The organism is Bradyrhizobium sp. CSS354, from assembly GCF_029051725.1.
Lineage (GTDB): Bacteria > Pseudomonadota > Alphaproteobacteria > Rhizobiales > Xanthobacteraceae > Bradyrhizobium.
This window is the reverse complement of sequence record NZ_JAACFU010000008.1, coordinates 55,416-392,324: the sequence shown is the minus strand read 5'-3', so window position 1 is coordinate 392,324 and position 336,909 is coordinate 55,416. Positions and strand designations below refer to the sequence as shown.

Below are 336,909 nucleotides of genomic sequence, written 5' to 3'. Positions count from 1 at the left end.
TCGCCATCGCGCCGGTCTCGAAGCCGATACGCTCGGCATGAGGCGCATATTTGCTAAGCAGGTCAGTCAAGGCACCAGGATTAGACTTGGCTTTTCCTTCGAAGATTACTTGACCAGTCTCGTTGACAACGCACACAGCGGTTTCTCTCTGTGAGACGTCCAGCCCGACGTACTGCTTCATGGGAGCTCCTTCGAATCATTTGATTGCGAGGGCTCAACGATAACGGAGGTTGTCTGCCACGAGCGCCGACCGCAATTACGTCATCGTTTGCAAATTTGACCCCTCATCGGCGTCCAATTTTGGCTCTGACTCACTTTTGATGAAGTTCAAGCGCCGGCTCGCGTTGGTTTCACAAAGGAATCAACATGATGCAGCGAGCCCTACGTCCGTCGGCCCTGGTCCCTCGTGGGTTTAACATGGAGAGCGCCGTCTGTGACGGCGCCGCGACCGTGATCACCATCCGTCCCACGAGCGGGACGAGCCTCTGTCCTGGATGCGGAGCCAGTTCTGGGCGGATCCATAGCCGATATCAGCGACGCCTCACCGATCTGCCGCTGGCGGGGCGGCCGGTTCGCCTGGTGATCGTGGCGCGCCGCTTCCGCTGCGTTACTGTTATGTGCGGTCGACGTATTTTCACCGAGCGTTTCGATGACGGCGCTCTGGCGCCGTGGGCGCGGCGAACGGCCCGGCTCGATCTGGTCGTCCATCACCTTGGGCTTGCCTTGGGTGGCCGCCCGGCCGCGAGTTTTGCCCGTAGACTTATGCTGCCCGTGAGCAACGATACGTTACTTCGGGTGGTTCGAAGGCGGGGCTGTCCGCCTATTGCTGCGCCGAGCGTGATCGGTATCGACGACTGGGCCTGGCGGCGCAATCAGCGGTACGGAACAATCATCTGCGACCTCGAGCGGCGACGACCAATCACTCTCTTACCCGACAGAGAGCCAGCCACTGCGCAAGCCTGGCTCGCGGGGCAACCACAGATCGCTGTGGTCGCGCGCGACCGCGGTGGCGGCTACGCCCTTGCTGCGACCAAGGCACTCCCGCAGGCCACCCAGGTCGCCGACCGTTGGCACCTCATGGAGAACGCCAGCCACGCCTTCCTCGATGCGGTTCGCAAATCTATGCGCCAGGTCCGCGTCGCGGTCGGCTCCGCCACCATAAATCCCGACTTGCTGACCGCCGCCGAGCGCATCCAGTATGAGGGCTATCTTCGGCGTGAGGACACCAACGCGGCAATCCTCAAACAGGCTGAGACGGGCGTCTCCATAAAGGAGATCGTACGGCTCACTGGACATAGTCGGGGTCTCGTCCGCAGGGTACTGAGAGGTCAGCGATCCGATGTGTTCAGGGTGCGCGAGAGCTCGCTCGAGCACCACCTGCCATGGCTCGACGCTCAGTGGGCTGCTGGTCATTGTAACGGCGCCGACCTGTGGCGTTGCCTCAAGGCGCAGGGATTTAGGGGCTCGATGCGGGTCGTTACCGAATGGGCGACACGCCGTCGGCGTGCCGAAATGCCCGATCCTCGGAGCCTACAGCGCGTGCCGTCCGCGAGAACTATCGCCCGCCTGATGACCAACGGCCGCGATACGCTCTCAAAGTCAGAGACGGTCACCATTGCGGCGATCGAACAAGGCGTTCCTCTCCTGGTGGAAGCTCGAGAGGTCATCACCGCTTTCCATACGATGATCCACACGAAGGCTCACGTAGATCTTGACCCATGGCTGGAACGAGCATGCGCAAGCCTCGTCGCGTCTTTTGCCAACGGTGTCATCAAGGACAAGGCTGCCGTCAACACCGCGATCACGACGTCTTGGTCCAACGGACAGACCGAGGGCCAGATCACCAAGCTCAAGCTGGTCAAGCGCCAAATGTACGGACGCGCCAAGCTCGACTTGCTTCAGGCCCGCCTGATCGGCGTTATATGACCACGGCTGCACCAAAGTTGCGTCAGAGCCAATTTTGGACGCCGATCCCCCGGCTTAGGGGGTCAATATTGCAAGCTGAATGACAGCCAGCCTTCAGTTATCGCTGATGGCCCAGACCAATTCCCAAGTACAGCGCCTTCTGACGCAGCGAGCCCTCGGTTCGCTTGGTCGCCTTGGATATTTTGATGACAGGCGTACGCGCCTTTGAGTGCGCTTTAAGTTCCTTGATGTCGGCCTTAGTCCACTCGCGGCGAATAGTTTTCTTTGCTTTCTTGGCCAACGTGGCGCTCCTTCGATGTTGAGGGCGCGGTCTAACAACGTAGCGCGGAGTTCGCAAGCCGCGCACTTATCCTATCACCGCGCTACGTTAGATTGCCGCAATCTTCACATAGATCACATAGATGATGATGAAAATCGGCAGCGTTCCAAAGAACCATATAGCGGACCGGCTATGATCAAGCCGAGCGAACTCGCGGTTCGGATCCGTCTCTCGCGCGAACGGCGTAGGGTCTTTGCCATGATGTTGCACAGTCAGTCGCCGTCTTTATGAGGCGAAGAATCGAGCTGGCTCGGCGGGGGCGTCTGGGCTGTGGGTGCGAGGGGCTCTGTGTCAGGATCAACTGCGGTATGCTTGTTCCGAGTAATCACAAGACCAAAGACGCCCAGTATGGCCAGAATAGTCCCCGCGATCATGAGCCAATGCGGCAATTCGATCGAGGAGAGTAGGCGCATCAATTTCCCCTTTGGCGTTCAGCCCGCCGATATGATTACGGTTTCCTATCTTTCGGACGCTCGTCGCCTGGCTCAGCAGGCGGAGATGCTGGCGCGGGAATTTCTGCCGCGGGCGACGGAGCGATGCAATCGCCCGCCCAAATCTTGGTTCCTTTGACGGCGCCGATCAGTTTGCAGCCCATTGGCGGCTGCGGCTTGACGTTAACCGAAGGCTTTTTGGCTGCTTTCGGTGGAGCGGTTTGAGCAAAGGCGCCGGTCGTAATCAGCAGCGCGACGAGTCCGACTAGTCGCTTCATGGTCCATCCCCTCGACCGTTGAACGCGTGTAATTTCCCTTCGCCTGCGTGATGCCACGATCCGGCCTAGGACCCAGACCGTTTCAGTGCAGCCTGCACCGAAAGCTTCTGGTCACCGCAGAACTCGCCTCACGTTTCTCAGCCCAACCGAACCAGACCCGTTTGCATCAAGATGATGATCGTTACAGCCGCGTAGCTAAGGGCGCTCAAATACAACATCGCGATACGCTCTACTCAACTTTAACCCACCGGAAAGTATGATAGGCCGACCATGGTTAATGAACCGTGGCGGCAGTCGCGAGTTGGATTTTCGCTCGGCCCAGGGTGGATAGTGTTGCCGCCGCGGTCTAGCGGGAGGCGTCGAGCGTTGTTGCTGCGGTCAGTCACGCCAGGTGACGGGGGGAGGACCCCCGGCTATCCAATCCCTTGCGCGAAGACGTGTCCGCTCCTTCGGCTTGTTCGGCCTCGCTGCTTGGTTGTAGCCGACCGTACACGGCCTGACCACTGCGACCCAAACGCTCGCCCAGCGCGGTCGCAGTCGTACCCTGGTCGCGTAGCGCAAGCAGTTGCGCCTCTTCTTCAGGCGACCACGGGCGAACCTCTTGTCGATTGTTGGACATCGATTTCACGCCAGCAGAAGCGCTGCGGACCATCATCGTATAGCAAGCTGGTAAATGATGAGTTCCAGGTTTGGAGCGTGAACGTCGCGAGGTTGCGCTTGCACCCAGCTTGCTCGACCAGGGCCGAACTGGCCACGCGCCTACAGGGCGGTCCAGGGTGCCCGCGTAACGCTCTGTAAGTATTGGGCATGCAAAATAGCGCCTTTCTGCGCGTGATCCGTCCGACCAAGGAGATCGCCGTGACATCAGCTAATGATGACGAGCTGGCTGTTTTGACGCGAGAGATCGCTGCCAAGGTGACCTATGTTCAGAGCCAAACTATCCTGATCGAGGTCCTTAAGCGAGACGGACACGACGTATCCGACTATGAGAGAGAGCTGGCTAAAGAGCGGTCGCGCTTGGCAACGCGGATCGCGAGGCAGTTTAGATTGCTTGAAATAGTTTCCACCAATGAAGGACCCGAGACAGCCGCGTCAACTCAAGGATAAGTAATCATGTCGGATCGCCGGAAGATCGATCGTTCGGACGTCGACTTGGTCGCATACATTTTTGGAGATGGCGGCAGCCAACGTTGCCGCGTTTTCAACATCTCGGAGGACGGGGCTGGGATCGAGCTACCGGCGAAGCTGCACATGCGTGCCACATTCAAGATGATGTTGGAAAGAGACCGTATCATCCGAGATTGTCGTCTCGTTTGGTCCAGTGATACTCGCATCGGCGTGGTGTTCAAAGCCGATTGAGTCGGCTCTGGTAGGTTGTCGGTGCCAGCCAAGTGCCCCGCGGGACAAGGTCGGGGAGTGTTACCAGGCTGTCTAGCGCGAGACGTCGAGCGTTGTTGCTACGGGTCGACGACGACACACGCGGCGGGAGCTGCGAGGAGGGCGCCCGATGATCCGCTTCGCAGGACCCTGTCGTTTCTGACAGGTGCGGACCTCCCGACATGTGGGCATGATTGCGGCTTAAGAAGGAGGGCCGCGAATATGCGACGTTACTCCTTCCCGATTTTCCACAACGGCGAGACACAGGCGGACGATGTGGGCGAGATGTTTAGCTCTGCTGAGCTAGCCGTCCAGTACGGCGCCCGCGTCGCTCGGGATATCGGTAGTGATCCCGAATATGACCCCGATGCGGGCACCGTCGTAATCGTGATCGACGCCTCCGGTGCTGAGATCGCGCGGCATAGGGTTGGGGAGGCAGAACCGCGGATGGTGTGGCGTTAGGATTCGACGCCGCGCGAACGCATGCTGCGCCAGTAGTCGCGGATTTCTGCTTCAAACCAACCCTCAGCCTCGGAACGCGCATCACTCCGCGATCTGAATTCAAGGTAATGGTTGTAGTGCTTGCTTTCCAGCCATGTTTTGAAAGCGCCAAAGCTTGGGTAGTGGCCAGGCTTTGGGCGGTAATCGGCTCCGTGCATCCACTCCAACGCAAGATGCCTGATCTTTTGTTCTGCGTCGGCTTTTTTGTGCACACCAATCACCGCGGGATTTCGGTCATGTTGCGCCATACAGGTCGGCCCGTCGCCCCGGTGAAGCGCGCAGCAATCTCCTCCAGGTTATCATCGTCTTCGGTCAAAGATAAGACGCCATCAATTCCGTCCTCAATCATGCCGGTCACTGCCGTAGGAGCGTGGCCAATTAAGCCTTAGAACCCGATGGTTTGTTGTCGTCGCGGGCATCAATAAGAACGATATCTTTATTGCCCACCAGATCCAGCTTCTTCAAAATTGCATTCACTTTCCGTAGCTCGGCGACGCTGAAGTAAAGTATCACCTTGATTGCATTTTTGGCGTCGCTTGCAGCTTGGTAAATCGGGACTTGCTTCTCAAGGTTTCGCTCTAGCTGCGTATTCTTTGCCAACTTCATCTCGACCAGTGTTTTGTCGTGGGCACCTCGTGAGATTTTGAAGTCGACCGGTCCTCTGCCGTCGTTTGCTTCGGTACCAACATCGGAAGGCGTCCCGAACCAGACCAGGCGATAGAGGATCTGAAGGTCTTTTTCTCGCTGAACGGGTGCCCCGTGGTGATAAAATAGCCGGTGTCCACCCTTGTTCTCGATTACATCCTTTAGATACCCGACGCGCGCATGCGCCTCTTTATAGGCGCCGCCGCCGATTCCGTAAAAGTCAGTCTCGCGAAGCAGCGTGTGCTGCATATCCGCGACCTGCCGATGAACATATATTCAGTTGCGAGCACCTTCTCGGCGCTAAGGTCGGCTGCTTCGTCGCCGTGCTGTTCCTTCAGCTTGATGTAGTAGTCGATGAGCTGCGGGAATTCTAACAGCGTCCTTCTGGCGGCTTCCGACCGCTCTTTGGCGCTGGGACCGCGCTTCCTACGTCCAGGCTTGTGAAGGATCTTGGAAAAATAGTTCTCAACCTGCGCCCCTAGCTGTGAATCTGGAATGGCTGTTGGAATCATCTGAAAATCGCCGACTAGATCACCCTTGTTGATCCAATTTTCGTCTCTGGTCAGGATGTCCTTTGGAGTCAAGATGACGAAATCATCATTAACCCAAGGCCGAGCATACGTGGCCCGCTCCCACGTCTCCGTCTCGTACTTGAATTGAGTCTTTCCTACCGCCACCTGCCGGACGTCGCTTGGCTTCAGGTGCTGCGCGGCGAACTGCTCGGTATATCGACACAGATAATCCTTAATTAGGTTAGTCGTGAAATCGCTGATGTTGTCGCGTCCGACTCCATCGGAGATCAAGCACACCTTTTCCAAGTGGCTTCCCTCCGTGACCTTTTCCTCGCCGAAATCTGAGAATAAGTTGTGCAGGTTGCTGTGTAAGGCCCGAGCGAAATCCATTCCAAGCCCGGTACCGCCGTTGCCACTGATCGAGAGGCCGAGCCAATTCTGCTTCACCTCGCCGAAACAGTACCAGCTCGACAGCAGGGCATCGCTGACCGGTCCCTTCGCGGATCGATCGCGAAGGAAAACCAGGTAGTCAATTATCGCGTCATGAAGGGCGCGGTAGTCATCCTTCTCGCTGTTAAACAGCAGGAAGGGATCAATAAATAAGGGAAGGTCATTGACGATGGAAATGTTCAGGGCGCCATAACTATCCAGCGTCTCTGCATCAATCCCAAAATGCTCGTTAAAAAAGGTGGCGATGGAAACGTCCCCCGTTCAAAGGCTACCAATCGGTCCGGCAGGCACCGAGCGACACAACCGCGAAAGCCGTGGTGGCTTCGAATTCACACGGTTTCCCGCTGCGGTGGTACGGTCCTCAAGCGAACTCCACGCATCCCTTGCCGGCGGCCGCTATTCTCATGAGGTCCTCGGCGGTCATGAAGCCGAGCCCGGTAAAGGTTACGCGAGATCCCTTCGCCCCCGCGGCGGCGGCGATCCTCATCAGGTCCTGGACACTTCGCGGGGCCCCGTTGATCGAAAAGCCACCTCCCGCAGCAGCAATTCTCATCAAGTCTTCGGTCGAGCGGTAGTCGTGCGACATCGTTTCGTCTTTCCTTTGGTACACAAGTGTCTAGACGGAGGCGGGGACGACCACCATGCCCACAGCAGCGAGGCCAATACAGCAGTCCCACCAGCAACGATGGCGAATCTGCCCAACCGACTCTGCACAATCCGCGGCAGTGCCATCTGGGCGCGCGCTCCTATTGATGGGTGCCGTAGCGATTGCCGGTTTTGGAGTTCACGTAAGTGCCACCACGATGAGATGAGCCAGAGCCACTCCCAACGAAGCTGCCCCCGTGGCTGCTTGTATGATGTCCGCCGCCGTAGCTAACGCGACCTCCGTGTGACCCGCCGCGTGCACTCGCATCTTGGGTCAGAGCTAAAACCACCAGTAATCCCATAGTGGCTATGATCGCGTTCTTCATTGTCGCCCCGCAAATTTCTGAGATTCTAGTTCCGGGAAATCCTGAGTGCTACGGGCACTCGCGGAGCGCCAGCAGGTTGTCGTTATAATCGCCGTCGGCGTGCGTTCGAACGTATTTGCCGTTGGGGCCATCGACTACGCCGATGTCAGCCCGCCTGCCATCAACCATCGCGAAAAAAGTGTTTGATCCCGACTCGATGGATCGAATGACCTCCGATCTAGGCCATTTCCAGTTAGACCCGCCAAGGTGAGTGATGCCCTCATGGGGATTATCTCTAGGCTGCTTGTTGATACACGTGACCTGAGCATCGGCCATGTTAGTTGATCCTCCGTTCTAAACGATGTTTCCAGCGATGCGGTCAAACCCCTGGCGGCCCTTGCGCTACGTCGATGACATGTCGTTCCGTACCTACTGTGATGACGATGGTGTAGCTCTTCTGTGCGCCGGCCTGATCGGTTGGCGGCGCCACATGAAGTTGACCTCCGTACCATTCACCTGGCATTAGCGTGTTGTCTTTGATGACCGACTGCTCGAGCACGGCCATGTTGCGCTGCCCAGTTTCCACCGTTGCAGCAATCATGGTCTCGTTCTGCACTGCTGCGTTGTTTTGCGCGATTGCTGCAGCGGTCGGGCTGTAGAAGGTGCCAGTGCGCCCGCTCGGAGTGGTGTAGCTCCCATGTCCCGCGTGCGATGCGCTGTAGGCATTGGCGCCTGCTGCCAAGCCTGTGAGGAGGGCGGCTGCGACCTGCCGATTTCGCTCCTCTTGCACCAACATCTCGTAGGTCACGACTTTCATTTCGAAGTCAGAGCCCGCGGCGTGCTGGACAGCCTCTACTTGCGCGACGCGGAAGTCGACCGGCTGCTTGCTTAGATTGTTGATGCCGACGATGAACACAGGTCTCCCGTTCGCCTGGAGCTGGCGCGAAGCTGGTTTAACGAGAACGAGTGAGTTCTTTTGTCGAGACACCAGGGCTGGCTGCCCATCTCGCATAAGCGCCTGCTGCTGCGGATTTGACGCTCGAAAAGAAACGGTCTCGCCAGTAGATACGCAGCCGCCCAGCACGACGCAAAGCGCCGCGACGCCAAATCTACGCATGTGAAAAGCCCCCCGGCCAAAAAACAACGGGGCGCACTGAACCTCAACCAGTGCGCGAGATCAATAGGTTGCGCGCGTAAAATGCCGCAACTTGTGAAAAATAGCAATTTGTGAACGAAAAGGCGGAAGCGCCGCTAATGGAGCAGCTTTTGGCAATCGTTGACATGGATCAAGGAAGGCGCCGGCGAGCCATCCATCGTCTCCATCGCTGGGACTGTCCTTCTCCAGATAAGCCCAGTGTTCAACAAGGCCCGGCTGGGTCCTGATCCCCAGCCGGGCTTTATTTCGTCATGAACTCCCAGAGGCCGATTCGACAGGAGCACCGTGACACGGGAAATTACGGGCGGGCCTTTGATGCATCTCAACGGCCGCGCTCGGTTCTCCGCGACCCTCGGGTATGAAACCGCCTGACGAGCCTCACCCGGCTAAAGAAACACCTGGGCCCAAGCCCACGCGATCGGAGGAGGCTCGACGCGTCAAGGAGTACCTGAACGATCTGCGGGAGATCATCAGAAAACTGCGTCAGCACCTCAATGGAGGGGCTGCCGGCTGAGGCGGGGACGACAAGAGCGCCGGTTCACGCTAGCGGGCGGCCCTTAAGCTTCGGAGCAGTTGCACGAGCGGCCCCCCTTAGCGCTGCCGCGATAGTCTTCGACCTCGTACTCAAAGGAAGTCTTCCCTTCGGCCCCTTGTAGCCAGATGACTTAGACACTTTGGTCACAAGCCGGAGATCGCTGCCGCAGCTGGCGCATTCGTAGACCTTCAGCTCATAACCTTTGGTCGTGGGGAAAAGGGCCTTTAGTACTCGAGGCTGACTACAAGCTGTGCATCCGGCTTCGCTGTTCACGATGGTCCTCGGGAAAGCAATTTGTCGCAATAAATGCATTTAAAGCTGAGTCTCGGTTCACGCGCAACTTGAAGCATCATATTTGGTTGTATTCGCGCTGTGGCTCCTCCGCAGGCCGCGGAGAGAGACGGTCCCAGCTTGGAGGGTTGTGGGACAGATTAGGCCGGGGCCGCTCCGCCAGCACGAAGGAGGGAGCTAGCAAGACAGCAAGCAGGGCAGTGATGCTAGGTTCCTACGGCTGTGAGCAGCAGCGGCATTGAACTTTTCCCCAGTCTCCAAGGCGCGCGATCTAGTCGCGGGAGGCATGTGGTATCTTTCGCGGACGACCAAGTTTCGGACGAGGAGCCCTGGTCTTGGGCTGCATGGCCTCGATCACGAATCTCACCTGTAAGGCGGTGAAGAGGTTAAAAACCCGGCTTAGCTGCGGGTCAACTTTCCCGCCAAATGTCTTGTAGACATTCGTTCGCAACATCCCGAGTTTGTGCGCAAGCGCGGTCACGTTCTGCGCTTTCACGACGCTGCTGAGTCCTCGAATGGCATCCGCCGGATTCTCGCAAGCGAAAGCCTCACTCAGGCGAGCCGCGGCCCCGTCTGGACTAATACTGCCGGACACAGGCACAACGCAGGCCTTTACGTTTATCGCGCTAAACAGTCTGAGGACCCGGCTTACCTGCGGGTCGATTCGGCCTCCAAACGTCCTATAGAGCGCGTCGCGCCGCATGCCCGCGTCCCGCGCCAATATCTGGACGTTCTGGGCTTTCATGACCAAGCTAAGCGCGTTCTGCGCCTTCAGTAGGTCATTTTCTGCAAATTCTTCAGTTAGATAGACCGATATTGCCGCCGGATTGTCGCGGACCAAATCGGCTATATTTGCCTCATCGCCTGTCAGCATTGCGGGAGCGTTTGTCCGTTACTGTGGCCGCGGAGCTACAGCATTTTCGGCCCGTGAGTCTAGATTGCCGCCATCAGACATTGACCGCTTCCACTTGGGGACATGAAGATGAAAAAGACTTTGCTCGCGCTGGCCGCCATTGCGGCGATGACCGGTTCGGCCTCAGCCGCTGACCTTGGCGCCCGTCCCTACGTGAAGGCTCCGATGGCGGCTCCGGTTGCCAACTGGACCGGCTTTTACATCTTCGGTGGTGGCGGCGGCGGCCTCTCGAATGCTGACCAGAGCGTTGTAGATACGGCCACCGGCACGCCGTTGACGATCACGCAGCGCCAGGGTGGTTCGGGCTGGTTCGGCACCGTCGGCCTTGGTTACGACTGGCAGTTCAGCGGCACCTGGGTTGCCGGCGTGTTCGCCGACGGTCAGTTCGGCAGCATCCGCTCCACGATCCAGGATCCGATCTTCGGCATCACCGGCAACCAGAAGCTGGAAGACTCTTGGGCCGCTGGTGTTCGCCTCGGCTGGCTGGCCGCTCCGAACGTTCTCACCTACGTCAACGGCGGTTACTCGGGCGCCCACTTCGGCCAGACCAACTTCACTGACCTCGCTGGCGTCCCGGTCGGTGCCCACCTCAACAGCTACAACCGCAACGGCTGGTTCATCGGCGGCGGCGTCGAGAACAGCTTGAACTTCTTCGGCATCTCTTCGCCCGGCTGGTTCATGAAGACCGAGTATCGTTCGGCCTTCTACAACGCCAAGACGCAGGATGAATTGATCGACGGCAGCAACCTCCCGACCGGCAACAGCATCCGCGCCAACAGCTGGAACCAGACGGTCTCCACCTCGCTGGTCTACCGCTTCAACTGGACTGGTGCGGGCGTCAGGTACTGATCTGATCTCACGATCAAGCGTCAAGGCCCCGGCATCGCCGGGGCTTTTTCGTTATGGCTGCGCGTTTTGCGGCTTCTCCGCTGCCAAGGCCGGGCGAGCTACTTCCCGGTCATCGCCGCGGCGATCTTGCCTCCAATAGCCTCAACCGCGCGCCGTGCCGCCTCGTCTGCCAGATGGGCATACCGCTGCGTAGTACTCGGGTCGGCGTGGCCGAGCAGGGTGCCGATGACAGGCAAGCCCATCTGGTCGCCGACTCCCGTGGAGGCAAAGGTGTGCCGCAGATCGTGGATTCGAACGCCGCTCACGCCCGCGCGCTTACAAATCGCGGCCCACGGCCGCTTCAGATCTGAGCGGGGCTTTTCGTGCTTCGTGCCGGCCGACTCGCCAGCAATCATGTAGCTCCCAAGCTTCGTTAGCCCCTTGATTATGTCGACGGCAGCTGTCGGCAAGAACACCGTCTTTTTTCCGGTCTTCGAATCCGGCAGCCGTAGAACACCCCGCTCAAGATCAACCTCCGACCACCGCACGTTAAGTATTTCCCGCAGGCGAGCGCCGGTGAGCATAAGAAGCCGGATTGCCGCAGTAGCGTATGGACTCATGACGACAAGCTGCCCCTTTGGCGCGTGCTTCGTTGTGCCCGCATCCACCGGCAGGCCGATGGTCTCGGCCTCAATCATGGCGTTGCCGATAGCCAGCATCTCGACTGTAGTCAGGAAGCGCTCGCGACCCTCTTCCTCGTTTAGCTTGGTGCCTGAGGCCGGGTTCATGCCTTCCTGCACGTGACCATGACGCGAGCCCCAACCGTAGGCAGCCGACAGCAGCTTGATGGCGCGGTTCGCCGAAATGCGGGCCTCGCGCGTCATCAGGGCATGCGCGCGCTGTACATCAACCCGCGTCAGCGAGGTGGCCTTGATGGAGCCCAGGCGCGGCTTGACATGCTTCTTGAGCAGCATGCGGTAGAGGCCGGCGGTGGACGCTTTTTTGTGCTCCGCGACGTATTCCTCGATGTATTTCGAGACCAGCTCCTCAACCGTCAGACTTGCCCGCTCGTCGCTTCGATTTTGAGCTAGGTCTTTCCCCAGCGCGGCGTTTGCAATCGCCCTACGGGCCGCCTCGCGGGCCTCATTGGCCTTGAGGGTGCCGACCCGGCCGAGCTTCAGCCGCTTCTTTGAACCGCCGGCCACAGGGCGGAATTCGGCGAAGTAGGTACCGGTGCCGGTAGTCGTGCGGTACAGCCCGAAGCCCGCCAGTTCATTGTCGAAGTAAAAGGTCGTTTTGTTCGGAACTGCCGACTTCGTAAGCGCCGCCACGCTCTCGGTTGTAATCTTGATCGTCGCCATGCCCCACCAATTATAGCCACCCTGTAGCCAGCAGTCTGGCTATCGGCCCGAAAAAGGCAAGTGGTCATTGGTTGGATGGTGTTTGATTTACAGTGGTTTTTTGCACTTCGTCCAACAGCGTAAGTGGCTATAAAACAGGCCGCTTATAACTGGGAGACTAGGGGTCGGAGGTTCAAATCCTCTCGCTCCGACCATTTTTTCAAAAGCATCTGTCGGGTGGAACGAGGGGCGGCGCGGAGCCAGCTGCCGCCGGTGACGCATGGGCCGCGATCAGTCGCGGGCGGCTGCTTTGGTGGCCGGTCAATCAAAATGCCGAAAACAACCCCATGCACAGTAGCGAAGCTATTGGCGGTGTTATGTTTTTCCGAAGCGTTTTGACGTGTCGGGCAAAACAGGGGCACGATGTCATCTTGCGAGCATGTGGAATGGGGGCGACCTCTCCGCCCGGCCAGCAGTAGCGTCCAAGACCCGGACATCGTTCCACTTATCTCACCCCGTCACCATTCACGTCCTCGCGTTCACAAGGGTTCGGCGTGACCTTCTCAGTAGGCACGGTCGGGTCGTGGACTGGCGCGAACAGAGACTTCGGTAGTATTGACTTTCCCTGCACGTTACGGGTGCATGTCGGGCTTAGCCGACGCAGAGAGATCAATCCTTGGCAAAAATTCATTCGTTTCGCATCCGAAATTCTAAAGGTGCCACAGACGTCGAGATTAAACTCGACAAGCGCGTAAGCTCGCCGATTGTAACGCTCATAGGTTTGAATGAGAGCGGGAAGACGACGATCCTCGAGGCCCTGTCCTACTACGTGAGCGGCGATATCGGAACGAGTGGTTGTTATCAGACAGAGTGGTGACACTCGCCAAGGTCGATGCGAAGTTTGAGGGCGGGCGTTTAGAGACAATGCTGTCTGAAAATACGAAGAAGGCCATTGGAGTTGCTGTCGGGAATCCAAAGCCGTCGAAGAAGGAGATAGGTTGGTACTTGGCCGAGCTTTGCGCAAATCCTCAAGCGGTTAATCCGTTTGACGATGAAACGAGACGCAACCTGACAAAGATTCTGAAATTTGCCGCTGACAAATTCGCCGCCGGAGGCTAACGGCGGAGCCGGAAATTTGCCGTTTGATACCCTTTGGAGAAGCCACCTACCTCAAATACCCCACCACCATCCTTGTCGTCTCGTCCACCAGCGTCTTCACCGTCTTCTCCGACAGCATCTCGGCCTGGTTCAGCACCGTGTTGTGCGCGACCGCTTCGATCGCGCTGACGCAGATGAAGGTGGCCAAGCCAGGGTCGATCTTGCGCATCTCTTTGCGGCGGCTTTCGAGATAGGCGCGCACGAGGGTGTGGACTTCGCGGTTGAAGGCTTCGACATCCCTAAGCTGGCCGGTGCGGGGGATCTGCTCGGCGAGGACGCGGTGCAATTTCGGGTCGATGCGGTGGGCTTCGATCGCGACCGAGACGAGCTTGCGCACGGCTTTCTCGATCGGCAGGTCGGCGACCTCGGCGAGCGCCGCGCGCACGATGCCCATGATCTCCTCGTTGTGGCGGTCGATCACGGCGGCGACGAGCGCCTCCTTGCTGGGAAAATATTGATAGAGCGAGCCGACGCTGACGCCGGCGATGTCAGCGATGCGGTTGGTGCTGGCTTTCTCAAAGCCTTCCTTGACTAGAATGCGAGCAGTTGCCTCGACCAGTGCGTCGACGGTGGCGCGAGAGCGCTCCTGCGAGGCGTTTTTCCGGGGGCTTGTGGGTGGTTTGCGGGCCACGGCCTTGTGATCTGAATGCGAGTAGGAAAAGCGAGTGAATGCTCGCATTATAGCGGCAAATGGTGGCGGGTCGGCAAGCCTCTTTGTCGCCGTGTCGAAAGAGCCAGATGGGGATGTGGCCATGAGCGTTGCAAGACTTGTCTCGGCCTTGCAGTTCTGTCCGGGCGGCTGCGTTTTCGGTACGCCGGCCCGGCGCGATCCCGCACCAAGCCTGCAAAGCCGTGCCTTCAACCTGCTGCTGCGGCAGCTTCCGTATAAGGAGCAGCTGGCGTCCGCCGAGGCGGTGCGGGCGCATGTGCAGAAGCTCGCGTTGCAGCCGGCCTCGTTTGAGCCGACGGGGCTCGGTCGCGGTGTCGAGGCGACGCTGACCAAGATGGGAGGGTGGCCGGTCTATTACACGGCGCCGTCATCGGGTCATGAGGGCTGCAACTACGTCATGTTCCTGCATGGTGGCGGCTACATCAACGAGATCGTGGCGGCGCATTGGCGCTTCGTTGGCCAGATGACGCGTGGGGCGCGCGTGTGCTGCGTCGTGCCGATCTATCCGCTTGCACCGCGCGCAACCGCAAAGGACGTCGTGCCGGCGACGGCCGAGCTGTTGCGGATGTTGCTGGAGGATGCCGGGCCCGCAAAGGTCACGGTGGTCGGCAATTCGGCCGGTGCAGGCCTCGCGCTCGCCGCATGCCAGTGGCTGCGCGATCGCGGGCATCGGCAGCCGAACCGGATGGTGCTGATCTCGCCGGCGGCGGATGCGTCGGTCAGCCGTCCGGAGCAGGTCGCGATCGCGGCGCGCGATCCGATCCAGGACATTCCGGGAATCCTCGAGGCGGGCCGCCTCTATGCCGGCGAGTTCGATGTCGGCCATCCCTTCGTCAGTCCGCTCAATGGCGCCTTCCGCGCGCTGGCGCCGATGACGATCTTCTCGGGCACGCGCGATCTGCTCTACCCTGATAGCGTCGAGCTCGCGGAGCGGGCGCGGGCGGTGGGTGTGCCGGTCGAACTGCATCTGCTCCGCGACCAGCCGCACAATTACGCGCTGATGCCGACGCCGGAAGGGCGACACGCGCGTGCGATCATTTTGCGAGCGGTGGCTTAAGAGGAAGGTGTGATCGTTGTCACAAAGCGCGCCGCCGCAATGGGGTCTGGCGCTGTCGATGCCCGCGCGGAAAGACCATGCGGCCTCCGGGGCGTTTCCTCGTTGGTAGTCTTGGTCCGTCGTCCTGGTATCAGTAGTTTTGCGGGACCTTAGGCGTGGCCCTTGATCTCGTAGCGACCCGGAACGCATTTGTAGCGATCGAGCCGCCAGTTGGCGTGGTAGATCGGATGCTCGCCCATCCATTTCGCCAGGGGGGCCTGTGCGCCGATCGCACACTGCATCATCGACATCTCGGGCGTCATGTTGCTGTCGGTCACGATTTCCTCGATGCAACTGCCTGAGCTGGCTGCACTCAGCCGGCAGAGCACGGCAACGACGGTCACGAACATTCCAGTCACCTCATCGGTAGTTTCTGACCACGAAGAGGATGCAAGCGGAGTGCCAGAGCCTGTGACGCAAACAACACGCTGGCCTGGCCGGCTCGACCCAGCGTCCGGACCCCATTTGACGATTCGGATTCTAAAAAGATTGCCCATAACCGAAGCCGGACAAATACGGGGAACCGGCGGGGGTGAGTCGCAGGGATGATCGATTGTGGGGGCAGCGCCGCGCCGGTGGCGCTTCACAGGCCGCGCGCAGCCGGTAGGCTTGCAGGACCGTGGGCACCCGCCAAAAGAGCGGGAGCGCCACAAGGGATATGGAAACGCGAGGGCAGACCATGAAGGCACGACCGACCGGCGTGATCCCGCCGATGACGACGCCGTTCCGCAAGGATGGCGAGATCGACTACACACTTGTGGCGCCTCAGGTCGACTGGATGATCGGCGCCGGCGCGCATGGCGTCGCGGCCGGCGGCTCGACCGGCGAGGGGCACACGCTCGATCACGAGGAATATCGCGACCTGATGGAGGCGACGGTTGCGGCGGTGAAGGGACGCATTCCCGTGATCGCCGGCATCATCGTCGATTCCACGCGCGATGCGATCCGCCGCGGCAAGCTGGTGCGCGACATGAATGTCGCCGCCCTCCAGGTCACGCCGGTGCACTATCTGTTCAAGCCGGACGACGAGGCGATGGTGGCGCACTTCCGCGCCATGGCGGACGAGACCGGCATGCCGATCATCATCTACAACGTGGTGCCGTGGTCGTACCTTTCGCCGGCGCTGCTGACGCGGATCATGACCGAGGTGCCGCTGGTGGTCGGCGTCAAGCAGAGCGCGGGCGACCTGAAACTGTTCGCGGACCTCATGATGATGGCGCCGGACAAGCTGATCTACAGCGCGGTCGATGCCCTGATGTATCCGTCCTACACTTTGGGGGCCCATGGCTCGATCGCCGCGATCCTGACCGCGGCGCCGCATGCCTCCGTCGCCCTGTGGGATGCGGTGAAGGCGGGTGACCATCCGCGCGCGCTCGACCTGCACAAGAAGCTGCTGACGCTGTGGAACGCTGTCATCGCCGACAATCTGCCGGCCTGCACGCGTTATGCGCAGACGCTGCAGGGCCTGCCCAGGACTTATCCGCGCGCGCCGATGCCGGAGGCCTCAAGCGCGCAGCAGGCGACGATCCGCAAGGCACTGGACGGGCTCGGCGCGTTGAACGGGCGGCGTGTCGAGGCGGCCGAATAGTCCACGTCCCGAAATTACTGATGAGCACGGCAGCGCCGATCCGCTTTTACCTGCGGATGCGGCGCTGCTACATTTTGCGCGCGCTCCGATGCGCGCGGCGCTAGCTGGAAGAAACATACCGACAAGGGAGGGGCCGAAAGTCCCATGAAGGATTTTGCAGGAAAGATCGCCGTTATCACCGGCGGCGGCACGGGAATGGGACGCGAGCTCGCGAGGCAGCTCGTCGCCGAGGGCTGCAATGTCGCGATGTGCGACGTCTCGGAAGCCGCGATGGCCGAGACCAAGCGGCTGTGCGAGGTCGAGAAGTTGCCGCAGGGCCTGCGCGTCACGACCCACATCGCCGACGTCTCGATCGAGGATCATCTGAAGCGATTCCGCGACGAACTCGCCGAGCAGCAGAAGACCGATCGGATCCACCTTCTGTTCAACAACGCCGGCATCGGTGGCGGCGGCAGCCTGTTCACCAACACGCGCGAGCAGTGGGAGCGCACTTTCAACATCTGCTGGGGCGGCGTCTATCTCGGCGTCCGCACCTTCCTGCCGATGCTGGTCGCGGCGGACGAGGCCCACATCGTCAACACCGCGAGCGTCAACGGCTTCTGGGCTTCGATCGGCATGAACCAGTCCCACACCGCCTACAGCTCGGCCAAGTTCGCGGTGAAGGGATTTACCGAAGCGCTGATCAACGACCTCCGCCTGCACGCGCCGCACGTCAAATGCTCGGTGGTGATGCCCGGCCATATCGGCACCTCGATCGTCTCCAATTCGCGCAAGGTGCAGAGCGCCGACGGTTCGGAGCGGCTCAATGCCGAGGAGGTCGCGCTGACCCGCAAGCGCATGGTCGCGGCCGGCGTGCCGGACGCCGACAAGATGTCGGACGAAGACATCCAGGCGGTGTTCACTGAGCGCGCCCGCAGCTTCCTCGAGGATGCGCCGACCACGGCGGCGCAGGCCGCCAGGATCATCCTCGACGGGGTCAAGGCGGAGCAATGGCGCATTCTCGTGGGCGAGGACGCAAAACGCCTTGACGAGCGCGTTCGTGCTACGCCGGAGCAGGCCTACGAAAGATCCTTCTACGAAAGTTTTACGCAGGAGGTCGGCTGGCGGCTCGGCTGAGGCGGCCGCCGAGCGCGCGCCGATATAGGGATGATGCTCATCATGGCAAGAGGCGCGCAGGCAATTTCGAGTGCCACCTCTTGCCAGTTCGCTGCCGGCGTGTCCCGCCAGTGTCGACCACTCATGACCAATTGGAATGTTACGCATGCGATACGTCCCTGCGTTCAAGCGATGGTGATCTCGAACGGCTCTCATTCGGCGCACGGCAGCTTGGTGAGGGAACCAAAATAGTTTAGTCAATCATGTGTAAGGCGATGACCAGAGCGTAGCTCCCGATGATACCCGCATGCCTCTCCGACGACTGGATCCTTTGCCCGGAGCGAGAGGACATCTCCGCTGAATTCACGCGGCTCCTCACCGCCGCCCAGGAGGGCGGCGCCACGATCGCGGAATGCCTGATGATCGCGCGGCAGCTGAAGCGGGGCGAAGACCAATCCTGGCATCGCGAGTGGAAGAATCTGGCGCAGGCCAATCGACTTCGTGCCGAGGCCGCGTTCGTGGAAGGTCACAGGGCGACCGCGCAACGCAACTGGCTCCGCGCCATGAATTACTATAGTGCGGCCGCAATGCCACTCGATCAGGCGGACGAGCGCCGCTGGGTCGCGGTCCTCGCCATGCAGGATTGTGCCCGCCGCTTCCTCGCCGCGCGCGATCCGGCCGGGGAAGTCATGACGATACCCTGGCTCGACGGACATTCGTTGCAGGGCTATTTCCTGCCCGCGCCATCGGGACGCGTGCGAGCTCCGACCGTGATCTGCATCGGCGAGCCCGGCCACCGCAAGGAGGAGTTTCTGTTCAAGCTCGCGCCGCATGCGCGCGAGCGCGGCTTCTCGCTGCTGGCGCTGGACCTGTTCGGCGACCAGCGCGACGATTATCTCGACGCGCTGTTGCGGCGCCGGGATCTCGAGAGTGCGATTCCGTGCGTCATGGACTATTTGGAGACGTGCAGCGACGTCGATTTCGGGCGCGTCGCGATCGTCGCCGATGGCTGGGGCTCTTCTTTCGTGGCCCGCGCGGTGCTGCAGGAGCCGCGGCTTGCCGCCGCCGTCTGCGATGGCGGCCTGTGGGACCTGCACGAGCGGGCCTTCTTTGCCAGCCGATTCGCGATGAGCGACGTCAGCATCGTTCCGGTGCCGCATGCTCCGCTGATGGCCTCCAGCGCCGACTGTCCGGTGCTGATCACGCTCGGCGAGGACGGCTGGCTCAAGGCCGATCGGGCGCGTCAGATCGTCCAGACGTCCCGGCTCGGCAGCTCGGATGTGATGTTGAAGGTATTCACGGCGGCCGAAACCGGCGCGGCGCAGGCCCATGCGGACAATCCAAGCCTTGCCAATGAATACATTTTCGATTGGCTCGAATCCCGGCTCGGCGTTGCGGGCCGCATCTAAGGACGTCGCCTCAGAAGTCGAGAGTCAGGCGGACGCAGGCCTTTTCGAGGCGGGTCTTCAACATCGCGAGCTTGGTGGTGAAATCGGTGAGTTCTTTCTCGTCGAACTCCTGGAAGACGAATTCCTTGATCGTCTTGTACTGCTCGGTGAGGCTCGCCAGGTGTTTCTGGGTCTTCTCGGTCAGGGACAGCCGCACCACCCTTGCGTCGGTCGGCGAGGGGCGACGGCGCAACAGGCCCTTCTTCTCGAGCAGCTTGGACTGGGTCGTGACGAACGACGGGTCGACGTGGAGGAGCTTTGAGACGACGTTGACTGGAATGCCGTCGTCCTTGTCGAGGTCGGAGATCGCCATCAGGATCAGCCATTGGGGGCCGCTGATGCCGAGCGTTCTCGCCCAGAACTGACGCAGCTCCTCCAGATACATGTTGATCGACGATATCTCCCAGGTGAAGCGCCTGATGATATCCAGGTTGCCGATGGGGCGGAGGCGCGCCCCTTCTTTCCTCGTCGCTGACACAGCGTCACTCCCGTGATCTGGTTTGTATGCGGCCGGTGTGGTGCAAGCCATAGTCCACGCAAGCCTGCTCTGACGCAAGTGCAGAGCAGGCTAATTTTGTCACTCAAACTACAAAGATGATTTGCTCACGGATCGCTTCGCCGGAGTGTTGCGTATGGGGTACAGGTTTAGCGAAACCACAAAGCTGACTAAATAAGGTATTTTGATTAGTCAACGGCGCAGGCATATTGCTTCGTGACGGTGGGGGGGTCTCGATCGTCCCGTTGCAGCTGGTTCGCTCACGTCCCTCGCGTCGAAAGCGGGTGTGTCCGAAAGCGCAAAGCGGCCGAACGGATTTGCAAGACGGGGATCTGGGGGGCCTCACGGTCCGGTCTTCGTATAATGAGCAACTTGGAGGTTTTAATATGAAAGTGGTGAAGAGCCTTTTGCTCGGCACTGCGGCGGGTCTGATCGCCGTCGGTGGAGCTCAGGCGGCTGATCTTCCTGTCAAGGCCAAGGCGGTCGAGTATGTGAAGGTCTGCTCGCTCTACGGTGCGGGTTTCTACTACATCCCGGGCAGCGACACCTGCATCAAGCTGGGCGGTTATCTGCGTGCCGAAGTGGCGCTCAATGCCGGCGGCAACTACAGCGCCCAGTACAACAACGTCTTCGCGGCCAATAACCGCCTGACGAACTATTACTCGATGCGCGCTCGTGAAGATCTCAACATCGACACGCGCACCGCGACCGAGTACGGCGTTGTCCGCACCTATTTCGATGCGGTCTTCACCTGGACGACCGGCAACTATGTCGGCGCCGGTTCGGGAACGGGTGCCACCCAGTACAGCAGCACGCTCGGCCTCAACGCCGCAGGCACGGGTCTGATCGGGTCCAGCGGCGGCGCCGTCAACGGCACCGACGGGGGGATCTCGGGCGGCGCGCTCGGCGTCTACTACGCCTTCATCCAGTTCGCCGGCTTCACCATGGGTAAGGCGGTGTCGCAGTTCGACGCGCCCTGGATCAACTATCCCGGCAACAACTTCGACCAGCTCGTCGGCGGCAGCGGCACCACCAACGGTGTCGCCCAGTTCACCTACACCGCCGATCTGGGCCAAGGCATAACGGCGATCGTCTCGGCGCAGGACCAGACGCAGGTGTTCCAGACCGCGCTGTGGAATACGGCCGGCATGTCCACCACCGGCGTCCTCGGCGGTGCCTACGGCTCCAACGATCTCGGCGGCACCCGCGCCCCCGATCTCGTCGGTACGCTCCGCGTCGACCAGGCCTGGGGCCTGTTCCAGGCCTCGGTCGCGGCGCACGACAACCACGTCGGCTATTACGGCGCGAGCGAAGCCACGGGTCATCCTGAAGACAAGTGGGGCTGGGCCGTCCAGCTGGCTCTGTCGATCAAGAACATCCCGACCGGTGCAGGCGACGTGATCAACATCTCGGGCGTCTACACCGACGGCGCGAGCCGCTACAACTTCCAGGAGCTGGCAGCGACCAACTACTCGATGTTCGGCGGTTCGGGCGGCGCGTATCAGAGCATCGGCTTCGCCGGCGTGTCTGACGCGGTGTTCGCACCCGGCAGCGGCCTCGAGCTGACCAAGACCTACGGCTTCCGTGGTGCCTACACCCACAACTGGAGCCCGTACTGGAACTCGGCGCTCTATGGTGCGTGGGCTGCCGTCAACTACAGCGGCACGGCCAAGGGCATGATCTGCGGCAGCGCCGCGTTCGCGACCCTGACCGGTACCTGTAACCCGGACTTCAACATCGGCCAGATCGGTGTCATCACCCGCTGGACCCCGGTCAAGAACCTGACCTTCTCGGCTGACTTCACCTACAGCCACCTTGACCAGAAGTACTCGGGCGTGATCACGACGCCGGCGCTCACGAGCGTTGCCAAGCCCGCGGCGGCCTATGAGCTGAAGGACCAGGACACTTACAGCCTGCTGGTTCGCGCCCAGCGCAACTGGTAAGCCTTGGGTTTTCTTACCTGGGTCTTCGGACTCGAGTCTCCGGATATGACGCAGCCCCGGCGGGACACCGCCGGGGCTTTTTTACGAAGATCGCTTTCGGAAAATCAGATGGCCCGTGCCGGCAACGAAGACGAGCCATGCGATTCGACAGGCCCCAAATTTATTTACTTACCTGAGTTACTAAGCTATATAGCTCTCGGCCGATGACGAAAGTTGCGGCTCTGACTTGATGCTAAACCTCCAGGAACCTCCGGCAATGCCCTGCCGGAGGTTTTTCGTTTTGGGACATGGCTCGAGGACATGAGCTCTAAGACTTGGCTCTAAGACTTGGCTCTAAGACATGGCTCTAAGACATGGCTCTAAGACATGGCTCTAGCCGCGCATGACGCGCGCGCGGGAATTCGGCCGGTAGGCGAGGCGGCTGTGGCCGGCGCAATAGGACTGGCCGTCGGGCGCGGAGTTGCCGCAGAAGCAGAAATCGTCCGCGCCAGGTGTGGATATCGGCCAGCGGCAGCGGTTCTCGGCAAGCTCCAGCAGCGAGCAGCGATTGGCGTCGTCGATCGGACCGGCGACCATCGGCGCACCGGTCTCGCCGTAGATCGTGGCGAGCATTTCGTATTGCAGCCGCGGCACCGTTCGCGACGTGCGCGAAGGCGCGGAGCCCCGGTCCTGAACCTTGCGGTCGTCGATGGTCCGGCCGCGCGTCAGATTGAGGCGAGACAGCTTGCCGATCACGGCATTGCGGCTGACGCCGATGTCGGCGGCGATCTCGCGGCAGGAGAGGCCGGCCTCGAAGTGCTGCCTCAGCAGTTCGATGCGTTCGTCGGTCCAGGTTTGTGAAGAAGAAGTCGGTGAGAGAACAGGCATTGTCGCGGTCCCAGGTTGCAGATGTCGGCCATCCGCTTCTCGAGATCCGTCCGCCTCACGTTCGGCGCGCGCTCACGTCCTGCCATTGTCGCGAATCGACAAAAGCCCGTCCTTGATGGCGAGACGGATGCCTTCCTCGATCAAGGTACGTGCGACGCCGGGAACGCTGGTGCCGTGGGTGCCCTGTCTCACCAGCTTCTCCAGATAGGTGATGGTCGAGAGCGCCAAGGTTACGGGAATGCGGTCAGTCTCGGCTTTTTCGGTGGCCATGCCTAAACGCTAGCCTCTTACGCAGGTACATAAAAGTTACGATTAAGACTCTATTTAGCTTCGGAGGCAGAAGTCAATCGCAGGCTGCGGTGCTCGTTCAGCCCGTTGGAATCGCGAAGGAAATTAGGCATGACGAGGCGCGCCGCGCGAACAGGCCGGCGGCTGCGTGGCCTCGACAGGTCAGGAGTGGGCGGGTCGGCTCAGCCGTGCACGATCGCCTTGTCGATCATGCAATGGATGCCCTTGGAGCCGTTGACGGTCTGGGTCACCCGCAGATCGGCCGCCAGGCTGCATAGCGTATAGGCGTCCTCGCGCGACAAATTGCGCCTCTCGCCGAGCAGCACGATCATGTTGCGTAGCGCCCGCACCACGCATTGGTCGAGGTCGGGGTCCATCGCCATGGTCATGTAATGCGTCGCCGTCTCGCCGCGGGGATAATCGAGCCTGAGGTCCTTGCGCAGCGTCAGGCGAAAGCGGCCCTGGAGTGCGGTCTCGATCGCGGTGACGCAGACCTCGCCGTCGCCCTGCACGCCGTGGCCGTCGCCGCAGGAGAACAGCGCGCCCGGGACGAACACCGGCAGGTACAGCGTCGCGCCGGCGCCAAGCTCCTTGTTGTCAAGATTGCCGCCCATGGCGCGCGGGACCAGCGAGGAGATGCGGCCCCAGGCCGGCGGCGGCGAAACGCCCATCACGCCGAAGAACGGCTTGAGCGGCAGGTCCAGCCCCCAGGGCATCCGGGCGACCATCCGCGACCGGTCGAGCGGGATGTTCAGGATGCGCGTCTCGTGGAAATCGTCGGGCAGGGTGCCGGACAGCGGCTTGATCATGTTCCAGCCCCAATCCTGCCGGAGCTGGACGTCGAGGATCTCGACCGCGAGCACGTCGCCGGGCTCGGCGCCCTCGACCGCTATCGGGCCAGTGAGGATATGGCCGGGCAGCATGCGCTCGTTCTTGGCATGAACCTCGAACATCTCGGGCGGAATGTGAAATGTGTCGCGGTCGGGCAGCATGTCCGGGCCGCCGCTGATGGTGTCGACCGTGACCTCGTCGCCGCTCGCGACGGTGAGGACGGGCTTGAGCGCAGCTTCGAAGAAGCCCCAATGGCAGGTCTCGGGGCTGGAATGCAGGTGGTGATGGGTCATGTGGCGTCCGTCCGTTTCACAGGCCCGGGCTTGACCAGGCAATCGATCCTCTTCCAAGAAGCTTTCTGAAGATCGACGGGCGGGTCAAGCCCGCGCGCAACGGGTACGATCATTCCAGCGAGGCTCCCCTGCTTTTTCTCCTGTCAAAGACCCTCGGCACCGCGGTGCTGCCGATCAACTTGATGATCGAGCTCGGAATCGTCTCGGTGGTCCTGATGGCGACGCGCTTTGCCGCATTCGGCCGCAAGCTCGCCGCGGCCACGCTGATCCTGCTGGCGCTCGCCGCGTTCTCGCCGCTCGGCAACCTTTTGCTCTATCCGCTGGAGTCGCGTTTTGCGCCGTGGGATCCGTCGCGCGGTGCGCCCGACGGCATCATCGTGCTCGGCGGCTCCGTCGACACCGATCTGTCGGCGGCGCACCGCACGCCGGTCGTCGCGCACGCGGCCGGTCGCCTGTTTGCGCCGGCTGAGCTCGCGCGCCGCTATCCGAACACGCGTATTGTTTTCACCGGGGGCACCGCGAACCTGGTTTCGACGGACTCCCGGGAGGCGGACTACTCCGCGCCGATCCTGGAGAACCTGGGTATCGCGAAGCAGCGCCTGATCCTCGAGCGGGACTCTCGCAACACCTACGAGAACGCCATCTTCACCAAACAATTGGTGGCGCCCAAACCGGGCGAACGCTGGCTCCTGGTCACCTCTGCCTTTCACATGCCGCGTTCGATGGGGATCTTTCGCAAGGCGGGATTTGACGTCGAAGCCTATCCCGTGGACTGGCGAATGGGCGGGCGTGACGATCTTCTCTCTTTCACCAATGTCGCCACGGACGGGCTCCGCCGAACCGAGGTCGCCGTGCGCGAATGGATCGGGCTCGTCGCCTACCGCCTGATGGGCCGGACCGGCGAGTTGCTCCCGGGGCCGGCGAAGGACTAGAACCGTTCAAGAAACAATAACAGCGCCGGCGCGCGACTGCCGGCCGGGAGGACGCCATGCAACAGCAGAGTGCAGACCGCATCGATCTTGCCGGCCTCGTCGCCGATCTCAACGGCCTGTTGCGGCTGAAGACCACGGTGATCGGCATGAAGCTGTTCGCGCGTACCGCGGACATGGAGGCAATCCCGAAAATCCGGCGGCCGACCGCGGTCCACACCACCGACCAGATCGTCAGCATGGCGGCGCGTCTGGGCTGGACCGTGGGCATCACCGCCGACGATCTCGTCGGCGCGCAATGCCGCGCGGTGATCGGCCTTGCACCGCAGGACGAGAAATGGCTCGCCGGCGAAAACTATGTCGGGGTCTGGCACGGCACGGCGGAGGACGCACGCAAGCGCCAGGAGGCGCTGGACGTGGTTCCGTTCGGGCAATATCAGGCGCTCGCGGTCAGTCCGCTGGCGAGCGGCCGGCTCGATCCGCCGGACATTTGTCTCGTCTATGCGACGCCGGGGCAGATGATCATCCTGATCAACGGGCTGCAATATACCGGCTACAAGAAGTTCGAATGGGGCGTGGTCGGCGAGACCGCTTGCGCCGATTCCTGGGGCAGGGCGCTCAAGAGCGGTGAGCCCAGCCTGTCCTTGCCATGCTATGCCGAACGGCGCTATGGCGGCGTGCCGGACGAGGAGATGCTGATGGCCCTGAAGCCGGAACATCTCGCGAAGGCGGTTGTGGGCATGAAGGCGTTGGCGAAGAACGGCCTGCGTTATCCGATCCCGCCCTATGGTATTCAAAGCGATGTCCGTGCCGGCATGGGCGTGAGCTACGCGAAGAAATAAAGTAAAGGCCGACCATGAGCTCTGCGAAATTCGACATCGTCGTCTATGGCGCGACCGGTTTTACCGGCCAGCTCGTCGCCGAATACCTGACCCAGCATTACAAGAGCGACCATTCGCTCAAATGGGCGATGGCAGGCCGCAGCCTCGGCAAGCTGAAATCGGTCCGCGATGCGATCGGCGCGCCCGGGAATACGGCGCTGATTGTCGCGGATGCGTCGGATGCGGCTTCGCTGAAGGCGATGGCGGAGCAGACGATGTCGGTGATCACCACAGTGGGCCCGTATCAGCTCTATGGTGAGGAACTGCTCGCGGCCTGCGTGGTCACGGGCACGGACTATTTCGATCTCTGCGGCGAGCCGATCTGGATGCGCCAGATGATCGACAAGTACGAGGCGGCCGCAAAAGAGAGCGGCGCGCGGATCGTGTTTTCGTGCGGCTACGATTCCGTGCCGTTCGAGCTCGGTACGTTCTTCGTCCAGAAAGAGGCCAAACGTGTCTTCGGCGCGCCGGCCCCGCGCGTGAAGGGCCGCGTGCGCGACATGCGCGGCACGCTCTCGGGCGGCACCGCCGCGAGCGCGAAGGCGACCTTCGATGCCGTGGCGAAGGATCTCAGCCTTGTCGCCATTCTCAACGATCATTTTGCGCTGACGCCCGGCTTCAGCGGCCCGAAGCAGCCGAAAGGCAACAGGGCAGCTTTCGAGGAGGATCTGCAATCCTGGGGGGCGCCGTTCATGATGGCGCTGATCAACACGCGCAACGTTCACCGCTCCAACATGCTGATGGGATTCCCCTACGGCCAGGACTTCGTCTACGACGAGATGGTCCTGACCGGTCCCGGCGAGAAGGGCGAGGCCACCGCCAAGCTCGTGATGGCTGCCAATGCGGGCAAGACCGGCCCCGACGCACCGAAGCCGGGCGAGGGCCCGTCGAAGGAAGAGCGCGAAAACGGTCTCTTCGATCTGCTCTATATCGCGATCGCACCCGATGGCCGCATGGTACGCGCCGGCGTCACCGGTGACCGCGATCCCGGCTACGGCTCGACCTCGAAGATGATCTCCGAATGCGCCATCTGCATGCTGCGTGACACGACCGACGTCGCAGCCGGCTTCTGGACCCCGGGCGCGGCGATGCAGCACAAGCTGATCAAGCGGCTGGTCGAGAACGCGGGGCTGACGTTCGCGGTGGAGGCCCAGACGTAGCTTCCGTAGGGTGGGCAGAGCGAAGCGTGCCCACCACGTCTCTCGCGATTGCGGGGAGATGGTGGGCACCGCGCGTTGCGCCTTTGCCCACCCTACTGCACCGTGCCACTACACCGCCCGCGCGTCGTACGCGTACATGAAATCCATGCCCTTCGCGCCCAGCGGCAGCAGCCATTTCATCATCTGATTGCGGATCCACGCGCCGGTGGCGCTGAACTCGCGCTTGCTGTTGCCGTTGCGGCGGGCCATGGCGACGATCTTTTCCGTGCGCGGGCGCCGTTCGGCCTCGAAGGCCTGGAAGGTGGCGCCGAGCTCCTGGCCTTGCTGCATCAACCGGGCGAGGCGCATCGCATCCTCCAGCGCGAGCGAGGCGCCCTGGCCGGCATGGGGGCTGGTCGCATGGGCGGCATCGCCGATCAGCAGCGAGCGCTTGCGCGACCAGGTCGGCAGGGTGGCGACGTCGAGCGTGTCGGTGACCACGATGTTCTCGGCTGCCTCGATGATGCCAGGGATTGGATCGTGCCAGCTGCGGTGGAAGCCGCGCAGGTGCTGCTTCAGCGTTGCATGGTCGAGCGCGCGAAACATCGCCGCGTCCATGCCGTGCGCCGGCTGCGTGCTCCACCACATCACGCCGTCGTCCGGATCGGGGCTGCAATAGCCGTAGCCGAAGAAGCCGCTCTGTCCAAACGTGGTCTCGACGTGCCGGCCAATCGGCCTGCCATCGAGGACGGCATGCGACACGAAGCCGCCGAAGCCGATCAGTCCGGTGTCGAACGGCTGCGGCCCGTCCGGCACCACCTGGCGGCGCGTCACCGAGTGCACGCCGTCGGCGCCGATCAGGAAGTCGCCTTCGGCCGTGGTGCCGTCGGCGAAGTAGGCGATGATCGGCTGGTCGCCGCGATCTTCGATCTTGATCAGGCGCTTCTCGAAATAGAGTGAAACGCATGCGCACCAGGCCTTGTCGATCAGCATCTCGTTCAGCGTGGCGCGGCAGACATTGACCGCGGGCTGGCCGTAGCGCCGCGCCATGTCGCGGTTGATCGAGCCGAGCCGCTCTCCGCCTTGCGAATAGAAGTCGAACGATTCCGCGATCGAGCCGCGGCTGATCAGCTCATTCGAAAGGCCGATCTCGTCCATGATCTGCATGCCGTTCGGCGCGATCTGAAGGCCGCCGCCGATGCCTTTCGAATAGGGCCAGGCCTCGTAGATCGCGGACTCGATGCCGGCGCGGCGCAGCAGGACCGCCGCGACGGGGCCGGCGATGCCGGCGCCGATGATCAGGGCCTTGCGAGGACGATAGGACATGGCTTGCTCCCGACGTTTCCGTGGTGCTAGGAGAATTACGGTCGCTAAATCTCTTAGTGACTAAGATATATATCGACTAAGATACGGGGTCTACCTTGTCAAGGACGAAGGCGCGCGCTGCGCTGCTGCGGGAGCTCGAGGAGGCGATGCGCAGGTCGTCTGCGCAGGGCGTGCTCTACGGCCAGACCGTTGCGAACGTTGCCGGAATTGCCAATTCCGACCTCGAATGCATGGACATCCTCTATCTCGAGGGACGCGTCACCGCCGGCCGGCTCGCCGAGGTCACGGGCCTGACGACGGGCGCCATCACCGGCGTGGTCGACCGGCTCGAAAAGGCAGGCCTGGTGCGCCGCGAGCGGGATGAAAACGACCGGCGCAAGGTTTTCATTGCCGTCGTGCCGGAAGCAGCCATGAAGATCGGCCAGTTCTACGTGCCGATGCAACGGGCAATGGAGAAGGTGTTCAATACCTATTCCGACGAGGAACTACGCCTGCTGCTGCGTTTCGCGACCGAGGGCTACAAGGGTGTGCTCGCGGCAACCGCGGCGCTGAAGGGTCTGCTCGATACGCCGCCGGAAAAGCGTCCCACTCTCAAGCTGAAGAAGCTTCGTCGCGAGCCCTAGCCTTGTAGATCTGCGCAGCCGCGATCATGCCCCACATCGCGCCCAGCATCATCCAGAAATGCCGCCAGTGGTCGGTGTCGATCACGAAGCTTTCGCCGACGGTGCCGACGAAGGCGGAGAACACCGCGAGATAAGCGCGCTGCCAGGGCACCGGCACGAAGATGTGCCTGACACCCATGATGACGGTCGTGAAGACCAGCGCGGGATAGCAGATGCCGGACAGCCAGCCGCCCGACATGAAGGCGTTGAGATAGGAATTGTGGGTGTCCTCGGGGAAGAAGCGGTGGAATTGCAGAGGGCCGATGCCGAACGGCAGGTCGAGCGCCATCTCCGCACCAAGGATGTGCCGGCCGAAACGGCCGAAGCGGCCTTCGTCATAGCTCTGGTCGAAGCTGGCGCGCTGCTTGAACATCTCGGCGGTGGAATCGAAGGACATCAACACCGCGATCAGCGCGAGGCCCAGCACCGCGGCCAGGATCGCCATGACGATGATGCGCGAGCGCTGCGCGTTGGTGCGGCTGGTCAGCACCATCAGCGCCAGCATGAAGGCGGATGTCAGCACCAGCCCGCCCCAGGCGGCGCGGGAGAACGCGAGCAGGATCGCCAGTGACATGATGCCGAAGGCGATGACGTTGCGGAAGGCCTTGCCGGCCTTGTCGGAAACCACGCTCTGCAGCGAGAACAGTGCCGGCAGGATCATGAAGGCGCCGAGCACGTTCGGATCCTTGAAGGTGCCGCGCGCGCGCCCGTACAGTGTGAGGAGGTCGTCGCCGCCGGGAACCAGGTGGAAGTAGCCGGCGACTGCCAATAACGAGGCGACCATCGCGCCGACCACGAGCCCGCGGCGCAGCATGTCGAGCCGGGCCGCGGTGTCCTCCGACGTGACCATGGCGAAGAACACCACCGTCACCGCCATGTACCAGGAGGTCGCAATCCAGCTGACCACTTCGGACTGTTCGAACAGCGGGATCGCGCTGATCGTGTAGCCGATATTGAGCAGGATCAGCATCAGCACCAGCGGCATCAGGGCGAGCCGTAGACGCAGGCCGGTGGCGAAGAAGGTGACGGTGGCTAGCAACGTCACGATCTCGTAGGGGCTCGGCTCGATGAAGACGATCGCGCCGGAGGCGCCGACCAGCCATACCAGCGCGCGCTGGAGGGCCAGCACGCCGGGCGCAGCGCGAACCGCTGCATTCATCTCCCCGGCTGTTGCCGCATACGCCATCACACGCTCATACGTTTACGCAACTGGTACGCCCACAAATCCCGCTGTCATCGCCCGGCTTGACCGGGCGATCCAGTACTCCGCGGCGTCTAGTGCGGAATCGACTGGCGCCGCGGAGTACTGGATGCCCCGCTTTCGCAGGGCATGACGGAGGATCCACAACTCAATACGCGTTCTCGTTCTTGGTCAGCAGCGAGATCGGCGTCTTCAGCAGAATGACGAGATCGAACAGCACCGACCAGTTTTCGATGTAATAGAGGTCGAACTCGACGCGTTTCTGGATCTTTTCTTCATTGTCGATCTCGCCGCGCCAGCCGTTGATCTGGGCCCAGCCGGTGATGCCGGGCTTGACCCGGTGGCGGGCGAAATAGCCGTCGACGGCTTCGTCGAACAGGCGGCTCTGCAGCTTGCCCTGCACCGCATGCGGACGCGGGCCTACCAGAGAGAGGTCGCCGGAGAAGACCACGTTGAAGAGCTGCGGCAGCTCGTCGAGGCTGGTCTTGCGGATGAAGCGGCCGACGCGGGTGACGCGCGAGTCGTTCTTGGTCACGACCTTCGAGGCCGTCGGATCAGCCTGATGATGGTACATCGAGCGGAACTTGTAGACGTCGATGCGCTCGTTGTTGAAGCCGAAGCGCTTTTGGCGGAACAGCACGGGGCCGGGGCTGTCGAGCTTCACGGCCAGCGCCACCAATCCCATCATCGGCAAGGCCACGAGCAGCGCGAGGGCGCCGACGACGCGGTCGAACAGCCATTTCATCACCAGGTCCCAGTCGGTGATCGGCGCCTCGAACACGTCCAGCGTCGGCACCTCGCCGATATAGGAATAGGAGCGGGGGCGGAAGCGCAGCTTGTTGGTGTGTGCGGAGAGGCGGATATCCACCGGCAGCACCCAGAGCTTCTTCAGCATCTCCAGGATACGCGTCTCGGCGGAGATCGGCAGCGCGAACAGCACGAGATCGACGCGGGTGCGGCGGGCGAACTCGACGATGTCGTCGACCTTGCCGAGCTTGCGCGCGCCGGCACAGGTGTCGAGCGCGCGGCTGTCGTTGCGGTCGTCGAACACGCCGAGCACGTGGATGTCGGAATCCTCCTGCTCCTCCAGCGCCTCGACCAATTGCTCGCCGTTGCGGTCGGAGCCGACGATGATGGTGCGGCGGTCGAGCCGGCCCTCGCGCCCCCAGGCGCGCACCAGCGAGCGCAGCACCAGACGCTCGCAGAGGAGCGCGGCGAGCCCGAGGACGTAGAAGGCCGCAAGCCACAGCCGCGATATTTCGCTGCCGAACTTGGCGAAGAAGGAGATGCCGATGAACAGCAGGAAGACGAACGACCAGGACGAGATCATCCGCGTCATCTGCCGGAGCTGACCGCGGAACAGCTGCACCTGATAGATGTCGGCGGCCTGGAAGCAGACCACGGCGGAAACCGCGACGGCGATGATCTGCGCGGGATAGATCCAGCTGAAGGAGCCGGCGTGCGGCATGACATAGCCGAGATAGAGGACGATGCCGACGAGGCTCAGCAGCGCGAAATCGGCGAGGCGTACGAAGCCGGTGATCACGATCGGCGAATAGGCGCGAGCGACCTTCTGGTTGACGACGTCGAGCGCGGCGGGCGAGAGCCGCTGGCGGCGCTCCACAAAGGGCCGGTCAGCCGGCTTCGCCGCAGCGCTGGTCGCGGCATCGAGCATCGAGCGTGCGTTGAGCGGTTCCACGGGCGTCCACGTCCATTCCAAAAACCCGCGGGGCGCATCCTTGCGCCCCGGGCGAGCATCCCCTGGGTCTCGGATTATCGGACAAATCGGAAGATTCTCTAAAGCGGTCTTAAGGATGGTTAATGATTGGCAAATGCGTCGCGATAGCCCGCGAGCACTCCGTCGACCATCGCCTGCTGGGAGAATTGCGCGGAGATTCGCTCGCGAAGGGACGAGGCGCGCTGCGCTGTTCCCAGCGGATTGTCGAGCGCGGCCGCAATCGCCTCTGCCATGGCTTCCGCGTTGCTCGGCGCAAACAGCGCCGGGTTCTCCGCACCGAAAATCTCGGGAATGCCGCCGATCTTGGCCGCAATCATCGGAATGCCGGCGGCACCGGCCTCGATCACGACATAGGGCATGGAATCGCCACGCGAGGGAACGACCAGCAGCCGCCCCTTGGAGAAGCCGCAGCGCGCCTTGACGTGACCGATGAAGCGGATGGCACTGGAGAGGCCCAGCCTCTCGACCTGCGCTTTCAGGGCCGCGGTCTCCTCGCCGTCGCCGCCGAGCGTCAGTGTGACCTTCTTGCCTCCCTCGTGCAGGCGCGCCACCGCTTCGACCAGCAGATCGGCGCCCTTGATGTGCCTGAACTCACCGACGTAAGCGAGGTCGGTGGCGTCGTCGGCCATGACGACAGGTTCGAATTCCTCCGGCGTCACGCCGTTGAAGACGCAATGCACTACGCCCTTCGGCTTGCCGACGATGCGCTGATAGGTGTCGCGGGCAAACGCGCTCTCGAACAGGAACAGGTCGGTCGCGTCCATCAGCGTACGTTCGAGCCGCGCGTAAAACTCGCCCTTGAAGGTGTTGAGGGGATAATGCAACGAGCCGCCATGCGGGGTGTAGATGCGGATGGTATCGTCGGATCGCCGCCGCATGCGGATGAAAGCGCCGGCCTTGGCGCCGTGGCCATGCATGACGTCGGGCTTGAGCGTGGCGATCAGGCGCCGCAAGCGGAACCAGACCAGGACATCGTCAGGCGACGGTTCGCGGCGGATCGCCATCCGGTGCACACCGAGCTTCAGCCGCGGTGCGAGCTCGGCAAGGGCCTTGTCGGCACGCTCACCGCCGGTGAGACTGTCGGCGAGGATGCCGACGTGATGGCCACGATCGACCTGGCCGTTGGCGACGTCGAGGATGTGGCGGAAGATGCCGCCGACCGGAGCGCGCACGGCGTGCAGGATGCGAAGCGGCTGGTCGGGAGAGGGGGGCATGATCAAAACCAGCGCTCGACGGCGAATGCTCGAACAATCTCACGAAATATCGAGACGGATTAAGAGCCCTCGTGGTTAACAAACGGTGACGGACGTGCACGCGCGAGTTGCCGCACGCCGCGATTAACCCAGCGGCAACCTTAATGGAGTGTAATCGCCCCGGTTGAGGTAGGTTCGTGGCGTTGCGCCTGCGGGAGTGTTCGATGCGTTTAGCGTTCTGGCGTGCCGGCAAGGACAAGGCGGTGGTCGAGCGGGCTGTCGCGAAGGCCGCAGCCAAGCGGGCCGAGCTCGAGCCCCGGATTGAAGCGAAGCCTGCGCCCGTCGCTCCGAGGCCGGCGCCAGTTGAGTCCGGCGATATCGACCTGCACGCGCTCGGCGCGGCATTGGCGCGCAAGCGCGGCTGGATCATCGTGCCGACGGTGCTGGCGCTCGTCGCATCCGTCGCGATCGTCAATCTCATCACGCCGCGCTACAAGTCTGAATCCCGCATCCTGATCGACGGCCGCGAGAACGTGTTTCTGCGCCCCAACAGCGACCGCGCCGAGGAGCGGCAAGCGCTCGATGCCGAAGCCGTCACCAGCCAGGTGCAGCTCGTGCTGTCGCGCGATCTCGCGCGCGAGATCATCAAGAAGAACAAGCTTGCGGAGCGGCCCGAGTTCGACCCGGTGCTGCAAGGCATTTCGCCGCTGAAGTCGCTTGCGGCGCTGGTCGGCATCGGCCGCGATCCGTTCTCGATGACGCCGGAAGAGCGCGTGCTCGACGCCTATTACGAGCGCCTCCAGGCCTACGCCGTCGACAAGTCGCGCGTGATCGTGATCGAATTCCAGTCTGCCGATCCCGATCTCGCCGTGCGCGTCGCCAATTCGATCGCCGACGGCTATCTCGTGCTCCAGCAGGATGCGCGTCAGGATCAGGCCCGAAACGCCAGCCAGTGGTATGCCGGCAGGATCGACGAGTTGCGACGGAACGTCTCCGAGGCCGAAGCGAAGGCCGAGGACTTCCGCTCCAAGTCGAGCCTGTTCGTCGGCACCAACAACACGACGTTGTCGAACCAGCAGATGGGCGAGGTCAACACCCAGCTCAACAATGCACGCGCGCTCAAGGCCGATGCGGAGTCGAAAGCGCGCCTGATCCGCGAGATGATCCAGAGCGGCAAACCGATCGAGTCGTCGGAAATTTTGAACTCGGAATCGATGCGCACGCCTTCGCAGCAGCGCGTGGCGTTGCGGGCGCAGCTGGCCGAGCAATCGTCGACGTTGCTCGGCAACCATCCGCGCATCAAGGAATTGAAGGCGCAGCTCGCCGACCTCGACACCCAGATCCGCGACGAGGCCGCCAAGCTTGCCCGCACGCTCGAAAACGATGCGCGTGCCGCCAGCGGGCGCGTCCAGGAATTGTCGGTGAGCCTCGAGCAGCTCAAGAAGCAGGCGACGGCCACCAACGGCCAGGACGTGCAGCTCCGCGCCCTCGAGCGTGAGGCCAAGGCCCAGCGCGACCTGCTCGAAACCTATCTCGCGAAGTACCGTGAAGCCAACACCCGCGAGACCATCGACACCGCGCCGACCGATGGCCGCATCATCTCGCGCGCCATCGTCTCGAACACGCCGGCCTATCCGAAGAAGCTGCCGATCGTGCTGATCGCGACGATCGCGACACTGCTGCTCTCGTCCGGCGTCGTCGTCACCGGAGAGTTGCTGCGCCAGACTGCACCCCGTGCGGTCGCGGTGTTCGCGCCAGCGCTGACGCGGACGTCGGCTCGCCAGGAGCAAATCGTCCAACCGGTGGTCGTCGAGCCCTTCGCCGATCCGGTCGTCGATCCGGTCATGGCAGAACCTGCGCCGCTGCAGCCGGAGATGACGGCTGACGCCGATGTCTCCGAATTCGCGGAGATCGAGCATCTGGCCCACAGCCTGCGCGCCGCCGGAACCATGGCGAAGAAAGTCACGGTACTGGGCACTGCGAGCGGCGAAGCCATCACGCTGTCGACGCTGACATTGGCCCGGCACCTGGCGCGCGACGCGCGGGTGGTCGTGGTCGATCTCGCCGCGTCCTCGCCGGCCATGGCCGCCGTGTCCGTCGATGCCTCGGCCCCCGGTCTTGCCGAACTGATGCAGGGCGAGGCGTCGTTCGCGCAGATTATCACCCGGGACAAGCTCTCGCGGCTGCATCTGGTCATGGCCGGCCGTCCCGGCTTCGATCGCAGCCTGTTGCAGTCGCCCCGCGTGACGCTCGCGATCGACGCGCTGCTGCGCGCCTACGACCACGTGTTGCTCGATGCCGGCAGTGCCTCCGATCTTCCGGCCGAGCTCCTGACGGCGAATGCCCGCGCCGTCGTGGTGCCCGACGCCTCGATGACGCCGGATGCGCGCGCGCTGATGTGCGAGCAGCTCAGCGCCGTCGGCTTCAGCAAAGTGACGATGCTGAAAAGGTCCGTGCAGCCGTCGGATGCGAGGGACGCGCCGCGCGTCGTGGCGGCGTAGGCTAACGCGGATTACCCGAACGCTCGCCGCAGCCGCTGCGCCAGGTCGAACAACATCTGGTTCTGTTTCACCAGCCGCTTGCCGTGGCTCAGCGAGGACATCGCCATCGCCGCGAGTTTTCCGCGTGACGTTAGCGGAACAAAGCTATCGAAGATGTCCTGGTCGTCCTTGCAGAACATCCGCTTGTACTCGTCCGAGCCGATGCCGAGGTCGAGCGATCGGTAGCCGCGCTCGGCGCAGCGGTCGATGATGTAGCGCATCAGGATCAGCCCGGGGCTGTAGCGGGCGCGCTCGGACATCGTGTAGGTGTTGAACATCATCGAGAAGCGCTGGCCGTCGGCGACGCCGGCGAAAATCGCGATTACCTCGTCGTCGCATTCGAGCGCATGGATGTCGATGACGCGGCCGTCACCGCGTGGCGCAAGGCAGGCGCTGCGGACGAATTGCTCCACGCCGGGCTCGGCGAAGACGTTGGGAAGCTTCTGTTCGGCCATCCGCGCCGGCTTGACGCGGAAGAACCAGTCGAGCAGGCGGGTGATGTCCGCGTCGGTGGTCGCCAAATGATAGCGATAGCCGGCGAGCGCCTGCAGCTTCTTCTCCTTGCTCTTGAGGCGGCGACGGAAGGAGTTGCTGATCCGCGATGCCGGCGGGCCGCCCGGTTCCATCGTGAGCAGCGGGCAGCCGTTGATCGCGCTCTGGCGCGGCAAATGCGCGAACGGGTTCTGCTGGTCGTTCCACTGCAGCGGCTGCTGGGTCAGCGCGAGCACGTCGGCATGCTCGCCGAGCGGCGCAAACAGCGCGTCGAGATCACCGATGACGACCTGCGCTGCAAATTCGGCGTTCCACAGGCCCATGTTGAAGGTCGTATGCTTGCCGCCCATGAAGCAGGCCGTGCGCACGCCGTGGTTTTGGCGCAGCGAGAGTGGCAGCAGCAGGAGCGGCTGATGCTCGGCGTCGCGGGCAACGACGATGAAAGGGCGGGCGCGTTCGTGCTCGCCGACCAGGCGCTGCCAGGGACTGAGCAGATCAAATCGCTGATAGGGCGTAAAGAGGTGACCGGGCTGCTCGAAGGCGCGCCAGACGGCCTCGGCCGCGCCGAGATCGGTCACGATATCGACATGCGCGATGCGGCCCGCTTTCGACCGCGCTGGCAATTCTGCCGTCCGGCTTTGCATCGCCGCAGCCATGGTCATTCGCGAAACCTGTCGAGAAATCAAAAATATGCGTAATTCGGCCGGTGGCCGACCTTTGCAAAGAAATGTCAACAAAGGGTAATGACTATAGGGGGCGAACGGCCGCCGACGGGCGCGAGGTGGGATATTGGCATCCGACGACAGATGGCTGGAACGGCTGCGCCTTGAGCTGACCTGGTTCACAGGCCAGGCTGCGCTGCGCAGTCGCGGCGCCGGCGCCATCCTGCGCTTTGCGCATGTGCGGCCGCGGCGGCGCGGCGGGTTTCAGCCGTTGCGCGAGAACGAGATCACGCCGCATTTCCTCGATCGCGCCATTCGGGCGCTGAAGCGGTGGAAGTATGATTTTCTCGGCATGGACGAGGTCTGCCGGCGCGCGGTGACGCTGTCGGAACAAAGGCGCTTCGTGGCACTCACCTTCGACGGCGCCGGCAAGGATCTGATCGACTTTGTCTATCCGGTGCTGGCGCGCCATGCCGTGCCCTTCACGATCTATGTGCCCACGGCGTTTCCCGATGGCGTCGGTGAGGCGTGGTGGCTCGGACTCGAACAGGTGATCGCGCGCGAGAGCCGTGTCAGCCTGATGATGGGCGAGAAGGAACAGCGCTTCACGGTTACTGATAACGCCGGGAAGCAGGCGCTGTTTTCGTTCGTCGAGGCCTGGCTGCGCTCGCTGCCGCCGGCCGATGTGTCGGCTGCGATCGCAGACCTCTGCACGCGCTACCGGGTGGACCTTGCCGCGCTCTCGCGCGAGGCATCGATGAATTGGGAGGATCTGGCGAGGCTTGCGGCCGATCCGCTGGTGACGATCGGCAGTGCGACTGTGAACTATCCCGTGCTCGCCAACATGAAGGATGCGGCGGCGCTGCGCGAGATGACGATGGGCAAGGCGGTGGCGGAAGCGGCCTTCGATCGCGATATCCGCCATCTCGCCTTTCCGTTCGGCGATCGCGCCTCGTTCCGGCGCAGCCATGTCCTCATGGCGGAGGAGGCCGGCTTCGCCAGCGCGGTGACGACGATCCCGGGCGTGGTGGACGCGAAGGGACGCACCAATCTGCGCGCGTTGCCGCGCATTTCCTGGGATGGCCGGGTGCGCTCGCTGCGCGTCATGCGGGTGCTGGTGTCGGGGGTTGCTTTTGCGCCGGTGAAGCCGACCGGCACTGCCGCGAGCTAGCAGCGCTACGAACTGGAAGCGCTACGAACTCGATTTGGCCCGGTCGGGCCGCTGCATCCAGCTCACGATCGGCATCGCCGGCAGCACCCAGCCCATGCCGACCACCACGTAATAGATTGCCTGCCGCCAGCCGGACTCGGCGATCCACGGCATCTGCGCCAGCGCCATGCCGAGCAGGGCCCAGACGGTGGCGAGCACCAGGAGCAGGATGGTGCCGAGGAACTTGCGGGTGCGGATCGTCATGACGGAATATCGCGGCTTTCGCGTAACTTGCGCTGCGGGAGCGGGGGACTATAAGGGGCACGCAGTTTGGTTCAAGCCTTGCCGGTTCAAGCTCTGGTTTTTGCCTCGAATGACGACGATTTCCACCCCGTCCGAGCCGCATCGCGCCGTGCGCTGGTGGCTGATCGCAGTGGCTGCGCTGATCGCGCTGATGGTGCTGGTCGGCGGCGCGACGCGGCTGACGGAATCCGGGCTCTCGATCGTCGAATGGAAGCCGGTCACGGGCAGCGTTCCGCCACTCTCGGAAGCGCAGTGGACGGCGGCCTTCGAGGCCTACAAGACGATCCCGCAATATCGCGAGCTCAACGCGGGCATGAGCCTGTCCGAGTTCAAGGAGATCTTCTGGTGGGAATGGAGCCACCGGCTGCTCGGCCGTTTCATCGGCATCGCTTATCTTTTGCCGTTCCTGTTCTTCCTGTGGCGCGGCGGCCTGTCCGGTGAGTTGAAGCGGCGGTTGTGGCTGTTGTTCGGGCTCGGCGGGCTCCAGGGCGCGGTCGGCTGGTGGATGGTGGCCTCAGGACTGTCTGAACGCGTCGAGGTGTCGCAATATCGGCTGGCGACGCATCTTGTGCTCGCGCTCGTGATCTTCGCCGGCATCGTCTGGACGGTGCGGCGGCTCGCCGGGCGTCCGCAGATCGCAGCATCGTCGCGGTTGCGCTTCACGAGCGCCTTGCTCCTCGTCGTGACCTTTATCCAGATCTATTTCGGTGCGCTGGTTGCCGGCCTGCGTGCCGGCCGCGCCTACAACACCTGGCCGCAGATCGACGGCGCGTTCATTCCCTCAGGGGAGCGATTGTGGTTCGAGACGCCGTGGTGGCGCAACATGTTCGACAATGTGCTGACGGTGCAGTTCGAGCACCGCATGACGGCCTATGCGCTGTTCGCGCTGGCAGCGTTGCACGCGTTCGATGCGGTGCGTTCACGCGCGGGGTCCGCGGCAAGTGGGGCGCTTTTGCTGTTGGCCGGGGTGAGCCTGCAAGCATTGCTCGGCATCCTTACGCTGCTCAACCAGGTGCCGATTGATCTCGCGCTCGCGCATCAGGCGGTCGCGATCGTGGTGCTGATGCTTGCGGTGATGCAGACTGAGCGGCTCGCGACGCGTGGCACAACCGAAGCGCAGCCGCGCGCGGTTCCCGTCGGTCAGGCCGGTTGATCGGGTCTGCTCCTCAGCAATAGCCATAGATGCCGCACGAGTAGGGCAGGCGCCAGAAATAATCGACCTGCTTCCCGCCGTAATACGAGCCCTGGTAATCGTAGTCCCAAGGGCGGCCGTAATAGCCCGGCAGCGTATGGGAGCCCGGCAGCAGTGGCGTACCCGGCAGGTTGCGGATGTAACTGCCGATGCCGTAAGCCGGCGAGATCAGCGCATCCGGATCGGTCTCGACATAGACCTGCGGCGGCTCCTGTGGCGGAACGGCGGCCCGCCGCCTCGGCGTGGCCGGCAGATCGGCGGCAAACGCAGCTGAGACCGTCAGCATTGCCGCAAGGGCAGGCACTATCCAGCGCAGCATCGTTGGCTCCGAATCAAAGGGGCGATCCAGTGACGATGTATGCGGCAGATATGGTTAATGACTGTTAACTGACGGCGGCCAAAAAGCCGCCGTCAATCCGGGGCGGTGCGAAGCACCGAACCCGGAATCTAGAGCTTATGATGCGACGTCGAGATTCCGGGTTCGCGCTGTCGCGCGCCCCGGAATGACCGGAGAAGCTACGCGCTCAGCGCCTGTTCCAGATCGGCGATCAAATCTTCCTTGTCCTCGATGCCGATCGAGAGCCGCACCACGTCGGGGCCGGCGCCGGACTTGACCTTGGCGGCGTCGTCGAGCTGGCTGTGCGTGGTCGAGGCCGGATGGATGACCAGCGAGCGGGTGTCGCCGACATTGGCCAGATGCGAGAACAGCTGCAACTTCGACACCAGACTCACGCCGGCATCGTAGCCGCCCTTAAGGCTGAAGGTGAACACGGCGCCGGCACCCTTCGGCGCGTATTTGCGCGCGAGCTGGTTGTACTTGTCGCTTGCAAGGCCCGCATAGTTCACCGCGGCGACCGCCGGATGGCCGGCGAGGAATTCGGCGACCGCTTTCGCATTGTCGCAGTGCTTCTGCATGCGCAGCGGCAATGTCTCAATGCCGGTGAGGATCATGAAGGCGTTGAACGGCGACAGCGCGGGGCCGAGGTCGCGCAGGCCGAGCACGCGGCAGGCGATCGCGAAGGCGAAATTGCCAAACGTCTCCTGGAGCCGGATGCCGTGATATTCGGGCCGCGGCTCCGACAGCATCGGATATTTGCCGCCGGTCGACCAGTCGAAGGTGCCGGCATCGACGATGATGCCGCCGATCGAATTGCCGTGGCCGCCGAGAAACTTGGTCAGCGAGTGCACGACGATGTCCGCGCCGTGATCGATGGGGCGGATCAGATAGGGCGAGGCCAGCGTGTTGTCGACGATCAGCGGTACGCCCGCCTTGCGCGCCACCGTCGAGATCGCCTCGATGTCGGTGATGCTGCCGGCGGGATTGGCGATGGACTCGATGAAGATCGCTTTCGTGCGCGGCGTGACCGCGCGCTCGAAGCTCGCGATGTCGTCGGGATCGGCCCACACCACGTTCCAGCCGAAGCTCTTGAATGCGTGCGTGAACTGGTTGATCGAGCCGCCGTAGAGCTTTCGCGCCGCGATGAACTCGTCGCCGGGCTGGAGCAATTGCTGCAGCACCACGACCTGCGCGGCATGGCCCGAGGCCACCGCAAGCGCGGCCGTGCCGCCTTCGAGGGCCGCGACGCGCTCTTCCAGCACCGCATTGGTGGGATTGCCGATGCGGGTATAGATGTTGCCGAACGCCTGCAGGCCGAACAGGGAGGCGGCATGGTCGGCGTCGTTGAAGACGAACGACGTCGTTTGATAGATCGGAGTCGCGCGCGCACCGGTGGTGGGATCGGGCTGTGCACCGGCATGCACGGCGAGGGTCGAAAATCCCGGAAGGCGATCGCTCATTGAGGGCGTCCTGTTCTCGTGGTCTGAAATCGCGCGGCATGCTGATTGGCGCCGCGGTTGCCGTCAAGGCGCGGCTTCACATCAGAACGATCGTGCTACGCATTGTCGCGTTCGCGAAATGAAACCTTCGCAATTGCGTCAGCTTTGCTCGCTCTTGTTCTTGGCGGCGCGGTCCGATGCCGCGGTGTCGCCGCCGCCGACACTCATCCTATTGAGGGATAGTCGCATGCCCTGCGTCGGCACCGGGGCGCGTTTGGAGCTCAGCGTGCGCGAATTGACGCCCATCCAGGAGATTTCCGACGACAGACGGCCATATTCGATTTTGGGGCAGCGGTTCATCACCACCTTGATACCAACCGATTCCGCCTTCAGCGCCGCCGCATCGTCGCGCGCTCCCAACTGCATCCAGATCACCATCGGCAGCGGATCGAGCGTGAGGGCTTCCTCGACCACCGGCATGATGTGACTGGAGTTGCGGAAAATGTCGATCATGTCGACGGGACGGCCGATGTCGGACAGCGAGGCGACGAAGGGTTTTCCGAGCAGCTCCTTGCCGACATGGCCTGGATTGACCGGAATCATGTCGTAGCCGCGCTGGGCCAAATATTTGAACGCGAAATAGCTCGGCCGCACGTTGACGGGCGAGGCGCCGACCATCGCGATCGTTTTCACGTTGTTGAGGATGCCCCGGATGTAATTGTCGGGATAGGCGTCGTGGTTCATTGGCTCATCTTTTCGGGCTCATCTTCTTGCTGTCATTGCGAGGAGCGAAGCGACGAAGCAATCCAGTCTGTCTCCGAGGAGGGATTCTGGATTGCTTCGCTTCGCTCGCAATGACGAATTACTCGTCCCGCCATGTCGGCGTGCGCTTCTCGATGAAAGCGCCGATGCCTTCCTCGGCGTCGCGCGCCATCATGTTCTCGGTCATCACCTCTGCCGCATAGCGATAGGCGTCTGCAAGGCTCATCTCGGCCTGGCGGTAGAACGCCTCCTTGCCGAGCTTGACGGTATAGGCGGATTTCAGCGCAACCTTTTCGGCGAGCGCAATGGCGGCGTCGCGCTCGGTGCCGGCGGCGACGACACGATTGACGAGCCCGATCTCGCGGGCACGTGCGGCCGGAATCGGCTCGCCCGTCAGTAGCATCTCCATCGCCTGCTTGCGCGGCACGTTGCGCGATAGCGCCACCATCGGCGTCGAGCAGAACAGGCCGATGTCGACGCCGGGAGTGGCGAAGCTCGCTGTTTCGGAGGCGATCGCGAGATCGCAGCTTGCCACGAGCTGGCAGCCCGCGGCGGTCGCGATGCCCTGGACGGATGCGACCACGGGCTTGGGCAGGAGCACGATTGCCTGCATCATCGCGCTGCAGGCGGTCATCATCTCGGCGAAGAAGGCCCGGCCGCGATCCGGGTCGGTGCGGCGCGCGGTCAGCTCCTTCATGTCGTGGCCGGCGGAGAAGGCGGGACCGTTGGCCGCGATCACGACACCGCGGACGGCCTTGTCGTCGCGGATTTCGTTGAGCTCGGCATGCAGGCTTGCGATCATCGTCTCCGACAGGCTGTTGCGGGCAGCCGGGCGGTTGAGGGTCAGGACCGCGATGGGGCCTATGGTCTCGCGCAGCAGGATCGGCGGTTGCGGGGAGGGGGCGCGGGCGGCCTGGGCGGACATCAAAGCGTTTCCGGTTGGATTATTGCGATTGGATGACGCAGATAACTTAATGTAACAGGGGACGTGAAGCGAGGGTGAGGGGTAGCATGGCGTTAGCGAAAATGAGCGTGGCGGAGCTCGAGCAGTTCCTCCGCAACGAGTTTCCCCAGGCCTTCAGCGGCGACGACATCACGATCGAGAGCGCGGACGGTCAGGCCTGCCTTTTGCGTCAGCGCTATAGCGAAAAGATGCTGCGGCCGGGCGGAACCGTGTCCGGCCCGACCCTGATGGCGCTCGCCGATTTCGCGATGTACGTAGTGCTGTTGTCCGCGATCGGGCCGATCGGGCTCGCCGTGACCACCAATCTCAACATCAACTTCCTGCGCAAGGGGCAACCCGGGCAGGACGTGCTGGCGGAGGCGCGGCTGCTCAGGCTCGGCAAGCGCCTCGCAGTCGGCGAGGTGAAGCTGTTGTCCGGTACCTCGCCCGATCCGATTGCGCATGTCACCTCGACCTATTCCATTCCAAACGTTTGAGCTTTTTGCGGGTATCTGAATACCATAATTCTAAACCATTGATATTTAACATGTAAATTCCGCCTTTGGGCATTGACCGCGGCGCCGCTGTTCTCTAGAAAACCGCCCAGTCCGGTGCGGTGTTCGCGCCGATGCTCCCCGTCCACGGAAACTCTGACATGAAAACCTTTTCGGCAAAGCCGGCTGAGGTGACGAAGAAGTGGGTATTGATCGACGCCAAGGGTCTGGTCGTCGGCCGTCTCGCCACCATCGTCGCCATGCGCCTGCGCGGCAAGCACCTGACGACCTACACCCCGCACGTTGATTGCGGCGACAACATCATCATCATCAACGCGCAGTATGCGGTTCTCACCGGCCGCAAGCGCGAGCAGAAGACCTATTACAAGCACACCGGTTACGTCGGCCACGTCAAGGAGCGCACCGCGCGCCAGATCCTCGAGGGCAAGCATCCCGAGCGCGTGCTCGAGAAGGCCGTCGAGCGCATGATCCCGCGTGGTCCGCTCGGTCGCGTCCAGATGGGCAACCTCCGCGTCTATGGCGGCGCCGATCATCCGCACGAGGCCCAGACGCCCGAGAAGATCGACATCGCCAAGTTGAACCGCAAGAACACGAGGGCCGCATAACATGGCCGAATCCATCCAGTCGCTCGACCAGCTCTCGCAGCTCAAGACGGCGGCCGCGCCCGACGCGCCCAAGCACGAGAAGAAGGTCGACAAGTTCAACCGCGCCTACGCAACCGGCAAGCGCAAGGACGCGGTCGCCCGCGTCTGGATCAAGCCGGGCGCCGGCAAGGTCACGGTCAACTCGCGCGAGGTCGAGGTCTATTTCGCCCGTCCCGTGCTGCGCATGATGATCGAGCAGCCGTTCTCCGTGGCCGCGCGTTCCGGCCAGTATGACGTGATCTGCACCGTCGCCGGCGGCGGTCTGTCCGGCCAGGCCGGTGCCGTCCGTCACGGCATCTCCAAGGCGCTGACCTATTTCGAGCCGGAGCTGCGCACCGTGCTCAAGAAGGGTGGCTTTCTCACCCGCGACTCCCGCGTGGTCGAGCGCAAGAAGTACGGCAAGGCCAAGGCCCGCCGGTCCTTCCAGTTCTCGAAGCGTTAATCGCTTCGGTCGCATTCGCCGCGAAAGCGGCTTCAATGAGATGCAAAAGGGCGCTGATTTCAGCGCCCTTTTTGCTGTTCGTTTGTATGCAAATTGATGGCGTGTTTCCTGAAAACTTGGGCTCGCATGAAAACCTGAATGGAACCCGCCGGACATAGCGTCGCATTTGGAAGGGCGCGCAAATCGGCTGAGCCGATCGCGTAACTGCTATGTCTAGAAGGGGGCCGACATGATGTCGCTCGATAGCATCACGCTCTATTTGGTTGCCACCATGGTCGCCGCACTGCTCGGCGCCATGATGGTGTTTTTCGGAAGGCAGGAGAACAGCGCCGCGCTGAAATGGTGGGGCACCGCGTATCTCCTCGGCGCCGCATCGGTCGCGCTCTGGACGGCGGCCGGTGACAGACTGGGGCCGCATCTTTACCTTGCGCTGAACGCGGTCGGCTTCGTCGCCTGCGGCATGGTGTGGAATGCGGCGCGTGTCTTCCATGGTCGCAAGCCGAACTGGCCGGGTCTCCTGGTCGGCGCGCTCGCCTGGGCCGCTGCCGCCACGCTGCTCGATCCCACCGCGTCCATGCTGCGCATGATCATCGGCGCCGGCATCGTCTCGGTCTATGCGGCGCTGACCGCGAGCGAGCTCTGGGTCGAGCGGCGCAAGAGCCTGCAACGGCGCTGGCCGGCCGTTGTGGTGCCGGTGATGCACGGCTGCGTCTTGATGCTGCCGATCCTGCTCGGCAGTTTCCTGCGCCCGAACGATGCCGGCTTCTCCACCAGCATCTGGGTCACCGTGTTCGCGGTCGAGCTCGTGCTCTATGCCGTCGGCACCGTGTTCGTGATCTTCATGCTGGTATCCGAGCGCACGGTCACCGCGCACCGGACCGCCGCGTCCACCGATCCGCTGACCGGCATGCTCAACCGCCGCGGCTTCTCGGAAGCCTGCGGACGCGTGATCGAGCGCGAAGCCAAGGCCGGCCGCCCCGTGACCGTGATGATCTTCGACATCGATCATTTCAAGTCGATCAACGACCGCTTCGGCCATCCCGCCGGCGACGAGATGCTGAAACTGTTCTCGACCGTCGTCGTCAGCAATCTGCGCATCAGCGACATGTCGGGTCGCATCGGCGGCGAGGAGTTCGCAGCCCTCCTGCCGTGTTCGCTCGAGGAAGGCGTGCTGGTCGCCGAGCGCGTGCGCGAGGCCTTCGAGACCTCCGGCGTCGTCGTCGACGAGGGCCCGGTCGACACCACCGTCAGTATCGGCGTGGCGGGCGGTCCGGCCGGCACCGAGCTCGAAGTGCTGCTGGCCTCGGCCGACACCGCGCTCTACCAGGCCAAGCGCGGCGGCCGTAATCGCGTCGAGGCGGCGGAGGAGCTGCCACTGTCGCTGGAGAATTGGCGCCGCCAGAGCGCCGCGCGGATCGGCGTGCCCAACGCGCAATCCAAAGCGCGGCCGGCGACCGCCTAGGTAAGGGAGGCCTCGCGGTAATCCCCTGTTTACCATTCGATCCCTACCATTGCGGACATGGAATCGATCCATCGACAGAACCCGCAAGCCGCCCTGATATCGCTCGAAGCCGCGGCGGTCTCGGCACGCGGCGGCTTCGCCTGCCTGTTCTCGACCGCTGACGAATACGAGAGCGCGCTGATCACCGAGCGCCGCGCCCAGGGGCGTTACACACAAGGCCGCAATTACTGGCCGCTGGCGCTGTTCGCCGGTTGTGCGCTGACGGTGGCGGGCACCGTTCTGCTGCTCGCCTGAGTGATCTGCATTTTTGGACCGGGCAGGGCGCCGTTTCGGCGCCTTTTTCTTTGGCGCGGGCTGCGGTAGACACGCCCATCGGACAAAAATGGGTGGAAACAGATGATCACCGAGATCGCGCAAATCGACGTCAAGCCGGGCAGCGAGAAGGACTTTGAGGCCGCCGTCACCAAGGCAAAGGCCGCTTTCGGTCGCTCCAAGGGTTTTCACGGTTTCGAGCTGCACAAGTCGATCGAGAAGCCGCAGCGCTATCGTCTGATGGTGAAGTGGGAGACGCTCGAGAACCATACCGTCGATTTTCGCGGCTCCGAGAATTTCGCCGAATGGCGCGGCCTCGTCGGCCAGTATTTTGCGGCACCCCCTGAGGTCGAGCACACCGAGACCGTGCTCACCACCTGAGGCGGCTCAGGCCGCCTCAGCCAGAGGCGGCGCTTCATACGTCTTGAAGTGGTCGATCATGACCTTGGCGATGGCGACCAGTGGCAGCGCCAGCGCCAGGCCCCAGATTCCGAACACGACGCCGAGCAGGATTTGGAACGCGAACAGCGTGGCCGGCGGAATGTCCAGTGCCTGCCGCTGAAGGATCGGCGTCAGCACATAGCTCTCCATCGCGTGCACGCCCATGAAGAGGAGAAAGGCCGACAGCGCCGGTATCCATCCCGAGGCGAGGCTCGCCAGCACGACCACGACGCCGGCTATGATGGCGCCGACGGTCGGGATGAAGGCGAGCAGGCCCGCCTGAATCCCCAGGATGAACGAGCCTGGAATGCCGATGACGGCGAGACCGATCCAGGTCACCACGCCGACCGCAAGCATCACGACGATCTGCGCGATCAGCCAGCGCTCCAGCGTCTCGCCGATTCGGTCGATGATCTGGGCTACGCGAGTACGATGTCTCGCCGGCGCGAGAAATAACAGGCCGTCGTGATAGACGCTGGGCTGGGCGGCGAAGGCGAGCCCCAGGAACAGCACGATGAAGATGTTGCCGACCGCGCTGATGGTGCCGAGCAGCAGCTTGAAGGTCTGGCTCACGATCGCGCCGCCGCTCGAAGCCAGCGCACCCGCGCCCGGCAATCCGCCGTGCGAGCCCGAGTTCGGCGCGGGTGCCGGCGCCGCATCGCTGGCGGTGGGTGCGGCATTGCCGAGATCGAAGAAGCTGGTGTCGATGCCATGGTTTTCGAGGAAGGATCGGACGTTGGTGATCTGCGACTTGATCGTCTTGCTCAGCAGCGAGGCCTGCTCGGCAATGGTGGCGCCGCCGAGATAGGCAACACCTGCGAGCATCACCGCCAGCGCGGCACAGACGATGGCGAGCCGCACCGCGTGGGGCAAGTGCACGCGGCGGCCAAGCGCGTTGGTCAGCGCGTTCAGGCCAACGCCGAGCAGCATTCCGGTGAAGATCAGGAGCAGGGTAGCGGCAAAATACCAGGTGAAGACCAGCATTGCCGTGAACAGCACGATGCCAATGCCCCCGACCGAGATCGCCCAGGCCAGATCGCCGCGGGTCCGGCGCCGTTCATCTGCGGGAATGGTCACATCGGGTCCTTTTCAGCGCGGTGCGCACCGCACTCTTTCGACAAACGCGATCCGGATCAAGACCGCGTCAACGCGCTGGTTTGACGCTGCCGCGTGAACGGTGCAGAGCGATGAGGAAAGAACAGGTGAGGGCGCTTGAGTTTCATCAGCAAGTGGGCCGGTCTGCTCGGCCTTCTCGCCGTGCTCGTGATCGGCGACCAGATCCGGATCAACCGGCCCGGTCACAAATATCGGCTCGCGGTCGAGGTGTCGACGCCTGACGGGATCAAGACCGGCTCGGGCATTCTGTCCGTCGTGCCCGATCGCGGCTATACCCGGGGCGGCCGCACCACGATGCGCGGCGAGGCTGTGTTCGTCGACCTCGGCCGGGGAAAGAATGTGGTGGCATTGCTCGCGCATCAGCAGGGCGCGAAGCTCGATCTCGACGACATCAACTATGTCGCGCTCCGCGCATATGGCGCTGCGCGTGGCAACCGCGTCTCGTTCAACGAGCTCAACCGGCAGACCGGCGTCGTCGCGGTGCAGGGGGACCTAATGCCCGTGCTCGTGAGCTTTGGCGATCCCCTCGACCCTGCGACCGCGCGCCTTGTCGCCGGCGACCATGCGGAGGCGGTCCTGGGCGACGGCTATGCACTCCGTGGCCTTACCGCCGAAATGGTGCCCAACGGGCTCTGGCCGATTGATTTCGGTGGCGTGCTCGGGGAGTCCGTGACGCGCGGAATCGAGACGAAACTGCCCTGGCTGGCTGCGCCGGGCGACGCGGCGGCGACCGCGCTGAAGGCCGCCGGCCTGCTCCTCGGCGGTGCGCTCGAGGCCCGGGAGGCATTTGCGCGAAAATAGCATTGCCGTCCCGCGTACCCTTCTGTTGAATTTGTTCCCTCCCAGGGGCATGTTTGGAGAATCTTCTTACGGGAGAGGTCTGAACGGGAGATGAGAAAGCCGGTCGTCGGCGTGATCGGGAACGCCCATCGCGTTGAAAATCGATTTCAGGTCCAGATGGTCGGCGAGCGTAATCTGCGCGCCGTGGCCGAGGTTTCCGGCGGCCTGCCGGTGATGTTCGCGGGCTCGCCCGACATCACCGATATCGGCGCGCTGCTCGATACCGTCGATGGCATCGTGCTCACAGGCGCGCGGGCCAACGTGCACCCGACTCGCTTCAACGTCGACCCGTGTGAGCGGCACGAGCCCTACGACATCCACCGCGACGAGGTGGCGCTGGCGCTCTCGGTCGCGTGCGTTGCCCGCGGTATCCCGCTGTTCGGCATCTGCCGGGGCCTCCAGGAGATGAACGTCGCCTTCGGCGGCTCGCTGCATCCCGAGATCCGCGAAATCCCGGGCCGCATGAACCATCGCATGCCGAGGCTCGAGAACGGTGAGATCCATCCTGACCCGACAGTGGTGTTCGCCGATCGTCACGACGTCGATCTGACGCCGGGTGGCGCGTTCGCAGAATTGCTCGGCTGTGACAAGATCCGGGTGAATTCGCTGCACGGCCAAGGCATCCTCGATCCCGGCAAGCGCGTGCTGATCGAGGGTATTGCCGAGGACGGCACCATCGAGGCGATCCGCATCGCGGAAGCCAAGGCCTTTGCGCTCGGGGTGCAATGGCACGCCGAATACGACCCGCAGCACAATCCGATCAACCGAAAGCTGTTCGAGGCTTTTGGCGAAGCGATGGTTGCGCGGCAGAAGGCGGCGGCGTAGGCGGACGCGCTGGAAGAAGGCAGGCACGCCCGCGCCACACCGTCATTGCGCTGGTGAATGGGCGCTGGTGGCGACGGAGATCGGGTGAACTTTCCGGACAAGTGACGCCGCGGGGAACGGGAGAGCGGCGTTCCGGACTGCTACGCCGCCCGCTCCATCCGTCGCGCGCGATAGGCCTGCGGCGACATCAGGGTGAGCTTGCGGAACGCCTTGCGAAAGCTGCTCTCGTCCTCGTAGCCGGCCGATCTCGCGATGGTCTTGACCGGCTGCATCGTCGTCTCCAGCAACGTGCGGGCGTGCTCGACGCGCCGACGCATGATGAAGGCCTGCGGCGGCTCGCGGGTGAGTTCCTGAAACTTCCGGTTCAGCGTGCGCTCGCTGAGGCCGAGCGCATCGGCGAGCCGCTTCACCGTCATCGGACGTTTTCCGGAGCGTCGCACCAGCAGGTCGGCCTGGGTCAGCATCGGGTCCTGCGTCAGCAAATAGCCGACGGGCATGAAGATCGACTGGGTGCGCTGCGCGGTGTCGATGACGACGTAGTCCGCGCATAGTTTTGCGATCTCCTTGCCGTCGACCATCTCGATCAGCCTGAGCAGGAGATCGACCCACGACATCGGTCCGGCCGCGCAGACGATGCGGTCGGCGGTGGTGATGACGGCGTCCGGGGCGAGGTCGATGGCGGGATGACGCTGCCGCAGCTCGCTTTGCAGCCACCAGGTGATGGTGGCGCGGCGGTTGTCGAGCAGACCGGCGCCGGCCAGCAGGAACACGCCACTGCAGAACGCGCCGATCAGCCGTCCGTTCGCGTGCTGCTGCCGCAGCCAGGCGCCGGCCCGGGCATATTGCGGCTGCAGGCGTTCGGCCGTGACGTGATCGACAAGGTTGCCGGGGACGAGGATCGCGTCAAAGCGACCTCGTCTGCCAATGGCGCCGTCGACCGCGACCATCTGGCTGCCGCCGGACCGCACGGCCTTGCCGTCGAGCGAAAGCGTCTGCCAGGCGAAGCCGGGGTTGGCGCCGCTCTGCTGCATCACGTGGTTGGCGAGCGACAGGATGTCGGCGACGCCTGAGATCGCCGAATGCATGCAGCCTTCCAGCGCCAGTATTGCGAGCTTCATGGGACCTCCAGACAGGACGCGGCAATCCTACCCGATCGGCGCGCGGGCGCCATGGCGGAAATTGCCCGATCTCTGTCTTATCCGCCACTGCCGTCTCCGGCAGGCCCGGTTCAATCTCTCAACCATCGTCACACGACATATCGGAGAGAGACATGCCTTACGTCACCATTTCCACCGTCCGCGGCATCCTGGATGTCGCGCAGAAGAAGGCACTGCTCGAGCGCGTCACCGACCTCCTGGTCGAGGTTGAAGGGCAGGGCAACCCGGAATTCCGCCGCAACGTCTGGGTCAGGATCGAGGAGCAGGAGCCCTCACATTGGTCGCTCGGCGGCATGCAGCCGACGGCGGAGATCATCGCCGGCACGTTCGGCGCGATCGGGACGGATGGGGTGCGGATCGCGAAGACGTAGAACGTAGGAGGGGTAGAGCGCAGCGAAGCCCATCGCCATCGCGAGTTGCGAGATGATGGGTTTCGCAAGGGCTCCACCCACCTACGGTTTCCCCAATACGAAAGGCGCCCCCTTTTGGAAGCGCCTTTTGCTTGTCGCAGGAATTTCGGGCGGCTTAGCCCGAATAGTACATCTCGAACTCGACGGGATGCGGGGTCATTTCGAAGCGGGCGACTTCGGTCATCTTCAGCTCGATATAGGCGTCGATGAAGTCGTCGTCGAACACGCCGCCGTTCTTCAGGAAGCCGCGGTCCTTGTCGAGGTTTTCGAGCGCCTCGCGCAGGCTGCCGCACACGGTCGGGATCTGCTTCAGCTCTTCCTTCGGCAGATCGTAGAGGTCCTTGTCCATCGCCGGACCCGGATCGATCTTGTTCTTGATGCCGTCGAGGCCGGCCATCAGCATCGCGGCGAAGCCGAGATAGGGATTGGCGAGCGGATCTGGGAAGCGCACCTCGACGCGCTTGGCCTTCGGCGAAGCGGTGTAGGGGATGCGGCAGGAGGCCGAGCGGTTGCGCGCCGAATAGGCGAGCAGCACGGGGGCCTCATAGCCCGGGACCAGGCGCTTGTAGGAGTTGGTCGACGGGTTGGTGAAGGCGTTGATCGCCTTGGCGTGCTTGATGATGCCGCCGATGTAGTGGAGGCAGGTCTCCGACAGGTCGGCGTATTTGTTGCCGGCGAACACCGGCTTGCCGTCCTTCCAGATCGACTGGTGCACGTGCATGCCCGAGCCGTTGTCGCCGAAGACCGGCTTCGGCATGAAGGTGGCGGTCTTGCCGTAGATGTGCGCGACCTGGTGGATGCAGTATTTGTAGATCTGCATGTGGTCGGCCATCAGCGTCAGCGTGTCGAACTTCATGCCGAGTTCGTGCTGGGCGGAAGCGACTTCGTGATGGTGCTTCTCGACCTTCACGCCCATCTTGGCCATGGCGCCGAGCATCTCCGAGCGCATGTCCTGCACGGAGTCCTGCGGCGGCACCGGGAAGTAGCCGCCCTTGGTGCGGACACGATGGCCGAGATTGCCGCCTTCGTATTCGGTGTCGGAGTTGGTCGGCAGCTCCGAGGAGTCGAGGCGGAAGCCGGTGCTGTAGGGGTTAGCGGAGAAGCGCACGTCGTCGAACACGAAGAACTCGGCTTCGGGGCCGACGAACACGGTGTCGCCCACGCCCATCGACTTCACCATCGCCTCGGCCTTCTTGGCGATGCCGCGGGGGTCGCGATTGTAGGGCTCGCCGGTGGTCGGCTCGAGCACGTCGCAGGTGATGACCATGGTGGTCTCGGCGAAGAACGGATCGATCGTCGCGGTCACCGGATCGGGCATAAGGCACATGTCGGACTCGTTGATCGCCTTCCAGCCGGCGATCGAGGAGCCGTCGAACATCGTTCCCTCAGCGAAAATGTCTTCATCGATCATGCTGATGTCGAAGGTGACGTGCTGCCACTTGCCGCGCGGATCGGTGAAGCGCAGGTCGACGTATTTGACGTCGTTGTCCTTGATCGATTTCAGGACGTCTTTGGCGGTCTTCATGCATACCCCTTTTGGCTCTGCGGGTCGGTTTCCAAGCTTCAAGCGACCGTGTTCACGCTTCTTGAGGCGCGCGAGGCACAAACAAAATGAGGCCGCCGAAGCAGCCTATTTCTTGTCAGAATGTCGCAAAATGCGGGATAGCACCCGGCTCAGATAGCGTCCAGCCCGGATTCGCCGGTTCGGATGCGGATCGCCTCTTCGATGTTGGAGACGAAGATCTTGCCGTCGCCGATGCGCCCCGTTTGCGCGGCGCGGCGGATTGCGTCGATGGCGCGCTCGACCAGATCGTCGCCGATCACGATCTCGATCTTCACCTTGGGCAGGAAGTCGACGATGTATTCTGCGCCGCGGTACAGCTCGGCGTGACCCTTCTGCCGGCCGAAGCCCTTGGCTTCGGTGACGGTGATGCCCTGAAGGCCGACTTCCTGAAGCGCTTCCTTCACCTCGTCGAGCTTAAATGGCTTGATGATGGCTTCGATTTTCTTCACTGCGCGCCTCCCGGCCTTTCGAACAAATAGCAACGTCTTCGTCAGGATGCGCTTTTCATGACGCACGATCTTGTCTTCGCTATGCCGGGATCCCTGACCAGTCCGGCAACAACGGCCGGCCACACCCTGATAAATGCCAGTGAGCACGACGAACCGAAGCGACTTCCGCGAAAGCAGGGTCTATGCCAATTTGCAAATGCCCTGATTGTTGGAGCGTTATCAGCCTTTTAACGTGCAGCTCTGATAGGTGGCGCCGACCCGCACAAAATACCGCAGACTACGAAATAGGCAAACGGTTCAATATCTGTGCAGATCGCTGTTCCGTCGGATAGCCCGGTGCGGAACGTGCCTCTTGAAAAGGCTTTTGGACAGGGAAGTGGCATGGAAGTTCTGACCAACGCCGAAATGCAGCGCGCCGACCAGCTCAGCATTGCGGCAGGCACCCCCGGCTTCAAGCTGATGCTCAGCGCCGGCCAGGCGGTCGCCGAGGCCGCCCACGCACTGGTGGAGGAGGGGCCGATCCTGATCGTGGCCGGCCCGGGCAATAATGGCGGTGACGGTTTTGTTGCAGCCGCCGAGCTGGCCGCGCAAGGCCGCGAGGTCTCGGTGATCCTGATGTGCGAGCGCGACCAGCTCCAGGGCGACGCGGCCTCGGCGGCGCGGGGCTGGAAGCACCCGGTGCTTCCGTTCAACCCGCAGGCGATCGGGCGACCGGCGCTGATCATCGATGCGCTGTTCGGCGCGGGCCTCAGCCGTCCTGTCGACGGCGAGGCGCGTGAGATGATCGAGGCGATCAACGGCAACGGTGCGCCGGTGCTCGCGGTCGATCTGCCGAGCGGCATCAACGGCACCAGTGCGGCCGTGCTGGGCGTGGCGGTGAACGCCACCGAGACCGTCACCTTCTTCCGCAAGAAGCCGGCGCATCTGCTGCTGCCGGGGCGGATGCATTGCGGACACGTCCGTGTCGCCGATATCGGCATCGAGGCGCAGGTGCTGGACGAGATCGCGCCGCAGATTTTTGAGAACGATCCGGACTTCTGGGGCGCCGCCTTTCCGGTGCCGCGCATCGACGGCCACAAATACGCGCGGGGCCATGTGCTGGCGGTCTCGGGCGATGCGGCCGCGACCGGTGCAGCGCGTCTCGCCGCGCGCGGAGCGCTACGCGCCGGCGCGGGCCTGGTGACTCTGGCCACTCCGCGTGATGCTCTCGCGATCAATGCGGCTGCGCTCACCGCGGTGATGGTTCGCCCCGTCGATACCGCCATCGAGTTCGGCGAGCTGCTCGGTGACAAGCGCTACAACACCTGCATGATCGGCCCCGGCGCGGGTGTCGGCGAGCGCACCTGCGATCTCGTCCACACGGCGCTTAACGCGCAGCGGCGCCTGGTGCTCGACGCGGATGCGCTGACGAGCTTTGCCGCCAATCCCGAGCGCCTGTTCGAATCGATCAAGACGTCGCACGACAAGGTGGTGGTGCTGACACCGCACGAGGGCGAGTTCCCGCGCCTGTTCTCCGACCTCAGCAACAAATATCCGGGACGCTCGAAGATCGAGCGCGTGCGCGCCGCCGCCGAGCGCTCCGGCGCTGTCGTGCTGCTGAAGGGCCCGGACACCACGATCGCCGCGCCCGACGGCCGCGCCACCATCGCCGCCAACGCGCCGCCCTGGCTCGCTACCGCGGGCGCCGGCGACGTGCTCGCCGGCATTATCGCAGGGCTGCTGGCGCAAGGCGTGCCGGCATTCGAAGCCGCCAGCATCGCCGTGTGGATGCATGGCGAAGCGGGGAGCGAGGCGGGGCCGGGCCTGATCGCGGAGGATCTCACTGAGACGCTGCCCGCCGTGCACCGGCGGATCTACCATGCGCTGGGGGTGGAATACTGAGCTCTCACTCCACCGCGTACCAGCGCGCCAGCCGCGGGGACGCCCAATCGGCTACGACGGATTCCATCAGCCATCGGCCGGGACCTCTGGCCTCGAATGCGATGCGCTGGGTCTGGCCGGGTTCGATCGCGAGCGTGTCGAGCCAATACGGCTTCCAGCCGTCGTCGAGCTTGTCGAGCAGGCGGAAATGGTGGCCATGGAGATGGAAGACGGTGGCGACGGGTGCGGGGTTCTTGAGGGCCAGCACGACGGTGCGGCCGGCCTTGGCGCGAAAGGCGGGGGCGGACGACGTCGAGAAATTTGCGGGCCGTATCCACCCGGCGTCGGCTACCCCGAGCGCGACACCGAATCGCAGGGCGCCTTTTAGATCAAGCCGGTCGGGCAGGTCATTCGGAGGGAGCGGCTGTGGCGGCAACAAGGGCACGCGCCGCTCCACCTTGCCGGAGACCGTCAGCCGGCCGACCTGGCGCGCCTCCGTGCCATCATGCAGCAGAAATGGGGCCGACGTGGCCGCATCCACAAAGGCGTCGGCGCGTGCGCCGGGAGCCAGCACCAGGGCGCCGTTTCGCGCCTGGAACGGCTCAGCTGGCTGTCCGTCCAAGGCCATCACCTGGACCTCGTGACTTTCCAATTTGATCGCCAGAACAGAACGTTGGGAGCCGTTGATAAAGCGCAGCCGCAGCCGCTCATTGGCTGCGGCTGCGAGTTCGAATGAAGTCTGCCCGTTGACTGTGAAGAGCGGGGATGTGTCCTTCGGTTCGCGGCCCGGGGCGAGTGCGGTCCCGTCCGGCCGCAGCCGCCATTCCTCGATCAAGAGGACCACGTCCCGATCGACGGCGACCGGGTTGGTCTCTGCGGCGATGATCGGCAGGGGGCGCGCGGGCTGCTTCAGGCCGTCCTCGAAGAGCCGGAAGTCGGCCAGCAGGGTTCCCGCATTTGGTATTGAAATGATTGATGTTTCCGTCGCGTCCGGGGCGGTCGGGGCGCGACCCCGAAGCGGGTCGGCTGCGGCCGGGCCATTGAGGCCGTACCAGACTGGTGCAAGCGGGACAGGCAGACCGTTGCGGAAGACCACCTCGCAGCGGTCGCCACGTTTGAGACGGACATCCCCGAGGTGGCTTACGGCGGCCAGCTCCCAGATGGGTGTAGCCGGCTGCCCCGGCCTCAGAGCCAACGTCGCCGGCCTTGCCTGAAGGGCGAGCTGGGCGGTCATGGCCGGGACTGCGCCGCCCGCCATCAGCCCGGCCGCAGAGGCCCCGATGCCGAGTCCAAGTCCGGCCAATACCTCGCGCCTCGTCGGGCCGAAGATCCGCGTTTTCATCGCCGATCCCGACCACGCCGTGCTGGATAAGTCCAGCCGCCATGCCTAGGTGAAGCCTGCCTCTATCGGGCCATTTTTTTGCTGCGAACAGGCGGGCACATGCTATAAGCCCGCCGCCCGCGGCATCGCGGCCGGTCTTGATGCAAATTTACGCGGGCGTGGCGGAACTGGTAGACGCGCTGGATTTAGGTTCCAGTGACGAAAGTTGTGGGGGTTCGAGTCCCTCCGCCCGCACCAAGCGCTTTCAGCGTTTGCACGGATTACGCGATCTGCTCCCGCGCGGATGTTTGTCCGCCGGAAGCCGGTCCGATGAACCACCGGCGTTGAGGCGTTCGCCTCGCGCCGGATCGATTAATGGCAGCGTCCCGACGCATGCGCGCCGGGACCGAACGAGAAGAAGATTGGACACCATGCAGGTCACAGAAACCCTCTCGGAAGGTTTGAAGCGCGAGTTCAAGATCAGCGTTCCCGCGTCTGATCTCGACGCCAAGGCCGGTGCCAAGCTCGTCGACCTCAAGGACAAGGTCCGCATCAACGGCTTCCGTCCCGGCAAGGTGCCGGTCACGCACCTCAAGAAGGTCTATGGCCGCTCGGTGATGGCCGAGACCATCGACCAGACCATCCGCGACACCAACACGCAGCTGTTCTCCGAGCGCGGCTTCCGCCTGGCGACCGAACCGAAGATCACCATGCCGACCGAGCAGGCCGAGGTCGAGGAGCTGCTCAACGGCAAAACCGATCTGACCTACACGGTTGCGATCGAGGTGGTGCCGTCGATCGCGCTCGCCGACTTCAAGACCTTCGAGGTCGAGAAGCCCGTCGCCGAAGTCACCGACGCCGACGTCGACGAGGCGATCAAGCGCATCGCCGATTCGAACCGTGGCTATGCCGCGAAGGGCGAGGGCGCCAAGGCCGACTCGGGTGATCGCGTCACCGTCGCCTTCAAGGGCACCATCAACGGCGAAGCCTTCGAGGGCGGCGCCGGCGAGGGCATCCAGGTCGTGATCGGATCCAACACCTTCATCCCCGGCTTCGAAGAGCAGCTCACCGGCATCGCCACTGACGAGACCCGCACGCTGAAGGTGGCGTTCCCCAAGAACTACATGAACGACAAGCTCGCGGGCCAGCCGGCCGAGTTCGAGACCACCGCGACGCTGATCGAGGCGCCGCAGGATCTCGCGATCGACGACGAGTTCGCCAAGACGCTCGGCCTCGAATCGCTGGACAAGCTGAAGGAAGCGGCACGCGAGCGGCTGGTCGCCGAGTTCGCGACCGCGACGCGCCAGCGCGTCAAGCGTGCGCTGCTCGACCGCCTCGACGAGGCCCATCGCTTCGAGGCTCCGCCCTCGCTGGTGGACGAGGAGTTCAATCTGATGTGGAACTCGGTGAAGGCCGAGATGGACTCCGCCGGCAAGACCTTCGCCGACGAGGACACCACCGAAGACGCCGCCAAGGAAGAGTACCGCAAGATCGCCGATCGCCGCGTGCGGCTCGGCCTCGTGCTCTCCGAGATCGGCGAGAAGAACAAGATCTCCGTGACCGACGACGAGGTCGGCCGCGCCGTGATCGAGCGGGCGCGCTCGATGCCGGGCCGCGAGAAGGAGGTCTGGGACTATTACCGCAGCAACGCCCAAGCGTTGGCCCAGCTTCGTGCACCGATCTATGAGGACAAGGTGGTCGACTTCATCCTCGAGCTTGCCAAGGTGACCGAGAAGAAGGTCTCGCGCGACGATCTCTACAAGGACGACGAGGCGGAAAAGACCGCCGCCTGAGGGCTGCAGGAGAGCCTTTAGGATAGCCGTGCATTAAGGATGATCAGCGAAGAGGTCGAGCTAGCCAGGTGGCCGGCTGGGCCTCTTTGTACGAATCAGCTTCAACTGCCGCACGGATTAAGCCTTAATTCGCTCCGCACTTGTCAGGAACGAATTGGGCTATATCTGTCGCTACGCCTTCTGCTTCTGCCAAGTTCTTCTACTAAGTCTTCTGCCAAGTTCCTGCATCACGGGACGTCCATCGGCCTTCCGGCAGATCCAGCCCCGACTGGCAGCCGGGACTGGCGGTGTCCGCCTCTTCAAAACCCTAGGTGACTCATGCGCGATCCGGTTGAAACCTACATGAACCTCGTGCCCATGGTGGTCGAGCAGACCAACCGTGGCGAGCGCGCCTACGACATTTTCTCGCGCCTTCTGAAGGAGCGCATCATCTTCCTGACCGGGCCGGTCGAGGACGGCATGTCGACGCTGATCGTCGCGCAGCTGTTGTTCCTTGAGGCGGAAAATCCGAAGAAGGAAATCTCGATGTACATCAACTCGCCGGGCGGCGTGGTGACGTCGGGCCTCGCGATCTACGACACCATGCAGTTCATTCGCCCGCCGGTCTCGACGCTGTGCACGGGACAGGCCGCCTCGATGGGCTCGTTGCTGCTCTGTGCCGGCGAGAAGGACATGCGCTTCTCGCTGCCGAACGCGCGCATCATGGTGCATCAGCCCTCCGGCGGCTTCCAGGGCCAGGCCACCGACATCATGCTGCACGCCCAGGAAATCCTGAACCTGAAGAAGCGGCTCAACGAGATCTACGTGAAACACACCGGCCAGACCTACAAGGCGATCGAGGATGCGCTGGAACGCGACAAGTTCCTGACCGCGAGCGACGCCAAGGAGTTTGGCCTGGTCGACAGGGTTATCGACAAGCGCGCCGAGGAAACCGCGGCGCCGAAGACCCCGTAGCACTACTGTGACGGCGACCCCTTTGGGATCGCCGGCACCATCAGGGAGCGTTCACGTTAAGGACACGTGCGCGCGTCGCAAAACGCAGTTTTGCGCCCTGCGACAGGCAGAAAGTTCCGCTTTCGTGCTTGTTTTTCGTGGCAATCCAGCAACGCCGGGGTGATTTCGATCACTTCGCCCGTGCCAAGACCGGAAATCACGGTATTGTCACGGGTAGCCGGCGCCCCTCGATTAGCGAATTCTTGATAGTCGGGTGACAGCATGGTTCGCTACGACTGATCGGCTATGATCGCGGAGATATCGAGTGACCGTGATTCGCACGGCATGTAACGCGTAGGGTCTTTTTTGGTACGGAATTTGCTCTATTTGAAGGACTGTACCGGCTGTCGTGCCGGAATAGGGCGATCGAGCGGACGGGATCGAACCGCGGACGGAGACATGAATGAGTAAGGTCGGCACGAGCGACTCCAAGAACACGCTGTATTGCTCGTTCTGCGGCAAGAGCCAGCACGAAGTGCGCAAACTGATCGCGGGTCCCACGGTCTTCATCTGCGACGAGTGCGTTGAGCTCTGCATGGACATCATTCGCGAGGAGAACAAATCCTCGCTGGTGAAGTCGCGCGACGGGATTCCGACGCCGAAGGAAATCTGCAAGGTGCTGGACGATTACGTGATCGGCCAGAACCATGCGAAGAAGGTCCTCTCGGTCGCGGTGCATAATCACTACAAGCGCCTCAACCACCAGACCAAGCACAACGACGTCGAGCTTGCGAAGTCGAACATCCTGCTGATCGGTCCGACCGGTTCGGGCAAGACGCTGCTCGCGCAGACGCTCGCTCGCATCCTGGACGTGCCGTTCACGATGGCGGATGCGACGACGCTGACCGAAGCCGGCTATGTCGGCGAGGACGTCGAGAACATCATCCTGAAGCTGCTCCAGGCCGCCGACTACAATGTCGAGCGTGCCCAGCGCGGCATCGTCTATATCGACGAAATCGACAAGATCAGCCGCAAGTCCGACAATCCCTCGATCACGCGCGACGTGTCGGGAGAGGGCGTGCAGCAGGCACTGCTCAAGATCATGGAAGGCACGGTGGCTTCGGTCCCGCCGCAGGGCGGTCGCAAGCATCCGCAGCAGGAATTCCTGCAGGTGGACACCACCAATATCCTGTTCATCTGCGGTGGTGCGTTCTCGGGCCTCGAGAAGATCATTTCGGCACGCGGACGGTCGACCTCGATCGGTTTCGCCGCCCAGGTGCTCGCGCCGGAAGACCGCCGTACCGGCGAGATCTTCCGTCACGTGGAGCCGGAGGATCTCCTGAAGTACGGCCTCATCCCGGAATTCGTCGGCCGTCTGCCCGTCGTGGCGACGCTGGAGGATCTCGACGAGGCTTCGCTCAAGAAGATCCTGGTCGAGCCGAAGAACGCGCTGGTGAAGCAGTACCAGCGGCTGTTCGAGATGGAGAACATCGAGCTGACCTTCGCCGACGAGGCGCTTGGCGCGGTTGCCCGCAGGGCGATCGAGCGCAAGACCGGTGCGCGCGGACTGCGTTCGATCCTCGAGGCGATCCTGCTCGAGACCATGTTCGACCTGCCGGGCCTCGAAGGTGTGGAAGAAGTCGTGATTTCCCGCGAAGTCGTGGAAGGAACGGCGCGTCCGCTCTACATCTACGCTGATCGGTCCGATCGCGCCGTCGAGAACGCCAGCGCCTGATTTCGGCGCTGGAACGCTCCAATCGTCTCCTCAAGCAAGGGCTGCGGAAAGTCTCTCCGCCGCCGGTGTTGCGTCGCTTATTTGCGTGCGTAAGCGCCTGATGGCGCGCGTCTTCAATGACTTGACACCCCCCGGGTCGATAGCCACCTAATGTCGGCGGCGAGCAAAAATTCTCTTCAAGATTCGCCTCAGTTCCGATCCGGCGAGCCGGTCCAACCTCAAAAGGACCGACCGGTTTTGCCGATCACCTCGGCACCTTGTGGCGGTTGCGCATGAGCATGGCGGGCTGCGTGCAAGGGGGCAAAGCAAAAGGAAAAGGCCATGACCAATCCAAAACCCAGGCCAACCATCGTTCATGGCGAAACGCACGCTTATCCCGTGCTGCCGCTGCGCGACATCGTCGTCTTCCCGCACATGATCGTTCCGCTCTTCGTCGGCCGCGAGAAGTCGATCCGCGCGCTCGAAGAGGTGATGAAGAACGACGCGCTGATCATGCTCGCGACCCAGAAGAACGCGTCCGACGATGATCCGGCACCCGATTCCATTTACGAGACCGGTACGCTTGCCAGCGTGCTCCAGCTCTTGAAGCTTCCCGACGGCACCGTGAAGGTGCTGGTCGAAGGGCTCGAGCGGGCGCGCGTGCAGAAGTACACCGATCGCGCCGACTATTACGAAGCAACGGCGATTGCGCTCGCCGACACCGATGCGAAGTCGGTCGAGGCGGAGGCCATGGCGCGCTCCGTCGTGTCCGACTTCGAGAGCTACGTGAAGCTCAACAAGAAGATCTCGGCCGAGGTCGTCGGCGTCGTGCAGGCGATCACTGATTTCGCCAAGCTTGCCGACACCGTCGCCTCGCATCTCGCCGTCAAGATCGCGGATCGCCAGGGCATCCTGGAGACGCTGTCGGTCACGCAGCGCCTCGAGAAGGTGCTGGGCCTGATGGAGAGCGAGATCTCGGTGCTCCAGGTCGAGAAGCGCATCCGCTCGCGCGTCAAGCGCCAGATGGAGAAGACCCAGCGCGAGTACTATCTCAACGAGCAGATGAAGGCGATCCAGAAGGAGCTCGGCGACGACGACGGTCGCGACGAGCTCGCCGATCTCGAAGAGAAGATCTCCAAGACCAAGCTCTCCAAGGAAGCGCGCGAGAAGGCGCAGCATGAATTAAAGAAGCTGCGCCAGATGTCGCCGATGTCCGCGGAAGCGACCGTCGTGCGCAACTATCTGGATTGGCTGCTGTCGATCCCGTGGAATAAGAAGTCCAAGGTGAAGAAGGATCTGGAGGCCGCGCAGGCGGTTCTGGATGCCGATCACTATGGGCTGGAGAAGGTCAAGGACCGCATCGTCGAGTATCTCGCCGTGCAGTCGCGCGCCAATAAGCTGACGGGCCCGATCCTGTGCCTCGTCGGCCCTCCCGGTGTCGGCAAGACCTCGCTCGGCAAGTCAATCGCGAAGGCGACGGGGCGCGAATTCGTCCGCGTCTCGCTCGGTGGCGTGCGTGACGAGGCCGAGATCCGCGGTCACCGTCGCACCTATATCGGTTCGATGCCCGGCAAGATCATCCAGTCGATGCGGAAGGCGAAGTCGTCCAATCCGCTGTTCCTGCTGGACGAGATCGACAAGATGGGCGCCGATTTCCGCGGCGATCCGTCCTCGGCGCTGCTCGAGGTTCTTGACCCCGAGCAGAACGCGACCTTCAACGACCACTACCTCGAGGTCGACTACGATCTGTCTAACGTGATGTTCATCACGACCGCGAATACGCTCAATATTCCCGGCCCCCTGATGGACCGCATGGAGATCATCCGGATCGCGGGCTACACCGAGAACGAGAAGGTCGAGATCGCGCGCAAGCACCTGATCCCGAACGCGGTGTCCAAGCATGGCCTGGACTCCAAGGAGTTCTCGATCGACGACGACGCGCTGCTGCTTCTGATCCGCCGCTACACCCGCGAAGCGGGCGTGCGTAACCTGGAGCGTGAGCTCTCCACACTCGCCCGCAAGGCGGTGAAGGAGCTGATGATCTCCAAGAAGAAGTCGGTCAAGGTCACCGAGAAGACTCTGGAAGAGTTCCTCGGCGTCCCGAAGTACCGCTTCGGCGAGATCGAGAGCGAGCCGCAGGTCGGCATCGTCACCGGACTTGCCTGGACCGATGTCGGCGGCGAGTTGCTGACGATCGAAGGCGTCATGATGCCCGGCAAGGGCAAGATGACGGTCACGGGCAATCTGCGCGACGTGATGAAGGAGTCGATCTCGGCAGCGGCGTCCTACGTCCGCTCGCGCGCGATCGTCTACGGCATCGAGCCGCCGCTGTTCGACCGGCGCGACATCCACGTGCACGTGCCGGAAGGCGCGACGCCGAAGGACGGTCCGTCGGCGGGCGTGGCGATGGCCACCGCGATCATCTCGGTCATGACCGGCATCCCGGTCCGCCACGATGTCGCGATGACCGGCGAGATCACGCTGCGCGGCCGCGTGCTGCCGATCGGCGGCCTGAAGGAGAAGCTGCTGGCTGCCGCCCGCGGCGGCATCAAGACGGTGCTGATCCCCGAGGACAACGCCAAGGATCTCACGGAGATTTCCGATGCGATCAAGGGCGGCATGGAGATCATCCCGGTCTCCCGCCTCGACGACGTCGTCGCCAAGGCTCTGGTGAAGAAGCCGGTGCCGATCGTCTGGGAAGAGGACACCAAGGTTACGGTGAAGCCGGACGGCGACGAAGCCGCTGGCGGCCTGACCGCTCACTGAGATCGCAGCTCGAAAAAGATGATAAAACGGCGCCTTCGGGCGCCGTTTTTGTTTGGGGGCAGCGGATGACGACAATGCACATCGACGGGCAATGCCATTGCGGCCAGATCACCTTTGAAGCGGAGATCGATCCCGAGACGGTGTCGGTCTGCCACTGCCGGGACTGCCAGACCCTGACGGGCTCGCCGTTCAGGGTGACCGCGATCTGCACCAAGGTCGACGTCAAGCTGACCAGCGGAACCCCCAGGATCTACGGCAAGCGTGGCGACAACGGCCGGATGCGCTTTCAGCACTTCTGTGCCGAGTGCGGTTCCCCGCTATTCACGAGCGGCGAGGGCGACCAGGAGGACGATTGGGGCATCCGCTGGGGCAGCATCCGCCAGCGCGACACATTGCGGCCCGTCAGGCAGATCTGGTGCCAGTCGGCGGCGGTCTGGACCGACGCGGTGCCACTGCTGCCGGGACGGCCGGGGGATTGAGGCCCAGGAATTGGCGTTCCGCGCTTGCCCGTTCGGGCTCGGTGGGGATAAAGAAGCGGCGAGGGGCGGTTAGCTCAGCTGGTTAGAGCATCTCGTTTACACCGAGAGGGTCGGGAGTTCGAATCTCTCACCGCCCACCACCATGCGCTCGCGCAGCGAGCGCGGCGTTGCGGGCCACCCCAGCGGGCCGTCATGCGGAGGCCCGATGCAGCAGCCAAGCGGACACGAGCAGAACGCCGATCAGATCGCTTACTGGAATGGCCCCAGCGGGCAGCGCTGGGCCGATCGCCATGCGGCGCAGGAGAGCCTGCTTGGGCCCATTGCCGAGGTGCTGATCGAGCGCGCCAGGCCGAAGCCGGGCGAGCGCGTCCTCGACGTCGGCTGCGGCTCCGGTGCGACGACGTTCGCCTTCGCAAAAGCGGTGGCCCCGAATGGCTTCGCGCTCGGGCTCGACGTCTCCGAGCCGATGCTGTCGCAGGCGCGTGCGTTTGCGCCAAAGGGCCTGCCGCTCGATTTCGTGCTGGCGGATGCGACGGTGCATTCGTTCGAGCCGGCGAGTTTTGACCTGCTGGCCTCGCGCTTCGGCGTGATGTTCTTCGCCGATCCGATCGCGTCTTTCACTAATCTCCGCCGCGCACTGAAGCCGACGGGGCGGCTCGCCTTCGCCTGCTGGCGCGAGCCGAAGGAAAATCCCTGGATGATGGCGCCGTTGATGGCGGTCTACAAACATGTGCCCAAGATGCCACCGGTCGGGCCGGACGAGCCGGGCCCGTTCGCCTTTGCCTCCGAAGAGCGCGTGACACGCATCCTGAAAGGCGCGGGCTTCGTCGACGTCGCGATGGAGCCGCACAATCTCGCGATGGATGTCGCGAGCGGCGGCGGGCTCGATGCCGCCGTCGAGGGCTCGCTCCAGATCGGCCCCGCCAGCCGCGCGCTGCAAGGCCATCCGCCGGAGACGTATGCCGCGGCAAAAGCCTCGATCCGCGAGATGCTCGCGCCCTTCCTGAAGGGGCAGAGCGTGGCGCTTCAGGGCGCGATCTGGATCGTGACGGCGAAGGCGGCGTAGGCACGCCTCACTCCACCGTCATTGCGAGGAGCTCTTGCGACGAAGCAATCCAGGCCGTGTCCGCGGAGGCAGTCTGGATTGCTTCGCTGCGCTCGCAATGACGAGTGGTGGACTGGCGAATCCTACACCACATCGTCCGGCGCCAGCGCGCAGCCGTTGTCGGGATGGGTCTCGACCTGAAGGGTGGTGTGGCCGATGCGGTGGGAGCTCTTCAGCATCTGCGCGGTCTCCATCAGGAATGCATCGCCGGCGCCGGTGGGCATGACGAGGTGGCAGGTCAGCGCCGTCTCGGTGGTCGAGATCGGCCAGACGTGGAGATCGTGGATCGCAGTGACGCCGGGCCTCCCCAGCAGAAGGATCTTGATCGCGGCAATGTCGGTGCCCTTGGGGGCCGCCGCCATCGACATGTCGATGGAGCCGCGGAGCAGGCTGGTGGTGCTCCAGAGGATGGTGGCGCAGATGACGAGGCTGGTGACGGGATCAAGCCAGAGCCAACCGGTCCAGATGATCAGCGCCGCCGAGATGACGACGCCGAGCGAGACCGCGGCATCGGCCGCCATGTGCAGATAGGCGCCTTCGATGTTGATGTCGTCCTTGCGTCCGCGCGCGAACAACATGGCGGTAAAACCGTTGATGAGGATGCCGATGCCGGCGACCACCATCACGGTGATGCCGGCGACCGGCTCCGGTTCACGCAGGCGCAAGAACGCTTCCCAGCCGATCGCGCCAGTTGCGACCAGCAGGAACACCGCGTTCGCCAGCGCCGCCAGGATGGTGGAGGCGCGCAGGCCATAGGTGAAGCGTCCGCTCGGGGCGCGCCGCGCCGCGATCGATGCGCACCAGGCCACGACCAAGCCTAGCACGTCGGAAAGATTATGGCCGGCGTCGGCAAGCAGGGCGGTGGAGTTGCCGATATAGCCGTAGACGGCCTCGGCCACCACCAGCGCGGTGTTGAGCGAGATGCCGATCGCGAACGCCTTGCCGAAACTGGCGGGCGCATGAACATGGGCGTGGCCAGGACCATGATCGTGACCGTGATCATGGCTGTGATCGTGGTGATGATGACCGTGATGGTCGTGGCTGCCCACCTCTAGCGCTCCCCGGAAGCTGCCAAATCAGGCGTCATTGTAGGCGTTTCGGCAGCCCCGTCACGGCGGAACAGCACGTAGAGGGCCGGCAGCACCAGGAGCGTCAGGACGGTCGAGGAGATGATACCGCCGATCACCACGGTTGCAAGCGGCCGCTGCACCTCGGCGCCGGCCCCGGTGGCAAGGGCCATTGGTACGAAGCCGAGGGACGCCACCAGCGCCGTCATCAGCACCGGACGCAGGCGTGTCAGCGCGCCCTCGCGGACCGCGTCGGCGACGGGGTGCCCCTCGCTGCGCAGCCGCTCGATGAAGGCGATGATGACGAGCCCGTTGAGCACGGCCACGCCCGACAGCGCGATGAAGCCGACGCCGGCGCTGATCGACAGCGGGATGCCGCGCAGCAGCAGCGCCATGACGCCGCCGGTCAGCGCCAGCGGCACGCCGGAGAACACGAGCGCCGCATCCGCCGCCGATCCCATGCCCATGAACAGCAGCAGGAACACCAGCAGTAGCGCCACCGGCACGACCAGCGTCAGCCGCTTGGTGGCGGAGACCAATTGCTCGAACTGTCCGCCCCAGCCGATCCAATAGCCCGGTGGCAGCTTGACCTTCTCCGCGACGGCTGCCTCCGCCTCGGTGACGAAGGAGCCGAGATCGCGCGCGCGGACATTGGCGGTGACGACGATGCGCCGCTTGCCGTTTTCGCGGCTGATCTGGTTGGGGCCGGGCGTCGCATCGACGGTTGCGACCGACGACAGTGGCACATAGCGCATCTGGGCGAGGGGCGGGGCGGGCAATGCCGTCCGGATTGGCGCACTGGACGTGGCTTCCTCGCCGGGCGGCAGCGGTATCGGGATCGCCCGGATGGCCTCGAGATTGCCGCGCAGGTGTTCCGGCAGGCGCACGACGATGTCGAAGCGACGGTCGCCCTCGAACAGCTTGCCGGCCGACTTGCCGCCCACCGCGATTTCGACAATGCCCTGCACCTCGCTGATGCTGAGCCCGTACCGGGCGAGCGCCTGGCGGTCGAGACGGACGGTGAGGATCGGCAGGCCAGAGACCTGCTCGATCTTGACGTCGCTGGCGCCACGAATACGGCGGATCGCCGCCTCCACCTGTTTTGCCGCGCCTTGCAGGATATCGAGATCGTCGCCGAAGACCTTGACGCCAACGTCGCTGCGCACACCAGAGATCAGCTCGTTGACACGGAACTGGATCGGCTGGGAGATTTCATAGGCGCTGCCGGGGATGTCGTCGGCGGCACGGTCGATGGCCTCGATCACGTCCGACTTGGGCCTGCCCGGGTCGGGCCATTCGGCGCGCGGCTTCAGCATGATGTAGCCGTCGGTCTGTGCCGGCGACATCGGATCGGTTGCGATCTCCGCGGTGCCGATGCGGGTGAAGAACTCCTTCACCTCCGGAATCTGCTTGATGCGCTTCTCCAGCGCTTTTTGCAGCTCCAGCGACTGGGTCAGGCTGGTGCCGGGAATCCGGATCGAGGCCAGCGCGACGTCGCCTTCGTCCAGGCTCGGAATGAACTCACCGCCCATGCGCGCGGCCGCAACGCAGCTTGCGACCACGATGATGGCGGCCATGATTGCGACGCTGAGGCGATTGTCGATCGCCAGCCGGAGCAGGGGGAGATAGGCGCGCTTCGCCAGCCGCATGAACAGGTTTTCGTGTTCGGACACCTTGCCGGTGACGAAGATGGCGACTGCCGCCGGGACGAAGGTGATTGAGAACAGCACCGCGGCGCCCAGCGCCATCAGCACCGTCAGCGCCATGGGCGTGAACATCTTGCCTTCGACGCCGGTCAACGTCAGCACCGGCAGGTAGACCACCGCGATGATCAGCGTTCCGAACAGGCTCGGCTTGATGACCTCGCTCGAACCGCGCCGGATCGCGCGCAGCCGTTCGGAGATCGTGAGCAATCCGCCTTTCTCGCGCTGGGCCTCGGCCAGCATGCGCAAGCAGTTCTCGACGATGATCACGGCGCCGTCGACGATGATGCCGAAATCGATCGCGCCCAGGCTCATCAGGTTCGCACTGACCCTGGTCTCGACCATGCCGGTGACCGTCATGGCCATGGACAGCGGAATGACGCAGGCTACCACGAGCGCGGCGCGGATGTTGCCGAGGATCAGGAACAGCACCGCCACGACCAGCGCCGCGCCTTCCAGCAAATTGTTCTCGACCGTGCGGATGGTGGCTTCGACCAGATCAGTGCGGTCGTAGACGGTCCGCGTCACGACACCGTCGGGCAGCGATTTGGCGATCTCCTCGAGCCGGGCCGCGACACGGCGTGCCACGGTGCGGCTGTTCTCGCCGATCAACAGCATGGCGGTGCCGAGCACGGTTTCCTCGCCATCGCGCGTCGCGGCTCCCGTGCGCAGGTCGCGGCCTTCGGTGACGGTCGCGATATCCCTGATCCTGACCGGATTGCCGCCGCGCGAGCCGATGACGATGTCCCTGATTTCGCCGACATTGCCGACCTGGCCCGGCGAGCGAACCAGATATTGTTCGCCGTTGCGCTCGATATAGCCGGCGCCGACATTGGCGTTGTTGGCGGCGAGCGCCGTCATGACGTCGCGAAAGCCGAGCCGGTAGGCCATCAGCTTGCCGGGATCGGGGAGCACGTGGAATTGCCGCTCGAAGCCGCCGATGGTGTTGACCTCGATCACCCCCGGCACGTTGCGAAGCTGCGGCTTGATGATCCAGTCCTGCACGGTGCGCAAATCGGTCAGCGAATAGTCGTGGCCGCCTTGGGTCTTCGCGCCCGCCTTCGCCTCGACGGTGTACATGAAGATTTCGCCGAGCCCGGTCGAGACCGGTCCCATCGCGACCTCGACGCCGGTCGGAAGCTGGTCCTTCACCTGCTGGATCCGTTCGCCGACGAGCTGGCGGGCAAAATAGATGTCGGTGCCGTCCTTGAAGACGACCGTCACCTGGCTCAGCCCGTAGCGCGACAGCGAGCGGGTGTAGTCGAGTTTCGGCAGACCGCCCATGGCGGTCTCGACCGGGAAAGTGATGCGCTGCTCGGTTTCCAGCGGCGAATAACCGGGCGCGCGGGTGTTGATCTGGACCTGGACGTTGGTGATATCAGGCACGGCGTCGATCGGAAGGCGCTGGAAATTCCAGGCGCCGAAGGCGATAGCGCCGAGCGCAAGCAGCAGGACCAGCCAGCGCTGCTGCAGCGAGACCGCGATGAGGCGCTCAATCATGCTCGGCCTCGCCCTTGCCCATCTCCGCCTTCACGACGAAGCTGTTTTCCGCGACGTAATGCTCGCCGGCCGATAGGCCGGCCCTGATCTCGACGTGGCGGGGATCGGAATCGCCAAGCTCCACCGGGCGCGCTTCGATCTTGTCGCCGTCCTCGCGGACGAACACGATGGTCCTGTTCTCCAGCGTCTGGATCGCGCTTCGGCGCACGGCGACCGCGACGTTGCGCGCGGCGAGGATCAGCCGTGCCGTGACGAACAGGCCGGGACGCAAGCGTCCGTCCGGATTTGGCAGCACCGCGCGCGCCAGCGCGGTCTGGGTCTCGCTGCTGCCGATCGGGGCCATGTAGGAGATCGTGCCCTTGATCTCGCCACGGCCGTCGTCGGGATCGATCAGCACCTCGTCGTTGAGGCGAACGCGCCGCAGGTCCTGTCGGTAGATCGACAGATCGACCCAGATGGTGGTGAGGTCGGCGACGACGAAGGCCGGCTTCTGCTCGGAGGCATATTCGCCGAGCGAGATCTGCCGCTCGATGATGGTGCCGGCAAGCGGCGCCTTGAGCTCGTAGACGGTGAGGCTCTGGTTGCTTTCGATCGTGGCGAGCAGATCGTCCTTGCCGACCTTGTCGCCGATGCGCTTCTGGATCGATTTCGCGACGCCTGGAAAGCGCGGCGTCACCTGCACCACGGCTTCCTGGTTGGCGCGCAGGATGCCGTTGAAGGCGAGCGTGTCGGTCAGCGTGACGCTCGCGGCTTCCGCCAGCGTCACGCCCGCGGCGGCAAGCTTGACGTCGGAGATGCGGATCCGGTCGGCGCCGTGCTCGTCCTGCTCGACATGGTCGTTCGGCTTCTCCGGCTTCTTGTCTGCGGCGTGTTCGGCATGCTCGATCCTGGCCGGACCGAGCAGGGAATAGCCGTAAGCGCCAAGTGCGGCGGCAACGAATGCGACGAGAATGGTGGAGGACGTCTTCATCGTGCGCTCTCCCGCGCCAGCGTGAAGGGATTGCCGACGAGGCCTTCGATGGTCGCCACCCCCGCGTGGAAATTCTGCAGCGCCTCCTGCTCGCGCAGCCGCGCCTGGGTGACGCTGGCCTGGGCGTCGAGCACTTCGAGCAGGCTGAAGCGGCCCTGGCCGTAGCCTTGCGCGATGGCATCCGAGGCTTCGGTGGCCTTGGGAATGGCGCTCTCGCGCAGCACCGCGAGCTCGCGCAGCGAGCCTTGGAGCGAGTCGTAGGCGCGGCCGGCGACCACGATCAGCGTGTTGCGGTTGGCCTCGCGCTCGGCCTTGGTCTTGGCAAGGCTTTCCTGCGCCGAGAGGATATTGCCCTGGTTCTGGTCGAACACGGGGATCGGCACCGAGACGGTGAGGCGCGCCGCGTTGTCATTGGTCTCGTTGAAATGGCGCCAGCCGGCGGCGATCCGGACGTCGGGGTAGGGCCGCAGCCGTGCCAGCAGCAGCTCCGCGTTGCGCTGGGCATAGATCGCGGTCCAGCGCACCAGCTGCGGATTGGCATCGATCGCGGCGACGACCGACTGGAATGTCGGGGGGCGTCCCATGGTGTCGAGCCGTCCGGAGACCTCGCCGAATTTCGGAGCCGCGTCGCCCATCAAGACCGCAAGCTCGCGCCGGGCGCTGGCCAGCGTCGCCTTGAACCGCTCGCGGTCGGCCTTTACGAGGGCGGATGCCACTTCCGCACGGCCGGTCTCGGCCGGCGAGGAGGCGCCGGCCTCGACGCGGCGGCGTAAAAGGGGTGTCAGCCGGTCAATGGCGGTGATCTGCTCGTCGAGGATCTGGATGCGCCGCTGTGCGCCGAGCACGCTGAGGAACGCGATCGCGGTCTCCGACAGCACCTCCAGCCTGACGGCCTTGCGCTGGATCGCGGCGACCTCGATGCCGGCGACGCCCGCTGCAATCCGCGCGTCGCGTTTGCCGAACAGCTCGAAGGCCTGGCTGATCTGGAGCGTGGTCTCGGCCGATCGCGTGCCGCGATAGATGCCGGACCCGAACGAATTGTCCTGTTCGTAGGTCAGCTCCGGATTGAGAAGTGCACCTGCCTGGATGCGCTGGCCCGTGGCGATGCCGACATCGCGCTCCGCCGCGGTCAGCCGCGGGCTCGTGGCCAGCGCGCGCGAGAGCGCACTCCGCATCGTCAGAGTCTGGGCGTGAGACGGCGCAAGCGCCGATCCGGCAATCAGACACGCTGCCGCGCACGCCAGGCGCGCGGCCATTCCCCTGCAAAACATGAAACCGACCTGTAAAGGATGAACCCCATGGGCGCGCGTGGCGCCCGCCCAAATCCGTTCAGGCCATACGTTTGGGAGGCGGGGAGTCGGTATCGGGAACGATGCCCGTGAGCCGGGGGGCGCGTTGCGGGCGCGATGCGGAGACGAGCCCGATCGATGAGACCGGTGGCGCCGGCTGAGTCACCGTCACGGAGAAGCAGCCATGACAATGATGGCCGCCCATGGCCTTGTGATCGTTGTGGTCTGTGGAGCCGTCGAGGACCGCGCTGATCTCCGAGCCGCCACCCGGCGTGGTGACGTCGATGTTGTGGAGACCATGCAGCGCTCCCGCGAGCAGGTAGACAACCGCGATCAGCACAGACAGCAGCCCGCGCCAGTTGCGCGGCCGGCATGATCCTGAGGGCTGGCGGTTCGCGAGCACGACGTCACTCTGGTTGCGGTCTGCGCCCGGCCTAGCATGAGGGCCGGAACAGTGTCGACCCGCAACATTGTTACGTCCCTGGAACAATTGCCGCAGCGATGGCGAAGGCGGCAGCTCTTCTCACTGGCGCGTGATCAAACTCAGCTGAGCATCGGCTGCCGCTCCGCGTGCTGCGTCCGGCATGTCGCCGGTGTGGCCGGCTTCGACCGTGACGACGGCGCGACAGCCGGCTTCCATGGCGCGTTCGAGCCATTTGATGGCTTCATCGATCCACTGGTCGTGGTGCTCGGGATCGGCGATTGCCTTTTCCCGGAATGCATCTGCCTGATGAAGGCACGCGGTCCTGCGATCCACGCTGCTCTCCCGATCCGGAAGTTCCGCCCCGACCGCATCCTTGATGATCGGCGAGCCGGCGTCGTTAACATAGGACAGGAACCGCCGCCCAAAAAGAAAGCCCCAGCCGGGACTGACCGGCTGGGGCTTTCGTGCTCACAAACTTCATCCTTGGGACTTGGACAGATAATCCGCAACGCGCCGGTTCGTTCCCGCAGGTTCGGTCCAATTTGGAACGTTCCTTGTTCGTTGTGATTAGCGACGAGGAGAAACTGAGGAGGACAGACCATGGACGGATTGATTTATCTCATCGGCTTGATCGTGGTGGTCATGGCGATCTTGTCGTTCTTCGGCCTGCGCTGAGAGAGCGGCGATGACGATGGAAACTCTCATACGGGAAGACATCATGGAAGGCGGCGTCGTCGCTGCCGACGACCGGCGCACCATCCAGTGGAGCTCGGTCATCGCAGGCGCTTTGGCTGCCGGCGCAATGTCGTTCATCCTGGTCGGCTTTGGGGTCGCCGTCGGCCTGGGCGTCAGTTCAGCCTCGCCGACATGGCGCGATGCATCGGCGGCACTGGCTTTGCTGTCGGGGCTGTATCTGATCATCCAGGCGATCGTCAGCTTCGGCTTTGGCGGCTATATCGCCGGCCGGACGACGCGACCAGCCCCGGCGGTCACAACGATCGAAGACGACGGCGAACGGCGGGATGGGCTGCATGGGCTGATGTCCTGGGCGCTTGCCGTGCTGCTTGGTGCCGCGCTGCTCGCCATGCTCGGCGCGGCTGCGGTTGACCGTTCGCCGATGCGCAGTTCGGCCAGCAATACGTCCGCGGCCGAGCCTCTGTTGAGCTACGAGTTGGACAAGCTGTTTCGTGTAGCGCGGCGGCCCCCCAACACCGACCTCAGGGAACCTCGTGCCGAAGCCGGGCGCATCCTGATGACGTCATCGAGCCACAGCGGCGTCAGCACCGATGACCGGACCTACCTGGTGCAGCAGGTGGCCGCGCTGACGGGCCTCGCGGCACCCGACTCGGAACGACGGGTCGACGCGGCGATTGCGGATTCGAGGACGGCGATCAACCGGGCACGGCGTAACTCCATCATCGTCGCCTTCTCGGTTGCGGCAGCAGCCCTGATCGGGGCTGCGGTGGCCTGGGCTGCGGCGGTTGCCGGCGGCCGCCATCGCGACGGCGAGCCGCTGCCGAACTGGATGGCAAGCTCGAACCGCTTCCATCGCTCTCCGCGTGCGATGCCGGTGCCTTGACATGCAGGACGATGGCCGGGAGCGATCCCGGCCATGTTGCCTTGACGAGAACGGTAATACTTCTGTTGCCAGATCACTCAGGTGGGACATCGGATCACGACGTCACGCGGGCCTTGGGCCAGTTGCGGTAGCGCGCGCGAAAGTCGTGCAGAGAAGGTCGACCTCGCCGGCCGCGATCGGCGCGCGGTGAAGGCGGCACCGAAGCTCCGTGTTTGTCCGCGCCCGGCCATGGGACGGCCGCTTTATGCCAGATTCGGCGAGAAACATGCAGTCGCGGCAGGCGCCCACCGCCGGCTGACGATCCGCGGTATCGATGCGATTCAAGATTTTGCCAAGCGAGTCCCTTAGCCTGAGACATTCTTCGGGAATCAGCGAAGTGATTGCGTCCAACAAACCGTTGAGCGGATCGTGCAGGGCCAGAAGCCTCTCACCCTGAGAGGTCACGACAAGTGTCGTCGAGCGCCCGTCTCGTTTTGAAGGTCTTCGCGCCAGGTAAGACTTTGCTTCAAGGATCTTCACGATCTGCGAAGCGGTTGCCCTGGCCGTGCCAGTGAGGGCGGCAACCGCCGAGGGAGTTCGTGAAAACCTGTTGGCGCGCGACAGAAAACGCAGCACCATCCATTCCCGATCGTGCAATCCCTGTCGATCGTTTCCGAAATAGCAGATTTTCACCGCTTGAACCAGCAGCTCAACCGTTTCACGCTCCAGCGCCATGGTCTATCTGGCCCGGGGCTTCGGTTCTTCAGGATGTCGAAGTGGTCTTTGCACTGCGGTCTCGCCCGGGGTCAGTTTCGTTGATCCAAATCAACGAAGATTGTCGTCGTCGCGATCCTGTGGAAACAGCGCGCGGGGCGATCGACCTCTCGTACGGGAGGATGGGAGGTCCGTCTTGCGATCAAGTGCCGAGAAATTGGCTTTTTGAGCCAACGTGCCAAGGCACGCCCTGCCATGCGCTATGTCAAACCCGATCGTCTCGGTGCTGTACCCAACTCGACAGGCGGGATTGCGAGGCTTGCGTGCGAGCGGATCCGCAAAGCCGGAAAGGACCTGGCGCGATTTGTGTCGAGAGCCGGATTGACGCTCGAGGTGATCGAGGATCCAAGTCATCGTCTCGGGGTGGAGACCCAGATCAAGTTGCTCGAAGCCGCCGCACGGGAGTTGCGTGACGATCATCTGGGGTTTCATTTGGCGCGGGATTTCGATCTCCGCCAGATCGGGCTGCTGTACTACGTCATGGCGTCATCGGAGAGTCTTGCCGAAGCGCTTCGGCACGCCGAGCGTTACTGCTCGCTCAACAATGAGGGCGTCCGCATCCGGGTCGGTTTCGGCCGCGCCGTCGTTGTCACGCTCGAGTACGTCAACGTGGAGCGTGGTTCGGACCGCCATCAGATCGAGTTCTGGTTCGCAGCCTTGATCCGCGTCTGTCGGCACTTGACCAACCGCCAATTGACGCCGCGCCAAATCAGAACGAGACACCATCGCACGACGGTGCCTCTCGACGTTCGTGCTCTTCTAGGCTGTGCCATCGACTTCGAAGCCGCCGCCGATGAGATCGTGTTTGCCGCCTCGGACGCGTGCTTGCTCTCCGTCGGTGCTGACGCTTATCTCAATCGGCTGCTGCTCGACTACGCGAATGAGGCACTCGGCAAGGGAAAGCTTTCCCGATCAACCCTTCGATTCCGCGTGGAGCAGTTGATCGTCCAGCTGCTGCCCCACGGCACGGCGAACGTAGGGGAAGTGGCCGGTCGCCTCGGCATGAGCCGCCGCACGCTGGCGCGGGGGCTGGCGGCGGAGGAAGAAACATTCTCCGAGCTTCTCGACCGGATCCGAGCAGCTTTGGCCGAGCGATACCTGCGGGAGCGGGAACTACCGATCTCCCAGATTGCGTGGCTGCTCGGTTACCGGGAGGCCAGTTCTTTTACGAACGCCTTTGTCCGGTGGACCGGATCGACCCCAAGGCGGTTTCGGGCGGACCACGCAATATCGCAGTGGCAGCAAGCGTAAGGAAAGCGCCAGCCTAAGTCTAAGCGACTGAAGCTTGCCATGCTCAAGATGTCGGTCCTCGAGACTTTTCGCGAAACGCGCTCCGCCTGCGATGACGGCATCCCGTCAGCCCTTACGCCTTCTCCTCCCAGATCATGGCGAGGTGGACGATCGTCTGGACCGCCTTCTCCATGTCCTGCCGGCTGACCCATTCGAGCCGGGAGTGAAACGCATGCTCGCCGGCGAAGATGTTGGGGCAGGGCAGGCCCATGAAGGACAGGCGGGAGCCGTCGGTGCCGCCGCGGATCGCGGTGCGCATCGGGCGCAGTCCAGCGCGGCGGATCGCTTCGATGGCGTATTCGAGAATGTGCGGGTGTCGATCGATCACCTGCTTCATGTTGCGGTACTGCTCCCGCACCTCGAATGTGTAGGTCGAGCGGGGAAAATCCTTCATCACGTCCTGGACGATGTTCTCGAGCAGGATCTCCTTTTCCTTCAGCCCTTCCTCCGTGAAGTCGCGCACGATGAAGGAAAGCGTCGCCTGCTCCAGCGCACCCTCGATGCCGATCGGATGCAGAAAGCCCTGCTTGCCTGATGTCGTCTCGGGCGAGCAGCCTTCGCGGGGCAGGCGCTCGACGATGGCGGCGGCGATCTTGATGGCGTGCTCCATCTTGCCCTTGGCATAGCCGGGATGGGCGCTGACGCCATTGATGGTGATGGTGGCGCCGTCCGCCGAAAAGGTCTCGTCCTCGACGCAGCCCGCGCTCTCGCCGTCCATGGTGTAGCCGAAATCGGCGCCGAGCTTCTTGATGTCGACATTGTCGACGCCGCGGCCAATCTCCTCGTCGGGCGTGAACAGGATCTTGATGGTGCCGTGCTTCACTTGCGGATTGTTGATGAAGAAATGCGCGGCATCCATGATCTCGGCCACGCCGGCCTTGTTGTCGGCGCCGAGCAGCGTGGTGCCGTCGGTGGTGATGATGTCGTTGCCGATCTGGTTCTTCAGCGCCGGATGCTCGGCGAAGCGGATCACCTGGCTGGTGTCGCCTGGGAGGGCGATATCGCCGCCGCGATAGTTCTTCAGGATCTGCGGCTTGACGTCCTTGCCGGTGACGTCGGGCGAGGTGTCCATGTGCGAGCAGAAGCAGATCACCGGCACCTTCTTGGTGGTGTTCGCCGGGATCGTTGCATAGATGTAGCCGTAATCGTCCAGATGAGCGTCCGCAACGCCCATGGCCTTCAGTTCAGCCGCGAGCACGCGGCCGAGGTCCTTCTGTTTCTCCGTCGAGGGCGAGCTCGGAGATTCCGGATCGGACTGGGTATCGATGGTGACGTAGCGCAGGAAGCGCTCGGTCACGGTATGCGAAAAGGTGAGGGAGGACATTTCTGGTCAAACCGCCGGGTCAGGGGAGAGAGGCGGTATACCAGAAAAGCAGGGCGCGGTGAGGCCGGAGGACGCTGATCAGGCTTAACGAAACGTGAGTGGTCAGATCGCCTCTTTCAGTTCCTTGACCGGGCGGAAGGCGACCTTCTTGCTGGCCTTGATGTGGATGGGCTCGCCGGTGGCGGGATTGCGGCCGGTGCGGGCGGCGCGCTTGCGGACCTGGAGGATTCCAAGCCCGACGATGCGGACGCGGTCGCCTTTCTTCAGGTGCTTGGTGATGAGCTCGACCATGTCGGTCAGGACGGCCTCGGCGCGCTTCTTCGAGAGGTCCTGGCTTTCCGCGATATCGGCGGCGAGGTGCTTGAGCGTGATGGTGGCGGGAGCGGCAGCCTTTTTCCCCAAGTCCTTCTTGGCCGAATCCTTCTTAGCCATGTCCTTCTTAGCCATATCTGGGCTCCTCAATCACAAGGGGGCCCCGGAAAAGCCGGTAAAGCGTGGGGTCCCTCCAAGTCCTGGAAGGCCTAGACGATTCGGGCTTGGGCTGACTATGGCGCGAGTTCTCGACGGATGCCGGCAATCGCCGTCAGAGCCGCGAAAGGCGTGTAGAAGTTTATTCTAAGGCTATGAAGGAATTGCCAAAATGGCGCGAGAGACGGGGCTCGAACCCGCGACCTCCGGCGTGACAGGCCGGCGCTCTAACCAACTGAGCTACTCCCGCGTGGTTCGCTGAAAGCGCGCGGAACGAGGGGGACTTAAAGGCGGGGCTGGGTGAAGTCAAGGACGTTGCGCTTCGCCGGCAGGTCTCGGCTAAGCATTGCTCTGGAAAACGAAAAAAGGCCGCCAGGCGGCGGCCTCTGTCAGCCCGGAGCGGGGCGGTGTCAGCGGATCTCCGACGTCCCGGCGCTGGTCACGACGACGGGCTTGCCGGCCTTGATTACGTGGGCGGACTGGGCGGTCTGGCTGTAATCGGCATTGGTGCGAGCTGCGATCCCGAAGCCGGCCACCGTGATGCCGGCCACCAGCGCCACCACCACGATCTTCAGGTGGGTCGCACGATCAGCAGAATGAATGGAGTGGTTCATGTGAGCCTCCCGACGGGCTTTGCCGCCGTCTATGGCTCTTCTTGTAAGGACGGTCTGTTTCCGGATGGTTTCGCGGGTTCCGCAAAACGGTTTCATCCGGCCGTTTGTCTGGTTTCGCCTGCGGGCGGCGGGAGCGCCTTAAGCGATCTTACCTGGCGCGTAATCGCGGAGGTGATCCCGCCTGGTCATGATCGTTTTCATCGGCCGAGACCGATGGGCCGACAGATCCGCAAGGGTATCGGCAAGGGAGAAGCGCCATGAACCGTCGAACCGTCCTCGAAGCCACGTTGTTTGGGACCGCCTTCGCGGCAGCGTCTGGTGCGAGCGCGCCAGTGGCAGCAGCGGCCCAGCGGAATGAACGGCCGTCCTTTGTGACGGCCAGGGACGGCACAAAACTCTTCGTGCAGGATTGGGGCAGCGGCCGACCGGTGCTGCTGCTTTCGGCATGGACGTTCAACGCTAGCACGTGGGGCAGCCAGATTGCCGCCCTCAACGCAAATGGCTTCCGCTGTGTTGCGCCCGACAGGCGCGGGCATGGCCGGTCCGAGATGCCGTCCGCGGGTTATGACCTGAACACGCTGACTGACGACGTCGCCGCGTTGATCGAGGCGCGTGACCTGCGCGACGTGACACTGGTCGGCTTCTCGATGGGGACGGCCGAGGCGGTGAACTATCTCGGACGATACGGATCGGACCGGATCGCAAGGGTGGTGCTGGTTGCGCCGACGACGCCATTCCTGATCAAGACCGAAGACAATCCGGATGCGGTGCCGAAGGCAATGATCGAGGCAGACAACGCGGCCATCGCGCGCGACTTCCCCAAATGGATTGCGGCGAACGAAGCGCCGTTCTTCACTGCCGAGACACCCGAGATCACGCGGACCTGGATCCGCGAGATGATGCTGAGCGTGCCGTTGCCGGTGGCGCTGGCCTGCCGCAAGGCCATCGCGTTCGCCGATCTCCGAGCGGCAGCTGCCAAGATCGATCGCCCGACGCTGATCGTTCAGGGCGACAAGGATGCCAGCGCGCCGCTGCCGTTGACCGGTGCAAAGACGGCAAAACTAATCAAGGACAGCAAGCTGACCGTCTACGAAGGCGGCCCGCATCCGCTGCCGCTGACGCACAGCGAGCGCCTGATCGCGGACATGCTGGCGTTCATGGGCGCCTAGCTCGCTCGCCTGATGTCGGTGCGGATGGTTTGCGCTGCCCAGACGAACAGGAGCGCCCCCAGCGTGGTCGTGACCGCCGCCGAGAGCAGGGAATAGCGCACCGCGTCGGCGCCATAAGCGCCCTTCAGGGCGTCGTTGACCACGCCCACGGCGAGCGGGCCGACGCCCTGGCCGAAGCAGGTGGCGGTGAGCGCGATGAGGGCGGAGGCCAGCGCCCGCATGCTCGGCTTCGCCACGGTCTGCGCGATCGCGAAGATCGGTCCGAGATGGAAGCCGACCAGGAACGAGGTCAGCGCCAGCATGCCCACCATCATCGCAAAGTCCTGCGTCAGCATGCAAAGCGCGAACACCGGCCCGGCAAGGCCCGAAGTGATGGCGGGCGCCCACAGCTTCCAGCGGTCGTCGCGGCGGCTGACCTGCGCCACCACGAAGCCGCCGAGCAGGGTGCCGGCCATGCCGGCGAGGCCCTTGAAGGTGCCGGCATAGGTGCCGATCTCGGCGCTCGACAGATGGTGCACGCGCGCCAGGAACGGCGGTATCCAGGCCGCGGTCGCGTAGTTCGTGTAAGTGGTGAGACAGAAGCCGATCAGCACGATGATGAAGCTCTGCTGCGAGGCCAGGAAGCGCAGCGTCGGCCCGAGCGGCTCGGGCACGAAATTCTCCTGCATGGCGCCGCGCTTCGGCTCGGAGATCGTCAGCCACAGGACAATAGCGAGCAGGATGCCGGGCAGGCCCGCGACGTAGAACGCCATCCGCCAGCCATAGTGCTGGTTGACGTAGCCACCGACGAAATAGCCGAGGAAGACGCCGAGATAGGTGCCGACGGCGTAGATGCCGAGCGCGCGCGGACGCTCATTCTTGGCGAAGAGATCAGCGACGATCGATTGCGAGGCGGGAGACCCCGCGGATTCGCCAATGCCGACGCCGATCCTCGCCAGCGCCAGCGACGTGACGCTCGAAGCCGCGCCGCACAACGCCGTCATCGCGCTCCAGAACGCCAAGGCGACGGCGACGATGTTGCGTCGGTTGAGCCGATCGGCGACCCGCGCGATGGGAATGCCGAGCAGGGAATAGAACAGCGCGAAGCCGAAGCCCGCGAGCAGGCCCATCATGGTGTCGCTGAGCTGAAACTCCTTCTTGATCGGCTCGATCAGGACGTTGAAGATCGTGCGGTCGAGGAAGTTCAGCGCGTAGATGATGGTGAGCAGGCCCAGCACGTAATAGCGCCGCGCCGAGGGTTTTGCCGCGGCGGCCGTTTGCACCGACATCTGTGACGTTACATCGACCATCGCTTCCCCCAATTAGTCTTTGTTATCGTTGTCGGTCCAGCCTTGATTGGAGCTGGCAGGTCAGCCCTCGCGGATGTAATTCCCCGCTTCGAATTCGACGGGAGGCGCGCTTGCATCGAAGGAGATGCCGATCGGATCGCGGCCTGCTTCGATCGTTTCGAGCTGGTCACTCAGCATGCGCCGGATCATGAGGATTCCGCGGTCGCTCTGGCCGAAATGTTCCTCCGAATGGATGGTCTGCGGTCCCTGGCCGACCTGAGCCTCGTAATCGCCCGGAAATTGCTGGTGCTCTTGCTCGGTCATCTCCCACCAGAATCTGCCGTTGAATTTCGAGCGCATGCGGCCGATGTCGCCGGCGTTCTTGACGCGGCCGGCGACATAGATGCGGAACGAGGTGTCGTCGATCGGCAGCGTCCAGCCGATCGACTCGACGCGGGCGAATTGCGCCACGCGCGGGTTTGGAACGACCCGCAAGGTGGGGAGCGCCGCCTCGGTGACGCGGTAAAACACACGGCCGTCATCCTGCTTGCGGATCGAACGCACGGCGATCCCGCGCGGCGTCTTGTCGAACGTCACCTCCGGCATCGACGCCATCATGTTGGTGAATTGCGGACCCGAGAACGAGCCGTGCAGCACCGGCACGTGGTAGGGATCGACCACATTCTCGAAATGCTGAAGCCAGTTGCAGGGGATGATCGCGGGACCACCGCCGCCGATCGAGGAATCGTCGGCCTCGACGAACTCGCCGTCGTCCATGGTCTCCAGGCATTCATAGGCCGGCAGCACCGGGCGTTTCTCGGCCGCGCCCATATAGGCGAAGATCAGCCCGTAGCGTTCCTCGACCGGATACCAGGGCTGGCGCACCTTGTCCTTGAACCGGCCGCCGTCGGGCTCGCAGGGCTGCTCCAGGCAGTGACCCTCGGTGTCGAACTTCCAGCCGTGATAGCAGCAGCGGATGCCGTCCTCCTCGACCTTGCCATAATAGAGCGTGGTGCCGCGGTGGCAGCAGCGGGCGTGCAGCAGACCGGCGCGGCCGTGCCTGTCGCGGAACAGCACCAGGTCCTCGCCGAGCGCGCGGACCTTTTTCGGCGTGTCGGTGGCGTCACTGACAAGCCCGACCGGATGCCAGTAACGTCGCAGCAGTTCGCCCATCGGCGTGCCGCGCATGACCGAAGTGAGCTCGGTGCGCGTCTGCGCCGGCTTCATCGCATAGGCCGTTCCGAGATCGCGATCCCGCTGGGTGATGCTCATACCGGTCCTCCCGTAGTCGGCCGCTCCGGCCGGGCTTTTTTTGATGCCTTGTACCCAGTGAAGGGTAGATCGATGACAATGTCAACGATAATCCAAGTGCCTCTTAGTCGCATTTAACGAGGCCGGCGAACGGCGGCCGCCTGGGTTTGGCCCCGCCCTGCTTGGGCTTGGCATGCTTCGCCTTTCTTGGCAGAGGTGGATCATGAGCCAGACCGAGAGCAGGGGCGGGTCGTCGCCCGAGACGGACGAGGGCGATCCGCCTGCGCCGATCACCGTGATGCTGTCGTCGCGGCTGATGGTGCTGGCCAATTTGCTCAAGCGCGGCGCCATCCTGCGCTACAAGCGTCTCGCCGGATTGTCATCGGTCGAGTTCGGCCTGGTCGCCTCGCTCGGGCGGCGGCCGCCGATGAGCGTGGCGCGGCTTGCGGAAGCCGTCGGCCAGGACAAGGGGCAGATCAGCCGCGCGCTTGCGGAACTCGTATCGCGCAAGCTGATCGCGAAATCAGCGAACCCGAAAGACAGCCGCGAGGTTCTGGTCTCGCTAACCGCAACGGGCCTTGCGGCGCATGATGCGATCGTCGCCGGCGCGCAGGAGCGCAATCGGCGCTTGCGCGAACATCTGAGCGAAGCCGAGTTCGAGGCGCTGCTGCAGCAGGTCGATCAATTGACGGCGATCGCCGCCGAGATGCTCGAGAGCGAGAAGACTTCGCGCTGACGTTTCGGCAATCCCGGAACATGCTGGATCACTTCCAAGAACCTTTCCAAGAACCCTTCCAAGACTCTTTCTAAGACTCTTTCTAAGAGGCTTTCAATTAGGGAATTCGCGCGCGCTCCCCTAAGCGTCACCGCAAGCGCATGCCGTCACGGGACTGACGGTGTGTGCAAATCAAAACACGCAGTTTTGGGGTTGCGCGTTGAACAGTCTGGGAATGCTGCGGTCGGCCGTATTGGCGACCGCATCCGCTTGGGTCTTGGTGCCGCAGGCGTCGCTTGCACAATCTGCTGCGCAGAGTGGCGCGCAGAACATTCCGTCGGTGACCGTCACCGCGCCGGAAGCGCGCCGCCGGGCGGCGCCCTCCGTCCAGCGCCGCGCGCCGCGATCATCCCAGCAGACCGCCAACCGAAGCAGGCCGCAGCCGCAGCGTAATGTCGGTTTCATCGAGACCCCGCTCGGTCCGGTGCACGGCTACGTCGCCGGCCGCAGCTCGTCCGGCACCAAGACCAACACGCCGATCATGGAAACGCCGCAGGCGGTTTCGGTGATTGGCGCGGAGCAGATCCGCGACCAGAAGGCGAACAAGCTCGACGAGGTCCTGCGCTATACCGCCGGCGTCCGCGCCGGGACCTTCGGCGCGGACACGCGCAACGACTGGTGGCTGATCCGCGGCTTCAAATCCGACGATATCGGACTGTTCCTCGACGGCATGCAGCTGTTCTACACGTCCTATGCGAGCTGGAAGCTCCAGACGCCCAACATGGAGCGCGTCGAGGTGCTGCGCGGTCCATCGGCCGTGCTCTATGGCGGATCGAGCCCGAGCGGCATCGTCAACGTCATCAGCAAGATGCCGCCCGCGGAGCCCGTCCGTTTCATCGAGACCGGCGTCAACAGTTTCGGCAACGCCTATGTCGGCTTCGATGTCGGCGGTCCGGTCGCGACGAGCCCTGACAACGGCAAGCTGTTCTACCGTGTCGTCGGCCAGGTCCAGAACGGCCCCACGCAGGTCAATTTCACGCCGGATAACAACTACTTCATCGCGCCGTCGGTGACCTGGAAGCCGGACGCCGACACGACGTTCACGGTGCTGGCTTCAGCTTCCCGGCAGGAAACCCGTGGCATCAACTTCCTGCCCTATGAGGGCACGGTGACCAACGCTCCATTCGGCAAGATCCCGACCAGCTTTTTCGCCGGCGATCCCAGTGTCGACAAGTTCACGCGCGAGCAGGAGATGCTGGGCTATCAGTTCGAGCGCAATCTCACCGACGATTTGACGTTTCGGCAGAATGCGCGCTTTGCCCATGTCGACGTGACCTATCGCGGCTACATCGGCAACAATTGGGCTGACATCAACACGGCCAGTCTCGGTCGCTATAATTGGTACGCGAAGAACACCGCCAACCAGGCCAATCTCGACAACCAGCTGGAGTACCGCTTCAACACCGGCGCGGTGCGGCACACGATGCTGTTCGGGGTCGATTTGAAGGGCTACCAGATCGACGACTATCAGGCGTTCAACTTCGGCACGGTTCCTCCGGTCAACGTCTTCAATCCCGCCTATGGACTTGATATTCCCTTGACGGGCGCACCGTTCCGAAACTTCCAGATCACGCAGAAGCAGGCCGGCACCTATCTGCAGGACCAGATGAAGCTCGGCAACTTCACGCTGGTGCTGAGCGGCCGCAATGATTGGGTCGAGACGACGCAGGCTGCACGTGATACCGGCGCCACGCTTGCCAGCCGCGACGACAGCAGGTTTAGCGGACGCGCCGGGCTGATCTACAATTTCGACAGCGGCATCGCGCCCTATGTGTCCTACGCCACAAGCTACAATCCGATCATCGGCCTCAACGCGCAAAACCAGCTGTTCCTGCCGGAGACCGGCCAGCAGACGGAAATCGGCGTGAAGGTCGCGCCGCGGGGATTTGACGGCTACTTCACCGCCTCGGTGTTCGACCTGAAGCGCCAGAACGTGGCAACCACCGATCCTGTCGTCACGACGTTGCAGAACCAGACCGGCGAGGTGACCTCGCGCGGCATCGAGCTCGAAGCGGTGGCGAACGCCACGCGTGAGCTGAAGCTGATCGGCTCGTTCACGGCCTACCATTTGTTCAACAGCAGGGATCTGGACCCGTCGTTGGTCGGGAAGACCCCGACCAACACGCCTGAGCTCCTGGTGTCCGGCTGGGCGGACTACACCTTCAAGGACGGGCCGCTCGCAGGGTTCGGTTTCGGCGGCGGTGTCCGCTATATCGGTTCGTCGTGGGCGGATACCGCCAATACCCTCGAGGTTCCCGCAGTCGTGCTCGGCGATCTCGCGCTCCACTATGAGTGGCAGAACTGGCGCACCGCGCTGATCGTGGTCAATTTGACCGACAAGATCTACGTCGCCAGCTGTGCGGCGGCAGCCTCCTGCTTCTACGGCGACCGCCGGCGCGTGACCGCCAGCGTCTCCTACAAATGGTGAGGCAAATGACGAGAACAGGCGAGGGAAGGCCTTCGTGAGAGCCTGACCGGCTCGTCACCGGCTTCCACCACGAGATCGATGAGCTCGCGGGCGATGCCCCCCGGCCCGAAGCTCATGCGAGCGCGGCGCGCGACGACCCAGCCACGTCGCCGCCGCGCTCGCCACCGATTTCCGCTGCGGCGGAAGCGGGCGCCGCCCGCCGACGCATTCGCCAGACGAGCCCGGGTCCGATCGTGATGCATGGCTCCCGGATCGCTCGCCCGATAATGGGCGCGCCTGTCCTCGTTGTAATCTGGACTTTGCTGCGTCGCGACCTAGATAAAGTGAGCCTTCCCAACCACGGACGTCACGGCCCAGCGCGTGTGGACTGATCGGGGCGCCCTTGCTGGGGCGGTCGATCTGCTCCATACCAGCCGCGGGGTGATTCCGGGATTTCCACCGTTCTGAGGGCGACAAAGGGCCTAAAAAGAGCGTGTCTTGCGCCCATTGGTGCACTGCGCTAAGGCTCAGAACAATTCCAAACTGGACGAATCCGTGGCTGTCCCGAGGCTGCGGGAAAAAGGGCTCGTCAATGAGCGGCATTCTGCAGAACTATCTTCCACTCGTCGTCTTCATAGGGGTAGCGGGCCTCATTGGTCTGGTGCTGCTGATCGCGCCGTTCATCGTGGCGTTCCAGCAGCCGGACCCGGAAAAGCTGTCGGCGTATGAGTGCGGTTTCAACGCCTTCGACGATGCCCGCATGAAGTTCGACGTTCGCTTCTATCTGGTCGCCATCCTCTTCATCATCTTCGACCTCGAGGTGGCGTTCCTGTTTCCCTGGGCGGTGGCGTTCGGCAAGCTTGGCGCGACCGGCTTCTGGTCCATGGTGGTGTTCCTTGGCGTGCTGACGGTCGGGTTCGCCTATGAATGGAAGAAAGGCGCACTGGAATGGGATTGAACCCTGTGTCATCCGCCGGTCCGGTTCTCGCGCCGGCCCCCAAGGGCATCCTGGACCCGTCGACCGGCAAGCCGGTCGGGGCCAATGATCCGTTCTTCCTCGAGGTCAATTCGGAACTGTCCGACAAGGGCTTCTTCGTCGCCGCGACCGACGACCTCATCACCTGGGCGCGCACCGGCTCGCTGATGTGGATGACCTTCGGTCTCGCCTGCTGCGCGGTCGAGATGATGCAGGTGTCGATGCCGCGCTACGACGTCGAGCGCTTCGGCTTCGCGCCGCGCGCCTCGCCGCGTCAGTCGGACGTGATGATCGTCGCGGGGACCCTGACCAACAAGATGGCGCCCGCACTGCGCAAGGTCTACGACCAGATGCCCGAGCCGCGTTACGTCATCTCGATGGGCTCCTGCGCCAACGGCGGCGGCTATTATCACTATTCCTACTCGGTCGTGCGCGGCTGCGATCGTATCGTGCCGATCGACATCTACGTGCCGGGCTGCCCGCCCACGGCGGAAGCGCTGCTCTACGGGGTGCTGCTGCTGCAGAAGAAGATCCGCCGCACCGGCACCATCGAACGCTAAGGTTTTACGTCATGGACGACGCCAAGCTCGACGCCCTGGGGCAGACGATCGTTAGCGCGCTTCCGGGCGCCGCAACGGGTCATTCGGTGGCCTTCAACCAGCTCACGGTCGATGTCGAAGCCAGCAAGATCGTCGAGGTGGTCAAGTACCTCCGCGACGACCCGAACTGCCGCTTCGTCAACTTCACCGACATCACGGCGGCGGACTATCCCTCGCGCGAGAAGCGCTTCGACGTGATCTATCACTTCCTGTCACCGACCCTGAACGCCCGGATCCGGCTCAAGGCCCAGGCCGACGAGACCACGCAGGTGCCGTCGCTGATCGAAGTGTTCCCCGGCGCCGACTGGTTCGAGCGCGAGGCCTACGACCTCTACGGCGTGATCTTTGTCGGTCATCCCGACATGCGTCGCCTCCTGACCGATTACGGCTTCGAGGGTCATCCGCTGCGCAAGGATTTCCCGACCACCGGCTTCCTCGAGGTCCGCTACGACGACCAGGAGAAGCGGGTGGTGTACGAGCCGGTCAGGCTCAACCAGGAATTCCGCAAGTTCGACTTTTTGTCCCCGTGGGAGGGCGCCGACTATCCGGTCCTTCCCGGTGATGAAAAAGCGGGGCCGAAGGTCTGAACATGAACGAGCAACCCGAAGTCCTTCGCAACTTCACCATCAACTTCGGTCCGCAGCATCCGGCCGCGCACGGCGTGCTGCGCCTGGTGCTGGAGCTTGACGGCGAAGTCGTCGCCCGCGTCGACCCGCATATCGGTCTGCTCCATCGCGGCACCGAAAAGCTGATCGAGCAGAAGACCTATCTGCAGGCGATCCCTTATTTCGACCGCCTCGACTACGTCGCGCCGATGAATCAGGAGCACGCCTTCTGCATGGCTGCAGAAAAGCTGCTCGGCATCGAGGTGCCGCGCCGCGCGCAGCTGATCCGCGTGCTCTATTGCGAGATCGGCCGCATCCTGTCGCATTTGCTCAACGTCACCACGCAAGCGATGGACGTCGGCGCGCTGACCCCGCCGCTGTGGGGCTTCGAAGAGCGCGAAAAGCTGATGGTGTTCTACGAGCGCGCCTCCGGCAGCCGCATGCACGCAGCCTACTTCCGCGTCGGCGGCGTGCATCAGGACCTGCCGCAGAAGCTGGTCGACGACATCGACGCCTGGTGCGATCCGTTCCTGAAAGTGGTCGAAGATCTCGACCGGCTGCTCACCGCGAACCGCATCTTCAAGCAGCGCAACGTCGACATCGGCGTGGTGTCGCTGAAGGAGGCCTGGGAGTGGGGCTTCTCCGGCGTGATGGTGCGCGGTTCGGGAGCGGCCTGGGATCTGCGCAAGTCGCAGCCCTATGAATGCTACGCCGAGATGGATTTCGACATCCCGATCGGCAAGAACGGCGATTGCTACGACCGCTATCTGATCCGCATGGAAGAGATGCGCCAGTCCGTGCGCATCATGAAGCAGTGCATCCAGAAGCTTAACGCGCCAGACGGGAAGGGCCCCGTCGTCGTCGAGGACAACAAGGTCGCGCCGCCGCGCCGTGGCGAGATGAAGCGCTCGATGGAAGCGCTGATCCATCACTTCAAGCTCTACACCGAAGGCGTTCACGTGCCGGCCGGCGAGGTCTACGCCGCGGTCGAGGCGCCGAAGGGCGAGTTCGGCGTCTTTCTCATCTCGGACGGCACCAACAAGCCCTACAAGTGCAAAATCCGCGCGCCGGGCTTTGCGCATCTCCAGGCCATGGACCACATCTGCCGTGGTCATCTGCTCGCCGACGTCTCGGCGATCCTCGGATCGCTCGACATCGTGTTCGGAGAGGTCGATCGGTGATGGCGCAGGCGCCGATCCAGTTTGACCGCGCCTCGGGGGCCCTTGAAGGGGCCAACCTGTGGGAGCGGACGGCTGCCTTGGCGCTGGTGACGGGATCGAAGATCTCCTCGCACTTCTCGCATATGGGCTACATCGCCTGCGCCAATCTGCTGCGCAAGACGCTGCCCGAGCGCAACATCGCGATCAAGCTCAACCCCGACGCCGTGTTCGAATTTCCCTACGGCGACGGCTATTGGAGCAAGCTGCTCAACCGTTCCTACAATTACGAGGACGAGCTGGAGCTGCTGTTCGCCGACTCCATCGATGTCGACTACACGCTGCTCGATTGCGGCGCGAATTACGGCTATTGGTCGGTGCTGGTATCGAGCAAGCCGTTCGGTTCGCACAAGGCGGTCGCGATCGAGCCGTCGGGGCAGAACTATCCGAAGCTCGCCAACAACGCCCGGATCAACGGCAGCCGCTTCGAGACCATGAAATGCGCGATCGGCGCGGCCCGTGGCACCGCGCGTCTGTCTGGCACCAAGCACGAGGCCTTCAGCATCGCCGGCGATGCGTCGGCGGGCGGCGAGGACGTGCCGGTCATCGCGCTCGATAATCTCATCGACGACGGCAAGATCGCCGCGAGCGGCAAGTACCTGATCAAGCTCGACGTCGAGGGCGTCGAGATCGAGGCGATCAAGGGCGGCGCCCGGCTGCTCCAGGCCGACAGCGTCATCATGTGCGAGGAGCACGGCAGCGACCGCTCGCACGCGGTCTCGCGCTACATCCTCGAACACACCCCGCTGAAGCTGATCGTCTACGATCCCAGCACCCGGCGTATGGAAACGGTGACCGAGCTGTCGATCCTCGACCGCATCAAGGTCTCGACCCACGTCGGCTACAATGTTTTCGGCACCGCAAGCGCATTCTGGCAGGACAGGATCAATGCCCTGAATGCGAAAACCGCGCGCCGCATGCAGTGAGAGATTGAAGAGATGTCCGTTCGCCGATTAGCACCGAAGGAAGTCCAGCCCGCGAGCTTTGCGTTCACGGAGGAGAACCTCGCGTTCGCCAAGCAGCAGATCGCGAAATATCCGGCCGGGCGCCAGGCTTCGGCCGTCATCGCCATCCTCTGGCGCGTTCAGGAACAGCACGACGGTTGGGTCTCGGAGGCCGCGATCCGCGCTGTCGCCGACATGCTCGACATGCCCTATATCCGCGTGCTCGAGGTCGCGACCTTCTACACGATGTTCCAGCTGGCCCCGGTCGGCAAGAAGGCCCACGTCCAGGTCTGCGGCACCACGCCGTGCCGCCTGCGCGGCGCCGAGGATCTGATCCACGTCTGCGAGCACCGCATCCATCACGAGCCCTTCCATCTCTCCAAGGACGGCAATTTCAGCTGGGAAGAGGTGGAGTGCCTCGGTGCCTGCGTGAATGCGCCGATGGTGCTGATCGGCAAGGACACCTATGAGGATTTGACCAAGGAAAGCTTCGGCAAGGTGCTAGACGGCTTTGCGTCTGGCAATCCGCCCAAGCCCGGTCCGCAGAACGGCCGCCAGTTCTCGGCGCCGACCGGTGGGCCGACCACACTGAAGGAGATCACCTGATGCGTGATCTCTCGTCGCCGCCAGCTGAAGGGAGCAGTGTTGTGAAGAAGTGGGGCTTCGTCGCAATGCATTCCGCCGTGGCGGCCACGTTCATTTTCCTGCTTCAGCGCTTCGCCCTGAACGCGTCGCTGGAATCCAGTCTGCTCTGGGCGCTGACCTTCGCCGTCTGCGCCGCCGGGCTTGCCTACAAGCAAGCCAACCGTTGATCGGAAAGCACTGACATGCTCGAGGACAAGGACCGCATCTTCAAGAACCTCTATGGCCTCCACGATTGGGGGCTCGAGGGCGCGCGGCGCCGCGGCGCCTGGGATGGTACGAAGAACATCATCGACAAGGGCCGTGACTGGATCATCAACGAGATGAAGGCCTCGGGGCTGCGCGGCCGCGGTGGCGCCGGCTTCCCGACCGGTCTGAAATGGTCGTTCATGCCGAAGGAATCGACCGACGGCCGGCCGAGCTATCTGGTCGTCAACGCCGACGAGTCCGAGCCCGGCACCTGCAAGGATCGCGAGATCATGCGGCACGATCCGCATCTCCTGATCGAGGGCTGCCTGATCGCGAGCTGCGCGATGAACGCGCACGCCTGCTACATCTATGTCCGCGGCGAATTCATCCGCGAGCGCGAGCATCTCCAGGCGGCGATCGACCAGGCCTACGAGGCCAAGCTGGTCGGCAAGGACAACGTCAACGGCTGGCCGTTCGACATCTACGTCGCCCACGGCGCCGGCGCCTATATCTGCGGCGAGGAAACCGCGCTGCTCGAGAGCCTCGAAGGCAAGAAGGGCCAGCCGCGTCTGAAGCCGCCGTTCCCCGCCAACGTCGGCCTGTACGGCTGCCCGACCACCGTCAACAACGTCGAGTCGATCGCGGTCGCGCCGGACATTCTGCGCCGCGGCGCGGCGTGGTTCGCCGGCATCGGCCGTCCGAACAATGTCGGCACCAAGCTGTTCTGCATCTCCGGCCATGTCGAGCGGCCCTGCAACGTCGAAGAAGCCATGGGCATCCCGTTCCGTGAGCTGATCGAGAAGCATTGCGGCGGCATCCGCGGCGGCTGGGACAACCTCAAGGCCGTGATCCCCGGCGGCTCCTCCGTGCGCATGGTGCCGGCCGAGCAGATCATCGACACGCCGATGGATTTCGACAGCTTGAGCAAGCTGCGCTCGGGCCTCGGCACCGCGGCCGTGATCGTGATGGACAAATCGACCGATTTGATCCGCGCCATCGCCCGCATCTCCTATTTTTACAAGCACGAGAGCTGCGGCCAGTGCACGCCGTGCCGCGAGGGCACCGGCTGGATGTGGCGCGTCTTGACCCGCATGGCCGACGGCCGCGCCCACAAGCGCGAAATCGACATGCTGCTGGAAGTCACCAAGCAGGTCGAAGGCCACACCATCTGCGCGCTGGGCGACGCCGCGGCGTGGCCGATCCAGGGCCTGATCGCGCATTTCCGTCATGAGATCGAAGCGCGCATCGACCAATATTCGCACAAGGCCGACATCGACGATGCCGGCGTCCGCGATCCCGTGAACATGGTCGCGGCGGAGTAGAGACAATGACCAAGCTCATCATCGACGGTAAAGAGATCGATGTCCCCGCCGAATACACGCTGCTTCAGGCGTGCGAGGCGGCCGGGGCCGAGATTCCGCGCTTCTGCTATCACGAGCGGCTGTCGATCGCCGGCAATTGCCGGATGTGCCTCGTCGAGGTGAAGGGCGGCCCGAAGCCGGTCGCGAGCTGCGCCTGGGGCGTGCGCGATTGCCGTCCGGGTCCCAAGGGCGAGCCGCCGGAAATCTCCACCCGTTCGCCGATGGTGAAGAAGGCGCGCGAAGGCGTGATGGAATTCCTTCTCATCAACCATCCGCTGGATTGCCCGATCTGCGATCAGGGCGGCGAGTGCGACCTCCAGGACCAGGCGATGGGCTATGGTGTCGATACCAGCCGCTTCGCCGAGAACAAGCGCGCGGTCGAGGACAAATATCTCGGCGCGCTGGTCAAGACCTCGATGAACCGCTGCATCCAGTGCACCCGCTGCGTCCGCTTCTCGGCGGAAGTGGCCGGCGCTCCCGAAATGGGCGCGACCGGCCGCGGCGAGGACATGGAGATCACGACCTATCTCGAGCACGCGCTGACGTCGGAACTCCAGGGCAATCTCGTCGACATCTGCCCGGTCGGCGCGCTGACCTCGAAGCCTTACGCCTTCGCCGCGCGCCCGTGGGAGCTCGGCAAGACCCAGTCGATCGACGTGATGGACGGCGTGGGCTCTGCGATCCGCGTCGACACCCGCGGCCGCGAAGTGATGCGTATCCTGCCGCGCATCAACGAGGCCGTGAACGAGGAGTGGATCTCCGACAAGACCCGCCACGTCGTCGACGGCCTGCGCACCCAGCGCCTCGACCGGCCCTACATTCGCGAAGCCGGCAAGCTGCGCGCGGCGAGCTGGCCTGAGGCCTTTGCCGCGATCGCCTCCAAGGCGGCGCGCACCGACGGCAAGCGGATCGGCGCGATCGCAGGCGACCTCGCCGGCGTCGAGGAGATGTTCGCGCTGAAGGATCTGCTGGCCAAATACGGCTCCGCCAATCTGGCCGTGCAGGGCGGCGATGCCTTTGATCCCGCGCTCGGCCGCGGCTCCTACATCTTCAATCCGACGCTCGCCGGCGTCGAGCAGGCCGATGCGCTGCTCATCATCGGCGCCAATCCGCGGAAAGAGGCGGCCGTGTTCAACGCCCGCATCCGCAAGCGCTGGCGCGCCGGCGGTTTCAAGGTCGGCGTGGTCGGCGCCAAGCCCGACCTGACCTACGATTATGACCATCTCGGCGCAGGCACCGATACGCTCGGTGAGCTCGCGGCCGGCAAGCACTCCTTCATGGACGTGCTGAAGAACGCCAAGAATCCCATCATCCTGGTTGGTGCGGGCGCGGCCTCGCGCCACGACGGCGCTGCGATTCTCGCAGCCGCCGCCAAGCTCGCGCTTGATGTCGGCGCGGTGAAGGACGGCTGGAACGGGTTTGGCGTGCTGCATGAGAGCGCCTCGCGCGTCGGCGCGCTCGACATCGGCTTTGTCGCCGGTCAGGGCGGGCTGAACGCAGCGCAGATGACGACGTTCGGGACGCTCGATCTGCTGTTCCTGCTCGGCGCGGATGAGATCAAGCCATCGGACGGCACCTTCGTCGTCTATATCGGCACCCACGGCGACCGCGGCGCCCATCGCGCCGACGTGATCCTGCCGGCAGCCGCCTATACCGAGAAGTCTGCGATCTACGTCAACACCGAAGGCCGCGTGCAGATGACCGGACGGGCCGCATTCCCGCCGGGCGAGGCCCGCGAGGACTGGGCGATCGTCCGCGCGCTGTCGGAGGCGCTCGGCAAGAAGCTCGGCTATGACTCGCTGTCGGCCTTGCGCCAGGCGATCTTCAAGGCCGTGCCGCATCTGATCCGTCTGGACCAGATCGAGGCCGGCTCGGCCGACCAGATCAAGAAACTCGCGGGGAAGGGCGGAACGACGGAGAAGGCTCCGTTCAAGCCGCTCGTCGAGGACTTCTATTTGACCAACCCAATCGCGCGTGCGTCCGCCGTGATGGCAGAGTGTTCGCGGCTTGCCTCCGGGCAGATGCTGACCGCAGCGGAGTGAGCTGATGGAATTCTTCGAAAGCGCATTCTGGACCGGGTTCCTCTGGCCGCTGATCATCATGATCGCGGAGAGCGTCCTGGTGCTGGTCGTCCTGCTCGTGGCGATCGCTTATATCCTGCTCGCCGACCGCAAGATCTGGGCGGCGGTGCAGATCCGCCGCGGCCCGAACGTGGTCGGCCCTTGGGGCCTGCTGCAATCCTTCGCGGACTTGCTGAAGTTCGTGCTGAAGGAGCCGATCATCCCGTCCGGCGCCAACAAGGGCGTGTTCCTCCTGGCTCCCTTGGTCTCGTGCGTGCTCGCGCTCGCCGCCTGGGCGGTGATCCCGACCAATCTCGGCTGGGTGATCTCCGACATCAATGTCGGCGTTCTCTTCATCTTCGCGATCTCGTCGCTGTCGATCTACGGCATCATCATGGCCGGCTGGTCGTCGAACTCGAAATATCCGTTCCTGGCTGCGCTGCGCTCCGCGGCGCAGATGGTGTCTTACGAAGTCTCGATCGGCTTCGTCATCATCACGGTGCTGCTCTGCGCCGGCACGCTGAACCTCTCGGCCGTAGTCGAGGCGCAGCACGTCCGGGGTCTCGCCAGCCTGATCGGGTTGCCGCAGCTCACCATCCTGAACTGGTACGTCTGGCCGCTGTTCCCGATGTTCGTGATCTTCTACGTCTCGGCGCTGGCGGAAACCAACCGTCCGCCATTCGACCTGGTCGAAGCGGAATCCGAGCTCGTCGCCGGCTTCATGGTCGAGTACGGCTCGACGCCGTATCTTCTGTTCATGCTCGGCGAGTATGTCGCGATTGCCACGATGTGCGCGATGGCGACGATCCTGTTCCTGGGAGGCTGGCTGCCGCCGGTGGACCTGCCGCCCTTCAACTGGGTGCCGGGGATCATCTGGTTCTCGCTAAAGCTGTTCTTCATGTTCTTCCTGTTCGCGATGGCCAAGGCGATCGTGCCGCGCTACCGCTACGATCAACTGATGCGCCTCGGCTGGAAGGTCTTCCTGCCGCTGTCGCTGGCGATGGTGATCGTAGTGGCCGGCGTGCTGCACTTCGCCGACATCGCGCCGAAGTGAGGGCCGTCATGGGTATCAACATCAACGCCACTGCACGTTCGCTCCTGTTGTCGGAATTCGTCTCGGCGTTCTTCCTCGCCATGCGCTATTTCTTCCAGCCGAAGCCGACGCTGAACTATCCCTTCGAGAAGGGCCCGATCTCGCCGCGCTTCCGCGGCGAGCATGCGCTGCGCCGCTATCCGAACGGCGAAGAGCGCTGCATCGCCTGCAAGCTGTGCGAAGCGGTCTGCCCGGCGCAGGCCATTACCATCGAGGCCGGCCCGCGCCGCAACGACGGCACCCGCCGCACCGTGCGCTACGACATCGACATGGTGAAGTGCATCTATTGCGGCCTCTGCCAGGAAGCCTGTCCGGTCGATGCCATCGTCGAAGGTCCGAACTTCGAGTTCGCGACCGAGACCCGCGAGGAACTGTTCTATGACAAGGCCAAGCTGCTCGCCAATGGCGATCGCTGGGAACGCGAGATCGCGAAAGCGATCGAACTCGACGCGCCGTACCGGTGAGATGAGAGCATGATCCTTCCCGCGCTGTTCTTCTATCTGTTCGCCGGCGTCTGCGTCGCCTCGGCGGTGATGGTGATTGTCTCGCGCAATCCCGTGCACTCCGTGCTGTACCTGATCCTGGCCTTCGTCAACGCCTCCGGCCTGTTCGTGCTGATGGGCGCCGAGTTCTTGGCGATGATCCTGATCGTCGTCTATGTCGGCGCCGTCGCGGTCTTGTTTCTTTTCGTGATCATGATGCTCGACGTCGACTTCCTCGAGCTGCGCGAGGGCTTCATCGAGTACCTCCCGGTCGGCCTCGTGATCGGCGGCATCTTCCTGTTCGAGCTGTTGCTCACCGTCGGCTTCTGGGTCATCAACCCCGGCGTCGCCAAGACGATCACGGCGGCGATCCCGACCAACGTCTCCAATACCGAGGCGCTGGGCCTGGTGCTCTATACCAAGTACATCCACTACTTCCAGCTCTCGGGCATGGTGCTGCTGGTCGCCATGATCGGCGCCATCGTGCTGACGCTGCGGCACAAGGCGAGCGTCAAGCGGCAGGACATCAACGTTCAGAACGCGCGCACGCCCGAAATAGCGATGGCGATCCGCAAGGTGACGCCGGGGCAGGGGCTCCAGGACTCTGACGCGGCGGAGTGGGTGAAATGACGATCGGGCTCGGACACTATCTTGCGGTCGGCGCGATCCTGTTCACGCTCGGGATCCTCGGCATCTTCCTGAACCGCAAGAACATCATCGTCATCCTGATGTCGATCGAGCTGATCCTGCTCGCGGTCAACATCAACCTCGTGGCGTTCTCGACCTTCCTCGGCGACATCGTCGGGCAGGTCTTCGCGCTTCTGGTGCTCACCGTCGCGGCCGCTGAAGCCGCGATCGGTCTCGCCATCCTGGTGGTCTATTTCCGCAACCGCGGCTCGATCGCGGTTGAGGACGTCAATCTGATGAAGGGCTGATCGCATGATCCGGAAAAGTGGATACCGGTTTTCCGACCAGATCATGCGGAAAGATTAAATCATGGTCCAGGCAATCGTCTTTCTGCCTCTGCTGGGCGCAATTCTTGCCGGCTTGATCGCGCTGTTCGGCGCGCATGCCCGCAACCCCTCGGGCGACACGGTCGAGCATCACGATGATCACGGCCATGGCTCGCACGTCCATGCGTCCGACACCATCACCGAGGATGCGTCGGTCATCCACGAGACCCATCACGAGCCCGGCGACGGCCACGACGACCACCACGTCTCCGAGCCGCCCGCGGCGGGCTCGCGCGGCGCCGAGCTGATCACCACGGCGTTGCTGTTCGTCTCGGCGGCGCTGTCCTGGATGACGCTGGTCGATGTCGGCTTCATGCACCACGACATGCGCATTCCGCTGCTGCCGTGGATCCTCTCCGGCGATCTTCAGGTCTACTGGACGCTGCGGGTCGACACGCTCACCGCCGTGATGCTGGTGGTCGTGACCACCGTGTCCTCGCTCGTGCACCTCTATTCTATCGGCTATATGGACGAGGACCCGAACCGGCCGCGCTTCTTCGGCTATCTGTCGCTGTTCACCTTCGCCATGCTGATGCTGGTGACCGCGGACAACCTCGTGCAGCTGTTTTTCGGCTGGGAAGGGGTGGGTCTGGCGAGCTACCTCTTGATCGGTTTCTGGTACCAGAAGCCGTCGGCGAACGCCGCCGCCATCAAGGCCTTCGTGGTCAATCGCGTCGGCGATTTCGGCTTCGCGCTCGGCATATTCGCGATCTTCCTGCTGGCCGGCTCGACCGATTTCGAGACCATCTTCCACGCTGCGCCCGGCCTGACCGGCAAGACCATCGACTTCCTCGGCTGGCATGCCGACGCGCTGACTCTGACCTGCCTGTTACTGTTCATGGGCGCGATGGGCAAATCGGCGCAGTTCCTGCTGCACACCTGGCTGCCGGACGCGATGGAAGGCCCGACCCCGGTGTCGGCGCTGATCCACGCCGCGACCATGGTCACCGCCGGCGTCTTCATGGTGGCGCGCCTGTCACCGCTGTTCGAGCTCGCGCCGAATGCGCAAGCCGTCGTGATGTTCTTTGGCGCCACCACGGCGTTCTTCGCGGCGACCATCGGCCTCGTCCAGAACGACATCAAGCGCATCGTCGCCTACTCGACCTGTTCGCAGCTCGGCTACATGTTCGTGGCGATGGGGGCAGGGGCCTATTCGGTCGGCATGTTCCACCTGTTCACGCACGCCTTCTTCAAGGCGCTGTTGTTCCTGGGCTCCGGCTCGGTGATCTACGCGATGCATCACGAGCAGGACATCCGCAACATGGGCGGCCTGTGGCGCAAGATCCCCTACACCTATGCGGTGATGGTGGTCGGCACGCTCGCGCTCACCGGCTTCCCGCTGACCGCCGGCTATTTCTCCAAGGACGCGATCATCGAGTCCGCCTACGCCTCGCATAATCCGTTCGCGATGTACGGCTTCCTGATGACGGTCATCGCGGCCGGCCTGACCTCGTTCTACTCGTGGCGCCTGATCTTCAAGACCTTCCACGGCGAGCCGCATGACGATCATCACTACGAGGCTGCGCATGAAGCGCCGATCTGGATGCTGATCCCGATCGGTGTGCTCGCGGTCGGCTCCATCCTGGCCGGCTTCCCGTTCAAGGAGCTGTTCGCCGGTCACGGCATCGAGGAGTTCTTCCGCGAATCCGTGAAGATGAACCCGCACATCATCGAGGAGATGCACCACATCCCCGAGACCATCGCCTTCCTGCCGACGGTGATGATGGTGCTGGGCTTCCTGGTGTCGTACCTGTTCTACATCCGCCGGCCCTATCTGCCGGTCGAGCTCGCGAACACGCAGCCGATGCTGTACAAGTTCCTGCTCAACAAATGGTACTTCGACGAGCTCTACGACATCATCTTCGTCCGCCCGGCGAAGTGGATCGGCTACCAGCTCTGGAAGAAGGGCGACGGCTTCATCATCGACGGGCTCGGCCCCGACGGCGTCTCGGCCCGCGTGCTGGACGTCACCCGCAACGTCGTGAAGATCCAGACCGGCTATCTCTACCATTACGCGTTCGCCATGCTGATCGGTGCCGCCGGCCTGATCACCTGGTTCATGTTCGGCTTTGGAGGCCAGTAAATGACGACCTGGCCAATTCTATCCGTCACGACGTTCCTGCCGCTGGTCGGCGCGCTGATCGTCTATCTCAGCCGCGGCGATGACGAGGCATCCCGGCGCAATTCGCGCTGGATCGCGCTGTGGACCACGCTGATCACCTTCGCAGTGTCGGTGATCCTGGTCATGCGGTTCGATGCGTCGAACCCCGACTTCCAGTTCGTCGAGAAGGCGAACTGGCTCGCCACCGGCATCACCTACCACATGGGCGTGGACGGCATTTCGCTGCCGCTGGTGATCCTGACCACCGCCATCATGCCGTTCTGCATCATCGCGAGCTGGAAGGCGATCACCAACCGCGTTCGCGAATACATGATGGCGTTCCTGATCCTGGAAACGCTGATGATCGGCACCTTTTCGGCGCTCGATCTCGTGCTGTTCTACCTGTTCTTCGAAGGCGGCCTGATCCCGATGTTCCTGATCATCGGCGTCTGGGGCGGTCCGCGCCGGGTCTATGCGTCCTTCAAGTTCTTCCTCTACACGCTGCTCGGCTCGGTCCTGATGCTGCTCGCCATCATGGCGCTGTACTGGAACGGCGGCACCACCGACATCCCGACCCTGATGCACACCGCCGTGCCGCGCTCGCTGCAGACCTGGGCGTGGCTCGCCTTCTTCGCCTCGTTCGCGGTGAAGATGCCGATGTGGCCGGTGCACACCTGGCTCCCCGACGCCCACGTCGAGGCGCCGACCGCAGGCTCGGTGGTCTTGGCTGCGATCATGCTGAAGATGGGCGGCTACGGTTTCCTGCGGTTCTCGCTGCCGATGTTCCCGCTGGCCTCGCATGACTTCGCGCCATTGATGTTCACGCTCTCGGTCATTGCCATCATCTACACCTCGCTGGTGGCGCTGATGCAGGAGGACATGAAGAAGCTGATTGCGTACTCCTCGGTGGCGCATATGGGCTTCGTCACCATGGGCATCTTTGCTGGCACCATGCAGGGCGTCGCCGGCGGCGTGTTCCAGATGATCTCGCACGGCATCGTCTCCGGCGCGCTGTTCCTCTGCGTCGGCATCGTCTACGACCGCATGCACACCCGCGAGATCGCCGCCTATGGCGGCCTCGTCAACCGGATGCCGCTCTACGCGCTGACGTTCATGGTCTTCACCATGGCCAATGTCGGTCTGCCCGGCACCTCCGGCTTCGTCGGCGAGTTCATGACGCTGCTCGGCACCTTCAAGGTCTCGATCCCGACCGCGTTCTTCGCCACCTTCGGCGTGATCCTGTCGGCCTGCTATGCGCTGTGGCTCTACCGCAAGGTCGTGTTTGGGGCGCTGGTCAAGCCGTCACTGGCGAGCATGAAGGATCTCACCTTCCGGGAGGGCCTGACGCTGTTCCCGCTGATCGCGCTGACGATCCTGTTCGGCATCTACCCGAAGCCGGTGCTCGACATGTCGGCGGCCTCGGTCCAGCAACTCGTCAACAACTACAACACCGCTGTGACGGCCGTGAAGGCCGCCGCACTGCTCCAGTGAGCGGGCAGGTCAGGATATCGCCATGAGCTTTGAGACTGCAGGTTATCAACTGGCGCCGGTGCTGCCCGAGCTCGTGCTCGCGGTCGGGGCCATGGCACTGCTGATGCTGGGCGCCTATCGCGGGCAGGAGACCACCAAGACGGTCACGACGCTCGCGGTGCTGCTCCTCATCGTGGTCGGCGTGCTCGAATACATGCTGCCCGCGGGCAAGCACGTGACCTTCGGCGGCAGCTTCATCGTCGATGATTTTGCCCGATTCATGAAGATCCTGGCCCTGATCGGTTCGGCGGTGACGCTGGTGCTGTCGACCGAGTTCCTGTCGGATCCTTCGCGCCGCATCTTCGAATATGCGATCCTGGTGCTGCTCTCGACCCTCGGCATGATGGTGCTGATCTCGGCCGGCGATCTGATTTCGCTCTATCTAGGCCTCGAATTGATGTCGCTGGCGCTCTACGTCGTGGCGGCTTCCAACCGCGACAACGCCAAGTCGACCGAAGCCGGTCTGAAGTACTTCGTGCTCGGCGCGTTGTCCTCGGGCATGCTGCTCTACGGCTCCTCGCTGATCTACGGCTTCACCGGCACGGTCAGCTTCACCGGCATCGCGGCGGCCGCGACGATCTCGAATGTCGGCCTGGTGTTCGGTCTCGTGTTCCTGCTCGCCGGCCTCTGCTTCAAGGTCTCGGCCGTGCCGTTCCACATGTGGACGCCTGACGTCTACGAGGGCGCACCGACCCCGGTCACCGCCTTCTTCGCCTCGGCGCCGAAAGTGGCCGCGCTCGCAGTCTTCACCCGCGTCACGCTGACCGCATTCCCCGGCATCGTCTCGCAGTGGCAGCAGATCCTGGTGTTCGTGTCGATCGCCTCGATGGCGCTGGGTTCGTTCGCCGCGATCGGCCAGAGCAACATCAAGCGCCTGATGGCCTATTCCTCGATCGGCCATATGGGCTTTGCCCTGGTCGGTCTTGCCGCGGGCACGGTCGAGGGCGCGCAGGGCGTCTTGATGTACATCGTGATCTATGTCGCGATGACGCTGGGCTCCTTCGCCATCATCCTTGCGATGAAGCGCAACGGCCAGCCGGTCGAGCAGATCAGCGATTTCGCGGGTCTCTCGCGCACCAATCCGCTGCTCGCCTTCATGTTCGCGATGCTGCTGTTCTCGCTCGCCGGCATTCCGCCGCTCGCCGGCTTCTTCGCCAAATGGTACGTCTTCGTCGCCGCCATCAAGGCGAATTTGTTCACGCTCGCCGTCATCGGCGTGCTGACCAGCGTGGTCGGCGCCTACTACTATCTCAGCATCGTCAAGACAATGTATTTCGACGAGCCGGCCGGGCAGGTCGATCCGGTGCGCGTCGAAGTCAAGACGGTGCTGGCGGTCGCGGGTCTGTTCAACATCCTCTTCGCACTGTTCGCTGGCCCGGTGGTGAGCGTCGCCTCCGCCGCGGCAAAGTCGCTGTTCTAGGATGGCATTCGCGCTCGGTCCTCGTGCGGCGTCGGCGGGCTACAAGCTCGCAGCTTTCGAACGGACCGGCTCGACCAACACCGAGGCGATCGAGCACGCGAGGCGCGGCGAACGCGGCCCGATGTGGTTCGTGACATCGGAGCAGACCGCCGGCCGTGGCCGCCGCCAACGCGCCTGGATTGCGCCAAGGGGAAACCTTGCCGCCAGCGTCCTTGAAGTCCTTGATGTCGCTCCTTCCGTCGCCGCGACGATCGGCTTTGCGGCCGGGCTGGCCGAGGAGGCCGCGCTGGAGAAGGTCAGCCTGGAGGCGGCACTGCGCCTCGGCGAGGGCCGTCCCCGCTACGCCCTGAAATGGCCGAACGACGTGCTGGCCGGCGGCAAGAAGCTGGTCGGCATCGGCCTGGAGGCCGAAGCCATCGGCGACCGTCTTGCCATCGTCGTCGGCATCGGCACCAATGTCGTCGCCGCGCCCGAGGGCACGCCGACGCCGGCGGTGTCGCTGGCCGCGCTCGGCGTCCAGATCAGTGCGGAAGAGCTGTTCTCGGCGCTCTCGGATGCCTGGGTGGAATTCCGCGGTATCTGGGACAATGGCCGCGGCTTTGCCGCTATCCGCAAGCTGTGGCTGGAGCGCGCCGCCGGCCTCGGCGAGCGGGTCGCGATCCACACGGGAGTGACGACGCTGGAAGGCATTTTTGACACGATCGACGACACCGGCTGCCTGATCGTCCGCACCGCGGAGGGCCGGCGCGTGCCGGTGGCCGCGGGCGAGGTGTTCTTCGGCACGGCCGCCTCCGTGGGAGCTGCGTGATGGCGAAGCCTGAAGAACTGGTATTTGCACCGCTCGGCGGCGTCGGCGAGATCGGCATGAATTTGTCGATCTACGGTCTCGGCAACCGCCAGCAGCGCGCCTGGCTCGCGATCGATCTCGGCGTCTCCTTCGGCGACGAAGAGCATCTGCCGGGCATCGACTTGATCATGCCCGACGTCAGCTTCCTGGAGAAGGAACGCAAGAACCTGATGGGGCTGGTGCTGACCCACGCCCATGAGGACCATTTCGGTGCGATCATCGACCTGTGGCCGAAGCTGAAATGCCCGATCTACGCGACGCAGTTCAGCGCCGCGCTGTTCGAGGCCAAGTGCGCTGCCGAGCGCAATGCGCCGAAGATTCCGGTGACGGTGGTGCCGTCGGGCGGGCGCGTCGACATCGGGCCGTTCAATGTCGAGTTCATCCCGGTCGCGCATTCGATTCCGGAGTCGCATGCGCTGGCGATTCACACGGAAGTCGGCACGGTGCTGCACACCGGCGACTGGAAGATCGATCCGACCCCGATCATCGGCCGCCCGACCGACGAAAAGCGGCTGCGGGAGCTCGGCGATGCGGGCCTGCTCGCCCTGATCGGCGATTCCACCAACGCCGTGCGCGACGGCCGCTCACCCTCGGAAGCCGAGGTTGCCAGGTCCATCACCGAGCTCGTCAAGGCCGCCAAGGGCCGCGTCGCGGTCACGACCTTTGCCTCCAACGTCGCGCGCCTCAAGGCCGTCGCCATCGCCGCGAAGGCGGCCGACCGTGAGGTCGTCGTGGTCGGCCGCGCCATGGAACGCGTCGTGCAGGTCGCGCGCGAGACCGGCTATCTCGACGGGGTGCAGAGTTTCCGCTCCCCGGACGTCTACGGTCATCTGCCGCAGGACAAGGTGCTGGCGCTCTGCACCGGCAGCCAGGGCGAGCCGCGTGCCGCGCTGGCGCGAATCGCCAATGACGATCATCCCGAGATCACGCTCAACCGCGGCGACAGCGTGATCTTTTCCTCGCGCACCATTCCCGGCAACGAGAAGGCGGTCGGCGCCATCATCAATGGCCTGGTTTTGCAGGGCGTGGAGGTCATCACCGACCGCGACCAGCTGGTCCATGTCTCCGGCCATCCCCGCCGCGACGAATTGCGCGACATGATCGCCTGGACCAGGCCGCAGCTCCTGATCCCCGTCCATGGCGAGGCCCTGCACCTCAACGAGCACGCCAAGCTGGCGCGTGCCGCCGGCGTGCCGCGCGTGTTGGTTTGCCGCAACGGCGACCTCATCAAGCTCGGCCCCGGCGATCCCGGCATCATTGGGCAGGTGCCTGCGGGCCGCCTCTACAAGGACGGCACGATTCTGGAGGACTCCAAGTCCCGCGCGGTGGTCGAGCGGCGCCGCATGGCCTTCTCCGGCTGCGCCTTCGTCGCCATCGCCATGACGCAGCAGGGCGAACTCGTCGACGATCCCGAGGTCGATCTGATCGGCATCCCCGAGAAGAACAAAGCGGGCGAGCCCTTCGACGACATCGTCTTCGACGCCGTGGTCTCCACCATCGAAGGCCTCCCGAAGGCGCGCCGTCGCGACGCGGATGCGCTGGCGGAGTCGGTGCGACGCGCTGTCCGCTCCGTGATCAACGAACATTGGGGCAAAAAGCCCCCCTGTCTGGTACATGTGCTGACAGTCTAATTTGGGCATGATCTTTCCGGAAAACCGCTTCACACTTTTCCGGATCATGCCCTAGGGGAGAAGAACCATGCTGGGCCGGCTCAACCATGTCGCGATTGCGACCAAGGACGCCGTCAAGGCCGCCAAAATCTATGGCACCGCATTCGGCGCCGAGATCTCGGAGGCCGTCGCGCTGCCCGAGCATGGCGTCACCACCGTGTTCGCGACGCTGCCCAACACCAAGATCGAGTTCATCGAGCCGCTCGGCGAGGCCTCGCCGATCGCAAAGTTCCTCGATCGCAACGCCGACGGCGGCATCCACCACGTCTGCTACGAGGTCGTCGACATCATCGCCTCGCGCGATACGCTGGTGAAGGAGGGCGCAAGAGTGCTCGGCGACGGCGTGCCGAAGATCGGCGCCCACGGCAAGCCGGTGCTGTTCCTGCACCCGAAGGACTTTTCCGGCGCGCTGGTCGAAATCGAGCAGGCATAGGCCGAAGCCATGGCCATCCAGATCTCAACCGCAATCGCAATTTATTTCGTCATCTGGTGGGTCGCGCTGTTCCTGACGCTGCCGTTCGGCGTGCGCAGCCAGCACGAGGACGGCGTCGGAGTGCCGGGCAGCGACCCCGGCGCGCCGATCCTGACGCGGATGGGGGGCAAGCTGATCTGGACCACCATCATCTCGGCGATCATCTATGGGATCGCCATGGTCGCCTATCACGCCGGCTATTTGTCGATCGAGCGCCTGTCGAAATTGATGGGCATGCCGTTTTAAGAATTTTTGATTGGCTTTGTTGGGGGACCAATGACTTTTCAGAGGATCGTCGTCGCGCTTCTGGTGCTGATCGTCGCCGGCCTCGGTGCCATCGGCTATTTCGAGTGGAAGATGGCCGTGCAGGTGCGCACCCTGAAGGCGTTCGTCGAGGGCTACGTCTTCAACGAGGCCGTGATCGCCTGCGAGCAGGCCAAGAGCTCGACGCCGTTCAAATGGAACGGCGGCAAGAGCACCTCGGTGATCGGCCTGAACTCGGTCAAAACGGACAAATACACCGTCAGCGCCAGCTACACGCTGGTGGCGGACAGCGTCTATTGTGATTACGATCCGATCAAAAGAAAGGCCGAGATCGGCTCGAGCTTCCTGGAGCGGGAGTAACGATCCGGCCCATATATGGGATGAGATCGTCATGGCACAGGGGCAGGGGGACTACCGGATTCTGCATGAGGCGGCGTTGCGGGATTATCTCGCAAGCGTTGCAGACCTCAAGGCGCTTCTCGGGAGCGAGCCGGCCTCCTGGTCGATCACCGAAGTCGGCGACGGCAATCTCAATCTCGTCTTCATCGTAAAAGGCGGCCAGGGCGGCGTCGCCGTGAAGCAGGCGCTGCCCTATGTCCGCCTGGTCGGCGAGAGTTGGCCGCTGCCGCTGTCCCGGGCTCACTACGAATATCTCGCTTTGTCGCGGCAGGCCGAGCTTGCGCCCGGCCTCGTGCCGGCGCTGCTGCATCACAACGAGGCCTTGGCGCTGACGGTGATGGAGCTGCTCGAGCCCCACATCATCATGCGCAAGGGGATGGTTGCGGGCTCGCAATATCCGCGCTTTGTCGATGACATCACCACCTTCATGGCGCGGACCCTGTTCTTCACCTCCGACCTCGCGCTGTCGGCGGCCGAGAAGAAGCAAGGCATCGCGGCCTTCGCCGGCAATCATGCGCTATGCAAGATCACCGAGGATCTGATCTTCACCGATCCCTACCGCATCGCCGAGCAGAACCGCTGGACCACGCCGTATCTCGATGCGCTCGCCGCAGAGCTGCGCGACGACATGGATTTGCATGTCGCGATCTCCCGGCTGAAGCTGAAATTCATGGCGAGCCCCGAGGCACTGCTCCACGGCGACCTTCACACCGGCTCGATCATGGTGACGGACGGCGAGACGCGGGTGATCGACCCCGAATTCGCATTCTACGGCCCGATGGGTTTCGATGTCGGCGCCGTGCTGGCCAACCTCCTGATGGCCTATTTTGCCTCCGCCGGCCACGAGCGCTCGCCGGGCGAACGGCGTGCGTTCGAGCATTGGGTGCTGGAGACGGTCGAGCAGGTCTGGAACGCGTTCGCCCGCAAATTCCTTGAGCTCTGGCGCGCTGGCGCCGTAGGGGATGCCTATCCCGCCTCGCTCTTCGCCGGCGAGACAGGCGCGGCACGCCTGGAGGCCGAGCGGCAGGCCTACATGCAACGGCTGTTCGCGGACACGGTCGGCTTCGCCGCGGCAAAAACCATCCGCCGTATCTTCGGCCTCGCCCACAATATCGATTTCGAGCTGATCGAGGATCCGCGCAGGCGCGCGATCAGCGAAGCACGCGCCGTGCGGCTGGCAAGGATGATGATGCTGGAGGCGGGTGCGTTTCCGACCATTGCGGACGTCACCGCTGCAGCGCGAAAATTGCGCGAGTGGCAGCCGGAGTTCTAGCCGGCTTTCTCACAAATCGGCGGGGCCCGCGCGCGACGCTCGCATACGTCAACCCCTTCAAGGCGCTTGCGCTCGACCTGCCGTGGATGATCAACTCCCGGACCGGAGCACGGCTTGCGTTGTCGGAGGGACCATGATGTTCAGGATAGTGGCGATCGTCGCGGGTCTGGGGCTGGCACTGGCCGCTACGGCGGAGGCCCAGACCCCGCGCAAGGGCGGAACCATCCGCATGACCGCGCCTTATGGGTCGAGCTTCACCAGCCTGGACATTCATACGACGCAGCGCGCGCAGGACGAGATCTACGCCAAGGCGCTGCACCGGTCGCTCTACATCTGGAATTCCGCCGAAGGCAAACCGGTTCTGGAGCTTGCCAAGGAGGACGTCGTCTCGGGCGGAGGTCTCGTTCATACCTTCAAGCTGCGCGACGACGCCTATTTCCACAACGGTCGCAAGATGACGGCCGACGACGTCATCTGGACCTACAACCGCATCATGGACGGCACCAAGGCTTATCCCGGCGCGCGCTATGTCCGCGTGATCGAGGGCGCGGCGGCGGTCGAGAAGGGCCAGGCCAAGGAGATCTCCGGCCTGAAGAAAATCGACGACTCTACAATCGAAATGAAGCTGACCGAGAAAGTCGATCCGGGCTTCTACTTCTGGAACGCGATCACGTCGATCTATCCCGCCGACGAAGCCGCCAAGGAGAGCTTTCTCCAGAAGCCGATCGGTCTCGGACCCTTCAAATTCGTCGAGCACGTGCCGGGATCGCGCATCGTTCTGGAACGGTGGGACCGGTTCTACAAGCCCGGCAAGCCCTACGCCGACAAGATCGTCGTGTCGGTCATGGGCGAGGCCGCGGCACGCGATGTCGCCTTCCGCAACAAGGAGATCGACACCTCGGTGCTGGGACCTGCGCAATATGTCGCCTATCAGAACGACGCCGACCTCAAGGGCACCGTGGTCGAAGTCGCCGAGGTCTTCACCCGCTACATGGGGATGAATCCCGCGTTCAAGCCGTTCGCCGACAAGCGCGTCCGGCAGGCGATCAACTATGCGATCGACACCGACCTGATCATCAACAAGCTGGTCAAGGGCAAGGCCTATCGCGCCACCAGCTGGCTGCCGCTGACCTCTCCTCTCTACGACAAGACCATGAAGCCCTACGCCGTCGATCCCGCCAAGGCCAAGCAACTGCTCGCTGAGGCCGGCTATCCCTCAGGCTTCGAATTCGAATGGACCACCAGCCAGAACGAGAGCTGGGGTCTGCCGATCGTCTCGGCCGTGATCCCGATGCTGGACAGGGTGGGCATCAAGGCGAAGGTGAAGCAGGTCGAGACCGCGGTGCTGGCGGAGGTGGTTCGCAGCGGCGACTACCAGGCGTTCATCTATTCGCAGGCGACCGGACCCGATCCCCAGGCCGCCCTCAAATGCTTCCACTCGGCGACGCCGCAATCAGCCTGCAACTATATGAACTTCAAGAATCCCGAGTTCGACAAGCTGATCGACGAGGCCGGGCAGTCCGATGACGCTGCAAAGCGTACCCAGCTGCTGCAGAAGGCCAATGCTGTTCTCTACGAAGAGGCGCCGGTCTGGTTCTTCAACTACAACAAGGCGGTCATGGCGGTGCAGCCGTGGCTCAAGGGGGTCCAGCTGAATGCGACCGAGCTGACCCATCAGAACGTCGAAGACCTCTGGGTCGACGAGACCTCGCCCGCGAAGTGACACGCGCTCTCGCGCTCCCTCCGTCGCCATGAACGACGGAGGGAGAGAGGAAAAGTGCCGATGCTCTCCTTCCTGTTCCGCCGCCTGCTGCAGACCATTCCGACCGTGCTCGCCGTGGTGGCTCTGGTGTTCGTGCTGTTCAGCGTCGTGCCCGGCAGCATCGTCTCGTCCATGAGCGACGATGCCGATCCGCAGGTCGAGCTGCGCATGAAGAAGCAGCTGGGCCTCGACGATCCCGTCTATGTCCGCTTCGGCATCTACATTGCCAAGCTTGCGACCGGTGATTTCGGAACGTCGTTCCGGACGCGCGAGCCTGTAACGTTCATGATCGCCAAACGGATATGGCCGACGCTCCAGCTCATCTTCGCAGCCATGGCGTTTTCCGTCGTGATCGGCGTTCCCCTGGGTTTCATCGCCGCGCTGAAGCCGGGGGGCATCGTCGACACGCTGGCCATGGTCGTGGCGGTGTCGGGACTATCGATCGCCAAATTCTGGCTCGGACTGGTGTTGATGTACTTGTTTGCGTTGAAGCTCGGCTGGCTGCCGAGTTTCGGCTATGGCGACGGCGGGATGAAATATTTGATCCTTCCGGCCGTGACGCTCGGCGTCTCGCCGATGGCGCTGTTCGCCCGGACGACACGCGCCGCTGTCCTCGAGATCATGACCGCGGATTTCGTCCGCACCGCGCGCTCCAAGGGCATGAGCGAGACCCGAGTCGTGAAATGGCATGTGACGCGCAACGCGCTTGTCACTATCCTCACCACGGTCGGCTTGCAGTTCGGCGCGCTGATGGGGCAGGCGGTCGTGGTCGAGAAACTGTACTCCTGGCCGGGCATCGGCTCGCTGCTGGTCGACAGTGTCCTGCAGCGCGACATTCCGGCCGTCCAGGGCTCCATTCTCGTCGTGGTGCTGTCCTTTCTCGCGATCAATCTGCTGATCGACGTGCTCTACGGCGTGATCGATCCCAGGATCAGATACGCATGAAGCTCCGCGCCAATCTCATCATCGGTGGCGCGCTGTTCGCGCTTGCGATCGTGGTCGGCCTGCTCGCGCCCTGGCTGGCGCATACCGATCCTGTCCTGGACGCCAATCTGCTCAACGCGGAAGAGCCTCCGAGCTGGACCTGGTGGTTCGGCACCGACGACCAGGGCCGCGACATTTATTCCCGCGTCGTCTACGGCGCGCGCGTTTCGCTGACGGTCGGCATCGTCTCGCAGCTCATCAACAGCGTCATCGGCGTGGCGCTGGGCCTGAGCGCCGGCTATTGGGGCGGCTGGTGGGACGATGTCGTCAACAGCCTGACCAATCTCATGCTCGCGATTCCCTCGCTGATCTTCGCGCTGGCCATCATGGCGGTGCTTGGTCCCGGCCTGACCAGCCTGCTGATCGCACTCGGCTTGACCAACTGGTCCTTCACGTGCCGGATCGCGCGGGCCTCGGCGCTGTCGCTGAGGAGCCAGGGCTATGTGCAGGCCGCGACCGTGCTCGGCTACGGCGATCTGCGCATCATGATCACGCAGCTGCTGCCGAACATGCTGGGTCCGATCGTCGTCATCGGCACGCTCGGCATGGGCAGCGCGGTCTTGTCCGAAGCCGCATTGTCGTTCCTCGGCCTCGGCGTCCGCCCGCCGTTTCCGAGCTGGGGCAGCATGTTGTCGGATGCCCGCGACCAGATCACGACGGCGCCGTGGCTCTCGGTGTTTCCCGGCCTTGCCATCTTCCTGACGGTGCTCGGCCTCAATCTGCTCGGCGATGGCTTGCGCGACATTCTCGATCCCCAATCGCGGAGCCGGCGGACATGACGGGCGCGCCGCTGATCGAAGTCGAGGATTTGCGCATCGATCTCGACGATGGCTCGAGGCGCGTTGCGGCGGCCGAGGGCATTTCGTTCCGCATCGATCGCGGCGAGACCTTCGGCCTCGTCGGCGAATCCGGCTGCGGCAAGAGCATCACGGCGCTCGCCTTGATTGGCCTGTTGCGGCAGCCCTTGTCGATCGGCGGCGGCGTCATCCGGTTTGAAGGGCGGGAGATCCAGCACCTTTCAGCCGCCAGGCAACGCGATCTGCGCGGCAATCGCATCGCCATGATCTTCCAGGAGCCGATGACGGCGCTGAACCCGGTCTCGCCGGTGGGCCGGCAGATCGCAGAAATGTTCGTGCTGCACAAGGGCAAGAGCTGGCGGGAAGCCGACAGACTGGCGGTCGAGGCGCTGGCGAGCGTCCGCGTTCCCGCGCCGGAGCGGCGCGTGAAGGACTACCCGCACCAGCTGTCCGGCGGCATGCGCCAGCGCGTGATGATTGCCATCGCGCTCGCCTGCGGTCCGGATCTCCTGATCGCCGACGAGCCGACAACGGCACTCGACGTGACCGTGCAAGCCGAAATCATCGAGCTGATGCGGAATCTTTGCGCCGAGCGGGGGACCGCAATCCTGATGATAAGCCACGATCTGGGGCTGGTCGCCAATGTCTGTCGCCGGGTGGCCGTGATGTATGCCGGCCGTATCGTCGAGGAGCGCGGCTCGGCCGATATATTTCGGGCGCCCTCGCACCCCTATACGCGAGGCCTGGTCGCCTCGCTGCCGCGGCTCGGCAGTCGCGCAGCCCTTGGCCGCACCCGGCTGACGGAGATCGCGGGTGTGGTCCCGGCCATCACGAATTTCCCCGACGGCTGCCGGTTCAATCCGCGTTGCGCGCAGGCGACCGATATTTGCCGGACCACCGCGCCGGGAGCGGATTTGCTCGACCCCGGCGGTCTGGTCAGGTGTCACCACCATGCATGAGCCGCAAGACAGGTTGGGTGAGACACGGCCGGACGACGATGTCATTCTCAGCGTCAGGGATCTCGCGGTCCACTTTCCGCTCGGAGGTGGCCTGCTGGGGCGCGGCCGTCGGCTGCTCCGTGCCGTCGACGGCGTCGATCTCACCTTGAAGCGGGGCGAATGCCTCGGCCTCGTCGGCGAGTCCGGCTCCGGCAAGTCGACGGTCGCATTGTCGATCCTCGGTCTCCTGACGCCGACGCGCGGCCGCATCGTGCTGGACGGACAGGTCGTGACGAACCGGCCATCCGTCGATCGAAAGGCGCTGGCCCGCATCGTGCAAATTGTGTTTCAGGATCCCTACGCCTCGCTCAATCCGCGCCAGACCGTTCGTCGTACGCTGGAAGATCCCCTGCGTGTGCATGGCGTCACGGCCAAGAGCGAGATCGAGGACCGCGTCGCGAAGATGCTGCGGCATGTGGGCCTGCGGCCGGAGCAGGCCGACCGCTATCCGCATGAATTCTCCGGCGGCCAGCGCCAGCGCATCGGCATTGCGCGTGCGCTGATCCTCAATCCCAGGATCGTCATCTGCGACGAACCGGTCTCGGCGCTCGATGTCTCGATCCGTGCCCAGATCATCAATCTGCTGCTGGAATTGAAGGAAACGCTCGGTCTCTCCTACATCATGATCAGCCACGATCTCGGCGTCGTCGAGCACATGAGCGACAAGGTCGCCGTGATGTATCTCGGCCGCATCGTCGAGAACGGCCACTGGCGCGAGATCTTCGAGCGGCCCGCGCACCCCTACACGCAAGCCCTGATCGCCGCCATCCCCGATCCCTTGCGCCATGCACCGCTGGCGACGACAGGCGGCGACCTTCCCAATCCGCTCAATCCGCCGAACGGATGCGCGTTCAGTCCGCGGTGCCGTTACGCGGAAGCTGTGTGTCGGAGCGAGCCGGGGCCGGTGCTGGAGACGCGGGTGGACGGGCACGCGGTGAGGTGTTGGCGAAGCGAGGAGATTGCTGCGGCGAGCTTCGCTCCATCACCGTTACCCTGAGTGGCCGCTTCGAATCTCCGAATGAGGGAGCGTCTCTCGGGCATTGATCCGATTTGTTTGTCAAGCTAGCGCTTGGAGAGGCTTTAGGGGGAAGCCCACCATCCGTCGGGGAATGGCTCCAGCAAAGTCCGATCGACTTGGTTGTCGTTGTCAGGGGGGCCGATAGCTCCTGCATTCCAGCTCGGTGGCGTGCGGCGACGGAGGCGGACAGACAGGGCGCCTGGTTCACGACTTCGAAGGCGGCGCGAAGCAGGATGTGTCAAGCGTAATGGAGGCACACCGCGGGCGCTTCGCTCTGCTTCTTCGACTACATCTCGAAGATATTCCAATTTGGAGAGCTGAGAAGTGAGTGCGCTAAGACGTTGGGCATAAAGGATTGCGCGAGAGCTTCGCATGGATGTTCTCCCTGGCACAAAGAACTATCGGGAAAAAGTAGAAATCTACCATAGGTACACATCGGATTTCAATACGTCAGGCTCACTGCTTCAGGGTTGCGGCTTCGGCCAGCGCGTTTCGCGACGCGCTCAGGAAGATACGGCCAGGTGCGGAGGCAATTGAGACAGCAAAAGGGACCCCAGCTTCAGGACCGGTGAAGCTGGGGCTGTTGAGCTGCCTTGGCGAAGCAGACTGCCCGCTTGGGGAGAGGCGCGGGAGAAATCGGCAATCGGCAAGTCGTTCCTAGCCGAACAAAAATGAGCCCCAGCTCCGGGGGCAATGGGGAAGAGCTGGGGCCCGACTGGACTGCATTACCCACTTGGGGATGAGCGTCGGAAAATTGGTAACCGGCGAGCTGCTTCAACTGCCGTGCTGCCGAAAAATGTTTAGCGGCCTCTGTCGTCCTTGCCGTTGGGGGTGCCAATCGCCGCCGCCGTTACCCAGTCGTTGTTGCCATGGTGATGGACCACGCTCGCACCCGATTTAGCAATTGCATCGGACGTGAAGGAGGTGGAGAGCAGCAGCGTTATGGCTGGAGGTGTCACGGCAGCTAACTGCCACTGACACCACAACCGCGATGATGACATCGTGCTCCTGTTTCCCCGACCCATCAAACGGGGCCCCGGCAAGGCTATGGATTGCCGGTCAAGCCTGTCGTCTGACACCGACCAGACGAGGGCGGCGGTTTGCGTTCTCGGCCGGCAAGGCGCGCAGCCAGTCGCGGAAGCCTTCGACCTCCGGGCAATCCGCGGTGCCTTCGGGCGCAACGAGCCAATCGCCCAAACCCGATCCTTCATCGATCCGGTCGCAGCGATAGCCCGGATGGTGGCCCAGTCCGCGGGCGATCAGCAGGTCGACCTTGCCCTCGATCAGCTCGTGCAGGCCGGCCGGATGCAACAAGCCGATCTCCGCATGCGTGCTGCGAAACGCTGCCAGATCGAGGCGGCGGAGGTCGAAGCTGCCATGGACGCCCAATTGCAGCAGCACCGCACCTGCCGGTTTCAATTGCGAGGTCGCCTCCGCAATGTGGCGAAAGCCTTCGGATACGCCGGGCAAATAAGCCTGACCGGCGACGGTGAGGATGAGCTGCTTATGCAGCCGCTCGAACAGCTGCACGCCGAGGCGCGCCTCCAGCGCCTTGACCTGCTGCCCCACGGCGGCGGGGGTCACGTGCAGCTCGTGTGCGGCCAGCTTGAAGCTGAGATGCCGCGCGGCGGCTTCGAACGCGCGGAGCGCGTTGAGTGGTGGAAGGATGTAGGTCATCGCTCCTTTTGACACTGATGGGCCATGGCCTTGCAATAGATTTTCTTGCGCTGAGCCGCAGCAATGATGCTTTGCGTAGCGGTGATGGCGCCGGATACGGTCGATCCGCAATCCGGAGAAACCCTATGCCCCCAGCTCACATCGTCAGCCACAATCCCGCAACGGTCCACGCTCCCGCCGGCGGTTACTGCATGGGACTTGAACTGACGCAGCATCGCCGCCTGTTGTTCATCAGCGGCCAGGTGCCCGAGAGGTCCGACGGCGCCGTTCCTGACGGTTTTGAGGCGCAGTGCGAACAGGCCTGGCGCAATTTGATCGAGGTGCTCGCCGCCGCCGGCCTTGGCGTCGCGCATCTGGTCAAGGTCACCACGTTCCTGACCGACCGCAATCAGCTCGTCGCCAACCGCTCCATTCGTCGCGCGATGCTGGGCGAGCACCAGCCCGCGCTGACGGTCGTGATCGTCGAGACCGTCGACAGCAAATGGCTGCTGGAGATCGAGGCGGTCGCCGCGGAGTGAAACCAGCCGACTTTGCAATGAACCAATCATATCAGGTGTCCCATGGCTGAAATCATCCATCCGTTTTACGAAGCGCATCGCGGTGCAATGGAGGCCGCCATGCGCGAGCGGCTCGACCTGGCCGAAGCGATGTTGCGCGAGCGCGCGCAACTTTCCGGGATCGACGGGATCAGGCAGGAGTTGATGGACGAATTCGAAATCGTGCTCACCCAGATGCCCTATGTTGGCGGCGCGGCGAGCCGCATGAGCGATTTCTTCATGCGTCTCATGGGCTTCACGGCGATCAGCCGGGTGCTGCGGCGTCACGGCGTGCCGCTGCCTGTGATAGGCGAGATCGAGCGGGAAACCTACAAGGCGCAATTGCTCACCGTATCGGAAGCGGAACGTCTCGCCTCGGGTCGTCAGTTCATGTCGCCGGAGAACCAGGCCTTGCTACGGGAGCAGGCAGCAAGAAGCGCGACCGAGAGCCATCAGACCGAATTTCCGGAAGACTTCGTCTACGATTTCGTCGAGCCTGATACGGACGACAAGTTCGAGTTCGGGATCAACTACAAGGCTTGTGGCTTCTGCAAACTCGCGGCGCGCCATGGCGACAAGGACATTCTGCCGAACATCTGCGGGCTCGATTTCGTCGCCTACGCAGCGCGAGGCATCCGCCTGGAGAGGACTCAAACACTCGCGGGCGGTGCGAGCCATTGCAATTTCCGGTTCTCGCGGCTTGCTCTGGATGAGTAGGCGGAGAGGTAAGCCGCCTGATCGTGCTCTGCGATCGGATCGCCCACTGTTACCACATCGTCATTGCGAGCGCAGCGAAGCAATCCAGAATCGTTCCGCGGCGGCAGTCTGGATTGCTTCGCTGCGCTCGCAATGACGGAGGTTGGGGCGCTGTCCGGAGCCGACCCGCGTAGACCGCCACGATGACATCCTGCGCCTGTTTTGCCCGACGATTCAAACGCCGCCACGGTGACGTCTACATGAGTTCGGGTTTTTGTAACTCGTTGAATTCCCTCACGCTATCTACTGTGCATGGGGTTGTTTTCGCGCTTTTTGTTTTGAGGGGCGGCTATTCCACCGCCTTTTCCCTCAGCCGCTGCGCATAGACATTGATCACCAGCGCCGCCAGCAGGATCAGGCCGCGGATCAGGATCTTCAGGAAGCTGTCGATGTTGACGTGGTCGAGGCCGTTATTGAGAACGCCGAGAACGAACAACCCGACGATGGTGTTGCCGATGCCGCCGCGGCCGCCGAACAGGCTGGTGCCGCCGACGACGACGGCGGCGATGGAGTCGAGCAAATAGGTATCGAACTCGTTCTGCTGCGCGCTGCCGAAATGGGCGACGCCGAGCATGCCGCCGATACCGGAGCAGACCGCCGAGATCACCATGACCGCGCCGAGGATGAGCTTGACGTTGAGGCCGGAATATTCGGCCGCCTCGCGGTTGCCGCCGACCATGTAGACGTAGCGGCCGAAGCGCGTGTAGGTCAGCACCAGATGTCCGCCGAGCAGCATGATCGCGGCGACGATGACGATCCATGGGATGCCGCCGAGCGAGCCCGAGCCGAGCGTGGTGATCACGCCGGGCACCTTGTAGGCGATCTGGCCGCGCACCAGCAGTGCCGAGATGCCGGCTGCGATCTGCATCATCGCCAGGGTCATGATGAAGGAGGGGATGCCGATCACGGTCAGGCCGAGCGCATTGACGAGGCCGAGAAACGCGCAGAGCAAAATGGCCAGCAGGATCGCGGCGGCGCCGGGCAGGGGAATGTTGGGAATGTTAACGTAGGATTCCTGGAGCGTGAAGTAGGCGACCGCGATGCCCGTAACGTTGGCGATGCTGGCGATCGAGAGGTCGATCTCCGCGCAGAGGATCACGAAGGTGAGGCCGACGGCGATGATCCCTGTGACTGACACCTGCGTCAGGATATTGCCGAGATTGTCCAGCGTCGCGAAGGAGGGGCTGGCCAGCGCAAAGAAGCCGGACAGGAAGATCAGCGTCAGAAACGGAGCGATGTTGCGCATCTGCGAGCGCAGGAACGGCGCAAGCCCTCGCGTCCGCTGCCCCGCCGCCAAAGCCGTGTCACTGCTCGCCATGATGCTTCTCCGTCACGCCGCTTCCAGCAGGCGGTCCTTGCTGACCGGCTCGTTCGTGAACTCCCGCACCAATGCGCCGCGCTTGAGCACGAGGATGCGGTCGGCCAGCGACAGCACCGTTTCCGGCTCGGTCGACAGCACGATGATCGCGAGCCCTTTGGCGCGGAGATCGCGGACGATGTTGATGACGTCGTTCTTGGCGCCGACATCCATGCCGCGGGTGGGCTCGCACAGCACCAGCAGTTTTGGCGGATAGGTCAGCCATTTCGCCAGCGCGACTTTCTGCTGATTGCCGCCGGAGAGCATGCCGAGATCAAGGCCGACGACCGGCGGCCTGATCTGGAGCTGCTCGACCTGGCGCTTCGCGATGTCGCGCTCCTGCGCCGGCTTGAGCAGCAGCGCCGAGATGCGATCGAGAATGCTGATCGAGATGTTCTTGTAGACCGGCTCCTGGTGAAACAGCATGTCGCGCCGGCTCTCCGGAACCAGCGCCACGCCGGCGCGCCGCGCCGCAGCCGTGCTGGCGAAGCTTTTGGGCTTGCCCTCGACCGCGAGCGTGCCGCCGTCCGGCTTCAGCTTGCCGAACAAGATGCGCGACAATTCCTGCTGGCCGCAGCCCATGAAGCCGTAGATGCCAAGCACTTCGCCGGCGCGCGCCTCGAAGGAGATGTCCTTCAGGCTGCGGGCTAGCGACAGCTGGTCGACCTTCAGGACCACCGAGCTGTCGCTTGGCCGCGGCAGCATCAGATCGTCGCTGTAGCTGTGCTCGAGCGCTTCGCCGCCGCGGCCGATCATGGCCTCGATCAGCGCGCCCTTGCTAGTCGCAGCACTTGCCGTCTCCGCGACCTTCCGCCCGTTGCGGAACACGGTCACCGTGTCGGACACGCGCAAGATGTCCTCGATGAAATGCGAGATGAAGACGATCGCCGTGCCTTCCTCGCGCAGCCGCCGCAGCGTCGCGAACAGCCGCTCGACTTCGGGCGGCGAGAGGGCGGACGTCGGCTCGTCCAGGATGACGATGCGCGCGCCGGAGAACAGCACGCGCGCGATCTCGATCAGCTGCTGAAGTCCGATCGGGAGGTCGCCGAGCCTCGACATCGGATCGACGTCGATACCGAAGCGGGCGAGCTGCTCGCCGGCCTCGCGCGCCATCCGCCGCCATTGTACGAGACCGAGCCGGTTAGTCGGCTGGTTGCCCAGGAACACGTTCTCCGCGACCGTGAGGTCCGGCGCGACGGAGAGCTCCTGGTGCACCATGGCGATGCCGGCGCTGTGCGCGTCGCGGGCCGAGCGGAAATGCGTCTCCTGTCCGTCGATCAGGAAGCGGCCGGAGAATTCGGTGTGCACGCCGGCGATGATCTTCATCAGCGTGCTTTTTCCCGCGCCGTTCTCGCCGACGAGACCATGGATCTCGCCGGGGAGAAGCGCAAAGTCGACACCACGAAGCGCCTCGACGCCGCCGAAGCTCTTCGTGATGCCCTGAAGTTCAAGGATGGGCGAACGTTCCTCTCGCATGGAGGCTCAGATCAGGAAGTGATCCTGCATCCATTGCATCCCGGCGGCGTTGGCCTTGGTCACGACCGGACCGTCGGTAACGACGTTCTTGGGAATGCCCTGTCCGCTCTTTTCGCCGCCGACCACGGCGGAGACGCCCGCGATGACGGCGCCGCCATGAATGCGGCAGGACGGATTGCGGACGGTTGCGAACATGCGGCCCTCGCTGACCGCCTGGATCGCCGGCGGCATCGCATCCACGCCGCCGATCAGGATGTTGGTGCGGCCCCGCGCCTTCATGATGTTGGCGGCCGCGAGCGCCATGTCGTCATTGTGGAAGAACGCCGCGTCGATCTGCGGATACTTCGTCAGGTAGGTTTCCCAGAGACGTGCGGTCTTCGACACGTCCCAGTCGGCCGGCTGGGTGTCGAGCACCTCGATCCCGGGGAATTGCTTCACGACATTGTTGAAGCCCTTGGCGCGGCCCTGCGCGCCGGTGTGGCCGAGGGCTCCTTGCGTCATGATGATCTTGCCCTTGCCGCCCATGGCGTTGCACAGCGCCTGCGTCACGGAGGCGCCCATGAACTCGTTATCAGGGGCGAGGAAGGAGTGGACGTTGATCTGGTCTAGCGGCGCAATCAGCGTGTCCATGTCGATCACGGGCGTGCCGGCATCGATCATCTTCTGCACTGGCTGGGTGAGGGTGCCGATGCCGAATGCCTGGATCGCGACGAAGTCCCATTTCTGCGAAGCCATGTTGTCGATAGCCGCGCGCTGCTTCACGGCATCGAGCTGGCCGTCGAACCAGGTGACCTCGACATTGAACAGCTTGCCCCAGAATTCCGCGGCCTGCTTGCCCTGCGCGCACCAGGTTGCCTGCAGGCCTGCGTTGGAGAACGCCGCCTTCAGCGGCTTCTCGCTTCGTCCGACTTCGGCTGCGAGGGCGGGGTTTATGCCCATGCTGCCGAGGATGGCAGTCGCGGCGCCGGCGGTTGCTGCCGCCTGAAGAAGATCGCGCCTCGTCGTCGAGAAATCTTTCGTCCCGGACATCGCTCGCTCCCATACAAATTTATCTTCGGCGCGTCATTGATTGCGCGACCGATGTCCGAAAGTGTCTCACAAGAGTTGGTGCCACTCAATCTGCAATCAACGCGAGATTGCCGCAAGCCGCGTTGGTGCAGCGCAAAGCGTCAGGCCGGGACGCCCGCGAACGCGTCGATCTCGATGAGCACTCGGTCCCAGGCCTGCGCAATGTCCGGCGACCATTCATCGCGGAGGAGATCGCGCAGCGTATCCCTGATCACGGAGAAGAAGGCGATGAACAGCTCGCGCGGTGTGCCGTAGCCGTCGTGCGAGGCGACCTCGCACGCGATCAGCCGAAATTGCCCACGGCGATCACCGGCGAAGTCGAGAATCGCCTCGATCGTGAGTGCCAGCATCGATCCCATCACGAGTTCGCTGCCTTGGGTGCGGAACATCGCCCGCGTTTCGGGGTGCTGTTCGAACAGCCGCTGATAGACGTGTGGCGTGAGATCCGTGCAGCGCGAGGCTGCAAGTTCAAAGCTCTGTTCGATAGGATTGGAAGAAGTATTCATCCGCGCTTCAGCCCCGCAGACAAAAAAAGAGCGGGGCCCTAGCCCCGCTCGAAAATTGTGTCGACCCTATTATCCCCGATTCTAAGATTTGATCTTGATTGGCGGGGCGACGCTGCATTTTGCGCGCCAGGGGCTCCTCCCGAGACTTGGACCACCAGACTTCGACCTCGCGGCCAGCCTGAGCAAGCGGATGCTAGATCAACTTTTCTCACTTGTCATCATTTTCGGCAACGAATGTTCAAAATTCGAGCAATTGACGAAATGATCGGGCTTCCGGCCTTGTAACCATATGACAAATATAAGAAATCTGTGGATGGAGCAGGGGGCGGAACTGCCTCAAATGCCGAAGGTCCCCTCCCGCGGGCGGCCGGACCACAGTTTCCAAGGAATTTGCGCTGGACCAAGAAGGCGGCGGAACCGGGCTCGACTCGGCCATAACGCGGTGTTTAGTTAGTAGACGAACGAATGGTTCGGCGGATGCGCGCACGGCTGCAAAAATTCCTACCCCTGGTCCTGCTCGCCTTGGTGATGCAGGTGCTGGCGCCGATTGCCGCCTGTCTTGCGGCCGGCCAGGTCGTGGCCGATCCGCTTTCCGCCGCCGTCATCTGCCACAGCGCGAGCGAGCAGGGCGGCCTGAACGATCCGGCGGGTACGCCGGTCGCACATTCCGGTGCATGCGCCCTCTGTTGCTTGGCCCAAGTGGGCGCGTCGCTCGATTCGCCGTCGCATGCCGCGCTTTCCGTTCCCTTCCGCCACGCCGAGCGCGTGGTGTGGCACGCGGCGGAGGCATTCGCCGGCGCGGCCCATAAGGGCTCGAGTGCTCAGGCACGCGCACCGCCTCAACCTTCCTGACGACTCTCGTGATCGCCGCGGCCCGCCGCAGGCGATTGATGCTGTCGAATGGCCGGAGAGAAAGCCCGGCGTCAGGAATGCTCCCATGTTACGTTGTCATGCCCGCCGCGGCGTGAGCATCGTTGCCGTTCAGGCCGCGCTGCTTGCGTCGTCGAGCGGAACCTTTGCCCAAGGCAGCGGCGCAGTGCTGCCGCCAATCACGGTTGAGGCGCCTCAACAGAAGCGCGCGTCGGCGGTCCGAGCGCCAAGCAATTCTGCGCGATCGGCGCCCGTCACGCGAAGCCCGCGAACGACCCTATCGCCGCAGCAAACCGCGAGCGAACAGAGTGTAGGGGCTCCGGGCGCCCTGACGGTTCTGACTGCGCAACAAGCGCTGGCGGAGATTAACCAGACTCCGGGCGGCGTGGCGCTCGTATCGGCCGAGGCGTACAGGAACTCGACGCCATCCAACACGATAAAGGATGTTCTGGATTACGTGCCCGGCGTGTACGCCCAGCCCAAATGGGGCGACGACACTCGCCTTTCGATTCGCGGGTCTGGCCTGTCGCGCAATTTTCATCTGCGCGGCGTGCAGCTCTATATGGACGGCATTCCGATCAACACTGCGGATGGCTATGGCGATTTCCAGGAGATCGATCCGAGCGCCTACAAATATGTCGAAGTCTTCAAAGGCGGCAACGCGCTTCAGTTTGGCGCCAATTCGCTGGGAGGGGCGATCAACTTCGTGACTCCGACCGGCCGCGACTCGTTTCCGAATGGTGTGTCCTTCGACGTCGGAGGATTCGGCTACAAACGACTTCAGGCGAACGCAGGAGGCGTCAACGGGCCATGGGACGGTTTCGTTACCGCTTCCACGCAGGCCGCAGACGGATTTCGCGATCACAGCTTCGGCTCGAGCAACCGTTTGAGCGGCAATGTCGGGTATCAGTTCTCACCGGATGTCGAGACGCGGTTCTACCTCAATGCCAACGAAGTGCGGCAGCGAATCCCGGGTACCGTGACCAAGACATCCGCTTTGACCGATCCTGAAGCTGCTGCACCCGCGAATGTTGCGATGGATCAGCAGCGCAATATCGATACTGTCAGGCTCGCCAACAAAACCACCATTCGTTTCGATGACACCAAAGTCGAATTCGGGGCATTTGGCGTCGATCGCCATTTGATGCATCCGATCTTTCAATGGCTGGACTACCGTTACAAGGACTATGGAGGATTCGCGAAGATCACGGATGACCGCACCATTGGCGGCTTCCGCAACAGGCTGGTCGCAGGCGTCAATGTGCTGAACGGCAGCATCGACAACCAGCAGTTCGCCAACTTTGGGGGGCAGAAGGGCGCGCTGCTTTCTTCCTCGATCGATCGGTCGGAGAATACCTCCGCCTATGTCGAAGACAGCTTCTACGTCCTTCCAAATCTTGCAGTGATCGGCGGCACGCAATTCTTGTACGCGACCCGCAATCGGCAGGATCGTTTCCTCAGCGACGGGAATCAATCGGGGGCAACGCGCTTTAATATCTGGTCGCCGAAAGGCGGTCTGTTGTGGCAAATCGATCCGAGCTGGCAGGCCTTCGCCAATGTCTCGCGGAGCGCCGAGGTGCCGAGCTTTGGCGAAAGCGCGATTGGTCTCGGCATTCCGACGATCCCGTTCACCAGCATCCGCCCGCAGATTGCGACCACGTACGAAATCGGGACTCGCATGAAGCGATCTGATTACGTCTGGGAACTGACGGCCTACCGGGCCAACATTCGCGACGAATTGCAATGCCTCTATAGTGCTTTCGGCAATTGCAATGTGACCAACGCCGACCGCACCATCCATCAAGGCATCGAGGCCGGCGCGGGCGCAGCAATCTTTCGTGAGGTCTTCGTCAATGGTCCGGCGCCGGACAAGATCTGGCTAAATGTCGCTTATTCCTTCAACGACTTCCGCTTCGACAAAGATCCAACCTTCGGAAACAATCGACTGCCGGGAGCTCCAAGCCACTACCTGCGCGCGGAGCTTCTCTACAAACACCCTACCGGTTTCTATGTTGGACCCAACGTCGAATGGGTGCCACAGGCCTACTTCGTCGACAGCATGAATACACTGACGACAGAGCCTTACGCCCTGTTGGGATTGAAAGCCGGATTCGACAATGGCGGCCCGATGTCTGCCTACATCGAGGGGCGCAATCTCACCAGCAAGACCTACATAGCCAGCGCGAGTATCATCGATCGAGCGACGGCGACATCAGCATTGTTTGAGCCGGGCACGGGAAGAGCAGTGTACGCTGGAATGAGGTATCGATGGTGACGTGCAAATGGGCACTTGGGTCTATGTTCGGCTCCGCTGCAGGCCGGCGTTCCGAATGCCGCTGCTGACGGTGGCGGAAGGTCGTCGTGGAAGAATGCAGGGCCATTCTCGGCTCGATCAATCGTGAAAGAGGCAATCAATATGAAAAATATCGGACGAACTCTCCTTACAATTTCACTGTTGCTGACCGGCTGTGCCGTCGCACAGGCCGACGACGTCAAGGCGGGCGATCTCGTCATTTCGCAGGCGTGGAGCCGGGCGACGCCGGGCGGCGCCAAGGTCGCCGGCGGCTATCTCACCATCGAGAACAAGGGCACAGTGGCCGACAAGCTGGTCGGCGTTTACGCCGATATCGCGGGGAAGGCTGAGGTCCACGAGATGGCGACGGACAACGGCGTGATGAAGATGCGCCTGCTCGACAAGGGACTCGTGATCGATCCCGGCAAGACGGTGAAGTTCGCCCCCGGCGGCTATCACCTGATGCTCCAGGAGTTGAAGGGCCCCTTCAAGCAGGGGGACAAGGTGCCGGTGACGCTTCAATTCGAGAAGGCCGGCAAGGTCGCCGTCTCCCTCGACGTCCAAGGCGTCGGCGCCCAGGCGCCCGGCGATAGCGGACACATGATGAAGAAAATGCCTGATCATTCGGGAATGAAGATGTGATGAAACAGATCAAGCCTTCCATGACCATGCATCGAATCCTTGCGAGTCTGATCGTCGCGCTCGCAGCGTCCCCTGCGGCGGCGCATATCACGCTAGAGACCAAACAGGCGGCGGTCGGCTCCTACTACAAGGCCGTCTTCGCTGTGCCGCACGGCTGCAAGGGCTCGCCCACGGTGAAGATCCGGGTGCAGATTCCGGAAGGCGTGATCGCTGTGAAGCCGATGCCGAAGGCGGGCTGGACCGTCGATATCGTCGAGGGCAAATACGCAAATGAGTACGACTACCACGGCAACAAGCTTTCCACCGGCGTCAAGGAGGTGGCCTGGTCCGGCGGCAAGCTGCCAGACCACAATTACGATGAGTTCGTCATCAGCAGCTTCCTCACCACGAGCCTGAAGCCGAACACGACGCTGTATTTTCCCGTCGTCCAGGAATGCGAGACCGGCGTCAGCCGCTGGATCGAGATCCCCGCGGAGGGAGCGAAGCATTCGCACGAAGGCAGTTCTCCGGCGCCTGGCCTGAAACTCCTGCCAAAACCCTGATGCGCCTGCTCGCCGCGCTCGCGACGCTACTCCTCGTTGTCGGCTTCTCGACCGGCGCCTCGGCGCACGCGGCGCTCGTCGCGGTCGAGCCGGCGAGCGGCAGCATGCTCGCGAGCGCGCCGAAGGCGGTGGAGTTGCGCTTCAACGAGACAGTGACGCCGGGCGCCATCCAATTGATCGACGGCGCGGGCAGGGCGCGGGATGATTTGCGCGTCGACGCATCGGGCGAGACCATCTCGGTTGCGATGCCGGCGGACATGCCGCAGGGCACGGCGGTCGTCAGCTATCGCGTGATCTCGCAGGATGGCCATCCCGTTGCGGGATCGGTGATCTTCTCGATCGGCATGCCGACGGGGACGCAACCTCCCGCAAATGCCGATGGCGGATTGAACGTGCTGATCTGGCTGGCGCGGGTCGCTCTCTATCTTGGCCTGTTCGTCGGCGTCGGCGGCGTGTTCTTTGCGCGCTGGGTTGCGTGGTCGATGACCGGCATAACCGTTCCGTGCGTGGCGCTCGCCATCGGCGTCCCGAGCACGGTGGTCTCCCTTGGTGTGTTGGGGCTGGATCTCCTCGGGCTACCGCTATCGGCTCTCGCGACGATGGCTCCCTGGAAAGTCGCATCCGGGACCAGCGCGGGCCCAGCCTTGCTTGTAGCCGGCGCTGCAATGCTGCTCGCGCTGCTGGCGCTAGGCAACGCGTGGTGCGCGCGCGCTCTGGCGATCATTGCCTTCGTCGGCGTCGGCTTGTCGCTGGCCATGACCGGGCACGCCGCTACGGCACCGCCTGAACTGTTGACCCGGCCGGCAATCTTTCTCCATGGCCTCGGTGTCGCCTTTTGGATTGGGGCTCTCGCGCCGCTGGTCGCCCTGTTGTCGAGGCGGCCCGCCGCGGCATTGCCTGTCGTGAACCGCTTTGCTCGCCTCGCCGCGCCGGTCGTTGGCGTTCTCGCATTGACCGGCCTCGCGCTCGCCATCGTCCAGCTTGAAAAGCCGTCTGCATTGGTGGAGACCCGGTACGGACTGATCCTCTCGATCAAGCTTGCGCTGGTCCTCGTGTTGCTGGCGCTTGCCACGCTCAACCGCTTTCGCCTGACCCCGGCGCTGGCGGGGGATCACAAGGCCGCGCAGACCCTGAAGCGCTCGATCGTGCTCGAATGCGCCATCGCGCTCGGCATCTTCGCCGTCGTGGCCGGCTGGCGCTTCACGCCGCCGCCGCGAACGATCGTTCCGGAGACGCCGCTGGCGATCCACATCCATACCGACAGGGCGATGTTCCAGGTCCTGGTCTCGCCGGGTAAGGCGGGTATCGACGATTTCGTGCTGCAGCTCATGACCGGCGAGGGGGCGGTGCTCGAGGCCAAGGAGGTGACGCTGACGCTGAGCCTGCCCGAACGCGGCATTGAGCCGATGGAGCGGAACGCCTCGCGCGGGCCGGACCGCTATTGGCACGTGCGCAAGGTCGAGCTGCCCTTTGCGGGCCGCTGGCATGTGCGGATCGACGCTCTGGTGAGCGATTTCGAGAAGATCACGCTGGAGGACGAACTCGAGGTGGCAGCGCCCTGAATCGCGCTCTTCGGCACATCATGTCGAATCTGAAGTCGACGGAAAATGACAGGAATTCCGCTGTGTTAGCGGGTTTTCCTCATTCCCGGTCTTGTGTTTTGGCTCCCAATCCGGTTTCACTGCAAGCCGTCACTGATTCCTCGAGTATTGCCATGCGGTTGTCGCGGTTCTTTCTGCCCATTCTGAAGGAAAATCCGAAAGAGGCGGAGATCGTCTCGCATCGGCTGATGCTGCGTGCCGGCATGATCCGGCAGGAGGCCGCCGGCATCTATGCCTGGTTGCCACTCGGCTTCCGCGTCTTGAAGAAGATCGAGCAGATCGTGCGCGAGGAGCAGGACCGCGCCGGCGCGCTTGAACTGTTGATGCCGACGCTCCAGCTTGCCGATCTCTGGCGCGAGAGCGGCCGCTACGATGCCTATGGCCCCGAGATGCTGCGCATCGCCGACCGGCACAAGCGTGAGCTGTTGTACGGACCGACCAATGAGGAAATGATCACCGAGATCTTCCGCGCCTATGTGAAGTCCTACAAGAGCCTGCCGCTGAATCTCTATCATATTCAATGGAAATTCCGCGACGAGCAGCGTCCGCGCTTCGGCGTGATGCGCGGCCGCGAGTTCTTGATGAAGGACGCCTATTCGTTCGACCTCAACGAGGCCGCGGCGCGCGTCGCCTACAACAAGATGTTCGTGGCGTATTTGCGCACCTTCGCGCGGATGGGGCTGAAGGCGATCCCGATGCGCGCCGAGACCGGGCCGATCGGCGGTGATCTCAGCCACGAGTTCATCGTGCTCGCCGAGACCGGCGAATCCGGCGTTTTCATCAATCGCGACGTGCTGGACCTGCCGGTGCCGGGCGAGGACGTCGACTATGAGAGTGATTTGACGCCGATCATCAAGCAATGGACCTCGGTCTATGCGGCGACGGAAGATGTTCACGACGCCGCGCGCTTCGAGCAGGAAGTGCCCGCGGACAAGCGGGTGAATACCCGCGGTATCGAGGTCGGGCAGATCTTCTACTTCGGCACGAAGTATTCCGACGCGATGAAGGCGCTGGTGGCGGGCCCCGACGGTGTCGACGTGCCGATCCATGGCGGCTCCTACGGCGTCGGCGTCTCGCGCCTGCTCGGGGCCATCATCGAGGCCTGTCATGACGATGCCGGCATCAAATGGCCGGAGGCCGTTGCCCCGTTCCGCGTGTCGATTCTCAACCTCAAGCAGGGCGATGCCGCGGTCGATGCGGCCTGCGAGAAGCTCTATGCGGAGCTGTCCGCCAAGAGCGTCGACGTGCTCTACGACGACACCGACCAGCGGGCCGGAGCCAAATTCGCCGCCGCCGACCTGATCGGCATCCCATGGCAGATCATGATCGGGCCGAAAGGGCTTGCCGACGGCAAGATCGAGCTCAAGCGGCGAAGTGACGGCGCCCGCGAGACCATGTCGCCTGCGGACGCGGTCGCAAGACTTGTGGGCTGATAAGGCTGGTCGGCTGAATATTGTTCATCGCCCGAGATCGCGGCCGCCAATCCGGCCACATTTGACCCCGAATCATGGGACTATCGAGCGATGGATGAGACCATGACCGAAACCGTTCAAACCGCGCCTTTTGCGCCATTCGAGTGGATGCTGTCGGCGCGCTACTTACGGGCGCGCCGCAAGGAGGGATTCATCTCGGTCATCGCCGGGTTCTCCTTCCTCGGTATCATGCTGGGCGTGGCGACGCTGATTATCGTCATGGCCGTCATGAACGGCTTCCGCAAGGAGCTGCTCGACAAGATCCTCGGGCTCAACGGCCACATCCTGGTCCAGCCGCTGGAATCGCCGCTGACCGACTGGAAGGACGTCGCCGACCGCCTCAGCCAGGTCCAGGGTATCCGGCTCGCAGCGCCCGTGGTGGACGGCCAGGCGCTGGCGTCATCGCCGTGGAACGCCTCCGGCGTCCTGGTGCGCGGCATCCGCTCCGACGATCTCAACAATCTCACCTCGATCGCCAAGAACATCAAGCAGGGTTCGCTCGAGGGTTTTGACGACGGGCAGGGGGTCGCGATCGGCCGGCGCCTTGCCGACCAGTTGTCGCTGCACGCCGGCGACAGCATCACGCTGGTGGCGCCGAAGGGCGCGGTCACCCCGATGGGCACGACTCCGCGCATCAAACCGTACAAGATCGCCGCGGTGTTCGAGATCGGCATGTCGGAGTATGATCTCGGCTTCGTCTTCATGCCGCTGGCGGAGGCGCAGGCCTATTTCAACCGCAGCAACGACGTCACCTCGATCGAGGTCTTCACCACCAATCCGGATCAGATCGTCGCGTTTCGTCAGGCCGTGACGGAGGCGGCGGGCCGGCCGGTGTTCCTGGTAGACTGGCGCCAGCGCAACTCGACCTTTTTCAACGCGCTCCAGGTCGAGCGCAACGTGATGTTCCTGATCCTCACCATGATCGTGCTGGTCGCGGCGCTCAACATCGTCTCCGGCCTGATCATGCTGGTGAAGGACAAGGGCAGCGACATCGCGATCCTGCGCACGATGGGGGCCTCGCAAGGCTCGATCATGCGCATCTTCCTGATCACGGGCGCTTCGATCGGCGTGGTCGGTACGATGGTCGGATTCATCGTCGGGCTGGTGATCTGCCTCAACATCGAGTCGATCCGGCAATTCCTGTCCTGGCTGACCAGCACCGAGCTGTTTTCGCCAGAGCTGTATTTCCTGTCGAAGCTGCCCGCCGAGATCGACATCGGCGAGACCTCGGCCGTCGTGATCATGGCGCTGACGCTGTCGTTCCTGGCGACGCTGTATCCGTCCTGGCGCGCCGCGCGCCTCGATCCCGTCGAAGCGCTGCGGTACGAGTGAGGGGCTGATGGAGCAGCAGGGGGCGGAAGATGTACCGGTCATTTATCTCCACGAGATAAAGCGCCAGTACTTGCAGGGCGAGGTGCCGCTGACGATCCTCGACGGCGCCAAGCTCGCGCTGTGGGCGGGCCAGTCCGTCGCGCTGGTGGCGCCGTCAGGTTCGGGCAAGTCGACGCTGCTGCACATTGCTGGTCTGTTGGAAGCGCCCGATTCCGGCGAGGTCTACGTCAACGGCGCGCCGACCTCGCAGCTGCCCGACATCGAGCGCACCCAGCTTCGCCGCACCGACATCGGCTTCGTCTACCAGTCTCACCGGCTGCTGCCGGAGTTCTCGGCGCTGGAGAACGTCATGATGCCGCAGATGATCCGCGGCCTCAAAAAGTCCGAGAGCGTCAAGCGCGCCAAGGAGATCCTCGGCTATCTCGGCCTCGGCGAGCGTATCACGCACCGCCCGTCCGAGCTGTCCGGCGGCGAGCAGCAGCGCGTTGCGATCGCGCGCGCTGTGGCCAATGCTCCGCGGGTGCTGTTTGCGGACGAGCCGACCGGCAATCTCGATCCGCACACCGCGGACCACGTTTTCCAGGCCCTGATGCAACTCGTCAAGGCGACCAAGGTCTCCATGTTGATCGCGACCCACAACATGGAACTCGCCGGCCGCATGGACCGCCGCGTGTCGCTGTCGAACGGCCAGGTGGTCGAGCTCGAATAAAAAACGCGAAAACAACCCCATGCACAGTAGCCAAGTGCTTGGCCGGACTGACGAAAAAAATGGCGTTCCTCGGGGTGCTCAAGGCCGGATCACCGTCAATTTGAACGGTCCGCCATTGGCGGCGGCATGGTCCACCGCCTCGTTGGCGTGGTCGAGATCGAAGGCGGTGGCCTCGTACTCCTCCAACCTGAGCAGTCCCGCGCGCACCAGCGCGATCAGGCGGCTTGCCGCATCCGGCGGATACATCCAGACGCCGTGGATGCTGATGCAGTTGCGCATGATCCAGGGGTAGGGCAGCTCGAGGCCCGCGCCGCCCGCCATGCCGACACCACCCATCAGCACGACGCGGCCGTATGCGCGCACCGTCATGATCGCCGCGCGCACTACATTCGTGCTCACCGAGGGCGGCATGATGTCGAGCACGCAGTCGATCGGCACGGGCGCCGCGCGCTTCATGCTCTCGCGGTCGTCGTCCTCATTGCCGGAGAGCCTGACTGGCTTCACGCGATCGCCGAAGCGGCGGACGAGGTCGGCCAAGATCTTGTCGTTGCGGCCGGGCGCGACCACGCAGGCCGCGCCCATCGCGAGCGCGACCGAGACGGCCGCACTGCCGAAATTGCCGGTGGCGCCGCTCACTAGCACGGTCTCGCCGGGCTGAAGGTTGGCGGCAAGGAAGCCGCCATAGGGCACCAGCAGCGTCCCCAGCGCACACCATCGCGTGGCGTCCTCCGGCGTGATCGTGCCGAGCCGTTTGACATTCTCCGTCGGCACCCTCATCTGCTCGGCAAACGAGCCGTGGCGAAAATGCTGTTGCAGGCGCATGGCGCCGGCACCGGGGGCAGTGAGTCCTTGCAGGGCAATGTCGGGCGCTGCGGCGTCGTCGCGCGAGCGCACCGTCGGGTCGCAGAACACCCAGTCGCCAACGCTGAGCTTCGTCGCGTCCGGGCCGATGGCGCGCACCCGGCCGATGCCGCCAGGCCCCGGGATAATCGGCAGGTCGAGCGCATAGTTGCGCGCACCGCTGAAAACCTCGTTCATGTAGGACAGCACGCGCGTGGCGACGACGTCCACGATGACCTCGCCGGTCCCGAGCACCGGTTCGGGTGCATTCTCGATGACGAGCGGAGATCCCAGGGATTTGAGTACGGCGGCTTTCATGGTGGTCACCTCATGTTCGGGTGACACCCATATGCGCCGCCTTTCCAGGGCCAGGAAGGCCTGGTATTATCCTAGTATTCCACGGGCCCTCCATCGAGGCATGTCAATATGGCCGACCCACGCCGCGTCGAATTCGGCGACTTCCTCCGCTCCCGCCGCGAAAAGCTGTCGCCGAAGACGGTCGGGCTTCCCGCCGGCCGGCGGCGCCGCACGGCGGGCCTGCGCCGCGAGGAGGTCGCGCAGCTCGCCGGCATCGGCGTCGACTGGTACATCCGGCTCGAACAGGGCCGCACCGTCAGCCCTTCGGTCACGACTGTCGATGCGCTGGCGCGCGCGTTGCGCCTTAGCAAGACCGAGCATGCGCACCTTAAGGCGCTGGCACGCGACGGCGTGAGGGGCGCGTTTGCGCGCGAGGTGGTGCCGCCGCCCATACGGCGCCTGATCGAGAGCCTGCCGCATCCGGCCTACATCACCGGGCGGCGCTGGGACGTGCTGGCCTGGAACGCCGCCGCCGAGGAGGTCTTCGCATTTGGCCGGTTGCCCGAGGAGGATCGCAACACGCTGCTCTTGATGATGACCAACAAGCGCACGCGAAAATTCTACGGCGCGGGCTGGGCCGATGTGGCCAAGCGTATGGTCGCGATGTTTCGCACCACTCACGACGTCTGGGCCGGCGATCCCGCCTTTACGGAATTGCTGACGCGGCTGCGCCAGGGCAGTCCGGAATTCGTCAAATGGTGGGAAGCACACGAGATCCGCAGCACTGCCGCAGGCCTCAAGACCATGAACCATCCGACCAAGGGCGTGCTCCGGTTCGAGCACACGAGCTTTCAGGCCAATGACGATCCGGCGCTGAAGCTGGTGATCTATACGCCCGTGTAGATTGCGGAAGCATAGGGCCCGAGCTCGTCATGTATGACGGTCGATGATCTGAAGCAGCCGATCGCAGGAGGCCTCGATCCTCTTATGGGGCGATGTGGCGATGCCCAGCAACAGGCCGGATCGCGCCGAGGCCGCAGACGCATGCCATAGCGACAGGGGCGTGGGCGCCAATCCAAACGATGCCGCTTCCCTCGCGATCGCGACGCCGGAGGTTCCGTCCGGCAGTCTCAAGACCGCGGCCAATCCGGCGATCGCAACGTCCTTCGCGACGTCCTTGGCGCGTGCCTTCAAATATTTCAGCAGCGCATCGCCTTGCGCGGCATAGGCCCGCTTCGTGCGTCGAAGATGCCGTAGATAGTGGCCGTCGCGGATGAATTCGGCGGTTGCGATCTGTACGGAGGGCCCGGGGGCCGGAGCGAGGCATGCCGCAACCTCGGCAAAACGGGATGCCAGAGAGGCGGGTGCAACGACGAAGCCCAACCGCAACGCAGGAGTCAGGGTCTTGCTGAAAGACCCGATGTGAATGACGCGGCCGAAACGATCGAGAGAGGCGAGCGCAGGTGTGGCCCGGCCCTTCAGCTGAAGCTCGCTCAGATAGTCGTCCTCGATCACCCAGACCCGTTCCTGGGCTGCCCAGTCGAGCAGACGTGAACGTCTTGCCAGCGACAATGTGGAGCCAAGCGGTGCCTGCTGTCCGGGGGTCACGACGACCAATGCTGCATCGGGAGCGTGTTTCAGGCCGTAACCGACGTCGATGCCGTCCGCGTCGACCGGGATCGGCGTGATCAACAACCTTGCAAGCTCAAGGCCGTGCCTTGTGAAGGGGAAGCCCGGGTCCTCCATCCAGACCTTTTTCTGCTCGAGACAGAGAACCCGGAGTGCCAGTCCGAGCCCGCTGCTGAAGCCGGCCGTGATGATGATCTGCGACGGTGCACATTCGATACCCCTCGCCAGCGCGAGATACGCAGCGATGTCGCGCCTCAATTCCAGCTCGCCGCGGGGATCCCTGTAGATGGCCGGCGCGCTCGTCTCCGCGCGCACCGCCCGCGTGCGCATCCTCGAGAACAGCTTGGCAGGAAAGGTCTCGTGAGCGGGCACACCCATCTGGAAAATGGCCGGTCCCGCAGTGAGCTCCTGGTACATTTCCATGAACGAACCGGGGTGGGGAGCTGCTTCCTGCCGAGGAGTAAAGGCGGGTCGATCCGCAACATGCGTTCCGGTCGCGCGCGACGCGACGATCAGTTGCGCGGATGAGAGCTTTTCGTAAGCCGAACGCACGGTGCCGCGCGCGACACCCAGCTGAGCCGCCAAATCCTGCCAGGACGGCAGACGAGCTCCCGGCGCGAGCACGCCGCTCTCGATGGCAGCTCCGATACCTCTGCGGATTTGTTCCGCCAATGGCGTCTTCGCAGATCGATCGAGCTCCAGCCGCAGCGGTTTGACCATGCCTCCGTAGTACACGATGTTTGTCCATTCCTGGTGCTATTTTGTAGACCAGCGCGGGGACATTTATCGGACAAGGAAAGTACGCGGCGACAGCCGCCGAACAGAACCGATCATGGAGTATGAAAATGGCTAAGCGTCTCGATTACGACCGCATCGCACCCGCAGGGATGAAAGCGCTCGGCGGCGTCTACGGCTATGTCATGCAGAGCAATCTTCCTGCAACGCTTGTCACTCTGGTCTATCTGCGCATTTCGCAGATCAACAATTGCGCCTACTGCCTCGACATGCACACGCGCGATCTGCTGAAGAGCGGACAGAAGATCGAAAAGATCGCGCTGGTGCAGGCCTGGGCGGAAGGCGGTCATCTCTTCGACGAGCGGGAGCGTGCCGCCCTCGCATGGGCTGAAACGGTGACCCGTGTGGCTGAAACCGGCATCCCGGATCAAGCTTACGAGGCTGCCCGCGCCGTCTTCGAGGAGCGCCAGCTCGTCGATCTCACCATCGCGATCGGCCTGATGAACGCGTACAATCGCATGGCAATCAGCTTCCGAAATACGCCACAGGCCGCGAAGGAGGAGATGGCAGCCTGACCGCGGTGCCAGACGGGAAGAGGGTAAACACATGCCTTCGACTGCGAAGGCATGTCCTGAGATATCAGAGATGCAAGGCAGGAGCTTGAAATGACCTTTGCAATTTCCGGCGTGAAGATTCCCGACAGCAAGATCGCACGAGAGGCCGCCGGGCTGGTGCGCCAGTACGAAAGCGACATGTTGTTCAACCACTCGGTCCGCGTCTTTGTGTTCGGCGCGATCAAGGGACATCGGCAAAATCTAAAATTCGATCCCGAGCTGCTCTACATCGCGGCGCTGTTCCACGATCTCGGGCTCGTCGGCCATTGCCACACGCAGACCAAGCGGTTTGAAGTTGACGGCGCGGATGCCGCCCGCGAATTTCTGAGGGGGCACGGCATTGACGAGCCAAAAGCCGATTTGGTTTGGGAGGCGATCGCGTTACATACGACGCCTGGAATTCCACAATACATGCGGCCGGAAATCGCTCTCACGAATGCGGGCGTTTTGGTCGACGTCGTGGGGATTGGCTATGATGAGTACACGCCAGAGCAGCGCAACCAGGTGACCACCGCATTTCCGCGCGGTGATTTCAAGAATGACTTCCTTCAGATACAAACCTGCTCAGCCTTGAAGAAGCCGCAGACTACGTTTGGCACGATCAATTTCGATTACATCGAAGATCACGATCCCACATTTCGCAAGCCGAACGCGTGCACTCGCATCCGCAACACGCCCTGGCAGAGCTGAGCCCTTCGGCGCGGTGTTCGGGCTTTGCTACATTGGCTTATGGGGCTTATGGCGCCGGTGCGGCCGGAGGCGTTGCGCTGGCGTTCGGCCGCTGAATGGCCGGCCAGGGTTATTCGGAGTCGGCGTCACCGACGCGCATGACGCCGGGCGAGCATGAAACGACGGGGACCACGCGGGGTGAAAAGCAGACATTGATGCTACACGACGATCCGCGCTGCCACAACTTGCGGTCGCGCGTCCGCACGGGTCTGTCCGCGACGTCTGGATTGGCAATCAGGGGGCCCGATGGAGCTGGCCAGAACGGCAGTCTCCCAGGGGACGGTACTGACGGGAACCTAAATGCGATCATGCGGTTATCGCGCAGATAATTTGCGCGACCCGCCTGCATGTTCAGGCGGGCTACCTGGGGTCGAAGCGAACAGTAGCGGGACGATCAAACAGCTAGCTCATCGTGGAGTTAGGGAAGTGGCAGGGGAAGACCAATGACGACAGCGACCGGGGTCCGCTCGGCCGATCGCAATTCCGTCTTAGCCACGCTCGGCGACTACATCCGAGAGATCAACAATCCCGACGATCTCGCCTATGCTGCGGCGGAGCTGCTTGGCCGCAGCCTGAACGTCAGCAGGGCAGGCTACGGCACGGTCGATACCTCAGCCGAGACCATCACAATTGTCCGCGACTGGAACGCACCGGGCATCCTGAGCCTCGCAGGCGTGCTGCGCTTCCGCGACTATGGCAGCTACATCGAAGACCTCAAGCGCGGCGAGACCGTCATCTGTGCCGATGCGGAAAAAGACCCTCGCGTCGGCGATCGTGCCGAGGCTCTCGAGGCGATTTCTGCGCGCGCGCTCGTCAACATGCCGATCTCGGAGCCCGACGGGGTCGTGGCGCTGCTGTATCTGAACGATGCCAGGCCCCGCGAATGGAGCCCCGAAGAGCTGGAGCTTATCCGCGATGTTGCCGAGCGCACGCGCACGGCCGTCGAGCGCCGCCGTGCGGAGACGGCTGTGCGGGAGAACGAAGCCCGGCTGCTTTTCCTGGACGCGCTCAACAAGGAGACGGCCAAGACTCGCGATGCCGACGGCGTGATGGCGGTCACGACCAAAATGGTCGGCCAGCATCTCGGCGTCTCGAACTGCGCCTATGCCGACATGGATGCGGACCAGGACGGCTTCACCATACGCGGAGATTGGGCGGCGCCGGGCGCAATGCATATCATCGGTCACTACAGCCTGGCTGACTTCGGCAAGAAGGCGGTGCGAGAGCTCGGCGCCGGCAGGCCCCTCATCATCAATGACAATTTGAAGGAGCTTGCGCCTGAGGAGGCCGCCACTTTCCAGAACATCGGGATCGGTTCGACGATCTGCAAGCCCCTGGTGAAAGAAGGACGACTTACCGCCTTGATGGCCATTCATCATCGGGGCCCGCACCAGTGGACGCCGCGCGAACTCGCCTTGCTCACCGAGGTGACCGAGCGATCGTGGGCCCACATCGAGCGCGTCCGATCGGAACAGGCAGCGCGGGAAGCCGCCGAACGACTGACGCTTGCGAACAACGCGGCTGGTATCGGCACCTGGGACTACGACCCGGTCAACAACGTTCTTCGATGGGACAGCCGCTGCAAGGAGGTGTTCGGTTTACCGCCGGACGCCGAAGCCAGCTATGAAGGGACGTTCCTGAAGGGCCTTCATCCCGAGGACAGGCAGCGCGCCCACGAGGCGGTGTCCGCGGCGCTGACGCCGCACGCGCCAGCACACTACAATATGGAATACCGAACCATTGGCATCGAGGATGGGGTCGAACGCTGGATCGCCGCGACCGGTCAAGCCATCTTCGCCAACGGTCAGGCTGTTCGGTTCATCGGAACGGTACTTGATATCACCGCGCAAAAAAAAACCGAGCGTCATCTCAGAATACTGAATGATACCGGCGCTTCGGTCTCTCGCGAACGCGACCTCGACAAGATCGTCCAGATCGTGACGGATGCCGGCGTCGGACTCACCGGTGCTCAATTCGGCGCCTTTTTCTACAACGTTCTGGCGCCGGATGGCGGCAGCTACATGCTGTATTCGCTGTCGGGTGCGCCGCGATCCGCGTTTGAAAACTTTCCGATGCCCCGCAACACCGCCGTCTTTAGCCCGACCTTCGAGGGCTCTGGCGTGGTGAGGTCCGACGACATCCTGCAGGACCCCCGCTATGGCAAGAACGCGCCGCGGAAAGGCATGCCCGAGGGCCATCTTCCGGTCCGATCCTACCTGGCGGTCCCCGTGATCTCGCGAACCGGCGAAGTCCTCGGCGGACTTTTCTTCGGTCACGGCGAGACGGGTAAGTTCCAGGCAGAGCATGAGGCCGCCTTGCTTGGTATTGCGGGCCATGCCGCCACCGCTATCGACAACGCCCAGCTCTTGACTCGGCTCGAGGCGCTCAATGCCGGATTGGAACAACGTGTTGCCGACGAAATCGCCGAGCGCATGAAAGCAGAAGAGCAATTGCGGCAATCCCAGAAGATGGAGGCCGTTGGGCAATTGACCGGAGGTATTGCCCACGACTTCAACAATATGCTGGCCGTGATTCTCGGCAGCCTGAATCTTGCCAAGCGGCGGCTCGGCAGGGGAGAGGTCAGCATAGACCGCTTCATCGAGGGCGCCATCGACGGTGCAAATCGCGCCGCCACGTTGACGCAAAGGCTGCTCGCTTTCTCGCGCCAGCAGCCTCTCGCGCCTGAGGTCGTGGACATCAACAAGATGGTCGGCGGGATGAGCGAGCTGCTCGAGCGATCGCTTGGCGAGCTTATCCGCCTCGAGACGGTGCTGGCGGCTGGCCTCTGGCGGGTCAAGGCAGACCCGGCCCAGCTCGAGAGCGCGATGATCAATCTCGCGGTCAATGCGCGCGATGCCATGCAAAAGGGCGGCAGGCTGACGATAGAAACCAGCAACGCCTCGATCGATCGAATGTATGCTCGCGAGTACGCACTCGCACCCGGGCAGTACGTTCTCGTGGCCGTGACGGACAACGGCACGGGAATTCCGGCCGATGTGCTCGGCAAGGTGTTCGATCCGTTTTTTACGACCAAGGTCGTGGGCAAGGGCACCGGCCTCGGCCTCAGTCAGGTCTATGGTTTCGTGCGGCAGTCGGGCGGCCATGTCAAAATTGACTCGGAAGTCGATGTTGGCACGACCGTGAAGATCTACCTGCCACGCTTCGCCGGCGAGGAGGCGGGCTCAGATCCGTCGCAGGAAGAGATACCTGCCGGTGCAAGCCATCAGAACGAAACCATTCTCGTCGTGGAAGACGACGAGCGCGTCCGCAGCATGTCTTCCGAGAGCCTGCGCGAACTTGGCTACACCGTCATCGAGGCAGCCAGCGCCAAGGAGGCGATCGGGACGATCGAAAATGGCTTCGTCCCAGATCTGCTGTTCACGGATGTCGTCATGCCCGACATGACGGGCGCCGAGCTTGCGGCCGAGCTGTCGAAACGATACCCGGAGCTGAAGGTGCTGTTCACCACCGGCTACACGCGCAATGCAATCGTTCACAATGGCGTGCTCGATGCCGGCAAGCATCTGCTTCCCAAGCCCTTCGCCATCGACGACCTGGCTGCCAAAGTCCGCAGCTTGCTCGACGATATCTGAACGCGTTTTGGAAACGATCTCTTCCGTTTGCAAGCCGCCTTCACAAGGGCTATGTCCCGGCTTTCGGAAGAGCATGACATGACAATCTCGGATGACAACGACCTCGCGCGCCTGAAAGAGATCGGGCGCATCGTCGCCAATATCCTGGAGGCAATGGGGAAGGCGCTCGAGCCGGGCATGACCACCTCCGAGCTCGACCAGATCGGGCGAACATTGCTGGAGGCTGCCGGCGCACGTTCGGCTCCGGAGCTGGCCTACGACTTTCCCGGGGCGACCTGCATCAGCGTGAACGAGGAGATCGCTCATGGCATTCCCGGCGATCGGCGGATCGCGCGCGGGGATCTCGTGAACATCGACGTATCAGCCGAGAAGCACGGCTTCTTTGCGGATACGGGAGCGTCGTTCGCCGTTCCACCCGCAACCCGCGCGGTTGAACGTCTTTGCAGGGATGGCCGGCGCGCGATGTGGACGGGCCTGCAGCAGGTTGGAGCCGGCAAGCCGATCGCCGGAATCGGTCAGGCCATCGGGACCTTTGCGCGGAAGAACGGTTACAGCCTGGTCAGGAACCTTGCCAGTCACGGCGTCGGCCTGTCGCTCCACGAGGAGCCGACGGAGATCGCAACATGGCCCGACCGCTCCGAACGCCGCGTCATGAGCGAAGGCCTGGTGTTCACCGTGGAGCCGTTCCTGTCCCTGGGCGCCGAATGGGCACAGGATGGCGATGATCCATGGACGCTCTACAGCAGCCCCGAGGCGCCGACCGTTCAATACGAGCACACTGTGATCGCCACGCGAAGCGGACCGTTGATCGTGACGATGGCTGGTTAAGAAGGCGTCCTCAAGCCACCGGATCTCGGGCAGCATCCAAACGGCTTCGATCATCCGGCGCCAGTGGCGGTGCACGTCTCGCCGGAGGATTCTTCGGTGGGGCTGCGTTGCTTCCTGAGCTGATATCGACCGGGGCAGATTTGGAGTCACGATAGGCGACAATCCAGATCAGGAAACCCAGAACCGCCAGCGCGGCGCCGACGGGACCGGTGGAGGTCCAGCCCAGCCCCTCGCGAATGGCGAGGCCGCCGAGAAACGGACCGAGCGCATTGGCGGTATTGAACGCCGAATGGTTGAGTGCGGCGGCGAGCGCCTGCGCATCTCCCGCGACGTCCATCAGCCGCGTCTGGAGGATGGCTCCGAGCGAGACGCCGGCGCCGATGGCGAAGACGTCTGCCGCCAGCGCCCAGGGATTGCCGGCGGCAAGCGGAAACACCAGCAGCGCGACCGCTGAGAACAGCAGGATGGCTCCCGCCGTCGGCATCAGCGCGCGGTCGGCAAAGCGCGGCACAAACAGATTGCCGAGCGTCGCGCCGATGCCGAACACGGCCAGAAAAAGCGGTATGAGCGCGGGGCTGACCTTGGTCACCTCGATCAGCGTCGTCGCCAGATAAGTGTAGACGGCGAACATGCCGCCGAAGCCGATGGCGCCGATCGCCAGCGTGATCCAGACGCGGCCGCTTCGCAGCGCGCCGAGCTCTCGCAGCGGATCGGACCGGCCAGCCTTGTCGCGCGGCGCGAACAAGGCGCACAGCAGCACCGTGAGCAACGCCAGCACCGACACGAGGCCGAAGCTCGCGCGCCAGCCGATCGCCTGCCCAATCAGGTTGGCCAGGGGCACACCGACGATGGTGGCGCCGGTCAGGCCCAGCATCACCTGGCCGATCGCCTGCGAGCGACGATGTTGAGGGACCAGCGAGGCTGCGACCAGCGCGGCGATGCCGAAATAGGCGCCATGCGGCAATCCCGAGAGAAAACGCGCCGCGATCATCGAGCCAAAGCCCGGCGCCAGCGCGGTGAGGGCATTGCCGGCCGCGAACACGGCCATCAGAACCAAGAGCTGCGCGCGCCGCGCCAACCGTGCGCCGAGCACGGCGATCAGCGGCGCGCCCAGCACGACGCCGAGCGCGTAGGCGCTGATCGCGTGTCCCGCGGTAGGCTCGTCGACCCCGAGGTCGGCGGCGAAAAACGGCAACAGGCTCATCGATGCGAATTCGGTGGTTCCGATCGCAAAGCCGCCCATCGCGAGCGAGAACAGGACGATGGCGAGATGAGGGGGCGTGGATGCCGCGGTCGCGCGGGGCGAGGTCGCTTGCTGCGATGTCGCTTGCTTCGATATCGTCATATGTCCTGCAATGGTGGCGTTAACGGGAATCAGCCCAGCGAACGTCGCCACCCCTGCAAGATTTCTCTGTCGTAGTTAAACCCGGATCGGTCGGCGTCAACGCTGCAAGCTCAACGCAGGGCAGGCCGCATATCAGCGTCCCGAATTTGTGAGCCACGCCGCGAACACCGTGCTTCTTGGTTGCTCGTCCGCTGCAATCGGGCGAGCGCGGCGCATCTCAGCGCGGCACGTAGTAACCGGGTGAATAACCCGGCACCTGCGCGCGCGGCCTGTTCTGATACGCATAGGGATCGTCGCTCTGGCCTGCGAAATAGGGGTTCGCAATACAGGTGAGGGCGCGGCCCGACGAACTCGCCTGGCACTGCGCGTAAGTGTCGAACGTACAATTGCTGAGCCCCGGCCATTCATCGCCGGTGAGGCAGAAGGCATGGTGGGTCCCGAACGCGCGCGCGGGCACGCTTGCGCCGAGCGTGATCCCAAATGTGGCGAGGGCGAGCGAAAATATGGCGACAATGGGGAGAGCAATTCGTCTGCGCATTCAATTCTCCAATCACGCGAACGTGCGCGCGACGTTGTCACGCGCGCGTGCCGCAGATGTCGTGTAGTCCACAATGGAACTCATGAAAACACTTGTTTCAAAGGGTTTCCTGCGCGCGTTGGTAAATCTTCATTAATGAAGCGCGATCCTTTGGCGCGAACTGTGGCGTCGAGGTTACAGCAATTCCGTCGAGCGCTGGTATGACGACGCCACGGCCCGGGGGCCTAACGACGAAACTGGAACGGGAATCAAATGAACAAGAATCTGTTGCTTGCTGCTGTGAGCCTTGTCGCGCTCGGCGCGGCTGCACCGGCGGTGGCTGCTGACCTCGCTGCGCGGCCTTACACCAAGGCGCCGGCGATGGTTGCCGCGATCTACGACTGGAGCGGCTTCTACATCGGTATCAACGGCGGCGGCGGTTCCGCCCATTCGACCTGGGATCTCGTCGGCGGTGGCCGCGAGGGTTCGCACGATGCGACGGGCGGCACGGTCGGTGGCCAGATCGGCTATCGCATGCAGTCGGGCCAGTGGGTGTTCGGCATCGAAGGTCAGGGCAACTGGGCCGACTTCTCGGGCGACAACGTCAGCGCGCTGTTCGCGACCCGCAACCGCTCCAAGATCGACTCGTTCGGTCTGATCACCGGTCAGATCGGCTACGCTTGGAATAACGTCCTCGTTTACGCCAAGGGCGGTGCGGCTGTCGCCGGCACCAAGTATGAAGTCTCGACCTTGGGCGGCGCACTGCTGTCCTCGAACGATCAGACCCGTTGGGGTGGCACGATCGGTGCCGGCCTCGAGTACGGTTTCGCCCCGAACTGGTCGGTTGGCGTCGAGTACAACCACATCTTCCTGCAGGACAAGGACGTCACCTTCGCGCTGGTGCCCTCGACCGACCGCATCCGTCAGGACGTCGACATGGGTCTCGTCCGCCTGAACTACAAGTTCGGCGGCCCGAGCCTCGGTCGGTACTGAGTAGAAGCCTGATATCGATCGCTCGACTTCGAGCGGTCGGCGAAAGCCCCGGCCATCGGCCGGGGCTTTTTTGTTGTTCAAATTCAGCGGGTTAACCATTCTATTCGGAGATGGTCGAGATAGCTTGACTCCTGAGAACGAAATGAGAACAATGTTCTTCATACGTTCTCACCATGGAGCAAGCCATGTTCAGGATTTTCGTCGAAGAAGCCGCCGCGTTGGCGTCGATCGCGCTGTTTGTCGGGATGATCGCGATCTGGGCCCAGGTACTCCCGCAGCTCTAGGCGCGGGCCCAGGTTGGGGAAAAGCAGGACGACGCGGCCGATCGGCCGTTCCGGCGTGGACTCTGGCAGCGTGACGCCCCACCATTGTGAGGCGAGTCGGCCGGGCGAGTGCAGGATGCCTCCGGTGCCGGTGACCGCTCCATCTCATCTGCAAGAGGCCGTCACGCGACCATGCCGAGCGCCGGATTTGTCCACCTTCACGTTCACTCGGCCTACTCGCTGCTCAAGGGCTCGATCAAGATCGCCAAGCTCGCCGAGCTTGCGAAGAAAGATCATCAGCCGGCGCTGGCGCTGACCGACACCGACAACATGTTCGGTGCGCTGGAGTTCTCCGACAAGATGGCGGTCTCCGGTATCCAGCCGATCGTCGGCTGCGAGATCGCGATCGAGTTCGGCGACCAGGATCCCAATGCGCGCAATGCGCTTCTGCCTTCGCGCGTGGTGCTGCTGGCCGCGCAGGAGCGCGGCTACCGCAGCCTGATGCGGCTGAACTCGCGCGCGTTCCTGGAGACGCCCGACACTCATGCTCCCCACATCAAGTTCGACTGGCTCGAAGGCGAGACCGAAGGCCTGATCGCGCTGACGGGCGGTCCGGACGGGCCGATCTCGCTGGCGCTTGCCGGCGGTTATACCGAGCTCGCGGCGGCGCGCTGCGAGCGTCTGGCGAGCCTGTTCGGGGACCGCCTCTACATCGAATTGCAGCGCCACAACACCGAGAAGGAGCGGCGGGTCGAAAGCCACCTGATCGACATCGCCTACACCAAGGGCCTGCCGCTAGTTGCGACCAACGAGCCGTATTTCGCGGCGACCGACGATTACGAAGCCCATGACGCGCTGCTCTGCATCGCCGGCGGGCGGCTGATCGCGGAGACCGAGCGCGAGCAGCTCACGCCCGATCACCGTTTCAAGACCCGCGCCGAGATGGCGGTGCTGTTCGCCGACATTCCGGAGGCGCTGGCCTCGACGGTGGAGATCGCCGAGCGCTGCTCGTTCCGGCCGATGACGCGCAAGCCGATCCTGCCGTTCTTCACGGTCGGCGCTGCCGCAAGCTCCGATGCCGCCTCGGTCGAGGCGGCCGAATTGAAGCGGCAGGCGGAGGAGGGGCTCGCCAACCGCCTGCGCGTGCACGGCCTGTCGCAAGGCACGACGGAAGAAGATTACAGCGCGCGCCTTGCGTTCGAGCTCGACGTCATCATGCGCATGAAGTACGCGGGCTACTTCCTGATCGTCTCCGACTTCATCAAATGGGCGAAGGGGCAGGGCATTCCGGTCGGGCCGGGCCGCGGCTCCGGCGCAGGCTCGCTGGTTGCGTGGGCGCTCACTATCACCGACCTCGACCCGATCAAGTTCGGCCTGCTGTTCGAGCGCTTCCTCAATCCGGAACGCGTCTCGATGCCGGATTTCGACATCGACTTCTGCCAGGACCGCCGCGGCGAGGTGATCAAGTACGTCCAGGAGCGCTACGGTCGCGACCAGGTGGCGCAGATCATCACCTTCGGTACGCTGCAGGCGCGCGGCGTGCTCCGCGACGTCGGCCGCGTGCTGCAGATGCCCTACGGCCAGGTCGACAAGCTTACAAAACTCGTGCCGCAGAATCCGGCCGCGCCGGTGACGCTGGCGGCCGCGATCGAGAGCGAGCCGAAGCTCCAGGCGTTCCGCGACGAGGACCCGGTGGTGGCGCGCGCCTTCGACATCGCCCAGCGCCTCGAAGGCCTGACCCGCCACGCCTCGACGCACGCGGCCGGCATCGTGATCGGCGATCGCCCGCTGAGCGAACTCGTGCCGATGTATCGCGATCCCAAATCCGATATGCCGGTGACCCAGTTCAACATGAAATGGGTCGAGCCGGCGGGCCTGGTGAAGTTCGACTTCCTCGGCCTGAAGACGCTGACCGTGCTCGACGTCGCGTGCAAACTGCTCAAGCCGCGCGACATCCATGTCGATCTCGCGACACTGCCGATCGACGATGCCGAAAGCTACCAGATGCTGGCGCGCGGCGAGGTGGTCGGCGTGTTCCAGGTTGAAAGCCAGGGCATGCGGCGCGCGCTGGTCGACATGCGCCCCGACCGTTTCGAGGACATCATCGCGCTGGTCGCGCTCTATCGACCGGGTCCGATGGCGAACATCCCGACCTATTGCGCGCGCAAGCACGGCGACGAGGAGCCGGAATATCTCCACCCCGTGCTGGAGCCGATTCTCAAGGAGACCTTCGGCGTCATCATCTACCAGGAACAGGTGATGCAGATCGCGCAGGTGATGTCGGGCTATTCGCTCGGCGACGCCGACCTGCTGCGCCGCGCCATGGGCAAGAAGATCCGCGCCGAGATGGAGAAGCAGCGCGAGATCTTCGTCGCCGGTGCGGTGAAAAATGGCGTGCCGAAGGGGCAGGCCGACACGATCTTCGAGCTGCTGGCAAAATTCGCCGACTACGGCTTCAACAAAAGCCACGCGGCGGCCTATGCGCTGGTGTCCTACCACACCGCCTACATGAAGGCGCATTACCCGGTGGAGTTCATCGCGGCGTCGATGACGCTCGATCTTAACAATACCGACAAGCTGTCCGAATTCCGCGCCGAGGCGCAGCGCCTCGGCATCAAGGTCGAGCCGCCCAACGTCAACCGCTCCGGCGCGACTTTCGAGGTCGGCGACAAGACCATCTACTACGCGCTCGCGGCGCTGAAGGGCGTCGGCATCGCGGCCGTCGAGCAGATCATCGCGGAGCGGACCAAAAACGGCTTGTTCACCTCGCTCGCCGACTTCGCCGCGCGGGTGTCGCCGCGCGCGATCAACAAGCGCATCATCGAAAGCCTGGCCGCCGCGGGCGCCTTCGACACCCTGGAGCCGAACAGGGCGCGGGTCTTCGCCGGCGCAGATTCGATTCTCGCGGCATGCCAGCGGGCGAACGAAGCTGCGACCATCGGCCAGAACGACATGTTCGGCAGCTCGGCGGACGCGCCGACCATCATGCTGCCGCAGATCGAGCCCTGGTTGCCGGCCGAGCGGCTGCGCCGCGAATATGACGCGATCGGCTTCTTCCTGTCGGGACATCCGCTCGACGATTACGCCACCGTGCTGAAGCGGCTGCGCGTGCAGTCCTGGGCCGAGTTCTCGCGCGCGGTGAAGACCGGCGCCACCGCAGGCAAGGTCGCCGCCACCGTGGTGTCGCGCATGGAGCGGCGGACCAAGACCGGCAACAAGATGGGCATCATGGGGCTCTCTGATCCCACGGGTCACTTCGAGGCGGTGCTGTTCTCCGAAGGCCTCGCGCAATATCGCGACGTGCTGGAGCCGGGCGCCGCGGTGCTGCTCCAGCTCGGCGCCGAGCTCCAGGGCGAGGACGTCCGCGCGCGCGTGCTCCACGCCGAGCCGCTGGACGAGGCCGCGGCCAAGACGCAGAAGGGCCTGCGCATCTTCGTGCGCGACACCAAGCCGCTGGAATCGATCGCCAAGCGTCTCGCCGGCCCCGACATGGCCGCTTCGAACGGCGCCGTGCCGAAGGTCGGCAGTCCCGGCACCGCGCCGCGCTCCAACGGCGACGGCGAGGTCTCGCTGGTCATGATGCTTGACCTCGAGACCGAGGTCGAGATGAAGCTGCCCGGCCGCTTCAAGGTCTCGCCGCAGATCGCCGGCGCCATCAAGGCGGTCGCGGGCGTCGTGGACGTGCAGCAGCTCTGATCGAGGGGCCGGCGCTGAAGGTCGGGCGTGCTCCCGGCGGATGTTGTGGTTTCGTCACGTCATTGCGGCTATGATCGCGGCGATGCCATCGTCCACCTCGCCGGGAGGAAACGCGACATGTGCGACAAATGCTCTGAAGCTCTGCAGCGAGATACCGTGCCGTCGCGGCGGTCCGCAATGCTGTTTGGCGCCGCCGCGTTCGGCCTTGCCTTCGCCGGCAATGCTTTCGCCAAGGAGACGAAAACGCCGCCCAAGCCGCAGAACGTGCTGTCGCCCGACGCATCGTTGAAGCGCCTGACGGAAGGCAATGCGCGGTATGTCGACGGCGTGTCGCGGCGGCACGATTTCAAGCACGAGCGCGAGGCGTTGGCCGGCGGACAGAATCCGTTCGCGGCCGTGCTGAGCTGTGCCGATTCGCGCATCGCGCCGGAATATGCCTTCGACACCGGCCGTGGCGATCTGTTCGTCTGCCGCGTCGCAGGAAATTTCGCCGGCACGGAGACCATCGCCAGCATGGAATACGCGGTGGCCGTGCTCAACGCGCCGCTGATTCTGGTGCTGGGCCATGACAGTTGCGGCGCGGTCGATGCGACGCTGAAGGCGATCAAGGACAACAAGCCGCCACCGGGCCATATTCCCTCGCTGGTCGATGCGATCGCGCCCGCAGCGAAGGCTGCGATGCAGCAGGGTGGGGACCTCCTCGACAAGGCGATCCGGCAGAACGTCATCGACAATGTCGCGAAGCTTAAGTCGGCCGCGCCGATCCTCAATGCGGCCGTCGAGCAGGGCAAGCTGAAGGTCGTCGGCGGCATCTATCGGCTCACGACGGGAACGGTCGACCTGATCGCGCAGATCTGACGAGATGGACCGGCTCGCGCCGGTTCGTTGTCGCGAGGCTGACGCGGGCGCGCGGGCGCCATGCCGCCGCCTCAATCCAAGCCTTCGTTATTTGGAAGCCTTTCGTTCAAGTGCCATTCAGCTGGCGGCGCGTCTGATGCGCGGCGGCACCTCAACAACAAAAACGGGCAAGCAAGCCATGCGTGGGACGCTCAGAGCCTTCATTTGCCTTCTCCTGCCGATCGCGGTCCTAGCCGCCGGCGTACCGGATCCGGCGCGTGCGCAGCAGCAGGAAAAGCGTATCGCACTCGTGGTCGGCAACGGCGCCTATGCCAAGTCGCCGCTGGCGACGACGGCAAACGATGCCGGCCTGATCGCGCAGACGCTGCAGGCGGCGGGCTTCGACGTCGTCGGCGCCCGCGATCTCGACGGCGACACGCTGCGCAAGAGCTTTCGCGATTTCATCCAGAAGGCGCAGGCCTCCGGACCGGGCACCGTCGCGATGGTCTATCTCGCCGGCTATGGCGTGCAACTCGCCGGTGAGAACTACTTCATCCCGGTCGATTCCAACATCACCCGCGACACCGACATTCCGACCGAAGGCCTGCGCATCGGCGACTATCTCCGCCAGCTCGCCTCCGTTCCGCTCAAGGCCAATATCGTCGTGCTCGACGCAGCGCGGGCGCAGCCCTTCGTGGAGGGCGGCCAGCAGATCGCGGGCGGACTTGCGCTGGTCGAGCCCGACGCCAACATGCTGATTGCGTTCAACGCCGCGCCCGGCACGGTGGCGCCCGAGGAGCCCGGACCTTACGGCATCTATGCGCAATCGCTGGCGGAGATGATCCGCACCGGCGGCTTGCCGCTGCCTGAGGTGTTCGACCGCGTTCGCCTGCGCGTCAACGAGGCCAGCAAGGGCGCGCAGGTGCCCTGGAACGAGCAGAAGATATCGGCGCCATTCTCGTTCTTCGAGCGCGGGCCCGACGCGCCGCCGCCGGAGGCCGCACCCGACCAGGTCGCCGCGATCCGCAACAAGCCGATCCGCGATCTCGGCGTGCAGGATGCCTATGCCGCCGCGCTCACGCGCGACACGCTACCTGCCTACGAAGAGTTTCTCACCGCCTATCCGGGCGACCCGCTGTCGAAGCGGGTGATGGTGATCGTCGCGGCGCGCCGCGAGGCCATCACCTGGCGGCGGACCTATCGCACCGACACGCCGGAAGCCTATTGGTCGTATCTGCGTCGGTATCCGCGTGGTCCGCATGCGGCGGATGCGCGCCGGCGCCTGGCGATCCTCACCGCGCCGCCCGAGCCGCCGCCGAGCTTTGCGATGATCGACTACGACGTGCCGCCACCGCCGCCGGAGGAGGTGGTCTATGTCGACCGTCCCGTGCTGTATTTCAGCGATCCGGATTTTGGCTTCGCGCCGCCACCACCGCCGCCGGTCTACTATCTGCCGCCGCCGCCGCCGGATTTCGTTGTGCTGTCGCCGCCGATGCCGGTGATCGGCCTGTTCGTGCTGCCGCAGCCGATGTTCGTGCCGATCCCTGTGTTCGTCAGGCCGCCGGTCTATGTCGCACCGCCGCCGAACAATATCATCTATCAGAACATCCATAACAGGACGGTCATCAACACGGTGATCAACCAGCCGCCGGCACCGCCGGTGGGGGCGGGTGCCGGACCAGGCAATCTCACGCCGGCCATTGCCGGGCGCACCAATCCGGCTGGTCCAGCCATGCCGCAGGCGGCCGTGCAGCGCGCCACCCTGATCCAGCAGGGAAAGGCGCCGATGCCCCCGAGCGCGACGATGCAGCCGACGGCGAGGCCAGGAACGCCTCCGGCGCGGCCGGCCAATGTCGCGCCGACCGGTACGCCACCTCTCACTCCGCCTGCCAGTCCATCTGCCACTCCACTTGCCACCCCACCGGCCAAGCTGCCCCAAGCCAACACGCTGCCGGTTCCCGGCACCCATGGCGGCCCACCTGCACCGCCAGCGGGAGCCGGGCCATTGCCGGGCGGCAGACCCGGGCAGCCGACGGCCACCGCACCCGGCGCACCGCCGCCGACCCGTCCGGGAGCGCCTGCGGGGGTGCCGACGACTGCTACTCCCGGCGCTCCGCCGGCGGCTCATCCCGGTGCGCCGACCGCCGCCGCGCCGGCGACTGCGGCCACGCCGACAAACTCAGCCGCTGTGCCCGGCCAACTGCCGAAGCCGCCGGTGGCACAGGCCCCGCCCGGGACCGGGCCTGGGGACCATGGCAAGTCCGCGACCCGCGAGCCCGCTGGTTCGCCGGCGGCTGCCCGCACGCCTCCTGGCGCAATTGGACGACCGGTCACGCCGCCGCCCTCGGCGGCGCGGGAGCCGATCAGGCCGCAGCATCAGCCGAGCGCTGCTCCCGCCCAGGCTGCCCGGCCGTCGGCACCACCACCGCGGCCTCAGGCCGTGGCGCGGCCGACGCCTCCGCCTCCGCCGCGTATTGCGCCGCCGCCACCGGCGCGGGTGGCTCCGCCCGTAGCGGTCGCTCGGCCGGCGCCGCCGCCAATGGCGCGACCCGCGCCGCCGCCGCCGGTCGCCCGGCCGGCGCCACCTCCGCCGCCCCGGATGGCCGTCGCGCCACCGCCGCCGCCGCGGCCGGCAGCACCGCCGCCAGCACCTCCGCCGCGTCCCGCGGCTCCGCCGCCGGCGGCAAAGAAGTGCCCGCCGAACCAGCCCAGATGCTAGGCAGGGGCTAGGCCGCCGCGCGGTCTTTAGGGAAGGGGGCCTCTCGCGGGCGAAAGCCGCCCCCGAAAGGCCCTTATTTCCTTGCTTCTGGCCGAAATCGCGCTATACACCGCGCGATCTCACACGGAAGCATGGCTCACAAGGCCGTCCGGTGGCAGCCGGGGCGACAACGCTCTGTTCTGCTCACACGCTTCCGGAGGAACCAACCGGAGAATTAGAACGATGGCACTACCCGATTTCACTATGCGTCAGCTCCTCGAAGCCGGCGTGCACTTTGGTCACCAGTCTCACCGCTGGAATCCGAAAATGGCGCCGTTCATTTTCGGCGCTCGCAACAACATCCACATCGTCGACCTCGCGCAGACCGTGCCGTTGCTGCACAACGCCTTGCAGGCGGTCAGCGACACCGTCGCCAAGGGCGGCCGCATCCTGTTCGTCGGCACCAAGCGCCAGGCGCAGGACGGCGTTGCCGACGCGGCCAAGCGCTGCGCTCAGTACTTCGTCAATTCGCGCTGGCTCGGCGGCACGCTGACCAACTGGAAGACGATCTCGGGCTCGATCAAGCGCCTGCGCCATCTCGACGACGTGCTCGCCGGCGGCGATGCCTCCTCCTACACCAAGAAGGAGCGCCTGACGCTTCAGCGCGAGCGCGACAAGCTCGACCGCTCGCTCGGCGGCATCAAGGACATGGGCGGTCTGCCCGACCTGATCTTCGTGATCGACACCAACAAGGAAGACATCGCGATCCAGGAAGCCCAGCGGCTCAACATCCCGGTCGCCGCGATCGTCGACACCAATTCGGATCCGAAGGGCATCACCTATGTGGTGCCGGGAAATGACGACGCCGGCCGCGCGATCGCGCTCTATTGCGATCTGATCGCGCGCGCAGCGATTGACGGCATTTCGCGCGCCCAGGGTGATTCCGGCATCGACGTCGGCGCTTCGGTTCGGCCGGTCGCAGAAGAGCTGCCCGCCGCCACGAGCGGCTTCCAGGGCCTCGCCGGTCCGCGCGGCACCTCCGACGACCTCAAAAAGCTCCCGGGCGTATCGGGCGCGATCGAGAAGAAGTTCAACGACCTCGGCATCTTCCACTTCTGGCAGCTGGCCGAGCTCGATCACGACACCGCGCACAAGATCGGCGAAGAAGTCGGCTTGCCGAGCCGCGCGGACGCCTGGGTGGCCAAGGCCAAGGCGCTGACCGCGGAAGCGGAATAGTCAAAAAGAGCGATGGGTTGGCCGGACAAGCTCCGGCCACCATTTCAGTTGACGCGAATTCCTGAGATGGACCGCGGCGAGGCGATCTGGCCGCGCCGCGGTAAACCGGCAGGCAAAAAGGATTTTGAACGATGGCAACGATCACAGCTGCGATGGTCAAGGACCTGCGCGAGTCGACCGGCGCAGGCATGATGGACTGCAAGGCCGCGCTGACCGAAAATGACGGCAACCTGGAAGCGGCGCAGGATTGGCTGCGCAAGAAGGGCCTGTCGAAGGCTGCCAAAAAGTCGGGCCGCGTCGCCGCCGAGGGTCTGATCGGCGCGCTCACCAAGGGCAACAAGGGCGTCGTGGTCGAGGTCAATTCCGAGACCGACTTCGTCGCGCGCAACGGCCAGTTTCAGGGTCTCGTCAAGATGATCGCCCAGGTCGCATTCAACGTCGGCGCCGATGTCGAGAAGATCAAGGCCGCCAAGGTCGGCGACGTCACGATCGAAACCGCGATCAATGACGCGATTGCCACCATCGGCGAGAACATGACGCTGCGGCGCGCAGCTTCGCTCGAAGTCAGCCAGGGCGTGGTGTCGAGCTACGTCCACGGCGCGGTCGTCGAGGGCGCCGGCAAGATGGGCGTGATCGTGGCGCTGGAATCGCCGGGCAAGGCCGACGAGCTCGCAACGCTTGGCCGCCAGATTGCGATGCATGTCGCGGCCGCCAACCCGCTGGCGCTCGATCCGTCCGGTCTCGATCCGGCGGTCGTCAAGCGCGAGAAGGACGTGCTCGCCGACAAATATCGCCAGCAGGGCAAGCCCGAGAACGTGATCGAGAAGATCGTCGAGTCCGGCCTGAAGACCTATTACAAGGAAGTCTGCCTGCTCGAGCAGGCCTTCATCCACGACACCGGCAAGTCGGTGGCGCAGGCGGTGAAGGAAGCCGAAGGCAAGGTCGGCGGCGCGGTGAAGATCGCGGGCTTTGTGCGCTATGCTCTCGGTGAGGGAATCGAGAAGCAGGAAAGCGACTTCGCGGCCGAGGTCGCGGCGGCCAGCGGCAAGAAGTAAGCGCCGGAACGTTCCTTCCGGCGTGCCGCCGGAAGCGGCGCCCGGACAAGGAAAGTGCTCATGACTGATCCGGTCTATCGTCGCGTCGTGATCAAGCTGTCCGGCGAATATCTCGCGGGACCGCAGGGTTTTGGCATCGATCAACCGACCATCGACCGGGTCGCCGACGATCTGATCGCAGCCCGCCATCTCGGCACCGAAGTGGCCGTCGTGATCGGCGGCGGCAATCTCTTTCGCGGTGTCGAGGTCTCCTCGCGCGGCGTGTCGCGCCCGACCGGCGACACCATGGGCATGCTCGCTACGATGATGAACTGCCTCGCGCTCGAAGCCACGATCGAGCGCAAGGGCACGCCTGCGCGCACGCTGTCGGCCTTCGTCATGCCCGAGATTTCCGAGCTGTTCACCCGCACCGCGGCGCACAAATACCTCGCCGAGGGCCGGATCGTGCTGCTGGGCGGCGGAACCGGTAATCCGTTCTTCACCACCGACACGACCGCGGTGCTGCGTGCCGCCGAGATCGGCGCTCAGGCGGTGCTGAAGGCGACCAATGTCGACGGCGTCTATTCGGCCGACCCGAAGAAGGACCCGACGGCGACGCGATTCGACCGTTTGACGCATTCGCAGGCGATCGAGGGCGGCTACAAGGTGATGGATGCGACCGCCTTCGCGCTTGCCCGCGAGACGTCGCTGCCTATCATCGTGTTCTCGATTGCGGAGCCGGGTTCGATCGGCGCTGTACTGCGTGGCGGCGGCCACGGAACCATTGTCGCCGGCTGACGGCTTGTCGTTGCGCCCTTTAGGAAGGGTGCGGAGAGGTCGCCGGGATTTTGAAGGAGAAACGTGATGGCCACGGATAATTTCGATCTCAACGAAGTGAAGCGCCGCATGCAGGGGGCGATCCAGTCGCTCAAGCACGAACTTGGCGGGCTGCGCACCGGTCGCGCCTCGGCCTCGATGCTCGATCCGGTGCAGGTCGACGCCTATGGCAGCCACATGCCGCTGAACCAGCTCGCCACCGTCAGCGTGCCGGAGCCGCGCCTGATTTCGGTGCAGGTCTGGGACAAGTCGATGGTCAAGGCAGTGGAGAAGGCGATCGTCGATTCCAATCTCGGCCTGTCGCCGGCGACTGAAGGCCAGGTGCTGCGCCTGCGCATCCCCGAGCTCAACGAGGAGCGTCGCAAGGAGCTCGTCAAGGTCGCGCACAAATACGCGGAAGCCGCCAAGGTCGCCGCGCGCCATGTTCGCCGCGACGGTCTCGACGTTCTCAAGAAGCTCGAGAAGAATCACGAGATGTCCGAGGACGATCAGAAGCGCCATGCCGACGAGGTGCAGAAGGCGACCGACGGCACGATCTCCGAGATCGACCAGTTGCTGGCCGCCAAGGAAAAAGAAATCCTCACCGTCTAAAGCGCGCCGGATCGCGCTTTAGGTTATTGTTCGCGCATGATCTTTTCGGAAAACCGCTTCGCATTCTTCCGGATCATGCTTTAAGGCAGCCTCATGTCCAACGCCGCCGCGCCCGCAACGGAAGGACCCGATCGGTCCGATGCGCCTGCGCATGTCGCCATCATCATGGATGGCAACGGGCGTTGGGCGGCCGCGCGCGGCTTGCCACGGGCGGAAGGCCATCGCCGCGGCGTGGAGGCCCTGCGCCGCGTGGTTCGCGCGTCGCATGAGCTTGGCATCCGCTATCTCACCATCTTCTCCTTCAGTTCGGAAAACTGGTCACGCCCGGCGAGCGAGATCGGCGATCTCTTTGGCCTGTTGCGCCGCTTCATCCGCAATGATCTGGCGAGCCTGCATCGCGACGGCGTCAGGGTGCGCATCATCGGCGAGCGGGACGGACTTGAGGGCGACATCTGCGCACTTCTCAACGAGGCGGAGGAACTGACGCGCGATAACACGCGGCTCACGCTCGTCGTCGCCTTCAATTACGGCTCGCGGCAGGAGATCGCGAAGGCGGCGCAGAAGCTCGCGCGCGAAGTCGCCGAGGGCCGGCGCAATCCTGATACGATCGACGCCGAGACACTGGGCGCTCATCTCGACGCGCCCGACATTCCCGATCCCGATCTCATCATCCGCACCAGTGGCGAGCAGCGTCTGTCCAACTTCCTGATGTGGCAGGCCGCCTATAGCGAGCTTGTCTTCGTGCCGATTCACTGGCCCGATTTCGACAAGGCGGCGCTGGAAGGCGCAATCGCCGAATTCGCCAGGCGCGAGCGCCGTTTCGGCGGCCTGGTCGCGAAAACCGCCTCGTGAGCGAACCCGACTCCGCACCGGCCGGCTCTCAGCCTGCCCCGAGCAATCTCGTGATGCGAATTCTCGCAGCGTTGGTGCTGGCGCCGCTCGCCATTGCGCTCGCTTATGCCGGCGGCTGGCTCTGGGCGCTGCTCGTCACCCTGGTGTCGATCGGACTGTTCGCGGAATGGCTGATGGTGGTGGGCGCAGGCTCGACCGCGTTGACCGGGGCGGGGACGATCGTCATCGCCACGATGGGCTTGTGCGTTGCCTTTGGCGCGCTGAAGACCGCAATCATCACCGGCCTCATTGGTGGCGCGGTCGTGACGGTGATCGCGCGGAGCAAGTTCGTCTGGGCGGCCTCCGGATTCGCCTATGCATCGGCGGCGCTACTCGCCTCGATCCTGCTGCGGAAGGATCTCGTGAACGGCTTCGCCGCGCTGATGTTCGTGCTGCTCGTGGTATGGGCGACCGATATCGGCGGCTATTTCGCTGGCCGCGGCATTGGCGGACCGAAGCTGTGGCCGCGCGTCAGCCCGAAGAAGACCTGGGCAGGAGCGCTCGGCGGCTTTGCCGCGAGCCTTTTGGTCGCGGCCGGCTTTGCCGCTTGCGGGATCGGAAAGTTGGCTCCATTGCTGCTCGTCGCCGCGGTCCTCTCGGTCGTGTCGGCCTGCGGCGATCTGTTCGAATCCGCGGTCAAGCGGCGCTTCGATGTCAAGGATTCCAGTCACTTAATTCCCGGCCACGGCGGGCTATTGGACCGTCTGGACGGTTTTGTCGCTGCCATCCTGGTGGCATGGATTATCGGCTTCCTCCGCCATGGTGTGCATAGCGCCGGAAGCGGTCTTATGGTTTGGTGAACATATGAGCGCGGTTCCATTGCGTAACAACAAGGCTGCGGCGTCGACCGTCCGCAGCGTCACGGTTCTCGGCGCCACCGGCTCGATCGGCGACAGCACGATGGATCTGCTGCGCGCCACTCCGGAGCGCTACCGTGTCGAGGCATTGACGGCGAACAGCAATGTCGAGGCGCTGGCAAAGCTCGCGAAAGAGTTTTCCGCGCGCTACGTCGCGATCGCCGACACCTCCAAGTTTGCCGAGCTCAAGGCTGCGCTCGCGGGCACCGCCACTGAATGCGGCGCCGGCGAAAGCGCGGTGATCGAGGCTGGCGCGCGTCCGGCCGAGTGGGTGATGGCCGCCGTGAGTGGCGCGGCCGGGCTGAAGCCGGCACTGGCGGCGGTCGATCGCGGCGCGCATGTCGCGCTCGCCAACAAGGAATGTCTCGTCTGCGCCGGCGATTTCTTCATGCAGCGCGCGGCGAAAGCGGGCGCCTGCATCCTGCCTGCGGATTCCGAGCACAATGCGCTGTTTCAGGCGCTTGGCTCTGGCAATCGCGACGAGCTCGTCCGTGTCATCATCACGGCCTCCGGCGGCCCGTTCCGGACCTGGAAGCCTGCCGACATCGAGCAGGCGACACTCGCGCAAGCCTTGAAGCATCCGAACTGGAGCATGGGCCAGAAGATCACGATCGATTCCGCCTCGATGATGAACAAGGGGCTTGAGGTGATCGAGGCTTCCTATCTGTTCGCTCTGAGTCCGGACGAGATCGACGTCCTCGTACATCCGCAGTCGATCATCCACGGCATGGTCGAGTTCTCCGATCGCTCGGTCGTGGCCCAGCTCGGCTCACCCGACATGCGCACGCCGATCGCGCATTGCCTCGGCTGGCCCGACCGCATCAAGGGGCCGGCCGCCAAGCTCGATCTGGCCAAGATTGGCCAGTTGACCTTCGAGGCGCCGGATTTCGAGCGCTTCCCCGGGCTGCGCCTCGCCTTCGATTCGCTCCGGACCGGGAAGGGGGCGACCACGGTCTACAACGCCGCCAACGAGGTCGCGGTCGCCGCCTTCATCGCCGGCAAGATCCGGTTCGGGGCGATTGCCCGGCTGGTGGAGGCGACGCTGGACGACTGGATCCGCAGCGGGAACCAAGCCCCGCTGACGTCAGCGGACGATGCAATCGCCGTTGACCATGTTGCGCGAAATAGGGCTGCCGCCCTATTGCCTCAAATTGCCTTAAAGGCATCCTAGATGGTTCGGGGCCAGGGCCTTGCGGCGCTGGATGAGGGAATTCGATGATCGACTTTTTTGTCCATAGTTTCAATACGTTGAGCCATGGGCTCCTCGGCTACGCGGTTCCCTTCCTGTTCGTCCTGACCATCGTCGTGTTCTTCCATGAGCTCGGCCATTTTCTGGTCGCGCGCTGGGCGGGCGTTCGCGTATTAACTTTTTCGCTCGGTTTCGGACCTGAGCTGGTCGGCTTCAACGACCGCCATGGCACCCGCTGGAAGATCTCGGCGATCCCGCTTGGCGGCTACGTCAAGTTCTTCGGCGACGAGAGCGAGGCTTCGACGCCGTCGTCCGAGAAGCTTGCGGCCATGACGGCCGAGGAGCGCGCCGGCAGCTTTCATCACAAGAAGGTCGGCCCGCGCGCCGCGATTGTTGCCGCCGGACCGATCGCCAATTTCATCCTCGGCGCGCTGATCTTCGCCGGCATGGCACTGTATTACGGCAAGCCGAGCACGATCGCGCGCGTCGACGGTGTGGTCGCCGACGGCGCTGCGGCGGCGGCCGGCTTCAAGATTGGCGACGTCGTCGTCCAGATCGACGGCAAGCCGATCGAGAGCTTTGCCGACATGCAACGCATGGTTGCGATGAATGCCGGTTCGCCGCTTGCCTTCCAGGTCAAGAGGGACGGCACCATCGTGTCGCTGACCGCGACGCCGGCGCTGCTCGAGCGCAAGGATCCCTTCGGCAATAGCCACCGTCTCGGCGTGCTCGGCATCGAGCACAAGTCTCAGGCCGGCGAGGCCTCGACGTCGCCGGTCGGCGTCGGCGAAGCGCTCAAGATCGGGGTTGAACAGGTCTGGTTCATCATCACCAGCACCTTCAAGTTCCTGGGCTCGTTGTTCGTCGGGAACGGCAATCCGAACGAAGTCAGCGGCGTGCTTGGCATTGCCAAAATGTCGGGGCAGGCCGCCAGCGCCGGGTTCCAGTTCGTGATCAACCTCTGCGCGGTGCTGTCGGTGTCGATCGGCCTGTTGAATCTGTTCCCGATCCCGCTGCTCGATGGCGGTCACCTTATGTTCTATGCGGCGGAGGTGGCGCGGGGGCGACCCCTGTCCGAGCGAACTCAGGAGATGGGGTTCCGAATCGGGCTCGGCTTGGTGCTGATGTTGATGGTGTTTGCCACCTATAACGACATCCTCCGGATGGCCTCATCCTGATAGGGGCTTTTTTGTGGCGTTGCCGGGCGTTGCTCTTGGGCAACGTCTTGGAATGAAAATGAAATTACGGCGCGCTCGGCCGTTTGCGGCGTCGGTGAAATTGTCTACAAGCGGCTTGAACTTGGGGAATCTCCAGACCGGCTTTGGGGTTGGGTCTGGTACGGAATGATAAGGGCGCGTTGCGCAATGAAGTTTGGACTGCGACTCCGGGGGGGCTTGCTCGCAACCCTGATCATGTTCGGCGCGCCGGTGCTTGCCCCGGTTGGGGCTGCCTTTGTGTCTTCGTCTGCGCTTGCTCAGACCGTGCAGTCGATTTCCGTCGAGGGAAATCGCCGCGTTGAGGTGGAGACGATCCGCTCTTACTTCAAGCCGGGTCCCGGCGGTCGCTTGGATCAAGGCGCCATCGACGACGGCCTCAAGGCGTTGATCGAGACCGGCCTGTTCCAGGACGTCAGGATCAACCGCGGTGCCGGTGGCCAGATCGTCGTCTCCGTGGTGGAAAACCCGGTGATCGGCCGCATTGCGTTCGAGGGCAACAAGAAGATCAAGGACGAGCAGCTCACTGGTGAAGTCCAGTCCAAGGCGCGCGGCACCTTCTCGCGCGCCATGGTGCAGTCCGACACGCTGCGAATCGCCGAAATCTATCGCCGTTCCGGTCGCTACGACGTCCGCGTCACGCCTGAAATCATCGAGCAGCCGAACAACCGCGTCGATCTCGTCTTCACGGTCGAGGAGGGCGCCAAGACCGGCGTCAAGTCGATCGAGTTCGTCGGCAACAACGCGTTCTCGTCCTACCGCCTGCGCGACATCATCAAGACCCACGAGTCGAACTTGCTGAGCTTCCTCGCCAGCAGCGACATCTACGATCCCGATCGGGTCGAGGCCGACCGCGACCTGATCCGCCGCTTCTATCTCAAGAACGGTTTCGCCGACGTCCAGGTCGTAGCCGCGCTCACCGAATACGATCCGGAGAAGAAGGGCTTCAACGTTACCTTCAAGATCGAGGAAGGCTCGCAATACCGGGTCGGCTCGATCGACTTCCGCTCCAGCATTCCGAACTTCGATCCCACCTCGATGCGCAACTATTCGCGCGTCAATGTCGGCTCGCTCTATAACGTCGAATCGGTCGAGAAGTCGGTCGAGGAGATGCAGATCGAAGCCTCACGGCGCGGTTATGCCTTCGCCGTGGTCCGTCCCGGCGGCGACCGCAACTTCGAGGCGCACACCGTGTCGGTCGTGTTCAACATCGACGAGGGTCCGCGCACCTATATCGAACGCATCAACCTCCGCGGCAACACCCGCACGCGCGACTACGTGATTCGTCGCGAGTTCGACGTCTCCGAGGGCGATGCCTACAACCGCGCGCTGGTCGACCGTGCCGAGCGTCGCTTGAAGAACCTCGACTATTTCAAGACCGTGAAGATCACGACGGAGCCCGGCTCGTCGAGCGACCGCGTGATCCTGCTCGTGGACATGGAAGAGAAATCGACCGGCGACTTCTCGGTCTCGGGTGGTTACTCCACCACCGACGGCGCGCTGGCCGAAGTCTCGGTCTCCGAGCGCAATTTGCTCGGCCGCGGCCTGTTCGCCAAGGCGGCGGTGACCTATGGTCAGTACGCCCGCGGCTATTCGCTGTCGTTCGTCGAACCCTATTTGCTCGACTACCGTGTCGCGCTGGGTCTCGACCTCTATCAGCGTGAGCAGAGGTCCAACAGCTACATCTCCTACGGCACCAAGACGCTCGGCTTCTCGCCGCGCCTCGGTTTCTCCCTGCGTGAAGATCTGTCGCTGCAGGTCCGCTACTCGATCTATCGGCAGGAAATCACGCTGCCGTCCACCTTGGCGAACTGTAATAACAATGTGGGCTCGGCGGCTTTTAACCCCAGCCCGGCCTTTGCCAACCTCAACGGCCTCGACCTGAGCTCGACCAACGGCCTGGGCTGCTACAGCGACGGTGAAGCCTCGCTGCCGGTGCGCAAGGAGCTTGCCAACGGCAAGACCCTGACCTCGGCGCTCGGTTACACGCTGACCTACAACACGCTCGACAACAACAAGAACCCCACCGACGGTCTGCTCGTCGACTTCCGTCAGGACTTCGCCGGCGTCGGCGGCGACGTCTCTTACCTGAAGTCGGTTGTCGACGCTAAGTACTACACTCCGCTGGTGTCCGACATCGTCGGCCTGGTCCGGTTGCAGGGCGGCATGCTGAACAAGATGGGCAGCGATCTGCGCATGCTCGATCACTTCCAGATGGGCCCGAACCTCGTCCGCGGCTTTGCCCCGAACGGCATCGGACCGCGCGATTTGAACCCCTTCGGTACGCAGGACGCGCTTGGTGGCACCAAATATTGGGGTGCTTCGCTCGAACTGCAGATGCCGTTCTGGTTCCTGCCGAAGGAAGTGGGTCTGAAGGGCGCCGTCTACGCCGACGCTGGCGGGCTGTTCGACTATCAGGGCCCGACGACGTGGTCGGTGACCAACGAAGTGACCACGACCAAGAATTCGAGCTGCACGCCGTCGACCGTCAATCCAGCTTCGGCTGGAACCTGCACCGGCCTGGTCTATGACAACGGCAATGCCGTCCGGTCGTCGGTCGGTGTCGGCTTGATCTGGGCCTCGCCGTTCGGTCCGCTGCGCTTCGACTACGCCGTGCCGCTGACCAAGGGCAAGAACGACCGTACGCAGGAGTTCCGGTTCGGCGGCGGCACCTCGTTCTAATTCGAACAGCACGGCACGATCCGGACCACAGGAATCGGTTTCCAAAAGGGATCGTGCCAATCCAGGAGATGAGGCATGATGCGGCTTGGCCGCTTCATGCCGAAGCCGGACCGCGACGGGGTGGAATGGCGCAGCCGACCTTCTTCACACAGCCGCCGGCCTCAGCGCTGGCTGACATAGCCACGCTGACCAAGGCGGAGCTGGTCGATCCCGCCAGGGGCGGCCAAATCATCAGGGGTCTTGCTTCGCTCGACGAAGCCGGCCCGATGCACCTGGCGTTCTTCGACAATCTCAAATATGCCGATGAGCTCAAGACGACCAAGGCCGGTGCTTGCCTGGTGAGCCCACGCTTCGAGGCCCGGGTGCCCGCGCATGTGGCCGTGCTGCGGGCGCCACAGCCGTTCCGCGCCTTCGTCAGGATCGCGCGGGAGTGGCACGGCGACGCGCTCCGTCCGCAATCCTGGGCCGGCAACGAGGGCATCGCGCCGTCGGCCATTATCGATCCCACGGCCAGGCTCGAGGACGGCGTGATCGTCGATCCCCTGGCCGTGATCGGCCCTGACGTGGAGATCGGCAGCGGCACGGTGATCGGTGTGGGGGCCGTGATCGGCCCCGGCGTCAAGATCGGCCGGGACTGCAATGTCGGCGCACGCACCGCCATCCAGTGCGCGCTGATCGGCAACGACGTGCTGATCCACCCCGGCTGCTCGATCGGCCAGGACGGCTACGGCTTCATCTTCTTCGGCCCCGAGGGCCATCTGAAAGTGCCCCAGACCGGCCGCGTGCTGATTCAGAACAATGTGGAGGTCGGCGCCGGCACCACCATTGATCGAGGGTCCTTGCGCGACACCGTGATCGGTGAAGGCACCAAAATCGACAATCAAGTCCAGATCGGCCACAATGTGACCATTGGCCGGCACTGCCTGCTGGCAGCCCAGATCGGCCTTGCCGGCAGCCTGACCCTCGGCGACAACGTGGCGCTGGGAGCGAAGGTAGGCATCAACAATCACGTCAAGATCGGGGATGGAGCTCAGGTGACTGCCATGAGTGGCGTCAAGGACGACGTTCCTCCCAACGGACGCTGGGGTGGTTTTTTTGCCAAGCCGACCCGGCAGTGGTTCAAGGAAATTTTGGCGGTCGAGCGCTTGGCGCGCGACAGCAAGGCCGATCCGAAGCAGGAGGAACGGGAGTGACGGACGAAGCACCGGTCAGGTTCGAGCTTGTGGACATCAACATGATCCTGCAAACGCTCCCGCACCGTTTTCCGATGCTGCTGATCGATCGCGTGATCAACATCCGCACCGATTACAGCGGCATCGGCATCAAGAACGTCACCTTCAACGAACCGCCGTTCCAAGGCCACTTTCCCGATCGCCCGGTCTATCCCGGCGTCATGATGATCGAAGCGATGGCGCAGACTGCGGGTGTGATCGGCATCAAGTCGGTCGAGGGCACCGACAAGCCGCGCGCGGTCTACTTCCTGACCATCGACAAGTGCAAGTTCCGCAAGCCGGTGCTGCCCGGCGATACCATCGAATATCACATGCGCTCGATCGGCCGCCGCAAGGCCATGTGGTGGTTTCACGGCGACGCCAAGGTCAACGGCCAGGTGGTTGCGGAGGCCGACGTCGGCGCCATGCTGACCGACTGAGCGGGATCAACTTCTCTGGATACGCTCGCGTGCAGGACACGCGTACCGGACGCCGTTGACTTCGCGCTTGATGTTCTGGTTGAAGAACTGGCCCATGGACGGTGCGCCCAGCAGGCGCTCGACCGTGTCGATTGGCACGCCGCAATAGCGGTCATAAGCGCCGTCCACAGCCACGACGAGGGCCTGCTGCGCACGGTCGTAACAGACCCGCTGGAGCACCGTGCTGCGGCTGATGTCGCGGCATTCGAACGTCGCGAGGTCGATGGGGCGGTGTTCGCCGGTCTCAATCGTCTCGGACACGATCGGCGCGGTCACGAGCTGTGTGAGGAGAAGTGCCAGGGCCCTGACCACGATACCTGAAGCTCCGCATGAACTTGTTGATGAGCCGGGAAGGCTGCCTCATCCGGCACTTGAAACACGGAAAGATCATACGTCACTGGACAGATCGGGCATAGTCGCGCTAACCAGCGGAAAACCGAGCGACTTCAACACCTAATCAGACCTTCTTGATGAGTCAGATTGCTTGATGAGTAAGATTGATCCCACCGCACGGATCGCGGACGGCGCCGTGATCGGCGAGGGCACCGAGATCGGCCCCTTCTGCATCATCGGTGCGCATGTCGTGATCGGCAGTAACTGCAAGCTGATCGGACATGTGCATATCACCGCGCAGACCACGATCGGTGACGATTGCACCATCTATCCGTTCGCCTCGCTCGGCACGCCGCCGCAATCGCTCAGCTATCGTGGCGAATTGACGAAGCTCAAGATCGGTTCGGGCTGCACCATCCGCGAGTCCGTGACCATGAACGCCGGCACGGTCGCAGGCGGTGGTATCACAGAGGTCGGCGACCGCAATTATTTCATGAATTGCAGCCATGTCGGCCATGACTGCCATGTCGGCAACGACGTGATCTTCGCGACCTCGGCCACGCTCGGCGGTCACTGCGAGATCGGTGATTTCGTCTTTATCGGCGGCCTGTCCGCGGTGCACCAGTTCACCCGCATCGGCCCGCAAGTTATGGTCGGCGGCGTATGTGGCGTGCGCGACGACGTCATTCCGTTCGGCCTCGTCAACGGCCAGTACGCCGTGCTCGAAGGCCTCAACCTGATCGGCATGAAGCGGCGCAAGTTCACCAAGCAGCGGCTTGCGACCGTGCGCGCGTTCTATCAGAAGCTCTTCCATGGCCCCGCTACCTTTGCCGAACGCCTGGAGGCGGCGCGGCCGCTCGCCGGTGAAGATCCGGCCATCGGCGAAATCCTCGACTTCATCGGCAAGGGCAAGCGCCCGCTCTGTCTTCCCGCCGTCGCGAAGTGATGATGGGATGGCCGCGGGTATGACATCGGCGGCGGCTTCGGAGATTTCATCGCCGGTCGGCGTGGTCGCCGGCGGCGGCGCGATGCCGTTCGCGGTTGCCGAATCGCTCGCCGCTCGCGGCATCACGCCGGTGTTGTTTCCCCTTCGGGGGGCCTGCGATCCGGCGCGGGTGGAAAAATTCCGCCATCGCTGGATCTCGGTCGGCCAGCTCGGCCGTGCCATGCGGCTGTTTCGCGAGGAGGGCTGCCGCGACCTGATCTTCATCGGCACGCTGGTACGGCCTTCGCTCTCGGAGGTTCGGGTCGACTTCACGACGCTCCGGCTGCTCGGCAATGTCATTCGCGCCTTCCGCGGCGGCGATGATCATTTGTTGTCCGGCGTCGGGCGCATTCTCGAGCAGGGCGGGTTTCGCATGGTCGGCATCAAGGACGTCGCGCCCGACCTCTTGATGCCTGAGGGCTGCATCAGCCGCGCCTGGCCGAGCGACACCGGCAAGACCGACATCGAACGTGGACGCGCGGTGCTGACCGCGCTCGGTCCGTTCGACATCGGCCAGGCTGCGGTCGTGATCGACGGCCATGTTGTGGCGGTCGAGGACATCGAGGGCACCGATGCGCTGCTCGCGCGCGTGGCACGGCTGCGCGAAGAGGGCCGCATCCGCGCCGCCACCGGGCGGGGCGTGCTGGTGAAGGTACCAAAGAGCGGGCAGGACCTGCGCTTCGACCTGCCGACGATCGGCCCGCGCACCCTCGAGGGCGTCGCCGCCGCAGGGCTGGCCGGAATCGCCGTCGTCGCCGGCAACACCATCGCCGCCGAGCCGCAGGCGATGATCGCGCTCGCCGACGCCAAATATCTCTTCGTCATCGGCCTGCCGGCGTGATGCAAGGCCGCCATCCCAAGCGCAAGATCTTCCTGATCGCCACGGAGGAATCCGGCGACCGGCTCGGCAGCGCCTTGATGAAGGTGCTGCGCCAGCGCCTCGGCGACGGCGTGCAGTTCGTGGGCGTCGGCGGCCACACCATGGCGCGCCAGGGGCTGGAGACGCTGTTTCCGATCGAGCAGCTCTCGATCGTGGGCTTCGCCGCGGTGGTGCAGCAATTGCCGAAGATCCTGCGGCTGATCCGCGAGACCGCGGAGGCCGTAACCGAAGCCGCGCCGGACGCGCTCGTCATCATCGACAGCCCCGACTTCACCCACCGTGTCGCCCGCCGCGTGCGGGCGCGCAATCCGGCGATCCCGGTCGTCGACTACGTCTCGCCGCAGCTCTGGGCCTGGCGGCCGGGACGGGCGCGGACCATGCTCGGCTATGTCGACCATGTGCTCGGCCTGTTGCCGTTCGAGCCGGAGGAATATCGCAAGCTCGGCGGGCCGCCATGCAGCTATGTCGGCCATCCCCTGATCGAGCAATTGTCCTCGCTGCGGCCGAACGCGGAGGAGCAGAAGCGCCGCGACAGCGGGCCGCCGGTTTTGCTGGTGCTGCCCGGCAGCCGCCGCAGCGAGATCAGGCACCATCTCGACGTGTTCGGCGCGACGCTCGGCCGATTGCAGACGGAAGGCCGCGCGTTCGAACTGATGCTGCCGACCATGCCGCATCTCGAAGCCACCATCCGCGAAGGCATCGCGAACTGGCCGGTCAAGCCTCAAATCGTGGTCGGCGAGAACGAGAAGCGCGCCGCCTTCCGCATCGCGCGCGCGGCATTGGCAAAATCCGGCACAGTGACGCTGGAGCTCGCGCTATCGGGCATTCCGATGGTGACGGCCTATCGGGTCGGCGCGATCGAAGCCTTCATCCTGCGCCGCGCGATCCGCGTCTCCTCGGTGATCCTCGCCAATCTCGTGATCGGCAAGGATGTCATCCCGGAGTTCCTGCAGGAAGACTGCACGCCGGAGAACCTGGCGCCCGCGCTCTCGCAGCTTCTGACCGATTCACCGTTGCGCCGACAGCAGGTGGAAGCGTTCGCCCAGCTCGATACGATCATGTCGACCGGCAACAAGTCGCCGAGCGTACTCGCAGCCGACATCGTGCTGGCGACCATGCGCAAGGGCAGGCGGGCTAGCTAGGACGTGTACTCACAAGCGTCGGCTTGCCAGCGCAAAGCGGAAGCCTCCTAACCTTGGGCGTGATCGGCGGTTTGTGACCCATTGCCGACGTGATCCGCGTCCGACATATTGATCGCATGCCTAGGAATGAGAGCTACCTTGAAAGAATCGCTGATCTTGCACCTCAATTGAGAGAGGCGCTCGCTAAGCTAAATGCCGAATGGTCGCCGGAAGTTGTGCCCATAACCCTCGCGGGTACCGGATTGGCAGAGGCTCTTGTTGAGCATTTCAATCGACTGCCAAAAAGCACAATACAATCCGTTTTTGAACTCTGCGAAAAAGCGCTCGAAGACGGCTCTGCTCAAGAACGTGCCGCTTTGGCAACCGGCTTTCTTGAATCACTACAGCACGCAGATGGCACGAAAGCATTCGATTTTAGGTCGGTAGCAAACTTGCTGGGGCCGAAGTCCAGAGAGCATTGCTCAGCCATGGATAGGTTTTGGAAAGTCACGTCGCGCGGATTGTAGAGGACCGCTTCTGGCCCAACTCGGACCAAGGGTGAGGTACGCCAACGCGACTGCTATCGGATGCGGAGCGGACCTCTACGAAGCAGCTCGGGTTTGTGAGTACACGCTTTAGCCGAGACCAGCGTCGACCTGAAAACACTGCCGCGTGATGCGCTGGCTCTCATCGGAAGCGAGGAATAGCGCCATGTTGGCGATGTCGTCGGGCGTCACCGCGTCGGGAATGGCCTGACGCGTGCGCAGCTCGGCGATCGTCTGGTCGTCCGGATACCACAGCCGGCGCTGACGCTCCGTGATCACCATCCCCGGCGCTATCGCGTTGACGCGGATGCGGTCGGGCCCGAGCGACCGGGCCAGGGAGTTGGTGAAGCCGACGATCGCGGCCTTCGCCGCGGCGTAGACCGGCAGCCCCGGCGCGCCGCGCATCCAGGCAATCGACGACATGTTGATGATCGAGCCGCCGCCGCGCGCCTGCATCTGCGGCACCACCGCTTGCGCGGCAAAGAAGACGTGCTTGAGGTTGACGCCGATCATCCAGTCGAACTCGGCCGGGGTTACCTCGGCCAGTCCCTGGCGTTGATCATTGGCGGCGTTGTTGACGAGAACCGCGGCATCGCCAAGCGATCCGTGCACCTGCGCCATGGCGCCGCGCAAGGCGTCGATGTCGAGGAGATCGCACGGCACGAACAAGGGTGCGGTTCCAGCCGCGGCCTTCACCTCCGCGACCAGCGCCCGGCCGGCTGCTTCGTCCAGATCCAGGAACGCGACGCGAGCCCCTTGCGCCGCGAACGCCCGCACGAAGGCGGCACCGATGCCGCTGGCGCCACCGGTGATCAACACCACGCGATCCCTAAGACCGGCATAGCTCGTTCTTGTCATGCGATCAGTCGCTCCGTCTCGGGGTCGAACAGGCAGATGCGGCGCGTGTCGAGCGCGAACGGGGCGACGGCGCCCGGTGTGGGGCGGATGTCCGGCGTGATGCGCGCCAGCGCGGGCTCGCCGCCAAGCCGCAGCAGCACGATCGTTTCGGCCCCCGTCGGCTCGACCATCTCCACCGGCGCGTTGACGACGACGGGCGGATCGGCGGAAAATACGCGGCTGCCCTCGGCGATGCATTCCGGCCTGATCCCGACCACCACGTCACGGCCGACGAAGGGTGCCGCCGCGTCATATTGGCCAAGGCGGAGGCGGACCTCGTCCGGCCGCCCCGCGCCGATCACGACCACCGGCCCGCCGGCGTCTGCCTCGAGCCGTGCCGGCATGGTGTTCATCGGCGGCGAGCCCATGAAACGGGCCACGAACAGATTGGCGGGATAGCGATACACAGTATCAGGGTCGGCAAACTGCTGCACCACGCCCCGATGCATCACGGCGATGCGCGTCGCCATCGTCATCGCCTCGATCTGATCGTGAGTGACATAGACGATGGTGGCGCCGATGCGCTGGTGCAGCCGCTTGATCTCCATCCGCATCTCGACGCGCAGCTTGGCGTCGAGATTGGACAGCGGCTCGTCGAACAGGAAGAGCAGGGGATCGCGCACCAGCGCCCGGCCCATCGCCACACGCTGGCGCTGGCCACCGGAGAGCTGCGACGGCTTGCGGCCGAGCAGCGGCTCGATCTGGAGCAGCCTGGCCACATTCGCCAGCGCCTTCTCCTGCTCCGCCTTTGGTACGTGGCGGCATTCCATGCCGAAGGTGATGTTCTGGCGCACCGTCATCGACGGATAGAGCGCGTAGGACTGGAACACCATCGCGATGTCGCGGTCCTTTGGCGGAACGTCGTTGACGATACGTCCGCCGATTTCCACGGTGCCTGCGCTCGGGAGGTCGAGCCCGGCGATGATGTTGAGCAGCGTGGACTTGCCGCAGCCGGATGGGCCGACGAGCACGGTGAATTCACCGCTCTCGATGTCGAGATCGATGCCCTTGAGCACCTCCAGATTGGCGTAGCGCTTGGACAGGGAGCGAATGCTTAGGGCTGCCATGACAATCCGATCATTTCACGGCGCCGGCGGTGAGGCCGCGCACGAAATACTTGCCGCCGATCAGATAGATCAGCAGGGTTGGCAGCGCGGCGATCATCACCGCCGCGCTTTGCACGCCATGCTGCGGGATGTCGGCGACCGCGGCGGATAGCGCGATCAGCGCGGCGGTGACCGGCTGCTGCTGACCGGTCGTGAATGTCACGCCGTAGAGAAACTCGTTCCAGATATGCGTGAACTGCCAGATCACGGTGACGACCAGAATAGGCGGCGAGAGCGGCAGGATGATGCGCCAGAAAATACGAAAGAACCCTGCGCCATCGATGCGTGCAGCTCTTATCAAATCCTGCGGGATGGCAGTGTAGTAGTTTCGGCAGAACAAGGTGGTAAAGGACAGCCCCTGGATCGTGTGGATCACGACCAGACCAGTTAACGTGTTCATCAGGCCCGTATCGCGCAACACGATGGTCCAGGGCAGCAAGCGCATCTGCTGGGGAAGGAAGAGGCCAAGGGTCACAATGCCGTAGATCCAGCTATCGCCGCGAAAACGCCAGAGCGACACGGCGTAACCGGCGACAGCACCCAGCAGGGTCGAAAAAATCGTCGCGGGAATCGTGACGAGCGCGGAGTTCAGCATGTACGGCCGGATGCCGGCACAGGTCTCGGCAACGCAGAAGCCGCTCCAGGCCGCGGCGTAGTTGCTCCATGCCCATTGCTTCGGCCAGCCGATCATCGAGGCCTGCGCGATCTCCTCGTTGGTGCGCAGCGAGTTCAGCACGACAACAGCCAATGGCGCGAGCCATGCTGCAGCGATCAGCGAGACGACGAGATAGATCAGAATCCGGCTTGGCGCGATGGTTCGCTCACGCATGGATCGCCCGCCGCCGCTGGACGTAACGCCACGCTGCATAGGGCAGCAAAACCGCGAGAAGAATGAGCAACATGAGCACTGCCGCCGCCGCTCCCCGTCCGAGCAGGCTGCGCTGGAACATCAGGTCGTAGACGACAAGAGCCGGCAGCTGGGTGGCGATTCCGGGGCCGCCGTTGGTGAGCGCGCGGACGAGGTCGAAGGTCGAAATCGCGAACTGCAGCTGGATGACGATCACGGTGATGGTGATCGGCCAAAGGGTCGGCAGGATGACGCGCCGGTACATTCGGATCGGTCCGGCGCCGTCGATCTGCGCGGCCTTGATCAGGTCGGCGTCGACGGAGCGGAGGCCGGCGAGGAACAGCGCCATGGCGAAACCGGAGGATTGCCAGATCGCGGCGATGACGATGGTCCAAATGGCCATGTCGCGGTCGATCAGCCAGTCGAACCTGAAGGTGGTCCAGCCAAGGTCGCGGACCAGCTTCTGGATCCCGAGGCCCGGATTGAGCAACCAACTCCAGACCGTGCCGGTGACCACGAATGACACCGCCAGAGGATAAAGAAAGATGGACCGCAGCAGGTTCTCGCCGCGGATGCGCTGATCGAGCAGGATCGCAAGGATGAGGCCGGTCGCCAGACTCAGCAACACGAATGCGCTGCCAAACAGCAGCAGATTGTCCAAAGCAATCTGCCAGTTCCGTGATGCTGCAACCGCAGAATAGTTGCGCAAACCGACCCAGCCCGAGACCGGGACCAGAGTGGAGGGCGTGAACGATATCCAGATCGTCCACAGCGTAAACGCAATGAGATGCGTGGCGGACAACAGCAGCGGCACCCAGATCGTCAAATATTCGGGCAGCCGGCGTACCCAGTCAGAGGCAGCCGGCCGGCCCGGTGTTGTCGAGACGGCGATCGTCAACGTGAGCTCTCGACGGCCTCGGCGAGGCGTACGGCCGCTTGCTCCGGCTTGATCGTCTTGTTCTTCACGTACTCCGTGATCACATCGATCATCGCTGCAGTCATGCCGTTTTCCTGCGCCATGTTGTGCGCGAGACTGAGGACGGCCTGATTGCTGGCGATCGCGTCTTTCAGGGCTGCTGCGGTCCGCCGTTGACCGTCCGACCAGCCTTCGCCCGACAGATCGACATCGGTGCGCACGGGGATCGATCCCGTGATCTGCGAATACATGGTCTGGATCGCTGGATCCATGACGAGCTGGGCCATCAGCGTCTGGCCGGCTTGCAGGTCGGGCTCCTTGCGCTGCCAGAATATGAAGGCATCGGCATTCAACAGGAAGACCGGCTTGCCATTGTCGCTCGGGCCCGGGGCGATGATGAAGTCCTCGAACTTGAAACCGGCGTTGCGCAATACGCCCTGCGCCCACCCGCCCATGATCATCATGCCCATGTCGCCGTCGACGAAGCGCTTCAGGTTGGTCGAAAAGTGCTGGGCGCCGACGTTGGGGTCCATCCAGTCGGCAATCTTGCGCACCTGTACGAAGGCCGCCTTTATCTCGGGGCCCTCCAGGGCCTTCTTGTCGAGATTCATGAGGGCTGCGCGGTATGCAGTGGGACTGATGCCTGCCAAAGCGGCCTCGAATTTCTGGCCGTCGTCCGGGCGGGTGCCACCGTTGGCGATGGGATAGGGAACTCCGCCTGCTTTCATCTTCTCGGCAAGGTCGTTGAACTCAGCCCATGTGACGGGGATCTTGTCGGCCTTGGCCTTGTCCATTGCGCGTTTGGAGAGAAACAGCATGTTGGTGCTGTAGATCTGCAACGGCAGCGCAATCCACTTGCCCCCCGGCTTGTGCAATTTTGCAAGGTCCGGAGCGATAACCTTTTCGTAGCCGGCGGCAGCGACGACGGCATCGAGATCGACGGTTGGGGCAATCTTCGACCAAGCCGCGATCTCGGGACCTTTGAGCTGCGAGCAGGCCGGTGGATCGCCGGCCATGATCTGGGCACGCAGCTTGTTCATCATCTCGGTGGTGAAGCCGGGGACGGGCGAGTGCTGCCAAACCCCGCCTTTCTCTTCGAATTTCTTGCCGAGCGCTGTGATGGCAGCCCCATCGCTGCCTGCGGACCATTGCGAGATCGCAGTCAGACGCGGCTTGATCGCGCCTTGCGCGCGGGCAAATGCCGGCAGCGCGAGCGCGGCCGCAGATCCGGCGAGCAGTTGGCGCCTTGTTGTCGTGATCGGCATGGCAAGTTCCTCCCGGTGTGAACTCTTTCGCGCGAGAGCCGCGCGGCATCAGGTATCTCAGGCGGCCTCGATCGATGCGGCCGGCATGCCGCCGCGGCAAGCGAGGCAGAAAGCCGCGAATGCCAGCGCCGCCCGCGGATCGTTGCCATTCGACGGCGGCACGAAAGCGAGCGACACTTGCGCGTGCTTGCGGCCGCCCAACAGGCAGGCGTCGATCCCCGCCACGAGCGCGTTGCGATCGTCCTCGGCGAGAAGCGACGGCCAGCCGCTGATCGCGACGCCCTTGCATGGCTTCACGTTCAGCGTGTTGCCGATCGCAAGGCCAAGCCGGAACAGCCGCCGGCGCAATTCCTGCCGCACCCGCGACGAGAGCGGCATCGCGGTCACCCATTCGCTGCCGGGTTGAAGCAACTCCGCTTCCGCGACGCCCAGAAGCTCGGCCAAGGCCGGAAGCGACGTATAGGCTTCGACGCAACCATGATGGCCACAGCGGCAAATTGGTCCGTCGGCTCCGAACACCATGTGGCCGAGCTCGACCGGCTGGAGGGCATCGTCCTCGGTCGGATCATCCATCCAGGTGCCGGCGACGCCCTGGCCGACGAAGACGAAAAGATGTGCGCCGCTGAATGGATAGTTCTCCGTGCGGCAACGGTGAAAAATGGCGTGCGCGACGACCGAATTGGTGAACTCGACCGGCACGCCGGCAAAGTTCTCGCCGAACATCTCGCTGATCCGCCCGACGTCGCAGGGAATGATCGGATTGCCTGACGCGCCCAACCGGCCGAGGCCCGGAATGGAGACGCCGATCTGCGCGAGGGGAATGCGCCGGCGCCGCGTCCAGTCGCGCAGCAATGTCATCGCCTCGCGAAACGCCCGGCCGACGGTCGCGACGGTTGGCGTCCTCGGCAGCGGCACATGCCCGGTGTCGTGCAACTCACCCGACAGGCCGCCGATGCCGACGCTGAGCCGCTGGGTCGTCAGCTCGAACGCCGCGAGCGCCACCGCCCCATCGAGCGACACGAGGCCGGTCGGGCCGCCGACATAAGGGGCAGGGCGCCGCACTTCTTCGATCAGGCCTTCGGCTTTCAGATCGAACAGGATGCGCGACAGGCTCGCTTCCGACAGGCGCACGGCCTTCGCCAGCGGCGGGCGAAACGACCCGCCCGACTGAAGCAGATGAGTCAAAATGGCAGCACGCGTCTGCCGCCGACTTCTCGGCTGCTCCGGCATTTCCATCCCTGTCGTCATTCTTACTTAGAGTAAAAATTTGCGCGCGAAGCGTTTCGACGTCAAGCGTCGGCCGACGCATTGCGCCGACTTGTTGTTGTGCGCGGCAGCAAGATTGTGTCGGGACAAACAAAAACGGCGCCATCCGGAGATGGCGCCGCTTCGAAAGCCGTGATGGACTCGATCTTACTTCCGGTTGTTGATCGCGACGTAATCGCGGCGGGTGACGCCGGTGTAGAGCTGGCGCGGACGGCCGATCTTCTGCTGCGGATCCTCGATCATCTCGCTCCACTGGCTGATCCAGCCGACGGTGCGGGCGACCGCGAACAGCACGGTGAACATCGAGACCGGGAAGCCCATCGCCTTCAGCGTGATGCCCGAATAGAAGTCGACATTCGGGTAGAGCTTGCGGTCGATGAAGTACTGGTCGCTGAGCGCGATCTTCTCGAGCTCGAGCGCCACCTTCAGCATCGGATCGTCGCCATGGCCGGTCTCCTTGAGCACGGCGTGACACATCTTCTGCATGATCTTGGCGCGCGGATCATAGTTCTTGTAGACGCGATGACCGAAGCCCATCAGGCGGACTTCAGAGTTCTTGTCCTTCACCTTGGCGATGAACTCGGGGATCTTGTCGACCGAGCCGATCTCGGCGAGCATCGCGAGCGCGGCTTCGTTGGCGCCGCCATGCGCCGGGCCCCACAGGCAGGCGATGCCGGCGGCGATGCAGGCGAACGGGTTGGCGCCGGAGGAGCCGGCGATACGCACCGTCGAGGTCGAGGCGTTCTGCTCGTGATCGGCGTGCAGGATGAAGATCTTGTCCAGCGCGTCAGCCAGCACCGGGTTGATCTTGTAGTCCTCGCACGGCACGGCGAAGCACATGTGCAGGAAGTTCTCGGCGAACTTCAGCGAGTTCTTCGGATACACGAAGGGCTGGCCGACCGTGTACTTGTAGGCCATCGCGGCCAGCGTCGGGATCTTGGCGATCATGCGCATGGAGGCGATCATGCGCTGCTTCGGATCGTTGATGTCGGTTGAGTCGTGATAGAACGCGGCGAGCGCGCCGACAGCCGCCACCATGATCGCCATCGGATGGGCGTCGCGGCGGAAGCCCTGGAAGAAGCGGGCCATCTGCTCGTGCACCATCGTGTGATGGATCACGCGGTCGTCGAAATCCTTCTTCTGCGCGGCGGTCGGAAGCTCCCCGAACAGCAGCAGATAGCAGGTCTCGAGGAAGTCGCCGTTCTCGGCGAGCTGCTCGATCGGATAGCCGCGGTATTCCAGCACGCCCGCGTCACCGTCGATATAGGTGATCTTGGACTGGCAGCTCGCGGTCGAGGTGAAGCCCGGGTCGTAGGTGAACAGGCCGGACTGGCCGTAGAGCTTGCCGATATCGATGACGTCGGGCCCGACGCTGCCGCTGTGGATCGGAAGATCGAAATTCTTGTTTCCGACCGTCAGTGTGGCGGTCTTATTGCTTGGTTTTGCGTCCATCAGAGGTCCCCGATGTATGGTGAAACGGGCCGGACCCGGAGGCCCCGATGAGATATCGCAGGGCAGGCCGGATGTTCCAGAAGGTACGGCTGAGATGGGTATATTATTGCTGTGTGCGCTGCAAGATGGCGCCACGCATGGTCGACTTACGTCGTAGCCAGGTCCTTGGCCTAGTCCTTGGCCTGATCTTTAAGCCGGCCCAGGCTTTCCTGGCGTCCCAGGACGTCCAAAACCTCGAATATGCCGGGCGACGTCGTCCTTCCGGTCAGCGCCGCCCGCAGCGGCTGGGCGACCGCGCCGAGCTTGAGACTATTTTCCTCGGCAAAGGCGCGCAGCGCGGCTTCCGCATTGGCCGCGCTCCAAGTCTCCACTTTCTCCAGCGCGGAATGAAGCTGGCCGATCAGCTTGCGGTTCTCAGGCGTCAGCAGCGCTGCCGCCTTCGGATCAAGCTCCAACGGCCGATCGGCGAAGATGAAATAGGCGCCGTCGATCAGCTCGATCAGCGTCTTGGCGCGCTCCTTCAGGGCTGGCATGGCCTTCAGGAGCTGCGCGCGCGTGGTGTCGTTTAACTTGGCCTTAATCTCGTCGCGGCTGGGCACGACGTGGTCCAGCACGTCCTCGAACATCTTCACGAGTGATTGATCATCGGCATTGCGGATGTAGTGGCCGTTGAGGTTTTCCAGCTTGGCGAAGTCGAAGCGCGCTGCTGCGCGGCCGACGCTGGCGAGGTCGAACGCCGCGATCATCTCCTCGGTCGAGAAGATTTCCTGGTCGCCATGGCTCCAGCCGAGTCGGACGAGATAGTTGCGGAGCGCAGCCGGGAGGTATCCCATGGCGCGGTAGGCATCGACGCCGAGCGCGCCGTGCCTCTTGGAGAGCTTCGAACCGTCCGGGCCATGGATCAGGGGGATGTGGGACATGCTCGGCAGCGTCCAGCCCATCGCGTCGTAGATCTGCTTTTGGCGGGCCGCGTTGATCAGATGATCGTCGCCGCGGATGACATGCGTGACGCCCATGTCGTGGTCGTCGACCACCACTGCGAGCATGTAGGTCGGGTTGCCATCGCCGCGCAGCAGGACGAGATCGTCGAGGTTCTCGTTCTGCCAGACCACGCGGCCCTGGACCTGGTCTTCGATCACGGTCTCGCCGGTCTGCGGCGCGCGCAGCCGGATGGTGGGCTTCACGTCGCTTGGGGCCGTCGCCGGGTCGCGGTCGCGCCACAGGCCATCATAGAGGCGGGTGCGGCCTTCCGCACGCGCCTTCTCGCGCATCGCGGTGAGCTCCTCGGCAGTGGCGTAGCAGCGAAAGGCCTTGCCCTCGGCGAGCAGCTGCTCGGCGACTTCGCGGTGGCGGGCGGCGCGGCTGAACTGGTAGATGACGTCGCCATCCCAGCCGAGCTCCAGCCATTTCAAGCCGTCGAGGATGGCGCCGATCGCCGCTTCCGTGGAACGCTCCCGGTCGGTGTCCTCGATCCGGAGCAGCATCTTGCCGCCGTGCTTCTTCGCATAGAGCCAGTTGAACAGCGCCGTGCGCGCGCCCCCGATATGGAGGAAGCCGGTTGGCGAGGGAGCGAAGCGGGTGACGACGGGAGAGGTCATTCTTGGCAAGGCCTATGCATTGGAGGCGGTGGTATATAACAGGACCGCTGCATAACTAAAGCCCGGCAGCGGACGGCGTAAGGCCTTGCTTAAGCCCTTGGCTCAGCGTCCCGAATTTGGCAGAAGGGCCGCTGATTTCCCTACAGGATTTTCGTAATGACAGAACCGGTGGCGACTGAGGTTGGGCGCGATTTCATTCGTGACATCATCCAGGCCGACCTCGATCAGGCCAAATACAAGGAGATCGTGACCCGGTTCCCGCCGGAGCCGAACGGCTATCTCCATATCGGCCACGCCAAGTCGATTGCGCTCAATTTCGGCATCGCCCAGGAGTTTCCGGGCCGCTGCCATCTGCGCTTCGACGACACCAACCCGGTCAAGGAAGAGCAGGAATATATCGATTCCATCCAGGCCGACGTGCGCTGGCTCGGCTTCGACTGGGGCAAGAACCTGTTCTTCGCCTCGGACTATTTCGATCGCCTTTACGAATGGGCGGAGCAGCTGATCCGCGACGGGCTCGCCTATGTCGACGACCAGACCCAGGAGGAGATCCGCGCCTCGCGTGGCACGCTAACCGAGGCCGGCAGGAACTCGCCGTTCCGGGATCGCACCGTGGATGAAAACCTCGACCTGTTCCGTCGCATGAAGGCGGGCGAATTCCCGAACGGCGCGCGCGTGCTGCGGGCCAAGATCGACATGGGTGCGGGCAACATCAATCTGCGCGATCCCGTGCTGTACCGCATCCTGCATGCGCACCATCCGCGCACCGGGACCAAGTGGAGCATCTATCCGAGCTACGATTATGCGCACGGCCAGTCGGACGCCATCGAAGGCATCACACACTCGATCTGCACGCTGGAGTTCGAGGACCACCGACCGCTCTATGACTGGTTCATCGAAAAGCTGCCGGTGCCTTCGAAGCCGCACCAGTACGAATTCGCGCGGCTGAACCTGACCTACACGCTGCTGTCCAAGCGCGTGCTGACCCAGCTCGTCCGCGAGGGCCATGTCGCGGGCTGGGACGATCCACGCATGCCGACGATGGCTGGGATGCGCCGCCGCGGCGTGCCGCCGGCCGCCCTTCGCGAGTTCGTCAAGCGCATCGGCGTGGCGAAAGCCAACAGCGTCGTCGACGTCGGCATGCTCGAGTTCTGCATCCGCGAGGAGCTGAACCGCACGTCGCAGCGGCGCATGGCGGTGCTGAAGCCGCTCAAGGTCGTGATCGAGAACTATCCGGAGGGGCAGACCGAGGAGCTCGAGGCGATCAATCATCCGGACGATCCCAGCGCCGGCACCCGGAAGATCACGTTCGGCCGTGAGCTCTATATCGAGCAGGACGATTTCATGGAGAACCCGCCGAAAAAATTCTTCCGTCTGTCGCCGGGCAACGAAGTGCGGCTGCGTTACGCCTATTTCGTCAAGTGCACCGGCGTGATCAAGAATGATGCCGGCGAGGTGGTGGAGCTGCGTTGCACTTACGATCCCGCGACCAAGGGCGGTAACGCGCCCGACGGCCGCAAGGTCAAGGCCACCATGCACTGGCTGTCGGCGGCAACGTCCGTGCCTGCGGAAATCCGCATCTACAACCAGCTGTTTGCCAACCCGAGCCCGGACGCCTCGAACTTCGCCGCCGACCTCAATCCGCAGTCGCTGGAAATTCTCGCTGATGCCCGGATCGAAGCATCGGTCGCCGAGAGCAATTCGACCGAGCCGATGCAGTTCGAGCGCCAGGGCTATTTCGTGCGCGACAAGGACTCGACGCCCGGCAAGCCGGTATTTTCCAGGACCATCGGTCTGCGCGACACGTTCGCGAAGGAAGTTGCCAAAGGCTGAGGGACCGCAATGAGCGACGAAGCCGACGCCATCGTTTCCGCCATCATCGCGAAATGGCGCGCCGGCTTCGCCACGCTCGACGCCGCGGCCCTCTCATCTCTGTATTCGAAGAATGCCTTCTTCTTCGGCTCCAATCCAAAGCTCTACCGGGGCAGGGATGGCGTCGCAGACTATTTCAATGGCTTGCCGCGCTGGCGCAAGCCAGCTGCGGTGTTTTCCGAGGTGAAGGCGGCGCATGCAGGTGCTGACCTCATCAACATGGGCGCAACCATCTCGTTCGACCTCGCCGGCGAGCGCCCCGATCTCGTGGTCAAGATGAGCTGGGTCATCATTCGCGAGGACGGCGACTGGAAGATCGTCAATCACCATGCTTCGTCGCAGGCGCCGCTGATCTGACCAGCGGGCACACGACTTCGTCATTCTCGTGAGAGAACGAACCTGCACCTCGCGCGTTGGGGTGGGCCCAACAAGGAACCCACCATGCAAAACATCGCAGAGCATATGGAAGTCATCGGCGCCGACGGCGTTCACGTCGGCACCGTCGACAAGGTCGAAGGCAATCGTATCAAGCTGACCAAGAAGGACAGCGGCGAGGGCAGCCACAAGGGCCATCACCACTTCATCGATAAGGGCCTCGTCGCCGAAGTCGAGGGCAACAAGGTTCGGCTGTCGGCCAAGGCCGATGTCGCCGTGACGATGGAAGAGGAAAAGTAGCGGTCGCGCCCTTTCGTTCCTGATCCGTACCGCTATCCGTCCGCCTGCACGTTCCGGTAGCTTCTGACTTCGTTGCGTATCATCGAGTGCAGGGAATGGCGGAGCCGGGCCGGCCGGTACGGTCGCAGGGGATCGCGGGGACGTGGCCCGCGGGCCGCGCCGCGTCCGCGGGCGGCCTCGCGCCTGCAGGCTTCGACTTCTTCTGGACATCGCTGGTTGAGACCTTGCGCGCGTGGCTACGCGCCGAGGCTGGCGCCGGGCGGCTGTTGCCGTGGGTGCCCGTCGCGTTTGGCTGCGGCATCGCGCTTTATTTCTCTGCTGATCACGAGCCGGTGCTGTGGGTCGTTGCAACGACCGCCATTGCGCTCCTGCTTGGCGCGGCTCTGTTGCGGCGGAGCCGGCTGTTCGCCCCGGTCATCATGATCGCGGCGGTCGCGACCGGCTTTGCCGTCGCGACCTGGAAGACGGCGCGCATCGCCCACCCGGTGCTGGCTAAGACGCTCTATTCGGTGTCGTTGTCGGGCTTCGTCGAAGCCCGCGACATCCGCGAGCGCACCGATCGTTTCGTGCTGCGCGTCACCGCGATGGAGGCGCAGCGGAGCGACGTCAGGCTCGAGCGCGTGCGCCTGTCGGTCCGCAAGGGCACCGCGCCGGAGGTCGGCAGCTTCGTTCAGCTGAAGGCACGGCTGATGCCGCCGCTCGCGCCGGTACGGCCCGGCAGCTACGACTTTTCGCGAGACATGTTTTTCCAGGGCATTGGCGCCTCCGGCTTCGCGATGGGCGCCATCACGGTGGCGGCGCCGCCTGAGGCCGCCGGCTTGCGGCTGCGTTACGCGGCCTTCATGCAAGGCCTGCGCGATGCGATCGATGCCCGCATCCGGGCGACGCTCGACGGCGACAACCGGGCGATCGCGACCGCGCTGCTCACCGGGCGGCGCGATGCGATCACCTCGCCCGTCAACGACGCGATGTTCATCTCCGGCCTCGGCCACGTGCTTTCGATCTCCGGTTATCACATGGCCGTGGTTGCCGGTGTCGTGTTCTTCGCGGTGCGCGCGCTGCTCGCTCTGATCCCGGGACTGGCGGCCAGCTTCGCCATCAAGAAATGGTCGGCCGCCGCGGCGCTGGTCGCCGCTGCGTTCTACCTGCTGCTGTCTGGCGCGGAGGTCGCCACGCAAAGGTCGTTCTTCATGACGGCGGTGGTGCTGATCGCGGTGATGGTCGATCGCCGCGCCATCACCTTCCGCACGCGGTGGCTGCGCTGATCGTGCTGGCGGTCGCGCCGGAAGCGCTGGTGCATCCGAGCTTTCAGATGTCGTTTGCGGCAACGCTCGGGCTGGTGGCGCTGGTGCAGATCGGCATGCCGAATTTGTTTGCCTCGCCGGACCATTCGGCGACCGCGCGCATCGCGATGTGGGGTGGCCGCGAGATTGCGATGCTGTTCATGGCTTCGCTGATTGCGGGACTTGCGACCACACCCTACGCCGCTTTCCATTTCCACCGTGTCACGCCGTTCGGTGTGCTCGCCAATCTCGGCGCGATGCCGGTGGTCTCGGCGCTGGTGATGCCGGCGGGACTGTTGGGGCTGCTTGCGGCGCCGTTCGGGCTGGACAACGTGTTCTGGTGGCTGATGGGGATCGGCATCGAGTGGATGGTCGCGGTCTCGCGCTGGGTCGCGGCTTTGCCGGGCGCGGTCGGCCGCATGCCGGCGTTCGGGATCGCACCGCTGATCGCGGCGAGCCTGGGAATCATCGCGCTGGGCTTGTTGCGCACGCCGCTACGCTGGTCCGGCGCCCTGGTGCTGCTGGCAGCGATCCTCTGGGGACTGTCGTCCCGGCAGCCCGACATCCTGATTGCCGGGGATGGCGCGAGCGTCGCCGTGCGGGGCAGGGACGGACATCTGCACCTGATCAGGACGAGCAAGGACAGCTTTCTGCTCAAGGAATGGCTCGCTGCCGACGCGGATCCGCGCGATGCCGGCCGAGCCTCGCTGGCCGATGGCGTGTCCTGTGACGAATCCGGCTGCGTGACGCCACTGGCCGACGGGAGGCTGGTCGCGCTGGCACTGCGCGTCGACGCTCTCGCGGACGATTGCAGTCGGGCCGCGCTGGTGGTGACGACACGTCCGGCGCCGCCCGATTGCGCGGCGATGGTGGTCGATCGGCAGCGGCTCGCCAGCCAGAGCGCGCTGGCGCTGACGCAGCGTGGTGAGGGTTTTGTGGTTCAGGCGGTGAGGGCGAGAGGCACGAGCCGCCCCTGGTTACCGACCGGCGCCGGCGAGGGTGATTTCGACGGCAGCCTTGCGCCTAAGACGACCGCGCCCCGCACCAAGGACGCAACGCCGGCGGAGACCGACTTGCAGGCCGACGATTGATCGGATCGGTTACAAGTACCAGGCCAGCACGGCGTCGAGCCTGGAATTGCCGATGACCGGCAGGGCCACCATCTGGCTCAGTCCGGCTGTGCAGGCTTCGAAACCGACGACCGAGCGGTCATGCGCGAGCTCATTGTTGAGCGCGGGCATGCCGGTCGCCCAGGCCCCGCCGATGCTGCCTTCGCCTCTGGCAATGGATTTTTCCGCATAGAGCGCGGCAAGGTCGGTCTGCGCGCTGCAATCGCCGGCGCGGAACACCAGTGCCGAGTGGGTCTCGTTCGGGATCCAGATCTCGAAGCGTCGCGCAATCGGCGTGGCCTGCGCGGAGAGGAATGTCAGGACCCAGGTCTGGTCCGTGCCGGTCCGATAGGGCACGCCGACGCCGCAATTGATCCCGACCTTGGCTGCGTCCTCCCAGCGCAGAAAACTCCTGGCGTCGTGCAGGTCCTTGATGATCAGCGGCAGCCCCGCCTTCCAGGTGCGGCCAGGCAGGCCAAAGCCGCGAGGAAATTTAGTGTGGCGGGAGTTGAATTCGAACATGTCGGCGGTGCCATAATAGCCATCGACGAGCCCCATCTCGTGGGAGGCATCTGGGTCGTTGTGCCAAAGCTCGATCGCCCCGACATGCGCTTCGTCGTCGCCGCAGAATAGCACCATGACGGCTTGCAGGAATTCACCCGCAAACACCGGCACCGCGACGCCGCAGGTGAGGCCGGCCGCGAGCGCCTGATCGGTCCGTTTGAAATAGGAGTTGGCGAATTTGGTGAGGATCACGGGGTGGCCCGCGGCCCAGGCCTTGCCCGGAAGTCCCTCGTCATACCCGAAGTGCAGCTCTTCGCTGACGGCCTTGAACGCGGACAGCCCTTCGTCGTAGAGGCCGCCACCAAACTCCAGCCGCATGCGCGTCCGATCGGGCACCCAGAGTTCAACGACGCGAAGGAAGGTTTTCATCGAGCGTGTCCGCCGTCTCAAGCCCTGACAGCATCGGTCATTTGGCTGCGAAGCGGACGTTCAAACTTCAGGCAGGGCGGCTCAAACTTCGTGCGGCGGAGAGGTGCAACGGCTTGGTCCATCCGATTGGATTTCGCGGACGCAAGCCACACCATCTCGCCGGCCGCGGCCGGCGATGGCAATTCAATCCTGACCCCCGACCTCGTAGCCGGAGGCGGCTGTGTCAGCCGATCGGCAGGTGCGTGACGGTCGGCGGCCGGTCGGCGATGATCTGCGCCTTGTGCTCGCGCTCGGCCACCGACTGAGTTACCGGCAGCTGCAGCACGGTCGCGCGCTGGCCTTCGACGAGCTGCGTCACCAGCACATATTTGCCGTCGGGGAATTCGATCGCGTCATGATGGCGGTCGGGAATGTGCGGATCGATCTTGCCGAACTTGCCCACGCGGGAATTAATGGTGCGAGTCCAGATCCAGCGATTGTCGTAACGGACGTCGTCGGCGAAGGCGAGCTCCGTCCCCGGCAGCAGGCAGACGGCAACAGACGGATCGGCTGCGGAGGCGAAGCCGCGCGTCGAGGTGCCGCGGAAGCTTGTCGTGACGATCGTCTCGCCGACTTCGGCGGGGCGCGACGCGACGGCATGCAGGCTGTAGTCACACATCGGGTGCTCCTCATGCTGGGATAGCTACCCGCGTCTCTTATCGAGGCGCAGGCCTCTATCAGAGTGGAAGCACGACGCTCTGCTTGGTTATGGGCAAATCTGCGGCTGGCTTCTGCAAGCCGCGATCACATTATCTTTCCCGAATTCAATAGGAACAAAGACCGTTGCGATGCATTCGGGAGGCGCATGCGCGAACATTGCCGGCTTGTCTGCAATGGTAGAACTTGATCGCTGGCCGGTGTTTCCTCGAACACTCGAGCCGAGAAGCGGTGCTATTTGAAGCGGTGCCGTTTCCGTGGGCGTCGCGAGGAGCCAGCGCCGGAGAAGGGGCCGGATAGTCTGTGCAGAACCAGAACGACTATCCAGCCGGAGCGGACGATGATCCGCTCCAATCTCTGACCGGCGATGCCGGTGGAAGCGCGCGAGGTGCCAAGCACTTCCGGTATGAAGCACTTCCGGTATCAGTACTTCCGGTAAAGCCCGATCAGCTTGCCCTGAATCTTCACCCGGTTGGGCGGCAGGATGCGGACCTCATAGGCCGCGTTGGCGGGCTCGAGCGCGATCGAGGCACCGCGACGGCGGAAGCGCTTCAGCGTCGCTTCCTCGTCGTCGATCAGCGCCACCACGATGTCGCCGGTATCGGCGCTCTCGTTGCGCTGGATCAGTGCCATGTCGCCGTCAAGAATGCCGGCCTCGACCATGGAATCGCCGCGCACTTCGAGCGCGTAATGCTCGCCCGAGCCGAGCATGTCAGGCGGTACGCTGATGGTATGGCTGCGGGTCTGCAACGCCTCGATCGGCGTGCCGGCCGCGATGCGGCCCATCACCGGCACCGCGACGGGACGCTCGCCCTCGTCAGCCGGCAGGCTGGAGCTCGCACGCACCTTGCCGAGATTGCCCTCGATGACGCTCGGCGTGAAGCCGCGCCGGCTGCCTGCGGCTGCCTGGAGCTCCGGCAGCTTAATGACTTCAATCGCACGGGCGCGGTTGGGCAGGCGTCGGATGAAGCCACGCTCCTCGAGCGCTGTGATCAGGCGATGGATGCCCGACTTCGAGCGCAGGTCGAGCGCATCCTTCATCTCGTCGAAGGAGGGTGGCACGCCACTTTCCTTCAGACGTTCACTGATGAACCGCAGAAGCTCGTATTGTTTGCGCGTTAACATCTCGACCAAAGTCCCCCGGTTTGATGTCGTCCGATTCCGAGACGCTGAATTCGGCTATATGCCGCTACATGCTCGAAACAAATCATGAACGGACACTATATGTTCGATACATGTTCCGCAACTGCTTAATTTACCGTGAACAGAGCAAAGTTCGCGGAACGCGCGTTGCCGAGGCGCTCAGACGGGGAGCCGCAATACTTCGCAAGCCGTGCCGGCTTCGGCCTTCGGCGCGAACGGAGCGCGCACGAGAAGTACCTGTGCTGCAGCGAGATTCGCAAGCAGCGAAGAATCCTGATGGTTGACGGGAAGAACGACGCGTGTGCCGTCGTCACGCTCCTCCAGATGCGCGCGCAGATAGTCCTCGCGCTGGTCGTTGGCGCCGATGTCGCGGCCGAGCACGGCGCTTTCACGGCGATGGTGAATCACAGAACGGCCAGACAGGGCGCGAATCAGGGGCACCAGGAACAGGAAAGCGCACACGTAGGACGACACGGGATTGCCCGGCAGGCCGATCACACCCATTGTGCCGAGCCGACCGTGCATCATCGGCTTGCCTGGCCGCATTGCGATTTTCCAGAACGCCATCGCGATGCCTTCGTCCCTCAGTGCCTGCTGGACCAGATCGTGGTCGCCGACCGATGCGCCGCCGGTCGTGATCAGGATGTCGGCGCCGCTCTCGCGGGCGCGGCGGATGCCGGCGGTGGTGGCCTCCAGCGTGTCGGCGGCAATACCGAGGTCGATGGTCTCGGCGCCCTCGCTGCGGGCGAGCGCGTGCAGGGCGTAGCCGTTGGAATAGACGATCTGGCCGTGACCGGGCGTGGTGCCCGGCATCACCAGCTCGTCGCCGGTGGCGAGAATCGCGACCTTCGGACGCCTGAAAACGGCAAGGTGCGGATGGTTCATCCCGGCGGCGAGCGCGAGGTCGCGCTCGGTGAGACGGCTTCCCTTGCGCAGGAGCACGTCGCCCTCTCGGAAATCGACGCCGGCAGGACGGATGTGCCGTCCGGCGCTCGCGGCTTCCTTGATCGTGATACGCTTGCCGGCGGCGACCGTGTCCTCCTGGATCACGACGGCGTCCGCGCCACCGGGAACGACGCCGCCGGTGAAGATCCGCACGGCCTCGCCGGCGCCGACCGTTCCCGCGAACGGTCGGCCTGCCGCGACTTCGCCGATGACGGTGAGCTCCGAATCGATCGTCGCGGCATCGGCCGCGCGCACCGCGTAGCCGTCCATCGCGGACATCGCCTGCGGCGGCTGCGTGCGTCGCGCAGCGACGTCACGCGCGAGCACGCGATGGTAGGCCTCGTCGAGGGAAATCATGTCTTCCGGCAGCGGCTCTGCACCCGCCAGCACTGCGGCAAGCGCGTCAGAAACCGGCATCAAGGCCACGGCGAAAACTCCTGCTCGGCACGTTCGGGCGAATGTTCCGCAAGTCTTCTAGCCGAGCGCGGGCGCGGAGGCAAAAACGGCTGAACGGGCGCAGTCATTCCCGCCGCTTCACGTTGTTCCGGAAGGCGGGATCAAGCGCGTCGCGCCATGATCCGAAGGAGGTTACAGATCGGCAGGATAGTGGTCATGGTAAGACGAGAACGACGTGCGCCCCCCGGCCTGTATCGATCAGCTCCCTGCCTGCCCGGGAGTTACGTCGGGCGCCTTGGGTCCTTGATCCTTGTCGGGTAGCGGATCGGCTTGGGATTTCAGGTCGGCGGCCTTGCTCACAAGCTTGGCGGAAAGGTCCGAATCTGAAGTTGTCCTGGCGAATTCAAGAAGAAGAGAGGCTTGCTTGGTGAGGTAGGTTTTGCCCAGCACGATGATGCATCCGTCCGTAGAAGTCCCAACGGACTCTAAGAGTCCGGAAGGCGGTATTCCGTTCCCGGAACTCTGTACAAAAATGCACAAAGTGATCGGGTTCCTCAATTCCTTCAAAATTGGTCCCGTCGGGCCGTGCCGCCGTGGGTTTCGCGACAAGGGCTCCTCGTCAAATGCCCAATGCCTTCAATGCGTTCCCGACGTCACGCGGCGAAGTCACATGCACGGCCGTCAAGCCGCGCGCCCGCGCTCCCTCGATGTTTTCGGCAAGATCGTCGAAGAACACGATGCGCCCGGCGGGTACGCCGATCGCCGCAACGACGTGGTCGAAGGCCTCCGCATCCGGTTTGCGCAAGCCGATGCTGGACGACAAATAGAGCTCGCGGAAATGGCCGAGGAGGTCGGCATATTCCCTTGAGAAATGGTCCACGTGCGGCCGGTTGGTGTTGGAGAAAGCGTAGAGCGGCATCTGCTTCGCTGCCCGCGGCAGCAGCTCGGCGATGTCAGGCATTTCGCCGGCGAAGATCGCGTTCCAGCCTTCCAGGAACTGCGCGTCCGAAATGCCGATTCCGAGCGAGGCTCGCAATGAGGCGAAATAGTCCTCATCGCTGATCTTCCCCATCTCGTGCAACCGATAGGCTTCGCTGTCCCGCACATAGCGCGCGACGAGGGATTCGGGCTTGCAGCCGGCATGTCCCGACCAGCAGGCGATGGCCTTGGAGAAATCGATATCGAGCACCACGCGGCCGAGATCGAACAGAAGCGCATCCGCGCTGCCGGGAGAGAGCGATGTCACCTGCATCCTTTCATTCAGTATCGATATGGCTCGTGGTCGAACAGCGGAAACGCGCTGAACACGCTGGGCGCGTTGGTTGCGGTCGCCTGATGAAGGCAGGATTTGTTGACCTCGGCGAACGAGGTTGCACCCAAGAGGCCGAGGCAGCGCAGCACTTCGTCCTCGAGCAGCTCCAGCATGCGCGCCACGCCGGCTTTGCCGGCCGCCGCCAGCGCCCAGCATTGCAGCCGGCCGATGCCGACGAGGTCGGCGCCCGCCGCGATCGCCTTGACGATGTCGGTGCCGCGACAGACACCGCCATCGACCATGATCTTGGCGCGGCCGTTCACGGCGTCGACGATCTCGGGCAGAACATGCATGGCGCCGCGACCGTGATCGAGCTGACGGCCGCCATGGTTGGAGACGTAAATCCATTCGACGCCGTGATCGATCGCGATCAGCGCGTCCTCCGGCGTCGCGATGCCCTTGAGGATCAACGGGATCTTGAACTTGTCCTTGATCATCTTCACCGTCCGCCACTCCAGACCCTTCTGGTAATCGCCGCCGGTGGCGCGCAGGCGGCTCTCGCGAACGTAGCGCTTGGCGATGTCACGTTCGCGACGGCTGTAATGAGCGGTGTCGACGGTCAGGCAGAAGGCGGCATAGGCATTCTTCTCGGCCCGGCTGACGACGTCGGCGACGAACGCGTCGTCGCCGCGCACATAGAGCTGGTAGAGGCGCAGCGCGTCGGGCGCAGCTTCGGCGGTCTTTTCGAGGCCGGGCTCGGACACCGAACTGAGCATGTGCGCTGCACCGAAAGTGCCGCAGGCGCGCGCTACGCTCGCCGCACCATCCGGGTCGAAGATCTCGAGCGCGCCGACGGGGGCGAGCACCACCGGCAGGCGCATCTTGCGGCCGAACTGCTCGACCGAACCTGTGACCTTGCGGACATCGCGCAGCACGCGCGGGCGGAAGGCGATCTCGTCCAGCGCCATGCGGTTGCGACGCATCGTGGTCTCGGTCTCGGCTGCGCCGACGATATAATCCCAGGCATTCTGGTTGAGGTTGGAACGCGCTTTCCGGATGAATTCATGCAGATTCTGGAACGGCTCGGTGCTGGCGCCGAGCTCGACGTTCCTTTCCGCTTGGATGCGGGGTGCTTCGTTCATTGTTATCCTCCCGAGAATTTGAAGCCTTACCTCATCGCCTAACCCGTCCGCGTCGCCAAAACCATCCTAAAATGGCATGGCTGCAAGGCGTGGGCCGGCCGGCCGTCCCGCTGCGCTCATACCGGGTCCTGCAACGTTGCCGAAAGTTTAGGTCCGGACGAAGGGATTTTGACGGGGTACCCGCCGGCGTGGCATCCCGGCCTTGAAGAAACCGGAATGGTATTGTGAGAAGCAGGCTGGATCGCCATTTGGATGGCGGCTCCCCAGCCCCACCGAACCGCGAAGCAAAAAGGCCAGCCTATCCATGCGGAAAACCCTGCTGTTTCCACTGGGCGCGCTCACTGGAGCGTGTCTGACCCTTTTGGTAGCCAGTCCGCATGGCGGCGTATGGGCGGCACGGGCGGCAGCGAGGGCGGATGACGCCTATTCCAAACTCAATTTGTTCGGCGAAGTGTTCGAGCGGGTGAAGGCGAGCTATGTCGAGAAGCCCGACAATGCCAAGCTGATCGAAGGCGCGATCACCGGCATGGTGACCTCGCTCGATCCGCACTCGCGCTACATGAACGACAAGGCCTGGACCGAGATGCAGGAGACCACCTCCGGCGAGTTCGGCGGGCTCGGCATCGAGGTCACGATGGAGGAAGGGCTGGTCAAGGTCGTCTCGCCGATCGACGACACGCCGGCGTCCAAGGCCGGCATTTTGTCGGGCGACCTCATCAGCAAGATCGATGGCGATGCCGTGCAGGGCATGACGCTCGAGCAGGCCGTCAACAAGATGAAGGGGCCGGTCGAGACCCAGACCAAGCTCACGATCGTGCGCAAGGGGGCCGACGCCCCGCTCGACGTCGCGATCAAGCGCGAGATCATCCATGTGCGCCCCGTGCGCTTCCACGTCGAGAATGGCGATATCGGCTATATCCGCGTCACCTCGTTCAACGAGCAGACCACCGACGGCCTGAAGAAGGCGATCGCATCGATCTCCAAGGACGTTCCGCCGGAGAAGCTGGTGGGCTACGTGATGGACCTGCGCAACAATCCGGGCGGATTGCTCGACCAGGCCGTGTCGGTGTCGAGCGCGTTCCTGCAGCGTGGCGAGGTCGTCTCGACCCGCGGCCGCAATCCGGAAGAGACCCAGCGCTTCACCGCGCATGGTGGCGACCTCACCAAGGGCAAGCCGCTGGTGGTTCTGGTCAATGGCGGCTCGGCCTCGGCCTCGGAGATCGTGGCCGGCGCGCTGCATGACCACAAGCGCGCCACGCTGATCGGCACGCGCTCGTTCGGCAAGGGCTCGGTGCAGACCATCATTCCGCTCGGCACCGGCAACGGCGCGCTGGCGCTGACCACGGCGCGCTACTACACACCCTCGGGCCGCTCGATCCAGGCCCAGGGCATCGCGCCCGACATCGAGATCCTCCAGGACGTGCCGCCCGAGCTGAAGGGCCGGATGGACACCATGGCGGAGTCCCAGATGCGCGGCCATCTCCAGGCGGCCGATGGCACCGAGCAGACCGGATCGCAGTCCTATGTCCCGCCGGAAGCGAAAGACGACAAGGCCCTGCATACGGCCTACGACTTCCTGCATGGCCAAACCGCAAATGCCGTCGCCGCCAAGCCGGCGCTGAAGGCTGCGGTGCCGAACTAGCCTAGGTCCTCGCGACGGTAAGGTATTGATCGCCCGGGAACGGATAGCCGTTCCCGGGCGAACTTGTTTCGGGACGCTGTGTCAGCTCGGGTTCATGGCCGCGAAGGTGGCCTCGTAGCAGCCGTCGCGCTCGGCCCAGCGCCGGGCGCGATCGCGCGCGACCAGCACCTCGCCGCCGGGATGGACCCGCGACTCCAGCAATTGCATGACCTCAGCGATATAGGCGGGAAGCGGCATCGCGCGCGTATCGCTCGCCTGTTGCGAGCCGGTGAGTTCGGTCCGCACATAGGGCGGTGCGAGCTCCAGCACTTCGACGGGGATCTTGCGAAGCTGATGCCGCAGCGACTGAAGCCAGGAGTGCAGGAACGTCTTGCTGGCACAGTAGGCCGGGAAGTCAGCGCGGGGCACGAAGGCGAGGTTCGAGCTGGTCGCCATGATCGTCGCGTTCGGTTGCCCTTTCAGGAGCGGCAGGATCGCCGCGGTGACGCGCAGCACGCCCAGAATGTTGGTCGCGACGATGGCTTCCGCGTCCGCGGCGTCCCAGCCGTCTGCCGTCATGTCCTCCGGCCGCGAGATGCCAGCGTTGGCGATCAGCACGTTGAGCCTGGGAAAGCTTGCTCGGATTTCGGCCGAGAAGCGCGGCAGGCTTGAGGGATCGGCGAGGTCAAGCGTCAGGCCGATCAGGCCCGGGCGTTCAGCGGTGATCTGATCGAGCAAGGACTGCCGTCGCCCGGTAACGATGACGCGATTGCCGCGGTCGTGGAAAGCCTCGGCCAATGCGCGGCCGATGCCGCTGGTGGCGCCGGTAATGAGGATCGTGTTGCCGGTCATCTTCATGGTTGCTGCCTTTCTGTGGAGGTGAAGGCCACGGCAATCCAGGAAAACCCTGCCGGCGAGCAATCCGGCGCGACAGCAACATCCAGGCGCGGATAAGCCGTGCCGGAAATGACGTCTTGAACGGGAAAGCGTCCGCAAGCTGGGAGAGTGATGGCATGACCGTGGCGTCTCGTGAATCGAGATCTCCCAGCTGGGATCCTCTCGACAAAGGACGCGTTGGATGACGGTAACGCCTACGGCAGCGCCAGAGGAGCTGCGAGGGCGGGATAGCTTGGCGGGTCACCACGGTCAAGTCCTCACGGGCCGACAGCTCAAGAGCTATGGCCGTTCAAATCAATCAAGCGCTCGGTCTCAACTGTGTGATGGCGACGCCGGAGATCGCGAGCAGCCCGCCGAAAATCAACTTTGAAGTCATGTGTTCGCCAAGGAACATCACGCTGGACGTCAAGGCGAACACTGGAAGCAGCAAACCGAAGGGCGCGACGCGGCCTATGGAGCAACGCCCGATCAGCCAGAACCATAGGCCGAACCCGACAATTCCCCCGATAAAAATCGTGTAGGCGAGCGCCAGCCAACCACGTCCATCCGCAGTAACGAGGCTCGCGAGTTGTCCATGTTCAAGGAGCAGCGACATCACCATGACTTGCGGCACCGTGAGCAGCGAGGACCACCCCATCAACATCAGGGGATCAAAAGGCCCGTAGCGTTTCGTCAAGACGTTGGATGTCGCGAATGCAAAGGCTGCCCCGACCACGAGCAGCAGTGGAAGCGTGTTTGCGGACACGCCGGGCTCCGCCGCCAACATGACCACACCGACGAATGCAAGCACCACTCCAGCGGAAGTGGTGAGAGATGGCCTCTCCGCGAGCAGCGGCCAAGCTAACAGGACCGTGAAGGGCGTGGCGAGTTGATAGGCGACGGCCGACATGCTGCCCGAGCCGAGCCCGAGGCCGACATAGAAGAGACCGAAGTTCAGCCCACCGAGGAAAAGCGAAATTGCTGCGATCGGGCCGAGCTGCCGACGCGTGGGCCGTTTGACGAAGGGAGCGAGCAGCAGCGCGATGGCCAAAAAGCGCAGCGCGAGGAAGAAGAGAGGGGGAAACTCCGTAACGCCCACTTTGATGGCCACGAACTGGTAACCCCAGAGCAGGGGGACGGCCACCGCACAGACGATCTGGATGGCCGACATGACATTCTTCCTTTCAAGACCGTTCGGTCTATATTTCGACGCGCCAGCAGCGGAAGCGGCCGAAACCTGATAAAACGGTTGTCTACCTTATGAAGCGGTCGAGGAGAGCGTCAGCGGTGGCTTGTGACGTGATCCGCGTCGGTGCCGCCTTGCCGACGACGCGCAGCCCCTCGACGAAACAGACGAGAATTTTCGCGGCACTTGAATGCTCGACGGCATCGGCCAGCTTGCCCGCCGCCTTCGCACGGGACAGTGCATCAGCCACCCTGGCCTCCATGGCTTTGAAAAAGCTCCCGATGCGGCGGTCAACTTCGGCGTCACGGCCAGCCAGCTCCATGGCTGTGGCCACCAGCAGGCATCCGCGTCGGCCATTGGCGCCGCTCGTTCGGTCAACGTAGCCGGCGAGGTAGGCGCGCAGGCCGTCGACCGGATCTCTGCGGGGGTCGAGTTCGACATCCATGCGTGTCAGGGCATCGGCGATGTAGCGATCAAGCGCACGCAAGAACAGCGAGTGCTTGTCCCCGAAAGCCGCATAAAGGCTGCCGCGCGAGAGCTTCGTCGCACGAAGAAGGTCCGGTAGGGCCGTTGCGTGATAACCGCGCGACCAGAACACGCCCATCGCCCGCTCGACCGCGGCTTCCACGTCGAAACTTCGGGGACGGCCACGGGGCAACTGCACAGGGATTTGGCGACGCATTACCGATATATAGACCAATTGGTCGATAATTCCAAGTGGGCACCCTTGTCCCGTGAGCTGACGTTCCCGCGTGTGTGGAAGTAGATCCCTAGCTTGCCTCGCGGCGGCGGCCTTCGTTGCCATTGCGCTGGGCGAGACGACTGCGATGGAGCGCGAACAGCTCCAGCACCTTGTCGGCGGGTTTTGCGGCGCTGAAAAGATAGCCCTGCATCTCGGAGCAGCCGAGTGCGCGCAGCAGACGCTGCTGCTCCTCGGTCTCGACACCCTCGGCCGTGGTGGTCATGCGGCGGGCGGCCGCGAGATTGACGACGGCCTGCACGATGCTGGCGGAGCCGTCGGGGCCGGCGATGTCGTCGACGAAGCAGCGGTCGATCTTGATCTTGTCGAAGGGGAAGCGGTGCAGATAACTCAGCGAGGAGTAGCCGGTGCCGAAATCGTCGAGCGCGATGCGGACGCCGATGGCACGGAGTTGATGCAGGATCGCAAGCGCGGTGTCGTCGTCGCGGATCAGCACCGCCTCGGTGATCTCCAGCTCGAGCCGGCTCGCCGGCAAATTGGTGGCGGCAAGCGCTGCCATGATCTTCAGCGCCAGCGTGCCGCTCTTGAACTGCACCGGCGAGACGTTGACGGCGAGGCGGATGTCGTCGGGCCAGTTCGCCGCGTCCCGGCAGGCGGTCGCCAGCACCCATTCGCCGATCTCGTTGATCAGGCCGGTGTCCTCGGCAATCGGAATGAACTCGGCCGGCGAGACCATGCCGCGCTCGGGATGGCGCCAGCGCACCAGCGCCTCGCAGCCGGTGATGCGGTCGTCCTTCAGGCTGAGGCAGGGCTGGTAGTACACCTCGAGGCCGCCTTCGCGCCCGCCTTGGGCGATGGCGTGGCGCAGGTCGATCTCGAGCTGCCGCCGCTCGTGGACCTTGGCGTCCATCTCCGGCTCGAAAAAGCGATAGGTACGGCGCCCTGCGGCTTTGGCGGCGTACATCGCCATATCCGCGTTCTTCAGGATCTGGTCCAGTGCCGTTCCATGTTGCGGCGCCAGCGCGATGCCGATGCTGGCGTCGGTGGCAAGATGATGTCCCATGCAGTCGAACGGCGCGCGGATGGCCTCGAACACCCGCGCGACGAGCTCGTTGACCTGGTCCAGCGATGTCACCGCGCTCTGGACGATGGCGAATTCGTCGCCGCCGAGCCGCGCCACGAAATCCGCCGGACCCGCACACCGTTGGAGGCTCTGCGCAACCGACTTCAGAAGTTCGTCACCGACGAGATGCCCGAGCGCGTCGTTGACGCCTTTGAATTCATCGATGTCGATGTAGTGCACCGCGAGTTGTTCGCCCCCGGCGACGAGATCGAGTTCCTGACGCAGATGCTCGTGGAACATGGTGCGGTTGGGTAGGTCGGTCAGCGCGTCGTAGTGAGCGAGATGGGTGATGCGCTCCTCGATACGCCGGCGCTCCGTGATGTCCTCATGCGTTGCCACCCAGCCGCCGTCGGTGAGCGGTTCGTTGACGATCTGGATCGAGCGGCCGTCGGAGGTGTCGACCACCATGGAATTGCGCAGATGGATGTCGCGCAGGACCCGTGCGATATACTGGTCCACATCGCCGGTGAACGAGCCGGTGGCTCTGCGGTGCGCAATGATGTCGTGGAAGCTGCAGCCGGGTCTCACGATTTCGGCCGACAGCCCGTACATCTCGATGTAGCGCTGATTGCAGATCACGAGCTGCTGCGCGGCGTCGAACAGCAGCAGACCCTGAGTCATGTTGTTGACGGCGCGGTCGAGACGCTGCATTTCCAGCGTCAACCGTTCCCGCGAAAGACGATGCTGCTCCAGGAGCTTGCGTACGATCGCGATCAGCACGCCCGCGATGGCGAGCGCGGAAGAGGCGGCGACCGAGATCAGGATGCCGATCTGCTCGCGCCAATCCGTCAGTGCCGTCGCGCGCGTCGTGGTGGCCATCATCAGGATCGGGAAGTGAGGCAGGGCGTGTGAGGAAATCAGCCGGTCCTCACCGTCGACGGGGCTGATGAAGCGGCCGGCAAAATGGTCGAGCCCGAAAACCTTTTGATGTGCGAACGGGCCGTTCTTGAAATTGCGCCCCATCAATTCGCTGGAATGGGGATAACGGGCGAGCATGGTGCCGTCCCGGTGCAGCATCGAGATCGTCGCACTTTCGCCGAGCACGGCGGACTCGAAGAATTTTTCGAAATTTGCCGGCTCGATGCCGCGTCCGACCACACCCATGAATTCGCCGTTCGGTCCAACGACCTTGCGCACGATCAGGATGGTCCAGGCGCCGGAGATGCGACTGTAAAGTGGTTCGATCAGGACGTCGGGAGCGTCGGGATCGTACCGGAAGGTGCGAAAATAGGCGCGATCGGCAACGTTCACGCTCGGGGCGGGCCATGCCGACGACGAATTGATCAAATTGCCTTCGGCATCGATGATATTGACGCCGCCTATGTAGGGCAGTGCCTCGATCTTCGAACGCAGCATCCGGTGGAGGTCGTGGCCGGCGAGGCGTTTGCGATAGTCCGCCGCATTGGTGATGCCGCTCGCGCGGACGTAGTCGACGAAATCCTTCTGGATGACCGCGAAATCCTGCAGTTGCTGGTCGAAATGATGGGCCAGCATCAGCACGGTGTTTTCCAGCTCGCGGCCCGCGTTGCGCAGCGCACGTTCGCGGAAATTCTCCGCCATCAGCGTCGCGCCCACGGCGATCGCAGCGATCAGCAGCGTGCCGCCCACCACCAGCCAGCGGATCGGTCCGCTGCGCACGAAGGCCTGGTCAAAGAGGCGACTGCCGAATCCCGTCATCATGATCGATCGTTGTCGTGCACACGTCAGGGTCAATCCTTGACCCCTGAAACATCCGTTGGTTTACGGGAACGGAGTGGAGGCGAAGTTAGCAAGCTGGGTTAATGCGCCGTGAACGCGGCTCGCAAAAGCAATCAATATGCGGGCGCGCCGGCATCGGGCTTGCGATCATCCGTGGTGAACGGCCCGCGCGGCAAGCTCAATGCAAAATTCGGCTCGATCAGCGCGTCGCTGAAGTAGCAGCGGCAATCAGACGCGGTAATGGCCGGATTTGCCGCCGAGCTTCTCGACCAGGTGGATGCCTTCGATGCGCACGCCGCGTTCCACCGCCTTGATCATGTCGTAGATGGTGAGGCAGGCGACCGAGACGGCGGTGAGCGCTTCCATCTCGACGCCGGTCGGGCCCGTGACCTTCACGCTGGCGCGGACGAGGCAGCCAGGCAGCGTTGCGTCGGGCTCGATCTCGACCGTCACCTTCGACAACGCGAGCGGATGGCAGAGCGGGATCAGCTCCGAGGTGCGCTTGGCGGCCATGATGCCGGCGATGCGGGCGGTGCCGAGCACGTCGCCCTTCTTGGCGTTGCCGGACAGGATCAGGTCAAGCGTCGCCCTGCTCATGACGACGCGTCCTTCCGCGACCGCGAGCCGCTCGCTCGCGGGCTTGTCCGACACGTCAACCATCCGCGCCTCGCCGGAGGCGCCAATATGGGTGAGGGCAGGGCCGGTCTTGGTCGGTTTGGCCTTTGCGGGCTTACGCGCCATCAGTTCGTGCCTGTGGCGCGCGCGGTCTCGCGCGCCAGCAGCGTGCGCGTCGCAGCGGTAACGTCGGCTTGCCGCATCAGGCTCTCGCCGACCAGGAAGGTCGACATGCCGACGCGCTCGAGGCGGGCCAGATCGGCGGGCGTAAAGATGCCGCTCTCGCCGACCATCAGCCGGTCGCCGGGGATCAGCGGCGCCAATGTTTCGCTGGTCGCAAGCGTGGTTTCGAAGGTGCGTAAATTGCGATTGTTGACGCCGATCATCGGCGAACGCAGCTTCAGCGCGCGGTCGAGCTCGGCGCGGTCGTGGATCTCGATCAGCACGTCCATGCCATAGGCGATGGCGGCATCCTCGAGCTCTTTGGCCGTGGCATCATCGAGCGCCGCCATGATGATCAGGATGCAGTCGGCGCCGTGCGCGCGGGCCTCCGCTACCTGATAGGTGTCGAACATGAAATCCTTGCGCAGCACCGGCAGTGACGCTGCCGCGCGGGCCGCCACCATGAAGTCGAGATGGCCCTGGAACGAGGGCGTGTCCGTCAGCACCGACAGGCAGGCGGCGCCACCGGCCTCATAGGCACGGGCAAGCAGCGGCGGATCGAAATCGGCGCGGATCAGGCCCTTTGACGGCGAGGCCTTCTTGACCTCCGCGATCAGCGCGTAGTCGCCATTGGCGTGCTTGGCCCTGATCGCGCGAACGAAGCCGCGCGGTGCTGCTTGCGCCCTGGCCTTCGCTTCCACCGCCGACAGCGGCTGCGCGCGCTTGGCCGCCGCGATTTCCTCGCGCTTGTAGGCTTCGATCTTGGTCAAGATGTCCGACATGTCAGGCTCAGCCGTTCGAGACCGCGATCAAATGTTTCAGCCGCGCGCTCGCCGCGCCGCTGTCGAGCGATTTTGCGCCGATCACGACACCTTCCTTGAGATCCCTGGCACGCCCCGCTACGACCAATGCGGCAGCGGCGTTGATCAACGCGACGTCACGGTAGGGGCTCGGCTTGCCGTCGAGCACGCCCTGCAAGGCGATCGCGTTGGCGTCGGCGTCGCCGCCTTTGAGTTCACCGGCGTCGCAGCGCGGCAGGCCCGCGTCCTCCGGCGTCACCTCGAAATTCCGGATCTCGCCATTGTGGAGCGCGGAGACGAAGGTCGGGCCGGTGAGGGTGATTTCGTCGAGGCCGTCGGAACCGTGCACGACCCAGGCGGATTCGGAGCCAAGGTTCTTGAGCACTTGCGCCAGCGGCTGCACCCATTGCCGGGAGAACACGCCGACCATCTGCCGCTTCACGCCGGCCGGATTGGACAACGGACCGAGCAGGTTGAAGATCGTGCGTGTCGCAAGCTCCACCCGGGTCGGGCCGACGTTCTTCATGGCGGGATGATGGGAGGGAGCGAACATGAAGCCGATGCCGCATTCGCGCACGCAGCGGCCGACCTGCTCCGGCCTCAGATCGATCTTCACCCCGAGCGAAGCCAGCACGTCGGCGGCGCCCGAGCGCGACGACAGCGCGCGGTTGCCATGCTTGGCCACCGGCAGACCGGCGCCCGAAACGATGAAGGAGGCGCAGGTCGAGACATTGACCGAGCCGGAGCCGTCGCCGCCAGTGCCGACAATGTCGACCGCATCCGCGGGCGCATCGACCGTGAGCATCTTGGAGCGCATGGCCGAGACCGCGCCGGTGATCTCGTCCACGGTCTCGCCGCGCACCCGCAGCGCCATCAGGAGGCCGCCCATTTGCGATGGCGTAGCCTCGCCGGACATCATGGCGTCGAAGGCGGAAGCCGCTTCGTCACGCGACAGGCTGGCGCCGGTCGCCACTTTTCCAATGATCGATTTCAGGTCGTCCATCGCGTGCTTTCAACTCACTGGTTCGCGCCGGTCACCTGCGCGAAGGCGGCCTGATTAATGGTAGTCCCGATGTCGGTTTCAAGCTTGTTGACGTAGGAAGCGACCTGCTCCTCGGTCTGCGCGCGGTCGAGACTGTCCTTCAGCTTCTTGACCGCCTCGGACGTAGTGTCGACCGTGGGATCGACGATCTCGGTGACGCGGAACACGATCACCTCGGTGCCGCCCGTCACTGCCGTCTGCCCGACGCCGTCCTTGGCGACGCGGAAGGCGGCCGACACGACGGTTGCGGGCACGCTGGCGGGCGAGTCGTCGCGCCTGAAGCCGGTGGCGGTCTCGACCTTGGCGCCGATCGCGGCTGCTTCGTCGGCGAGCTTGCCGCCGGATTCGAGCTTCTGCACCATTCCGGTCGCCTTGGCCTTCAGCTTGGCCGCGATCTGGTCCTGGCGCCAGCGCGCCTCGACCTGGTCGCGGACCTCGTCGAGATTGCGGTCGCGCGAGGGCGTGATGGCGAGCACGTCGTACCAGACATAGCCGCCCTTGAAAGAGATCGAGTCGTTGTCGACGCCGACATCGGTGTTGAAGGCCTGCGACACCACGTCGAGACCCTGCGGAATGCCGGAGACCGGCTGGCCGCTCGGGGCGCGGCCGGAACGGTCGACGGCGTCGATGGTCACGGCGGTGAGGCCGAGCTTCTGCGCCGCGTCGATCACGCTGGCACCGCCGCCGCGCTCGTCTTCCATCTTGTCGCGGAGATCGGCGACCTTGACGCGCGCGCGCTCGGTGGCGATCTCGCGCTTGATGTCGGCGGCAACGCTCGCGTAGTTCGCCTCCACGCCCGGCTCGATCTTTTCGACCTTGACGATCGAAGTGCCGAGACGGCCCTGGATCGGCTGGCTGATTTCACCGGCGGGAAGCGCGAAGACGGCGTCTCCAACTGCGGGATCGAGCGAGGATTTGGTCACGAGCCCGAGATCGACGTCGGACGCGCTCAGTCCGCGCTCCTTGCCGAGGTCTTCGAACGAGGTCCCGCTGGTGAGCCGCTCGCGTGCGGCCTGCGCCTCGGCGGCGTTGGGGAATACGATCTGCTGGATCTGGCGCTTCTCCGGCGTGCCGAGCCGGTCCTTGCGCTGGTCGAACGCTTTCTTGGCGTCCTCGTCCGACACCTCGCTCCACTTGCCGATCTCCTCCGGCGAGACCACGACGAACGCGATCTTGCGATATTCGGGCGCGCGGAACTGGACCTTGTGATCCTCGAAATAGGCGGCGAGCGCCTCGGGCGATGGCGCATCGATGGTGCCTGCCTGGGCTGCGTCCAGCCTGACGAATTCAATGGCGCGCTGCTCATTCTGGAAGCGCGTCAGCACGTCGAGCATCGCCTTCGGCGGCTCGAGGCCGGCACCGATCGTGCCGGTGATCTGCCGGCGCAGCGAGACCTTGCGCTGCTCCGAAACGTAGCGCTGCTCGGTATAGCCGAAATTGCGGATCACGGACTGGAAGCGGTTCGAATCGAAGTTGCCGCCGACGCCCTTGAAGTTCGGGTCGTTCATGATGAGCTGGCGGATCTGATCGTCGGACTGGCCGAGCCCGAGCCGGCGCGCCTCTTCGTCGAGGGCGGCTTCCGCGATCGTCTGCTGGAGCACCTGACGGTCGAGGCCGAAGGCGCGCGCCTGTTCGGGCGATAGCGGCCGGCCGAACTGGCGGCTGATCTGCTGGAGGCGATCGGTGTAAATCTGGCGGAACTCGTTCAGCGAAATCTCGGTGCCGCCGACCTTGGCGACGGTGGATTGCCCAAAGCCCTTGAAGATGTCGGCAATGCCCCAAACGCCGAAACTGATGATCAGCACGCCCATCACAACGGCCATAATGGTCTTGCCGAGCCAGTTTGATGAGGCCTTGCGCATTCCTCGAAGCATTTGGTCCAACTTGTTTGGCAGGAGGGGAACGGGAGCGCGTCTTAATGCAGATTCCGCAAAAGCGCGTCACCAAATTGATCAATCATCATAAAGTGGTGGCTTTCCCCCCGCAACCTCGGGTCCGGCAGGCTTTCGATCCCTGCGGTTAAAAGCCCCTGGTCTCTGGAACTGCCACGGGACCTCTGCTAGCGCATGCACAAACCGAATTTTGCTGGAATTTGACATGACCGATGCCATCCGCCCCCTGATCGCCGGCAACTGGAAAATGAACGGCCTGAAGGCCTCGACTGCCGAATTCGACGCCATGCTCAATGGCGCGGCAGAGGTGGCCGGCAAAGCCGATCTGCTGGTTTGCCCGCCGGCGACTCTGATCGCTGCCTTTGCCGAGAAAGCACGCGGCAAGAAGGTCGCGGTGGGGGCCCAGGATTGCCACCCCAAGGCCTCCGGCGCCCATACCGGCGATATCGCCGCCGAAATGCTGGCGGATTCGGGTGCGACCGCGATCATCGTCGGCCATTCCGAGCGCCGCGCCGACCATAGCGAGGGCGATGCCCTGATCCGGCAAAAGGCTGAGGCCGCCTGGCGCGCCGGGGTGACGGCGATCGTCTGCATCGGCGAGACGCAGGGCCAGCGCGACGCCGGCCAGACCCTCGATATCCTGCGCGGCCAGCTCAACGGCTCGCTGCCGGATGGTTCGACCGCCGCCAATCTAGTGGTGGCGTATGAACCGGTCTGGGCAATCGGCACCGGCCTGACCCCGACGTCCCGGGATGTCGAGCAGATTCATGGCTTTATCCGGGAATTCCTGACCTCCAGGTTCAAGGCCGACGGCGCCGGGATGCGGATCCTCTATGGTGGCTCGGTCAAGCCCTCGAACGCGGCCGAGCTGATGGCCGTGAAGAACGTCAACGGCGCACTGGTCGGCGGGGCCAGCCTGAAGGCGGCGGATTTCCTTGCGATTGCGCAGGGCTGTCCCTAGCTATCTCCAAACCTTAGGAGCCGGCGGATCGGGGGTGGCAAAGCCCCGTCCGATCGTGTAACACCGCGCAACTTCAGGAAAACCCCGCGAAGCAGGATTGGCCGCCGTCTCGGCGCTGTCGGCTTGTGACGGAAGGACACTATGCAGACCGTTGTCATCGTCATTCACCTCATGATCGTCACCGTCATGATCGGCGCCGTCCTGCTCCAGAAGTCGGAAGGCGGGGGCCTCGGCATGGGAGGTGGCGCAGGCTTCATGTCGAGCCGCGGCACCGCGAACCTTCTGACGCGGACCACCGCGATTCTGGCCGTTGGCTTCTTCCTCACCAGCCTGTTCCTGTCTTGGTATGCCGGCTACGACCGCAAGCCGTCGTCGATCATCGGCGCGCCGGCGTCGCAGACCCAGCCGGCCGGTGGCGGACCGATCGCGCCGCCGACCTCGGGCGGCATCCTGGATTCGCTGAAGAAGGCCGACGAGCAGCAGCAGGCTCCGGCACCGAGCGGCCCGCAGGTACCGCGTTCGCAATAAAGCAGGGGGGCCATGCAGGGCGGCTTCTACCGTCCTGCATCAACAATCCCCATCAAGGCTCTGTCACCACTCTCAGTTCTGGCTCACCCACAGCCCCGCAAAATGTTTGGGGCGGAATACGAATCGCTTTGGCGAATCGAATTCGAGGGATTAGAGGTTAAGCCCCATGGCGCGGTACATATTCATCACCGGCGGCGTGGTTTCTTCGCTCGGCAAGGGTCTGGCTTCAGCGGCACTCGGTGCCCTGTTGCAAGCCCGGGGCTACAAGGTCCGCCTCCGCAAGCTCGACCCCTATCTCAATCTCGATCCCGGAACGATGTCGCCGTATCAGCACGGCGAAGTGTTCGTGACCGATGACGGCGCGGAGACCGACCTCGATCTCGGTCACTACGAGCGCTTCACCGGGCGGCCTGCGACCAAGGCCGACAACATCACGACCGGGCGCATCTACCAGGACATCATCTCCAAGGAGCGGCGCGGCGATTATCTCGGCGCGACCATCCAGGTCGTTCCGCATGTCACCAACGCCATCAAGGACTTCGTCCTCGACGGCAACGATGATTACGACTTCGTGCTGGTCGAGATCGGCGGCACCGTCGGCGACATCGAGGGGCTGCCGTTCTTCGAGGCGATCCGCCAGCTCAAGAACGAGCTGCCGCGCGATCACGCCATCTACATTCATCTGACGCTGCTGCCTTACATCCCCAGCGCCGGTGAGCTGAAGACAAAACCGACGCAGCACTCCGTCAAGGAGCTGCGCTCGATCGGCATCCAGCCGGACATCCTGCTCTGCCGTACCGATCGCGAGATCCCGAAGGAGGAACGGCGCAAGCTCGGGCTGTTCTGTAACGTGCGCGAGAGCGCCGTCATCGAGGCGCGCGACGCCGACAGCATCTACGCTGTCCCTCAGGCTTACCATGCCGCCGGCCTCGACGACGAAGTGCTTGCCGCCTTCGGCATCGGTTCGCGGATTCCGCCGGAGCTGCGCAGCTGGCAGCAGATCAATGAGCGCATCCGCAATCCCGAGGGCAACGTCACCATCGCCATCGTCGGTAAGTATACCGGCATGAAGGATGCGTATAAGTCGCTGATCGAGGCGCTCTCGCATGGCGGCATCGCCAACAAGGTGAAGGTCAATCTCGACTGGATCGAAAGCGAGATCTTCGAGAAGGAAGATCCCGCGCCGTTCCTCGAACACGTCAACGGCATTCTGGTGCCCGGCGGCTTCGGCCAGCGCGGTGCCGAAGGCAAGATCCGCGCGGCGCAGTTCGCGCGCGAGCGCGACGTCCCGTATTTCGGCATCTGCTTCGGCATGCAGATGGCGGTGATCGAGGCCGCGCGAAATCTCGTCGGGATCGAGGAGGCCAACTCCACCGAGTTCGGCCCGACCAAGGAGCCCTTGGTCGGCCTGATGACGGAATGGCTGCGCGGCAACGAGCTTGAGAAACGCACCAACGCTGGCGATCTCGGCGGCACGATGCGCTTGGGTGCCTATCCCGCGGCGCTCAATCGCGGCAGCCGCGTCTCGGAGGTCTATGGCGGCGCGACCGAGATTTCCGAGCGCCACCGCCATCGCTACGAGGTCAACACCGCCTACAAGGATCGCCTCGAGCAGCACGGGCTGAAATTCTCGGGCCTGTCGCCCGACGGCGTGCTGCCGGAGATCGTCGAGTATGAGGATCACCCCTGGTTCATCGGCGTCCAGTTCCATCCCGAACTGAAGTCGCGCCCCTTCGAGCCGCATCCGCTGTTCGCGTCGTTCATTCGCGCGGCGATGGTGCAGAGCCGCCTAGTGTAATCGGCTCAGCGCGTGGCGGTCCAGTCACGTGCAAGATGCATCCGCTCCGCCGCGGCCCATTGACGTAGCAGGCGCAAGCGATCCCGTAACGAGCATCATTTGCGGCCGGCGCGTCAGCTTGTAGACGGCGGCCGGCGGCACGTTCAGCAGGGGGTCAGAGCCATGCGCGGAACGCCACGGGGGGCGGTCGAGTGGGCCTCAAGACACCATCAGGACCAGCCGTTATAACCGCCGGACCTGTTCAGGGAGGAAACAAGAATGATCTACGAAATGCGCATCTATCGCTGCGTGCCCGGCCGCTTGCCGGCGCTGCTGAAGCGGTTCGAGACGGCGACGCTGAAGATCTGGGAAAAGCACGGCATTCGCCAAGCCGGTTTCTTCACCACGCTGATCGGTGAATCCAACCAGGAGCTAACCTATTTCCTGGCCTGGGAGTCGCTCGCCGAGCGCGAGAAGAAGTGGGCCGGCTTCATGAGCGATCCGGACTGGATGAAAGCGCGCGCCGAGAGCGAGGCGGACGGCCAGATCGTCGGCAATATCGTCAGCCAGATCCTGGCGCCGACCGCCTTCTCGGCGGTGAAGTAGAGGCGGCCGGCGCGAGGGCGTCGCGGGGAGCCTGGGCGCAACCCTGATATTCTGGGAGCCCAGGCCGAATGGGGTTGATCCGCCCTTCATCGCGGCTATGGTCGCGCCGAAGCGAGGGATTTGCCTTGAGCTCTTCGACGTCAGCGGCGCCGGTCGTCACTATTGGCAAGGTCAAATTCGGCAACGATCTGCCGATCTCGATCATTGCCGGACCGTGTCAGCTCGAAAGCCGCCAGCATGCGCTGGAGGTCGCCTCGGCGCTGAAGGAGATCGCCGCGCGGCTGCAGATCGGCCTCGTCTACAAGACCTCGTTCGACAAGGCCAATCGCACCAGCGCGTCGGCCGCGCGTGGGCTCGGGCTTGCCCAGTCGCTGCCGATCTTCGCCGAAATCCGATCGTCGCTCGGCCTGCCGGTTCTGACCGACGTGCATGACGCCGCGCAATGCGCCGAGGTGGCGCAGGCGGTGGACATTTTGCAGATCCCCGCCTTCCTGTGTCGCCAGACCGATCTGCTGCTGGCGGCCGCCGCAACCGGCAAGGTCGTCAACGTCAAGAAGGGTCAGTTTCTCGCGCCCTGGGACATGGCCAACGTCGTGTCCAAGATCACGAGCGCGAACAATCCCAACGTGCTCGTCACTGAACGCGGTGCGTCCTTCGGCTACAACACGTTGGTCTCCGACATGCGCGCCTTGCCGATCCTGGCGCGCACCACCGGCGCACCCGTGATCTTCGACGCGACTCATTCGGTGCAGCAGCCGGGCGGGAAGGGGACGTCTTCCGGAGGCGAGCGCGAATTCGTGCCGGTGCTCGCGCGCGCAGCCGTCGCTGTCGGTGTTGCCGGCGTCTTCATCGAGACCCATCCCGACCCTGACAGCGCGCCGTCGGACGGACCCAACATGGTGCCGCTGCGCGACTTCGAAGGGCTGATCCGAAGGCTGATGGCGTTCGACGCGCTCGCCAAAGATTCGACCAAAGCCGACCCGCGCTGATGCAGCAAGGCGAGGCGCGGGCGCACGATCACGGCCTGCCGGCCGCGCTTTACGTCATCTCCGGTGCAAGCTTTGCCGCGGCGCTCTCCGCGCGCGCGCTCGATCCGGTGCTGCCGCACGTCGCCGAGGACTTTGGCGTCAGCATCGCGACCGCTGCAGGCTTTGCCGCGGTGTTCGCCTTCACCTTCTCCATCATCCAGCCGATCGTCGGCGCCGCCGCCGATCTGTTCGGCAAGACGCGGCTGATGATCGGCTGCCTAGCGCTGCTCGGCCTTGCCAATATCCTGGGGGCGCTCTCGAGCTCGTTCTCGGTTCTGTTCGCGACCCGTATCCTCGCCGGCATCGGCTCCGGCGGCGTGTTTCCCGTGGCGCTCAGCCTGACCAGCGATCTCGTCGGTCCGGAGAAACGCCAGGTCGCGATCAGCCGCACGCTTGCCGGCGCGATGACGGGCAATCTGCTCGGCGCCTCGGCCTCCGGCCTGATCGGCGATTTCCTCGGCTGGCGCGGCGTGCTGGCAGTGCTCGGCGGGCTCGTGATCGTTGCGTCGATCGCAGTCGCCGCCGGTTTTCGTGGCGCCAAGGTCAAGCATCCGCCGAAGACGAGCCTGTCGGCGCTGAAGGCCGGCTATCGCACCATCTTCACCAACCCGAACGCTTATGTCTGTTATTCGGCGGTGTTCATCGAAGGCTGCTGCGTGCTCGGCCTGTTTCCCTACATCGCATCGTTCCTGTTCGAGCTCGGTCAGACCTCGCTCTCGATCGCCGGTATCGTCATCGCGGGCTTTGCAGTCGGCGGCTTGTTCTACACGCTGACGGTGTCGCGCCTGCTGCCATGGCTGGGCATGAAGGGAATGATGATCGCGGGCATGACGCTGGTGGCCTCGCAACTCGTTCTCGTCGGCTTCGGCCCGCGCTGGGAAGTGCAGGCGCTCAATCTTGTCGTGATGGGATGGGGCTTCTATATCGCCCATGGCTGCCTGCAGATGTTTGCCAGCGAGCTCTCGGTCGAGGCACGCGCGACCGCGCTATCGCTGCATTCGTTCTTCTTCTTCATGGGGCAGACGGTCGGGCCGCTCGCCTATGGCCTTGGCCTGCAGCATGGCGGCAAGGTGCCGACGCTGCTCGTGAGCGCCGCGATCATGGTGGTATTGGGCTTTGTCTGCGCGCGCCTGCTGAAACAGCGCGCGCCGTCCGACGCGCGCTGAGGCTATTCGGTCCCTGAAGGGGATCGGCCCCACCACGACACCGTCGGTCCCGTATACATGGCACACGAATTGCTTCGATTTTGGGCAAATCGAGGTGTGAGATCGTGGACGCCCAGACCAGCCGCTCGCCCAGCGCAGCCAGCGTGACCCGATCGACGGGATATCCCACCAAGCCCCCGCTCCGGCGCTTCCTGACCGCTTGTTACGAAGAATTCCAGGCCGACAATTCGGGCGAGCTTGCCGACTATATTCCCGAGCTGAAGCGCGCCAACCCCGACCATTTCGGCATCGCGCTCGTCACTATCGACGGCCATGTCTACGAGGTCGGCGACAGCGCGGTGCCGTTCACGATCCAATCGGTCTCGAAGGCCTTCGTGTTCGCACTGGCGCTGGAGATGGTCGGCGAAGAGCGGGTCGCAGCCACCATCGGCGTCGAGCCGAGCGGCGAAGCTTTCAATTCGATCCGGCTTACCAACGACAACCGTCCTTTCAACCCGATGGTCAATGCCGGCGCCATCGCCTGTTCGGGCCTCATCTACGAGGTGGACGGGAGGGGCGCCTTCGAGCGCGTCCGCTCGAAGCTCAGCCAGTTCGCCGGCCGCGAGCTTGGCGTCGACGACGCCGTGCACGCGTCGGAGACCGCGACCGGCAACCGCAACCGTGCGATCGCGTGGCTGTTGCGCAATTACGCCGTGCTGCCAGACGACGTCGACGCCGTGCTCGACGTCTATTTCCGTCAATGCGCGATCCTGGTCACTGCGCGCGATCTGGCGGTGATGGCGGCAACGCTCGCCAATCGCGGCATCAATCCGGTGACGGGCGTGCAGGTGATCACGCCGCACATCGTCGCACGCACGTTGTCGGTGATGACGAGCTCGGGCATGTACGATTATGCTGGCGAGTGGACCTACCGGGTCGGCATCCCCGCCAAGAGCGGCGTCGGCGGCGGTATCGTCGCGGCGCTACCCTCGCAACTCGGGCTCGGCACCTTCTCGCCGCTGCTGGATAACCACTTCAACAGCGCGCGCGGTCTGAAAGTGTGCGAAGCGCTGTCGGCCCGGTTCGACCTGCACATGCTCAACCGCAATGCCGACGTCCGCACCAGCATCATGGCGGATTACGACGTCTACGGCATCTCCTCGCGCCGCAGCCGCCCGCCGCGCGAGCAGCAGATTCTCGACGAGCGCCACAGCGACATCCGCGTGCTCGAGCTGGTCGGCGCCATGAATTTCGGCACCATCGACTATGTCACGCGACGGCTCACCAGCGAGCCGCCGAATGCGCCGCTCCTGATCATCGATTTTCGTCGCGTCCCCGATATCACCGCAGCGGGCGCAGAGCTTCTGGGCGAGACGCTGGCGGCGCTCGGCAATGCCGGCATCATCACGATCCTGTCGGGTTTCGAGGAGACCTCGGCCGTGTGGACGGCGATCTCGGCGCGCACGTCCGAGCCGCGCCGGTTACGGCGTTTTGCACTCCTGGACGATGCGATCGAATGGGCCGAGGATCAGGTGATCTACCGCTTCGGCGGCTTCACCGACGTGAAGGAGAGCGCGCATCTCGGCGAGCAGGCACTGCTGGCCGAGCTCGATGCCGACGAGATCGCCGCCATCGTCAAGCTGTCGACCACGCGGCACTACGCGGCCGGCCAGCGCATCATCGCCGCCGGCGAGCCCGCCAGTTCGCTGTTCTTTCTCCAGAGCGGCATGGTCAGCGTGAAGCTGCGCAGCGGCGTGCGGCTGGCCTCGCTGGGCCCCGGCATGGCATTCGGCGAGATGGCGATCCTGGAGGGAAGCCGCAGCGCCGACGTCTTCGCCGACACGCCCGTCAGTTGCCTCGAACTGCCGCTCGACAGCTTTGCGGACTATCGCCGTCTGCATCCGGAGACCTCGCTGAAGATCATGCGCAACCTCGCTGCGATTTTGGCGCGGCGGCTCGTGCTGGCGAATGCGAAGGTCGATCTGCTGAGCGCGTACTAGATGCGAGAGGGTTTTAGTTCGCTCCACCAGCCGCGATCGGCTCCATGCCGCTCGCGATGATCGCATCGCGGGCTGCCGGGGACGCGAGGAACTTGATCAAGGCCCGGCCAGCCTCGGGTTCTTTGGAAACGCTTGCGATGCCGGCTGAGAAGATCGTGATCTGCTGCAATTCGTTCGGCAGTGGTCCGACGATATCGATGCCCTTCACGGGCTTCAGCTCGCTGATCTGCTGAAAGCCGAGCTCGGCATCGCCGTGGGCGACGATCTCGCCGACCGGCGTGGCCGGAATTTTGCGCGCCTTGTCCTTCATGACATCGGCAACGCCGAGCTTTGCAAACATTTCGGTCGAGACATAGACGCCGCTGGCGCTGTCGGAATAGGCGATCGTCTTCGCCGCGAGCAACGCGCGCTTGACCGCTTCCACCGAGCTGATGTCCGGCTTCGGCGCGCCCGATTCACGGCGACGCCGATCGGCGATCTCGTCAGGTCGACCTGGCTGCCGGCAACGACCTTGCCCTTGCTGGCGAGATCGGTGAGGGCGTAGCCGACCATGATCAGGACATCGGCCGCCTCGCCGCGCTCCAGCCGGACCGGGATGGCGTTGGTCGTGGTTCCCATCGAGGGCCCATATTCCGTCAGCACCTTGTTGCCGGTGGCCTTCTCGAACTCCGGCACGAGCACCTTGTAGGCAGCCGTGAGGCCGCCCGAGATCATCACCCGGACTTCGGCAGCCTCGGCCGCGCCGGTCAGCCACAGCATGCCCAGAAGGCCTAATCCAAGACTTCGGAATGTTGCTGCAGTCGATTTCATCGGCGTTCGGTCCAACTAGCCCCGCCCGCGATAGGGTGCGACGCCCTGTTCGGGCACCCACAGGCCCTTCGGCGCGCGGCCGGTCTGCCAGAACACGTCGATCGGGATGCCGCCGCGCGGATACCAGTAGCCGCCGATGCGCAGGAACTTCGGCTTGATCTCGCTCGCGATGCGCTTGCCGATCATCACGGTGCAGTCCTCGTGGAAGGCGCCGTGATTGCGGAAGCTCGCGATGTAGAGTTTGAGCGACTTCGACTCCAGCAGCCATTGGCCGGGGGCGTAGTCGATCATCAGATGCGCGAAATCCGGCTGTCCCGTTACCGGGCAGAGCGAGGTGAATTCCGGCACGGTGAAGCGCACCAGATAATCGGTGCCTCCTTGCGGATTCGGCACGCGGTCGAGCTTTGCTTTCTCGGGCGCATCCGGCCATTCCACGGCGCGGCCAAGCTGCAGGGCAGGTGAATCCGAGCTTGAGTTCTTCGATTTGCTTGGCTTTTTCGACATCAGGCCGCCTCCGTGGCGCCCTCTTAGCCAATCATCGTGCGGCCGTCACCCGGCCTTTTCCGCTTCGATGCATTGCGGTAGAAGCACCCCAACTGACTGCTTAGTCCCCCGAAAAGAGGCCCTCATGACCGCCATCATCGACATCATCGGACGCGAAATCCTGGATAGCCGGGGCAATCCTACCGTCGAGGTCGACGTCGTGCTGGAAGATGGTGCGCTCGGCCGTGCTGCCGTGCCGTCCGGCGCTTCCACCGGCGCCCACGAGGCGGTGGAACTGCGCGACGGCGACAAGGCCCGGTATCTCGGCAAAGGCGTCACCAAGGCGGTCGGCGCCGTCAACGGCGAGATCTTCGAGGCCCTGAGCGGCCTCGATGTCGAGCAGCAGGCCCAGCTCGACCAGATCATGATCGACCTCGACGGCACGCCGAACAAGAGCCGGCTGGGCGCCAACGCCATCCTCGGCGTCTCGCTCGCCTGCGCCAAGGCGGCCGCGAACTCGCTCGACATGCCGCTCTACCGTTACGTCGGCGGCACCTCGGCGCGTCTCTTGCCGGTGCCGATGATGAACATCATCAATGGCGGCATGCATGCCGACAACCCCATCGACTTCCAGGAGTTCATGATCCTGCCCGTCGGTGCGTCGTCGTTCGCCGAGGGCCTGCGCTACGGCGCCGAGGTCTTCCATACCCTGAAGTCGGAGCTGAAGAAGGCCGGCCACAACACCAATGTCGGCGACGAGGGCGGCTTTGCCCCGAACCTGCCATCGGCGGACGCCGCGCTAGAATTCGTCATGAACGCGATCGGCAAGGCCGGCTACAAGGCGGGCTCCGACATCGTGATCGGCCTCGACTGCGCCTCGACCGAGTTCTTCAAGGACGGCAAGTATGTTTACGAAGGCGAGGGCAAGACCCGCTCGATTTCCGAGCAGGCCAAGTACCTTGCTGACCTCGTCGCGCGCTATCCGATCGTGACCATCGAGGACGGCATGTCGGAAGACGACATGGACGGCTGGAAGGAGTTGACCGACCTCGTCGGCAAGAAGTGCCAGCTCGTCGGCGACGATCTCTTCGTCACCAACGTCAAGCGCCTCGCCGAAGGCATCAAGGCCGGACGGGCCAACTCGATCCTGATCAAGGTCAACCAGATCGGCACGCTGACCGAGACGCTCGCCGCCGTCGAGATGGCGCACAAGGCCGGCTACACCTCCGTCATGTCGCACCGCTCCGGCGAGACCGAGGATTCCACCATCGCCGACCTCGCGGTCGCCACCAATTGCGGACAGATCAAGACCGGCTCCCTTGCACGCTCCGATCGCACCGCCAAATACAACCAGCTCCTGCGCATCGAGCAGCAGCTCGGCAAGCAGGCGCTCTATGGCGGCAAGGCGGCACTGAAGGCGCTGGCATAAGCCAGCGCTCGGACAAAAACAGGGGAGGATCGACATGAGCGACGGCAAAAACGGCCTGCAATTGCGTTCGCTGATCAAGAAGAGCGGCGAGCTCGAGATCTCGCTGCTCGACGTGCCGACCCCCGAGCCCGCCGCGGACGAGGTCGTCGTTCGCGTCGAGGCCGCTCCAATCAACCCGTCCGACCTCGGGCTCCTGATCGGCGCGGCCGATATGAGCACGGCAAAGGCTTCCGGCGACAAGGCCGCTCCCGTGATCACCGCGAAAGTGCCGGAAGGCGCGATGCGGGCGATGGCAGGCCGGCTCGACGAGTCCATGCCGGTTGGTAACGAAGGCGCGGGCGTCGTGATCAGGACCGGTTCGTCGGATGCCGCGAAGGCACTGATGGGCAAGACGGTCGCCATGATCGGCGGCGCGATGTACACCCAGTATCGCACGCTGAAAGTGCGCGAGTGCCTGCCGCTGCCGGAAGGCACCACGCCGGCCGAAGGCGCTTCCTGCTTCGTCAATCCGCTGACCGCGCTCGGCATGACCGAGACCATGCGGCGCGAGGGTCACAAGGCGCTGGTGCACACTGCGGCCGCCTCCAATCTCGGCCAGATGTTGAACAAGATCTGCATCAAGGACGGAATCCCGCTGGTCAACATCGTGCGCAGCAAGGAGCAGGCCGACATCCTGCACAAGATCGGCGCCAAATATGTCGTCGATTCCACGGCACCGAGCTTCCTCGGCGATCTCACCAATGCGCTGGTCGAGACCGGCGCCACTATCGCCTTCGATGCCGTCGGCGGCGGCAAGCTCGCCGGCGACATCCTCAACTGCATGGAAGTCGCGATCAACAAGACTGCGAAGGAGTACAGCCGCTACGGCTCCAACGTGCACAAGCAGGTCTATGTCTATGGCGCGCTCGACGTCCGCCCGATCGAGCTGCCGCGCGGCTTCGGCATGGCCTGGGGCGTCGGTGGCTGGCTGCTGTTTCCGTTCCTGATGAAGATCGGGCAGGCGGACGGGGCCAGGCTGCGCCAGCGCGTGGTCGACGAACTGAAGACCACGTTTGCCAGCCACTACACCAAGGTGGTGTCGCTTTCCGAGGCGCTCGATCCCGCCAATATCGCGGACTATGCGAAACGCGCCACCGGCGAAAAATTCCTCATCAACCCAAATAAATAATCGTGATGTGCGACGGCACGTCACCCAAAGAAGGTCTTGCCTTCTGAGCGGAGCCGGGGATTATTCCGCCGCCATTTGCACGCGGGAAAACCGCGGGGCGCTCAGAAGGGGACCTCATGACCGATCTTAATCGCCGCCATTTGCTTGCAGGCGCCGCCGCCTTCGGTGCGGCTGCCGTGACCGGCTTTGGGCCGACCGCCGCCAATGCCTCGGTGCCGCATGCCGGCACGCAGGCGCCGGGCTTCTACCGCTACAAGGTCGGCAGCTACGAGTGCACCTCGATCAATGACGGTGCGCGCACTTTCCCGATGCCGGACAAGTTCGTCGTCAACGCGCCGAAGGAGGAAGCGCTGGCCGCGGGCGAGGCGGCCTACATGCCGAAGGGCATGGTCACGGTGCCGTTCAACCCGCAGCTCATCAACACCGGCTCCAAGCTCGTGCTGATCGATACCGGCAACGGTGTCGCCAATCTCGAGCCCAGCAAGGGCGCGGTCGGCCGCACGCTGCAGAACCTCCAGGCCGCCGGCGTCGACCCCAAGAGCATCGATGTCGTGCTGCTCTCGCATCTGCATCCCGACCACACCAACGGCATTCGTCTCGCCGACGGCGCGCTTGCCTTCCCCAATGCGGAGATCATGGTGCCGGGCAAGGACTGGGAGTTCTGGACCAGCGAGGACAACGCCGCCAAGGCCGAGTCCAACGCGATGATGAAGAACTACTTCGCCAACGTGAAGAAGACCTTTGCCGGCCTCGAGTCGAAGGTCACGAAATACGAGTGGGGCAAGGAGGTCGCGCCGGGCATCACGTCGATCGCGACGCCCGGCCACACCCCCGGGCACACCTCGTTCGCGGTCGCCTCTGGCGATGCCAAGGTGCTGATCCAGTCCGACGTCACCAACATCCCGGAGTTCTTCCTGCGCAATCCGGACTGGCATGTGGTGTTCGACACCGATGCTGCGCTGGCGCAGGAGACCCGCCACAAATTCTACGACATGGCGGCGGCCGAGAAAGCGACCGTGATCGGCTTCCACTTCACCTTCCCCTCGGTCGGCCATGTCGAGAAGGACGGCGCCAAATATCGCCTGATCCCGTCGGCATGGAATCCGACGATCTGAGCCGATTTGCGGATTTGTACCAAGGAGTCAGGCCGCCACTTGGCGGCCTGATTGTTTGGGCAACCGTTCAGAAACCCAGCGTTTCCAAATCCGACCGGTCCATGCACTTGCATCCATCACTCGGGATCGCTTAAGTGCCGACCCGGCACTCCCGCTGAAGATTTCGAGGACACTCCATGGCCTACAATATCGTCACGATCGCCGGCAGCCTGCGCAAGGACAGCTTTTCGCTGAAGATTGCCAATGCGCTCGCCAAGCTCGCGCCGGCCTCGCTCAAGCTCGAGGTCGTCACGCCGGCCGGCATCTCGTTCTTCAACCAGGACCTCGAGGGCGCGCCGCCGGCCGACTGGTTGTCCTTCCGAGAAAAACTCCAGAAGTCAGACGGCGTCATCTTCATCACGCCGGAATACAATCGCGCGATCCCTGGCGTGCTGAAGAACGCCATCGACGTCGCCTCGCGGCCCTATGGCAAGAGCTCGTTCAACGGCAAGCCGGTCGGCATCATCGCGAACTCGCCGGGCCCGCTCGGCGGCGTCAGCGCCGCCAAGACGCTGCAGAACATCCTGCCGGGGATTTCCGGCCCGATCATGCAGCAGCCGGAGGCCTATCTGAACGGGGTGGGCGATGCCTTCGATGCCGACGGCAATCTGACCAAGGAGTCTCTGAAGCCCGTACTCCAGGCCTATATCGACGCGTTTGCGGTGCACGTGGCGAAGCACCACGGCTGAGGCTAAATCGCCGGCAGCCACAGCATAGGCCCTCATCCTGAGGAGAACGCGAAGCGTTCGTATCGAAGGATGGCTCCGGGAAATTGCGGGCCTTCATGGTTCTCGCGGCGATGCGAAGCATCGTCCGCGAGACGGCGCTTTGCGCCTTCTCACCATGAGGGTCCGCTAGCGTCGCGCGCGGGGCCCAGCCGCCCGAAATTAGCACGCCCTTAACCAACCTGTCCCATCTTCCCAGGATGGTCTCCCGCGCGCGCCTGAAATCGATCCTGACCGGTCTTGCCCTCTATGCGATGGCGGCCGCCATCGTCGGCTATTTCGGCGTCAACGCCTATACCGGCAAATACGGCCTCAACGCCCGTCAGGAGCTCGACCAGGAGATCGTGGCGCTGACCAGCGAGCTGGCACAGCTCAAGCGCGAGCGCGCCAGGAGCGAGCAGCGCGTTTCGTTGCTGCGCTCCGCGAAGATCGACCCCGACATGCTGGACGAGCGGGCGCGTTTCCAGCTCGACTACGTCAATCCGCGCGATCTCGTCCGGACGATCCCGGCGAACTGACAGTTCTTCCTTGAAGGCCTGGAACCGGACTGCCGTCTTGACGGCAGCGCCGCAACCGGCTCATGGCTTGCAGCGCCATGGCCTGGGTTGACGCAGATCAACCGGGCCGTGCCGGCACGCTCTAAACTGCCACCCGGAGGAAACAGTGATGAATGGGCAATCCCCCTGGCATCACGCGGCTCGTGTCGAGGCCGCCATTACGTCAGGCCAGGCGGCGCGCTCGTCGCTTGTGGCCTCGTGGCGCCGTTCGTCCAGATTGCATCGTCTTGATCCCGCAGGCCGTAGCTCGCCGAACCGGCTGAGCGAAGCCGAACTGCACCGCGCGCGCGAGCGCATCGCGCCGCTGCTCGCCGCTGCGCGAGGTGCGATGGATCGGCTCTACCAGGCGGTCGGCGCCAGCGGCTGTTGCGTGCTGCTCGCCGACGGCGAGGGCGTGCCGGTCGATCGCCGCGGTACCCCGGCGGACGACGCGACATTTCAGTCCTGGGGACTCTGGACCGGCGCGCTCTGGAGCGAGGAGCATGAGGGCACCAATGGCATCGGCACCTGCCTCGTCGAGCAACGTCCGCTGACGATCGACCGCGACCAGCATTTCTTCACCCGCAACACGCTTCTGAGCTGCACCGCCGTTCCGATCTACGACCATGAGGCTGCGTTCGCGGGCGTGCTCGACGTCTCCTCCTGCCGCGCCGACCGTACCGACGTGTTTTCCAGTCTGATCGCGCTCGCGGCCGGCGAGGCGGCCAAGCGTATCGAGGCCGATCTGTTTCGCAGGGCCTTCGCCCATGCCCGGATCGTGCTGGCGCAAGGTGCGGACGGCCAGTGCGGCGGCCTCGTTGCGGTCGATGCGGACGATCTCGTGATCGGCGCGACCCGGTCCGCCCGAGCGGGACTCGGGATTGCGCCCGGCCGGGCGTTGCAGCCGATGCCCGCCGCCGATCTCCTTGGCGGCGACACCGCGCGCGACCATCTTGCCGGCGGTCAGCGCGCAGTGTTGCAGCGGGCGCTCCTGCGCGCGGGCGGCAATGTCTCGGCGGCCGCCAAGGCCCTCGGCGTCAGCCGCGCTACGCTGCACAGGAAGCTCAAGCGGTTCGAGCTGAACGCGCATTGAGCTGCTGGTAGATCCTCATGGTGAGGAGACCGCGAAGCGGTCCTCTCGAACCACAAGAGGCCCTGCTGTCATCCCCAGCCATCCTTTCGAGACCCGCGCAAGAGCGCGCTCCTCAGGATGAGGTCAGTATGTGCGGCGGCACGACGTGCAGCCTCGTCACCTGTCGCAGAACTGCGACAGGTCGGCTCAGTGATCGCTCCTATCAGGGCTGACAGAAGTCGCCTCCCGCGACATCGTTGGCGCAAGTCGCGACCACGCGACGAATTGCGCAAACAGCAAACATCGGGAGTCATCAATGAACAAGGTAGAATTCCTCAGCGTCACCAAAATCCCATTCGCCGAACGCTACGACAATTTCATCGGCGGCAAATTTGTCGCGCCGATCTCCGGCAAATATTTCGACAACGCCTCGCCGGTGACGGGCCAGATCGTCTGCAAGATCGCGCGCTCCGACGCGCAGGACGTCGAGGCAGCGCTCGATGCAGCGCATGCCGCGAAGGCCGCCTGGGGCCGCACCAGCGTCGCCGAGCGCGCTGCGATGCTGAACCGGATCGCCGACCGCATGGAAGACAATCTCGAGCGTCTCGCCATCGCCGAGACCTGGGACAACGGCAAGCCGATCCGCGAGACTCGCGCAGCGGACATCCCGCTCGCCATCGATCATTTCCGCTATTTTGCCGGCGCCATCCGCGCCCAGGAAGGCTCGATCGGCGAGATCGACCACGACACCGTCGCCTACCATTTCCACGAACCGCTCGGCGTGGTCGGCCAGATCATCCCCTGGAACTTCCCGCTGCTGATGGCCTGCTGGAAGCTCGCGCCCGCGCTCGCCGCCGGTAATTGCGTCGTGCTCAAGCCGGCCGAGCAGACCCCGGCCTCGATCATGGTCTGGGCCGAGATCATCGGCGACATCCTGCCGCCCGGTGTTCTCAACATCGTCAACGGCTTTGGGCTGGAAGCCGGCAAGCCGCTCGCGTCCAGCCCGCGCATTGCCAAGATCGCCTTCACCGGCGAGACCACGACGGGCCGGCTGATCATGCAATATGCCAGCCAGAACCTCATTCCCGTCACGCTCGAGCTCGGCGGCAAGTCGCCCAACATCTTCTTCAGCGACGTCACCGCCGAAGACGACGACTTCTTCGACAAGGCGATCGAAGGTTTCGTCATGTTCGCGCTGAACCAGGGCGAGGTCTGCACCTGTCCGAGCCGGGCGCTGGTCCATGCCGACATCTATGATCGCTTTATGGAGCGGGCGCTGAAGCGCGTCGCCGCGATCAAGCAGGGCGACCCGCGCGCGGCCGACACCATGATCGGTGCGCAGGCTTCCGGCGAACAGCTCGCAAAAATCCTCTCCTACATCGATATCGGCAGACAGGAGGGAGCAAAGGTGCTGGCCGGCGGCGGACGCGCCGAGCTCGGCGGCGATCTCGCCGGCGGCTTCTACGTCCAGCCCACCGTGTTCGAGGGCCACAACAAGATGCGCGTCTTCCAGGAGGAGATCTTCGGCCCCGTGGTTTCGGTCACGACCTTCAAGAGCGACGAAGAGGCGCTCGAGATCGCCAACGACACGCTCTACGGCTTGGGGGCCGGCGTCTGGAGCCGCGACGCCAACCGCTGCTATCGCTTCGGCCGGGCGATCCAGGCTGGCCGGGTCTGGACCAACTGCTACCATGCCTATCCCGCGCATGCGGCCTTCGGCGGCTACAAGCAGTCGGGTGTCGGGCGCGAGACCCACAAGATGATGCTCGATCACTACCAGCAGACCAAGAATCTGCTGGTGAGCTACAGCCCGAAGAAGCTCGGCTTCTTCTGATCGGGCGGCCGGGCGGAGAGGGCGGCGCTGGTCTGCGCCGCCCGTTCCAAATGTCGGGACTGCGTTGGCTCAACGTTGCTTGATGCGGCCACGAATCTGCGTGTGCGGCGGCCGTGTCGATTTGTTGCCCGATCCGCGTCAAAGATTTTGCAATATTACGACCACGTTGCAGTGCGGCATAATGAAAGTCGTGCCATGCCGCCGCGGTGCTTTCCAAGGGCGTTTGACTTGGGTTAGAGAGGGCTGAAGTTTTCTCTGACCCGGAATTCCCATGGCCGCACCCAAGAAAGCCGCCGCAAGCACTGCACAGGACAAGACCGACGGCGGTTCGCCCCCGGAATTCACCAAGGAGCAGGAGCTCAAGGCGCTCCGCGACATGCTCCTGATCCGGCGGTTCGAGGAGAAGGCCGGCCAGCTCTACGGCATGGGCGCGATCGGCGGCTTCTGTCACCTTTATATCGGCCAGGAGGCCGTGGTGGTCGGGATGCAGATGGCCCTGAAGCCGGGCGATCAGGTCATCACCGGCTATCGCGATCACGGCCATATGCTCGCCACCGGCATGGAGGCCAACGGCGTCATGGCCGAGCTCACGGGCCGTCGTGGCGGCTATTCCAAGGGCAAGGGCGGCTCCATGCACATGTTCAGCAAGGAGAAGCACTTTTACGGCGGCCACGGCATCGTCGGCGCCCAGGTCTCGCTCGGCACCGGGCTCGCTTTCGCCAATCACTATCGCGACAACGACAATGTCAGCGTTACCTATTTCGGCGACGGCGCGGCCAACCAGGGCCAGGTCTATGAGAGCTTCAACATGGCGGAGCTCTGGAAGCTGCCGGTGATCTACGTCATCGAGAACAACCGCTACGCCATGGGCACTTCGGTCTCGCGCGCCTCGGCGCAGCAGGATTTCTCCAAGCGCGGCGCCTCCTTCAACATTCCCGGCCAGCAGGTCGACGGCATGGACGTCCGTGCCGTCAAGGCGGCCGGCGACGAGGCGGCGGCATGGTGTCGCGCCGGCAAGGGCCCCTTCATCCTGGAGATGCAGACCTATCGTTATCGCGGCCACTCGATGTCCGATCCCGCAAAGTACAGAACGCGCGAGGAGGTCGAAAAAGTCCGCCACGACCAGGATCCGATCGAGCAGGTGCGCAACCGCCTGTTGGCCGCCAAGGTCAGCGAGCAGGATCTGAAGGCGATCGACGCCGAGGTGCGCGACATCGTCAACGCGTCCGCCGATTTGGCCCAGCATGATCCCGAGCCGGACGCCGCCGAGCTCTGGACCGATATTTACCGCTGAACGCGCGCAAGCTTTCTTTTGGAGTCGATATGCCAATTCAAGTGCTGATGCCCGCGTTGTCGCCCACGATGGAGAAGGGCAACCTCTCCAAATGGCTGAAAAAAGAGGGTGAGACGATCAAGTCCGGCGACGTCATCGCCGAGATCGAGACCGACAAGGCGACCATGGAGGTCGAGGCGACCGATGAAGGTACGCTCGGCAAGATCCTGATCCCCGAGGGCACCGCCGACGTTGCCGTGAACACGCCGATCGCGACGATTCTGGCCGATGGCGAGAGTGCCGCCGATCTCGCCAAGGCGCCCGCGCCTGCCCAGCAGCAGAAGGCCGCCGAGTCAGCAGCCCCTGCCGCCGCGAAGACCGAGGCTCCAGCTCCCAAGGCTGCGCCGGCGCCGCAGGCCGTCGCAGAGCCCGACCCGGAAGTGCCTGCCGGTACCGAGATGGTGACGCAGACTATCCGCGAAGCCCTGCGCGATGCCATGGCCGAAGAGATGCGCCGCGACGCCGATGTCTTCGTGATGGGCGAAGAGGTCGCTGAATACCAAGGCGCCTACAAGGTGACGCAAGGGCTGCTTCAGGAATTCGGCGCCAAGCGCGTCATCGACACACCGATTACCGAGCACGGCTTTGCCGGCATCGGGGTCGGCGCTGCGATGAGCGGATTGAAGCCGATCGTGGAGTTCATGACCTTCAACTTTGCCATGCAGGCAATCGACCAGATCATCAACTCCGCGGCCAAGACGCTTTATATGTCCGGCGGCCAGATGGGCTGCTCGATCGTGTTCCGCGGGCCCAACGGCGCCGCTTCCCGCGTGGCCGCCCAGCACAGCCAGGATTATTCGTCCTGGTATTCGAACGTCCCGGGCCTCAAGGTCGTCGCGCCGTTCTCGGCCGCTGATTACAAGGGCCTGCTCAAGGCTGCGATCCGAGATCCCAATCCGGTGATCTTCCTCGAGAACGAAATGCTCTACGGCCACACTGGCGAGGTGCCGAAGCTCGACGATTTCGTGATTCCGATCGGCAAGGCGCGCATCGTGCGCTCCGGCAGCCATGTCACGATCATCTCGTGGTCGAACGGCATGAGCTACGCGCTGAAGGCCGCCGACGAACTCGCCAAGGACGGCATCGAGGCCGAAGTGATCGACCTGCGCACGCTGCGTCCGATGGACACCGAGACCATCGTCAACTCCGTCAAGAAGACGGGACGTGCCGTCACGGTGGAAGAGGGCTGGGCCCAGAGCGGTGTCGGCGCCGAGATCGCCGCGCGGATCATGGAGAACGCCTTCGACTATCTGGATGCGCCGGTCGCCCGGGTCTCAGGCAAGGACGTGCCGATGCCCTATGCCGCGAACCTGGAAAAGCTCGCGCTGCCTTCGGCTGCCGAAGTGGTCGAGGCGGCCAAAGCCGTCTGCTACAGGTAGACCATGGCGGGTCCGAAGGAGCAGCCATTACCACCCGATGTCCTCGTCCGCGATGATGCGGTCGAGATCCTGCGCGTGTTCGTGCTGGACGGCGGGCTGTCGATGGCGTTCCAGCGGGCTTTCGACGAACCGGACATGTGGGGCCTGCTGCTCGTCGATCTTGCCCGTCACGCCGCACGCGCCTATGCGCGCGAGAGCGAATACACCGAGGAGGACGCGCTGAACCGGATCATCGAGATGTTCCAGGCCGAGATCGAGCGTCCCACCGACACCGGCACCACGACGCCGCGCGGGAAGGGGCACTGACCGTGGCGATCGAATCCTATCATTTCGATTTCATGCTGGAGGCGATCCGTGAGGCGGAAGCCTCGATCGCGCAAGGCGGCCTGCCGATCGGCGCCGTGCTGACCCGCGAGAACAAGGTGATCGCCCGCGGCCACAACAACCGCGTGCAGGAAAAGAACGTCATCCTGCACGGCGAGATGAGCTGCCTGCGCGAGGCCGGCGTGATCTCGTTCCACGACACCGTCATGTACACCACGCTGTCGCCGTGCTCGATGTGCGCCGGCGCGCTCGCTCTGTTCAAGGTCCAACTGGTGGTCATCGGGGAATCCGTCACCTTCCCGGGCTCCAAGGACATCCTCGACAAGTTCGGCATCCCCTGGATCGATCTTGCGGACGACCGCTCCATCACCATGATGAAGAACTGGCGTTCCAATCCTGCCAATGAGCGCCTGTGGCAGGGCGACATCGGCAACTAAACCTGGTCTGTTCGTCCTCGCTCCCGGGGCCGACGTTTTGAGAAGTTCTTCGTGAGGTCAGCATGCCCATCAACATCCTGATGCCCGCTCTTTCGCCGACGATGGAGAAGGGCAACCTCGCCAAGTGGCTGAAGAAGGAAGGCGACAAGGTCAAATCCGGCGACGTCATCGCCGAGATCGAGACCGACAAGGCGACCATGGAGGTCGAGGCCATCGACGAGGGCACGATCGCCAGGATCCTCGTGCCCGAGGGCACGCAGGACGTCCCCGTCAACGACGTGATCGCGGTGCTGGCCGGCGAGGGCGAGGACGTGAAGGCTGCAGGTGCCGCCAAGCCCAGCGCTTCGGCCGCACCTCCGAAAGCCGCTGAAGCTCCCGCGGCTGCACCGGCTCCCGCGCCCAAGGCCGCGTCGGCGCCCGCCGTCGCACCAGCGCCGCAAGCTGCCGCAGCACCGGCCGCGCAGAGCAACGGCCATGCCGGCCGCGTGTTCTCCTCGCCGTTGGCTCGACGTCTCGCCAAGGAATCCGGCCTTGATGTGTCGATGGTAACAGGCACCGGCCCACACGGCCGTGTGGTGGCACGCGACATCGAGCAGGCCAAGTCCGGCAAGGGCCTGAAGGCACCCGCGGCGGCGCCGTCAGGCGCGCCCTCGACCGCGCCGACCATGTCGGACAAGCAGATCCTGTCGCTGTTCGAGCCGGGCTCCTACGAGGTCGTCCCGCATGACGGCATGCGCCGCACCATTGCCCAACGTTTAACCGCGTCGATCCAGAACGTCCCGCACTTCTACCTCACCATCGACTGCGACATCGGCAAGCTGCTCGCCGCGCGCGAGGAGATCAATGCGGCTGCTCCCAAGGACAAGGAGAAGAAGCCGCTCTACAAGATCTCCGTCAACGACTTCGTCATCAAGGCGATGGCGGTGGCGCTGCAGAAGATCCCGAATTGCAATGTGAGCTGGACCGAATCCGGCATGGTCAAGCACCATCATTCCGACGTCGGCGTCGCGGTGGCGATGCCCGGCGGCCTGATCACGCCGATCATCCGCAAGGCCGAGACCAAGACGCTGTCGACCATCTCCAACGAGATGAAGGATTTTGCGACACGCGCCCGCTCGCGCAAGCTGAAGCCCGAAGAGTACCAGGGCGGCACGACGGCTGTCTCGAACCTCGGCATGTTCGGCATCAGCCACTTCACCGCCGTGATCAATCCGCCGCATGCGACCATCCTCGCAGTCGGCACCAGCGAGGAGCGGCCTGTGGTCCGCGGCGGCAAGATCGAGATCGCGAACATGATGAGCGTGACCCTGTCCTGCGATCACCGCGCCATCGACGGCGCGCTCGGCGCCGAGCTGATCGGTGCCTTCAAGCAGCTGATCGAAAATCCCGTCATGATGATGGTGTGACCCGGGGTAGAGGGGGCAACGTTGCATGTCCGTACCCGCTGGCCATGGATGTCGCTGCTGCTTGGAACAGTCGTCGCGCTCAACCCGATTGGGCTCGATTTTCTTTACTCGGCGTTCTTTGCCGGCGAACAATTGGCACGGAACATCGCCCAGCCGATCGTGCTGATTGCCTTGGCCGTGATGGCTTTGGTGACGACGCTCGAATGGCTGGTGAGGTCTTTTCTGATCAAGCGCCGCGCCCGCGGCGCCTCTTGAGTTGAATGGGAGCCGCAATGGCCGACACATCGTTCGACGTCATCATCATCGGCTCCGGCCCCGGCGGCTATGTCACAGCGATCCGCGCCGCCCAGCTCGGCTTCAAGGTCGCGATCGTCGAGAAATCCTATCTCGGCGGCATCTGCCTGAACTGGGGCTGCATCCCAACCAAGGCGCTGCTGCGCTCCGCCGAGGTCTACCACTACATGCAGCACGCCAAGGATTACGGCCTGTCGGCGGACAACGTCTCGTTCGATCCGAAGGCGGTGGTGCAGCGCTCGCGCGGCGTCTCCAAGCGGCTGAATGACGGCGTCGGCTTCCTGATGAAGAAGAACAAGGTCAGCGTGATCTGGGGCGCAGCCTCGATCGACGCGCCCGGCAAGGTCACGGTGAAGAAGTCCGACGTCGAAGGCCCCAAGGGCGCGCTCGGCGAGGGGGCTTATCAGGCCAAGCACATCATCGTCGCGACTGGCGCGCGACCGCGGGTGCTGCCGGGCCTCGAACCCGACAAGAAGCTGATCTGGACCTACTTCGAAGCGATGGTCCCGGAGCGGATGCCGAAATCGCTGCTGGTGATGGGCTCGGGCGCGATCGGGATCGAGTTCGCATCTTTCTTCAAGACGATGGGCTCCGATGTCACGGTGGTCGAGGTGCTGCCGCAGATCCTGCCGGTCGAGGACGCCGAGATTGCCGGTCTTGCCCGCAAGCGCCTCGAGAAGCAGGGCATCAAGATCCTCACCAACACGGGCGTGACGAAGCTCGAGAAGAAGAGCGACAGCGTGATCGCGACGCTCGACGACGGCAAGGCGAAGCAGACCGCCGAGTTCGAGCGCGTGATCTCGGCGGTTGGCGTCGTCGGCAACATCGAGAATCTCGGTCTCGAGAAGCTCGGCGTCAAAACCGACCGCGGCTGCATCGTGATCGACGGCTACGGCAAGACCAACATTCCCGGCATCTACGCCATCGGCGACGTCGCGGGTCCCCCGATGCTGGCCCACAAGGCCGAGCATGAGGGCGTGATCTGCGTCGAGGCCATCAAGGGTCTGCATCCGCACCCCATGGACAAGCTGATGATCCCCGGCTGCACCTATTGCAACCCGCAGGTCGCATCGGTCGGTCTGACCGAAGCCAAGGCCAAGGAGAGCGGCCGCGAGATCCGCGTCGGCCGCTTCCCCTTCGTCGGCAACGGCAAGGCGATCGCGCTCGGCGAGGACCAGGGCATGGTCAAGGTGATCTTCGACAAGAAGACCGGCCAGCTGCTCGGCGCCCACATGGTCGGCGCTGAGGTGACCGAGCTGATCCAGGGCTACGTCGTCGCGATGAACCTGGAGACGACAGAAGAAGAGCTGATGCACACCGTGTTCCCGCATCCGACCTTGTCGGAAATGATGAAGGAAGCCGTGCTGGATGCGTATGGAAGGGTGCTGAACATTTGACATCAGACCCGTCATCCTGAGGTGCGAGCGCAGCGAGCCTCGAAGGATGCACGGCCGAGATACAGCAGCCGGGCTCGTCGCCCTTCGAGGCCTCCGCTTCGCTCCGGCACCTCAGGGTGACGGGATAGACATTGAGAACACCAGAATAAGAAGGAAATCACCCCATGCAAGACAACGACAACCTCACCATCGAACGCCCGACCTTCGTCACTCATCTGGAATGCGCGATGGAGGGCGATCACTACGCGGCCGATCAGGTCCACAACCTCTCCAAGGCCGGCAAGCCCCTTTTGGTCCGCTACGATCTCGCCGGCGTGAAGAAGGTGCTGACCAAGGACGCGCTTAGCCAACGCCCCGCCGACATGTGGCGCTACCGCGAGCTGCTTCCCGTGCGCAAATGCAAGGACATCGTCTCGCTCGGCGAGGTCACGACGCCGCTGATCCGGCTGCCGAAGCTTGGTGCCAAACTCGGCGGCGGCGAGATCATCGTCAAGGACGAGGGGCGCCTGCCGACCGGCTCGTTCAAGGCGCGCGGCCTCGTGATGGCGGTGTCGATGGGCAAGGCGCTCGGCATCAAGCACATGGCGATGCCGACCAACGGCAATGCCGGCGCGGCGCTCGCGGCCTACGCGACCTCCTGCGGCATCAAGACCACGATCTTCTGCCCGGCCGATACGCCTGAGGTGAACGTCAGCGAGATCGAGCTGCAGGGCGCGACCGTGTACCGCGTCAACGGCTATATCGACGATTGCGGCAAGATCGTCGGCGAGGGCAAGGCGAAAGTCGGCTGGTTCGATACCTCGACCTTGAAGGAGCCGTACCGCATCGAAGGCAAGAAGACGATGGGACTCGAACTCGCCGAGCAGCTCGGCTGGGACGTACCCGACGTGATCTTCTATCCGACCGGCGGCGGCACCGGCCTGATCGGGATGTGGAAGGCCTTCGACGAGCTCGAGAAAATCGGCTTCATCGGCAGCAAGCGCCCGCGCATGGTCGCGGTGCAGGCCTCGGGCTGCGCGCCGATGGTGCGTGGGTACGAAGCCGGTACCGAGCATGCGACACGCTGGGAGGACGCCCACACCATCGCGTCAGGCATTCGCGTGCCGCAGGCGATCGGCGACTTTCTGATCCTGCGCGCGGTGCGCGAGAGCAAGGGCTTTGCCATTGCGGTCGACGATGACAAGATCTCTGCCGCGCTGAACGAGGTCGCGCGCGAGGAGGGGCTGCTACTTTGCCCCGAAGGCGCTGCAACCTACGCTGCCTACAAGGACAGCCTCGCCGACGGCCGCGTCAGCAAGTCCGATCGCGTCATGCTGTTCAACTGCGCCACCGGCCTGAAATACCCGTTGCCGAAGGTCGACCGCACGCTGGATCGCCACAAGCCGATCGACTATTCGCAGTTCTAGCGCGTCAATTCGCCTCTTCACGAACGATCCCTCTTCCCGTACGCGGGAAGAGACAAAAACAACAATGACATTGCTGGGGAGAAGACAATGAAAGCCGCCTGGGCTGCGCTGTTTGCTATTCTCACTGTTGAGGGCGCCGCGCGCGCCGACGACTATCCCTCGCGTCCGATCACCATCATCGTGCCCTTTGCCGCCGGCGGGCCGTCGGATGCGATGGCCCGCGTGCTTGCCGAGCGGATGCGCACGGCGCTCGGCCAGCCGCTGGTGATCGAGAACGTCACTGGCGCAGGCGGCTCGATCGGCGTCGGCCGTGCCCTGCATTCGGCCCCCGACGGCTACACGATCTCGTTCGGCCATCTCGGCACCCACGTCGCCAACGGCGCCGTCTACAAGCTCAATTACGACCTGGTCGCGGACCTGGAGCCGGTGGTGCTGCTGCCGAGCAATCCGATGATCGTCGTCAGCAAGAACGCGGTGCCCGCGACCTCGCTGAAGGAGCTGCTGGATTGGCTGAAATCGCGGCCGTCGCCGCCGACCGCGGGCACCGCGGGCGCGGGTTCCGGCAGCCACATCGCCGGGGTCTATTTCGAGAGCGTCAGCGGCATCAAGCTGCAATACGTGCCGTATCGCGGCACCGCGCCCGCCCTGAACGACCTCATCGCCGGCCAGATCGACGTCATCGTCGACCAGACATCGAACTCCATCAACCAGGTCCGCGCCGGCACCATTCGCGCCTACGCCATCACCGATGACAAGCGCCTCGCGTCGGCGCCCGACATCCCAACGGCGGAGGAGGCGGGCCTGAAGGGGTTCAACATGACGCTCTGGTCCGGCATGTGGGTGCCGAAGGGCACGCCGAAGGCGATCGTCGCCAAACTCAATGCCGCGGCCGTGGAAGCACTGAACGATCCCGGCGTGAAGAAGCAGCTGGAAAGCCAGGGGCTGGAGATGACACCCCAGGATCAGCTCACGCCCGAGGCCCTCGGCACCCGCCAGAAGGCTGAGATCGCGAAGTGGTGGCCGATGATCAAGGCGGCCAACATCAAGGTGGATTGAGTGCCGTGTCGCAGGGCTCGGCGCCGGCGTATCATGTCTCGGTTTGATCGGAGCCGGACAGGGCCATCCGCAGACATTCAAGCAGAGCGGGCGTAGAGAACGGCTTCGCGAGAAAGCAGATAGCGCCCGCTTTCAGCGCGCGGTCGCGCACGGCATCGTCGGGAAAAGCCGTCATGAAGATGAAGGGCGTGTGGTGACCAAGGCTGCGCATGTGCGTCAAGAGCTCAAGGCCGCCCATCAACGACATCTGCACATCCGCGATCACGCAGGACGTCGTCTTCAGTTCGGCCGATTGAAGAAATTCGTCAGCGGAGCGAAAGATGTTGACCGTGTATCCCCGCGACGTCAGCAGATTATTGGTCGCAAGGCGGACTGATCGATCATCGTCAATGACGGAAATGGCCAACGGGATTGACAAGATGATCGCTCCTGATCGGGGAGCCGCCGATCACGGTGCCGCACTTGGCGAAAGTGAGCCCTTGGAGCGAGCTTGAAAAGCATACTTAGGTTTGCACCTTTCCGCCCGGGCGTGAGATTCCGAGCGCCTCCACCATTCTGACGAGATCGGCCAACGACTTGGCGCCCATTTTCCGCATGATCTGCCCACGATAGATCTTGACGGTAATCTCGGCCAATCCAAGCTCGGCAGCGACCTGCTTGTTCATCAGGCCGGATGCCACCAGAGTGAGGATGTCGCGCTGGCGCGCGCTCAAACCCTCGAAGCGGGACCGCACTCCCGCGACCGACTCCTCTGCATTGCGTCGCTTGCGATCCCGTTCGATCGCGGCCCGGACCGCATCGAGCATGTCCTGGTCGCGCACCGGCTTGGTCAGAAAATCGATCGCGCCGCTCTTCATGGCCCTGACGGTCATCGGAATATCACCATGACCGGTGATGAAGATAATGGGCGTGTGAATGTTCGCCTTCGCTAGGTCCGACTGCAGGTCAAAGCCGCTTGAGCCCGGCAGGCGGATGTCGAGCACAAGGCAGCTGGGGACCGCCGGTGGCTTGGCTTCCATGATCTCCGCCGCGGAGCCGAAAGCCTCGACCTTGAGACCGACGGATTGAAAGAGGTTGGTGAGCGCACGGCGCATCGATGGATCGTCGTCGACGATCAAGACGATCGGATCGTCGGAACTCGTCTGCACCGTCGCCGCTTTGGGAATGTCGGTCACGACGTGTCCTCGATCGGCAAGGGCAGGGCAATCTGGAATGTTGCTCCGCTTCCGTCATTGGGGAGGGCCGAGAGCCGGCCCGCATGAGCCTCGATGATCGATCGGCAGATCGACAGTCCCATCCCCAGGCCGCTCGGCTTTGTCGTGAAGAAAGGTGTGAAGATGCGGTCCGTCGCGCTGTTGCAAAGGCCGCCCCCGCGATCTGTCACGGTCAAGAGCATGCGACCTTCGCCGTGCTCGCTCACCTGGCTGGAGCGGATCGCAAGCTCGCGCGGGCGTTCCGCATTGGCGTGCATGGCTTCAATCCCGTTCATGACCAGGTTGATCAGCACCTGCTGGAGCTGGATCCGGTCGCCGCAAACCCTGGGCAGAGCGGACGCCAGCTCCATTCGCACCGACACGGCATGGGTGGCAAGCTCGCGCCGGACGAGCGCCACGGTCTCCCTGACGAGCTGGTTCATGTCGACCGGAGCCATCTCGATCTCGGTCTTTTTCGCAAGCGCTCTGATCCGGCGGATCACCTCGCTGGCGCGATTGGCGTCCTCGACGATCCATTCCACGGAACGGCGCGCGGCATTCAGGTCGGCCGGTTCGCGATCGAGCCATCCGATGCAGGCATCCGCATTGGAGATCACGGCGGCCAAGGGCTGATTGATCTCGTGGGCGATCGAGGCCGTAAGTTCGCCGAGCATCGTGACGCGCGTAACGTGAGCAAGCTCGGCTTGCGCCTTGCGCAGTGCTTCCTCGGCCTGCTCGGCGCGGATGGCCGCCGTCACGTCGCTGCTGACGCCACGATAGCCGAGAAAGTTGCCGTTCGCGTCGTGCAAGGGCTTGCCGCTGGTGCGCACGTAGATCGGAGATCCGTTGCGATCCTTGCTTCGGTAGACCAGGTCGCGAAACGGAAGGTGGGCATCGAGCGTCGCGCGATGCCGCTCCCACTTCTCCGGCTCGAGCTCGGCGTCGGGCGGAATGTCCCAACGGGCGAGGCCGATCACGCCCGTGGGCACGGGACCGGCCGTGTCGGCATGTTCCGAAATCCGTGTGATACGGTGGTCCGGCCCGCTCTCCCAAAACCAGTCCGAGGCGGTTTCGGCATAGTCGCGAAATCGCTGCTCGGACAGCTTGAGCTCGTCAAAGGCTTTTTGCAGCGCTTGTCTTGCGGCAAACTGCTCAGTGACATCGACGTGGGTGCCGATGATCTCCGTCACATCGCCGTCCCCGCCGACGACGGGATGCCCCTCCGTATGGACGTGTCGTACCGAACCGTCCGGACGCACAATCCGAAAATCAACTTCGAAAGGCTGCTTTTGCCGGATTGCCTGACGTTCCACGTCGACGATCCGCTTAAAGTCTTCGGCGAGGATCCGTTGTTGGAAAGCCTGCGCCGACAGATCAATCTGGTCCGGGTTAAATCCGAACAGGCGATAGAGTTCGGCCGATCGGTAAGCGAATTCCTGACGGCGCACGTCCCAGGCCCAGCTGCTCGTGTGGCTGAGGCGCTGGGCTTCGGTCAGATAGGCTTCGCTGCGACGCAGTCGGTGTTCGGTTTCCTTTGCCGTAGTGACGTCAGTGACCGCTCCGACAAACTCGATGTGGCCGGATTCATGTCTCACCGCGCGTGCCACGGAATGGAGATATTTGATCGATCCACCGGGCATCAGCAGGCGATATTCATGGTCGAAATCGCCGACGTCACGGAAGGCCCGATCAAGGGTCTTGCTGACCGCATTGCGATCTTCCGGATGGATGCGCTGGAAAACGAAATCGAGCGTCGGTTTGACCTGCGGGTCACGTTGGAAGATGCGAAAAGTCTCCCTGGACCAGACGGCCTCGCGGGTTGCCAGGCTCAGGCCGAAGCTGCCGGTGCGGCTCAACTCCTGCGCTTGGGCAAGATAGGCCTCGCTCTGCCGCAGCGCATCCTCCGCCTCCTTGCGCTGGGTGATGTTTTCGCAGGCGACCAGCACGATCGGCGTGCCGTCGCCGCGCCGCATGGCCTTGGCGTTCTCACGGACCCAGAGAACCGAGCCGTCCTTCCGGATCTTGCGAATCTCCCAGGTGTGCGACTGGTCCACGGTTTCCAGGCACAGCCCGACACAGCGACGAACGAAATCGCGGTCCTCTTCGAAAAAGACGTTCAGCACAGATTGGCCGGTCAACTCGGCCGCCGTGTAGCCCAGTTGCGCGGCGCCAAATGTATTCACGTTGAGCACCGTTCCGGCCGGATCGACCATGAAATACATGACCGGATTGTGCTCGAACACTTGTCGCCATTGCTTCACGGCGTCGCGCAGGTCGGCATTGTCCTGCCGCCAGCCTTCTCCAGTCGCGGGCTCGTCTTTCGCCGCATTGCCGAGAGATCGAAGCGCCGCAAGGCCGCCGAGCAGGAATTGCGCGGCCGAATTCCCTAGTTTTGCGATCTGGCCAGGCATCATCGCAAGCGTCCCGGCCCGCGTGGGGCAGGGCGAGTAGAGCACTTTGCGACAGCAGGGGCAATTCCCTGATCAAAGCAGGATTCCGCATCGAAAGTTCGCGGGCTCCGTGCAGCTTGCCAGCGTTGCGCCGTCTCGTTGCGAGCGGACGAAACTCCGGTAAATCACCGGACAAACCTATGTATAGGTCGCGCAATCCTAGTCATACGCTGCATTTACCTCCGTACAATTGAGCGGCCCGTCACATGGGGACTAGTCTCACCGGCAATCCAGTGGTGTCGATCGCGACGCATGAACAGTCGAGTAGCGCGGCGTCGTGCACTCAAGAGGCCAGCTTCGCCTCCGCCGGCGCTGACTTGCCGATGATCTGGCTGGTCACGATTGAGAAGCCGCATTTCGTTGACGAACGTGATGATTGTGCATCAGCGCCCGTGGGGATCCTCGACCGCCAGAGGCGCCCATCAGAGGCCAGGAGGAGAGGATCATGTGCGATAAGCCCGAACACTCCGAGCGCCCTTCCGCCGCAAAAAGCTGCGCCGTCTGCAGCGGGAAGTTCGGCCTGATCCGGTATTATTCCTGGCGAGCGCCGCTTTGCTCCCGGAAATGTCTCGATCGCTTCAGGGCGCGCCGCGAACGCGATCGCCGATGGCTGTTTCGGTCTCAGGCGGCGTAAGCGCCAGTCACCGGATCCGCTGCGTTCGGCAATTCTGGATCGGGAGGCTGCGCGTTGAACCGTTGTTGCAAGCTCCTCTTGGCGATCACGCTGCCGCTTTCGTTGATGACGGGAGCGGAGGCGGACGAGGCCGGACAGGATGGCGCACATCGTCGTCATCCGCCTCGGGATCTGCTCCTGCACGAGCAGTTCTATTCGAGTTGGCACATGCCGGATAATCCGGTGCTGACTTGCTGCAACAACGCCGACTGCTACCCGACCGAGATACGGCGAGTCGAGGGGAGCATCTACGCGCTGCGCCGGGAAGACGGGAAATACATCCTCATTCCGCCTCAGAAGGTCGAGCGAAACAGGGATAATCCCGACGGCCGCAACCATCTTTGCGCGCCGCCGCCGTCCGCCTCTCTCGTCGACACGGTCTACTGCTTTGCGCTCGGAGGTGCCACATGAGGTTCATATTGGTGAACGGCAGGACCCCTTTCCGCAAAACGTTCTGCCTCTGGTGCTGCGAGGAGATCAGCGGCGGCTATCTGCGCGATGCGAAGACGCTGCTGCCCTACTGCGGCTACGAGTGTTACGCGCTTCATGGCGAAGCTGCGCCGCTGATCGAGGGGCGCACACGAGCGGCGTCTTGAGCGGCAGGGGAGCGAAACCGGCGGTGGATCTGCCGTCAGGGTGAGAGGACATGACGATGAGATTCATGCTCGTCAATCAGGAAGGGCCTCGCCACGGCGGTACCTGCAGCGCGTTCGCGCAGCCGCTGGGCGCGAGTTACGTCCGCCATGTGCCCGCTGAGCGGCGGTACTGCGACTATGATTGCTACCGTCGATATCAGCAGACAACGGTGGAAATGCTCTGGCCTTACCGCAGTTCGCTCGAAGCGATTACGGTGTCGAGCTGGAACTGGATACTGCAGACGGGCGCGCTCTCGCGCTCGCTGACGGAAGCATTTCTGCGCGCGTACGAACCCTCTGACCACGGAAGGAGGTGACGGCTCGCCAAACGATGCGGACCCGCGCAGAGAGGTCGGTCGCAGTCACTGCATCCAGCTTCACGCCGCGTCCAGCCCCGGCGTCGCGAAGCTAGGGCGCGGCGGCTGCGGCCGATGCCGTCGGCATCGCGCCCACGTTCGGCGTCGTAACGCGCTGCTCGGACTTCGCCGCGACGACGCTGCTGGCCTCAAACCTCGCACGGTAGACCAGCACGTTCTCGATCACGCGCTGAACGTAGTTGCGCGTCTCCGACAGCGGGATCCGCTCGACCCAGTCGACCGGATCGACCTTGGGATCCCTGGGGTCGCCGCGCGCCTGCACCCATTCGCGCACGCGGCCCCGGCCGGCATTGTAGCCGGCGAAGGTCATGATCTGGTTGCCGCGGTATTCCGACATCAGCGCGCTGAGCTCCGCCGCGCCCATCTGCGTGTTGTAGACGGGATCGGAGACCATCTTGTCCCAGTCGTAGGTCAGGCCGAAGCGCTTTGCGGTGTCGCGGCCCGCTTCCGGCGTCACCTGCATCAACCCGACTGCGTTGGCGGCCGATTTGTCGCGCTGATCGAACGAGCTTTCGGTGCGCGCCACCGAATAGATCACGCTGGGCTCGATCGCGGGCGCGACCTGCTTATGTTCAGGGATGCCGATGGTCGGGAAGGCGTAGTGATCGAGCGCGAGCCCGCGCGCCAGCGCCGACTTGCCGACCTCCAGCATCACGCGCGCGTCGTTGCGCCGGCCAGCGAGTTCGCCGAGCGCCTCGAGTGCCGCGACGTCGGTACTCTCCTTGGCGAAATCTTCGGCGTAGTAAAACACCATGTCGCGCTCACCGACGCCGTACAGCATGTCGGCGGCACGCACGCGCTCGTCCGTGAGCGGCGTGTCGACTGCTGCCAGCACGGGCGAGGGCGCGCGCAGCTCGATGCGGTCGAGACCGAGCCTGGCGCGGGCGAGCTGGCCGTAATAGGCGGTCGGATAGCGCGCCGCCGCCTGATAGCTCAGGCGCGCATCGGCGGTTGCGTTCATCGCCTCGGCCGCGCGGCCGCGCCAATAATGCGCGCGCGACAGCGCGATCGGATTGGCCGAGCCTTCGTCGATCGCGGCGAAGTGCGTCATCGCCGCCTTGGGATCCTCGAGATAGCGCAGCGCGATCCAGCCGCACATGAAGTGATGGTCGACACGATAGACTTCCATCGCGGGCACGGCCGCCGAGCGCACCAAATCATAGGCGGTTTTGAACTTGCCCTGGTCGAGCAGCTTTCGCGCCAGCAGGCGGCGCTCGCGCCACCAGGCGTCGGTGTCCTGCGCCGCCATCGTATCGGGCGCGGCGGCCAGGATCACCTCGGCTGCGTCGTCGATGCGGTCATTCTGGAGATGCCATTGCGCGCGGCACAGCACATAGCCGAGGTCGCGGCGCGCCTCGGCTGAGACGTCCTCGAGATAATCCTTGGCCTTGCTGGCCTTGCCGGTGACGGCGGCGCAGGCCTTGACGATCGCGAGCGCATCCTCGCCGAGCCGCTTGGCTGCGCGCCGCGCCCCCGAATAGTCCTTGGCGCCGAGACGCTTGTCCATGCGGGCGCGATGATCCTCGGCGGTCAGGAGATCGCGGAACGCTTCGTAGGAATCCTCCTCGCTGCGCTCGGACAATTCGTCCGTGCGCCAGGCCTCGCGCACCAGACGCGCGGCCCTGTCGCTGTCGCCCTCAGTCATCAGCACGCGGGCGAGCGCGAACTTGCCCTTGGCGCTGGTCGGCCGGTCCATCGTGAATTTGTGCACGGTCGCCGCGTCGGCTTTCTCCTGCCACAGCCGCGCCTCGGCCCGGCGGCGGAGCAGCGCGCTGCTCGGCCAGTCCGGATTGGCGGCGAGGAAGGCGGCGTAGCGCTTAAAATTCGCCGTGCTTTCGGAATGGCGCAGCATGAACCAGTCGGCGAGCTTCTGCCCCGCCGGGTCGGCAATGCGGTCGCGCGCCGCGCTCGCATCCTCGGTCTTGCCCTTCCGCGCGAGATCGATGGCATCCTTCAGCGCGGCGAGATCGCCAGTCAGCGGCGGGGCTGCCAACTTGTCCGATGGCGCGTCGTCCTGCTTCTTCGAGTTGCGCTTGGCCTCGGCATGCTTGCCGTGCCGCGCTTTGCTGGTGGAGGCGTGGCGCTGCTTGCCGGCTTTCGCCTCATGCGTCTTCTTCGGCGCGGATGATTTGTGACTGCTCTTCGCTGCCAGCTCGGTAGGGATGAAGGCCAAGGCGGCCACGGCAACGACACACGCGAGCGAGCGTAGGCACTGGTTCATTCCGTGGTCCCCCTGCGAAACCAGTACAAACCAAAGTCCGCGACGATATGCGGCTCGAGAATCAAAACGGCGTCAAAAACGGTGACACGACATCGTTTCGCATTCCTCACGCTCCCGCAACAATGCGGCGAAATACGGATAAGGGCGGGAACTCGTGTGACGGCGGATAGAGCCGGGGACTCTTAACCTTTGTTAACCAGTCAGGCTCGCGCGACGGTTGCGGGCGGCTCTCGGCGCCACGGCGGCCTGATTGTGCGTATTCCCGCGGCTAAATAGCGTGTATTGGGTTCCATAGTAGTTCCTTCAGCCCATTGCCCACACCCCATGCCGCTTTTCAACCAGTCGATCCGGCGCAAGATCGTCGGCATCGCCCTCGGATTGATCGTCCTGATGCTGGTCACCTCGATCCTGTCGATGGTGATGTCGAGCCAGGTCGGCGTCCTCCTGGACGAGCTGACCAACCGTTACATCCCGGCGTACAGCCATCTCGCCCGCGCCAATATCCGCTCGCTGGAGCGGGCGCTGGCGCTGCGGCGAATGGTCATGACGAGGATGGGAACGGCGTCGGACGAGGAGGCCTACGCGGCGCGGCTTCGCGATTTCGAGGCATTGGACCGCAAGTTCGAGGAGGAGGCCGAGACCGCGCGCAAGCTCATCAACGCCATCATCGACGACCCCAGGACCTCTTCCGACAACGCCGCACTGGCACGGCTCGACGTTCGTATCGAGAGCGCTGTCACCGAGCTGCGGCGCAATCTGGACGAGGGCAATACGAAACTGCTCAAGCAGATCGAGGCCAAGGACATGGCCGAGGCCCGCGGCACGCTGGAACAGCTCGACTCGATGCGCGATGCGTTCAACCGGAAGGTCGACGCGATCCGCGGCGACATGCTGACGCAGGTCTTCTTCTCGACGTCGCAGGTGATCAGTCGGCAATACCAGGCGATTATCGTGTCGGGAGTCGTGACCTTGCTGGCAGCGGTGCTCGGATTTGCCTTTGCGCTCCTGGTGTCCAGCGGCATTACGCGCCCGGTGCGGCTGCTGCTCGCCGGCACGCGCGAGGTCGAGGCCGGCCGCTTCGACAAGACCATCACCGTCTCCACCCAGGACGAGATCGGCGAGCTGGCCGCAGCCTTCAACCGCATGACCGAGCAGCTCAGGCACAACGAGCGCATCCGCGAGACCTTTGGCCGCTACATCGATCCCAAGGTCGTGCAGGGCCTGATCGACCGGCCGGAGGTCGCCATCGACGGCCAGCGCCGGATCATGACCATCATGTTCTGCGACATGAGCGGCTTCACCGCGATGAGCGAGGGCATGACCCCGCGCGGCCTGGTCAGGGTGATGAACCACTATTTCACGATGATGTCCGGTCCGATCAGGAGCAACCGCGGCATCATCGACAAATATATCGGCGACGCCATCATGGCCTATTGGGGCCCGCCCTTCATCGAGGAGGACGAGCCGGCGTTGCTCGCAGGCCTTGCCGCCATCGACATGGCTGATCAGGTGCCCGCGCTGCAGAAGCAATTGCCGGATCTGCTCGGCATCCGCGCCATGCCGGCATTGTGCGATTTGCGGATCGGCATCGCGACCGGCGAGGTCCTGACCGGCAGCATCGGCTCCGAGCTGATGATGAGCTTCACCGTGATGGGCGATGCCGTGAACCTCGCCTCGCGGCTGGAGGCCGTCAACAAGACCTATGGCACGCGTATCCTCATCTCGCAGGCAACGGCGGATGCGATCGGCTCGCAGCTCGAATTGCGCGAGGTCGACCGTCTTGCGGTCGCCGGCCAGAGCGCGCCGCAAACGATCTTCGAGGTGATGGGCCGGGCAGGCGCGCTCACTGCCCCGCATGAGAGCCTGCGTTCGCACTACGCCGGAGGCCTCGCCGCCTATCGCGCCCGCCGCTTCGACGAAGCCCGTGCCGCCTTCAACGGGGCACTCGAAGCGGTCCCGGGCGACGGTCCTTCGCGCGCGCTGCTTGCCCGTATTGCGCAGTTCGAAGCCAATCCGCCGGGCGAGGGCTGGGACGGCGCCTGGCGGCTGGAGCAGAAATAGCCGGCCCCGCGGGAAAAATTGATTCTACTCGATAACGATGTTCGCCGTGACCTATTTCCCGGGCTTAGGTTTGGTGTCCTTGAGGCGTTTGACGGGGACGCGCCGATGACAGAACTTGAGAACAGGCTCGAACGGTTCGAGACGCTCACCGCCGAATGCGAGCTGATCGCCAGGCTCGCCACCGACAGCACCAAGCGCGAGTTTTATCTGAAGCTTTCGGAGCAGTACCGCCAATTGGCGGTTGACATGCGGCAGGCCATCGCGAGCAAAGCTGCGGCCTGACACCGGCAATCCGTTCTTAACACTTGGCGCGCATCCTCAATGGAGATGCGGGGGACGCTTACTGTGCTTCTCCGCTGAGGGAATGCCGTTGCACGTTGCGGTGCAGCGCGCCTCGCGAGATTGTTTTGTCGTGCCTCACAGGGCGATCCCATGCGCCTCCTTGCGGTCATCATGTTTGGACTCATGACGGCAGCCTGCAACCAGGAGCAGGACATCACCGGCTCGACCCCGGTCTGCGCGATGCGGAACTACACGTCCTTCAATCCCCGCGACATGAACCAGTGCGTCGCTGCCTGCAAGGCGTGCGATCACGGCAACACCGTCACCTGCAGCACGTCGTGCACGCTCAAGGGCGCCCACTGAGCCGCTCCGCCCCCCAATTTGGGGCCGACGGTGCCTTGACGGTGTTTTGGCACCGGAACGATTCACATGGATTAATCATTGAAGGGGATGGCAGGACGCGGAGTCCTTTGGAATGGGTATGCTCGATCCCGGTCGGTTCCTGGTGTCATGCTCGCATTGCGCGGCCTGGCCGATGGCGGCCAATGTGAAACGTTCGAGCTGGTCGGCTTCGCCAAACGAGGTCCGCTTCGTGTGCCCGCGCTGCCGCCGCGAGGAGACCGCGATCATCTCCGCCTCCGGCGAGTTGACGCCGATCCGGCGCGTCGACGTCCCGCCGCGCGACGTCACCACGGCCTGGGCTCAGGCCCAGCGCGCAAGAGGGCGAGCGTAGCAAGGACAAGAGGGTGAGGCGCTGAGGTCGAGTCAAGGCGATGACGGAACCCAGCGCCGCAACGCGACTGCCGCCCAGACCGTTTCCGACGAACCCGAACGGCCAGGCGCCACGAAGCTGTCACGGTTGACCGTCGGGCAAAACATCTGACCAATCCTCGACACGTCCGTGTCAATGCGCATCTGCAAAAATATTCCGCTTTACCGAAATTCGGAAATGGCGTATGTGTCGACTATCCCGGCTCATCCTTGAGGGGCGATCTTGTGGTCGTCACGTTCGCGAGCCGGGCTTGCGGTGGACGCGGCAGCGTTCGGGTGCGAGAGGTGTGGGCAGGGCGGATTGCTCTCCGTGAGCCCAAAACTTCGTTCCGACGAGCGGCGCTGTCAGGCTTCGTCTCGTCGGTAAGTTTCCGGCTCCGTCGACAGGGCTGGGAAAACTGCGGCGAAATGGCGGGGCCGTGCGTACGGCAAAACCGTGTGGTCCTGGCCGTCGTTGCTACGGTCAAGCCCTGGCGAATGTGGCATCTGCGTCAACCGGCGCGGTGCCGGTGAATTTCGCGAGGACGAGGGAGGCCAGCAGGAACTCGGCTCCCGGGAGAGCACGGCATAAGCCGTCCGACCATCGCGCAGGGAAGGCCGAGTGATTGGCTACACCTGTATGCTGCTGTGCGGTTTTCCTGCGTGTGCTTTTCGCGCAGCGGACCGCGGGTGCCAGCCGGCACCCGGCCTTCCCTGCGCCCTCTTGTTTTGAGGGTGGAATGACCAGGCAAAACTCGGGCGAATTGCGCCGCGAGGACGCGAAGCTGTGTCTGCAATTCAATGCGAGCTTGAAGAGCGGCGCTATCGCCTCATACTCCGCCATTGCGAGCGCAGCAAAGCAATCCAGTCTGTCGCCGCGGAAAGATTCTGGATTGCTTCGCTACGCTCGCAATGACGATGTGGAGAGAGTGTGCGCCACACTCGCTCTCGTGCCGCCGACGCGCGCAGCAACGTCAAGCGCCTTTAGCGCATGTGGGAGACGCGGTGGGCGATGCTGAAGGCGCCGACTCACCTGGCGGGCCTCTTAGCGCGCCGAAATGAGGCGACGCACGCGTGCTGAAAACCTTAAGTTGTGGATCGTCCTCCCGGCAGGGGTATCGCGGTAAGCGCGCCCGTGTCCTCCAGGCCACGATTGTGCCGTCCGCGCAACACTCGCCACGGATTTAACCATCATCTCTGTCCGTTCGCATCAACGCCGCTTTTTGGCCACACCCGAACATGAATAAAATCACTCTAATGTTTTAGCGGCAGTCGGTGGTCCTCGAAGGCGACGGGAAATCCCCAAGGTCGATCCAAAAGGTCGATTCAAATCTTGGCTCTGATTTTTCGGGTCTGAAAGGGTTGGCCGGGGAAACTGGTTTGCGATGGACGCGAAGACCGACATCAAGAAGAGGCTGCCGAGCCGTCACGTGACGGAAGGCCCTGCGCGCGCGCCCCATCGCTCCTACCTCTACGCCATGGGTCTGACCACCGAGCAGATCCACCAGCCCTTCGTCGGCGTCGCCTCGTGCTGGAACGAGGCCGCGCCCTGCAACATCTCCCTGATGCGCCAGGCGCAGGCGGTGAAAAAGGGCGTGGCAGCCGCTGGCGGCACGCCGCGGGAATTCTGCACCATCACCGTGACTGACGGCATCGCCATGGGCCATGACGGCATGCGCTCCTCGCTGCCGTCACGCGAATGCATTGCCGATTCCGTCGAATTGACGATCCGCGGTCACGCCTATGACGCCCTCGTTGGCCTCGCCGGCTGCGACAAGTCGCTGCCGGGGATGATGATGGCGATGGTCCGCCTCAACGTGCCCTCGATCTTCATCTATGGCGGCTCGATCCTGCCCGGCAATTTCCGGGGCCAGCAGGTCACCGTGCAAGACATGTTCGAAGCCGTCGGCAAGCACTCCGTCGGCGCGATGTCCGACGAGGACCTCGACGAGATCGAGCGCGTGGCGTGCCCCTCGGCGGGTGCCTGCGGCGCGCAGTTCACCGCCAACACGATGGCGACCGTCTCCGAGGCGATCGGGCTGGCGCTGCCGTACTCGGCTGGAGCTCCGGCCCCCTATGAAATTCGTGACGCCTTCTGCATGACCGCGGGCGAGCAGGTCATGGAGTTGATCGCTCAAAACATCCGGCCGCGCGACATCGTCACCCTCAAGGCGCTGGAGAATGCCGCCGCCGTGGTCGCCGCGTCCGGTGGCTCAACTAATGCTGCACTGCACCTGCCGGCGATCGCGCACGAGTGCGGCATCAAGTTCGACTTGTTCGACGTCGCCGAAATCTTCAAAAAGACACCGTACGTCGCGGATTTGAAGCCGGGCGGCCGTTATGTCGCCAAAGACATGTTTGAAGTAGGTGGCATACCGCTTCTGATGAAGACGCTGCTCGACAACGGATTTCTCCACGGTGACTGCATGACCGTCACCGGTCGAACGATCGCCGAAAACCTCAAAAGCGTGAAGTGGAATCCGCACCAGGACGTGGTGCACCCGGCAGACAAGCCCATCACCGTCACCGGCGGTGTGGTTGGTCTGAAGGGCAATTTGGCGCCAGAAGGTGCGATCGTGAAAGTCGCGGGAATGTCCAACCTCAGGTTCACCGGTCCGGCCAGGTGCTTCGACCGTGAGGAGGATGCTTTCGAGGCCGTCCAGAAGCGCACCTACCGCGAAGGCGAAGTCATCGTGATCCGCTACGAGGGGCCCAAGGGCGGTCCCGGCATGCGGGAAATGCTCCAGACCACCGCGGCGCTGACCGGCCAGGGCATGGGCGGCAAGATTGCGCTCATCACCGACGGCCGCTTCTCCGGCGCCACCCGCGGCTTCTGCATCGGCCATGTCGGGCCGGAAGCCGCCATCGGCGGCCCGATCGGGCTGCTCGAGGACGGCGATATCATCGAGATCGACGCGGTCGCCGGTACCCTTAACGTAAAATTGAGCGACCAGGAGCTTGCCCAGCGCAAGACCAAATGGACCGCTCGCGCGACTAACCACACGACGGGCGCGCTCTGGAAATATGCTCAGCAGGTTGGACCAGCGGTCGGTGGGGCAGTGACCCATCCGGGCGGCGCGCACGAGAAACAGTGCTATGCGGACATCTAGGCGTACAATCGTTGCGTTTGTGTTGGGGGCCACCGCGCTGGCCGCGCCGGCGCTCGCCTTTGACGGCGCACCCGTCAGCCAGAAGGATGCGACCATCCCGGTGGTCACGACCCTGCCGGGCGCAGCAGGCAAGGTGCGCAATGTACCGCCAGTCGTGCCCCAGGAAACCTCGCTCAGCGCCCTGCAATATGCCGCGGAGGGGGGCCACCCCATCGCGCAGTGGAAGCTCGGCCGCATGTACGCCAATGGCGACGGCGTCGCCCAGGACGATGTGCGCGCGTTCGAGTATTTCACCCGCATCGCCAACGCGCATGCCGAGGACAGCCCGTCCGCGCCGCAGGCGCAGATCGTCGCCAACGCCTTTGTGGCGCTGGGCCGCTATTATCTCAGCGGCATCCCGAACTCGAAGGTCAAGCCGGACCACGAGCGGGCGCGGGAAATGTTCTCCTATGCCGCGTCCTATTTCGGCAATGCGGATGCGCAATACGATCTCGCCCGCCTGTACCTGAAGACACCGGACGCTTCGCGCGAGGATTTCCGCTACGGCGCGCGCTGGCTTGGGCTCGCCGCGCAGAAGGGCCAGCACGAGGCCCAGGCGCTGCTCGGCCAGATGCTGTTCAACGGCGACCGCTTGCCGCGGCAGGCCGCACGCGGCCTGATGTGGCTGACGCTGGCGCGTGACAGCGCGGGCAGCGACGAGACCTGGATCAAGGAAAACTACAACCGCGCCTTCGCAAAGGCCTCCGACGACGATCGCGCCATGTGCCTGCAGATGCTGGAGCAATGGGTGCAGGGCCGCCGGGAGTGATGGGTCGAGGCGGCCTCACGCCGCCTCGAGATCGAGATCCGCCCACACCGGCACGTGGTCCGACGGCTTCTCCCAGCTGCGCACATAGCTGTCGATGCCGACATTGGCGAGCCGGTCGCTGGCCTGTGGCGACAGGAGCAGATGGTCGATCCGCAGGCCGTGGTTCTTCTGCCAGGCGCCGGCCTGGTAGTCCCAGAAGGTATAGAGCCCGGGCTCGTCGGTGACGGCCCGAAGCGCATCGGTCAGGCCGAGGCCGAGCAGGGACTGAAAACTCTCCCGCGTCTCGGGCTTGAACAGGGCGTCCTCGGTCCAGGCGGCGGGATTATGGACGTCCCGGGCATGCGGGATGACGTTGAAGTCGCCTGCGAGGATCAGCGGCTCCTCGGTCTTGAGGCGCTCCTTCGAATACTCAAGAAGCCGCGACATCCATTTGAGCTTGTAGGGATATTTCTCGGTCCCGACCGGATTGCCGTTGGGCAGATAGAGGCAGGCGATACGCAGCACTCCGCGCTTGAGCGTCACCACGCCTTCGAGGAAGCGGGCATGCGCATCCTCGTCGTCGCCGGCCAGCCCCGACTTGGTCTCGTCGAACCGCAGCTTCGAGAGCAGGGCGACACCGTTGAACGTCTTCTGCCCATGGGTGACCACGTTGTAGCCGAGCGCCTCGATCTCCAGCCGCGGGAAGGCCTCGTCGACACATTTGATCTCCTGGAGGCAGACGATGTCCGGCTGGCACTCCTTCAGCCAGGTCAGCAACAGGTCGATCCGCTGCCGGACCGAGTTCACGTTCCAGGTGGCTATTCTGATGGGCATCTTGGCGGCTCCGGGCAGGGGCCATGGTTAGAACAAAATGCAAACGCGCCCGTCAAGGACGCTGCGAAATCTCCCACAAAATTAACCCGGCTTAAGTCGGGGCTGGGCCATTGATCGTGAAAAGGTTTTTCGAATGGGACGGCCGGACAAATCCATGAAGCGAACCGAGCCCCGCCACGGGTTGATCGGTGCGTTCCTGTACTGGCTCGGCGGCTACGAGATCGAGGACGGCTTGACCGCCGGTCTCAGCGAGCGCGAGCTGAGCCGCATCCGCGCCAAGCAGATCGACGCCGTGATACAGCTGATCCCCGTGACCATGGCTGTCACCATGCTCAACGTCGCCGTTGTGCTGATACTGTTCTGGGGCAGGGGCTGGAACGACTTTCTCGCGATCTGGGGCATGACCCTCGCCACCGCCGCCTCGCTCGCGGTGCGCGCGTGGCGGCGCTCCCACCAGAGCCCGCCACAGGAAGCCTCGCCCCGCGCGGCGCGGCAAATGTTGCGGCAGGCGTTTTTCCTGGCCGCGATCTGGGGCACGCTGCCAGTCGCGCTGTTCAGCCGCATCGAGCCGACCAGCCAGCTCATTCTGGCCTGCCTGATGGTCGGCATGATGTCCGGCGGCGCCTTCACGCTCTCGACCTTCCCGCGCGCGGGCCTCGTCTATCTCGCGACGACGACGATCGCCTGCGCCGGGGCGTTGCTGTTGTGCGGCACCGGGCCTTACCTCGTGACCGCGGTGTTCCTGCTGCTGTTCGCGTTCTTCATGGCGCGCAACATCGTCTCGCAAGGCAATCTGTTCCTCGGCAATCTGAAGGCCCAGCTCGAGCTCGAGCGCCAGACCGAGATCATTTCGCTGTTGCTGAAGGATTTTCAGGAGAACGCCAGCGACTGGCTGTGGCAGACCGACGCCGAAGGGCATCTGGTCGACGTGCCCGAGCGCTTCGCCGCCGTAGCACAGCTCCCACTGCCGCTGCTGAAGGGCGCGCATTTCGCCGACGTGCTCGACATGCTGTGCCCCGAAGACAAGAGCGCGGCCTACAACGTCGTCGGCCTGATGGAGCACGCCGAACCGCTGCATGAGATGAACCTCAAGGTGGTCGCCGGCGGGGAGGCGCGGCTGTGGTCGCTCACTGCGAAGCCGGCCTACGACCGCGACGGTCAGTTCCTCGGCTATCGCGGCTTTGGCCGCGACGTGACCGAGCGCTGGCGCGCGGAAAAGGCCGAGGCCGAGAGCCGTGCCAAATCGGATTTCCTGGCGGTGATGAGCCACGAGATCCGCACGCCGATGAACGGCGTGCTCGGCCTTGCCAGCATGCTGCTGGAGACAAAACTCGATCCGGAGCAGCACGAGGCCGTCACCACGATCCGCGAGTCCGGCGACAATCTCCAGCGCATCCTCAACGACATCCTGGACCTCTCCAAGCTCGAGGCCGGACGCTTCGCGTTCGAGGTGATCGACTTCGCGCCGCAGGCGCTTGTCGAAGCGGTGGCGACCGTCGTGCGCGCGAGCGCCAAGAGCAAGGGGCTCGCGGTCAAGGTCGAGCTCGATCCCAACCTGCCGCCGACGCTGCGCGGCGATGTCGCGCGTATCCGCCAGGTCCTGCTCAATCTCGCCGCCAACGCGGTGAAGTTCACCGACGAAGGCGAAGTCACGATCGCGGCCGTCTGTCAGGCCCGCCGCGATCTGCTCGCCACCGTCGAATGGAGCGTGACCGACAGCGGCATCGGTATCGCTCCCGAGAAGCTTGGCCAGCTCTTCTCCGACTTCGCCCAGGCCGACGCCTCGATCAGCCGCCGCTTCGGCGGCACCGGGCTTGGGCTTGCGATCTCCCGGCGCATCATCGAGCAGATGGGCGGCACCATCGGCGTCACCTCGACGCCGGGCGAAGGCTCGACCTTCCGCTTCACGCTGGTGCTGCCGTGGAGCCAGGTGCAAACGTCCGATCACGACGCAGGCCGCGAGGAAGCCGACGATCTCAAGGCGCGTATCGCGGGCCTCGATCGACCGCTGAAGGTGCTGGTTGCCGAGGACGACGCCGTCAACCGCATGGTCGTGAGCAAGATGCTCGGTGCCTTCGATGTCGAGTTGCGCGTCGTGACCGACGGTGTCGAGGCCGTCGCGGCCGTGTCCGAGGGCGATTATGATATCGTGCTGATGGACGTCCGCATGCCCGAGATGGACGGCCTTGCCGCGACCCGCGCGATCCGCGCCGAGGGCGGACGCTTCGCGGCCTTGCCGATCATTGCGCTGACCGCCAATGCCTTCCCCGAGGACGTCAAGATCTGTCGCGAGGCGGGGATGTCCGACTTCCTGGCCAAACCGCTGCGCAAGCCCGCGCTAGTGACGGCGCTGCTGCGTGCGCTGGACGGCCAATGGGTGTCGGAGGACGCACCGCTTCAGCCGGAGCAGATGCCGGTCGAGGCGGACTGGACGGACGAGGAAAGGCAGGTCACCGGCGCTTAGCCGGCAACGTCAGATCGAGAAGCTGGTCCCGCAGCCGCAGGACGCCGTGGCATTGGGATTGTTGACGCGGAACGAGGCGCCGATCAGATCGTCGACGAAATCGACCTGCGACCCCGCCAGGAACGGCTGCGAGGCGGAATCGACCAGCACCACCGCATTGTCCTGCTCGATCACGAGATCGTCGTCGGTGCGGGCACGGTCAATGTCGAACTTGTACTGGAAGCCGGAGCAGCCGCCGCCCTCGACCGAGATCCGCAGCATCGCGCCAGACCCTTCGCCCTTGAGGATCTCCCCAATCCGGCGAGCGGCCTTGTCACTGATGGTCACGTCAGTCGTCATCGTTCGTCTCCGATAGCCCCGCAGTCACACCAAGGGCACCTGAAGGTCGCTTGCCCAATTCAGTTGGTATCCCGCGTCCGGCATAGTTAAGTGCCACCATACGCAGAATCAAATGGATAGGGACTAAATTCGCCGTGTCCGTCGGAATGGCTGCCCCCCACGCGCCCTATGCCTGTGATCCCGAGCGCAGTCGCGGCCGGCTGGTCGCGGAACCGCCGAGCCGGACCCGCAGCCCGTTCCGGCGGGATTGCGACCGGGTGATCCATTCCACCGCGTTCCGCCGGCTGAAGTACAAGACCCAGGTGTTCGTGTTCCACGAAGGCGACCACTACCGCACCCGGCTGACCCATTCGCTGGAGGTGGCGCAGATCGCCCGGGCGCTGGCGCGGCAACTCGGGCTGGACGAGGACCTCACGGAAACCCTCGCGCTCGCCCACGACCTCGGTCATCCCCCGTTCGGGCACGCCGGCGAGCGGGCGCTGGACGCCTGCCTGAAGGATTTTGGCGGCTTCGACCACAACGCCCAGACGCTCCGCGTCGTTGCGGCGCTGGAACACCGCTATCCCGAATTCGACGGACTCAACCTGACCTGGGAGTCGCTGGAGGGCATCGTCAAGCACAACGGTCCGCTGACCGATCGCAGCGGTGCGCCGGTCGGGCGTTATCGCGAGCACGGCATTCCCGTCGGCATCGCCGACTACATCAAGACGTACGATCTCCAACTGTGGAGTTTCGCCTCGCTGGAGGCACAGGTCGCCGCGATCGCCGACGACATCGCCTATGATGCCCACGACATCGACGACGGTCTGCGCGCCGGCCTGTTTCACCTCGACGACCTCAAGGTGATGCCCCTGACCGCGGAGATCATCGCCGAGACGTCGGCGCATTACCCCGATCTGGAAGACGTCAGGCGCGGCGCCGAGCTGGTGCGCGAGCTGATCTCGCACCTGATCGGTGCCGTGTTCGCCGAGGCGCAGAAGAGCCTCGCCGCCGTGAAACCGCAATCCGCCCAGGACGTCCGCCAGCAGAGCCGGGCATTGATCGCGTTCCCCGCCGCGGTCGCCGAGCAGGAAGCCGCCATCAAGCGCTTTCTCTATCAGCACATGTACCGCCACAAGCGGGTCATGCGGGTGATGGGCGAGGCCGAACAGATCCTGTTCGACCTATTCGCGAAATACCTCAAATCGCCCGGCGAGCTGCCGCCGGAATGGCTGGTCGGGGCGGAGGCGGACAATGAGGGCGACCGGGCTCGCCGGATCGGCAATTTCATTGCCGGAATGACCGACCGTTTCGCCCTGACCGAGCACCAGCGGCTCTTTGACTCGACCCCGGATTTGCGTTAGGCGGCGCCCATGCCCGACACATCCTCAGCACTGCACCTGTTCGCCGACGTGCTCGCACGCGTGCACGCGGTCTGCCGCGCGCTCGCGGCGGAAGCCAGCTGGCCCGAGGGCATCGATTTCTCGCGCGTGGTGGTCGAGCCGCCGCGCGATGCCTCCCATGGCGACATGGCGACCAACGCCGCCATGGTGCTTGCGAAAGAGGCAAGGGCAAAGCCGCGCGATCTCGCCGAGCAGATCGCCGAACGGCTGCGCGCGGATGCGCTGATCGCCAAGGTCGACGTCGCCGGTCCCGGCTTCATCAACCTGACGCTGATGCCGGCCGCATGGGCCGAGGCGCTACGGACCGTGCTGCGCGAGGGCGCCGATTACGGCCGCGTCCGCGGCGGCTCCAAGATCAACGTCGAATATGTCTCCGCCAACCCGACCGGACCGATGCATGTCGGCCATTGCCGCGGCGCCGTGTTCGGCGACGCGCTGGCGAGCCTGCTCGAGTTCGCGGGCCGTGACGTCACGCGCGAATATTACATCAACGACGCCGGCGCGCAGGTCGACGTGCTCGCCCGCTCCGCGTTCCTCAGATATCGCGAGGCGCTCGGCGAAGACATCGGCGCGATCCCGGAAGGCCTTTATCCCGGCGACTATTTGAAGCCGGTCGGGCAGGTGCTGGCGCAGGAGCACGGCGACAAGCTCCTCGCAATGAGCGAGGGCGCGTGGCTGCCGACGGTGCGAGCCAAGGCCATCGCGATGATGATGGACGAGATCAAGGACGATCTCGCCGCGCTCAACATCCGTCACGATGTGTTCTTCTCCGAACGCTCGCTGCAGGACGCCGGCAACAACAAGGTCGCCGAGACCATCGATTTCCTGCGCGCCAAGGGCGACATCTACCAGGGCCGTCTGCCGCCGCCAAAGGGCGCCCCGGCCGAGGATTGGGAAGATCGCGAGCAGTTGCTGTTCAAGGCGACCGCCTATGGCGACGACGTCGATCGCCCGCTGATCAAGTCGGATAATTCCTACACCTACTTCGCCGCCGACATCGCCTACCACAAGAACAAGTTCGACCGTGGTTTCGCGGAGATGATCGACGTCTGGGGCGCCGACCATGGCGGCTACATCAAGCGCATGCAGGCGGCGGTGAAGGCGACGACCTCCGGCAAGGGGGCGCTCGACGTCAAGATCGTCCAGCTCGTGAAATTGCTGCGCAACGGCGAGCCGGTGAAAATGTCCAAGCGGAGCGGGGACTTCGTCACCTTGCGTGAGGTTGTGGATGAAGTCGGCCAGGACGCTGTCCGCTTCATGATGCTCTACCGCAAGAACGACGCGGTGCTCGACTTCGACCTCGCCAAGGTCATGGAACAGTCGCGCGACAACCCGGTGTTCTATGTCCAGTACGGCCACGCCCGCGGCCATTCGATCTTCCGCAACGCCCGGGCCGAGGTGTTCCCGGAACTCCCGGAGGAAACCGAAAAGCGCATCGCCTGGCTCGGTGAGTCGGCCGTGGAACGGCTGTCGGACCCGGCTGAACTCGACCTTCTTAAGCGGCTCGCAATTTTTCCGCGCATGCTGGAAGCGGCGGCAAGCGCCCACGAGCCGCACCGAATTGCTTTCTATCTCTATGACTTAGCGAGTGAATTTCACGCACTTTGGACGAAGGGGCGCGATTTGCCCTATTTACGCTTCATTATCAATAATGATGCAGATCTAACGAAGGCGCGGCTGGCCATGGTCCAGGGCGTCGTCTCTGTCCTGGCATCGGGCCTCGCCATCCTCGGCGTCCATGCTCCGGACGAGATGCGGTAGTTTGGGGCGAACTACTTAAGAGATTTCGGGGGTAACCGGCAGAAGCCGGATCGCTTAGACTTGGTTGAAAGCCTTGTGGGTCGAAAGCCGTGCCTTGGTCGAGGGGCGCGCGGCTTTCCCGAAGGGACGCATCATCACGATGGCCGAACGATATCAGGACAGACCGTTTCCTTCCGATGACTATGGTCGCGGTGGCGATCAGCATGGGGGCGGCGATCCCTTGGCCGAACTTGCCCGCCTGATCGGGCAGACCGATCCATTTGCGGCGCAAGGGCGGCCGGGTGCGCAGCCGCCTGCACCGCCTGCGCCCGCCCAGAGCTATCAGGACGACGACTACCGCCAGGACGATGGCCAGCAGGATTATGCCGAGCAGGCGCCACCGCCCGGACCGCCCTCATGGATGCGGCGCGCCAATGTGCAGCCGCAGACGGCGCCAGCTGAGCCTGCCTATCCCGCTTCCGTAAACCCGGTTCATCCACTGCATCGTTATTCAGCCCAGCCGACTGCGCCCGAGCCCGAACCTGATTTTCGTCAGCCGCAGGCCTATCCGGATCAGGCCTATCAAGCTCCTGTCTATCAAGCTCCTGTCTATCAAGCTCCTGTCTATCAAGCTCCTGCCTATCAGGATCAGGCCTACCAGCAGCACGACCAGGCTTACCAGGAGCAGGCCTATCAGCAGCCCGATCCGGCGCGCTATGACGATGCGCTCTACGGACGGCTGGAGGCGGGCGAGCAGGACTATCAGCGCGATCCCGCCTATCCCGACGATCCTTACGCATTCCAGAGCGACTACCCCGAGGCCGACCTCGACGAGCCGAAGAAGCAGCGCGGCGGCATGATGACAGTCGCGGCGATCCTGGCGCTTGCCGTGGTCGGGACCGGCGCTGCGTTCGCCTACAAGACCTATGTGGGCTCGCCCCGCAGCGGCGAGCCGCCGATCATCAAGGCCGACAACACGCCGACCAAAATCGTGCCGGCGCCGTCGGACTCATCGGCCAAGGTGCCGGACCGCATGGTCACCGGTGATGGCACCGAGAAGATCGTGCCGCGCGAGGAGGCGCCTGTCGACGTCAACGCCAAGGCGGGAGGTCCCCGCGTGGTATTCCCTCCGCTGAACCAGAACGCGAACCCGCCGCCGGTCGCGAGCGTGTCGCCGTCCAGCATCCCGGCGTCGAGTGCGGGGCCGATCCCGAGCAACGGCACGCTGCCGAACAATTCGCCACGCGCGATCAGGACTGTGGCCGTGAAGGGCGATCAGACCGATGCCACGGCGTCGCAAGCCGCCACGGCCGCGAAGCCGGCAGCTCTCCCGAAGCCCGTTGCGGCACCGGCTGCACCGCGCACGCCGCCGACCTCGGCCAATGCCAGCGCCAATCAGCCGCTCTCGCTGTCGCCGCAATCGGCGCCGGCTGCGGAGCCGCCGCAGCGGATGGCTGCGACCAATCCGACGCAAATTGCGCCCCCGAGCAGCGGTGGCGGCGGCTTCGTCGTGCAGGTTTCCTCGCAGCAGACCGAGGATAGCGCCCACGCCTCCTATCGGGTGCTTCAGAGCAAGTACGGCAGCGTGCTTGGCTCCCGCGCACCGGTGGTCAAGCGGGTCGACCTGACCGACAAGGGCAAGGGAATCGTCTATCGCGCCTTCGCTGGACCCTACGGCTCGGTCGAAGACGCGAACCAGGCCTGCAACAGTTTGAAATCTGCTGGCCTGTCTGCCTGCTTCGTCCAGAGGAATTAACGGCCGTTTCCTTGACCCTCTCGCGGGTCAGGGTTAATCGGCCGTATGAGCACGCGGGCCTTCATTACCGGCGTTTCCGGAACGGAACTAACCGCCGCCGAGCGGGAGTTTGTCCGCAGCGAACGTCCATGGGGTTTCATTCTCTTCAAGCGCAACGTCGAGACCCCCGCTCAAGTTGCTGCACTCGTTGAGGAATTACGGGCGGTCGCAGGCTTTCCTGATGCCCCTGTCCTGATCGACCAGGAAGGCGGACGGGTGCAGCGCCTGGGGCCGCCGCATTGGCCGGCCTATCCGCCGGGCGCAATTTTCGCAGGCCTCTACGATATTGATTCGGCGCTCGGGCTGACCACAGCGCGCCTCAGCGCGCGGCTGATCGCGGCCGATCTCGCAGATCTCGGCATTACCGTGGATTGCTTGCCATTGGCTGACGTGCCGGTGGCTGGCGCCGACGCCGTCATCGGGAACAGGGCTTACGGCACCGAACCGGGAAAGGTCGCCGCGATCGCTCGCGCGGTCACCGAAGGCCTGGAAGAGGGTGGCGTGCTGCCGGTCCTCAAGCACATCCCCGGCCATGGCCGAGCGACGGCCGATACTCATTTCAAGCTGCCGACGGTCGACACATCGCGAGACGAGCTCGATCGCACCGACTTCGCGGCGTTCAAGCCATTGGCGGATTTGCCGATGGCCATGACTGCACATGTTGTGTTTAGCGCGGTCGACCCCGCCCATCCGGCGACGACATCTGCGACAATGATCGCTGAGGTGATTCGCGGCACAATCGGGTTCCAGGGTTTGTTAATGAGTGATGACGTGTCGATGAATGCGCTGTCGGGCAATATCGCCGAGCGGACCCGCGCCATCTTCGCGGCCGGTTGCGACATGGCTCTGCATTGCAACGGCAAGATCGAAGAGATGCGTGAGGTCGCCGGCCAGACACCCGAACTGGCGGGCAGGGCGCTGGAGCGGGCGAAGGCCGCGCTCGCGGCGCGCAAGGGACCGCAGCCGTTCGATCGCGCGGCCGCACGCGCCGAACTGGACGCATTGATTGCACGGGCAAACACGGCATCGGCATGACCGCAGAAATCCTATCGTTTGAAACCGGGCGGCCCGCAGAGCTCGCCGAGGGTGAGCCGGCTTTGGTGGTGGACGTCGAGGGCTATGAAGGTCCGCTCGACCTGCTGCTCGCACTGGCGCGGCAGCAGAAGGTCGATCTGGCCAAGATCTCGATCCTGGCGCTCGCCGACCAGTATCTCCACTTCATCGAAGCCGCGCGAAAGATCCGCCTGGAGCTTGCCGCCGACTATCTCGTGATGGCGGCCTGGCTCGCCTTCCTGAAATCGCGCCTGCTGCTGCCGGAGCCGCCGAGTGCGGAAGGCCCCAGCGCCGAGCAGATGGCGACGGCGCTCGCCAACCGCCTGCGCCGGCTGGAGGCCATTCGTGAAGCCGCCAACCGGCTGATGAATCGGCAGCAATTGCTGCGCGACATCTTTCCGCGCGGCGAGCCCGAGCAGATCGCCGAGATCAAGCATCCGAAATACACCGCAACGCTCTATGACCTGCTCACCGCTTATGCCGCGCAACGCCAGTCGCGCGTGCTGGCTAGCGTGCATCTGGCCAAGCGCACGGTGTGGTCGCTCGCCGAGGCGCGCGCCACGCTGGAGCGGCTGGTCGGCAGCATCAGCGAGCAAGACGATTGGGGCGTTCTCGACGATTTTCTGCTTCAGCATGTCGCCGATCCGACGCAGCGCGCGACGGTGCTCGCCTCGAGTTTCGCGGCTGCGCTCGAGCTGGTGCGCGAAGGTCAGCTCGAGCTGAATCAGAAAGAGGCGTTTGCGCCCATCTATTTCCGGAAGGGGCGCCCCAAGCCGGTCATGGACGCAGCTCCTGCGCCCGATGCGCCGGTCGCTTAAGTGCAACAAGGAGAATCTGCCATGGCAAGCCTGGCTGAAGTGCGGGTAGAAGAGGCCGAGCCGATGGAGAACGAGTCCCAGGCACGTCCCGAAGAATTGCGGCTGCTGGAAGCGCTGCTGTTCGCTTCGAATGAACCGCTGGATACCGCGACGCTGGCCAAGCGCATGCCCGAGGGCGTGGACGTGAAGGCCGCGCTCGAGCAGTTGCAGGCCGACTACTCCCTGCGCGGCGTGAATCTCGTGCGGGTCGCCAACAAATGGACCTTCCGCACCGCGGGCGATCTCGCCTGGCTGATGACCCGCGAGAGCACCGAGACCCGCCGCCTGTCGCGCGCCGCGATCGAGGTGCTGGCGATCATCGCCTATCACCAGCCGGTGACGCGCGCTGAGATCGAGGAGATCCGCGGCGTCATCACCTCGAAGGGCACCCTGGACGTGCTGCTGGAAACCGGCTGGATCAAGCCGCGTGGCCGTCGCAAGACGCCGGGCCGTCCCTTGACCTTCGGAACCACCGAGGACTTCCTGTCGCAGTTCACTCTGGAACAGCTCGGCGATCTGCCGGGTCTGGAGGAGCTGAAGGGCACGGGGCTCCTGGATTCGCGCCTGCCGACCGGATTCAGCGTGCCGACGCCGTCGGATGACCCGACTTTGCGTGAGGACGAGGATCCGTTGGAACCGGGCGAGGACCTTGATCTCGCGTTGGCACCTGCTGTCGAGCCCGAGACGCCGCCGGAAGGCGGCAATGAGGGCGGCGAGGGCGGCAGCGAAGACTGACGTCCCGGCCTTTTACGGGCCGCCTGCGACCAGTTAACACTAGCAAAATTACGTAGCGCCAACAGCGAATTGGCGCTGCCTTGGTCCTTGTTTTTGACACCTGCCAAGCCTAGGTTTCGGTGAAGATCGGCCGGTCCCCGGCCATGCGCGTTTGGAGGGTTGCAGGATGGGTTCACTCAGCATTTGGCACTGGGTCCTGGTGATCGCAGTGGTCCTGCTGCTGTTCGGTCGCGGCAAGATTTCGGATCTGATGGGCGACGTGGCGCAGGGCATCAAGGCGTTCAAGAAGGGCATGCAGGACGACGACAAGGTCGCCGACAAGCCCGAGCCGGCCAAGTCCATCGAGCACAACAATGCCGCGCCAACCGCGGCACGGTCCGACGTCGGCAGCAAGGCCGTCTGAGCCAGAGAGCACGCGAGACGCGGGTAGCGGACCCGATCCTGCGCGCGAGGGATTGGGCCGGCTGCGGCTGGCGTGAACGGAAGACCTCATGTTCGACATCGGGTGGAGTGAACTGGTCCTGATCGGGGTCGTGGCCCTGATCGCCATCGGCCCGAAAGAGCTGCCGGGCGTGCTGCGCATGGTCGGACAGTGGATGGGCAAGGCGCGCAAGATGGCCGCCGAATTCCAGGGCCAGTTCCAGGAAGCAATGCGCGAAGCCGAGATGGCCGACCTCAAGAAGAGTTTCGACGAGGTCAAGGAAGCGGCTTCCGGCTTTGCCGGCAACAATCTGATGACCTCGCTCCAGAAGGACGTCAGCGACGCGCTCCGCGTCGATGCGCTGGACAAGCCGGCCGAGACTTCGACCACCACCGATCTCGAGCCGCCGGCGACTTCAAGCGACTTGCCGGCGACGCCCACCACACCGGAAGCGCCGACGCCCGAGACCTTCGTGGAAGCCGAGGCACATGCGGCCGTGAACGAGCCGCTCGCCATCACCCGTGAGGTCGAGCAGGCGCAGATCACTCAGGGTTCGGTCGCGCAAGGTTCGGTCACCCAGGATACTGCGCCGGCCGACGCCATCAAGGACGCCAAAGCGTCATGAGCGCCGCCGATATCGAGGCCAGCAAAGCTCCCCTGATGGACCATTTGATCGAGCTGCGTTCGCGGCTGATCAAAGCGCTGCTCGGCTTCGGCATTGCGTTCATCTTCTGCTTCTTCTTCGCCAAGCAGATCTACAACGTGCTGGTCTGGCCGTTCGTGTGGGTGGCTGGTCCCGAGAATTCGAAATTCATCTACACGGCGCTGCTGGAATATTTCATCACCCAGCTCAAGCTCGCGCTGTTCGGCGCCGGCTTCATCTCGTTCCCGATCGTCGCGACGCAGATCTACAAGTTCGTCGCTCCGGGCCTCTACAAGCACGAGAAACAGGCCTTTTTGCCGTATCTGGTCGCGACCCCGTTCTTCTTCGTGCTGGGCGCAGCACTGGTCTATTTCGTTGTGCTGCCGATGCTGGTCCGCTTCTCGCTCGGCATGCAGCAGGCCGGCAGTGACGAGACCGCGCAGATTCAGCTGCTGCCCAAGGTCGGCGAATATCTGTCGCTGATGATGTCGCTGATCTTCGCCTTCGGCATCGCCTTCCAGCTTCCGGTGATCCTGACGCTGCTCGGCCGTATCGGCATCGTCACGTCAAAAATGCTGCGCGAGAAGCGCCGCTATTTCATCGTCATCGCCTTCGTCATCGCGGCCGTTCTGACCCCGCCCGACGTTCTCAGCCAGTGCTCGCTCGCGATCCCCTTGCTCTTGCTCTACGAGGGCTCGATCATCGCGGTGGGGATCGTGGAGAAGAAGGCGGCAGCTTCGCAACCCTCTAGCGGCACCGACGTATCGACGCCGGCTAATCCGGCGGAGTAGGGGCAAACCCTCCGCTGTCATTCCCCGCCTTGTGCGCAATTGCGCACTGGAGTGGGGACAGTACGCCGCGGCCTATCGGGGAATCAGTGATGTCTCTGGAATACTGGATCGCCCGCTTTCGCGGGCAATGACAGCCGTGCTAGGGGAAGCAGCCATTTGCATGAATGCAAATCCCGGATTTGCAGGGTTGCAACAAGCCCCAGGACCACGGCCATGCACGACATCAAATCGATCCGCGACAACCCGCAAGCCTTCGACGCCGGCCTCGCACGACGCGGCCTGAAGCCGTTGTCGGCGTCGCTGCTTGCGATCGACGAGACCCGGCGGGCGGCGATCCTGGCTTCCGAGCAGGCGCAGGCGCGGCGCAATGCGGCCTCCAAGGAAATCGGCGATGCCAAGAAGGCCAAGGACGAGGCGCGCGCGGCAAAGCTGATGGCGGAGGTCGCCGAGCTCAAGACCACGATGCCGGAGCTCGAGGCAACCGCGAAGGCTGCCGACGACGAGCTAGCCAAGGAGCTGGCGGCGATCCCCAATCTGCCGCTCGCCGAGGTGCCCGATGGTGTGGACGAGCACGGTAATGTGCAGCGCCATGTCTTCGGCAAGAGGCGCGACTACGCGTTCGCGCCAAAACCCCATGACGATCTTGGCGCCGCGCTCGGTGACATGGACTTCGAGACGGCGGCAAAGCTCTCCGGCGCGCGCTTTGTCGTGCTGAAGAAGGGGCTGGCGCGGCTCGAACGCGCTCTCGGCCAGTTCATGCTGAATCTACACGTCGACGAGCACGGCTATACCGAGATCAATCCGCCGCTGCTCGTGCGCAACGAGATCATGTTTGGCACCGGACAATTGCCGAAGTTCGAGGACGACCAGTTCTGGGCGATCAAGGGCGAATTGCTCGCCGCGCCCGACCATGAGCGGCTCCGGACCGAGCGTCTCGGGATCATTCCGACCGCGGAGGTGGCGCTCACCAATCTCGTCCGCGAATCCATCCTCGACGAAAAGCAGCTGCCGATGCGGCTGACCGCGCTGACGCCGTGTTTTCGCGCGGAGGCGGGCGCCGCTGGGCGCGACACCCGAGGCATGATCCGGCAGCACCAGTTCACCAAGGTCGAACTGGTCTCGATCACGACGCCGGAGACGAGCAAGGACGAGCACGAGCGCATGCTCGCCTGTGCCGAGGAAGTGCTGCGACGGCTCGACCTGCATTACCGCGTGATGACGCTGTGCACCGGGGATATGGGCTTCTCGTCGCAAAAAACCTATGACATCGAGGTCTGGATGCCGGGCCAGGGCGACGGCGGGGCATTCCGCGAGATCTCGAGCTGCTCCGTGTGTGGCGATTTCCAGGCCCGCCGGATGGACGCGCGCTCGCGCGGCCCCGATGGCAAGCCGCGGTTCGTGCACACGCTCAACGGCTCCGGCACCGCGCTCGGCCGCGCGCTGATCGCCGTGATGGAGACCTATCAGCAGGAGGACGGCTCGATTGCGGTCCCCAGCGTGCTCCAGCCCTATATGGGCGGGCTGAAGGTGGTCGCACGCGACTAGGCGTGCCGCCAATCTGAAACGGAGAAACGTTTGGTTGCGAAGATCGGGCGGCCGGTTATCCTGCCGGCCACCCGACAACGCGAACCCATCGTTCATGGCCTTGCACCGCGACATCTTCTGGGTCGGCAGACAATGGGCGGTGACGGGTGCTGGCATCCAGGCTGTCGATCAGCGGCTGCGTGGCGTGCTCGACATCGAGATCACGCGGCTCTGGGACGACGATCTGGTCCAGAGCCGGCGGGCCAAGCCCGGTGTGAATGCCGTGGATTTCGACCAGGCACTGACGCTGGCACGCGAGCGCTTTCCGCAGGCGCCGGTGGCGGACCCGTTCGTCGCACAGCTGGAGGCGCTCGGCGTCATCGCGGCTCCAATCGTGAGCCCGGTCGTGCCGGCAATGAAATTGCATGCGGAGGGCCGGTTGGCGCGCTTTCTGCCGCAATGGCGCGTTCGCCGGTAGCCAGCCAAGCCGGCAACGGGGGGCCGCTCCCGGTCGGCCGGTTTGCCTGATCGGGCCCGGCCGGATAAGACGGCTCAGACCCGCTTCAGGAATCGACCTTTCCCATGCGCATTCTCTGCACCAATGACGACGGCATCCACGCCCCCGGCCTCAAGGTCCTGGAGGAGATCGCGCGCGCATTGTCCGATGACGTCTGGGTGGTCGCGCCTGAGCTCGACCAGTCCGGCGTGTCGCATTCGCTGTCGCTGAACGATCCGCTGCGCCTGCGCGAGGTCGGTCCGCGGCATTTCGCGGTGCGCGGCACGCCGACCGACTGCGTCATCATGGGCGCGCGCCACATCCTCGGCGCCAAGCTGCCCGATGTCGTGCTGTCCGGCGTCAACAAGGGCCGCAACGTCGCCGAGGACGTGGTCTATTCCGGCACCATCGCCGGCGCGCTGGAAGGCACCATCCTGGGGCTGCCGTCGTTCGCGCTGTCGCAGGAATTCAGCGTCGAGACCCGCGACCGGCCGCTGTGGGACACCGCGCGTAAATTCGGGGCCGGCATCCTGCGCAAGGTGATCGCCGCCGGGATCCCAAAGGACACCGTCATCAACGTCAACTTCCCGGCCTGCGCGCCGGAGGATGTGCTGGGCATCCGCGTGACCCGGCAGGGCAAGCGCAATCTCGGATTCCTCAAGATCGACGAGCGCAGGGACGGCCGTGGAAATCCCTATTTCTGGATCGGCTTCGAGCGCACCGCGATGATGGATACGCCGGCCGATGGCACCGATCTCGCGGCGCTCCGCGAACGCTACGTCTCCGTCACGCCGCTCAGGCTCGACCGGACCAACGAGGCGTTTTCCGAGGCGTTGAGTGCGACGCTGAAGTAGCCTAGCCGCCGCGAAGCGCGGCTTCGATGGTCTTGCCGAGGGCATCGAGCTGAAACGGCTTCTGAAGCGCCGGCCGATCGCGGTACTGCTCGGGCAGGCCGGAGGAACCGTATCCGGTGGCGAAGATGAACGGGCAGCCCTTCGCCTTGATGACATCGGCGACCGGCGAGATGACCTTGCCGTTGACGTTGACGTCGAGAATAGCGATGTCGAACTCGGTTGCCTGGGCGAGCCGCATGGCTTCGGTGATGTCGCCAGCCTCGGCTGCGATCTTGTAGCCAAGCTCTTCGAGCATGTCCGCGACCATCATCCTGATCATCACCTCGTCTTCGACGAGGAATACAGAGCGGCCGGTAAGCCCCGTCGCAGTCATGGTCGAGTCCTTGCCCATTGCCAAAAACGTTCGCAGATAACACGAATCGACGCAATGCGCGTTTCGACGAACGGATGCCTGAAAATGGCCGTCGCGGCTCGCCCGTTGCAAGCCAATTTGTGGTCAACTACGCCATCCGAAGCCTATCATGGGTTCCCGAAGCCGGAACAAGAATCTCGCGGCCCAGGTTGGCGTCCCGGACACCAAAAGACAGCGCAAGCAGGCAATGACCTCCCATCAGCACCCGCCGGAAAAGATGATGTTTCAGCTCACGCTGAGGCGTCGGGGCATCAGCGACCAGGCGGTCCTGCGGGCCATGGAGGAGGTGCCGCGCGATCAATTCGTCGACGACGCCGATCGCGACGGCGCCTATCGCGACAGTGCGCTGCCGATCGCCTGCGGGCAGACCATCAGCCAGCCCTTCGTCGTCGCCTACATGACCGAGCAGCTCCAGCTTCAGAAGAAGCACCGCGTGCTCGAGATCGGCGCCGGCTCGGGCTATCAGGCGGCGGTGCTGTCGCGGCTCGCCGGCCAGGTGTTGACGGTCGAGCGCTATCGCAAGCTTGCCGAAGCCGCACGTATCAGGCTTGAAAAACTCAACTATCACAATGTCGAGGTGATGCTGGGCGACGGGCTTAATCTGCCTCCCAATATCGGACCGTTCGACCGCATCATCGTCACGGCCGCGATGGAGCAGCTGCCGGACAACCTGGTCGAACGGCTGGAGGTGGGCGGCATCCTGATAGCGCCCGTCGGCCCGCATCAGGGCGTGCAGACGCTGATCCGCCTGAGCCGAACCGAAGCCGGGATCGAGCGCAAGGAACTCGTCGAGGTCCGGTTCGTGCCGGCGCTGCCCGGCGTGGCGCGGGAGCTGTAGAATTCCGGATTGGCTGTGCTGCCAACATCTTATTGGGAGGGTTAAGCCGTTATTTACTCGGCGCGTGTTTACTTAAAACACCAGTTCTGTTGCGTACGAGTGAGTAACCATGTCCGTTGCCGCCGAGTTGCTTTACTCGCGCCGTGTGCCGCAGGTCGCGGTGCTGGCGCTGATCTCCTTCAGCTTCGCAGGGTGCAGCGCCGACATGTCGTCGCGCATGTCCCAGTCGAACTTCTCCAATCCCTTCGCGCAGGAATCGACCGGTTCGGTGCAGCAGGCACCGCCGCCGCAGCGTGAATTGCCGCAATATTCGCGGCCGCAGACGCAGCCCGGTTATTATCAGTCGCAGCCTTTGCCGCCGGCGGTGTCCGCGCCGCAATCCTATCCCGTTGCCGCAGGCGGCGTGTCCGGAGGCGGCCGCGGTGTCGGCTCCTACGCACCCCCGGCGCAGCCGCACCTCGAGACCACGGCCACCGTGCCGCCGCGCTCGGTTGCAGCCGCCCAGCCGGTCGGTGGAACCAAGATCATCGTCGGCACCAGCGATACGCTCGACCTGCTTGCCAAACGCTATCGCGTCACGCCGCAGGCGATCCTCGCCGCCAACGGTTATAAGGGGCCGCGCGCGCTCTCGCCCGGCCAGCAACTGATCATCCCGCACCCGGCTACGGCCGCCGCGCCCGCGCCGCTCATGGCTCCCGTCGCCGCTGCCCCGGCGCTGGCGCCTGCCGCGAGGCCGGTTGCGGCCGTTGCCGCGCCGTCAAGCACGCACTTCGTGAACCACGGCGACACGCTCGCCAGCATTGCCCGCAAGAACCATATCTCGGCGGCCGAATTGGCCCGCGCCAACCGCCTCGATCCCTCTGCAAAGCTCAAGCTCGGCACCAGGCTGGCCGTGCCCGGCGCCAAGACCGCCGCTGTCGCAGCACCGCTTGCCGCGGCTCCGGTCGGAGCCGCTCCCGTCGCGGGGACGCTGCAGCCCGTTGCGGCCGCGCCTGCGCCCGCCACCAAAATGGCGGCCGTCGCGCCGGTGCAAAGCGCGCGCCTGGCCCAGGCCACGGCCAATGTCGAGGAGAAGGCCGCGGAAGCTCCGGCGAAAGCTGCGGAGACCACCAGCGCGTTGCCGACTTTCCGCTGGCCGGTGCGTGGCAAGGTGGTCACGAGCTACGGCGCCAAGACCAATGGCAAGTCCAACGACGGCATCAATCTTGCGGTGCCCGAGGGTACGCCGGTCAAGGCGGCTGAAGACGGTGTCGTTGCCTATTCCGGCAACGAGCTGAAAGGTTATGGCAATCTCGTCCTGGTTCGGCACTCCAACGGCTACGTCACCGCATATGCCCATGCGAGTGAGCTGATGGTGAAGCGCGGCGATACCATCAAGCGCGGTCAGGTCATTGCCAAGTCGGGTCAATCCGGGGAGGTGGCGTCGCCGCAGCTCCACTTCGAGATCCGTAAGGGATCGAGCCCGGTTGACCCGCTTCAATTCCTGAACGGGGCGTGAGCCTGAAGTCGGGCGCGCCATCGCAACAAACGCGGTGTCGTCGCACGGCCTGACCGGGCGACCCAGTACGCCGCAGCGTCTCGATCGATCAAAACCGTCTCTGGAATACTGGATTCCCCGCCTGCGCGGGGAATGACAATTGTGAGTGCGGCTACAGCTCCCGCTACGTCGCCGCCAGCTTCACGCCGAGCCGTCCCGCAAGCTCCTGCACGAACTGCCAGGCGACCCGGCCCGAGCGCGAGCCGCGCGTCGTTGACCATTCGAGTGCCTCGCGCTCCAGCGCATTATCGTCGACCTTGACGCCGAAATGGCTGCAATAGCCCCGCACCATGGCGAGATATTCGTCCTGGCTGCAGCGGTGGAAGCCGAGCCATAGGCCAAAGCGATCCGACAGCGAGACCTTCTCCTCGACGGCTTCGCCGGGATTGATCGCGGTCGAGCGTTCGTTCTCGATCATCTCGCGCGCCAGCAGATGGCGGCGGTTGGAGGTGGCGTAGAGGATGACGTTCTCCGGCCGACCCTCGATGCCACCTTCGAGCACCGCCTTGAGCGATTTGTAGGATGCATCGTTGCCGTCGAAGGAGAGATCGTCGCAGAACACGATGAAGCGGAAGGACGAGGCGCGAAGCTGCTCCATGAGGGCGGGCAGGCTCTCGATGTCCTCGCGATGAATCTCGATCAGCTTCAGTCTGTCGGCCGGTTTGCGCTCCGCGTTGATGCTGGCATGCGCTGCTTTCACCAGCGACGACTTGCCCATGCCGCGTGCGCCCCAGAGCAGCGCGTTGTTGGCGGGCAATCCGTTGGCGAAACGCTCGGTGTTCTCCATCAGGATGTCGCGCATCCGGTCGACGCCCTTGAGCAGGAACAGTTCGACGCGACTGACGCGCGGCACCGCCGCAAGGCGGCCGTCCGGGTGCCAGACGAAAGCATCCGCCTGCTTGAACGTCTCGCGTTCGACGGCGGGCTTGCCTTGAGCGGAGAGGTGCGCCGCGATCATCTCCAGCGCGCGAACGATGCGCTCCTGGGAGACGTTTTGGTTGGCCTTGGAAGTCGTCTTGGAAATCGTCTTGGAAGCCGCTTTGAGGGCCGCCTTGGGACGTTTTGCCGCGACGCGGGCTGGCTTCGTGGCAGGGGTGCGGGGGCCTTTGCCGGCCGGGCTTTTGCTTGGTTTTTGGGGCATGTCCGAAGTTCCTGAGAATGCAGCCTTATCGGGCCTGAGCGCGCGCCGCAAGGTGGCTAAAAGGGCGGTCTGGCAGCGTTGCAATTGGGGCAATGGCCGCTATAGTCCGCGCGAATTTGACCGAACCGGTCGCCATTTGGGCCTGACCGGTTTTCCCCCGTTCTCACGAGGATCGTCCGAATGCTGATTACCCCTGCGTATGCCCAGGCTGCGGGCGCCGGCGACACCAGCGGCATGTTGATGTCGCTGCTGCCGTTCGCCCTGATCTTCGTGATCATGTACTTCCTGATTCTGCGTCCGCAGCAGAAGAAGGTCCGTGACCACGCTGACCTCGTGAAGAACATCCGCCGCGGCGACACCGTCGTGACCTCGGGCGGTCTCGTCGGCAAGGTTACCAAGGTCGTCGACGACGACCAGATCGAATTCGAGATCGCCGACGGCGTGCGCGTGCGGCAGATGCGCTCGATGGTCTCCGGCGTGCGCGCCAAGGGCGAGCCGGCCAAGGAATCCAAGGAAAGCGCCAAGGAAGACGCCGCGTCGAAGTGAGTGCTTCCGCGAGTCTCTCAAATCTCCTGATCTGACAGGTCCAGTCGATGTTGTATTTCACGCGGTGGAAGGCGCTCGGGATTATCCTGACGGCGCTGATCGTGTGCCTCTGCGCGGTCCCGAACTTCTTTCCCGAAGCGCAGGTCAAGACCTGGCCCGCCTGGGCGCAGCGTCGGCTCGTGCTCGGCCTCGATCTCCAAGGCGGCTCCTATCTGCTGCTCGAGGTCGACGGCAACTATGTGAAGAAGGAAAGGCTCGACCAGGTCCGCGACGACGTTCGCCGGACGCTGCGCGATGCCAAGATCGGCTTCACCGGCGGCGTCACCCTGCGCAACGACGCGGCCGAGGTTCGGATCACCAAGGAATCCGACCTGCAGCCTGCGCTCGCTAAGCTGCGCGAGCTGTCCCAGCCGCTGGGCGGACTGGTCGGATCCAGCGGTCAGCGCGACCTGGAGGTGACTGACGCCGGCGGCGGCGTGATCCGCCTTACCATCCCGCAGGCCGCGATGCTCGACCGCATGCGCAAGACCATCGAGCAGTCGATCCAGATCGTCGAACGCCGCGTCAACGAACTCGGTACCGTCGAGCCCGTCATCCAGCGCCAGGGCAACGACCGCATCCTGGTGCAGGTCCCCGGCCTCCAGGACCCGACCCGTCTGAAGGAATTGCTGGGCAAGACCGCGAAGATGGAATTCCGCATGGTTGATGCGTCCGTGCCGCCCGATCAGGCGCAGCAGGGACGTTTGCCGCCGGAATCCGAGCTTCTGATGAGCGCGTCGCCGCCGCCCACGCCCTATGTGGTCAAGAAGCAGGTGCTGGTCGCCGGCGGCGATCTGACCGATGCCCAGGCGAGCTTTGACCAGCGCACCAGTGAACCCGTCGTGAGCTTCAAGTTCAATACGTCGGGTGCGCGCAAGTTCTCGCAGGCCACGCAAGAGAACGTCGGGCTGCCTTTCGCGATCGTGCTCGACAACAAGGTCATCTCGGCGCCCGTGATCCGCGAACCGATCACCGGCGGACAGGGCCAGATATCCGGCAATTTCACCGTGCAATCGGCCAACGATCTCGCGATCCTGCTGCGCGCCGGCGCGCTGCCGGCACCGCTCACGGTGGTCGAGGAACGCACCGTCGGTCCGGGCCTCGGCCAGGACTCGATCGAGAAGGGCGAGCTCGCGGCTTACGTCGGCTCGATCCTGGTCATCATCTTCATGCTTTTGACCTACCGCCTGTTCGGCGTGTTCGCCAACATTGCGGTGGCCATCAACGTGGCCATGATCTTCGGACTCTTGTCGCTGCTCAACGCGACGCTGACGCTGCCCGGCATCGCCGGCATCGTGCTCACCGTCGGCATCGCGGTCGATTCCAACGTGCTGATCTACGAGCGCATCCGCGAGGAATTGCGTGGCGGCCGCAACGCGATCTCGGCGATCGATGCCGGTTTCAAGCGGGCGCTGGCGACCATCCTCGATTCCAACATCACCACCTTCATTGCTGCCGCGGTGCTGTTCTACATCGGCACCGGTCCGGTGCGCGGCTTCGCCGTGACGCTCGGAATCGGCATCATCACCACGGTGTTCACCGCCTTCACCCTGACCCGGCTGATCGTGGCCTGGTGGGTGCGGTGGAAGCGGCCGCAGAGCGTGCCGATCTAGGAGCCTGATCGTGAATCACACCGTTCTCATCGGGCTCGGCGTCCTGATTGCCATTCTCACCGTGGTTGCTGCATTCGGCTGGCTGCCGTCGCTGCGCATCGTCCCCGACGATACCCATTTCGACTTCACGCGGTTTCGGCGCATCAGCTTCCCGATCTCGGCGGCGTTGTCGATCGTCGCGATCACGCTGTTCTTCACCCATGGCCTGAATTTCGGCATCGACTTCCGCGGCGGCACGCTGCTGGAGGTGCAGGCCAAGTCCGGCACCGCCGATATCGCGGCGATGCGTACGACGTTGGATGGCCTGCGTCTCGGCGAAGTCCAGTTGCAGCAATTCGGCGGCCCCGCGGACGTCCTGATCCGCGTCGCGGAGCAGCCGGGCGGCGACGCCGCCCAGCAGGAGGCCGTGCAGAAGGTCCGCACTGCGCTTGGCGATTCCGTCGATTATCGCCGCGTCGAGGTGGTGGGACCGCGCGTATCGGGCGAATTGCTCGCGTACGGCATGCTCGGCCTGATGCTGGCGATCGTCTCGATCCTGGTCTACCTCTGGTTCCGCTTCGAGTGGCAGTTCGCGCTCGGCGCTATGATCGCCAACGTGCACGACATCGTGCTGACGATCGGCTTCATGTCGATCAGCCAAGTCGATTTCGACCTGACCAGCATCGCGGCGCTTCTGACCATTTTGGGGTATTCGCTGAACGACACCGTCGTCATCTACGACCGTATCCGTGAGATGCTGCGGCGCTACAAGAAGATGCCGATGCCGCAGCTCCTCAACGAGTCCATCAATTCGACGCTGTCGCGCTCGATCATCACCCATTTCACTGTGACGCTGGCGCTGCTGGCTCTGCTGCTGTTCGGCGGCCATGCCATCCACAGCTTCACCGCGGTGATGATGTTCGGCGTGGTGCTGGTCGGTACCTACACCTCGATCTTCATCGCGGCCCCGATCCTGATCTATCTCGGCGTCGGCGAGCATCGTGAAGATGCGGTCGATAGCGCTACGCCCGCGAAGAAAAGCAAGGCATGATCCGAACCGCGTGCCCTCGCAGGAGTTTGCGAGGGCAGTAAGCTCATTCGGACGAAGCTCATGGCCGGCGATCCCAACGCACCGCATTTCCCACGCTCGGCGCCGATCGAAGCTTATGGCAAGGGCGGCTTTGCCTTTGCCGGCATGTCGCATCGGGGATCACTGCTTTGCCTGCCCGACGCGATCTGGGCCTGGGACATAACGGACCCCGCGAAGATCGACCGCTATTCGCTGGATCGAGTTTTCAAGTCCGCCAACAGCATCGACACGCTCCTGATCGGCACCGGAACCGGGGTCTGGCTGCCGCCGGCGGAACTGCGCCAAGCGCTTAAAGCGGCGAGGGTGGTTCTGGATACGATGCAGACCGGTCCCGCCGTGCGTACCTACAACATCATGATCGGCGAACGGCGGCGCGTCGCGGCCGCGCTGATCGCCGTGCCATGAGTGGCTCCGCGCCGCCGCCGGATTCTGCTGCGTTCTGTGCCGACCTCGTGCGCAGCCACGACTTTCCGCGCTATGCCGCGACCCTGTTCGCGCCCGCTGCCGAGCGCCGCGCGCTGCTGGCGCTCTATGCCTTCAATGTCGAGATCGTCCGCGTCCGCGACCAGGTGAGCCAGCCCTTGCCCGGTGAAATCCGCCTGCAATGGTGGACCGACATGCTGTCGGGCCAGGTCCATGGCAGCGCCGAGGGCAATCCGGTGGCGGCGGAGCTGCTCCGCGCAATCCGTGATTTCGGCCTGCCGGTCGAGCCGCTGTCGCTGCTCGCCGACGAGCATCAATTCGATCTCTACAACGACCCAATGCCGACCATGACGGCTCTAGAAGGCTATCTGGCCGCGACCTGCTCGGCGTTGTTCGCTCTCGCGGCGCGGATCATGACGTCACCCCTAGACCCAGCCGAGCATCTCGCGCGGCATGCCGGGTTGGCTCAGGGCATCGCGCAAGTCATCACGAACTTGCCGCGTGATGCGGCGCACCGGCAATTGTTCCTGCCGCAGCAGCTGCTGACCAGCCACAATTGCAACATGGAGGACGTGTTCGCCGGCAAGGAGACGCCGAATTTGCGCGCCGTCCTGGACCAGCTCGCGAGCGAGGCCAAGCAGCATTTGACCACGGCCTTGTCGCTGTTGCCCGAGGTGCCGGTGTCGGCACGGCCAGCGTTTCTGCCTTTGAGCCAGGTACGGGCCGACCTCGAGCGCCTGTCGCAGCCAGGGCGCGATCCCTTTACGCCGCAGCCATCGTCGCGGCTGCGCACGCTGTGGACGCTGTGGCGGGCCTCGCGTTCCCCAAAGTTTACCAAATAGCGGTTGGCTTATCGCCTCGAACGGCCAAATGACCTATGCTGTCCCATGGCTGAGTTGTCCCAAAGTATCGCCACGGATCTCGGCGCCTTTCCGGTCTCGCTGAGCGACATTCATGCCGCCGCCGCGACCATCCGCGGCGCCGTCGTCGAGACGCCCTGTAGCTACAGCCGCACGCTGAGCAATATCTGCGGCTGCGACATCTGGCTGAAATTCGAGAACCTCCAGTTCACGTCCTCGTTCAAGGAGCGCGGCGCGCTCAACCGCCTCACGACGCTGACGCCGGACGAGCGCGCGCGCGGCGTCGTCGCGATGTCGGCGGGTAACCACGCGCAGGGCGTCGCCTATCACGCCAAGCGGCTCGGCATTCCCGCAACCATCGTCATGCCGGTCGGCACACCCATGGTGAAGGTCGAGAACACCAGGCATCACGGTGCCGAGGTGGTGGTGACGGGCGCCACGCTGGAGGAGGCGGCCGCGTATGCGCGCAGCCACGGCGAAGCCCGCGGCATGATCTTCGTCCATCCCTATGACGATCCGCTCGTCATCGCGGGGCAGGGCACGGTCGGGCTGGAAATACTCAAGGCAGTGCCGGAGCTCGATACACTGGTCGTCCCGATCGGCGGCGGTGGCCTGATCAGCGGGATCGCCATTGCTGCGAAATCGATCAAGCCGTCGCTGCGGATCCTCGGCGTCGAGGCCTGGCTCTACCCCTCGATGTACAACGCCATCCACGACGGCAATCTGCCGGCACGCGGCGACACGCTCGCCGAAGGCATCGCGGTGAAAACGCCCGGCAAGATCACGGCCGAAATCGTCCGCCGCCTCGTCGACGATATCGCACTGGTGAACGAAGCCGAGCTCGAGCGCGCGGTCGCTACTCTGATCTCGATCGAGAAGACGGTCGTCGAAGGCGCCGGCGCCGCCGGCCTCGCCGCGCTCATGTCCGACCCGTCCCGTTTCGCCGGCCAGAAGGTCGGGCTGGTGCTGAGCGGCGGCAATATTGACACACGTCTGATCGCATCGGTCCTGACCCGCGAGCTGGCGCGCGAGGGGCGGCTCACCCAATTGTCGCTCGACATCCCCGACAGGCCCGGCCAACTGGCTGCGGTCGCGGCACTGCTGGCCGAGGCCGGCGCCAACATCATCGAGGTCTCGCACCAGCGCACGTTTTCGGATCTTCCGGCCAAGGCGACGTTGCTGCAATTGGTGATCGAGACCCGCGACAGCGCCCATCTCGACGAGGTCATGGCGAAGCTTGGCGCATCCGGATTGAGTGCGCGCTGTACCTGAGCTCTGCGCGCCCGCCGCTATCGCGGCGTCAAACCCGCCAAATGGGCGATCAGCCGATCGATCTCGGCTTCCGTATTGTAGTAATGCGGGGAGACGCGCACCACCGGCGGCAGCGAGCGAATTTCGGCATCGATGCGCGTGCTCGACGGATCTGAGGCACCGATCGTGATGCCGGCTGCGGCCGAGCCGCTGACGACCGCTTCCGCCTCGTACCCTTCCACCGTGAAGCTGACGATGGCTCCCGGAGCGCGTCCGAGGTCGCGAATTCTGATGCCGCGAATGGACGCAACGCCGCCCCGAAGGCGGTCCGCCAGCATGCGGCAACGCCGCTCGATCGGGCCGATCCCGATATCAAGGGCATAATCGACGGCGGCGCCGAGCCCAAGCCGGGCTGCGTAGTTGTTCTCCCAGGTCTCGAAGCGGCGCGCATCGTCACGCAGCCGATAAGCGTCCCGGGAGACCCAGGGTGCGGCGAAGTGGTCGATCATTGGCGGTTCGAGCTGGTGCAGCATTGCCCGGCGGACGTAGAGGAAGCCGGTGCCGCGCGGGCCGCGCAGGAATTTGCGGCCCGTCGCCGACAGCATGTCACAGCCGATGGCCTCGACATCGACCGCCATCTGTCCCACGGCCTGGCAGGCGTCGAGGAGATAAGGAATGCCTCGTGCTCGCGCGATTCTGCCGACGGCTGCTGCGGGATTGACCAGCCCGCCATTGGTCGGAACCCAGGTGATCGCAATCAGTTTCACGCGCTCGTCGATCATGCGTTCGAGCGCGGCGAGGTCGAGTTCGCCGCTGGCATCGCTCGGCACGATGTCGATCGCGACGCCTGTGCGCTTGGCGACCTGAAGAAAGGCGACATAGTTGGCCGCGTACTCCGCCTCCGCGGTCAGGATCCGATCGCCATCGCGAAACTGAAGCGCGTAGAAAGCCATCTGCCAGGCAACCGTCGCGTTCTCCATGAGCGCGATCTCATCAGGCGCGGCATTCAGCAGGCGGGCGACCGAGCCGTAAACGGATTCAAGCCGGCGCGACTCCCGATCGGCAGCGGCATAGCCTCCGATCTCGCTCTCGAGGTCGATGTGTTCCTTCATCGCCGCAACCACCGGCGCCGGCATCAGCGCCGCGCCCGCGTTATGAAGATAGGCGAGCCGAGAGGCAGCCGGCGTCTCGCGACGAATTCGGTCGATATCCATCATCCATGCCTCCGCGTCTCGCGACCCTCGTGCGTGGATTAAACGCGTCGAGGGAAGCGGGCAAGATGGCTGGGCTTGATCTCAGATGCAGAGGCCGAGCAGCTTGATGTGGCAGCCGCTGGATTTCGGCTTGCTCGCAGGCGCGGCCTCGCGCTTCACGGCAACCAGAGGCTCCCCGTCTTTCTTGCCTTTGCCTTTGCCCTTCGGCTCGTAGTCGCCGGCGATCACCATCGCCCAATAGGTGCGTTTGCCGCTGGCGTTCTTCGCGCTCGCGATCCCGACGCGAGACGCGTTGTGCAGCAGCAGGTTCTTGCGGTGACCGGACGAGTCGATCCATTGTCCGAGGGTCTTCTCGAAATTGTCGTAGCCGTAGGCGATGTTCTCGGCAGCGCGGCCTGCGCCGGCGGGTGCGACGCGGCGGTTGAACGGGCCGAGGGCGTCGTGACTGAGGTCGTCCTTCGTCGCCATCGCGCGCGCCTGGTCCATGGCGATGCGGTCGAGGGTCGAATCGCGGACGACGCGGACCTCACCATGCTTGAGGCGGAAGCTGGAGATCAGGTCGGCGGGGGATTCGGCCATTGCGGACGTGGTGGCGAACAGCAGAAGGCCGGCGATCAGGCCGCCAACCACACGATGCATCATCGTCCCCCGAGTGCCCATGACCCCGCCAAGTCCCCCCGCCAAGCTCGAATTATCGGATCGCTTCTCTATCGCCAATGTGGACGCTTCAAGGCGTGATCCACGCTAGCCCGCCGGCAGGTCGGCCTCGAAATTGAAGCGGTCGCGCAGGTTCTTGCGCTGCTCCAGGATGTCCTTGAGGAAAGCACGGTCCTGGTCGTTCTTCATCATGGGCTCGATCAGATCGAGCTGGTTCATGGCGACCAGTTGCAGGATCTCTGTGCGCGGCTTGCCGTCGGCGTTGCGTGGCAGCGCGTGCACGACCTGGATGTGTTCCGGCGGCTTCGGCCCCTTGGCGGCTGTGAGCTCGTTCCGCAATTGGCCTTCGAGCGCGGCCTGATCGGCTTCGACGAAGGCATAGAGCCCGACACCGGAGCGTCGATCGGCAAAGGCGACGATAGCGGTGTCGCGCACGGCGGGGTTCTTGCGGATCAGTTCCGCCAGCACCGGCGCGTCGTTGACGAGCCTTCGGCCGCCGCCTTCACGGTCGGTGAAGTTGAACAGGCCGCGCGTGATTGCCCGATAGACCTTCTTGCCGGTGGCGAGCCACAGACTGGCGGCGAACGACTTCTTCGCCAGGATCTTGCGCTCGCGCGGCGTCAGCGCCTCCGGCGCGTAGGAGCGCTTGTGCTTGAGCAGATGCCGGAGATCTTCATAGGCCAGGACGCGGTAAAGCCGGCCGCGACGGTCGAAGCAGGCCGCGAGCTGGAAGTCGGTCACATAGGCGCGACCGTCGCGGCCGACCAGCCAGTTCTGTTCCTTGGCAAGATCGTTGTGGCAGATACCGGCGCGGCGCAGCCGTCGCAGCGCGGCCTTGGCTGACCGAAAATAGGCGAGGTCGCCATGTGGTTTCGCCAGATGCAGCGCGACACCGTCGACGAAGCTGCGCACCAGCGCGCGGCGTCCGGCCCACAGCAGCTCCGGGCCGACATCGAGACCTTTGGCGAGGGCCAGCGCATGCGTCTCGCGGGCGAACAGATGGCGCGCCAAAAGGAATGACCACCACGGCACCTCGTCGAGGCGGCGCAGCACCGCGTCGACCTCGCCGTCATCGTCGCGGAATCGGCCGCGCTCGACGGTCGAGAACACGTCGCGCTTGAGCAGCACGCCCTCGGTCCAGCGCGCCGAGAGTGTTGCGGCGTCGTCTTTGGGAAGGTTCATCGAAAACTCACGCCGCGGCGGCAATGCGCAGGTGATCGGCGATCCAGCGATCGAGATCGGCGAGCGCCAGCGCGCTCATCGCCTGCTTTTTGGCCACCGTCTTCTCGTTCCCGCGCAGCCGGCTTCCGTCGGGCTTCTTCGTCGGTGCGCTGGCGAGCGGCGGGAACAGGCCGAAATTGATGTTCATCGGCTGGAACGAGCGCGTGCCGGGCTCGATGGTCTCGATATGGCCGCCGGTGATGTGGGCAAGCAGGGATCCGAGCGCCGTCGTGACCGGCGGACTCGCAAGCGTCTCGCCGCGCACCTCCGCTGCCGCATAGAGACCGGCAATCAGGCCGACGCTGGCGGATTCCACATAGCCCTCGCAGCCCGTCATCTGGCCGGCAAAGCGCAGCCGCGGCTGCGCCCGCAGGCGCAACTGGCCGTCGAGCAGCTTTGGCGAGTTGAGAAAGGTGTTGCGATGCAGGCCGCCAAGGCGAGCAAATTCGGCCTTCTCCAGCCCCGGAATGGTGCGGAAGATGCGTTGCTGCTCGCCGTATTTCAGTTTCGTCTGGAAGCCGACGATGTTGTAGAGCGTGCCGAGCTTGTTGTCCTGGCGCAGCTGCACGATCGCGTAGGCCTTTGTGGTGGGATCGTGCGGATTGGTGAGGCCGACCGGCTTCATCGGCCCGTGGCGAAGAGTCTCGGGGCCGCGTTCCGCCATGACCTCGATCGGCAGGCAGCCGTCGAAATAGGGCGTGTTGGTCTCCCATTCCTTGAACTCGGTCTTCTCGCCGGCGACCAGCGCTGCGACGAAGCCGTCATACTGCTCCTTTGTCATCGGGCAGTTGATGTAGTCGGCGCCGGTGCCGCCGGGGCCGACCTTGTCGTAGCGCGACTGGAACCAGGCCACCGACATGTCGATGGATTCGCGGTGCACGATAGGCGCGATCGCGTCGAAGAAGGCGAGGGCGTTCTCGTCGGTCAACTCTCTGATCGCGTCGGCCAGCGGCGCCGAAGTGAGGGGGCCGGTCGCAACGATGACGTTGCTCCACTCGGCCGGCGGCAGGCCTGCGACCTCACCGCGGGCGATCTCGATCAGGGAATGATCGTTCAGCGCCTTGGTGACGGCCGCTGAGAAGCCGTCGCGGTCCACCGCCAGCGCGCCGCCGGCGGGCACCTGGTTGGCGTCGGCTGCGCGCATGATCAGCGAATCGAGGCGGCGCATCTCGGCATGCAGCAGGCCGACGGCGTTGTTGGCGGCATCGTCCGAGCGGAACGAATTGGAGCAGACGAGCTCGGCAAGCCCATCGGTGCGGTGTGCCTCGGTCATGCGGGTCGGCCGCATCTCGTGAAGCACCACGGGCACGCCTGATTTGGCCACCTGCCAGGCGGCTTCGGAGCCGGCAAGGCCTGCGCCGATCACGTGCACGGTATTTGATTGGGGTCCTGTCATGGGGCGGACAGGTAGCGCTTTTCGGCGATCAGTGGAATCGCCGAGATCGAGTTTTCTGCCTCCGGATGCGACAACGCCCGCACGAGGCGGGCGCTATCGGTTCGTCCGGTTAAGGGCTGAACGATATCAGCCCTGATACTGACCGGCGGCAACGCGCGGGATGTCCGAGCGATCGAGGCCGATGTCGGCCAGCTCGCGATCGCTGAGCTGGGACAGCTCGGCAACATTGCGCTGATAGTCCCGGAAAGCCTGGATCATGCGGATGAGCGAGAGCAGCATTGGTAGTCTCCTGTAGTTCGATTCAGCTCTTGCCCGAGCCTCATCGTTGAAATGAATATAGGTGAGAGTGGTGCAGTGCGAAAGTTCCGATGTTGCGATGCAGCTAAGCGCTCGGTGCATGGCATTAGTAACGGACGATTAACCCGGAAGCACTCCCGCCCAAAGGGTAGGCGGAACAGGGGGCATCGCGCTAAAAATGCCCGTTAATTCACGGATTTGTCTTGGCTCAGCCGGTTCCATTCAGAGGTCAAATAGACTGCTTTCCGGTCGTCGCAAGGTGATTGACTAGCTCCTATCTCGCATGCGCGAATCGCATGATGGGCAGAGTGAAAAAAGTGAATTTGTGTTCATCTCGCTAGCCTGTGCGGTACCTTTCCACTGCGGCCAGGGATTCACCTGGATCGACGTGACAAACGGCGGCCAGGCACGAACGAATTCATTCCGCTTGGTCAGCCCCAACCGCCGCCCGGGCGCGGTGCACACACGCCGAACGTGTGGCGTTGATTACAAACGTGTAATGAAAATCAGAAATTTTGCATGTGGCTCTGCGTGGCGCGCAACATCACGCAATTCTCGCGGGGAATTCATTGCGTCAAGTTGCCGCGCCCGGAGGAAGGTGATGTCGCAGAATCCGGCAATGTCGCTGGCTCTGGCCCAAGAACAAGAGAAGGAAGGTAACGTCATGACGAAGTTACTCGGGGTTATCGCTATTGCCGCTGTCGCGTTCGCCGTCGCGCCGGCCCAAGCCGCCAAGCACGCCGCCGCCGGCTGCAGCTCGGCCGATCTGGAGAAGACCGAGACCGCGATCGAAAACATGGCCGATGGCGACGGCAAGTTCGTTGCGCAGAAGGAGATCGCGGCCGCGCAGGACTCGCTGCTCAACGGCAAAATGGGGGCGTGCGGCGCGCATCTCAATAAGGCGATGCACGCGACCATGGGAAAATAAGAGCTTCAGGAACGCAAGGAGAGGGCCGGTCGCGGGCGATCGGCCCTATGCGTTTTTGACGAGGGGTCGCTAGGGGGCGCGCGCGAGCTGGGTGGCGAAATAAGCGATGGTCTTCGAGTAGACCTCGCTCTTGTTCCACTGCTGCAGCACCGCGAAGTTCGGACCGCCCGGCTGCCAATCCTTACCCTTCTGCCAGCCATAACCGGCGAGATAGTTCGCGGTTGAGGCGAGCACGTCAGGGGCGTTGTGCAGGAGATCGCGCTTGCCATTGCCGTCGAAATCGACGGCGTACTTCATCCATGACGACGGCATGAACTGAGTCTGTCCGAGCTCGCCGGCCCAGGCGCCCTTCATGTCGGCCGGTGCGAGGTCGCCGCGCTGGACGATGCGGAGCGCATCCAACAGCTCGGCGCGAAATTGCTCGGAGCGCCGACAGTCATAGGCCAGCGTCGCCAGCGAGCGGATGGTCGCGAACTTACCGGTATTGACACCGAAATCGGTCTCGAGACCCCAGATCGCGACCAGCACCTCGCCAGGCACGCCGTAGGTCTGCTCGATGCGCGACAGCACCGAGCCGTATTGCTTCATCATGTTGGAGCCGCGCGTCAGGCGCGGCGGCACCATGCGGCCGGAAAACTCCTCGAAGCTCTGGGTGAAGACCTTCTGCGAGCGGTCGCGGTTGAGCACGCTTTGATCGAGCGTTACACCGGCGAGCCCGGCGGAAATGGCCTGTTGCGAGACGCCTTTGGCCGCGGCATCGGTTTTGAAGTCTGCAAGCCACGCGTCGAAATTGCCTGAACCGCAGGCAACAGCGGCGAGCGCTGGCTGAGCGGATAGGATGGACGCGGTGATGGCTAAGGCTGCGAGGGCGAGACGAGAAATCGTCGGGGTCATTCGAGCAAATAAATTCCGTGAAGTGATCTGAACGGCGGGCGCAATCTCGGTGGAAACCGCGGCCAAAGCAAGGCGCATGGCGGTGCGCGATCCTGCCCGCACCGGGGCAGGATCGCACGTCACGATATCGTCAGGCGTCGGTCCGATTGCGCCAGGGGAAGAGGTTGGCGGGGAAATCGGCAGCCGGCTTGCGTGGACGATGCGGTGGAGGCGGCACCGGGCGCGCGCCCGGATCGGCCGCGATCACCTTGCGGTAGAGATGCCAGGTGGCATGGCCGAGCACGGGGACCACCACGGCAAGGCCGAGGAAGGCGGGAATCGTGCCCAGCGCCAGCAGGACGGCCACGATCAGGCCCCAGGCCGCCATCGGCACTGGGTTCTTCGCGACGACGCGCAGCGACGTCACCATTGCCTCGAACGCGCCGGCATGGCGGTCGAGCATCAGTGGGAACGACACGGCGCTGATGCAGAGCGCGGCAAGGGCGAACAGGAAGCCGGTGCCGCAGCCGACCACAATCAGCCACCAGCCTTGCCGGCTCGTGAGCACGCGCGTCAGAAAATCCGAGATCCCGGACGCGCCTTCATAGCCGAAAGCGGCGACGTAGATCGCCTGCGCGGTCGCAACCCAGGTCACGAACAGGGCCAGCAGCAGCGCGCCGAGGCCGAGCATAGCGCCGAAGGAGGGCGAACGCAGCACCTCCATGGCATCCCAGGCGCTGGCTTCTTCATAGCGCTCGCGCCGGCTGGAGAGCTCGTACAGACCGAGAGCGGCGAACGGGCCGATCAGCGCGAAGCCCGCGGCCAGTGGAAACAACAACGGCAGCACTGAATAGCCCATCACCACGCGGGCGAGCACGAGGCCTAGCACGGGATAGATCACGCAGAGGATGATGGCGTGGCTCGGCACCGCCTTGAAATCTTCCCAGCCGCGCTTGAGCGCATCGTTCAGATCGGAGAGTTGGATGGTTCGGATCACCGGTCCAGCCGCTTCGGCGGTCTGGGCCATGGTGGGGACATTGCCCTGGTAGAGTGTGGCCATGGTCGCTAGCTCCCTTGCCATGCGGCCGCATCTGGCGCCAGCAAACGGCGCGAGCGGCCGCTATTCTGAGTTTCGCGATCTCAACCAGACGCTATTCTGGATGGCATCGCGAACTGAACCTGAAGCGTACGCCCATTTGCGAGTCCTGTCCCTCACGCTTGGGTGAGATTCGATGCCGCAGCGCAACCTTGACGATGTCATTCGGTCGTCATTTCGCCGCAGATAAGCTGATGCTGCGTGTTGGTTCGCGGAACTTCGCGGGCGCAATGACGCAACTTGGTCTATAAGGGCCACTCAAGGCCCTTCCACGGGTCCTTTTCGGGGAGCAGACATGAGCATTTTCGGGAAAATTATGGGCGCGATCTTCGGTAGCCATCCAGCTTCCGCGGCGCCCGCAGGCAGCGCACCATCGGGCAGCGCGCCCGCGGGGGCGGCGCCAAGCGGATCGGCCCCAGCGGTGGACGTTGCCTCGATCGTCGACGCGGCGGTCGCCGCGCACAAGGGCGAAAAGCTGGAATGGCGCACCTCGATCGTCGACCTCATGAAGGCGCTCGACATTGATTCCAGCCTTGCTGCACGCAAGGACCTTGCCAAGGAGCTCGGCTATAGCGGCGACACCAACGATTCCGCGAGCATGAACGTCTGGCTGCACAAGCAGGTGATGTCCAAGCTCGCCGCGAACGGCGGCAAGCTGCCGCCGGAGATCAAGCACTGACCGATCGCCGGTCATAACCCAAGGGCCCGCGATCGCGCGGGCCCGTTTGCATTCAGGCGACGAGATCCGCATCTTCCGGATGCCTGTCGAGATAGTCGACCACGAAGCCGCAACCGGCGATCACCTTCCTGCCGTCGCGGCGGATCAATTCCAGCGCGCCCTTGACCAGCTCGGAGCCGATGCCCCGGCCGCGCAGCGCTCGCGGCGTCTCGGTGTGGGTGATGATCACCGCCGACGGCGTCAGCCGGTAATTGGCGAAGGCGATTTCGCTGCCGACATCGAGCTCGAAGCGGCTTCTGTCCTTGTTGTCCCGTACCGATGGCGCCATGCAAAATCCTTCCGACATGCTGCTTGCCTCTGATTTAGGCGCCTGAACCGGCCCTTGCCAAGGTGCGACCAAGAGAGGTTGCCGCAGGGGAGATATCCGGAAAATGCGTGTCCCGCTCAGCCTCATCGCGCTGCTCGCCGCGCTGATCTCGCCGGCGCCGGCTGCGGCGGCAGGCAGTCCGGCCTGGGAGGCTTGCGTCGGATTGACCAGCACGCCGGACGAGCGGATCACGGCTTGCTCGATCGTGATCGAAACGAACAGCGAGAGCGAACGTCGGCTCGCCGGCGCTTATTGCAATCGCGGTCATGGCCTCACCGAGAAGCGCGAGCTCGAGGCGGCGTTGTCCGATCTCGACGAGGCGGTCAGGCTCGACCCCGGTTATGCCTGCGCCTACAACAATCGCGGCCGTGTCTACAGTTCCAAGCGCGACTATGATCGCGCCATTGCCGATTACGACCTGGTCATCAAGCTCGATCCGTCGCTGGCGCTGGCCTACGGCAATCGCGGCGAGTCGCGTTTCAACAAGGGCGATCTCGACGGTGCGTTGGCCGACTTTGATGCCGCGATCAAGCGCGATCCCAAATACGCCATGGCCTACGCCAATCGTGCGTTGGTGTATTACCGCAGGCACGACATGGCGCACGCCATCGCCGACTACACGACGCGGATCAAGCTCGCGCCCGATGTGCTCGCCTATATCGACCGCGGCAACGTCTATCGCGACAGCGAGCAGCTCGATCGCGCCGCCGCCGATTATGGTGCGGCGATCCGTGTTGCGCCGACCGACGCGCGCGGTTGGCGCAATCGCGGCATGATCCGGCTCTATCAGGGCGACAGCAAGGGCGGCGTTTCCGATTACGACAAGGCGCTGCAATACGATCCCTCCGACGTGTTCTCGTGGAACAACCGCGGACAGGCTAAGCTGCGGCTCGGCGACAAACAGGGCGCGATTGCCGATTTCAGGAAGGCGCTGGAATTGAAACCGGGCCTGCAGACCGCACAGGAGTCATTGCGGAAGCTCGGGGCGTTGTAGCTCTCGGTCGCTTCTCGCGACGACGGGGCTGGACTTTCTCCGGGTCCTGATAGTCCGGATGCTTCAATCGGTCGCTTTGGCGAGCCTGGAATCCTCGGGCCGCGGCTGCGGGCGCAGGCATCCCTGGCAGATGACGAGGGAACGGTTGACCCTGGCGTCCTGCTCGGCCTCGATGCCGTCCTGCGCCTGCCACCATTCCTTTGAATAGGGCTGAAGCCCGGCTTGCGATCTGTTGCGCTCGGATCGGGCGGTCCGTGCTGGTTCCGAGGCAGCACGCGGGTGATTGGGATTCTCGCCGGCGCCATCCCAGGCATAGCGCGTAGACTTGAAGGCGGGATCGGAGGCGAAGTGCGCTTGTGGGCCCACGGCACACCCGGCAAGCGCCAGCGATAAAAGGAGGAGGGCGGGCGCTTTGACCATGATGCGGCACTCTTTACGCGAGAACTGACGAAGGTTGCGCCGATCATGTTTAAAATTTCCTGAACGGTTGGATGGGCTGCGCTGCGCCCGGCAGCCTTGCAGGGGTACTGGCGATGGCGATAAATGGGCTGCAATGAGCGGGCGGTTCGTGTGCCGTCCGCCGCCGAAGAGGAAACCCGATGCAGCCCCTGCGCATGTCCCGCCGCGTCATGAATCTCGCTCACATGCTCACCCAGAATGCGCGGCGGCATGGGGCGCGTCCCGGTTTCGTCTGGGGTGACAGATCCTGGACCTGGCGCGAGATCGACGCGCAGGTCTCGGCGCTGGCGGCAGCCCTCGCGGCGCGCGGCATCTCGAAGGGCGACCGCATCCTCGTCCATTCCAAGAACGGCGACGAGATGTTCTTCTCGATGTTCGCCGCGTTTCGGCTCGGCGCCGTCTGGGTGCCGACCAATTTCCGCCTGATGCCGGACGAGGTCGCCTATCTCGCGCAGGCTTCCGGCGCGAAGGCGTTTCTGTGCCACGTCGATTTTCCCGAGCACGCCGCGGCGGTGAAGGATGGAGAGCTGGAATTCACCTGGAGCATCGACGGTCGGGCGCCATTTGCCGAGACGTCGGTTGCGGATGCCGTCACGTCGCGCGCCGGCACGGTGGTCGAGAACGTCGCAGTCGAGCACGACGATCCCTGCTGGTTCTTCTTCACATCGGGAACCACCGGCCGCTCCAAGGCTGCGGTGCTCACCCACGGTCAGATGGGTTTTGTCGTCACCAACCATCTCGCCGATCTCACCCCCGGCGTCACCGAAGCGGATGCCTCGCTGGTGGTGGCGCCGCTGTCGCATGGCGCCGGAGTGCATCAGCTGGTGCAGACCGCGCGCGGCGTGTGCACCGTGCTGTTGCCGACGGAGAAATTCGACATCGACGAGGCGTTCCGCCTGATCGAGGCGCATCGGGTCAGCAATCTCTTCGTGGTGCCGACCATTCTGAAGATGATGGTCGAGCATCCCGCCGCCGACAAATACGATCATTCCTCGCTGCGCCAGGTGATCTATGCGGGTGCGCCGATGTATCGCGAGGACCAGAAGGCTGCGCTGAAGAAGCTCGGCAAGGTCATCGTGCAGTATTTCGGCCTCGGCGAGGTGACCGGCAACATCACGGTGCTGCCGGCGGCGCTGCATGATCCCGAGGACGGGCCGCACGCGAAGATCGGCACCTGTGGCTTCGAGCGTACCGGCATGCAGGTTTCGATCCAGGACGACGAGGGCCGCGAACTCGGCGCCAACCAGAGCGGCGAGATCTGCGTTATCGGCCCCGCGGTGCTTGCCGGCTACTACGACAATCCCGATGCCAACGCGAAGGCGTTCCGCAACGGCTGGTTCCGCACCGGCGATCTCGGCCACATGGACGAGGAGGGGTTCGTCTACATCACCGGACGAGCCTCCGACATGTACATCTCCGGCGGCTCCAACATCTATCCGCGCGAAATCGAGGAGAAAATCCTGACCCATCCTTGCGTCGGCGAGGTCGCGGTGCTCGGCGTGCCCGATGCGACCTGGGGCGAGGTCGGCGTTGCCGTCTGCGTCGCCCGCGAAGGCGCGAAGCCGGTGAGCGAAGCGGAGATGGCGGCGTTCCTGTCGCCCAAAGTGCCGCGCTACAAGATGCCGAAGCGGTTCTTCTTCTGGGAGGCCTTGCCGAAATCCGGCTACGGCAAGATTCCCAAACGGATGGTTCGCGACGAGCTCGAGGCACGCGGGCTGCTCGATCTCGATAAGACACGAGTGGGCTGAGCGAAGGTCATGCGCAGCATCAAGCAGCCCGGCGCGCCGGTCGCCGAACGCATCCAATGGGTGGAGGCGAGGGGACGCGCTTTCTCCTTCACGCTTCAAGCAGGACTGCCGCTGCTGGAGGCGGCGCGCCGCGGTTTTGCCGCGGAGGGATTTGCCGGCGGTGTGCTCTGCTTCGGGCGCGGCGCGCTCAGGCCGTTCGGCTATGTCATGCCGGCGCTGTCGAAGACCAGCGAGAACGCCGCGTTCTACAGCGACACATTCCGGCCAAGCGGCGTGACGCGCACCAGGCTCGGCAGCATGACGCTGGGCATGCGCGACGGCGCGCCGTTCTTTCATTGCCATGGGCTGTGGACGGAGGCCGATGGCCGCGCCAGTGGCGGCCACATGCTGCCGGACGAGACCGATGTCGCCGAGCCGTTCGAGGTCGAGGCCTTCGGCATCGATGGTGCGATGTTTAGCGCCGAGCTCGATCCCGAGACCAACTTCAAGCTGTTCGGGCCAGTGGCGGCTGCGCGCACCGGCGCGCGCACGACCAGCCGCGCTTTCGCGCTGCGGCTGCGCCCCAATCAGGATTTTGCCGGCTGTCTCGAAGACTTCTGTCGCGCGCAGGGCATCGCGCGCGGGAAGATTCATGGCGGTGTTGGTTCGACCATCGGCGCCCGATTTACTCATGGCGGTGTGACCGAGCCCTTCGCGACCGAGCTTGCAGTAACCGCCGGCACGATTGCGGCCGGCCCCTCCGGCGCCCTCGAAGCCGCACTCGACGTCGCCCTGATCGACTACACCGGCGGCATGGCGGAGGGACGTCTGATCCGTGGCGACAATCCCGTGCTGATGACCATGGAGCTGGTGCTCGAGGTGTTGGGCTAGCCCCGAAGAGCGATCATCAGTGGGTGCGTAGCTTGGCAATGGCCAAGTATGTGGAGTCACTGATCCCCGAACCGGATCCCTGAAACAGGTTGAGCAGGGGGGATTGACCCTGGCCGGTGCTCTGGCTGTTTCTGATGTCATACATGGCGGAGAAACGGTTCAGCAGCTTTGTAACCTTCGCGGGATCGGACAGGTCCTTGATCTTCATGAATCTGTCCACGAACTTGGCCTGCTGATCGATCGGCATCGCCGCCATCGAGTCAGGCAGATCGAAGGTGGTCCTGAACACCTCCGAAAGCGCCTTGTCGGCAAGGATGTCGTACGCGGACGTGATGCCCCCCGCCTTCCGCTGGAAATAGATCGCCAGGCGCACGCCGGGATTCGCATCCCCTTGCTGCTGCTCCAGGCTTTGCTCGACATAATTCGTCTGTGTTTCCCGAAACTGATCCCGCTTCTGCGGACCCATCATCGGAAGGCGCGCGACGTTGCCCTTGCTGTCGAAATTGAACGACGCGACGATTTCGGCAAAGCGAGGATCGTTCTCGGTGTTCGCGAAGCTCTTTGGATTGTTCAGGTCGGAGCTGAAGATCTTCTTGAGAAATTCCGTGCTGACCTTCCTGGGGTCCAAGCCCTTTGCCAGGAGGATGAAATCAACCATCGGCCTGTTTGCGAGAAGATCGGAAACACTGTCGATCCCGGTGATGGCTTGCTGATATTCCGACGCATCCTTCGTGGCCTGTGCCCGAACTGCCGCCTGCTGCTGGGGAGTTGCCGTGCTTGCGCTCTTCACCGCTGCAACGACATAGTCCTTCGCGATCTGGAGGACTTCAGCCGAGCCCTGAGCCACCAAGGGGGTCGTCAGATTGCCCTTTGCGTCGAAGTTGAAGGCGCGTGCCAGCTCCAGATATCGATTGTCCTTGAGGGTATAGACGTAGCTGTTGGGGTCGTTGAGATCGCTTTCGAGCACGGCCGTCACAGTCGCCGGCGAGACGTTTGCGGGATCGAGGCCGACGGCTCCCAGCGCAAAATCATACACGCCTGGTGTCGATACGAACGCCTGGACTGAATTGATCTTGAGGATGGCTGTTCTGAATTGCCTGATCGCAAAAGCTTCGTTCAACGGGCTCGCCGCCGAATAGACATCGGACTTGCTGTCGTCGAACCTCTGTTTCGTGATCGTGACGTTTGCAGCACTCTGCGCGGATACGCCTGACGGAAGCGACCCGTCGGAGGAAAACTCGAACGCGCCGGCGAGGTCCACAAACCCGCCGATCGTCCCTATCTGGTCGCTGAGGCTGGAAATGCTGTTCGCATATGACTCCAGATGATACTTTTCGACCAGGATCTGGACGTTCAACTGGGTCACGTTCGCGCCCGGTTGCGAGAGTTGGGCGGTGTAGTCGGCGATCCTTGAATTGGCTGCGGTGACATCCGATCGGGCCTGAGCAAGGTCGGCGTTGAGGCCACTCAGCTGAGAGGCGAAAGTGGTGTTGACGTAGCTGTTGGGATCGGATGGATCGCTGCGCAAGACCTGACTTATCGTGTCACGCGACCACTTGCCTTGATCGATTCCGTACGCCGAATAGACATAGTTGCGAAGACGGTCGTTGTTCAGGAGCTGGTCTGCACTGCTGATGTTGCCGATTTCGGCGCTGTAGTAATTCGAGTCGCCGGTAAGTGCATCGACCTGGCTCTTCCTGGTCGCCGTGTACAGACCGATCATCTCATCGGTCTGGTTCTCCGATTGCGCAACCGGCGTGGCGCTGCCATTGAAGGAAAATGCCGCGGCGAACTCGCGGTAACGCTTGTCGACCAGCTTGTTGACAAAGCTGTTTGCGTCGGAGAGGTCGCTCTCCAGCACCTTTTTCATGAAGGCCTTGGCGTAGGCCATGTCTTCCAGGCCATATGCCTTCGTTGCATAGTGATAAAGGCGATAGTCTTTCATGAAGTCGTCGACGGACTTCACCTTGCCGATGTGGGCTTTGTAATAGGCGGCCTCTCGCGCCACGTCCTGTTGCTGTTCGACCCGCGCCAGGGACTGCTTGAGATTGCGCGCGATGTAGCTGTAACTGAAATACGTTGATACCATCGCGCACTCCTCGCGGCTCTTACAGTCCCGGACGTCCGTCAATCATTGCGGGGTCGCGAGGTGGGGGCTGGCCTCATGCCAGGAAACTGTCTCAGAGCCAGGTTCTCCAAGGCGATTTCGGACCGCAATTCCAGATTCCAGTTTGCCCTCGTCACGCATGTCGGGGTTTGTTGCTGCATGTTTCTCAGATGCAGCTTTCGCGAGGGTTTCGTTCCTGATATGTTCCTGTCAAAGATGGTCGGATTGGATCGGAAACCGGACATGAGCCGAAGACGCAGCCGAACGATCAATCTGCCGGCGCCTTACCTGAAACCCGTCTGGCTCGACCCGTCGCAGGTTCGCGACCGCGAGGCTTATCCCTTTTGCCGGCCCATCTTTCCGGATGATTTCGATCTTAGCTTCAACGCCGCCATCACGATCATCCTCGGAGAGAATGGCACAGGGAAGTCGACGATCCTCGAAGGGGTTGCCGCGCTCGCCGGCTACGACGACGCCGGTGGCGGGAAGGGTTACATGCCCGTCGATCACTCGGAAGCGCGGGAGAAGATGGGTGGCCAACTCTCCAGGGCGCTGCGCGCAAGCTGGCTGCCGAAAACCACGAATGGCTGGTTTTTTCGCGCCGAGAGTTTTTTCTCGGTGGCGCGATATCTCGACAAGGCCGCACGTGATGCGGCCAGGTCGGTCCCAATTTCCTGTCGCATTCCCATGGCGAAGGCTTCCTGCGCTTCTTCGAGGAGCGTTGCCAGCGCCAAGGCATTTTCATCTTCGATGAGCCTGAATCGGCGTTGTCGCCGGCGCGCCAGATCGATTTCTGAAGCTGCTGAGATGCATGGAGGAGTCCCGCATCTGCCAGGTCATCATGGCGACCCATTCGCCGATGCTGATGGCCTTTCCCAACGCACAACTGCTTCGGCTCGGGAAATACGGCCTGGAGCCGACGACGGTGGAGCAGACCGATCATTACCGGGTGATGCGGGAGTTCTGTGACGACCCGCGCGGGTTCGTAGAGGCGACGCTCGCGGAGTGATTGAGCGGCCTGATCGGCACTCACTGTCTCGGGCCTCATTGCGAGGAGCCCTTGCGACGAAGCAATCCAGAGTCTCTCCGCGGAGGTACCCTGGATTGCTTCGCTGTGCTCGCAATGACGGAGCGAGAAGCATTCGTTGTTCTCCACCAACTCGCATCTGAATTGTAGACACATCTTCGCCTCCTCGCGGCATATCGGGCCCGAGCTTTGCCAGTACGGTGGCCCCCAAAAATGCCGAGGGCGCAGGGAAGGCCGGGTGCCGGCTGGCACCCACGGTCCACTGTGCGAAGGTTGCGCTACAAGAGGCTGCACAGCGGCATACAGGTGAAGCCCAACACACGGCCTTCCCTGCGCAGTGGTTTTACGGCTTATGTCGCGCTCTCCCCGGGGAGCGATGCACTATTGCCCCCGTCGCCTTGCGGATGGCTGATGCGCGCGCCCGGTCGGGCCGCGACATCACCGCAACACTTGGCGCACAGACCCCGGGCGCCAGGACCACACGATTTTGCCGTACGCAGGCTGCGCCGGTCGTGTGCGCGACGCCTTCGCTCACGGTTTCCCGCCCTGCAAAGCCCTTCGCGCCGACGCCGCCTGCGTCCACCACGTCCCATCCCGCGTTCGTGACGATCGCGATCCGCCCCTCGGCCGGGTTGGGATGGTTGTCTATACGATAAACCGAAATACGGATAAAGAGAAATATTTTTGCGAGCCGTGATTGACCCTCTGCTTGGGTGTTTTGCCCGCCGGGCGGCAAGGGGTTGTGGGGCGCCCGGACGCCCGCCGCAACGCGGCCACGAACGGGTCTCCCCTCGGCCGCAAAATGCGCTACCATGATCCCAGCGCGCTTCAAGTCGCGCATGATCAATGAGACGCATGAGGAAACGAGATGAGGGTGACGATTGGACGGCGCACGGTCCTGGCCGCGGTGCTCACTGCCGCGGGCGCGGTGGCTTTGACATCGGCCTGGGCCCACGGGCCGACCCGGCAGAAGGTGCGCGAATCCATCGAGATCAACGCTGCCCCGGCCAGGGTGTGGGCCGCAATCGGCAATTTCCAGGACATGAGCTGGCTGCCGCCTGTTACCAAGACCGAGGGCGAGAAGGGCAACGAGATCGGCGCGACGCGGAAGCTGACGCTGACGGGAGGCGCGACCGTCGACGAGGAGCTCTACAAGTTCGACGCCGCCGCGATGAGCTATTCCTACCGGATCACCAATGTGGACGTGAAGGTGCTGCCGGTGACCAATTATTCCTCGACGCTGACGGTGACGCCGAGTGCCGACGGCAAGGGCTCGACGCTGGAATGGGCCGGCGCGTTCTACCGCGGCTTTCCCAACAACGACCCGCCGCCGGAGCTGAGTGACGAAGCCGCGGTCAAGGCGGTGAAGGGGCTGTATCAGGCCGGCCTCGAGGCACTGAAGAAGAAGATCGAGAGCGGAAGCTGACGGTGCGGGCGCTGGTCCTGGCGGCGCTCGCCGCCAGCCTTTGCCTTGCCGGCATTGCCCATGTGTCCGCCGAAGAGGCGTTCGTCACCAACCAGCTCAGCGACGATCTGATGGTCGTCGATCTCGCCACCGCGCGCAGCGTTGCCATCATCCCGATCGGCGGCAAGCCCGCTGGCGTCGCCGTCAGCGCGGACGGGCGCTTTGCCTATGTCACGAGCCCGGATGCCAAGGCCGTGACGGTGGTGGACGCGGCAACGCGGCAGCTTGTGGGGCGGATCGAGGTCGGCGGCGGACCGCTTGGCATTGCCGTCGCGCCGGACGGCCGCACCGTCTACGTCGCGGACTGGTACGCGGCGGCCGTGCGGGTGATCGACGCGGCGAGCCGCAGCGTCACAGCCAGCATCGCGGTCGGCGCCTCGCCGTCGGGGCTCGCAGTGACGCCGGATGGCAAGCTGCTGCTCTCGGCCGATCGCGACGATGATAGCGTCTCGGTGGTGGACACCGCGACGCGCCAGCGCAGGGCGACCATCAAGGTTGGAACGCGTCCGTTCGGCGTCACCGTCGATGCCGAGGGCAAACGCGCCTACACCGCCAATGTCGGCTCCAACGATGTCTCGGTGATCGACATCGCCGCTGGGGCCGAGACCGGCCGCGTGCCGGTCGGGATGCGCCCCTATGCGGTCGCGCTGGCGCGGGGCCGCGGCTTCGTCACCGACCAGTATGGCGGCACTGTCAGCGTGTTCGACCTGGCGACGCTGAAGCCGATCAAGCGGATCAATGTCGGCGACTACCCCGAAGGCATCGCCGCGACAGCGGACGGCAAACGCGTCATCGTCGCCTGCTGGGAGAGCAATACACTCAGCATCATCGACGCGGCCGAGATGAAAGTGATCGGCGAAGTCAAGACCGGCGACGGCCCGCGCGCGTTCGGGGCGTTCTTGCGCAGGACGGAGTAGGGGCGTGTAGCCCGCATGGAGCGAAGCGGAATGCGGGGACACTTTCCCGGATTGCGCGTTGCTCCATCCGGGCTACGACGCCGGGCGCACTGTGCGCGCAATCTCATCCATCTGCTCAAACATATGATCCGGCGCCAGCGCCCGCAGCGCCGCCGGCGCCGCATAACCCCAGGCCACCGCACCGCAGGCGATCCCCACGGCCCGCGCCGCCTCGATGTCGCGCACCTCGTCGCCGATCGCGATGACCTTGCCCGGTTCCACGCCGGCGCGCCGCATGACCCGTCGGAATTTCGACGGTTTGCCGAACAGCGAGGCCGCGCAGTCGAAATGCGCGAACAGCGCCGCGCAATCGCCGAGCTTCTCGCGCGCATTGGCTTCGCTGTCCGAGGTTACCAGCGCGAGCTGCACGCCGTTCTCCGCCAGCGTCCGCAGCATCGCCTCGACGCCCGCAAACAGCGAAATCTCCGCCGCAGCCTCGGCCTTCAGCCGCCGCGCATGCCGGGCGATCGCCGGCAGCTTCCACAAGGGCACCTCGAGCCGGCTGAGAATCTCGCGCGACGAAGCATGCCGCAGCCCCTCGACATCTTCATCCGCGACGCGGCGGAAGCCGAAGCGATCGGCGACGTCGTTGATGGTGCGCAGGAACCACGGAAAGCTGTCGGCCAGCGTGCCGTCGAGATCGAAGATGGCGAGGGAGTAGGGCATGGAGGCGAGGCTACACCGCTAGGCTTTCCACACGGTTTCCTCGGTCCATCCGAGTTGGTCAAATTCGGAAGCCCTGAGCGGTGCTTCTCCCTCGGCGAAGAATTCGTCGAGCTGAGGCGGCGCGATACTTGTTGCAGAGAGCATCGCGTGCGCCTGTCCGCGGTGATGGATCTGGTGCTGAAACAGATGCATGAGTAGCCGATCACGGCGTTCGGTCTGGACCCGCGTGTCGCGGTTGATCCGCACAATGCCGTCGAGATTCTCGGGCGTCAGCGCATCGCAGACAGCAATCAAGCGCTTGTCGATCGCGGATTGCGCGGGCTTCAGCGCGGCAAGTGAAAGGTGCGGCACCTGGTTCTTCCAAGCCGCCGGTCCCAGCCATCCGCCCTCCAGCGCATCGACATAGAAGAGGTCAATGACATGGATGTGGTTGAGCGTGCGCTGCAAGCTTGGAAAGAAGCCGGTTCGTGCGGCTTCGAAGTCAGCCTGAGACAGCGCGGCGCAAGCAGTGAGCAGCCGATGGTTCGCCCAAGCATTATTGTGGGCGAACGCACGATAGGTTTGCACAAGTCCGGCAGGCAAACTCAGTCTCCCTCAGACAATGTGTCGGCATGCTCCCGCTGCGTAACCTACTCCGCCGCCTCGCTCGCCGCGCGCCTCCGCTTCGGCTTCCGCGCCTTCGCCAGCACCGGAGCCAGAAACTTCCCCGTATAGCTCCGCGGCGCTTTCGCGATGTCTTCCGGCGGGCCCCAGGCGACGATCTCGCCGCCGCCGTCGCCGCCTTCGGGGCCGAGGTCGATGACCCAGTCGGCGGTCTTGATGACTTCGAGATTGTGCTCGATGACGACGACCGTGTTGCCCTGTGCGACCAGCTCGTGCAGCACCTCCAACAGCTTCTTGACGTCGTGGAAATGCAGGCCGGTGGTCGGCTCGTCCAGGATGTAGAGCGTGCGGCCGGTGGCGCGCTTTGACAGCTCTTTCGCCAGCTTGACGCGCTGGGCTTCGCCGCCGGACAGCGTGGTGGCCTGCTGGCCGACATGGATGTAGTCGAGGCCGACGCGATGCAGCGTCTGGAAGGTCTCGCGCACGCGTGGGACCGCCTTGAAGAACTCGGCGGCTTCCTCGACGGTCATGTCGAGCACGTCGGCGATGCTCTTGCCTTTGAACAGGACTTCCAGCGTCTCGCGGTTGTAGCGCTTGCCCTTGCAGACGTCGCAGGTGACGTAGACGTCGGGCAGAAAGTGCATCTCGATCTTGATGACGCCGTCGCCCTGGCAGGCCTCGCAGCGGCCGCCCTTGACGTTGAAGGAGAAGCGGCCGGGCTCGTAGCCGCGCGCTTTCGATTCGGGCAGGCCCGCAAACCATTCGCGGATCGGCGTGAAGGCGCCGGTATAGGTCGCGGGGTTCGAACGTGGCGTGCGGCCGATCGGCGACTGGTCGATGTCGATGATCTTGTCGATGTGCTCGAGGCCCTCGATGCGATCGTGCGGCGCGGCGCCTTCGCTGGCATTGTTCAGCTTGCGGGCGATTGCCTTGTAGAGCGTGTCGATCAGCAGCGTCGACTTGCCGCCGCCGGAGACGCCGGTGACGCAGGTGAACAGGCCGAGCGGAATTTCGGCCGTGACGTTCTTGAGGTTATTGCCGCGCGCGTTGACCACCTTGATGGTGCGGCGATGGTTCGGCGGACGCCGCTCCGGCACCTCGACCTCGAGCTCGCCCGTGAGATATTTGCCGGTGAGCGAGTTCGGGTTGCGCATGATCTCGGCGGGCGTGCCTTCGGCGATGATGTTGCCGCCATGCATGCCGGCGCCAGGCCCGATGTCGAGCACGTGGTCGGCGAGCAGGATCGCGTCCTCATCGTGCTCGACCACGATCACGGTGTTGCCGAGGTCGCGAAGTCTCTTGAGGGTGTCGAGCAGGCGCGCATTGTCGCGCTGGTGCAGGCCGATCGAGGGCTCGTCGAGCACATAGAGCACGCCTGTCAGCCCCGAGCCGATCTGCGAGGCCAGGCGGATGCGCTGGCTCTCGCCGCCGGAGAGCGTGCCGGAGGAGCGGGAGAGCGTGAGATAGTTGAGGCCGACGTCGAGCAGGAAGGTGAGGCGCTCGCGGATCTCCTTGAGAATGCGGCCGGCGATCTCGTTCTGCTGGGTGTTCAGCGCCTCCGGCACGGTCTCGAACCACGCGCCGGCGCCCTTCACCGACATCTCGGAAATGTCGCCGATATGCTTGCCGCCGATCTTGACGCAGAGCGCCTCGGGCTTCAGCCGAAAGCCGTGGCAGCCCTCGCAGGGCACGTCGTGGAAATACTTCGCCAGCTCCTCGCGCGCCCACTCGCTCTCGGTCTCGCGATAGCGGCGGTTGATGTTGGTGATGACGCCCTCGAACGGCTTCTTGGTGTCGTAGGAGCGGACGCCGTCCTCGTAGGAGAACTTGATCTCGTCCTCGCCGGAGCCATGGAGGATCGCGTTCTGCGTCTTCTTGGGCAGATCCTTCCACTTGGTGGTCAGCGTGAATTTGTAGTGCTTGCCGAGCGCAGTCAGCGTCTGAATGTAATAGGGCGACGAGGACTTGGCCCAGGGCGCGATGGCGCCCTTGCCGATGGCAAGCTCCTTGTCGGGGATGACGAGGTCTTCGTCGACATGCTGCTCGACACCGAGGCCGCCGCAGGCGGGGCAGGCGCCATAGGGATTGTTGAACGAGAACAGCCGGGGCTCGATCTCGGGGATGGTGAAGCCGGAGACCGGACAGGCGAACTTTTCCGAGAACAGCATGCGCTCGGGTCCGCTCTTGTCGTGGATCTTTGCGGTCTTCTTTTTCTCTTCCGCGGGTGCTGCTGCAGCCGGCACGTCCGCGAATTCGATGACGGCGAGGCCCTCGGCGAGCTTCAGCGCGGTCTCGAAGCTTTCGGCGAGGCGCTGGCCGATGTCGGCGCGCACCACGATGCGATCGACCACGACGTCGATGTCGTGCGGGAATTTCTTGTCGAGAACAGGCGCTTCCGCGAGCTCGTGGAAGGCGCCGTCGATCTTGACGCGCTGAAAGCCCTTCTTGAGCCATTCGGCGAGTTCTTTGCGGTACTCGCCCTTGCGGCCGCGCACGACGGGCGCGAGCAGATAGAGCCGCGAGCCCTCGGGCAGCGCCAGCACGCGGTCGACCATCTGCGAGACGGTCTGGCTCTCGATCGGCAGACCGGTGGCGGGCGAATAGGGCACGCCGACACGCGCCCACAGCAGGCGCATATAGTCGTAGATTTCGGTGACGGTGCCGACGGTGGAGCGCGGGTTCTTCGACGTCGTCTTCTGCTCGATCGAGATCGCCGGCGACAGGCCGTCGATCTGGTCGACATCAGGCTTCTGCATCATCTCCAGGAACTGGCGGGCATAGGCCGACAGAGATTCGACGTAGCGGCGCTGGCCCTCGGCGTAGATGGTGTCGAACGCGAGCGAGGATTTGCCGGAGCCCGACAGCCCCGTGAACACCACCAGCTTGTCGCGGGGAATCTCGACGTCGACGTTCTTGAGGTTGTGCTCGCGCGCGCCACGGATGGTAATTGCGCGCAGGTTTGATCCCACGTTCTGTTGTTGGCGCTTCGCCTTGATCACTTCGTCCATCCTGGTGGTCCTCAGGGAATCCAAAAGCGCGCGATCGCGCCAACGCAATAGGCGCGCTTCGCCCGGAACCGGGATCGGCGCCGATGGGTATGTAAGCGAACGTAGGAAGAACGAGGACGGATTTCCAGTGGGACTTGCGAATCGTCAACCGATTGTTGGCGCGCTGGCGGCATCTGGCAGGAGCAGGGCCTTGCGGAACTGCGGGTGAATGGACCGTCCAAACAAAAAGGCCGGCGCAAGGCCGGCCTTTCGTAACGCGGATGGCGTTGGAGCTAAGTACTGAACTCAGTACTTGGCGACCACTGGGCCCCCGAAGTGATAGTTCACGCCGACCTGCACGGTGTGGAAGCTGTCCGTGCCCGTGTTGAACGGGAGACCGATGCCGGAGAAGTACGTCTCGCCGCTGAAGCTGCGATAGAGGTACTCGCCCTTGACCGACCACTGAGGGGCAAAGAACGCTTCGACGCCCGCACCGACGGTCCAGCCGGAGCGCAGCTTGGTGTCAGAAACGCTCACGCCGGGGACGCTGAGGGTCAGCTTGTTGTCGATCCAGGCGTAACCACCAGTGCCGTAGAACAGGACATTGTTGACGGCGTAGCCGATGCGGCCGCGCACGGTGCCCAGTGCGTCGATCTTGTTCGACAGGGTGAGGCCGCCCACCAGCGCCGACGCGCTGAGGTCAGCCCATGCAGCATCGGCCTCGAGACCGAACACAACGTTGCCGGTCTGCCAGTTGTAGCCGGCGGTGCCACCGACGAAACCGCCCTTCACCTTCGGGTCGGTCGAGGAGTCTTCCCAAGCGCCGCCGCCAACGATACCGAGGTAGAAGCCGGTCCAGTTGTAGACCGAAGCCATGGCCACCGGGGCCTTGGTGTAGGGGCGCGCCGCGAGATCAGCGGCCGAAGCCGGGGCAGCGAGAGCGAACAAACAGGCCGAAGCCAACAAAACCTTTTTCATTTTCAACTAATCCCAGTCCCAGTTTCTGATTGTGCCTTCCACGATAGGGAAGGGCATCGGACTCACTTGCCCAACTGAGGCCGTACTTACACCATTGAAGCCGCAAGTTGTGTCACTGGAAAGCCACAGCAGCCTGAAAATGGTGCAGTTGCTGACCTATTGTTCCCATAGAGGGCAAGCCTTCCTTCCTTTCCGGGAACCCACAAGGTTCCTCTTGGGGCGTGCCTTTTCACAGCACATTGGCGATCGATCCCACACATTCAGTGCTGTCGTTCGCCAAGAACAAATCTGGAACGAACTGGAGGTCGATGCTATATGTGGGGATAACCCGAGGGGTGACGGACGGATCGGCGGCCGCAAGCGTTCGGCGAGCGTATAGGGTCGCCTCGACGGGCACGGCGGAACGCGGGGAGCGGACCGGCCTTCTTGAATTCAGTGGCATTCGGAGTGGAGAGCGGAGATGGCGGGAAGCGTCAACAAGGTCATTCTGGTTGGAAATCTCGGCAAGGATCCCGAAATCCGCCGCACCCAAGACGGGCGGCCGATCGCCAATCTGAGCGTCGCGACCTCGGAGACGTGGCGCGACAAGGCGACCGGCGAGCGCAAGGAAAAGACCGAGTGGCACCGCGTCGTGATCTTCAATGAAGGGCTCTGCAAGGTCGCCGAACAATATCTGAAGAAGGGCGCCAAGATTTACGTCGAGGGTGCGCTCCAGACCCGCAAATGGACCGACCAGAGCGGTGTCGAAAAGTACTCGACCGAAGTCGTGCTGCAGGGCTTCAACTCCACCCTGACGATGCTGGACGGCCGTAGCGGCGGCGGCGGTGGCGGCAGCTTCGGCGACGAGCCGGGCGGCGATTTCGGCTCCTCCGGTCCCGTCAGCAGCGCACCGCGGCGCCCTGTTGCGGCCGGCGGCGGTGGCCGCAACAGCGACATGGACGACGATATCCCGTTCTGAGCGATCAGGTTCTGAGAACGCGGCGTCTCGATGCGGATGCGCCGGCCGGATGGGTCGGCGCTTCTCATCTCGTGTCAGAAAATCCCACTAATCGGCAGGACGGGCTCGGGATTTCCGGGCCCGCTTCATGTTTGGGTTGAGCTCGGATTGCGGCTTGGTAAACGCGCTGATGGGGCAAGCTCGGCGCGCGGTTTTCCACGCGTGACCGGCAATTTTGCAAGGTCGATGCGGGGGCTGTCCAAGACACCGCTCGCAAGGGCTTAAGTTATTGGAAAAATAGGCGGAAAAAGCGCTTCCCAGAACGCCGCGAGGGTGGTTATCAGAGGCTCGATGCGCTATATGATTCCCAGATAAAACCTCACCGGATTTCCCCTTGGCTGACGACGACGACAAGCCCGGCGACCAGCCGGCGCAACCCTCGGATATTCGCCCCGTCTCCATCTTCGAGGAGATGAAGAAGTCCTATCTCGACTACGCCATGAGCGTGATCGTGGCGCGGGCGCTGCCTGACGCCCGCGACGGTCTGAAGCCGGTGCACCGCCGCATCCTGTACTCGATGAACGAGCAGGGGCACACGCCGGACAAGAAGTACGTCAAGTCCGCCCGCGTGGTCGGTGACGTCATCGGTAAATATCATCCGCATGGTGACCAGTCGATCTACGACGCCATGGTCCGGATGGCGCAGGACTTCTCCATGCGCGTGCCGCTGATCGACGGCCAGGGCAATTTCGGCTCGGTCGACGGCGATCCCCCGGCTGCCTATCGTTATACCGAAGCCCGATTGACCAAGGCGGCGCTGGCTCTGCTGGCCGACATCGACAAGGACACGGTCGATTTCCAGCCGAACTATGACAACAACGAGACCGAACCGTCGGTCTTGCCGGCCAAGTTCCCGAATCTCCTCGTCAACGGCGCCGGCGGCATCGCGGTCGGCATGGCGACCAACATCCCGCCGCACAATCTCGGCGAGGTTATCGACGCCTGCGTCGCGCTGATCGACAACCCCGCGCTCACCATCGACGAGCTCATCAACATCGTGCCGGGACCGGATTTCCCGACCGGCGGCGTCATCCTCGGACGGCAGGGCATCCGCGCCGCCTATCACCTCGGCCGCGGCTCGGTCATGATGCGCGGCAAGGTCGCGATCGAGACCATCCGCAAGGAGCGCGAGGCGATCATCATCACCGAGATTCCCTACCAGGTGAACAAGGCGACGATGGTCGAGCGCATCGCCGAGCTGGTCAAGGAAAAGAAGATCGAAGGCATCGGCGACCTGCGCGATGAATCGGATCGCGACGGCTACCGCGTCGTCATCGAACTGAAGCGCGACGCCGTGCCGGATGTGGTGCTGAATCAGCTCTATAGGTTCACGCCGCTGCAGACGAGCTTCGGCGTCAACATGGTGGCGCTCGACAGCGGCCGTCCGCGGATCATGCATCTGAAGGACCTGCTGGCGATCTTCGTCGACTTCCGCGAGCGCGTCGTCACGCGGCGCACCAAGTTCCTGCTCGCCAAGGCTCGTGATCGCGCCCATATCCTAGTCGGTCTCGCCATCGCGGTCGCCAATATCGACGAGATGATCCGCGTCATCCGGACCTCGCCCGATCCGACCACCGCGCGCGACACCCTGATGTCGCGCGACTGGCCGGCCCGCGACGTCGAGGACATGCTGACGCTGATCGACGATCCGCGCCACCGCATCAGCGAGAACGGCACGATCCGGCTGTCGATGGAGCAGGCAAGGGCCATTCTCGATTTGCGCCTGCAACGCCTCACCGCACTCGGCCGCGACGAAATCCGCGAGGAGCTCGACAAGCTCGCCGGCGAGATCGCCGACTATCTCGCCATCCTGCGCTCGCGCGACCGCGTGCTTGAAATCATCAAGTTCGAGCTTGCCGAAGTGAAGGCCGAGTTCGCGACCCCGCGCCGCACCGTCATCATCGAGCAGGAAGGCGAGGTCGAGGACGAGGACCTGATCCAGCGCGAGGACATGGTGGTGACCGTCTCCCACGCCGGCTACGTCAAGCGCGTGCCGCTGTCGGCCTACCGGGCCCAGCGCCGCGGCGGCAAGGGCCGCGCCGGCATGCAGACCCGCGACGAGGATTTTGTCAGCCGGCTGTTCGTGGCGTCCACGCATACGCCGATGCTGTTCTTCTCCTCGCGCGGCCAGGTCTACAAGATCAAGGTCTGGCGCCTTCCGATGGCCGCGCCGAATGCGCGCGGCAAGGCGCTGATCAACATCCTGCCGCTGGAGCAGGGCGAGCGCATCACCACCATCATGCCGCTGCCGGAGGACGAGTCCACCTGGGGCAATCTCGACGTGATGTTCGCCACGACAGGCGGCAACGTCCGGCGCAACAAGCTGTCCGACTTCGTCGATGTCCGCCGCTCCGGCATCATCGCGATGAAGCTCGACGACAACGAAGCGATCGTCGACGTGCAGATCTGCACCGAGCACGACGACGTGCTTTTGACCGGCGCCGGCGGCCAGTGCATCCGTTTTCCCGTCACCGACGTGCGCGTGTTCACCGGGCGCACCTCGATGGGCGTGCGCGGCATTGCGCTTGCCGAGGGCGACAAGGTGATCTCGCTGGCGATCCTGCGCCACGTCGAGACGACGTCCGACGAGCGCTCGGCGTACCTGAAGATGCGCCGCGCGGTCGCCGGCGAAGCTGCGGCCGAGGAGCCGGCGGCGGACGCCGAAGCCGAGGAGACCTCCGGCAGTTTCCAGCTCCCCCAGGAGCGCTATATCGAGATGTCGGCGGCCGAGCAGGTCGTGCTGACCGTCTCCGTCAACGGCTACGGCAAGCGGACCTCGTCCTACGAGTACCGCACCACCGGCCGCGGCGGCAAAGGCATCGTCGCCATGAGCGTCAACAACCGCAACGGCAACCTGGTGGCGTCGTTCCCGGTGGAAGACGCCGACCAGATCATGCTGGTCACCGACAAGGGCCAGCTGATCCGCTGCCCGGTCGAAGGCATCCGCGTCGCCGGCCGCTCGACCCAGGGCGTGATCGTGTTCGACACCGCCGAGGACGAACACGTCGTCTCGGTCGAGCACATCACGGAAGAGGCCGAGAGCGGGAACGGGACGAATGGAGACTCAAACGGGGAGTGATGCGTCACCCCCCGTAGCCCGGGTGGAGCGCAAGCGAAATCCGGGTTCTTCATTCGAACGGCTGTCCCGGATTACGCTTGCGCTCCATCCGGGCTACTGCACTGTCTAGCTAGACTAAATCTCCAGCTCCGTGCCGAACTCGACCACCTGCTTGGTCGGCACGCCGAAGAACGCGGCGGAGCGTTCGGCGTTGCGTTGCAGAAAGGCGAACACGGTTTCGCGCCAGACCCACATGCCCGGCACGTCCTCGCGCGGGATGATGGTCTCGCGGCCGACGTAATAGGTGATGTCGGAGAGGTCGACGCCGGGCAGCGTGCCGTGGCGGCATGCCAGGGTCAGCCCGTCGTAGATCGTCGGGTTCTGCATGAAGCCGTAATGCAGGATGACGCGGGTAATGCCGGGAATGATCTCGATCACCTCGATGCGGTCTTCGTCGGCGATGTGAGGAAGCTCCTCGATCAACACGGTGACCAGGACGATGCGCTCGTGCAGCACATGGTTGTGCTTGACGAACTGGGTCAACGCCAGCGGCACCCCGCGCGCCGCCGACGCCAGGAACACTGCGGTGCCGGGGAGTCTCGCGGTGCACTTGTTGACCGCGGTCTCGATCAGATCCTCCTCGGGCTGGCGCAGCTTCGCGCGTGCCGCTTCGACGAGCTTCACGCCGCTGCGCCAGGTCAGCATCAGGAAGGCGACGAAGCCCGCGAGCATCAGCGGAAACCAGCCGCCCTCGAACAGCTTGATCGAATTGGCCGAGAAGAAGATCACGTCGATCACGAAGAAGAAGCCGTTCACGGCCACCACGAGCCACGGCGAATAGCCCCACTGGATCGCGACCAGGGCAGCGAGCAGCGTCGTGATCGCCATCAACAGCGACACCGCGATGCCGTAGGCGCCGGCCAACGCCTCCGAACTGCCGAAGCTCAGCACGGCGCCGAGGGTTGCGGCGGCGAGCAGCCAGTTCACCAGCGGCACGTAGATCTGGCCGATCGCGTCGCTCGTGGTGTGACGGATCTGCATGCGCGGCAGGAAGCCGAGCTGAATCGACTGCTGGGTCAGCGAGAACACGCCGGAAATGATCGCCTGCGAGGCGATCACGGTCGCGACCGCAGAGAAGGCGACCAGCGGATAATGCAGGGCGTCAGGGCAGAGCTGGAAGAACGGATTTTCGATCATGGTGGGGTCGGTGATCAGCAGTGCGGCCTGGCCGAAATAGTTTAGCACCAGCGCGGGGAGGCAGATCGCGAACCAGGCCAGCCGGATCGGCAGGCGGCCGAAATGCCCCATGTCGGCATACATGGCCTCCCCGCCGGTCACGGCGAGGAAGGCGGCACCCAGGATCGCGAAGGAGACATGAAAATCCTGGTGGATCAGGAAGTCGAACGCATAGAGCGGGCTCAGCGCCGCCAGCACCGCCGGCGCCTTGACGATGCCGTGGATGCCGAGCGCTGCCAGCACGAAGAACCAGGCGAGCATCACCGGTCCGAAGATGCGGCCGATGAAGCCGGTGCCCTGCTTCTGCATCATGAACAGTCCGATCAGGATGACGATGGTCACGGGCACGACCGCCGGCGCGAGCGAGGGGGCGTCGACCTTCAGACCTTCGATGGCGCTGAGCACGGAAATGGCCGGCGTGATCGCGCCGTCGCCGTACAGTAGCGCGGCGCCGACGAGGCCGACGACCAGCAGATGCGCGCGCCAGGTGCCGGGTTGGGCGTTGCGGGCATGCAGCAAGGCCAGCAGGGCGACGATGCCGCCTTCGCCGCGGTTGTCCGCACGCAGAATCAACAGCGCATATTTCAGCGAGATGATCAGCAGCAATGCCCAGAGGATCAAGGAGGCAACGCCCAGAACGGCATCGTTCGTCAATGTGCCGCCGTGGGCGGCGGCCTTGGCGGCTTCCTTCAGGGCGTAGAGGGGGCTGGTGCCGATATCGCCATAGACCACCCCGAGGGCGCCCATGGTCATCGCAAGTGGCAGTGGATCAGGTTGATGGCCGGAGGCAACCGCGGGCGTACTGGACAATGGCGACCCCCCGATGGGATCGCGCCCGACGGGTCATTCCGACGGGCGCGAGCATCAGGCAGTCTGCGACGGGACGTCGCAAATATCCATGGGGTTTATTTTGGGGGTTATCGTTGGGACTTACCGGAAAGTTTCCTGACGAGAAACTGACAGATCTCGCTACGGAGTGCGGTTGGCAGTCACGAGGCGAGCCTCGCGGATATTGGCTTTGGTGCCGGCCTGGCGAAGGCAGGACGCCTCGAAGTTCGGCCAGGCCTGCTGCGAGCAGTCCTTGCCGACCGTGCGGATATCGAGCCGGTCGCTCTTGGCGAGCGGCTGCGGCACGCTCGCCTCGACGGTCGGGGCGAAGCCGGGCAGGAGGGTGAGGGCGGCAGCAACACACGCAGAGATGGCGATCGCCGAAAGAGCCTTGATCATGACAGTCCCCTGTGATGCGGCCGCTACGCCCAGTGTGCGGCCCGTCGTTCGTTGGCCGGATTAGTAACCATGTCCAGTTTCCGGACGTCTTCGCGAACGCGGGAAATGGTTTCGTTCGCGCTCCGTTTTGTTTCGTGGCCGCCCTCAGGACGAAACAATTGGGCGCATTCCGACGCGGTTCTTGCGGAAAAACCGCCAGGGAACCGGACCGGCTTGCCGGGCCGGGCAGGGCGCGGTAGGACGTGGCCATGCCCCGCATTGCCTTCTATCCAGGTTCCTTCGACCCCATCACCAACGGCCATCTGGACGTGGTCCGCCACAGCGTGTCGCTGTGCGACAGGCTCGTTGTCGCGATCGGGGTGCACCCCGGCAAGAAGCCTCTGTTCTCGACTGAGGAGCGGCTGAAGATGCTCCATGACGTCTGTGGGCCGGTGGCGGCCCAGGCCGGCTGCGTGCTCGAAGCCGCGACATTTGACGATCTGTCGGTGACATCGGCGCGCAAGCACGGTGCGACGATCATGATTCGGGGCCTGCGCGACGGCACCGACCTCGACTACGAGATGCAGCTCGCCGGCATGAACGAGGCCATGGCGCCCGAGGTGCATACGGTCTTTCTGCCGGCTTCTCCCATGGTCCGCCCGATCACCGCCACTTTGGTGCGCCAGATCGCTGCCATGGGCGGGGACGTCTCGGCCTTCGTCCCGCCGCTGGTTGCGGCGCTGCTCAAGGCAAAATTCGCCTGATAACGGCGCGTTTCCTGTCTCATCTCTGATCCGGAGTTAGCATGATCCGAATTCTCGCATTTGTTGCCGCGGTTCTGTTCGCGGTGCCGGCCTTCGCGCAAGCCTTGCCGGCCGGCGTCGACAAGGCCAACGCCATCGTCATCGACTCCACCAAGGGCCGCATCGTGATCAAGCTGCGGCCGGACCTTGCGCCCCAGCACGCCGAGCGCATCAAGCAGCTCGCGCGCGAGGGTTATTACAACAACGTGCCGTTCCACCGCGTCATGGACGGCTTCATGGCGCAGACCGGCGATGGTCAGAACTTTAACGGCACCGGCGGCTCGAAATATCCGAACCTGAAGCAGGAATTCTCCAAGGTGCATTTTGCGCGCGGCATCGTCGGCATGGCCCGGCGCGGCGACAGCGTCGACACCGCCAATTCGCAGTTCTTCATCATGTTCGCCGACGGCGGCAGCCTCGACAACCAGTACACCGTGATCGGCGAGGTCGTGCAGGGCATGGACGTCGTCGACAAGCTGAAGAAGGCACCTCCCGGATCAAGCGGCGGCACCGTCACCGATCCCGACAAGATGGTGAAGGTGCAGGTCGCTTCCGACATCAAGTAGGAGAGGCGATGGCGCGCAGCGGTGGCAAGCTCCTGCTAATTGCCGCGGTGCTGCTGCTCGGCGTCCCCGGCGCGGTCGCCGAGGACGCACAGGTCAACACCATCCAGGACATCTTCCGGCATCTGCGCACCTGCTGGAAACCGCCGCCCGCCGCCAGGGCCCGCCCGATCGACATCACCGTCATCGTGAGTTTTAACCGGGCTGGAAACATTCTGGGCCATCCGAGGATTACCTATGAATCCGCGGAGGCCTCCGACGATGACCGGCTGCAATACCGGGTCGCGGTGATGGAGGCATTGCAACGCTGCACGCCGATGCCATTTACCGATGCGATGGCCGGCGCCGCTGCGGGGCGTCCATTCGCGATCCAGTTTCGCAACCGCAAAACTTCACCTGACAGGACTTCACCCCCAACCCAAGAGAGACGAGCATGAGCGCCACCGAAAACACCCTGATCCTCGAGACCACGCAGGGCCCCGTTACCATCGAGATGCGGCCTGATCTTGCGCCCGGCCACGTCGCGCGCATCAAGGAGCTCGTGCGTGAAGGCTTCTACGACGGCATCGTGTTCCATCGCGTGATCGACGGCTTCATGGCGCAGACCGGCTGCCCGCAGGGCACCGGCACCGGCGGCTCCGGCAAGAAGCTGAAGGCCGAGTTCAACAAGGAGTCGCATGTGCGCGGCACCACCTCGATGGCGCGCGCCGCCAGCCCGGATTCCGGCGACAGCCAGTTCTTTATCGTGTTCGACGACGCCCGCTTCCTCGACAACCAGTACACGGTGTGGGGCAAGGTCACCGAGGGCATGGAGAACGTCGACAAGATCAAGCGCGGCGAGCCCGTGCAGAACCCCGACAAGATCGTCAAGGCGCGGATGGCGGCTGACGCGGAGTAGGCGTTCAACCCTCATGGTGAGGAGGCGCGTAGCGCCGTCTCGAACCATGAAGGCCGAGCTGCAGCAGCGGGGCCTTCATCCTTCGAGACGCGCGTTCCGCGCTCCTCAGGATGAGGAGCGACTGTGCGGCCCCGAGCACGCGATGCGTACTGACCTCTTCGATTTCGACCTGCCCGCCGAGCGCATCGCATTGCGCCCGGCGAGCCCGCGCGACTCCGCGAAGATGCTGGTTGTCGATCACGGCACGCTGCGCGACCAGGTCATCGCCGAGCTGCCGCAATGGCTGAAGCCGGGCGACCAGCTCGTCGTCAACGACACCAAGGTGATCGCGGCGCAATTGAGAGGCCGTCGCATCGGCCGCGAGACCGAGCCGAAGATCGAGGCGACCCTGATCAAACGCCTCGACGGCTCGCGCTGGCAGGCGCTGGTGAAGCCCGCCAAGAAACTCATGGCCGGCGACCGCGTCCGCTTTGGCAATGAGGGCAAGGTCTGCCTGCTCGGCCATCTCGACGCCGAAGTCGAGGCCAAGGGCGCAGAAGGCGAGGTGACGCTGTCATTTTCGTTCCACGGCCCGACATTGGATCAGGCCATCGCAGATCTCGGCAGCCCGCCGCTGCCGCCCTACATCGCCTCGAAACGCACGCCTGACGATCAGGATCTCGCCGACTACCAGACCATGTTCGCCGCGAATGAAGGCGCCGTTGCCGCGCCGACAGCCGGCCTGCATTTCACCCCGGCGCTGGAGCAGGCGCTGCACGCGCGCGGCGTCGGCATCAATCGCGTCACGCTGCATGTCGGGGCAGGGACCTTTCTGCCGGTGAAGGTGGACGACACCGAGGGCCACAAGATGCACGCCGAGTGGGGCACGCTCTCGGCCGAGACGGCGGAGCGGCTCAACACCGCGCGCAAGAACGGCGGCCGCATCATCGCGGTCGGCACGACGTCGTTGCGCCTGCTCGAAAGCGCAGCCGGCGAAGACGGCACCATTGAGCCGTTCGCCGCCGAGACGTCGATCTTCATCACCCCCGGCTATCGCTTTCGCGCCGTCGATGTCTTGCTGACCAATTTCCATTTGCCGAAGTCGACACTGTTCATGCTGGTGTCGGCATTCTCCGGGCTGGAGACGATGCGACAGGCCTATGCACACGCGATCGCGACCGGCTATCGGTTCTATTCGTATGGCGATGCGTGTTTGTTGTTTCGGGCAGAGCCGTAGGGTGGGTTAGCCGTAAGGCGTAACCCACCACTTCTGTTTCTGCGGATGGAGACCGTAGTGTGGGTTACGCTTCGCTAACCCACACTACGCAACTTTTGCGCTAAGCCATCACCCGCTGAGGCAAGAGCTCCGCGATCTGCACCGCGTTGAGCGCTGCGCCCTTGAGCAGCTGGTCCGCCGCCACGAACATCGAGATCGAATGCCCGGAGGGGTCGCTGAGGTCCTTGCGGATGCGGCCGACCAGGACGTCGTCCTGCCCCGAGGCGTCGATCGGCATCGGGAAGTAGTTCCTGGCGCGGTCGTCGACGATCCTGACGCCGGGCGCTCGCGCCATGATGGCGCGGACCTGATCCTCGCTGATCGGCTTCTCGCATTCAAAGGTGATGGCCTCGCAATGAGCCCGCAACACCGGCACGCGCACGCAGGTGACGCCGATCGCGATGTTGTCGTCCTCGAAGATCTTGCGGGTTTCGTTGATGACCTTGGTCTCTTCGTCGTTGTAGCCGGTGTCGGGGTCGATCGCCGTGTTGTGGTTGAAGAGATTGAACGCGTAAGGATGCGGCATCACCTTCGGCGTATAAACCTGCCCGTTGAGGTTGGCGCGGGTGGACTCGACCAGCTCCTCCATCGCGGCAGCGCCGGCGCCGGAGGCAGCCTGGTAGGTCGAGATGATCACGCGCTTGATGCGGTTGGTCTGGTGGATCGGCCACAGCGGCACCAGCGCGGTGATGGCGGCGCAGTTCGGGTTGGCGATGATGCCCTTGTGGTCGCGGATGCGGTTCGCGTTGATCTCGGGGATCACCAGCGGCACGTTCGGGTCCATGCGGAAGGCGGAGGAGTTGTCGACGACGACGGCACCCGCCTTGACCGCGATCGGCGCGAACTTCTTGGAGATGCTGCCGCCGGCGGAGAACAGGGCGATGTCGACGCCTTCGAAGGCGCGTTCGGTCAGCTCCTCGATGACGACGTCTTGCCCGCGGAACGACACCGTCTTGCCGGCCGAGCGGGCGCTGGCCAGCGCCTTGAGCTTGCCGACGCGAAAGCCGCGCTTGTCCATGGTGGCGATGAATTCGGCGCCCACCGCACCGGTGACGCCGACAATCGCGACGACGGGATCGTTACTCACTTTGTCCTCCATTGATTTGAGAATTCAGACAACAAAAAAGCCCCGGACCAACGAGGGCGGGGCTTCGGTAGAGTGGATTGCGTTCTAGTCGACGACTACACGCGCACGCCTCCCCGGGCCCCGAAGGCCGTGGTGGTTTTGGTCGTGCGTTTGGTGGTCGTGAACATGGCGGGAGCTTATGCGGGAGAGTTTTGCGCCCGTCAATGGCTTTTCGGCGGGATTGGCCGCCGCTATTTGGTCCGGGCGCCCGGCGGTTCGAGGATGACCTCCTTGAGGTTGTCGCCACTGATGACGACGATCGCGAAATTCAGCCGGCCGCGTTCGCGCACCAGCCCGCCGCTGATCGCCTTGCCGGAGGCCGCGCGTTCGGCCACGTGCACGGCATCCGCAAGTCGGTGCTTGATGGCACCGAGCGCTGCGAGGTTGCTGCGGTCGTCGAGGTCGAGCTCGGCGAGAGGGAGGGCGGCTTCGCCGCCGACGAGCTCGCCGGTCGCGGCATTGATGGTGTGGCGCCAGATCCGGTCGTTGTGCAGGGTCTTCACCCGGTAGACCGGCACGCCGGAGGCCCCGTCGAAACTCACATCCGCCGTGGTGGCACCGGCGTGGCGGGCTTCTGCAATCGCTATGGCCTGGTTGATCGAGATCGACGAGCTGCGGAAGCGCTCGATCTCGCGACTGACCGCTTGGCGGTCGATCTCGGCGTCACCATCTGTGTCGCTGTGAAGGGCGGTCGGTGTGCCCGTGCTCACGATCGCTCGCGCCGGCGCTGCGAGGAGGAGTGCGGACAGGGCGATCGCGAGCAATCCCGAGATCCGTCGTTTGGCTGTCGTCATGCTCGAAACCTCGGCCAGCGAGTGTGCCGGATGATCGTAAAGAATTTGCGGCCGACCTTGGGCTTCGGTCGGCCGCTGAGCGTCGTGACGGGCTGTACCGCCGCGGCGATCGAGGCGGTGCGGACCTCTTTGGGGCTGGTGAAAAAGCGATCCGCATCGCCCTATAATTAAACCATACCGTATCGTTTTGTTTTGGTCAACGGCGCGGGCGCGGGATTCCCTGGAAAGATCGCAACCTCACGGAATTGTCAGCGCGACGGGCGCCGCCGCCGCGTGGTCTTGGCGGCGTCCTGGAGGCGGTCCGGGGGGCCAAGCGCACCGGCCAGGAACAGCTTGATGGCAACCCGCATGCGCTTTTCGGTGTCTTTCAGCTCGAGCGTCGTTCCGAACGTCGCCATGCGGTGGGTGTGCCCCACGACGACGTCGAGAAACACCTCGGCCGCGATCGTGGTGTCTTCCATGTCGAGCGCGCCTTGCGCCACCAGATGGTCGAAGAAGCGCGCCGTGGTGGCGACGGCCTTGAGCCAGCCTTCTTCCTTGCCGAGCTTGGCGATATCGGGGAAGTTGATGGCCTGTGACGTCATCATGCGGCTGAAGGCGACGGCATCGGGACCGCAGGTGAAGCTCAGCATCTCGCGCCCGATCTCGACGAGCCGCTGTTCGACCGAGATGTCCGAGGCGCTGCCGAGCTGCGTCTCGGCGGCCGCGGATAGCGGTGCAAGCCATCGCGCGATCTCGCGCCGCAGCACGGCGGCGAACAATCCGCGCTTGTCTCCGTAACGGGCATAGACGGTGGGCTTGCTCACGCGCGCGGCTTCCGCGACTGCATCGAGCGACGTGGCGTCGAAGCCGCGATCCAGGAACAGGCGGGTGGCGACCTCGATCAGCCGCTGATCGCGCTCGATAGCGGCGCTTTTCGTCGGGCGGCCGCCGCGCGATTTCGGCACCTCGCGCCGCTGAGCTGCCGGTCTTGTCTTGGTCGCAGTCAATCCCATGCCCAATGATTCCTGCGCGGTCGTGACATCAGTGATTGCTCTATAACGCGCAGTAGCGGGTGCGTCATGGCTAATCTGGCCGGATGGGCCGCATCGTCAACCGTCTCGGCACCGCCCCGTTCCTCAGCGAGCGCTTACGGAAGCGTCGAAGTCCAGGCTTGGCCTGAAGCGGCCTTCTCATATCCGTACTGATACAGCGCCCGCATATAGGCGGTGTCGAACCCTTCCGAGGGGGCGGCCGGATAGTCGCGCGCGATATAGGAGAGATGGAAGCCCAGGCGGTTGCGCCTCGCGAAATCATAGGTCGAGAAGATGATCGAGCGGGTCTGCGACTGGGTGATCGACGACAGGCTGCGTGAGGCGACGTCGATGGTGCTGTTGGAGACGAGCTCGAAATTGCGTTCGATCTTCTTGTTGACGAGGATGTAGATGTCCAGCTTCGCAGGGCGGGAAGGCGACTGCCCTGGAAAAGCAGGGCTTCCGGCAGTGTCAGCACCGGGGCTGTCACGCCGCCGTCGACATGCATCTCCTGAAACCTGCGGCCCTCGCCTTCAGCGTCGATCATGATCGGCGGAAACACCAGCGGGATGCTGGCGGAGGCCGCCATCACGTCGCGAAACAGCTTGAGCGCCTCAGGCGTGCCGACCGCCGCGATCCTGCCCATGTCCCAGATCGCGGTGCGCTGGGTGTCGAGATCGGTCGTCACCACCAGCAGCCTTCGGCCCTTGGCGTTCTCACGCGCGACCTGCGCCATGATCTCCGGTCCGACATAGCGGGCGACGAGCTCGCGCAGACGCGTGTTGCCGAACAGGCCGGATCCGAACAGCACGCGCATGATGCTGGGATCGCTCAACAGGCTCTCGGCGACGCCGCTGGTGTAAACCTCCTTCAGCGTGTCGTCATATCGCGAGCCGAGAAACGCAAAGGGTGCAATCAGACCGCCGGTGCTCACGCCCGAGACGACCGAGAACGTGGGACGGGATCTGGCCGCGGTCCAGCCGTTGAGCACGCCGACGCCGTAGGCGCCATCGGCACCCCCGCCTGACAGCGCCAGATAGGACTTGGTCGCGGTGCTGGTGTCCTTCTCGAAGCTGAATTTCGTGATGGGTTCGTCGGCGTAGCGCCGGAGGCCATCGATATCGAGCACGCGCGACGTGCTGGCTTCGGTGGCCGTATAGGGTGTGCGGGGCAGGGAGGTGCAGGCGCCGAGCGCCAGGCTGCACGTCAGGACCAGCAATCCGAACAGGCGGGCGCCGGTCTGCCTTGTCCAGCCATGCGAACAGGCGGACGTGTCAGTCGAACTTGAAGGAAAGGGCATTGTCGGTGGCTGGCGATCACGCATCTACCGCCGCCGGCAACATCGCCGCGGCAGCTCGTCCAACCCCCAAGGTAAAACTACACTGTATCGTTTTGTTTAACAAGTGCTGCGGGCGCACAATTCCGTGTCGGATATCAGTGTCCATTGTCCCAGTCTGATGCATCAGCCGGCCGAAGCATCGCCTGAGCGGGTTGATCGGCCTGCTCCGACACGCAATAAGCACCGTCATGAATCGTCCTGACACCGGTCTGCCCAATCATTTCGAACTGCTCGCCACTGATGGCGCCGCGCGCACCGGGCGCCTGACCACGCCGCACGGCGTGGTGCGCACGCCTGCCTTCATGCCGGTCGGTACCGCCGGCGCGATGAAGGGCATGCACTGGCGCGAGGTGCGTGAGGCCGGTGCCGACATCGTGCTCGGCAACACCTATCATCTGATGTTGCGTCCCGGCGCCGAGCGGATCGCAGCACTTGGCGGCTTGCAGACATTCACCGGCTGGAACGGGCCGATGCTGACGGATTCCGGCGGCTTCCAGGTGATGTCGCTGGCGGATTTGCGCAAGGTCAGCGAGCAGGCCGTGACGTTTCGTTCGCATATCGACGGCGCCAAGGTCGAGCTGTCGCCGGAGCGCTCGATCGAAGTGCAGCGTTTCCTTGGCTCCGATATCGCCATGCAGATGGACGAATGCGTGCGACTGCCCGCCGAGCGCGCCGACATCGATCGCGCGATGCAATTGTCGCTGCGCTGGGCCGAGCGAAGCAAGCGCGCCTTCGAGAGCGCTCCCGAAGGCTACATGCTGTTCGGCATCGTGCAGGGCGGCGACATCCCCCAGCTTCGCCATGCCAGCGCGCAAGGCCTCATCGAAATCGGTTTCCATGGTTATGCCATTGGCGGCCTCGCCGTCGGTGAGCCGCAGGCCGTGATGCTGGCGATGATCGACGAAACGGCGCCGCTGCTGCCGAGAGAGCGGCCGCGCTACCTGATGGGCGTCGGCACGCCCGACGACATCCTCGAGGCAGTCAAGCGCGGCATCGACATGTTCGATTGCGTGATGCCGACGCGCAATGGGCGGCATGGCGTTGCCTTCACACGCTTCGGCCAGGTGAATTTGCGCAACGCGCGCCACGCCGACGATCCCCGTCCGCTCGACGAAGAGAGCTCCTGGCCGTCGGCGCGCAGCTACGCGCGCGCCTATTTGCATCATCTCGTCAAGGCGGGCGAGACGCTGGGCGCGATGCTGCTGTCCGAGATCAATATCGCGTACTACCAGTTCCTGATGCAGGGCATCAGGGACGCGGTCGCACAGGGCACGTTCGAGGCGTTCTATCGGCGTACGCGCGAAGACTGGGCGAGGGGCGACATCGCCCCGCGCTAGGTCAATTCCGCAAGGTCGGATGAAGAGGAAACGTCAGTTGCAGACGATCCGCTGCTTGACGGCGTGCTTGGTCACGAAGCCGTAGCCGCAATTGTCGCAGGTCCAGAGATAGCTGATGAGGTGTTCCGACACATACGCAGAACCTTCGGCGGCGACCATGGAGTCGGCGCAGACGGGACAGGTGGGCAACTCACTGCACCGCGGAGCGCGGTTCGATGCGGCGGTCGACAACACTTCAGCGACTGCTGACATCGTGGTGACCTCTCAGCTTTGAGACCTAAGTCTAACATAAGCAGAATCAGTTGACGAGGTCGCAACACAAATGCCTTGGTTTTCTGATAATTGCAGCTCACGCGATTTTGCGATGCAGCGTATTTAACATGTACCGCAATGCCGCTTGCGTGTCGCCGCAGGCTGTCTGTAACTGCGCAAGAGCTGCAACAGAAGCGCAAATCGTCGCCACAGGGAGTTGATCATGGACGCATCGTCCACCACGGGTGCAGCGCACCAGCCCGGCCGCGGCCGGATCTACGACTCGATCGTCGATGCTTTTGGCGACACGCCGATCGTGCGCTTGCGCCGGCTGCCGGGCATGCACGGCGTGAACGCGACCATTTTGGCCAAGCTTGAATATTTCAATCCCGCCGCTAGCGTGAAGGATCGCATCGGCGCGGCCATGATCATCGCCATGGAGAAGGCCGGCATCGTCAAGCCCGACACCGTGCTGATCGAACCCACCTCCGGCAATACCGGCATCGCGCTGGCCTTCGTCGCGGCGTCGCGCGGCTATCGGCTCAAGCTGGTCATGCCGGAGTCGATGTCGATCGAACGCCGCAAGATGCTGGCTTTTCTGGGCGCGGAGCTGGTGCTGACACCGGCCGCGCAAGGCATGAAGGGCGCGATCGCGACGGCCGAAGAGCTGTTGAAGACGACGCCGAATTCGGTGATGCCGCAGCAGTTCAAGAATCTCGCCAATCCCGAGGTGCACCGCCGCACCACTGCAGAGGAGATCTGGAACGACACCGGTGGCAACATCGACTTCTTCGTCGCCGGCGTCGGCACCGGCGGCACCATCACCGGCGTCGGCCAGGTGCTGAAGCCGCGCAAGCCCTCGCTGCGCGTGGTCGCGGTCGAGCCCGAGGAAAGTCCGGTGCTGTCGGGCGGCCAGCACACGCCGCACAAGATCCAAGGCATCGGTGCGGGCTTCGTCCCTGACATCCTCGACCGCTCGGTGATCGACGAGATCGCGAAGATCAGTTCGACGACCGCAATCGAGACCTCGCGGGCCTTGGCGCGGCATGAGGGCATTCCGGGCGGCATCTCCTCGGGTGCCGCGATCGCCGCGGCCCTCGAGATCGGCAAGCGGCCGGAAGCTGCGGGAAAGACGATCCTGGCTATAGTGCCGTCGTTCTCCGAGCGGTATCTTTCGACGGCTCTGTTTGAGGGAATTTAGGACATGGCGGATCAACCACCGAGGCGGCCGCGGACGTTGGGCGATGCCAGAACGGAGGCCGAGGCGGCGTTCAAGAAGGTGACGGCCAAGGTCGCCGCGGCGCCGCCAAAGCAGAACGTCACGCCGGGGATCAAGGAGCAGGTCACGCTGCGGATCGACCAGGACGTGCTGGAGCATTTCCAGTCCGACGGCCCCGGCTGGCAGGACCGCATCAACGAGGCGCTGCGCAAGGCCGCGGGGAAGTAGGCGCCAAAGGTTGGGCGACTCGCAACGAAAAAGCCCGGCGCGAGCCGGGCTTTTGTATTTGCGATTGGCCTGCCTCAGCGGCGGAACATACCGCCCATCATGCCGCCGACGACACCGCCGACGAAGGCCGCTCCGGCAGGATCGCCGCCGCTGCTGCGATGGGGAGCCGGTGCGGGCGCGCTGCTGGCCGCGGGGGCGGCGGCCCGGCGGGCTGCCTTCTGGCTGCTGTCGCTCGCGGTCGGCGGGCCGGCCACGACCTCCGAAAGCAGAGCCTTGTGCTGGAGCTTGTTCAGGTAACCTGACGCGGGATAGCCGCGCGCCGCCTGCCAGCGCTTGAGCACCGATCGCGTCTCGTCGCCGAACACGCCCGTTTGTTTGTTGTCGAAGCCGAGCCCGCCGAGGCGACGCTGAACGTCGCGGCGCTGGTTCTTGTCGAGGCCGATCTGGTCCTCGGTAAGCTGGCTGGCCTCATCGGTGAAGGTCGCGGGATCGACGCCAGCGGTGAGGGTACGCGTCGCGGTCGAGGGGCCGCTCTTGATGGCCGCGAGGCGTGCCAGCGCCAGCGCCTTGAACTGGCCGTTCGGATAGGCCGAGAGATAGGCGTTGAGCTCTTCCGACTTGTTGCTCTCCTTGACCGAGCGCCAGTATTCGAGCTCGACACCGTCCGAATTGCCGCCCGTCGCCATTGGCACGCTGCCAGCAGCCGTCGGTGCTGCATTGGCGACCTGGGTCGTCGGAGCCTGGTTGAGATAGACCGCGCCGATCAAATTGGTGTGGCCCCAGGGCAGCTGACCCTTGTGGGTCTCCTCGTTGACCTGGGCGCGTACCGACGTCATCGCCTGCTGGATCTCGATGCCAGGTTTGGTGATGTTGTCGATGAGCGCACGGGTGAACGGGCTGTTGTTGCCCTCCTGACCGTCGAGCGCGGTTTGGCCCGGGCCGGTGGCGAACGCGATCAGCGTGCCTTCGCCGGATTTCATCTCGGCAAGACCGCTCTGCACGTTGACGCTGCGGGTCGCGGAGTTCGACTTGATCTTGGCGGCGAACGGATTGTCGCGGCAGGCGTCAAGGAAGACCAGCTTGACCTTGGCGTCGCCCATGGTCTGCTCGAGCGTCAGATCGATGTTGATGGCGGCACCGAGCTTGACGTCCATCTCCGACTTGATGTCGGCGTCGACAGGCAGAAGATAGTTGGAGCCGCCGACCGCGATGCCGTGACCGGCATAATAGAACACTGCGACATCGGAGCCCTGTGCCTTGCGGCCGAAGTCCAGCAGCTTCTCAGTCATCTGGTCGCGCGAGAGGTTCGAACCTTCGATCACCTCGAAGCCGACATTGCGCAGCGTTGCCGCCATCGCCTTGGCGTCGATCGGCGGGTTCGGCAATTGTGCGACGTTCTTGTAGGTGCCGTTGCCGACGACGAAAGCAACACGGCGATCGGCCTTCGCGGCACTGATCGACAGTGCCATGCACATCAGCGACGCAAGGAGGGTGAGAGTGCGCATCTGGAATCCCCAACAGAATCGAATTGCAGGCAGCAACAAATTGGCAACGAACTTACACGAAGTGCCCGACTTGGCGCCACCAAAACGGCAGTTCGTCGCGTTCAACCCGCTGCTGTGTGGCAGAATGTGCACGATGGAATGCCGCTCCAACGTGATCCAAATCACACGGCCACTTGGTTTTGTCGCGCGAGGCGGCGCGAGGTTCAGCGTGCGGGAGCAGGAACCGGCGGAGCTGGCTTTAGATTCAGGAGATTGCCGAACAGGATCAGCGCGGCGCCGACCACCGTCCATGTGTCAAGCCGCTCCGAATACAGCAGCCAGCCAGCGGTCGCGGTCAATGGAACCCGCAGGAAGTCCATGGGAACAACGATGGTCGCATCCGCATAGCGCATCGCACTGGCGAGGCAGTAGTGCGAAAACGTGCCGCAGACGCCGATCACGCCGACCCATGCCCAGACATAGGCGGAGGGCCACGTCCAGACGAACAGCGTCGGAATGAAGCCTGAGACCGATTGCACCACCAGCATCCAGAACAGGATCGATAGCGCGCTTTCGGTGCGGGTCAGCGATTTGACGAGCACCATGGACACGCCAAAGCCCATCGCGGCGCCGAGCGCAATGAGTTGACCGGGATTGATTTCGCCGGTGGCGGGTCGGACGATGACGATCACACCGATAAGGCCAAGCGCGATGGCGGCGATCTTCCACGGCGTCATGCGCTCGGAGAGGAGGCTCGCTGCGAGCAGCGCCGTCCAGATTGGCATGGTGAACTCGATTGCCACCACCTGGCCGATCGGGATCAGCGTCAGTGCGAAGAACCAGCCGAGCTGCGCAACATAGTGCACCAAATTGCGCCCGATGTGCTGCGGCAGGCGCGATGTCCTGAGCACCTTGAAGCCGCCGGCCCGATAGATGATCGGCGAAAGCAACAGGAAGCCGATCAGTGAACGCACTTCCATGATCTGAAATACATTCAGCTCGCGCGTGGTCTCGCGCCCGGCGACCGCCATGACCAGCATCAGCGACAGCCAGCCCGCCATCCACAGGGCAGCCATCGTTTTGGACGGTGTCGTGTTCATGGGCGGAGGTTTGGGAGGCGAGGGTCCTGAGGGAGGGCCGGTATCGGCGACATCGTCGCCGTTTGCAACGGCCAAATCTGCCGGTGCAGCGATGCATGGCGGCGTGCTAAGGCATCACTGAACAACGAGAAAAATCGGGAGATCTTCGCTCATGCATATCTTGCAGCCGGCCGAGTGGAAAAAACCGCGCGGCTTTTCCCATGGTGTCGTGGTCGAGGGGCCGGGTCGCTGGGTGGTGCTGGCCGGCCAGACCGGCGGCGACGAGACCGGCAATTACGCGCCTGACATGGCCGCGCAGGTCGGAACCACGCTGAAGCGGATCATCACGCTCCTGGCGAGGCCGGCGCCGGCCCCGAGCATATCGTCCGCTTGATCTGGTACCTGACCAGCCGCAGCGAATATGAAACTGCCGGGGCCGGAATTGGCGCGGCCTGGAAGGAAACGCTGGGGCGTAATTTCCCGCCCTCGACCTTGCTCTACGTCGGCGGTCTCGTGGACGACCGGGCCAAGGTCGAGATCGAGGTCACGGCGTTCGTGCCGGGCACATAAAAAATCGACCCGGCGAGATCGCCGGGTCGATTGCATGTCTACTCGTATCGGCTTAGCGCGACAGCGAGATGTTGGCGCCGCGGAACTGGCTGTCGGCGCGCATCGTGACGTTCTGCTTGTTGCCGGACGTCTTCAGCGAGATGTTGGCGTTGAAGCCGGCGGTGGAGGCGAGCAGCTCATAGTTTCCACCGGCGCCACGGCCCGAAAGGGAGCCGCTGATATTGCGGCTGGCCTCGGACCAGCTCCCCGCGATGGCGCTGCCTTCAGCCTTGACGTTGGCGCCGAGGTTGAACTTGTAGGCGTCGCTGGCGCAGGTCAGAGACAACTCCATGGTCGGTCCGATCGGAGCGTATTTGGCCCGGCAGCGGATCCGCTCGGTCGAACCGTCATCCAGGGTGACCGTGCCTGAGCCGCTCCAGCTGCCCGCCAGCGGGGCGAACGGGCCCGACTGGGCCTTGCTCTCGGAGTTGGCAATTCCGGCCGCGAACATAACGGCGGCCGCGATCAGCAGCCGCCGGCTTAGTCCACTCGTCACGATTTTTCTATTGGCGCGATGCTTCCCACCGCCCGCTGCACGGTATGCCTGCAGATGCTCCATTCCACTTCCCCGATCCGGCGTTGCCGCTGAGTTGACCGTTGGCATATGCACCATTGATCGAAACTTTCACAAGACCCTCCCGGCCGATGGTGCCGGAAACGTTAGCGCCGGGAGCAGTGATCTTGCCGTCGGCAACCGTCAGCAAGGAGCTTGCGGTCGGCTCGCAAGAACCGCTCTTGGTGACGATGGTGACCTGCCAGTTGCCGTCATAAGGAGTCTGGGCGAAAGCGGGAGCGGCGAGGGTGATAACTGAAGCGGCACAGAACGCCGCAATGCGAGCAAAACGCATAAAATCCGTCCTTGAATCTGTCTGATATGCTGACGCTTATTCGGACAAAATGTGACGGAAATTTGGTGCGGCGCCAAATTGAAAATTGTTCCTGTAGGAACAATGGTTTATTTGGGTTTCCGGCTGCAATTTTCGAAGCAGAATCAACGCCCCTTCACGTTAAGGGTAAACGTCAGGAAATCGACTCAGGAAAGGGGCTCAGGAAAGAGGTCTCAGGAAAGACTTGGCGCTGAGGTCGCGAACTGCTCGTCCTGGGTCTTGGACGGTAGCGCCTTGTGGACCTTGGCGTAATCGATCACGTCAGCCAGCAATTTGAGCCCGAGCGGGGCCAGCGCGCGCTCCCACAGCTCCCGGGCCGTCTCGCCCTTCTTGACGAAGCACCACTCCTGGGCGGCGATGGCGCCGGCGTCCATGCGGTCGGCGAGGTGATAGATCGTGCCGCCGGCGATCGGGTCGCCTTCCTTGATGGTCCATTCCACGGCCGCCTTGCCGCGGTGACGCGGCAGCAGCGAAGGATGATAGCCGATCCCGCCCAGCTTCGCCGCCTCGAGCGCGTCCTTGCCGATCCGGGCGTGGCTGTGCGCGGTGACGATCAGATCGGTATCGGGGGCGATCTCGGAGGCCACCACCAGCTTGGGATTGGCCTGAACGACGACCTCGATGCCCGCCGCCTTGGCTGTCGCGGCGAGACGATCCTCGGCGTCGGCCACCACGACCCGCACGATCGAGACACCGTGCTCCCGGAGCATGTTCAGGGTGGTCACGCCGAAATGGCGGGAGCCGACGAGGGTAATGCGCATGAGTGTCCGATCCGTCTCGCAACTGCGTCATCTCCCGATAACACGTCCGGACGTCCTGTCACCACCCGCGCCGGGTTTGCGCCGGTTATCAACAATGCACCGGGCGAGGGGTGCGCGATGAATTCCGCGATTGCGGCGTCGGCCGGTCCGGTGCTTCCATGCGCGCATGGCATCGGCTCGGAGCGAACGCATGCGGAGCGCGTGGCTTGTCCTTCTCGCGGCCCTAGTCGCAACCCTTCCGGCGCGCGCCGGCGGACCACCTTATCCCGCGGTTCCGTCCGAAGTTGGGGTGGCACCCTTCATCGGCCCGACTTGGGACACCTATCGCTGCGCCGAAGGGCCGGTCATCAATTTCTATCACGGCGCCTATTACGGCGAGGAGCCGCCCGCTCTCTATCGCGGCTACGCGTACCGGCCGCATTACCGCTACAGCGCCTACCGCAGGCTGCCGCGCAAATATTTCTGCGTTTCTGACTAGCGTGGCCGCGCCACCACGGTCGGGCGGCAAGTGGAGATAGGCCGGTTCCTGTGTTTCGTTCTTAACAGAGAGATCCAGGATTTGCCGTTAGAAGTTGGACCCACCGGGGCTGGCGACATTTCAACCCGCATCCGTTTTCGAACCCGGATTTGGCCGCTGGCGGGATCGCCAGCGGCTTTTTCATGCACGGCCATCACGAAATCATCCGATGGTAACATGATCTCAACCAGCTTGGCGTATCGACGAATCCGTCGCGGATTTGTATTGCGTACCGCGACACCGAGATTGTCCCGCCGGCGTGGGTGCGCCGTGCGGGCTTTTTCGCCGGGACCGATTTCATGCCGAGCGCGATTGAGCAGATCGTCGACGTCTATGTCCGGCTGAAGAACCGGCGCGGCCTCGACGCGCTGATGATGCACAGACAGCGGCTTGCGGTCGATCTGAAGAGCAGGTCCGGCTACGACTTCAGCCTGCCGATCGGCCAGATCGACGAGGAGATCGCGATCATCGAAGCCGGCCTCAGCCGGCTCAAGTCGGGCGATATCGCCGCGACGGACGACGGCCGGCCAGTTTGAGGCTCAGTCGCGCCGGCCGCCGTCGATGACGGTGAATAACGGCCGTGCCTGGGTCGGCTCGACCAGCAATTCCTCCACCAGCGCGGTCGCCGCATCGACATATTTGCGCGTCGGCTTGTCGAGGGGACGCGTGGCCTCGTCGTCGAGCGCGACCTTTGCGGCCTCGACCAGCTTGCGCATTCGCGCCGCATGGTCATCGCCCGCCGTCAGCGTCGCGCGGGCCAGCGAGCGCAGCACGAACAGCTCGCCCTCGAGGCGGAGCAGACGGTCGTTGAGCCTGGTGAGGACGGCGTTGAGGTCGGCCATGGCGCGCGTTCGTTGCGGAAGATCCATCCTGCTCTAGCGGCGATCGGTGAACGGAGTCCAAACGGCTTCGGCGCAATTGGGGCGATCTCCCCTCAAGTCTCGGTCCGCGCCAGATAGTCGCGTGCGAAGGCGAGGTACCAGTCGAGGCAGGCGGGATTGGCCATCGCCTCCCGGTTGATGACCTTCTCGACCGGCTGGCCGAGCAGCAGCTTCTTGATCGGCAGCTCCTGCTTCTTGCCCGAGAGCGTGCGCGGAATTTCGGCGACCGCAAAAATCTCGTTGGGCAGGAAACGGCGGGAGAGGCCGGCCTCGACCGCCTTGTTGATTTTCGCCTGCATCGCGCCATCGAAAGCGACGCCGTCGCGCAGCACCACGAACAGCGGCATGTAGCTGTCACGGCCGAGATATTCGAGATCGACGACGAGGGAATCCAGCACCTCCGGCAAGGCCTCGATCGCGGAGTAGAGTTCGCTGGTGCCCATGCGCAGGCCGTGGCGGTTGATGGTGGCATCGCTGCGGCCATAGATGATGCAGGAGCCGTCCGGGTCGACTTTGAGCCAGTCGCCGTGCCGCCACACCGGCCCGCGGCCGCTGCCGTCGAAATTGTCCGGATAGGTCTCGAAATAGCTCGCGCGATAGCGCGCATCGCCCTCGTCGTTCCAGAAATAGAGCGGCATCGACGGCATCGGCTCGGTGCAAACGAGCTCGCCGACCTCGCCGATGAAGGCGAGGCCCCGTTCGTCGAAGGCTTCCACGGCGGCACCCAGCAGACGGCACTGCATCGCGCCGGGCGTCTGCGGCAGTTCGCGATTGCCGCCAATGAAGGCGCCGGCGAAATCGGTGCCGCCGGAGATGTTGGCCCACCAGATATCGGTCTGCGCCTTGCTGCCGTTGGTCTTCGACAAGCCAGCGAAGCGGTTGTTGAACCAGGCTTGCGTGTCGGCGCTCAGCGGAGAGCCGGTGGAGCCGAGACAACGAAGCTGTGAGAGCTCGCCGGCGGCTGCGAGATTGATCTCGGCCTTGGCGCAGTTGGCGAAGAACGCCGCGCCCGCACCGAAGAAGGTCGCTTTCGATTGCGCGACGAAGCGCCACAGTGTGGTCCAATCCGGCTTGTCCCTGGTGCCGCCGGGGCTGCCATCGAAAATGCAGCAGGTGGTGCCGCTGAGCAGGCCGCCGACCTGGCTGTTCCACATGATCCAGCCGGTCGAAGAGTACCAGTGATAGCGCTCGCCGAACGAATTCTCGTGGTAGGAGCAGCCGAGATCATTGTGCAATCCCAGCAGAGCCAGCACCACCATGACGATGCCGCCATGGCCGTGCACGATCGGCTTTGGCAGGCCGGTGGTGCCGCTGGAATAGACGATCCAGAGCGGATGATCGAACGGCAGCCACGCGGGCTCGAACGCGTCGATCGCGGCGCCCGTTGCTGCGACGATGTCGGAGAGCAGGGCGTCCGCCGCTGCCTCGCCGTGCAGGATGACGTGTTCGACCGTCGGCAGCGATCGCCGCAGCTCGGCGAGGACGTCCTTGCGATCGTGCCGGCGGCCGGCATAGGTGACGGCGTCGCAGGCGATCAGCACTTTCGGTTCGATCTGCTTGAAGCGATCGATCACGGCGGGCGCGGCCATGTCGGGCGCGCACACGCTCCAGATCGCGCCGGTGCTCGCGCTCGCCAGGAATGCGATGATGGTCTCGGGGATGTTGGGCAGATAGGCGGCGATGCGGTCGCCGGGCTTGATGCCTTTTTCTTTCAGATGCAGTGCGAGGGCAGCGGCCTTGCGCCGCAGCTCCGGCCAGCTCGTCTCGCAAAGCCTGCCGTCCTCGCCACAGCTGACGATTGCGGGCAGGCCGGCGGCGTCGGCCGCGTCTACATGGCGGAACACCTGCCGGGCATAGTTGACCTGGGCGCCGGGAAACCAGACCGCGCCGGGCATCTTGCGCTCGGTGATCACGGCCGCGAACGGCGTTGGCGATTGCAGATCGTAATAGTCCCAGATGCTACGCCAGAAGCCGTCGAGATCGCGCACCGACCACTGCCGCATGTCCTCGTAGCTGGCGAAGGTAAGGCCGCGCTGTTCGGCGAGCCAGGTGCGGTAAAGGGCAATCTGGGGAACGAAAGCTGCGGTCATTGCGTATCGACTTAAGTTGCGGGGCGGGGAGTGTAACCGGTGCCGCAAAGTAGCAGAAGCCGCAGTTCGGGCAGGCAGCGTTGACGGGAGTAGCGGGTCTGGGTCCGCCGGAAGCAGCCTACCAGCCCGCGCCGGCCCAGCGCCTTCCGAACACGGGTGGCTTGGTCTTCACCGCTTCCCAACCGAAGAAATGGTGCTTGCCGGACCAGGTGTGCACCACACCGCTGCAGATGCTGCACTTGAAGCTGCCGGAATGCGCTTCGGCGTGCTCCTCCCTTGTCGCGGTGTAGTTCATGCCGCAACCCGCGCAGGTGAATTCTTCGATCGTCCAGATGGTATTGGCCATTGCACCGAAAGTGGTTTGGGGGACCTCGATGGAAGCGTAGGTGCACGCCTTTGCAACGGCGTAAACCGGTCGGCCGAAATCCGGTTAATCGTCGTTAGCCAAGCCGGCCTTCGGTTGCGGGCCTTGCCGGCGCTCAACGCGCGGCGCCGCCGCATCGCCGGGCCGGATGCTCCGCATGTCCCGGTCGATGCGCATCTGTACGCGCCTGATGGCGAGCAAGGGCAGCCTGCCTTGCACGCGCCCGGAGCGGGCCCTGTCGCCGACGGCATAGGCGTAGCGCCAATAGCCCGGTGCGGCGTTTGGCTTCAGCGAAAAGTGGATGCCGCGGTGAATTCCCGCATGTGCGCCAGGCTCTCTGGGACGGCGTGCCATCGTCTCGGAATGCAGAATGGCCCGATGCGTTCCTAATCGCCGGGCTCGGGCCGGCCCCGTCGTCTTGACGCCGGGTGCGCAGCTGGCAATAACGCTGGGCCGCGCAAGTGCCGGAACCCGCGTCGATGCCGCAAGGAAAGCCGTGCCCGTGAAAAGTCTGCGTCAGCTCCTGACCGGCGAGGACATCATCCAGCTCGTGATCCGCGTCGGCCTGCTCGGCCTGCTGATCATCTGGACTTTCCTGATCATCCGCCCCTTCGTGCCGATCCTTGCCTGGAGCGGCGTGCTCGCTGTCGCGTTCTACCCGGCCTTCAGCTGGGTCGCCAAGATCCTCGGCGGCCGGCCCAAGACCGCGGCGGCGATCCTGACCCTGATCACGCTCGGCATCGTCATCGGTCCTGCGACCTGGCTCGGCATCAGCGCAGTGGACGGCGTGCGCGAACTGGCGCACCAGCTCGGCACCGGCGACCTCGCGCTTCAGTCGGCGCCGGAGCAGCTCAAGTCGTGGCCGCTCGTTGGCCCATGGCTATTCGACCTCTGGGAGCAGGCCTACAACAACATCCGCGCGGTGCTGCGCGAGGTCGCGCCGTATCTCCAGCCGCTGGCGGGACCGTTGCTTGGGCTCGCGGGAGACGCCGGCGTCGGCACGCTCCAGTTCCTGGTCTCGGTGTTCGTGGCCGGCTTCCTGTTTCCGCACGGGCCGAGGCTGGTCGCGGCCGGCCGCGGCTTCCTGTTTCGCATCGTGCCCGAACAAACCGAGCATTTCCTGGGGCTCGCCGGCGCGACGATCCGCGCCGTGGCGCAAGGCGTGATCGGCGTCGCGATCGTGCAGGCATTGCTCGCCGGCATCGGCTTCAAGCTTGCCGCGGTGCCGAGCGCAGGCCTGCTCGCTTTCATCGTGCTGCTGCTCTCGATCGTGCAGATCGGCGCCTTCCTGGTGCTGCTGCCGGTGATCATCTGGATCTGGACCGCCAAGGACGTCACCACCGCACTGCTGCTCACCGTATTTCTCGTCGTCGTCGGCTTCCTCGATACCATGTTGAAGCCGCTGGTGATGGGGCGCGGCCTGACCACGCCCACTATCGTCATCTTCGTCGGCGTGATCGGCGGCACGCTCGCCCACGGCATCGTCGGCTTGTTCATCGGCCCGATCATCCTGTCGGTGGCCTGGGAAATGATGATGGCCTGGATCAGGACGGAGGACCGGGGCGAGGCGGGGTCAAGGGCGGGGACAGCGGCGGGCGAGGGCTGATCCGGCGCCTCGAACGACGGGATCGGCCTGCCGGGTTCGATCAGACCTGATGGCCTCGCCCCGTGTGATCAAGATCCATCCCGAACTTGTCTATCCGACTAGACAAGTTACCATGGGCTCGATTCTTTTTTCGATTACGGCGGACATGGCGAAGTCTTCCAAACTGGTTGCCGCCAAGCGCGGCAAGGTATTGTTGGTCAGACGCCGGTCGGACGGCCTGTGGATGTTCCCGGGCGGCCGCAAGCGCGCGCGCGAGTCCGACAAGGACTGCTTGCGGCGGGAGATCAAGGAGGAGCTGCCCAAGCTGAAGCTCGGCCGGATCAGCCTCTGGAAGGAAGTGACGGCCAGGAACAAACGCTCCGGCCGCAAGATGAGCGACGCGATCTTCATCGCCAAGGGCGCCAAGGGCAGGCTCGCGATCGGCGACAAGAACGAGATCGATCGCGCCGTCTGGCAGAAGCCGCGCGGCATCCGCCTGACGCCGACCTCGCGCTATATCCGCGACCGCCTGTTTCCGCGGAAGCGCGGGTGAGCTAGGCCTCGTCGTCCTCCGACGAGTGCTGTATCCGTCCGGCGACGGCCCGCGAGAAATTGCTGCGCGCTTGCGGCGCGGATACCCTGGCCATTTCGGTTTCGCGCTGCTCCTTGCGGGCCTTGCGGGCGCGCTTCATGGCCTGCTTGACCTGAGGGTTCGGCGAATCCTCCGCGAAGAACAGCACCACCTCGCAGCTCGGACATTGCCTGGAATAGCCGTCCTGCAACCGTCCCGCGCGGTCGCGGAATACGGTCTTGCAGCGCGTGCACTGAATCTGGACGAAACTCATGCGCGGTCGATCGACAATGACTGATGGAAATGGATCGTCAGGTGACCCCAATTGTCTGAAGAAAGCTTGAACGCGTCGGCGACTTCATGCTGCTCGATCGGCCGCTATTGCTTGGCCGCTATCGTGTCCAGGCAATGGTTGAGAAAGACGGTGCGATCCCTGGGCAGCACCTTCTCGAGATCCGCCTTCAGCGCGCATTCGCGCTGCCGCATCTGCTCGGCCCGCCGCTTCTCGGCTGCCTCGCGATATTCGGGAGCAACCTTGTTGGGATCGACGAGGGCCTGCGAGCGGGCGGGAGCCGTCACGGCGAGTGCAATGGCGGTGATGATAATGAACTGTTTCAAATGAGCCTCCGTAAAAGGCTCATCCTAGCGCTCGGTCGGCGAGGGCTCAAACGGCAAATTCGCCGTGTCGACCGGCAGCGAAGTTGAATTCATCTACCTGAAGTTGGAACTAGGGAGGTCCGTCACTTCGGGACGTGGTCGATCTTGTGGCCGAGATGCCCGGTGTCGTGATCGCGCCGCAACTGGCTCAGCGATGTCTCGTTCAACTGATGCAAGACCTCGCTGAGTTCAGTCGTATCCGGATAACCGGCGGCAAAACCCTTGCCGTAGATCTTGCGCAACGTACCGACCAGCGTGTTGCCGTGCTTCTTGCTGATCGCGCCATCCTTGTCGCGGTGGCGATGATCCAGGCCCGTTTCCTTCATGGCTTTCTCCCTGAGCGGCGTCTGCGCGCCTGGAGAGAGCGTGCTCCCAAACGAGTTGATTGGCAACGGCGCGGCGCGCGGCAGTTGAGCGTCTTCAAAGTGTGGAAAGATCGAAGGCCGTGTGAAGCAGTTCACAAGCGATGGTCGGGATCGCTGCTACGAAGGCGTCATTGCTTTACCGATTGATATTTTGAAAACGCCCCAGCGCTCCACCAGGCGCTGGGGTTTTCACGTTGATCACCTCAACCGCCGGAGCGCGCGATGCGCGATCGGTCGGGTGCTTTCCGAATGATGCCGAAGGCTGATGCAGAAGGCGGGCGACTATGCGGCTTGCTCCTCGAACGAGGTGTAGACCTGGCCCCCTGGACCAATCACCTGAACGCCCCAGCACCCGTCGGCGATAAGCTCCTTGGCCTTCTTGAGGGCGGCGGTGAGTGACAGCCGCTTGAGGCTGACGATTCCTGCCGTGTCGAAACCGCTGATTTCAAACATGCCGCTCCTCCCTGTTTTGTCGAATCCTACACTTTTTGAGCGGGTTGTCTCGCGGCTTTTGGGACAGGGATACCGGGCGGATGACCAGGCGCTGGTCAAAACGCGAAAACAACCCCATGCACAGTAGCTAAGTCCTGCTGGCACAACGCTTTCTTTTTGGCACAAAGCGGTCCTGCATCCGGCGGAGATGCCGGTTGACGCGTCGGGCAAAACAGGGGTAAGTTGCCAACTTCGGAAAATCCGCTTTGGACCGAGACGGCGTCCCGGGATCGGAGGAGCACTTGCACCGGCATGCGAGTCATGTCCGTCGCACGGACCCCGTAGTCGGCCGGGGTGGCGGAGTCTGCGGCAGGCCGCGGCCGCTAACTTGGAATTAAGCTGAAAAGCTCACAATTTTAGACAGTTGTAGATGGGTGCTGCGTAAGGGAGCCGTCGCGAGGACGTTCCGGCGACGGCTTCCTGTTGCTCGCTCATTGGGGTCAATGCCATGACCACGACTTTCGAAAGCCAAGGCCTTGTCGAACAGCTCGACCCTGCAGCACTTGCTGCGGCCATCGCGGCCCACGAACCCGAAATCTTGGACGCTCCAGAACCGATCAAGCGGTCCAGCCGGACGTCGATCATGGCGCTGTCGGTGTGTGCCCTGGCCATCAACGGCGCGGCGGCGATCTACACATGGCCGTCCGGCTTGCCATCGCTGAATCTGAGCAGCCTGGCTGATCTGCTTCCGCGGCAAGAAGCTTCGGCGCCAAAGCCGGATCCGGTTGTCGCTGCCTTGAAGGATATTCAGTCGACCCAGCAGCAACACACGGCTTCGCTGCAGGAGAGCAATCAGGCATTGCAACAAAACGCGGCTGTGCTGCAGGCGGATTCGATGGTGCTGCTTTCGCTGCGACAGAGCATCACGGACGAACGGGTCGATGTGAGGAAGGTATCTTCGCAGCTGTCCACGCTGATTGCGAAGATCGACTCGCTGCAAAATGCCATGATGTCGGACGTCACGTCCTCCGTTCGAAGAGCGCATGCGCGCTATGGACTGTCCGCAGCGATCCGCAAACGGATCGCCCGGCAGCCGAAATATATAGGGCCGGTTTCGGTGGGGGGTGCGCCGCTGAGTGTGCCTGCTCCAGTTTCGGCCCCGGAGAGCTGAAGTCAGATCGAGCAAATCGCCTTCTCGGCCTCGGGGGTGTCCCTGAGGCCGCTTTTTTGCCTGATATCCGGCGGTCCGCGCGCGCGGGTCTTAACCTAGCTTTAAGAAACTGTTGGACGGCGGTGCTATGTTGGATACAACAAAGCCTGTGTCAGCGTCAGTTGCGTCCGAAAGCCATGATTACGTACAAGCAGTACCATATCGAACGGTTTGAGCACGAGCCCAAGCGGTGGGTTGCTCGCATCACGCGGACAGACGGCCAGAACATCCGCACCATTCTGCCAGCAACTGAGCTCCCCTACCTCGAGACGAAGCCGACAGCGTCCGCCGAGGAAGCTGAGGCGCTCGCCAAGGAAGGCATCGACTTCGGCGGCGTGGTGTAATCCGCCGTCGCGGTCTCCTGGCTTCGCTCGCGGCCGCGACTTCATCCGCAGATGCGGCGCGGTGTGTGTGGGGGGGCTTTGTCCGGTTGCTAACGCGACAAGGTGGTCCGATTGCCAAGGTCAACGTCATCGGCATCGGCATGTCAGTCGGCTGCACCAACACGCTGAACAATTCCGGTGCGGCGACTACTGGCTACATAATCGCCGACACCGTTTTCTGAGTTTACGGTGCGATTTGTTAGGCGGCGCGCCATACGATTTAGAGGCTTCTCGAAAAACACCCACGAGAGGTTGGCCAATGCCAGCACCACGAGAAACAAGCCCCAGCGCCAAAGTTCACCGGCCGCGGGGTTTGGCTTAACGATGGAAGCGGCCGTCCAATAGGAAATGCAGACCACTGGCCAATGCAATAAATAGAATCCATATGAGATATCTCCCAAGCGCACGGCCCATCTCGGGGCAGACGGCAAAAGAGCCGCGCCAATCACGGCAAGCATGCACGCAGCCGGCCTGATCAACGGGCTGTTGAAAAAATTGTATGCCCATAGAAATACCGCTACACCGGCAGCCGCAAGCGCCGCCGACAACAACCATCTTGCCATGAGAGGCAACACAGGGAGTCGGGTGATAATCATGAACGCCAATACGCCGGCGCCGAAAGCCGCGTGATGTTCAGTGACAAAGCGCAGGATAAACGGGCTTTCCGGCAGCACCAGATAGTATAGCTCGTAAGAGGCGGCGCAGTAGGCAAGAAGGACCGCCGGCCCGCCGCGCGGCAGAAGGATGGCTGCAACGAGGTAGAACGCCACCTCGTATTCCAAAGTCCATCCGACGGAGTTCACCGGTGCTTTCTGCGGCAGGATCAGGATGGACCAAATGATATGCGAGAAGCTGGTATCGTCAGATATCCGGATGTTGGCAAAACAGATGGCGGCCACAATCAGCGTGACAAGCGCGTTCAATGGATAGATGCGGAAGAACCGCTTTAACAGGAAAGAGCCGGTTGTGAAGTCGGGCCGTGCCGCCACATAGCAGACGATGAACCCAGAAATCGCGAAGAACAAATCTACCCCAGATCCGCCCTGCACGGCCAGCCAGTCGAAGGTGTGGAGGCTTGCCTTATCAAAATACGTCAGGCCGATGTAGGAATGAAAATAGAACACTGAGATCGCGGCTATCGCGCGACCCACCTGAATGCCAGGCAACTTGGAATCCATCGGCCTTCCTCAATCTCAGGATGCGCGTGTATCACTGCGAGTAGTTTTGAGCAATACCCGCTGCAGCAGCAAACGCGGCGGCCCGCCTGCATGCGCGGCTAGGCGGCAACGCAGCTCATGCACTGTGTAAGAGCGTACGCCCTTATTGACAGCTCAACCTTTAGGCGCTGTCATGCGTCGTTGAACAACCAGAAGTGCGCTTTCTTTCAAAGAACAATGCATGCACACCAACGTCAATTTTGCATACGCCGATGCTCGATGTGCGCGGCTGCAACTGGCTGCGTGGACCATTGTCGTTGTTGTAGCGGGCGCGTTCATCCTGAAGCTACTAAGCTTGGCGCTATATTCGATCCCAGAGTCCGACGATTTTTGCTTCTTTTATACGAACAACCAATACGGCATCGTCGGAACGGTATCGGTATTCTACCATAGCGCGATAGGGCGTATCACGCCGTTGCTGCTGATGCAGCTTCCTGCTGTCCTCCGCACCTTGACAGGCATAGATCTTTTCATCTGCTACGTGCTGATCATGGTTGCTTTCATGGTCACCTTTGTGGTGTCGATGATATTTCTCGCGCGACGGATTCAGCCTGACACAACCATCTTGCAGCAGATTGCGCTCGGGCTGGCCTTCGCGGCTGTGCTCGGGAGCGAGGCTCCGAGCCTGCAGCAAATGTTCTACTGGTTGCCAGGTGTCGCTTGTTACACCGTTGCTGCGGCGATCGTCCTCTTGATGTTTGCTGAACTCATAAATGCCACGGAAAATGGAGTAAATCTCTCGCGCGCATCGACAGCGATGATGGCGTTCGGTGGTTTGGTCGCGGCTATGTGCAATGAGTTCACGGCGGCTTGGCTGATAGGCATGATCTCCTGCTCGCTACTGGCTCGCTGGTTATTTGCGCAACGCCTCCAGGTCGCTGCACATTTGTGGATTGGTCTCGCGATCCTCACCGGTCTCGCCGTCGTGGTCTCGGCGCCTGGCAATTCCGTGCGCATGAGTCAGTTTCCGATGGCGGGTGATTTTTCGAACTCACTGAAGGAGGCGTTTCTTTTCGGCTTGATCGGCTTAGGTCGCCTGTTTAGAGAGCCCGCGACGGGCACGTGGCTTTTGTTTGTAGTGTTGGTCACCACCGCATTGCCGCAGCCGAAATACGTGGATTCGAGAAACAGAAAGTTCTTGGCCGTAGGAGTTGCTTTCATTGGTATAGGCGGCGCCTATTTCGGATATTTCGTGCACCAATATGCGACCGGGAATCGTCTTGTGGAGAGGGCGCAGAATGAGGTGCTGGCCTTCGTGCTATTTAGTCTGACCATGAGCGCCACACTTTTTGCCCGATCGCATCGAGACCGAATTTCGAAGCTCCTCGCCGCCTCACCTTTGCCTCCGTCGGTCATGGGTATTGCTGTGCCTTTGATGTTCGGCGCCAGCTTGGCAGTAGCGTTGAACTACAGCAAAGTCGGCACGCAAATTCGGTCGGAGCGAGACAGCTTCAGTGTCTTTTGGCTCGAGAGCATGGAGCGTCATGCGCGTCTGACCCTGTCACCTGAGCAACGGCTGGTGGTGGCGCAGCACACGGTTCACCCAACGACGTTGATGAACAGCGATGTGACCAATGACCCCAGCCGACTTCCGAACGACTGCATCGCGAGCTTCTATCAAAAGGAGAGCATCGTAGCGGGGCCCGCCGGTACGCTTAGCGTGCACCGCGCTGAGTAGGCGACAGCGTGACCCACGGCTTCTGGGCTTCACTTAAGGATCTGAGATACAAGCTCCCCAGCCTGCATGACGAGTGGGTGATCACCGATGGCTGGGGTGACGATCTCGGGATGTTCTGGCAGGTGCTCAATTCGTGGGCCTCACCGATTTTGCGCGATCCATAGAGCAACGTGTGAAAGCTGCGGTTGAGGCACGATTAGAGGCACCGAGACGATTAAATCCTGACTTGCTCACGCAGCAATTGGGCCCGCCGGTTCACGCTGGCAGGCCGATCCTGAGTTTGGCAAGGGTGCAGGCGGCGTGTCGGTCTTCGGCCGTGGGTGAACCCGGGAGTCAACCAGGACCTCGATGATCGCATCGCCCGCCACCATGTCTAGCGGAGGAGTCACCACCATTCTACGTTGATCACGGTTGCCGGCTAAAACGTTCAGTTCGTCGGCCTGGCTCGCCAGCCGTTTTCCTGATGAGGAATGGTGGCCGTGATATCGACGTCTTTCACTGCGGATTGGCGCCACGCTGCCACCCCGAAGCACAGGGTCAGAGTCATGGCGGTCGCCAGCAGCAGCACGGACAAAAACTGGCTCACGCGCCCCTCCACAACCAGAATGTGCTGAGGCAGCGAGCACGCACGGGCGATTCGAAAAATGCAGGCGCGCTGACCTGCAGGCAGTTTTCCCCAGGTTGTAAAACGGTGGATTAGCACCCTCGACGTTGGACCGGCCGCGACTCGGGTTCGGTATCCGTCGGGCGCACGCGCTCAGTGGGGCGGAAGCAAACCAGGTGGTGCGGGTGTGTGGGGTCGAGGAACAACGAGCAGTCGTCGAGTAGCTCCGACGCAAGATGGACCAACCTTAATCTGCGCTCCGGTTCACACTGGCGGGCCACGCCATGGCTCAATACCGGTAGTAATAATGCGGCCTGTTCTGAAAGCGCCGGGGCACTGTTCCGGTTGGGTAGCATTGGCCGTCTCGAACGTCGAGATCAACGCCATCGCCGCCGCAGGGTACCGGGTATCTGCCGGAGCCGTAGCGGGGATAGCCGTATCCTCCATCGCCTCGGTAGTATTGCCGGCGCCCGGCTTGCTCCTCGGGTGGCAGAGCGCCATTCGGATAGCAAAGCCCGTCGCGCGAACTCAGATCCCAGCCGTGACCGCACGGGGGCGGGTGTCTGGGGATACCATATTGGATCTGCTGGATGGAAGGTCGGGGGCCCGTATCGGACGTGGCCGGTCCCATCATCAACGCGGCTGCAAGAACGGTCATAATCATCGGAAGCCTCCAGAGATCGCAGAGTGACTTGGAACGCATGAACCCGATGTGAATAGCTGAGGTTTCACCACGGCCGAGTGCCCTTCGACCTTGCACCGGCCGCGGCCCAGGCGCCGCCTTTGCAGCCGGCTTTTCACCTGAAAACTATTGTGGCTCGGCTGGCTTATCTCGCTCATGGTTCTCGGCTTCGGCGGCCGCGCACGCATCCATGCCATGACATTTGCTGAGATAGTACCGAGCGCTTGCGTAGATCGAGCAAACAATCACCACGGAAACCAGCAGGAAGATCATCCACCGTCGCTTCAACATTCCCATGACCTTCTGCACCCTCCATCCAACGCGGCCCGTTCGCCTGACCGGCCCAACCAGGCGAGGCGAAAGGTCGATGAGCTCGAATCAGACCTTGCGCTTCGGATTCAGTCTAGCCTCACGCTCCAGCCGCTCGGACTTCAGGCGTTTGAGGTTCTCCTGAAACTCCGGAGTGGCTTGACTGTCCGCTATGGTCTGTCTCGATCCTATCGGATTGAGGGTCTTTCGATTGGCTTCGTCCGCGACTTGTTGCTCGGCCGAACGTTTGGGTTTGATCATTTGCTGTTGCCTTCAGGCCGAGATTGACCAAGCGGTCGCCGGTCAATTTATTTTCGATTTGGCCGGTCGCGTCGAACGTTCTGGAATTCCTCGGGCCCCTTGACGAGCCGCCGCTTGCGGCTGGCCTGGTCATCCGGGCTCGCTTTGTTGTCTTTGAGCTTGTCGATCGCGTTACCCGCCATTTCCCGAGCCCGCTCGGAGGAGGCCTTGGCGGCCGACGTGACCGCGACGGCCGGGGCGGGTTTGCCCAAGCCAATCGTGACCAGCCGCCGAATGGATTCAGAGCGAGCCGGAGTGTCTTCCTGCCACGACGCCCATGCGTCGATCCGAGCGACAGTCGATTCCGGCCAGCGCGTGCCGATCTGGACGCCCTGACCAGTAGCGGGGCGGCCGCGATGTTTTTGGGTACGAATCTTTTTTGCTGGTTTCATTTTATTTGGTACCAAAAAATAAAGCCAAGGGGAAGCGCGAACTTCCGACGACTGTGCCTGTCGTGCACCGTCACTGCGTTGCCACGCAACATCACGATCACAGATTTGATGTCAGGCGGCTCCCCGCAGAGGCAGCGCCAGTTGTACAGCAAAAGGTCGGGAAGCATTTGCCTGGACGAAGGCCTGCAAGGCCGGCGTGATCTCGCTACTCGTGACACGCTCGGCAAGCTCATCTGCGATCTCGCTGGTGGCATCGCGAGATCGGCCCTCGATCGCGTTGAAGGCGACAATACGGACCGGATAGGCGTACTGCCCGGAGAGCAGGTCGCGGATGATGGTCTCGACGTCGGTGTCCTGCTCGTCGGTCTCGCGCCAGGAGCAGCCGGCGCGTGCGCCGAAGTCTTCCAGCACCAGGTAAATGTCCCGGTCGAGACGATCCAGCGGCACAATCGACGGCGCATGACGCATGACGCAACTCCTACTCAAAGAGGAAGCAATCGTCCGGCCGGACGATCGTTCCGGCCCAAGGCCGTACCGGCTACGCAATCGCCTGTGAGCAGTTTCACGGGTCCAGCGAGCGGACAGAGCTGTGCTTTGCCGTGTTTCACTTGTCCGAAATGTTGGACAAGCTGGAGCGCAACTACCGAGCCGCTTGGCATGGGGAGCCTCCATGCGCCTGATCCAGCTCCTGCTCATGCGCTACCGGTTGCGGCTGACCCGCTACGCCCTAAGGGCCAGTATGTACCTTGCTCTGCTCAGCAAGCGCTGCATCGCCTTTGATGTTCCAGAAAGATACGCCGCCGGGCTCGAAATGAAGCGTCCCGGCGGCGCCCTGTACCAAACTGGGTCCTCTTAATCCCCAGCCAACTAGATATGAGCAATGCCCGTGCCACAGGGCCGCCGGTTCACGCTGGTGGGCCTACTCGTCAGTTGCCAAAGCGGGGGCTAGGCGTCTTGGCAGGGAATACCGAAGTTGTCACAAGCGAGAGCGAATGACTCTTTTGCCTTTGCATCTTCGAAGCAGAAGCGAGTGCCGATCTCCGCCTGATCGATCCACCAATCGACGTTACTGCCTTTCGCGATGCGGGAGGCTTCGCCGCGCAAAAGATCCAGCTGTCTTCCGGCAGCACGAACGATCAAGCAATTTTTCTCTTTGGACACAATACCTTCTCCATGGCACAGGACGCCGAACTCATTGGTACTAAGCGCCGTGAACACGAAGGCCGCAGCAGGGGGCTGCTGCGGCCTCATTGTCAAAAAAGCCGGGTGAAAAAGATTTTAGTGAAATATGCAGCCAGCCCCGGTGCGATGATCGTATCGCGGCATCTCTGGCTCGCAATATGATCTATTTCACAATCGGCAGGCTCACCCGCTTGCCTAGTTTTCCCGGTCGCCTATGTTCCAGCCACAACAATTGTTATTTTGGAGTCAGAAGTTTTCGCGTTCAGGATCGCCCCTTGTGTATCGTTTGATACGTCGCGCTCGGATACGCTTTGCTACTGTTTCCCGAACAGGGGGCGTGGCATGGACCTACTAAAGAAAGCAATGGAGCAACTTGAACCCCCGGAGTGTCCGAATTGCCGCGTCACCATGAGATGGTTTCGCTCGGAGCTAGTCCGCGGCAAAGAGGAAGAGATCATCGCCCACCTTTTCGTCTGCCCCCACTGCAAGCGCGCTCAGCGGAACGATACAAAGTTCAATCCGGTTCGCGTGCCGCCTGACAAACTGGCGGCCCGTCGTTTTCGTGTCGTGACGGGAGGAAGGTAAGGCCGCCTCAGTGGGCGGCCTCTCGTATGGACGAGATTCACGCCGGCGGGCCTTATGCAAAGCAGGCGGCGATGGCGAGAACCACGTCCGTGCCCAGGTCACCGGAGTACATCGTGAAAAGGACGCCGGCACCAAGAACGACTGCAAAGGTGTTGAATACGATCCGCTCGTGAGCGAGGGGAGACTGAGCCCCCAATGTTTCGTCAGTGCTTCGCGGAAGCGGCGAATGGTTTCATTCACCGAGGCGTTACCCGTGATTACTCAACTGCTTTAGGAACGAACTGCTTTCCTCCCGGTTGGCGCTTTTCCCGATCGCCCGGGGGTGGCGTAATGAATGCTTTGGAACAGATCGGCGAGGCAGCGCCGGAAACATCATCAAAGGCCAGATTGACGGACATAGCCATCGCCCTAACTTTCGGGTTCGGTATTCTTTTTTCCATGGCGGCTTGGCTGTACTTTTTAGGGAGCATTCTTGCACGGACGATAACTTGGGCTCTGTCCTAGCAGGTGGCCTTGCGATAGTTCTCGGCAACTTCCAGAAGCGCAGCTCGACTCGGCTCGTGCTGAATCCTCTCAGCCCATTCACGGCAGACTTGCTCCATCTGCTCGCGAGTTCGCACACGACCCCGCACCATCCGACGGATGAGCCCCACGAGCGCTGTCGAAGCTGCTCTCCCGTGTGCATGGTGTGTGCACATGAGATTTTCGGGAGGAGGGTAGGAGGTTTGTTTTCTCGGCTAGGCGCTTGATTTTGCTTGGTGAGCGCGCTGGGGCTCGAACCCAGGACCCCGTGATTAAAAGTCACGTGCTCTACCGGCTGAGCTACGCGCTCCCATGGCCGCCGATGGCTTTGAAGAGATCGCCATCGTCTTCGGTCATTTGGAAAAGCATGTCTTGCCGCCAATTTGACGCAAGCGTTGCGGAAAACCGGCTGTTTCCGGATCATGCTTTCGGCCCGCGCTGTGTAGGGGGATGGGGCGCGGAGGTCAATAGCTCGGGTGGTTGCCGAAGTTGAAGGCAACAGCGGGAGTTCGCTCGCCGTTTCCAATGCTTGAGCCGGGATTTTCAACCGGAATGGCGGGCCGCCATCCACGCCGAAGAACCCGCGACGTTCGCCGATAGGCCGGATGCCGCGTTCGGAGCCCCGTCAGTTCGCCTCCCGCCGGACCTCGCTTGGCACCGGCACTTGCTGCGGCGTGCCGGCGGGGGTCGGCAGCGCGACCGGACGCAGGCCGATCAGCTCGGCGGTGCGGATCGCGCTGTCGCGCCAGAACTGGAACGAGTTGATGCGGCTGAGCTCGAGGATGGCGATGGCGACCGCAGCCAGGAACGGCAGGCTTTGGAGCACCAGTACGCCGGCGAAGATGTAGATCTCGGTGATCTGGCGATAGCTGTTGGAGGCCACCAGCACGCCGGCGCCGATCAGGAGCAGGGCGCCGATCACGGCCTCCCAGAACGCCTGGAACTCGATCGACATCCTGGACAGGCCGCCCTTGGACGTGCGCGCGAACGCAATGTGCTCGGTGATCAGTCCCTGCGCCACCGCGCGCGACACCGTCCACTGCACGCTCATCGCCGCGATCATCGCGCCCAGCATCTGGCCGGGCTTGATCGCGACGCGCGCACGGTACATTGACAAGAAGTGCACGAGCGAGACGATGAAAGCGCCGATGATCGGTAGCGTCAGGATCTTGTCGGGGATGGCGATGTCGGCGAAGGCGACGATCGGCACCCAGACGAGGTTGAGCAGCGCCACGACCACGCCGAGGCTTTCGGCACCCAGCCAGTTCAGCCAGCCCAGGCCATATTCGCGCTTCTGGTCGGGCGTCAGCCGGCTCCGCCCGGGCAGGAAGTTCCGCCAGTGCTTCTTGACGATCTGGAGGCCGCCATAGGCCCAGCGGTGACGCTGCTTCTTGAAGGCCTCGTAGGTGTCGGGGAGCAGGCCCTGGCCGTAGCGGTGGTTGGTGTAGTGCGTGGTCCAGCCGAGCTGCTGGATGGAAAGGCCGAGATCGCTGTCCTCGCAGATCGTGTCGGACGACCAACCGCCGGCCATGTCCATCGCGGCGCGGCGGATCAGGCACATCGTGCCGTGCACGATGATGGCGTTGGTCTCGTTGCGCTGGACCATGCCGATGTCGAAGAAGCCGGCATATTCGCCGTTCATGATGTAGTGCATGATCGACAGGTCGCCGTCGCGATGTTCCTGCGGCGCCTGCACCAGGCCGACACTGGGATCGGCGAACGCCGGCACGAGGTCCTTGAGCCAGTCGGGATCGACGACGTAGTCGGCATCGAGGATGCCGATGATCTCGGCGTCGACGGCGGTGCGGTCCATCGCGATGCGCAGCGCACCGGCCTTGAAGCCCTGCACCTTCTCGGCGTTGATGAACTTGAAGCGTTCACCGAGCGCGCGGCAATGGTCCTGGATCGGCTGCCAAAAGGCAGGGTCCGGGGTGTTGTTGATGATGACGACGCATTCGTAGTTCGGATAGTTCAGCCGCGACAGCGCATCGAGCGTCTGCTTGAGCATCTCGACCGGCTCGAAATAGGCGGGAATGTGGATCGAGACCTTCGGGCAATAATTCTCGGGCACGTTGTCGACCGGCTTGCCTTTCGTGAGCAGCCGCTGCGGCGGCCGGCCGAACGCGACGGCCGCGATCTCGTCGATGCGCGCCATCGCGATCAGCACGAGGGGAACAAGCAGGATCATGCCGAGCGTGAGCGCGAAGGCGGAGCCGAAGATGAAATAGTGTCCGTTCCAGAACGCGAACACGGTGGCGGCCCAGGCGCCGACGCCATTGGCGGTGGCCGACAGTAGGAACGCCTGCTTCGCCGTCGGCTGCTGCAGCCGCAGGATCGGCAGCGAGAGCAGGATTCCGACCAGGAGGGCGACGCCCATCAGCTTCCAATAGTCGGGATTCTCCACCGGCCCGGTCCAGGCGAATTTCGGCTCGCGGCTGGCGTTGAGGATGCCCCAGTACGGACCGACGCCGCCTTCGAAGTATTTCCAGGGCTGATCGATGGCCTCGACGATGTTGTATTCCATGCCGATGGCGTCGGCGCGGCTGACGAAGTTGCGCAAGGTCAGCGCCTGCTGGAACGGACCGGGGTCGGCGTTGCGCAGATTGTAACCCGCGCTCGGCCAGCCGAACTCGGCGATCACGATGCGCTTGCCGGGGAACAGGTTGCGCAACAGATTGTAGCGGTCGACGGCCTGGTCGACCGCCTGGTCCGAGCGGAAGTTTTCCCAATAGGGCAGCACGTGGGCGGCGATGAAGTCGACGTTGGAGCCGAGGTCGGGATTGTCGCGCCAGATGTTCCAGATTTCACCGGTCGTGACGGGCACGCGGACCGAGCCCTTGACCTTCTTGATCATCTCGATGAGGTCTTCGACCTTCTGCTCGCCGCGATAGATCACCTCGTTGCCGACGACGACGCCGTTGACGTTGCTGTTCTTGCGGGCGAGCTCGATGGCGGCCTTGATCTCGCGCTCGTTGCGATCCTTGTCCTTGTCGATCCACGCGCCGACGGTGACCTTGAGGCCGAACTCGGCCGCGATCGGCGGCACCAGTTCCACGCCGCCGGTGGACGAATAGAGGCGGATCGCGCGCGTCATCGTCGACAGCGTCTTCAGGTCGGCGCGGATTTTCTCCACCGACGGAATGTTGTCGATGTCGGGGTGAGCCGAGCCCTCGAACGGCGCGTAGGAGACACTGGGCAGCAAGCCTTTGAAGTCGGGCGCGGGTTCCTTGTCGCGCAAGACTCCCCAGAGGCCGGCGTGGAGCGCGGACACAAGCAACAGAACGGCGGCGACAACCCGCATCGCGGCTAAACCAAAAGGGGCTGAGGGGGCAGGGAAGCGGATCCGACCCCGAGATCCGACCAAGTCCGCGGCAAATGGAGCATACCTCTGCCGCGCGGTTTCACAACTGTCATCGCCTCATGACCGTATGAGGGCATGCACATTTCGAAATTCGCAGCAGTGCCAATTGCCTCTATCGCCGATCGTTCCTGAACGGAGGCTGAAACAATCGCGGCTATTTCGGGGGCGCCGGTGACGGGCTTGCCGCCGGCGAGGGGCTCGCGGCCGGCTGCGGCTGCGCATTGCCCGCTGCCGGCGCGGCCGGCTGCGAGGCCGCGGCCGCGGCCGCCGCCTGCTGCGGCTGCGACGCCGGGTTGATCCAGCAAGCGTGCACGCGGCTGTCCAGGGTCTCGGCGACCTTGGGATCGATCTGGCCGCCGAAGCGGGTCAAGCAGCGGAAGGCGGCCTGGATGTGGCCGCCGGGGCAGCCGAAGCGATCGTAGAGGTCGAGATGGCGGAATGCGGTATCGAGGTCATCCCGCCACATCAGCCGCACCACGCGCCGGCCGAGCCAGACGCATTCGGGGTTGCCGGCCGGACCGCTGATGACCTGGGCTGCTTCGGCGAACTCGTCGGTGCGGCGCTGGTTCTGGGCGGCATCCTTGGCCGCGTCGGCGGGCTGGGCGGCTGCCTTGCTCTGGTCTGGAGCGGGCGTGCCGCTCTGGGCGGAGGCCGCGCCGATACCAATCAGGATGACAAGGGAAGAAACGGCCAAGGTGGCGGCGAACTGCCGCAGGACCGCATTTCGTAACTCGAACACCCGTTGCCGCATGAATTCCCCAATATATCACTGACCGTCCGCGTCAGGACCTTCGCGGACGCGCCCGGTGATGGCGTCCAAATGGGTCTCCAATGCGGCGGAAAAGTCCTCCCGAGTCCATGGCCTGAATCTGGAAATTTGTCCAGCAAAGTCACGATGCTAGGCCTCGGTCGAACGGCCGCAGGTAAATTCCTCAGGGGAGGGATGGATCCATAACGGAGTCACCCCCTTGGCAGACGCCGTGCTAGCAGGTAATCGACGGCCCTTCGCGGAGGACGGAACCGATTTCTCTTCGTACGCCACTGGCGCTTCTGCTCGTTTCATTGGGTGCGATCGCTGCCGTGTGGTGGTGGCTTGCCACGCCGATCTCGCTCGCGCGCGCCCCGATCGATCCCGCCGACAAGGTCCAATGCGTCTCCTACGCGCCGTTCCGCGGCGAGCAGTCGCCGCTGAACGCATGGACCCATATCGAGGCCGACCAGATCGAGCAGGACCTGCGCCAGCTCAAGGAGATCACCGACTGCGTCCGCACCTATTCGATGGAGAACGGGCTCGACCAGGTGCCGGCGATCGCGGCCCGGATCGGCGGGCTGAAAGTGCTCCAGGGCATCTGGCTCTCCAGCAACCGCACCAAGAATTTCGAGCAGGCGGCGCTCGCCATTCGTCTTTCCAAGGATTTCCCCGGAATCATCACCAGCATCATCGTCGGCAACGAAGTGCTGCTGCGCGGCGAGATGACGACCGCGGACCTCGTCTCCATCATCCGCTCGGTGAAGGCACAGGTCAGCGTGCCCGTCACCTATGCCGATGTCTGGGAGTTCTGGCTCAGGAATCGCGAGATCTATGACGCCGTCGACTTCGTCACGATCCACATCCTGCCCTATTGGGAGGACTTCCCGGTCAAGGCGAAGTTTGCCGCCTCCCATGTCGAACAGATCCGCGAGCGCATGGCGGTCGCATTTCCCGGCAAGGAGATCCTGATCGGCGAAACCGGCTGGCCGAGCGAAGGGCGCATGCGCGAGGGCGCGCTGCCGTCGCGCACCAACCAGGCGCGCGTGGTCTCGGAGATCCTGAGCCTGGCGAAAGCGCAGAAATTCCGCGTCAATCTGATCGAGTCCTACGACCAGCCGTGGAAGCGCAAGCTGGAAGGCACCGTCGGCGGCTATTGGGGCCTCTATGACTCGGTGCGCCGGAGCCTCAAATATCCGCCGGGCCAGCCGATCAGCAATTTCCCGTACTGGAAATGGTACATGGGCGCCGGCATGGGCCTCTGCGTGCTGGTGTTCGCGGTGGCCGGCCTGACGTTGCGGCGCAGGCCGTGGACGCCGCGCTTCTCGGCCTGGCTCGGCGTGGCGATCTCGGCGACCTCGGCCGGCATCCTGCTCGGGATCGGCGCCGACAAGATGTACTACGAGAGCTACGGCATCGGCGGCTGGCTGCTGTGGGGCACGCTGCTGGCGGCCGGCATCCTGTCGCCGATCTTCTGCGCGCAGGCGATGGTGATCGGCCGCAGCCTCCCGACCTTTCTCGATCTGCTTGGTCCGCGCGAGGGCCGGAAATGGTCGAAGCTCACCGCTGTGCTCGGCTTGACGCTGGCAGTGACGGCGGTGATTGCGGCGCAGACCGCACTCGGCTTCGTGTTCGATCCGCGCTACAAGGATTTCCCTTACGCTGCGCTGACGATGGCGGTGGTGCCGTTCGCGCTCCTGATGCTGAACCGGCCGCAGATCGGCCAGCGTCCGATCGCGGAGTCCGTCTTCGCCGGCGTGCTGACGCTGTCGGCGGCCTATGTGCTCGTCAACGAGGGCCGCGATAATTGGCAGTCGCTGTGGACCTGCGCGATCTACCTCTTGTTCGCGCTCACGCTGTGGCGGGCGCGGGCCGAGCAAATCCAAGAATGAGCAGGCCGATCGCCAGGCCCGACAGCACGACATTGTAGAGCACGATGCCGAGGCCGGCGGCGATGATGCCGACGGTGAGCAGCACGATCGACGGCCGCATCAGGTTCAACGTCGCCACCACCAGCGCGACGATACCGAACACTGAATTCTTGAACAGCACGGTCGCGACCGATCGCGCCTTGCAGACCAGGGTCTGAAGCCCGGCGTCGCAGGCGAGACCGACCTGCGAGTTTTCGATTCCGAGGTAGCGCAGATAGAGCGCATAGCCGACGCTGGCGAAGCCGACGACGATCAGGAACTGCACCTGGTAGGGCGTGAGGCGGAAGGGCTTTTTTGTCATGGTGGCAATATGGTCGGGAAGGCGCGGGCGGGCAACAGGGAAGGTGACTTTATGTCGATCGCGGGCCCTTGCGGAATGAGCAAGGCGGCCGCGCCCGGCCCGAACTTATCCAGGAACAGGCGGGGGTCGCGCAGGTTTGAAACGGTGTGACCGCGCAACGCATGCTGCATGCAAGGAGCGAGCATGGAAAAGCCAACTCGGGAGCAACTGGACGAACTCAAGAGGCTGAGCAAGGAAGCTCGGGTCGAGGATTGGTCGGAACTGGTCCAGTCGAGGGATGAAGCTGAGAACCGCATTCGCGACCTGAAGGAAAAGGCGCGCATGGAGTAAGTGATTGCGTGCGCCGATGAGGCATCAAGGCCGATTTTGCACCGGCCGGTTCTGGTCCCTCAGCCGACGTTCGTATTTTTCGGCCAAGGCCAGCAATCGCTTCTTGATGTGGGGGTCGGCCTGTTCGGCCAGCTCGCGGATCAGCGCGAGGTGCTCGCGCAGAAACGTCTCGTCCGCCATCTCCGCTCCGAATCATTATTCGTCGCGGATACTGCCGTCTTGGGTCGGAGGCCTTCGTATCGTTTGATACGTCGGACGCGAGATGGTCTTCGCAGAGCGGATGCCGCGTCTACCGCCTGAAGAACGACGACAGCGTCGATCCCGCCGACGCGGTCTCCGGCTTCGGCTGTGCGGCCGGCTGCGCCGCAGGAGCAGGCGCGGGCTCCTCGCGCTTCGATGAGCGTTTTGAGGAATAGCTGCGGCGATGCTTGTCGGGCTTCGCGGTGGGCGCGGGCGCCGGGACGGTCTCGGCTTGCGGCACCGAGTCCTGGTTCTTATCCGAGTTCTTCTCTTGAACTCGATCCTGAGTCTTTTCTTGTTTTTCCTGCCCGCCGCGCATTGACAGCCGCTGGCCGTCGAACACGGTGGTCTCGCAGTGGCGGTCGTTCTCGGCGAGGCCGGCGCAGAGTTTTGCTGCGGCCGCTGCGTTGATCAGCGGGCCGGCACCGAGGCGGAGCTGCATGCCGAGGCCGGTGTTGCCTTCCTTGATCATGATGATCGGCCGCAGCGCTGCGATCTCAGGATTGGATTTGGTGACCCCGCGCCACAATGCGCGCAGGCCTTCGAGCGAGTTGGCGCCACCGAGATCAATCGCAAAGCGCGTCTGCTGGACCGCGATCGCGGGAGCCTCGCTTTCGGCGGCCTCCGGCGGCTTGGCTGGTGCAGCGGCGACTTCGATGGGCGCGGGCGCCGGATCGGGCTTCTTCTCGGCAGCTTTCTCAGTGGTCTCGGGCTGAACCAGTTTCGGGGCGGCCGGATCGGGCGGCGCCATGATCGATTTGGATGGGACCAGCGGAAGCATCGGCAGTGCCGAATTCGTTGCCGGCAACTGCGCGACCAGCGAGGCCGCGGCCGCGCTTTGTGGCGGCGGGCTCGATGGCTCCTTTGCAGCCTCTGCGCGCGGCTTGTCGTTGGCCAAAGCCGGTGTCGAGGCGACCGGCCCGATGCCGGGCGCCGGCGGCCCGATCAAAGCCGGCGCGTCCTGAGGTTTCGCAACGGATGCCTGCGGCGGCGTTGTCGTCTGCTTGGCGATGGCGCCGGTGACGGAATCCAGCCCTTGCTCTAGCACGGTGACGCGCGAATAGAGCCGGTCGCGATCGGTGTTCAGCGTCTCGATGGCGGAGGCGAGGCGTCGGGCCTCGTTCTGGCTCTCCTTGGTCAGCATCTGGAGCCGGTCGGCCTGGCGCGCGAGATCGGCGGACGCAACCTGGTCGCGCCGCCAGCCGAGCTGGGCCTGGTTGGCGAACACGGCAATCACCACGGCGCCGACGGCCGCCACGCCCCATGAGCCCAGCCGCCACATCATGCCGCGATCGAACGAACTCTCCTCGGCTACAAGTCCGGAGAACAGCCCGCCGGTCTCCTTGTCGCCGAAGGCATCCGCCAGTGGGTCGGAATCCTTTGCCATGAACGTTAAGTGCCCAACCCCTGTCCGGCTTCCCCGAATCAATCAGGGAACATTAACAGGAAAAGCGTGTCGCACTTGAACTCCGGGCGTTTGCGGGGGTAGCAAGGCGATAGCTGATGAGGGCGGCCCGTCGCCCGCTGGCGCCGATCGATTCGGCCGATTGACAGGATTTCGATGACCGCCCGTTCCAGCCTCACGATCGTGCTCGCCGCCGGCGAAGGCACGCGTATGCGCTCACACCTGCCGAAAGTGCTGCATCCGGTCGCGCACCAGAGCCTGCTCGCCCACGTGCTTGCCGCGGCGCCCAGGGGAACCGGCACCTCGCTCGCGGTCGTGATCGGACCCGACCATCAGGCGGTGGCGGACGAAGCAAAGCGCATCCGCCCCGACGCGCTCACCTTCGTGCAACAGGACCGGCTCGGCACCGCGCATGCGGTGCTGGCGGCGCGTGATGCCATTGCGGGGGGCGTGGATGATCTGCTGATTGCGTTCGGCGACACGCCGCTGATCTCGGCCGAGACCTTTGCGCGGCTGCGCGCGCCGCTCGCCAACGGCGCGGCAATTGCGGCGCTCGGCTTCCGCGCCGCCGATCCCACCGGCTATGGCCGCTTCATCGTCGAGGGCGACCGCCTGGTCGCGATCCGCGAGCAGGCGGATGCCAGCGCAGAGGAGCGCAGGATCGAGCTGTGCAATGCCGGGGTCATGGCGATCGACGGCCGCCGCGCGCTCGCGATCCTCGAGAAGATCGGCAATGCGAATTCCAAGGGCGAATATTATCTGACCGACGCGGTCGGCATTGTCAGCGAACAGGGATGGGATGCCGTGGTGATCGAAACCAGCGAGGACGAAGTGCGCGGCATCAACACCAAGGCGCAGCTCGCCGAGGCCGAAAGCGTGATGCAGGCGCGGTTGCGGAAAGCGGCGATGGAGGCCGGCGTCACGCTGATCGCGCCTGACACCGTCTACCTCGCCGCGGATACCGTGTTCGGCAAGGACGTGACGATCGAGCCGTTCGTGGTGATCGGCCCCGGCGTTTCGATCGGCGACGGCACGGTGGTCCATTCCTTCTCGCATATCGTCGAGACCAAGCTCGGCAACAAGGTCTCCATCGGCCCCTATGCGCGGCTGCGGCCCGGCACCTCGCTCGGCGACGGCGCGCGCATCGGCAATTTCGTGGAGACCAAGGCCGCGACGCTGGAGGCCGGCGTCAAGGTCAACCATCTCTCCTACATTGGAGACGCCACAATCGGTGCCAATTCCAACATCGGCGCCGGCACCATCACCTGCAACTACGACGGCTTCAAGAAGCACAAGACGATCATCGGGCAGGGCGCGTTCGTCGGCACCAACTCCTCGCTGGTCGCACCGGTGACGATCGGCAACGGCGCCTATATTGGCTCGGGCTCGGTGATCACGCGCGACGTGCCTGATGACGCCATGGCGCTGGAGCGCAGCCCGCAGACCATCCGCGACGGTGGCGCGGCGCGCTATCGCGAGATGAAGACGGGTGGCAAGAAGCCGGAAAAATGAGCGCCGCTATTCGTCGTCGGCGAATTCCGAGAAGATCGCGCGAGTCAGGCGCCAGCCGCGCGGCTTGGCACGCTTCGCCGGCTCGCCGGCGACGTGCTTGATGAAGACGGGCTTGCTTTCCTTGCCGCGCTGGGGCGGCGGCCAGTGCGCAAGGTGCGTGCCGGTAGTCTCGCTGGCGCGCACAGACATCGATGACAGACTTTTGCGGTCGGATGAGCCTTTCATGGCCTCTCTCCTTGATACGCGAGGGTTGGCCAAATTTGTTGACAACAAGTTAACGCGCGCGGTTTATGGCCCAGCCAGTTCGACGCAGGCGAGGCTCGTTGCCGTCGGTGCTGTCTCAATCAGCAATAATTATTGAGTATCTGGTTCCTTAGGAACTTCGCTAAAAACCGAGCGCGTCGTTTAGGCGATTTTTCGACGATTTGGGGGATAGTGATCCGCATGTGCGGGATTGTCGGCATTCTCGGGCGCGAGCCGGTTGCAGAGCAATTGGTGGATTCGCTCAAACGTCTTGAATATCGCGGCTATGATTCCGCGGGCGTCGCCACGCTCGAAGGCAAGCATCTCGAGCGCCGCCGCGCCGAGGGCAAGCTGAAGAATCTGGAGAAGCGGCTGGAAGCCGAGCCGCTCAAGGGCACGACCGGAATCGGTCACACCCGCTGGGCCACCCACGGCAAGCCGACCGTGAACAATGCGCACCCGCACGCGACCGAGCGTGTCGCCGTGGTTCACAACGGCATCATCGAGAATTTCCGCGAGCTGCGCGAGGAGCTCGAGAAGAAAGGCACGGTGTTCCACACCCAGACCGACACCGAGATCGTGCTGCATCTCGTCGACGATCTGCTCACGCGCGGCAACAAGCCGGTGGAAGCGGTGAAATCGGCGCTGGCGCGGCTGCGCGGCGCGTTCGCGCTCGGCTTCATCTTCGCCGGCGAGGACGATTTGATGATCGGCGCCCGCAACGGTCCGCCGCTCGCGATCGGCTATGGTGACGGCGAGATGTATCTCGGCTCCGACGCCATCGCGCTCGGGCCGTTCACCGACACGATCAGCTATCTCGAGGACGGCGACTGGGTCGTGCTGACCCACACGAGCGCTGCGATCTTCGACAAGGACGGCCACGCCGTCCAGCGCGAGAAGACCAAGCACGCCGCCTCGACCTCGCTGGTCGACAAGGCCAATTACCGCCACTTCATGGCCAAGGAGATCCACGAGCAGCCGGAAGTGGTCGGCCACACGCTGGCACGCTATGTCGACATGGCGACCGAGCGCGTCTCGCTGCCGGTCAAGCTGCCGTTCGACTTCAAGAATATCCAACGCATCAACATCACGGCCTGCGGCACCGCGAGCTACGCCGGGTTCGTCGCAAAATACTGGTTCGAGCGTTTCGCGCGCGTGCCGGTCGAGGTCGATGTCGCTTCCGAATTCCGCTACCGCGAGGCGCCCTTGCGCAAGGGTGATCT

At 63.8% G+C, this 336,909-nt stretch carries 319 protein-coding genes, 4 tRNA genes and 6 pseudogenes (1 of these 329 cut by a window edge); 192 read left to right on the top strand and 137 right to left on the bottom strand.

Annotated elements, in window-relative coordinates:
- Positions 1-181 (bottom strand): annotated as a pseudogene (locus GWG67_RS22150) (IS110 family transposase); the annotation flags it as partial.
- Positions 182-369: 188 nt separating this feature from the next.
- Between GWG67_RS22150 and GWG67_RS22145 the strand changes: the two are divergent.
- Positions 370-1,926 carry an ISL3 family transposase gene (locus tag GWG67_RS22145; RefSeq protein WP_275171396.1) on the top strand — a complete coding sequence of 519 codons (1,557 nt, stop codon included), beginning with the start codon at positions 370-372 and terminating at the stop codon, positions 1,924-1,926.
- Positions 1,927-2,023: 97 nt separating this feature from the next.
- Here GWG67_RS22145 and GWG67_RS22140 read toward each other — a convergent pair whose 3' ends face one another.
- Both GWG67_RS22140 and GWG67_RS22135 read right to left on the bottom strand, forming a co-directional pair.
- Positions 2,024-2,206: a hypothetical protein gene (locus GWG67_RS22140; RefSeq protein ID WP_275171382.1), complete on the bottom strand. Its 183-nt coding sequence runs from the start codon at positions 2,204-2,206 to the stop codon at positions 2,024-2,026.
- 487 nt (positions 2,207-2,693) lie between these two features.
- Positions 2,694-2,954 carry a hypothetical protein gene (locus GWG67_RS22135; RefSeq protein WP_275171381.1) on the bottom strand — a complete coding sequence of 87 codons (261 nt, stop codon included), beginning with the start codon at positions 2,952-2,954 and terminating at the stop codon, positions 2,694-2,696.
- 807 nt (positions 2,955-3,761) lie between these two features.
- On the opposite strand from GWG67_RS22135, the gene GWG67_RS22130 reads away from it, so the two are divergent.
- The 3 genes from GWG67_RS22130 to GWG67_RS22120 all read left to right on the top strand — a co-directional run bounded on the left by GWG67_RS22130 (position 3,762) and on the right by GWG67_RS22120 (position 4,793).
- Positions 3,762-4,061, top strand: a complete 300-nt coding sequence (locus tag GWG67_RS22130; RefSeq protein WP_275171380.1) for a hypothetical protein — start codon at positions 3,762-3,764, stop codon at positions 4,059-4,061.
- Between the two features lie 6 nt (positions 4,062-4,067).
- Positions 4,068-4,313, top strand: a complete 246-nt coding sequence (locus GWG67_RS22125; protein ID WP_085362054.1) for a PilZ domain-containing protein — start codon at positions 4,068-4,070, stop codon at positions 4,311-4,313.
- 240 nt (positions 4,314-4,553) lie between these two features.
- Positions 4,554-4,793, top strand: a complete 240-nt coding sequence (locus GWG67_RS22120) for a hypothetical protein (protein WP_275171379.1) — start codon at positions 4,554-4,556, stop codon at positions 4,791-4,793.
- On the opposite strand, the gene GWG67_RS22115 is transcribed toward GWG67_RS22120, so the two are convergent.
- The 7 genes from GWG67_RS22115 to GWG67_RS22085 form a co-directional block, all read right to left on the bottom strand.
- Positions 4,790-5,080, bottom strand: a complete 291-nt coding sequence (locus GWG67_RS22115) for a hypothetical protein (protein ID WP_275171378.1) — start codon at positions 5,078-5,080, stop codon at positions 4,790-4,792. The two genes, GWG67_RS22120 and GWG67_RS22115, sit on opposite strands and share 4 nt — an antisense overlap.
- Positions 5,081-5,210: 130 nt before the next feature.
- The gene (locus GWG67_RS22110; protein WP_275171377.1) at positions 5,211-5,726 is read right to left on the bottom strand and encodes a hypothetical protein; all 516 of its coding nucleotides are present in this window, start codon (positions 5,724-5,726) and stop codon (positions 5,211-5,213) included.
- Positions 5,639-6,436: a hypothetical protein gene (locus tag GWG67_RS22105; RefSeq protein ID WP_275171376.1), complete on the bottom strand. Its 798-nt coding sequence runs from the start codon at positions 6,434-6,436 to the stop codon at positions 5,639-5,641. The genes GWG67_RS22110 and GWG67_RS22105 overlap by 88 nt, the downstream gene beginning before the upstream one ends.
- 364 nt (positions 6,437-6,800) lie before the next feature.
- Complete coding sequence (locus GWG67_RS22100) at positions 6,801-7,025, bottom strand: hypothetical protein (RefSeq protein ID WP_247482938.1); 225 nt, start codon at positions 7,023-7,025, stop codon at positions 6,801-6,803.
- A 433-nt stretch (positions 7,026-7,458) separates the two neighbouring features.
- Positions 7,459-7,725, bottom strand: coding sequence for a DUF3892 domain-containing protein (locus GWG67_RS22095; RefSeq protein WP_275171375.1), 267 nt, complete (start codon positions 7,723-7,725; stop codon positions 7,459-7,461).
- Positions 7,726-7,768: 43 nt separating this feature from the next.
- Complete coding sequence (locus GWG67_RS22090; protein ID WP_275171374.1) at positions 7,769-8,506, bottom strand: hypothetical protein; 738 nt, start codon at positions 8,504-8,506, stop codon at positions 7,769-7,771.
- Positions 8,507-9,642: 1,136 nt separating this feature from the next.
- Positions 9,643-10,245: a transcriptional regulator gene (locus GWG67_RS22085; RefSeq protein ID WP_275171373.1), complete on the bottom strand. Its 603-nt coding sequence runs from the start codon at positions 10,243-10,245 to the stop codon at positions 9,643-9,645.
- A gap of 108 nt (positions 10,246-10,353) precedes the next feature.
- On the opposite strand from GWG67_RS22085, the gene GWG67_RS22080 reads away from it, so the two are divergent.
- Positions 10,354-11,133 carry an outer membrane protein gene (locus tag GWG67_RS22080; RefSeq protein WP_275171372.1) on the top strand — a complete coding sequence of 260 codons (780 nt, stop codon included), beginning with the start codon at positions 10,354-10,356 and terminating at the stop codon, positions 11,131-11,133.
- Positions 11,134-11,231: 98 nt separating this feature from the next.
- On the opposite strand, the gene GWG67_RS22075 is transcribed toward GWG67_RS22080, so the two are convergent.
- Positions 11,232-12,473, bottom strand: coding sequence for a site-specific integrase (locus GWG67_RS22075; RefSeq protein ID WP_275171371.1), 1,242 nt, complete (start codon positions 12,471-12,473; stop codon positions 11,232-11,234).
- Between the two features lie 655 nt (positions 12,474-13,128).
- Between GWG67_RS22075 and GWG67_RS39110 the strand changes: the two genes are divergently transcribed.
- Together GWG67_RS39110 and GWG67_RS22070 are read left to right on the top strand one after the other, a co-directional pair.
- Positions 13,129-13,329, top strand: a complete 201-nt coding sequence (locus GWG67_RS39110) for an AAA family ATPase (RefSeq protein ID WP_369335504.1) — start codon at positions 13,129-13,131, stop codon at positions 13,327-13,329.
- Positions 13,326-13,571: a hypothetical protein gene (locus GWG67_RS22070; RefSeq protein WP_275171370.1), complete on the top strand. Its 246-nt coding sequence runs from the start codon at positions 13,326-13,328 to the stop codon at positions 13,569-13,571. The genes GWG67_RS39110 and GWG67_RS22070 overlap by 4 nt, the downstream gene beginning before the upstream one ends.
- Before the next feature lie 46 nt (positions 13,572-13,617).
- Here the strand turns inward: GWG67_RS22070 and GWG67_RS22065 are convergent, their stop codons facing one another.
- Complete coding sequence (locus GWG67_RS22065) at positions 13,618-14,241, bottom strand: TetR/AcrR family transcriptional regulator (protein WP_275171369.1); 624 nt, start codon at positions 14,239-14,241, stop codon at positions 13,618-13,620.
- Between the two features lie 121 nt (positions 14,242-14,362).
- On the opposite strand from GWG67_RS22065, the gene GWG67_RS22060 reads away from it, so the two are divergent.
- Positions 14,363-15,337 carry an alpha/beta fold hydrolase gene (locus GWG67_RS22060; protein ID WP_275171368.1) on the top strand — a complete coding sequence of 325 codons (975 nt, stop codon included), beginning with the start codon at positions 14,363-14,365 and terminating at the stop codon, positions 15,335-15,337.
- A 149-nt stretch (positions 15,338-15,486) separates the two neighbouring features.
- Here GWG67_RS22060 and GWG67_RS22055 read toward each other — a convergent pair whose 3' ends face one another.
- Positions 15,487-15,726 (bottom strand): hypothetical protein, encoded by a 240-nt coding sequence (locus GWG67_RS22055; protein WP_007603449.1) that lies wholly within the window; start codon positions 15,724-15,726, stop codon positions 15,487-15,489.
- A 329-nt stretch (positions 15,727-16,055) separates the two neighbouring features.
- On the opposite strand from GWG67_RS22055, the gene GWG67_RS22050 reads away from it, so the two are divergent.
- From GWG67_RS22050 to GWG67_RS22040, 3 genes are all read left to right on the top strand, one after another.
- Positions 16,056-16,964, top strand: coding sequence for a dihydrodipicolinate synthase family protein (locus GWG67_RS22050; protein WP_275171367.1), 909 nt, complete (start codon positions 16,056-16,058; stop codon positions 16,962-16,964).
- A gap of 144 nt (positions 16,965-17,108) precedes the next feature.
- Positions 17,109-18,080: an SDR family oxidoreductase gene (locus GWG67_RS22045; protein WP_275171366.1), complete on the top strand. Its 972-nt coding sequence runs from the start codon at positions 17,109-17,111 to the stop codon at positions 18,078-18,080.
- Between the two features lie 275 nt (positions 18,081-18,355).
- The gene (locus tag GWG67_RS22040) at positions 18,356-19,468 is read left to right on the top strand and encodes a S9 family peptidase (RefSeq protein WP_275171365.1); all 1,113 of its coding nucleotides are present in this window, start codon (positions 18,356-18,358) and stop codon (positions 19,466-19,468) included.
- A 10-nt stretch (positions 19,469-19,478) separates the two neighbouring features.
- Here GWG67_RS22040 and GWG67_RS22035 read toward each other — a convergent pair whose 3' ends face one another.
- The gene (locus GWG67_RS22035; protein ID WP_275171364.1) at positions 19,479-19,985 is read right to left on the bottom strand and encodes a MarR family winged helix-turn-helix transcriptional regulator; all 507 of its coding nucleotides are present in this window, start codon (positions 19,983-19,985) and stop codon (positions 19,479-19,481) included.
- 404 nt (positions 19,986-20,389) lie between these two features.
- Between GWG67_RS22035 and GWG67_RS22030 the strand changes: the two genes are divergently transcribed.
- Positions 20,390-21,946 carry a porin gene (locus tag GWG67_RS22030; protein WP_275171363.1) on the top strand — a complete coding sequence of 519 codons (1,557 nt, stop codon included), beginning with the start codon at positions 20,390-20,392 and terminating at the stop codon, positions 21,944-21,946.
- 372 nt (positions 21,947-22,318) lie between these two features.
- Here the strand turns inward: GWG67_RS22030 and GWG67_RS22025 are convergent, their stop codons facing one another.
- The 3 genes from GWG67_RS22025 to GWG67_RS22015 all read right to left on the bottom strand — a co-directional run bounded on the left by GWG67_RS22025 (position 22,319) and on the right by GWG67_RS22015 (position 24,225).
- Positions 22,319-22,813, bottom strand: a complete 495-nt coding sequence (locus GWG67_RS22025; RefSeq protein WP_275171362.1) for a GcrA family cell cycle regulator — start codon at positions 22,811-22,813, stop codon at positions 22,319-22,321.
- A gap of 72 nt (positions 22,814-22,885) precedes the next feature.
- A complete protein-coding gene (locus GWG67_RS22020) occupies positions 22,886-23,083 on the bottom strand; it encodes a hypothetical protein (protein ID WP_007603456.1) in 198 nt (65 codons plus the stop codon).
- Positions 23,084-23,283: 200 nt separating this feature from the next.
- Entirely contained in the window at positions 23,284-24,225 is a 942-nt protein-coding gene (locus GWG67_RS22015) for an acetamidase/formamidase family protein (protein WP_275171361.1), read from the bottom strand.
- 182 nt (positions 24,226-24,407) lie between these two features.
- Here GWG67_RS22015 and GWG67_RS22010 point away from each other — a divergent pair, with 182 nt between their 5' ends.
- From GWG67_RS22010 to GWG67_RS22000, 3 genes are read left to right on the top strand one after another with little or no spacing between them, the layout of a single operon-like run.
- Entirely contained in the window at positions 24,408-25,157 is a 750-nt protein-coding gene (locus tag GWG67_RS22010) for a YdcF family protein (protein WP_275171360.1), read from the top strand.
- 56 nt (positions 25,158-25,213) lie between these two features.
- The gene (locus GWG67_RS22005; protein WP_275171359.1) at positions 25,214-25,996 is read left to right on the top strand and encodes a DUF169 domain-containing protein; all 783 of its coding nucleotides are present in this window, start codon (positions 25,214-25,216) and stop codon (positions 25,994-25,996) included.
- 14 nt (positions 25,997-26,010) lie between these two features.
- Positions 26,011-27,195 carry a trans-acting enoyl reductase family protein gene (locus GWG67_RS22000; protein ID WP_275171358.1) on the top strand — a complete coding sequence of 395 codons (1,185 nt, stop codon included), beginning with the start codon at positions 26,011-26,013 and terminating at the stop codon, positions 27,193-27,195.
- A gap of 108 nt (positions 27,196-27,303) precedes the next feature.
- On the opposite strand, the gene GWG67_RS21995 is transcribed toward GWG67_RS22000, so the two are convergent.
- On the bottom strand, positions 27,304-28,500 hold the full coding sequence (locus GWG67_RS21995; RefSeq protein ID WP_275171357.1) for an NAD(P)/FAD-dependent oxidoreductase: 1,197 nt from the start codon (positions 28,498-28,500) through the stop codon (positions 27,304-27,306).
- 146 nt (positions 28,501-28,646) lie between these two features.
- On the opposite strand from GWG67_RS21995, the gene GWG67_RS21990 reads away from it, so the two are divergent.
- The gene (locus tag GWG67_RS21990) at positions 28,647-29,123 is read left to right on the top strand and encodes a MarR family transcriptional regulator (protein WP_275171395.1); all 477 of its coding nucleotides are present in this window, start codon (positions 28,647-28,649) and stop codon (positions 29,121-29,123) included.
- Here the strand turns inward: GWG67_RS21990 and GWG67_RS21985 are convergent.
- The 3 genes from GWG67_RS21985 to GWG67_RS21975 all read right to left on the bottom strand — a co-directional run bounded on the left by GWG67_RS21985 (position 29,092) and on the right by GWG67_RS21975 (position 33,315).
- Positions 29,092-30,348, bottom strand: coding sequence for an O-antigen ligase (locus GWG67_RS21985; RefSeq protein ID WP_275171356.1), 1,257 nt, complete (start codon positions 30,346-30,348; stop codon positions 29,092-29,094). The genes GWG67_RS21990 and GWG67_RS21985 overlap by 32 nt on opposite strands.
- 163 nt (positions 30,349-30,511) lie before the next feature.
- A complete protein-coding gene (locus GWG67_RS21980; protein WP_275171355.1) occupies positions 30,512-32,062 on the bottom strand; it encodes an undecaprenyl-phosphate glucose phosphotransferase in 1,551 nt (516 codons plus the stop codon).
- A gap of 119 nt (positions 32,063-32,181) precedes the next feature.
- Positions 32,182-33,315 (bottom strand): glycosyltransferase family 4 protein, encoded by a 1,134-nt coding sequence (locus GWG67_RS21975; RefSeq protein WP_275171354.1) that lies wholly within the window; start codon positions 33,313-33,315, stop codon positions 32,182-32,184.
- 203 nt (positions 33,316-33,518) lie between these two features.
- On the opposite strand from GWG67_RS21975, the gene GWG67_RS21970 reads away from it, so the two are divergent.
- Entirely contained in the window at positions 33,519-35,795 is a 2,277-nt protein-coding gene (locus GWG67_RS21970; protein WP_275171353.1) for an exopolysaccharide transport family protein, read from the top strand.
- 11 nt (positions 35,796-35,806) lie between these two features.
- Here the strand turns inward: GWG67_RS21970 and GWG67_RS21965 are convergent, their stop codons facing one another.
- A complete protein-coding gene (locus GWG67_RS21965) occupies positions 35,807-36,988 on the bottom strand; it encodes a GNAT family N-acetyltransferase (protein WP_275171352.1) in 1,182 nt (393 codons plus the stop codon).
- Positions 36,989-37,115: 127 nt separating this feature from the next.
- Between GWG67_RS21965 and GWG67_RS21960 the strand changes: the two genes are divergently transcribed.
- A complete protein-coding gene (locus GWG67_RS21960; RefSeq protein ID WP_275171351.1) occupies positions 37,116-38,159 on the top strand; it encodes a polysaccharide deacetylase family protein in 1,044 nt (347 codons plus the stop codon).
- A gap of 21 nt (positions 38,160-38,180) precedes the next feature.
- Here GWG67_RS21960 and GWG67_RS21955 read toward each other — a convergent pair whose 3' ends face one another.
- Positions 38,181-38,402 carry a DUF2842 domain-containing protein gene (locus GWG67_RS21955; protein ID WP_007603477.1) on the bottom strand — a complete coding sequence of 74 codons (222 nt, stop codon included), beginning with the start codon at positions 38,400-38,402 and terminating at the stop codon, positions 38,181-38,183.
- Between the two features lie 109 nt (positions 38,403-38,511).
- Between GWG67_RS21955 and GWG67_RS21950 the strand changes: the two genes are divergently transcribed.
- Positions 38,512-39,594 (top strand): COX15/CtaA family protein, encoded by a 1,083-nt coding sequence (locus GWG67_RS21950; RefSeq protein ID WP_275171350.1) that lies wholly within the window; start codon positions 38,512-38,514, stop codon positions 39,592-39,594.
- A 13-nt stretch (positions 39,595-39,607) separates the two neighbouring features.
- On the opposite strand, the gene GWG67_RS21945 is transcribed toward GWG67_RS21950, so the two are convergent.
- From GWG67_RS21945 to GWG67_RS21930, 4 genes are all read right to left on the bottom strand, one after another.
- Positions 39,608-39,952 (bottom strand): hypothetical protein, encoded by a 345-nt coding sequence (locus tag GWG67_RS21945; protein WP_275171349.1) that lies wholly within the window; start codon positions 39,950-39,952, stop codon positions 39,608-39,610.
- Positions 39,953-40,149: 197 nt separating this feature from the next.
- Positions 40,150-41,430, bottom strand: coding sequence for an O-acetylhomoserine aminocarboxypropyltransferase (locus tag GWG67_RS21940; RefSeq protein WP_275171348.1), 1,281 nt, complete (start codon positions 41,428-41,430; stop codon positions 40,150-40,152).
- 138 nt (positions 41,431-41,568) lie between these two features.
- Positions 41,569-42,153 carry a CoA-binding protein gene (locus GWG67_RS21935; RefSeq protein ID WP_275171347.1) on the bottom strand — a complete coding sequence of 195 codons (585 nt, stop codon included), beginning with the start codon at positions 42,151-42,153 and terminating at the stop codon, positions 41,569-41,571.
- A 118-nt stretch (positions 42,154-42,271) separates the two neighbouring features.
- Positions 42,272-43,096: an enoyl-CoA hydratase gene (locus GWG67_RS21930; protein WP_275171346.1), complete on the bottom strand. Its 825-nt coding sequence runs from the start codon at positions 43,094-43,096 to the stop codon at positions 42,272-42,274.
- Between the two features lie 86 nt (positions 43,097-43,182).
- Between GWG67_RS21930 and GWG67_RS21925 the strand changes: the two genes are divergently transcribed.
- The 6 genes from GWG67_RS21925 (at position 43,183) to GWG67_RS21900 (ending at position 46,870) form a co-directional block, all read left to right on the top strand.
- A complete protein-coding gene (locus GWG67_RS21925; protein ID WP_275171345.1) occupies positions 43,183-43,611 on the top strand; it encodes a PaaI family thioesterase in 429 nt (142 codons plus the stop codon).
- Between the two features lie 158 nt (positions 43,612-43,769).
- The gene (rplM, locus tag GWG67_RS21920; RefSeq protein ID WP_275171344.1) at positions 43,770-44,234 is read left to right on the top strand and encodes a 50S ribosomal protein L13; all 465 of its coding nucleotides are present in this window, start codon (positions 43,770-43,772) and stop codon (positions 44,232-44,234) included.
- 1 nt (position 44,235) lies between these two features.
- Entirely contained in the window at positions 44,236-44,715 is a 480-nt protein-coding gene (gene rpsI, locus GWG67_RS21915; protein ID WP_007611021.1) for a 30S ribosomal protein S9, read from the top strand.
- A gap of 229 nt (positions 44,716-44,944) precedes the next feature.
- Positions 44,945-46,177, top strand: coding sequence for a diguanylate cyclase (locus GWG67_RS21910; protein ID WP_275171343.1), 1,233 nt, complete (start codon positions 44,945-44,947; stop codon positions 46,175-46,177).
- A gap of 57 nt (positions 46,178-46,234) precedes the next feature.
- Positions 46,235-46,471 carry a hypothetical protein gene (locus GWG67_RS21905; RefSeq protein ID WP_275171342.1) on the top strand — a complete coding sequence of 79 codons (237 nt, stop codon included), beginning with the start codon at positions 46,235-46,237 and terminating at the stop codon, positions 46,469-46,471.
- A gap of 102 nt (positions 46,472-46,573) precedes the next feature.
- Positions 46,574-46,870 (top strand): antibiotic biosynthesis monooxygenase, encoded by a 297-nt coding sequence (locus GWG67_RS21900; protein ID WP_275171341.1) that lies wholly within the window; start codon positions 46,574-46,576, stop codon positions 46,868-46,870.
- Between the two features lie 6 nt (positions 46,871-46,876).
- Here GWG67_RS21900 and GWG67_RS21895 read toward each other — a convergent pair whose 3' ends face one another.
- Positions 46,877-48,007 (bottom strand): AI-2E family transporter, encoded by a 1,131-nt coding sequence (locus GWG67_RS21895; protein WP_275171340.1) that lies wholly within the window; start codon positions 48,005-48,007, stop codon positions 46,877-46,879.
- A 135-nt stretch (positions 48,008-48,142) separates the two neighbouring features.
- On the opposite strand from GWG67_RS21895, the gene GWG67_RS21890 reads away from it, so the two are divergent.
- Together GWG67_RS21890 and GWG67_RS21885 are read left to right on the top strand one after the other, a co-directional pair.
- On the top strand, positions 48,143-48,847 hold the full coding sequence (locus GWG67_RS21890) for a hypothetical protein (protein ID WP_275171339.1): 705 nt from the start codon (positions 48,143-48,145) through the stop codon (positions 48,845-48,847).
- A gap of 90 nt (positions 48,848-48,937) precedes the next feature.
- Complete coding sequence (locus GWG67_RS21885) at positions 48,938-49,711, top strand: gamma-glutamyl-gamma-aminobutyrate hydrolase family protein (RefSeq protein WP_275171338.1); 774 nt, start codon at positions 48,938-48,940, stop codon at positions 49,709-49,711.
- 140 nt (positions 49,712-49,851) lie between these two features.
- Here GWG67_RS21885 and GWG67_RS21880 read toward each other — a convergent pair whose 3' ends face one another.
- Entirely contained in the window at positions 49,852-50,829 is a 978-nt protein-coding gene (locus tag GWG67_RS21880; RefSeq protein WP_275171337.1) for a GlxA family transcriptional regulator, read from the bottom strand.
- A gap of 152 nt (positions 50,830-50,981) precedes the next feature.
- On the opposite strand from GWG67_RS21880, the gene GWG67_RS21875 reads away from it, so the two are divergent.
- Positions 50,982-51,239: a tautomerase family protein gene (locus tag GWG67_RS21875; RefSeq protein ID WP_275171336.1), complete on the top strand. Its 258-nt coding sequence runs from the start codon at positions 50,982-50,984 to the stop codon at positions 51,237-51,239.
- Between the two features lie 154 nt (positions 51,240-51,393).
- Here GWG67_RS21875 and glnA read toward each other — a convergent pair whose 3' ends face one another.
- Both glnA and GWG67_RS21865 read right to left on the bottom strand, forming a co-directional pair.
- Positions 51,394-52,803, bottom strand: coding sequence for a type I glutamate--ammonia ligase (gene glnA, locus GWG67_RS21870; protein ID WP_007603494.1), 1,410 nt, complete (start codon positions 52,801-52,803; stop codon positions 51,394-51,396).
- Between the two features lie 149 nt (positions 52,804-52,952).
- Entirely contained in the window at positions 52,953-53,291 is a 339-nt protein-coding gene (locus GWG67_RS21865) for a P-II family nitrogen regulator (protein ID WP_007603495.1), read from the bottom strand.
- A gap of 381 nt (positions 53,292-53,672) precedes the next feature.
- On the opposite strand from GWG67_RS21865, the gene GWG67_RS21860 reads away from it, so the two are divergent.
- A complete protein-coding gene (locus GWG67_RS21860) occupies positions 53,673-55,172 on the top strand; it encodes an NAD(P)H-hydrate dehydratase (protein WP_275171335.1) in 1,500 nt (499 codons plus the stop codon).
- Between the two features lie 4 nt (positions 55,173-55,176).
- Here the strand turns inward: GWG67_RS21860 and GWG67_RS21855 are convergent, their stop codons facing one another.
- On the bottom strand, positions 55,177-56,493 hold the full coding sequence (locus GWG67_RS21855) for a multicopper oxidase family protein (RefSeq protein WP_275171334.1): 1,317 nt from the start codon (positions 56,491-56,493) through the stop codon (positions 55,177-55,179).
- A gap of 152 nt (positions 56,494-56,645) precedes the next feature.
- On the opposite strand from GWG67_RS21855, the gene GWG67_RS21850 reads away from it, so the two are divergent.
- The 8 genes from GWG67_RS21850 to GWG67_RS21815 all read left to right on the top strand — a co-directional run bounded on the left by GWG67_RS21850 (position 56,646) and on the right by GWG67_RS21815 (position 65,223).
- Positions 56,646-56,730, top strand: a tRNA-Leu gene (locus GWG67_RS21850).
- A gap of 173 nt (positions 56,731-56,903) precedes the next feature.
- Positions 56,904-58,265 carry a trigger factor gene (gene tig, locus GWG67_RS21845; RefSeq protein WP_275171333.1) on the top strand — a complete coding sequence of 454 codons (1,362 nt, stop codon included), beginning with the start codon at positions 56,904-56,906 and terminating at the stop codon, positions 58,263-58,265.
- Between the two features lie 318 nt (positions 58,266-58,583).
- Positions 58,584-59,219, top strand: a complete 636-nt coding sequence (locus tag GWG67_RS21840) for an ATP-dependent Clp protease proteolytic subunit (RefSeq protein WP_007603501.1) — start codon at positions 58,584-58,586, stop codon at positions 59,217-59,219.
- A gap of 442 nt (positions 59,220-59,661) precedes the next feature.
- A complete protein-coding gene (clpX, locus tag GWG67_RS21835) occupies positions 59,662-60,933 on the top strand; it encodes an ATP-dependent Clp protease ATP-binding subunit ClpX (RefSeq protein WP_007603503.1) in 1,272 nt (423 codons plus the stop codon).
- Between the two features lie 321 nt (positions 60,934-61,254).
- Positions 61,255-63,678, top strand: coding sequence for an endopeptidase La (gene lon, locus GWG67_RS21830; RefSeq protein ID WP_275171332.1), 2,424 nt, complete (start codon positions 61,255-61,257; stop codon positions 63,676-63,678).
- Between the two features lie 74 nt (positions 63,679-63,752).
- A complete protein-coding gene (locus GWG67_RS21825; protein ID WP_275171394.1) occupies positions 63,753-64,157 on the top strand; it encodes a GFA family protein in 405 nt (134 codons plus the stop codon).
- Positions 64,158-64,220: 63 nt separating this feature from the next.
- Positions 64,221-64,297, top strand: a tRNA-Val gene (locus GWG67_RS21820).
- Positions 64,298-64,362: 65 nt separating this feature from the next.
- Positions 64,363-65,223, top strand: coding sequence for a class I SAM-dependent methyltransferase (locus GWG67_RS21815; RefSeq protein ID WP_275171331.1), 861 nt, complete (start codon positions 64,363-64,365; stop codon positions 65,221-65,223).
- Positions 65,224-65,345: 122 nt separating this feature from the next.
- Here the strand turns inward: GWG67_RS21815 and GWG67_RS21810 are convergent, their stop codons facing one another.
- The 6 genes from GWG67_RS21810 to GWG67_RS21785 form a co-directional block, all read right to left on the bottom strand.
- Positions 65,346-66,311, bottom strand: a complete 966-nt coding sequence (locus GWG67_RS21810; RefSeq protein ID WP_275171330.1) for a cation diffusion facilitator family transporter — start codon at positions 66,309-66,311, stop codon at positions 65,346-65,348.
- Between the two features lie 2 nt (positions 66,312-66,313).
- Positions 66,314-69,532, bottom strand: a complete 3,219-nt coding sequence (locus tag GWG67_RS21805; protein ID WP_275171329.1) for an efflux RND transporter permease subunit — start codon at positions 69,530-69,532, stop codon at positions 66,314-66,316.
- Positions 69,525-70,502 (bottom strand): divalent metal ion exporter adaptor subunit IhpB, encoded by a 978-nt coding sequence (gene ihpB, locus GWG67_RS21800; protein WP_275171328.1) that lies wholly within the window; start codon positions 70,500-70,502, stop codon positions 69,525-69,527. The genes GWG67_RS21805 and ihpB overlap by 8 nt, the downstream gene beginning before the upstream one ends.
- Complete coding sequence (gene ihpA, locus GWG67_RS21795) at positions 70,499-71,773, bottom strand: divalent metal ion exporter subunit IhpA (RefSeq protein ID WP_275171327.1); 1,275 nt, start codon at positions 71,771-71,773, stop codon at positions 70,499-70,501. The genes ihpB and ihpA overlap by 4 nt, the downstream gene beginning before the upstream one ends.
- Before the next feature lie 58 nt (positions 71,774-71,831).
- Positions 71,832-72,194 carry a hypothetical protein gene (locus GWG67_RS21790; protein ID WP_275171326.1) on the bottom strand — a complete coding sequence of 121 codons (363 nt, stop codon included), beginning with the start codon at positions 72,192-72,194 and terminating at the stop codon, positions 71,832-71,834.
- A 120-nt stretch (positions 72,195-72,314) separates the two neighbouring features.
- Positions 72,315-72,548, bottom strand: a complete 234-nt coding sequence (locus GWG67_RS21785) for a hypothetical protein (protein WP_275171325.1) — start codon at positions 72,546-72,548, stop codon at positions 72,315-72,317.
- Between the two features lie 352 nt (positions 72,549-72,900).
- On the opposite strand from GWG67_RS21785, the gene GWG67_RS21780 reads away from it, so the two are divergent.
- Positions 72,901-73,794, top strand: a complete 894-nt coding sequence (locus GWG67_RS21780) for a hypothetical protein (protein WP_275171324.1) — start codon at positions 72,901-72,903, stop codon at positions 73,792-73,794.
- A 102-nt stretch (positions 73,795-73,896) separates the two neighbouring features.
- Here GWG67_RS21780 and GWG67_RS21775 read toward each other — a convergent pair whose 3' ends face one another.
- The gene (locus tag GWG67_RS21775) at positions 73,897-74,508 is read right to left on the bottom strand and encodes a MarR family winged helix-turn-helix transcriptional regulator (protein ID WP_275171323.1); all 612 of its coding nucleotides are present in this window, start codon (positions 74,506-74,508) and stop codon (positions 73,897-73,899) included.
- A gap of 234 nt (positions 74,509-74,742) precedes the next feature.
- Between GWG67_RS21775 and GWG67_RS21770 the strand changes: the two genes are divergently transcribed.
- Positions 74,743-75,798, top strand: a complete 1,056-nt coding sequence (locus tag GWG67_RS21770) for an AraC family transcriptional regulator (protein WP_275171322.1) — start codon at positions 74,743-74,745, stop codon at positions 75,796-75,798.
- 112 nt (positions 75,799-75,910) lie between these two features.
- Here the strand turns inward: GWG67_RS21770 and pepT are convergent, their stop codons facing one another.
- From pepT to GWG67_RS21750, 4 genes are all read right to left on the bottom strand, one after another.
- Positions 75,911-77,161 (bottom strand): peptidase T, encoded by a 1,251-nt coding sequence (gene pepT / locus GWG67_RS21765; protein WP_275171321.1) that lies wholly within the window; start codon positions 77,159-77,161, stop codon positions 75,911-75,913.
- Positions 77,162-77,263: 102 nt separating this feature from the next.
- Positions 77,264-77,593, bottom strand: coding sequence for an HU family DNA-binding protein (locus tag GWG67_RS21760; RefSeq protein WP_275171393.1), 330 nt, complete (start codon positions 77,591-77,593; stop codon positions 77,264-77,266).
- A 209-nt stretch (positions 77,594-77,802) separates the two neighbouring features.
- A tRNA-Asp gene (locus tag GWG67_RS21755) sits at positions 77,803-77,879 on the bottom strand.
- Positions 77,880-78,039: 160 nt separating this feature from the next.
- Positions 78,040-78,243 carry a hypothetical protein gene (locus GWG67_RS21750; RefSeq protein ID WP_026232877.1) on the bottom strand — a complete coding sequence of 68 codons (204 nt, stop codon included), beginning with the start codon at positions 78,241-78,243 and terminating at the stop codon, positions 78,040-78,042.
- A gap of 257 nt (positions 78,244-78,500) precedes the next feature.
- Here GWG67_RS21750 and GWG67_RS21745 point away from each other — a divergent pair, with 257 nt between their 5' ends.
- The gene (locus tag GWG67_RS21745; RefSeq protein ID WP_275171320.1) at positions 78,501-79,412 is read left to right on the top strand and encodes an alpha/beta fold hydrolase; all 912 of its coding nucleotides are present in this window, start codon (positions 78,501-78,503) and stop codon (positions 79,410-79,412) included.
- Here GWG67_RS21745 and GWG67_RS21740 read toward each other — a convergent pair.
- On the bottom strand, positions 79,409-80,701 hold the full coding sequence (locus GWG67_RS21740) for an MFS transporter (RefSeq protein ID WP_275171319.1): 1,293 nt from the start codon (positions 80,699-80,701) through the stop codon (positions 79,409-79,411). The two genes, GWG67_RS21745 and GWG67_RS21740, sit on opposite strands and share 4 nt — an antisense overlap.
- A 60-nt stretch (positions 80,702-80,761) precedes the next feature.
- The gene (locus tag GWG67_RS21735) at positions 80,762-81,952 is read right to left on the bottom strand and encodes an aromatic ring-hydroxylating dioxygenase subunit alpha (RefSeq protein ID WP_275171318.1); all 1,191 of its coding nucleotides are present in this window, start codon (positions 81,950-81,952) and stop codon (positions 80,762-80,764) included.
- Positions 81,953-82,154: 202 nt separating this feature from the next.
- Here GWG67_RS21735 and GWG67_RS21730 point away from each other — a divergent pair, with 202 nt between their 5' ends.
- The 29 genes from GWG67_RS21730 (at position 82,155) to GWG67_RS21590 (ending at position 111,808) form a co-directional block, all read left to right on the top strand.
- Entirely contained in the window at positions 82,155-82,667 is a 513-nt protein-coding gene (locus GWG67_RS21730; RefSeq protein ID WP_275171317.1) for a MarR family winged helix-turn-helix transcriptional regulator, read from the top strand.
- A gap of 214 nt (positions 82,668-82,881) precedes the next feature.
- A complete protein-coding gene (locus GWG67_RS21725; RefSeq protein WP_275171392.1) occupies positions 82,882-85,134 on the top strand; it encodes a TonB-dependent siderophore receptor in 2,253 nt (750 codons plus the stop codon).
- Positions 85,135-85,705: 571 nt separating this feature from the next.
- A complete protein-coding gene (locus tag GWG67_RS21720; protein ID WP_007603535.1) occupies positions 85,706-86,071 on the top strand; it encodes an NADH-quinone oxidoreductase subunit A in 366 nt (121 codons plus the stop codon).
- The gene (locus GWG67_RS21715; RefSeq protein ID WP_007603537.1) at positions 86,062-86,649 is read left to right on the top strand and encodes an NADH-quinone oxidoreductase subunit B family protein; all 588 of its coding nucleotides are present in this window, start codon (positions 86,062-86,064) and stop codon (positions 86,647-86,649) included. The genes GWG67_RS21720 and GWG67_RS21715 overlap by 10 nt, the downstream gene beginning before the upstream one ends.
- Positions 86,650-86,660: 11 nt before the next feature.
- Complete coding sequence (locus GWG67_RS21710) at positions 86,661-87,275, top strand: NADH-quinone oxidoreductase subunit C (protein WP_275171316.1); 615 nt, start codon at positions 86,661-86,663, stop codon at positions 87,273-87,275.
- A gap of 2 nt (positions 87,276-87,277) precedes the next feature.
- On the top strand, positions 87,278-88,474 hold the full coding sequence (locus tag GWG67_RS21705; RefSeq protein ID WP_275171315.1) for an NADH-quinone oxidoreductase subunit D: 1,197 nt from the start codon (positions 87,278-87,280) through the stop codon (positions 88,472-88,474).
- Positions 88,474-89,436: an FkbM family methyltransferase gene (locus GWG67_RS21700; RefSeq protein ID WP_275171314.1), complete on the top strand. Its 963-nt coding sequence runs from the start codon at positions 88,474-88,476 to the stop codon at positions 89,434-89,436. Before GWG67_RS21705 ends, GWG67_RS21700 begins: the two co-directional genes overlap by 1 nt.
- A 12-nt stretch (positions 89,437-89,448) precedes the next feature.
- Entirely contained in the window at positions 89,449-90,060 is a 612-nt protein-coding gene (gene nuoE, locus GWG67_RS21695) for an NADH-quinone oxidoreductase subunit NuoE (RefSeq protein ID WP_007610983.1), read from the top strand.
- Entirely contained in the window at positions 90,060-90,266 is a 207-nt protein-coding gene (locus tag GWG67_RS21690) for a hypothetical protein (protein WP_275171313.1), read from the top strand. Before nuoE ends, GWG67_RS21690 begins: the two co-directional genes overlap by 1 nt.
- A gap of 15 nt (positions 90,267-90,281) precedes the next feature.
- Positions 90,282-91,607, top strand: coding sequence for an NADH-quinone oxidoreductase subunit NuoF (gene nuoF / locus GWG67_RS21685; RefSeq protein ID WP_027518249.1), 1,326 nt, complete (start codon positions 90,282-90,284; stop codon positions 91,605-91,607).
- A 5-nt stretch (positions 91,608-91,612) separates the two neighbouring features.
- Complete coding sequence (nuoG, locus tag GWG67_RS21680) at positions 91,613-93,688, top strand: NADH-quinone oxidoreductase subunit NuoG (protein ID WP_275171312.1); 2,076 nt, start codon at positions 91,613-91,615, stop codon at positions 93,686-93,688.
- 4 nt (positions 93,689-93,692) lie between these two features.
- Positions 93,693-94,760, top strand: a complete 1,068-nt coding sequence (gene nuoH, locus GWG67_RS21675; protein ID WP_106944955.1) for an NADH-quinone oxidoreductase subunit NuoH — start codon at positions 93,693-93,695, stop codon at positions 94,758-94,760.
- 14 nt (positions 94,761-94,774) lie between these two features.
- On the top strand, positions 94,775-95,263 hold the full coding sequence (gene nuoI / locus GWG67_RS21670; protein WP_026232873.1) for an NADH-quinone oxidoreductase subunit NuoI: 489 nt from the start codon (positions 94,775-94,777) through the stop codon (positions 95,261-95,263).
- Between the two features lie 9 nt (positions 95,264-95,272).
- The gene (locus tag GWG67_RS21665) at positions 95,273-95,911 is read left to right on the top strand and encodes an NADH-quinone oxidoreductase subunit J (protein ID WP_007603557.1); all 639 of its coding nucleotides are present in this window, start codon (positions 95,273-95,275) and stop codon (positions 95,909-95,911) included.
- Positions 95,908-96,216, top strand: coding sequence for an NADH-quinone oxidoreductase subunit NuoK (gene nuoK / locus GWG67_RS21660; protein ID WP_015685769.1), 309 nt, complete (start codon positions 95,908-95,910; stop codon positions 96,214-96,216). The genes GWG67_RS21665 and nuoK overlap by 4 nt, the downstream gene beginning before the upstream one ends.
- A gap of 61 nt (positions 96,217-96,277) precedes the next feature.
- Positions 96,278-98,377, top strand: a complete 2,100-nt coding sequence (gene nuoL / locus GWG67_RS21655) for an NADH-quinone oxidoreductase subunit L (RefSeq protein ID WP_275171311.1) — start codon at positions 96,278-96,280, stop codon at positions 98,375-98,377.
- Positions 98,378-99,886: an NADH-quinone oxidoreductase subunit M gene (locus GWG67_RS21650; RefSeq protein ID WP_275171310.1), complete on the top strand. Its 1,509-nt coding sequence runs from the start codon at positions 98,378-98,380 to the stop codon at positions 99,884-99,886.
- Positions 99,887-99,908: 22 nt separating this feature from the next.
- Positions 99,909-101,345, top strand: a complete 1,437-nt coding sequence (gene nuoN, locus GWG67_RS21645; RefSeq protein ID WP_275171309.1) for an NADH-quinone oxidoreductase subunit NuoN — start codon at positions 99,909-99,911, stop codon at positions 101,343-101,345.
- 1 nt (position 101,346) lies between these two features.
- Positions 101,347-102,153 carry a biotin--[acetyl-CoA-carboxylase] ligase gene (locus GWG67_RS21640; protein WP_275171308.1) on the top strand — a complete coding sequence of 269 codons (807 nt, stop codon included), beginning with the start codon at positions 101,347-101,349 and terminating at the stop codon, positions 102,151-102,153.
- Positions 102,153-103,823 carry a ribonuclease J gene (locus tag GWG67_RS21635; protein ID WP_275171307.1) on the top strand — a complete coding sequence of 557 codons (1,671 nt, stop codon included), beginning with the start codon at positions 102,153-102,155 and terminating at the stop codon, positions 103,821-103,823. Before GWG67_RS21640 ends, GWG67_RS21635 begins: the two co-directional genes overlap by 1 nt.
- A gap of 67 nt (positions 103,824-103,890) precedes the next feature.
- Entirely contained in the window at positions 103,891-104,295 is a 405-nt protein-coding gene (gene mce, locus GWG67_RS21630) for a methylmalonyl-CoA epimerase (protein ID WP_275171306.1), read from the top strand.
- Between the two features lie 9 nt (positions 104,296-104,304).
- Positions 104,305-104,580 carry a DUF1467 family protein gene (locus GWG67_RS21625; protein WP_275171305.1) on the top strand — a complete coding sequence of 92 codons (276 nt, stop codon included), beginning with the start codon at positions 104,305-104,307 and terminating at the stop codon, positions 104,578-104,580.
- A 30-nt stretch (positions 104,581-104,610) separates the two neighbouring features.
- A complete protein-coding gene (locus GWG67_RS21620; protein ID WP_275171304.1) occupies positions 104,611-104,958 on the top strand; it encodes a hypothetical protein in 348 nt (115 codons plus the stop codon).
- A 31-nt stretch (positions 104,959-104,989) separates the two neighbouring features.
- The gene (mtnK, locus tag GWG67_RS21615; RefSeq protein ID WP_275171303.1) at positions 104,990-106,270 is read left to right on the top strand and encodes an S-methyl-5-thioribose kinase; all 1,281 of its coding nucleotides are present in this window, start codon (positions 104,990-104,992) and stop codon (positions 106,268-106,270) included.
- 133 nt (positions 106,271-106,403) lie between these two features.
- Positions 106,404-107,993, top strand: coding sequence for an ABC transporter substrate-binding protein (locus GWG67_RS21610; RefSeq protein ID WP_275171302.1), 1,590 nt, complete (start codon positions 106,404-106,406; stop codon positions 107,991-107,993).
- Between the two features lie 60 nt (positions 107,994-108,053).
- Complete coding sequence (locus GWG67_RS21605; protein WP_275171391.1) at positions 108,054-108,977, top strand: ABC transporter permease; 924 nt, start codon at positions 108,054-108,056, stop codon at positions 108,975-108,977.
- On the top strand, positions 108,974-109,795 hold the full coding sequence (locus GWG67_RS21600; protein ID WP_275171301.1) for an ABC transporter permease: 822 nt from the start codon (positions 108,974-108,976) through the stop codon (positions 109,793-109,795). The genes GWG67_RS21605 and GWG67_RS21600 overlap by 4 nt, the downstream gene beginning before the upstream one ends.
- Entirely contained in the window at positions 109,792-110,772 is a 981-nt protein-coding gene (locus GWG67_RS21595) for an ABC transporter ATP-binding protein (protein ID WP_275171300.1), read from the top strand. The genes GWG67_RS21600 and GWG67_RS21595 overlap by 4 nt, the downstream gene beginning before the upstream one ends.
- Positions 110,765-111,808 (top strand): ABC transporter ATP-binding protein, encoded by a 1,044-nt coding sequence (locus GWG67_RS21590; RefSeq protein ID WP_275171299.1) that lies wholly within the window; start codon positions 110,765-110,767, stop codon positions 111,806-111,808. The genes GWG67_RS21595 and GWG67_RS21590 overlap by 8 nt, the downstream gene beginning before the upstream one ends.
- 918 nt (positions 111,809-112,726) lie before the next feature.
- On the opposite strand, the gene GWG67_RS39105 is transcribed toward GWG67_RS21590, so the two are convergent.
- Together GWG67_RS39105 and GWG67_RS21585 are read right to left on the bottom strand one after the other, a co-directional pair.
- Positions 112,727-112,810 carry a hypothetical protein gene (locus tag GWG67_RS39105; protein ID WP_354101095.1) on the bottom strand — a complete coding sequence of 28 codons (84 nt, stop codon included), beginning with the start codon at positions 112,808-112,810 and terminating at the stop codon, positions 112,727-112,729.
- 78 nt (positions 112,811-112,888) lie between these two features.
- Positions 112,889-113,506: a LysR family transcriptional regulator gene (locus GWG67_RS21585; RefSeq protein WP_275171298.1), complete on the bottom strand. Its 618-nt coding sequence runs from the start codon at positions 113,504-113,506 to the stop codon at positions 112,889-112,891.
- A gap of 125 nt (positions 113,507-113,631) precedes the next feature.
- On the opposite strand from GWG67_RS21585, the gene GWG67_RS21580 reads away from it, so the two are divergent.
- Together GWG67_RS21580 and GWG67_RS21575 are read left to right on the top strand one after the other, a co-directional pair.
- On the top strand, positions 113,632-114,024 hold the full coding sequence (locus GWG67_RS21580) for a RidA family protein (protein ID WP_275171297.1): 393 nt from the start codon (positions 113,632-113,634) through the stop codon (positions 114,022-114,024).
- A 42-nt stretch (positions 114,025-114,066) separates the two neighbouring features.
- On the top strand, positions 114,067-114,759 hold the full coding sequence (locus tag GWG67_RS21575) for an L-2-amino-thiazoline-4-carboxylic acid hydrolase (RefSeq protein ID WP_275171296.1): 693 nt from the start codon (positions 114,067-114,069) through the stop codon (positions 114,757-114,759).
- Positions 114,760-115,087: 328 nt separating this feature from the next.
- On the opposite strand, the gene GWG67_RS21570 is transcribed toward GWG67_RS21575, so the two are convergent.
- The 4 genes from GWG67_RS21570 to GWG67_RS21555 form a co-directional block, all read right to left on the bottom strand.
- Positions 115,088-116,116: an ABC transporter permease gene (locus GWG67_RS21570; protein ID WP_275171295.1), complete on the bottom strand. Its 1,029-nt coding sequence runs from the start codon at positions 116,114-116,116 to the stop codon at positions 115,088-115,090.
- Between the two features lie 12 nt (positions 116,117-116,128).
- Positions 116,129-117,631 (bottom strand): sugar ABC transporter ATP-binding protein, encoded by a 1,503-nt coding sequence (locus GWG67_RS21565; protein ID WP_275171294.1) that lies wholly within the window; start codon positions 117,629-117,631, stop codon positions 116,129-116,131.
- Positions 117,632-117,637: 6 nt separating this feature from the next.
- Positions 117,638-118,660, bottom strand: a complete 1,023-nt coding sequence (locus tag GWG67_RS21560) for a sugar ABC transporter substrate-binding protein (protein ID WP_199198585.1) — start codon at positions 118,658-118,660, stop codon at positions 117,638-117,640.
- Positions 118,661-118,800: 140 nt separating this feature from the next.
- Positions 118,801-119,205, bottom strand: a complete 405-nt coding sequence (locus GWG67_RS21555; protein WP_275171293.1) for a globin — start codon at positions 119,203-119,205, stop codon at positions 118,801-118,803.
- 477 nt (positions 119,206-119,682) lie between these two features.
- Here GWG67_RS21555 and GWG67_RS21550 point away from each other — a divergent pair, with 477 nt between their 5' ends.
- From GWG67_RS21550 to GWG67_RS21515, 8 genes are all read left to right on the top strand, one after another.
- Positions 119,683-120,057 carry a DUF2946 family protein gene (locus GWG67_RS21550; protein WP_275171292.1) on the top strand — a complete coding sequence of 125 codons (375 nt, stop codon included), beginning with the start codon at positions 119,683-119,685 and terminating at the stop codon, positions 120,055-120,057.
- An 85-nt stretch (positions 120,058-120,142) separates the two neighbouring features.
- Entirely contained in the window at positions 120,143-122,350 is a 2,208-nt protein-coding gene (locus GWG67_RS21545) for a TonB-dependent receptor (RefSeq protein WP_275171291.1), read from the top strand.
- A 141-nt stretch (positions 122,351-122,491) separates the two neighbouring features.
- On the top strand, positions 122,492-123,010 hold the full coding sequence (locus GWG67_RS21540; RefSeq protein WP_275171290.1) for a copper chaperone PCu(A)C: 519 nt from the start codon (positions 122,492-122,494) through the stop codon (positions 123,008-123,010).
- A gap of 26 nt (positions 123,011-123,036) precedes the next feature.
- On the top strand, positions 123,037-123,552 hold the full coding sequence (locus GWG67_RS21535) for a YcnI family protein (protein WP_275171390.1): 516 nt from the start codon (positions 123,037-123,039) through the stop codon (positions 123,550-123,552).
- A complete protein-coding gene (locus tag GWG67_RS21530) occupies positions 123,552-125,114 on the top strand; it encodes a copper resistance CopC/CopD family protein (RefSeq protein WP_275171289.1) in 1,563 nt (520 codons plus the stop codon). Before GWG67_RS21535 ends, GWG67_RS21530 begins: the two co-directional genes overlap by 1 nt.
- 152 nt (positions 125,115-125,266) lie before the next feature.
- Positions 125,267-126,586: a proline--tRNA ligase gene (proS, locus tag GWG67_RS21525; protein ID WP_275171288.1), complete on the top strand. Its 1,320-nt coding sequence runs from the start codon at positions 125,267-125,269 to the stop codon at positions 126,584-126,586.
- Positions 126,587-126,676: 90 nt separating this feature from the next.
- Positions 126,677-127,957, top strand: coding sequence for a lipoprotein-releasing ABC transporter permease subunit (locus GWG67_RS21520; RefSeq protein WP_007603606.1), 1,281 nt, complete (start codon positions 126,677-126,679; stop codon positions 127,955-127,957).
- Positions 127,958-127,964: 7 nt separating this feature from the next.
- The gene (locus tag GWG67_RS21515) at positions 127,965-128,666 is read left to right on the top strand and encodes an ABC transporter ATP-binding protein (protein ID WP_275171287.1); all 702 of its coding nucleotides are present in this window, start codon (positions 127,965-127,967) and stop codon (positions 128,664-128,666) included.
- Positions 128,667-128,744: 78 nt separating this feature from the next.
- Here the strand turns inward: GWG67_RS21515 and GWG67_RS21510 are convergent, their stop codons facing one another.
- Positions 128,745-129,824, bottom strand: a complete 1,080-nt coding sequence (locus tag GWG67_RS21510) for a zinc-binding alcohol dehydrogenase family protein (protein WP_275171286.1) — start codon at positions 129,822-129,824, stop codon at positions 128,745-128,747.
- Positions 129,825-129,932: 108 nt separating this feature from the next.
- On the opposite strand from GWG67_RS21510, the gene GWG67_RS21505 reads away from it, so the two are divergent.
- The gene (locus GWG67_RS21505) at positions 129,933-130,706 is read left to right on the top strand and encodes a helix-turn-helix transcriptional regulator (RefSeq protein WP_275171285.1); all 774 of its coding nucleotides are present in this window, start codon (positions 129,933-129,935) and stop codon (positions 130,704-130,706) included.
- Positions 130,707-130,733: 27 nt separating this feature from the next.
- Here GWG67_RS21505 and GWG67_RS21500 read toward each other — a convergent pair whose 3' ends face one another.
- Positions 130,734-132,152 carry a PLP-dependent aminotransferase family protein gene (locus tag GWG67_RS21500; protein WP_275171284.1) on the bottom strand — a complete coding sequence of 473 codons (1,419 nt, stop codon included), beginning with the start codon at positions 132,150-132,152 and terminating at the stop codon, positions 130,734-130,736.
- Between the two features lie 125 nt (positions 132,153-132,277).
- Between GWG67_RS21500 and GWG67_RS21495 the strand changes: the two genes are divergently transcribed.
- From GWG67_RS21495 to map, 4 genes are all read left to right on the top strand, one after another.
- The gene (locus tag GWG67_RS21495) at positions 132,278-132,742 is read left to right on the top strand and encodes a carboxymuconolactone decarboxylase family protein (RefSeq protein WP_275171283.1); all 465 of its coding nucleotides are present in this window, start codon (positions 132,278-132,280) and stop codon (positions 132,740-132,742) included.
- 90 nt (positions 132,743-132,832) lie between these two features.
- Positions 132,833-133,471 carry an HD domain-containing protein gene (locus GWG67_RS21490; protein WP_275171282.1) on the top strand — a complete coding sequence of 213 codons (639 nt, stop codon included), beginning with the start codon at positions 132,833-132,835 and terminating at the stop codon, positions 133,469-133,471.
- Between the two features lie 482 nt (positions 133,472-133,953).
- Positions 133,954-137,103, top strand: a complete 3,150-nt coding sequence (locus tag GWG67_RS21485; RefSeq protein ID WP_275171281.1) for a GAF domain-containing protein — start codon at positions 133,954-133,956, stop codon at positions 137,101-137,103.
- Between the two features lie 78 nt (positions 137,104-137,181).
- Positions 137,182-137,931, top strand: a complete 750-nt coding sequence (map, locus tag GWG67_RS21480) for a type I methionyl aminopeptidase (RefSeq protein WP_275171280.1) — start codon at positions 137,182-137,184, stop codon at positions 137,929-137,931.
- A 10-nt stretch (positions 137,932-137,941) separates the two neighbouring features.
- Here map and GWG67_RS21475 read toward each other — a convergent pair whose 3' ends face one another.
- Positions 137,942-139,276: an MFS transporter gene (locus tag GWG67_RS21475; protein WP_275171279.1), complete on the bottom strand. Its 1,335-nt coding sequence runs from the start codon at positions 139,274-139,276 to the stop codon at positions 137,942-137,944.
- Positions 139,277-139,493: 217 nt separating this feature from the next.
- Positions 139,494-139,814: a DUF3551 domain-containing protein gene (locus GWG67_RS21470; protein WP_275171278.1), complete on the bottom strand. Its 321-nt coding sequence runs from the start codon at positions 139,812-139,814 to the stop codon at positions 139,494-139,496.
- A 252-nt stretch (positions 139,815-140,066) separates the two neighbouring features.
- Between GWG67_RS21470 and GWG67_RS21465 the strand changes: the two genes are divergently transcribed.
- The 15 genes from GWG67_RS21465 (at position 140,067) to fabZ (ending at position 160,462) form a co-directional block, all read left to right on the top strand.
- Entirely contained in the window at positions 140,067-140,786 is a 720-nt protein-coding gene (locus tag GWG67_RS21465) for an outer membrane protein (protein WP_275171277.1), read from the top strand.
- Positions 140,787-141,241: 455 nt separating this feature from the next.
- Complete coding sequence (dnaE, locus tag GWG67_RS21460) at positions 141,242-144,745, top strand: DNA polymerase III subunit alpha (RefSeq protein WP_275171276.1); 3,504 nt, start codon at positions 141,242-141,244, stop codon at positions 144,743-144,745.
- 117 nt (positions 144,746-144,862) lie between these two features.
- Entirely contained in the window at positions 144,863-145,603 is a 741-nt protein-coding gene (locus GWG67_RS21455) for a carbonic anhydrase (RefSeq protein WP_275171275.1), read from the top strand.
- Positions 145,604-145,781: 178 nt separating this feature from the next.
- The gene (locus GWG67_RS21450; RefSeq protein WP_275171274.1) at positions 145,782-148,301 is read left to right on the top strand and encodes a caspase family protein; all 2,520 of its coding nucleotides are present in this window, start codon (positions 145,782-145,784) and stop codon (positions 148,299-148,301) included.
- A 222-nt stretch (positions 148,302-148,523) separates the two neighbouring features.
- A complete protein-coding gene (locus tag GWG67_RS21445; RefSeq protein WP_007610895.1) occupies positions 148,524-149,516 on the top strand; it encodes a 30S ribosomal protein S2 in 993 nt (330 codons plus the stop codon).
- A 131-nt stretch (positions 149,517-149,647) separates the two neighbouring features.
- On the top strand, positions 149,648-150,571 hold the full coding sequence (gene tsf / locus GWG67_RS21440; protein ID WP_275171273.1) for a translation elongation factor Ts: 924 nt from the start codon (positions 149,648-149,650) through the stop codon (positions 150,569-150,571).
- Positions 150,572-150,631: 60 nt separating this feature from the next.
- Positions 150,632-151,348, top strand: a complete 717-nt coding sequence (gene pyrH / locus GWG67_RS21435) for a UMP kinase (protein WP_018455040.1) — start codon at positions 150,632-150,634, stop codon at positions 151,346-151,348.
- Positions 151,349-151,414: 66 nt separating this feature from the next.
- Positions 151,415-151,978: a ribosome recycling factor gene (gene frr / locus GWG67_RS21430; RefSeq protein WP_007603628.1), complete on the top strand. Its 564-nt coding sequence runs from the start codon at positions 151,415-151,417 to the stop codon at positions 151,976-151,978.
- Between the two features lie 93 nt (positions 151,979-152,071).
- Positions 152,072-152,830 (top strand): isoprenyl transferase, encoded by a 759-nt coding sequence (locus GWG67_RS21425; RefSeq protein ID WP_275171272.1) that lies wholly within the window; start codon positions 152,072-152,074, stop codon positions 152,828-152,830.
- A complete protein-coding gene (locus tag GWG67_RS21420; RefSeq protein WP_275171271.1) occupies positions 152,827-153,669 on the top strand; it encodes a phosphatidate cytidylyltransferase in 843 nt (280 codons plus the stop codon). The genes GWG67_RS21425 and GWG67_RS21420 overlap by 4 nt, the downstream gene beginning before the upstream one ends.
- 4 nt (positions 153,670-153,673) lie before the next feature.
- A complete protein-coding gene (dxr, locus tag GWG67_RS21415) occupies positions 153,674-154,897 on the top strand; it encodes a 1-deoxy-D-xylulose-5-phosphate reductoisomerase (protein ID WP_275171270.1) in 1,224 nt (407 codons plus the stop codon).
- Positions 154,898-154,941: 44 nt separating this feature from the next.
- Entirely contained in the window at positions 154,942-156,093 is a 1,152-nt protein-coding gene (rseP, locus tag GWG67_RS21410) for an RIP metalloprotease RseP (protein WP_275171269.1), read from the top strand.
- Between the two features lie 186 nt (positions 156,094-156,279).
- The gene (gene bamA, locus GWG67_RS21405; protein WP_275171268.1) at positions 156,280-158,811 is read left to right on the top strand and encodes an outer membrane protein assembly factor BamA; all 2,532 of its coding nucleotides are present in this window, start codon (positions 156,280-156,282) and stop codon (positions 158,809-158,811) included.
- A gap of 125 nt (positions 158,812-158,936) precedes the next feature.
- Positions 158,937-160,004, top strand: coding sequence for a UDP-3-O-(3-hydroxymyristoyl)glucosamine N-acyltransferase (lpxD, locus tag GWG67_RS21400; RefSeq protein WP_275171267.1), 1,068 nt, complete (start codon positions 158,937-158,939; stop codon positions 160,002-160,004).
- Entirely contained in the window at positions 160,001-160,462 is a 462-nt protein-coding gene (gene fabZ, locus GWG67_RS21395; protein WP_007603637.1) for a 3-hydroxyacyl-ACP dehydratase FabZ, read from the top strand. Before lpxD ends, fabZ begins: the two co-directional genes overlap by 4 nt.
- A 6-nt stretch (positions 160,463-160,468) precedes the next feature.
- On the opposite strand, the gene GWG67_RS21390 is transcribed toward fabZ, so the two are convergent.
- Entirely contained in the window at positions 160,469-160,813 is a 345-nt protein-coding gene (locus GWG67_RS21390) for a KTSC domain-containing protein (protein WP_275171266.1), read from the bottom strand.
- A gap of 175 nt (positions 160,814-160,988) precedes the next feature.
- Between GWG67_RS21390 and lpxA the strand changes: the two genes are divergently transcribed.
- From lpxA to lpxB, 3 genes are read left to right on the top strand one after another with little or no spacing between them, the layout of a single operon-like run.
- Positions 160,989-161,780, top strand: a complete 792-nt coding sequence (gene lpxA / locus GWG67_RS21385; RefSeq protein ID WP_275171265.1) for an acyl-ACP--UDP-N-acetylglucosamine O-acyltransferase — start codon at positions 160,989-160,991, stop codon at positions 161,778-161,780.
- Between the two features lie 19 nt (positions 161,781-161,799).
- On the top strand, positions 161,800-162,660 hold the full coding sequence (locus GWG67_RS21380) for an LpxI family protein (protein ID WP_275171389.1): 861 nt from the start codon (positions 161,800-161,802) through the stop codon (positions 162,658-162,660).
- The gene (gene lpxB, locus GWG67_RS21375) at positions 162,657-163,841 is read left to right on the top strand and encodes a lipid-A-disaccharide synthase (RefSeq protein ID WP_275171264.1); all 1,185 of its coding nucleotides are present in this window, start codon (positions 162,657-162,659) and stop codon (positions 163,839-163,841) included. The genes GWG67_RS21380 and lpxB overlap by 4 nt, the downstream gene beginning before the upstream one ends.
- Before the next feature lie 614 nt (positions 163,842-164,455).
- On the opposite strand, the gene GWG67_RS21370 is transcribed toward lpxB, so the two are convergent.
- The 8 genes from GWG67_RS21370 to gltX all read right to left on the bottom strand — a co-directional run bounded on the left by GWG67_RS21370 (position 164,456) and on the right by gltX (position 173,712).
- Positions 164,456-165,223: an SDR family NAD(P)-dependent oxidoreductase gene (locus GWG67_RS21370; RefSeq protein WP_275171263.1), complete on the bottom strand. Its 768-nt coding sequence runs from the start codon at positions 165,221-165,223 to the stop codon at positions 164,456-164,458.
- On the bottom strand, positions 165,220-166,329 hold the full coding sequence (locus tag GWG67_RS21365) for an ABC transporter ATP-binding protein (RefSeq protein ID WP_275171262.1): 1,110 nt from the start codon (positions 166,327-166,329) through the stop codon (positions 165,220-165,222). Before GWG67_RS21365 ends, GWG67_RS21370 begins: the two co-directional genes overlap by 4 nt.
- Before the next feature lie 10 nt (positions 166,330-166,339).
- Positions 166,340-167,197: a carbohydrate ABC transporter permease gene (locus GWG67_RS21360; RefSeq protein ID WP_275171261.1), complete on the bottom strand. Its 858-nt coding sequence runs from the start codon at positions 167,195-167,197 to the stop codon at positions 166,340-166,342.
- Positions 167,190-168,113: a carbohydrate ABC transporter permease gene (locus GWG67_RS21355; protein WP_275171260.1), complete on the bottom strand. Its 924-nt coding sequence runs from the start codon at positions 168,111-168,113 to the stop codon at positions 167,190-167,192. Before GWG67_RS21355 ends, GWG67_RS21360 begins: the two co-directional genes overlap by 8 nt.
- A complete protein-coding gene (locus GWG67_RS21350) occupies positions 168,110-169,396 on the bottom strand; it encodes an ABC transporter substrate-binding protein (RefSeq protein ID WP_275171259.1) in 1,287 nt (428 codons plus the stop codon). The genes GWG67_RS21355 and GWG67_RS21350 overlap by 4 nt, the downstream gene beginning before the upstream one ends.
- A gap of 57 nt (positions 169,397-169,453) precedes the next feature.
- The gene (locus GWG67_RS21345; protein ID WP_275171388.1) at positions 169,454-170,632 is read right to left on the bottom strand and encodes an ROK family transcriptional regulator; all 1,179 of its coding nucleotides are present in this window, start codon (positions 170,630-170,632) and stop codon (positions 169,454-169,456) included.
- 177 nt (positions 170,633-170,809) lie between these two features.
- Positions 170,810-172,114 carry a citrate synthase gene (gltA, locus tag GWG67_RS21340; RefSeq protein ID WP_018458093.1) on the bottom strand — a complete coding sequence of 435 codons (1,305 nt, stop codon included), beginning with the start codon at positions 172,112-172,114 and terminating at the stop codon, positions 170,810-170,812.
- 170 nt (positions 172,115-172,284) lie between these two features.
- Positions 172,285-173,712, bottom strand: coding sequence for a glutamate--tRNA ligase (gltX, locus tag GWG67_RS21335; RefSeq protein WP_275171258.1), 1,428 nt, complete (start codon positions 173,710-173,712; stop codon positions 172,285-172,287).
- A gap of 156 nt (positions 173,713-173,868) precedes the next feature.
- Here gltX and GWG67_RS21330 point away from each other — a divergent pair, with 156 nt between their 5' ends.
- The 4 genes and pseudogenes from GWG67_RS21330 (at position 173,869) to GWG67_RS21315 (ending at position 178,633) form a co-directional block, all read left to right on the top strand.
- Positions 173,869-175,545 carry a glutamine--tRNA ligase/YqeY domain fusion protein gene (locus tag GWG67_RS21330; RefSeq protein WP_275171257.1) on the top strand — a complete coding sequence of 559 codons (1,677 nt, stop codon included), beginning with the start codon at positions 173,869-173,871 and terminating at the stop codon, positions 175,543-175,545.
- A 9-nt stretch (positions 175,546-175,554) separates the two neighbouring features.
- The gene (locus tag GWG67_RS21325; RefSeq protein ID WP_275171256.1) at positions 175,555-175,941 is read left to right on the top strand and encodes a nuclear transport factor 2 family protein; all 387 of its coding nucleotides are present in this window, start codon (positions 175,555-175,557) and stop codon (positions 175,939-175,941) included.
- Positions 175,942-176,025: 84 nt separating this feature from the next.
- Entirely contained in the window at positions 176,026-176,259 is a 234-nt protein-coding gene (locus GWG67_RS21320) for a DUF2171 domain-containing protein (protein WP_275171255.1), read from the top strand.
- Positions 176,260-176,354: 95 nt separating this feature from the next.
- Positions 176,355-178,633, top strand: a pseudogene (locus tag GWG67_RS21315) (ComEC/Rec2 family competence protein).
- A gap of 9 nt (positions 178,634-178,642) precedes the next feature.
- Here the strand turns inward: GWG67_RS21315 and GWG67_RS21310 are convergent.
- The 7 genes from GWG67_RS21310 to GWG67_RS21280 form a co-directional block, all read right to left on the bottom strand.
- The gene (locus tag GWG67_RS21310; protein ID WP_275171254.1) at positions 178,643-179,584 is read right to left on the bottom strand and encodes a GAF domain-containing protein; all 942 of its coding nucleotides are present in this window, start codon (positions 179,582-179,584) and stop codon (positions 178,643-178,645) included.
- Between the two features lie 223 nt (positions 179,585-179,807).
- Entirely contained in the window at positions 179,808-180,242 is a 435-nt protein-coding gene (locus GWG67_RS21305; protein ID WP_275171253.1) for a hypothetical protein, read from the bottom strand.
- Between the two features lie 461 nt (positions 180,243-180,703).
- A complete protein-coding gene (lexA, locus tag GWG67_RS21300; protein WP_106945054.1) occupies positions 180,704-181,405 on the bottom strand; it encodes a transcriptional repressor LexA in 702 nt (233 codons plus the stop codon).
- A 177-nt stretch (positions 181,406-181,582) separates the two neighbouring features.
- Positions 181,583-182,794, bottom strand: a complete 1,212-nt coding sequence (glp, locus tag GWG67_RS21295) for a gephyrin-like molybdotransferase Glp (RefSeq protein WP_275171252.1) — start codon at positions 182,792-182,794, stop codon at positions 181,583-181,585.
- A gap of 228 nt (positions 182,795-183,022) precedes the next feature.
- The gene (locus GWG67_RS21290; RefSeq protein ID WP_275171251.1) at positions 183,023-183,214 is read right to left on the bottom strand and encodes a hypothetical protein; all 192 of its coding nucleotides are present in this window, start codon (positions 183,212-183,214) and stop codon (positions 183,023-183,025) included.
- 169 nt (positions 183,215-183,383) lie between these two features.
- Positions 183,384-184,016, bottom strand: coding sequence for an HAD family phosphatase (locus GWG67_RS21285; protein ID WP_275171250.1), 633 nt, complete (start codon positions 184,014-184,016; stop codon positions 183,384-183,386).
- Between the two features lie 8 nt (positions 184,017-184,024).
- Positions 184,025-185,158 carry an alpha-hydroxy acid oxidase gene (locus tag GWG67_RS21280; protein WP_275171249.1) on the bottom strand — a complete coding sequence of 378 codons (1,134 nt, stop codon included), beginning with the start codon at positions 185,156-185,158 and terminating at the stop codon, positions 184,025-184,027.
- A 304-nt stretch (positions 185,159-185,462) separates the two neighbouring features.
- Here GWG67_RS21280 and GWG67_RS21275 point away from each other — a divergent pair, with 304 nt between their 5' ends.
- Positions 185,463-186,800: a S41 family peptidase gene (locus GWG67_RS21275; RefSeq protein WP_275171248.1), complete on the top strand. Its 1,338-nt coding sequence runs from the start codon at positions 185,463-185,465 to the stop codon at positions 186,798-186,800.
- An 81-nt stretch (positions 186,801-186,881) separates the two neighbouring features.
- Here GWG67_RS21275 and GWG67_RS21270 read toward each other — a convergent pair whose 3' ends face one another.
- The 8 genes from GWG67_RS21270 to GWG67_RS21235 all read right to left on the bottom strand — a co-directional run bounded on the left by GWG67_RS21270 (position 186,882) and on the right by GWG67_RS21235 (position 196,855).
- Complete coding sequence (locus GWG67_RS21270) at positions 186,882-187,637, bottom strand: SDR family oxidoreductase (protein WP_275171247.1); 756 nt, start codon at positions 187,635-187,637, stop codon at positions 186,882-186,884.
- A gap of 337 nt (positions 187,638-187,974) precedes the next feature.
- Complete coding sequence (locus tag GWG67_RS21265; RefSeq protein ID WP_275171246.1) at positions 187,975-188,826, bottom strand: DMT family transporter; 852 nt, start codon at positions 188,824-188,826, stop codon at positions 187,975-187,977.
- An 82-nt stretch (positions 188,827-188,908) separates the two neighbouring features.
- Positions 188,909-189,523 carry a TetR/AcrR family transcriptional regulator gene (locus GWG67_RS21260; protein ID WP_275171387.1) on the bottom strand — a complete coding sequence of 205 codons (615 nt, stop codon included), beginning with the start codon at positions 189,521-189,523 and terminating at the stop codon, positions 188,909-188,911.
- A gap of 88 nt (positions 189,524-189,611) precedes the next feature.
- The gene (locus tag GWG67_RS21255; protein WP_275171245.1) at positions 189,612-192,344 is read right to left on the bottom strand and encodes an EAL domain-containing protein; all 2,733 of its coding nucleotides are present in this window, start codon (positions 192,342-192,344) and stop codon (positions 189,612-189,614) included.
- A 246-nt stretch (positions 192,345-192,590) separates the two neighbouring features.
- The gene (gene moaC / locus GWG67_RS21250; protein WP_275171244.1) at positions 192,591-193,103 is read right to left on the bottom strand and encodes a cyclic pyranopterin monophosphate synthase MoaC; all 513 of its coding nucleotides are present in this window, start codon (positions 193,101-193,103) and stop codon (positions 192,591-192,593) included.
- Positions 193,103-193,921 carry an indole-3-glycerol phosphate synthase TrpC gene (gene trpC / locus GWG67_RS21245; protein ID WP_275171243.1) on the bottom strand — a complete coding sequence of 273 codons (819 nt, stop codon included), beginning with the start codon at positions 193,919-193,921 and terminating at the stop codon, positions 193,103-193,105. Before trpC ends, moaC begins: the two co-directional genes overlap by 1 nt.
- Positions 193,922-193,928: 7 nt before the next feature.
- Complete coding sequence (gene trpD / locus GWG67_RS21240; protein ID WP_275171242.1) at positions 193,929-194,942, bottom strand: anthranilate phosphoribosyltransferase; 1,014 nt, start codon at positions 194,940-194,942, stop codon at positions 193,929-193,931.
- 14 nt (positions 194,943-194,956) lie between these two features.
- Positions 194,957-196,855 carry a peptidylprolyl isomerase gene (locus GWG67_RS21235; RefSeq protein WP_275171241.1) on the bottom strand — a complete coding sequence of 633 codons (1,899 nt, stop codon included), beginning with the start codon at positions 196,853-196,855 and terminating at the stop codon, positions 194,957-194,959.
- A 223-nt stretch (positions 196,856-197,078) separates the two neighbouring features.
- Here GWG67_RS21235 and tpiA point away from each other — a divergent pair, with 223 nt between their 5' ends.
- The 7 genes from tpiA to glsA all read left to right on the top strand — a co-directional run bounded on the left by tpiA (position 197,079) and on the right by glsA (position 204,918).
- On the top strand, positions 197,079-197,834 hold the full coding sequence (gene tpiA, locus GWG67_RS21230) for a triose-phosphate isomerase (RefSeq protein WP_275171240.1): 756 nt from the start codon (positions 197,079-197,081) through the stop codon (positions 197,832-197,834).
- Between the two features lie 141 nt (positions 197,835-197,975).
- Positions 197,976-198,362 carry a preprotein translocase subunit SecG gene (gene secG, locus GWG67_RS21225; RefSeq protein WP_007590603.1) on the top strand — a complete coding sequence of 129 codons (387 nt, stop codon included), beginning with the start codon at positions 197,976-197,978 and terminating at the stop codon, positions 198,360-198,362.
- A 166-nt stretch (positions 198,363-198,528) separates the two neighbouring features.
- The gene (locus GWG67_RS21220; RefSeq protein ID WP_007590604.1) at positions 198,529-200,160 is read left to right on the top strand and encodes a CTP synthase; all 1,632 of its coding nucleotides are present in this window, start codon (positions 198,529-198,531) and stop codon (positions 200,158-200,160) included.
- Positions 200,161-200,418: 258 nt separating this feature from the next.
- On the top strand, positions 200,419-200,745 hold the full coding sequence (locus GWG67_RS21215; RefSeq protein WP_275171239.1) for an NIPSNAP family protein: 327 nt from the start codon (positions 200,419-200,421) through the stop codon (positions 200,743-200,745).
- Between the two features lie 125 nt (positions 200,746-200,870).
- The gene (gene kdsA / locus GWG67_RS21210) at positions 200,871-201,734 is read left to right on the top strand and encodes a 3-deoxy-8-phosphooctulonate synthase (RefSeq protein ID WP_275171238.1); all 864 of its coding nucleotides are present in this window, start codon (positions 200,871-200,873) and stop codon (positions 201,732-201,734) included.
- The gene (locus GWG67_RS21205) at positions 201,734-202,939 is read left to right on the top strand and encodes an MFS transporter (protein WP_275171237.1); all 1,206 of its coding nucleotides are present in this window, start codon (positions 201,734-201,736) and stop codon (positions 202,937-202,939) included. Before kdsA ends, GWG67_RS21205 begins: the two co-directional genes overlap by 1 nt.
- A 104-nt stretch (positions 202,940-203,043) precedes the next feature.
- Positions 203,044-204,918, top strand: a complete 1,875-nt coding sequence (glsA, locus tag GWG67_RS21200; RefSeq protein WP_275171236.1) for a glutaminase A — start codon at positions 203,044-203,046, stop codon at positions 204,916-204,918.
- A 13-nt stretch (positions 204,919-204,931) separates the two neighbouring features.
- Here the strand turns inward: glsA and GWG67_RS21195 are convergent.
- Positions 204,932-205,728, bottom strand: a pseudogene (locus GWG67_RS21195) (substrate-binding domain-containing protein).
- Between the two features lie 15 nt (positions 205,729-205,743).
- Positions 205,744-206,232, bottom strand: a complete 489-nt coding sequence (gene queF / locus GWG67_RS21190; protein ID WP_275171235.1) for a preQ(1) synthase — start codon at positions 206,230-206,232, stop codon at positions 205,744-205,746.
- 124 nt (positions 206,233-206,356) lie between these two features.
- On the opposite strand from queF, the gene eno reads away from it, so the two are divergent.
- From eno to GWG67_RS21110, 16 genes are all read left to right on the top strand, one after another.
- The gene (gene eno / locus GWG67_RS21185; RefSeq protein ID WP_247349200.1) at positions 206,357-207,640 is read left to right on the top strand and encodes a phosphopyruvate hydratase; all 1,284 of its coding nucleotides are present in this window, start codon (positions 206,357-206,359) and stop codon (positions 207,638-207,640) included.
- A gap of 34 nt (positions 207,641-207,674) precedes the next feature.
- Complete coding sequence (locus GWG67_RS21180) at positions 207,675-208,808, top strand: zinc-binding dehydrogenase (protein ID WP_275171234.1); 1,134 nt, start codon at positions 207,675-207,677, stop codon at positions 208,806-208,808.
- Positions 208,809-208,924: 116 nt separating this feature from the next.
- Complete coding sequence (locus tag GWG67_RS21175) at positions 208,925-209,923, top strand: MBL fold metallo-hydrolase (RefSeq protein ID WP_275171233.1); 999 nt, start codon at positions 208,925-208,927, stop codon at positions 209,921-209,923.
- Between the two features lie 176 nt (positions 209,924-210,099).
- On the top strand, positions 210,100-210,651 hold the full coding sequence (locus GWG67_RS21170; protein ID WP_275171232.1) for an NADPH-dependent FMN reductase: 552 nt from the start codon (positions 210,100-210,102) through the stop codon (positions 210,649-210,651).
- A gap of 236 nt (positions 210,652-210,887) precedes the next feature.
- Entirely contained in the window at positions 210,888-211,205 is a 318-nt protein-coding gene (locus GWG67_RS21165; protein ID WP_007590617.1) for a septum formation initiator family protein, read from the top strand.
- Positions 211,206-211,353: 148 nt separating this feature from the next.
- On the top strand, positions 211,354-212,316 hold the full coding sequence (locus GWG67_RS21160) for a GAF domain-containing protein (RefSeq protein ID WP_275171231.1): 963 nt from the start codon (positions 211,354-211,356) through the stop codon (positions 212,314-212,316).
- Between the two features lie 295 nt (positions 212,317-212,611).
- Positions 212,612-214,129 (top strand): aldehyde dehydrogenase, encoded by a 1,518-nt coding sequence (adh, locus tag GWG67_RS21155; RefSeq protein ID WP_275171230.1) that lies wholly within the window; start codon positions 212,612-212,614, stop codon positions 214,127-214,129.
- Between the two features lie 271 nt (positions 214,130-214,400).
- The gene (pdhA, locus tag GWG67_RS21150) at positions 214,401-215,423 is read left to right on the top strand and encodes a pyruvate dehydrogenase (acetyl-transferring) E1 component subunit alpha (protein ID WP_275171229.1); all 1,023 of its coding nucleotides are present in this window, start codon (positions 214,401-214,403) and stop codon (positions 215,421-215,423) included.
- Positions 215,424-215,452: 29 nt separating this feature from the next.
- Positions 215,453-216,841, top strand: coding sequence for a pyruvate dehydrogenase complex E1 component subunit beta (locus GWG67_RS21145; protein ID WP_275171228.1), 1,389 nt, complete (start codon positions 215,453-215,455; stop codon positions 216,839-216,841).
- Positions 216,842-216,844: 3 nt separating this feature from the next.
- Positions 216,845-217,147 carry a DUF5076 domain-containing protein gene (locus GWG67_RS21140; protein WP_007590623.1) on the top strand — a complete coding sequence of 101 codons (303 nt, stop codon included), beginning with the start codon at positions 216,845-216,847 and terminating at the stop codon, positions 217,145-217,147.
- Positions 217,148-217,149: 2 nt separating this feature from the next.
- Positions 217,150-217,602, top strand: coding sequence for a nucleoside deaminase (locus GWG67_RS21135; protein WP_275171227.1), 453 nt, complete (start codon positions 217,150-217,152; stop codon positions 217,600-217,602).
- A gap of 62 nt (positions 217,603-217,664) precedes the next feature.
- Positions 217,665-219,008 (top strand): pyruvate dehydrogenase complex dihydrolipoamide acetyltransferase, encoded by a 1,344-nt coding sequence (locus GWG67_RS21130; RefSeq protein WP_275171226.1) that lies wholly within the window; start codon positions 217,665-217,667, stop codon positions 219,006-219,008.
- A gap of 48 nt (positions 219,009-219,056) precedes the next feature.
- Positions 219,057-219,263 (top strand): hypothetical protein, encoded by a 207-nt coding sequence (locus GWG67_RS21125; protein WP_275171225.1) that lies wholly within the window; start codon positions 219,057-219,059, stop codon positions 219,261-219,263.
- Between the two features lie 17 nt (positions 219,264-219,280).
- Positions 219,281-220,699 carry a dihydrolipoyl dehydrogenase gene (gene lpdA / locus GWG67_RS21120; RefSeq protein WP_275171224.1) on the top strand — a complete coding sequence of 473 codons (1,419 nt, stop codon included), beginning with the start codon at positions 219,281-219,283 and terminating at the stop codon, positions 220,697-220,699.
- A gap of 164 nt (positions 220,700-220,863) precedes the next feature.
- Positions 220,864-222,105, top strand: a complete 1,242-nt coding sequence (locus GWG67_RS21115) for a threonine synthase (RefSeq protein ID WP_275171223.1) — start codon at positions 220,864-220,866, stop codon at positions 222,103-222,105.
- 87 nt (positions 222,106-222,192) lie between these two features.
- Positions 222,193-223,161, top strand: a complete 969-nt coding sequence (locus GWG67_RS21110) for a tripartite tricarboxylate transporter substrate binding protein BugD (protein WP_275171222.1) — start codon at positions 222,193-222,195, stop codon at positions 223,159-223,161.
- A 31-nt stretch (positions 223,162-223,192) separates the two neighbouring features.
- On the opposite strand, the gene GWG67_RS21105 is transcribed toward GWG67_RS21110, so the two are convergent.
- The 3 genes from GWG67_RS21105 to GWG67_RS21095 all read right to left on the bottom strand — a co-directional run bounded on the left by GWG67_RS21105 (position 223,193) and on the right by GWG67_RS21095 (position 226,768).
- Complete coding sequence (locus tag GWG67_RS21105; RefSeq protein WP_247289676.1) at positions 223,193-223,579, bottom strand: response regulator transcription factor; 387 nt, start codon at positions 223,577-223,579, stop codon at positions 223,193-223,195.
- Positions 223,580-223,664: 85 nt separating this feature from the next.
- Positions 223,665-224,336, bottom strand: coding sequence for a response regulator transcription factor (locus tag GWG67_RS21100; protein ID WP_275171221.1), 672 nt, complete (start codon positions 224,334-224,336; stop codon positions 223,665-223,667).
- Positions 224,333-226,768, bottom strand: coding sequence for a PAS domain S-box protein (locus GWG67_RS21095; RefSeq protein WP_275171220.1), 2,436 nt, complete (start codon positions 226,766-226,768; stop codon positions 224,333-224,335). Before GWG67_RS21095 ends, GWG67_RS21100 begins: the two co-directional genes overlap by 4 nt.
- Before the next feature lie 748 nt (positions 226,769-227,516).
- Here GWG67_RS21095 and GWG67_RS21090 point away from each other — a divergent pair.
- Genes GWG67_RS21090 through GWG67_RS21080 form a run of 3 tightly spaced genes read left to right on the top strand, consistent with a single transcriptional unit; the run spans position 227,517 to position 228,429 of the window.
- Entirely contained in the window at positions 227,517-227,888 is a 372-nt protein-coding gene (locus GWG67_RS21090; RefSeq protein WP_275171219.1) for a hypothetical protein, read from the top strand.
- Positions 227,885-228,073, top strand: a complete 189-nt coding sequence (locus tag GWG67_RS21085; RefSeq protein WP_007590634.1) for a hypothetical protein — start codon at positions 227,885-227,887, stop codon at positions 228,071-228,073. Before GWG67_RS21090 ends, GWG67_RS21085 begins: the two co-directional genes overlap by 4 nt.
- 50 nt (positions 228,074-228,123) lie before the next feature.
- Complete coding sequence (locus tag GWG67_RS21080; protein ID WP_275171218.1) at positions 228,124-228,429, top strand: hypothetical protein; 306 nt, start codon at positions 228,124-228,126, stop codon at positions 228,427-228,429.
- A gap of 91 nt (positions 228,430-228,520) precedes the next feature.
- Here the strand turns inward: GWG67_RS21080 and GWG67_RS21075 are convergent, their stop codons facing one another.
- Positions 228,521-230,710 (bottom strand): lytic transglycosylase domain-containing protein, encoded by a 2,190-nt coding sequence (locus tag GWG67_RS21075; protein ID WP_275171217.1) that lies wholly within the window; start codon positions 230,708-230,710, stop codon positions 228,521-228,523.
- A 324-nt stretch (positions 230,711-231,034) separates the two neighbouring features.
- Between GWG67_RS21075 and GWG67_RS21070 the strand changes: the two genes are divergently transcribed.
- The 6 genes from GWG67_RS21070 to GWG67_RS21045 all read left to right on the top strand — a co-directional run bounded on the left by GWG67_RS21070 (position 231,035) and on the right by GWG67_RS21045 (position 237,721).
- Complete coding sequence (locus GWG67_RS21070; protein ID WP_275171216.1) at positions 231,035-232,771, top strand: adenylate/guanylate cyclase domain-containing protein; 1,737 nt, start codon at positions 231,035-231,037, stop codon at positions 232,769-232,771.
- Positions 232,772-232,876: 105 nt separating this feature from the next.
- Positions 232,877-233,053: a hypothetical protein gene (locus tag GWG67_RS21065; RefSeq protein ID WP_007590638.1), complete on the top strand. Its 177-nt coding sequence runs from the start codon at positions 232,877-232,879 to the stop codon at positions 233,051-233,053.
- Between the two features lie 150 nt (positions 233,054-233,203).
- Entirely contained in the window at positions 233,204-233,416 is a 213-nt protein-coding gene (locus GWG67_RS21060; protein WP_275171215.1) for a hypothetical protein, read from the top strand.
- Positions 233,417-233,528: 112 nt separating this feature from the next.
- Complete coding sequence (locus GWG67_RS21055; RefSeq protein WP_275171214.1) at positions 233,529-233,786, top strand: hypothetical protein; 258 nt, start codon at positions 233,529-233,531, stop codon at positions 233,784-233,786.
- Positions 233,787-235,188: 1,402 nt separating this feature from the next.
- Positions 235,189-236,913, top strand: coding sequence for a dihydroxy-acid dehydratase (ilvD, locus tag GWG67_RS21050; RefSeq protein ID WP_275171213.1), 1,725 nt, complete (start codon positions 235,189-235,191; stop codon positions 236,911-236,913).
- Entirely contained in the window at positions 236,900-237,721 is an 822-nt protein-coding gene (locus GWG67_RS21045; protein WP_275171212.1) for a tetratricopeptide repeat protein, read from the top strand. Before ilvD ends, GWG67_RS21045 begins: the two co-directional genes overlap by 14 nt.
- A gap of 15 nt (positions 237,722-237,736) precedes the next feature.
- Here the strand turns inward: GWG67_RS21045 and xth are convergent, their stop codons facing one another.
- Entirely contained in the window at positions 237,737-238,534 is a 798-nt protein-coding gene (xth, locus tag GWG67_RS21040; protein WP_247462342.1) for an exodeoxyribonuclease III, read from the bottom strand.
- Between the two features lie 133 nt (positions 238,535-238,667).
- Between xth and GWG67_RS21035 the strand changes: the two genes are divergently transcribed.
- Positions 238,668-240,998, top strand: a complete 2,331-nt coding sequence (locus tag GWG67_RS21035; protein WP_275171211.1) for an ATP-binding protein — start codon at positions 238,668-238,670, stop codon at positions 240,996-240,998.
- Positions 240,999-241,007: 9 nt separating this feature from the next.
- Here the strand turns inward: GWG67_RS21035 and erpA are convergent, their stop codons facing one another.
- Positions 241,008-241,337, bottom strand: coding sequence for an iron-sulfur cluster insertion protein ErpA (gene erpA / locus GWG67_RS21030; RefSeq protein ID WP_007610737.1), 330 nt, complete (start codon positions 241,335-241,337; stop codon positions 241,008-241,010).
- Between the two features lie 134 nt (positions 241,338-241,471).
- Between erpA and GWG67_RS21025 the strand changes: the two genes are divergently transcribed.
- From GWG67_RS21025 to surE, 12 genes are all read left to right on the top strand, one after another.
- Positions 241,472-242,680, top strand: a complete 1,209-nt coding sequence (locus GWG67_RS21025; RefSeq protein WP_275171210.1) for a deoxyguanosinetriphosphate triphosphohydrolase — start codon at positions 241,472-241,474, stop codon at positions 242,678-242,680.
- A gap of 9 nt (positions 242,681-242,689) precedes the next feature.
- Positions 242,690-244,480 carry an arginine--tRNA ligase gene (argS, locus tag GWG67_RS21020; protein ID WP_275171209.1) on the top strand — a complete coding sequence of 597 codons (1,791 nt, stop codon included), beginning with the start codon at positions 242,690-242,692 and terminating at the stop codon, positions 244,478-244,480.
- Positions 244,481-244,619: 139 nt separating this feature from the next.
- A complete protein-coding gene (locus tag GWG67_RS21015; RefSeq protein WP_275171208.1) occupies positions 244,620-246,215 on the top strand; it encodes an SPOR domain-containing protein in 1,596 nt (531 codons plus the stop codon).
- Between the two features lie 45 nt (positions 246,216-246,260).
- Positions 246,261-247,289 (top strand): beta-N-acetylhexosaminidase, encoded by a 1,029-nt coding sequence (gene nagZ, locus GWG67_RS21010; protein ID WP_275171207.1) that lies wholly within the window; start codon positions 246,261-246,263, stop codon positions 247,287-247,289.
- The gene (locus GWG67_RS21005) at positions 247,286-248,125 is read left to right on the top strand and encodes a ScpA family protein (protein WP_007590654.1); all 840 of its coding nucleotides are present in this window, start codon (positions 247,286-247,288) and stop codon (positions 248,123-248,125) included. The genes nagZ and GWG67_RS21005 overlap by 4 nt, the downstream gene beginning before the upstream one ends.
- A gap of 21 nt (positions 248,126-248,146) precedes the next feature.
- Complete coding sequence (scpB, locus tag GWG67_RS21000; protein ID WP_275171206.1) at positions 248,147-248,899, top strand: SMC-Scp complex subunit ScpB; 753 nt, start codon at positions 248,147-248,149, stop codon at positions 248,897-248,899.
- Between the two features lie 166 nt (positions 248,900-249,065).
- Positions 249,066-249,302, top strand: a complete 237-nt coding sequence (locus GWG67_RS20995; protein ID WP_007610722.1) for a twin-arginine translocase TatA/TatE family subunit — start codon at positions 249,066-249,068, stop codon at positions 249,300-249,302.
- Positions 249,303-249,390: 88 nt separating this feature from the next.
- Positions 249,391-249,945, top strand: coding sequence for a Sec-independent protein translocase protein TatB (gene tatB, locus GWG67_RS20990; protein WP_275171205.1), 555 nt, complete (start codon positions 249,391-249,393; stop codon positions 249,943-249,945).
- Positions 249,942-250,754 carry a twin-arginine translocase subunit TatC gene (tatC, locus tag GWG67_RS20985; protein ID WP_275171204.1) on the top strand — a complete coding sequence of 271 codons (813 nt, stop codon included), beginning with the start codon at positions 249,942-249,944 and terminating at the stop codon, positions 250,752-250,754. Before tatB ends, tatC begins: the two co-directional genes overlap by 4 nt.
- 213 nt (positions 250,755-250,967) lie before the next feature.
- Positions 250,968-252,299: a serine--tRNA ligase gene (gene serS / locus GWG67_RS20980; protein ID WP_275171203.1), complete on the top strand. Its 1,332-nt coding sequence runs from the start codon at positions 250,968-250,970 to the stop codon at positions 252,297-252,299.
- A 94-nt stretch (positions 252,300-252,393) separates the two neighbouring features.
- Positions 252,394-252,756, top strand: a complete 363-nt coding sequence (locus tag GWG67_RS20975; RefSeq protein ID WP_275171202.1) for a hypothetical protein — start codon at positions 252,394-252,396, stop codon at positions 252,754-252,756.
- 104 nt (positions 252,757-252,860) lie between these two features.
- Positions 252,861-253,628, top strand: coding sequence for a 5'/3'-nucleotidase SurE (surE, locus tag GWG67_RS20970; RefSeq protein ID WP_275171201.1), 768 nt, complete (start codon positions 252,861-252,863; stop codon positions 253,626-253,628).
- 1 nt (position 253,629) lies between these two features.
- On the opposite strand, the gene GWG67_RS20965 is transcribed toward surE, so the two are convergent.
- Positions 253,630-254,001 (bottom strand): response regulator, encoded by a 372-nt coding sequence (locus GWG67_RS20965; protein WP_007590670.1) that lies wholly within the window; start codon positions 253,999-254,001, stop codon positions 253,630-253,632.
- 226 nt (positions 254,002-254,227) lie between these two features.
- Between GWG67_RS20965 and GWG67_RS20960 the strand changes: the two genes are divergently transcribed.
- The gene (locus GWG67_RS20960) at positions 254,228-254,878 is read left to right on the top strand and encodes a protein-L-isoaspartate(D-aspartate) O-methyltransferase (protein WP_275171200.1); all 651 of its coding nucleotides are present in this window, start codon (positions 254,228-254,230) and stop codon (positions 254,876-254,878) included.
- A gap of 109 nt (positions 254,879-254,987) precedes the next feature.
- Entirely contained in the window at positions 254,988-256,376 is a 1,389-nt protein-coding gene (locus GWG67_RS20955; protein ID WP_275171199.1) for a LysM peptidoglycan-binding domain-containing M23 family metallopeptidase, read from the top strand.
- Positions 256,377-256,539: 163 nt separating this feature from the next.
- Here the strand turns inward: GWG67_RS20955 and GWG67_RS20950 are convergent, their stop codons facing one another.
- The gene (locus tag GWG67_RS20950; protein WP_275171198.1) at positions 256,540-257,556 is read right to left on the bottom strand and encodes an ATP-binding protein; all 1,017 of its coding nucleotides are present in this window, start codon (positions 257,554-257,556) and stop codon (positions 256,540-256,542) included.
- A gap of 180 nt (positions 257,557-257,736) precedes the next feature.
- On the opposite strand from GWG67_RS20950, the gene yajC reads away from it, so the two are divergent.
- The 6 genes from yajC to GWG67_RS20920 are packed head-to-tail and all read left to right on the top strand — an operon-like array spanning position 257,737 to position 263,378.
- Positions 257,737-258,102 (top strand): preprotein translocase subunit YajC, encoded by a 366-nt coding sequence (yajC, locus tag GWG67_RS20945; protein WP_007610701.1) that lies wholly within the window; start codon positions 257,737-257,739, stop codon positions 258,100-258,102.
- 47 nt (positions 258,103-258,149) lie between these two features.
- Positions 258,150-259,754: a protein translocase subunit SecD gene (secD, locus tag GWG67_RS20940; RefSeq protein ID WP_275171197.1), complete on the top strand. Its 1,605-nt coding sequence runs from the start codon at positions 258,150-258,152 to the stop codon at positions 259,752-259,754.
- A 10-nt stretch (positions 259,755-259,764) separates the two neighbouring features.
- Positions 259,765-260,784, top strand: a complete 1,020-nt coding sequence (gene secF / locus GWG67_RS20935; RefSeq protein WP_275171196.1) for a protein translocase subunit SecF — start codon at positions 259,765-259,767, stop codon at positions 260,782-260,784.
- A gap of 60 nt (positions 260,785-260,844) precedes the next feature.
- The gene (locus tag GWG67_RS20930) at positions 260,845-261,228 is read left to right on the top strand and encodes an Mth938-like domain-containing protein (protein WP_007590678.1); all 384 of its coding nucleotides are present in this window, start codon (positions 260,845-260,847) and stop codon (positions 261,226-261,228) included.
- On the top strand, positions 261,225-262,088 hold the full coding sequence (locus GWG67_RS20925; protein WP_275171195.1) for a phytoene/squalene synthase family protein: 864 nt from the start codon (positions 261,225-261,227) through the stop codon (positions 262,086-262,088). The genes GWG67_RS20930 and GWG67_RS20925 overlap by 4 nt, the downstream gene beginning before the upstream one ends.
- Positions 262,089-262,133: 45 nt before the next feature.
- Complete coding sequence (locus tag GWG67_RS20920) at positions 262,134-263,378, top strand: threonine ammonia-lyase (RefSeq protein WP_275171194.1); 1,245 nt, start codon at positions 262,134-262,136, stop codon at positions 263,376-263,378.
- 17 nt (positions 263,379-263,395) lie between these two features.
- Here GWG67_RS20920 and GWG67_RS20915 read toward each other — a convergent pair whose 3' ends face one another.
- From GWG67_RS20915 to GWG67_RS20895, 5 genes are all read right to left on the bottom strand, one after another.
- Positions 263,396-264,574, bottom strand: coding sequence for an aminotransferase class V-fold PLP-dependent enzyme (locus GWG67_RS20915; RefSeq protein ID WP_275171193.1), 1,179 nt, complete (start codon positions 264,572-264,574; stop codon positions 263,396-263,398).
- Between the two features lie 78 nt (positions 264,575-264,652).
- Complete coding sequence (locus GWG67_RS20910) at positions 264,653-265,210, bottom strand: CAP domain-containing protein (protein ID WP_275171192.1); 558 nt, start codon at positions 265,208-265,210, stop codon at positions 264,653-264,655.
- A gap of 105 nt (positions 265,211-265,315) precedes the next feature.
- A complete protein-coding gene (locus tag GWG67_RS20905) occupies positions 265,316-266,410 on the bottom strand; it encodes a serine/threonine protein kinase (protein WP_275171191.1) in 1,095 nt (364 codons plus the stop codon).
- A 7-nt stretch (positions 266,411-266,417) separates the two neighbouring features.
- Positions 266,418-267,845 (bottom strand): methylenetetrahydrofolate--tRNA-(uracil(54)-C(5))-methyltransferase (FADH(2)-oxidizing) TrmFO, encoded by a 1,428-nt coding sequence (gene trmFO / locus GWG67_RS20900; protein WP_275171190.1) that lies wholly within the window; start codon positions 267,843-267,845, stop codon positions 266,418-266,420.
- Between the two features lie 126 nt (positions 267,846-267,971).
- Positions 267,972-268,124, bottom strand: coding sequence for a DUF1127 domain-containing protein (locus GWG67_RS20895; RefSeq protein WP_007590701.1), 153 nt, complete (start codon positions 268,122-268,124; stop codon positions 267,972-267,974).
- Between the two features lie 619 nt (positions 268,125-268,743).
- Between GWG67_RS20895 and GWG67_RS20890 the strand changes: the two genes are divergently transcribed.
- Entirely contained in the window at positions 268,744-269,070 is a 327-nt protein-coding gene (locus GWG67_RS20890) for a hypothetical protein (protein ID WP_275171189.1), read from the top strand.
- Positions 269,071-269,139: 69 nt separating this feature from the next.
- Here the strand turns inward: GWG67_RS20890 and GWG67_RS20885 are convergent, their stop codons facing one another.
- The gene (locus GWG67_RS20885) at positions 269,140-269,964 is read right to left on the bottom strand and encodes a lytic murein transglycosylase (protein ID WP_275171188.1); all 825 of its coding nucleotides are present in this window, start codon (positions 269,962-269,964) and stop codon (positions 269,140-269,142) included.
- Between the two features lie 130 nt (positions 269,965-270,094).
- Positions 270,095-271,003 carry a DUF2189 domain-containing protein gene (locus GWG67_RS20880; protein ID WP_275171187.1) on the bottom strand — a complete coding sequence of 303 codons (909 nt, stop codon included), beginning with the start codon at positions 271,001-271,003 and terminating at the stop codon, positions 270,095-270,097.
- Between the two features lie 331 nt (positions 271,004-271,334).
- On the opposite strand from GWG67_RS20880, the gene GWG67_RS20875 reads away from it, so the two are divergent.
- A complete protein-coding gene (locus tag GWG67_RS20875) occupies positions 271,335-271,718 on the top strand; it encodes a DUF3597 domain-containing protein (RefSeq protein WP_275171186.1) in 384 nt (127 codons plus the stop codon).
- A gap of 52 nt (positions 271,719-271,770) precedes the next feature.
- On the opposite strand, the gene GWG67_RS20870 is transcribed toward GWG67_RS20875, so the two are convergent.
- Entirely contained in the window at positions 271,771-272,046 is a 276-nt protein-coding gene (locus GWG67_RS20870) for a GNAT family N-acetyltransferase (RefSeq protein ID WP_018458006.1), read from the bottom strand.
- Positions 272,047-272,149: 103 nt separating this feature from the next.
- On the opposite strand from GWG67_RS20870, the gene GWG67_RS20865 reads away from it, so the two are divergent.
- A complete protein-coding gene (locus tag GWG67_RS20865) occupies positions 272,150-273,079 on the top strand; it encodes a tetratricopeptide repeat protein (RefSeq protein WP_275171185.1) in 930 nt (309 codons plus the stop codon).
- A gap of 63 nt (positions 273,080-273,142) precedes the next feature.
- Here the strand turns inward: GWG67_RS20865 and GWG67_RS20860 are convergent, their stop codons facing one another.
- Positions 273,143-273,499 (bottom strand): hypothetical protein, encoded by a 357-nt coding sequence (locus GWG67_RS20860; RefSeq protein WP_275171184.1) that lies wholly within the window; start codon positions 273,497-273,499, stop codon positions 273,143-273,145.
- 179 nt (positions 273,500-273,678) lie between these two features.
- Here GWG67_RS20860 and GWG67_RS20855 point away from each other — a divergent pair, with 179 nt between their 5' ends.
- Both GWG67_RS20855 and GWG67_RS20850 read left to right on the top strand, forming a co-directional pair.
- Positions 273,679-275,286 (top strand): acyl-CoA synthetase, encoded by a 1,608-nt coding sequence (locus GWG67_RS20855; protein ID WP_275171183.1) that lies wholly within the window; start codon positions 273,679-273,681, stop codon positions 275,284-275,286.
- A gap of 9 nt (positions 275,287-275,295) precedes the next feature.
- The gene (locus tag GWG67_RS20850) at positions 275,296-276,156 is read left to right on the top strand and encodes a DUF296 domain-containing protein (RefSeq protein WP_275171182.1); all 861 of its coding nucleotides are present in this window, start codon (positions 275,296-275,298) and stop codon (positions 276,154-276,156) included.
- A 16-nt stretch (positions 276,157-276,172) separates the two neighbouring features.
- Here GWG67_RS20850 and GWG67_RS20845 read toward each other — a convergent pair whose 3' ends face one another.
- Positions 276,173-278,245: a DUF1217 domain-containing protein gene (locus tag GWG67_RS20845; protein WP_275171181.1), complete on the bottom strand. Its 2,073-nt coding sequence runs from the start codon at positions 278,243-278,245 to the stop codon at positions 276,173-276,175.
- A 261-nt stretch (positions 278,246-278,506) separates the two neighbouring features.
- On the opposite strand from GWG67_RS20845, the pseudogene GWG67_RS20840 reads away from it, so the two are divergent.
- The 3 genes and pseudogenes from GWG67_RS20840 to GWG67_RS20830 all read left to right on the top strand — a co-directional run bounded on the left by GWG67_RS20840 (position 278,507) and on the right by GWG67_RS20830 (position 281,672).
- Positions 278,507-279,272 (top strand): annotated as a pseudogene (locus GWG67_RS20840) (AAA family ATPase).
- Positions 279,273-280,158: 886 nt separating this feature from the next.
- Entirely contained in the window at positions 280,159-280,716 is a 558-nt protein-coding gene (locus GWG67_RS20835; RefSeq protein WP_275171180.1) for an SRPBCC family protein, read from the top strand.
- Between the two features lie 2 nt (positions 280,717-280,718).
- Positions 280,719-281,672 carry a cytochrome D1 domain-containing protein gene (locus tag GWG67_RS20830; RefSeq protein ID WP_275171179.1) on the top strand — a complete coding sequence of 318 codons (954 nt, stop codon included), beginning with the start codon at positions 280,719-280,721 and terminating at the stop codon, positions 281,670-281,672.
- A 72-nt stretch (positions 281,673-281,744) separates the two neighbouring features.
- Here the strand turns inward: GWG67_RS20830 and GWG67_RS20825 are convergent, their stop codons facing one another.
- The 4 genes from GWG67_RS20825 to GWG67_RS20810 form a co-directional block, all read right to left on the bottom strand.
- Positions 281,745-282,377 (bottom strand): HAD-IA family hydrolase, encoded by a 633-nt coding sequence (locus tag GWG67_RS20825; RefSeq protein WP_275171178.1) that lies wholly within the window; start codon positions 282,375-282,377, stop codon positions 281,745-281,747.
- 18 nt (positions 282,378-282,395) lie between these two features.
- Positions 282,396-282,959 (bottom strand): DinB family protein, encoded by a 564-nt coding sequence (locus GWG67_RS20820; protein ID WP_275171177.1) that lies wholly within the window; start codon positions 282,957-282,959, stop codon positions 282,396-282,398.
- A gap of 47 nt (positions 282,960-283,006) precedes the next feature.
- Positions 283,007-285,988 carry an excinuclease ABC subunit UvrA gene (gene uvrA, locus GWG67_RS20815; protein WP_275171176.1) on the bottom strand — a complete coding sequence of 994 codons (2,982 nt, stop codon included), beginning with the start codon at positions 285,986-285,988 and terminating at the stop codon, positions 283,007-283,009.
- A 285-nt stretch (positions 285,989-286,273) separates the two neighbouring features.
- The gene (locus GWG67_RS20810; RefSeq protein ID WP_275171175.1) at positions 286,274-286,945 is read right to left on the bottom strand and encodes an outer membrane protein; all 672 of its coding nucleotides are present in this window, start codon (positions 286,943-286,945) and stop codon (positions 286,274-286,276) included.
- Between the two features lie 460 nt (positions 286,946-287,405).
- Here GWG67_RS20810 and GWG67_RS20805 point away from each other — a divergent pair, with 460 nt between their 5' ends.
- A complete protein-coding gene (locus GWG67_RS20805; protein WP_007590726.1) occupies positions 287,406-287,903 on the top strand; it encodes a single-stranded DNA-binding protein in 498 nt (165 codons plus the stop codon).
- Between the two features lie 373 nt (positions 287,904-288,276).
- Entirely contained in the window at positions 288,277-291,021 is a 2,745-nt protein-coding gene (gene gyrA, locus GWG67_RS20800) for a DNA gyrase subunit A (RefSeq protein ID WP_275171174.1), read from the top strand.
- Between the two features lie 114 nt (positions 291,022-291,135).
- On the opposite strand, the gene GWG67_RS20795 is transcribed toward gyrA, so the two are convergent.
- A complete protein-coding gene (locus GWG67_RS20795) occupies positions 291,136-292,989 on the bottom strand; it encodes a potassium transporter Kup (protein ID WP_275171386.1) in 1,854 nt (617 codons plus the stop codon).
- Between the two features lie 216 nt (positions 292,990-293,205).
- Entirely contained in the window at positions 293,206-293,463 is a 258-nt protein-coding gene (locus GWG67_RS20790; RefSeq protein WP_275171173.1) for a hypothetical protein, read from the bottom strand.
- Positions 293,464-293,711: 248 nt separating this feature from the next.
- Between GWG67_RS20790 and coaD the strand changes: the two genes are divergently transcribed.
- The 5 genes from coaD to queA all read left to right on the top strand — a co-directional run bounded on the left by coaD (position 293,712) and on the right by queA (position 296,922).
- On the top strand, positions 293,712-294,206 hold the full coding sequence (gene coaD, locus GWG67_RS20785; protein WP_275171172.1) for a pantetheine-phosphate adenylyltransferase: 495 nt from the start codon (positions 293,712-293,714) through the stop codon (positions 294,204-294,206).
- Between the two features lie 41 nt (positions 294,207-294,247).
- Complete coding sequence (locus GWG67_RS20780) at positions 294,248-294,811, top strand: peptidylprolyl isomerase (RefSeq protein ID WP_275171171.1); 564 nt, start codon at positions 294,248-294,250, stop codon at positions 294,809-294,811.
- A gap of 8 nt (positions 294,812-294,819) precedes the next feature.
- The gene (locus GWG67_RS20775) at positions 294,820-295,245 is read left to right on the top strand and encodes a hypothetical protein (RefSeq protein ID WP_275171170.1); all 426 of its coding nucleotides are present in this window, start codon (positions 294,820-294,822) and stop codon (positions 295,243-295,245) included.
- Positions 295,242-295,706: a peptidylprolyl isomerase gene (locus GWG67_RS20770; protein WP_275171169.1), complete on the top strand. Its 465-nt coding sequence runs from the start codon at positions 295,242-295,244 to the stop codon at positions 295,704-295,706. Before GWG67_RS20775 ends, GWG67_RS20770 begins: the two co-directional genes overlap by 4 nt.
- Before the next feature lie 142 nt (positions 295,707-295,848).
- Entirely contained in the window at positions 295,849-296,922 is a 1,074-nt protein-coding gene (queA, locus tag GWG67_RS20765) for a tRNA preQ1(34) S-adenosylmethionine ribosyltransferase-isomerase QueA (protein ID WP_275171168.1), read from the top strand.
- 100 nt (positions 296,923-297,022) lie between these two features.
- Here the strand turns inward: queA and GWG67_RS20760 are convergent, their stop codons facing one another.
- From GWG67_RS20760 to GWG67_RS20745, 4 genes and pseudogenes are all read right to left on the bottom strand, one after another.
- A complete protein-coding gene (locus GWG67_RS20760; protein ID WP_275171167.1) occupies positions 297,023-298,060 on the bottom strand; it encodes an aspartate-semialdehyde dehydrogenase in 1,038 nt (345 codons plus the stop codon).
- A 218-nt stretch (positions 298,061-298,278) separates the two neighbouring features.
- Positions 298,279-298,881 (bottom strand): PepSY domain-containing protein, encoded by a 603-nt coding sequence (locus GWG67_RS20755; protein ID WP_342761050.1) that lies wholly within the window; start codon positions 298,879-298,881, stop codon positions 298,279-298,281.
- A gap of 248 nt (positions 298,882-299,129) precedes the next feature.
- A complete protein-coding gene (locus GWG67_RS20750; RefSeq protein ID WP_275171165.1) occupies positions 299,130-299,876 on the bottom strand; it encodes a TetR/AcrR family transcriptional regulator in 747 nt (248 codons plus the stop codon).
- Positions 299,877-300,010: 134 nt separating this feature from the next.
- Positions 300,011-301,218, bottom strand: a pseudogene (locus GWG67_RS20745) (patatin-like phospholipase family protein).
- A gap of 203 nt (positions 301,219-301,421) precedes the next feature.
- On the opposite strand from GWG67_RS20745, the gene tgt reads away from it, so the two are divergent.
- A complete protein-coding gene (gene tgt, locus GWG67_RS20740; protein WP_275171164.1) occupies positions 301,422-302,570 on the top strand; it encodes a tRNA guanosine(34) transglycosylase Tgt in 1,149 nt (382 codons plus the stop codon).
- A 33-nt stretch (positions 302,571-302,603) separates the two neighbouring features.
- Here the strand turns inward: tgt and GWG67_RS20735 are convergent, their stop codons facing one another.
- Positions 302,604-302,822, bottom strand: a complete 219-nt coding sequence (locus GWG67_RS20735) for a hypothetical protein (RefSeq protein ID WP_275171163.1) — start codon at positions 302,820-302,822, stop codon at positions 302,604-302,606.
- A gap of 223 nt (positions 302,823-303,045) precedes the next feature.
- Between GWG67_RS20735 and cysK the strand changes: the two genes are divergently transcribed.
- Both cysK and GWG67_RS20725 read left to right on the top strand, forming a co-directional pair.
- Entirely contained in the window at positions 303,046-304,023 is a 978-nt protein-coding gene (cysK, locus tag GWG67_RS20730; protein WP_275171162.1) for a cysteine synthase A, read from the top strand.
- 3 nt (positions 304,024-304,026) lie between these two features.
- Positions 304,027-304,269, top strand: coding sequence for a BrnA antitoxin family protein (locus tag GWG67_RS20725; RefSeq protein ID WP_275171161.1), 243 nt, complete (start codon positions 304,027-304,029; stop codon positions 304,267-304,269).
- Between the two features lie 74 nt (positions 304,270-304,343).
- On the opposite strand, the gene GWG67_RS20720 is transcribed toward GWG67_RS20725, so the two are convergent.
- Positions 304,344-305,774, bottom strand: coding sequence for a caspase family protein (locus GWG67_RS20720; RefSeq protein WP_275171160.1), 1,431 nt, complete (start codon positions 305,772-305,774; stop codon positions 304,344-304,346).
- A 203-nt stretch (positions 305,775-305,977) separates the two neighbouring features.
- A complete protein-coding gene (locus GWG67_RS20715) occupies positions 305,978-306,853 on the bottom strand; it encodes a DMT family transporter (protein ID WP_275171159.1) in 876 nt (291 codons plus the stop codon).
- A gap of 151 nt (positions 306,854-307,004) precedes the next feature.
- Here GWG67_RS20715 and GWG67_RS20710 point away from each other — a divergent pair.
- A pseudogene (locus GWG67_RS20710) lies at positions 307,005-307,402 on the top strand (RidA family protein).
- A gap of 52 nt (positions 307,403-307,454) precedes the next feature.
- On the opposite strand, the gene GWG67_RS20705 reads toward GWG67_RS20710, so the two are convergent.
- The 3 genes from GWG67_RS20705 to GWG67_RS20695 all read right to left on the bottom strand — a co-directional run bounded on the left by GWG67_RS20705 (position 307,455) and on the right by GWG67_RS20695 (position 309,089).
- Entirely contained in the window at positions 307,455-308,000 is a 546-nt protein-coding gene (locus GWG67_RS20705; RefSeq protein ID WP_275171158.1) for a hypothetical protein, read from the bottom strand.
- On the bottom strand, positions 307,945-308,289 hold the full coding sequence (locus GWG67_RS20700; RefSeq protein ID WP_007610621.1) for a hypothetical protein: 345 nt from the start codon (positions 308,287-308,289) through the stop codon (positions 307,945-307,947). Before GWG67_RS20700 ends, GWG67_RS20705 begins: the two co-directional genes overlap by 56 nt.
- Before the next feature lie 212 nt (positions 308,290-308,501).
- The gene (locus GWG67_RS20695) at positions 308,502-309,089 is read right to left on the bottom strand and encodes a formyltransferase family protein (RefSeq protein ID WP_027567035.1); all 588 of its coding nucleotides are present in this window, start codon (positions 309,087-309,089) and stop codon (positions 308,502-308,504) included.
- Positions 309,090-309,279: 190 nt separating this feature from the next.
- Here GWG67_RS20695 and GWG67_RS20690 point away from each other — a divergent pair, with 190 nt between their 5' ends.
- Positions 309,280-309,567, top strand: a complete 288-nt coding sequence (locus GWG67_RS20690; RefSeq protein ID WP_275171157.1) for a hypothetical protein — start codon at positions 309,280-309,282, stop codon at positions 309,565-309,567.
- A 338-nt stretch (positions 309,568-309,905) separates the two neighbouring features.
- Positions 309,906-310,142, top strand: a complete 237-nt coding sequence (locus GWG67_RS20685) for a hypothetical protein (RefSeq protein ID WP_275171156.1) — start codon at positions 309,906-309,908, stop codon at positions 310,140-310,142.
- A gap of 3 nt (positions 310,143-310,145) precedes the next feature.
- Here GWG67_RS20685 and GWG67_RS20680 read toward each other — a convergent pair whose 3' ends face one another.
- The 4 genes from GWG67_RS20680 to GWG67_RS20665 all read right to left on the bottom strand — a co-directional run bounded on the left by GWG67_RS20680 (position 310,146) and on the right by GWG67_RS20665 (position 313,295).
- The gene (locus tag GWG67_RS20680; protein ID WP_027518070.1) at positions 310,146-310,448 is read right to left on the bottom strand and encodes a hypothetical protein; all 303 of its coding nucleotides are present in this window, start codon (positions 310,446-310,448) and stop codon (positions 310,146-310,148) included.
- Between the two features lie 92 nt (positions 310,449-310,540).
- On the bottom strand, positions 310,541-312,577 hold the full coding sequence (locus GWG67_RS20675; RefSeq protein ID WP_275171155.1) for an acetoacetate--CoA ligase: 2,037 nt from the start codon (positions 312,575-312,577) through the stop codon (positions 310,541-310,543).
- A 118-nt stretch (positions 312,578-312,695) separates the two neighbouring features.
- Positions 312,696-312,923, bottom strand: coding sequence for a hypothetical protein (locus GWG67_RS20670; RefSeq protein ID WP_275171154.1), 228 nt, complete (start codon positions 312,921-312,923; stop codon positions 312,696-312,698).
- An 84-nt stretch (positions 312,924-313,007) separates the two neighbouring features.
- Positions 313,008-313,295, bottom strand: coding sequence for a hypothetical protein (locus GWG67_RS20665; RefSeq protein ID WP_275171153.1), 288 nt, complete (start codon positions 313,293-313,295; stop codon positions 313,008-313,010).
- 148 nt (positions 313,296-313,443) lie between these two features.
- On the opposite strand from GWG67_RS20665, the gene GWG67_RS20660 reads away from it, so the two are divergent.
- Positions 313,444-314,547, top strand: a complete 1,104-nt coding sequence (locus GWG67_RS20660; RefSeq protein WP_275171152.1) for an AI-2E family transporter — start codon at positions 313,444-313,446, stop codon at positions 314,545-314,547.
- A gap of 145 nt (positions 314,548-314,692) precedes the next feature.
- Positions 314,693-315,079, top strand: a complete 387-nt coding sequence (locus tag GWG67_RS20655; protein ID WP_027518066.1) for an NUDIX hydrolase — start codon at positions 314,693-314,695, stop codon at positions 315,077-315,079.
- Between the two features lies 1 nt (position 315,080).
- On the opposite strand, the gene GWG67_RS20650 is transcribed toward GWG67_RS20655, so the two are convergent.
- From GWG67_RS20650 to GWG67_RS20635, 4 genes are all read right to left on the bottom strand, one after another.
- Positions 315,081-315,371, bottom strand: a complete 291-nt coding sequence (locus GWG67_RS20650) for a Zn-ribbon containing protein (protein WP_275171151.1) — start codon at positions 315,369-315,371, stop codon at positions 315,081-315,083.
- Positions 315,372-315,475: 104 nt separating this feature from the next.
- On the bottom strand, positions 315,476-315,715 hold the full coding sequence (locus tag GWG67_RS20645; protein ID WP_275171150.1) for a hypothetical protein: 240 nt from the start codon (positions 315,713-315,715) through the stop codon (positions 315,476-315,478).
- Positions 315,716-315,837: 122 nt separating this feature from the next.
- Positions 315,838-316,080, bottom strand: a complete 243-nt coding sequence (locus GWG67_RS20640) for a hypothetical protein (protein WP_007610592.1) — start codon at positions 316,078-316,080, stop codon at positions 315,838-315,840.
- A 321-nt stretch (positions 316,081-316,401) separates the two neighbouring features.
- The gene (locus GWG67_RS20635) at positions 316,402-316,572 is read right to left on the bottom strand and encodes a hypothetical protein (protein WP_007590796.1); all 171 of its coding nucleotides are present in this window, start codon (positions 316,570-316,572) and stop codon (positions 316,402-316,404) included.
- Positions 316,573-317,059: 487 nt separating this feature from the next.
- On the opposite strand from GWG67_RS20635, the gene GWG67_RS20630 reads away from it, so the two are divergent.
- Both GWG67_RS20630 and GWG67_RS20625 read left to right on the top strand, forming a co-directional pair.
- Positions 317,060-317,722 carry a hypothetical protein gene (locus tag GWG67_RS20630; protein ID WP_275171149.1) on the top strand — a complete coding sequence of 221 codons (663 nt, stop codon included), beginning with the start codon at positions 317,060-317,062 and terminating at the stop codon, positions 317,720-317,722.
- Positions 317,723-317,898: 176 nt separating this feature from the next.
- Positions 317,899-318,105 (top strand): hypothetical protein, encoded by a 207-nt coding sequence (locus GWG67_RS20625; protein ID WP_275171148.1) that lies wholly within the window; start codon positions 317,899-317,901, stop codon positions 318,103-318,105.
- A 143-nt stretch (positions 318,106-318,248) separates the two neighbouring features.
- On the opposite strand, the gene GWG67_RS20620 is transcribed toward GWG67_RS20625, so the two are convergent.
- Positions 318,249-319,322: an acyltransferase gene (locus GWG67_RS20620; RefSeq protein WP_275171147.1), complete on the bottom strand. Its 1,074-nt coding sequence runs from the start codon at positions 319,320-319,322 to the stop codon at positions 318,249-318,251.
- Positions 319,323-319,542: 220 nt separating this feature from the next.
- On the opposite strand from GWG67_RS20620, the gene GWG67_RS20615 reads away from it, so the two are divergent.
- Together GWG67_RS20615 and GWG67_RS20610 are read left to right on the top strand one after the other, a co-directional pair.
- On the top strand, positions 319,543-321,039 hold the full coding sequence (locus tag GWG67_RS20615) for a DUF6056 family protein (RefSeq protein ID WP_275171146.1): 1,497 nt from the start codon (positions 319,543-319,545) through the stop codon (positions 321,037-321,039).
- 8 nt (positions 321,040-321,047) lie between these two features.
- Positions 321,048-321,203, top strand: coding sequence for a hypothetical protein (locus GWG67_RS20610; RefSeq protein ID WP_275171145.1), 156 nt, complete (start codon positions 321,048-321,050; stop codon positions 321,201-321,203).
- 263 nt (positions 321,204-321,466) lie between these two features.
- On the opposite strand, the gene GWG67_RS20605 is transcribed toward GWG67_RS20610, so the two are convergent.
- From GWG67_RS20605 to GWG67_RS20590, 4 genes are all read right to left on the bottom strand, one after another.
- Positions 321,467-321,625, bottom strand: a complete 159-nt coding sequence (locus tag GWG67_RS20605; protein WP_275171144.1) for a hypothetical protein — start codon at positions 321,623-321,625, stop codon at positions 321,467-321,469.
- Positions 321,626-322,703: 1,078 nt separating this feature from the next.
- Complete coding sequence (locus GWG67_RS20600) at positions 322,704-322,895, bottom strand: hypothetical protein (RefSeq protein WP_084777559.1); 192 nt, start codon at positions 322,893-322,895, stop codon at positions 322,704-322,706.
- Between the two features lie 47 nt (positions 322,896-322,942).
- The gene (locus GWG67_RS20595) at positions 322,943-323,326 is read right to left on the bottom strand and encodes a hypothetical protein (RefSeq protein ID WP_275171143.1); all 384 of its coding nucleotides are present in this window, start codon (positions 323,324-323,326) and stop codon (positions 322,943-322,945) included.
- Between the two features lie 111 nt (positions 323,327-323,437).
- Positions 323,438-323,794 (bottom strand): hypothetical protein, encoded by a 357-nt coding sequence (locus tag GWG67_RS20590; protein ID WP_275171142.1) that lies wholly within the window; start codon positions 323,792-323,794, stop codon positions 323,438-323,440.
- 202 nt (positions 323,795-323,996) lie between these two features.
- Here GWG67_RS20590 and GWG67_RS20585 point away from each other — a divergent pair, with 202 nt between their 5' ends.
- A complete protein-coding gene (locus tag GWG67_RS20585; protein WP_275171141.1) occupies positions 323,997-324,182 on the top strand; it encodes a hypothetical protein in 186 nt (61 codons plus the stop codon).
- A gap of 89 nt (positions 324,183-324,271) precedes the next feature.
- Here GWG67_RS20585 and GWG67_RS20580 read toward each other — a convergent pair whose 3' ends face one another.
- From GWG67_RS20580 to GWG67_RS20560, 5 genes are all read right to left on the bottom strand, one after another.
- On the bottom strand, positions 324,272-324,487 hold the full coding sequence (locus tag GWG67_RS20580; protein ID WP_275171140.1) for a hypothetical protein: 216 nt from the start codon (positions 324,485-324,487) through the stop codon (positions 324,272-324,274).
- An 863-nt stretch (positions 324,488-325,350) separates the two neighbouring features.
- Entirely contained in the window at positions 325,351-325,491 is a 141-nt protein-coding gene (locus GWG67_RS20575; protein ID WP_275171139.1) for a hypothetical protein, read from the bottom strand.
- Between the two features lie 358 nt (positions 325,492-325,849).
- Positions 325,850-325,925 (bottom strand) — tRNA-Lys (locus tag GWG67_RS20570).
- Between the two features lie 315 nt (positions 325,926-326,240).
- Positions 326,241-328,916, bottom strand: a complete 2,676-nt coding sequence (locus GWG67_RS20565; protein WP_275171138.1) for a glycosyltransferase — start codon at positions 328,914-328,916, stop codon at positions 326,241-326,243.
- A gap of 214 nt (positions 328,917-329,130) precedes the next feature.
- Positions 329,131-329,727, bottom strand: coding sequence for a beta-1-3, beta-1-6-glucan biosynthesis protein (locus tag GWG67_RS20560; protein ID WP_275171137.1), 597 nt, complete (start codon positions 329,725-329,727; stop codon positions 329,131-329,133).
- Positions 329,728-330,056: 329 nt separating this feature from the next.
- Between GWG67_RS20560 and GWG67_RS20555 the strand changes: the two genes are divergently transcribed.
- Positions 330,057-331,616, top strand: a complete 1,560-nt coding sequence (locus GWG67_RS20555) for a beta-(1-6) glucans synthase (RefSeq protein ID WP_275171136.1) — start codon at positions 330,057-330,059, stop codon at positions 331,614-331,616.
- Here the strand turns inward: GWG67_RS20555 and GWG67_RS20550 are convergent.
- Entirely contained in the window at positions 331,576-331,956 is a 381-nt protein-coding gene (locus GWG67_RS20550; RefSeq protein WP_275171135.1) for a hypothetical protein, read from the bottom strand. The genes GWG67_RS20555 and GWG67_RS20550 overlap by 41 nt on opposite strands.
- A 183-nt stretch (positions 331,957-332,139) precedes the next feature.
- On the opposite strand from GWG67_RS20550, the gene GWG67_RS20545 reads away from it, so the two are divergent.
- Positions 332,140-332,286 carry a hypothetical protein gene (locus GWG67_RS20545; RefSeq protein ID WP_275171134.1) on the top strand — a complete coding sequence of 49 codons (147 nt, stop codon included), beginning with the start codon at positions 332,140-332,142 and terminating at the stop codon, positions 332,284-332,286.
- A gap of 24 nt (positions 332,287-332,310) precedes the next feature.
- On the opposite strand, the gene GWG67_RS20540 is transcribed toward GWG67_RS20545, so the two are convergent.
- Both GWG67_RS20540 and GWG67_RS20535 read right to left on the bottom strand, forming a co-directional pair.
- Positions 332,311-332,466 carry a hypothetical protein gene (locus tag GWG67_RS20540; RefSeq protein WP_275171133.1) on the bottom strand — a complete coding sequence of 52 codons (156 nt, stop codon included), beginning with the start codon at positions 332,464-332,466 and terminating at the stop codon, positions 332,311-332,313.
- A 109-nt stretch (positions 332,467-332,575) separates the two neighbouring features.
- A complete protein-coding gene (locus GWG67_RS20535; RefSeq protein ID WP_275171132.1) occupies positions 332,576-333,913 on the bottom strand; it encodes a hypothetical protein in 1,338 nt (445 codons plus the stop codon).
- 174 nt (positions 333,914-334,087) lie between these two features.
- Here GWG67_RS20535 and glmU point away from each other — a divergent pair, with 174 nt between their 5' ends.
- Positions 334,088-335,443, top strand: coding sequence for a bifunctional UDP-N-acetylglucosamine diphosphorylase/glucosamine-1-phosphate N-acetyltransferase GlmU (glmU, locus tag GWG67_RS20530; RefSeq protein WP_275171131.1), 1,356 nt, complete (start codon positions 334,088-334,090; stop codon positions 335,441-335,443).
- Positions 335,444-335,449: 6 nt separating this feature from the next.
- On the opposite strand, the gene GWG67_RS20525 is transcribed toward glmU, so the two are convergent.
- Positions 335,450-335,668 (bottom strand): hypothetical protein, encoded by a 219-nt coding sequence (locus tag GWG67_RS20525; protein WP_106944786.1) that lies wholly within the window; start codon positions 335,666-335,668, stop codon positions 335,450-335,452.
- A 219-nt stretch (positions 335,669-335,887) separates the two neighbouring features.
- Between GWG67_RS20525 and glmS the strand changes: the two genes are divergently transcribed.
- A protein-coding gene (gene glmS / locus GWG67_RS20520) for a glutamine--fructose-6-phosphate transaminase (isomerizing) (protein WP_275171130.1) crosses the window boundary here: on the top strand, positions 335,888-336,909 show its 5' portion. Its footprint extends 805 nt past the window's final position; only the first 1,022 of its 1,827 coding nucleotides appear in the window; the start codon lies at positions 335,888-335,890; its stop codon lies off the right edge, out of view.

Coding starts and splice junctions, on each gene's coding strand:
- GWG67_RS21285 (WP_275171250.1), bottom strand. CDS start 184,016: ATGCAGGTGACATCGCTCTCTCCCGGCAGCGCGGATGCGCTTCTGTTC.
- GWG67_RS21360 (WP_275171261.1), bottom strand. CDS start 167,197: ATGCGTGAGCGAACCATCGCGCCAAGCCGGATTCTGATCTATCTCGTC.
- GWG67_RS21260 (WP_275171387.1), bottom strand. CDS start 189,523: ATGCGTCGCCAAATCCCTGTGCAGTTGCCCCGTGGCCGTCCCCGAAGT.
- queA (WP_275171168.1), top strand. CDS start 295,849: ATGCGTACTGACCTCTTCGATTTCGACCTGCCCGCCGAGCGCATCGCA.
- GWG67_RS21900 (WP_275171341.1), top strand. CDS start 46,574: ATGATCACCGAGATCGCGCAAATCGACGTCAAGCCGGGCAGCGAGAAG.
- scpB (WP_275171206.1), top strand. CDS start 248,147: ATGGCAAGCCTGGCTGAAGTGCGGGTAGAAGAGGCCGAGCCGATGGAG.
- GWG67_RS21455 (WP_275171275.1), top strand. CDS start 144,863: ATGTGCGACAAATGCTCTGAAGCTCTGCAGCGAGATACCGTGCCGTCG.
- GWG67_RS21580 (WP_275171297.1), top strand. CDS start 113,632: ATGCCCCCAGCTCACATCGTCAGCCACAATCCCGCAACGGTCCACGCT.
- GWG67_RS21840 (WP_007603501.1), top strand. CDS start 58,584: ATGCGCGATCCGGTTGAAACCTACATGAACCTCGTGCCCATGGTGGTC.
- GWG67_RS20750 (WP_275171165.1), bottom strand. CDS start 299,876: ATGGGATTGACTGCGACCAAGACAAGACCGGCAGCTCAGCGGCGCGAG.
- lexA (WP_106945054.1), bottom strand. CDS start 181,405: ATGTTAACGCGCAAACAATACGAGCTTCTGCGGTTCATCAGTGAACGT.
- GWG67_RS21985 (WP_275171356.1), bottom strand. CDS start 30,348: ATGGCGTATGCGGCAACAGCCGGGGAGATGAATGCAGCGGTTCGCGCT.
- trpC (WP_275171243.1), bottom strand. CDS start 193,921: ATGTCGGACATCTTGACCAAGATCGAAGCCTACAAGCGCGAGGAAATC.
- GWG67_RS21490 (WP_275171282.1), top strand. CDS start 132,833: ATGACCTTTGCAATTTCCGGCGTGAAGATTCCCGACAGCAAGATCGCA.
- GWG67_RS22115 (WP_275171378.1), bottom strand. CDS start 5,080: ATGGCGCAACATGACCGAAATCCCGCGGTGATTGGTGTGCACAAAAAA.
- GWG67_RS20590 (WP_275171142.1), bottom strand. CDS start 323,794: ATGCGTCATGCGCCGTCGATTGTGCCGCTGGATCGTCTCGACCGGGAC.
- GWG67_RS21110 (WP_275171222.1), top strand. CDS start 222,193: ATGAAAGCCGCCTGGGCTGCGCTGTTTGCTATTCTCACTGTTGAGGGC.
- GWG67_RS20850 (WP_275171182.1), top strand. CDS start 275,296: ATGCGCAGCATCAAGCAGCCCGGCGCGCCGGTCGCCGAACGCATCCAA.
- GWG67_RS21720 (WP_007603535.1), top strand. CDS start 85,706: ATGAGCGGCATTCTGCAGAACTATCTTCCACTCGTCGTCTTCATAGGG.
- GWG67_RS20665 (WP_275171153.1), bottom strand. CDS start 313,295: ATGGCACGCCGTCCCAGAGAGCCTGGCGCACATGCGGGAATTCACCGC.
- GWG67_RS20930 (WP_007590678.1), top strand. CDS start 260,845: ATGGCCGGCGATCCCAACGCACCGCATTTCCCACGCTCGGCGCCGATC.
- GWG67_RS21540 (WP_275171290.1), top strand. CDS start 122,492: ATGAAAAATATCGGACGAACTCTCCTTACAATTTCACTGTTGCTGACC.
- GWG67_RS21730 (WP_275171317.1), top strand. CDS start 82,155: ATGAGCCAGACCGAGAGCAGGGGCGGGTCGTCGCCCGAGACGGACGAG.
- GWG67_RS20775 (WP_275171170.1), top strand. CDS start 294,820: ATGGCGCGCAGCGGTGGCAAGCTCCTGCTAATTGCCGCGGTGCTGCTG.
- GWG67_RS20565 (WP_275171138.1), bottom strand. CDS start 328,916: ATGCGGGTTGTCGCCGCCGTTCTGTTGCTTGTGTCCGCGCTCCACGCC.
- GWG67_RS20595 (WP_275171143.1), bottom strand. CDS start 323,326: ATGAAACCAGCAAAAAAGATTCGTACCCAAAAACATCGCGGCCGCCCC.
- GWG67_RS21005 (WP_007590654.1), top strand. CDS start 247,286: ATGACCGCAGAAATCCTATCGTTTGAAACCGGGCGGCCCGCAGAGCTC.
- GWG67_RS21780 (WP_275171324.1), top strand. CDS start 72,901: ATGACGATGGAAACTCTCATACGGGAAGACATCATGGAAGGCGGCGTC.
- GWG67_RS21775 (WP_275171323.1), bottom strand. CDS start 74,508: ATGGCGCTGGAGCGTGAAACGGTTGAGCTGCTGGTTCAAGCGGTGAAA.
- frr (WP_007603628.1), top strand. CDS start 151,415: ATGGCCACGGATAATTTCGATCTCAACGAAGTGAAGCGCCGCATGCAG.
- GWG67_RS21815 (WP_275171331.1), top strand. CDS start 64,363: ATGCAGCAGCCAAGCGGACACGAGCAGAACGCCGATCAGATCGCTTAC.
- GWG67_RS21330 (WP_275171257.1), top strand. CDS start 173,869: ATGACAGAACCGGTGGCGACTGAGGTTGGGCGCGATTTCATTCGTGAC.
- GWG67_RS21860 (WP_275171335.1), top strand. CDS start 53,673: ATGGAAGTTCTGACCAACGCCGAAATGCAGCGCGCCGACCAGCTCAGC.
- GWG67_RS20575 (WP_275171139.1), bottom strand. CDS start 325,491: ATGTCCGTCAATCTGGCCTTTGATGATGTTTCCGGCGCTGCCTCGCCG.
- GWG67_RS21955 (WP_007603477.1), bottom strand. CDS start 38,402: ATGACGATCCGCACCCGCAAGTTCCTCGGCACCATCCTGCTCCTGGTG.
- GWG67_RS21125 (WP_275171225.1), top strand. CDS start 219,057: ATGTCGCTGCTGCTTGGAACAGTCGTCGCGCTCAACCCGATTGGGCTC.
- GWG67_RS20915 (WP_275171193.1), bottom strand. CDS start 264,574: ATGATGGATATCGACCGAATTCGTCGCGAGACGCCGGCTGCCTCTCGG.
- GWG67_RS20870 (WP_018458006.1), bottom strand. CDS start 272,046: ATGGCGCCATCGGTACGGGACAACAAGGACAGAAGCCGCTTCGAGCTC.
- GWG67_RS21365 (WP_275171262.1), bottom strand. CDS start 166,329: ATGGCAGCCCTAAGCATTCGCTCCCTGTCCAAGCGCTACGCCAATCTG.
- GWG67_RS20825 (WP_275171178.1), bottom strand. CDS start 282,377: ATGCCCTACTCCCTCGCCATCTTCGATCTCGACGGCACGCTGGCCGAC.
- GWG67_RS21270 (WP_275171247.1), bottom strand. CDS start 187,637: ATGAAGATGACCGGCAACACGATCCTCATTACCGGCGCCACCAGCGGC.
- GWG67_RS20650 (WP_275171151.1), bottom strand. CDS start 315,371: ATGAGTTTCGTCCAGATTCAGTGCACGCGCTGCAAGACCGTATTCCGC.
- GWG67_RS22015 (WP_275171361.1), bottom strand. CDS start 24,225: ATGACCCATCACCACCTGCATTCCAGCCCCGAGACCTGCCATTGGGGC.
- GWG67_RS21710 (WP_275171316.1), top strand. CDS start 86,661: ATGGACGACGCCAAGCTCGACGCCCTGGGGCAGACGATCGTTAGCGCG.
- tsf (WP_275171273.1), top strand. CDS start 149,648: ATGGCAACGATCACAGCTGCGATGGTCAAGGACCTGCGCGAGTCGACC.
- GWG67_RS20675 (WP_275171155.1), bottom strand. CDS start 312,577: ATGACCGCAGCTTTCGTTCCCCAGATTGCCCTTTACCGCACCTGGCTC.
- trmFO (WP_275171190.1), bottom strand. CDS start 267,845: ATGACAGGACCCCAATCAAATACCGTGCACGTGATCGGCGCAGGCCTT.
- GWG67_RS21735 (WP_275171318.1), bottom strand. CDS start 81,952: ATGAGCATCACCCAGCGGGATCGCGATCTCGGAACGGCCTATGCGATG.
- GWG67_RS21665 (WP_007603557.1), top strand. CDS start 95,273: ATGATCCTTCCCGCGCTGTTCTTCTATCTGTTCGCCGGCGTCTGCGTC.
- GWG67_RS22045 (WP_275171366.1), top strand. CDS start 17,109: ATGAAGGATTTTGCAGGAAAGATCGCCGTTATCACCGGCGGCGGCACG.
- GWG67_RS21625 (WP_275171305.1), top strand. CDS start 104,305: ATGGCCATCCAGATCTCAACCGCAATCGCAATTTATTTCGTCATCTGG.
- proS (WP_275171288.1), top strand. CDS start 125,267: ATGCGGTTGTCGCGGTTCTTTCTGCCCATTCTGAAGGAAAATCCGAAA.
- nuoH (WP_106944955.1), top strand. CDS start 93,693: ATGGAATTCTTCGAAAGCGCATTCTGGACCGGGTTCCTCTGGCCGCTG.
- GWG67_RS21325 (WP_275171256.1), top strand. CDS start 175,555: ATGAGCGACGAAGCCGACGCCATCGTTTCCGCCATCATCGCGAAATGG.
- GWG67_RS21035 (WP_275171211.1), top strand. CDS start 238,668: ATGGGACGGCCGGACAAATCCATGAAGCGAACCGAGCCCCGCCACGGG.
- nuoL (WP_275171311.1), top strand. CDS start 96,278: ATGGTCCAGGCAATCGTCTTTCTGCCTCTGCTGGGCGCAATTCTTGCC.
- GWG67_RS21995 (WP_275171357.1), bottom strand. CDS start 28,500: ATGTCCTATCGTCCTCGCAAGGCCCTGATCATCGGCGCCGGCATCGCC.
- GWG67_RS21635 (WP_275171307.1), top strand. CDS start 102,153: ATGGCGAAGCCTGAAGAACTGGTATTTGCACCGCTCGGCGGCGTCGGC.
- GWG67_RS20705 (WP_275171158.1), bottom strand. CDS start 308,000: ATGGAGCATCTGCAGGCATACCGTGCAGCGGGCGGTGGGAAGCATCGC.
- GWG67_RS21070 (WP_275171216.1), top strand. CDS start 231,035: ATGCCGCTTTTCAACCAGTCGATCCGGCGCAAGATCGTCGGCATCGCC.
- cysK (WP_275171162.1), top strand. CDS start 303,046: ATGGACGCATCGTCCACCACGGGTGCAGCGCACCAGCCCGGCCGCGGC.
- GWG67_RS21760 (WP_275171393.1), bottom strand. CDS start 77,593: ATGGCTAAGAAGGATTCGGCCAAGAAGGACTTGGGGAAAAAGGCTGCC.
- GWG67_RS21935 (WP_275171347.1), bottom strand. CDS start 42,153: ATGAACCACGACGCCTATCCCGACAATTACATCCGGGGCATCCTCAAC.
- GWG67_RS22000 (WP_275171358.1), top strand. CDS start 26,011: ATGAGCTCTGCGAAATTCGACATCGTCGTCTATGGCGCGACCGGTTTT.
- nuoN (WP_275171309.1), top strand. CDS start 99,909: ATGAGCTTTGAGACTGCAGGTTATCAACTGGCGCCGGTGCTGCCCGAG.
- GWG67_RS20885 (WP_275171188.1), bottom strand. CDS start 269,964: ATGACCCCGACGATTTCTCGTCTCGCCCTCGCAGCCTTAGCCATCACC.
- nuoK (WP_015685769.1), top strand. CDS start 95,908: ATGACGATCGGGCTCGGACACTATCTTGCGGTCGGCGCGATCCTGTTC.
- GWG67_RS21465 (WP_275171277.1), top strand. CDS start 140,067: ATGAACAAGAATCTGTTGCTTGCTGCTGTGAGCCTTGTCGCGCTCGGC.
- mce (WP_275171306.1), top strand. CDS start 103,891: ATGCTGGGCCGGCTCAACCATGTCGCGATTGCGACCAAGGACGCCGTC.
- erpA (WP_007610737.1), bottom strand. CDS start 241,337: ATGACGACTGACGTGACCATCAGTGACAAGGCCGCTCGCCGGATTGGG.
- GWG67_RS21505 (WP_275171285.1), top strand. CDS start 129,933: ATGGCCGACCCACGCCGCGTCGAATTCGGCGACTTCCTCCGCTCCCGC.
- GWG67_RS21165 (WP_007590617.1), top strand. CDS start 210,888: ATGGTCTCCCGCGCGCGCCTGAAATCGATCCTGACCGGTCTTGCCCTC.
- GWG67_RS22095 (WP_275171375.1), bottom strand. CDS start 7,725: ATGGCCGATGCTCAGGTCACGTGTATCAACAAGCAGCCTAGAGATAAT.
- GWG67_RS21075 (WP_275171217.1), bottom strand. CDS start 230,710: ATGAACCAGTGCCTACGCTCGCTCGCGTGTGTCGTTGCCGTGGCCGCC.
- GWG67_RS20725 (WP_275171161.1), top strand. CDS start 304,027: ATGGCGGATCAACCACCGAGGCGGCCGCGGACGTTGGGCGATGCCAGA.
- GWG67_RS21545 (WP_275171291.1), top strand. CDS start 120,143: ATGTTACGTTGTCATGCCCGCCGCGGCGTGAGCATCGTTGCCGTTCAG.
- GWG67_RS21530 (WP_275171289.1), top strand. CDS start 123,552: ATGCGCCTGCTCGCCGCGCTCGCGACGCTACTCCTCGTTGTCGGCTTC.
- GWG67_RS20640 (WP_007610592.1), bottom strand. CDS start 316,080: ATGAAGGAAACGGGCCTGGATCATCGCCACCGCGACAAGGATGGCGCG.
- GWG67_RS22090 (WP_275171374.1), bottom strand. CDS start 8,506: ATGCGTAGATTTGGCGTCGCGGCGCTTTGCGTCGTGCTGGGCGGCTGC.
- GWG67_RS21380 (WP_275171389.1), top strand. CDS start 161,800: ATGACATCGGCGGCGGCTTCGGAGATTTCATCGCCGGTCGGCGTGGTC.
- GWG67_RS21610 (WP_275171302.1), top strand. CDS start 106,404: ATGATGTTCAGGATAGTGGCGATCGTCGCGGGTCTGGGGCTGGCACTG.
- bamA (WP_275171268.1), top strand. CDS start 156,280: ATGAAGTTTGGACTGCGACTCCGGGGGGGCTTGCTCGCAACCCTGATC.
- pyrH (WP_018455040.1), top strand. CDS start 150,632: ATGACTGATCCGGTCTATCGTCGCGTCGTGATCAAGCTGTCCGGCGAA.
- GWG67_RS22135 (WP_275171381.1), bottom strand. CDS start 2,954: ATGAAGCGACTAGTCGGACTCGTCGCGCTGCTGATTACGACCGGCGCC.
- GWG67_RS21175 (WP_275171233.1), top strand. CDS start 208,925: ATGACCGATCTTAATCGCCGCCATTTGCTTGCAGGCGCCGCCGCCTTC.
- glmU (WP_275171131.1), top strand. CDS start 334,088: ATGACCGCCCGTTCCAGCCTCACGATCGTGCTCGCCGCCGGCGAAGGC.
- nagZ (WP_275171207.1), top strand. CDS start 246,261: ATGAGCACGCGGGCCTTCATTACCGGCGTTTCCGGAACGGAACTAACC.
- coaD (WP_275171172.1), top strand. CDS start 293,712: ATGCCCCGCATTGCCTTCTATCCAGGTTCCTTCGACCCCATCACCAAC.
- GWG67_RS20810 (WP_275171175.1), bottom strand. CDS start 286,945: ATGAAAAAGGTTTTGTTGGCTTCGGCCTGTTTGTTCGCTCTCGCTGCC.
- GWG67_RS20540 (WP_275171133.1), bottom strand. CDS start 332,466: ATGGCGGACGAGACGTTTCTGCGCGAGCACCTCGCGCTGATCCGCGAG.
- GWG67_RS22145 (WP_275171396.1), top strand. CDS start 370: ATGCAGCGAGCCCTACGTCCGTCGGCCCTGGTCCCTCGTGGGTTTAAC.
- GWG67_RS20860 (WP_275171184.1), bottom strand. CDS start 273,499: ATGGTCAAAGCGCCCGCCCTCCTCCTTTTATCGCTGGCGCTTGCCGGG.
- GWG67_RS22040 (WP_275171365.1), top strand. CDS start 18,356: ATGATACCCGCATGCCTCTCCGACGACTGGATCCTTTGCCCGGAGCGA.
- clpX (WP_007603503.1), top strand. CDS start 59,662: ATGAGTAAGGTCGGCACGAGCGACTCCAAGAACACGCTGTATTGCTCG.
- GWG67_RS21905 (WP_275171342.1), top strand. CDS start 46,235: ATGGAATCGATCCATCGACAGAACCCGCAAGCCGCCCTGATATCGCTC.
- GWG67_RS21215 (WP_275171239.1), top strand. CDS start 200,419: ATGATCTACGAAATGCGCATCTATCGCTGCGTGCCCGGCCGCTTGCCG.
- GWG67_RS20975 (WP_275171202.1), top strand. CDS start 252,394: ATGGCCTTGCACCGCGACATCTTCTGGGTCGGCAGACAATGGGCGGTG.
- xth (WP_247462342.1), bottom strand. CDS start 238,534: ATGCCCATCAGAATAGCCACCTGGAACGTGAACTCGGTCCGGCAGCGG.
- GWG67_RS21180 (WP_275171234.1), top strand. CDS start 207,675: ATGAGCGACGGCAAAAACGGCCTGCAATTGCGTTCGCTGATCAAGAAG.
- GWG67_RS21930 (WP_275171346.1), bottom strand. CDS start 43,096: ATGTCCGCCCAGGCCGCCCGCGCCCCCTCCCCGCAACCGCCGATCCTG.
- GWG67_RS21555 (WP_275171293.1), bottom strand. CDS start 119,205: ATGAATACTTCTTCCAATCCTATCGAACAGAGCTTTGAACTTGCAGCC.
- GWG67_RS22010 (WP_275171360.1), top strand. CDS start 24,408: ATGATCGAGCTCGGAATCGTCTCGGTGGTCCTGATGGCGACGCGCTTT.
- GWG67_RS21990 (WP_275171395.1), top strand. CDS start 28,647: ATGCGCAGGTCGTCTGCGCAGGGCGTGCTCTACGGCCAGACCGTTGCG.
- argS (WP_275171209.1), top strand. CDS start 242,690: ATGCCCGACACATCCTCAGCACTGCACCTGTTCGCCGACGTGCTCGCA.
- GWG67_RS21565 (WP_275171294.1), bottom strand. CDS start 117,631: ATGCGAGAGGAACGTTCGCCCATCCTTGAACTTCAGGGCATCACGAAG.
- GWG67_RS20965 (WP_007590670.1), bottom strand. CDS start 254,001: ATGACTGCGACGGGGCTTACCGGCCGCTCTGTATTCCTCGTCGAAGAC.
- GWG67_RS21750 (WP_026232877.1), bottom strand. CDS start 78,243: ATGAACCACTCCATTCATTCTGCTGATCGTGCGACCCACCTGAAGATC.
- GWG67_RS21485 (WP_275171281.1), top strand. CDS start 133,954: ATGACGACAGCGACCGGGGTCCGCTCGGCCGATCGCAATTCCGTCTTA.
- GWG67_RS21725 (WP_275171392.1), top strand. CDS start 82,882: ATGCTGCGGTCGGCCGTATTGGCGACCGCATCCGCTTGGGTCTTGGTG.
- GWG67_RS21975 (WP_275171354.1), bottom strand. CDS start 33,315: ATGCCCCCCTCTCCCGACCAGCCGCTTCGCATCCTGCACGCCGTGCGC.
- GWG67_RS20955 (WP_275171199.1), top strand. CDS start 254,988: ATGTCCGTTGCCGCCGAGTTGCTTTACTCGCGCCGTGTGCCGCAGGTC.
- GWG67_RS21320 (WP_275171255.1), top strand. CDS start 176,026: ATGCAAAACATCGCAGAGCATATGGAAGTCATCGGCGCCGACGGCGTT.
- GWG67_RS20700 (WP_007610621.1), bottom strand. CDS start 308,289: ATGCGTTTTGCTCGCATTGCGGCGTTCTGTGCCGCTTCAGTTATCACC.
- GWG67_RS22025 (WP_275171362.1), bottom strand. CDS start 22,813: ATGCCTGTTCTCTCACCGACTTCTTCTTCACAAACCTGGACCGACGAA.
- GWG67_RS20535 (WP_275171132.1), bottom strand. CDS start 333,913: ATGGCAAAGGATTCCGACCCACTGGCGGATGCCTTCGGCGACAAGGAG.
- GWG67_RS21745 (WP_275171320.1), top strand. CDS start 78,501: ATGAACCGTCGAACCGTCCTCGAAGCCACGTTGTTTGGGACCGCCTTC.
- pepT (WP_275171321.1), bottom strand. CDS start 77,161: ATGTCCTCCCTCACCTTTTCGCATACCGTGACCGAGCGCTTCCTGCGC.
- GWG67_RS22125 (WP_085362054.1), top strand. CDS start 4,068: ATGTCGGATCGCCGGAAGATCGATCGTTCGGACGTCGACTTGGTCGCA.
- GWG67_RS21925 (WP_275171345.1), top strand. CDS start 43,183: ATGGCGTTAGCGAAAATGAGCGTGGCGGAGCTCGAGCAGTTCCTCCGC.
- GWG67_RS21060 (WP_275171215.1), top strand. CDS start 233,204: ATGCGCCTCCTTGCGGTCATCATGTTTGGACTCATGACGGCAGCCTGC.
- GWG67_RS21535 (WP_275171390.1), top strand. CDS start 123,037: ATGCATCGAATCCTTGCGAGTCTGATCGTCGCGCTCGCAGCGTCCCCT.
- secG (WP_007590603.1), top strand. CDS start 197,976: ATGCAGACCGTTGTCATCGTCATTCACCTCATGATCGTCACCGTCATG.
- GWG67_RS21945 (WP_275171349.1), bottom strand. CDS start 39,952: ATGCTGCGCTGGATAGTGCCTGCCCTTGCGGCAATGCTGACGGTCTCA.
- GWG67_RS21650 (WP_275171310.1), top strand. CDS start 98,378: ATGACGACCTGGCCAATTCTATCCGTCACGACGTTCCTGCCGCTGGTC.
- GWG67_RS20805 (WP_007590726.1), top strand. CDS start 287,406: ATGGCGGGAAGCGTCAACAAGGTCATTCTGGTTGGAAATCTCGGCAAG.
- GWG67_RS22005 (WP_275171359.1), top strand. CDS start 25,214: ATGCAACAGCAGAGTGCAGACCGCATCGATCTTGCCGGCCTCGTCGCC.
- GWG67_RS21510 (WP_275171286.1), bottom strand. CDS start 129,824: ATGAAAGCCGCCGTACTCAAATCCCTGGGATCTCCGCTCGTCATCGAG.
- GWG67_RS20690 (WP_275171157.1), top strand. CDS start 309,280: ATGCGGAGCGCGTGGCTTGTCCTTCTCGCGGCCCTAGTCGCAACCCTT.
- rseP (WP_275171269.1), top strand. CDS start 154,942: ATGATCGACTTTTTTGTCCATAGTTTCAATACGTTGAGCCATGGGCTC.
- GWG67_RS21940 (WP_275171348.1), bottom strand. CDS start 41,430: ATGAGCGATCGCCTTCCGGGATTTTCGACCCTCGCCGTGCATGCCGGT.
- GWG67_RS20560 (WP_275171137.1), bottom strand. CDS start 329,727: ATGCGGCAACGGGTGTTCGAGTTACGAAATGCGGTCCTGCGGCAGTTC.
- GWG67_RS22020 (WP_007603456.1), bottom strand. CDS start 23,083: ATGGCCACCGAAAAAGCCGAGACTGACCGCATTCCCGTAACCTTGGCG.
- GWG67_RS21370 (WP_275171263.1), bottom strand. CDS start 165,223: ATGACAAGAACGAGCTATGCCGGTCTTAGGGATCGCGTGGTGTTGATC.
- GWG67_RS20925 (WP_275171195.1), top strand. CDS start 261,225: ATGAGTGGCTCCGCGCCGCCGCCGGATTCTGCTGCGTTCTGTGCCGAC.
- GWG67_RS21170 (WP_275171232.1), top strand. CDS start 210,100: ATGGCCTACAATATCGTCACGATCGCCGGCAGCCTGCGCAAGGACAGC.
- GWG67_RS20545 (WP_275171134.1), top strand. CDS start 332,140: ATGGAAAAGCCAACTCGGGAGCAACTGGACGAACTCAAGAGGCTGAGC.
- GWG67_RS20715 (WP_275171159.1), bottom strand. CDS start 306,853: ATGAACACGACACCGTCCAAAACGATGGCTGCCCTGTGGATGGCGGGC.
- GWG67_RS21310 (WP_275171254.1), bottom strand. CDS start 179,584: ATGAAAACCTTCCTTCGCGTCGTTGAACTCTGGGTGCCCGATCGGACG.
- GWG67_RS20890 (WP_275171189.1), top strand. CDS start 268,744: ATGTCGCAGAATCCGGCAATGTCGCTGGCTCTGGCCCAAGAACAAGAG.
- GWG67_RS20895 (WP_007590701.1), bottom strand. CDS start 268,124: ATGCTGCTCTCGCTCATCCGCATGATCCAGGCTTTCCGGGACTATCAG.
- tig (WP_275171333.1), top strand. CDS start 56,904: ATGCAGGTCACAGAAACCCTCTCGGAAGGTTTGAAGCGCGAGTTCAAG.
- GWG67_RS21145 (WP_275171228.1), top strand. CDS start 215,453: ATGCCAATTCAAGTGCTGATGCCCGCGTTGTCGCCCACGATGGAGAAG.
- GWG67_RS21550 (WP_275171292.1), top strand. CDS start 119,683: ATGCGCGCACGGCTGCAAAAATTCCTACCCCTGGTCCTGCTCGCCTTG.
- GWG67_RS20960 (WP_275171200.1), top strand. CDS start 254,228: ATGACCTCCCATCAGCACCCGCCGGAAAAGATGATGTTTCAGCTCACG.
- lpxA (WP_275171265.1), top strand. CDS start 160,989: ATGAGTAAGATTGATCCCACCGCACGGATCGCGGACGGCGCCGTGATC.
- GWG67_RS20755 (WP_342761050.1), bottom strand. CDS start 298,881: ATGACGACAGCCAAACGACGGATCTCGGGATTGCTCGCGATCGCCCTG.
- GWG67_RS21560 (WP_199198585.1), bottom strand. CDS start 118,660: ATGTCCGGGACGAAAGATTTCTCGACGACGAGGCGCGATCTTCTTCAG.
- GWG67_RS21880 (WP_275171337.1), bottom strand. CDS start 50,829: ATGAAGCTCGCAATACTGGCGCTGGAAGGCTGCATGCATTCGGCGATC.
- queF (WP_275171235.1), bottom strand. CDS start 206,232: ATGTCGAAAAAGCCAAGCAAATCGAAGAACTCAAGCTCGGATTCACCT.
- GWG67_RS21500 (WP_275171284.1), bottom strand. CDS start 132,152: ATGGTCAAACCGCTGCGGCTGGAGCTCGATCGATCTGCGAAGACGCCA.
- GWG67_RS21690 (WP_275171313.1), top strand. CDS start 90,060: ATGCGTGATCTCTCGTCGCCGCCAGCTGAAGGGAGCAGTGTTGTGAAG.
- lpdA (WP_275171224.1), top strand. CDS start 219,281: ATGGCCGACACATCGTTCGACGTCATCATCATCGGCTCCGGCCCCGGC.
- GWG67_RS21595 (WP_275171300.1), top strand. CDS start 109,792: ATGACGGGCGCGCCGCTGATCGAAGTCGAGGATTTGCGCATCGATCTC.
- GWG67_RS20780 (WP_275171171.1), top strand. CDS start 294,248: ATGATCCGAATTCTCGCATTTGTTGCCGCGGTTCTGTTCGCGGTGCCG.
- trpD (WP_275171242.1), bottom strand. CDS start 194,942: ATGGACGACCTGAAATCGATCATTGGAAAAGTGGCGACCGGCGCCAGC.
- GWG67_RS20620 (WP_275171147.1), bottom strand. CDS start 319,322: ATGGATTCCAAGTTGCCTGGCATTCAGGTGGGTCGCGCGATAGCCGCG.
- GWG67_RS21350 (WP_275171259.1), bottom strand. CDS start 169,396: ATGCCGATCACGACAACAAGGCGCCAACTGCTCGCCGGATCTGCGGCC.
- GWG67_RS20865 (WP_275171185.1), top strand. CDS start 272,150: ATGCGTGTCCCGCTCAGCCTCATCGCGCTGCTCGCCGCGCTGATCTCG.
- GWG67_RS21855 (WP_275171334.1), bottom strand. CDS start 56,493: ATGAAAACGCGGATCTTCGGCCCGACGAGGCGCGAGGTATTGGCCGGA.
- nuoF (WP_027518249.1), top strand. CDS start 90,282: ATGCTCGAGGACAAGGACCGCATCTTCAAGAACCTCTATGGCCTCCAC.
- GWG67_RS21640 (WP_275171308.1), top strand. CDS start 101,347: ATGGCATTCGCGCTCGGTCCTCGTGCGGCGTCGGCGGGCTACAAGCTC.
- gltX (WP_275171258.1), bottom strand. CDS start 173,712: ATGACCTCTCCCGTCGTCACCCGCTTCGCTCCCTCGCCAACCGGCTTC.
- GWG67_RS21515 (WP_275171287.1), top strand. CDS start 127,965: ATGGAGCAGCAGGGGGCGGAAGATGTACCGGTCATTTATCTCCACGAG.
- GWG67_RS21590 (WP_275171299.1), top strand. CDS start 110,765: ATGCATGAGCCGCAAGACAGGTTGGGTGAGACACGGCCGGACGACGAT.
- mtnK (WP_275171303.1), top strand. CDS start 104,990: ATGGCACAGGGGCAGGGGGACTACCGGATTCTGCATGAGGCGGCGTTG.
- GWG67_RS21140 (WP_007590623.1), top strand. CDS start 216,845: ATGGCGGGTCCGAAGGAGCAGCCATTACCACCCGATGTCCTCGTCCGC.
- GWG67_RS21095 (WP_275171220.1), bottom strand. CDS start 226,768: ATGATGCCTGGCCAGATCGCAAAACTAGGGAATTCGGCCGCGCAATTC.
- GWG67_RS22130 (WP_275171380.1), top strand. CDS start 3,762: ATGCAAAATAGCGCCTTTCTGCGCGTGATCCGTCCGACCAAGGAGATC.
- GWG67_RS21605 (WP_275171391.1), top strand. CDS start 108,054: ATGCTCTCCTTCCTGTTCCGCCGCCTGCTGCAGACCATTCCGACCGTG.
- yajC (WP_007610701.1), top strand. CDS start 257,737: ATGCTGATTACCCCTGCGTATGCCCAGGCTGCGGGCGCCGGCGACACC.
- GWG67_RS21575 (WP_275171296.1), top strand. CDS start 114,067: ATGGCTGAAATCATCCATCCGTTTTACGAAGCGCATCGCGGTGCAATG.
- GWG67_RS21470 (WP_275171278.1), bottom strand. CDS start 139,814: ATGCGCAGACGAATTGCTCTCCCCATTGTCGCCATATTTTCGCTCGCC.
- GWG67_RS21220 (WP_007590604.1), top strand. CDS start 198,529: ATGGCGCGGTACATATTCATCACCGGCGGCGTGGTTTCTTCGCTCGGC.
- ihpB (WP_275171328.1), bottom strand. CDS start 70,502: ATGAAGACGTCCTCCACCATTCTCGTCGCATTCGTTGCCGCCGCACTT.
- GWG67_RS22085 (WP_275171373.1), bottom strand. CDS start 10,245: ATGCTGACAGGCGATGAGGCAAATATAGCCGATTTGGTCCGCGACAAT.
- GWG67_RS20995 (WP_007610722.1), top strand. CDS start 249,066: ATGGGTTCACTCAGCATTTGGCACTGGGTCCTGGTGATCGCAGTGGTC.
- tatC (WP_275171204.1), top strand. CDS start 249,942: ATGAGCGCCGCCGATATCGAGGCCAGCAAAGCTCCCCTGATGGACCAT.
- GWG67_RS21065 (WP_007590638.1), top strand. CDS start 232,877: ATGACAGAACTTGAGAACAGGCTCGAACGGTTCGAGACGCTCACCGCC.
- GWG67_RS20835 (WP_275171180.1), top strand. CDS start 280,159: ATGAGGGTGACGATTGGACGGCGCACGGTCCTGGCCGCGGTGCTCACT.
- GWG67_RS21570 (WP_275171295.1), bottom strand. CDS start 116,116: ATGGCGAGCAGTGACACGGCTTTGGCGGCGGGGCAGCGGACGCGAGGG.
- tgt (WP_275171164.1), top strand. CDS start 301,422: ATGAATCGTCCTGACACCGGTCTGCCCAATCATTTCGAACTGCTCGCC.
- GWG67_RS20920 (WP_275171194.1), top strand. CDS start 262,134: ATGGCTGAGTTGTCCCAAAGTATCGCCACGGATCTCGGCGCCTTTCCG.
- GWG67_RS22080 (WP_275171372.1), top strand. CDS start 10,354: ATGAAAAAGACTTTGCTCGCGCTGGCCGCCATTGCGGCGATGACCGGT.
- GWG67_RS21885 (WP_275171338.1), top strand. CDS start 48,938: ATGAGAAAGCCGGTCGTCGGCGTGATCGGGAACGCCCATCGCGTTGAA.
- GWG67_RS21495 (WP_275171283.1), top strand. CDS start 132,278: ATGGCTAAGCGTCTCGATTACGACCGCATCGCACCCGCAGGGATGAAA.
- pdhA (WP_275171229.1), top strand. CDS start 214,401: ATGGCCGCACCCAAGAAAGCCGCCGCAAGCACTGCACAGGACAAGACC.
- GWG67_RS20880 (WP_275171187.1), bottom strand. CDS start 271,003: ATGGCCACACTCTACCAGGGCAATGTCCCCACCATGGCCCAGACCGCC.
- GWG67_RS20615 (WP_275171146.1), top strand. CDS start 319,543: ATGCACACCAACGTCAATTTTGCATACGCCGATGCTCGATGTGCGCGG.
- gltA (WP_018458093.1), bottom strand. CDS start 172,114: ATGGACGCAAAACCAAGCAATAAGACCGCCACACTGACGGTCGGAAAC.
- GWG67_RS21235 (WP_275171241.1), bottom strand. CDS start 196,855: ATGCTTCGAGGAATGCGCAAGGCCTCATCAAACTGGCTCGGCAAGACC.
- GWG67_RS21520 (WP_007603606.1), top strand. CDS start 126,677: ATGGATGAGACCATGACCGAAACCGTTCAAACCGCGCCTTTTGCGCCA.
- nuoE (WP_007610983.1), top strand. CDS start 89,449: ATGTCCGTTCGCCGATTAGCACCGAAGGAAGTCCAGCCCGCGAGCTTT.
- GWG67_RS21045 (WP_275171212.1), top strand. CDS start 236,900: ATGCGGACATCTAGGCGTACAATCGTTGCGTTTGTGTTGGGGGCCACC.
- GWG67_RS22055 (WP_007603449.1), bottom strand. CDS start 15,726: ATGTTCGTGACCGTCGTTGCCGTGCTCTGCCGGCTGAGTGCAGCCAGC.
- serS (WP_275171203.1), top strand. CDS start 250,968: ATGCACGACATCAAATCGATCCGCGACAACCCGCAAGCCTTCGACGCC.
- GWG67_RS21205 (WP_275171237.1), top strand. CDS start 201,734: ATGCAGCAAGGCGAGGCGCGGGCGCACGATCACGGCCTGCCGGCCGCG.
- GWG67_RS20905 (WP_275171191.1), bottom strand. CDS start 266,410: ATGAACCTTCCCAAAGACGACGCCGCAACACTCTCGGCGCGCTGGACC.
- GWG67_RS21160 (WP_275171231.1), top strand. CDS start 211,354: ATGAATGGGCAATCCCCCTGGCATCACGCGGCTCGTGTCGAGGCCGCC.
- GWG67_RS21700 (WP_275171314.1), top strand. CDS start 88,474: ATGGCGCAGGCGCCGATCCAGTTTGACCGCGCCTCGGGGGCCCTTGAA.
- GWG67_RS20790 (WP_275171173.1), bottom strand. CDS start 293,463: ATGATCAAGGCTCTTTCGGCGATCGCCATCTCTGCGTGTGTTGCTGCC.
- GWG67_RS20695 (WP_027567035.1), bottom strand. CDS start 309,089: ATGCGCATTACCCTCGTCGGCTCCCGCCATTTCGGCGTGACCACCCTG.
- adh (WP_275171230.1), top strand. CDS start 212,612: ATGAACAAGGTAGAATTCCTCAGCGTCACCAAAATCCCATTCGCCGAA.
- GWG67_RS20550 (WP_275171135.1), bottom strand. CDS start 331,956: ATGACAAAAAAGCCCTTCCGCCTCACGCCCTACCAGGTGCAGTTCCTG.
- tatB (WP_275171205.1), top strand. CDS start 249,391: ATGTTCGACATCGGGTGGAGTGAACTGGTCCTGATCGGGGTCGTGGCC.
- GWG67_RS20760 (WP_275171167.1), bottom strand. CDS start 298,060: ATGGAGGACAAAGTGAGTAACGATCCCGTCGTCGCGATTGTCGGCGTC.
- surE (WP_275171201.1), top strand. CDS start 252,861: ATGCGCATTCTCTGCACCAATGACGACGGCATCCACGCCCCCGGCCTC.
- GWG67_RS20600 (WP_084777559.1), bottom strand. CDS start 322,895: ATGATCAAACCCAAACGTTCGGCCGAGCAACAAGTCGCGGACGAAGCC.
- GWG67_RS22075 (WP_275171371.1), bottom strand. CDS start 12,473: ATGGCGACGATCAAGATTACAACCGAGAGCGTGGCGGCGCTTACGAAG.
- map (WP_275171280.1), top strand. CDS start 137,182: ATGACAATCTCGGATGACAACGACCTCGCGCGCCTGAAAGAGATCGGG.
- rplM (WP_275171344.1), top strand. CDS start 43,770: ATGAAAACCTTTTCGGCAAAGCCGGCTGAGGTGACGAAGAAGTGGGTA.
- GWG67_RS22120 (WP_275171379.1), top strand. CDS start 4,554: ATGCGACGTTACTCCTTCCCGATTTTCCACAACGGCGAGACACAGGCG.
- rpsI (WP_007611021.1), top strand. CDS start 44,236: ATGGCCGAATCCATCCAGTCGCTCGACCAGCTCTCGCAGCTCAAGACG.
- GWG67_RS21620 (WP_275171304.1), top strand. CDS start 104,611: ATGACTTTTCAGAGGATCGTCGTCGCGCTTCTGGTGCTGATCGTCGCC.
- GWG67_RS21265 (WP_275171246.1), bottom strand. CDS start 188,826: ATGTCGGCCATCCAGATCGTCTGTGCGGTGGCCGTCCCCCTGCTCTGG.
- GWG67_RS21965 (WP_275171352.1), bottom strand. CDS start 36,988: ATGACCATGGCTGCGGCGATGCAAAGCCGGACGGCAGAATTGCCAGCG.
- GWG67_RS21805 (WP_275171329.1), bottom strand. CDS start 69,532: ATGATTGAGCGCCTCATCGCGGTCTCGCTGCAGCAGCGCTGGCTGGTC.
- GWG67_RS20845 (WP_275171181.1), bottom strand. CDS start 278,245: ATGGTATCAACGTATTTCAGTTACAGCTACATCGCGCGCAATCTCAAG.
- GWG67_RS21085 (WP_007590634.1), top strand. CDS start 227,885: ATGAGGTTCATATTGGTGAACGGCAGGACCCCTTTCCGCAAAACGTTC.
- GWG67_RS20670 (WP_275171154.1), bottom strand. CDS start 312,923: ATGGCCAATACCATCTGGACGATCGAAGAATTCACCTGCGCGGGTTGC.
- uvrA (WP_275171176.1), bottom strand. CDS start 285,988: ATGGACGAAGTGATCAAGGCGAAGCGCCAACAACAGAACGTGGGATCA.
- GWG67_RS20910 (WP_275171192.1), bottom strand. CDS start 265,210: ATGCATCGTGTGGTTGGCGGCCTGATCGCCGGCCTTCTGCTGTTCGCC.
- dnaE (WP_275171276.1), top strand. CDS start 141,242: ATGCCGAGCGCCGGATTTGTCCACCTTCACGTTCACTCGGCCTACTCG.
- moaC (WP_275171244.1), bottom strand. CDS start 193,103: ATGGCGCGTAAGCCCGCAAAGGCCAAACCGACCAAGACCGGCCCTGCC.
- GWG67_RS20855 (WP_275171183.1), top strand. CDS start 273,679: ATGCAGCCCCTGCGCATGTCCCGCCGCGTCATGAATCTCGCTCACATG.
- GWG67_RS20630 (WP_275171149.1), top strand. CDS start 317,060: ATGACCACGACTTTCGAAAGCCAAGGCCTTGTCGAACAGCTCGACCCT.
- GWG67_RS21770 (WP_275171322.1), top strand. CDS start 74,743: ATGCGCTATGTCAAACCCGATCGTCTCGGTGCTGTACCCAACTCGACA.
- GWG67_RS21425 (WP_275171272.1), top strand. CDS start 152,072: ATGTCCAACGCCGCCGCGCCCGCAACGGAAGGACCCGATCGGTCCGAT.
- GWG67_RS21950 (WP_275171350.1), top strand. CDS start 38,512: ATGACGACGATTTCCACCCCGTCCGAGCCGCATCGCGCCGTGCGCTGG.
- GWG67_RS21970 (WP_275171353.1), top strand. CDS start 33,519: ATGCGTTTAGCGTTCTGGCGTGCCGGCAAGGACAAGGCGGTGGTCGAG.
- GWG67_RS22050 (WP_275171367.1), top strand. CDS start 16,056: ATGAAGGCACGACCGACCGGCGTGATCCCGCCGATGACGACGCCGTTC.
- GWG67_RS21445 (WP_007610895.1), top strand. CDS start 148,524: ATGGCACTACCCGATTTCACTATGCGTCAGCTCCTCGAAGCCGGCGTG.
- GWG67_RS21475 (WP_275171279.1), bottom strand. CDS start 139,276: ATGACGATATCGAAGCAAGCGACATCGCAGCAAGCGACCTCGCCCCGC.
- GWG67_RS21130 (WP_275171226.1), top strand. CDS start 217,665: ATGCCCATCAACATCCTGATGCCCGCTCTTTCGCCGACGATGGAGAAG.
- GWG67_RS20655 (WP_027518066.1), top strand. CDS start 314,693: ATGGCGAAGTCTTCCAAACTGGTTGCCGCCAAGCGCGGCAAGGTATTG.
- GWG67_RS21715 (WP_007603537.1), top strand. CDS start 86,062: ATGGGATTGAACCCTGTGTCATCCGCCGGTCCGGTTCTCGCGCCGGCC.
- nuoG (WP_275171312.1), top strand. CDS start 91,613: ATGACCAAGCTCATCATCGACGGTAAAGAGATCGATGTCCCCGCCGAA.
- GWG67_RS21705 (WP_275171315.1), top strand. CDS start 87,278: ATGAACGAGCAACCCGAAGTCCTTCGCAACTTCACCATCAACTTCGGT.
- GWG67_RS21015 (WP_275171208.1), top strand. CDS start 244,620: ATGGCCGAACGATATCAGGACAGACCGTTTCCTTCCGATGACTATGGT.
- GWG67_RS21280 (WP_275171249.1), bottom strand. CDS start 185,158: ATGAACGAAGCACCCCGCATCCAAGCGGAAAGGAACGTCGAGCTCGGC.
- GWG67_RS20735 (WP_275171163.1), bottom strand. CDS start 302,822: ATGTCAGCAGTCGCTGAAGTGTTGTCGACCGCCGCATCGAACCGCGCT.
- GWG67_RS21055 (WP_275171214.1), top strand. CDS start 233,529: ATGGGTATGCTCGATCCCGGTCGGTTCCTGGTGTCATGCTCGCATTGC.
- GWG67_RS21875 (WP_275171336.1), top strand. CDS start 50,982: ATGCCTTACGTCACCATTTCCACCGTCCGCGGCATCCTGGATGTCGCG.
- GWG67_RS21585 (WP_275171298.1), bottom strand. CDS start 113,506: ATGACCTACATCCTTCCACCACTCAACGCGCTCCGCGCGTTCGAAGCC.
- GWG67_RS20680 (WP_027518070.1), bottom strand. CDS start 310,448: ATGGCCGACCTCAACGCCGTCCTCACCAGGCTCAACGACCGTCTGCTC.
- GWG67_RS20635 (WP_007590796.1), bottom strand. CDS start 316,572: ATGTTTGAAATCAGCGGTTTCGACACGGCAGGAATCGTCAGCCTCAAG.
- tpiA (WP_275171240.1), top strand. CDS start 197,079: ATGACCGATGCCATCCGCCCCCTGATCGCCGGCAACTGGAAAATGAAC.
- GWG67_RS21080 (WP_275171218.1), top strand. CDS start 228,124: ATGACGATGAGATTCATGCTCGTCAATCAGGAAGGGCCTCGCCACGGC.
- GWG67_RS21910 (WP_275171343.1), top strand. CDS start 44,945: ATGATGTCGCTCGATAGCATCACGCTCTATTTGGTTGCCACCATGGTC.
- GWG67_RS21305 (WP_275171253.1), bottom strand. CDS start 180,242: ATGTGTGACTACAGCCTGCATGCCGTCGCGTCGCGCCCCGCCGAAGTC.
- GWG67_RS20585 (WP_275171141.1), top strand. CDS start 323,997: ATGCGCCTGATCCAGCTCCTGCTCATGCGCTACCGGTTGCGGCTGACC.
- lpxD (WP_275171267.1), top strand. CDS start 158,937: ATGGCGCAGCCGACCTTCTTCACACAGCCGCCGGCCTCAGCGCTGGCT.
- GWG67_RS20625 (WP_275171148.1), top strand. CDS start 317,899: ATGATTACGTACAAGCAGTACCATATCGAACGGTTTGAGCACGAGCCC.
- GWG67_RS20770 (WP_275171169.1), top strand. CDS start 295,242: ATGAGCGCCACCGAAAACACCCTGATCCTCGAGACCACGCAGGGCCCC.
- GWG67_RS21450 (WP_275171274.1), top strand. CDS start 145,782: ATGCGTGGGACGCTCAGAGCCTTCATTTGCCTTCTCCTGCCGATCGCG.
- GWG67_RS21255 (WP_275171245.1), bottom strand. CDS start 192,344: ATGATGACGGGATTCGGCAGTCGCCTCTTTGACCAGGCCTTCGTGCGC.
- lon (WP_275171332.1), top strand. CDS start 61,255: ATGACCAATCCAAAACCCAGGCCAACCATCGTTCATGGCGAAACGCAC.
- GWG67_RS21275 (WP_275171248.1), top strand. CDS start 185,463: ATGCGGAAAACCCTGCTGTTTCCACTGGGCGCGCTCACTGGAGCGTGT.
- GWG67_RS20525 (WP_106944786.1), bottom strand. CDS start 335,668: ATGAAAGGCTCATCCGACCGCAAAAGTCTGTCATCGATGTCTGTGCGC.
- GWG67_RS21115 (WP_275171223.1), top strand. CDS start 220,864: ATGCAAGACAACGACAACCTCACCATCGAACGCCCGACCTTCGTCACT.
- glnA (WP_007603494.1), bottom strand. CDS start 52,803: ATGAAGACCGCCAAAGACGTCCTGAAATCGATCAAGGACAACGACGTC.
- GWG67_RS20875 (WP_275171186.1), top strand. CDS start 271,335: ATGAGCATTTTCGGGAAAATTATGGGCGCGATCTTCGGTAGCCATCCA.
- GWG67_RS20950 (WP_275171198.1), bottom strand. CDS start 257,556: ATGCCCCAAAAACCAAGCAAAAGCCCGGCCGGCAAAGGCCCCCGCACC.
- GWG67_RS20685 (WP_275171156.1), top strand. CDS start 309,906: ATGCCGAGCGCGATTGAGCAGATCGTCGACGTCTATGTCCGGCTGAAG.
- GWG67_RS20720 (WP_275171160.1), bottom strand. CDS start 305,774: ATGCGCACTCTCACCCTCCTTGCGTCGCTGATGTGCATGGCACTGTCG.
- GWG67_RS21825 (WP_275171394.1), top strand. CDS start 63,753: ATGCACATCGACGGGCAATGCCATTGCGGCCAGATCACCTTTGAAGCG.
- GWG67_RS21600 (WP_275171301.1), top strand. CDS start 108,974: ATGAAGCTCCGCGCCAATCTCATCATCGGTGGCGCGCTGTTCGCGCTT.
- secD (WP_275171197.1), top strand. CDS start 258,150: ATGTTGTATTTCACGCGGTGGAAGGCGCTCGGGATTATCCTGACGGCG.
- GWG67_RS22030 (WP_275171363.1), top strand. CDS start 20,390: ATGAAAGTGGTGAAGAGCCTTTTGCTCGGCACTGCGGCGGGTCTGATC.
- GWG67_RS22060 (WP_275171368.1), top strand. CDS start 14,363: ATGAGCGTTGCAAGACTTGTCTCGGCCTTGCAGTTCTGTCCGGGCGGC.
- GWG67_RS21740 (WP_275171319.1), bottom strand. CDS start 80,701: ATGGTCGATGTAACGTCACAGATGTCGGTGCAAACGGCCGCCGCGGCA.
- GWG67_RS22100 (WP_247482938.1), bottom strand. CDS start 7,025: ATGTCGCACGACTACCGCTCGACCGAAGACTTGATGAGAATTGCTGCT.
- eno (WP_247349200.1), top strand. CDS start 206,357: ATGACCGCCATCATCGACATCATCGGACGCGAAATCCTGGATAGCCGG.
- ihpA (WP_275171327.1), bottom strand. CDS start 71,773: ATGTTTTGCAGGGGAATGGCCGCGCGCCTGGCGTGCGCGGCAGCGTGT.
- dxr (WP_275171270.1), top strand. CDS start 153,674: ATGAGCGCGGTTCCATTGCGTAACAACAAGGCTGCGGCGTCGACCGTC.
- GWG67_RS21345 (WP_275171388.1), bottom strand. CDS start 170,632: ATGGAAATGCCGGAGCAGCCGAGAAGTCGGCGGCAGACGCGTGCTGCC.
- GWG67_RS22110 (WP_275171377.1), bottom strand. CDS start 5,726: ATGCAGCACACGCTGCTTCGCGAGACTGACTTTTACGGAATCGGCGGC.
- ilvD (WP_275171213.1), top strand. CDS start 235,189: ATGGACGCGAAGACCGACATCAAGAAGAGGCTGCCGAGCCGTCACGTG.
- GWG67_RS20795 (WP_275171386.1), bottom strand. CDS start 292,989: ATGACCATGGGCGCCCTCGGGGTGGTCTATGGCGATATCGGCACCAGC.